This is a genomic window from Tahibacter soli (assembly GCF_025717065.2).
GTDB lineage: Bacteria > Pseudomonadota > Gammaproteobacteria > Xanthomonadales > Rhodanobacteraceae > Tahibacter > Tahibacter soli.
Window position 1 is genome coordinate 575,061 of sequence record NZ_JAOVZO020000018.1, and the last position, 459,594, is coordinate 1,034,654.

Here is a 459,594-nt window from a genome sequence, read left to right on the forward strand (position 1 = left end):
GTCGCGGTGAAGAACAGTGCCGAAGCCAGCGCGATGGCTACCGCGAGCGGGGCGTGACGGCGCATGGACGCTCTTCGGGTTCGCAGGTCGGACTCACGGTTTATCTTCGGCGCAGACGCGGTCGCGGCCTTCGCGCTTGGCGCGGTAGAGCTGCGCGTCGGCGGCGCGCATCAGCTCGGACAGGCTGCCGGCGCGCCATTGCGCCACGCCGATGCTGACGCATACGCGCAGGCGCTCGCCGCCGAGATCGAACGGCTGCGCCTGGACGAGCGCGCGCAGGCGTTCGGCCGCGGCGAGCGCGTCGTCGAGCGACTGTTCGGCGTACAGAATCGCGAACTCCTCGCCGCCGATGCGCGCGATCAGCTGTTCGGCGCGCGCATTCTGCTTCAGGATCTGCGCGATGCCGCGGATCACGCTGTCGCCGGCGGGATGGCCGTGCCGGTCGTTGATCGCCTTGAAGTGGTCGATGTCGACCAGCGCAAGCGTCAACGGCCGCGCGTGCCGCGTCGCGCGCAGGATTTCCTTCTCGACGAGCTCCTGGAACTGGCGCCGGTTGTACAGGCCGGTCAGCGGATCGGACGTCGCGAGCTGGTACAGCTCCTCGTGATAGCGCGCCTCGATCGAACCGCGCTCCATGAACTTGAGCACGCTGTCGCCGACGCCGATGTGATCGCCGTCGTGCAGTTGCGCCTCGACGATCGGCGCTTCGTTGACGAACGTCTTGTTGGTCGAATCGAGGTCGCGGATGCGATAGCCGTCGTCGTCGCGCCAGATGCGGCAGTGCCGCCGCGAGATGCTGCGATGGTCGATCGTCAACTCCACGTCGGGCGAACGGCCGATCACGAGCGGCCGGCCGTCGAGTTCGACGCGATGGCCCAGATCCTGGCCGTGGATGACGACGAGGCACGCGGACGCCGCACCCTCGGCGCGATCGCCGGGCGGCCGCGTACTGCGGCGCTGCGTCGTATTGTTCGTGCGCGGACCCATGGCGCGAGTGTAGCGGCAACCGCGCCGCCCGCCAGACGACCTTGGGCGCGTCGGCGCCTAGTGGCCCGTAACCGACAAATCGAAAGTCGCTCGCTCTTCCTGGCCGCGCAGTACTTGCTGCTCACTCAGCCAATAGCTTGTGCTATGGGCTTCGCTCCGCAACGGCGTCCCGCACGACCAGTCCTTCGCGATCCCTCTTCCGATTTGCCGGCTACAGGCCACTAGGCCGCGCGGCGCAACCGCACGACGAACGCGAACAGCACGAACAGCAGTACCGAAGCGCCGGCGCTGTGGGCCGTCGCTACCGGCAGCGGCAGGCCGAAGTGCACGTTGCTGACGCCGAGCGCGATCTGCACGCCGAGCGCGGCGAGGATCGCGATGCCCCAGGCGCCGAAGCGCCGGCGCAGCGCGACGACGGCGACGCCGATCAGGTGCCCCGCGACGACGATCGCGCCGATGCGGTGCACGAGCTGGATCGCGGTGCGCGCGTCGGCGTCGAGCACGCCGCCTTCGTAGTTCACGCCGATGCCGCGCCACAGCACGAACGCCTCGCGGAAATCGGTCGGCGGCCACCACTGGCCCAGGCACGTCGGAAAATCGGTGCCGCAGGCGAGCGCGGCGTAGTTCGCGCTGGTCCAGCCGCCGAGCGCGATCTGCAGCGCGACGAGCGCGATGCCGACGATCGCCATGCGGCGCAGCGGATCGGTGTCGACGCGCCCGCCCGGCGCGAGCGTCAGGCGCAGCGCGGCGTAGACCAGCAGGCAGAACGTCGACAGGCCGCCGACGAGGTGCGCCATCACGACGATCGGTTTGAGCTTCCAGGTGACCGTCCACATGCCGAGCAGCGCCTGGAACACGATCAGCACCGACGCGGCCGTCATCACCGCGGCGATGCGCCGGTCGCGGCGCCACGCCCAGAACGTGAGGCCGAACGTCGTCAGGATCAGGCCGCCGGCGAGGATGCGGTGCACCTGCTCGCGCCACGCCTTGTGCGATTCGAACTGCCGCTCCGGAAACGCCTCGTTCGCGGCCGAGATCTCGTGATCGTGCTTCGGCCAGGTGGCCTTGCCGTAGCACGTGGGCCAGTCGGGGCACGACAGGCCCGCGTTGGACAGGCGTACGAACGCGCCGAACACGACCACGAGCAGCGCGAACGCGACGGCGAACCAGGCGACGGATTTGCCGGAGAAGATTTTCATGAGCAGCGACCAGGCCATCGGGGAACGGGCGCAGCCGCAATGCGGCGGCGCCGGGCCGGCGATTTTAGCCGACCGGCGGGATCGCGGCTCGGCTCAGAAGAAACGGCGCAGCGCCGCAAGGAGCGCTACGCCGAGCGCGAGCGCCGGCGCGACAAAATGCCGCGGTGCCCGGCGCGGCGAGTCGGCGTGGCGAAGCGCGATCCCGGCGACCGCGGTCGATGCGCCGATGGCGGCCATCTGCAGCGCCAGCCGGTCGCCGGGCGCCGCCCAGGCGATCAGGCCGAACAGCAGCGCCAGCCAGAAGATCGAATTGCTCGAACGGACGAGACGCATGGCGGCAATCCAAGGCAGGTCCGCCATTGTCGCAACGTTCGCCGCCAATCCGTCTGTACGCTGGCGGCCGGTCGCTCAGCGTATCAGCCGCGACAGATCCTGCCGCACGCCCGCCGGATCGTAGCCCGCCTCGTAGCGCAGCATCAGGAGGCCCGCCGGGTCGACGATCGCGGCGGTCGCGCTGTCCGGCGTCGTCGGGCGCAGCTTCGCGAGCGGCGCCGAGTCGCTCCTGACGAATTCGATGCGCGGATACTTTTCGCGCAGCGCCGGCGTCGCCTCGACGCCGATCGCCGCGAGGCGCAGGCGCGTCGCCTTCTGCGTCATCAGCGACCAGATCTTCTCGGCCTCGGCGATGCGACCCTCGCACACCGCCGCGCAGTCCGGGCCGGCGATCACGACCAGCGTCCAGCGAAATTCGGTGTCGTCCCAGTGGTATGCGGCGCCGTCGGGCAGCGTCGCGGCGTCCGCCGCGACGCTCTGCGGCGGCTGGATCAGCGTGCCGTTGTTGCGCTTGTTCGTCGGCTGCCAGTTCGCCAGGTGCAGCCCGAACGCGATCAGCATCGGCGCGAGAAACACGCCCGCGACGGCGACGAGCTGCACTCGCTTACGGCTTTGTGGATTCATGGATTTTGCTCCTTGTTTTCTTTGCGCCAGTGCAGCACGACGAAGATGACGATCGCGGCCAGCGCGAACGAGAACCACTGGAACGCGTAGCCGCGGTGCTTCGCAGGCGGCATCACGGCGGGCGTCCATGCGCGCACGAGGCCGCTCGCGGCGTCGGGGTCGAGCAGCAGCAGGCGCGGATGCACGGCGGCACCGCCGAGATCGGCGCGGATCGCGTCGAGATCGAGGAATAGCGTCAGTTTCGGCCACGTCGTCTGCTGCGCCAGCGCATTGCCGCCGACGCGCAGGCCGCCGCCCGGCGGCGGCGCGTAGATGCCGGTCAGCACGGTTTCGCCGTCCGGCAGCGGCGGCAGCGGCGCCGGCGTCATGCCGGGCCGCGCCTCGAACCAGCCACGGTTGACGAGCAGGCGGCCCGAACCGCCGGCCGGCTCGAACACGGCGATCGCCATGCGGCCGACACGGCCTTCGCGCGTCTGTTCGTCGAGCAGGTACGAGCGCTCGGCGACGTAGCGGCCGCGCACCCGCACGTGCGGGTAGGTTTCGGCCGCAAGGTCGGCCGGAAGGTCGGCGAGATCGACGGTCGCGCTCGCCGCAGCCGCGGCGAACGAGGCCAGCAGTTGTTCTTTTTCGGCGGCGCGGCCGAGCTGCCAGCGCGCGAGGTTCAGAAACAGCGCGAGACCGGCCGCGAGCAGCAGCCAGGCGAACCACGACGGCGAGTGCCAGCGCCGCGTCATGACGCCGCAGGCCCGCCATCGCGCGCAGGCCTATAATCGGCGACGCGCAATTGGCGTGTCCGAGGTCGCTCCATCATGGCCGGCAAAGTCATCATCATCCTGTTCCTGTGCGTGATTCTCTACAACCTCGGGGCGGGCCTGTACTACATGATGGTCGACAAGGGGACCACCGATCGCACCGTGAAGGCGCTGACGCGCCGCATCGCGCTGTCGCTCGGATTGATCTTCCTGTTCATGTTCATGACCTGGATGGGCTGGATACAGCCGCACGACCTCGGCCGCTGAGCACCCGCCGCACCGAAAGCAAAAAAGCCGCGCGGTTGCGCGGCTTTTTCGTTGTACCGCCGGTGTGCGTGCGCTTACAGCACGTACACGAACATGAACAGGCCGAGCCACACGACGTCGACGAAGTGCCAGTACCACGCGACGGCTTCGAAGCCGAAGTGGTGGTCCTTGTCGAAGTGGCCGGCGAGGCAGCGGAACCAGATCACCGCGAGCATGATCGTGCCGAGCGTGACGTGCAGGCCGTGGAAGCCCGTCAGCATGAAGAACGTCGAACCGTACACGCCCGAGCCGAGCGTCAGGTTCATGTGCTGGTAGGCCTCGATATATTCGTGCGCCTGGTAGTACAGGAAGATCGCGCCGAGCACGACGGTGAGGCCCAGGAACACGAGCAGCTGCTTGCGATGACCGGCGCGCAGCGCATGGTGCGCGATCGTGATCGTGACGCCCGAAGTCAGCAGGATCAGCGTGTTCAGCAGCGGAATGCCCCACGCCGGAATCGTTTCGAACGCGCCGCCGATCGCCGACGGACCGTTCGTCGGCCACGCCGGCGCGTAGTCCTGCCACAGGTAGAAGTTCGTCAGCGCGCCGTCGCCTTCGCCGCCGAGCCACGGCACCGAGAGCATGCGCGCGTAGAACAGCGCGCCGAAGAACGCCGCGAAGAACATGATCTCGGAGAAGATGAACCACATCATTCCCATACGGAACGACGTGTCCACCTGATGGTTGTACATGCCCTTGATCGATTCGCGGATCACTTCGCCGAACCAGCCCCACATCATGTAGAGCAGGACCGCGACGCCGACGTAGAACATCGGCTTGCCCCAGCTGTGCTCGTTGAGCCAGTTGGCCGCGCCGATCATCGTCGTGAACAGCCCGATCGTGCCGACGGCCGGCCACTTGCTGCCGTGCGGTACGTAGTAGACGTTCTTGCCTTGTGCGGTCGCCATCGTCAAAACCTCAGTTACTTGTCTTGGCTCAGGGCGCCGGCGCGGCGACCTGTGTGGAATCGGCCAGCTTCTTCGTCGCGACGTCGTTCTCGTAGAACGTGTACGCGAGCGTCAAGGTGCTGACGTCTTTGGGCAGCTTCGGATCGACGACGAACCGCACCGTCATGCGGCGCGTCTCCCCGGCCTTGAGCAACTGCTCGGTGAAGCAGAAGCACTCGGTCTTGTTGAAATACAGCGACGCCGAATTCGGCGCCACGCTCGGCACCGCATTGCCGACGATGTCGCGGTCGGACGTGTTCGTCGCGTTGAAGAACGTCTCGGTCAGCTTGCCCGGATGCACCTTGATCTGCGTCAGCTCGGAGGCGAACGTCCACGGCAGCTTCGAGTTCGTGTTGGCGACGAACTGCACGGTGATCAGGCGCGACTCGTCAACCTGCATCGCATCGACGCTGCTGCTCGCCACCGCTTCGTTGTCGAGCTTGATGCCGAGCACGTGCTCGCACGCGATGTTGTAGATCGGCACGAGCGCGAAGCCGAACAGGAAGAAACCCGCGGCGATTTTCCACCCGCGCCGGCTCCAGCCTCGCGCTTCGATCGTTTCGGGCTGGTCGTGCGCGCTCATGCCAGCACCACCGCGCGGATGAAGAAGCCGATGTAGATCGCCGCGATCACGCCCACGGCGATCCACACCGTGCGGCGGATGGCCGGGCGGCGGTCTTTCGGATCGAAGCGGGCGGGTTCGGTGCTCATCGTCGTTTCGTCGCGCCGCCCGTGGTGCGGGCGGCGCGCGCATTCCTCAGTGCGTCACGTCGCCGTGCGCGAGCATCGAGGCGCGGATGACCGGCGGCTCGGTGAACGTGTGGTGCGGGGCCGGCGACGGAACGGTCCATTCCAGACCGTGCGCGCCTTCCCACACCTGCGTCGTGGCCGGCGCGCCGTGCTTCTTGGAGTGCCACAGCACCGCGAACATGATGATCGGCGAGGCGAGCATGCCGAACGCGCCGATCGAGCTTACGAGGTTCCAGTCCGCGAACGCGACGTTGTAGTCGGGAATGCGGCGCGGCATGCCGGCGAGGCCGAGGAAGTGCTGCGGGAAGAACAGCACGTTGACGAAGAACGTGCTCCACCAGAAGTGGAACTTGCCCCACTTCTCGCTGTACATCTTGCCGGTCCACTTCGGCCACCAGAAGTACACCGCGGCGATGATCGAGAACAGCGCGCCGGTCACGAGCACGTAGTGGAAGTGCGCGACGACGAAGTAGGTGTCGTGGTACTGGAAGTCGGCCGGCACCATCGCGAGCATCAGGCCCGAGAAGCCGCCGATCGTGAACAGGATGACGAACGCGATCGCCCACAGCATCGGGGTCTCGAACGTCATCGAGCCCTTCCACATCGTCGACACCCAGTTGAACACCTTCACGCCGGTCGGCACCGCGATCATCATCGTCGCGTACATGAAGAACAGCTCGCCGCCGAGCGGCATGCCGACCGTGAACATGTGGTGCGCCCACACGATGAACGACAGGAACGCGATCGACGCCGTGGCGTAGACCATCGCCTGGTAACCGAACAGCGGCTTGCGGCTGAAGGTCGGGATGATTTCCGACACGATGCCGAACGCCGGCAGGATCATGATGTAGACCTCGGGGTGACCGAAGAACCAGAAGATGTGCTGGAACATCACCGGGTCGCCGCCGCCGGCCGCGTTGAAGAAGCTCGTGCCGAAGAACTTGTCGGTCAGCAGCATCGTGACCGCGCCGGCGAGCACCGGCATCACCGCGATCAGCAGGAACGCGGTGATGAGCCACGTCCACACGAACAGCGGCATGCGCAACAGATCCATGCCCGGCGCGCGCATGTTGAGGATCGTCGCGATGATGTTGATCGCGCCCATGATCGAGCTGATGCCCATCATGTGGATCGCGAAGATCGCGAACGCGACCGACGAGCCGCCCTGCAGCGACAGCGGCGGATACAGCGTCCAGCCGCCGGCCGGCGCGCCGCCCGGCAGGAACAGCGTGAGCAGCAGCACCGTGAACGCGAACGGCATGATCCAGAACGACCAGTTGTTCATGCGCGGCAGCGCCATGTCCGGCGCGCCGATCATCAGCGGCACCATCCAGTTGGCGAGACCCACGAACGCCGGCATGACGCCGCCGAAGATCATGACCAGCGCGTGCACGGTGGTCATCTGGTTGAAGAAGTAGGGCTGCACGAACTGCAGGCCCGGCTGGGCCAGCTCGGCGCGGATCACGCCGGACATGGCGCCGCCGATGCAGAACATGATGAACGCGAACACCAGGTACAGCGTACCGATGTCCTTGTGGTTGGTCGTGAAGACCCAGCGATCCCAGAAGCCCTGCGGCTTGTGATCGTGGTCGTCGTGGTGAGCGTCGGCGGCGTGCGTGGCCATGGGCTTCAACCTCTGATCAAACTGTTAGCCCTGCGGCGCGGCGACGGGCGCCTGCGCTGCAGCGGGTGCGTTCTGGGCGGCGTTGGCGGCCTGCTGGCCGGCGAGCCACTGCTCGAATTCCGCCTTGGGCTTGGCTTCCACGACGATCGGCATGAAGCCGTGATCCTGGCCGCACAACTCGGCGCACTGGCCGCGGTACGTGCCCGGCTGCTCGATCAGCGTCCAGGCGTCGTTGATGATTCCGGGGATCGCGTCGACCTTCCAGCCGAGCGCCGGCACCCACCAGGCGTGGATCACGTCGTCGGCGGTGATGACGAAGCGCACCTTCGCGTTGGTCGGCAGCACCAGCGGCTTGTCGACGTTGAGCAGGTACGTCTGCTCCTCGCCCACCTTGACCGCGTGCGGGTCGAGGCCGGACTTGAGCTGGCGCGTGCGGTCGCTGTCGCCGTCGAGCTTGGACATGAAGTTGATGCCGGTGGCCTTGCCCTGGTAGTCGACGTATTCGTAACGCCACTTCCACTGGTAGCCGGTGACCTTGATCGTCAGCTCCGGATTCGACGTGTCGGCCGTGTGCACGAGGATTTTCGTCGCCGGCCAGGCGCATACGATCAGGATGACGATGGGGATGATCGTCCAGATCAGCTCGGCCACCGTGTTGTGGCTGAACTGCGCGGCGACGGCGCCCTTGGACTTTCTGAACTTGAACATCGCGTAGGCCATCGCGCCGAACACGATGATGCCGATGACGACGCAGATCCACAGCATCAGCATGTGGATGTGATACGCGTTGCGGGCCGTCTCGGTGACGCCCGGATGCATATTGAGCTGCCAGCGGTCCGGCAGGGTGCCGGCCGCCATCGCCATGCCCGCCGACAGCGTCAGCGAGGCCGCCGCGACGGCACGCCCCATCTTGTGCAGAGACTTCCGCGTATTTCGCAGAGACTTCATTGCCATCACCATTAAAGCCATCCCATTCCGTCCTGGTCGCCGCCGCATCCGCGAGCCCGGCCGGCGCCTTGAGGCCGCCCGTTCCGCACCCGTCGTCCGCCGCGCCGCTTTCGCAACCTTCAGCCGCCGGATCGACCGCCCGGCCCCGGCTGGTTCGGGCCCAGGCGCCGCAGCGGCGGAACCTTCGGCGCGCGCCGGCCTGGACGGCGGCACGCAGCGCTCGGGTTTCGCGGATACGGTGACCGGCACCGCCGCACGATCGAATCGGAAAAGCTCCGAACGCGACCGGCAGGCGGGCGTAGAACCGCGAAATGATAGTGGGTCGCTTGCGCACGGGCAAGGAATGACGCGCAAAGAGCGAAGGCCGGGGCCGATCGTCGCACCCGGCGGCGCGCCCGCGCAGCGTCTGCGGCAATACGCCGCAGACGCGGCAAAGCGGCCCGCTCATGCGCTTGGCCCTGTCGCGACGGGACAACTACAATACAAGGCCCTGCGTCGCCGAACGGGCCTGTGCGGCGCGCCCTACCGAGAATTTTCGTGACCGACATCCTGAGCCCCGAACTGCCTGCGCCGCCGGACGCCGCGCGGGCACGCATGACCCTCGCCTATTGCCGCGACGAAACCGAAGCCGTCAACGAACTCGTCGCGCAGGCGGCGCTGCCGCCGGCCGAGCGCGACCTCGTGCTCGCGCGCGCGAGCGAGATCGTCGCACGCGTGCGCGCCAAGGCCGACCAGAAGTCGGCGGTCGAATCGTTCATGCGCGAATACGACCTGTCGTCCGAGGAAGGCGTTTTGCTGATGTGCGTCGCCGAGGCGCTGCTGCGCATTCCCGACAAGGAAACGGCCGACAAGCTCATCTCGGACAAGCTCGGCGACGCCAACTGGGAATCGCACCTCGGCAAGAGCGACTCTGTGCTCGTCAACGCCGGCACCTGGGGCCTCATGCTGACCGGCAAGCTCGTCACGCTCGCCGACGAGACGCAGCGCAACTTCATGGGCGCGTTGAAGCGCCTCGTCGGCCGCGCCGGCGAGCCGGTGATCCGCCTCGCGGTGCGCCAGGCCATGCGCATCATGGGCCACCAGTTCGTCATGGGCCGCACGATCAAGGAAGCCCTCGACCGTGCCGAGGAAAAGGAAAACCGCGTCTACCGCTATTCGTACGACATGCTCGGCGAAGGCGCGCTGACGACGCCGGACGGCGAGCGCTATCACCGCGCGTACATCGACGCGATCAAGTCGCTCGGCGCGCGCGGGCCGTTCGCGAACGTGCTCGACGCGCCGTCGATCTCGATCAAGCTCTCGGCGCTGCATCCGCGCTACGAAGTGGCCAAGCGGGCGCGCGTCGACGCGGAATTGAAACCCAAGCTGCTGGAGCTGGCGCAGCTCGCCAAGGCGCAGGGCATCTGCCTCACCGTCGACGCCGAAGAATCCGAACGCCTGGAAATCTCGCTCGACATCATCGCGGCCGTGCACGCCGATCCGTCCCTCGCCGGCTGGCAGGGTTTCGGCCTCGCCGTGCAGGCGTACCAGAAGCGCGCGCCGTTCGTGATCGACTGGCTGGCCGAACAGGCGAAAAAGAACGGCCAGCGCTGGTGCGTGCGCCTGGTCAAGGGCGCGTACTGGGATTCCGAGGTCAAGCGCGCGCAGGAAGGCGGCCATCAGGGCTACCCCGTCTACACGCGCAAGCCCAACACCGACGTGTCGTACCTCGCCTGCGCGCGCCGCCTGTTCGACTACGGCGATCTGTTCTATCCCGCGTTCGCGACGCACAACGCGCATACGATCGCGGCGATCCACCACATGGCCAAGGGCCGCCCGTTCGAGTTCCAGCGCCTGCACGGCATGGGCGCCGACCTCTACGCCGAAGTGATCGGCGAGCGCAACATGAACGTGCCGTGCCGCGTCTACGCGCCGGTCGGCTCGCACGAGGATTTGCTGCCCTATCTCGTACGCCGACTTCTGGAAAACGGCGCCAATACCAGTTTCGTCAATCGCATCGTCGATGAAAACCTGTCGATCCGCGACCTCGTCGCCGATCCGGTCGACGTCGTACGCCACTTCACCACGAAGCCGCATCCGCGCATTCCGCAGCCGGCCGGCCTGTTCGGGGAACAACGGAAGAATTCCATGGGCGCCAACCTCGGCAACGACAACGAACTCAAGGCGCTCGCCGACGCGATCGCCGCCTCCGCACAGGCCTGGACCGCCGTACCGCTCGTGCCGGGCGGCAAGAGCGGCGCCGCGACGATCAATGTGACCGACCCGGCCGATCGCCGTCGCATCGTCGGCACGTGGCAGCCGGCCGACGCCGCGCTCGTCGACAAGGCGCTCGCCAACGCCGTGGCCGCGCAGCCCGAATGGGATCGCCTGCCGGCGGCCGGCCGCGCGAAGATCCTCGAGCACACCGCCGACCTCCTCGAAGCCAATCGCGGCGAACTGATCGCGCTATGCGTGCGCGAAGCCGGCAAGACGATTCCCGACGCGATCGCCGAAGTGCGCGAAGCGGTCGACTTCTGCCGCTACTACGCGGCGCAGGCGCGCAAGATGCTCGGGCATCCCGAAGCGCTGCCCGGCCCGACCGGCGAATCGAACCAGCTGTTCCTCAACGGCCGCGGCGTGTTCGCGGCGATCAGTCCGTGGAACTTCCCGCTCGCGATCTTCATGGGCCAGGTGGTCGCCGCGCTCGTCACCGGCAACGCCGTGATCGCAAAGCCCGCCGAACAGACCAATCTCATCGCCTACCGCGCGACGCAGTTCCTGCACGAAGCCGGCGTGCCGGCGGGCGTGCTGCAGTTCCTGCCCGGCGACGGCGCGACCGTCGGCGCGGCGCTGTGCAAGGACTCGCGCATCGCCGGCGTCGTCTTCACCGGTTCGACCGAGACCGCTCGCGCGATCAATCGCGCGCTCGCCGCACGCGACGCGGCCATCGCGGTTCTGATCGCCGAAACCGGCGGCCAGAACGCGCTGATCGCCGATTCGTCGTCGCTGCCCGAGCAGGTGGTCAAGGACGCCGTCAGCTCGGCGTTCTACTCGGCCGGCCAGCGCTGTTCGTGCGCGCGCATCCTCTTCGTGCAGGAAGACATCGCCGACAAGGTGATCGCGATGCTCGCCGGCGCGATGGACGAGTTGACGGTCGGCGAACCGCGCCTGCTGTCGACCGACATCGGCCCGGTAATCGACGAGGACGCGAAGAAGATTCTCGACGACCACGCCGCGCGCATGGACCGCGAAGCCCGGTCGATCAAGGTCGCCAAGCTCGACGCGAGCGCCTCCCACGGCACGTTCTTCGCGCCGCGCGCCTACGAGATCTCGTCGCTGGCGCAGCTGCCGCGCGAGGTGTTCGGCCCGGTGCTGCACGTGCTGCGCTGGAAGGCGAGCAATCTCGACAAGGTGATCGCCGACATCAACGCGACCGGCTACGGCCTGACGCTCGGCGTGCACAGCCGCATCGACACGACGATCGAACAGATTGCCAAGGGCGTGAAGGTCGGCAACTGCTACGTCAATCGCAACCAGATCGGCGCGGTCGTCGGCGTGCAGCCGTTCGGCGGCGAAGGCCTGTCCGGCACCGGCCCGAAAGCCGGCGGTCCGCATTACCTTGCCCGCTTCGTCACCGAGCGCACGCTGACGATCAACACGACGGCGGCCGGCGGCAACGCCTCGCTGCTGACGCTCGGCGAGTAAGACATCATCCGCGCGCCGGCCTTCGTGCTGGCGCGCTCGCGCATCAAGAAGACTGTAGGACGCCCGACGCGACCGGCGCCGGACTATTCCGACGCCAGCAAGGCGAGCAGCGCCCGCTTGCGCTTCTGCGACATCAGCCGGATCAGATTGAAAAGTTCGACCTCGACCGCATCGCCGGCCGACCCGCTTCTCTCGCCGGCACCGGTCGGCCGCGGATGTCCGCGCCCCGTCGCGAGCCAGTCGAGCGAAACGTCGAGTCGCCGCGCCACCTCCCGCAGCTTCGACAACGCCGGCAGTCGCCCCTTGAGCCACAGACGTGCGGTTTCGCGACTGACGTAGAACAACGTCGCGAGCTTGCCGTTGCGCGAACGGCCGCGCGGAATGCCTGCCAGCGTCAACGCCTGGTCGAGCCGATCCGCAAAATCCTGGCCTGTTTGCCTCGTCGTTGCCATCCGGCGCACCGAACTCGCAGGTATTGGCGCGAAACACGTTGTCGTAACAAGTGTTTCAGCGGGGCAAGGATTGTTACATCGCGAATCGGCGCGTCAGTCAAATTTCGATTGGCGTAAATGCCAACATATTCTTGCGATCCAACATTCACGTCCGCACGTGAGTTCTTCGGCCGACGCCGGTCGTTTCGTCGTACCGGCGCCCGCGCAAGTACGGGCCGGCGATCGGCGCGAGCGGCCGACACCCAATAAAACATACATATACGTATTTTTTCCTAATTCAACAAAGATGATTCTTTCCTGCCGATCCATTCGCCTCCTCACGCGATCGCCCGCAAGACACGACCCGATCGGCGCCGAACACAGGCACCGCGAAGCGGCGCGCAACCATGGCCCGACCGGAGAAAGGCAGGCAACACAAGCTCGCAAGCCCTTTCACGCCACCTCCGAAACGAATCGACCACGACGCCGACCGCTCGCGATCGGCATCGAACGCCATGTTTCACGCGGCACTCACGCAAAGTGAACTTTGTTGCCGACGCGCCCGGGCGGCTCGATCGTCGCCGAGCGGCGCAACACACGCCTTGGTATTGACGAGAAACTTTTAAGTTTGCATGTGTCGCATCGGCGACAAAAGCGTCACACTACGATTTACACATTCAGTCAACCGACGGTTGTCACAAACCACAATCTTCTGTTGTAGGATTCGCGCAGACTTCGAACGCGCGGTGCAGCAGCCGTTCGCTCAAACCATGCCGCGACCAGAAGGTCGCCGGCGACGCGGGGTCGCGCCGCGCAGGCACCGGGCGCCGCGGCGGACCGCCCGAATGCGCAGGGAGATCGCATGAAACTAGCGGCTTACACCGTTGCCGACGAAGCCGTAGCGGGAAGTCCGCGCGGCGCGCAGCTCGAACGCCTGATCGCGCAAGCGCGCAGCGCCGGCGACACGATCGTGCAGGTGCTCGCCGACGACGGCGAAGCGGCGCGCCTGCCGTTGGCGCTGCGCCGCGGCGGCGGTTCGCTGCTGCACCAGCTGCAGAACAAGCACGTCGACGGCGGCGTGGTATTGCGCCTTGACGTCGCGTTTCCGGCCGCCGGCGAACGGCTCGCACGGCTGCCGGCCCTGCTGTATCACCAGGGCCTCGCGCTGCAGGGCGTCGAGCCGACGCTGTACGCGAGCGCGCCACCGACGATCGACGACCCCGCCACGCTGCGCTGGGCGTTGCGCGAATGGGGCGGTCGCGCGCCCTACGGCTGCCAGTTCGTCGACGGCCGGCTGTACCGCGAGCCGTGGACATGGCCGACGCGCGACCGCATCGCCGCGCTGCGGCTCGACATCGGCCTGTCGTTCGGCCAGATACGCCTGTGCCTCGAGCGCTTCGGCCTGCGCGCGCCGGACGGCGGTCGCGACTGGTCGACCCTGTTCCTGCGCGAGCTGGTCGAAACCCACGAGCGCATCGCGCGCGTCGCGCTGCGCGATCCCGTCGCCAACGACCCGCCGCCGCTGTCGGCGGCACGAGAAGAGCCGGCCGACTACGGCGACGACGACGATCCGCCCGAACGGCGCGCCGCGCGCGTCGCGTTCGTCGGCCGCTGGATCAGCGACGTCGCCGCCACGTATGCGCCGGCGGCACCGCTGGCCGTGTTCGTGCACGGCGCTTGACCGCCGCGCGCCGCAACGATTAACGTATTAGCAAATTCGTTAATCGTTGAATCATGTCGCTCGATCGCATCTTCGAAGCGCTGGCCTCGCGGCCGCGCCGGCAGATACTCGCGTACCTCGCCGAGCTCGAACTGACGACGAGCGATCTCGCCGCGCGCTTCGCGATGAGCGCGCCGGCCGTGTCGCGCCATCTTTCCGTACTGGAGCAGGCCGGCCTCGTCGGCAGCGAGCGCCGCGGCCAGTTCGTCTACTACCGGTTGAATCGCGACAGCCTCGTCAACTCGTTGACCGGGTTCGCGTTCGAGCTGTGCCCGGTCGGCGGGCCGCTCAAGCGCGAATCGCGCGCGATCGCCAGGAAGAAATCCAAAGCCACGTAGGTATCGCCGTCATGCTGCCCGCCAGTCTTGCCGCTCATCGTGTGCGTTGTGCGACTGAGGAAAGTGTGTGCAACGGGAAGGTGCGCTGGTCGCCCGTGAAATCCTTCTGGTTTCTCGGCATGGCCGCCGGCGCGGTCGTGGGGGAGTGGCGACGTTCACCTGGGGCGCGTTCGCGCTGTTCGTCACGTCGACCGCGATCGTGCTGCTGTTCGGCCACTCGCTCGGCAGCCATCGCAAGCTGATCCACGGCAGCTTCCAGTGTCCGAAGTGGCTCGAACGCACGCTCGTCTACGGCGGCACGATGGTCGGGCTGGCAGGCCCCATCGGCCTCGTGCGGCAGCACGACCTGCGCGACTTCGCGCAGCGCCTGCCGCGCTGCCACGACTATCTGCGCAACGGCCGGGGCTGGTTCGTCGACGCGTGGTGGCAGCTCAACTGCGACCTCGTGCTCGACGCCGAACCGGCCGTCGCGATCGAGCCGCGCATCGCGAACGATCGCTTCTACCGTTTTCTCGAACGCACGTGGATGGCGCAGCAGTTGCCGTGGGCGCTCGCCTTCCATGCGTGGGGCGGCTGGGCCTTCGTGTTCTGGGGCGTCTGCGCGCGTGTGACGGCCGGCGTGTTCGGGCATTGGCTGATCGGCTACTTCGCGCACAACCACGGGCCGATGCGGCGCGTCGTCACGGGTGCGGCAGTGCAGGGCCGCAACGTGCGCTTCACGTCGTTGATCACGATGGGCGAATGCTGGCACAACAATCACCACGCGTATCCCGGTTCGGCTCGGCTCGGCCTCGCCGCCGGCGAATGGGATCCGGGCTGGTGGTGTCTCGTGGCGCTTGAGCGCGCGGGACTCGTGTGGGACCTGCGCCTGCCGGCCGACCTGCCACCGCGCGCCGAACTCGTCGAGCTGCCGCAGCGACCGCGGCGCGCCGGCCTCGTCGACGCGTGGCGCCTGTGCTTTCGCGCATGGTCGCGCGATGCGGCGTCGCGACCGGCGCTGCTGGTGCGCTGGCCGGCGAAGCTGTTGTCGCGTCACGCGCTCGCGACGCTGTTCGGCCCGCAGGTGCGGCTGCGGCGCGATCCGGATCTGCATCGGCTGATGCTGTGCGCGGGCAAGCTGCGGCTCGCCGGAATGTCGGCGATCGCGATCGGCGCCGCACAACGCCGGCCGTGGCTCGCGCTGCCGATTTCGCTCGCGATGCCGCTCCTGATGCTGCATTGCCGGCGGATGCCGTTGGCGACCGCCTGACCGGCTCGACGATCGATGCGCCGTCGCAACGCGGCGCGCGCGTCGATCGACCGCTCGTCAGCCGCCCATCTTCGACTTCAAGCTCGTCCGCTCGACCTTCCACGCGCCGCCCTCTTTGACCATGGTCGCGGTGCCGCTCGTCGCCGAACCGTCCTGGTCCTGGCCTTCGAGATCGAGTTCGGCGCGGTCGCCGAGGTCGCGACCGCCGGTCACCTTGAGCGACTTCGGCGCGAACGCCTGCATCATGCCCAGCATCGCCTTGAAGTCGGGCTTGTTCTGGTCCTGCCGCAATTTGCCCGCCTGCTCGGCGTTCAGCGTCGCGAGCAGGCCCGGGATGTCGCCCTTGCGCATCGCGGCGAGATTCGCCTGAAACACCTTGCCCGCGTCGCCGCCGCCGGCCGGCAGCGGCTTGCCGGTGCGCGCGGCCGTCGCCGCCTTCGCGTCGGCCGCGGTCGCGTACGCGATGTCGAAGCGCACGTCGCAGCCAAGATCGCCGTCGCCCGCCGGTGGGTAGCGAAACGTACCGGCGACGCCGCGATCGTCGCTGCGCGCGAGCTTGAGTTCGCCGAACGCGGTACCGGAGCGCGACGTGCTCGTGCCGGGCGGCAGGAACGCGTTCACCGACGTCACGTCGTTGCCGTCGATCGTCAGCGCGACCTGGCCGCCGTCCTTGTCCCACACCTGTTCGCGGATCGCGTCCTCGATTTCCTTCGCGCCGGCGAGCTTGCCCCGGTCGAGCGCGACGGAACTCAAGACGACGTGCACCATCATGCGTCCGTCGGCATATTCGTCCGGCGCGCGATACGCATAGCCGTCGGTCAGGTTCAGCACCTGATCGCCACGGCGACATTCGCCGCCGTTGTCCGCAGCCAGCGCCGGCATCGCGGCGGCGAGCGCCGGCAGCAGCCACCGTATCGTTCGATTCATGGCACCCTCCTCGCGCATGCCGGCCCGCCGCCGACGCTTGAATCAACGTGCCGATGCGGCGGATGCGAACGCGCGCGCCGCAACCGGTCTTAACGCGGCTATCGGTTAAGCTACGCGGCCACGCCAGCGCGGTCGCAGGAAACCCCGTCGCATGCACCTGGAGCACTACGGCCTCAAGGAATCGCCGTTCTCGATCACGCCCGATCCGCGCTACGTTTTCCTGAGCGAGCGCCACCGGGACGCGCTCGCGCACCTGCTGTACGGCATCGGCAAGGGCGGCTCGGGCGGCTTCGTACAGCTCACCGGCGAGGTCGGCACCGGCAAGACGACGCTGTGCCGGCTGCTGCTCGAACAATTGCCCGAGAACACGCGCGTCGCGCTCGTGCTCAATCCGAGGCTCACGCCGGTCGAACTCGTCGAAACGGTGTGCGAGGAGCTCAAGCTCGACATCGACGGCCGCCGCGGCAGCATCAAGGGCCTCGTCGATACGCTCAACACGTTCCTGCTCGACGCGTACGCGCAAGGCCTGCGCGTCGTGCTGATCGTCGACGAGGCGCAGCAGCTGTCGGTCGACGCGCTGGAACAAGTACGTTTGTTGACAAATCTCGAAACGCCGACGCAGAAGCTGCTGCAGATCATCCTGCTCGGCCAGCCCGAGCTGCGCACGCTGCTCGAACGGCAGGACCTGCGTCAGCTCGCGCAGCGCATCACCGCGCGCTATCACCTGACGCCGCTCGACGCCGACGAGTGCGAGGCGTACGTGCGTCATCGCATGGCCGTCGCCGGCAGCCGCAAGCTGCCGTTCACGCGGCTCGGACTGCGCGCGCTGTACCAGCGTTCCGGCGGCGTGCCGCGCCTGATCAACATCATCGCCGACCGCGCGCTGATGGCCGGCTTCGCGCGCGAAACCGAGGCGATCGGCGAACGCCTCGTCGATCTCGCCGCCGACGAAACATTGCCGGGCCATACGCGCTACTACCTGCGCCGCTACGGGCGCTGGGCCGCACTCGCGCTGATCGTCGCGGCGGGCGCCTTCGCGACGTGGTGGATGACGCGACCGAAGCCCGCGCCGCCGCCCGAACCGCCCCCTGCGCCGGTCGCCGAACCCGCGCCCGACCGCGCCGCGACGCTCGCCGACGCGCTCGGCGCTATCGACGGCGCCGATCTCATGGCCTGGACGCAACTTCTCGCGCGCTGGCAGGTCAGCTCCAACGAAGCGAGCGTGGCCGACGCGGCGCGCTGCCAGCCTCAGGTGTTTCCGGGATTCGACTGCCTGCGCGGCCATGCGACGCTCGACCAGCTCGCACGGTTCGACCGGCCGCTGATCCTGGAGCTCGAATCGGGCGGGCGCAAAGGTCTCGGGCTGTTGCGAGGCATCGGCGCCGACAAGGTTCAGCTAGACTTCGCCGGCGTCTCGCACACGCTGACGCGCGACGAGCTGGCGAGGATCTGGCAGGGCGGTTTCGCGGTCGCGTGGCGTCTGCCCGACGACGTGCCGGCGCGGCTCAAGCTCGGCGACTCGGGTACCGGCGTCGGCTGGGTCAAGCGGCAGCTCGCGCGGCACGACGGCCATGCCGACGCGGGTTTCGGCCCCGCGACGTACGATGCGGCGTTGGAGGAGCGCGTGCGCAAGCTGCAGACCGCCTACGGATTGAACGCCGACGGCATCGTCGGCCCCGAAACGCTGTTCGCGCTCGCGGCGCTGGCGCCCGAGGGACCGCACCTCGCCCGCAATGTGGAATAAACGGACAACTGTACCCATGTCGTTGATACACGAAGCCCTGAAGAAGGCGGAAGCGCAGCGTCGGCTCGGCGAGCTGCCGACGTTCGGCTCGCCGGTCGCCGGTACGCGCAAGCGATCGTCGCTGCTGCCGGTGCTCGGCGGCCTGATCGCCTTGGCGCTGGGCGCCGGCTGGTGGCTGTCGAGCCGCCAGAGCGCGGGCGACGCGCCCGCTCCGACCGCCACCGCCGACGCGAACGTCAAAATCCCGCCCGCCGGCGCGAATCCGGCATCGGCCGCCAAGGCGAAATCGGCCGACGCGCCGGTCAGCACGGCCGCCGATCGTCGACCGGTCGGCAACCCGAACGCATCGCCGGCGAATATTCCGGGCGGACCGGGCCCGATCAACCAGGCGCCGGCGTCGACGCAGCCGCCGACGGTCAAGGAAGTCGCCGAACGCGAATCCGAACCGCATCCGGCCGGCACGAATCCGCTCGCACCGGGCGAAGCCGCACCGGTCGCGCTGGGCGCGCCGCCCGCCGAAACCGTGCCGAACGATCCGGCCGGCGTCGCCGCGAAAGCGGCCGTGAAGCAAAAACAGAACGCCGTCGCCGCAGCGCCGCCGCAAACCCCGCCGCAGACCCCGCCGGCACCGGCAACGACGGCGAAAGCCGCCGCGGCGCCGGCGACGCTGAACAACGCAACCACGAAACCGGCCGCACCGCCGTCCGCGCCTCCGCCGGCCGCCGCTCAGGCGCCGGCTCCCGCGCCGCCTGCCGCTCAGGCGCCAGCCGCGGCACCGCCTGCCGCACCGGCACCGGCCGCCGGTGCGCCCGTGGCTGCCGCGCCGCCGGCGCCGCCGCTCGAACAACTGCCGCTGTACTGGCAACTGCCGCTGAACATCCGCAAGGATCTGCCGGCGCTGAAACTGTCGATGCACGTCTACAGCCCGACGCCGGAGCAGCGCTTCGTCGTCCTCAACGGCAATCGCCAGAAAGAGGGCGACGATCTCGGCGCCGACGTGCGGCTGACCGAAATCCGCGTCGACGGTGCGGTGCTGGAGTTCCACGGTCAGCGCTTCCTGGTGCCGCGCGGCGGCACCTGACGCCGCCGGCGACGAGATTCCACCGGCATCGCCCGTCCGGCGGCGCCCGCCACGAGGAAACACGGTGGTATTCGTACAGGTCGAAACGCGCCGCCGGCCCAAGCCGCCCTGGGCGACGATCGTCATCGTCGTCGCGAGCGTCGTGGCGTTCTTCTGGCTCGTCGCCGCGCCGCTCGATCAGCGCATGGCGCTGCTCGCACGCTGGGGCACGGTGCCGGCGAAGCTCTTCGACTTTTCCGCGTCGCTGACGCACCAGTTGCTCGAACTGCGCGCGCTGCGCCTCTTCACCGCGCTGTTCGTGCACGCCGACTGGCTGCACCTGACCGGCAACCTGCTGTTTCTGATGATCTTCGGCCTGCCGGCCGAACGCGCGCTCGGTTCGCGCCGGTTTCTGGCGCTGTATCTCATCGGCGGCGCGCTGGCCAATCTCGTCGGCGCGCTGACGTTGTCTAGCGTCAACGCGCCGATCGTCGGATCGAGCGGCGCGGTGTCGACCGTCGTCGGCGCGTATCTCGCGCTGTTTCCGCGCTCGCGCCTCGGGCTCGTCGTACCGCTCGGCCTGTTCCTGGAGTTCGTGAAGGTGCCGGCGCCGCTGCTGATCGGCTTCTGGGTGCTGCTGCAGCTGCTGTTCACGTACGTCGGCCCGGGCTTCGGCGCCGTCGTGTGGTGGACGCATATCGCCGGCTTTCTGCTCGGCGTGGCCTTCGCGCTGGTGTCCAAGCCGTCGATCGCGCGACGGCTGCGAAACTGAAACGGCTTTTTCTAGCCCTTGACGGCCGGCGTGGCGCGCAGCGCCATCGCCTTGAGCACGTGCATCGCCTCGTTCAGCGCGTAGTCGTCGAGCGGCGCGGCTTCGGTCCGCAAACCCGGCGTATCGGGCGTTTCGTTCTCGCCCTTCAAGTGATTGGGCAGGTCGCGCTCGCTCGGAATCAGCGTCGGCGCCGAATCGCGCTCGGTCAGGCGCAGGTCGCGCAGTTCGATGTCGGGCGTGATGCCGGTCGCCTGGATGGACGTGCCGTTGGGCGTGTAGTAACGCGCCGTCGTGAGCTTTACGGCATGGCCGTCGTCGAGCGGCAGCACCGTTTGCACCGAGCCCTTGCCGAACGTCTTCTGGCCGAGAATCAGGCCGCGGTGATTGTCCTTGAGCGCGCCGGCGACGATTTCGGCCGCCGAGGCCGTGCCTTTGTCGACGAGGATCACGAGCGGCGCGCCGCCCGTGAGATCGCCCGGCGTGGCGCTGAAGCTCAGGTCCGCGTCGCGCAGGCGACCGCGCGTGGAAACGATGCCGCCCGACTCGAGAAACGCGTCGCTCGTTTCGACCGCGGCGGTCAGGAGACCGCCGGGATTGCTGCGCAGGTCGAGCACGACGCCGCGCAGCGGCAGGTCCTTGTCCTTGCCCGAACGCAGCTTGGCGAACTTGCGCTTGAGCTCGCCGCCGGTGTCTTCCTGGAACTGCGCCACGCGCAGGTAGGCGTAGCCGGGTTCGAGCCAGCGCACGCGCACGCTCGCGACCTTGATCGTTTCGCGCTTGAGCGTGATGTCGGTCGGCTGGCTCGCGCCTTCGTGCATGACCGTGAGCGTGATGCTGCTGCCTGGGTCGCCGCGCAGCAGGTCGACCGAGGAGTTGACGTTTTCGGACGAGACGGTCTTGCCGTCGATGCGCGTGATGATGTCGCCGGCCTTGATGCCGCCGCGCTCGGCCGGCGTGTCGTCGATCGGCGCGATGACGCGCAGCACGCCGTCGACCGTGAGCACTTCGAGGCCGAGACCGTCGTAGGCGCCGCTCGTGTCTTCGGTCAGTTCGGTCCATTGGCGCGCGTCGAGGTATTCGCTGTGCGGATCGAGCCCCGAGAGCAGGCCCTTGATCGCCGCTTCCATCAGTTCCTTGTCGCCGACGTCCTCGACGTACGCCTGTTTGACGAGGTTGTAGACCGCGCTGAACGTGCGCACGTCCTCGATCGAAACGCCCTTGCCGGGCTTGGCGGCCGGCGCGGCGGCCGTAGCCGTATCGGCGGTGTCGGCATCCGCGACGGCGGGTGCGGGCGCCTGCGCGTACGAGGCGAAAACCGCGGCGGACAAGGCGAGCGCAAGCAGGGAACGCGACAGCATCGGCACCACTCCGGCAACAGCGGCGCAGCCCTCGCGCCTGGATTCATTATGCATGGACGAACGGTTGAAACCGTTCTGACAAGAAATGTTTACCTAAGTTGCCGTTGAGACGCCGTGTATCAAGGCCCGGGTTTGAGCCAGCCTTTCGGATCGAGCGGCTTGCCCTTCAGGCGCAGCTCGAAATACAGGCCCGGCTCCTTGCGCCCGCCGCTCGCGCCGGCGGTCGCGATCGGATCGCCGGCGTCGACCCAGTCGCCGACGTCGCGCAGCAGCGTTTCGTTGTAGCCGTACAGGCTCATGTAGCCGTCGCCGTGGTCGAGGATCACGATGAGTCCGTAGCCCTTGAGCCAGTCGGCGTAGGCGACGCGGCCGTGCGAGATCGCGCGCACCTCGGCACCCGAACGCGTCGCGACGACGACGCCGGAAATCGGCCGGCCGCTGTCGTCGAGCGCGCCGAAACCGACCGCGAGCTTGCCCGGCAGCGGCCACGTCATGCGACCGCGGCGGTCGGCGAACGGTTCGGCGCCGTCAAGCTGCTTGGGAATGTCGGCGAACACGTCGCGCAGCTTTTCCAGGAGCTCGGCAAGCGCCTTTTCGTCCTTGCCGAGCGCGGCGAGACGCGCGCCCTGATCCTTGAGCTCGCTGTCGAGCCGTGCGACGAGCGCGAGGCGTTCGGCGCGCTCGCCTTCGAGCGCCTGCGCTTCGGCCAGGCGCTGCGTCTTCGTCGCGCTGATCGCCGCCGTCTGCGTTTCGATCTCCTGCTGCACTTTCGCAAGGTCCGCAAGATCGGCGATGAGTTCCTGGATGCGGCCGATGCGCGCGCGCTGGAAATAGCGGTGATAGGCGAGCACGCGCGACGCGGTCGCGGTTTCGTCCTGCTGCAGGATCAGCTTGAGTTCCTCGTGCCGCCCGATCGCGTAGGCCGAGCGCAGCAGCGCGGCGAGCGAATCGCGCTGCGCCGACAGCTTGCGCTCAAGTTCGTCGCGCCGCGTATTGAGTTCGGCCAGCGCGGCTTCCTGCCCCGCGAGCTTCTCGTCGAGCGCGCGCACGTCCTTGACGATGCCGGCGATGCGCGTTTCGCGCTCGCGCAGTTCGGCGACGGCGCCGCCGCGCTGCGCCTCGACGGCCTTGAGCGCTTCGGCGAGCGCCCTGATCTGCGCGCGCGTCGCGTCGAGCTTCTTCTGCGTTTCGGTTTCTTCGTGCTTGCGCGCGACGTCGTCGGCCGGCACGTCCTGCGCGAGACTCGCCGCCGTCAGCGCACAAAGTGAAAACATTACCTTTGCGGCAAAAGCCAGTGCGCGCCCGCGACTCGCGCCGGGACGGCGAACGTTCGGACGCTGCGGCGCCTGCGCCACGGCTCAGGCGAAGTCGATCAGCGAACGCCCGCTCATTTCCGGCGGCGCGGCGAGCCCCATCAGCGCGAGCACGCTCGGCGCGAGATCGCGCAGCGCGCCGTGCGCGACGCGCGCCGGCCGCGCGCCGACGTAGACGAGAGGCACCGGACCGACCGTGTGCTGCGTATGCGGCTGGCCGTTCTCGTCGAGCATCTGTTCGAGGTTGCCGTGATCGGCGGTGATCAGCATCGCGCCGCCGACCTCGCGGATCGCGGCCTCGATGCGCCCTAGCGCGACGTCGACCGCTTCGACCGCGGCGATCGCCGCTTCGAGAATGCCGGTGTGGCCGACCATGTCGGGATTGGCGATGTTGCACGCGATGAAATCGAAGCGGCCCGAACGGATCGCGTCGACGAGCTTGTCGGTGAGTTCGGGGCAGCTCATCTGCGGCTGCAGATCGTACGTGGCGACCTTCGGACTCGGCACCAGAATGCGCTCCTCGCCGTCGAACGGCGCTTCGCGACCGCCCGAGAAGAAGAACGTCACGTGCGCGTATTTTTCGGTTTCGGCGATGCGCAGCTGCGTGCGGCCGAGGCCGGAGAGGTATTCGCCGAGCGTGTTCGCCATCGACTGCGCGGCATAGGCGACCGCCGTGACGGGCAGCGCGGCGCTGTATTCGGTCAGCGTGACGAACGCCGACAGCGCCGGCACGCGGCGCGCGAACCCGTCGAACGCGCGGTCGACGAACGCCTGCGTCAGCTGGCGCGCGCGGTCGGCGCGGAAGTTCATGAACACGATCGCATCGCCGTCGGCGACGGCCGCGCCGGCACCGATCACGGTCGGCTTGACGAACTCGTCGTTCTCGCCGCGCGCGTAGGCGGACGCGAGCGCGCCGTTCGCCGACGCGGCGTGGAATTCCGATTGCGCATCGACGATCGCGTCGTAGCCGAGCTTGACGCGATCCCAGCGCTTGTCGCGGTCCATCGCGTAGTAGCGACCGCCGACGCTCGCGACGAACGCGCCCGGCGTCGCGCCGCAGCGCGCTTCGAGCGCGCGCAGCGAGGCCTCGGCGCTCCTGGGCGGCACGTCGCGCCCGTCGAGAAACGCGTGGACGGCGATGCGCGCGACGCCGCGGCGATGCGCAAGATCGAGCATCGCGAAAATATGGTCTTCGTGGCTGTGCACGCCGCCGGGCGACATGAGGCCGAGCACGTGCAGCGTGCCGCCGGCGTCGCGCGCCGCGTCGCACGCGCGCACCAGCGCCGGGTTGTCGAAAAACGCGCCGGTCGCGACGTCCTGGTCGATGCGCGTGAGATCCTGGTACACGATGCGGCCCGCGCCGATGTTCATGTGGCCGACTTCGGAATTGCCCATCTGCCCGTCCGGCAGTCCGACGTTGAGGCCGTGCGTTTCCACCAGATCGTGCGGACATTGCGCGATCATCCGGCGCCAGTTGGGGCATTTCGCCAGCGCGATGGCGTTGTACGCGGTTTCGGTGCGATGGCCCCAGCCATCGAGAATCAGGAGCAGTACGGGCTTCGGCGCGGTCACGGGATGGCTTGAACCTGGAACGAAGGCACGCATGGTAGCGAAAATCCGGACCGCAGCCTTGCAACCCTTCGCGGAAACGACGCATCCAAGCCCTTGCCGCCGGACCGATCCGGCAATCACCTTCCAGGAGACCGCCATGCAGATCCGTACCCTCGCTTTCGCGCTGACCGTCGCGTTCGCGTCGCTCGCCCACGCCGGCACGGGGCCGGACATCGACAAGGTCAACGGCGCGATCCGCCTGGAAACCGGACAGCTCGGCGGCGACCTGCAGACCGTCAACGGCAGCATCCACCTCGCCGACAACGCAAAGGCCGACTCGGTCAGCACCGTCAACGGCAGCATCGAACTCGGCACCGCGACGGAAGCCGCGTCGCTCGAAACGGTCAACGGCGAAATCACCGTCGGCGACCGCGGCCAGATCCGCGAAGGCATCGAAGCGGTGAACGGCGCGATCACCGTCGAACGCGGCGCGACCGTCGGCGGTGGCATCTCGAACGTCAACGGCAAGATCGGCATCGAGTCGGCGCACGTCGGCGGCGGCCTGTCGACCGTGCAGGGCGATATCGAAATCGGCGCCGGTTCGCGCGTCGACGGCGGCATTCTCGTCGAGCGTCCGAGCGGCATCAGCTGGGGCCGCAACCGCAATCCGCGCATCGTGATCGGCCCGAACGCCACGGTCGGCGGCAAGCTCGTATTCAAGCGCGACGTCGATCTGTACGTGTCCACCAGCGCGAAAACCGGCGCGATCGAAGGCGCGACGGCCAAGCCGTTCGACGGCCCGTCGCCGTAAATACCGCCATGCCCCCGGCGCCCGTCGCGGGCGCCGGGGCGTGACTTTCGGGCTGGCCCATCCGCGACGCACGCACCTACACTCGGGGTTCGTTCGTCCGTCCGGAGGCCCGCATGCGCCATCTTCCCCTGGTCAGCGCCGTACTCGTCGCGCTGGCCGCCTGTTCCTCGCCCGCGCCTCCGCCGGCGCCGCCGGCAGCCGTTGCTCCCGCAGCGCCGGCCGCGCCCGCGCCGACGCCGGCACCCGATGCGCTGACGCATCGCTTCAGCGGCGAGATCAACACGGTCGACTTCGGCGCGCACCTGAAGAAGCTCGCGTCCGACGAATTCGAAGGCCGCGAACCCGGCACGCTCGGCGAACGCCTGACCACGGCGTACCTGAAAGACCAGTTCGAACGCATCGGCCTCAAGCCCGGCAACAAGGATTCGTGGTTTCAGTCGGTGCCGACCGTCGAAACGACGCTGACCAACACCGACGTAACGCTCGACGTCGCCGTCGGCGGCGCGACCGAGAAGTTCGCGTACAAGAACGACATGATCGTCGGCACGCTCGCGGCGAAGCTCGAAGCCGGCGTCAAGGATTCGGACGTCGTGTTCGTCGGCTACGGCGTCAACGCGCCGGAACAGAACTGGAACGACTACGCCGGCCTCGACGTGAAGGGCAAGACCGTCGTCGTGCTCGTCAACGATCCGGGCTTTGCCAACAACGACGAGTCGTTGTTCAAGGGCCGCGCGATGACGTATTACGGCCGCTGGACCTACAAGTTCGAGGAAGCCGCCCGGCAAGGCGCCGCCGCCGCGTTCATCGTGCACGAGAAGGACGGCGCCGGTTACGACTGGGACGTGGTCAAGAACAGCTGGAGCGGCCCGCAGTTCGACCTGCCGGCGAGCGAAGACCCGGCGCCGCGCCTGGCCGTCGCCGGCTGGCTCACGCGCGACGCCGCGCAGCGCCTGTTCGCCAAGGCCGGCAAGAATTTCGACGACGTGCGCAAGGGCGCCGACACGCGCGGCTTCAAGCCGGTGCCGCTCGACGCGAAGGCGTCGATCGCACTGCATTCGACGGTCAGGAGCGGCAGCTCCGACAACGTCATCGCGGTGCTGCCGGGCACGAAGCGCGCCGACGAGGTGATCGTCTACTCGGCACACTGGGATCACCTCGGCAAGGACCCGACGCGCCAGGGCGACCAGATCTTCAACGGTGCGGTCGACAACGGCACCGGCGTTGCGGGCCTGCTCGAAATCGCCGAGGCGTTCGCCAGACAGGACCCGCCGCCGGAACGCTCTATCGTGTTCGCGGCCGTGACACTCGAGGAATCGGGCCTGCTCGGTTCGAAATTCTACGGCGCGCATCCGCCGTATCCCGCCGCGAAAACCGTCGCCGACATCAACATGGACGCGCTGTATCTCGTCGGCAAGGCGAACAACATGGCGATCGTCGGCTACGGCCAGTCCGAACTCGACCGCTATCTCGCCGACGCGCTGGCCGCGCAGGGCCGCCGCGCGACGCCCGAGGAAACGCCGGAGAAGGGCCATTTCTTCCGCTCCGATCATTTCAATTTCGCACGCCGCGGCATACCGGCGCTGTACGCCAAGGGCGGCGCCGACCTCGTCGAAGGCGGCCAGGCCGCCGGTCGCGCGGCGTTCGACGACTACGTCAAGAACCGCTACCACCAGCCCGGCGACGAATACCGCGACGACCTGAAACTCGACGGCACGGTGCTCGATCTGCAGGCGCTGTACGCGGTCGGCGCGAAGCTCGCCGGCGAGACGACCTGGCCGCAGTGGGCGGCCGACAGCGAGTTTCGCGCCGAGCGCGAAAAATCGCAGAAGAAGTAAGGCCTTCGCGCAACGCAAGCACGGCGCCGTGCGGCGCCGTGCTTGCGCGGGTCACGATGTCCGCGCCAAGCTTGGGCGTCCCGGTTTTCGTGTCGTGTCATGCCCGCACTGTTCATTCTTTCGATCGTGTTGCAGTTCGTCTGTCTCGTGCACGTCGTGCGCACCGGCCGGCCGCACTGGTGGATGTGGATCATCTTCATCGGCTCGTACCTCGCGGTCGCCGTGTATTTCTTCACGCAGATCCTGCCCGATCTGCGCAACGACCCGCGCAGCCGCAAGCTCGTACGCGACGTACAGAACAAGATCGACCCGGAGCGCCAGCGCCGCCGCATCGCGCAGGAGCTCGAAGCGGCCGACACCGTCAACAATCGCCGCCGGCTCGCCGAGGAAAGCCTGCGCCTGGGCGACTACGCGAACGCGGCGGAGCTTTACCGCTCGATGCTCAAGGGCATCTACGCGACCGAGCCGGGCTTCATGCTCGCGCTCGCGCAGGCGCAGGCCGGCCTCGGCGAATTCGCCAGCGCGCGCGACACGCTCGACGCGCTGATCAAGGCGAACCCCGACTTCACGTCGAGCGACGGGCACTTTCTGTACGCGCGATGCCTGGAAGAACTCGGCGAACACGCTCGCGCGCTCGAAGAATACGACGCGTTGTCGACGAGCTATCCGGGCGAGGAAGCGCGGCTGCGCTACGGCCTCCTGCTCAAGAAACTCGAACGCTACGCCGACGCGCGGCGCGTGTTCGAGGAGATGCACAAGCGCGCGAAAGTCGCGCCGGCGTATTACCGGCGCAAGGAGAAGGCGTATCTCGACGCGGCGAAGAAGGAGCTGGCGGCGCTGGGGCCGGCGTGATTGAAGCCCTCTCCCCCAACCGTGCCGGAGGAGAGGGAGAAAGGCAAAAATTACTTCTTGGCTTTTTCCAACGCCGCCGTCACCGACGCCGTCGTGATCGGGTGATACCCGACCTTCGCCTTCTCGAACACGCCTTGCGCGAACGCGAGGCCGTCCGGCGTCGCCGTCAGCGCTTCCCACGTCGGCATGATCAGCTTGCGGCGGCCGATCGAGATCAGGAACGTCTCGATCGCCGGCCGCGCCTTGGCGTAGCCGCTGCGCACCGTCAGCGGATACCAGCGCTGCGCGATCTCGCCGTTCGGCGTACCCGTGAACTTGAACGCCTCGTCGAGATCGGCGAGCTGCTTTTCGTCGAGCTTTTCGGGCATGCCTTCGACGAAGCGCACCCACTCGTGCGTGCCCCACTTGCCGCTGTCGATGTCCTTCGCCGGCGTCTTGCCCGCGAGCCATGACGCGCGCGCCGCGTCGACCTTCTCGAAACGCGCCGCGGTCGCCGCCTTGGCGAACGCCGGGATGCCCGGCTGGTTCAGCCACGCGTCGAGCTGCGCGTCGGTGACCTTGCCCGGATGCTTCTGCGCGAGGTTCTTCTTGTAGTACGCCAGGAACGTATCGGTGTCGATGCTCTGGAACGCGAAGTGGTCGAAGTAGCCGCGCACGAACGCATCGAACGTCGCGCGGCCGTATGCGTTTTCGAGGAACGTGAGAAACCACGCGCCCTTCACGTACGGCACTTCCGTCAGCGCCTCGTCCGGATCGCGGCCGTCGAGCGGCTTCAACGCGAGCACCTGGTCGCCCGGCGCGAGGCCTTCCATTTCCTGCTTCACGCCGAACTGGCCGATCACGTCTTCCATGTCGGCCTGCTCGCGGCCGTAGATCGCCTCGACGATGCGGCGCTCGACGTAGCTCGTGAAACCCTCGTTGAGCCAGATGTCCTTCCAGCTCGAATTCGTCACGAGGTTGCCGGACCACGAATGCGCCAGTTCGTGCGCGACGAGCGACACGAGACTCTTGTCGCCGACGATGACGGTCGGCGTGGCGAACGTCATGCGCGGGTTTTCCATGCCGCCGAACGGAAAGCTCGGCGGCAGCACGAGAATGTCGTAGCGGCCCCAGCGATACGGGCCGTACAGCTTCTCGGTCGCGACGATCATCTTCTCGGTGTCTTCGAATTCCTTCGCGGCCTTCTCGACCATCGACGGTTCGGCATAGACCGCCGTGCGCGGACCGGTGGCCTTCGCGGCGATGTCGCCGACCGCGATCGCCAGCAGGTAAGACGGAATCGGCTTGTCCATCTCGAAATGGAACAGGCCGGTGAGCCGGTGCTTCGGATCGTTGCCGGCGCTCATCACGGCGCGCAGTTCTTCGGGCACGCGCAGGTCGGCCGTATAGGTGAACCGCACGGCCGGCGTATCCTGCAGCGGCACCCACGAACGCGCGTGGATCGCCTGCGACTGCGAAAACAGGAACGGATGCTTCTTGCCGGCGGTCTGGATCGGCGGCAGCCACTGCAGCCCCGAAGCCTGCGGCGACGTCGCATAGCCGATCTTCACCTTCGGCGCCTGCTGCGGCAGCTCGATCACGAGCGCGGTGCCGAGAATCTTGTCGCGCGAGCCGAGATCGAACTTGACCGGCTCGGCCTTGCCGTCGGCGCCGATCGCTTCGACCGAGGCGATGGCGAGGTCGCGCGTGTCGAGCTTGAGCGTGCGCGCCGTCTTGTCGCGCCAGTCGAGCGTCAGCTCCGCCGTGCCGACGAGCTGCGACGACTTGAACGCCACCTCGAGATTGAGCTTGAGCGCGCTGACGCGGACCTTGTCGGTCTCGGCATAGGATTGCGGATCGGCGGCCGCGCGGGCGTCGGCGGCGACGAGCGCCATCACTGAAAACAATAGTTTCGGCAAAGTCGGCATGGAGCCTCCGCGAAGGGTCGAAGCGCAGAGTATGCCATCACGCCCGAGGGGTCATGCCGAGGCGCTCGGAACGGACGGCCGTACCGCTCGTCGCTCGAAATCGCCCGCACGCACAGTTCCTTCACTTTTTCGCTATAGTTTACGAGTGCAGATTTCGCGGAGTGTGGATGAACTTCCAGCTCGATCAGCTGCAGCAGATCGCCGTAGCGCGTTCGCCCAATGAGCTGATCCGGACGATCACGCGGCTGTCGCGTGGACAAGGCATCGATCACTGGTGCTACGCGCTCGATCTGCCGCTGCTCGACCAGCGCAAACCGCAATTTCTGCTCGGCAATTTTCCGCAGGCCTGGCTCGACTACTACTTCGCGCACGACTTCCTGCGCGTCGACCCGGCGGTGGCGCATTGCCACGGCCACGCCACGCCGATCGTCTGGCCCGCGCGCCAGGCCGCGAACGCGAGCGACGCGCAGAACATGGCCGTGCGTCGCCTGTACCGCGAGGCGGCAGAGCACGGCTTGAAGAGCGGCGTCAGCATTCCGGTGCACGGCCTCGGCTGCACCTGGGGCATGGTGTCGTTCGCGAGCGGCGATCCGCGCCGCGACGACGACTTCGCCGCGCACGTGGCCGACCTGCACCTGTTCGCCCACTACATCCACGAGTCGGGCCATCGCTTCGCGCACACGACCACGCTGCCGCCGCCGCCGCACCTGACCGCGCGCGAACTCGAATGCCTGCACTGGGCCGCCGAAGGCAAGACGAGCTGGGAGATCGGCCGCGTGCTGGGGGTCAGCGAGCGCACGGTCGTGTTTCACCTGCAGAACGCCGCGCACAAGTTCGGCGTCAACGGCCGGCAGCCGGCCGTCGCGCGCGCGATCGCGCTGGGTCTCATCGATCCGTAGAACGTTTCCGGCAAGTTTCGTGGTCGGATCGATCCGGCGGGGCGTTTCTCGACAGCCTGCTAGAAAATTCGCTGCAGCAGCACGAACAGCGCGTTGTTGAGCGCATGCAGAGCGAGCGCAGGCGCAAGCCCGCCGCTGCGCCGCACCAGCCAGCCGGCGAGCAGGCCCAGCGTGAAATAGAACGGCAGGCGCGGCGGATCGGCATGGAACGCGGCGAACAGCCCGGCCTGCAGCACATTGCTCGCGCCGAAGCTCAGGTGCCGGCTGAGACCGCCGAGCAGCATGCCGCGAAAAACGAATTCCTCGGCGAGCGGCGCCAGCAGCGCAACGATCAGCACCGTGCCGCCGAAACCGTACAGGTGCAGGCTGTCGCCGACGGCCTGGTTGACGGCGCGCGTCTGGTCGGTGTCCGCACCGCCGCCGGTGCTCACGAGCCAGACGCCGATCGCCAGCGAAACCGCGAACAGCGTGAACCAGCAGCGCACGACCTGGCGCGCGCTTTCGCGCAAGCCGAGCGTACCCGTCCAGCCGACGCGGCCCAGGCCGATCGCCCACGGCACGAACAGCGCGAGCTGCAGCACGGTCGAGTACAGCAGCGAACGCAGCGCCGTGCCGTTGCCGGTCGGCGCGCCGTCCGCGCCCACGCCCAGCACGACCGCAACCGCGAACGGCACGAGCACCGCGGCGCCGAGCGCGACCCAGGCCTTGGTCAGCCCGACAGACGCGAACAAGGGCTCGGCGACGCGGCCGTGCTGACGCCGGATCAGGCCGCGGTAGTGCGCCGGAACGAGCAGCAGGCCCGGCAGCAGCAGCAACAGCGCGACGGTCAGCATCAGCAGGCCGGTCAGCGGCAGCAACGGCATCGCCAGAGCGAGCTGCGGCTGCTTTGCGACGACGCGGCCGTAGCGCTCGACCTGCGTCATCCAGCCCGCCCGCGTCAGCGCGTCGGCGAATCGGATCTGCCCGGCGGCGGCGCGCACGTCGCCGGTCGCCAGCGCCAGATCGAATCGCAGATTCTCGAGTGTCCGAGTGGTTTTCGCGGTCGCATCGGGCGCCGGCAGCACGCGCGCCGCGCCCTGCGCGTCGCCGGCGCGGAACAGCGCGCGCGCCTGCAGCGTCGCGTCGACCTCGACCCCGGCATCGCGATGGCGCTCCCACTCGTGCCGCGCGAGTTCGCGATCGGGGTGCGCCAGCGCCGCCTTCACGCGTTCGTCGGCCTGCCAGGTTTCCTTCGCGGCGGGCACGCCGGCCAGCAGCGCCGCCGCGGGCTGCGCGAGCCCCTTGCCGACGAGGTGCCTGAATGCCTGCGCCACGCGCGTCGCGTTGCCGCACAGACGCACCGCTTCGACGGCCAGCTCGCCCGCGCGCTCGGCGTTCTCGTCCATGGCATGCCGGGCCGCGACGTCTTCGAGCAGCTTGCAGCGCGTCGCGGGCGGCCAGCTCTGCGACTGCACGAGCAGCGCGTCGCCGCGTGCGCCCGCGTCGTCGCCCCAATCGCGCGCATTCAGAAATACCTGCGCCTCGGGCGCCTGCGCGAACCGCTCGCGCAGATCGGCTTCGCAGCGCTCGTCGTCGGCGGTCGTCGCCGCGTCGGCGTCTTCGCTCGCGGCGAACAGGCCGATGAATTCGCAGCGCGCGACCGCCAGCGACACGTCGTCGGGCCGGCTGCGCGTCGCGCGTTCGTAGTCGGCCAGCACCGCGCGGTACGCGCCGCGCTCGGTCTCGGCGACGCGCCGATAGGCAGCCGCGGCATCGGTGAGATCGGCCGCGGCGCACACGCCGCTCGCGGCGACGAACGCCGCGAGCGCGGCCAGCCAGCGGCGCGCCGTGCTCAAACCCGGTAGCCGCGATGGATCGCGACGATGCCCGCCGTGAGGTTGCGAACTTCGGTCTTGGCGAAACCGGCCCGATCCATCATCGCGAGCAGGGTTTCCTGGTTCGGATGCTTGCGGATCGATTCGGCGAGATAGCGATAGCTGTCGGCGTCCTGCGCGAACAGGCGGCCCAGGCGCGGCAGCACCTGGAACGAATGGAAGTCGTACAACGGCTTCAACCACTCCTGCCGCACCTGCGAGAACTCGAGGATCAGCGCCTTGCCGCCGATCTTGAGCACGCGGTGCATTTCTTCGAGCGCGCGCTGCTTGTCGGTGACGTTGCGCAGGCCGAACGCGATGGTCACCGCGTCGAAGCTGCGGTCCGGAAACGGCAGCGCCTGCGCGTTGAGCTGCGCGTAGCGCACGCCCTTGACGAGCCCGCGGTCGGTCAGGCGGTCGCGGCCGACGGTCAGCATCGCCGCGTTGATGTCGCCGACGACGATCTCGCCGCGCTCGCCGACGAGCGGCAGCAGCAGCGCCGCGATGTCGCCGGTGCCGCCGGCGAGATCGAGCACGCGATCGCCGGCGCGCACGCCGCTGATCGCCGCGAAGTGTCTTTTCCACAAGCGGTGGATGCCGAACGACATCAGGTCGTTCATGAGGTCGTAGCTCGTCGCGACCGACGAGAACACCTGCCCGACGAGTTTCTGCTTTTCGGCGACCGGGACGTCGCGGTAGCCGAAGTGGGTGGTTTCTGGTTCGCTCATGACCGAATGGTACATGAGCGAACGAAGGGTCAGTTCAGGTCGACGCAGTTGTCGCCGGCGCCGGGCGGGCAATCGCCGCCGATGCCGCCGGTGCTCGGGCCGCCGGCACCGCGACGCAGAAGATCATGGATCAACTGCCAAGGACCGCCGGGCGTGCTACGGCCATATGCCGTATCCCGCGTCCAGCCGTTCAGCACGAGATGCAAGTCGATTCTCATGAGATGGTCCGGAACGGCGCCGTTGATCGGCGGGTTCGGCGTTGGCGGCGCCCCGTCTTCGAGACCTTTGGCCACGGCATCGCGTGAATCGAACACGCCCATGGAACGAATTTCGTCCGCACGTAACGGGCGAGTTTCTCGCTTGACGCCACCATCCGGCAGCAGTGAAACAAACGTCACGTCGAAGCGATCAGGCGGCGACGCCGCCTGAACGTTTGCACTCATCACACAAATCACAAGAAAAAGCAGATGCCTGATCATGCCAACTCCCGAGTAAGGGTGACTGCCTGCGCTCCCAGGCTGCAGATCAAGGCGCGCGCACAAACGATACAACGCGCACATTGGCAAACGATACGGTACGGAGCGCGCTCAATCCGCTCGTGCCACGCCGCTCTTGCGAAAGTAGTCCCGCGACCCGTCGGCCGCGACGACGATCCCGCGCACCACGCCGCGCGCATCGCGCTGGAACTCGAACGTCGTCGCGCCGCCCGTCGTGACGAAGCGCGACGGCGTGACCGGCAGCGTCGTCCATGGCTTGTCTTCGCCGGCCGCGAGCACCGCGACCGCGCCGCCTTCGATGCTGACGGTCAGCGATGCCGACTCGATCGTGTCGGCCAGCACGCGGCGCACGCCGGCCGGTACGGCGGTGTCGCGGCGATACGTGCCGGCGTAGTCGGCCGCCGCGCCGTCGGCGAGTGCGATCGTGCGCACCGGCGGGTTCACGCCGAGGCCGATCGCATCCGACAGCGCGTTGCGGATCTCGCGCGCGAGCATCGTGCCGTTCGCGCCGTTGGTGAGTATCGCGAAACCGTCGCCGGTCTCCGGATAGCCTTCGATCCACGCGCGGTAGCTGTCGTTGGCGCCGCCGTGATGAAAGATTCGCGCGACGCCTTCGCCCGACACGCGCGGCCCGAGCCCGTGACCGCCCGGCGCGACCTCGGTCAGCATGCGCACGGCCGCGGCGCGCGGCAGGAAGGCGTCCTTGCCCTGATAGCTGCGCAGCAGCACGCCGACGAACGCGCCGAGGTCGTTCGCGCTCGTCCACAAGCCGGCCGCCGCCGCCTGCGGAAAGGTCTGCCAGCCGCGCGGCGCCGCCACGAGCGCGCCGGTCTCGTCATGCGCCTTCGCGACGTTGCCGTAGTCGTCGGGCAGCGGGCTCGCGTACGTGCTGCGCGGCATGCCGGCCGGCTTGAACACCGCGTCGTGCGCGATCGTCTCGAGCGGCGCGCCGGCCACGGTTTCGAGCACGAGCTGCGCCACCTGATAGCCGCCGCCGGAATAGTCGTACGTCGTACCGGGCGCCGCCTTGAAGCGCACCGGTTCGTTCTTCGCGGGTTTCGCGCCGGACAGCGTCTGCAGCATCGTCGGCACCGCTTCGCCGGGCAGGAAGTCGTCGAAACCGTGCACGCCGAGACCCGACGTATGCGACAGCAGCATACGCATCGTCACGACCGGCTCGCCGCCGGCCGGCGGTTTCGGCAGGTGCCACGACGTCAGGTAGCGGTTCACGTCGCGATCGAGGTCGAGCCGGCCCGCCTGCGCCAGCCGCAGCGCCGCCGCGGCGGCGACAACCTTGCTGATCGATCCGACGGAGAACACGGTATCGGCGTCGACCGCGCCGGTCGTTCCGGCTTCTCGCACTCCGAATCCTTTTGATTGAACGACTACACCATCTTTCAACACGACGACGGCGACGCCGGGCACCTTGTGGAACGCCATGCGTTCGCGCAGCGACCAGCGCGGCGGCGCTTCGCCGGCCTTGCGCACGGTCGGTCGCAGGCCCGCGTCGAGCACGTCGAGCGGTGCGGCGGCGGCGTGCGGCACGAAGGCCGCAAACAAGGCGGCGAGCGCGCGGCGAATCACGGCGCACCGTCCGGCGGGGCCGTGTCGACCGAATAGACGAGCGAGACGATCTTCCAGCCGTCGCCCGTCCTGACGAGTTGCCAGGCCTCCTGCCCGTGGTTCGTCGGCTTGCCGTCGGCGAGAAACACGTAGTCGAAGTGCACCGACGCGATTGCGTCGTCGGCGAGGATCTTCACGTTCGAGAACGTTTCCTCGACGCGGCCCCGGTCGCCGCCGATGCTGTCGGCGAAGCGCGCGCTCGTGCCCGGATGCACACGCGACGCGGCGGGATCTTTCCGCAGCCGGCGGCCGTATTCGGCCTCGCTGTCGACGCTGAACCACGAATCGTGGCCGGGCAGAAACAGCGTGCGCAGCGTCGCGCCGTCCTTCGCGACGATCGCCGCGCGAAACGTCTCGACGATCTGACGCACGTCGGCCTGCGGATCGGCGGCGAGCGCCGGCGTCGCGGCCAGCGCGAGAACGTTGAAAACAAGCGAGGATTTTCGCATGCGACGCACTCCGAAGACGGGTGCGCGCATTCAAGCGGCGATCGCGGCGCCGCGCCAGAGCGAAAGACCCGATTTGCGCCGCGCCGGTCGATTCGACCGGCCGAGCCGGTCAGTCGCGCGTAAGGCCGGCCGCTTCGAGCGCGGCGAGGTACGCCGGCCAGGCTTGCGCCTGCGTGCGGCCGAGGTCGTACAGCACCGGCCACGAGAAAATGCCGGTCTGGTGGCCGTCGTCGAAGCGCAGCAGCACGGCGTAGTGGCCGACCGGTTCGATCGCGTCGATGTTGACGTTGCGCTTGCCCGGCACGAGCACGCGCTGGCCCGGCCCGTGACCCTGCACCTCGGCGCTCGGCGAATGCGTGCGCAGGTATTCGCACGGCAGCCGGAACGACTCGCCGTTGTCGAAGTTCACTTCGAGGACGTGAGAGGCGCGGTGCAGCGTGATGCCGGTCGGGCGCGGGGTAGCGGTCACCGGGCGATCGTCATCGAACCGGGTCGGTCGTACGGATCGCGCGCGGCTCCAGCGGATCGGACGGCTTGCCGGCCACGCGATAGAGCGTGTCCATGTACGCCGTGCCGAAACCGATCGAGCCGATGTCGGCGTAGTCGTACTCGCCGGTATCGGGATACCAGCGCGCATTCGGGTCGATCTCGCGCAAGGTCAGCGTTTCGGCGTCGACGCCCTCGAGCTGGCCGATGTAGCTGGCTTCGCCGGTTTCGTCATCGAGCATGTTGACCGAGATCACCGGCGCGAGCGATGCGGCACCGCGGGCGATGACGCCCCAGTCGTCCAGGCGCAGCCCGACCGGCGCGACGAGCACTTCCTCGTTGATCGCCAACGCTTTTTCGACGAATTCGCGCGACGGATCTTCCTCGGCGTGCGTGACGTCGGCCAGCGCGACCACGAGAAAACCGTCGTAGTGCATCGAATCGGAGACTTCGGCGATCAGCAGGAATTCGGCCGAGACGTCGACGATGAAGCCGTGAACCCAGCCCGGATCGATCCCTTCGCGCTTGACCCGCACCGGGATGCGCTGTTCCTGCGCCTCGCGCAGGTAGGCGCGCGGCCCGCGCGCCTTGAAATGGACGATATTGGTCATGCGGCGATTGTACCTGAGGGGAAACGTGCGGCGTCGTGACGCATCGTCACGGACCGTACCGGGCTCGACGTTGTTCCCGTAAAGCGTGGCGATTCAACGAACTGGAGATCCTCCCCTCTACCCCAAGCACGGCTCGGGGGAGGGGCTTCAGAGAATGTACCGCGACAGATCCTCGTCCTTGACCAGCTCGCCCAGATGCGCGTCGACGTACGCCGCATCGATGCGGTATTGCGTGCCGCCGCGGTCCGGCGCCTCGTACGAGATGTGGTCGAGCAGGCGCTCGAGCACCGTATGCAGGCGGCGCGCGCCGATGTTCTCGGTGCGCTCGTTGACCTGGAACGCGATCGCCGCGAGCCGCTCGACGCCCGAATCGGCGAATTCCACCGTCACGCCTTCGGTCGCGAGCAGCGCCGAGTACTGCTTGGTCAGCGCATTGTGCGGTTCGCGCAGGATGCGCACGAAGTCGCCGCTCGTGAGCGCGCCGAGTTCGACGCGGATCGGAAAGCGGCCCTGCAGCTCGGGAATGAGGTCCGACGGCTTGGCGAGCGAGAACGCGCCCGACGCGATGAACAGGATGTGGTCGGTCTTCACGACGCCGTATTTCGTCGACACGGTGGAACCTTCGACGAGCGGCAGCAGGTCGCGCTGCACGCCTTCGCGGCTGACGCCGGCGCCGTGCCAGTCGCCGCGCTGGGCCACCTTGTCGATTTCGTCGATGAACACGATGCCGTTCTGCTCGCAATTGCGCATCGCCTCGACTTTCAGCTCTTCTTCGTTGAGGAGCTTGCCGGCTTCCTCCTCGATCAGCACCGGCCACGCCGCCTTGATGGTCAGCTTGCGCTTCTGCGTGCGGTTGCCGGCGAGCGACTGGAACATCCCGCGCAGTTGCTGGCTCATTTCCTCCATGCCCGGGGGCGTGGCGATTTCGACGCCGAGCTGCACCGTCGTTTCGAGTTCGATCTCGCGCTCGTCGAGCCGCCCCTCGCGCAGCTGCTTGCGCAGCTTCTGGCGCGTGTCGTGGTCGCCGGCATCGGCCGGCTGCGCGTCCCAGCCGGCGGCGCGGCGCGGCAGCAGCGCATCGAGGATGCGTTCTTCGGCGCGGTCTTCGGCGATCGTCTTCACGCGCTGCTTGGCCTGGTCGCGCGTCATCTTCCATGCCATGTCGGCAAGATCGCGCACGATCGACTCGACGTCCTTGCCGACGTAGCCGACCTCGGTGAACTTCGTCGCTTCGACCTTGATGAACGGCGCGTTCGCAAGGCTTGCGAGGCGGCGCGCGATCTCGGTCTTGCCGACGCCGGTCGGGCCGATCATCAGGATGTTCTTCGGCGTCACCTCGTCGCGCAGCGACGGATCGAGCTGCATACGCCGCCAGCGGTTGCGCAGCGCGATCGCGACGGCGCGCTTGGCCGCCTGCTGGCCGACGATGTGGCGGTCGAGTTCGTTGACGATTTCGCGGGGGGTCAGTTCGGACATGCTTACAGCTCTTCGATCGTGACGTTGTGGTTCGTGTAGATGCAGATGTCGCCGGCGATCTTGAGCGAGCGCTCGACGATGTCGCGCGCCGACAGGTCGGTGTTTTCGCTCAGCGCCTTCGCGGCGGCGAGCGCGAACGGGCCGCCCGAGCCGATCGCGATCAGCCCGTTTTCGGGCTCGAGCACGTCGCCGTTGCCGGAAATCAGCAGCGACGCTTCCTTGTTGGCGACGGCGAGCATCGCCTCGAGCCGGCCGAGGCGGCGATCGGTGCGCCACTCCTTGGCGAGTTCGACCGCGGCGCGCGTGAGCTGCCCGCCGTGCTTGGCGAGTTTTTCTTCGAAGAGTTCGAACAGCGTGAAGGCGTCGGCGGTCGCGCCGGCGAACCCGGCGAGCACGTCGCCCTTGCCGAGACGGCGCAACTTGCGCGCGTTGGCCTTCATCACGGTGTTGCCGAGCGTGACCTGCCCGTCGCCGCCGATGACGACCTTGCCGTCGCGGCGCACCGATACGATGGTGGTGGCGTGGAAACTGTCCGCCATGGAATCCTCCTGCGAGTGGAACTCACAGGTGGGGACGGCGGCGGACGAGACAAGTGGCCCGGCGGCGGCTCGCAACCGCCGCCGGGCCGATGCGCGTCGATCAGAATTTCAGGCTGAAGAACTTCTTGCGATTCGCGCGCGGCAGCTTCGCCAGCAGCGCGTCGGTACCGTCCCACAGCGCCTGGCGCGCCGAGAGGCTAGCGACAGCGGCCTTGCGTACGGCTTCGGCCTGCTGCGGTTCGCGGGCCAGCGCGCGTGCGATGATCGCTTCGGCAGCGGGGCCGTGCGCGTCGCCGTCGAGTTCGATGTGGCGATCGAGGTAATAGACGAACGCGGGCGCGGCGGCGCGATCGAGACTCCAGCTGTCGAGGAGGCGCTGGAACATGCCGGGAATGACGTTCTCGCGGCCGTAGAAGAAATTCGCCATGACGACCAGCGTGCGCTCGCCGATCGCCACGCTCATCGTATGCGTGACGAAGTCGATCACGCAGTTCGGCGCGCCGACGCGGCCCAGCGCGTTCTCGACCGGCACGCGGTCGCGCACGAGATCGAGGAACCGCTCGAACTGCCGCGTGTCGGCGCCGACCTCCTTCATCGCATTGAGGTAAAGCTGCATATGGCTGATCGGATGGCCGTCCGGACCGGTGTCGGTTTCCTCGCCGAGGATGATTTCGTTGATGAGGTGCGCAGCGTCGATATCGGCCGGCGGCATCCACGGCAGTTCGATGCAGGTGAGGTCGCGCTGCAGCCGCTTGGCCAGCGACATGAAGTCCCAAACCGCAAACACGTGAACCTCCATGAACGCGCGCAGCGACGCAAGATCGGCGATGCGCGAGAACACGGGGTGGGTGTGCAGCGAGTCGCGCAGTCTGCGGACTTCCGGCGTGAAGACTTGCTCGAGAATCTCTGTCACGGGAACGCTCCTTTTCGCGGGGGAAGGGCCGGAGTCGCCGCGTGGCGCGGGTGCGGTCAGCCCGGCTGATACAGCGGGTAGAGACTTCCTTCCTCGCGCTCTATGCGTTGCGTCAACAGAGCGCCGACCCCCTGATAGTCCTCGAGGAAAGACTTGCGGGCGCGTTCGTCGAACACGCCGTGTTGGTACTTCTTGACGAAGTCGATGACGCCGCGCGCGATCGTGTTCATTTCGCGGCGGAAACTGCGGATCAACATCAGGTCTTCGCTGTCGTCGCGCAGCGTGTACTCGACGTAGTTGTAGAAGCGCACGTTTTCGGCCAGCAGATGCGCCTCGAGCCGGCTCTTGAAGGCGACGAGCTGAGCCGGGATGTCGTTCCAGCGCCCGCGCTCGGGCAGCCGGCCGATTTCTGTATACATCTTTACCAATTCGCCATGGTCGCGCTTGAGCGATTCGACCAGTGCCGAGTCGTAGCGCGGCGCCTGCGCTGTACCGTGCGTCAGCGGCGCGGGCGCGGCCTGCGCCGGCGCATCGCGTCCCATCAGTCTGCGCAGAAGACCGAGCATGGATTCTCCGTTTTTGATCGTGCGTTCACATTCCCGTCACCCGAGCCTATATCCATACCCTTTGTTTGCAACCTGTAATTGTTTCCAGTGTAGACCATATACTTTTGTGTACATTCATGTGCGAAAAAGCGCACATGCGGACGCCCAAACGAAAAGCGCGCCTCTCGGCGCGCTTTTCTTAAATGACACGAAGTGAAACTGTGAATCAGTTATCGTTTTTCATGCGGGAATGTAGAGCGGATACAAGTTGCCTTCCTCGCGCTGGATGCGCTGCACCAGAAGACCGCCGACGGCGCGGTAGTCGGCGAGAAAGCTCTGCCGCGCCACATCGTTGGGAATGCCGCCCTGGTACTTCTTGACGAACTCGATCACGCCGCGCGCGATCGTGTTCATCTCGCGGCGGAAGTCGCGGATCAATGCGAGGTTCTCGTTGTCGTCGCGCAGCGTGTACTCGACGTAGTTGTAGAAGCGCACGTTCTCGGTCAGGAGGTGCGCTTCCAGCCGCGTCTTGAACGCGGTGAGCTTGGCCGGCAGGTCGCCGTACCGGCCCTGCTCGAAGCCGCGGCCGATCTGCTCGAACAGTTCCACGAGTTCGTGGTGGTCGTGCTTGAGCGAGGGTACGAGGCCCGAATCGAACGACGGCGCGCGGGCCGGTCCCGGCGGCGTGGCGCCGAACTGGCGCGGCGGCGGCGCGGGTTCGGGCTTGGGCTTCTGGCCGATGATTCTGCGCAACATGTCCAGCATGGGAATCTCCGTGGCTCAAGGGACGGCCTGCCGGAGTCGGACGCGTACGACCGCTGCCGATCGACGCAACGGCGCGACGCCGTGCGGCGATTGCCGTGAGTGCCTCGGAACATACACTTTCCACCAATGCTTTTCTTCACAAGCGCGGCAAAACCTGTAGTTTCTTGCAGGTCGCGCGGGCGAAATTCGCGACGAACGGTAGGCTGCGGTGAGAGGTCGCGGGGACTTACGGCCGCAGGCGGCGCTCCGGCACAATCGGCGCATGTCCGTGTCCGCCCAAGCGGCGCCGCGCGCAGCGCGCCGGCTGCCGCCGGCAGGAACCACGCTGCTCGCCTGGCGCAACCTCGCCCACGATCGCGCGCGCTTCGTCGTCACGCTCGTCGGCGTGCTGTTCGCCGTGCTGCTGATGGGCGTGGAGCTGGGACTTCTCGTCGGCTTCGCGCGCACGACCTCCGGCCTCGTCGATCACACGCACGCCGATCTGTGGATCACGCCGGCCGGCACGACCAACGTCGATATCGCCGGACGGCTCGACGAGCGCCGCCGCTTCGAAGCGCTCGCGGTGCCCGGCGTCGCCGCGGTCGACCTGCTCATGGCGCAGTTCGCGTTCTGGCGCAAGCCCGACGGCGGCAACGAAAGCGTCAGCATGATCGGCTTCAACCCGGCGACGCGGCACGGCGCGCCCTGGAATCTCGTCGAAGGCGCGATCGAAGATCTGCAGCAGGACGACGCGGTCGTCGTCGACCGGCTGTATGCCGGCAAGCTCGGCGTCGGCAAGATCGGCGACACGGTCGAAATCAACAGCCGCCGCGCGCGCGTCGTCGGCTTCACCGAGGGCATCCGCACGTTCACGCAGAGCCCGTACGTGTTCACGACGCATACGAACGCGCAGCGCTTCACGCTGTTCCGGCCCGACCAGACGACGTACATGCTCGTGACGCTCGCGCCCGGCGCCGACCGCGACGCCGTACGCACGGCGCTGAAGTCGCGGCTCGGCCGCGTCGACGTCTGGCCCTCCGAAGCGTTCGCGCGGCAGGCACAGCAATACTGGCTGATCACGACCGGCGCGGGCTCGGCGCTGCTGCTCGCCGCCTTGCTCGGGCTCGTCGTCGGCATCGTGATCGTCGGGCAGACGCTCTACGCGACGACGGTCGACCGCCTGCCCGAGTACGCGACGCTGCGCGCGATGGGCGCGCCGAACCGCTATCTGTACGCGGTGATCCTGAAGCAGGCGGCGATCAGCGCCGCGCTCGGCTTCGGCTCGGGCATGGCGCTCGTCTACGCGGTCGAATTCCTCATGCGCGGCGGCAGCGTCGCGCTCGCGCTGCCGCCGTGGCTCGTCGGCGTGCTCGCGCTCCTCACCGTCATGATGTGCGCGCTCGGTGCGCTGATTTCGATCCGCCGCATCGTGCGCATCGATCCGACGTCGGTGTTCCAGTGAACGCGCCGTCGGTACCGATCCGCCTCGCCGGCGTCGGCGTGACCTACGGCCGCGGCGCCACCGCCTTCGCCGCGCTGCGCGGCATCACGCTCGACATCCGTCCCGGCGAGATGACGCTGCTGCTGGGACCCAGCGGTTCGGGCAAGACCACGCTGCTGCAGGTGATGGGCTGCCTGCTGCGCGCCACGACGGGCCGCGTCGAGCTGTTCGGCCGCGGCGTCGAGGGCGTCGACGCCGAAGGCATGGCCGCGCTGCGGCTCGCGCACGTCGGCTTCGTGTTTCAGCACTACAACCTGTTTCCGACGTTGAAGGCGTGGGAAAACATCGCCATCGCGCTCGACATCAAGGCCGTGCCGCGCGCCGGGCAGCGCGAGATGGCGCTCGAACTCCTCGCGCGGCTGGACCTTGCCGATCGCGCCGAGCACTATCCGAGCGAGCTGTCGGGCGGACAGAAGCAGCGCGTCGCGATCGCGCGCGCGCTCGCCGGATCGCCGCAGGCGCTGCTCGCCGACGAGCCGACCGCCGCGCTCGACGGCAAGACCGGGCAAAGCGTCGCGGCGGCCCTGCACGACCTTGCGCATCGCGCCGGCGTCGCGGTCGTCGTCGTCAGTCACGATCCGCGCGTCGAACCGTTCGGCGACCGCGTCCTGCATCTGGAAGACGGGCAGCTGATCGACGATCGGCGCCCCACGAGGAGTCCGCGATGAAACGCATGATCGGCGTCGCCGTCGCGACGCTCGCGCTGGCCGCCTGCGGCAAGCCCGCGCCGCCGCCGTCCGCCGGCACGCTCGGCATCGCCGCCGGCGGACTCGTCGAACCCTCGGGCGAGGAACGCGTCATCATTCCGCAGCTGTCGGGACGTCTGGCCAGGGTCTACATCGGCGAAGGCGACGCGGTGAAGGCCGGGCAGGTGATCGCCGAAATCGAGAACGCCGAATACCGCGCCATGCTCGCCGGGGCGAGCGCCGAACTGGCGCGGCGCGAGGCCGAACACGCGAAGCTCAAGGCCGGCGCGCGGCGCGAAGAGCTCGACGCGGCCACGGCGGCGCGCAGCGAGGCGATCGCGGCCGAGCACCAGGCCGGCGCCGAGTACGACCGTCGCCGTTCGATGGCCGCGCGCAAGCTGATCGCCGACGAAGCGCTGCAACTGGCGCGCACGCAGGCCGAAGCGGCGACCGCGCGGCGCGAACGTGCGGACGCGGAACTCGCGCTGCTGCGCGCCGGCACGCGCGCCGAGGATCTCGCCGCGGCGGCAGCCGCCGTCGACGCGGCGCGCGCCGACCGCGATCGCGCGCAGGCGCTATACGACAAGTCGCAGATCGTCTCGCCGATCGACGGACAGGTACTCAAGCGCGACCTGCGCGAAGGCGAAACCGTGGTCGCGCTGTCGCCGCTGCCGCTCGCGCGCGTCGGCGACATCAGCCGCCTGTACGTGCGCGCCGACATCGACGAACTCGACATCGGCCGCGTGCGCACCGGGCAGAAGGCCGCGATCACGAGCGACGCGTTTCCGGGCCAGGCGTTCGCCGGCGAAGTCGTGCGCGTGAGCCGCCGCATGGGCCGGCGCAATTCGATTTCGGGCGACCCGGCCGAAAAGCAGGACGCGAAGATTCTCGAAGCGCTGATCGCGCTCGACGGTACGCCGCCGCTGCCGATCGGCCTGCGCGTGGACGTGCGGATCACTCCCTGACGAGGTTGCCTGCGGCGTCCCAGACGCGCCCCAGCGGATCGAGCTCCACCGCCGTGCGCGACGCGGCCCGCGCGCCGAAGCCGCAGATCGCGAGCACGCCGTCGGTGCGCGGATCGAGGCCGAACGCCGCTTCGATCTCCACCTCGTTGATCGCACCCGTGACGAACGCGCCGAGACGCAGATCGGTCGCCGACAGATACAGCGTCTGCGACAAATGACCGGCGTCGAGCGCGACGACGCGGTACGCCTTGGCGTGGTTGCGGTACTTCCAGAACGTGCGCGCGAAACGCGTCACCAGTGCGACGAGCACCGGCGCGTTCGCGAAGTAGTCCTGCGCCGCGACGCTGCGGGAAGCCAGTTCCGCGAGCGCGGACGGATCGGGCGAGCGCAGCGGCTCGAGCGCGTGGTTGAGCGCGTGGTAGTGGTACAGCCCCGGCGCGATGCCGTCGACGCGCTGCACGATCAGATACGCCTCGGTCGGATGCAGCGCGCCGCCCGACGGGCTGTTGCGCTTGAGGATCGTCGCGCCGGCGGCGTCGACCGTCGCCTGCGCGCCGAAGACGCGATCGAGCATCGTCGCGAACGTCGCGGCCGGCAGCAATGCCTGCGCGTCGAAGTTGCGGCAGGTCGCGCGGCGGCGCAGCAGGTCGTCGAACGCGCCGCCCGGCGCGCGTTCGAGCGCAATGCGCGCGCCGGGCGCCGCGCATTCGCGCACGGCCGGCGGCGGCGGACCGAGACGCGCGGTCAGGTCGGCGAGACTCGAAACGCCCGCGCGCTGCGCCTCTTCGCCCGAACGCACGCCGCTCCAGCGCCCGAAATGGTGCGCCACCGCCGACAACCCTCGCCAGTTCAGGTCGCGCACGGCCTCGTCGCGGGCACGCACGGCCGCGTGCGCGGCGGCGTCCGAAATCAGCAGGCCTTTTTCGACGAGACCGTCGAGCGTCGCGCGTGCGTGTCTCGCGTACAGGCCGGCAAGGTCGCTCCACGCGCCCGGCGCGATCTGCGCGAGCGCGGCGACGTCATCGGTGTCGACCGGCACCTCGTCGTCCAGATGCGGCGCGAGTGCGACGAGCGACAACGTCGCGCGCAGCCCGTCTGCGCCGTCGGCGAGCGACTGCGGATCGAAGGCCAGATGTTCGCGCGGCTCGACGAGCACGATCGCGCAGCGTCGTACGAGCATGGTCCGCTCCGTTGCGAAGCCCGACGCTAACCCAAGGTTGTAGTTGCGACAATACGCACGCCATTGTTGCTGGCGTACCCCGTGGCTACACTCGACGGGCAGACCGCGCCGCGCCGGCGCGGTCCAAACGGGGGAACACCAATGGCGACCAGCCTGACGCCGCAGCAAGTCGACACGTTGCTCGACAAGCTCGGCAGCGACGACGCATTCCGCGAACTTTGGTCCACCGACACGGCCGCCGCGCTGAAGTCGATCGGCATACCGGAGACCGCCGCGGCGTGCTTCGGCAACGTCAAATCGCTCGCGAGCAAGGACAAGCTGCAGGCGTCGCGTTCGGCGCTGCAGAAGCGGCTGACGGGGCTGCTCGACCAGTCGGTTCAGGGTTTCTCGGGCTGAGCCAGCGCGTCGCGCACGACCTGCGCGCGTCTGGCGATCGCCGGCAGGCCGGAGGGATCCGGCCACGCCTGCGCGAACTGCGCGAGCGCCGTGCGCGCGCCGTCGCGGTCGTTCGCCGCGAGCGCGAGCTCGGCGCCGTGCAATAGCGCGACGTTCGATTCGATGACGTTGAGCGGCTTGAGCGCCTGCAGGTGATTGAATTCGCCGTAGGCGCGTCCGCGATGCGCGGCGAGCCAGTCGTCCTGCGCGCGTGCTTCGTCGCGCTTGCCGGCGCCGGTCAACGCATCGCGCAGCGCGACGTGCGTCAGGTACAGCTCGGTACCGTCGATCCGCTCGCGCAGGAGCGCCACCGCTTCGTCGGGCTTGCCGCCGGCGCGCGCGATTTCCGCGCGCACGATCGCGCGCAGGTGCTGCTGCACGACGAAACCGGCGACGTCGGCCTCGGCCACCGCGTCGACCGCACGCCGCGCGAGCGCGGCGTCGCCGCGGCGCGCCGCGACGTAGCCGCCGAGCAGCACGTTGAACACCGCGAACTGGTTGTCGGACTCCTCGCGGCGGCCGGCGGCCGCAAGCTCCGCATCGACGAACGATTTGAGCGGCGCGGCGTAGGCATCGCCATCGCCATCGCCCTCGCCGAACGGTTCGAGGCTGATCGCGATGCTGCGGAACACGCGTTCGTACAACGCGCCGACCGCACCGCCTTCGCGCGCCGCGTCGGCGGCGAGCGTGCGCACGCGAGGGAGGCGGCCGCGGTCGGCGTCGAGCGCGATCGCGGTACGCCGTACGAAGATGTCGTTGCTGGCGACGCCGCTCGGCTTCGAGTCGGCGAGCGCCTTGTCGGCGAGATCGAACTTGCGCTGCGCCGCGTATGCCTCGGCCAGCACGAGCCCCAGGCCGTGGCCGCGCATCGACTGCGCCGTGTCGAGTTCCTTGAGTGCCGCGTCGACGCGATCGGTCGCCAGCAGCAGCGTGCCGTACAGATAGTGCGCCTGTCCGAGATACGGATTCTTGTCGTTGATCGCCTTGCGCACCGCCTCGATCGCGGCGTCGTAGCGATTCGTGTACTGCCACGAGTACAGCGCGTAGTTCGCGTGCGCGAAGTACGCATCCGGATACAGCGAACCGAGCACTTTCCACTTGTCCAAAGCGTCGCTCGGCTTGCCGTAGGTTGCCGCGAGCGCATCGAGCATCAGCGTTTCGCGCGGCGGCAGGTGCTCGCGCAGCGCCTGCGCCGCGCGCACGTCGGCGAGCGCGCCGGCGCGGTCGTCGCTCGAAAGCTTCACGCGCGCCTTGCCGAGATACGCCAGCGCGAAATCGCCGTCGACCTTGGTCGCCTGGTCGAACAGCAGCAGCGAATCGGCCCAGCGGCCTTCGATGTGCGCGCGCAGGCCGAGCGAATAGGCACGCAGCGCGTCGATGTTCGACGTGGTGACTTTCGCGAGCGGCGGGCTGTCGCTGCCGATCGCGGCGAGCGTTTCGCCGAGCCGGCCGCGCAGCGCCTTGTTGATGCGGTCGACCGACGGCAGCACCGACGCGACGCCGTCGCCTTCGGCCGATTCCGAATACACGGTCGCCTGCGTGTTCGGGTCGACGACTTCGGTCGTCACGCGCAGCTTGCCGCCCACCTCGGCGACGATCGGCAGCACGAGCGCGCGCGCGCCTTCGCGCATCGCGATCTCGGCGCCGACGGTGCGGTCGATGCGCGTCTGCGCGGGATCGCGCTGCATGCGCCTGACCGTGTCGCGCACCTGCAGGTCGGATACGACGTTGACGTAGCGCGACTGCTCCAGGCCGATGCGCAGTGCGGTGCGCAGCGAATCGTCGAGCGACGTCTGGCCGGTGAGGTTCTGGAAGTCGCCGAGCACGATCCAGTCGCGCTGCGCGAACGCGATCGCCGGCTGCGGCCGGAACACGAACCAGCCGGCGACCGCCAGCGCGGAAAGAATCAGCACGGCTTCGATCGCGACGGTGGCCGGTCGGCGCCACCACGGCACTTCGCGGTGCGCCTTGCCGGTGTACGGCGGCAGGCGCAGCGGCGCGACGCCCGGCTCGCCGATCTCGTAGACGACCAGCGGTTCGGGTACGCCCTTGAACAGATAGCGGCCGTGATGCAGCCAGCGCGCGCGCGCGGCGACCGCGCCGAGTTCTTCATGCGCACGCTGGGCGAGGCTCGTCGCGACGCCCGACACGAGGATCTGTCCCGGCAGCGCGAGCGACGCCAGGCGCGCGGTGACCGGCTTGACGAGGCCTTCGACCTCGACCGGCTTGGCGCCCTGCACGACGTCGCCGGGCGAGTTCTGCCAGATCATCACGTCGCCGACGTGCACGCCGACGCGCGCCTGCAGCGGCACCTGTTCGGCCTCGCCGAGCCTGGCCAGCTCGCGCTGGTAGGCGAGCGCGAACGCGATCGCCTGGATCGGACGCTCGAACAGCACGAGGAAGCCGTCGGTCTTGTCGATTTCCTGGCCGTTGTAGCGATGCAGCAGATCGCGCGCGAGCCGGTCGTGGCGGCGCATCAGCGCGGCGGTGCGCTGGTCGCCCAGGCGCTCGACGAGGCCGGTGGAGTCGACGAGGTCGCACAGCGCGAGCGTGCGCAGGAGCGGACCGGCGGGTGCGCCCTGATCCGGATCGACGACAGGCAGTTCCACGGCACTCATGAGCTTTAACTCCTGCGCGTTCCGACGGCGGAACGCGGCTTGCGTACCACTACCTTGTGGATTTTCCGCGCCGATGCCGGACACCGGGCGCGCCTCCCCGCATACGTGCTAGCGCAATACGAAGCCTGCCCGCATCAGGCGATCACGCGATAATTGTCCCCACCTTCACCTTTCACCATGTACAGCGCGCAATCGGAATCGCTGTACCACGCCGACCAGTCGGCGTGTTCGTGGCACAGGCTGCCGCCGATGCTCACCGATACGTGCAGCGCGTCGATCGGCACGGGAAACCGCAGCGCGCGCACGCCGTTGGCCACCTGGGCCGCGCGATCGCGCAGGTCCTCGGGGCCGCTCACCTGGGCGAGCAGCGCGAATTCGTCGCCGCCGAGCCGGCACGGCAGATCGCACGGAAACGCCGCGGCCTGCACTTCGCGCGCGACGGCGCGCAGCGTCTGGTCGCCGGTCAGATGGCCGTAGTGGTCGTTGATCTGCTTGAAGCGGTCGATGTCGACGAGCAGCAGGCCGAGCTTGAGCGTCGGGTCGCGCTGCGTGCGCAGCTCTTCGAGGTAGTGATAGAGGCCGCGGCGGTTGCACAGGCCGGTCAGTTCGTCGGTGCGCACGAGGCGCTCGGCGGTCGACAGCTGCGTCTGCGTCTGGCGCAGCGAATCGAGTGTGACGAGCAGGTCCTCGTTGCGGCGCTTGAGGTTCTGGATCAGCTGCTGCTCGCTCGCCACGAGATACGAGAACGAGCGGCGCATGAACTGCGCGAGGAGCGCGGCCTCGGTTTCGAGCAGGCGCTCGAACGCGGCATGTTCGATGACGTGCAGCACGCTGCCCTCGGCCGCGACGGCGTTCGCGACGCGCGCGTGATTGCCGATGAACAGCGCCAGTTCGCCGAAGAATTCGCGCGGGCCGATCAGCTTGTCGGGCAGGCCGTCGCCGAACTCGAGCTGGATCGTGCCCGATTCGACCACGAACATCGCGCGGCCCAGCTCGCCCTTGCGGAAGATCATTTCGCGCGGCACGAGTTCGCGGCGGCGGCCGGCCGCGGCGAACAGGTTCAGTTCGGGGTCGGAAAGCTGGCGCGGCAGAAAGCCCGGTCGCGCCTTCGCGTGCGCCTGACCGGTTCGCGCGGACTCCGTCAACGAGGCTCCTGGACTCACCGTCGCCACAAGCACACTCCCCCGGCCGCTGCGGAGCGCACGGCGTTGAGCCGTCGCGCCCGTCCTGTCCTTTGAACGACGCAGCACGTCGGCCGCGTCGCCTGTCCAGGCTCGGCAGCGTGTATGCATGCGACCCCGGGCGATCCGTCACTGGATCGCAACGTCCCTGCGCTCCTCCACGCCCGGACGTCGGTGCATCTTACCTCAAGCCCGGCGTTGTGCTATAGGGCGACGGTTTCGGCGCCGGGCGGGGGCGTTCGAGCCGCCGTCGCCGTCTCCGGCCGGCCACGGAGAAACGAACGGGCCCGCCAACGGCGGACCCGACGTTTCCCTCTCTCCCCGCTTGTTCGTGCTCAGGCCGCGTGGCGCGCGCCGTGGAACTGTTCTTCCTCGGTCGATCCCTTGAGCGCCGTCGTCGACGACTCGCCGTTCTGGATCGCCTGCGTCACCGCGTCGAAATAGCCGGTGCCGACTTCGCGCTGGTGCTTGACCGCCGTGAAACCCTTGTCGGCCGCCGCGAATTCGGCTTCCTGCAGTTCCACGAACGCGCTCATCTGGCGGCGCGCGTAGCCGTGGGCAAGGTTGAACATGGAATAGTTCAACGAGTGGAAACCGGCCAGCGTGATGAACTGGAACTTGTATCCGTAGCTCGCGATTTCCTTCTGGAATTTCGCGATCGTCGCGTCGTCGAGGTTCTTCTTCCAGTTGAAGCTCGGGCTGCAGTTGTAGGCCAGGAGCTTGCCCGGATACTTCGCGTGGATCGCCTCGGCGAAGGTACGCGCGAATTCCAGGTCCGGCTTGCCGGTCTCGCACCACACGAGGTCGGCGTACGGCGCGTAGGCGAGGCCGCGGCTGATCGCCTGGTCGATGCCCGGGCGCGTGCGGTAGAAGCCTTCGACCGTGCGCTCGCCGGTGCAGAACCCGCGGTCGTTCGCGTCGACGTCGCTGGTCAGGAGGTCGGCCGCTTCCGCGTCGGTGCGCGCGACGAGGATCGTCGGCACGCCCATCACGTCGGCCGCCAGGCGCGCCGCGTTGAGCTTTTCGATCGCCTCGCGCGTCGGCACGAGCACCTTGCCGCCCATGTGGCCGCACTTCTTGACGCTCGCGAGCTGGTCCTCGAAGTGCACGCCCGCGGCGCCCGCCTCGATCATCGCCTTCATCAGTTCGAACGCGTTGAGCACGCCGCCGAAGCCGGCTTCCGCGTCGGCGACGATCGGCTGCAGCCAGTCGATGTCGTCCTTGCCTTCGGCGTGGTGCAGCTGGTCGGCGCGCAGCAGCGTGTTGTTGATGCGCTTGACCACCTGCGGCACCGAATTGGCCGGATACAGCGACTGGTCGGGATACATCTCGCCGGCGACGTTCGCGTCGGCGGCCACCTGCCAGCCCGAGAGATAGATCGCCTTGAGACCGGCCTTGACCTGCTGCATCGCCTGGTTGCCCGTGAGCGCGCCGAGCGCGTTGACGAAGGGTTCCTTGCCCAGATGCGACCACAGTTTTTCCGCGCCGAGGCGCGCGAGCGAATGCTCGATCGCGACCGTGCCACGCAGGCGGACGACGTCGTCGGCCGAGTAATTGCGCGTGACGCCGGCCCAGCGCGGATTCGTGTTCCAGTCGTGCGTAAGGTCGGCGGCGGTCGGAAGCGTGGTCTTCATATGCGATTGCCTTTGTGGAGATCGAGCGGAAGAAGAGAGAAAGGAGCGGCGTTACGGCAGCAACGCGTAGGCCGGCAGCGTCAGAAAGTCGGCGAGCTGTTTGGCGTGCGTGAGTTCGGCGAGCATCCATGCGGCCTGCGGCACGCGCTCCTGGCCCGGCAGGCCCGACTTCGGCAGGCGCTCGCCGATCGTCTGGATCGCCGCATCGAACAGCGCGAAGTCGATCGGCGTGCCGTCGTCGAGCGCAAGACCCTCGTGGTGCAGCCACTGCCACAGCTGCGCGCGCGAGATTTCGGCGGTCGCGGCGTCTTCCATCAGGTGATGGATCGGCACGCAGCCGAGGCCGTCGAGCCAGGCGGCGAGATAGCGCACGCAGACGTCGATATTGTTGAGAAATCCATTACGGGAAATCGTGCCGGCCGGCGCGGTGATGAGGTCGTCGCGCGTCACGTGCACGTCGGCGCGCAGGCGGTCGAGCTGGTTCGGCGTCGGCATCGCGGCGTCGAATTCGGCGAGCGCGACCGGAATCAGGCCCGGATGCGCTACCCAGGTGCCGTCGTGGCCGGCGCGCGCTTCGCGCTCCTTGTCGGCGCGCACGCGGGCGAGCGCTTTTTCGTTCGCGTCGGCGTCGCCGGAAATCGGAATCTGCGCGGCCATGCCGCCCATCGCGAACGCGCCGCGGCGGTGACACGTCCGGATCAGAAGTTCGGAATAGGCCTTGAGGAACGGTACTGTCATCGTGACCTGGCCGCGCTCGGGCAGGATGTGCGTGCGGTGCGCGCGGAACGTCTTGAGGTACGAAAAGATGTAGTCCCAGCGCCCGCAGTTGAGGCCGACGATGCGCGATTTCAGCGCGTGCAGGATCTCGTCCATCTCGAACACGGCCGGCAGCGTTTCGATCAGCACGGTGGCCTTCATCGTGCCGGGAGGCAACGCGAGTTCGCTCTCGGCGAACGCCATCGCGTCGTCCCACAGCGCCGCCTCGCGATGGCTCTGGATCTTCGGCAGGTAGAAGTACGGGCCGCGGTCGCGCGCGGCGAGCGCCTTTGCGTTGTGGAACGCGAACAGGCCGAAGTCGAACAGCGCGCCGGCCACTTCCTCGCCGTCGACGCGCGCGTGCTTCTCGGGCAGGTGCCAGCCGCGCGGACGCACGATCAGCACCGCGGTGTCGGGCTTGAGCCGGTACTCGCGGCCGTCCGGCGCGCGGTACTCGATCGTGCCGGCCACGGCGTCGCGCAGGTTGACCTGGCCGTCGAGCATCGACTCCCAGGTCGGTGACGACGAATCCTCGAAATCGGCCATGAACACCTTCGCGCCCGAGTTCAGCGCGTTGATGATCATCTTGCGTTCGACCGGCCCGGTGATTTCGACGCGGCGGTCCTGCAAGGCGGCCGGAATCGGCGCGACGCGCCAGTCCGCTTCCCGGATGTCGCGCGTTTCGGGCAGAAAATCCGGCAGCTCTCCGGCATCGAAGCGCGCCTGGCGCGCCTGACGCGCCTGCAGCAGCTCGCGGCGCCGCGCGTCGAAGCGTCGATGCAGCGCAGCAACGAACGCCAGGGCCTCGGGTGTCGCGATGCCGGCGTGGCCGGGTTTGAGTACCGCGCGAATCTCGACCGCGCCTGCGGAAAACTGGTCCATCGGGACTGCCATCACCGGACTCCGACCTCGTTCATCGAGGGCTGAGCGTATGCGTGCGGCGCACCATTTGACGAATCAAACGTTTCAATGCTTCTATTTGACAACGTTAAATCGTTTTCAAGCGATTGAAATCATGGCCTCAAACGACAGTTTGAAACCCGAGCCGGCTCCGGCCTCGCGCAAAACCGGCGCGTCGGCGCCGAAGGCGCGGCGCAAGGCCAAAACCCGCGCCGCGACCGCCGAAACGGCACCGCGCTTCTACTACAAAGGCAATCGGCTCAAGCAGTTGCGCGCGTTCTGCCACATCGTGAAGTTCGGCACGCTCGCGCGCGCCGGCGAAAGTCTGTTTCTTTCGCAACCATCGATCAGCCTGCAGCTGTCGGCGCTGGAGAAGGAACTCGGCGCCCGCCTGCTCGAACGCGTACGGCCGCGCTTCGCGCTGACGCGCGAAGGCCAGGTGCTGTACGAACTCGCGCGACCGCTCGTGGAAGGTCTCGAAGGCCTCGACCAGCAGTTTCGCAACCAGTTGCAGGGGCTCGACGCCGGCGAAGTGACGATCGCGGCCGGCTCGTCGACGACGCAATACCTGCTGCCGCCGTACGTGCGCGCGTTTCGCGAACACCATGCCAACGTGCGCCTGCAGCTGCACAGCGTGACCGGCCGCGACGGCATCGCCATGCTGCGCGACGACAAGGTCGACTTCGCTTTCGGCTCGATGCTCGACGTGCCGCACGACCTCTCGTACGAACCGGTGCACTGGTTCGACCCGATGCTGATCATGCCGCGCGACCATCCGCTCGCGGCCAAGACCGACGTCGTACTCGAAGACCTCTCGCCGTACGGATTGATACTGCCGCCGCAGCGCCTGACCACGCATCGGCTGGTCGATCTCGTGTTCCAGCAGCGCCGCGTGCCGTATCGCGTCGCGATCGAAGTCGGCGGCTGGGAGGTCATCAAGGAATACGTCGCGCAGGGCATGGGCATTTCGATCGTCACGGCCATCTGCCTGACCGACAACGACCGCCAGCGCCTGCAGGTGCGCAATCTGCGCCAGTATTTTCCGCAGCGCAGCTACGGCGTCGTCATGCGCAAGGGCAAGTACCTGTCGACGCAGGCGCGCGCGTTCATCGACCTGATCAAGCCCGGTCTGTTCGGCCGCGGCGACCACGGCGAGGCCGGTCACTCCGAACGCTGAGTACGGTCAAACCTGAAACCGACGCCATATACCGACGCGATCGGATCGAGCCCGAACTCGGCGAACTTCTTGCGCAGGTTGCGCAGATGGCTGTCGACCGTGCGATCGCTGACGATGCGGTGATCGTCGTACGCCGCGTCGAGCAGCTGCTGTCGCGAGAACACCTTGCCGGGTCGCTCGGTCAGGCGCTTGAGCAGCCGGAACTCGACCGGCGTCACCGCCATCGGCCTGCCGTCGACGCGCACCTCGAACCGCTCGGCGTCGAGCACGACGCCGGCCGGCGCGGCGGCGCTGGCGAACCCCGACGCGCGGCGCAGCACCGCGTTGAGCCGCGCGATCAGTTCGCGCGGACTGAACGGCTTGCACACGTAGTCGTCGGCGCCGGCGTCGAGCCCGATCAGTCGCTCGATCTCCTCGACGCGCGCGGTCACCATGATCACGGGAATCGTGGAAAATTCCCGAATGTCGCGACACGCCGCGACACCGTCGCGGCCCGGCAGCATCAGGTCGAGCAGCACGGCGTCGGGCGCGTGCTCGCGCACCCAAGCGGCGACCGCATCGCCGCGGTCGAGCAGCGACGCGCGATAGCCGGCGGCCTCGACGTAGTCGCGCAGCGCCGCGGCGATCTTCGGTTCGTCCTCGACGATCAGCACGTGGCGCTGCGCGTTCATGCGTCGCCCGCCGCGATCGGCAGCACCACTTCGACACGCAGGCCGCCGAGCGGCGACGCCATGGCCGCGATCGTGCCGCCGTGCGCGTCGACGATCGCGCGGCAGATCGCCAGGCCGAGCCCGGCACCGCCGGCCGCGCGATTGCGCGAGCGCTCGACGCGAAACAGGCGCTCGAACAATCGCGGCAGATCGGCCGCGTCGACGCCGGGCGGCGTGTCGTCGATGCGCAGCACGGCGCGATCGTCCTCGCGCGCGACCGAAACCGCGATCGTGCCCGGCGCGTCGGTGTAGCGACGCGCGTTGACCAGGAGGTTGTCGACGAGCTGCGCGCAGCGCACGCGGTCGGCGCGCACGACGATTTCCGCGTCGGCGTAGTTTTCCGCGAGCGCGAGGCCGGCGCCGGCGAACGCGCCGCGCTGGTGCTCGACGGCGTCGCGCGCGAGCGCGGCGAGATCGACGTCGGCGAAGCGGTACTCGAGCGCGCCGGCGTCCGCGAGCGACAGCTGGTACAGATCGTCGGTCAGCGTCGTCAGGCGCTCGCACTCGAACTGCAGCGACGCGAGCGCGGCCGGCGTCGGCTGGCGCAGGCCGTCGAGCAGCGCGGCGAGTTCGACGCGCAGCACGGTCAGCGGCGTGCGCAGTTCGTGCGCGATGTCGGCGCCCCAGCGGCGCCTCGCCTCGCGATGCGCCTGCAGCGTCGCGGCGAGGTGATCGAAGTCGCGGCCGAGCGCGGCGAGTTCGTCGCGACCGGCCAGGTTGAGCCGCCGCGCGTAGTCGCCCGACGCGAGCGCGCGCGTGCCGTCGGCGAGCGCGCGCACGGGCTTGAGCAGCCAGCGCGCGAGCGCATAGGCGAGCGCGAGCGCCGCGGCGAGCACCGCGAGGCCGGCGATGCCGGCGTCGCGCAGCTGGCGTGCCGCAAAATCGCTTTCTGCACTATTGGTCATCGTCGGCAGCTCGGCGATGCGCAGGCGTCCGACTTCGCGCCCGCCGACCGTGACCGGCGTTTCCGGCAGCACCTGCGAGGTCGTGCGGCTGCCGGCGACGTAGACGCCGTCGGCGTCGACGAGTCCCAGACGCGCGCCGGCGTCGAGCGACATCGGCGGCGGCCCCGGGTGCGAGCGGTCCGGCGACGCGCGAGCCGCCTCGCGCGGCGGCTCGCCGGGCGGCGGCCCGCGCGGCGTGCCCGACGGCGCGGCGCGGCGATCGAACACGAGACCGCCGAATCCGGCCGGGTCGTTGCGCAGCCAGTCCCAGCCGCCGCGCCGCTCGTACTCGCCGGCGAGGCGCACCGCGACGTCGCGCGCGCGTTCGAGCGCGATCGTGTCGAGATACGTGCCGAAGCCCTGCGCGAACGAGCGCTGCTGCCAGGCGGCGTAGCCCGCGAGGCTGACGACGCTCAGTGCGGCGAAGGCGAGAAACAGGCGTTGCCACAGTCGCATGGCCGCGATCATGCCCAATGCCGGCGCCGCGCGCACGGCGGCGGCATCCGACGCGAGCACCGTCTCAGCGCGCAACGCCGATCGCCAGACGCGCGACGTAGCCCGTGGTCGTATCGCCAGTCACCGTCGGCATCTGCAGCGCGTAGCCGTCGCTGAAGACGTTGTCCTGCGCGATGCTCGCGACCGACGTGTTCTGACCGTGCGCAGCGTACAGCGACGAGGCGTACACGGCCTGCGTCACCGCCGGCGGAAACGCGTTCTGCGACGTCGCCGTCACCGCGCCGCCGGTGGTCAGGTAGACCTGAAAATGGACATGGGTGATCCGGCCCGCGTACCAGCCCGGGTACATCGTGTCGAACGCGACTTCGCCGTTGCAGTCGGTGTACTGCAGGCCGCGGCAGAACGTCTGGCCGACCGTGTTCGCGCCGGGCTGCTGATAGCCCGAGTACACGCCGTCCTTGTCGCAATGCCACACGTACACGCCGGCATCGGCGATCGGCGCGCAGTTCGCGTTGATGTCGACGAGCTTCAAGCGCATCGTCAGCGGCACGCCGGGCCGGCCTTCGGTGATGTCCCGGCGCACCATCGCGGGATTGGACAGCACCGACAGCAGCGGATACGGCCCCTGCGTTTCCTGCGGAATCAGCGCGCAGCTCGACAGCGGCGTTTCGAAGCCGTCGATGTAGACCGACGGATCGACGCAGCCGATGCCCTCGATCGAATCGGCATCCTGCGCGCGCAGCGGCCGGCCGACGAGCGCGGCGGCACCGAACGCGCCAACGGCGCCGAGAAACGCGCGCCGACCGTTACCGTTGGACGGCGCGGGACGAAGAACGATCGATCGCTGCGACATGGCGTGGCTCCGAGGGCCACGAGCGGCCCGGCAACGCAAGGATCGCGGGCGATCTCGCAGCGCCGTTGCAGGAATCGAGGAGAAATCGTGCAGGCGCGTTCGGGCCGCTTCTCAACTTTTCGCGCCGTCGGCGCATCACTCGCTCGCGCGACCAGCTTCCGGCACAGGCCGTTGCCGATCGTGCGACATACGCTCAGGCAGTTCCCAACCCCGGAGTATCGCGATGACGTTGCGCCTGGCTGGTACCGCACTGCTGCTCCTCGCCGCCGCGACGGCGAGCGCCGCCGACAAGGTGGAAAAGAGCAAGATTCTGATGATGGGCAACCAGGCCGGCTGGTCGGAAACGACCTATTCCGACGACGGCACGGTCCGCAATCACTACGAGTACAACGACCGCGGCCGCGGCCCGAAGCTCGATTCGGTCTACAAAGTCGGCGCCGACGGCATTCCGACCTCGGTCGAGATTCGCGGCAACGACTACATGAAGGGCAAGGTCGACGAGACGTACGCGCGCAGCGGCGACGAGGCGACCTGGAAGAACTCGGCGGAGAGCGAAAAGCGCACCGTCGCGGGCCCGACCTTCTACCTGAGCCTCGACGGCCCGCCGGAAGAATACACGCTGCTGATGCGCGCGCTGCTCAAGGCGCCGAACCAGACGCTCAAGCTCCTGCCCGACGGCGAGGCGCGCATCGAAAAGCTCGCCACCATCAAGGCCAAGGGCAAGGCCGGCACGAAGAACGCGACGCTGTACGCGCTGCACGGCCTGAGCCTCACGCCCTCGTATGCCTGGCTCGACGACAAGCAGCGCTTCTTCGCCGGCTACAGCAGCTGGTCGTCGACGGTGCGCGAGGGCTACGAAGACGCGCTGCCGGCGATCGGCAAGCGCCAGGAAGCCGAAGAGCAGCGCCTGGCCCAGGCGCGCGCCAAATCGCTGACCACGAAGCTCGACAAGCCGCTCGCGATCGTCAACGCGCGCGTTTTCGATCCGGTCGCGGCCACCGTCGTCGACGGCGCGACGGTCGTCGTCGACAAGGGCCGCATCCTTGCGGTCGGCAAGAACGCCGCCGTGCCGGCCGGCGCCGAAACGCTCGACGCGCAGAACCAGTTCCTGATGCCGGGTCTGTGGGACATGCACGTGCATTTCTCGAGCGAAGCCGACGGCGTGCTCGACATCGCATCGGGCGTCACGTCGGTGCGCGATCTGGCGAACAACCCCGAGAAGCTCGCCGCGCGCATCAAGGCGATCGAGGACGGCACCGACATCGGTCCGCGCATCGTCAAGGCCGGCATCATCGACGGCCCCGGACCGTTCGCCGGTCCGACCAAGGCGCTCGCCGCGACCGAGGCCGAGGCGCAGAAGATCGTCGACGAGTACGCGGCCACCGGTTATGAACAAATCAAGATCTACAGTTCTATCAAACCCGAACTGATGCCGGCCATCGCGCGCATGGCGCACGCCAAGGGCCTGCGCGTGAGCGGCCACGTGCCGGCGTTCATGACCGCGCGCCAGTTCGTCGAGAACGGCGCCGACGAAATCCAGCACATCAACATGCTGATGCTCAATTTCCTGTTCGACAAGGTGCAGGACACGCGCTCGCCCGCGCGCTTCGTCGCGATCGGCGAATACGGCGCGTCGATCGACCTGTCGTCGCGGGAAGTGCGCGACTTCGTCGACCTGCTCAAGCGCAAGGACATCGTGATCGACCCGACCGTGTGCACGTTCGAGGACATGTTCCTCGGCCGTCCGGGCCTGCCCGGCCCCGGCTACGACGCGATCATCGACCGCCTGCCGGTGACGTGGCAGCGCGGCGTGCGTTCGGGCGCCGGCGGCCTGCCGATCAAGCCGGGCCAGGAGGCGCTGTACCGCAAGGGCTACCAGAAGATGATCGACTTCGTGGGTCTTCTGTACCGCAGCGGCGTGCGCATCGTGCCGGGCACCGACGGCATGGCCGGCGTGACGCTGCCGCGCGAACTCGAGCTGTACGTCGCCGCCGGCATCGCGCCGAAGGACGTGCTGCGCCTGGCGACGTACGAGAGCGCGAAAGTGGTCAAGCGCGACGACCGTCTCGGCCGCGTCGAACCGGGCTACGTCGCCGACCTGATCCTCATCGACGGCGACCCGACGCTGAACATCGGCGACGTGCGCAAGGTGCGCACGGTGATTCGCGGCGACCGGCGCTACGACAGCGCGGCGTTGTACAAGGCGGTGCAGATCAAGCCCTGGCCGTAGGGAACGTGGTATTCCGGCTCTTGCCTTGGCTCGTCATCCCGGCGAAGGCCGGGATCCAGCTTTTCGGTCTCAGTGAAAACCGAGCGTGGAAGCTGGATTCCGGCCTTCGCCGGAATGACGAGCAAGCGCAAAGGACGGCGTGAACCTTATTCGACCTCGCCGAACGCCGCCTCGGCCGTATTGTTCGACTCATCCGGATCGACCACGTCGCCGACCGCCTCGACGGCGACCGACTCGGCGTAGCCCGGCGTCACGCCGAACACGAACGCGCGGCGCTCGCCGAGCGCCAGCACGCCGGCGTCGCACAAGTAGCTCCGCGTGATCGTGCCCGGCCGCACCGGCGGCAGACGAATCATCGCGCGGCAGTCTTCCGGCACGTCGATCTTCGCTTTCGACGACACGCGCAGCGCGACCGAGAGCGTCGCCGATGCCGGCGTGCCGCCAAGATGCGTCACGGCCGTTTCCACGAGACCGGCCGCGGCGTCGATCGCGATCGACGCCGCGAAGTCGGCGTTCGGCGCGCAGCCGTGGCCTCGCACGATGCCGACGCTCATGGCGGAGCCCACGATGTTCGCGTACTTGCTCGACACCGCCGCGTCGGTGCAGCCGTCGCCGTCGAGATCGCCGAACGCGACGTTGCCGTCGAGATAGCGGTTCGCCGGCGCGAGGGGCACCGACACGTCGCCGGCCGCGCCGAACAGGCGATACGTCATCGTGGACAGGTTCGCGTCGTGCATCGCGGCGAGGTCGGTCAGTCCGTCGCGGTCCAGATCGAGCGCGAAAGCGAGGCCCGGTGCGGCCGACGTCGGCTGCGCGACCGGCGCGTCGAGCGTTCCGGCCGCGTTCTGATGCAGCATCCACAGCGCCGGCGCGCCCGGCGGCGCGCTCGACACGACGGCGTCGCCGCGCGCGTCGCCGTCGACGTCGCCGACCGCGAGGCCGCCGGCGTTCGCGATGCCCGTCAGCGGATAGGTCGCTGCCGGCAGCAGCGCCGACACGCCGTCGTGGCGCCAGACCGAAAGCGTCGCGTTGCCGCCGGCCGCGGGCTGCGACACCGCCGCGAGATCGGCGACGCCGTCGCCGTCGAGATCGCCGGCCGCGAGCCGTCGTGCGACACCTGCCGGCGCGGCCGGTGCACCCGTCGCGCTGAACCACGTTCCGGCGCTCGACAGGCGGTAGATCGCGAAACCTTCGTCCGGCGCGAGCGCGGCGACGTCGGCCCTGCCGTCGCGATCGACGTCGAGCACCGCGAGCATCGCCGCGCGCCTCGTCGACGCCGCGGCGAGCGCCGTCCAGCTTGCGCCGTTGCGCCGCACAATCGCGACGCCGTTGCCGGGCATGCCGGCCTGATAGTTCGAATAGCCGAGCGCGACGTCCCTGACGCCGTCGCCGTCGACGTCGGCGAGCGCGAGCGACGCGAGTTCGCCGGCGAGCGGCTTGCCGATCGCGACGACGACCGGCGGCGCGAGCGTGCCGTCGGCCTGCTGCGCGTACAGCCGGAAGCCGTCGACGCCGCTCGTACCGGTGCCGAGTTCGACGAGATCGTCGCGCGCGTCGCCGGTGACGTCGCCGATCGCGAGGTAGCCCGGCACGGCGCCCGGGATCGTTTCGTAGGCGCCGAAGCCGAAGCCGGCGGTCTGCGCGGCCAGCGGCGCGGCGAACGCGCAGGCGAGCGCGAGCGACGCAAGAGGCGGTTTACGCATGCAAGTCTCCTTGGGAATGCCGGCCGCCCTGTCGACCGGCAGACGCAGTGTCGCAGGCGGCCGTCGCGCGGACTGAGACCGCGCGGAGACTATTTCGCGCGGCGCTTCGCGCGCGGATGCGCCGCGTCGTAGACGCGCGCCAGATGCTGAAAATCCAGGTGGGTATAAATCTGCGTCGTGGAAATATCGGCATGCCCGAGCAGTTCCTGCACCGCGCGCAGGTCGCCCGACGATTCGAGCATGTGACTGGCGAACGAATGGCGCAGCAGATGCGGATAGACGCGCTTCCACACGCCCTGCGACTGCGCCCACTGCTTGATGCGCCGTCGCACCGTCGCCGGCGCCATCGGCGCGCCGTTGCGGCCGCGAAACACCGGATCTTCCGGCTGCGGGGAATCCTGCTCGCAAAGCGCCGCGAGCGCCTCGCGCGCTTTGCCGCCGACCGGCACGATGCGCGTCTTCGCCCCCTTGCCGAGCACGCGCACCGTCCCTTCGGCCAGATCGAGATCGCGCCACGCGAGGCCGGTGAGCTCGGCCAGGCGCAGGCCGCTCGAATAGAACAGTTCGAGCATCGCGCGATCCTGCACGGCGCCCGGCGTATCGACCGGAATCTCCACGAGCGCGCTCGCCTCGTCGACGTCGAGCACCTGCGGCAGCTTGCGTTTCAGTTTCGGCGCGCGCACGTCGAGCGCGGGGTCCTTCGCGACGATGCCCTCGCGCAGCAGCCAGCGAAAGAAGCTGCGGCACGCCGACAGGAGATGGTGCAGGCTGCCCGATTCGCGACCGCGCCGATGCTCGCGCGCCACCAGCGTGCGCAACTGCTCGGCGTGCAGCTCGCGCCAGTGCGAAAGGCCCAGCGCCTCGGCGTGCGCGCGGAGCGTAGCCAGCTCGCGCGCGTAGTTGACGATCGTGCCGGACGCGTAGCGCTTCTCGACGCGCAGATAGTCGAGAAACCGCTCGACGTCGGGCGCGAGCGCGGTCACGTGATCGGGAAGCGCGCGACCGACGCGGTGATGGCTTCGGCGATCAGCTTCAGGAACACCGTGCCCATGCCGGGATGGAAGCGGTCCATGTCGTTGCTGCCGATCGCGAGCATGCCCAGGCCGTTGACCGGCATCAGCACCGCCGAATGCACTTCGCCGGCCTGGTTGCCGAACAGCACCGAGAGCTTTTCGGGCTGCAGCCGGCCGCACAACGGTTCGTTGCGCTGCAGGAACTCTTGGAACGCCGGCAGCGCCGCGCGACCGCCCGGCTCGAGCACGAGCCATTCGGCGTCCGGCAGGTCGGGGCCGACGCCGAACAGCACGATGCGCACGAGGTCGGTGTGGAAGTCTTCGGTCAGGCCCGCGGCGACGCGCGCGAGGCTGTCGGCGAGCGAGGATGCGCGCATCAGCGACAGCGTCAGCATGTGCACGCGGATCATCAGCTGCTCGTTCTCGTGCGCGATCTCGACGAGTTCGTGCAGGCGGCGGCTCAGTTCGCGGTTCTTGTCGCGCAGCACGTCGAGCTGGTAGCTCGCGAGCGACGCCGCCGGCCCCTGGTCGCGCGGCAGGCGCAGCGCGACGGCGAGGTCGGGAAATTCGTTGAGGAATTCCGGATGGCGGCGCAGATAGCTCGCCACGTCCATCGCGGTAAGGCCGTCCTTCAGGGTCAGGTCGCTCATCGGTAGTAGTCCCCATCGAAAACGAACGCGGCCGGTCCGGTCATCCACACCGGCTGGCCCGGGCCGGCCCAGGATATGCGCAGCGTGCCGCCGGGCAGATGCACGTCGACGTCGGCGTCGGCGAGCCCGCGTCGCATCAGTACCACGGCCGCGGCGCACGCGCCGCTGCCGCACGCCTGCGTTTCGCCGACGCCGCGCTCCCACACGCGCAGACGCAGCTCGCGCGCAGAAACAATTTGCACAAAACCCACATTGCATCGCTGTGGAAAATCCGAATGCGTCTCGAGCGCGGGGCCGATATCGGCGACCGGTGCCGATGCGACGTCGGCCACTTCGATGACGGCATGCGGATTGCCCATCGACACCGCGCCGAAGCGCACGGCGCGTCCGTCGAGCGTGCGCTCGTACGCGTCGGCCGCCGGCGAGCGCAGCGGTATCGCCTCGGGTTCGAAGTTCGGCACGCCCATGTCGACGCGCACGCGCGCCTCGCCGACGAGTTCGACGGCCACCGGACCCGAGGGGCTTTCCAGCCGCGTGAGTCCGGCGCCGAGCGCGCCGGCGCGCGCGAGCCACGCGGCGACGCAGCGCACGCCGTTGCCGCACTGCCCGGCTTCGCTGCCGTCGCGGTTGTAGATGCCGTAGCGGTACGCGCAGGTCGGATCGCGCGGCGGCTCGATCGTGAGCAGCTGGTCGAAGCCGACGCCGGTATGACGGTTGCCGAGCCGCGCGATCGCCGCGGCGTCGAGGCCGAGCGCGCGCTCGCGGCAATCGACGACGACGAAGTCGTTGCCGATGCCGTGCATTTTGGAGAACGGCAGAACCGCGGGCACGGCCGCGCTCACGATTTCGCGGGCGTCGTCTTCTGGGCCGGTTCCTGCCCCGGTTTGACGAGATCGCCCTTGTTGCCGCACGCGGCGAGCGCGGCGATGAGGACGAGGCCCAGGCTGATGCGGAGCATGCGGTGCATCGGTCAATCCCCGCGGCTCGTGGCGCCGCGCACGGGATGCAGTATAACGAGCGGCGCCGCCGCGAATCATGAAGGAGCCGGACGCGATGCTGTTCGACATCCCCGCAATGCTTCCCGCCGTCGCCGCCGCCGTGTTCGGCCTCGCGGCGCTGGCACAGTCGTTTGCCGTGCGCCGGCGCTGGCGCGCGCGGCGGCGGTTGTCGGCCTGCCATCGCAGCGCGTGGCTCGCGCTGCTGCTCGCCGCGGCGCTGCTGGCGGCCGGCCTGTCGGTGTCGCTGACCGGCTACCAGCGGCTGATCGCCGAGGCGCCCGTCGCGACGATCGGCGTGCGCGCGTTCGCGCCGCAGCAGTTCTCGCTGCGCGTGGATCTCGCCGACGGCACGCACGAAAGCGTGCAGCTCGCCGGCGACGAATGGCAGCTCGACGCGCGCGTGATCAAGTGGACGCCGCGCGCGGTGACGCTCGGCGCGCAGCCGTTGTACCGCGTCGAGCGCGTGAGCGGCCGGTGGCGCGACGTGACGCAGGCGCAGTCGCGGCCGCCGAGCGTCGCGACGATCGGCGGCGAAGGCGCGCTCGACCTGTGGCAGCTGCGGCATCGGTTTCCCGAGTGGCTGTCGTGGGTGGACGCCGACTACGGCAGCGCCGCGTACATGCCGATGCTCGACGGCGCGCGCTACGAGGTGACGCTCGCCGCCGGCGGCGGGCTCGTCGCGCGGCCGGCCGACGCGGCCACCGCGCAGTTGCTCAAGGACTCGGGCTGGTAGGCGTCAGCGGATCGTCTGCTTCTGCAGCTTCTGCTTGATCACGTCGGTTTCGATCGTGATCCAGACGTAGCGGCGCGACGCGTCGGCTTCGAGCACCTTGCGCAGCTCGACCATTGCCGTGCCGCACGGCAGGCACCAGCCGGCCCAGCCGGTGACGAGATAGAAATCGGCCGGCGGCAGCGCGGCGATCGCGAGCGGCGCGCCGGTCGCGGGATCTTCGAGGCCGTCGACGACTTTTTCCAGCCGCGTGCCGCTCTTCACCCGCGGCGGAACGCGCGCGACGACGTCGCGCACGCGGCCCGGCGTGCCCTCCTCCCAGCCGATCGCGTGCAGCACCTGCTGGTACTGCGCCGTGTACAGCTGGATGCGCGGCAGGCGGATGCCCGACGTCGCATTGAGCGCGTGCAGCGCCGCGCGCGACATGCGCGCCTCGACGAGCGTCACGTTCGGCGGCATCTGCGCGGCGGCCGGCAGGGACGCCACCGGCGGCTTGCCGGGTTCTTCGGGGCGGTCCTGCCGCGCCGGCTCGTCGGCGAGCGCAAGACCGCCGCACAGCGCCAACGCGAACCACAAGTTCCTTTTCATGTGTTTTACCGTAGCCGTTTTTCGTAGCGTCGCGCGTCGGCGCCGTCGTCGTAGTAGGCCGGCAGTTCGCCGATGCGCGCATAGCCCGCACGCTCGTACAGCGCGATCGCCGCGGCGTTGTCGACGCGTACTTCCAGCCGCATCCGCTCGGCGCCGCGCGCGGCGGCGTCGGCTTCGATCGCCGCGAGCAGCGCGCGCGCGACGCCGCGGCCGCGCGCGGCCGGCGCGGTCGCGAGCGAATACAGCCGCGACGCGCGCGACCCGCGGCGGCGGAACGCGAGCGCCGATCCGAGGAGGCCCGTAGCGTCGGTCGCGACGAGCAGCGTCGCACCGGGGCCGGCCAGATGCCGCCGGTATTGCCGCGCGCTCATGCGGTCGTAGTCGAACACGCCGTTTTCGAGCGCGACGAGGGCGGGCAGGTCGTCCGCGCGGGCGGCGCGGATCGCGAAGGCAGGGGCGGGGGCGGGGGAAATCACGCGGCGCAGACTAACAGGATGTTGAGAAACGGGCTCCTGCCCGTTTCTCAATCGAACGGCGCAAGCACAGCTCGCGCACGTTCTCCGAGAATCAATCGCTTGCGCGATCGACTCTCGGGCGGGCCATCCATGGCCCGCGACGCAGGCTGTTTCTCAACAGCCTGCCAAGCCCGCGGCCGGATGAATGCCAGCCGCATCGGCAACGCGGCGCTGATGCCAGCCCGCGCGGCGTATGTCAAACTCGCGCCCGGCCGCACGGTTCGTCCGGCGGATTCCAAGGAATCATGGCGGATACACCTTCGCCATCGAAAAGGTATTCGTCGCATGCCAGAACCTCCCGCGCCGGCCGCGCGCACCGCCCCTCGCCGGAAGAGCCCGTGAGCCGGCTCGTCATCGTCGTCGAGAAGGCGTCGGACTGGGGTTCGTACTACCCGTCCGACAACGTCGTCACCGCGACCGACTATCTGCGCGAGCCGCTCCACAAGGACGAGGAGCGGGTGCAGGTGATCAACCTGTGCCGCAGCTACAAATACCTCGGCACCGGCTACTACGTGTCGCTGCTGGCCGAAGCGCGCGGACACAAGGTCATTCCGTCGGTGCGCACGATCAACGACCTGCGCCGCCGCTCGCTGTACGGCCTGGACATCGACGATCTGAACCAGAAACTCATCCGGTTTCTGCCCGAAGGCGCGCGCGACACGACCGATTTCGGCCTGCTGGTCTATTTCGGCGAGACGAGCTACGCGCCGCTGCAGGATCTCGCTCGGCAGGTGTTCGAATCGTTCCCTTGCCCGATCCTGCGGCTGGAGTTCGAGCGCGAGAAGGTCTGGCAGATCGCCGCGGTGAAGCCGGCGGGTCTGCACACGCTCGACGATCCGCAGGAAGACGCGTTCGCCGACGCGCTCGACAAGTTTTCCAAGAAGCTCTGGCGCAAGCCGCGCGCGCGGCGCAAGTACCGCTACGACATCGCGATGCTGCACGACCCGAACGAGGCGATGCCGCCGTCGAACAAGCGCGCGCTCAAGTCGTTCATCGAGGCGGGCAAGGACCTCGGCATCGAGGTCGACCCGATTACGCGCAACGACTACGCGCGCCTGGCCGAATACGACGGCCTGTTCATCCGCGAGACGACCGCGCTCGACAGCCACACCTACCGCTTCGCGAACAAGGCCGAGAAGGAAGGCATGGTCGTCATCGACGATCCGGCCTCGATCCTGCGCTGCACGAACAAGATCTACCTGCACGATCTGCTGCGCTCGCGCAAGCTGCCGACGCCGCGCAGCGAAATCCTGTTCCGCGACAACGCCAGACAGCTCGCCGAGCTGCCCGACATGCTCGGCTTTCCGATCGTGCTGAAGATTCCCGACGGGTCGTTCTCGCGCGGCATCGTCAAAGTGGAAAATGTCGAAGAATTGAAAAAAGGCGCCGACGAGCTGTTTCAGCACACCGCGCTCGTGATCGCCCAGGAGTTTCTCTACACCGAATACGACTGGCGCATCGGCGTGCTCAACAAGGAACCGCTGTACGCGTGCCAGTACTTCATGTCGCGCGGCCACTGGCAGATCTACAACCACGGCGCGCGCGGCACGGCCAAGTCGGGCGGATTCAAGACGATGCCGGTGCGCGAAGCGCCGGGGGACGTCGTGCGGCTCGCGCTGCGCGCGACCGCGCCGATCGGCGACGGCCTGTACGGCGTGGATCTCAAGCAGGTCGGCAACCGCGTCGTCGTGATCGAAGTCAACGACAACCCGTCGATCGACGCGGGCGTCGAAGACGAATACCTCGGCGAAGACCTGTACCGGCGCATCATGGAAGAGTTTCTGCGGCGGCTCGAACGCAAAAGGCTCGGCATCGTCGACTGACATCGACTTGCCCATTTCGCGCTCGCGGGCTAAGGTCCGCTGACATTCTCAAGAACACGGGCGGCGCGCTTGCGTGCCGCCCGTTCTTGCTTTGGAGCACCGCAATGAACGAAAACCTTCCGTCCGACCTGCCGCCGCCGCTGATCGTGTCGCGCCTGGACTGCGACCGTCTCGATACGCTGCTCGACAACGCGCAGTCGGCCGGCCTCGACACCGACGGCCTGCGCCGCGAGCTCGATCGCGCCGACATCGTCGAACCGGCGCAGATGCCGCCCGACGTCATCACGATGAACTCGGTGATCCGCTTCGTCGACGAAAACAGCGGCGCCGAACGCGAAGTCACGCTCGTCTATCCGCGCGACGCCGACGGCAGCGCAGAACGCGTCTCGATCCTCGCGCCGGTCGGCAGCGCGCTGCTCGGCCTGCGCGTCGGTGCGCGCATCGCCTGGCCGCTGCCCGGCGGGCGCACCACGCAGCTGCGCGTGCTCGCCGTGCCGTATCAGCCGGAAGCGGCGGGCGACCGGCACCGCTGAGCGCGGCAGCGCTTCGATCGCCCGCGATGCGCGGGCGATTGCGCGGACGTCGTCCTGGGCGACGAGCGTCGAACGATCCGCGAAAGCTTCAGCACAACGAGGCCGGACAAGTCGGCTGATGCGACGACCGCCTCTCTGTACGTATCCGCATGTTTTCATTGTTGATTCGTGCCGCCCGAGCCGCTACGGTTCGGTGCGACCGAACCTGCAACCCACGACTCGATGGCGCGTTGCGCGCCGAATCGGCAAGGGACAATGAAGACGCGAATCCGACCCGTACTCACCGCGTCGACGACGGCCGTCGCCGTCGTCGCAGCAGCGACGCTCATCGCGGCCTGCAGCCGTGTGGGCGGCTCCGATCCGTATTGGAAACCCGGCGTAGGCACCCGGATCGACCTGCGCGCCTAGGCGTTCGCCGACGACTTCCTCGTGCACTGGCCGACGTTTCCGGCAACGAGCTACGACGCGGCGTTCGGCGGCATCGGCGGCGCCAACGACTTCGTGCGCGACCAGTTGAAGCACATCGACAGTTCCGTCGAGAGCGGCCTGTACGACGGCACGGAACAATGGAACGAAACACAGGTGCTCGATTCCGGCGCAACGCAGGTCGTGACCGTCACGCGCATCATGACGTCCAAGGCCGGCGTCTATCTGCCGATGCGCGACGGCGGCTACGCCGTGCTCGGCTTCGACGCGAGGACGCACGAGATCGAAGCGAAGGCGTTGTATGACAGCCAGGGCGTAGACCTGCCGCTGCGCGACGGAAACCTCGCGGCTTTTATCGTCGACCGCAGCTTGTTTTTCGCGAGCGGCGAACGCGGCCGGCGCGGTTTCGCCGCACTCGCCGATTGGGCGCGGCGCAACGGCGTCGCGCTGTCCGGCGCGTCGACCCCGGAGGGATCGTTCGAGTGCCGCGGCACTCGGTCGTCGGACGGCGCTATCGAACTGCGTTGCGGCGACGGGCTGAAGCGCGCCCCGGTAGCGTGCGCGTCAACGCCGTGTCCGACGCTGCACGACATCCGCGGCGACGGCTAGGCGAAAAACACCGCCGTAATCGCCCGCACCAGCGACCGCCGCGGCGGCGCCACACGTCGCGCCTGCGCGATGCGGGGTGCGCGGCGGCGCCATCCCTGGCGCCGGTCCCACCGGCTTCCCGCCGCTGCCGCGCCGCCGCCGCGGTCCGGCTGCGATCCGACGAGGATGGATCGCAACCGGGCCGCCAACGCCTGCCGGTGTATCGTCACCAGCATCAACAAGGGCGCACCCACGAGCCAGTACGACAGCCAGCCGGCCAGCGGCGAGTAGTCGCGCAGGGCCGGCGATACGCTCCATGCGACGAGGCCGACCATGAACCACGTCCATGCGATGCGCGCCGCCGGACGCTGCGGCGCAGGGCCGACCGTGCTCGATGCCGTACCGAAACCCGCCATGGGAATCTCCGCTCGTGGGTGCGGGGTTTACTTTGCGCGGACGCGATCTCAAATCCTGAGAGCCGCCGCGAACGCGCGAACCGGCCCGCAACGCACGCATGCAATAATCGATTCGATCGAGCCGGAGACCGCGCGTGGAAACCTCCAACATCCTGCAATACATCGTCGTCCTGCTCGCCGCCGCCGTGGTCGCCGTGCCGATCGCGAAGAAATTCGAACTCGGCGCCGTGCTCGGCTATCTCATCGCCGGCGCCGTCATCGGCCCGGCCGGCCTGAAGCTGCTGCAGAACCCCGAACAGATCGCGAGCATTTCCGAGCTCGGCGTCGTGCTGCTGTTGTTCGTGATCGGCCTCGAACTGTCGCCGCAGCGCCTGTGGGTGATGCGGCGCATGGTGTTCGGCGTCGGCTTCGCGCAGGTCGTCGCCACGGCCGCGCTGATTTCGCTGCTCGCGTATCTCGCGTTCGACCTCGCCGGCAAGCCGGCGATCATCATCGGCCTCGGTCTTGCGCTGTCGTCGACCGCGTTCGGCCTGCAGCTCCTCGCCGAGCGCAAGGAACTCACGTCCGCGCACGGCCGCCTCGCGTTCGCGGTGCTGCTGTTCCAGGATCTCGCGGCCATTCCGATTCTCGCCGTGATCCCCGTGTTCGGCGGCGACCAGGGCGCCGCGGCCAATACGGTCACCGCGCTGCAGAAGATCGGCGTCATCGCGCTCGTGGTCGTCGCCGGGCGCTATCTGCTGCGCCCCGTGCTGCGCGTCGTCGCCGGCACGAAGATTCCCGAGGTGTTCACCGCGACGGCGCTCCTCGTCGTCATCGGCACCGCGTGGCTGATGGAAATGGCGCACATCTCGATGGCGCTCGGCGCGTTTCTCGCGGGCCTGCTGCTCGCCGACTCGGAATACCGGCACGAACTCGAATCGCAGATCGAACCGTTCAAGGGCCTGCTGCTCGGCCTGTTCTTCGTCAGCGTCGGCATGGCGGTCGATCTCGGCCTGCTGCTGCGCGAGCCGTGGCTCGTCGTCGGCATCACGGTCGGCCTGCTCGCGGTCAAGGCGTTCGTGCTGTTCGGCGTCGGCCGGCTCGCGGGCGGTCTCGACTTCCAGCAGTCGCTGTCGTTCGCGGCCGTGCTCGCGGCCGGCGGCGAGTTCGCGTTCGTCGTGTTCAATCTCGCCGAAAAGGCACAGCTCCTGAGCACGCGCGAACATGATTTCCTGATGCTCGCCATCACGCTGTCGATGGCGCTGACGCCGCCGCTCGTGATGGTGCTCGCGCAGTACCTGAAAACGCAGCAGCGCAAGCCCGAACGCGAGTACGACCACATCGAAGGCGATCCGCCGCGCGTCATCATCGCCGGCTTCGGCCGCGTCGGGCAGATCGTCGCGCGCGTGCTGCGCGCGCAGAAGATCCCGTACACGGCGCTGGAGAATTCGGCCGAGCAGGTCGACTTCCTGCGCCGCTTCGGCAACCAGATCTATTTCGGCGATCCGAGCCGGCCCGAACTGCTGCGGGCGGCGCAAGCCGACAAGGCCGAGATCTTCGTGCTCGCGACCGACGATCCCGAAGCGAACGTGCGCACCGCGCGCATCGTCAAGCGGCTTTATCCCAATCTGAAAATTTTCGCCCGTGCGCGCAATCGCCAGCACGCGTTCCGCCTGATGGATCTGGCCGTCGACGGCGTGATCCGCGAAACGCTCGAAGGCAGCCTCGACATGACCAAGCAGGTGCTGATGGCGCTCGGCCAGCCGCCGGAAGTCGCCGCCGAACGCGTCGCGCGGTTCCGCAAGTACGACGAGGATCTGCTCAAGGCGCAGCACCTCGTCTACGACGACGACGCGGCGATGGTGCAGAGTGCGCGCGATGCGCAGCGCGAGCTCGAGCAACTGTTCGAGGCCGACAAGGAAGCGCCGAAGCTCGTCGCGACGACGGCGCCGCTCGACGTCGCGCCGAAAACCGCATGAGCGCCGCGCCGCCGTACGCCCCGCGCACCTGGCGCGAGCGGCTTGCCGGCTACGCCTGGACGCGGCCGGCGCTCGGCCAATCGGACGCGGCGGTGTACCGCCTCGATCTGCCGGGCGCGCCGTCGCTGTACGCGAAAACCGAAATCGCGGCCGACCTTGCGGAACTCCCCGGCGAGATCGCGCGGCTGCGCTGGCTTGTGACGACCGGTACGCCGTGTCCCGCCGCGGTCGACACGACGCACGAGGACGGCCGCGACTGGCTGCTGATGAGCGCCCTCGCCGGTGCCGATCTCGGGTCGCTGGATGCGGCTCGTGCGATCGCGATCGCGGCCGATGCGCTGCGCGCGCTGCATGCGCTCAATACCGCCGCGTGTCCGTTCGACCATCGCGCCGACGTTCGCATCGCGCAGGCGCTCGCACGGCTCGACGCGGGGCTCGTCGATCTCGACGACCTCGATGACGAGCGGCAAGGCCGGTCCACCGCGGAACTCGCCGCCGACCTCCTCGCGCGAAAGCCCGCGCATGAAGATCTCGTCGTGACGCACGGCGACGCGTGCCTCGACAATCTCGTCGCGCGGGACGGCCGATTCGCGGGCTTCCTCGACGTCGGCCGCCTCGGCGTCGCCGACCGGCACCAGGACCTGGCGCTCGCGGCGCGCGACATCGAAGGCGCGTTCGGCGACGCGTGGGCCGGGCGGTTCCTCGAACGCTACGGCGGGCCGATCGATCGCGAGCGCATCGCGTTCTACCGACTGCTCGACGAGTTCTTCTGACGCGTCGAAAACGAATCGACTATTTCACCGGCTGCCTGAGCATCTGCGCAAGGCTCGGAATCGCCGCCGCCGCGCCGAGTTCGGCCGCGACGTCGGCATAGCCCAGGAGATCGGCCAGTTCCGCCGGACGCCGGCCGAGGCAGTCGCGCGTGTCGCGCTCGGCGCCGCGGGCGAGCAGCTGGCGCGCGCAGCCGAGCAGACCGTGGATCGCGCAGGCGTGCAGCGCCGATACGCCGCGTTCGTCCTGCGCGTCGAGGTCGGCGGCGTAGTCGAGCATCACGGCCACGAGCGCGGCGAGCTGCACCGGATCGCACGGGCTGCCGGGATCCGCACGGCCGCCGACGAGCAGCAACAACGGCGTCTGGTTGCGCGCGTTGCGCACGTTCGGCGCGGCGCCGGCGCGCAGCAGCGCTTCGAGCACGCCGCGCGCGGGCGCGCCGGCATGGCCGAACGCGAACTGCGCCGCCGCGTGCAGCGCGGTCGAACCTTTTTCGTCGGCGAGATTCGGCTCGGCGCCGGCGCGCAGCAGCTTGTCGACGATGTCGGGATAACCGAGCGCGCAGGCGATCATCAGCGCCGTGCCGCCGCCGGGCAGGCGCGTGTCGGGCGCGACGCCGCGCGCGACGAGATGCGCCACGACCGGCGCGCGGCGCGCGCTGACCGCGGCCGACAGGCACGTCGCGCCGCTCGTGGCGGCGAGATTGGCGTCGGCACCGCGCGCGAGCAGGAATTCGACGATATCGAGATGCCCCTGGCCGCACGCGCGCAGCAGCGCGCTCGCGCCGACCGCGTCGACCGCGTCGAGCGGCAGGCCGATCTCTAGCAGTTTCGTCACGGCCGAAAGATCGCCCTTCGTCGCGGCCGCGACGAGATCGGTGTCGCGCAGGCGGCGCCGCGGCAGCGGCCACGTCGGCCAGTGCACCCAGGCCTTGAGGTCGCTCGCCGAGCGACTGAGCGCGACGCCGAGCACGGTTTCACCGTCGTTCGCGGCAATCTCGGGATCGGCGCCGTGGCGGATCAGGCAGCGGGCGACCGCGACGAGTTCGGCCTCCGGCAGCGCCAGCGCGGCGTGCAGCGGCGTGCGGCCGCGCGCGTCGCGTGCATTCGCGTCGAGGCCAGCGCCGAGCAGCGCGCTCAACAGATCGAGCGCGCCGACCTGCGCCGCGACGTGCACCGCGGTCTCGCCCTGCTCGTTGGCCTGGAACGGATCGGCGCCGCGCGCGGCAAGGTCGCTCGCGAGCGCGACGAGCGCGGCGCGGCGCGTGCGGTCGCCCGCGGCACGCGCCTGTTCGAGCACGCGGCGCACGCGGCCGGCGCCGCCGGCCTGCGCGCCGGACGCGACGAGTTCGCTCGCGGCGGCCACGGTTTCGGGCAATCGGTCGAGCAGCGCGTCGAGCAGCACGACGCCCTGCACGCGCGCGTCGGGGGACAGCCCACGGTTGGCGAGCCAGGCGCGCGGCTTCGATTCCGGGTACGCGGCGAGATCCAGGTACAGCGCGGCGACGTCGCCGGCCGGCCATTCCTTCACGCGCGCCGCGAAGCGCGCGACGATTTCCCAATGTCCAAAACGCAGCGCGTCGAGCAGGTGCGCCGGCGTGTCGCCGCTCGCGTCCGGCACGGCCGCGTCGGCGACGCTGCTCGGCAGCGGATAGGCCGGGTCGATCGCCGCGACGAGATCCCAGCGGCCGGCGGCGACGGCGTGATCGATCGCGCGGCGGCCGTCGCGACAGGCGAGCGTGCGGTCGACGCCGTACGCGATGAGCGCGCGCACGCTGTCGACCTTCGTCTGGCGCGACTGGCACGCGATCACGAGCGCGCTGCGGCCGAGCTGGTCGACGCGGTTCGGATCGGGCTTGCGCGCGGCGAGCAGCGCGATCACCTCGGCGGCGCCGGCGCGTGCGGCTTCCATCAGCGCGGTCGCGCCGTGGCTGTCGGCGTGGTCGGCGTCGGCGCCGGCGTCGAGCAGCACGCGGACGATCGCCGCGTGCCCGGCGAGCGATGCGGCCATCAGCGCGGTGCGGCCGAGCGGGCCCTGCGCGTCGACGCGCGCGCGCTGGCGCAGCAGCAGCTTGACGCCGGCGACGTCGTCGTCGGGCACGCCGGCCGCCGCGAGCAGCGCCGGCTGCGCGTGCTCGACTTCGTTGCGCGCGCCGTGTTCGAGCAGGAAGCGCACGTGGGTCCAGTTCGCCGTCGACGCGGCGATGCCGAGCGGCGTCAGGCCGTCGCGATTGACGGCGGCGAGCGGCGCGCCGGCGTCGATCAGCATCGCCGCGACGATCGGCTCGGACGCGAGCGCGGCGTAGTGCAGCGCGGTGTTGCCGTGCATGTCGGGCAGCGCGGGATCGGCGCCGTTGGCGAGCAGCGTGAGTACCGCGTCGGGTCGGCCCTGGTAGCTGTCGCGCGTCGCGGCCAGGAGCGGCGACAGGCCCGCGTGCACGCGGTTGACGTCGGCGCGCTTGGCGATCAGCGCGCGCAGCAGGCGCACCTCGGGCAGCGTCGTGGCGAGCATCAGCACGCTGCGCTGGTCGCGGTCGCCCGGCATCGGCGCTGCGTTCGGGTCGGCGCCGCGTTCGAGCGCGGCAAGCGCGAGCTCCACCTGCCCGCCGCGCGCGGCGTGCAGCAGGGCCGCGTCGAGTTCGGCGCGCGACAGGCCGCCGGGCAATTCGGCCGGCGCGGGCTCGGCTTCGTCGGCGACGGGCGCCGCCGCCTCGTGACGGTTCCGGTGCGCGGTCAGCATCGCGCGCAGCGTGCGGTTGGCGACGATCAGCTGGCCCAGCGGCAGCAAAGCCAGCCCGTACGCCGCGAGCGCGACGATGCGCAGTTCGCTCGGCAGCAGGCCGCCGAGCCCCGCGAGCAGCAGCGCGCCGACCACGAGCACGAGTTCGGCGAGGCCGACGGCGAGGCCGTGGCTGAAATACAGGTCGTTGTCGCCGGTCAGATGCCGCGAGAACGCGAGGCTGCGCGACAGCGCGTTGAAAATCCACGAACTTTCTTCGTCGTCGGGATAGGCGTCGTCCCAGACGAACAGCAGGCCGAAGGCGGCCCAGAAGCGCCACAGCGCCAGCAGCGCGACGACCGCGGCGGTCGATACCGCGAGCGTCGCGGCCAGCGAACCCTCTCGGATCAGCCACAGCGCCGGCACGCCGATCAGCAGCATCACGAGCGCCGTATAGGTGCCGAGCAGCACGAAATGGGCCGCGCCGCGACGCAGCACGTTGCGCGCAAAGCTGTCTTCGAGTTCGAAACCGAGGCCGCGGCAGACCGCCGCGAGGGCGAGAGAATTCGCCGCGAGCAGCAGCAACAGCGCCGCGGGGTGCGTCACGAAGGCCGCCGCGGCCAGCGCGGCGGCGGCCGGCAGGAAATACGGCAGGCTGGCGATCAATCGGCGTACACGCTTGGGCTTGGCTCGGGGCACGGCGGTTCCGGGCTCGATGTTGCGCGCGAGTATAAGCACGCACGCAGCCGCATGCGGTAAGCCGGCTTAACGGTCAGCTATTGTCGAAAAGCTCGGGCGGCGGCGGCAGTTGCAGATGGAAGCCCGGCCCGGCGAGATTGGCCATCACCGCGTTGACGTCCTCGCGTGCCAGCTTGCGCTCGGGCGACAGCGCCAGTTCGATCACGAAATGCAGCGGGCCGAGGTTCGCCGCGACCGGCGCCGGCAGCAGCCCGAACGCGTCGCGCTCGCGCAGATAAACGTAGGTATCGGCCTTGCGCTGGCTTCTGTAGACGAAACACTGCATGGGCAATCCGGGCGTGCGGCGGCTGGGGCGCGCAAGCATGCGACGAGGCACGGATTTCCTCAAGCGCCGGCCCGGATCGACGGGCCGGCGCTGCGGGAGCCATTCAGTAACGTCAGTCGCCGAAACGCGTCGGCGACGGCGGCGCAGCGATCGGCGCGCGCGGCGTCGGCGGCAGCTGCTTGAGCAGCACCTCGACCGCCTTTTCGACGCCCGGGTCGCGCCCGGAAGCGACGAGTTCGGGCCGGTCGATCACTTCGATGTCGGGCGACACGCCCTCGTCCTCGACCGCCCACTTGCCGTCGGTGTCCATGAAGCGGAACGTCGCGGCGAGCAGAACGCCGCCGTCGGCGAGCTGCGGATTGCCCGAGATGCCGATCAGGCCGCCCCAGGTGCGCGTACCGATCACCGTGCCGAGCTTGAGCTTCTTGAAATAGTACGGGAACGCGTCGCCGCCCGAACCCGAGGGCGCGTTGATCAGCATCGCCTTCGGACCGTCGTGCGACAGGAGCGGGGTCGCGCCGGGCTCGAGGTCGCGGCGCTTCCAGTAGTTGAGCGGCTTGCGCGTCAGAAGCTCGATCATGCGGTCGGGAATGAAGCCGCCGCCGTTGTACCGCTCGTCGACGATCAGCGCTTCCTTGTGGTGATACGCGAGCAGGCCGCGATTGAGTTCGCGGTTGCCGTCCTCGGCCGTGTTCGGCACGTGGATATAGCCAATTCTGCCATTTGACAATTTGTCCACGAGCGCGCGGCGCGACGCGACCCAGTCGGCGTAGCGCAGGCCCGCCTCGGACGTGATCGTGCGCACGCGAACGTCGCGCGCCCCGGCCTCGCCCGGCTTGCCGTTGACGCGCAGGCTGACCACCTGCTCGCCCTTGCCCTGCAGCAGCGCGTACGGATTTTTCACCGAGCGCGCGTCGACGCCGTCGACGGCGATCAGATAGTCGCCTTCGCGCACGCCGACGCCGGTCTCGGTCAGCGGCGAGCGCAGCGCCGGGCTCCAGTTCTGGCCCGCGTAGATCTTCGCGAAGCGGAAATAGCCGGAAGCATCGGTCGCGAACGTCGCGCCGAGCAGGCCGCCCTGACGGCGCTCGACCTTCGGCGCATCGGGCGACTGCTGCACGTAGACGTGACCCGCGTTCGCCTCGCCGGCCACCTCGTGCATCACGTAGTCGAGATCGGCGCGCGTCGCGACGTACGGCACCCATGCCGCGTAGCGTTCGCGCACCTGGTTCCAGCGCTCGATGCCGCCGTGCACGCCGGGGTCGTAGAACCAGTCGCGCAGGATGCGCCACGCGTCGGTGTATTCCTGCTGCCATTCCACGCGCGGGTCGACCATCGCCTCCATGCGGTCGAGATTGAGCGCGCCGGCGTTGAAGTCCTGCGCGGCCTCGGCCTTGACGATGCCGTAGCGCTCGCCCTGGCGCAGCAGGATATGGCTGCCGGTGCGCGACAGGCGATAGTCGGCGACGTTCGCCGCGACGGACTTGTCCTTGTCGTCGTCGAGCGCGAGGCGCTTGAGTTCGAGCCCCTGCTGTTCGCGCGGATTGCCCGAGAGGTAGTACACGACGCCGTCGGCGGCGGCGAGCGCGGAATAGTTGCCGGCCGGCGCCTTGAGCGCCGCGACGCGGTTCGTGATGCCGTCGAAATCGATCCGCACGACCGGCGCTGCCGGCTTCGCGTCTTTCTTGTCCGACTTGCCGGCACCTTTCGTCTCCGGCGCCGCGGCCGGCTTCACCTCGTCGGTCTTGAGCGGGTAGAGCGCCGGTCCGTTCTGCGCGAGCGTCACCGCGTACGGCCGCGTCGCATTCGTGTACAAATAATTTTGTTCGTACGCGCTGAACGTCAGGTTCCAGTCGCGGTTGGAGAGGAAATACAACCACCGCCCCTGCGGATCGAACACCGGATTGAACGCCGGCGTCGTGGGCTCCGTGACTGCGCCCTTGTGCCCGCTCGCGACCGAATACACCCAGATTTCGCGCAGGTACGCCGCGTTCGTCTTGGTGTACGCGAGCCATACCGAATCGGGCGACCACGTGTACTGCGTCGCGTCGTTGCCGTCGGCGATGTCGTCGTAGACGCCGCGGTCGACGTCGGTCTGCTTGCCGGTCGCGACGTCGAGTATGCGCAGGCGCTGATGCTTGTCGGCGTATGCGAGCTTGCGCGAATCGGGCGACCACGCCGGCGGGAAGCGCCAGGTGTCGCCGTCGGTCGTCAGGCGGCGCGGCTCGCCGCTGCCGTCCTGCGCGCGCACGTAGATTTCGTATTCGCCGCTCGCATCCGACAGGTACGCGATCGACTTGCCGTCCGGCGACCACGTCACGCCGATCTCGCGCGCCTGCGGCGTCTTGGAAATATTGCGGATCTCGCCGTTCTTCGCCGGCACCGTGAAGATTTCGCCGCGCGCGCCGAACACCGCGCGCTCGCCGCCCGGCGACAGGTCGAACGATTCGACGCTCGCCGCCGCTTTCTTCCACTGCGGCAGCGCCTGCGGCAGGTCGCCGGTCACGCGGATGTCCACGCGCGCCGCGGTCTGCGTCTTCGGATCGAAGCGCCAGACGTAGCCGGCCTGCTCGAACACGATCGCGTCCTTGCCCGCGCTCGGCCACAGCACGTCGTAGTCGGCGAACTGCGTGACCGCGCGCTGATGGGAGCCGTCGACGTTCATCGCCCACAGGTTGAGATTCTGCCCGTTGCGGTCGGACACGAAGTACAGCGTGTCGCCCACCCACATCGGCTGATGGTCGGTCGACTTCGCGTCGGTCAGGCGCTGCGAGGTGTTGTGGACGAGATCGTAGGTCCACACGTCCGGCGCGAGGCCGCCGCGATAGCGCTTCCAGCTGCGAAAATCGCTGTCGATCGGCGTGTACACCACCGACTTGCCGTCCGGCGAGAACATGCCGCCGCCGGCTTCGGGCATCGGCAGCGGCGTTTCCAGGCCGCCGTCGACCGGCACGAGATACGGCGTGCCGATATTCGTCGCATACGGCGCGCGGTTCGCGCGCACGAGCACGTTCTTGCCGTCGGGGCTGAAGTCGAGCACGCGATAGTCGGTGCCGCGGCGCTGCGGCTGCGGTCCCACGTCGTTGTACCAGGTGAGCTGTCGCGGCGTGCCGCCGCCGGCCGGGATCACGTAGACCTGGCGCGAGCCGTCGTACTCGGCCGAGAACGCGATCGTCGCGCAGTCCGGCGAAAACTTCGGATACAGTTCGGTGCCCGCGTGCGACGTGAGCCGCTGCGCGATGCCGCCGGCGGCCGGGACCCGGTAGACGTCGCCGCCGTAGACGAAGGCGATCGATTCGCCGCAGATATCGGGAAAGCGCAACAGACGCGTGGCGCCGTCGGCCGGCGCGGTGCTTGCCGCGGCGAGCAGCGCGGCGGCAACGAAAGGTGTCGGCATCGCAAGACTCCTGGTGACGTCGAGCGATTGTAGAAAGCTTGCGCCGGGCCGCCGTGGGCCAGAAGGAATGGACCGGCGTGACGAAAACCGCGCGGGTCGACGGGGCTGTCGCGCGGACACTGCGAACGTGCGCCTGCGCCGCGGCGCGGCCGTCGCCGCGAATGCGTCGTCAGATCGCAGCGGCCGTCACGCGACCGCGAGGTCGGCCGAGTCCGCGGACAAGGCGATGCGCCCCATGCGGTGCAGCCCCGGCTCCGCCGCGTAGCGCCGCGCGAGTTCGTCGACCGCGCCGTCCAGCGTGCCGGCGTCGAGCGGCCAGGCATGCGCGAGCAGCCGCCAGCCGTCGCCGCGCGGCTGGGCGGCGGTCAAAGCGACGATGCCGAGGCCGCGCGCCTCGTGCGCGAACAGCACGGCCGGCGGCAGCGACGGATCGGACGGTCGCAACGCCTGCAGCGGCCAGGCGTGCTCGCCGTCGTTGTCGTGAAACGCCAGCGGCAGCCGGTGCGCGGCGAGCATCGCCGCGTACTGGCGCAGTTCGAACAGCCAGCCGGCGTAGGCGTGCGCGCGCTCGGCGGCCGGCAGCGCCGCGCCGTACTCCGCGTGCCACGCCGCGTACGACGGCACGCCGGTCGAGGCGACGCCGTCGCTCCAGTTCCAGGTGCGACCGCGCGACGACAGCGCCTGCTCGACGCGCTCCGGCGCGAACAGCGCGGCTTCGAGCATCTGCCAGAACGCGGACAATCCCGCATGTTCCAATTGGATACACATCATCGCGCACAGGTCGTGGCGCGTGAGGTAGCGCGCGTGCTCCAGGCGCACGCCGAGCGTGCGCATCGCCCAGTCGGCCGTGCGCGCGCCGGCTTCGCCGCGCGCGACGAATTCGAGCTCCATGCGCTGGCCCAGCGCCTGCACGCGATCGGCCGGGCCCGACAGCATCCACGGCACGAGCAGCATCGCGCCGCCGACGAGCGTCACGTCGGGCTCTAGCGCCGGCGTCGGCATCGCGCCGTCGTGCGCGCCGAACGCGAGCACCTGCGGCGGGGCGTCGGCCGGCGCGCCGCGCCGCGCGAGCTCGCCTAGCTCGGCGAACAGCGGCCACGCGGGCCGCAGCGCCTGGGCCGGATCGTACAGCGCACCGCCGACGACCAGGCTCGCTTCGTTCGCGCCGGGCAGGAGGCGCGCCAGATCGGCGGCGACGTGACCGGCGAGTTCGGCCGCCTCGTCGCGGTCGAGCACGAATCGGGCGGGACGTTGCGTGGGATCGAGTTCGAGCGCGAGAACGGCGGGACTGTGCAGAAGGTCGGACATGGCTGGGCGCGGCGTTGCGTCGTCTCTCCCGCGCGACCGCGGAAGGAGAGTTGGGGAGCGGCCGAGTGTAGCATTCGCCGATGTTCGCCAAACTCCGCACCAATCTCGTCGACATCTGGCAGTTCTTCGTCGTCCCCGGCATCGCGGCGGTGCTGCCGTGGCGCCTCGCCTATCGCTGGCTGCGCCGCGTGGCGCGCGGCACCAGCGCGTTCGACGAACCGGCACGCGCCGCGCGCGCCGTCGCACCGCACCATCTCGACATCGGCGACGCCGAACGCTTCGCCGCGAACGTGCGCCTGCACTGGCTGTTCGATACGACCGACCTGTACCTGTCGCTGCTGCACAGAAAGCGCAGCTGGCGGCCGTGGCACATCGAGCGCGTCGGGCAATGGCCGCGCGACGGACGCTTCGTCGTCGCCGGCTTCCACCACGGCAACGGCCATTGGATGTTCAAGAGCCTCGCCGAAGCCGGGCACGATTCGGTCATCGTCTCGGCGCGCTGGGACAAGGCCGACTATCCCGGCCTGCCGATACGCTTTCGCTACGGCAGCCTGCGCGGCCGCGACATCGCGCGCCTGGGCGGTCGGCAGCCGATTTTCCGGCCGCGTGCGCGCGAACAGCTCGTGCAGGCGCTGGCCGACGGCTACGCCATCATCGGCGTGCTCGACATGCCGCCGCGCCTGGCGCCCAACGGCCAGGAACCGGTGCGCCTCCTCGGCCGCGACGCCTGCCTGCCGAACGGCATGCTCGACATCGCGCGCGAGGTCGGCGTGCCGGTCGTGCCGTACTGGATGGAATACGACCTCGAACGCGGCGTGCGCCGGCTCGTGATCGGCGACCCGATCGACCCTGCCGACCCGGGCGCGCTGCAGACGCTCGCCGACCTGCTCGACGCGGCGATCCGCAAGACGCCGTCCGCCTGGTTTTTCTGGCCCGAATGGCCGCTTTGGCTCGACGAGACGCCCGCCGCGGTCGCGCGCACGTCCGAAAAGACGCAGGCGGCAGCGTATTCAGACAGTTAAGTCTTACTTGTCCGGACATCGGCCCATCTGGGCTTCGTGCGCAAAGGCGTAGAATTCGCGCCTCTCCAGCTCGCCGACGGGTCCACCCGCATGTCCGTGCCAGCCATCCAGATCGACCGCGAATACAGCCTCGAGCACAAGTATACTCGTAGCGAAGGCCGCATCTACCTTTCCGGCGTGCAGGCGCTGGTGCGTCTGCCGCTGATGCAGCAGATCCGCGACCGCGCGGCGAACCTCAACACCGCCGGATTCATCTCGGGCTACCGCGGCTCGCCGCTCGGCGGCTTCGACCTCGAATTGTGGAAAGCGAAAAAACACCTCAAGTCGTCGAACATCGAATTCACGCCGGGCCTGAACGAAGATCTCGGCGCGACGATGGTGTGGGGCTCGCAGCAGGCGAACCTGTTTCCGGGCGCGAAGTACGACGGCGTGTTCGCGATGTGGTACGGCAAGGGCCCCGGCGTCGACCGCTGCGGCGACGTTTTCAAGCACGGCAACGCGGCCGGCACGTCCAAGCACGGCGGCGTGCTGTGCCTGGCGGCCGACGACCACGCCTGCCGCTCGTCCACATTGCCGCATGGTTCCGAACTGGAATTCGTGTCAGCGATGATGCCGGTGCTCAATCCCGCCGGCGTGCAGGACATCCTCGACATGGGCATGCTCGGCTGGGCCATGTCGCGCTTCACCGGCCGCTGGGTCGGCTTCAAGACGATCGCCGAGACGGTGGAATCGTCGGCGTCGGTCAACGTCAACCCGCACCAGCTCGACATCGTCATCCCGACCGATTTTGCGCTGCCGCCGGGCGGCCTCAACATCCGCTGGCCCGATCCGCCGCTCGACCAGGAAATGCGCCTGCACCAGTACGCCGTGCAGGCCGCGGTCGCGTTCGCGCGCGCCAACGGCATCGACCGCACCGTGATGGATTCGCCCAAGGCGCGCCTGGGCATCGTCACCACCGGCAAGAGCTATCTCGACGTGCTGCAGGCGCTCGAATACCTCGGCATCGGCGACCGCGAAGCGGCCGACATCGGCCTGCGCGTATACAAGGTCGGCATGACCTGGCCGCTCGAACCGATCGGCATCCGCGAGTTCGCGCGCGGCCTGGAAGACATCATCGTCGTCGAGGAAAAGCGCTCCTTCATCGAATCGCAGATGAAGGAACACATGTACAACTGGGACCACCACGTGCGTCCGTCGATCGTCGGCAAGTACGACGAGGAGGACAACTGGATCCTGCCGTCGACGAACGAGCTGACGCCCGCGCGCATCGCGCGCGTGATCGCCAAGCGCCTGTCGCGCTTCTTCTCGTCCGAGACGATCGACAACCGCCTCGCGTTTCTCGCCGCGAAGGAAAAAGAGCTGGCGCTGCCGCGCGCCTCGTTCCCGCGCGCCGCGCACTATTGCTCGGGCTGCCCGCACAACACGTCGACCGCCGTGCCGGAAGGCTCGCGCGCGCTCGGCGGCATCGGCTGCCACTACATGGTGACGTGGATGGACCGGCGCACCGACACGTTCACGCAGATGGGCGGCGAAGGCGCGACCTGGTGCGGCCAGGCGCCGTTCACCGACACGCCGCACGTGTTCCAGAACCTCGGCGACGGCACGTATTTCCACTCCGGTTCGCTCGCGATCCGCCAGTCGATCGCCGCGAAGGTCAACATCACTTATAAAATTCTGTACAACGACGCCGTCGCGATGACCGGCGGCCAGCCGGTCGACGGCACGCTCACCGTGCCCGACATCGCGCACCAGGTGCGCTCCGAAGGCGTGCGCACGATCGTCGTGCTGTCGGACGACATCGAGAAATGGTCGCGCCCGGAGATCTTCCCGGAAGGCGTCGAATTCCTGCATCGCGACGAGCTCGAAGCGACGCAGAAGCGCCTGCGCGAGGTCAAGGGCGTGTCGGTCGTCATCTACGATCAGACCTGCGCGACCGAAAAGCGCCGCCGCCGCAAGCGCGGCAAGATGGAAGATCCCAAGAAGCGCGTGTTCATCAACTCGCTCGTGTGCGAGGGCTGCGGCGACTGCGGCAAGAAGTCGTTCTGCGTGTCGGTGCTGCCGAAGGAAACCGAGTTCGGCCGCAAGCGCGAGATCGACCAGTCGAACTGCAACAAGGACTACTCCTGCGTGAAGGGCTTCTGCCCGAGCTTCGTCACCGTGCACGGCGGCGGGCTGAAAAAGAAGAAAGGCAAGGGCCAGGTCGATTTCGACGCGCTGCCGATGCCGGTCTTCACGAGCGATCTCGCGCAGCCGTGGAACATCCTCGTCACCGGCATCGGCGGCACCGGCGTCGTGACGATCGGCGCGCTGCTCGGCATGGCCGCGCACCTGGAAGGCAAGGGCGCGACGGTGCTCGACCAGACCGGCCTCGCGCAGAAGGGCGGCGCGGTGACGTGCCACCTGCGCATCGCGCGCACGCCGGCCGACATCCACGCGGTACGCATCGCCGCGGGCGAGGCCGATCTCGTGCTCGGCTGCGACATGGTCGTCGTCAACGACTACTGGGCGCTGTCTAAGATCCGCGCCGGCCGCACGCACGCCGTGCTCAACACGTACGAGGCGATGCCCGGCACGTTCACGACGCGCCCGGACATGCAGTTCCCGTCGGCGCAGATCGTCGACGCGGTGAAACTCGCGCTGGGCGCCGAGCCGCCCGAACTCGTCGACGCGACCGAACTTGCGAACGCGCTGCTCGGCGACGCGATCGCGAGCAACCTGTTCATGCTCGGCTACGCCTGGCAGAAGGGCTGGGTGCCGGTGAGCCTCGATGCGCTGATCCGCGCGATCGAGCTCAACGGCGCGGCGATCGAAATGAACCGCACGGCGTTCAACTGGGGCCGCATGGCGGCGCACGACCTCGCGGCCGTCAAGACCGCCGCCGGCAAGGGCGCGCCGGAGACGGCGCTGAGCGCGCCGCAGGGCCTGATCGACGATTTGCGCCTGTCGCTCGACCTCGACGAGATCGTCGCGCGCCGCGTCGCGTTCCTGACCGACTACCAGAATGCGGCTTATGCGGCAAAGTACAAAGCGCTGGTCGACCGCGTGCACGCCGCCGAAACGGCGCGCGCGCCGGGTTCGAACGCGCTGTCGGAAGCCGTCGCGCGCTACGCGTTCAAGCTGATGGCGTACAAGGACGAGTACGAAGTGGCGCGCCTGTACACGCAGCCGGAGTTCATCAAGCAGGTACGCGACACGTTCGACGGCGACTACAAGCTGCACTTCCATCTCGCGCCGCCGCTCCTGGCCAAGCGCGACGCCGAAGGCAACCTGACCAAGCGCGAGTACGGCTCGTGGGTGTTCGGCGCGTTCAAGGTGCTGGCCAAGCTCAAGGGCCTGCGCGGCACCGCGTTCGACGTGTTCGGCAAGACGCACGAGCGCCGCATGGAGCGGCAGTGGATCGCCGACTACTTCGCGGCGGTCGACGAACTGGCAGGCAAGCTCGACGCGGACAACCGCGCGCTCGCGGTCGACATCGCGAGCGTGCCGGAACAGATCCGCGGCTACGGCCACGTCAAGGAACAGCACGAGGCGAAGGCGCGCACGCGCTGGCAGGAACTCCTCGCCGCGTGGCGCAATCCGCAGGCGGTCAAGCGCGCGGCGTAAGGCGCCGCGCCATGCCCGGTCGACGGTCCCACGCGCTATGCTGGGCCGTCGACCTGGAGCGCACATGAGTACGGCAAGCCTCAACCGCATCGTTCTGAAGGGATTTCGCTCGATCCGCGAGATGGATATCGAGCTCAAGCCGATCAATCTGTTGATCGGGGCGAACGGGGCGGGGAAGTCGAATTTTTTGTCGTTCTTCAAGTTTGCGCGTGAGCTGCAGCGGAAGAGTCTGCAGTTCTACGTTCAAACAAATGGCGGTGCTGACAAATTCCTATTCTTCGGTCGCAAGCGGACACCGACGATGGAATGCCGCATCGAATTTTCCAATGGACAGTACGCAACCAATCTCTCTGCCGGCGCCGGAAATCGACTTTATTTTTCGAACGAGCATTGGTGTGTGTTCGACGACGCCCCCAAGCTCGACGGACTGGAACTTTCGGGTTTGCCAGGGGGCATGGAATCATCGCTCCCTGCTGTCTATAGCACTGATTCCGGCCATGAGATTTCCGCCCAAATCGACAGCTGGCGCGTCTACCATTTTCACGACACGTCACCGGAAGCGAAGGTCAAATTGCCGGGCGGTATCGACCAGACGGACAGCCTGCGCGCCGACGCGTCGAATCTCGCCGCATTCCTTCGCAGCATCCGGACGAGCAACGCCTACAGCCTGATCGTCAGGACGATACAACGTGTCGCACCCTACTTCGTCGACTTCGTACTCGAACCGCAGCGCGAGAACGAGAAGTACATCAACCTGCGCTGGACACACGCAGGCAGCGACGACATTTTCGATGCCGCCGACTTCTCCGACGGCACGCTGCGTTTCATCTGCCTCACCACCCTGCTGCTGCAGCCGGACCCGCCGAAAGTCGTCGTGCTCGATGAACCGGAACTCGGCCTGCATCCGTTCGCGCTGACGATACTCGCCGGCATCATGCGATCGATCTCCATTCGTACGCAGATCGTCGCGGCAACGCAGTCCGTCACCTTCGCCAACCAGTTCGCTCATGACGACATCATCGTCGTCGACCGGGTCGATGAGGCATCGACGATGCGCCGCCTCACCCGCGCCGATGTCGAACCGTGGCTCGGCCAGGACTACGGGATCGGCGACCTGTGGGAGAAGAACATCATCGGCGGTACGCCGTGATCGAACTCGGCATATCGGTCGAAGGACAGACCGAACAGGAATTCGTTCGCAAGGTGCTCGCGCCGCATCTGTGGAACTTCGGCATCGACCCGCGAGCGTCCATCGTCAATACGAGAATCGACGCGGACGGTACCCGGTACAAGGGCGGCAGCGTTTCGGTCGAGCGCGCCGCAAGGAACATCCGGCCGCTCCTGGGCTCGTTCGATTGGACGACGACGTTTTACGATCTGTACGGCTTCGACGATCGCCGTACTGACGAAAGCGCGGACGAACTGGAAGCGCGTCTCTCGGACCGGTTGAACAATCGGCGTTTTATCGCATACGTCCAGCAGTACGAATTCGAAGCGTTGCTGTTCGCCAGCCCCGATGCGGCCGAGCGCGTGTTTGCTTCGACCGCGCTGCGAGACGCGCTCTTTGGCGTATCCGAAGGCTTCGCCACTCCGGAGCACATCAACGATTCGCGGGAAACAAGTCCATCGCATCGGCTGGAAGCCATCTTCGCGATCCATCTGCGGCGCGGCTACGACAAAGTCGTCGACGGCAGGCTGCTGCTCGAAAGTGCGGGGCTCCCGGCCGTCCGCACCCGCTGCCCCCGCTTCAACGCCTGGCTCACCCGCCTCGAATCGCTCGCCGGCACCTGAACGACCGCGCCGCGGGCGCCCGTCGCATCCGCGCACAATCCGCTTCAATCCCTGCATAATCGGCGTTTTCCCGTCTCGCCGAAGCGTTCGGCGAGGCATCGTCGACGCGGGAGCGGTATGCAGCGGTCGCAGTTCCTCAGCCTGTTGAACGAGATCGATCTCGCGGCGTATTACGCGCCGCGGACGCTCGACCGCGGCGAGGACTATCACGAACGCGGCCGCGTGCAGGCCGTCGCGTTTGCCGACGACGGCAACGCCGGATTCCTGCTCGGCTTCGTGCTCGGCAGCCAGGGCAAGCCGTACCGTACCGCGGTGCGCATCAAGCCCGGCCGCAAGGTGCCGAAAGTCGAGACTTTTTGTACTTGTGCGGTCGGCGAGTTCTGCAAGCACGCCGTGGCGCTGACGATCGCCGGCCTCGATGCGGGCGACGAGATCGACGAGATCGACGAGCAGTTCGAACTCAAGCCGCCGCCGTCGCCGACCGCACCGAAGCCCGACCTGCGGCCGTGGGAGCAGTGGCTCGACAACCTCACGCTGCCGCCGAGCGCGCCGCCGTCAGCGAACGAGCCGCGCGTGCTCGGCTTTCTGTTCGAGACCACCGACCTGCGGCTGCCGGCGCTGTGCGCCCTCGCGGTGTGGTTTCGCCACGGCAAGCGCGGCGGCTGCGTGCAGCCGCGGCCGGTCGCGCCGCAGAACGACGCCGGGCACGGCGGTCGCGCCGATCCGTGGGCCGGCCTGTCGCCCGACGAGTTCCTGCGCATCGCCGAGCTGCGCATGGCGCCGACGACATACCTGCGCAGCGGCAACTGGCAGCGCCTGACGTCGCCGCGCCACGAAGCCTGGCTCGCCGACGTGCTCGAACACACGCCGTGCTATTTCGGCAAGCCCGGCGGCGGCGCGCTGCGGCTGGGCCCCAAGCGCGACGTCGCGTGGCGCTGGCGCGCGCAGAACGACGGCACGCAGCGCATGCACGCCGAGATCGTCGGCGCCGGTCCCGCCGCGCGGCTCGTCGTCATCGCGGGCCTGTGGTATTGCGATCCCGACAACAACGAAATCGGCCCGGTCGACGCCGACGTGCGCATGGCCGAGCGCCTGCTCAACGCGCCGCACGTTTCGCCGGAAGTCGCGCCGCTGCTGCGCGAGCGCTGGAAGTCGACCGAGTCGCTCGCGTCGGTGCCGATGCCGGAGGATCACGGCGACATCGAAACCGTGCGCGTGGTGCCGGCGCCGGTGCTGCGCCTGGGCACGCTGCGCGCGGGCGCGTCGAGTCGCGCCGGCGGCGCCAAGTACCAGGCCGGTTGTCTGTACCTGTCGTTCGACTACGGCGGACACCGGCTGCCGTTCGAAGCGGCAGGTCCGAGCGAACGCCGCTTCGTCGACGGACGCGTGCTCGATATCGTGCGCGATCGCAGCGCCGAACTCGCCGCCTACGAACGCCTCGACCGGCACAAGCTGATCGACGCCGCCGACGTCGCCTACGCGCACGGGCTCGCCAACGGCATCGCCTTCGGCTGCTTCGTGCTCGAACGCGGCCGCGGCGAACTGGCGCCGCCCGACCATCTGCTCGCGCTCGCGCTGCGCCTGCAGGCCGACGGCTTTCTGCTCGAATTCGACGCCGAGTCGCCGGTCGAAATCCTGCCCGGCCCGGATGCCTGGCACGCCGACATCGAGGACGCCGGCAACGCGTGGTTCGACCTGTCGCTCGGCATCGACATCGCCGGCACGCGCGTGGATCTCCTGCCGATTCTGCAGCGCGCGCTGTCCGACCCGTCGTTTCCGCTCAAGGCGCCGCCGAAGGAGCCGAAGGACGCGGTGTGGCTCGCGCCGATCGACGCGCGCCGCCGCGTGCCGCTGCCGGTCGCGCGCGTGCGCGCGCTGATCGCGCCGCTGCTCGAATGGCTCGAACAGGGCAGCGTGCGCGAACACCTGCAGCTGCGTCGCGCGCAGGTCGGCGTCGTCGAAGAACTCACGCGCGGCCCGGCCGGACTGCCGTGGCGCGGCGGACCGCGACTCAAGGAAACGCTCGCGCAGCTCAGCGCGGCGCGCGCGCCGGTGCAGGAGCCGGAAGGTTTCCGCGCGACGCTGCGGCCGTATCAGCGCGAAGGCCTCGCGTGGCTCGAGTTTCTCGGCGCCGCGGGTCTGGGCGGCATCCTCGCCGACGACATGGGCCTCGGCAAGACGGTGCAGGTGCTCGCGCACCTCGAAGCGATGCGCCAGCGCGGCGAACTGAACGACCCGGCGATCGTGATCGCGCCGACCAGCCTCGTGTGGAACTGGCGCGCCGAAGCGCAGCGCTTCGCGCCGGACCTCAAGGTGCTGATCCTGCACGGCGCGACGCGCGACACGAACTTCGCGAGCGTGCCGGACCACCACTTGGTCATCACGACATACCCGCTGCTCGCGCGCGACCGCGAAAGTCTCGCGGCGCATCGTTACTCGCTGCTGATCGTCGACGAGGCGCAGGCGATCAAGAACGCGCGCACGCAGGCCGCGCAGGTCGTGCGCGAACTCGTCGCGCGGCGACGCCTGGCGATGACCGGCACGCCGCTGGAGAATCACCTGGGCGAACTGTGGGCGCAGTTCGACGCGGTCGAACCGGGCCTCCTCGGCGACGAGAAGAGCTTCACGCGCCACTATCGCTCGCCGATCGAAAAGCACGGCGATCCCGAACGCCAGGCGAAGCTGCACAAGCGCATCGCGCCGCTGATGCTGCGCCGGCGCAAGGAAGACGTGCTCACCGATCTTCCGCCCAAGACCGTGATCGAGCGCGGCGTCGAGCTCGTGGGCAAGCAGCGCGAGCTGTACGAATCGCTGCGTCTTGCGCAGCACGAGCGCGTGCGCGAGGCGATCCGCGAGCGCGGCCTCGCGCAGTCGGGCATCGTGGTGCTCGACGCGCTGCTCAAGCTGCGCCAGGTCTGCTGCGATCCGCGGCTGGTCAAGCTCGACCGCGCCCGCCGCGCCACCGAATCGGCGAAGCTCGACCTCCTGCTCGACCTGTTGCGCGAACTCGTCGCCGAGGGCCGGCGCGTGCTGGTGTTCTCGCAGTTCGCCGAAATGCTCGCGCTGATCGAAAAATCGCTCGACGCCGAATCGATCGCCTACCAGACGCTGACCGGACAGACGCGCGACCGCGCCGAACTCGTCGGACGCTTCCAGACCGGCGAAGTGCCGGTGTTCCTGATCAGCCTCAAGGCCGGCGGCGTGGGCTTGAACCTCACCGCCGCCGATACGGTGATCCACTACGATCCGTGGTGGAACCCGGCGGTCGAAGCACAGGCGACCGACCGCGCGCACCGCATCGGCCAGGACAAATCGGTATTCGTGTACAAGTTGATCTGCACCGGCACGGTCGAGGAGAAGATCCAGGACCTGCAGCAGCGCAAGGCCGATCTCGCGCAGGCCGTGCTCGAAGGCGGCACGACGCAGTCGCTGCGCTTCGACGAGGACGACCTGAGCGAACTCTTCGGCGCGCTGTAGCGTCCGCGACCGGCGCCCGGATGCGCCGGGGCGGGCGCGGCGGTAAGATCGTGCGCCGTCGCAAAAGCGTAATCCTCTACGTATGGACGAAACACCAATCACGGAACTGCTCGTGCGCTGGCGCGAGGGCGCGCCCGATGCCGAAGCCGCGCTGATGAACGTCGTCTATCCGTTGCTGCGCGAACTGGCCCGCTCGCGCCTGAAGCGCGGCTCGTTCCAGGCGATCACGCTCGATCCCACCGAACTCGTCAACGAAGCCTACGCGCGTCTGCAGATCGCGCGCGAAACGCCGTGGAAGGATCGCGTCCACTTCTTCGCGATCTCGGCCAAGATCATTCGCGGACTCGCGGTCGACTACGTGCGCGCGCGGCTCGCCGACAAGCGCGGCGGCGATACGGTGTTCGTGTCGTTCGACCTCGCCGCCGAGCAGGCCGGCCCGCACTCCGACGCCGGCGTCGACGTGCTCGCGATCGACGCGGCGCTCGCCGAACTCGAGCGCGAAGACGCCGTGTGCGCGCGGATCGTGGAACTGAAATATTTCTCGGGCCTGACCACCGCGGAAATCGCCGAGGCGTGCGGCATATCGAGCGCCACGGTCGTGCGCCACTGGCGCTTCGCGCGCGCGTGGCTCGCCGACAAGCTCGGCACGTCATGACCGAACGCGACGGCGACGACACGCTGGCGCGCCTGCGCGAACTGTTCATCGAATCGGTCGACCTGCCGCCCGTCGAACGCGCCGCGTTCCTCGCCGACCTGCGCACGCGCGATCCCGCCGTCGCGGCGAAGCTGGCCGCGCTGTTCGACGCCGATGCGCACCTGACGCAGCGCGCCACCGAGCCGCTGCTGCCGCAGCTGGCACCGCTGCGCCGCGCGTCGGCGCACTGGGTCGGACGTCGCATCGGCGCCTGGACGATAACGCGCGAACTCGGTGCCGGCGGCATGGGCGCGGTCTACCTCGGCGAGCCGGACGGCGGCGGCGCGCCCGTCGCGATCAAGGTGCTGCACGCCGACTTCGTCGATGCGCCGGAACGGCGCCGCTTCCTGCTCGAACGCGGCGTGCTCGCACGGCTGTCGCATCCGCTGATCGCGCGCTACGTCGATGCCGGCGAACACGACGGCTCGCTGTATGCCGTGATGGAATACGTCGACGGCGCGCCGATCCTCGCCTGGGCCGACCGCGCGAGGCTGGCCTTGCGCGACCGCGTCGCGCTGTTCCTGCGGCTGTGCGCCGCGGTCGCGCACGCACACACGCATCGCGTCGTGCATCGCGACATCAAGTCGAGCAACGTACTCGTCGGCGCCGACGGCGTACCCAAGCTCCTCGACTTCGGCATCGCCAAGCCGCTGCAGCCGGTGTTCGACGGGCAGCGCGTCGAGCGCACCGCCACTGCGCAACGCTGGTTTTCGCCGCACAGCGCCGCGCCCGAACAGATCTCCGGCGCCGAAATCGGCGTCGGCACCGACGTCTACGGCCTCGGCGTGCTGCTGTACGAACTCCTGTGCGGCGAACCGCCGTTCGAACTGGCCGGCCTGACCGCGGGCCAGATCGAGAACACGATCCTCGGCGTCGAACCCGATCCGCCGTCGCTGCGCGCGCTCGGCGGTCCGCCGAACGTCGCCGACGCGCGCGCGCGGCTGCGCGGCTGCGCCGACCGCACCGCGCTCGCCGACGCGCTGTTCGGCGAACTCGACGGCGTCGCGCTGATGGCGCTGCGCAAGAACGCCGGCGAGCGCTACGCGTCGGTCGACGATTTCGCGGCCGACCTGCGCAATGCGCTCGGCGCGCGCCCGACCGAGGCGTCGCGCGCACGGCGATTCGCGCCGGTCCTCGACGCGATCCGGCGCCATCGCGTCGTCGCCGCGATCGGCGTCGTCGCCCTCGCCGCAGCCGCGTTCGCGGCGCTGTCGTGGCGCCGCGCCGCGGCGCCGGCCGAGACACCGATCGCACTGACCGTCGCACCGCCCGAACCGGTCGCCGCCGCCGTCGCGCCGGAAACCCGGCTGGCGCACGCGCTGACACAGCTGCGTCGCGACCATCCCGCCGCGGCGCTCGAGCTCGTCGACGGCGCGCTCGCGACCGTCGACGCGACCGACGCGACCGTCGATCTGCGCGTGCGCCTGTACGACACGAAGGTCGCGGCATTGTTGCGGCTCGCCGACATCGGCGCCGCGCGCGCGGCGATCGACGACGGCCTCGCGATCGCCGCCACGCCGCGGCAGCGCGCGCTGCTCGGCTGGCGCCGCGTCGAAATCCTCGACGCGCGCGGTCGCGGCGACGAGGCGCTCGCCGTCGCACGCGAACTCGCCGAGCACCTGCTGCCGTCGCTCGGCGCCGACGACGCGCTGGCGCTCGCGATCCGCGCGAGAGTCGGCAACGCGCCCCCGGTCGCCGCCGAACCCGACTGCGCGACGACGCTCGCCGGCGGCGCCGGCGTCGAGGCGAATGCCGAAACCGTGCAGCGTTTCTCGCGCTGCATCGCGCAGGCCGGGGCCAGCGGCGATGCGGCATCGCGGCTCGCGTTGCAGGTCGCCTACGGACGCCTCCTCAACCGCACCGGCGACTACGCCGGTGCCGCGCGCGTGCTCGACGCGGCCATCGCGTCGGCGCGCAACGATCCGGCCTTGCGCCGGCTCGACACGCACCGCGTCGCGACGCTGGCTTCGGCGATCGCGCACTACGGCGCCGACGCGAGCGACGACAATCGCGCACGGCTGCGGGGCGAACTGACGGGCGCCGCGCGGATCGCCGGCGACGCCGGCCGCCTGCAGTGGATCGAGCAGAGCGCGCTGGCGCGCGCGCTCGGCGTGTCGGACGAGCCGCTCTAGCGAACCGGCGCGATCGGCACGGTCAAACCGACCTTCACGCGGTCGAGCACCACGTGCGTGACGAAGCTCTTGACGTTCGGATCGTCGAGCAGCGCGCGGCGCGTGAACGCCTCGTACGCCTCCATGTCGGGCGCGAGCACGACCAGCACGTAGTCGGTCTCGCCGGTCACGTAGTAGCACTGTTGCACTTCGGGACATTGCGCCATTTTCTGGCTGAAGCGGTCGAGGTCGGCCGCGGTCTCGCGGTCGAGGTCGACGCCGACGACGCAGGTGATCGGCAGCCCGACCGCACGCGGCGCGACCTGCGCCACCTCGCGCTCGATCACGCCGGCCTCGCGCATGCGCTTCAGGCGGCGCTGCACCGCGGCGGCGGACAAGCCGATCGCCTCGCCGATCGACGCGGCGGGCGTCTGCGTGTCGCGCTGGTGCCGCTCCAGGATGCGCAGGTCGAAGGCGTCGAGCGGCGGGGGTTTTCGGGTCATCGCGATCGGTCGTCGTGGGCGTTCTGCGGCGAAGCGGCATTTGCGGCGGCGAGGACGCGGCGCGCCGACGCGCCGGCGCCGCTAACCTTCCGGCATCGCCATCGACTGAAAACGTCATGTCCGCCGAAGCCAGCACATTGTACGTCTCCGCCCGACCGATCCTCACCGACACCGACGCACGCCTGCGCCGGGCGGCCGAACCGGTCGCCGCGCTCGACGACGCCGTCGTGCACGACGCCGCTGCGCTCGCCGCGACGCTGTCGGCATTCCGCCGCCGCCACGGCTACGGCCGCGCGATCGCCGCGCCGCAGATCGGCATCGCACGGCGCATGCTCGCGCTCGACCTCGGCGCCGGGCCGATCGTCCTCGTCAATCCCGAGATCACCTGGCGCAGCGACGAGACGTTCGAGCTGTGGGACGACTGCTTCAGCGTGCCCGACCGCCTCGTGCGCGTGCGTCGTCACCGGTCGATCAGCCTCGACTACCGCGACGCGCAGTTCCGCCGCCGCCGCTGGGAACGGCTGCCGTCCGATCTCGCCGAGCTGCTGCAGCACGAGATCGACCATCTCGACGGCGTGCTGATGACCGACCGCGCGGCAGGGCCCGATTCGATCCGCCCGATGAGCGAGCGCGCACGGCTCGTCGATGCGCAGCGTCCGGCGCACCGGCTGTCGCTCGATCGCATCGTCGAGGCGTCGCATCGCATCGATCCGGCATTCGTGCAGTCGCCGCAGTTCGTCTCCGCGCCGCTGTCGCAGGCGCTGAACTGCACGCTGATGCTGAAGGTGGAAACGGTCAATCCGATCCGCTCGTTCAAGGGCCGCGGCGCCGACTACTTCGTCGCACGCCGCGTCGACGCCGGCGACCGACGCGCGCTGATCTGCGCGAGCGCCGGCAACTTCGGCCAGGCGCTCGCCTGTGCCGGCAGCAAGTACGACATTCCGGTCGTCGTCTTCGCCGCGCGCAACGCGAACGCGCTGAAGATCGAACGCATGCGCGCGCTCGGCGCCGACGTGCGCCTGGAAGGCGCCGACTTCGACGCGGCGAAGGACGCCGCGCGCCTGCTCGCGCGGGCGGTCGGCACCGACCTCGTCGAAGACGGTCTCGCGCCCGCGATCAGCGAAGGCGCCGGCACGATCGCGCTCGAACTCCTCGCGCGCGACGACGCGTACGACGCGGTCGTCGTGCCGCTCGGCAACGGCGCGCTGATCAACGGCATGGCGCGCTGGATCAAGGCCGTGTCGCCGGCGACGCGCGTGGTCGGCGTCGTGGCGAGCGGCGCGACCGCGATGGCCGAGTCGTGGCGCGCCGGGCGCAGCATCGAGCGCGCGCGCACCGACACGATCGCCGACGGCATCGCCGTGCGCGTGCCGGTGCGCGAGGCGCTCGCCGACATGCAGGGGCTCGTCGACGACGTGCTCGCCGTCGACGACGACGTGCTGATCGACGCGATGCGCCGCGTGCACGCGCACCATGGCCTCGTCATCGAACCGGCCGGCGCCGCGGGCCTCGCGGCGCTGATCGCGCACGCGCCGCTGTTCGCGCAGCAACGCGTCGCGACCGTGCTCGCCGGCGGCAATCTCACGGCGCCGCAAGTGCGGTGCTGGCTCGTCGGCTAAGCGCTCGCCTTGGCGGGCGCCGTCTTCGCCGCGCGCTTGAGCACCGCGACCGGTTCGGCCCACGCGCTCTGCGGCCGGCGCTTCGTCGTCGCGAGCACGAGGTCGGTCGGGTGGAACACGTTGAGATTGTGCGTGATCGGCGTCGTGAGGATGTACTGCGCTTCGGTCGCGCGCAGAAAACTTCCCACTTTCTCGATGTTGAAAACGTCCAGATGCGCGAACGGCTCGTCGATGAACACGAAGCCGCCCGGATGCGTCTCGTCGCGCAGCAGCGCCACGAGCAGCAGCAGCGATTTCATCACCTGCTGGCCGCCGGACGCCTCGCCGTCGTCGAGGCCGATCCAGCCCTTGCGGTCGAAGTCGAAGCGCACGATCAGGCCGGCCTGTGCGAGCGCGACGTCGTCGTTGGCCAGCTCCGGCTGCTCGACGTCGACGTTGATGCCGGCGAGTTCGCCGAGCGCGCGCAGGTTCTTCGCGTACGCGCGCACCGTCGCACGCAGCACGTTGATGTACGCGCCGCGTGCCTCGTCGGTGATGCGCCGCGCACGCGCCAGATGCGCGTCGCGCCGGCCGAGCGTCGTTTCGAGCGCCTCGTGGTCGGCCGCGATCTTGTCGCGCAGCGCGACGCAGGCCGGATCGACGACGTAGCCGCCGCGTTCGACGCGATGCGCCAGGCGTTCCAGTTCGCGCTGCACTTCGTGCGCCGTTTCGAATTCTTCGCGCGCCGCCGCGAGCGCGGCCAAGCTGCGCCAGCCCTGCGGCATCAGCGCGCGCTGCCGGCGGAACTCGACGATGCGGCGCACCTGCGTACGGCGCTCCTGTTCCAGCTGCTGTTCGCGTTCACCGATCTCGCGCGCGAGATTGTCGCGTTCGGCGCGACGCGACGCCGCGGCGAGTTCTTCGCGCTTGGCGCGTTCGCGCGCGGCGTCGACCGCGTCGCGCGCCGCGGCGAGCGCGTCGGCCGCGACCTGCGCGGCCTCGGTGCGCTCGGCGGCTTCGACGCGCGCCTGCGCGAACTCGGCGCTGCGCGTGACGAGCTCCTGCGCCGCGTCCACCTTGAGCACGCGCGCCTGGTTCTCGTCGAGGCGCTGCACGAGCGTCTTGAGTTCGGCCTCGCGCCGCGCGTGCCGAGCGTCGAGCTCGGCGAGTTCGGCTTCGAGCGCCCGGCGGCGCGACGCGCGCGCGCTGGCGCCGTAGTGGCGCTCGTCGGTGCCGATGTGCCGGCCGCCGCGATGCTCGCGCAGGTAGCCGGCCGGCGTGATCCAGTCCTGCCCTGGCGGCAGGCGCGAGCCGGCGTCGACGTCGGCGACGCGGCGGATGCGGTCGAGCTGGCGTGGCAGCCATGCCGGCGGATCGGCCGAGAAGCGCAGCACTTCGAGCAGCGAACCCGGCGTCGGCTTGTCGACCGGCGCGCGCTCGGCGACGACGAAGTGCCGGTACTGTTTCTTTTCGCCGAGCGCGAACGCGGCCTTCGCATCCGACGGCGACGCGAGCAGCACGAGATGGCGATGCGGTGCGAGCACGGCCTCGACGGCCGCCTCCCACGCCGGATCGGTCACCTCGACGCTGTCGGCGAGCATGCGATGCCCGATCTTCGCGGCATCGAGCGCGGCGCGGAATTCGGTTTCGAAACCCGGCGCGTAGCGCTGTCCGCTCGCGAGCGCGGCGATCTGCGTCAGCACGTCGCCGTGACGGCGGCGGTCTTCGACGCTTTCGAATTTCAGTTCGGCCTGGCGGCGGCGGTCGTCTTCGATCTGCCGCGTCAGCGCCGCCACATCTCCGGCGCCGTGCGTCGAGGCGAGCCGTTCGAGCTGTTCTGCGCGGCGCGCCAGCGTTTCGACGTCGCGCGCGCTGTCGCGCGCGGCGAGAAAGCGCTGCTCGGCGTCGCGCGTGGCCGCTTGCGCGTCGGCGACGTCGCGCTGCGCGTCGGAGAGCCGCTGTGCGGCGCCGGTTTCGGCGGTGTCGAGACGATCGCGCCGCGACAGCGCCTCGCGCAGCGCGCGGCGCAGGCCGGTCAGGCGCGGCCGGCTGCCGTCGAGCGTCGCCTTGAGTTCGGCCAAGGCGACTTTCGGTGCAATCTCCACTTCGAGACGCTGCTGCTCGCGCTGGATTTCGCCGTACTCGTCGAACGAACGCACGTCGGCCTTCGCCGCTTCCAGGCGCGTGTGCAGCGCGGCCAGGTCCTGCCCGAGCTGCTTGAGCTCCTGCTCCGTCGCGAACTGCTCGCCGCGCGCGCGCTGGTAGTCGTCGAGCACGGGTTTTTCGCCGAACACGTCCCACACGAGCTGCAGCAGTTCGCGCGGCGGGTACTGGCACAGCTTGTCGGTCGCGCCCTGTTCGAGCGTCAGCACGCGGCGAATCGCGCGGGTCAGGCCGGCGCCTTCCAGACGCACGCGGTAATCGCGCAGGCCGAGCCATTCGCCGCCCTGCGCATCGATCGTTTCCACGGCGACGTCGCCGCCGAGGATCTGGTAGTCGCGTGTCCAGTCGCCGCCTTTCTTGCGAATGCGGCACGCGAGCGTGACCTCCCCGTCCATCAGCGGAAAGAACGGACGGCGGCCGTTGCGGTCGGGCCGGTTGCTGACGACGCCGCGCAGCCACGCGAACGGCTTGCCGTTGTGGCGCAGGTACGTCTTGTAGTCGCGCGCGGTTTCGCGGTCTTCGATCGCCAGCAGCGTGCGCAGCGCGTCGAGCAGCGTCGTCTTGCCCGAGCCGTTCGGACCGACGACGGTGACGATCGCCGCGTCGAGCGGCAGCGTGAAGCGCTGCCAATAGTCCCAATGCACGACTTCGAGCGAGCGGAATTCAAACATTTCCATTTCCCCAATGGTGGACTCCCTCTCCTCCGCGCTCGCGCGGGGAGAGGGTCGGGGTGAGGGGGCGGCGCACCGTGCAGCGTTATGGCCGGGGCAGCGCGTCACGCTCGCCCCCTCACCCCAGCCCTCTCCCCCAAGCCAGCTTGGGGGAGAGGGAGCGTTCTATTCGATCGCATCGGCATCGTCGGCCATGGCCTCGTCCGCCGCCTCGCGCCGCGCCTCGTCGACGACGAACGCGAGCGACCCGTCGAGAATGCGCCGCGCCGTGCGTTCGTAGTCGAACGCGAGATCGAGCAGCGGACCTTCGTGGATGCGCTCCTTGCGCCGCACGATGAAGCCGTGGCGCGCGAGCGCGCCGAGGTTCATCTGGATGCGCATCTTGCCGCCGAGCTTGTCGCCGAAGTCGGCGATCAGCGTGCGCTCGCCGACCGGTTCGGCCACTTCGCCGCCGACCGGCACCGGCTTGAGTTCCGCGAAGATCTGGCCCTGGTCCTGGCCGCGGTCGGCGTCGACGCGCGCGATCTGGCGCTGGCGCTTGGGCAGCACCAGCAACGCCCACAGCACGACGAGCAGCGCGATCGCGTCGCGGTCGAGGCCGAGATTCGTCGCCGCCCACGCCTTCGGCCCCGCGAACACCGCGGCTTCCTGGCCCTTGGCGATCGCGATCGCGACGTGCGACGCGTACGGATGGTCGAGCAGGCGCAGACCCGCGCCGGCGAGGCGCCGTTCGAGGTCTTCGCGAAAACCGGCGTCGGTCAGCGCCTGGCGCACGCCGTCGTCGTCGCGCGGCAGCCAGCGCTCGGCGAGCAGGCGCGCGATCAGCGCGGCTACGGGATCACTCATCGTTCCTGACCTCGATATCGTCGAGCGCGGCAAGACTGCCGGCGCTGATCCAGCCGACGTCGGCGCCGTCGACCTTCTGGAGTTTTCCGGAGAGATTCAACCGCAGCGGCAGTCGCGCGAGTGCCGCGAGCGCGCCGACGCGCGATTGCGCGCCCGGATCGCCGAGCAGGCCCAGCAGCGACAGCCGGTACGCGCTCGTCGCGAAATCGGCGTGCGGCACGAGCGCGGCGAGATCGGCGGGTTCGGCGAGATTCGCGAGCGCGTCGTACCACGCTTCGGCGAGGCTGAAGTCGGCTTGCGCGGCGAGTTCGCGCGCCTCCTCCGGCGCGCCCTGCGCGGGCGGCAGGCCGGTCACTTCGGCGACTTCGCGTTCGCGATCGACCAGTTCGTAGTCGGCGACGTCGAGCGCGATGTCGCCGAGCACGAACGCCGGCGCCAGGCGTTCGGCCAGTACGCCGTCTGAAATCGCCGCCAGCGTTTCAACGTCGACGGAGCGCAGCCAGCGGTTCACGTCGGACGACGACAGGCCGCTGCCGCCCAGGTGCACGCGATGGCGGTCGAGCTGGTTCAGCGCGCGCTGGAACACCGACGCCTGGCGCAGCATCGCGCTCTGCGCGCGGCCGATCTGCTGCGCGACGCGGTGCAGCGCGGGATCGAGCTCGCCGTCCTGCGCGATCAGCTTGACGATCTGCGTGCCCTTTTCGACCCAGCGCCAGACCGATTTCAGCGTCGCCGCCGCCGCGCGAATGCGGTGCTCCGAACCCGACAGCACCGCGCGGTCGAAGTCGTCGCGCAGTTCGTTCAGGCGCGACAGCAGGTGCTGCAGGTCTTCGGGGCCGACGCGGCCGGTCGCTTCGCCGGCCGCGATCTGCGCCGTGACGTAGGCCAGTTCGTCGCCGTCGCCCTGAAACTGCAGCAGCAGCGACAGCGCCGACAGCGCCTGGCGGCCGACCGGGCTGATGCGCCAGCGCTGCGTTTCGGTTTCCCACGCGAGCAGGCCATTGTCGCGCAGGCGCGCCAGCACGGTGTCGAGCTTCGTCGTGTCGAGATACGCGAAATGGTCGCGCAGCTCCTGCGGACTCCAGTCCGGCGCGTGCCCGCGTTCGCCGATCGTGCGCAGCACGAGGAGGCGCACCATCACGCCTTCCTCGCCGCCGTGGAACAGCGTCGAAAACGCGCGCAGCAGTTCGCGCGAACGCAGCAGCGGGAACAGCGCCGGAACGTCGCCCGCGGCAACGCCTGCGCGCAGGTACTCGTGCAGGCGGTCGTCGGAATCGGTCATTCGAAGGGGGATTTGCGAGATACCACGGCGCGCGATGGTCGGGCATCGCGGCGTCCGGTGCAACCCCGCCGGCGTACGGCGGGGTTGCACGGACAACGACTTACGCGTGATGCGTCGCCGATGCGGCTGTCGCGTCGCCGTGCGGCTTGCGCTGCGTGCGCACCGCGAGCTTGCGGATCAGCACGTAGAACACCGGCGTCAGGAACAGGCCGAACACCGTCACGCCGAGCATGCCCGCGAACACCGTCACGCCCATCGCGTGGCGCACTTCGGCACCGGCGCCGTGCGCGAACACCAGCGGCAGCACGCCCATGATGAACGCGAAGCTCGTCATCAGGATCGGGCGCAGACGCAGGCGGCACGCTTCGAGCGCGGCGTCGACGATGCCCATCTTGTCGCGCGTCTCGAGCTCGCGCGCGAACTCGACGATCAGGATCGCGTTCTTGCACGCGAGTCCTATCAGCACGACGAGGCCGATCTGCGTGAAGATGTTGTTGTCGCCGCCGGTCAGCCACACGCCCGCGAGCGCCGACAGGATGCACATCGGCACGATCAGGATCACCGACAGCGGCAGCGACCAGCTCTCGTACAGCGCCGCGAGCACGAGATACACGAGCAGCACGCACAGCGGGAACACGTACAGACTGGCGTTGCCCTGCGTCACCTGCTGGTACGTAAGGCCGGTCCATTCGAACGACATGCCGTTCGGCAGCATCTGTTGCGCGACCTGTCCCGCCGCGGCCACCGCCTCGGACGACGACATCAGCGCCGGATTCGCGCCGCCCTGCAGGTCGGCCGCCGGATAGCCGTTGTAGCGGATCACCGGGTCGGGGCCGTACGTCTGGCCGACGTTCACGACGCTGCCGATCGGCACCATCTGGCCGGCCGCGTTGCGCGTCTTCAGCTGCGCGATGTCGGTCACCTCGTCGCGGTACGCCGAGTCGGCCTGCGCGATCACCTGGTAGGTGCGTCCGAAGCGGTTGAAGTCGTTGACGTACTGCGAACCGAGATACACCTGCAGCGTCTGGAACAGGTCGGTCAGCGCGATGCCCTGCTCCTTGGCCTTCGTACGGTCGACTTCCGCGGTCAGCTGCGGCACATTCGACTGGTACGAGCTGATCGGGCGATCCAGGCCCGGGCGCTGCATGATGCCGCCGGTCAGCGCTTCGATCTGCTTGGTCAGTTCGCCGTAGCCGAGGCTCGCGCGGTCCTGGATGTACATCTCGTAGCCGGCCGCATTGCCGAGGCCGAGCACCGGCGGCGGCATCAGCGCGAAGCCGAGGCCTTCCTGGATCGTGCCGAAGAACTGCCCGTTCAACTGCTGCACGATCTGTTCGGCCGACAGCCCGTCGCGCTCGGCGAACGGCTTCAACGCGAAGAAGATCGTGCCCATGTTCGGCGTGTTGGTGAACTGCAGCGCGTTCAGGCCCGGGAACGCGACCGCGTTGGCCACGCCCGGCGTCTTCAACGCGATGTCGCTCATCTTGCGGATCATCTGCTCGGTGCGGTCGAGCGACGCGCCGGCCGGCAGCTGCGCGCCGGCGAACAGGTACAGCTTGTCCTGCGTCGGGATGAAGCCACCCGGCACCGCGCGGAACGCGACGACGGTCAGCGCGATCAGCGCGGCATAGACGATGAGCATCAGCGGCGCGCGCTTGAGCGCCGGACGGCCGCCGTCGGCGTACGTCTTGCTCGCTCGCGAGAAGAACTTGTTGAACGGCCGGAACAGCCACGCGCCGAACAGCTTGTCCATCGCGCGCGTGAGCCAGTCCTTCGGCGCGTCGTGCGGGCGCAGGAGCGCCGCGGCGAGCGCCGGCGACAGCGTCAACGAGTTGATCGCCGAGATCACCGTCGAGATCGCGATGGTCACCGCGAACTGCCGGTAGAACTGGCCGGTGACGCCGCCGAGGAACGCGATCGGCACGAACACGGCGCACAGCACCAGCGCGATCGCGATGATCGGACCGCTGACTTCCGACATCGCGCGATGCGCCGCGGCGAGCGGCTTGTGGCCGTCCTCGATGTTGCGCTCGACGTTTTCGACCACGACGATCGCGTCGTCGACGACGATGCCGATCGCGAGCACGAGACCGAACAGCGTCAGCACGTTGATCGAGAAGCCGAGCAGCCACAGCACCGCGAACGTGCCGACGATCGACACCGGCACGGCGAGCAGCGGAATGATCGACGCGCGCCACGTCTGCAGGAACAGGATCACGACGAACACGACGAGCGCGATCGCTTCGAACAGCGTCGTGATGACGGCCTTGATCGAATCGCGCACGAACACGGTCGGGTCGTACACGACGTCGAACGTCACGCCTTCGGGAAAGCGCGTGGCGAGTTCCTTCATCTTCGCGCGCACCGCGTCGGACATCGCGATCGCGTTGGAGCCCGGCGCCTGGAAGATCGGGATCGCGACGGCCTGCTGGTTCGACAGCAGCGAACGCAGCGCGTATTCGGACGCGCCGAGCTCGATGCGCGCGACGTCTTTGAGGCGCGCGATGCTGCCGGTCGCATCGCCCTTGATGACGATGTTGCCGAACTCCTCTTCCGTGACGAGGCGGCCCTGCGCGTTGATCGACAGCTGCTGCTCGGCGTTCGTCTTCTGCGGCGGCGCGCCGATGGAGCCGGCGGACACCTGCAGGTTCTGCTCCTGGATCGCGCGCACGACGTCGCCGGCGGTGAGGCCCAGCGCGGCGACGCGATCGGGCTGCAGCCACACGCGCATCGAGTAGTCGCCCGCGCCGAAGATCAGCGCCTGGCCGACGCCGGGAATGCGCGCGATCTCGTCCTTGATGTGCAGCACGGCGTAGTTGCGCAGGTACGTGATGTCGTAGTTGCCCTTCGGCGACAGAAGATGCACCACCATCGTCAGGTTCGGCGACTGCTTGAGCGTCGTGACGCCGAGGCGGCGCACGTCCTCAGGCAGGCGCGGCGTGGCCTGACTCACGCGGTTCTGCACCTGCACCTGCGCGAGGTCGATGTTGGTGCCGATCTTGAACGTGACGGTGAGGCTCATCACGCCGTCGGAACCGGCGACCGACTTCATGTAGATCATGTCCTCGACGCCGGTGATCGCCTCTTCGAGCGGCGCGGCGACGGTTTCGGCGATGGTCTTGGGGTTCGCGCCGGGATACACCGCGCGCACCTGCACCGACGGCGGCACGACGTCGGGGTATTCGCTGATCGGCAGCATCGGAATCGCGATCAGGCCCGCGACGAAGATGATGATCGACAGCACCGCCGCGAAGATCGGGCGGTCTACGAAAAAACGAGAGAAATCCATAAATTCTCCTTGGCCCCGAGCGCGCTCAGTGCGCGCCCTGGGCAGGCTGGCCCGGCGCACCCGGCGCCTGCGGCGGGGCCTGCTCGGGCTTGTCCATCGGCACCGTGTTCGGCGCGACCGGCATGCCCGGGAAGAACACCTTCTGCATGCCGTTGACCAGCACGTTCTCGCCGGCGGTGAGGCCGTCGGTCACGACGCGCAGGCCTTCGACCTGCGGGCCGAGCTTGACGTCCTTGCGCAGCGCGCGGTTCTCGGGACCGAGCACGTAGACGAACTTGCGGTCCTGGTCGGTCATCACAGCGCGGTCGTTGACGAGCAGCACGCTCTGCTTGCCGCTGCCGAGCAGTCGCACGCGCGCGAACAGGCCCGGCGTGAACAGCCCTTCCTTGTTGTCGAGCACCGCGCGCGCGCGGATCGTGCCGGTGTTCGCGTCGAGCGCGTTGTCGACGAACTGCATCACGCCCTCGTGCGGATAGCCGGCTTCGTCGGCAAGGCCGATGCGCACCGGATTCTTCGCGTCGCGCGAGCTCTGCCGCGTGCCGTCGCGCGCGAGGCTCTGGTAGCGCAGATACGTCTGCTCGTCGCCTTCGAACGACACGTAGACCGGATCGATCGAGACGACGGTCGTGAGCAGCGTCGCCTCGGGCGCGTTCGACGTCACGAGGTTGCCCGGCGTCACGATCGCCTTGCTGACGCGGCCGTCGATCGGCGAGATGATGCGCGTGAACTCGACGTTGAGCTTCGTCTGTTCGGCCGCGGCCTGGCTCGCGGCGAGGTCGGCCTGCGCCTGCGACACTTCGGCCTCGCGCGTGTCGACCTCGCTGCGCGGCGTGAGCTTGGACGCCACGAGCTGCTGCGCGCGTTCGAGCTGGCGCTTGGCCAGCAGCACGCGCGCCTTGGCGCGCTCGATGTCGGCCACGGCGCGACCGTGCGCGGCGCGGTATTCGCGGTCGTCGATCTGGAACAGCACGTCGCCCTTCTTGACGACGGCGCCCTCGACGAAATTGACCTTGTCGAGATAGCCGGTCACGCGCGGGCGCACTTCGACGCGGTCCACCGCCTCGATGCGGCCGGTGAACTCGTCCCACAACATGACCTCTTTCTGCACGACCGCGGCGACGTTGACGGCCGGCGGCGGCGGCATCTGGCCGTGCCCGCCGGCACCCGCGCCGCCGCGGTTGCAACCGGCCAGCGCGACGACGAGCAACGCGAGGGCGGCCGCGCGCGGCAGCGCCGGGCTCACCGATCTCGGAATGCGTTTCATGACCTGCTCCTTCAAGTAGAAAACGAATGCGTCAAAGCGGTAACGGCGCGCCGCCGGCGCGCAGGCCGAGCACGGCCGCCGCGCCATCCGATCCGGCGATGAGGCCGGCGACATGGGCGCCGACCTCGTCCGCGTCAAGCCAGTCGTTCGACGCGCAGTGCGCATTCAAATGCGTGCGCACGACGCCGCCGAGCGACAGGTGCTGAACCCGTACCGCCAGGCCCCGGCTCTCGTCGTGCAGCACGCGCGCGAGCATGCGCTGCGCGGCGCTCGTGACCGAATGGTGGCCGTAGCCCGCCCATGGAAACTCCGCCGCGGCGCTGCCGATGCCGAGATACAGCGCGCCCGGCGACGTTTCGGCGAGAAACGGAATCAGGTGGCGCGCGGCGATGTAATGACTGACGACGTCGGCGTGCAGCTTGTCGTCCAGAAACACTTCGTCCTGATCGAGCAGCCGGCCGCTCCGGCGCGGCGACCCGATCGCGACGACGACCCCGACGTAGCGGCGTCGCAGGTCGCGCAGTTCGCGCAACAGCGCCTGGGCCGCGACGTCGCTCTCCACACTCGCGGGCAGGAGCGTCAACGCCTCAGGTTCGCCCAGACGCGCGGCGAGCTTGAGCAGCGTGTCGCGCTGCCGTCCGACCGCGACCACGGCATATCCGGTGGCGATGAGGTACGCGGAAATGCCGTGTCCGACACCGCCGGCCGCACCGATCACAAGCACTGTCTGCTGCATGATGGCTCCGCCACGTAACGCCGGCGGATCATCCTGTGGGAGGATACAAACGTCCTCAGGGCCGGCAGGCACTCCTTGGGACATGCAAGAGTAGGCGAGCGCCGGCACTTTGATTAGCCGGCAGAAACGGGAATGATTGTCCCGCCAATGGTTCAATGCGGACGTTCGATGACGCGCGACCTCAACGATACCCTGATCTTCGTCAAAGTCGTCGAACAGGGCAGCTTCACGGCCGCGGCCCTCACGCTCGGCGTGCCCAAGACGAGCGTCAGCCGCAAGGTGCAGGAACTCGAGGACCGCCTCGGCACGCGCCTGCTCAAGCGCACGACGCGCCGCATCGGTCTGACCGAAGCCGGCTCGCTGTATTACGAACACTGCCGCCGCATCGCGCGCGACCTCGACGAGGCCGAGGCCGCCGTGAACCAGTTGCACGGCGTGCCGCGCGGCTGGCTGCGCGTGACCGCGCCGTACACGCTGGGCATCAACGGACTTTCGCCGATCGTGCCGGAATTCATGGCTCGCCATCCGGAGATTCGCGTCGAGCTGACGCTGACGAACGATCACATGGATCTCGTCGGCACCGACATCGACCTTGCGCTGCGCATCGGCGTGCTGCCCGATTCGACCTTGAGCGCGCGCCGGCTCGGCGGCTTCACCGGGCAGGTGTACGCGAGCCTCGACTACCTCGAACGCTACGGCGAGCCGATCAGCCCGACCGAGCTTTCGCATCATCGTGCACTTTTCCACAGCACGCAGCGCGGGCAGGCGCGCCACGTCTGGACGCTGCGCAACGGCGACGACGAGGCCGACTACGCCGTGAATCCGGTGTTCGTCGCAAACGATCCCAGCGTGCTGCGCGGCCCCTTGCTCGCGGGCACGGGCCTTGCGCTGCTGTCGAACTCGCTGGTCGAACCGTTGCTGGCGAGCGGCCGCATCCGCCGCGTGCTGAGCGCATGGCACTACCCCGGCGTCGAACTCAACGCGGTGTTTCCGCCGGGGCGCTCGATGCTGCCGAAGGTACGATTGTTCGTCGACTTCCTGCTCGAACGCCTGCGCCTGACCGAATGGTGCCTGCCGTGCCCGAACGGCAAGCCCGGCGAAGCGACGCCGACCGGTCTGCGCATCTGGGGGCCGGCCTGGGCGCTGACGCAGCAGCGCGCGGCCGGTCAGGACGATGCAGGAAACTCGCCGTCGACGTAGTACCAGCGGCCGTCCTCGCGCACGAAGCGGCTGATCTCGTGCAGACGCTGCGCGCTGCCGCCGCCGGACCGCGACCTCGCGACGAATTCGACGGTCGCGTGGTCGGCGTCGACGACGACGTGACGCTTCACCGTGAGGCCCAGCCAGCGGATCGCCGGCTGCGCGGCGAGGTTCAGCGCGGCCGGCCGCGTCGACGCGTGCCAGGTCGCGAGCAGATACGGTTCCAGGCGCAGCACGTAGGCGCTGTAGCGCGAGCGCATCAGCGCCTGCGCATCGGCGGCCGGCACGCCGTCGTGCAGCGGCTGGCAGCAGCGCCAGTACGGGCGCGCGTCGCCGCAGAGGCAAAGTTCGGATTTCACGACATGCATCGAGCGATGTTAGCGCCACATCGCGCTAGTGTGGTGGTTCATAAGTACGTTGAAGAAATTCCGGATGGATTTCGTCGCGAGACTAGGCGCGACGAGGAGCCGTACTGGCGGTACGGCGACGAGTTGCAACGACGTATCGCGGCGAAAGACACCGGAATTATTTAATGGTACTTATGAATCACCACACTAGCATCGAAACCGTCAGGGAGATTCGATGACCGCCGACCGCTATCGCCTGTACGACGCCGCCGACCTCGAAGCCGTCATCGACTCGATGGCGCGCCAGACCGTCGCGCTGCTCGACGGTACGCCGATAACGCTGCTCGGCATGCTGCGCCGTGGCGCGCCGCTCGCACAGCGGCTGGCCGCCGCCGTGCGCCGCTACGCACCCGACGCCGATCTCGCCTGTGCCGATCTCCTGGTCAAGCGCTACGCCGACAACCTCGAACTGCTGTACCCGCAGACGCACCTGGAAGCCGCGCCCGATCTCGTGCTGCGCGGTCGCCGCGTGATCGTCGTCGACGACGTGCTGTACCAGGGCCATTCGCTGTTTCGCGTGTTCGAGTGGCTGCGCACGCAGGACGTCGCGGCGATCCACGCGGCGGCGCTCGTCGACCGTTAGCGCCACCTCGTGCCGGTGCGCGCCGACATCGTCGGCGTCACGCTGAAGATCGCACCGGGTGATGTGATCGAATGCAACGTGCCGCCGTACGAAGAAGCGTTCGCGATCGACCTGTGGCGGCCGGGCGCGTCCGGCGGCTGATACCCGCACAAACCATGCGCCGACGCACTCTGAATCTTCCGAGGCGCCGATGCGCCAGTTTCCGATTCGCATACGCCGCGGGTCGCGTTTAGCGTCGATGTCGCGTCGGCTCGACGCGTCACGGATGGCGTCATGGAATTGCAGGAAGCTTCGTGGTTTCGGCGGCGTTGCAAGATCGCCGGGGGATTCAGCGCACTGCTGACCCTGTCGCTCGCCGCACACGCCCAATCGCCACCCGATCCGCCCACGCTGCGCGGCAGTGCGAGCGTCCCCGCCTATGTCGAATACGACAAAAAGGTGCGGGTGTCCGAGCAGCTCTCGCCGCTCACCAAATGGAAAGCCCTTGGCGGGCGATCCCGAGTTGAGCGGCGCTCAGCAAAAATTAGTAGATCAGAACAAGTCCGCCATAAGGTCTGCTGTGAACAAAATCGGCCGCTGGCTCAAGTTCAAGGGTGAGTAGAATGCTATCCAAGGCTTGTTTTTTTGGGCGGAGGCGCGAGGATGCCAAGTGGAATTTTCTCCGATAAAGAGAAGGCAGAAGAGTGGATAGCATCGAATCGCCTGACGGGCCTTCTGTCCGGATTTCCAGTCGACATGGGAGTTCTGGATTGGGCGATTCGCTGCGCAGGCTTCAACCCGCCAGACGAGAAACGAACGGATCCGTCATATGTGGCAAGATTCACATCGGGAGCAGTCGAGCATTTTCACTTCGAAAACGGCAATCGAGTTGCTTGATCAAGCGCTTGCGACAAGTGTAAATCGAGGCCGGCGCAGCCAATTTGGACAGACGGACGGACATTCGGATATTCAAAGATTTCAAAATGGCAGGGCCATGATCGATTTCGATCCTGAAAAGTGACCGCGGAGGAATGACTAGCGCTGCTGACTTGGCAAACGAACTCGTCGCGTTCCATCCCCGAGACGTGCAAGGCGCATTCATTGTCGATAGTTACAGGAGCGGCGCTGGAGAACCGTATAGCGTGCTCGCTCATGGTGCGAACTCGGCCCTCCACCTGCAAAGTTGCTTTTCGTCCAAGTGATGGCGCAGGAAACCGGATCACCGGACCCTCAGCGCCGGGAGCATTGACACGAAATGTAAGCCCGGGGTCGACGTGCGCGAAAGACTTGGGAATGTGCACATCAACGATAGAAATTCGCACGCCCGTCCGACGGCACCCGCACGCGAAACGCGAGGCTGATGCGCGGGCCGACGCTCTCGTCGGTCTTCGGTATTCCGTGGTCGTAGTGCAGCTGCGTCTCGTAGCTCATGACGAGCAGGCTGCCCGGTTCGAGATCGACGTGCAGCACGCGGCGCGGCGGCGCCTTCGCGCGGATCGTCATGCGCCGCGTCGATCCGAGCGAAATCAGCGCGATCGGCTTGTCCTTGCGCAATTCGTTGAGATGGTCGTTGTGCGGCGCGACGCTGTCGCGGCCGTCGCGGTAGAAGTTGAGACCGACGCTCGAGAACGTCACGCCGGTCGCCGCGCGCACGGCGGCGTCGGCCTCGCGCAGCGGCGCGAGCAGGTTCGCGTCGTCGAGCCGGAAACCCGCGACGAGGCGCGGCACGTCGACCTCGCGCTCGTACATCATGCGCCGCTCGCTGCGCCATTCGACGCGTTCGCGCAGTTCGTCGAACCACGCCGCGGCGCGCGCGGCGTCGATCAGCTCCGGCGTGTACGTGACGCGGCCGAGCGGCCCGTCGGTCAGGACGTCGTCGCCGCGTTCGAATAGTCCGAGCTGACCCATCGCCGTCGCCTCGCGCTCCCGAAAGCCGTATCGGTAGCGCGGCGGCGTCTCACCGATTCGGACGCTGCCGACATCGATGCGGCCCGCGGATTTTCAACCGTCAGGCGGGCCGGCCGCCCAGGAGGCGCGCCGGCAGGAACACGATCGCGGCGAAAAACGCGAGCACGCCGCCGACGGCGATGCCGACGATGCGGAACGGCAACAGCAGCAGCCACACGATCGGATACAGCACCAGCGCCAGCAGCGCGAGCGGCCAGCACAGCACGAAAAGGATCAGCCAGGCCAGAAAACCGAGCATGTCGAACTCCTTGCAGCGACGAGAGCAGTGTGCGGCGGCGGCCCCGACGGCGCATGTGTCGGAAGTGGAATGTCGGAGGTCACCCTGTCGTCAGTACCAGATCGCGCGCCGCAAACCGTCGGCGTCGAATTCCGGCGGGTCGGGCAGCGAAACGGCCGTGCCGGCCGCGATGCGTTCGGCCGACCACAACGCGGCGAGCGCGTCGTACAGGTCGTCGATGCCGGCCCGCCGTCGCGGCAATGCGTCCGCCAGCGCGTCGAGGGCATCCGCGCCGAAGTGCGCCGCGAGCAGCGCGCGGCGGATCTTCGCGCCGTCCGGCGTGTGCTTGCTGGCGGCTATCGCCTTTCCCGCGATCTGCGCGAACGACACTTCCGGGTGAATCTCGTACACGACCGCGCGCGAGCGCGCCGACGCGAGCAGCGCGCGCCGCCATTGCGCGATCTTCGCGTACAGGCCGAACGACTGCGCGCCGACGCCGCGCGCGTCGATCGCACGGCGCCGGCGATCGGCGTCGACGCGCGTCGGCGCATCCACGATCGCGCGCAGCGGCGTCGAAAACACGCTCGACGACCGGCCTGCGCCAAGACGCCGGCGCGCGAGCGTATCGGCCTCGCGCGGACCGTGATCGGACAGGCCCAGCGGCAGGTCGAGCGCGATCGCGGTCGCATCGGCGCACGCGGCGAGCAGTGCCGTCGCGTCGTCGAACACGTTCAATCGCAACGGCGCATCGGGCGATGCGCGCACGACGGCGAGCCACGCGTTGCGGCAGCCGTCGACGCCGACGAGCATCGGTGCGCGCATCGTCAGCCGGGCGGCTCGCCGAGTTCCTTCGCGTCGAGCACGCCGTCGCGGTTGCGGTCCTGCCGGCCGAACGCGGCCTTGAGGTTGCGCAGGCGGCTCTTGAGCGTCACCGGCGCGGTGTTCGGTCCGACCGTGCCTTCGGGAAACTCGTCGAGATCGAGGATATCGTTGCGGTTGCGGTCCATCGCGCGAAACCCGGCCAGCAGGTAGTCCTGGTATTCGCCGAGGCTGACCTTGCCGTCGCCGTTCGCGTCCATGTCGGCGAGGTACTCCGACGTCGTCGCGGCGCCGAAAGCGCCGGCGGCGGGCGACAGTGCGAGCAGCGCGGCGAGGGCGAGTCGGACAGGCATCGGCGCACGATATCAGATCGCCGCAACGCGCTCGTTGCACGCAATTACTTGACCGAGGCAACTAATTGACCGAACCTCGCACGGCCCCCGACAGAGCCTCGCCATGCACCCGGCCGACGAACGCATCGCCGCGATACGCGCATTCAACCGCTACTACACGAAGCGCGTCGGCGCGCTCGACCAGAGCCTCTACGACAGCCCGTTCACCTTGACCCAGGTACGCGTGCTGTACGAAATCGCGCAGCGCGAACGGCCCGTGGCGAGCGACCTCGTCGCGGCGCTCGGCCTCGACGCGGGATATCTGAGCCGCCTGATCGCCGGATTCGAACGCCAGGGACTCGTCGCGCGCACGCCGTCGTCCGACGACGCGCGCCGGCGCGAACTGGCGCTGACGCGCAAGGGCGCGGCGACGTTCGGCGCGCTCGTCGCGAGCGCCGACCGCGACGCCGCCGCACTGCTCGGCGCGCTGGCCGAAGACGACCAGCGCCGGCTCGTCGACGCGATCGCGACGGTGCGCAAAGGCTTCGGCGACGCGCCCGGCGAACCGGTGACGCTGCGCGAACCGCGGCCCGGCGATCTCGGCTGGGTCGTCGAGCGCCACGGCGCGCTGTATGCGAGCGAATACGGCTATTCGGCGGCGTTCGAGGCGCTGGTCGCGCGTATCGCGGCCGACTGGCTCGACGGCCACGACCCGGCCTGCGAACGCGGCTTCATCGCCGAACGCGGCGGCGCGCGGCTCGGCTGCGTCTTCGTCGTGAAGAAATCGCCGCACGTCGCGAAGCTGCGCATGCTGCTGATCGAACCGGCCGCGCGCGGCCTGGGCCTCGGCCGCCGGCTCGTCGACGAATGCGTGGCGTTCGCGCGCGCGGCAGGCTACCGGCGCATGGTGCTGTGGACGCACAGCCAGCTCGACGCGGCGCGGCACATCTACGAACGCGCCGGTTTCGTACGCGTCGCCAGCGCGCCGAACAGCGACTTCGGCCACGAACTCGTCGACGAAACCTGGGAAATGGACCTGTAACGCTACAGCGCGTCGCCGTCCAGCTCGCCGGTGCGGATGCGCAGCACCTGATCGAGCGCGTAGACGAAGATCTTGCCGTCGCCGATCTTGCCGGTGTTGGCCGAATGCATGATCGCCTCGACCACGCGCTCGGCGACCTCGTCGGCGACCGCGACTTCGAGCTTGATCTTCGGCAGGAAGTCGACGACGTACTCGGCGCCGCGATACAGCTCGGTATGACCCTTCTGCCGGCCGAAACCCTTGACCTCGGTCACCGTGATGCCCTGCACGCCGACCTCGGCGAGCGCTTCGCGCACGTCGTCGAGTTTGAACGGCTTGATGATGGCCATGATCATCTTCATGGAATGTCCCGCGCCCGCAACGAATGCGGCCGACTATAGCGGACGTGGCCGTGCCGTCCTACCGACTCGGAAATTTCCTAGGCGAGGATGCGCGTTTCGCTGAGGCGCCGTGTCACGAACCACGGGTAGAATCGCTGGCGCAACGCGACGGGGTGAACGCAATGATCGACGTAAGCAGCATCGACGAACTGGCGCGCCGGCTGGCCGAGCTGGTTCCTGCCGGCATCAGCGAGGCCAAGGCCGACCTGACCGACAATTTCCGCGACACCCTGCGCGCCGGGATGCGCAAGCTCGACCTCGTCACGCGCGACGAATTCGACGTGCAGCGCTGCGTGTTGCTGCGCACGCGCGAGAAGGTCGAAGCGCTCGAAGCGCGCGTCGCGCAGCTCGAACAGCTGCTGCAGACCCAGCGCCACTGATCCGGCGTCGCGCGCATCGCGCGACGCGTACCGACTGCCGACGGGCCGCGCTCCACTTCCCCTTTGACGGGGCGGGGCCGGACCTTTGTCGCCGCTCGACCGAGCGCCGGCACGGCTGCGCTTGGACACCGCCGCGGGCTCGCCCGCGACGGACCCGGCCACGGACGGCCACCGCTTCGATACCCGCTCACAGCCGCGCGCCCGCCGGCCCGACTCGCTGCCCGACGCCGGCCGGCGGATCGACCGCAACGACGCGGCAGGCGATCGGCAGGCCGAGCAGGCCCCGCAGCAGCGACAGGTAGCGCAGGTCGGCGGCGTCGGGTTCCTTGCGCACGACGACGACGAGGCGCAACGCCGGCGTTTCGTCGAGATCGCTCAGATAGTGCCTCACGAGGCGGTCGAGCGAGCGGCGCAGCGCCGTGCGCGGATCGAGTTCGGTACGAATCTGGAACGCGTACGTCGTGTCGTGATCGCGCAGCAGCACGTCGGCGTCCGCCGTGTCGAAGTCGATACGCGCGTGCGGATGCGCCGCACGCAACTGGTCGACGAGCCGCCGGCGCATTGCCGCGTGCTCGGGCGAACGCGGCGGCGCCGGTCCGATGTCCTCGCCGACGCCATGCAGCTGGTAGCGATGCAGCCGCATCACGACGTCGTCTTCGGCGGCGAACGCGTCGCTCGGATAGCGCCGGATGTCGCCGAACCGGAAACGCACGTTGAACGCGGCACCGTCGGCCGGCACGGCACCGTCGCCATGCGTCGCCAGCCAGCCGTATTGCGCGAGCGCCGCGCGGGCCGCCAGCGCATGCGATTCGTGCAGGCACTCCACACCGGCGAGCCGGGCGACATAGCGTCGCCGCCTGTCGGCTTCGACGACGAACAGCGTGGCGTCGAACGGCCGTCCGCCGCGCAGCAGTCGGCGGCGGCTTTTTTCGACGCTGCGCAGGTACGCGTAGCGCCAGCCGTCGATCTGCAGGCCGGCGTGAAACACGTCGCCTTCGTCGGCGGCGTCGATACGAGCGAGATAGTGCATTGCGGGCTCCGTTGCTGCGATTGGCGGAGCCCCCGGTCGACGAATAGCTTTGTCGATTTGTACCTTCCGTGCAATAGGAAAAATCCGGCACGCGCATCGGCGCACGCCGGATCTTCAGGCGACCGCGGCGACCGATGCGGCTTCGGCTTGCGTGATCCACCGGTCGCGCGGCTTTTCGAGCAGCGGCAGCAGCCGGGCGATGACGTCGGAATCCTTGTACAGCTCGCGGATGCGGTCGGCGTGTTCGCGGCTCGCCCAGACGCCGAGCGCAATGACATGCCCCGGCGCATCGACGTCGAACAGCAGCTCGTGCGACACGTAGCCGTCGAAGCGGCGCATGTCTTCCCAGATGCGGCGTGTCAGCGCAAGGCCTTCCGCCTCCGCGCCAGGCTTGATCCAGGTATCCCAGACGACGGTGACCATTGGTGCGTCTCCTTGCGGTTGCGGTGAGACGCAGCGTAAGCAAACGGGCTCGCACGGTCCGGAGCCGGACGGGGCGAATTTCGGGGTGCCAGTCGCGCATGCAGATTCGTCGCGCAGTCTCCGGCCGACGCCCCGCGCGACTCGTAACATCTTTTGAACAACGATACGAGATACCTTTGTTGCGCTTTTCACAGCGCGGCGATTTGTTCGCGCACGCCACGCCGTCCTCGGTATCACCGCGGCTCGCCACACCGCCGCGGCCACCCCAACGAGGACTCGACCATGCTTGCATCAAGGCGTTACCTCACACGCTTCGCACTCGGCATCGGCCTTGCGTTCGCCGGCGCCGCGGCGGCACAGGATCACAACGCGTTCATCAGCCAGGCGCGCACGCTGCCCTGGCCCGCACGCGAGACCAACCGCACGACGTTCGCACTGGAGCTCGGCGACTGGAACGTCTACACCGGCCAGCTCCATTCGCATACGCGCGGCCACGACAGCCCCAACGCGTTCCAGTCCTGGGCGATCACGCAAGGCATCGCATGGTCGTTCGGCTACGACTTCTTTTCGCGCAACAACCATTCGACGTCGTGGGAGGACTACGACGCGTGGGGACCGTTCGTCGCGCAATTCGGCGCCGCCGACAGCCGCGGCATGGTGACGATCAACGGCCAGGAGAACTACTACGACGGCGGCAATCATCCGCCCGGCAGCCACGACCATCCGAACCACTACAACACGATCAACGGCTGGCCGGGACAGAAGAGCGGCAACCTGTCGGAAATGTTCGGCAAGATCCAGGCCGGCTACAACGACGATCACCTGCAGTCGATCCACGTGCAGCTCAACCACGTCTCCGGACCGACCGCGGACTACACGCAGCTGCCCGCGCCCGGCACGGCGCGCACGAAGCTGCGGCGCATCGTCGACACGGCGGAAATCCTGCACGGCGGCGGCAGCGACGAGGCGCACATGGCGAATCTGCGCGCCTATTTCACGCTGCTGCGCAACGGCTGGCGCGTGTCGCCGACCGCGCACTACGACGTGCACGCGGACTATCACCTCAATTCCCACTGGGGCGCACGCAATCCGGACGGTTCGTTCGTGCGGCCGTGGGTGCTCTATCCGGGACAGTCGTACGAAGCGGTGCATCGCGCGAACGGCGAATCCGGCTTCGCGCCGCGCGGACGTACCGGCATGGTCATGCCGGCGTCGACGCCGTGGAGCCCGAATGCATTCCTGACCGGCCTGACCGACCGCCGCACGTTCCGCTCGACGATGGACCGCAGCGTCGGCATGTTCGCCGCGGGCGGACGCGTGATGGGCGACGAGTTCTCGCTCGCCGACAACGCGTCGCCGTTGCCGTTCAAGGTCTGGGGCCGCAGCCTCGCGCAGCATGACGGCACCTACGCCGGTTTCTGGCGCGCCGAGCTGTGGTCGCCGGCACGGCCCGACGCGCCGGTGAAGACCGTCGATCTCAACGGCGCCACCGACTTCGGCACCGAACTGTTCGCGGTGACGCCGTTCGAATCGGTCTATCTCGTGCGACTCGTCGGCGCGTGGCCCGACCACGACATCGTCATGGCGCCGGTATGGATCGGCAATCCGCGCGCGAAATTCTCGAACGCCGGCTTCCTGTTTCCGACCGGCACCGGCGTGCAGCTGCTGCAGTGGAGCGGCGGCGGCAAGCGTGTCGCGATCCAGCGTGCGCGCGTCGCATCGCCGCAGCATCCGCGCCAGTGGGAAACCGTCGCCGAAGTCGACAACATCAACCGCTATCCGCACGACATGACCGCCGAACCGATCCACACCGTCTGGCGCGTCGTCGATCCGACCGACACCGCGGTCGTCAGCGGCGAGGTGGTGTTCTCGAAACCGAACCGCGCGCCGCTCGGCTCGTTCGACGAGCTCAATTCGACGACCGGCCGCGTGCGCGGCTGGACGTTCGACCCCGACCACTCGACATCGCCCGTGACCGTGCACGTGTATTCGAGCGGCGTCTTCGTCACGAGCGGCACCACCGGCCTTGCGCGACCCGACGTGCAGCAGGTGCACGGTACCGGTGCCTACAGCGGCTTCGACATCGCGCTGCCCGCGAACTACCGCACCGGCACGCGCAGTTTCCACATTTACGCACTCGATCTCGACGCCGAACCGAACCCGCTGCTCGGCGGCAGTCCGCGCTGGGGCTATTTCGATCCGGTCGAGGAACCCGAAGAGGAAGGCACGCTGTGCGACCGCCGGCCGTGGTTGCCGCAGTGCAATCCGTGATCGCGATCGGCTGAGCTCGCGGGGCGCCGGCATGCCGGCGCCCCGCGACGCGGCACCGCCGATGTTCGGCGCACGACACGGGCGACGTTCCAATCCCGAGGGGCCACGCAACCTCGGAGCGCGACGCATGATCCACGCACCCAACGCCCGGCCCCGCCGCCGGTTCCGCCTGCTCGCCGCCGTCGTCATCGCCGCCGGCTTCGCGTCGCTCGCAACGGCCCAGTCCGCCGCGCCGTTCGACCCCGATGCGAACGCGAGCGTGCTCGCCGTCGTCACGCAGCCCGACGGCAAGATTCTCGTCGGCGGCGCGTTCACGCAGATCGGCGGCGCGGCACGCGACCGTATCGCACGATTCACCGCCGACGGCAGACTCGATCCGGATTTCGCCGCGGTCGCGATCGACGGCGGCGTACAGGCGATCGCGCTGCAGAACGACGGCCGGATATTGATCGCCGGCAATTTCGTCCAGGTCGGCGGCGCCGCGCACAACCACCTCGCGCGGCTGATGCCCGACGGCAGTGTGGACGCGACCTACGCGCCGAACGTCAACGGCGTCGTCTACGACATCGCGCTGCGCGCCAACGGGCAGCTGATGATCGGCGGCGATTTCTCGATGGTGAACGGCTTTCCGCGTTCCAACGTCGCGGTCGTGACCGAGAGCGCGCAGCTGCTCGCGATCTCGTCCAACCCCGCCGCCAACGGCATCGTCGAGGCGGTCGCGATACAGGCCGACGGCCGCGCGATCCTCGCCGGGCAGTTCACGCAGATGACCGGACAGCCGCGCAACGGCCTCGCACGCGTCGGCGTCAACGGCGTCGTCGACAGCACCTACACGCCAAATCCGGATATGTGCAGTTGTGTACTCGCACTGCAACCCGACGGCAGGCTCGTGATCGGCGGCAATTTCACGACCATCGCGGGACAGCCGCGCAACGGCATGGCGCGCCTGAACACCGACGGCACGATCGACGCCGGCTACGATCCCGGCCTCAACGGCGGCGTCACCGGGCTTGCGCTGCAGGACGACGGCAAGGCGCTGATCGGCGGCGTCTTCACGACCGCGGGCGGCCTTGCGCATACGCGCATCGCCCGTGTGAACGTCGACGGCAGCATCGATGCGGGCTTCGCGCCGAGCGCGGGCAGCGCCGTGCTCGCGTTCGCGCAGCAGCCGGGCGGACAGATCGTCTTCGGCGGCACGTTCACCACCGTCAGCGGGCAGACGCGCCGCCGCATCGCGCGGCTGCACGCCGACGGCAGTCTGGAAACGGCGTTCGGCGGCACGCCGGTTCCGAATCCGGCATTCCCGACCGTGATCGCGGCGCAAGGCGACGGCCGCATGATCCTCGGCGGCGCGTTCACGAGCATCGGCGGGCAGGCGGCGAATCGCCTCGCGCGACTGAACCCCGACGGCGGCGTCGATGCGACGTTCGCGCCGAATCCGAACGCCGTCGTCTACGCGCTGGCGATGCAGCCGGACCTCGCGATGGTGATCGGCGGCGCCTTCACGCAGGTCGACGCAACGACGCGCAATCGCATCGCGCGCGTGGACGCGGTCGGCAATCTCGATGCCGGCTTCAATCCGAACGCCAACGACGCCGTCTACGCGGTCGCGCTGCAAACGGACGGCCGTTTCGTGATCGGCGGCGATTTCACGGCGGTCGGCGGCAATACGCGCAACCGCCTCGCGCGGCTCAACGCCAACGGCAGCGTCGACACCGATTTCAATCCGAACGCCAACGGCCGCGTGCGCGATCTGCTCATACAGCCGGACGGCAAGATCGTCATCGCCGGCGAGTTCACGAACGTCGGCGGTGCGGTGCGCTTTCAGATCGCGCGCGTGCTGGCCGACGGCGCGATCGATCCGGTTTTCCAGCCCGGCGCCAACGCGCCGATCGTCGCGCTCGCGCAGCAGCCCGACGGACGACTGGTAATCGCCGGCACGTTCACCGTCACCGGCGGCTTCGCGCGCGAAGGCATCGCCCGCCTGAGCGCCGACGGCATCGTGGACCCGGACTACCGGCCCGATCTAGACGGCGTCGTGCGCACGCTCGCGATGCAGGCCGACGGCAAGGTGCTGGTCGGCGGCGACGACGGCGCGTTTCTCGCGCGCCTGAACCTCGACGGTTCGATCGACGCGACATGGACGACGCCGACGGCCGCGTCGACGAGCCCCAGGTACGTCAACAACCTCGCGATCGCGCCGGATGGAAAAGTGTACGCCTCCGGCCAGTTTCTCGATCTCGGCGGCAACGCTAACAACGATTACTTCGGACGGCTGAACGCGCCGCAGGCGGCGCTGCAGGGCATAGACGTCATCGCGTACGTCAACGGCCCGGCGCTGATCCGCTGGCGCCGCGGCGGCACGTCGCCGGAACTCGTCGCGCCGCCGGACGTCGCGGTGTCGACGAACGGCAACACGTACACGGTGCTCGGCGCGATGCGACGCGGCGGCGGCGGCTGGATGTACGACGCCTACACGCCGACGCTCGCGCAGACGTTCTACGTGCGCGTGCGAGGCCGCGTGTCGAACGCGGGCGACAGCGCCAACGCCGGCGTCGAGCAGCGGGTGCGGCAGGTGCACGTGGTGCGCGCAGACGGGATTTTCACCGACGGTTTTCAATAGCTCCGCCGGGCGCGCGTCGAATCGCTGCTCTCGCTCGCCCCCCGCAAGCGCATGCGGTGCGCTCGTCGAGCACCGGATTCACTACAATGGCGGCGTACGCCGTCCAACCGAGACTATTTTTATAATAATATCGCTCGACACCGGGCCGATCGATGCATTTCTACTTCAGCCACAGCTATCGCGACGTCGCCGTCAACAGCTATTTTCTCGAGCATTTCGTGCAAAGAGACATTCCGCTGTATGCCGATCAGAAGAGCGCGATCTGGTGCGTGGCGAAGCTCGAGCGTTACCTGCACGAGACGAGCGGGTTCGTTTCCATCGTTTCGCGACGGCCCAGCGAGGACGACCCCGCCGCCTATTCGCGCTACATCAGTCAGGAGCTGAACCTGGCCCGGCGCGCGCGGGTGCGGCGCCTGCTCTTTGTCGACGAACACGTGCTGGAACGGCATACGCTCGACTTTCCCGAAGACGCCGTTTCGTTCAACCCCGCGGCACTCGATGACGATCGCGAGCGCCACCTCGCCGCGATCAGCGCGTTCCAACGCGGCACCGGCACGGCGGGCGAGCAAGCGCATCGCTCGCGTCCCCGGAATCAGGCGACGCTCGTCGTCGACGACGGACCTGCCAACCGCGACCTGGCGGACGGCGTCGGCGAGCTGCTCCGCCGCGAACGATTCGAAGTGCGACAGATCGCACCGACGCGACGCACGCGGGCGCTCGACGATGTGCGGCTGCTCGAAACGCTCTGGCGTTCCGAGCTGTGCGTTTTCGTACTCGGTGCCCGGCTGTCGAATGCGCATGTCGCGCTGGCGATGGCGCACGCGCATTGCATCCCGTCGGTGCGCCTGCAGCTGGATCCGCGCGCGGACAACTGCGAACCGTCGCTGACCGGCTTGATCCGCTGGCGCTCGGCCGAAGAGGCGCTGATCGAGGTCAGACGCCAGCTGGCGAGCTATCGCGGCGGCTTCGTCGAGCCGGTCGAGATCGCGCGCGACTCGACCGTCGCCGACGCTGCGAGATCGGTAGGTACCACGTACTGGGAACCGACGAAGCACGATCTTTGGAACGCCGAAGACGGGCCGGGCCTGCTTCATCACGTGCGGCCCGGTGACCCGCTCGTGCAAGACCAGGTGAACCGGGCCAGGCACGGCATAGGCAAGGCGCTCGGCACCGATCGCAGTCGGACTTTCAGCATGCTGGTATGCCGGACGCTGTACGACGGGCTCAAGCGGCACCGCTTTGTATACGAAATCGAACCCCGCACCGGTCATGGACCCGGCGTCCAGCAGATTCGTCCGCCCGGCCTGATCGAGCAAAGCAAGGCTGCGACGTGCATCGACCTGGCATGCCTGTTCGCCGCGCAGATCGAAGCTGCGGGACAGAACGCGTTGGTCCTCGTGCTCGAGGTACGCCAGTCGCGTCACGCGCTGGTCGGTTTTCGCGCGCTCGACGAGCCGGCGCTGCGCAGCGACTGCGGTATCGGCGAACTGCGCGGTGCCTTGCAACGCGGCGACATCGTCCTGTTCGAGGCCACGGGCGCCGTCGAGGCCGACGACCACGGCGACGAGCCGCGCCACGACAAGCTATTGGATTTCATGGCGGCGAAAGCCGCCGCGGAGCGTTATATGAGTCAGGACCCGATCCGGCTCATCCACACGTTGGACGTCGCATCGCTGCGCCGGCCTGCGCCCTATGGAAACCCGTCGCACTGAAGGAGAACCGTCAATGGCAAGCCCGGTACGAACCTATCAATCGGAACTGCACGACAAGCTGGGCTTCTTCGCGACCTGGTTGCCGGGCGAACCGATCGAGATCGGGGACGTCGGCGTATTCGAAGGCGGCCGCTTCCGGCGCATGACGTCGCTCGAGGAGCTCGGCATCGCGTCGGAAACGGCAGCGATCGGCGCGACGCTTGATGTCCAATACACATCGACACGCGGCACCGCCGTCAACGTCCCCGCGAGCGCCGGCGTGGCCGGCGTGGCGACGGCGGAAGTCACCGTTGATTTCTCGAGTTCCGGCGCATTTCTTTTTCACGCGAACGGCCTTCAGGTGCATCGTCTGGAGAACCGCATGGCGGCGGCAAAGGCCATCCTGGAAGCGCACCGGCGCAAAGCCTGGGAGCCGGAATGGTTGCTGGTGGAATCGCTCTACGCCGCCAAGAGCGCCACGGTCGTCATCTCCGAGGACAGCGCCGCGCAACTCGTGCTGGCAGCGAGCGTTGCCGGCCCGATCGGTGGCCTTTCGCTGTCCGATCCCAAGCTCGGACTCAAGGTCGTTTCGACGCGCGGCAGGCTGTTCCACGCCGTGGGCGCCGAAGGTCTGCGTCCACTGTATTCGTGCTTGCGCGTAAAAGACCCGCTGTTCGGCGAACCTCAGGTGCAGCCCGTTCGCTCTGCACGCGGAATCGAGGCTGCCGCCGAGTTGGTCCGCCCCGCGATCGGCGACCTGCTCGACGCCTGACGCCCGACGCATGAGGACGCGGGGCGCCGGTCACACCGGCGCCCCGCGTCGTTTCAGACGATCGTCCTGCGTCGCAGCGCGACGCCCGCGAGCAGCGCCGCGAGCAGCAGCAGCGCGGGCAGGCCCGGGCCCGGCACCGCGACCGGGTTGATCACGTTGAAGCTCACCGGCGTCGGATCGCTGTTGTCGCCCGGGTCGCCGTTGTTGTCCGGGTCGGGGTTCGCGCCGTCCTGCGACGTGTCGGTGACGGTGCCGCCGCCCGGCGTGTCGCCGGTCGCGACCGCCGTGTTGCGGAACGGACCGAAGAACCGGTGCAGTTCCACTTCGACGGCGAGTCGCACGACGCCCGCACCGCCGACCGCGAGCGTCGCGCCCGGCGCCAGCAGCTGCAGGTTCGTGCGGCCGTCGTAGGCCGGGTTCACCGCGAAGTCCGCACTCGTCAGCGACACGACCGAGAACGCGAGCGCTTCGGTGAACACGGTCGCGAGGTCGTCGGTGGCGCTCACGTTCGTCAGCGGTACGTTGCCCGTGTTCGCGATGCGCACGTCGAACGCGACGCGGTAGCGCAGCGGCGTGATGCGCTGCACTTCGGCGAGCGCCTTGGCGACGCCGATCGACGGCTGCGCCGCGCCGACGCCGACGAGGTGGTCTTCGATCTCGCCGTCGGGCGCCGCGCCGGTCGGCGCGAGCGCGCCGGCGGCGGAGATACGGAACCGCGCGAACGTGCTGCCGGTCGTGGCACCGACCGGCACCGCGAACGTGACGTTTTCCGACTGCGCCGCGGCGAGCGCATGGCTCGCGAGGATCTGCTCGCCCGCATCGTCGAAATCGCCGTCGGCGTTGAAGTCGATCCAGCCGTCGACGAGGCCGCCGGTCGCGCCGGCCGCGATCGTCACGGTGCCGTTCGTGCCCGGGACGAGCGTCGAGGGAAACACCACGCCGTCTTCGTCGTCCGGCGTGCCGGCAAGATCGTCGCCGTTCGCGGCGGCGGACGGCTGGCCGTCGGCTTCGGTGTCGACCGCGGCGCCGAGCGTCGGGTTCGCCGTATCGAGCACGCGATGCCGCGCGCCGTCCTGCGTGCGCGTCGTCGGGTACGGGGCCGGTGCGTCGCCGTAGTCGTAGCCGGCCGTCGCGACCGCGTAGTCCTCGACTTCGCCGTCGAGCGCGGCGCCCGTCGGCGTCGCCGTGCCGGCGGCGCTCAGGCGCAGGCGCGCGTAGGTTCGCGCATGCGACGCGACGTCGCACGGCACGCTCACCGCGAGCGGATTGGCGCCGGCCGCGAGGGCCGTGCCGTTCGCGATGCGGTCGCGCGGGTCGTTGAATTGCCCGTCGCCGTCGAAGTCGATCCACGCGTCGAGCCGCGGCGTCTGCACGCCGGCCGCGTTCGTGAGGTTCACGACGAGCGCGTGCGTCGTGCAGGCGGCGAACGTCGTGCCGTCGGAGAACGTCAGGCCGTCTTCGTCGGCGCCGTCGCCGTCGGCCGCGACCGTCGGCTGGCCGTCGGGTTCCGCGTCGACCGTCGCGCCGAGCGAGAAGCCCGCGGTGATGCCGTGACGCGCACCGTCGCCGGCCTGCGTCGTGCCGTACGTCGCCGGCGCGTCGCCCCAGTCGGTCGCGCGCAGCACGAGCGCATGGTCTTCGACTTCGCCCGTCGTCGCCGGTCCGCCGACGCCGAGTCCGCCGTTCGCGCTGATGCGGAAGCGGCCGTAGGTCGATCCCGGATTCGCGCCGCACGGCACGTTCACCGGCACCGTGTTGACGCCGGCCGCGAGCGGCGTCGACGTAGCGATGCGTTCGGCCGGATCGTCGAACGTGCCGCTGCGGTTGAAGTCGATCCACGCGTCGAGGCGGCCGGCCTCGCTCGCGGTCACGCTGACTGAACCTGCCGAGCACGCGACGAGCGGCGTCGCGAACGTCACGCCGTCTTCGTCGTCGTTGCCCGTGCACGTGCCGGCGACGGTGCCGCCGGTCGTCGTGTCGTCGCCGGTCGCGTCGAGCGGCGTCGCCGCATCGCTTTCGGTGTCGACGCACGCGCCGAGGAACAGCGTGCTGCCCGTGCCGACCGCATGACGCGGACCGCCCGACGCGAACGTCGTGCCGTACGTGTCCGGCGCGTCGCCGAAGTCGGCCTGCTGCGTGCCGAGGATGCGATGGTCTTCGACTTCGCCGTCGTCCGCGGGGCCGTTCGGCCCGAGGCCGCCCGTCGAGCTGACGCGGAAGCGGCTGAACAGATTGCCGCCGGCCGAGTCGCACGGCACGTTGATCGTCAGCGCGTTCGCGCCGGCGTTGAGCGCCGTGTTCGCGAACACCTGTTCGCCCGCGTCGCCGAAGTCGCCGTCGTTGTTGAAATCGACCCACGCATCGAGGCGGCTCGCCGCGCTCGCGGTCACCGTGACGGGCGCCGCCTTGCACGCGGTCGGCACGGTGGCGAACACCACGCCGTCCTCGTCGCCCGCGACGCCGCAGGTGCCGGCGGTGCCGCTGCCGGCCGCGCCGTCGTCGCCGAGCGCGTCGGTCGACGCCGCGCCTTCGGCTTCGCCGTCGACGCACGCGCCGAGGTACAGCGGCGATGCGCCGATCACGTGCGTCGGACCGTTGCTCGCGCGCGTGGTGCCGTACGTGTCGGGCGCGTCGCCGTAGTCGACGGCCGCGATGTTCACGGCATGGTCCTCGACCTCGCCGTCCTCGGCGACGCCGCCGGGACCGTTCGTGCCGGCGCTCGACAGGCGCATGCGCAGGTACGACACGCCGGGCTGTGCGGTGCACGGCACCGCGAACGTCAGCGCGTTCGCGCCCGCGTTGAGCGACTGGTGATCGAAGATGCGCTCGGCGGTTTCGAACGCGCCGTCGCGATCGAAGTCGATCCACGCGTCGAAGAGTCCGGCCGCGCCGGCCGTGACCGTCATGCCGCCGTTGCGGCACGCGGCGATCGGCGTCGTGAACACCACGCCGTCTTCGTCGTCGTTGCCGGCGCAGGTGCCCGCGCCCGGCGCGCCCGTGCTCGCATCGTCGCCGGTCGCGCCGGCGCTCGGCTGGCCGTCGGCTTCGGAATCGACGCACGCGCCGAGATACAGCGACGTCGTCGGATCGATGCGGTGCATCGCGCCGCCGGAGGCCGCGAGCGTCTGGTAGGTGGGGTCGGGCGCGTCGCCGTAGTCGGTGCCGCGCAGCACGACGCGATAGTCCTCGACTTCGCCGTCGGGCGCCGCGCCGGTGACGCCGGCGACACCGGCGCTCGACAGGCGAAAGCGCGCGTACGTCGCGCCGGGCAGCGCCGTGCACGGCACGACGACCGGCACCGCGTTGGCGCCGCTCGCGAGCGCGAGACTCGTCGCGACGCGTTCGCCCGCGTCGCTCCAGTCGCCGTCATGGTTGAAGTCGATCCACGCATCGAGCCTCGCGTTCGCGACGCTCGCCGTGTTCGTCAGCGATACCGACAACGACGCCGTCGTGCAGACGTCGAGACGGCCGCCGGGGAACGTCACGCCGTCTTCGTCGGCGCCGTCGCCGTCGGCCGGCGTCGTCGGCTGGCCGTCTGCTTCGCCGTCGATCGTCGCACCGAGCGAGAAGCCGGCGATCGCCGCGTGACGCGGACCGTCGTTCGCCAGCAGCGTCGGATACGGCGCCGGCGCGTCGCCGAAGTCGCTCGTGCCGCCGAGGGTCACGTAGTCTTCCACTTCGCCGTCCGGCGCGCTGCCGGCCGGCCCGAGGCCGCCGGCGCTCGACAGGCGGAAGCGCGAATAGAGATTGCCGGCCTGCGACGTGCACGGCACGTCGAACGTCAGCGGCTGCGAGCCGGCGACGACGTTCTGCGATGTGAAGACCTGCTCGCCCGCGTCGGCGAAGTCGCCGTCGCGGTTGTAGTCGATCCACGCGTCGAGGCGTCCCGCGCGATTCGCGGTGACGTCCACGCTCGCGCTCTGGCACGCGACGACCGGTGCCGTGAAGACCACGCCGTCCTCGTCGCCGAAGCACAGGCCGTAGCGCGCGCCGGCGGCGAGATCGTCGCCGTTCGCGCCGGCCGACGGCGCGCCGTCGCCTTCGAGGTCGACGCACTGGCCCAGGCGCAGCGGATCGGGGCCGGTCACGACGTGCTGCGCGGCGCCCGCGCCCTGCGTGCCGTAGCTCGCCGGCGCGTCGCCGAAGTCGTCGCCGCCGATCTCGACGCGGTAGTCCTCGACTTCGCCGTCGGCCGCGATGCCGGTCGGCGCGAGGCCGCCGGCCGAGGCGCAGCGGAAGCGCGCATAGGTTCCGCCGGGCACGGCGTTCGCCGGCACCGTCGCGGATACGTTCGCCGTGCCGCCGGCGGCGATCGGCGTGTCGGTCGCGATCTGCTCGGCCGCGTCGAACGTGCCGTTGCCGTTCCAGTCGACCCATGCGTTCAGCGTGCACGCGGCGACGTTGCCGGCGCGCACCGTGAACGTCGCGGTCGTGCCGACCGTGAACGGCGAGGCGAACGTCACGCCGTCCTCGTCGTCGCCGGGCGTCGCGCAGGTGCCGAACGTCGCGCCGCCGCGGCTGTCGTCGCCGGCGGCGAGCGCGTCCTGCGCGGTGCCGTCGTCGGCGTCGACGCAGTTGCCGAGATACGGCGAACCGGCCGACAGCGCGTGCACGGCGCCGTTGTCGAACACCGTCGTCGCGTAGTTGCCGGGGCCGCTGCCGGCGCCCGCGTCCGGCGCGTCGCCGTAGTCGAAGCGCGGCGGCTGCGCGCCGAAGAAGCCGAAGTCGACCGTGAGGTTCGTATCGTTGTTGCCGTCCTCGCTCGTCGGCTCGCCGTTGTCGGTCAGCGTGACCGCGCGCGAGACGACCGCGGCGCCCGACTGCGTGCCGTTGTCGTCGCCGTTGACGTCGTCGTCGGGATCGGGCGCCGGGTCGTTGCCGGTCGACGTCGAAAGACCCGAGAGCGGCGCGCCGCCGACGAAGTTCGACGGTGCGACGGCCACGATGTAGCTGCCCGGCGCGAGATTGCCGAAGCGGTAGCGGCCGCTGAAGCCCGACGCGACGCCGCTGGCCGTGGCACCGGCGTATTCGTCGGTGTCGGCGAGGCCGTTGCCGTTAACGTCGCGGTACAGGTGCAGCACGACGCCGTCGATGCCGGTCTCGCCGGACGGCGGTTCGAAGATGCCGTCGTTGTCGGTGTCGAGCCACACCTGGTCGCCGAGCGCGAGCGTGCCCGACGGCGCGATGAGGCCCGCGTCGATGTCCGGCGCGTATTCGCCCGGCGCGAGCGTGACGATCGCCGTGGTGCCGTCAGCCGGCGACGCGTCGGAATCGGCGCCGCCGTCGGCGCCGGCGCCGCGCGTCGTGAACGCGGTCGCCGCGGCCGGCCGCACGAACTGCACGAAGTACGGCTGTCCCGGCACGAGCTCGTCGAAGCCGTAGTAGCCGGCGCGGCCGAACGCGTCGGGCGCGGTCACCGTCGTCGCGACCAGCGCGTCGCCGGCGCCGGGTTCCGGCGTGCCGTCGCCGTCGTCGGCGTACAGGCGTACGGTGACGCCGTTCGCGCCGTCGTCGGCGGGTTCGTTCTGCAGGCCGTCGTTGTTCCGGTCGAACCAGACGTAGTTGCCGAGCGCCGCGGTCGGCACGAGGCCGAAGTCGACGTCGGGAATGTCCTGGCCCGGGCCGAGCGTCACCGGCGCGCTGCAATGCGTGACCGGGTTGCCGTCGGAGTCGAGCGTGTCGTTGCCGCCCTGGTCGGCGCGCGCCGGCACGAAGTTCGGCGGCGGCACGATGCATACGCGCCACGCGCCCGCCGTCAGCGACGAGAAGCGGTACCAGCCGGGCTGGCCGCCCGGGCTGTTCTGCGTGACGGTCTGCGCGACCGGAACGTCGTCGGGCGTGCCCGACACGCCGTCGCCGCCGCTGTCGTACAGCGTCGCGGTGACGCCGTTGACGCCGGTGTTGCCGTCGTCCTGCACGCCGTTGTCGTTGCTGTCGACCCAGACGTAGTCGCCGAGCGCCGGCGCCAGCGGGCAGCTGCCGAGCGTGACGCCCGCCTTCTGCGGCTCGGCCGCGAGCGCGCCGAGGCCGTCGCCGCGCTCGGCCTGGTACGCGAACGAGTTGTACGCGGCGCCGGCCGGCAGGTTCGCCGGCGCGGCCATGCCGAACTCGAATGCGAGCGAGTCGAACGCCGAGATCACGCGGCTGCCGAACTCGAGCTTGAACGCGGTCGCCGCGGAAATCGGTTCGGGCGCGGCGGTCGTCCAGTTCGGCGCGTCGCAGCCGGTGGTCGGTCCGCCGACTTCGCCGCGGCACGGATTCGGCGCGGTCGAGTAGTACAGCGTCGTGCCCGACGGCGGCACGATCGGCGCGACGAGCTGCGGCTGCCACTGCGAACCGCGCGGATTGGTGTCGCGCACGCCGGTGTCGCCGACACGCGGCAGCAGGTCGACCAGTACGACGTTCTGCATCGGCACCGTGCCGATGTTCCGCACCGCGACGCGATAGCGGATCTGGCCGCCCGGCAGCGTCTGGCCGTTGCTCGAGAAACTCGCATCGCATACCGATTGCGTGAGTTTGTCCGAATCGAGCTGCGCGATCGGCGCGACCGCGATCGTGCCGGTCGCGCGGCACAGCGTTTCGGCAGTGTCGCCGTCGCCGTCGTAGTCGAGCGGGTCGGCCTGCGACGAGCCGGAGCAGCGCTGACCGAGACCCGGCGCATCGTGTTCGAGCGTGAAGTCGTTCGAGAGATTGCCGCTCGGCGCGCCGTTGCGCACCGTCGTGGAAATGTTGATGAAGGTCTGCTGGTTCACGCCGAGCGAGCCGCTGCCGGCGTTCCAGCGCCAACGCAGCAGCGTGCGGCCGGTGCCGGCGAAGTTCGGGATCTGGTTGAACACTTGCGGCGCCGGCAGGCCGGTGCCCTGGTCGTCGAACGTCCAGCTCGCGAACGTCAGGTCGACCGGCAGCAGGTCGGTCGCGACGACGTATTCGAGCGGCACCGGATCGCTCGACTGCGGCGCGCTGCGCACGCGCAGGCGGAACGAGACCGTCTGGTTCGGATTGAACGGGCCGGCGCCGGACAATACGTCCTTGGCCGGATTGAGCTGCGCGAACGGCCCCGACAGCGTGAAGTTGCGGCAGGCGTTGCGCGTGACGTTGGTCGGGCCGGCCGTGTAGACGGCCGTCAGATCGACGCAGTTGGCGATCGTCGCGCCGAACGCGACGGGGCCGCCGGCGTTGTCGGGATTGACGATGCGCCCGGTCACGAGCGGTCGCGTCGACGGCGCCATGCCCGGCTGCGCCTGGCCGAATGCCCAGCGGATGCGCGTGACGTACTCGCCGGCGCCGAGGCCCGGCGGCGGCGCCGTCAGCGTCGTGCTCGTCGTCGTGTTCGGCGAGCTGCCCCACAGCGTGAACACGCCGGGCGCGGTGTTCTTCTCGTAGCTGACGCGCACGCCTTCGCCGGCGGCGAAATCGGCGAGGCCGTTGTACGCGCCGGTCGTTACGCTCGCGAGCTGGAACGCGACCGGCAGCGTGTCGACGACGACGAGGTTGTCGAGCGCCACGTTGCCGTTGTTGCCGGGCACGAGGTCGTAGCTGAAGGTCTGGTTGAGGGTCGGCGGATTCGGCGATCCGCCCGCGACGTTCTTCGCGAGCGACGCGCCGGGCGCCGGCACGAACGTCGTGACCGGATGCGTGACCGTGCCGGGGCCGACCGCCTGCGGCGGCTGGCCGAGCGGCGTGACGGTCGCGGTGAAGCTGTTGGTGACGTTGGTGCCGCTCGGGAAGGTGCCGGACGGGAATGTGACGTTGACCGTGATGTCGCAGGTGCCGTTCGGATTCAGCGGCACGCTGCACGGACTCGTCCAGGTGACCGTCGCCGGCGTCGTGCCGACGCAGCCGGGCTGGCAGTCGGCGGCGGGCGTCGAGCCGTTGAACACCGTGCCGGGCGGCAGCGTGTCGACGACCGGGCCGATCGCGGTGAGGCCGAGGCTGCCGGCGTTGTTCGACACGGCGATGCGCAGGCGGTACGTCTCGGGCAGGTCGAGGTTCGCGGGCGACGAGGTCAGCGTCTTGTCCAGCGTCGCCTGCAGCGCCGCGACCGCGGTGACCGCGACCGGCGGCGTCGTGAACGTGCCGGGCGTCGCGCCGAGGTTGATCGCGTCGGCCGTGTTCGTCGCGACCGTGCCGTTCGGCGTCGTGCCGTTCGGGAAGCGCACGTTGATCAAGAGATCGCCGCTGTTGCCGGCCGGCAGCGGATTGACCATCACGAACTGCACGCGCGTGCGGCCCGAGCCGCCGAAGTTCGGCGTGACGTTGATGGCCGCGACGCTGGTGGTGGGGCTGGCGGGTACCGTCGAAACGTACTGCACCTCGGCGGGCAGAAGATCGACGACCTGTGCGCCGATGCAGGGACCGCTCGTGCTCGAGCAGTTGTACGTCAGGCGATAGCCGAACGTCTGCCCGGTCTGCTTGGTGTTGCCGGGATCGACCTGGATCGCAGTCTTGGTCAGCGACTGCGCGGGCACCGAGGTGGCGGCGAGGCCGAGGACGAGGACGAACAAAAGACGCAACGACGCGCTGATCACGCTTGGCTCCCCTATGAGCGAAGCGGCGCCGAACCAGCAGGCCGTCGGGCGACAGCGTGCCGACGCGATTCGAGAGAATCGCGTAAGGATTGGATCGCTCCCGCGAACGATCGATGGATGCGCAAGCGATGCCTGCGCGACCGCGAGGACGGAAGAAACCCGCCGCTCGACCCCCTGCTAGGTCAGTGCCTGTAATGAGTTGTTGTGCAACGGTCAACGAGCCCGCATCCGTCAGGGCCGGTCCCGGCGACGGCTTCCGACCTGAGCGAAACGGGCGGGTCCGCGCCCGTCTTCGCCGCATGGCGCCGAGACCCGGCAACCTTACCCGATTCCGTACTACGCCGGATGGTCAGACCGGTAGAAGAAGTCGTGGACAATTGCAACGCGCGCAGGATTCGTTCGGTCGATGCGCAGGAAAAGTGACGACAAAGGCGGCGGCGTGTCGGTTTCGTGACAATGCAACAAGTATTCTAAAAAACTTTTTATTCGGCGGACGGTCGGCGGCCCGGAACCTGTCGGAAAAGCTGGATACCGGCCTTCGCCGGTATGACGGCTCTGTAGAAGCGCCGCGTCGCGCTTCGATTGTCGGCGCCGTTGCCGTTGCATCTGGCGGCAGGAAGCCGCCCGCTTCACCCGGGGCCCCGTCGGTCGCGGCGAGATTGCGGAGGAAAAGCCCGCGCAGCGGGTGCGCACAGGATGTGCGCAGTTCGTTGACGGGCCATGGATGGCCCATCAACGAACCCCGGAGCGATCTCGCGAAGTTTGCGGGCATGGATGCCCGCAAACCGCGGCCGTCGGGGTGCCCTTGGAGGGTGCAGGGAGGGATTGGGCAAGCAATCTCTCCCTGCCCGCTCGCGGCAGCGAGCGGAACGCTTTGTTCAACGCCAAGCGTCGACGACAGAGCCTACAACTCGAACCCGTCAACAAATATCGAATCGACCACCTCGGGTGTATACAACTCCCCAAACAAAACCCGCCCACCCTTCGGATCCAGAAGATCGCTGCCGCCACTGAGCAACACCCGCCCATCCGCGAGCACCGTCGCCTCGCCGCTGCCGCGCTCCGTCGCCGGCCCCGGCGCGATCGACGAGAACGCGTTCGTCGCCGGGTCGAACAGCTCCGCCGTCGACGCCGTGAGGTCGAAGCGCTGGCTGCCGATCAGCAGCACCTTGCCGTTGCCGAGCGTGCGCATGTGGTAGTCGACGCGCGGCACGGCCATCGTGTTCGCGGCCGGCGCGAACGTCCCCGTCGCCGGATTCCACAGCTCCGCCGACGTCAACTGCTCGCCGACCGTGTAGCCGCCCGCGATCAGCACGCGACCGTCGGGCAGCAGCGCCGCCGCGTGCCGTTCGCGCGTGACCGACATCGTCGCCGGCAGCAGCGTGAACGTGCCCGCGGCCGGATCGTAGATCTCGGCATCGCTGCGCACCGCGTTGCCGCCCAGCCCGCCGACGACGAGCACGCGGCCGTCCAACAGGCGCGTGGCGGTATGCACGTAGCGTCCGACGTTGAGCGTACCGGTCTGCGCGAACGTGTTCGTCGCCGGATCGAACAGCTGCGCCGTGTTGCGCGGCCCCTGACGGAAGCCGCCGATCACGAGCACGCGGCCGTCGGTCAGCACCGTGGCCGTGCTGCGCTCGCCGCCGACGATTTCGCCGCTCTTGATCGCGGTGAAAACGCCCGTTGCCGGGTCGAACAGTTCGCCGTTCGACTGGGTCTCGTCGTTGCCGTAGCCGCCGACCACGAGCACGCGGCCGTCGGCGAGCGCCGCCGCCGCGTGATCGAAGCGCGGCACGACGAGTCCGCCCGTGGCGCCGAAGAGGCCGGTTGCCGGGTCGTAGATTTCGGCCAGCGCGCTCGGTGCGCGCACGATCGGCGCGACATGCGCGCCGCCCGGCCGCTCCTCGCTCGGGCGATTGCCGCCGGCAATCAGCACGCGGCCGTCGTTCATCAGCGTCGCGGTGTGCACGGTGCGCGGCCAGACCATGTCGCCGGTAGGGGCGAAGCCGCCGGCCTGGGCGCCGGCCGCGGCGAAGCTCAACAGCGCGGCGCACGCGCGGAGTAACGATGAGGGCATGGAAACGGTTCCGAGGGATGTGCGGGAATGCCCCCGCAGTCTTGCGTCGGCGTCGCGACCGGGCATTCGCGCGCGCTGAGAATGCGATGAGATTGCCGTATCGAACGGGTTTCAGCGCGCCGCCACGGCGGGCACGGGCACCTGTGCCAGCTCCGGCGGCACAAGCCGTTCGCCGGCCAGCGACTGCGCCTGCGCGAGTGCGGCCTGCCACGCGGGCCGATGGCCGAGCGCGCGCTGCACGCGCAGTTGCACGAGCGCGGCGTCGAAGTCGGTGCGCGCCCAGGCGGCCACGCGCCCGGCGGCGACCGCGGCCTCGGCGCCGTCGCCGCCGGCCAGCAGCCAGCCGACGTATGACGACGCGACGACGAGCAGGTCGGCCGGCACCGCGTTCGCGTCGGCGTCGGCGAGCGCGCGCTCGTAGGCGCCGCGCGCCGCGGCGGTGTCGCCGCGCGCGGCTGCCGATTCGGCACGCGCGAGCGCGGCATAGACCGGCGTTTCGATCGCGGTGTCGCCGTCGGCCCACGCCTGCGCGTCGGCCAGCACGCGTGCCGCGTCGGACGTAGCGCCGGCGGCGATGCGTTCGCGCAGCAGCGTCAGCCAGGCACGGCCGGGGTCGCGCCCCGCCGCATCCGCCGGTGCGCCGCGCGGGGTGCGCAGAGCCTGCGCGAGGTCGCGCCCGGCAGACGCGTCTCCCGGCATCAGGCGCAGGCGCAGTGCCGCGAGCTGCAGCCGCCAGGGATGATCCTCGCAGCGCGCGCCGGCATCGCCGCATACGCGCGCCAACGACGCTCGCGCCTCGCCGAGCCGGCCGTTCGCGGCGAGCGCCTCGATGCGCGTGAGCTGCGCGAGACTGCGCGTCGCCGATGGCGCCGCGCGGGCGATCAATTCGGCCAGTCGCGGTTCGAGCGCCAGCGCGTCGGCGGGTTCGAGCAGCTGCAGATATGTTTCCGTCAGATGCGTACAGGCGAGCAGTTCGTCGTGCAGGTCGCGCAGCGCGCCGAGATTGAGCAGCGCGCCCTGGAACACCGCGCGTGCCTCGCCGTAGCGACCCTGCTTTTTCTGCACCACGCCGAGCGCCAGCTCGGCGCGCGCCATGCCGAGCCGGTCGCCGCCGCTTTCGAGCGCCACGCGCGCGAGCTGAAAGTCGCGCCGTGCCGCGTCGATGCGGTTTTCGCGCACCAGCGCGACCGCGCGACCCATCAGCGCACGACCGAGTTCGGCCGGCGCGTCCTGCCCCTGGAGCAGCGCGACGGCCGCATCGGCCGATGCGCGCTGTCCGGCGACGTCGCCCTGCTGATATTGAACATTGGCCAGCGCATTCAACACACGGGCGCGCAGCACCGGCGCGTCGGCGGCGGAAACGTCGGCCAGCAGCGCACGCAGATCCGTCCCGGCGGCATCGAGCCGGCCGGCGAGGAATTCGCTCCACGCGCGCTGGTAGCGGTATTCCGGGTTTTGCCGGAACGGGGCCTCGACGCGGTCGAGCAGGGCGAACGCGCGATCGGCCTCGCCCGCGAGCGACGCCGCCTGCGCCTGCAGCAGGCCGCCCGACGACGACGCGCCGGACGCCGGCGTCCCGCCGAGCGCCAGCGCGAGACCGTCCGCCGCATCACGCGCGGCATCGAGCACATCGGCGCCGTCGGCGCTCGCGCGCAGCGGCGCCCGTGCGTCGCGCGCGAGCACGGCTTCGACGTGCCAGCGGCCGTCTTGCCGGCGAGCGTCAAGCGTGACGATGCGGCTGCCGGGCCAGTCGGTCGCGACGCGTTCGGCGTAGCGCTCCGGCGCGAGCGCGGCGTCGAGCCCGCGTGTGGTCGCCACGATGTTGTCGGCCGGCACCACCGGCAGACCGGCGGCACGCAGGCGTTCGATCGCGAGCGCCATCAGGCCGAGGCGCAGCCAGCCGTGTTCGGCGTGCGCGGGGTCGGTCGCGGCTTCGCCGGCGTCGACGCTGGCCGGCAGCACGAGCGCACGCATCGGCGCCGGCGCGTCGGCGGAACGCCGCAGCGGCACCGTCACGATCAGCACGAGACCTGCGAGCGCGAGCGACCAGAGGGCGATGCGCCACGCCGAGGCGAACGGCGCGCGACGCGGGACCGGTGCCGACGTATCGCCGTCCCCCGTGCCGACCTGCGTCGCCGCCGCCCAGCGATAACCGAAGCGCGGCACGGTGCGGATCGCGCTGTCGGCGCCGTCCATGCCCTCGGCGTCGATCAGCCGGCGCAGTCGCGCGATCACCTGCACGAGCACGTTCGCGTCGGCGTCGACCTGTCCCCACACGGCGGCGAGCAGTTCGTCGCGTCCGACCGCACGGTCGCGGTGCTCGATCAGCCATTGCAGGCATTCGAACATTTTCGGCGGCAGGATCTGCCGCTGTGCCCCGCGCGACAACTCGCGCGTCGCGCCGTCGAGCGCGAATTCGCCGAACCGATAGACCTTGCTCATGCCCGCACCGCGCTTGCAACACCGACCAGCATAGCGCGACGCCACGCTCAACCGCCCGGGTCGGCCCACGGCGCCTTTTCGAACTTGCCGACGAGATAGTCGATCAGCACCTGCACGCGCGAGGGCCGCGCGCGGCCCGGCGGCGTCACCACGTGCAGTGCGATCGCCGGCGGCGACCAGTCCGGCATCGCGATTTCGAGCTTGCCCGCGCGCAGTTCGCGCCACACCAGAAACTCCGGCTGCTGCGCAACGCCGAGCCCGGCCACGAGCGCCGGATTGAGCGCCTCCGCATTGTTCACGCGCAGCGGCGACGGCACCGCGATCGAGAACTCGCCGTGCCGCCGATGGCGAAAGCGCCAGGCGTTGCCGAAGCGCGAATACGCGTAGCTCAGGCCCACGTGGTTCGCCAGATCGCGCGGATGCGCCGGCCGGCCGTGCCGTTCGAAATACGCCGGCGCGCCGACGAGCAGGATGCGCACGCCGCACAGGCGCCGCGCGAGCAGGCTCGAATCGGCGAGCGCGGAAATGCGCAGGGCGAGGTCGTAGCCGCCGGCCACGAGATCGGTCACGCCGTCGTCGAACGCGATCTCGAGCGTCACGTCGGGATAGCGTGCGAGAAACGCGGGCAAGAGCGGCGCCAGATGCGCCACGCCGAACGACATGGGCGCCGCGACGCGCACGAGTCCGCGCGGACTGCGCGCCTGCGCCGTGACCTCGGCTTCGACCGCTTCGCCCTCGGCGAGGATGCGCGCGGCGCGTTCGAGCGCGCCTTCGCCGCTTTGCGTCAGCGACGAGCGCCGCGACGTGCGGTGGAACAGCACCACGCCCAAGCGCTTTTCGAGCCGCGAGACGGCCTTGGACACCGTCGCCTGCGACACGCCCAGCTCCGTCGCGGCGCGGGCGAACGAACCGGATTCGGCCACCTTCGCGAAGATGGCCCAGGCTTCGAGGTCGGGCAGTGCATGCATGTCAATTTTGGAAACGATGGCTTTCGATTCGTTCCATTCTAAACGAACTGCCCGAGGGCTATCGTGTCGCCACTCGTCCACTCCCAGGAGCACCGACATGATCGAACTTCGTCCCTTCAGCACCCTCGGCGGCGCCAACCACGGCTGGCTCGACGCCAAGCATCACTTCTCGTTCGCGGGCTACCGCGACGCCGCGCGCATGGGCTGGGGCGCGCTGCGCGTGTGGAACGACGATGCGATCCAGGCCAACACCGGCTTTCCGCCGCACCCGCATTCGGACATGGAGATCATCACCTACGTGCGCGACGGCGCGATCACGCATCAGGACAACCTCGGCAACCGCGGCCGTACCGAAGCGGGCGACGTGCAGGTGATGAGCGCGGGCACGGGCATCCAGCACGCCGAATACAATCTGGAATCCGATACGACGCGCATTTTCCAGATCTGGATCATTCCCGACGGCAGCGGCGGCGCGCCGACGTGGGGCAGCAAGCCGTTTCCGCGCGGCGATCGTTCCGGCCGGTTCGTGACGCTCGCGAGCGGCATGGCCGGCGACGAGAACGAAGCGCTGCCGATCCGCGCGAACGCGCGCGTGTCGGGCCTGACGCTCGCGGCCGGCGAATCGGCGGAATACGCGTTCGGCGACAACCGCTACGGCTACCTCGTGCCCGCGAAGGGCGCGGTGGACGTCAACGGCGTGCGCGTGGCGGCGCGCGACGGCGCGGCGATCCGCGACGTGACGACGCTGCGCGTCACCGCGATCGAAGATGCGGAAATCGTGCTGGTCGATACGGCGCCGTGACGGCGCGGCTTGATCGCCGGGGCGGCCCCGACGGCCGACCCGGCGATCGGGACGAAGCCCGGACCTGACTTTTCCGAGTTCGCGTCCGGAAGTCGCCCGACGCGCGCGGCGCGATGCGTGGCTAGCCTCGCGGCATGAGTCTCGCCATCGTCCATTCCCGCGCGCAGGACGGCATCGACGCGCCGCCCGTCGTCGTCGAGGTGCATCTGTCCGGCGGCCTGCCGGGCACGTCGATCGTAGGCCTGCCCGAAACCGCCGTGAAGGAATCGCGCGATCGCGTGCGCGTCGCGATTCAAAATACCCACCTGGACTATCCCGCGCGCCGCGTGACGGTGAATCTCGCGCCTGCCGACCTGCCGAAGGACGGCGGGCGCTTCGACCTGCCGATCGCGCTCGGCATACTCGCCGCGTCCGGCCACGTCCCGCACGCGGCGCTGGCGCGGTGCGAGTTTTTCGGCGAACTGGCGTTGAGCGGCGACCTGCGCGCCGTCGTCGGCCTGCTGCCGGCCCTGCTCAGGGCGCGCGAACTCGGCCGCACCGCGATCGTGCCGCGCGCGAACGCCGCCGAAGCGGCGCTGGTCGCCGACGCCGACGTGCGCGTCGCCGACAACCTGTTGGAGGTCTGCGCGTTCCTGTGCGGACGCGGCGAGCTGCCGCGCGCACCCTCGGCGCGATCGAGCGGCGCGGTCGACGGCGAGTACGATCTCGCCGACGTGCGCGGACAGGCGCAGGCGCGACGTGCGCTGGAAATCGCGGCAGTCGGCGGCCATCACCTGTTGTTCGTCGGCCCGCCCGGCACCGGCAAGACGATGCTTGCCAGCCGCCTGCCCGGCCTGCTGCCGCCGCTCGCCGACGACGAGGCGCTCGCGTCGTGCGCCGTGCGTTCGGTCGCGGGGCAGGGCGTCGATCTCGCGCGCTGGCGCACGCGTCCGTTTCGCGCCCCGCATCACACCGCGTCGGCCGTCGCGCTGGTCGGCGGCGGCGCGCAGCCGCGCCCCGGCGAGATCAGCCTGTCGCATCACGGCGTCTTGTTTCTCGACGAGCTGCCGGAGTTCGACCGGCACGTGCTCGAAGTGCTGCGCGAACCGCTCGAAAGCGGGCGGGTGCTGATTTCGCGCGCGGCACGGCAGGCGGAATTTCCGGCGCGATTTCAGCTCGTCGCCGCGATGAATCCCTGCCCCTGCGGCTATGCCGGCGACCCGAGCGGACGCTGCGTGTGTACGCCCGATCAGGTGCAGCGCTATCGCGGCAAGGTGTCGGGGCCGCTGCTCGATCGCATCGATTTGCAACTGGAAGTGCCGCGCGTGCCGCTCGCCGAATTGAACGCGACGGCGGGCACCGGCGAAAACAGCGCGGCCGTACGTGCGCGCGTCGTCGCCGCGCGCGATCGCCAGCTGGCGCGCGCCGGCAAGCCGAACGCGTTGCTCGGCAACGCCGAAGTGGAGCGCGATTGCGTGTTGACCGACGCGGATCGGCGTCTGCTCGAACGCGCGGTCGATCGCTTCGGCCTGTCGGCGCGCGCGTACCACCGGCTGCTGCGCGTGGCGCGCAGCATCGCCGATCTCGCCGGCGAGCCGCGCATCGCGACGCCCCATCTGAGCGAAGCGATACAGCTTCGGCGCATGGAGGCGCGGCGATGAAGGATTTCCTGCGGATTGTGTATCGCACAAAAATGTGCGATCTTATTTGGGCGACATCGCCATGAACACGATGGATTTCGTCGCGGTAGTCAAGGATGAAGCGGCGCGCCTTGGCTATTCGTTCGAGGTGGTCAAGAACCGCGGCAAGGGATCGCATCGCATGGTTCATGTCGGCGGGCGCAAATCCACCGTGCCGTTCGCGAGCGGCGACATTCCGCTCGGCACGCGGCGCGCGATTTTGAAACAGCTGCGGCTCGATCCGGCTCTGGCGAGCCGTCAGACGAGGTGACAAGTGATTTATCGATACCCGGTAACGCTCAGGCACGAGGCGGGCGACGACGCCTGGACGGCGACGTTTCCCGATTTTCCCGAAGCGATCACGTACGGCGAATCGGTCGATGCGGCGCTGATCGCCGCGATCGACGCTCTCGACGAAGCGCTCGCCTCGCGCGTGCACGGCGACGAGACGATTCCGCCGCCGTCGCGCATCCGCAAGTACGCGGTCGAGCCGTCGCTGCTGATTGCCGCGAAGGTCGCGCTGTACGAGACGGTTGCCGCCGCCGGCATCCGCAAGACGTGGCTCGCACGCCGTCTCGACGTGAACGAGAACGAAGTGCGGCGCATGCTCGATCCCTATCACGCAACGAAGCTCTCGCGCATCGAGCGTGCACTGGCGCTGCTCGGCAAGCGCCTGTCGGTCAGCGTCGTCGACGCACCGAGCGGCACAACGGTGCGCTGATCGCGGACCGCACGCGGTCGGCTCGTCGCGAACGGGCGCGCCGCCGCGCCGTCCGCCGCATGCGGTCGGGACGGCGCTTGAGCGCGCGGCGAACGCCCATAGAATGCCGTCAGTGCATCAACCGAGCGTTCGAATGTCCGACGGTTCCATCGATACCGCCCGAGCCGCGACCGAACGCGGCGGGCTGCGCGCCGTGCTCGCGGCGCTGCCGCGGGGTGACGCGCGTGCCGTGCTCGCGATCGTCGTGGCGACGTCGGGCTCGACCTATCGCAAGCCCGGCGCGCTGATCGTCCTCGGCGAGGGTGCGCGCGAGGGCTGGCTGTCGGGCGGCTGTCTCGAGGCCGAGCTCGAACTCGCCGGCCGCGAAACGCTGGCCGCAGGTGCGCCGCGACGCGTGAGCTTCAACACGCAGGGCGACGACGACCTCGTCTTCGGTTCGGCGTCGGGCTGTCGCGGAGAAATTCATTTGTTGTTGCTGCCGGTCGATGCCCGCGCGCCGCTGGTCGAAGCGCTGCGCGCGTTCGATGCAGGCGGCGCCGCGCTCGAACTCGAACTGCGCGAAGACGGCGCCGGCCGCGCGGCGCTCGACGGCCGCCGGTGGCAGTGGTCCGCGACGTTCCCGAGCGCGACGTCGACCGCATGGTCGCTACGGCTCGCGCCGCCGCCGCGCGTGCTGCTGCTCGGCGCCGGTCCGGAAACCGCCACCCTCGTGCGCTACGCGCAGGCGCTCGGCTGGCGCGTCGACGCGGTCGAGCAGCGAGGCCGCTGGCACGACGCCGTGCGCTTCGCCGACAGCCGCAGCGCCGCGGCGCCGCGCGACGTCGCCGCGCTTGCCGCCGGCTGCGACGCGGCGATCGTCATGAGCCACCACTACAGCAACGATCGCGACTATCTCGCCGCCCTCGCGCAGGTCGACGTCGCGTTCGTCGGCCTGCTCGGTCCGCCGGCGCGACGCGACGCGTTGCTCGCCGAACTCGGACCCGACGTCGGCGCGCGCCTGCGACCGCGCCTGCACGCGCCGGTCGGTCTGCGCCTCGGCGGCGAAGGCCCCGAGGCGATCGCGCTCGCCATCGTCGCGGGCCTGCAGCAGCACTTCGCGACCGCACACTCGTGAGCGCCGCGCCGCACGGTCTCGTGCTGCTCGCAGCCGGCGCGTCGCGACGGCTCGGCAGACCCAAGCAGCTCGTCGTCGTCGACGGCGAAACGCTCGTGCGCCGCGCCGCGCACGGCGGCCTCGCTACCGCGCCGCTCGACGCGGTCATCGTGCTCGGTCACGCCGCCGGCGACATCGGCGCGGCGGTTGCCGACCTGCCGCTGCGCGCGGTCGTCGCGGACGACTGGCGCGAAGGCATGGGCGCGTCGCTCGCATGCGGCGTCGCGATGCTGGACGAGCGCTGCGACGGCGTGCTCGTGCTGCTGTGCGATCAACCGGCCCTCGATGCGGCGCATTGCATCGCGCTCGTCGACACATGGCGCGCGCGGCGCACCGCCGCGGCGGCCAGCGCGTATGCCGGCGTGCTCGGCGTTCCGGCCGTGCTGCCGCGCGCGTGGCTGGCCGAGCCCGGCGCGCTCGCCGGCGATCACGGTGCGCGCGAGTTGTTGCGATCGGCGGCCCGGCACGTCGTTGCCGTCGACGCGCCGGCGCTCGCGCGCGACGTCGACCGCGTCGGCGATCTGCCTGTCGACCCGTAGTTGGCCGATCACGCCGCAAGTACGACGCTTTTCGTCAAAACTAACTTGTTTTTTACCATTTGACCACGACTTTCGTCCTATTCAACAGTGACTTACGAGCGCCGATAATCCATACCAACCGATCGGTCAGTGCGATTTTGATGTCGTGACCCTGCTGGCGCCCGCGTTAGAAACTACCGACAAGTCGGCAATGACGCGGATCTTGCTCGAGGCGGAAGCGTTGTTCGCCGAGCATGGCTTCGACGGGGTTTCGATCAACGAGGTCGCCTGTGCGTCGGGCGTATGCAAGGCCAATGTTTTCCACCATTTCGCGACGAAGCAGGAACTGTACGAGCGCGTGCTCTGGCAGGCCTGCGAAAACTTCAGCCGATCGTTCGACCGGCTGCAGCTAGCGGAAACGGGACTCGCGGCGCGTTTGACCGCGCTGGTGGAATGGCACGAAGCCTTTCTGCGCGAACGACCGAACGGTACGCGCCTGATCTTGCGCGAGTTGACGGGTTCGCCGACGGCTTTGGCACAAAGCGCGGTGTTTCCGCTGATCCGCAGCAACTTCGAACGCGTGGTTGCGCTTCTGGCCGAGGCATCGGACGAGTTGCGCGAGGGCATCAGCCCGGCTCTTGTGGCCAAGCTCGTGCTTTCGCTCAACCTGTTCGGATTTCAGACCGAGCAGCTGGACGGACGGTTGATGACGGTCGGTTCGCTGGCCGCTCGACCGGAACTGCGGCGGCAATGGATCGATCTGCTGCTGCACGGAATACAAAGGTAAAAATAGTTTCATCTGCGGGCACGGACGCGCCGTCAAAGGTTTTCCTTGGCTCCGTTCGCTGCGCTCCTCCCTGCCCTCCGTTGCATGGCGAGCGGGGCCAGGGAAACTCGCAAGGGTCGCCATTCGACCATCGTCGAACGCAACGCCGGGTTGATGATGCGAAACGCATCCCCAACTCGTTGGACGACACAGTTCCCCGCCTGCCCGGTATCGGCTGACTCCCTCCTCCCCCCGATCACCGATACCGGGACAGGCACTTGAAAACGAAGGCCCGGGCGCGAAACGCCCGGGCTTTTTCTTTGCGCGGCGCTTGGGGATGCCGCAGTTTGCCTTTGTCGCAATGTGGCGCGGCGCGAAGCCCGCCGCATCGGCGGGCTTCGCGCCGGCGGATCAGCGTTTTGCGTGCGCGGGGATGCGATCGGCGAGCACGAGCGGCACTTCGCCGCCGTCGGCGAATGCGAGCGGCACGGTCGTTCCGGCCGGCGTCGCGCGCAGGTATTCGCGCCAGGCCGCGAGCGTGCGCGCGCCGACCGCTTCCCCGGCGATCCGCGCGATACGGCGGTCGGCCTTGATGCCCGCACGCTCGGCCGCGCTGCCCCGCGCGACGGCGGCGATCTTCAGCGCGTCGCCGTCGGCCAGCAGCCACAGGCCGCTGCGGTCGAACGCTTCGGGCTCGCCGTAGCGCGCGTTCGGTTCGAGATACATGCGCTTGCGCTCGTAGTCGAAGCTGACCGTGAAGCGGCGCAACGTGCCGCCGCCGAGATTGGCGCCGGCGTCGGGGCTCGCGAACGCGCCCTTGTCGCCGGTGAACAGGTCGGCGGCGACGTCGTCGATCGCAAGATTCCCCAATTGCAATTTGCCCAAACGCGCCGGCCGCGTATACGACGGTCCGCCGACGCCCCAGCCGCCGACCGCTTCGGGCGCCGCATCGAGCCGGCGCACGAGGTCGTGCTGCTTCGCATACGGCGAATGGAAGCTCAGCGATGCACGCGAGCCGGTGTCGACGGTCAGCCGTACGGGCTTGCCGTCGGCCTTGCCCTCAATGATCGGAATGCGGTCCGACAGCGTGAAGGCCAGCTCCGTCGCGCCTTCGGGCGCCTTGAACCGGGCCGGTTCGGTCAGCGTGAGCTTGCCCGCCGCGTAGTCGATGCGGACGCCGAAACGGCGGAACACTTCGTAGCCGACGATGCCGTCGACCGGCACGCCTTCCACCTGCGGGAACGGCCCGAGGTCGATCACGTAGAACGTCGGCGCGTCGACCGTCAGCGCGCCGAGCTTGAGCTCGCGCGCCTGCGCGAACGCGAGGTCGACCTGCCGCTCGCCGACGCCGCGCGCGGCGAGCTTGCCTTCGCTCGCGAGCCCTAGCTTCGCCGCGGCCGACGGCAGCACGATGTTGAGGCCGCCGGTGTCGACCAGGAGACGCACCGGCTTGCCGTCGATCTCGCCGTCGACGTAGATGTGATTGTTGACGAGGTCGAAGTCGAGCGTCGTCGCGCCGCCGGCGATGCGTGCCGTGTCCCGCGACATTTTGGGAACGGCGAACGCGGCGCCGTCGATCGGCGCATCGATTTTTGCGGATTGAAGCTGCACGGTCGTGCGCGAGCGCTCGTCGCCGCGATCGGAAATTGTGCGAAACGGCAGTTTTGCACCGTCGACGTCGCGCCAGTCCTCATAGCGCGTCACGATCGTGTCCTGGCCGCTGCGCATGACGCTGCGCACCATGAGCCGGCTGTCGGCGTCGAACCACAGCGTCAACGCAACGCCCCCCGGCGGCGTTACGGCGACGGTCCGAAAGTGACGTCCGTCGTCGGTGACGTCCTCGACCGGGCCGAGCGCGGCGCCCAGCGCATCCGCCCGGTAGTAGCCCCGACGCGTCAGCCACGCCTCGGAGGCATTGCGTTGCTTCGCTTCGGGGGTATCCTGCACGGCGACTTCGCCGCCGGGATCGAGCGCCCAGCCATGCTCGCCGTCATAACCTTCAGCGCCTTTCACGACACCAAGGTCATAGCGGGTGACCCGGTGTCCGGCTTGAAGGCTTTCGGCCGTTTGCAACGTACCGGACAAGCCGCCGACGGAGAGGGTGCCGTCGGCGACCACGGACGTTGCGCGGTCCCAGCGATCGCCGCCGGAGGCGGCCTTGAAGTCGGCGAAAAGTCCGAGCGCGCCGGAGGCCGAGGCGATGGACGGTAGTAGAAAAGCGCACCAGAGTTTAGGAACAATCCACCTCGCCAGCATGTGCACCTCGTTCGGTTCGGACCGTCCCGGTCCGCGCGGGGCCGGCGGGAACCGGCATAGATTGAATTTTCAAATCACTTTTCAATATAGGCAACCCAACCGATGGCACAGAAACAAAAGCTGCACCCGCTCAGCAAAAAGTCGCAGATCGACGCGCTGGCCGCCCCGGCGCGCCTGGAGATCATCGACACCATCGAAGGCTTGGGCCAGGAAGCCACCGTCGCCGACATTGCCAAGCAACTGGGCAAGCCGGCCGACAGCCTCTATTACCACTTGCGCGTGCTGGTCAAAGCCGGCCTCGTGACCGAGCTGCCGGATGCCGGCAACGGACGCCGCTATCTGTCGGCCGCCGGTCGCAATGCGCGCCTGAACCTGCGCTACGAGCCCGGCAAGGCCGCGCACTCGGCGTCGGTCAACCGCGTCGTCAACGGCCTCTTGCGCATCGCCGGACGCGATTTCGAACGCGCGATCGCGCGGCCGGACGTCGTGGCCGAGGGCGAGCTGCGCGAGCTGTGGGGCAGCCGCACCAAGGGATGGGTCAGCGACCGGGAGCTGGCCGAGGTCAACAAGCTGCTGACCCGGCTCGGCGCGCTGCTGCACAAGAAGCGCGACGCGCGCCGCACGCGGCTGATCTCGCTCGCCTGGGTGCTCGCGCCGATCGACGCGCAGCCGGCGCGGCGCGGCGCCGACGAATAGACCGGCGGTCGCTCGGGGAAGCGCGACCGCAGGTTCCGGCGGCGACCAGGTCGCCGGCTCGCCAGGGAGAGAAACGCACAAAGCAAAAGGCGCCCAATGGGCGCCTTTTGTCTTTGAAGACAACGCAAGAATCGCAACGTGACGGCCACGGGCCGGAGCGGCAAGGAAAAAGGCGCCCGGAGGCGCCTTTTTCGGCGAATGCATTGGCGCATCCCTGCACCGCGGCGCGCCGTGCGCATCCCGCACGACAGGCCAACCTTGCTCCCGTAACCGCTTCCTGCGACGCATCCTTGCGCCCGCGAGCTTCCTTGCCGCCGACCGTCGCTCAGCGAGCGACGTTGTAGGTCCAGCCGCGCGTCCAGTCGTCGTTCTGGTCGCGGAAGGCGCCGATGTACGACGTCGGGGTGAACCACGCTTCGGTCGTGTTCTGCGCGCCGCCGTCGATCAGCGGCGAGCCGGCCTTCGGCAGGTAGCCCTGCAGCGCCGGGTCGCCCTTGAGGTTGCCGGCCTGCGCGTTGAAGAACGCCTCGGAGGTCCACGGCGCCGTCGCGTCCTGGCCGAACTGCGGATCGCACGCATACGCCACGTGGTCGATCGTCAGCGTGCCGGTCAGCGCGGTCGGCGTGCCGGCCGCGGCGAACGTCGGCGCGTTGGCCATGTACTGGCAGCCCTTCTTGAAGCCGACGAACACCGAGTTCTTGATGTGGCCGCCGGTGCCTTCCTTGAGGTAGACGCCGTAGCCGCCCTGACCGTTGCCGATCATGGTGAGATTCGCCACGCTGGGGATCGCGCGCGGCAGGGCGTCCTGGTTCGCGTTCTGGTTCGACGCTTCGATGCCGTTGTCTTCGCCGAAGCCAGTGCCGTTCTGCAGCAGCACGTACTGGATGTGGCCGCTGTAGCCTTCGTCCCAGTCGAGACCGTCGTCGCCGCCTTCGGTCACCACGGCATGCTTGACGTTGACCGTGCCGCCGAAGAATTCGAAGCCGTCGTCCTTGCCGCGATAAGCCTGCAGGTGATGCGCCACCGTGCCGTCGCCAACCGACTGGAAAGTGAACGAGTTCACTTCGCGGCCGGTGGTAAAGATGTAACCGGCGTAGCGCGACTGGATGTACGCCAGCACGCCGGAGTTGTCGTGCGCGTTGTTGCCGCCGTAGCGCAGCGTCGGGTCGAACTCGCTGCGGCAGTCGAACGGCGCGGTCAGGCACTTGTTGTTCGGCGCATTGCCGGAGACGACGATGCCGCCCCAGTCGCCGGCCTTGGGCTGGCCGCCCGGAACGCCGTCGAGCGGGCTGGTAAAGATGATCGGCGCGTACGGCGTGCCGTTGGCGAAGATCTTCGAACCCGGTTCGACGTAGAGGTAGTCGGCCGCCTGGCCCGAACCGGTGATCAGCGTGCCCGGTTCGATCGTGAGGTTGACCTTGTTCGCGTTGTCAGTGCCGACCTTGACGAGGCCCTTGAGGACCCACGTCGTTTCGTTCGTGAGCGTCATGTTGCTGGCGATCGTGCCGGTGATCTGGCAGGTGCGCTCGGCCGACGCGACGGGGGTGGAACCGGTCGGGCACGCGGTGAACTTGCGCTTCTGCACGCAGCGGTCGTTGACGGTCGGGATGCCGGCCGACGCGACGTAGTCGCCGCTGGCGACGAGCGTCTGGGTCGAGTTCGGCAGGCCGGTCGCGGCGTTCGGCTTGAGCGCGATCTTGAGTTCGCCGCAAGCCGTCAGTTCGACGTCCATCGTGCCGACGATGTTCGTCTGCACGGCGTTCGGCCAGTTGTCGTCGAAGCGGCCGCCGTTCGGCATCGCCATCGGCACGCCGGTCTTCTTGAATTCGAATTCCTTGACGTCGAAGTTCGTCGTCACCCAGACCTGCTTGCCGGTCTGGTCGTACGCGGCGCCGTACAAGTACAGAATGCCGTCGCCGTTCGGCTTGGCGATGTAGTCGACGACCCAGCCGCGGCCGGCGTGCGCGGCGTCGGCGTACAGACCGTCGATCGCGTCGCTGAAACGCACCGCGGCGTTGGCCGCCGGCATGAGGAACATCGCGGCGAGCGCGCTGCCGAGCACGCTCTTAGTCATCGTCGTCAATCGCATGTCGTGAACCCTGTCTTGGCGGAACGAAAGTCGCTGCGGTCTCGCGGACCGCAACGGCGGTGGTAGACGGCCAAGTTAGCGACGGCGCGTTACCGTACCTGTGCGTTGCGGTTACGCTTTTGCTGCGGTTTCGTGTCCGCCTGAGGTCGGGTTACGGCTTCCACTCGAGGCTGACGAGCACCGAGCGGCCCTTGCGGTATTCGCGCGTTTCTTCCGGCCCCTGCGTGTAGCGCACCTCGGGATCGAGCAGGTTGCGCAGGCGCAGCTTGAACGTCCACGCCGTCGCGAACTGCAGGCGGTACTGGAAGTCGAGCTGGCGGAACGCTTCTTCGTAGATGTCCGGCTGGCCGGCGACGCCGACCGCGGCGATGCGGCGGCCCGACACGTTGTACAGCAGCGTCGCCTCGCTCGAACCGTCGCCCGACTGGTGGCCGAGTTGCAGGTTCGTGACATACGGCGACTGTCCCTGCATCGGCCGGTTGAGATTCGTCTGGAAGCTCGCGCGCTCGGGATCGAGCGTGATGTCCGACTTGATCCGCGCGTAGTTGAAGCCGACGTACCAGTTGGCCCAGTCGCCGTGGATCGAGCGGAAGCCCGGCCAGTCGGCGACGAATTCGAGGCCCTTGGTCACGTCGAATTCGATGCCGTAGTTGCGCGCCGACTGCGCGTTGTCGAGCGTCAGCAGCACGCCGGTGCCCGGCAGGCGCGTCTTTTCGATCGGCGATTCGAATTCTTTGAGGAACGCGCCGACGGAAATGCTCTCGACCGGCGAGAAGTAGTACTCCCAGCGCAGGTCGTAGTTCTTGATGCTCGCGCTTTCAAGTTCCGGATTGCCGACCACCTGCACGTCGAGCAGCGGATCGAGGTACGGGGCCGGCGACAGCTCGCGGAAGTCCGGCCGCGACAGCGTTTCGGAATAGCTCGCACGCAGCTGCGCGTCCGCGCTGTACGCCCACGTGAACGCGGCCGACGGCAGCGTCCTGGACGCATCTTCGCCGGCGACGACCGGCGGCGCCTCGGGATTCGACAGCGAGAACGTCGTGACCTTCTGGTCGTTCTTCTCGCGCCGCGCGCCGACCGCGATGCGGTACTTCGACGCGATGTTCGCATCGAGCGCGACGAAGAACGCGGAAAGATCCTGGCTCGCGAAATAGTTGTCGGTCGGCAGCGTCGTCTCGGAGAGCACGAAGCCGTCGGGGCCGATGTGCGCCGGATCGAGAATCTGATCGAGCGGCAGGCCGAGCAGGTTCGGGTCGCGCGCGAGCGGACCGGCCGCGCTGAACGAGAAGCTGCGGATCGCCGCGTCGCGGTCGCGCTCGACGCGCTCGCCGCCGGCCGACACATCGAGCGTCGAGCCGCCGAGGTCGAACGGCAGCTTCGCCTTGACCGACAGGTCGCGCTGGTGGTCGTCGAGCTGCGCCCAGGTCAGCTGGTTGGAGTCCGAGCGCTGCGAGAACGAGTACGTGCCGTCGTCGTCGAGATCGTAGCGGTACTTGCGCGTGGCCGGCTCGTCGCGCGTGGCGCGCGCCAGCGTGTACTGCCAGTCGAGCGACAGGTCGCCCGCCGACGGAAACAGATGGTTGCCGCCGAACTGCTGCGCGAACAGCTGGTTCTCGGTCCAGCGCAGTTCGGTGAAGCGCGCTTCCTGGTCGTCCTGCACGCCGGTCGACAGTTTCGTGCGGTCTTCGCTCTGGCGCAGCAGCACGCTCGTCGCGTTGAAGCGGTGCTGCGGACTCAGCTCGTAGCCGAGATTCAAAAAAGCGGAAAAATCGACATTGCGGCGCGTGTCGTCGACGGCGAGATGGTCGGCGAGTTCGAGACCCGCGTTCGACGCCTGGAACGTGCGGCGGACCTCCTCGTTGCGATCCCATGCCTGGTTGTAGCGGAATGCGCCGATCACGCCGAACTTGCCGGCGTCGCCGAAATCCCAGCGGTTGCCGATCGCGCCCGAGAGGCCGGTTTCCGGCGTCATCGATTCGCGCGACGTGTCGAAGCCGGCCTTGGCCACGTCTTCGCCGTAGCGCTCGAGCTCCGCCGGCGACGCGCCGGTCGGGTTGAGCGGCGACTGCGGCCGCAGCACGCGACCACCGCTCGTCGCGTCGGCGAGCGAGGCGGGCAGGTCGCGCGAACCGTCGTCGTGGCCGGTCCAGTCGTGATCGCCGCCCGAATAGCGGTAGCCGTCCTTGAACGTCGTGCCTTCCTGCCAGCCCAGCGTGCCCGACAGACGGAAGAAGAACTTCGTCGGCACGTCGCGCGTGCGCAGCTGCACCGCGCCGCCGCCGAATTCGCCGGGCATGTCCGGCGTATAGCCCTTCTGCACGACGACGCCGTCGAGGAGGTCGGTCGGAAACAGGTCGAGCGGCACGACGCGGCGCGTCGGATCGGGACTCGGAATCTGCGCGCCGTTGAGCGTCACGCTCGAATAGCGCTCGCCCAGACCGCGCACGTAGATGAAGCGGCCGTCGACGAGCGTCAGGCCGGTGACGCGCTTCAGCGTCGTCGCAGCATCGGAATCGCCGGTACGCGCGATCTGCTCGGCGCCGAGCGTTTCGGAAACGACCGCCGAGGCGCGCTTTTCGTCGAGATACAGTGCCTGGCCGCCACGCTGGTACGCGCCCTGTACATGCACGCCTTCGAGCTTCTGCGTGTCGTCGCCCGCGGGCGTCGAAGGATCGGGCGCGACGGCATCGGGTGCGATCACATCGGGTGCGATTACATCCGGCGACGCGGCGAGCGGCGACGCGTCGGCGTTGCCGTCGGCCGGCTGCGCGGCGAAGGCGGGACCGTGCAGCGCGGCGGCAAGCAGAACGGACAGGACGGTGCGGCGCAACGGCAGGTGGCTGGTCTTCATCGGATTTCCGGAACGAACGAAGGCGCCGCGCGCGCTGTCGTCGCGCGCCGCGGAGCGGGTTTTCGGGCGGGCCAGCCTAGGCGGTACGGGTTGCGGTTTCGTGACTGCGGCAAGTCAGGGAACGCCGCTTGCGGTCGCGGTTTTCAAGGGTTTTTCAGGCGCTTGACGCGCGGTTATTCACATCGCGGCGACGCTGTGCCCGCCAGTGCGCGCGACCAGGCCAAAAGTCACGACGGCATGTTCCAGAGTGCTGTTTTATCTGCTGATTTTGGCGAGCTCTTCACGCCGTCACGACGCATGTGAAGCGCGTCACAAGCGCCGGCCGCAACGTTGCCCACAAAGTTATCCACAAGCCCGCGCACAGCCCGAGTTTGCTTGACGCTCAAGCCGTTGGTTCGCGGTTCTGTCATCAAACGGAGATACACCGGCCAACCCCGCAGGCGTTAACGAATTGTTGCAGTGCGAAACGCACGCTCGCGGCATGCTTGCTCGCGCGACTACAATCGCGTCCTTTCTTTGCAACGGCCCCACCCGTGAAAGACTTTCTTCGCGACCAGGTGCTGCAGGCGCTCGCCGACCTGCAGCGCAACGGCAGCGTGCCCGAATCGGTCCCCACCGCCTTCGTGATCGAGCGCACGCGCAACAAGGACCACGGCGATTTCGCCGCGAACGCCGCGCTCCTGATGTCCAAGGCCGCGGGCCGGAAGCCGCGCGAACTCGCCGAGGCGCTCGTCGGCGCGCTGCCGGCGTCGCCGGCGATCGCGAAGGTCGAGATCGCGGGCCCGGGTTTCATCAATTTCTTCCTCTCGCCCGAGGCGTACCGCGCGCAGGTGCGCGACGTGCTCGCTCGGGGCGCCGCGTACGGCCGCAACGACGCCGGCGGCGGCAGGAAGGTGCAGATCGAATTCGTGTCGGCGAACCCGACCGGCCCGCTGCACGTCGGCCACGGGCGCGGCGCGGCGGTCGGCGACTGCCTCGCGCGCCTCCTCGAAGCCACCGGCTGGAACGTCAGCCGCGAGTTCTACTACAACGACGCCGGCCAGCAGATCGAAAACCTCACGACGTCGGTACAGCTGCGCGCGAAGGGCGTTGCGCCGGGCGACGCCGGCTGGCCGGAAGACGGCTACCGCGGCGAGTACATCAACGACGTGGCGCAGAGCTATCTCGCCGGCGACACGGTGCATGCCGACGACCGGCACGTGACCGGCGCGAAAGATCCCGACGACCGCGATGCGATCCGCGACTTCGCCGTTGCCTACCTGCGCCACGTGCAGGACGTCGACCTCAAGGCGTTCGGCGTGAACTTCGACGTGTTCTATCTGGAATCGTCGCTGTACACCGAAGGCAAGGTCGAAGAGACCGTCAAGGCGCTCGTCGACGCGGGCCACACCTACGAAGAGGACGGCGCGCTGTGGCTGCGCACGACCGATTTCGGCGACGACAAGGACCGCGTCATGCGCAAGGCGCAGGGCGGCTACACGTATTTCCTGCCCGACATCGCGTACCACAAGACGAAGTGGCAGCGCGGCTACGGCCGCGTGATCAACGAGCAGGGCGCCGATCATCATTCGACCGTCACGCGCGTGCGCGCGGGCCTGCAGGCGCTCGACGCCGGCATTCCGAAAGGCTGGCCCGAGTACGTACTGCACCAGATGGTCACGGTGATGCGCGGCGGCGAGGAAGTGAAGCTCGGAAAGCGCGCCGGCGGCTACGTGACGCTCGGCGATCTCATCGACGAGGTCGGCGCCGACGCGACGCGTTGGTTCCTGACCTCGCGCAAGGCCGATTCGCAGCTGACGTTCGACATCGATGTCGCGCGCGAGCAGTCGAACGACAATCCCGTGTACTACGTGCAGTACGCGCATGCTCGCGTCTGCAGCGTGCGGCGCCAGCTCGGCGAGCGCGGCCTCGAATGGAACCGCGACAACGGCCTGGCGAAGCTCGACCGGCTCGACGCCGCGCACGAACAGGACGTGATGGTCGCGCTGTCGAAGTTCCCGGAGCTCGTCGACGTGGCCGCGACGAACCTCGAGCCGCATCTGGTGGCGACGTATCTGTACGAACTCGCCGCCGCGTTTCACGCCTGGTACAACGCGCACCATTTCATCGTCGACGACGCCGACCTGCGCGACGCGCGGCTCGCGCTGGCCGAAGCCGCGCGCATCGTGCTCGCGAACGGCCTGGACCTCCTCGGCATGGGCGCGCCGGAAAGCATGTAACGACGGCGCCGCGGGCCATCGCGTCCGCGGCGTGAGAGGAAAGCGTGCGAGAGGGCAGGAGCCTTCAGGTCGTCGTCACGACCGATCCGCACAATCACCGCGGCAACGCGAGAACGGAGCGACAGATGGCGGCAAAACGCAAACAGGCGACGCGTACCGGCAACGGCGGCAATCCATGGCCGTTCTGGGTACCGTTCGCGCTCGGCGTGCTGCTCGGCCTCGGCTTCGCGGTCGTCGCGCTGTACAAGGGCTGGGCGCCGATCCTGCGCAAGGCGAACGTGCCGCAGCCGAACCCGGAAGCGACCGCGCCCAAGCCGAGCGAGCCGGCCGTCGCCGACGACGCGAAGAAACCCGCGGCGCCGAAGAAGACCTACGACTTCTATTCGGTGCTGCCGGAAATGGAGGTCGTGATTCCCGACGCCGAGCTCTCGGCCAAGGCGCGCGCCGAACAGCAGCGCCTGCAGAGCGCCGCGACGACGCCCGCACCGAACGCGACGACCGCGCCGGCAACCGTCGCGACCGCGCCGGCCGCCGGTGCGCGCTACGTACTGCAGGCCGGCTCGTATCCCGAAGCGAAAGCCGCCGAAGAAGTGAAGGCCAAGCTCGCGCTGCTCGGTTTCGTCGCGCGCGTGCAGCCGGTCACCGTCAACGGCAAGACGTGGCATCGCGTGCGCGTCGGCCCGTATGCGAGCGCGAGCGACGTCGAAAGCGCCAAGCAGTCGCTCAGCGAGAACGGGGTCAACGCGATCGCGTTGAAGGATTCCGGCCCGGATCAGTAGGCGTTGCGGCGACGACGTCGCAACGCGTAGCCGCCGAACAGCGCAAGCGTCGTCGCCGTCAGCGCGAGAGAAGCGACGCCGAGCGAAGGGATCGGTGTGTCGGCAATCCCTGTGCCGACGACGACGGACGCCGCGATCGGTGCGCAGTCGGAAATGCCGAGACCGATATCCGTGTTGTCGACGCGCAGACGGACCTGTACTGCGTACGTGCCATTCGGCAATGCCTCGAGCGGAATTCTCAACAGCGTGCGTGGCGGCGGTACGCCGATGCCACCCGTATCCTGGGCGATGGCGTCGACGACTAGCGTCGAACCGGAAAGTGCCTGGGTGGACGAATCCAGCGCGTATAGTGCCGGCCCGCCGATCAACGCCGCAAACGGCGTACCGGCGGCCGGGTGCGGTGGGTCGAACACCAGCGAATCCGGCCACGGCTGCAACGGGGCTGCATAAAAGCACTGCGCCGTTGCAACACCGGATTGACACAGCAACAGCAGAGCGATCGTTGCCGGTGCACTGATCCCTGTACGCATTCGTCGCTCTCACTCGGCTGTTTCCCGGTAGACGCGCATATCGCGACGCGCCCCCAAAACAGCAACGGGCTCTGTCGAGCCCGTTGCTGTCATGCCGACGCCGGCACCGACTACTGCTCGAAGCCGTCCTCGAAAATGAAGTCGGACGTCAGCTTGAACACCTGTCCGTTGCCTTGTCCCACGTAGACGTTGCCGGCCTGGTCTTCGCCGAAGCCGTAGATGCCGCTCGACGAAAGACCGGTATCGTTCTGCCCGCCGGCGTCCCAGGTCGGGGTCAGCGTGCTGTCGGCCCACCAGAGCTTGCCGGTGCACGAGTCGCTATAGAAATACGTGCCGCGCATCGGCGCGATCGGACCGCGGAACACGAAGCCGCCGACGACGGCGCAGTCGCCGGCCGCGTGGCTGTACTCGATCACCGGCGCGATCGTCGACGTCGTCGCCGGGCAGTTCGTGCCGGAACCCGACGTCGTGAAGTAGTGGCGGCCCTCGCAGCGGCTCCAGCCGTGGTCGAGCCCGCCCGCGATGCCCGCCGCCTCGACCGTCACTTCCTCGTAGTTGCCCTGACCGACATCGCCGATGATCATGCGGCCGTTGGCGCGATCGAAGCTCCAGCGCCACGGATTGCGAAAGCCGTGCGACCAGATCTCGTCGCAGGTGTTGCTGGTGCCCGTGTGCGGATTGCTCGCCGGAATCGCGTATTCGAGCGGGTTGACGCCGTTCGAGCCGCACATGTCGGCCGTCGCCGTGCCGCCGCGCGTATCGACGTCGATGCGCAGCATCTTGCCGAGGAGGTAGTACTGCGTGCCGCTCGGATTGGTGCCGCAGCTGTTGCGATTGCTGTCCGCCGGCTTCTTCCACAGGCATTCGGCGAAGCCGTGCGGATTGTTCTGCGCGCCGCTGTCGCCGGAAGAAATGTACAAGTATCCGTCCGCCCCGAAGTGGATGTCGCCGCCGTTGTGATTGCCGGCGAGATCCGGGATGCGAAGAACGATCGTACCGTTCGTGTCGGCGACGTCCGAATCCGGGGTCGGCACGGTGTAGCGCGCGACGACCTGGTCCGGCGACGTGCCGAGCCGCTCGTCGGCGGCCGGGCGGGTGTAAAAAATATAGAACTCGGTATTGTGCGCCAGATCCGGCTTGCCGAAGTTCGGGTGGAACGCAAGACCGAGCAGGCCGCTTTCGCTGCTCGTCGTGACGGCGCGCGTCAGGAACGGCGTCGTGAGCAGCGTGCCGTTCTTGACGACGCGGATCGTGCCGCCCTTCTGCACGATGAAAACGCGATTGCTGCCGTCGTTCGGCGCGCGGATCGCGACCGGCGTCGAGAACGTCGTCGACGCGTTCGGAAAACGCGTCATGGCGAGATCGGGCGGCGGCGCCGCCATCGCGTTCAGGGCCAGCGCGGCGAGGCCCGTCCCCGCCAACCACTTGATGATGCGCATCTTCGTTCCCTCCGAGTGATAAACCGAGTGTGCGCCCGCGATCGCGTCGCCAGCCAGCGCGGCAATGTGCCGGCTACTGTTCGAAACCGTCCTCGAAGATGAGGTCGGAACCGAGGGCCGACGTCAGTACGAACACCGTGCCGTTGCCCTTGCCGATGTAGAGGTTGCCGGCCTCGTCTTCGCCGAAGCCGTAGATGCCGCCGCTCGTATTGACGCCGCTGTCGTTGAGGCCGCCGGCGTCCCAGACGCCCGGCAGCGTGCTGTCGGCCCAGCGCACCTTGCCGCCGCACGAGTCGCTGTAGAAATACGTGCCGCGCATCATCACGATCGGTCCGCGATAGACGAAACCGCCGACCACGGCGCAGTCGGCCGTGTGGTCGTATTCGATCACGGGTGCGACGGTGGACGTCGTGGCCGGACAGTTCGTGCCGGATCCCGACGTCGTGAAGTAGTGGCGCCCTTCGCAGCGGCTCCAGCCGTAGTCGAGACCGCCCGGTCCGCCCGGCGCTTCGACCGACACTTCTTCGTAGTTGCCCTGCCCGACGTCGCCGATGATCATGCGGCCGTTCGCGCGATCGAAGCTCCAGCGCCACGGATTGCGAAAGCCGTGCGACCAGATCTCGTCGCAGGTGTTGCTGGTGCCCGTGTGCGGATTGCTCGGCGGAATCGAGTACTCCGCCGGCGCGATGCCGTTCGAGCCGCACATGTCGGCCGTCACCGCGCCGCCGCGGTTGTCGACGTCGATGCGCAGCATCTTGCCGAGCAGGTAGTACTGCGTGCCGTTCGGGTTGGTGCCGCAGGTGTTGCGGTTGTTGTCGGCCGGCTTCTTCCACAGGCATTCGGCAAAGCCGTGCGGATTGTTCTGCGCGCCGCTGTCGCCGGACGAAATGTACAGATATCCATCGGTACCGAAGTGGATGTCGCCGCCGTTGTGGTTGTCGGCAAGGTCGGGCAGGCGCAGCACGATCGTACCGTTGGTGTTGGCGATATCGGGGTTCGACGAAACCGTGTAGCGCATCACCACCTGGTCGGGCGAGGTGCCCAGGCGCGGATCGCCCGAGGGGCGCGTCTTGAAGATGTAGAACTCGTCGTTGTGCGGCAGGTCCGGCTTGCCGTAGTTCGGGTGGAACGCAAGGCCCAGCAGGCCGCTTTCGCTGCCGTTCAGGATCGTGGGAACGGTCAGGAACGGCGTCGCGAGCGGTACGCCGTTCTTGACGATGCTGATGACGCCGCCGCCCTGGCCCGTATTGCCCTTCTGTACGATGAAGACGCGACCGCTGCCGTCGTGCGGCGCGCGTATCGCCACCGGCGTCGGATACGACGTCGACGAATTCGGAAAACGCGTCATCGCCAGATCCGGCGGCAACGCCGCCGTCGCGCTCAGCGCCAGCGCGGCGAGACCCGCGCCGGCAAACAGCTTGTTCAATCGCATGAATCCATACTCCGCACGGGAAGGATGCAAGTCTGCGCCCGCGCGCGGCGGCGTTGCCAGCGCGTTCGCGTCGCCGCGTGACACGCCGCACAAAGCCTCAGACGCGCGGTCGTTTCAGGCGGATCAGCGCGGAGATGTCGTCGTCGGCGTAGCCTTGGCGCATCAGCTCCGCATAGTCTGCGATCGACCGGTCGATGACGGTGCGGTCGGTGCCGGCGTTTCGTGCAAGGCCCTGTACGATCAGCAGGTCCTTGTGCAGCAGACCCAGCTTGAAGCCGACGCTGAACTCGTTGCGCAGCAGCGTCGCTCCGCGCTTGTCGAGAAACCAGTTGCCGGCGGCGCCGGCGCCGAGCGTCGGCAGCAGCGTCGCGGGATCGAGGCCCAGCGCTTCGGCGAGCGCGAGCCCTTCGGTCACCGCATGGGCGATGCCGGCGATGAGCACCTGGTTGACCGCCTTCGTGTTCTGGCCGGCGCCGACATCGCCCATGTGACTGATGCGCGCGCCGTAGGCTTCCAGCACCGGCCGCGCGCGTTCGAGCGCCGCCGCGTCGCCGCCCACCATGATCGACAGCTTGCCGTTCTTCGCGCCCTCGACGCCGCCGGAGACCGGCGCGTCGAGAAAGTCGCCGCCGGCCGCGCGCATGATCAGCGCGGCTTCCTGCGCGGTCGGCGACGACACGGTCGAGTGATCGACGACGATCGTGCCGGGCGCGGCGCCCTGCGCGATCTGTCGCGTCACCGCCAGCACGTCGTCGTCGCCCGTGACGCACAGCGCGATCACATCGCACTGCGCGGCGAGTTCGGCGTAGCTCGCAGGCGCGGCAACGCCCAGTTCCTGCGCGAGTTCCGTCGCCTTGGCCGCGCTGCGGTTGCCGACCGCGGCCAGCAGCCCCGCGCGCGCCAGGTGCCCGGCCATCGGCCGGCCCATCGCGCCGAGGCCGATAAATCCCGCTCGTATCGTATTCATGCGTACTCCGCTGCGGCTGCCGTCCGGCTAGCCGTTTATCTGTCCGGCCGCCCAGACGGCCAGACGCTCGCGGCCGATCTTCGCGTTGTGGCGGATATCGACCGGAAAGCCCGGGTGGAAAAGAAAATGCGCGATGCCACGCGTATGCGCATAGCGGCGCGCGAGGTTGCGCGCCTCGGCGTCGATGCGTTCGCGCGCATTGTCGCCGGCGTCGGCGTCGAGTTCGAGACACAGCACCGGCACCTGTGCGCCCGCCGCGCCGACGCCGACCAGCGCGCTGCGGCGCACGCCCGCGATCGTGTTGAAGATCGGCTCGGCCTGCTCGGTGTACAGATCGCCGCCGGCCGCGCGCACGCGCTGCGTCTTGCGACCGCAGAACCACAGCCGGCCGGACGTGTCGAACCAGCCCAGGTCGCCCATGCGATGCACGATGCGGGCGCCGTCGGCGATCTTCGCCGCGGCGGTCGCCGCGTCGCGTGCGTGGTAGCGCTCGGTCGTCGTCGGACCGGCCACCGTGATCTCGCCGACCTCGCCGGCGGCCAGTTGGCGCACCTGCGACCAGTCGGCGATCGGCGCGTCGTCGATCGCGATGATGCGCACGGTATTCGCCGCGAGCGGCCGGCCGACGCAGGTGCCGGCGCCGGATTCGGTCGCCTGGCGCGTTTCCGACAGCAGCTCGCGGCTTTCGACGACGGCCAGCGGCAGGCATTCGGTCGCGCCGTACGGCGTATAGATGCGCGCGGCGTCGTCGAGGCAGCGGCGCAACCGCGCGAGCACGGCCTGCGGCACCGGCGCGCCGGCGGAAATCACGATGCGCAAGCTGCCGAGCACGACGCCGTGGCGCTCGCAATGGCGCGACAGCGTGTCGAGCAGCGCCGGCGACCCGAACAGCATGTCGACGCCGTAGCGCTCGATCGCCGCGATCAGCTTGCGCGGATCGGCCGATGCCGGGCGCGTGGGGTCCATGTCGGGTATCACCGACGTCGAACCGAGCGCCGGGTCGAACAGCGCGAACGGCGGAAACGTCGGCATGTTGACGCGGCCCGGCGCTATCGCGAACGCCTCGCGCAGGAGGTCCACCTGCGCCAGAAAATGCCGGTGCCGGTATTCGACGCCTTTCGGCACGCCGGTCGAGCCCGACGTGAACAGGATCGCCGCGAGTTCGTCCGCGCGCGTCGCGGCCGGCGCGAAACCGTCGGGCGACGTTTCGGCGCGCAGCGCGTCGAGCGTGCGTCCGCCCCAGCCGAACCGGCTGCCGACGCTGACGACGATGCGCACCGAACGGCGCGCCCAGCCGAGCACGAGCCGCGCGACGTGGGCGAGCGCGATACCGACGAACGCCTCGGGCGCCGCTTCGGCGAGGCATTGTTTGAGCGCGCGGCGATCGATGCCCGGATCGATCAGCACCGGCACCGCGCCGAGCTTGAACAGCGCATACATCAGCACGAACAGCTCGCGACCCGGCCGCACCATCAGCGCGGTCTTCATGCCGCGCGCGATGCCGGCGCGCGTCAGCGCGGCGGCGGCGTGGTCGCTCGCGCGATCGAGCTGCGCGTAGGTGAATTCGGCGTACCCGGGCAGGCCGTCGGCTTGCGCGCGGCCGACCGGAATGCGCAGCGCGACCGCGTCGGGCTGCGCGCGGGCGCTCGCCGTGAGCGCGCTCGCGATGTTCGCGATGTCGTCCACGGCTACGTTCCCGCCGCGCGGCGGCGATACGCCAGGCGCAGCGTGACAAGAAGCATCGCGAGCGACAGCACGGTCCACACTACGGCCCAGACGACGGCGGGCACGCCGGTCGCCTGGGCCATGCTCAGCGCGTCGGTCTGCACGTTGGTCGCCGTGGACAGGCGCAGCACGGTGAACAGGCTGTTGAAGCCGTCGAGCACGAGCTGCAGCGCGAGCACGAGCAACAGCACGTCGGACCACGGCGAGCGCAGGCGCCGGCCCGCGACGACGAGCGCGGCGGCGATCGCAAGGCCGGTCGCGATGCCGAACAGGTTGCGCACGAACAACAGGCACAGGAGGCCCAGCAGCACGCCGAGCGCGGTCAGCAGCGTGCGCGCCGACAGGCCGCGCGCGGCGAGGAGGATCAGCACGCCGCCGAATACCGCGCTGCCGACGTAACCGGCGCTCGCGATGACGAAGCGGATGCCGCCGCTCGACCAGGCGAGGCCCGACAGGTCCGGCGATACCGTGAAGCGCTCGAAGTGTCCGCCGGTCGCGAGCGCGGCGAGGCCGTGGCCGAGCTCGTGCACGAACGTGCCGAACAGGCGAAACGGATAGACGACGAACCCGAAATACGGGATCTGCCACAACACGAGCAGTGCGAGCGTCAGCACGGCGAGGCCGACGAGTTCGCTCACGCGCCAACCGTCCGAGAAACCGCTCATGGATCAGCTCCGGTCGAGAAACGTCCTGATGGCCGGCACGAGCCGCTCGTGCGCGTCTTCGAGCACATAGTGCCCGGCATCGTCGCAGGCGTGAACCTCGGCGGCCGGAAAGCGCCGGCGCCATTCGGCGAGAAACGCCGCGTCGAACACGAAATCCTTCAGGCCCCAGCCGAGCAGCATCGGCCGGTCGGCGAACTGGCCGAGCGCGCGGCCGGTCGCTTCCACGAGCGGCCAGGCGCGGTCGCCCGGGCCGAGCGGAATGTCCTGCACGAAGCGCAATGTCGCGAGCCGGTTCGCCGGCGTGTCGTACGGCGACACCAGCGCGGCGGCGACGGCCGGATCGAGCCGGCGCGTCACGCCCCAGCGCGCCGCGCCGCGCGCGAACGCGTTGTGTTTGAGAATCAGCCATTCGCCGAGCTTCGAATCGCGGCCGAGCTTCAGCGCCGCCGGCAATCGCTGATCCTTCGGATTCGGAAAGCCCGCGGTATTCGTCACGACGAGCCGCGCGACGCGTTCGGGCCGGCGGCACGCCCAGGCGGTGCCGATCATGCCGCCCCAGTCGTGCAGCACGAGCGTCCAGCCGCGCGCGGGCAGCCCGCGGTCGGCGACGAGGCGTTCGATCAGCGCATCGAGATCGTCCACGCGCGACTGCAGCGTGTACGCGTACCGGCTGTCATCGGGCTTGTCGGACCAGCCCATGCCGATGTGGTCGGGCACGATGCAGCGATACGTGTCGCGCAGGCCGAGCACGAGACGCCGCCAGTAGTACGACCACGACGGATTGCCGTGCAGCATCAGCACCGGAGCGCCGTCGCGCGGACCTTCGTCGAGATAGTGCTGGACGAGGCCGGAGGCGTGCGTGTGGCGATTCGAGGCGAACGGGTAGTCGGGAAGTGTGGTCATCGGGTCGTCTGCTTGCGCGCGTTTCGCGAATGGCTCATAGCGGCGTCGTTCCTTCGTTCAATATCTCAAGGTATGCCTGATATGCGAACACGCGGTTGCGGCGTTGACCGGTCAACTCGTTGACGATACCGAGATCGGCGAGCGACGCAATCGCGTCGCGTATCGCCGGTGTCGACAGATGCAGCGATTTCTCCAACTGCGGGACCGTCGAAAGCACTTGACGCGTCAGCACGTCGAACACCGCGCTCGCGCTGCCGGCTCGTCGCCCCAATAGCGCGATGCGCTTGCGATCAGCCTCGAGCAACGCCACGAGTCGCCGCGCGGTCTCGACGGCCTGCGTCGCGGTTTCGGCGATGCCCGCGAGGAAGAACGCAAGCCAGCCTTCCCAGTCTCCATCGGTCCGCACGGCGTTGAGGCGTTCGTAGTACTCGGCGCGATGCCGCTTGAAATAGAGACTCAGGTACAGCGAAGGCTCCTGCAGCACCCCGTCGGCACACAGCAGGATCGCGATCAACAACCGACCCAGCCGCCCGTTGCCGTCGCTGAACGGATGGATCGTTTCGAACTGCACATGCGCGAGCCCCGCCTTGATCAGCGGGGAAGCGATATCGGTTCCCGCATGCAGGAATCGCTCGAACGCCGCGAGGCATTCGTCGAGCGCGTCGGGCGGCGGCGGCACGAAATTCGCGAGCGCCGGGGTCGCGCCGCCGATCCACACTTGCTCGCGACGAAACTCGCCGGGCCGCTTGTTCTCGCCGCGACCGCCGCGCAGCAGCCGCTCGTGGATTTCGCGCAACAGGCGCAGCGATATCGGGAACCCGTCCTCGCGCAGCCGACGCAAGCCGTGCCTCAATGCGGCGACGTAGTTGGAAACCTCTTCGACGTCGTCGATCGGCACACCGGGCGCTTCGTCGATTTCATACAGCAGGAGGTCGGACAACGACGATTGCGTGCCCTCGATCTGGGACGAAAGCAACGCTTCCCGACGCACGTACTGATACAGAAACAGCGTCGGGTCCGGCAGCAGCAGCGTTATGCCATCGAGCCGACCCAACGCCTGATCGGCCCGCTCCTTGCGCACGATGAGATCGGTGGACATGAGATCCAGCGGCGGGTCGGGCGGCAGCGCATCGGGAATGAACGCCCGGTAGCGGCTGCCGCCGAGCGCGCCGGGAACGAATCGGCCGGTGGATCGAGGCATCGTCGCCTTCCTAAGACGCAGAAATCGCGATCTTAAGAAGAATTCGAGCCAAAAGTCTTCTTAAGAACGAAGAAAACGAATTTTAGGAAGAATTCGGCCGCTTAGTCTTCTTACCAGACCACCTCGGCCATCGAGCAGTTCAGCCCCGAGCCGATGCCGAGCAGTGCGATGCGCTTGCCTTTCTGCAGACGGCCCATTTCCTTGAGCTTGGACAGCACGATCGGCACCGACGCCGGGCCGACGTTGCCGTGCTCGGGAAAGATCGCGTGCACCTTCTCCGGGTCGATGCCGAGCAGCTTGCAGAATTCCTCGGTGTGCACGCGGCTGATCTGGTGGATCACGAACTCGTCGAGTTCGTCGATGACCCAGCCGAGCGCGGCGCGCGCGGCCTGGAACGTCTTCGCCGCGAGCTTGAGGCCTTCGATCAGCAGGCTGCGCGTGTCGGTGATCATGCGGTCGAGGTTGCCGCGGCATAGGTGCGAAAACTCGGTCGCGGCGCGCGTGACGGAACCCAGGAACGGATGCCCGTCCGGCAGCAGCTCGCTGCGGCCGAGCACCATCGCGGCGGCGCCCGAACCGAGCGTCAGCGACGCGAACTCGCCGCGGAACGCCACCTCGTCGATGTCCGGCGCGAGCATGCGTTCGATCGTCTTTTCGGTGATGAGGTTCGACGTTTCGCCGTCGACGACCAGCGCGTATTCGATGTCGCCGCGCTCGATCATGCGCGCGGCGATGTCCATGCCGTTCAGGAACGCGAGGCACGCGTTGCCGACGTCGAAGTTCTGGCAGGTGTCGGCGAGACCGAGATTGCCGTGAACGATGCTCGCGGTCGACGGCTCCAGGTAGTCGCGGCAGACCGACGTGTTGATCAGGATGCCGATCTTCTCGTGCGATACGCCCGATTCGGCCAGCGCCTTCTGCGCGGCCGCGGTGGCGGCTTCCGACGGCATCGTCGGCTTGTCCCAGATGCGGCGCGCGTGGATGCCGGCGACGTCTTCGAGCACGTTGTCGCGGATGCCGAGCCGCAGCATCGTCGGCTTCAGGCGTTCGACCAGTTCGGCGGAGGAAAGGCGAACCGGCGCGTCGATGTGAGCGACGCTGGCGATGGCGACGTGCTTATAGAGCATGGCTGGCTTTCGGCTGGGAAAGCGGCAAGGCTAGCGGTTCCGGGCCGGGCGTACAAACCAGGGCACCCCTGCGGTCAGATCTCGACCGGCCGCGCGCAGCCCTCGACCCGGTCGCGCCCCATCGCCTTGGCGCGGTACATGGCAGCGTCCGCCGCGGCCAGCAGCAGGTCGACCGGAACGGCCGGGCCGCAATGCACGCACCAGCCGATGCTGACGGTGATGCGGATGTCGGTTTCCGGCGCGATGTCGGCCATCGCCGCACGCGCCGTCTCGAACCGGCGCGCGGCGTCGCGCGCCGGTTTGCCGTCGAGCACGACCAGAAACTCCTCGCCGCCGATGCGCGCGACGACGACGGCGTCGGCGAGCGTGCGCTCGAGCGTGTCGGCGACCGCGCAGAGCACGGAGTCGCCGGCCTGATGGCCCCAGGTGTCGTTGATGCGCTTGAAGTGATCGACGTCGACGAGGCCGATCGCGACGAGGTCGGTGTCGCGCGCGAGCGCCAGCACCTGGCGCAGCCGCTCCAGCCCGCGCGAGCGGTTCGCGATGCCGGTCAGGGGGTCGGTCGTCGCGCTCGCGTAGAGCTGCGCGTTCGCTTCGGCGAGGCGTTTGCGCTCGTTCTCGCCGCGGCGCTCGCGTTCGGCCAGAAAGCGGTTGCGCACGAGGCTGCGCCGATACCGCCACGCGACGAGCGCCAGCATCGCGCCCAGGCTCGTGGCGACGAGCGCCCAGATGCCGCGCTGGTAGCGGTCGCGGTCGCGCCGCGCCCGGACGATTTCCCGTTCGCTTTCGAGCAGGCGTATGCGGTCGGCGTCGCGCTGCGCGCGGAACTCTTCGAACAGCGCGCCGACGCGCCGCGTAACGTGGACCCCGAGCAGCCGTTCGCGCAGTCGCAGCCGCTGCGCTTCGTGCCGCAGCGCCGCCTGCGGGTCGCCGGCCGCCGCGTAGAGCGCCTGCAGCAGGCCGTGCGCCTTGGCCTGGCGATGCGGATTGTCGATCGCGACGTAGGCGGCGAGCGAGCGCTGCGCAAGGTCGATCGCGGCACGCGTATCGCCGCGCGCCGCCGCGACTTCGGCGAGACGGAACTGCACATGCGCCTTGCTCGCGCGCTGGCCGAGGCGATCGGCTTCGTCGAGCAGCGGTTCGAGCACACGCTGCGCCTCGTCGATGCGGCCGAGCAAGAGCAGCGCACGGCCCTGGTGAAAGCGCGCGTCGAGCATCCCGGGCCGGTTGCCGAGCCGGCGTTGCCGCTCGTACGCGTCCTGCGCCAGCGTATACGCGGTCGGCGCGTACGCGGCGCCGCTGTCGTTGAGCAGGCCGGCCATCGACACCTGCGCCGACGCGCGGTCGAGCGGATCGGCCGAGCCGGTCGACGCGGCAAGCCCGCGCGCCTGGTAGTCGCGCGCGCGATCGAGGTCCTCGAGCTGTTCGTACAATGCCGCAAGATTGATATAGGAACTATGCAGCTTCGCGTTTTCGCCGAGCGCGCCGCGCAGCGCGAGCGCGGCGGTTTCGGCCTCGAGCGCCTCGTAGTAGTCGCCGAGGTTCTTGCGCACGAGCGCGAGGCCCGACCACGCCTGCGCCTGGCCCAGGCGATCGCCGTAGCGCCGTGCCAGTGCGATCGTGTCGCGATACGCGGCTTCGGCCGCCGGCAGATCGCCGCCGCGGCGTACGAGCTGGGCGAGCGCGAGCCTGGCGTCGATCTCGTCGCGCGGCGCGACGCCAAGCGCGAGGTCGCGACGCGTGCGCTGCAGCTGCGCCGCGAGCATCGGCTGCCCGGCGAGCGCGGCCGCGGCACCGGCATTGCCGAGACAGCGCAGGCGCAATTCGAAGCGATCGTCGAGCGCGGCAAGCTCCGCGCAGGCCTGCCAGGCCCGGCTCGCGGCGGCGGACCGGCCGGCCGCGCGCAGCGCGAAGCCGGCCGAGTCGGCCAGCGGCGCGGACACCGTCGGCGGCAGCATGGCCAGCTCCGGCGGACGCCGCGCGAACGCCGGCGTCGGCGCGAACACCGAGCACAGCAACAGCAGCAGCGCTCCCTGACCTCGCGGCGGTCGCGCCAGCAGTACCGTAGTGCTCGCTGCGACAGAACCCTTCACGCGCAGACTGCCCCCTGGACGTCGATTGTATGCCCGGCACGGTTCAGTCACTACGTAATACGCTCCCGCGTCAGGGACACGCTGAGGAGAACGAGGAATGAACCTGTGGATGCGTGCGGCAGGCATGCTGCTTGCCCTGTTGCCTGCGCTGCCGGCGTGGGCGGTGCGTGAGTTCAACGGCCAGGGCGCGTCGGGCGCGTATTACCGCATCGCCGTGCCGGACGACTGGCAGGCCGGCGGACCGCTCGTGCTGTATCAGCACGGCCTCGATTTTTCCGCCGTCGACGACGATCCGGGTCTCGGCCCGCTGCGCGACATCGCACTGCAGGAAGGCTACGCGATCGCCGCGTCGGGCTTCAGCCAGCGCGGCTGGGCGCTGTTTCGCGCGATCGACGAAAACCGCGAACTTCTGGAAATCTTCAAGCAGCAGGTCGGCACGCCCGGCGAAATCGTTCCGTTCGGCGGTTCGATGGGCGGCCTGATCGCGCTCAAGCTCGCCGAGCAGCCCGACATCCGGCCGCACGTCAAAGGCGTGCTCGCGCTGTGTCCGCCGGTGGCCGGTTCGCGCGCGTGGGATTCAGGCTTCGACCTGCGCGTGGCATACGACCGCGTTTGCACGAACGTCGACAACGGCCGCCTGCGCCGCGGCGCCGAACCGTATCCGTGGGCGTACAACCTCAACGACATCCCGGACGACCTCGACAATCTCGAAACCGATTCGGACGTTCTGCGGGCGCTCCTGAGCGTCACGGTATGCACCGGCGTGAGCCTGCCGGAAAACCTGCGCACCAACGGGATGCGCGAGCGCCTTGCGCGCCTGTCGGCGCTGACGCACATCACGAACGACCGGTTTCTCCTGACCAATATCGCTTATTCCACTTTCGTACTGAGCGACGTGCTGCGCGCGCCGGACAAGATGAGCGGGCGCAATCCGTTCGGCAACGTCGGCGCGGTCTACGCCGACGCCGACATCGATGCGAACGTGCTGCGCGTGACGCCGCAGCCGGCCGCCGCGGTGCAGTTCAAGTGGCTGTCGGATTTCAACGGCGACATCGGCAGCGCGATCAAGGTGATGTCGGTACACACGAGCGGCGACCAGCTCGTGATTCCCGCGCACCAGTCGGTGCTGCGCCAGCGCGTGGCGGCCAACCAGCTCGTCAGCGCGGTGGTCAACGAGGCCGAGCCGAGCCATTGCGGTTTCGGCACGCGCGAAGGCCTCGCGGCGTGGGAGCTCTTGCGCGCATGGAAGGACGGCGGCGCCAAGCCCGACGTCGCGGCGTTGCAGCAGGCGTGTCTCTCCGCGCCGGGCGACGACGCGTGCCGCTACGACGCATCGTACGTGCCGCCGACGATGGATTCGCGCGTTCCGCCGCGCACCGATCCGCCCGCGATCGACGCACGCTGGAACGGCAACTGGTCCGATCCGTCGCGCAACGGCGAAGGCATCGCGCTCGAAATCCTGCCGGACAACGCCGCGGCCGTATATTTCTTCACGTTTGCACCGGCCGGCGACGCCGCGAGCCAGGCGTGGATGGTGAGCGGCGGAAAAGTCGTGCCGGGCGGCATCGTGTTCGACAACGTGCAGTACCGGCCCGACCCGGGCGCCGGCACGCCGACCGCAGCGTCGCAGCCGTGGGGTCGCATGTACCTCGGCTTCAGCGACTGCAACAACGGCGAACTGCGCTGGGAAGGTCCGGGCGGCTGGGGCAGCAAGACCGTGCCGATAAAACGCCTGACGTCGCTGCACGGCCTCGGCTGCGAGAGTGCGGGCGGCGGCGCGCTCGCGCAGACGAGCGGCTCATGGGCCGACCAGACGAAACTCGGTTCGGGCTTCCACGTCGAGCAGCTCGACGCGACGCATACGCTCGTGATGTTCTACGGATCGAAGGGGACGAGTCCGTTCTCGGGCTGGGCGGTCGGTGTGTCCGACGGCAACCTCGCGCAGGGCGCGACCATACCGTTGTTCGTGCCGACCGGTCCGCGCTTCGGCGACGCCTACGATCCGGCCGCGCTGCAGCAGCAGGCCGGCCTGTGGTCGCTGACGCTCAAGCTCGGCTGCACGACCGGCACGGCAACGCTGACCGGCGGCGGGCCGAACGCCGGCACGACGTTCCCGTTCGCACTGAGCCGACTGACGCGACCGGCGGGCATCAACGCCTGCGCCGACTGAGCGAGCGAGCCCGGCCGGCGCCGCCGGCCGGGTTCAATGCGGCTTGCTGCCGGCCGGCACTTCGCTCACCAGCGCGAACGTGTTGCCGTCCGGGTCGGCGAGAAACGCCATCCACAGATCCTTGCCGCCCAGCGGCGCGATGAAATGCGGCTCGCCCTGCGCTCGCACGGCGACGCCGCGCGAGCGCAGGGCGGCGAAGCTCGCGTCGATGTCGGCGACGTCGAAGTAGATCACCGTGCCGGCCGGATCGACGCCCGGCGTTTCGGACTCGCCGAGCATCAGGCGCACGCCCGCGACGTCGAAGAACGCGACGTTCGGCGCCTGGAACAGAAACGTCAGGCCCACGGTGTCGCGCCAGAACGCGACAGCGCGGTCCATGTCGCGCACCGATAGCGCGATCTGCGCGATGCGTCCGAGAGCGGGCGTTGCGTTCATCGTTCACCCCCGTGCGATGAGACTTCCAGACTGCGGCTCAGTCCTTGACGGGATACGTCTCGGCGCCGTCCTTGCTCGCCGGTGGCTGCTGGCGCGACGGCGCCGCGGCGGCGCGGCGACCGCAGGCGTACGCCCCGAAGCGCTGCTCGCCGTCGTGCGGCTCGCCTTTCGCAGCGATCGTATCGGCCTGCATCGACGCCGCCTCGTTGCGCGCGAGCGTTTCGAGCTCGTCCTTCACTTTCAGCGAATTGCGCTCGTACGGGCCGACGCGATCCTTGACCGACACGCCGATCTCGCCGAGCGCGCGACAGCCGTCGACCCGGCCGTCGTAGGCGACGTGCACGGCCTTGCCGGGCTCGTCGAGCTTGACCCACGTGCAGGCGCCGAGCGCGGCGAGCAGGGCGGACAGAAGTATATTTCTTGTCGTTTTCATGATGGCTCCGGGAAGGCTGGGCAGTACGCCCAGCCTATCCCCGCGATCCTTAACGCACGACCTTGCCGGCCGCGTCGATCACCTTGACCTCGCCGAGATTCAGCGCGCGGATCTTCGCCTCGACCTTGGACAGGTCGCCGACGACGACCCAGGTGAACGCGTCGGGCTTGAACACTTCCTTCGCCGCGGCGCGCACGGCGTCGTCGCTCTGGCCTTCGATGCGGCCCTTGAGCGTCTGCACGTAGTCGTCCGGGCGGCCCCAGCGCACGATGTCGGCCACGGCGCCGAGCACCGAACCGATCGTCTCGAAGCGGCCCGGCAGTTCGCGCACGTCGCCGACGCGGATCTTGTCGATCTCCTCGCGCGTGAGCGGCTTCGTCGTCACGAGTTCGCGCGTCTCCTTGAGCATCTCCTGCATCGATTCGGCGGTCTTGTCGGTCTGCACCGGCGCGTACAGCGTGACCATGCGCGGCCCTTGCGCGCTGCCGAGGAAACTGCCGGCGCCGTACGACCAGTGCTTGTCCTCGCGCAGGTTCATGTTGAGGCGCGACGTGAACGCGCCGCCGAACGCCGAGTTCATCGTGCCGATTTCCAGATAGTTCGGCACCTTCGACGACGGCGCGATTTCGGCGGCCAGGATCAGCGACTGCTGCGAGCCCGGCTTGTCCATCAGGAAAACGCGCGGCTTGCCCTGCAGCGCGACGTTGGCCACGTCGCGCTTGACGAGCGGCGTCGACGGCGCCTTCCAGTCGCCGAATACGGCGTCGAGTTCGCGGGTGATTTCCTCAAGCGTGGTGTCGCCGGCGACGAGGATGCGCGCGTTGTCGGGCCGCACGACGTCGCGGTGGTAGGCGGCGAGATCGTCGGCCGTCAGGCTGCGGATCGACTCCTCGGTACCCGAACCCGTCAGCGGAATCGCGTACGGATGGCCTTCGCCGTAGACGAGCGGCGGCAGCACGCGCAGCGCGAGCGGCACCGGCGCGGTCTTTTCCTGCGCGATGCCGGCGAGCCACTGGCCGCGCAGACGTTCGAGCTCGCGCGGTGCGAACGCCGGATTGCGCACGACATCGGCGTACAGCGCGAGCGACGGCTTGAGCTGCGACTTGAGCGCGTCGAGCGAGATCGACGACGCGTCGAGCGACGACGACGCGCCGATGCCGGCGCCGAGCTCTTCCTGGCGCTTGGCGATGTCGATCGGCCCGAGCGTCTTGGTGCCTTCGTCGAGCATCGACATCGCGAAGCTCGACGTGCCGAGCTTGCGCCCCTGATCGGCCGCGTAGCCGCCGGCGAATTCCATCGCGAGCTTGACCACCGGCACGCTCGCGCGGCGCGCGAGCACGACCTCGATGCCGTTCTTGAGCTTGCCGCGTTCGAGCGCCGGAAAGGTCAGGTTCGGAAACGTGTCGACGGCCGGCACGCCCTTGGCGCGATCGACGTCGCTTTTGGTCGTCGTATACGGCGGATACGGATCGACGCGCAGCGTGTAGTCGCCCTTGGCGATCCAGCTGCGTGCCGCGTTCTGCACGTCGGCCGGCGTCGCGGCGTCCAGGCGCGCAAGGCTCTTGCGGAACGCGCCCGGATCGTCGAGATACACCTGGCCTTCGGCCAGTACGGTGGCCTTGCCGGAGCCGCCGACCTTTTCCACGCCGCGTACGAAGCCCGCCTGCGAGGCGAGCTTCACGCGCCGGATTTCTTCTTCGGTCGGACCCTTGTCGAGAAAGCGCTGCCACTCCTCGGCAATCACGGCTTCGACTTTCGCCGGGTCGACGCCGGCTTTCACGTCGACCTGCACCCCGAACAGGCTCGCCAGTTCGAACGGTTCGATGTCGACGTCGACCGAGTCGGCGATCTGGTCCGCGTAGACGAGGCGCTGGTACAGCCGCGACGTCTTGCCGCCGCCGAGCACCGCCGCGGCGAGCTGCAGGTACGTGAGGTCGGCGGTGCCGCGCTGCGGCACGTTCCAGCTCTTGTAGATGCGCGTCTGCGCGACGCGGTCGAGCATCGTTTCGCGCGTCGGCTCGCTGCGCGGGGCGACCCACGCCTTGCGCCGGGCGATCGGCGGGCCGGCATCGATGTCGCCGAAATACTTCTGTACTTTTTCGCGCGCGGTCTTCGCGTCGATGTCGCCGGCGAGCACGATCGTGGTGTTGGCCGCGCCGTAGTAGTCGCGGAACCACTGCTTGACGTCGTCGAGACTCGCGGCGTTGAGATCCTCCATCGAGCCGATCGTGTCCCAGCGATACGGATGGCCTTCCGGGAAGCTCGCACGCTGCCGCAGTTCGTCGACCTTGCCGTAAGGCTGGTTCTCGCCCTGGCGTTTTTCGTTCTGCACCACGCCGCGCTGCTCGTCGAGCACCTTCTGGTCGATCGCGCCGAGCAGATGCCCCATGCGGTCCGATTCCATCCACAGCGTCATGTCGAGCGCGGTCGTCGGCACGGTTTCGTAGTAGTTCGTGCGGTCGAGCCAGGTCGTACCGTTCTGGTCGGTCGCACCGACGAGTTCGAACGGACGGAAGAATTCGTCGCGATGGTTTTCGGACGCCTGGAACATCAGGTGTTCGAACAGGTGCGCGAAACCGGTCTTGCCGACTTTTTCGTCCTTCGAGCCGACGTGGTACCAGATCGACACCGCAACGACCGGCGCCTTGCGGTCTTCGTGCACGACGACGGTCAGGCCGTTGGGCAGTACGAAACGCTCGAACGCGATATCGACCGCGGCGGCGGACGGCGACGGCACGGGCGGCGCGGCGACGGCGCCGCCGCACGCGAGGGCCGCCGCGAGCGCGACGGCGAGGATCTTCTTCATGCGGGCTCCAGGGGAAAAGGCAAGCGACAGGTCCGGCAGGCTAGCCCTGCCGCCCGCGTCGCGCAATGCGTCGAAATGCACGTCTTGTACAGTTCCGCGCAGGACCGGGCTCGCGGTGGAAAAGTTCCGCTAGACTCGGATACACGACACGGGAGGTGCCATGAGCCTTGCCATCGTCACCGGCGCGAATCGCGGTCTCGGCCTGGAATTCGTGCATCAGTTGCTCGCGCGCGACTGGCGGGTCATCGCCGGCTGCCGCAAGCCGGGTCAGGCGCTGAAACTCACCGGCTACGCCGGCGCGCACCCGGGCCGCCTGCACGTGCTCCCGCTCGACGTCGCCAGCGAACGCTCGGTCGCGGGCTTCGCGCGCGAAGCGGCGATGGTCACCGAGCGCGCCGACCTTCTGATCAACAACGCCGGCGTCCTCGTGTCGGGCGAGCGGTTCGGCAACGTCGCGGCGAAATCGCTCGCCGACAGCTTCGCCGCGAACGCCAGCGGCCCGCTGCTCCTGACGCAGGCGCTGTCCGGGCTTTTGCTGCAATCGCAACAAGCGCGCATCGTCAATATTTCCAGCCAGATCGGATCGATCGCCAACACGCAGGCGTTCCGCACCGCGAGCTACGCGATGAGCAAGGCCGCGCTGAACATGGCCACGCGCCTGATGGCCGCCGAGCTCGCCGCGCACGGCGCGATCGTCGCGTGCTTTCATCCGGGCTGGGTGCAGACCGACATGGGCGGCGCGAACGCGACGCTGCCGATCGTCGACTCGGTCGCCGCGCTGCTCGCACGCATCCTCGCGCTGACGCCGGCCGACGCCGGCCGCTTCATCGGCGCCGACGGCAACGACCTGCCGTGGTAGCCGCGGCGTGGCTCGCCGCGGCGCTGGCGGCGGCGCCGGACGGCGCCGCGTCGGCCTACGAAGGGCTGGCCTACGCACGCCGCGGCGACGTGCTGCTGTATCGCGAGCAGCACTATCTCTACGACGGCGGCGCGACGCGGCTCGTCGTGTATCGCTGCGCCGACGGCGCCGCGTTCGCGCGCAAGCGCGTGAACGCCACGGCGTCGCCGACCGCGCCCGACTTCGAACTCGTCGACGCACGGCTGCCGTACCGCGAAGGCGCGACGCGCGCGGGCGCCGGGCGCGAGGTGTTCGTCGAATGGCGCGGCAAACGCGCGGCGACGCGCGTCGCGGAGCCGGCCGACGGCGTCGTCGACGCCGGCTTCGACCGCTATCTGCGCGAGCACTGGGACGCGCTCGTCGGCGGCGCGCTGCCGACGATTCCGTTTCTCGTGCCGAGCGAACAGCGCTTCCTGCCGTTTCGCGTGCGACTGCTCGGCCAGGACGCGGCGCGCGGCGAAACGCGTTTTCGACTGACGCTCTCGGCGTGGTACGGCTTTCTCGCGCCGAGCATGGACGTGACCTACGACACCGCGACGCGGCAGTTGCGCCATTACACGGGTCTGACGCCGATACGCGACGCCGACGGCGACAACCTCGACGTGCGCATCGCGTTTCCCGCCGACCGCGTGCGGCGCGACGTCGCCGCGAGCGAGATCGACGCCGCGTTGGCCGAGCCGCTGACGGGCCGCTGCGACCTGCGTCAGTGAGCCGCGCTCGCGACGGGTGCCGACGGCGGCGGTGCGGGAAAGCGCACGACCGGCCCCTTCGCCTCGACGCCGGGCGGCAACGCGGCCGGCGCGGGCGCTCCGCCCTTGCCTAGCGTTTTCAACATTTTCCAAATTGCGCTCAAATCGTCGTCGCTCATTTCGTTGAGCACCCAGTACGGCATCGGCGGTCGCGTCCTGAGCGTGCGCGCGAACGCGAGCCACGTCTTCTCGTCCATGTCGGCCACGCGCAGGCGCAGGTTCGTCGGATACGTGGTGCCCCAGGCGCCGCTCCAGCCGAGCGCGTCGCCGGTGAGCCAGACGGCCTCCGGCGCCTTGCCGCCGTTCAGCGCATATCCCGGCGTATGGCAGTCGTGGCAGCCGCCGATCGTCGCGAGATAGCGGCCTCGCGCGGCATCGTTCGCCGGCGTATCCGCAGCGAACGCGCCGCCGCCGAACGACAGGCCCATGACCAGCATCCACATCCGACACGACCGCATGACACGCTCCGATTGACGCCGCACTTCGCGGCTGTTGTCACTGAAGACGACAACCGGTGCCAATCGCTGTCATCGCGTCGCGCAAATTTTTTCGGTCGGGCACTGAGAGGAACGTCCTGCTCGAATCAGACGTTTGACGCATCGACATTGCGATGCGAAATCAAACAGGGAGAAGCAACCATGTCCGATATCCTCGGCAACTGGCCCGTCACCGGCAGCATCGATCTGATCAACGGCGCGATCGTCACGGGCGAATACTTCGGCGTCGTCCCGGCGCAGGAGCCCGACGCGGCGACCGTGTCGTTCTTCGACAGCGAGGCCGCGACGCCGATCACGATCAACGCGAGCGTCACCGAAGACGGCAAGGCGCTCAACGGCGAAGGCGTCGTCGGCGGCTACCGCTACCTCGTCACCGCGATGGTCGAGACGGTCGGCAGTCCGAGCATGCTCTATCGCACGATCAGCGGCACCGTGCTGCGCAAGGGCGGCGGCACCGAAGACAGCGGCGGGCAGTGGAACGGCGGTCCGTTGCGCCCGTAGCAAGCCGGCAACACCTCGAACGCGCCAGCCGCGCATCCGGTTGAAAGCTCCGGACATCGTACAAACCAGGGGGAACCATGGACACCGTCGGCATACTCATGCTGCTGGAAGGCGTCGTTGCGCTCGCGACGCCGAGATACCGCCTCGATCGTCTGCAATCGGTCCTGCGCGGCTGGTCGGGCTTCGGCTTTCGCTACGACGTCGACGCCGTTCGCTACGACGACGCGAACGCGCAGCTCGATGCCGCATTCGACGATCTCGCGCAAGGCAAGTACGCGCAACTGTGGCTGATCGGCACCGGCCAGCGCGCCGGCGCCGACCTGATCGGCAAGCGTCTGGCCGACGCGCACCGCGCGAGCATCCACGCGTTCATGGCGCGCGGCGGCGGCGTGTTCGCGACCGGCGATCACGACGACGTCGGCGCGACGCTGTGCGAATCGATCGCGCGCGTCGGCAAGATGCGCACCTGGTCTTCGCCGCCGTCGGAAGGCGGGCTCGATCGCATCGATACGTGCGTGGCGTCGCCGTGGCCGTATCGGCGCGGCAGGATCGAGCGACAGGGTGGCGGCGCCCCGCCGCCGAACCTGCGCGAAGTGCATCCGCTCGACGAGGACGAGGCGATCAAGCCCGTGTGGCCGACGCTCGTCGACAACAAGCCGCACCCGCTGATGCAGATACCGGCCGGCGGCGGATGGCCGCCGGCCACGATCCGCTGGCTGCCCGATCACGCGCACGAAGGCGCATGCCGCGAAGCGGTCGCGGACGAAGATCTGCACGGCGCGTTCGAATCGGTGCCGCCGACCGTCGTCGCCTGGAGCGCGGCGACCGGCTACGACGCGAAGCCCGTCGGCAAGCCGCGCATCTACGGCGCGGTCGCGTGCCACGACCCCGTTTCGGGCACGGGCCGCGTCGTGGTCGACTCGACGTTCCACCACATGACCGACGAGAACACCGAAATGCCGCGCATGACGCCGGCGTGGTATCACGTCGAACAGTATCTGCTGAACGTCGCGAACTGGCTGACGCGCGACGCCGCGGAGGCGTCGATCCGGCACTTTCTCGCGCAGAACGGCGCGGCGCTCGGCGACAAGGGCATCGGCGCGCAGGCGATCATGTCCTCGCCGCCGTATCGCCGGGCGGTCGAACTGGCGGCGCAGGCGCGCATTCCGCGCGACATGCTGCCGGACCTGCTCGATCTGCGGCCTGCGCTGCCGGCCGCGCGCATCGCGTAGGGCATGGGCGCATTGGCGAACCGTCGCGTCGATGCGATAGTTCGCCGATGCTCCATGTCGTCCTGCACCAGCCCGAAATTCCGCCGAACACCGGCAACGTGATTCGCCTGTGCGCGAACACCGGCGCGCGCCTGCACCTGATCCGGCCGCTCGGTTTCGACATCGACGACACGCGCCTGCGCCGCGCCGGACTCGACTACCACGAGTACGCGTCGCTGACCGTGCACGACGACTACGCGGGGTTCCTGGCCAACGTCGGCCCGGCGCGCGTGTTCGCGCTGTCCACGCGCGGCACGAAACGGCCGACCGACGTTGCGTTCGGCAACGACGACGCCGTGGTGTTCGGGTCGGAGTCGCGCGGGCTCCCGCAGGCGATGCTCGATGCGCTGCCGCGCGAGCACTGTCTGCGCCTGCCGATGCTGCCGAACAATCGCAGCCTGAATCTTTCCAACGCCGTCGCCGTCGTCGTATTCGAGGCATGGCGCCAGCGCGGATTCGACGGCGCCGCCTGAACGAGCGCCGCCCTGCTTCGTGCCGCATGCATGAGCCTGCGCTGAACACAGGCCTGAATTTCCAATGAACCCGACGGCCGCCGACACTTGGCAGCGTCGGCGATCGCTACTAGTTTCTGCAGCCGCGGGCCACCCCACCCGTCACTGTAGAAGTAAAGGAAGTAAAAAATGAAACGTTCCGCACTCGCCCTCGCCGCGCTCATGGCGCTGCCCTTCGCCTCGCACGCGGCGGACCTCAGCTACTCGTACCTCGAGGCCGACTACGTGCACGTGAACCCGGACGACTTCGACAACGTCGACGGCTACGCGCTGCGCGGCAGCGGCGCGATCAACGAAAACTTCAACCTGATCGCCGGCTGGACCAAGATCAACCAGGACGCGCCGTTCCCCGACACCAAGGCGTGGTACCTCGGTTTCGGCTATCACGTGCCGATCGCCGACAAGACCGATCTCTTCGCCGAACTCGCGTACAACAAGGAAACGACGTTCGACAACGACGGCGCTTCGGCGCGCGTCGGCGTGCGCTCGGCGCTCGCGCAGAATTTCGAAGGCGCGGCGTTCGTCGCGTACCAGAAGCTCGACCACACCGAGGCGAACCGCGCGCTCGGCGTGTCCGGCCAGTACAAGTTCACGCCGACGTTCGGCATCAACGCGGAAGCGGCGGTCGGCAACAACGACCGCACGATTCTCGTCGGCCCGCGCCTGAGCTTCTGATCGGCGAGCCGGTCCGACGCGTCAACGAAAAGCCCGGCAATGCCGGGCTTTTTCTTTGCTTCTTTGCAGCGACCGCGGCGTGCCGCATCGCGCTACGGAAAATGCTCGGGGTACTCGGGTTTCTGCTCGCGCGCGAGCAACAGCCGCAGGCCTTCGGTCGGCGTGATTTCTTCGTGCAGCACGCGCTGCACGTGACGCGCGATCGGCAGCTCGACGCCGTGCCGGTCGGCCAGGCGCATCACCTCGTCTACCGTCTGCACGCTTTCGACGACCTGGCCGATGTCGGCGACGGCCTGGCGCAGCGAAACGCCGCGGCCGAGCGCGAGGCCCAGGCGGCGGTTGCGCGACAGGTCGCCCGTGCACGTCAGCACGAGATCGCCGAGGCCGGCGAGGCCCATCAGCGTTTCGGCGCGCGCGCCGAGCGCGACGCCCAGGCGCAGCATTTCGTTGAGGCCGCGCGTGATGAGGCCGGCGCGCGCGTTCAGGCCGAGATTCATGCCGTCGGCGACACCGGTGGCGACCGCCAGCACGTTCTTCATCGCGCCGCCGAGTTCGGCGCCGAGCACGTCGGTGCCGGTGTACGCGCGGAAGGCCGGGCCGTGCAGCGAGTCGGCGACGCGCTGCGCGAACCACGGCGATTCGGAATGCACCGTCACCGCGGTCGGCAGGCCGTCGACGACTTCGCGCGCGAACGAAGGTCCGGTGACGACCGCACCGGCCTTGCCGGGCAGCGTCTCTTCGACCCGTTCGTGCAGAAAGCGTCCGGTGCCGGGCTCGAAGCCCTTGGTCGCCCAGGCGATGCCGTCGTAGCGACCGCCGCACGCGGCGATCGCGTCGATGAGCTCGCCGAACGCGTGGCTCGGCGTGACGACGAGCAGCCAGTCGGCGTCGCGCACGCAGGCGGCGAGATCGCTGCTGTAGGCGAGTTCCGCCGGCAGCTCGCTATCGGGCAGATAGCGCCGGTTGCGGCGCGTCTGCGCCATCGCCCGCATCGCCGCGGCGTCGCGCCCCCACAACGTGGTGAGGGCGCCGTGCCGCGCGAGCAGGGCGGCGAGCGCCGTGCCCCAGGAACCCGCGCCGAGTACCGCTACCCGCGCCTGCGCGGTCATTCGACGCTCAGGCGTTCAGCGCCGGCGTTTCGGCGTCGCCGCCTTCGGTGCGGCGGCGCAGCGCTTCGGCGTACAGCGCGTCGAAGTTGATCGGCTGCAGGAAGAAGGGCGGGAAGCCGCCGTTCTGGACCATGTCGGAAATCGCCTGGCGCGCGTACGGGAACAGCACGTTCGGGCAGTAGCTGCCGAGCACGCCGTCGCGGCCCGCGTCGTCGAAGCCGGCGACGCCGAAGATGCCGGCCTGCTGCACTTCGGCGAGATAGGCGGTCTTCTCGCCGATCTTGCACGTGACGGTGACCGTCAGGACGAGCTCGTACACGTCCTGGCCGAGCGTCGTGACGCCCTGGCCGAGCGACAGCTGGATCTGCGGCTGGCCGTTGTCCTGGAAGATGTGCGGCGCGCCCGGCGCTTCGAACGAAGAATCCTTGATGTAGATCTTCTGGACGGAAAGCTGCGCCTGCGCGGACGCCTGGCCGTTGGCCTGATTGTCGGTCATTGGGAGGGTGCTCCGGATAGAATTGGTCGAACGAAGAAGAGCGAGTATCACATAACTGCGCGACAACCAGCCAACGCCTCCGGACGGGTTTCGGTCCGTCGGGAAGGCCGGTCCGGCTTGCCCCGCGCGTGCAAGCCTGTTATAAAGCGCGGCTCGCTCTGCGGCGCCCGTCATCGACGGGACAGGGATTCCGGCACACGGTACGGCCTCCCCCGCGGTTTTCGAACCGACGCAAGCGCCTGCCAGCACCGCGTGGCATCGACGATGCCGCTGGGCCGATACCGCCCTGGCCAAGGGCGGCCCAAGAAACCTACGAGGTACGTATGGCCCGTAAATGCCAAGTCACCGGCAAAGGTGCGATGAGCGGCAACAACGTCTCGCACGCCAACAACAAGACCCGCCGCCGCTGGCTGCCGAATCTGCACGAGCGCCGCTTCTGGGTGCCGAGCGAGAGCCGCTGGATCAAGCTGCGCCTTTCCAACCACGCCCTGCGTACCATCGACAAGAAAGGTATCGAGGTCGTCGTCGCCGAGCTGCGTGCGCGCGGCGAGAAGATCTGAGGAGGATTGAACCATGGCATCCAAGCGCGACAAGATTCGTCTGGTGTCCTCCGCCGGCACCGGTCATTTCTACACCACCGACAAGAACAAGAAGACCACCCCGGACAAGATGGAGATCAAGAAGTACGATCCCGTCGTCCGCAAGCACGTGGCCTACAAGGAAGCGAAGATCAAGTAAGCGCCTCGCGCTGCCGGTCTTTCGGATTCCACGAAAAACCCGCCGGAAACGGCGGGTTTTTTGTTGCCCGATCGCCGGGTTTCGCCCCGGCGATCGCGATCACTCGGCCGTCTTGTTCTGGCAGGCGAGCAGATCGTCGTCGTCGATGACCCACTTTTCCTTGTCGGCGCACAGCGCGACGTTCTCGACGATGCACTCGTCGCCGTCTTCGTCGACGACGCGCACGTCGTAGGAGTCGCACGGCACGCCGGTCAGCGTGAACGTTTCGCCGGTGCCGATCGTGTGCTTGCCGAGCTGGTCCTCGCCCCACTCGCGCTCTTCGGTCGGCGAGAAGTACAGCTCGTGGATCGCCCAGTGCGAGAGGTTCTTGAGCACGACTTTCGAGTCGCCCGCGGCCGAGGCCGGAAGCGTGACGAGACCGGCCGCCGCGACGAGCGCGGCGACGCCGAGTTGCTTGATCATGGTTTGTCCCCTGTAGACACCCCGCCGTCCGCGCAGCGGAATGCTGCACACCCCGACGGCGACGCGATACTAAGCGCAACGGGCCGTTTCCGGCTATCGCCCCCGCGGCGCATTCTTCTCTTTATTTGTCCACTATTCAACTCGGACGAGGCGGGGCGCCCGGGCCGTGACGCGCGCGCGGGCGTTGGCCGCGAACCGAGGTTTTCAACGGCCGAGGTCGCGCCCAAAAAAAACGCCCGCTTGCGCGGGCGTTCGATTCACGTGCGACGCGGCGCGAATCAGCGCGCGTGCGCGAGCTGGTAGCCCTTCAGGCGCGAGGCGAACTCGCCGAGCGCGCGAATGCCCGATTCCTCGGCTTCGCGGCACCACTGCTTGAGGCCTTCGAGCATCGCCTCGCCGTTGCGGGTTTCCGTGAGTTCATGCAGACGGTTGCGGTATTCCATGACCGTGGCCATGACCGGGCGGGCGCTCACCCACTGCGTCAGGCGCTCGCGGCCCTCGTGATCGAGCCAGCGGCCGCCGCTCGACAGCGCGCGGCGCAGACGGCCCGGCAGGTCCTTGAGATTGTTGCCGGCGCGCATCGCCTCTTCGTGCAGCGTCGGCGCGATGACGACGCGGAAGTAGTCGGTCATGACCTGAAACTTGTGCGCGATCACGGCCTTGATCGTTTCGCCGTCCGGCAGGTGCACCGCCGGCCGCACGTCGAGCGACGGCGCGACGCGCAGCACCTTGGCCATGCCGACCGCCTGGAACAGACGGATCGCGGCCCAGCCGATGTCGAACTCCCACTTGCGCAGCGCGAACTTCGACGAGCTCGGGAACGCGTGGTGATTGTTGTGGAGTTCTTCGCCGCCGATGACGAAGCCCCACGGCGTGAGGTTCGTCGAGGTGTCGTTGCTTTCGAAGTTGCGATAGCCCCACCAGTGGCCCAGACCGTTGACGACGCCGGCGGCCCAGAACGGAATCCAGATCATCTGGCTCGCCCAGATCACGACACCCCACAGGCCGAACAGCGAGAAGTTCAAGAGCAGCATGAACGTCGGGCCGAGCTCCGGAAAGCGCGAATAGACGTTGCGCTCGAGCCAGTCGTCCGGCGTGCCGTGGCCGTACTTTTCCATCGCGTCGTCGTCGCGGCGCGCCTTGCGGTACAGGTCGACGCCGTCGAGCAGCACCTTCTTGATGCCGTAGATCTGCGGGCTGTGCGGATCTTCCTCGGTTTCGCACTTCGCATGATGCTTGCGGTGGATGGCGACCCATTCCTTCGTGACCATCGCGGTGGACGCCCACGACCAGAAACGGAAGAAATGTGCCAGAACCGGATGGAAGTCGACGCCGCGGTGCGCCTGGCTGCGATGCAGATACAGCGTCACGGAGAAGATCGTCAGCTGGGTGACGATGAGGAAATAGACCACATGGGTCGCCCAACCGGCCTGCAGCAGGCCGCCGGTCAGAAAATCGGCCACGACATCGAACATTGGAGTAAACCACCGAGAAAGGCAGAAGCGCACTATACGCGAGCCGCGATGTTGGGACTATGACGCGCAAGTACAAGTATGCGTTCGGAAATGTTAAATCTCCGACGCGCAGTTGTGGAATGCAAGACGGATGCCGCACGGCACGCCGGCTTGCCGCCGCAACGCCGTAACGGCAACAATCCGGCCCCTGTGACCGCCCCCGACGACATCGCCGACGCCGCGCCGCTCCTGCAACTGACCGACCTGTCGCGCCGCCTCGCCGGTCGGGAGGTCGTCCGCGGCGTCAACCTCGCGCTCGCGCGCGGCGAAGTGCTGGGCCTGCTCGGCGTGAACGGTGCCGGCAAATCGACCACCTTGCGCATGATCGCCGGCGTGCTGGCGCCGACGTCGGGTAGCGTGCGCATCGACGGCGACGATCTCTACGACGATCCGTCGATCGCACGCCGGCGCATCGGCTACCTGCCGGAACGCGCGCCGCTGCATCCGGAGCTGACCGTCGCCGAATACCTGCGCTTCTGCGCCCGCCTGCGCGGCCTCGCGAACGCCGAAGCGACCACGGCCGTGGCGCGCGAAATCGAGCGCTGCGACCTCGGCGACGTGCGCCGGCGCCTGATCGGCCAGCTGTCGAAGGGCTATCAGCAGCGCGTCGGCATCGCGCAGGCGCTGCTGCATGCGCCGCCGTTGATCGTGCTCGACGAACCGGCGTCGGGCCTCGACCCGGTGCAGGCCATCCGCATGCGCGAACTCGTGCGGAGTCTACGGGCGAACCACGCGGTACTGCTGTCGACGCATCTTTTGGCCGAAGCCGAAGCCGGCTGCGACCGCATCGCGATCCTGCACCGCGGCGAACTGCGTCATGCCATGATCGTGCAGCCCGGCGAGACGGCGCGGCTCGAGCAGCTGTTCCTGCGCATCGCAAGCGACGTCGCGCTGCCGGCGGAGCCGCACGCATGAGCGCAAGCCTCGTCATCGCCCGCCACGAGGTGCGCCGGCTCATCGTGCAGCCGTGGTCGTGGGGGCTCATGGCCGCGGCCGTCGCGCTGCTCGCCTATCAATTCCTGATCGCGCTCGACCGGTTCCTGCAGCTCGCACCGAAGCTCGCCGCGGCGCCCGACGGTGCCGGCGCGACCGATATCGTGGCCGCGTCGATGTTCAGCGCGTACGCGAACCTGCTGTTGTTTCTCGTGCCGCTCCTTTCGATGCGCACGATCGCCGGCGAGCGCCGCCAGCATTCGCTGACGCTGCTGCTCGCTGCCGGCGTCGGCAACGGCGCGATCGTGTTCGGCAAATGGCTCGGCGTGATGGCGTGGCTCGTGCTGCTGACCGCGCTCGTCGCGCTGATGCCTCTCTCGCTCGTCGCCGGCACCGCGCTCGATCTCGGCCGCGTCGGCGCCGCGCTGCTCGGCCTCGTGCTCCAAGCGGGCCTCCTGGCCGCGATCGGCGTGATGGCGTCGGCGTGGACCGCGCAGCCCGCGCTCGCCGCCGCCGTCGCGATCGCGATCAACCTGTTCCTGACGCTGGTGGACGCCGGCGCGCGGCTGCAGGGCGTGTCGAACGGCGCGATCAACTGGCTCGCCGTCACGAGCCACATCGAACCGCCGTTCCGCGGCATCGTGGCGAGCGTCGACATCGCGTATTTCGTCATCCTCGGCGCCGTCGCGCTCGCGCTCGCGGCGAACCGGCTCGACGCGCTGCGGAGCGCCGACTGATGCGCGCGCGCCTGGGCAGCTTCGCATTCGCGATCGGCGTCGTGATCGCCGCGGCGCTGGCGGCCTTCCTGTCGACGCGCTACGCGTTTCGCGTCGACGTCAGCGCCGCGCAGCGCGCGTCGCTCGCGCCGCAAAGCCGCGACCTGCTGCACGCGCTGACCGGCCCCGTCGACGTCGTCTCGTACGCGAGCCGTAGCGGCAATCTGCGCGAGGTGATCGCCAATTTCGTCGCGCGCTACCGGGCCGAGAAGCCGGACATCGCATTGCGCTTCGTCGACCCCGAGGCCGACCCCGCCGCGATGCGCGAGCGCGGCGTGCGCGTCGACGGCGAACTGGAGATTTCGTACGGCGGCCGCAGCGAACGCCTGAAGTTTCTGAGCGAGCGCGAATTCTCGAACGCGCTGCTGCGCCTGTCGCGCGGACGCACGCACGTCGTCGCCTTCCTCGCCGGCGCCGGCGAGCGCAAGCCCGACGGCGACGCGAACGCCGACGTCGGCCAGTTCGGCAAGCTCCTGGCCGAACAGGGCGTGCGTGCGGTGCCGCTCGTGCTCGGCACCGGCGCCGCGGTACCCGACAACACCGACCTCGTCGTCATCGCCAATCCGCGCGTCGCGCTCGACGCCGGCGTCGTCGCGGCGCTCGTCGACTGGATCGACGGCGGCGGTGCGCTGCTGTGGCTGACCGAACCCGGCGAAAACGCGGGCCTCGAGGCGCTCGCGAACGTGCTGTCGGTGCGCGCGCTGCCCGGCACCGTCGTCGACGGCGCGGGCGCGGCGATCGGCATCGGCGATCCGAGCTTCGTCGCCATGAGCACGTATCCGCCGCATGCGATCACGCGCGGTTTTCAGCTCACGACGCTGCTGCCGCAGGCCGCCGCGCTCGCGCAGCTCGGCGCCGCGCGCTGGGATGTCAAACCGATCCTGCGCAGCGGCGCGCAGAGCTGGAGCGAGTCGGGCGCCATTCCGAAAAGCGGCGAACCGACGACGATCCGCTACGACGAAAACACCGACGAACTGCGCGGCCCGCTCGACCTCGGCTTCGCGCTGTCGCGCCTGTCGCCTCGGCCGGACCGGCGCGAACAACGCGCCGCAGTGATCGGCGACGGCGATTTTCTGTCGAACAGCTTTCTCGGCAACGGCGGCAATCGCGAATTCGGGCAGCGCCTGTTCAACTGGCTGCTCGCCGACGATGCCCTGATCGAGGTGCCCGACCGCGGCGCGCCGGACCGCGAAATCGCGCTGTCGCAAGGCGCGCTCGGCGCGATCGGCCTCGGTTTTCTGGTCGGTTTGCCGGCGCTGCTCGTCGGCCTCGGCGGCACGATCTGGTGGATCCGGCGGCGGCGATGAAGCGGCGCACGCGCACCCGGCTGATGCTCGTGCTGCTCGTCGCGCTGCTCGGCGCCGCGGCATACGCCGAACTCCTGCGCGAAGAATGGGCGCAGCCGCGCCCGCTGACGACGGTCGATACGAGCGCCGCCGCGCGCATCGTCGTGGAATGCCGCACCTGCCGCGGCCGCACATTCGAGCGCACGCCCGCGGGCTGGCGCATGCGCGAGCCGTACGCGTTCGCGGCGAGCGACGAAGCCGTGGCGCGCCTCCTCGCGATCGCGTCGGCGCCGATGCGCAAGCGCCGCGCGGCGGCCGACGCCGACGCGAAGAAGCTCGGCCTCGATCCGCCGGTCGCGTCGATCCACATCGACGACCTGCGCATCGACGTCGGCACGACCGACGCGATCAACGGCCTGCGCTACGTGCGGCACGGCGGCGACATCGCGCTGGTGCACGACAACTACAGCGCGTGGCTGCTCGCGCCGCCGGAGAGCGAGCTCGACCGGCGACTCGCGCCGCCCGATTTCGATCTTGCGACCGTGCGCGTCGACGGCGACGAGCGGCCGGCGCTCGCCGCCGCCTGGCGCATCGTGACGACGAGCCAGGTCGTCGCGTCGAACACGATCGTCGCCGAAGGCGAAATCCGGCGCCGGATCGAACTCGCCGCGAAGGACGGCTCGACGCTGCGCTTTACGCTCGTGCGCGGCGACGGCCGCTACGTTGCGCTGCGCGACGACCTGCCGCTGGCGTATCCGCTCGAAGAAGCGCAGGTGCAGCACCTGCTGCCGCCGCCGTAGGTGCCGCGATGCCCGAACTGCCCGAAGTCGAAACCACGCGCCGGGGCCTCGCGCCGCACCTGATCGGCCGGCGCATTCTCGCCGTGACCGTGCGCAAGGCGCTGCGCTGGCCGGTGCCGGACGAGCTGCGCGAATACCTGCCGCAGCAGCGCATCGACGCGATCGAGCGCCGCGCGAAATACCTGCTCGTGCACACGCAGGCCGGCAGCGCGCTCTTGCACCTCGGCATGTCCGGTTCGCTGCGCGTGCTGCCGCAGGAAACGCCGCCGGGCCTGCACGACCACGTCGACTGGCGGCTCGATTCGGCGCGCATCCTGCGCTACACCGATCCGCGCCGCTTCGGCTGCCAGCTGTGGCAGCCGAGCGGCGAGACGCATCCGCTGCTGCGCGACCTCGGCCCCGAGCCGCTGTCGGACGATTTCGACGGCGATTATTTGTGGAAACTGTCGCGCGGTCGGGCGGCGGCCGTGAAGCTGTTCCTGATGGACCAGAAAGTCGTCGTCGGAGTCGGCAACATCTATGCGGCCGAAGCGCTGTTCGCGGCCGGTATTCATCCGAAACGCGCGGCGGGCCAGGTGTCGCGCGAGCGCTACGCGCGGCTCGCCGGCGAGGTCAGGCGCATTCTCGACTACGCGATCGCGCGCGGCGGCACGACGCTGCGCGATTTCATCAGTCCGGACGGCGCGCCGGGCTATTTCGAGCAGGAGCTCTTCGTCTACGGCCGCGCGGGCGAGCCGTGCAAGACGTGCGGCGCGAAGGTCCGCGCGATTACACTCGGACAGCGCAGTACGTTCTACTGCGCGCACTGCCAGCGATAGAGAACCACGATGACGCGCGAATACACGCCGGGCACCGGCAACGAACGCTGGCCTTCCGGCAACTACGTCGATCTCGCGGTCATCGCGCTGAGCGAGAAGCGCATGCGCGAGCTGCTCGCGGCCGAACCGCAGTACGGCGTCGATTCGGGCCTGGGGCCGTGGGTATTGTTCGGCGGCCGGCTCAGCGACGGCACGATGATCGAATTCGTCTACCACGCGTATGCCCCGGGGCCGCACGGCTTCGATTTTCGCGTCGACGCGAAGGCGAACTACGAAAGCGTGTTCCATCGCGTGCTGCGGCTGTTGCGGGTGGAGCGCACGCAGCTGGCGTGGATTTCCGATCTGGTCGTCGACGCGCGCTGAACGCACACGGCCCGGCGTCGCGACGGCGCCGCCGTTCCGGTACCTTACGGATGACCGCCGCCCGGAGAGGATCTCTATGCGCCCGCTTCCCCTCGCATTCGCGCTGTCGCTGCTCGCGTCCGCCGCGGCCTGCGCCGCGCCCGAGAAGGACGCCGATCGCGCCGCGCGCTACGCCGTCGAACTCGAGCGCAAGCCGCTCGCCGCCGAAGCGCCCGACCAGCGCCAATGGCTGCTGCACTGGGTCAACGACACGCCGGACTACACCGTCACCGTCTGCGACGTGCTGACCGAAGGGCAGAAGGTCGGATCGCCGTATTCGGCCGAGCTCCTGGCGCAGCAGCTGTTCGGCAACGTCGCGTATCAGATCGCGCATCCGAGCGGCCTCAAGGACGAAATCACGCTGCAGATGGCCGGCATCGAAAGCGCACTGCGCACGTATCAGGCGCTGATCGCACACGACCCGACCGCGCACGTGGCCTATCTCGACACGCTGCTCGAGAAGCAGCGCGCCGGCGCGCTCAACGCGTTCATGCGTCCGATCATCGTGCAGCGCTGCATGAACCGGCCGGACGATTCCACGAACACGTAGACGATCACTCCAGCGGCAGTTCCGCCTGCTTGAGTTCGATGCGGCCGTCGCCCGCGACGATGCGCTTGAACTCGGCGCGGCTGACCGATACGTAGCGATCGTTGCCGCCGATCTCGACCTGCGGCCCCTGCGTCACCGCGCGGCCGTGCTCGTCGACGCGCACGACCATCGTCGCCTTCTTGCCGGTGTGGCAGATCGTCTTGATCTCGGTCAGCGAATCGGCCCAGGCCATCAGATACTGGCTGCCTTCGAACAGCTCGCCGCGAAAGTCGGTGCGCAGGCCGTACGTGAGCACCGGAATCTTCAGCGCGTCGACGATTTCGGTCAGCTGCCACACCTGCGCCTTCGTCAGAAACTGGGCTTCGTCGACGAGTACGCAGTGCAGCGCGCCGTTCGCGGCCACGTCGTCGCGGGTGCGGGCCAGGAGATCTTCTTCGCGTTCGAAGATGCGGCCGTAGGCCTTCAGGCCGATGCGCGACGCGACGATGCCTTCGCCGAAGCGGTCGTCGAGCCGCGGCGTATAGATCAGCGTGCGCATGCCGCGTTCGAGATAGTTGTGCGCGCTCTGCAGGAGCGTCGTCGTCTTTCCCGCGTTCATCGCCGAGTAGTAGAAGTAGAGTTTGGCCATGGCTGCGGTATGCGACGGAGCGGGCGCGGTAGGTTAAAGTACGAATCGCCTCAGCGCATCTGTAGTGTCCATGCTCAATCCCGCTCAACGCGCCGCCGTCGACTATTGCGACGGTCCCCTGCTCGTGCTCGCCGGCGCAGGCTCGGGCAAGACGCGCGTGATCACCGAGAAAATCGCGCACCTGATCGGCAAGAAGCACCTCGCCGCGAAGAAGATCGCCGCGATCACGTTCACCAACAAGGCCGCGCGCGAAATGCGCGAGCGCGTCGGCAAGTTGATTTCGTCGGAAGCCGCGTCCGAACTCCTCGTCTGCACGTTTCACGCGATGGGCCTGAAATTCCTGCAGATCGAACACGCGAAGCTGGGCCTCAAGCGCGGCTTTTCGGTGCTCGACGCCGACGATACCGAGTCGATCGTCAAAGACCTTCTGCCCAAGGCGCTGAAGTCGGACCAGCTGTGGGCGCTGCGCAATCTCGTGTCGACCGCGAAAAACAACGGCCTGACGCCGGAACAGGCGCTCGCCGCGGCGAGAAGTCCGCGCGAACTCGAAGCGGCCGAGCTCTACGCCGGCTACCAGAAGCGCCTCTCGGCGTTCAACGCGGTCGATTTCGACGATCTCATCCGCCTGCCGCTCGCGCTGCTCGACGAAGACGCCGAAACGCGCAGCGGCTGGCAGGAACGCCTGCGCTATCTGCTGGTCGACGAATACCAGGATACGAACTCGGCGCAGTACCGGCTCCTGCGCAATCTCGCCGGATCGCGCGGCATGTTCACGGCCGTGGGCGACGACGATCAGTCGATCTACGCGTGGCGCGGCGCCAATCCGGAAAATCTCGACGAACTCGCGCGCGACTATCCGTCGCTCAAGGTCGTGAAGCTCGAACAGAACTACCGCTGCGCCAAGCGCATCCTGCGCGCGGCGAACCGGCTGATCGCGAACAATCCGCACAAGCACCTCAAAACGCTGTGGAGCGACCACGCCGACGGCCCGCCGATCCGCGTGATGGAGTGCAAGGACAACGAGCACGAAGCCGAGCGCGTCGCGTCCGACCTTGCGCACATCGCCGAGAAGCACAAGGCGGAATGGAACGAGTTCGTCATCCTGTATCGCGGCAACCACCAGTCGCGCGCGCTCGAAAAAGCGCTGCGCCTGGCGCGCGTGCCGTATCACATCAGCGGCGGCACGTCGTTTCTCGACCGTTCGGAAGTCAAGGACGTGCTCGCGTACCTGCGCCTCATCGTCAATCCCGAAGACGATGCCGCCTTCTTGCGTATTGCCAATGTTCCCAAACGCGACATCGGCGCGACGACGCTCGAAAAACTTGGCGAGATGGCCCAGGCGCGCCACGCGAGTCTCTTGCATGCGTCCGAAAGCGACGCCGTGCTCAAGCAGCTCGCGGCGCGCTCGGCGTCGTCGCTCGCGAGCTTCGGTTCGCTGATCCACGGCCTGGCGCGCGACGCGAAGCGGCTCTCCGCGGCCGAGCTCGTCGACGAACTCGTCAAGCGCACGCACTACGCCGAGCACCTGACGGCCGAGATCAAGGACCCGACCGCGCGCGCGCGCCGACTGGAAAACCTCACCGAACTCGCCGACTGGTTCCGCGCGATGCAGAAGGACGGCGGCTCGGCCGGCGACCTCGCCGCGCAGCTCGCGCTGCTGTCGCACGCCGACCGCGACGATCCCGGCAATTCGGTGCGCCTGATGACGCTGCACGGCTCCAAGGGCCTGGAATTCCGCTATGTCTTCATCGTCGGTGTCGAAGACGGCCAGCTGCCGCACGAGGGCAGCATCGAGGAGGGCCGCCTCGACGAGGAGCGGCGTCTGATGTACGTCGGCATCACGCGCGCGAAGGAGCGGCTGTGCCTGTCGTATTCGGCGCGGTCGCGTCGCTTCGGCGAGGTGTTCAAGAACGATCCGAGCCGTTTTCTCGCCGAACTGCCGGCCGACGACCTGCACTGGGACGGCCGCGACGCCGAGCAGGACGCGGAGGCGAAAAAGGAAGTCGCCACCTCGCATCTGGCACGGCTGGCCAATCTGCTCGCGGACTGAGCGCGCGCGCTTGCCGCTAAACTAGCGGCCTTTCCGCCTCGCAGGGCTCGTTCGTGAAGTACCGATTCCTCGTCCTCCTGCCACTCGCCCTGGCGGCCGGTTGCGCCAAGCAAGCGGTCAAGCCGGCGCTCCCCGCCGACCCGGGGCCGCCGGCCGCGGCGTCGACCGCCACCGACAATCTCAACGCGACGCTGTGGACGCAGCGCTCGCTCGAACACGATCTCGTCTATCGCGAGGTGTATGCGCTCGCGTCGCGCCAGATCGCCGTCGCGCTCGGACAGCCCGAGTGGGACGCGCTGCCGAAGAACGAGCGCAAGAATCCCGCGAAGGGTCTGCCGCCGGCGGTGATCGTCGACGTCGACGAGACGGTGCTCGACAACTCGCCGTACCAGGCGCGGCTGATCCGCGACGGCAAGGAATTCGACGAATTCACCTGGGACGCATGGTGCCGCGAGGAAGCCGCGCGCGCGACGCCGGGCGCGCTCGACTTCGCGCGGGCCGCCGCCGCGCGCGGCGTGACCGTGTTCTACCTGACGAACCGCGCGCAGCATCTGAACGACGCGACGCTCGCGAATCTCAAGCGCGCCGGCTTTCCGGTGTCCGAGCGCGAAAACGCGTTTCTGGGCCTCGGCCTCGTCGTGCCGGGCTGCGAAGCGAACGGCTCGGACAAGGGTTGCCGCCGCGAGCTGATCGGCCGCACGCACCGCGTGCTGGCGATGGTCGGCGACCAGCTCGGCGATTTCATCGACGTCGAAAACAACACGCCGGCCGCGCGCGAGGCGGCGGCCGCGCCGTACGCCGGCTGGTTCGGCGAACGCTGGTTCATGCTGCCCAATCCGACCTACGGTTCGTGGGACGGCGCGGTGCTCGGCAACGAGCGCGGCGCGGACCCGCAAACCAAACGCCGCCTGCGCCGCGAAGCGCTTCGATACGAGTAATCTTATGCACTATGCAGCAAAATCCATTCCGGCGCGCGACCGGCTGATCTTCGCGCTCGACGTGCCCACGCGCGAAGCGGCCGTCGAGTGGATCGACCGCCTCGGCGACGCCGTGTCGTTCTACAAGATCGGCATGGAGCTTCTGACCAGCGGCGACTACTTCGCGGTGCTGGCCGAACTCGCCGCGCGCGGCAAGAAGGTATTCGTCGACCTGAAATTCTTCGACGTGCCGGCGACGGTCGCCTCGGCCGTGAAGGGCCTGACGCGCTATCCGGTGCATTTCTGCACGATCCACGGCAACGACGGCATGATGCGCGCCGCGGCGGCGGTGAAGGGCGACATCAAGATCCTCGCGGTGACGGCGCTGACGAGCCTCGACCAGCACGATCTCGACGATCTCGGTTTTCAGGTCGACGCCGAAAAGCTCGTGCTGTCGCGCGCGAAGGCCGCCCTCGCGGCGGGCTGCGACGGCGTCGTGTCGTCGGGGCTCGAAGTCGCGGCGCTGCGTCGCGAGGTCGATCACGCGCTGATCACGGTCTGCCCCGGCATTCGCCCGATCGGCAACACCGGCGACGACCAGAAGCGGACCCTCGACGTCGCCGAGGCGTTCGCGGCCGGCGCCGACTACATCGTCGTGGGCCGGCCGATCCGCAACGCGCCCCATCCGCGCGCCGCCGCCGAGGCCATGGTCGCGACGATTCGCGATGTCGTCGGTGATTCTTGATTTAAAACAATACGTTGATGTTGGTATTGTGATGTATTGCATGAAGTTGCGGGCGCGAGTACCATCGCCGAAACGATCGCCCGCGGCTACAACAAAAACTCGCCGACAACATTACAAAGCTCCCTCTCCGGCACTGCCGGATTCGACCCGGATGCCTTGAAAAGGCACCGGGTTTTTTCTTTTCGTTGCGCTTCTCGGCTGACACGTCTGGGACTATCGGCTAGAGTTCGTCGTTGCTTCACCACCACATTCTTGGGGAATGACATGTCTAAGCTCGCTCGCGTCGCGCTCGTCGCGGCAATGGCTGTCGCTTTCAGCGGCTGCGGCAACAAGGAAGAAGGCAAGACCACCACCGCCCCGGCAGCAGCGCCGGTCGCCGCGAAGCCGGCCACCCCGGACGCCGCGATCCTCGCCTCGGTGCAGAACCTCAAGGCCGGCAATATCGACGCGCTGATCCAGAACGCGCTGCCGCCGGAGGAATACGCCAAGGTCAAGGCGAAGTGGGCCGAAGACATCAACAAGGACCCGATCACCGACGAGGATCGCGCGAAGTTCGCCGAGAACATCGGCAAGCTGACCGCGTCGGACGCCGAAGCCAAGCTGTGGGCCGAACTTGAGCCGAAGCTCAAGGAAATGGACGCGCAGATGGCCCAGCAGATGCCGATGATGGTCGCGATGGGCAAGGGCATGATCCAGAGCTCGATCCAGCAGAACCAGGAGCTCAACGACGCGCAGAAGCAGCAGGCGACGCAGGCCGTCGACGCGTTCGGCAACTGGGTGCAGTCCGCGAAGTTCACCGATCCGGCGCTCGCCAAGCAGGCGATCGGCGTCGTCGTGAAGACCGCGCGCGACATCAACCTCAAGACCCTCGACGAAGCGCGCGCGCTGTCGTACGAACAGGCGATGGGCAAGATCGGCGTGGGCCTCAACGGCGTCAAGCAGGTGCTCGCGATCTACGGCTTCTCGATCGACCAGACGCTCGACTCGGTCAAGGCCGAAACGCTGTCGTCCGACGCGAACACCGCGAAGGTCAAGATCAGCTACACGCTGTTCAACACGCCGCTGACGGCCGAGAGCGACCTGATCAAGGTCGGCGATCGCTGGTACGGCAAGGAAATGATGGAAAACCTCAAGAAGAAGGATGCGGAAGCCACCGCGCCGGCCGCCCCGCAGGCGCCGGCCGCCAACGGCTGATGCATCGCTACGCCGGGTTTTAACGCCGGCGTAACCACTCGAACGCCGCCTCCGGGCGGCGTTCGCTTTTGGCGCGGTTACAATCACCGGCATGGAAGCTACCGACTCTTCACCGCGTGCCGAAGCCGCGCGACCGTCCTGGCGCCTGCGCCTGTTCGGCCAAGTGCTCGAATCCTGGGTTCGCATCAAGCGCGACCCCGCCGACGCCGCCAGCCTGCTGATTCCCGGCGTTCCGGTCTGCTACGTGATCGAACGCTACGGCCTTTCCGATGCGCTGATCCTCGAACAGGCCTGCCGCGAGGCGGGGCTGCCGTCGGCGCTCGTGCCGTTGCGCGGCGTCAGCGGCAAGCGCCGCCGTACCAGCTATTTCGCGACGTCGCTGCGCAACAGCCTGTTCTGGAACCCGGCGCGGCGGCGAGCGCCGACCGAGCCGCTCGCGCAGATCGTCGACGCGCTCGAACTGGCGCCCGACCAGGACGTCCAGCTCGTGCCGGTGTCGATCTTCGTCGGCCGCGCGCCGAACCGCGAGTCGGGGTGGTTCAGCGTGCTGTTCTCGGAAAACTGGGTCGTCGTCGGCCGCTTCCGCCGCCTGCTCGCGCTAATGCTCAACGGCCGCGATACCCATGTGCAATTTTCCAAACCGGTCTCGCTGCGCTCGGTGCTCGTGGAGGAGCAGGCCCAGCCGCGCGACCGCACCGTGCGCAAGATCGCGCGCGTGCTGCGCGCGCATTTCCGTCGCATCCGCTCGGCCGTCATCGGTCCCGACCTGTCGCATAGGCGCACCGTCGTCGACGCGGTCGTCAACGCCGAGCCGGTGCGCGAAGCAACGGCCGCCACGGCGGTCAAGGAAGCGCTGACGCGCACGCAGGCGCACAAGCGCGCGCACGACTACGCGATGGAAATCGCGGCCGACTATTCGCACCCGGTCGTGCGTTCGCTGTCGTTCCTCTTGTCGAGTTTCTGGAACAAGATCTACGGCGGCGTGCGCATGAACCACTTCGACCGGCTGCGCGCGGTCGCGCCGGGCCACGAAGTGATCTACGTGCCGTGCCACCGCAGCCACATCGACTACCTGCTGCTGAGCTGGCTGCTCTACAACAACGGCATCGTGCCGCCGCACATCGCCGCGGGCGTCAATCTCAACCTGCCGATACTCGGCCCGATACTGCGCCGCGGCGGCGCGTTCTTCCTGCGCCGCAGCTTCAAGTCGAACGCGCTGTATTCGGCCGTGTTCAGCGAGTACGTGAGCCAGCTGTTCGCGCGCGGCGTATCGCTGGAATACTTCGTCGAGGGCGGGCGCTCGCGCACCGGCCGCCTGCTGCAGCCCAAGGCCGGCATGCTCGCGATGACGATCCGCGCGTTCCTGCGCGAATCGCGCCGGCCCGTCGTGTTCCAGCCCGTCTACATCGGCTACGAGAAGCTCATGGAGGGCAAGAGCTACATCGGCGAGCTGTCGGGCCAGCCCAAGGAGAAGGAATCGCTGTTCGGCCTGCTGCGTTCGGTCAAGGTGCTGCGCCAGCACTACGGCCGCGTCGCGGTGAACTTCGGCGAACCGGTGTTTCTCACCGAACTCCTCGACCGCGAGGCGCCGACCTGGCGCGAGACAGGCGCGGAAGAAAAGCCCGAGTGGTTCGCGCGCACGGTCGACTCGCTCGCCGAACGCATCCAGGTCAACGTCAACCGCGCCGCCGACGTCAATCCGATCAATCTCATCGCCGTCGCGCTGCTCGCAACGCCGAAGCACTCGATGGCCGAGTCGGATCTTCTGACACAGCTGGATTTGTACAGATCGCTACTGACCGAGCTGCCGTACGGCGAGCGCGTGACGATCACCGACCAGACGCCGGCACAGATCATCGCCTACGCCGAACAGATGCAGTGGACGCGGCGCGTGCGGCATCCGCTCGGCGACGTGCTGTGCAGCGACGGCAAGCAGGGCGTGCTGCTCTCGTACTTCCGCAACAACGTGCTGCACCTGTTCGCGGCCGGCGCGTGGATCGCCTGCTGCTTCATCAACAACCGGCGCATGGCGCGCGCGTCGGTCGTGCGGCTGTCGCGGCTCGTCTATCCGTTCCTGCAGGCCGAGCTGTTCCTGCCGTGGAACGAGGACGGCTTCGTCGAACGCATCCAGGCGACGATCGATTTCTTCGTGCGCCGCGGCATCTTCACGCTCGACGCCGAAGGCCGCGTGCTCAACCGCGGCGCGGGCCAGGGCGATGCGGCGTTCCAGCTGCGCACGCTCGCGCACAGCCTGCTGCAGGCGTTCGAGCGCTACTACATCGCGATCGCGGTACTGGTGAAGCACGGCCCGCACACGATCAGCGCGGCCGAACTCGAAAACCTGTGCACGCTGACGGCGCAGCGGCTGTCGCTGCTGCACGAACTCAACGCGCCGGAATTCTTCGACAAGGCGCTGTTCAAGGGCTTCATCCAGCAGCTGCGCGAACGTCGCGTGGTCTGGACCGACGACGCCGGCAAGCTCGACTTCGACACGGCGCTCAACGAAGTCGCCAAGGACGCCAAGGTGATCCTGAGCCGCGAAATCCGGCACGGCATCCTAAAGCTCGCGCCGGAGCCGAAGCCCGCGGCTGCGCCACCGGCACCGCCGGCGCCGCCCGCGCAGGACGAGGCCGCGTAATTCTCCGACGGCATATGCCGCCGTCCGCCGGCTATTTCCGCGCGGACGGCGGCCCGATTATGCTGCGTCGCAACATGGCGCGTCCGCGCCGGATTGGAATATCGCCGTCATGAGTTCGCCGATCTCGGCGCGGGCGCTGTTGCCGCTCGCGCTGTTCCTGTTGCTGTTTCTCGGCACGGGCCTGTGGTTCACCGCGCAGGGCCACGAGATGGCCTTCTACCAGCTGCGCGCGCCGGTCGCGATCCTGCCGGCGATCGCGCTCGCGCTGTGGCTGGGCCGCCGTTCGGCGCCCGTCGAAACGCTGCTGCGCGGCATGGGCGACGGCAACGTGATGCTGATGTGCCTGATCTTTCTTCTGGCCGGCGCGTTCGCGCAGATCAGCAAGGCGATCGGCGGCGTCGACGCGGTCGTCTGGCTCACGCTGTCGGCGACGCCGCCGTGGCTCGCGCTGCCGGGCCTGTTTCTCGTGGCCGGTTTCGTCGCGCTCGCGATGGGCACGTCGATGGGCACGATCGCCGCGGTCGCGCCGATCGCGCTCGGCGTCGCCGAAGCCGCCGGTATCGACAAGGCGCTGGCGCTCGGCGCGGTGCTCTCGGGCGCGACGTTCGGCGACAACCTTTCGGTGATTTCCGACACCGCGATCGCCGCGTCGCGGCTGCAGGGCGCGACGATGCGCGACAAGTTCCGCGCGAACTTCTGGCTCGCGCTGCCCGCGGCGATCGCGACGCTCGTCGTGCTCGGCTTCGCCGGCGGCACCGGCGCCGCGCCGACGGTGCCCGAAGCGTCGCCGTGGCTCGCGCTGCCGTATCTCGTCGTGCTGGCGCTCGCGCTCGCGGGCGTCGACGTGCTGATCGTGCTCGGCGTCGGCATCGTGCTCGCCGGCGCGTTCGGCCTCGCGTTCGCGGCGGATTACTCGGTGCTGAAGTTCTCCAACGACATCTACGCCGGCTTCGAGGGCATGGTCGAGATCACGCTTCTGTCGATCCTGATCGGCGGCCTTGCCGCGCTGATGCGCGAGCAGGGCGGTCTTGCGTGGCTCAGTCGCACGATCGCACGGTTTTCCGATCGCCACGGCGGGCGGCGCAGCGGCGAGATCTCGATCGCGGCGCTCTCGACGCTGACCGACGCGTTCACCGCGAACAACACCGTGGCGCTTCTGATCGCCGGCAACACCGCACGCGACATCGCGCAGCGCCACGGCATCAGCCCGGCGCGCAGCGCGAGCCTGCTCGACGTCTACGCCTGCGTGACCCAGAGCGTGCTGCCGTACGGTGCGCAGATTCTCCTGGCCGCGTCGATCGCGAAGGTGTCGCCGCTCGCTGTCGTCGGCACGGTGCACTACGGCTGGCTGCTGGCGATCGTCGCGACCGCGGCGATTCTCTTCGGCCTGCCGCGCGCGCATGCCGCGCCGCACACGGCGCCGCAGCCTCAGGCCGGCTGATCGGGAATCAGGAGATTTTCGAGGTACGCGATCATGTCCTTGAGCCTGAGCTTGCGCTTCTTCAGGCGCTTGAGCGCCAGCTCGTCGCTGGCGTTGTCCGCCGATAGCCGGCCGATGGCGGCGTCGAGATCGCGGTGCTCGATGCGCAGTTCGATCAGCTGGCGGGTGATTTCGGCGGGATCCTGGCTGAGCATGGCGATGCGTGTCGAACGATTCGGCGAGTGTAGCCCGCCGCGAGGTCGGTGTGACTGCAGCGCGAGCTTGCGCGTTCCGGCACTTATCCCTTGTTGTTGCGAATAATTCGCAATAACATTCAAGGTCTTTCGCCTTGCTCCCGGTGTCATCCATGCTCCGTACGAACCGTCCGCTGTGCCTCGCGATCGCGCTGGCGCTGTCCGCTCCCGCGCTCGCCGAAACCGCGCCCGCGGACGCCGGCGCGGAACCCGCGGAACGGCTCGAACGCATCACGGTGTCGGCGTCGACCTCGCGCACGCCCGAGTCCGACGCGGCGCTGCCGAACACGATCACGGTGATCACCGCTGAAGACCTGCGTCAGCAGCTCACCTTCACGAACGACCTGTCGGTCGTGCTGGCGAACCTCGTGCCGGCGTTCGCGCCGGGGCGGCAGAAGATGACGAGCTTCGGCGAGAGCCTGCGCGGGCGCCAGCCGCTGTATCTCGTCGACGGCGTGCCGCAGTCGACGCCGCTGCGCGACGGTTCGCGCGACGCGCACACGATCGACCCCGCGTTCATCGACCGCGTCGAAATCATCCACGGCTCGAACGCGCTGCACGGCCTGGGCGGCTCCGGCGGCATCATCAACATCATCACGAAGGCGGCGCCGGGCGAGGACGGCACGTTCCACGACGTGTCGGTCAACGCGAACACCGCGCTGCCCGACCGCGCCGACGGCAGCGGCTGGCGCGCGGCGTACCTGTTCGGCGCCAGGAGCGGCGACGTCGACTTCGTCGGCGGCGCCTCGTACGCGCGCCAGGGCATGTACTACGACGCGAACGGCCGCCGCATCGCCGTCAACAACGTGCAGGGCGACCTGATGGACGCCGCCGGCAACAACCTCTACGCGAAGCTCGGCTGGAATCTCGCGCCGGGCCAGCGGCTGCAGGCGACGATCAACCGCTACGACCTCGAAGGCGACGGCGACTACGTCTCGGTGCCGGGCGACTATCGCGCGGGCAGGCCCGCGACGTCGATCAAGGGTCCGCCGCTCGCGCGGCCGCCGCGCAACCGCAGCGATTCGCTCAACCTAGACTACAGCGCGAAGATCGCCGGCGGCGACGCGCTCGCGCAGCTGTTCTTCGTCGACTACAAGGGCCGCTTCGGCGGCACGCTGTACCGCAATTTCTTCGGCAACGATCCGAACGCGACGTGGATCGACCAGTCGCAGAACGTGTCGCAGAAGACCGGCGGCAAGTTCTCCTATTCGCGCGGCGACGTCGGCGGCGTGCCGCTGCGCCTGACGTTCGGGCTCGATCTGATTCGCGACCGCACCTACCAGCGCATGATCGTCAGCGACCTCGACTGGGTGCCGAAGACGACGTACGAAAGCGTCTCGCCGCTCGTGCAGGCCGAGTACTGGGTCGGCGAGAACGTCATGATCGCCGGCGGCCTGCGCCACGAAAGCGGCAGGCTCAAGGTTGGCGACTACGTGACGCTGCCGCAGTACGGCGCGCAGCACGTCGCCGGCGGCGAACCGTCGATGCGCGACACGCTGCCGAACCTCGGCGTCGTGTGGCACGTCACCGACGCGCTGAACGTCTACGCGTCGTACGCCGAGGGCTACAACGTGGCCGACGTCGGCCGCATCCTGCGCGCGATCGACCGCCCGGGCCAGCGCGTCGACGATCTCGTGGATCTCACGCCGGTGGTCTCCGACAACCGCGAAATCGGCATCGAGTACGACGACAGCCGCTGGTTCGGCCAGCTCGCCGCGTACTGGTCCGACTCCGATCTCGGCTCGATCCTCGTGTACGACCCCGCAGCGCAGGTCTACAACGTCCAGCGCCAGGCGACGAAGATCAAGGGCCTCGAGGCGAGCGCGGGCCTGCGCTTCGGCGACGGCCACAAGGTCGGCGTCGCGTACGCGCGCGCCGACGGCCAGTACGCGAGCCTGCCGGACGGCGAACCCGACACCGACCTGCAAGGCATCAACATCGCGCCGAATCGCCTCAATGCGTACTGGGAACAGCGCTGGGCCGACGATCTGTCGACGCGCCTGCAGGCCAGCAAGAACTACGACCGCGGATTCGACAGCGCGGCCGGCAATCGCATCGCGGCCTTCCGCGGCTATACGACGGTCGACCTGTATGCGCGCTACGCGCTGCCGGTCGGCGCGCTCAGCGTCGGCGTCGAGAACGTGACGAACCGCCAGTACGTGTCGTACTACTCGCAGACGACGCCGTCGAACGCCGACTATGCGTCGGGCCGCGGCCGCACGCTGTCGGTCGGCTGGTCGCATCGCTTCTGACGCTGCCCCTGGCCGCCGCAAAGGGAAAACCGAACAATGCGTCGTTTGCTGCAATGGCTGCACCTGTGGATCGGGCTCTCGGCCGGTCTGCTGTTCGCCGTGCTCGGCCTGACCGGCACGCTGCTCGCGTACCAGCCGGAAATCCTGCGCGCCACGCAGCCCGCGCTCGCCGTGCCCGCCGACGCGCCGCGCGACGATGCGCGCGTGCTCGCGCAACTCGCGGCCAGCGGCGAGGCGACCGGCGCCGATCTGCCGCGCGATGCGCTGCCCGTATGGCAGGCGTTCGCGAAGGAAGGCCGGCGCCTGTACCTGCATCCGACCGACGGGCGCCTGCTCCTCGAACGCTCGTCGGCGAACGATTGGATGCTGTGGCTGCGCGAACTGCACACGCATCTCCTCGCCGGCAAGACCGGCGAGGAAGTGCTCGGCGTGTTCGGCATCGCGATACTCGTGCTGCTCGTCACCGGCGTGTGGCTGTGGTGGCCGCGCAGCGGCGCTCTCGTCGAAAGCCTGCGCTGGCACGCGCGACCGCCGCTCAGGCGCTGGTTCAGCTGGCATCGCAGCACCGGTGCGCTCGCGGTACCGCTCGTGCTCCTGCTCGCGCTGACCGGCGTGGCGATGGTCTACGACGGCGCGGCGCGCGCCGGCCTGCGCTTCGCGTTCGGCGACGGTCCCGAGACGAAACCGCCGCAGCCGATCGCGCCGGACCCCGCGCGCACGATCGACTGGAACGCCGTGCTCGACGCCGCGCGCCGCGCCCTGCCCGAGGCGCAGCTCAGACGCGTGAGTTTTCCGCGCAAGGACAACGCCGTGGTCTCGATCCGCGCGAAGATGCCGGCGGAGTGGCATCCGGTCGGCCGCAGCACGGTCTGGATCGACCCGTACGATGCGACGGTGCTGCGCGTGCTCGACGCCACGCGCCAGGAAACCGGCATGCGCGCGAACTACGCGATCTATCCGCTGCACATGGGCGGCGTCGGCGGCGAGGTCTATCGCACGGCGGTGGCGGTCGCGGGGCTCGCGCCGACGTTTCTGCTGGCGACGGGATTTCTGTTCTGGCGACGAAGAAAAAGGAAAGCTGTCAGCGAATCGGACAAAACGGCGTAACCGCGGACACAGGCACGCTGTGTGCCGTTGCTGCGAGACCGATCATGCGATTCTTCCAAGCCGCCGCGTTCGTCGCGGCCCCGTTCTGCGCCAATGCGCACGCCGACGACGCGCCGACCGACTGCGACGGCTGCCGCGACCACGCGCTGCGCGCACGCGGACCGATGCACCGGATGACGCAACGGTTGAACCGCGCCGCGCGTCCGGTGTCGTAGCCTTCGCCCTCAAGGACGATCACACATGCTCAAGCGAACGCTTCGCACCGCCGTCGCCAAGGCGATCGACCTCGCTCCGGCGAGCATCGGCTATCGCCTGCGCGGCGCGCTCGAGAAGTTCGCGTTCAACCGCACGCCGGTCGTCCACGATCTTCCGCCCATTTTCCACTATTGGGCAAATGCCTATGTTCGCCCGCGCTTCGAGGCGATCGGCTTTGCGTCGCCCGAAGACTGCTTTTTTCGCGTGATCGAAGGCGAGGCGAGGCGCAAGCCATACACGATCCGCTGCCTGTCCGTCGGCGCCGGCCGCTGCGAGGTCGAGATCGCGCTCGTCGAACGCCTGCGCGGATCGGGCGTCGACAACGTCGTCATGGTCTGCACCGACCTCAATCCGCGGATGCTCGAGGCCGGCCGTAAGCTCGCGCGCGAGGCCGGCGTCATCGACCGGTTCGCGTTCGATGTCGCCGACATCAACGTCGGACGCGCCGACGCGGGCTACGACGTCGTCATCGCGAACCAGTGCCTGCATCACTTCGTCGAACTCGAAACGATCCTCGACAACATCCGCGGCATGCTCGCCGACGACGGCGTGTTCGCGACGTCCGACGTCGTCGGCCGCAACGGCCATCGGCTCTGGCCCGAGGCGCTGGCGCAGTTCCTGCCGTTCTGGCGCGAACTCGCGCCGAAGTACCGGTACGACCGCGTGCTCAGGCGCGAAGCCGTCGAGTACGTCAACTACAACCACGCCGACGTCGGATTCGAAGGCATCCGCGCGCAGGACATCCTGCGCCTTCTCGTCGAGCGCTTCGAATTCGAGATCTTCGCGCCGTACGCGTGCATCGCGCTGCCGCTCGTCGAACGCCGGTTCGGCTGGAACTTCGACGCGAACGATCCGGCCGACATCGCGTTCGTCGACCGGCTCGCGCAGCGCGACCAGGAACTGCTGGACGCGGGCCTCGTAAAGCCGACGCAGCTCGTCGCGACGATGCGCAAAGCGCGCCTGCGCCCGCTCGTGTCGACGATGCCGTTCGCGCCGGCCGCCTGCATCCGGGACGTCGACCTGCCCTGATACAATCGCCCGGTTCCCGACCGCACCGTCGCGCCCATGAGTCCCGCCGCCGCCCGCAAGCACGAAATCAACGCCGACAAGCTCGCCAAGCGGCTGCGGCGCCAGGTCGGCCAGGCGATCGCCGACTACAATATGATCGAAGACGGCGATCGCGTGATGGTGTGCCTGTCCGGCGGCAAGGATTCGTACACGCTGCTCGATATCCTGCTCAAGCTGCAGGCGAAGGCGCCGGTGCGCTTCTCGCTGCACGCGGTGCACCTGGACCAGAAGCAGCCGGGCTACGATCCGAACGTGCTGCCGCGCTGGCTCGAATCGATCGGCGTCGAGTACGCGATCCTCGAGCAGGACACCTACAGCGTCGTCAAGCGCGTGATTCCCGAAGGCCGCACGATGTGCAGCCTGTGCTCGCGACTGCGTCGCGGCAATTTATACGATCATGCATTTGCGCAAGGTTATACGAAGATCGCGCTGGGCCATCATCGCGACGACATCGTCGAAACGCTGTTTCTGAACCTGTTCCACCAGGCCAAGCTCAAGGCGATGCCGCCGAAACTGCGCTCGGACGACGGACGCAACGTCGTCATCCGGCCGCTGGCGTACTGCAAAGAGGACGACATCGCCGACTATGCGGCGCTGCGCGGTTTTCCGATCATGCCGTGCAACCTGTGCGGATCGCAGGAGAACTTGCAGCGCAAGGCGATCAAGGCGATGCTGGCCGACTGGGATCGGCAGCACCCCGGCCGCGTCGAGAACGTCTTTCGCGCGCTCGGCGATGTATCGCCGTCGCAGCTGGCCGACACGAAGCTGTTCGATTTCGCGTCGCTCGGCAGCGCGAGCGACGTGCGGCCGAGCCACACCGACTGGCTGCTCGGCGACGGCGCAAACGCCGCCGACGCGTAGTTCCCGCAACCCCCGATTCGATTCCTGCCGGCGGGCAAAACCCGCCCCTTGGTGACGTCCATGTTCTTTCGCAATCTGAGTCTGTTCCGCTTTTCCGAAACCGTTGCCGAAAACCTCGCCGACATCGAAAGCCACCTCGAGGAAAAACGCCTGCGCCCCTGCGGACCGCTGGAGGAATCCACGCGCGGTTTCGTCTCGCCGCACGGCCGCAACGGCGAGACTTTGGTCCATAAGGTCGCAGCCTTCACGCTGGTCGCGCTCGGCGGCGAGGACAAACTGCTGCCCGGCTCGGTCGTCAATGAAGAATTGGCGGCACGTTTGCAGAAGATCACCGAAAATGAAGGCCGGCGCGTCGGCGGCAAAGAACGCAAGCGCATCAAGGACGACATCTTGACCGAGCTGCTTCCGCGTGCGTTCGTGAAGCCTTACCGGATGTTTTCGTACCTCGATCTGAAGAACGGCTGGTTAGTGGTTGATACCTCTAGCCGAAAGTCGGCCGAAGAGGCGCTTTCGGAGCTGCGCGAGGCCGTCGGAACGCTGCCGGCGGCGCCGATGGCGCCGGAAGAAGCGCCGCGCGTGCTGATGACGGACTGGGTTACGCATGGCAAGCTACCGGCGGGCCTGACTCTGGGCGACGAGTGCGAATTGCGCGACCCGGCCGAGTCGGGCGCCGTCGTCCGTTGCCGCCACCAGGACCTTGAAACCGACGAGGTGCGCGAGCATCTGAAGACGGGCAAGCAGGTGTTTCAGCTCGGCTTGACCTTCGACGACCGTATCAGCTTCGTGCTTGGCGAGGATCTCGTCATCCGCAAGCTGCGGTTTCTCGACCAGGTTCTGGACGAACTGGGCGAAACGCAGACCGATTCGGCGGCGGCGGAACTCGATGCCCGCATGGCGCTGATGACGCTGGAAGTCGAACGGCTCCTGATCAAGCTCGACGAATGGTTCGGCCTGCCGCGCCCGACCGATCGATAGCAACAAAGCGCGGCGACACTGCGCGGGCAGGACTGCGCGCAGGCCTCGCCGCTGACGACGGGGCGCAAGCAACGGATTGCCGGATTCGCATACCCGGCCGACCGCTTCGCGCGGTTCGCCGGCCTGGCAAGGAAAGGGCATGGCTCCGGACGACAACTACCTTGAACTCTCGACGCCGAACGGCGACACGATCAAGGTGCTCAAGAAAGCGCACCCGCAGGCGCGGCGACTGCGCCTGACGGTGACGTCGAGCGGCGCGCGCCTGTCGTATCCGGAAGGCACGCATCCGGCGCAGGTCTACGCGTTCCTGCGCAAACACGTTGACTGGCTCGAGCGCAAGCTCGACGAGCTGCAGCTCGACGGCTCCGGTCCGCCGCCGCTCAAGCCGGGCGCGACGACGCTGATTCCGCTGCGCGGCGAGACGACGCAGCTGTTCTGGTGCGAAAGCGTCTACCCCGCGATCACGCTGCAGGAAGAAGGCATCGTGCTGCTGCTGCCGAACGCGCACAGCCAGCGCTCGCTGCCGGCCGCGCGCGGCCTCTTGCGCTCGTTCCTCGAAGCGCAGATCCGCCGCGACGTGTCGCGTCTGATGTCGCGCTACATCGGCGACATCGGCCTCGGGCCCAACGGCGTGCGCGTCAAGCCGCTCAAGAGCCTTTGGGGCAGCCTCGATACGCGCGACATCATGACGCTCGATCTCGCGCTGGCGCTCGCACCGCCCGCGGCGCTCAAGTACGTGGTGATCCACGAGCTGTGCCACCTTCGCATCCGCAACCACTCGCCGCGCTACTGGGCGCTCGTGGCGAGCCTGTACCCGGACTGGAAGGAACAGCGCGACTGGCTGCGCGAGAAAGGACACGCGCTCAAGGCGGAACTGGCGCGCCTGATCGGCGTGTAATTCCGCACAAAGCCACTACGCGGCAAACCCGCAGAACCGCAAGATCTCGTCTGCCACCGGGCCGGCGTTCTCCAGATGCAGATGATGGTTGCCGGGCAGATGCGCGACGCGAATGCCGGGTACGCAGTCCGCGCGCGCCTGCATCCGCGCGCCCGGCAGGTACGACGTCGCCGGCTCGCACAGGATCATCAGCGTGGGCGCCGCGATGCCGCGCAGGATCGCCTGGATCTGTTCTTCGGTATAGCGCAGCGGCGAGGCGAGCGTGAGCCGCGGATCGGACGACCACGACCAGCCGCCGTCGACCGCGCGGACGCCGCGCTCGACCAGCGCGCGCGCCGCCGATGCGGACAATCCGTTCGCGGCCTGACGCGCGGCGACCGCCACTTCCACGTCGGGAAACACGCGCAGCGTCTTGTTCGCGTAGGCCTCGCGCTCGGCGAGGCCCTTGCGCAACTGTTCGAGCGCGGCTTCCGGCGGCTGCGTCAGGGGGCCGAGCGATTCGATCAGCAGCAGCCGCTCGATACGCTCCGGATGCGCGGCGGCATAGGCACTCGCGGTCGCGCCGCCCAGCGAGTGACCGAGCAGGCCGTACCGCCGCCATCCGAGCGCCTCGGCGGCGCCGTGCAGGTCGCCCAGGTAGTCGACGTAGTGATACCAGGCGCCGGCCGGGCGATGCGTCGAGCGGCCGTGACCCGGCAGGTCGATCGCGACGACATGAAAGTGCGGCGCGAGCAGCGGCGCCAGCGCCGAGAACGATGCGGCGTTGTCGAGCCAGCCATGCACGGCCAGCAGCGGCGGCAGCGCCGGATCGCCCCAGGCGACGGCCGCGATCGTCTGATGCGGCAGCTCGAGCGTGATCTCACGCGGCATCGCCGCCGCCTTCGCCCGGCGCGAATTCCGCCCAGCCTTGCGTGTGGCGCCGGACCAGCGCCGCGAGCGCGGCCACCTGCGCGGCCTCGTCGTTGAGCGCGGGGATGTATTCGTACCGCTTGCCGCCGGCCTCGAGAAACAGCGCGCGGTTCTCCATCGCGATTTCTTCGAGCGTTTCCAGGCAGTCGACCGCGAAACCCGGGCATAGCACCTGCACCGAACCGACGCCGGACGCGGCGAGGTCGCGCAAGGTCGCATCGGTATAGGGCTTGAGCCATTCCTCGCGCCCGACGCGCGACTGGAACGCAAGGAGGCATTGCTCGCGCGGCAGTTCCAGCCGCTTTGCCAGCAGGTCGGCGGTCGCGCGGCACTGCGCGAGATACGGATCGCCGGCCTCGACGTAGCTTTGCGGAATGCCGTGAAACGACAGCAGCAGGCGGTCGGCGCGTCCGTGCCGTTCCCAGTGCGCGAGCACCGACTGCGCGAGCGCGTCGATATGCGCGGGGTCGTCGTGGTAGTCGCCGATCGTGCGCAGTTCGGGCGGCCAGCGCAGCGTCTTGAGGGCGTCGGCCAGCGCATCGATCGCGGCGCCGGTCGAGGTCGCCGAGTACTGCGGGTACAGCGGCAGCACGACGAGCCGGCGCACGCCGTCGGCGTTGAGCGCCGCGACGACATCGCGCAGCGCGGGCGCACCGTAGGTCATGGCCAGATGCACCGATACCGGGCCGGCGCAGGCGCTCTTCAGTTGCCGGTCGAGCGCATCGGTCAACGCCTGGCTCTGCACGAGCAGCGGCGAGCCCTGCGCTGTCCAGATCCGCGCGTAGGCGTGTGCCGACCGGCGCGGTCGGATATTGAGGATCACGAGCTTGAGAATCAGCTGCCACAGCCAGCGCGGCTTTTCGATCACACGCGGGTCGGACAGAAATTCGTCGAGATAGCGCCGGACGGCGGACGGCGTCGGCGCGTCGGGCGTACCGAGGTTGACGAGCAGGACGGCAGCACGGGCCGGCCTCGCGGAGGCGGCGGAACTGCCGAGGAATTTTGGCGCGCTGAACATCTCAATCCCAAGATATTGTGGCTGCGACCCACTCGACCACCTACCGCTAGCGGCGGTCACACGCGCCCGGACGGAAGCGGCTAAAACCTTGTGGGATATCGAAAAGCTGCTAGACTGGCCCGGCTGCGTCCTCGCCCGGCGCGGCTGACGATTACCAAATACGATAACAAAAGACGGTGAACAATGAGCCTGCGCGCACTTCTAGCCGCCGCGGCAGTGTTCGTTCTGCTGACCGGTAAGGTCATCGCGGAACCGTTCGCGTTTGTGGCCGCCTACGACCAGATCTATCGTATCGACCTCGCCACCCGCCAGGCCAGCCTCGTCGGCGACAACGGCCGTTACGGTTCGCAGCCGATCGTTTTCAAGGGACTCGCCTACGCGCCGAACGGTGCGCTGTACGGCGCCTCGGACAACGTCAAGGCACTGTTTCGCCTCGATGCGCCCGGCTCCGTGACGAACTTCGTCGGCTCGCTCGGTTTGAACGGCCAGGGCGACCAGGCCAATTTCGACGCGCTTGATCTCGGTCTCGCGATCGGCTGCGACAGCCAGCAATGGCTGACGTCGACGTACGCGCAGAAGCTTTGGAAGGTCGACGCGGCTTCCGGCGCGACCAGCTTCGTCGGCAACCTCGGCGCCAAGATCACCGGCATCGCCGCCAAGGGACGCGAGCTGTACGGTTTCGGCTCGCGCGGCCACGACGGCTTCTACAAGATCGATACGACGACCGGCGCGGCGACGCTGATCAAGAGCTATCCGTCGTTCGTCGGCAACGCCAGTTCCATGTGGCCGGCGTTCGACGCGTCGGGCCAGCTGTGGGTCGTCATCACATACATGCCGCCGCCGCTGCCCGGCATGCCGGGCGTGCGCTGGAGCGATCTGGCGAAAGTCGATATCGCCACGGGCGAAATGACCGTGCTCGGTTCGATCACCGGTCCCGAATCGCTCGAATTCATCGGCCTGCTGGGCGTTGCGATCGCGCCGCCGGCCGCGTGTCCGACCGGCACCGTCACCCCGCAGCCGATCCCCGCCGGCTCGCCGATCGGCTACGCGCTGCTCGCCGGCCTTCTCGCGCTCGTCACCGGATACGGCCTGCGCCGCCGCGCGGTTAAGCCCTGATTCGCCAAGCGGTACTCACCATCGCAGCGGCATCGACGCCGCGCGCCGTGTCGCGTCGCAATCTTCGCGCCGACGCCGACGCCGATGCCGCTCCCGCCACTTTTCGCGAGGCCACCGTGTTCAAACCCATCGCTCGTTTCATCGTCGTCGCCTGCGCGCTCTGGTCGATCGGCGCACATGCCGGCGAAACCGAAAACAAGCGCGCGCGCGAAGCCACCCGCGTGCTCAACGAAATCATGCAGGCGCCGGACCGGCGCATTCCCGGCAACCTGCTGCGCGACGCGCACGCGGTCGCGGTGATCCCCGACGTGATCAAGGCCGGCCTCGTGCTCGGCGGCCGCCACGGCAACGGTCTGCTCGCGGTCAAGGGCGCCGACGGATCGTGGTCGAATCCCGCGTTCGTGAGCATCACCGGCGGCAGCATCGGTTTTCAGGCCGGCGTGCAGTCGACCGACGTCGTGCTCGTGTTTCGCAGCCAGCGCGGCGTCGATTCGATCGTGCACGGCAAGTTCACGCTCGGCGCCGACGCGTCGGTCGCGGCGGGTCCGGTCGGCCGCAACGCGCAAGCGTCGACCGACGCGCAGCTCAAGGCCGAAATCCTGTCGTATTCCCGCGCCCGCGGCCTGTTCGCCGGCGTCGCGCTCGACGGCTCCGTGCTGTCGATCAATCACGACGCCGATCAGGCGGTCTACGGCGAAGGGGTGACGCCGCGGCGCATTCTCGAAGGCGGCGTCGGTACCGTGCCGGAAGTCGTGGTCGATTTCCGCGACCGTCTGGAGGAGTACACTGCGCAGCAGGAGCCGGAGCGGTAGCCGCACCGGCACGCGGCGACCCCGATCGGCGCGCCGCCGCGGCGAGTATCATCGCCGCCGCACGCGGCGCTTTCATCGGGCCGACGCATACCGGAACAACAATGGCGAGCTGCGCCGCGAGCGCGGCGGCGCCGTCAGGAGTATACGATGGGTAGTTTTAGTCTTTGGCATTGGTTGATCGTGCTGCTGATCGTCGTTCTGGTGTTCGGCACCAAGCGGCTGCGCAACATGGGCGGCGATCTCGGCACCGCGCTGCGCGACTTCAAGAAGGGTCTTTCCGGCGACGAGGCCAATCCGCAGCTCAAGGCCGATCCGCCGGCCGAGGGCGACAAGGCCGCCGCCGAAGCCAAGCGCGAAAAAGCGGAGTAAGGCCGCCTCGCGATGTTCGATATCGGTTTTTCCGAGCTGGTGCTGATCGGCATCGTGGCGTTGCTCGTGCTCGGTCCCGAGCGCCTGCCCGGCGCCGCGCGGACCGTCGGCGCGCTGCTGCGCCGCGCGCGCGCGAGCTGGGCCACCGTGCGCAGCGAAGTCGAGCGCGAACTGGCGGCCGAGGAACTGAAACGCAGCATGCAAGACACGGTCGCGTCGGTCGATCCGCGCGAAGACATCAAGGCCGCTGCGGACGACATCCAGTCCGCAGCCAGCGAGGTCGGCAAGAAGCTCGATGAGCGCACCTGACGAGGAAGGCGGCGAGGCCTCGTTCTTCTCGCATCTGATCGAACTGCGCGAGCGCCTGCTCAAGGCGCTCGTCGCCGTCGGCATCGTGCTGCTCGCGCTGCTGCCGTTCGCGAACAAGCTGTACGGCGTTCTCGCCGAACCGCTGCTGCGCAATCTGCCGGCCGGCGGCCAGCTCGTCGCGATCGAAGTCGCCTCGCCGTTCTTCACGCCGCTCAAGCTCGCGTTCTTCACCGCGCTGGTCGTGGCGATGCCGGCGGTGCTTTATCAACTTTGGGCTTTTGTCGCACCGGGCCTGTACCGGCACGAAAAACGGCTGGCGATGCCGATTCTGGCGTCGAGCGTGTTCCTGTTCTACCTCGGCTGCGCGTTCGCGTATTTCCTGGTGCTGCCGACGGTGTTTGCATTTCTCGCGAAAATCACGCCGCAAGGCGTCGCGATGATGACGGATATCAGTAAATACCTCGACTTCGTGCTGGTCATCTTCTTCGCGTTCGGGCTGTGCTTCGAAGTGCCGGTCGCGGTCGTGATACTCGTCGCGCTGGGCTGGGTCACGCCCAAACAACTGGTCGAAGCACGCGGTTATGTGATCGTCGGCGCGTTCGTGGTAGCCGCGGTATTGACTCCGCCGGACGTCGTGTCGCAGATTTTGCTCGCCGTACCGATGTGCGTGTTGTACGAAGTCGGCGTCGTCGCCGCGCGCACCATCACAAAGCGTACACCGCCGAACTCTGTCACCTCGTAACGGCTCTCACCAACGACTCAGTTTGTTGCGAGTATTTACAATTCGTTACAAGTGGTATGCGCCCAACGCCTTCACCCTGCGCTATGCGGTCGTATACTAGTACCGCATTATCGCAATGCCACTTTCCTCTAGGGTGAATATCATGAAAAAGTCCGCTTCTGCCGCCGCTATCGATGAAGATACCCGCGACGCCAGCCTGCGCGTTTCCAAGCGTATGCGCGACAGCCTCAAGGCCGCCGCCGCCGTGATGGGCCGCCCGCTGTACGACGTCACCAACGAAGCCATCAACGACTACCTCGGCGGCCTGAAGATCGGCGATCCGCTGCAGGCGATCCGCAAGGGCGGCAAGGGCCGCAAGTAATCCGGTAGTACTCCGCTCTGACGAGCAAAAGTTCTATTCAGGGCACCGATGTCGACGCGCTACGTCGTCGGCAGGTGAAACGGACGCCGCGCTCTTAGCGCGGCGTTTGTTTTTTGTAGACTTGTGGGCATGTCCCCTAGGGACAAACCTTGCTTTTCGCGCACGAGCCTACTTCAACGCTCTCGCATACTGTGAGAACCGGCACAGAATGCGCCGCGCTCGCGGCGCCGGTCCGCATTCGCGCAGCAGCCCCGACGGATCGATCCGCTCCTCGCGCAGCCGGTCGGCGCGTCCGCGGATGTAGCCGGCCATCGCGCCGGCGCTGAATTCCGGATGGAACTGCACGCCCCACGCGCGTGCGCCGTAGCGCAGCGCCTGGTGCGGGTCCTGCGCGGAATGCGCCAGCACGACCGCGCCGCCGGGCGCCGCGACCACGCTTTGCTGGTGCGTGGTATGCGCGCGAAAGCCGGCCGCGAACGGGCCGAACAATACGTCGCTCGCCGCGTCGGCCGTAGCGGCGATCGCCTTCGTACCCATCTCGCGTCCGCGCGGGTTCCAGTCGACGCGACCGCCGAGCGCGTGCGCGATCAGCTGGTGTCCGTAGCACACGCCAAGGAGCGGCGTACGTTCGCGCGCGACGATGTCGCCGAGCCACTCGGCCGTGCGTTCGCTCCAGTCGAGGCGATCGGTGACCATCGCGCCCGAGCCGGTAACGACGACGCCGGCGTAGTCGTTCGCGTCCGGCAACGCATCGCCGGAGGCCGCGCCGACGACGCGCACCTCGTGCGCGGCGAGGCGCAGACCGATCCGGAACCAGTGCGGAAAATCGCCGAGCCGCGAACGCAGCGCCGGCAGCGTCGTTCCGGTCTGCACGATGAGAAACGGCCGCGCTGCGCGAGCCCTTCGAACCGCGCTCATTCGACCGGCGGCAGTACGGTCATGACCTCCGCGACCGTCGTCACGCCGCGCGCGACCTGCGCCGCGGCGGAGATGCGCAACGGCCGCATGCCTTCGGCGAGCGCCGCCTCGCTGAACTTGATCAGGTCGGTGTCGGCCTGGATCAGCGCCCGCAGCTTCGGCGACAGCCGCATCATTTCGTAGATGCCGGTGCGGCCCAGATACCCGGTGTTGCGGCACTCGAGGCAGCCGACCGGCCCCTGCGTACGCTCGGGCAGCGCGAGATTCCAGCGATGCGTCAGCGCATCCCACGCGCGCGGATCGACCGCGAGCGCCGTCTTGCAGTGCGGGCACAGCGTGCGCACGAGGCGCTGCGCGACGATGCCGGTCACGGTCGACTGGATCAGATAGTGCGGGACACCCAGGTCGAGGAGTCGCGTCACCGCGGTCGGCGCGTCGTTCGTGTGCAGCGTCGACAGCACGAGATGCCCGGTCAGCGACGCCTGCACGGCCATCTGCGCGGTTTCGAGATCGCGGATTTCGCCGACCATGATGATGTCGGGGTCCTGGCGCAGGAGCGTGCGCACGCCGGCCGCGAAGTCGAGATCGATCGCCGGCTGCACCTGCATCTGGTTGAATTCGGGCGAGACCATTTCAATCGGGTCTTCGACCGTGCACACGTTGAGATCGGGCGTCGCCAGGTGCTTCAGCGTCGAGTACAGCGTGGTGGTCTTGCCCGAGCCGGTCGGACCGGTCACGAGCACGATGCCGTGCGGCCGCTCGACCATCGAACGCCACAGCGTTTCCTCGTCGTGCGAGAAGCCGAGCGCGCGGAACTCCTTGACCACGACGTCCGGGTCGAAGATGCGCATGACGACCTTCTCGCCGAACGCGGTCGGCATCGTCGACAGGCGCAGTTCGACCTCGCGCCCGCCGGGCGAACGCGTCTTGATGCGGCCGTCCTGCGGGCGGCGCTTTTCGGCGAGATCCATGCGGCCCAAAATCTTGATGCGCGCGGTCACCGCGGTCATCACGGGCGGCGGAAACTCGAACACCTTGTGCATATTGCCGTCGATGCGAAACCGGATGTTGCCGGCGTCGCGACGCGGTTCCAGATGGATGTCGGACGCGCGCTGGTCGAGCGCGTACTGCAGCAACCAGTCGACGATGTGCACGACATGGCGGTCGTCGGCGCCGATGTCGCCACCTTTGCCGAGCTCCAGCAGCTGTTCGAAGTTCAGCAGCGTGCTGGGGTCGTAGCCGCTGTCGCCCTTGGCGTCCTTCGCGCGCTGGATCGAGCGCTGCACGCCGAAGAATTCGTTGAGATAGCGGTTGACGTCGATCGGGTTGGCGACGACGCGCTCGACGTCGCGCCGCAGGATGTGCGCCAGATCGGCGGTCCAGCGCGTGTCGAACGGTTCGGCCGACGCGATGACCACTTTGTCGGGCGCCACCGTGACCGGCAGGATGCGGTAGCGCGTCGCGTACTGGTGCGAAATCACCTGGGTCACCGCGGCGACGTCGATCTTCATCGGGTCGATGCGCAGGTAAGGCAGGCCCGCGCGGGCGGCGAGCCACTGCGTCAGCATTTCGATGCCGAGAGGCTTGGTCGCGCCTTCGCGCTGGTCTATCGGCTTGACGTTCGCCACGAGCACGAGCGGATGCAGCGTCAGCTTGTCCTTGCCGCTGCGCGCGTCGGCGCGAATGCGGCGCGCGTCTTCCGCGGAAAGCAGGCCGTCGTGGACGAGCGCGGCGAGCGTTTCGTCGAGTTCGAGACGGCCGTGCAGGCCCAGCCGCGACGGCGACGCCGCAGGCTTGACCAGGACGGGACGCGGGGGCTGGTGGACATCGGCGTTCCTGTGCTGCGTGCTAGCCTCGCTATACTAGCGCGCTTCGCAGCGCCTTCCGTGAGCCATTCCATGTCCACGCCCACCTTCCAGGACGTGATCCTGACCTTGAACCGCTATTGGGCGGAGCAAGGCTGCGTCCTGATCCAGCCGCTCGACACCGAAGTCGGCGCCGGCACCTTCCATCCGGCCACCTTTTTGCGCGCGCTGGGCCCCGAACCCTGGGCCGCCGCGTACGTGCAGCCGTCGCGCCGGCCGACCGACGGGCGCTACGGCGAAAACCCGAACCGCCTGCAGCACTACTACCAGTACCAGGTGGTGCTCAAGCCGAATCCCGACAATATTCTCGATTTATACATCGGCTCGCTCAAGGCGCTCGGCATCGATCCGCTCGTGCACGACCTGCGCTTCGTCGAGGACAACTGGGAATCGCCGACGCTCGGCGCGTGGGGTCTCGGCTGGGAAGTGTGGCTCAACGGCATGGAAGTGACGCAGTTCACCTACTTCCAGCAGGCCGGCGGCCTCGAATGCCGCCCGGTCACCGGCGAGATCACGTACGGCCTCGAGCGCCTGACGATGTATCTGCAAAACGTGGACAACGTCTACGACCTCGTCTGGACGCACGCGCCGCACGGCGTCGTAACCTACGGCGACGTGTTCCTGCAGAACGAAGTCGAGCAGTCGACGTACAACTTCGAGCACGCGAACGTCGCCGAGCTGCTCCACTGGTTCGACGTCTGCGAGGGCGAGGCGAAAAAGCTCGTCGAAGCGGGTCTGCCGCTGCCGGCGTACGAACAGGTGTGCAAGGCGTCGCACAGCTTCAACCTGCTCGACGCGCGCCGTGCGATCAGCGTGACCGAACGCCAGCGCTACATCCTGCGCGTGCGCACGCTCGCGCGCGCCGTCGCCGAGGCGTACTACGCCCAGCGCGAAAAGCTCGGCTTTCCGGGCCTCAAGAATCGCAAGGAAGCGGCGTGATGACCGACAACGCGAACAAGCCCCTCCTGATCGAACTCGGCACCGAGGAGCTGCCGCCCAAGGCGCTCGACGAACTGGCGAAGGATTTCGCGCTCGGCGTCCGCGACGGCCTCGCCAGACGAGGTCTGATCGATCCCGCGCTCGACGTGAAAACCTACGCGTCGCCGCGCCGCCTCGCCGTGCTGGTGCCCGGCGTCGCCGCGCAGCAGCCGCCGCAGAAATCCGAAGTACTCGGCCCCTATCTCAATATCGGCCTCGACCCGAACGGCAACCCGACGCCGGCGCTGGCCGGCTTCGCCGCGAAGAACGGCGTCGCCGTCGAAGCGCTGCAGCGCACGACCGACGCCAAGGGCGAACGCTTCGTCGCGCGCAGCGAAAAGCCGGGGCAGGCGACCGCCGCGCTGATTCCCGACATCGTCGCCGAAGCGCTCAAGGCGCTGCCGATCCCCAAGCCGATGCGCTGGGGCGATCGCGACTATTCGTTCGTGCGGCCGGCGCACTGGCTGGTCATGCTGCACGGCGCCGACATCGTCGACGGTGCGGTCCTGGGCGTGCCGTCGGGCCGCATCTCGCGCGGTCATCGCTTCCATCATCCGGCGCCGGTTCACGTCACCGACGCCGATGCCTGGCTCGACAGCCTGCGCGCGGCCAAGGTGCTGGCCGATCCGGCGGAGCGCCGCGCCCGCGTGCGCGCCGAGGTCGAACGCGCCGGCCGCGAAACCGGCGGGTCCCCGCGCCTTTCCGATGCGCTCTGCGACGAAATCGCGAACTTGACCGAATGGCCCGTCGCGATCGCGTGCACGTTCGAGCGCGACTTTCTGCGCGTGCCGTCCGAAGCGCTGATCACGACGATGGAGACGAACCAGAAGTTCGTGCCGGTGTTCGACGCGGCCGGCAAGCTGAGCGAGCACTTCATCGGCGTCGCGAACATCGAGAGCCGCGACCCGGCCGAGATCCGCAAGGGCTACGAGCGCGTGATCCGCCCGCGTTTCGCCGACGCGCGATTCTTCTACGACGAAGACTTGAAGGCGCCGCTGTCGGCGCAGTTCGAATCGCTCAAGAACGTCACATACCAGCAGTCGCTCGGCTCGGTCTGGGACAAGACCGTGCGTGTCGCGGAACTCGCGCGCGTGATCGCCAACCGCGTCGGCGTCGACGCGGCGCTTGCCACGCGCGCCGCGGCGCTCGCCAAATGCGACCTCATGACGCGCATGGTCGGCGAGTTCCCCGAGCTGCAGGGCGTCATGGGCCGCTACTACGCGACCGCGAACGGCGAGCCGGCCGACGTGGCCGACGCGCTCGACGCGTTCTACCAGCCGCGCTACGCCGGCGACGGCATCGCGGCGGGCGGCGTCGGCCGCGTGCTCGCGGTCGCCGAGCGTGTCGATACGCTCGCGGGCATCTTCGCCGTCGGCATGAAGCCGAGCGGCAACAAGGATCCGTTCGCGCTGCGCCGCGCCGCGCTCGGCCTCGCGCGCACGCTGATCGAAGGCGATCTGGCGCTCGACCTGCCCGCGCTCGTCGCCGAGGCGCTCGCGCAACTGCCGGAAACCGCGCTGATCGCCGGCCTGCCCAAGGCCAAGGACGGCAAGGCGCCGCCGCTCGAACCGGGCAGGCGCCGCGCCGAACTCGGCGCCGAGATCGTCGAGTTCGTGATCGACCGTCTGCGCGGCTACTACGCCGACGCCGGCATCGCCGCCGAGCAGTTCGAAGCGGTGCGCGCGCTCGCGCCGACCGATCTGTCCGACTTCGACGCGCGCCTGCGCGCCGTCGCCGCTTTCGCGCGGCTGCCGCAGGCGCAGGCGCTCGCCGCGGCGAACAAGCGCATCGCCAACATCCTGCGGCAGGCCGACGGCAGCGCCGCAGCCACGATCGATGCCGCGCTGATCGGTGCCGGTGCCGAAGCCGGCCTGCACGGCGCGCTCGTCTACGCGCAGTCGGCCACCGCGCCGCTCGTCGCCGCGCGCGACTACGTGGAATTGTTGAAGCGTCTCGCGCAACTGCGCGAACCGGTCGATGCGTTCTTCACCGACGTCATGGTGATGGCCGACGATCCGGCCGTGCGCGCCAACCGCCTCGCGCTGCTCGCGCAGCTGCGCCGGCTGTTCCTCAACGTCGCCGACGTGTCGCTGCTGCCGTCCGCGTAACCGCCTCGCGACCGCCGGCCGAGCCGGCGGTCGCGCTCCCGGACTAACCATACTTTTACGTCACTTGGGCTGGTTCCCTGCGCCTCGCGGCGTTTTTCGCATAAATCGCAACGTCGCATTGACTGCGTATGACGATTTCTTTACGTTCGACCGTCGGGAGGTCCTTGCGTACCAGTGGGTTTCTTGGCACGCACGGCGGTGGCGTTTCGGAGGGGTCCGAAACCCGCAGCAGGAGTCGAACGTACGCGTAGGGGTGCATGGGGAAGCGGCGGCGGTTCGCAACGAACCGCCGTTCTCGCCGTTGCGCGTCGCGCGCTCTCGAAGCTTTGCCTCTCGATGTTCCGCGCCGCGCTGCGGCGGGGGGTTTTGGGGCTCACGGCGCCACGGCGCCGTGCTTGACGCTTTGGGAGAAGCACATGCACGCAACCACTCTGCGCCGGCGACCGGCGCGGCTGCAGCGGTCCGCGCTCGTTCTCGCGCTCGGCGCGATCATCGCGGGCGGCCAGGTCCACGCACAGAAGGCGACCGGCGAAATCTTCGGCCACGCGGCGGCAAACAGCACGATCACGATCGAAAGCACCGAAACCGGCCTCAAGCGCGAAATCACCGCCGACGGCAACGGCCGCTTCTCGTTCAACCAGTTGCCGACGGGCAAGTACAAGGTCTCGACCGGCGCGGACGCGCGCGACGTGACGGTGCGCGTGGGCACCGGCAGCGAGGTCAATTTCACGACCGCGTCGCAGTCGCTCGAGACGATCGAGGTCACCGGCGCGGCGATCAATCCGATCGACGTGTCGTCGGTCGAGTCGGCGACGGTGTTCACCGCCGAGCAGATCGCGGCGCTGCCGGTGGCGCGTGACGTGTCGAGCGTCGCGCTGCTCGCGCCGGGTACCGTCAAGGGCGACGGCGGCCTCGGTCGCACCGGCAGCACGCTCGCGTCGTTCGGCGGTGCGTCGGTCGCCGAGAACGGCTACTACATCAACGGCTTCGACGTCACCAACATCCGCAACTTCACCTCGTTCGCGACGCTGCCGTTCGAAGCGATCGGCCAGCAGCAGGTCAAGACCGGCGGCTACGGCGCCGAGTTCGGCCGTTCGCTCGGCGGCGTGATCAACATCGTGACGAAGCGCGGCACGAACGAGTTCAAGGCCGGCGCGGCGGTGTACTGGGAACCTCGCTCGCTGCAGGAACATGCGCCGAACGTGCGCAGCATCCAGGATCCCGAGAAGTACTACAAATTCAACGATGCCGACGAAGACTCGAAGCTCAGCTACGACGTATACGGATCAGGCCCGATCGTGCGCGACCGCTTGTTCTTCTTCGCGATGGCCGAAGGCCGCGACAACGTGCGGGAGAATTTTCTGGAAGACAGCAGCAACCGCATCCAGGACACAAAACCGCACGGCCTGATCAAGCTCGATTGGAACATCAGCGACAATCACATCGTCGAGTTTACGGGCATCACGAACCGCGACTATGAAGAGTACCGCAACTACACCAACAACCTGGACGGCGACGGCAGCAACGGCATCGAAGATCCGTTCTCGTCTCGACACAACGTCGGCACTCCCGGTTTTACGCGGAAATACGGCGGTGAAGTATACATTGGAAAATATACGGGGTACCTGACCGACAATCTCACGATTTCGGCGCAGTACGGGGAGCTCGAGGCGCTCAACGGCGTGCAGACGCCGCGCAACTTGCCGGGCGCCGAGTGCCCGGCCGTGTACGACAGCCGCGCGAATCCGGCCAATACCGACTATCTGGGTTGCTGGGACGTAAACCAGTTCACCATCTCCGACCCGAACGCACCGGACGAGCGTGACCGTCGCCGCGCCGGCCGCGTAGATCTCGACTGGAAACTCGGCAGCCATTCCGTCCGCGCCGGCTACGACGGCGAGAAATTCGATTCGACCAATGTCGGCGCGACGATGTCCGGCGGCAAGTACTATCGCTACTACCGCACGCCGGCCGCCGGCGCGCGCGTCAACGGCGTCAACCTGCCGGGCAACACCGAATACGTCCGCGTGCGCGACTACCAGACGCAGAGCGGCTCGTACGAAGTGGAAAACACCGCGTTCTACGTCGAGGACAACTGGCAGATCACCGATCGCTTCCTCGCGTATCTGGGCGTGCGTTCGGAAAGCTTCGACAACAAGAACGGCGCGGGTGTCAGCTTCGCCAAGTCGGACAACCTGTACGCGCCGCGCGTCGGTTTCTCGTGGGATCTGGAAGGCGACGCGAGCACGAAGATCTTCGGCAGCGGGGGCCGCTACTACATTCCGATCGCGTCGAACACGAACATCCGCGCGTCGGCCGCCGAGCTTTACGTGCACAGGTTCTACCGCTTCACCGGCATCGACCCGGTCACCGCCGCACCGGTCGCGCTCGGCGACCAGATCGGCGCACCGGTCGTCCTCAGCCCCGGTATCGTGCCGGTCCCCGACACCGTCACCGCGGGCAATTTGAAGCCGATGTACCAGGACGAGATCATCCTGGGCTTCCAGCACGCGTTCGACAACGGCTGGACCGGCGGCGTGCGCGGTGTGTGGCGCAAGGTCAAGAACGGCATGGACGACTACTGCTACCACGGCGCGTTCGAGCGCTGGGCGCAGGACAACGGCCACGACGATTTCGATTCGTCGACCGTACCCGAGTGCGTAATCCTCAATCCCGGCAACGACGCGGAGTTCGCGCTCGACCTCGACGGCACCGGCGACCTCACGCGCGTGACGATTCCGGCGCGCTACTTCGACATTCCGAAGTACCGCCGCAAGTACAACGCGTTCGAGTTCTTCTGGGAACGCCCGTGGGACGGCAAATGGTCGGTGCAGGGCTCGTACACGTGGGCGCACAGCCGCGGCAACGCCGAAGGCTACGTCAACTCGTCGATCGAGCAAGGCGACGCCGGCATCACGCAGGATTTCGACTTCCCGTCGTTCATGGACGGCGCCGACGGCAAGCTGCCGAACAACCGCCGCCATACGATCAAGGTCTTCGGCGTCGCGCAGATCGCCGAGGAATGGCGTGTATCGACGAACTGGCTGATCCAGTCGGGCCGCCCGGTCAACTGCCTCGGCTTCGTGCCCGAAAGCGCGCGCGACTTCGATGGTTCGGGCACCTACACGTCTCCGTCGAGCTTCTACTGCGTCGACCACATCGAGATCGGCGCGGACGGCACGCCGCACCCGGTGCATGTGTTGCGTCCGCGCGGCAGCGTCGGCGAAACGCCGTGGGTCACGTCGATCGACGTGTCGCTCGCGTGGATTCCGAAGTTCGCCAACAACAACCTGACGCTCAAGGTCGACGTGTTCAACGTGTTCAACGCCAAGCGCGCGCTGCAGTACAACGAGACGGGCGATCTCAATCGCGGCTCGCCGGTGCCGAACGGCGACTTCCGTCTGATCGACACGTACCAGTCGCCGCGCGCGGTGCGCTTCACCGCCCGCTACGACTTCTCGCTGTAATTCCAAGAACCGGCGCCGCGAGCTCGCCGCGGCGCCGCAAAAAGCACGCTCCAACATTGAGCCGCCGGCGGGAATGCCGGCGGCTTTTTTACGGACTCGCGCCGGCGTCTCATGCGACGAGACGGCAACCGCTACACTGCGCGCCAGATTCCGCACGTGCCGCGCAATGTCCCTGACCGAAATCCTGCTGATCGTCGCCGTCGTCCTGCTCGTGGCGCTGCTCGCGCTCGTGATCGTGCTCGTCGCGCGCAGCCGCGGCGACGCGTTCGCCGACCTGCGCAACCTCCTGACCGGGATGCGCGACGACGGCGAGCGGCTCGAACGCGGTCTGCGCGACGAAGCGCGCGCCGCACGCGGCGAACAGGCCGGCAGCATGGAACAGCTGCGCGACAGCGTGCAGGGCCAGTTCGCGCAGCTCGCGCAGGCGCAGCACGTGCGCATCGAAGGCTTCGGCCAGCGCCTGGACCAGCTTACGCAGCGCACCGACCTGCGTCTGGATACGCTGCGCCAGGCGCTGCTCGACGACGCTCGCAAGGCGCGCGACGAAGGCGCGCAGTCGCAGCTTGCGCTGCGCAGCCTCATCGAAGCGCGCCTGACCCAGCTCGGCGAAAACAGCCAGCAGCGCCTCGCCGAAGTGCGCGCGACGCTCGAGGCGAAGCTCAGGGAACTGCAGGTCGACAACGCAAAGCAGCTCGACGCGATGCGCGTCACCGTCGACGAAAAACTGCACGCGACGCTCGAAACGCGGCTCGGCGAATCGTTCAAGCTCGTGTCCGAGCGGCTCGAACAGGTGCATCGCGGCCTCGGCGAAATGCAGGGCCTCGCGGCCGGCGTGGGCGACTTGAAGCGCGTGCTGTCGAACGTGCGATCGCGCGGCCTGCTCGGCGAAGTGCAGCTCGCGGCGTTGCTCGAACAATTGCTCACGTCCGACCAGTACGCGAGCAACGTCGCGACCGTACCGGGTTCGAACGAGCGCGTGGAGTTCGCGATCCGCCTGCCGGGCCGCGAGGCAAACGCGCCGGTGTGGCTGCCGATCGACGCCAAGTTTCCGCGCGAGGATTACGAGCGGCTGCTCGACGCGCAGGAGCGCGCCGACGTCGAAGCGGCGGCCCTCGCCGGGCTCGCGCTCGAACGCCGCATGCGCGAGGAAGCGCGCAGCATTCGCGACAAATACATTTCCGTACCCGCGACGACCGATTTCGCGATTCTGTTCGTGCCGACCGAAGGCCTGTTCGCCGAAGTGATCCGCCGGCCCGGACTGTTCGAATCGCTGCAGCGCGACTATCGCGTGGTCGTCACCGGCCCGACCACGCTCAGCGCGACGTTGAACAGCTTGCAGATGGGCTTTCGCACGCTCGCGATCGAAAAGCGTTCGAGCGAGGTGTGGCTGCTGCTCGGCGCGGTCAAGACCGAGTTCGGCAAGTTCGGCACGGTGCTCGAAAAAACGCGCAACCAGCTCGACAGCGTCCGCAACAGCATCGACGCCGCCGGCGTGCGCACGCGCGCGATCGAGCGCAAACTGCGCAGCGTCGAATCGCTGTCGGGCGATCAGAGCCAGTCGCTGCTCGGCGACGCGGCGCTGCCCGACGCCGACGAGACCGACAACGGGATCGGCTAAGCTCAGGCCGTCGCACGACGGATGAACGGCAGCGATATCGAGCGGCGGCGACGCAACCCTGGCGTCGCGCGTCCCTCGTTCGATTCGCGCCACCGAACCCCTGGAGCCGCACCATGCGCAACCTTCTGAGCCTCGCGATAACCGCCGCCATGACCACGACCGCCGCACTCGCCGCCGAAACACCGAATTACTCGCTGACGATCTACAGCTCGGCCGCGCCGGGTTCGATCAGCACCGACACGCTCGTCAACTACGGCGGCGCGCTGCCGGGCTACGCGCTCGTGCGCGACGGCCGCAAGATGGACCTCAAGGCCGGCAACGGCGTGCTGCGCTTCACCGACGTCGCCAAGCGCATCGACCCGACCACCGTCGCGTTCGAATCGGTGACCGATCCCGCCGGTACGCGTGTGGTCGAACAGAACTACCAGTTCGACCTCGTCAACCGCGACAAGCTGCTCGAACGCTACGTCGGCGAGACGATCACGGTCGAACAGCAGCGCGGCGACGCGCTCGAACGCATGGTCGGCAAGCTGCTCTCGTCGGCCGACGGATCGCTGATCCTCGAACGTCCGAACGGCGAAGTCGTCACGATCGGCAGCTATTCGAACGTGCTGTTCCCGAGCCTGCCGGGCGGCCTGATCACGCGGCCGACGCTCGTGTGGCTCGTCAACGCCAAGCAGGGCGGGCAGCACGATACGCGGGTGAGCTACCAGACGCAGGGCATGACGTGGTGGACCGACTACAACGTCACGCTGCGCGAGGCGGGCGACGCCTGCGACATGGATCTCTCGGCGTGGGTCACGATCGTGAACCAGTCCGGCGGCAGCTATCCCGAGGCGCAGTTGAAGCTCGTCGCCGGCGAGGTCAACCGCGCGCCGGCCGCGCCGCCGCCGCGGGCGAAGATGATGCGCAACGAACTCGCCGCGGCGTCGGTCGGGCAGGACGCGGGTTTCCAGGAATCGCAATTGTTCGAATATCACTTGTACACACTGGGCCGCAAGAGCGACCTGCCGGACAATTCGACCAAGCAGCTCGAGCTCTTTCCGACCGCCTCGCGCGTGGGTTGCAAGAAGCAGCTCGTATTCACCGCGGCGCCGCAGCCGTGGACGTACTGGGCGCAGCCGATCGCCGACCAGGGCTACGGCGCGACGACGCAGGGCACGGTCGGCGCGTTCCTCGAATTCGACAACAAGGAAGCGAACAAGCTCGGCATGCCGATGCCGGCCGGCCGCGTGCGCGTGAACCAGGCGTCGGCCGACGGCAGCCTCGAATTCATCGGCGAGGACGTGATCAAGCACACGCCGCGCAACGAAACGCTGCGCATCAAGCTCGGCAATGCGTTCGACGTCGTCGGCGAGCGCAAGCAGACGAATTTCAACATCGACACGTCGGCCAAGACGATCGTCGAGACGTTCGAGATCAGCGTGCGCAACCGCAAGAAGACCGCGGCGAAGGTCGTCGTGCGCGAATACCTGTATCGCTGGAGCCAGTGGAACGTCACGGCCAAGAGCCACGAATTCGTCAAGCGCGACGCGCAGACGATCGACTTCCCGGTCGAGATCCCGGCCGACGGCGAGGCGAAGGTGACCTACAGCGTGCGCTACACCTGGTAAGCCCGAGCGCCGGCCGGACCCCGCGCGGGTCCGGCCGGCGCCGCGCCGCTAGCGGCGGCGCAATTCGAACGCATCGACGACAGGCCCGTTGCCGACGACCGTCAGCGCCGACCACCCGGCGTAGTTCGTCACCGGCGTGTAGCCCGCCGGCAGCGTCGTCGCCGGCAGCATCACGTAGCCGTTGACGCGCAGCGCGACGGTGCGCGCGGTCTTGTCGTAGAACAGTTCCACGCGATTGAGCGCGCCGGGCTTGATGCGCGCGTCGAAGCGCTCGCCGCCGGTCAGGCTGATCGCGGTGCCGTTCGCGAGCACGTTGTAGCGTCCGGAATTCTTGAGGTAAATCCACAACTGTCCGTCGCCGAACCAGCCGTGGTTCGCGAAGCCCGACAGGCCGATCGCGGTCCATTCCGAATCCTGCGGATTGATGTCGGCCGTCACGGTCAGCGGCCGGTTGTTCGCGCCGACGACCGGTACCACGGCCATCGGATTCGTTCCGGCCGCGCCGCCCGCGTAGCCGCCGCCGTAGGGGTCGCCGACGCCGGGCCCGCGCGCGCCGGCGAACCGGATGCTCGCGTTCGACGCGATCCAGCTGACGCCGCCGACCTCGGCGGCCCGGTTGTTGAGCGTCGCCCCGGGCAGCGCCGTGCCCGCGAACGACATCGTGAACGCATCGGCCGCCAGCAGCGTATCGGGCACCGCACAGACACCGGCGCTGAAGTTCGCGTGCGTGTCGCGCACGATCTGCGGCATTTCGGCGAACGACTCGAACTCGTAGTCGGCGGGACTCGCGCCGTAGGTGAACACCAGCGCGCCGCTGACGAGCGGCTCGTTGCGCAGCCAGTTGCACCAGTTCGCCGCGAGCCGCGCGTGGTCGCGCCCGAGCAGCCAGTGCAGCGGCGCGCCGTGGCGCTGGTTGATGTAGTGGCCGTCGACGACGAAGTCGATCGTCTGCCACGCGCGCAGCTTCGACTTGAGCACGGTGTAGTTGCGCGAGAACGTCGAGTTCGGCCACGCCATGCTGCGCGCGTTCAGCGGATCGTTGTCGTTCGCCGGATTCATCACGCCGTACGACCAGGTGATGATGCGATCGATGTTGGTCGCGAACTTGCCGATGTGGTTGACGCCGTTGGCGATGTGTTCCTCCGGCCGCGCATCGACCGAGATCTCGTAGCCGGCCGCCACTTTCGCGGTCGGCAGCGCGGCCTTGACCGCGGCGGCGGCGGCGTTGATGTCGGCCGCCGGCACGCAGCCGGATTCCGGATTGACCGAAATGAACTCGAAGTTCGCGGCCGTGACGCCGGCGGGCAGGCGATTCTTGAAGTCGGTCATGCGCGCCTGATGGTTCGCGCGCAGGTCGGCGCGAAACGTGACGTTCGGGTTCGGCATGCCGAACGCGGCCTGGTAGCCGAGGCACGGCACGCCGCCCGGATAGGAGTTCCCCTGGAAGAACACGTTGAACAGGTCGATCGCGACCTTGCGCTGGCCGGTGCGCGCCTGCGCCTCGTTGAGGAGGTCGTTCATCGCCATCGCGAGCAGCTGGTAGCCGTGGAACGGCTGGCCCGGAGCGGCGTCGGGTCCGTCGGTCGCGACGAGCAGCGTCGGCACGATGCCGTAGCGGTTCATCTCGGGCAGGAAGCTGTCGTAGACGGCCTTGTTCAGACCCGCGTCGTAACGCAGGTTGGCGATCATGCCGGTGGTCGAGTAGTACTGGACGGCCGACGCCGGCAGCGACGCTGCCGCGGCGGCCAGGGCGAACACGATACGCATGGTCCTTCTCCGGTCGGGTCGCGATGTTGCGACGCGCCGACGCTAGGCATCTGCGTTGCGTGCCTTGTGACGAATCCTGTTGTTTACGAATCCACTATGCGACGCCGCCGTTCGTGCAACGACGGACGCGCCCGGGCGGGCATGGACCGGCGCGGGCGGGCGCGCACGGGTCGATAGCGACGCGTCGGTGACGCGCTCCCCGCGCCGTTGCGCGGGGAGCGCGCGGCGGTCACGTGCCGTATTTCACCGAGCAGCCGTACGGCTGCGACGTCGACACGCTGACGGCCTTGCCGCCCTTGAGTTCGGTCAGCGCCTGGCGCACGTACTGCGTCGCCTTCGGGATGTCGGCCTGGTCGGCGCTCTGGATCGAGTCGATGCCGCCCATGTAGCGCAGCTTGCCTTCGCCGTCGATGACGTACATATGCGGCGTCGTCTTGGCGCCGTATTCGTGGCCGACCTTGCCGTCCGGATCGAGCAGGTACGCGGTCTGGCCGCCGCCGCTCGTCTTGATCACGGCGTTGGCGCCGGCGCCGTCGACGGCGCCCTGCTTGCCCGGCGCGCCGGAATTGATCGTCAGCCACACCACGCCTTCGCCGGTGGCTTCCTTCTGCTGCGCCTGCATGTTGCCGGAGCCGTAGTGCTTCTTCACGAACGGGCATTCGGCGTTCGTCCATTCGAGGACGACGGTCTTGCCCTTGAACTCGGCGAGCGAGCGCGCCTTGCCGTTGCTGTCGGTCAGCGTGAAGCCCGGGGCGGCGTCGCCGACGACGGCTTTCGCGAAAACGGGGCCGCTGGCGACGAGCGACAGCGCGGCGGTGGCGAGGATGGTGCGCAGGGTGATCATGGCGAACTCCTGGTGGCGGGGGTGGCAGGCCCCGCCGCCGCACGCGCGAGCGCGTCGGCGACGAGGCCGGGGGTAAGAATCTGCGGCAGCACTTCGGGCGCGCCGCCGCCGCGCGGATACAGCACGTACAGCGGCACGCCGCTGCGTCCGAAGCCGGCGAGATAGGTCGTGATCGCGGCGTCCTGGTTCGTCCAGTCGCCCTTGAGATAGCGCGTGCCGGTGTTCCTGAGCGCTTCGCGGAACGTGTCCGACGACAGCGCGACGCGCTCGTTCGCCAGGCACGTGATGCACCAGGCGGCGGTCATGTTCACCAGCACCGGCGCACCTTCCTGGCGCAGCGCGTCGAGTTTGCCGGCGTCCCAGGGCTGCCATGCCGCGTCGGCGCCGGCATGCGTCGCCGCCTGCGGCTTCAAGTCCGCGAGCGGCACGACCGCGACGAGCACGAGCGCGGCGATCGCCAGGCGCCGCAGCACGCGCGGCGCCGCGAACTGCGCGCGGCCGTGCCACACGAGCGCGCCGACGAGCACGACCGCGCCGGCGAGCACGAGCGCCGAAGCGTCCGCGCCGACCTGGCGCATCAGCACCCAGAACAGCCACACGGCGGTGAGATACAGTGGAAACGCGAGCACCTGCTTCAACGTTTCCATCCACGCGCCGGGCCGCGGCAGCCAGCGCGCGAGCAGCGGCACGAACCCGAGCGCGACGATCGGCAGCGCAAGACCCGCGCCGAGCGCCGCGAACACCGCGAGCGCGGCCCACGCGGGCTGCGTCAGCGCATAGCCGAGCGCCGGTCCCATGAACGGCGCCGTGCAAGGACTGGCGACCAAGCACGCGAGCACGCCGGTGAAGAACGCCGCGCGCACGCCGCCGCCTTCGGTCAGCCGCTGTCCGGTGCCGCTCCAGCGCGCGCCGACGACGTAGACGCCGGACAGGCTCAGGCCCATCGCGAGCATCAGGTACATGAGCGCCGCGACGAGCGTCGGCGACTGCAGCTGAAAACCCCAGCCGAGACTTTGACCGGCACCGCGCAGCGCGAGCAGCACGCCGGCGAGCGCGACGAAACCGGCCACGGTGCCGGCGAGGTACGCCAGGCCGCCGCGCCGCGCCGCACCCGGCGCATGCGCGCCCTCGGCGAGGCCGAGCGCCTTGAGCGACAGCACCGGGAACACGCACGGCATCAGGTTCAGGAGCACGCCGCCGAGCAGTGCGAACGCGAGCGCGAACGCCAGACCGCCTTCGTGCGGCGCGACGGGTGCGGGGGCGCCGAGGCCGCGGCGGCTGTCTGTTCGACCTCGCGCCACGCCACGCGCGTACGCCAGGCGCGCACGCCCTCGGCCCGCGAGACGACGACGAGGTCGAGCGTCTGCGGCATTTTCGACTTGTCGAAATATTCGCTGCGCGCCGCGGTCGCGACCAGCGCGTCGCCGTCGCGCGCAAACGTCATCGCGGTGTTCGCCAGTACCTGCTCGGGCACGGCAAACGCGTCGAGCGCCTCGAGCGGCGGCAGGTTCGCGCCGGTCAGGCGGATCTCGACCGCGTCGCCGTGCGCGGTCGCCGCGCCGGTCCAGTCGACCGCCTGCGGCTGCGCCGCGTGCGCCGCCGCGAACAGCGCCTGCCAGCGCGGATCGGGCGCAGGCGCCGCGGCGATCGGCAGGTCGAGCGACAACGTCGCCTTGCCCGGAATGCATTCTTCTTCGCAGACGAGCCAGTTCGCATCGAGCGCGAACGACGCGCGTTCGCCGGGCTGCGCGCCGGCCGGCACGGTGACGCGCACCGGCAGCAGCATTTCGCCGTCGTAGCCGAAATTGTGCAATTCGCCGACGCGCAGGCGCTGCGGCGCCGGCCACGCGATCTCGTCGACCGCATAGCCCGGCGGTACGCGCCACGCAAGCTTCGTCGGCAGGCCCGAATCGCCCGGGTTGATCCAGTACGTGTGCCAGTGCGGATCGTGCTTCAGGCGCAGGCCGAGCCACGCGGAACCGCCCGGCGCGAGCGCCGTCGACTCGGCGACGAGCTCGACGGTCAGATGTTCGGCGTCGACCGGTGCGGCGTTCCCCGCCGAGAACGGCAGCAGCGACAGCAGCGCCGCCATCGCCCGTTTCCACCCGCGTTTGCGCGTCTCGCCCATGCCGATGCCCGTTGCGCCGAAACCGTAGTCTCGGAGAATGACCGTTATCCGTGCGTTTCGACACCGCGCGGTTCGGCGAAGCGAAGCGATTGTGCGCCGGACCGTGACGGCCGGGAACGGCCCCGGAAAGGCCTGTCCCGCGCGTCAATCAGGGCGGGACATGACCGTTTGCCGCGAGTAGACTGCGCGCGCCTCGTCCAACGGAATGCCCGTGGAATCGCCAGCCGCAGCTACCCCCGCCCGCCGCGCCGCCTTCATTTTCATCTTCGTCACCGTCGCGCTCGACATCCTCGCGTTCGGCATCGTCATTCCGGTGCTGCCGCGCCTGATCCGCGAGATGTCGGGCGGCGATTTCGTGTCGGCGGCCGACTGGGTCGGCATCATCAGCACGGTCTACGCGGTCGTGCAGTTCTTCTCGACGCCGGTGCTCGGCGCGCTGTCCGACCGCTACGGTCGGCGGCCCGTGATTCTGCTGTCGAACCTCGGTCTCGGTCTCGATTTCATCCTGCTCGCGGTCGTCAATTCGCTGCCGTGGTTCATCGTCGCGCGCATCGTTTCGGGCATGACCGCGGCGAGCTTCAGCTGCGCCAACGCGTACATCGCCGACGTCACGCCGGCGGACCGGCGCGCCGAAACCTTCGGCAAGCTCGGCGCCGCGTTCGGCATCGGCTTCGTCGTCGGCCCCGCGCTCGGCGGCATGCTCGGCGAAATCGACATCCGCCTGCCGTTCTGGGTGGCCGCCGGTCTCGCGCTCGCGAATTTCTGCTACGGCTGGTTCGTGCTGCCCGAATCGCTGCCGCCGGAGCGCCGCACGCCGACGCTCGACTGGTCGCACGTCAAGCCGTTCGGCGGGCTGCAGCGTCTGCGCCGCTATCCGCAGGTGTTCGGCCTCGCGGTCGTCGTGTTCCTGTCGAGCCTTGCGCACTATGTGCTCAATACCACGTTTGTACTTTATGCGGACTATCGCTACGACTGGGGTCCGCGCGCGGTCGGCTACACGCTGGGACTCGTCGGCGTGTGCAACGGCATCGTGCAGGCGCTGCTCGTCGGCAAGTTCGTGCGGCGCTTCGGCGAGCGCCGCATGCTGTACGCGGGACTCGCGTTCGGCGCGATCGGCTTCGCCTGGCAGGGACTCGCGCCGACCGGCTGGCTGTCGCTGATCGCGATCCCGATGCTCGCGCTGTGGGGCGTCGCCAATCCCGCGGTGCAGGCGCTGATGACGCGGCAGGTCGATCCGCACGAGCAGGGCCGCCTGCAAGGTGCGGTCGCGGGCCTCGCGAGTCTCGCCGGCATTTTCGGCCCGGGCCTGTATACGCAGACGTTCGCGTGGGGCATCTCGCCGAACAATCCGTGGCACGTGCCGGGCGCGGCGTTCCTGCTCGCGGCGCTGCTGCTCGTCGTCGCGATCGTCATGACGATGCGTGCATTGGCGCATGCGACGGTGCCCGCCACGTCGACGGAATCGTAGCCAACAATTTTTTTACAAACCCCCTTGAAACCGTCGAACGATGCGAGTAACTTGCGCACGCTTCGCGCGGCATTCCGCGCACTCTTGAGTTTTATACGAATGAGACAGCCGATTCTCCATCGCAATCCGAACGCGCTGCGCAGCGACAGCTGGCGCGGATCGCGTGCGCTTGCGCGCGGCGAACGACTGTATCGCGGACCGATTCCGCACCCGGCCTGACCTCTTGAACAGAGGAAGGTCGGTTCAACACCGACCTTCCGAGGCAACGCGAACGCCCCCGGAAGGCCATGCCCCGGGGGCGTTTTTTTTGGCGTTCGCAGGTTGGATACACACGGAATTCGGCGCCGTTCCGCGGCGCCAAAACGCGCATTGTGGTCACTCATCGCAACGAATCACAGCGGCATGGCTTTGCTGCCATCCGGTGCGCGCGGCGCTGCCGTTGCGTATGCCGTGGTTCCTGCGGGCCATGACGCTCCGGTAACCCCGCAAGGGGCACAGGTTCGAATCCTGTCTTTGAAGCTAGCTCATTCGGGTAGAGCAACGAACTAGTCATTCGTGGGTAGCGGGTTCGAGTCCCGCGCTTCCTCCAGAGCAACACCCGGGACGCAAGTCCCAGGAAACATCCCGCGCGGCGGCGTTGAATGGTACGCATTGCATTCAACGCCGGCCGCAGCGGTCGCGCCGCCGGCCTCGCGCCGGCGCCGCGCACGAGCGGCAGCGCTCGGCGATCGCGTTCGGCGTGAAGCACTGCGCCGCACGATCGCAACGCCTGCCGCGACTGCGCCGCGCTCGCGCCGGGTTCGCGTCGCGCCGTCGGGATGTTTCCGCCACTCATTCTTTCGCCCGCGTCGTCGACGCGGGCTCGCAAGCCCCGCGCGGCGTCGGCAACACGCGCGCAAGGTTCTCGCCACCAGCGTTGCCGCAACACGACTAGGATTATAAAAATGGCTGTTTTATGGAAAACGGTCGTGATCGGCGACAACGAGCGCGGCCTGGAATTTCGCGACAAGCGCTTCGAACGCGTGCTGACGCCGGGCGTGTACCGCATCGCGCGCGGCTTCGCGCAGCGCGAGGTGCGCGTGTTCGATCTCGGTTCGATCGAATACGCGAGCAAGGACGTCGACACGCTGATCGAACGTCTCGGCACGCGTCTGGAGGAACACTTCGTGCTCGCCGACGTCGGCGTGGACGAGGCCGGTCTCGTCATGCACAACGGCAAGCTCGTCGACGTGCTCGCGCCGGGTACGCGCAAGCTGTACTGGCGCCGCGCGAACGGCATCGCGGTCGAACGCGTCGCTCTGGGCGAAGGCCTGGAAGTGCCGGTCGCGGTCGCCAAGCGTCTGCGTCAACTCGGCTCGCTCGCGAAGGTCGCGCTCGGCATCGACGTGCCGGCCGAAAGCGTCGGTCTCGTGTTCGTCGACGGCAAGCTTGCACGCACGTTGCCGCCCGGCGCGTACGCGTTCTGGAACTTCGGCCGCAACGTCGGCGCGGAAGTCGTCGAGCTGCGCGTGCAGAGCGTCGAGGTGTCGGGCCAGGAGCTGTTGACGCGCGACAAGGTGACGTTGCGCGTGAACCTCGCCGCGAGTTTCCGCGTCGCCGACGCGGTGACGATGCGTACGCGCGTGGCGAAGTTCACCGACTTCTTCTACCGCGAACTGCAGTTCGGCCTGCGCAAGGCCGTCGCGGCGAAGACGCTGGACGAACTCCTCGGCGACAAGGCGTCGCTCGACGGCGACATCTTCGCGTACGTGCACGAGCGCATCGGCAGCCTCGGCGTCGAAGTGCTCGGCGTCGGCGTGAAAGACGTGATCCTGCCGGGCGAGATGCGCGAGATCCTGAACAGCGTGGTGCAGGCCGAAAAGGCCGCGCAGGCGAACGTGATCCGCCGGCGCGAAGAGGCGAACGCGACGCGTTCGGCGCTCAACACCGCCAAGCTGATCGAGGAAAGCCCGACGCTGATGCGTCTGAAGGAGCTGGAGACCTTGGAAAAGGTCACCGAGAAGATCGACAAGCTGACCGTGTTCGGCGGCCTGGACGGTGTGCTCAACCAGCTCGTCAAGCTCAAGGCAGGCGCGTAAGGGAGCGGGACGACCGCTCCGGCGCGAAGAGAAAGCGGCCGCCGTAAGGCGGCCGCTTTTCTTTGGCGAGCCTGATGACATCCGGCAGGTGTCAGGCGTTCGGGATCGAATCGTCCCGCTTCGCCCATTCCTTCAACGTATCGAACGCCTCTGCCAGCGCATCGACTTGCGCCTTCATTTCCTTCTCGCCGCCCCGCGCGCAACGTTCGAGCGCGTCGGCCGCGTCGCCCAGCGCCAGCGCTCCGACGAGCCGCGCCGCCCCCTTGATGCGATGCGCGTCGCGCGCGACCGCCTCGGCGTCGCCGCCGCCGTACGCCGCGACGACCGCCGCGACGTCGCGCTCGGTCGACTCGACGAAATCGCGCAGCAGATTCGCGACGACACCGGCGTCGCCGCCGGCGATGTCCGTGAGCGCGGCGAGATTGACCGGTGCCTGCTCGCCCGAGGCGAGCGACGGCACCGATGCGGCGAGAGCGCTCTCTTGTGCCGGAAACGCCACGTGCGGCAGCCATTGCCGCAGCTTGCGCGCCAGCTGCACGATGCTGACCGGCTTGCCGAGGAAATCGTCCATGCCGGCCGCAACGCAGCGCTCGGCTTCGCCCTTCGTCACGTTCGCGGTCAGCGCGACGATCGGCGTGCGCGCCAGCCCCTCGCGCCGCTCGTGCGCGCGCACGGCCGCGGTCAGCGCATAGCCGTCCATGCGCGGCATGTGGATGTCGGCGAGCACCAGCGCGAAACGTCCGCTTTTCCACACTTCCAGCGCTTCGGCGCCGTCGGCCGCGCCGATCGACGCGTAGCCCGCGCGTTCGAGCTGGCGCGCCACCACTTCGCGATTCGTCGGATGATCGTCGACCACCAGCACGAGGCTGCGTTCGCGCTCGGCCTCGGCGACCGTCGGCGCCGCGCGCTGCGGCAGGTCGCCGGCGGCGCCGTTGCGGCGCGGCGCGATCGCTTCGGCCGTCGCTTTCGGCAACGGCAGCACGAGCGTGACCGTCGTGCCTTCGCCGAGCTGGCTGCGCAGGCCCAGGTCGCCGCCGAGCAGGCGCGCGAGCCGCAGGCAGATCGCAAGGCCGAGACCCGTGCCGCCGTAAGCGCGCGCGGTGCCGCCGTCGGCCTGCGCGAACGGCGTGAACAGACGGTCCTGGTGGGCCTGGTCGATGCCGATGCCCGTGTCCTGCACGCGCAGCGCAAGGGTCTGCGACTGATCGTCCTGCATCAGCATTTCGAGTTCGATCGCAACGCCGCCCTTGTGCGTGAACTTGAGCGCGTTCGATACGAGGTTGGACAGGATCTGCCGCAGTCGCAGCGGATCGACGCGGTGCGCGGGCGCCACGTTCGCGTCGACCGTCAGCGTCAGGTACAGCCCGCGCGACGACGCCACGCCGAGAAAGTTGTTGACGGTCGCCTCGACCAGCCGGCGCAGGTCGGTCGGTTCGGGCGCGAGGTCGAGCCGGTCGGCCTCGATTTTAGAAAAATCCAGAATGTCGCCGATGATCTGCAGGAGCGCCTGCGTCGAGGTTTCGATGACGGTGACGCAGCGGCGCTGCTCGGCGTCGAGGTCGGTGTGCGACAGCAGTTCGAGCATGCCGGTGACGCCGATCATCGGCGTGCGGATTTCGTGGCTCATCGCGGCGAGAAACGCGCTCTTGGCGCGGTTCGCGTCCTGCGCGTGCGCTTCGCTTTCGCGCAGCTCGACCTCGTTGCGCGCGAGCGTGTCGCGCATGCTGAGGAACGCCTCGGCGACGACGCCGAGCTCGCCGCGCGGCAGGCGGCCGACCGGCGCGTCGTAGTCGCCGCGCTGCGTCGCGCGCGCGAGCTTCACGAGTTTTTCGACGCCGCGGTAGATGTGGCGCAGGATCTGCCGGCCGACCACGAGCACGATGAGAAGCGTTGCGACCGACAGTCCGATGCGCCACCAGTTCACACGCCACGCGCGGGCGACGTCGGCCGCGAGATTTTCGTTCGCGGTAACCATCTTGAGATCGGACAGGAAGGCCAGGCGCATCGTGACCGGATCGATCGCCGGATACAGCTCGGTGTCGGCGAACTTGCCGAGCGCGGGCAGGTCGCGGCTGACCAGAATCGCGCGCAGCTTCGCCGCGGCGCGGTCGGCGCTTTCGCGATGGCGCGCGATCTCGTCGACGAGGCTCTTCTGCTCGGGCGTCAGGCGCGTGCCGTTGAGCGCCTCCCAATGCCGCTGCACGCGCGTTGCCGCGCGATCGAGCACTTCGACGCCCTGCTCCCAGCCCATGAGGTTGTTGCGCACGCGAAACGTCGTGTCGACGACGTCGAAGCCGTAGGCATCGGAAATGCCCTTGACGTAGTTGAGGCCGCCGAGCGAGTCGTCGCGCACGCCTTGCATCGTGCGCACGGTCGCCTGCTGGCTCAGCGTGTCGAGCACGAGCACGGTCGCGCCGGTCGCCAGCATCAGTCCGAACAGCGACAGCAGCTGCTGGCGTATCGACAGGCGCGACGGGCGCCAGCCGAACGACGGTTCGCGCGGCGGCGCGTCCACTAGGCGCCGACGATGCCGGCAGGCGGCCGCCAGTGCTGAACCTGGTCGATCAGCGCGTGGCCGGCGACGGCCGCGCCGATCAGAAAGCCCTGCGCGTGCTGGCAGCCGAGCTCGGCCAGCATCTGCCAGTCTTCGACCGTCTCGACGCCTTCGGCGATCGTGCCGAGATCGAGCTTGCGCGCCAGCTCCAGGCTCGTTTCGACGACCGCGCGCTTGCGCGGCTGCCGCGCCGAGCCCGTGACGAAGCCCTGGTCGATCTTCAGTTCGGTAAAAGGAATCTGCGACAGCTGCGCGAGCGACGAATAGCCGGTGCCGAAGTCGTCGATCGCGAGCCCGAAACCTTTGAGGCGCAGCCGTGCCAGCACGTTGAGCGCGTTCGCCGCCTCGCCCATGACCGAGCTTTCGGTGACCTCGAACACCACGTCGCGCGGTTTCACGCCCGCCTGCTGCACGGTCTGCTGGTAGCGGTCGGCGGTGTCCACCTTGGCGAGGTTCAACATCGAGACGTTGACCGACAACCGCAATTCCAGGCCCGACGCGGCCCAGCGCGTGCGCCAGCGGCACGCCTTGGCGAGCATGCGGTCGGTGAACGCGTCGATGAGCCCTTCGCGTTCGAGCAGGTGGACGAACTGCGCCGGCATGACCACGCCGTCGTCGCGTATCCAGCGCGCGAGCGCCTCGACGCCGACGACATGGCCGCTCGCGATCGCGACCTGCGGCTGGAACCACGGTTCGAACTCGTCGGCATCGAGCGCATCGACCAGCGCGCGGCGGTCGAGATCGAGCGGCGCGTCGTCGCGGTCTTCTTCGTGTTCCTGATGAAAATGCAGCAGCACGTCGTGCAGCTTTTGCGCCGTCAGCGGCTTTTCGACCGTGCCGAGCACGCGCAGGCCCGACGCGCGCGCCATCGTCTGCACCGTGTTGAGCAGCGACGGATCCAGGGCCGACAGTACGACGATCGCGCGCGCCAGACGACGGCCGGCAACGTGACCGATCAGCTCGATGCCGTCCATTTCCGGCAGGTCGAGATCGACGACGACGACGTCGGGCGGTTCGGCCATCGCGCCGAGGCGGTCAAGCGCCTCGCGCCCGTTCGCGGCCTCGTACGCGCGCTCGACGCCGAGGCCCGCGAGCAGGCGCAACGCGATGCTGCGCTGGAAGCCGTGATCCTCGACCACCATCACCGACAGCGGGGCGAACCGTGACGTCATAAGCGATCCCTCGGGCCCGCTCGCAATGTAACCCAGGATGGCCGCATGGACGTCGAGACGTCGATACAAAAAACGGCAGTGTGGTGCGTCCGGGGGGTTTCGGCGCGGTTCGCGGCAAGTTATTTGACGCATCGCAACAACTGTGTTTGATTCGGAGCCGTGATCCGCGACTCGCGGACCTCAAGGCGCGGGATGGCGCTTTGTCCAAGCCATGCTCGTGTGGCCGCACTGGATCGGCTGCGCGGGACTTGCCAGGAAGTAGTGTCATGTTTCACGAGTGGATCGAACGATGTTTCGTGCGGATTTCGTCGCGAGGCAAGGCGCACCGAGGAGTCGTACCGGTGGTACGGCGACGAGGTGCAACGCAGCATCGCGGCGAAAGACGCCGAAACAGTTCGGTTCACTCGTGAAACAGGACACTCCCATGCCGCGACGCAACACATCGCGTCTGTACGACCCCGCCTTCGAACACGACAGCTGCGGGTTCGGCTTGATCGCGCAGATCGACGCGAGGCCCAGCGCCTGGCTCGTCGACCAGGCCTTCGCCGCGCTCGCGCGCATGGCCCACCGCGGCGGCGTCAACGCCGACGGCATCACCGGCGACGGCAGCGGCATCCTCCTGTATCGCCCGACCGCGTGGCTCGCCGCGCTCGCGGCCGGGTCGAACATCGCGCTCGCGCCGCGCTTCGCCGCGGGCCTCGTTTTTCTCGATCGCGACGACGACGCCGCCGCGCACGCGACCGCCACACTCGAAGATCTCGTTCGCGCGGAAGGTCTCGCCGTCGCCGGCTGGCGCGACGTGCCGGTGCGGGCCGCCGCGTGCGGACCGCTCGGCGCCGCACACGCGCCGCGGGTGCGGCAGGTGTTCGTGAACGCGCCGGAAGGCATCGACGACGGCGCGTTCGAACGCGCGCTGTTCCGCGCGCGCCGCAAGGCCGGCGCGGCCCTCGCGAACGACGCGACGTTCTACGTCGTCACGCTGTCGGCCGCGACGATCGGCTACAAGGCGATGACCGCGCCCGGCGCCCTGCGCGACGCGTTTCCCGATCTGTCGCATCCCGCGCTCGCGGCGTGCGCCGCGACGTTCCACCAGCGGTTCTCGACGAACACCTTGCCGAACTGGCGCCTCGCGCAGCCGTTTCGCCTGCTCGCGCACAACGGCGAGATCAATACGATCCGCGCGAACCGCACCTGGGGCGAGGCGCGCTCGGCGAAGATGCGCTCGCCGCTGCTGGATTTGTCGGACATCGGCCCGATCGTCAGCGGCGCGGGTTCGGATTCGCAAAGCCTCGACGAGATGCTCGACGTGCTGCTCGCCGGCGGCATCGACCTCATCACCGCGATGCGCGTGCTCGTGCCGCCCGCGTGGGGCGCGCGCGAGGACATCGACGAAGACCTCGAAGCGTTCTACGAGTACTACGCGCTGCACAGCGAACCGTGGGACGGCCCGGCCGGCCTCGTGATCTGCGACGGCCGCTACGCCGCGTGCACCCTCGACCGCAACGGCCTGCGGCCCACGCGCTGGGCCAAGAGCGACGACGGCCACGTCGTGATCGCCTCCGAAGCCGGCATCTGGGACATCGACGATGCGCGGATCGTCGCGAAGGGCCGCCTCGGTCCCGGCGAAATGATGGCCGTCGATCTCGTCGAACACCGTGTGCTGCACAACGCCGACATCGACGCGATCAACCGCCGCCGCGCGCCGTTCAAGCAGTGGCTGCGCGACGAAGTGCACTACCTCGAATCGCATCTGATCGACCCGGCGCTGGCGGCCGAACCGTTTCCGCCGGAGACGCTCGCGCGGTTCCAGAAGCAGTTCGCGCTGACGCGCGAGGAACGCGACGTGGTGCTGAAGTCGCTCGCCGAATCGGAAGCCGAAGCCACGGGCTCGATGGGCGACGACACGCCGATCGCCGTGCTCTCGCGCAAGTCGCGACCGCTGTACGAATACTTCCGCCAGGCGTTCGCGCAGGTCACGAATCCGCCGATCGATCCGCTGCGCGAACGGCTCGTGATGTCGCTGGTGACGCAGATCGGCCGCGAAGGCAACGTGTTCGACCTCGCGCCCGAGAACGCGCGGCAGGTGCTCCTGAACTCGCCGGTGCTGTCGCAGCGCAAGCTGCGCCAGATCCTCGCGCTGCCGCAGGCGCAGGATGCGCAGATCAAGATCGACCTGTACTACGACCCGGCAGAAGGCCTGGAAGCGGCGATCCGCCGGCTATGCGCCGAGGCCGAAGCCGCGGTGCGCGGCGGCGGCCTGATCGTGCTCTTGTCCGACCGCTACCCGGCGCCGGGCCTGATGCCGATCCACGCGCTGCTCGCGGTCGGGGCGGTGCATGCGCATTTGTTGAAAACGCAGCTGCGTTGCGATTGCAACGTCATCGTCGAAACCGGCACCGCGCGCGACGCGCACCATTTCGCGTGCCTGATCGGCTTCGGCGCGACCGCGGTGTATCCGTATCTGGCATACCAGACGCTGTACGACATGAACCGCCGCGGCGAGCTGTCGGGCCGCGAAGGCGAGCCGCCGTCGGAAATCGGCCGCAGCTACCGGCGCGGCATCCGCAAGGGCCTGCTCAAGATCCTGTCGAAGATGGGCATCTCGACCGTCGCCGGCTACCGCGGCGCGCAGCTGTTCGAGATCGTCGGGCTCGATCGCGAGGTCGTCGACCTGTGCTTTCCCGGCGCGCCCTCGCGCATCGGCGGCGCGCGCTTCGCCGACATCGAGAACGAATACCGCGACCAGCTCGCCGCGGCGCGCGACCCGGCGTATTCGCTGCCGCCGGGCGGCCTGCTCAAGGCCGTGCCGGACGGCGAATACCACATGTACAACCCGCACGTGATCGGTTCGCTGCAGGCGGCCGTGCGCACCGGCGACGAGTCGCTGTACCGCGAATACGCCGACCACGTGAACACGCGCGCGCCGTCGGCGCTGCGCGACCTCGTACGCCTGCGCGCGGCGGGCGACGCGGTGCCGCTGGACGAAGTGGAACCGGTCGAAGCGATACTGAAGCGCTTCGACTCGGCCGGCATGTCGCTCGGCGCGCTGTCGCCCGAGGCGCACGAAGCGCTCGCGATCGCGATGAACCGGCTCGGCGCGCGCAGCAATTCCGGCGAAGGCGGCGAGGATCCCGCGCGCTACGGCACCGAGCGCATGTCGAAGATCAAGCAGGTGGCGTCGGGCCGCTTCGGCGTGACGCCGGCCTATCTCGTCAACGCGCAGGTGCTGCAGATCAAGATCGCGCAAGGCGCCAAGCCCGGCGAAGGCGGGCAGCTGCCGGGCCACAAGGTCAACGGGCTGATCGCGCGGCTGCGCTACGCCAAGCCCGGCATCGGCCTGATTTCGCCGCCGCCGCATCACGACATCTATTCGATCGAAGACCTCGCGCAGCTGATCCACGATCTGCGCGAGGTGAATCCGGCGGCGCTGATCTCGGTCAAGCTCGTCTCGCACGCGGGCGTCGGCACGATCGCCGCGGGCGTGGTCAAGGCCGGCGCCGATCTCATCACCGTGTCGGGCCACGACGGCGGTACGGGCGCGAGCCCGCTGACGTCGATCCGCTACGCCGGTACGCCGTGGGAGCTCGGCCTCGCCGAAACGCAGCAGACGCTCGTGATGAACGGCCTGCGAGACCGCGTGATCGTGCAGACCGACGGCGGCCTGAAGACCGGCCTCGACGTCGTCAAGGCCGCCGCGCTCGGCGCGCAGAGCTTCGGCTTCGGCACGGCGCCGATGGTCGCGCTCGGCTGCAAATACCTGCGCATCTGCCATCTGAACTCGTGCGCGACGGGCGTCGCGACGCAGAACGACGTGCTGCGGCGCAAGCACTTTCTCGGCCTGCCCGAGATGGTGATGCACTACTTCCGGTTCGTCGCCGAGGAGACGCGCGAGATACTCGCCTCGCTCGGCCTGCGCCGTCTCGACGAACTGGTCGGCCGCGTCGACCTTCTCGAACGCATCGAAGGCGTGACGGCGAAACAGCGCCAGGTCGATCTCGCGCCGCTCCTGCATGCCGAACCCGCGACGCGCATCGCGTGCGCCGCGGCGCCGGTCGCGCACGGCGGCCTCGCCGCACGCATCGTGGCCGATACCGCCGCCGCGGTCGCGGCGCGGCAAGGCGGCACGTTCGACTACGCGATATCGAGCACCGACCGCACGATCGGCGCGCGCCTGTCCGGCGAAATCGCGCGCGCCTGGGGCGACGAAGGGCTCGTCGAATCGCCGATCGTGCTGAACCTCGCCGGCAGCGCGGGCCAGAGCCTCGGCGCGTGGAACGCGAACGGCGTGCACCTCGTGCTCACCGGCGAGGCGAACGACGGCGTCGGCAAGGGCATGCACGGCGGACGCATCGTCGTGCGTCCGCCGGCCCGCGCGCGCTACGCGAGCCAGGAGAGCGCGATCGTCGGCAACACCTGCCTGTACGGCGCCACCGGCGGCGAGCTGTACGCCGCGGGCCGCGCCGGCGAGCGCTTCGGCGTGCGCAATTCCGGCGCGCTCGCGGTGGTCGAAGGCGTCGGCGATCACGCGTGCGAATACATGACCGGCGGCGCGATCGTCGTGCTCGGCAGCGCCGGCCTCAACTTCGGCGCCGGCATGACCGGCGGCTACGCGTACGTGCTCGACCTCGAGCGCGACTTCGTCGACCGCTACAACCACGAGCTCGTCGACATCCACCGCATTTCGCTCGAAGGGCTCGAAAACCATCTGCAGCACCTGCGCGGGCTGATGCGCGCGCACATCGACGCGACCGGCAGCGCGTGGGCCGCGCGCCTGCTCGCCGACTTTCGCGACGTTCTGCACAAATTCTGGCTGGTCAAGCCGAAGGCCGCGAGTCTCGACGCGCTGGCCGAGGCCCTGGAGGCGCGCGGCATGAGCGAGAAGACGTTTCCCTTCCTCAAGTTCCACCGCGCGCTGCCGCAGGAAGTGCCGGTGCCCGTGCGCGTGCTCGGCTACGGCGAAATCCACGGCGGCTTCGTCAACGGCGACGCGTCGGATCAGGCGTCGCGCTGCATCGACTGCGGCAATCCGTACTGCTCGTGGGGCTGCCCGCTCGGCAACCGCATTCCGCAATGGCTCGCGCTCGTGCGCGACGGACGCATCCTGGACGCCGCGTCGCTGATGCACGAAACCAATCCGCTGCCGGAAATCTGCGGTCGCGTGTGTCCGCAGGACCGCCTGTGCGAAGGCGCCTGCACGCTCGAGGAAGGCTTCGGCGCGGTGACGATCGGCAGCATCGAGCGCTGGGTGACCGACGAGGCGATCCGTCGCGGCTGGCGGCCGGCGTCGACCGCGCAGGAACCGACCGGCCGGCGCGTCGCGATCGTCGGCGCGGGCCCGGCCGGGCTCGCCGCGGCCGACCGGCTGGTGCGCTCGGGCGTCGCGGTCGACGTGTTCGACCGCTACGAGGAGATCGGCGGTCTGCTGACGTTCGGCATTCCGGCGTTCAAGCTCGACAAGGCCGTGGTGCGCACGCGCCGCCAGGTGCTCGAGGAACTCGGCGTGGCGTTCCGGCTCGGCGTCGACATCGGCCGCGACATCCCGTTCGACGCGCTCGTCGACGGCTACGACGCGGTGTTCATGGCGACCGGCGCGTATCGCTACGTCGACGGCCGCCTGCCGGGGCAGGATCTGCCCGGCGTCCATGCGGCGTTGCCGTTCCTGATCGCCAGTACGCGACGCCTGCTCGGCACGGCGACGGCGGCCGACGTGCTGCCCGATCTCGCCGGCCGGCGCGTCGTGGTGCTCGGCGGCGGCGACACGGCGATGGACTGCGTGCGTTCGTCGATTCGCCTCGGCGCCGCGAAGGTGTCGTGCGTGTACCGGCGCGACGAGAAGAACATGCCCGGTTCGCGCCGCGAAGTGAAATACGCGAAAGAGGAAGGTGTGGAATTCGTGTTCCAGCGCCAGCCGCTCGAGATCCTCGGCGCCGATGCGGCAACGGGCGTGCGCGTGGCGCGCACCGTGCTGGTGCGCGACGGTCGCGGTCGCGCGCGTTCGGAAGCGGAAGCGGGCAGCGAGGAAACGCTGGACGCCGACGTCGTGATACTCGCGTTCGGCTTCGAGCCGAGTCCGCCGGACTGGTGCGACGCCTACGATCTCGCGCGCGACGCGAGCGGCAAGCTCGTCGTCGGCGGACCGGGGCGCCTCGCGGGACAGACGAGCCACGACAAGATCTTCGCCGGCGGCGACAACGTGCGCGGCGCCGACCTCGTGGTGCGCGCGGTGTACGACGGGCGCGAGGCGGCCAAGGCGATACTGGGGCAGTTGGGGGTGGTGGCGGCGACGCAGTATTGAGCTTCGTCGCTGAGGCGATCACGAACATTGCGACTCCCTCTCCCCCGACGGCCGTCGGGGAGAGGGATGGGGTGAGGGGGCGACGCCTGGGTTTTCCTCAACCTCGACGAAGTGCGGAGCGCTCGCCCCCTCACCCCGACCCTCTCCCCCAAGCGAGCTTGGGGGAGAGGGAGAAAACTAGACGTTGTAGCCTTTGTACAAAGTCCCATGCGCCGGCCGCGTCTCGTCCGCCGGCCGTTCGACCGTGTAGTAGTACAGCGCGATCGATCGCCGGTACACGCCATCGGGCGCCGCCCAGAGGTTCGGGTGGCCGTGGAACGTGTCCGAGCGCGTGGCGAACAGCACCGCCCGGTTGAATAGCGGCTCCACCGTGCGCACGCGCCGCGTGCCGGTCGTATCCCACAGCTCCAGCTCGCCGCCGTAACCCGGCTCCCAATGCGGACTGAGGTAGATCAGAAGGTTCAGGCGCCGGTGCGCCTTCAATCCCTCGTGCCAGTTGAAATCGGCGTGGATGCCGAGGTGATCGCCGGGCCGGCTCAGATGAATGCCGCCGCCGACGAGGTGCGGGTCGGGCAGCAGGCTCTCGATGCCGCTGACGGTTTCGAGAAATCGCAGGAACGGCCCGGAATTGAGATCGTGGATCGCGCGCCGCAGCGGCTCGGGAAACGCGGCTTCGTCGGAGCTGCCCATCTTCACTTCGAGGCCGTGCGCGCCGAACCGGTCCCAGACCATGCGATCTTCGGGACGCGGAAAACGCTCGGTCAGCTCGCGGGCGGCGTCGGCTTTCAGGAAATCGGCGAAAACGGCGTGGGGATACGGGTCGGCAGCCGCGAATGCCGGCGCCGTCGCGGCGCCGAGCGCCTTGAGTCTGTCAAGATCGAAAACGTAGGGCATAGAATAGGCGACGGCGCGAAAGGCGCATGATATCAGCCGCTTGGCACGTCGATACGAGGCGACCTGCGGCGCAATGTCTCATCCAGACCCCATCACCGCAGGAAAGCGACAGTGACCAATCCCCAACGCGTAGGCATCGTCGGCGGCATCCGCATCCCGTTCTGCCGCAACAACACCGCATATGCGGACGTCGGCAACCTCGGGATGTCGATCAAGACGCTCGGTGCGCTCGTCGAAAAATACGGCCTGCACGGCGTCGAAGTCGGCGAGGTCGCGATGGGCGCCGTCATCAAGCATTCGTCGGACTGGAACCTCGGTCGCGAAGCGACGCTGTCGTCGGGCCTCGCCCCCACGACCCCCGGCATCACGCTGCAGCGCGCCTGCGGCACCTCGCTCGACACGACGATCCACATCGCCAACAAGATCGCGCTCGGCCAGATCGAATCGGGCGTCGCCGGCGGTTCGGATACGACGAGCGACGTGCCGATCGTCTACGGCCGCAAGCTGCAGCAGCGCATTCTCGCCGCCGCGCGCGCCAAATCGGCGCTCGACAAGGCCAAGGCGCTCGTCAAGGGCTTCAGCTTCGGCGAACTCAAGCCGAGCTTTCCGGGCGTCGCCGAGCCGCGCACCGGCAAGTCGATGGGCGATCACTGCGAGCTGATGGCGAAAGAGTGGAAGATTTCGCGCGAAGACCAGGACCGCCTCGCCTGGGAAAGCCACCAGAAGAGCGCCGCGGCGTATCAGCGCGGTTTCTTCAAGGACCTGATCGTTCCGTTCCGCAACGTCGAGCGCGACAACATCCTGCGCGCCGACACCACGCTCGAGAAAATGGCGACGCTCAAGCCCGCGTTCGACAAGACGTCGGGCCGCGGCACGCTGACCGCCGCCAATTCGACGCCGCTGACCGACGGCGCGTCCGCCGTGCTGCTGGCGAGCGAATCCTGGGCCGCGGCGCGCGGGCTTCCGATCCAGGCGTGGTTTGCGCACGCCGAGGTCGCCGCGGTCGATTTCGTGCACGGCGAGGGCCTCCTGATGGCGCCGACCGTCGCGGTGCCGCGCATGCTGAAGCGCGCGGGCCTGACGCTGCAGGACTTCGATTTCTACGAAATCCACGAAGCGTTCGCCGCGCAGGTGCTGTGCACGCTGCGCGCGTGGGAAAGCGCCGACTACTGCAAGAACCGGCTCGGCCTCGACGCGCCGCTCGGTTCGATCGATCCGGCGAAGATGAACGTCAACGGCTCGTCGCTCGCGCTCGGCCATCCGTTCGCCGCGACCGGCGCGCGCATCGTCGCGACGCTCGCCAAGCTCCTCGAGGAGAAGGGCTCGGGTCGCGGGCTGATTTCGATCTGCACCGCCGGCGGCATGGGCGTGACGGCCATCCTGGAAAGGTGAGTTTGTTCGTTCCGTCCCGTTGCGTCGTTCGTCTGAGGCGTTAAAGTCCACAACGAGAGCGGTCGCCGCGACGGCGGTGCGCGGGGAGAGACATGGACAAGCACGCTCTGATTCTGACCGGCACGCTGCTGCCGGGCCACGAAGCCGACAAAACCTGGCCCGCGCTCGCGAGCTATTTCCGCATGGACGAGCACAAGGTCGCCGACCAGCTCGTGCCGCGCGCACCGGTGACGCTCAAGGAAAGCGAGGACCTCAAGAAACTGCAGGGCCTGCAGGACGGCCTCGTCGGCATCGGCGCGGAAAGCGAGATCCATCCGCTCGACGAACGCGGCAGCGTGTTCGTCGTCATCGCGGGCCGGCCGCGCGGACCGGTGCCCTACGCGTTCGTCGCGTCACGCGTGGCGAGCGGCGACTGGCCGGGCACCGTCGAGGTCGCCGAGGTCGGCAGCGAACGCTGGCAGCCCTTCAGCCGCATGCAATCGTCGGCGGCACCGCCGCCCGCACCGCCGCCGCCGCGTGGCGAACCGCTCGAACACACGGCCTACACGCCGTCGTCGCACGAGCTGCAGCAGGCGTCGGCGAACTTCGCGCGACCGGCCGCGGCACGCGCCGCCGCGCAGCCGGACTACGACGCGCCGCGCGAGCGCGGCCTCGAACACGGCGAGATGCTGCCGGCCGGCGACGCGATCCACGCCGGCTTCTGGCGACGCGGCGCGGCGATGTTCCTCGATGCGCTGATCATCATGATCCCGAGCGCGATCCTCGCGGTCATCCCGTGGTTCGGCTGGATACTGCAGATCGTCGGCGTGTGGCTGTACTACGCGATGATGGAAAGCTCGCCGGCGCAGGCGACGTTCGGCAAGCAGGCGTTCGGCATCAAGGTCGTGGACGACTACGGCCGCCGCATCGACTTCGCGCGCGCGACCGGTCGTCATTTCGCCAAGATTCTTTCGGCGATCGCGCTGATGATCGGCTACATCATGGCCGGTCTCACAGTGCGCAAGCAGGGCCTGCACGATTCGCTCGCGAGCTGCTGCGTCGTGTTCCGCGAGGTCGAACCCGACCGACCGCTGCCGACGGTCCGCGAACCGATGCCGTGGTACGGCTGGCTGCTCAACATCGTGTTCCTGACCTTGCCGCCGCTCTCGATCCTGTACTTCTTCTTCGTGCTCGTCGCGGGGCTCGGCGGCGGCTGGCACTGACGCGTCGCGAATCGCTCGGCGTCCACGAACGAAAAAACCCCGGCGCGAGGCCGGGGTTTTTTCTTCATGGCGGGTTCGATCAGCCGAACTTGAACAGCGTCGGCTTCCAGCCGCCCGCGCCGCTGTACGAGTCGCGGCGGCGGCGGCGCATGCGGTCCTGCAGCTCTTCGCGGCGGCCTTCGAGCCAGTCGGCGCGCTCGATCGAATGATCGGCCGGGTCGACGCCGTGGCGGCGCGCTTCGGAATTGCGGAAGTCGCAGAAGTCGTCGTACGCGTCGAGTTCGTGCTTGAGCTCGCGCACGCACAGCTCGATCATGATCGCGTCGTCGAGGAAGCCGAGCACCGGCACGGTGTCGGGAATCACGTCCTTCGGGTCGGCGAAATAGGTCAGCGCGGAGAGCACGCGCGTCTTGTCTTCTTCCGGCAGCGCCCAGCCCGCGTCGTGCACCATCGAGATCATCGCGTCGAGCTTGGAGAGGCGTTCGGCGATGAACCCCGGCACCTGCACGCCGGCCGAATCGGCGAGCAGCTTCTTGGCGGCGTCGGTGACCTGCTGCGGCGACAGGTGCTTGGTTTCTTCCTGCGCCTTGCGCATGCCGTCGATGAAGTGCTGCAGGTCGGCGTCGCCGAGGTCGATCGTGATGGAAAGGGACATGAGAGAAGGTCCGGCTGGTCGGAGAGATTCGGCAGACTAGCCAGCGACCCCGGCCTAGTCAATTCGGCTTGTGGCGAGTGGCCGTGCGGTCCGCCCGGGGAAGCGGCAATGACGCGTTTTCGCTACAGAATGCCGACGAGCCCGGCCCCGAACGCCGTGACGATGCGGGTATAGATCGTCTTGAGCGGCAGGTCGACTTCGGGGAAGTCGCCGACGTCCTCGTAGCAGTCGTAGAAATCCGGGGCGTTGGCGCGGCGCGGTTCGCAGCCCGGCTTGAGTTCGAAACTCGTGGCGTAGCGGAACGGCCAGAAGTCGAACAGCGGCAGCGCCGTGGAAAAGTCGGAAATCGCGTTGTTGATGCGCTCGAAGAACACCGGCCGCGGGCGCTTGGCGATCGTCCAGGCGTTTTGCGGCGCGGCGTCGCGCAGGATCGACGCGCGCAGCGCCCGCGCGAACGGCACGTCGTGGATGATGAAACCCGATTCGGTGTTGTAGTTGTCCGAGCGCGGGTCGAAGTTGTGCGAGCCGATCAGCGTGACGGCGCCGTCGATGACGATCGACTTGGCGTGCAGGCCCACGCGCACGCCGTCGCTCTTGAGCGGCGTCTTGTCGAACTTGCGGTAGCGGTCGCCCGTGTCGCCGCCGGCGAGCGCGGCGTAGCCGATGATCATCTCCCGCGCGTCGGCCGGAAACGGCTTGAACTCGTGGATCTCGAAGTGGAAATCCTTGATATAGCGCTTTTTGTACTTGTGCGACAGCGCGTAGACGTAGAACGCGTCGGTCGCCGCGAGCGAGTTCGTCGACACGATCACGCGCAGTTCGGGGTGCCGGTGCCGCAGCTCGCGAAACACCTTGCGCGCCGGTCGGCTGATCACGAGATACGGCGTCTGCATGACGATTTCGCGCTGCGCCTCGTCGAGCAGGCCGATGATGTGCTGCGTCAGCGCCTGGTCGGCGCTGTTGGCGGGGTCGAGCGGCTTGTCCGGCGAATCGGAGAAGTAGTCGACCTCGCCGACCGGGAACGCCGCCTTGGCGAAGTGCGCGTCGATCCACGCGATATCGTCGGCCTGCGCCGACAGCGCCGCGACGCGGTCGGGCCGCGCCCAGTGCGGCGTCGACCACGGCGCCGCTTCGGCCGCGCGCGGCGACAGCACGCGGCGGTTGACGTCTTTCAACCGCGACATCGTGCGCGTGCGCTCGTGCGTCCAGAACGCCTCGAAGGACGCGTGCATCTGGCGGCCGGCCATCGGGCCGGTCACGAGCACGTCGCGGTCGCGGTAGTCGAATTCCTCGTCCCAGTCGAAATAGCGGTTCTCGTAGTTGCGTCCGCCGGCGATGCCGGTTTCGTCGTCGATCAGCAGCAGCTTGTTGTGCATGCGCTGGTTGAAGCGGAAGAAGCAGCACAGGATGTTCGCGGCGAATTCGAGCGGCGGCGTCGCGGCCTTGTCGAAAGCGGGGTTGTACAGGCGCAGCTCGAAGTTCGCGTGCGCGCGCGCGAGCCGCGCAAGCAGCGTGTCGTCGTCGATCGAGAACAACTGGTCGGCGAGCACGCGCACGCGCACGCCGCGGCGCGCGGCCTTGATCAGTTCGTCGAGCACGAGATAGCCCGCGTCGTCCTCGGCGAAGATGAACGTCTGCAGGTCGATGCTGCGCCGCGCGCTGCGGATCAGGTGCACGCGCAGCGCGAGCGAGTCGGCGCCGGTGTCGAGCAGGTTCGCGTAGTGCGCGGGCTTGCCGCTCGCGGTCGCTTCGACCGCCCTCGCATACAGTCCCCGGTACGGCGAATCGGCCGCGCACCGGTCGGTAGCCGGGCACGAGACGGCGTAGTCCTGCTGCGCGAGGATCGTCGCGTCGGCGCGGCGCACGCGTTCGCGCGACAGCGTGCAGCCGGCGCTGGCCGTCAGCGCGGCGAGCGCGACCGCAATGCACAGATGTCGGATCAGCGAGTGCATCGGCGTCGGGGGCAGCCGGTCGAAGGGCGCGCAGTGTAACGGCTGCGGCGGGCGGGGTGGCCCACCGCGCTACGAAGACCCGCCGCTCGGCGCCGCATAGATGCGAAAGTGCAGGCGCACCTTGTCCGACAGCGTCGCGCGGCGCGAGGTCATGCCGAATTCGCTGCGTTCGATGACGCCGTCGGCGAGCACCGGGCAGTCGACCGCGGCGCGGCCGGGGCATTCGGACGCGCGCAGGTTCCAGCGCGTCTGCCGCGTCACGCCGCGCACGGTGAGGTTGCCGACGATGTCGCCGCCGAGGTCGAGCGTGGCGAGCGGAAACGGCTCGGACTCGAAGCGGATTTCCGGATGCGCCGCAACGTCGAAGAATTCCGGCGAGCGCACCCATTCCTCGTAGCTTTCGCGGCGCATGTCGACGCCGCGCGCGTCGATGCGCGCCTCGACCCTGGCGCTCTGCGCCGCGCGGTCGAGCCGCACGCTGCCGTTGACCGTGCCGAACTTGCCGTGGACGTCGAACATCCACAGCACGCGCACGTCGAACTCGGCGAGCGAGCGCTGCGGATCGAGCGGCACGGTCGACGCCTCCTGCGCGGCGGCAGGCAGCGCCGCCGCGAGCAGGAGCGAACCGATCGAAAAACGAAAGCGCGGCATTGCGCGGTCAGGGCGACCAGAACGCCTTCAGACGGCCGGCGCCCGGTTCGATGTCGCCGCCGATCTCGAACCACGCGATGCCGGCCGGCGGCACGCCGCGAAACTCGCCGGACTGGCCGGTCGCGAGCAGCGCCACGAGCGTTTCGATGCCGGGATTGTGGCCGACCAGCAGCACCTGGCTCGGCTCGTTGTGGGCGTCGAGCAGGCTCATGAGATTGCCCGCGGTCGCCTCGTAGATGGCCGGTTCGTAGCGCGTATCGGCGTAGTCGATGCGGGCGAGCACGCGCTCGAGCGTCTGGCGCGTGCGCACCGAGGGCGAGCACAGCACCCGCAGCGGATGCGCGCGATGCGACTTGAGCCACGCGCCGGCGGCGTCGGCTTCGGCCTCGCCGGTCAGGCTCAGGGGTCGATCGCTGTCGGCCTGCCCGGACTGGGCGTTCGCCGCGTGCGCATGGCGCAGCAGGATGAGTTCGTGCATGGCGGGTGGCTCCTCTCCCTTGTCGTTGTCCCTATGTTGCCCGAACGCCGCGGCGCTGTGGCGACATGCGCCGGCGTGCTAAGGCACTTTTTCGAATACGTAGCCCGAGTAGGTGACGCGCGGCGCCTCGCCCGGTTGCACGTCGAGACGTTCGCCCAGGAGCGGCCCTACGCCCGGCACGCGCAGGCGTTCGCCGTCGGGCTCCAGCGGCACGCGCGTTTCGAGAAACGGCAGGCTGTCGAGCGCGTAGTTCGCCGTGAGCACACCATCGGACTCGTCGATACGCATCGTCTGAATGCCGAGCTCTTCGGTCAGCTTGTCGGGATTGGTCAGGCGATACCGCCCGGCGAGCCGCCGCCAAGGTTCGGCGAGCGCCGGCGGATTCCACGCGCTGCCGAGCAGAAAGCGCTGGCGCGGCGCCCAGCCCATCAGGATGCGGCGCCCGTCGACGCGCGCCGGCGCGACGAGCACGCGGCGCAGAAACCCGAAGTCGAGCGGAATGCCGAGAATTTTCAGGTGCAGGCGATACCAGCCGTCGTCGCGGCGCTCGGCCGCGAGGCGCAGGCCGAGCACGCGCGCGTCGAAGCCGTCGTCGGTCGGGCTCGTCGCGACGAGGCCGGCCGGCGTCGCGTAGCTCGACGCGGCCGAGTCGGGCGCGATGCCGGCGGGCCAGTCGACGGTCGCCGGCGGCGCCGCGTCGCGCTCGCGCGGCGCGATGCCGAGCGTCGCCTTGAGATACGCGTCGCGCAGCTTCGGCACGACCTCGTCGACGAGGTCGGCCGCGTCGGCCGCGTTCGCGAGCACGATCACGGCGACGCGCCGTTCGAACAACAGATCGATGCGACCGCGAAAGCCCGGATAGAACGACGTCAATCGCGCGATGCGGCCGACGCCGGGCCGCGGATCGGCGAACACGGAGAACGCCAGGCCGTTGCGATAGTCGAGATCGAGCGGCGTCGCCGTGCCGGATTCTTCGTACAGCGGCACGTAGCGCGCCGCGTCCGGGCCGGTCAGGTGCCCGGCGAAGCGTGCGAGGTCGTCGAGGCTGGCCTTGAGGCCGAGGGCGGCCTGTTCGCGCGCGAGCGTCGGCGCGAGCACCTTGCCCTTGCGATGGCCGCGCGCGTCGTCGTCGCGCGGATCGAAGCCCGCGGCGCCGAGACCGAGCGGTTCGAGCACGCGCTCGCGCAGCAGCTGCGGATACGGGGCCTTGCCGGCCGCGGCGAGCGCCTGCGCCGCCAGTTCCACGCCGATGTTCGAATACGCGTAGACGAGACCCGGCGGCTGCGCGAAGTACAGTGCGTCGGCCGGCAGCGGCGCGGCCGGTTCGTCGGCGGTGCGGTACATGCCCGCGTAGCGGTTCGGCGGCAGACCGCCGTGATGCGTCAGGAGGCGCCGCAGCGTCAGGCCCGCCGCGTCGCCGCCGGCGATGGCGAGATCCGGCAGGTAGCGCGTGACCGGCGCGTCGAGATCGACCGTACCGTCGGCCGCCATGCGCACGGCTAGCGCGGCGAGCAGCGGTTTGGACAGATCGCCGGCCGCGTGGCGCGTCGCGTTCGTCAGCGCGCGCTTCGTGCCGCGGTCGGCCTGGCCGAAGCTTTCGGCCCACAGCGTCTTGCCGTCGACGACGAGCGCCAGCGCGATGCCGGGCGCCTTGCGCGACGCCGCCATGCCGGCGATGTCGTCGCGGATCGACGCCTTCACGGCGTCGACGGGTTCGGCGGAGCGGGCGTCGGCGCAAGCGAACGCGGCGATGATCAGAAGGAGGGCGCGCATCCCCGGAGTGTGCCCGAACCGCGTCGCGACCTGATGACGCGACGCTGACCGGCCGTCACTCCTGCTTCTTGAGCCACTTGAACAGCGGTTTCCAGTCTTCCTGGTGCAGGCGCACCGGTTCGGAGTGGTAGTCGAACAGGCTCTTGCCGATGCCGGTCGCGAGCACGTAGCCCTGCGTGTCGCGAATCTGCGCGACGACGGGAAACGCGAACTCGCTCATCGCCGCGAGCGCCTGCTGGCTCGCGTGCGTCCACGGCCGCAGCCGGTTCGCGACCACGCCGACCGGCACCTTGCCGCGCTTGATGCGGGAAAGATCGGCCAGTTCCGCGAGAAACGGCGCGCTCGCGTCGAGATCGAACGGCGACGGCAGCACCGGCACGAGCACGGCGTCGACGTAGTCGAGCAGCTCGTCGATGTCTTCCGGCCGCGCGCCGGCGGCGGTGTCGACGATCAGGCGCTGGGCGTCGCCGGGCACCCGGTCGCGCCAGCCGCGCCGCGTGCCGTCGAGCGGCAGGACCGCGTGTTCGCTGCCGGCACGCAGTTCGCACCAGCGGCGGCTCGATCCGAGCCGGTCGCAGTCGACGAGCACGGTGTTCTTGCCGGAAACCGCGTAGTACGCGGCGAGGTGCGTGGCGAGCGTGGTCTTGCCGCAACCACCCTTGGAACTGGCAATCAGGACTTTCAGCATCGAGGCGTCCTCGCGTGGCCGAACGCCGCCGAGGGTACACCTGTCGCTTTGTGCAGGAAAATCGGGCCGTTCGCGGTTCCGGGCCGTACGGCTACGGATTCGACGCCGCGATCGACGCGCCGGCGCGCCGCAGCTGGCACCCGGGAACCTCGGTCTCGTCGCCGCCGGCGGACCGGGCGACAGCGCCGCGTCGGCCGACTTCAGCGCTTCTTCTCGCGCCAGTCCCAGCCCGGCGGCGGCGTCAGCTCCCCGCCCATGCGCAGCAGGCGGCGGCGGAACACTTCGGCTTCGTTGCCGGTCTCGCGCCAGTCGGCCATCGTGCGGCGCATGTCGTCCAGCACCCGCTCCTCGTCGACGATCGCGCCCGCCGACTTCGTCAGCCAGCGCAGCAGGCGTTCGCGTTCCTCGTCGTCCGCCGTCGCGCGATCGAGCTTGCGCAGCAGCGCATGGCCGAGGACCTGCGTGACGATGACGTCGCCTGCGCTCATCAGGCGTCCGAGCCGTTCGCAGGCGTCGCGGCGCGCGTCGGTATCGTCGTCGTGCTTCGCCGGATCGCAGGCGTCCATGGCCGGCTTGTAGGCCGGCAGCGAGAACGCGGCGGCGCGTCCCATCGCCTGCACCAGCGCTTCGCTTTCGCCGATGCGATCGGCACGCCGTGCGTAGATGTCGAGCCACGCAACGAGGTAGTCGGCGAAGTGCTCGTCGAAGCGCGCGGCGGCGGCCATGCGGCCGAGCGTGGCGTCGATGCGGGCCGCGTCGCGCGCCTCGACGGCGAGACCGAGCGACGGCATCCATGCCGCGGCATTGCCGGGATCGGACTGCGCCAGACGGCGCGCGCGGTCGGCGGGATCCGGCCTCGCCGCGTCCGGCGCCTTGAGATTGGACAACGCGAGCCACTGCACGAACGCATCGTCCGGTGCGGCAGCCGCGGCTTTCGCGAGCAGGTCGGCGCGATCGGCCGGAAAGGCGTTGTCGCTGCCGGACACGTCGGCCGCGAGCGCCCAGTCGCGCGGTTCGGCGCTCGCGCGCAGTTCGGCCGCGAGCGATGCTTCGTGCTCGCGTGCGGCTGCGATCTCGCCGGTATCCGCAACGGCGGCGGCCGCCAGCCCCGCGAGCAACAGCCCCGATATCCGTGCGGCGAGCAGGAGGGGTTTCGACATCGGCGAACTCCGTTGGCAACCGTGCAGCCCGTCGCGATCGTACGGCACGTACACCGTCATTCGCCGTCTTCCTGCGCCGCCGGCTGCCAACCGGCCGGCGGCGACGCGGAGATGCCGTGCCGCTCGAGCAGTGTCTTGAGCGCCGCGAAATCGTCCGTTTGCGCAAGCCATGCCTGTTTTCCCTCGGACATGACGCGCGGGCCGCCCTCGCCGACCAGCCGCATCGACTGCGCGATGCGCCACTGCATTTCGTGCTCGGCCGCGGCGTCGGCCTCGTCGTATTGCGCCGATTTGCGCAGCACGTGGAAGCCCGACAGGCGCAGGCCGATGGTCGCGGCCTCGCGCGACAGGCGCCGGCCGATATCGGCGCAGGCGGCGAAGCGGCGCAGATCGGCTTCGGTCTGTTTGACGGCGTCGCAGACCTCGCCGAGGCCGTAGACCGTGACGCCGCCGGCGCGTGCGTCGCTCAACGCGGAAACGAACGCCAGATCGTCGTCGGACACCTTTCGCCCATCGACGAACGGCGGTCGCGCGACCGATTCCGGATAGCGCGCGGCGACGTCGAGCAGCGCCAGCGTGTGGTCGACGACGTGGTCGTCGTAGCGGGGCGCCGCGGCGATGCGTGCGAGCACCGTGTCGATGCCGGCCGCGTCCTTCGCGTCGATCGCACGCTTGAGCGTCGGCAGCAGCGCGAGGCCGTTGTCGGGTTCCAGCCGCTGCACGGCATCGACGCGCGCCTGCGGGGCGCCGACGACGTGCAGCCGCCGCTCGCGTTCGGCATCCGGAACAGCGCGAACCACTGCACGAGCGCGTCGTCCGGCGCCGCCAGCGCGGCGGTCTTCAAGAGTTCGGCGCGATCGGCGTGCGCCTTGTGCATCGCGCTATCGACATCGGCGCCGCGCGCGTCCGGAAGCTGCGCGATCTGCGACGCCAGCGCCCAGTCGCGCGGCGACGCGCTGGTCCGCAGGTTTTCGACGAGCCGGCGTTGGCGCGCGGATTCGTCCGCCATCCAGTCGGTCATCTGCGCGGACATTTTCAGGCCGTCGTCGCCGTCGCCGTCGTCGGTCTGCGCCGAAACGCCGGCGCCCGCGAGCAGCGACGAACCCGCCAGCACGGCGGCCAGACCCATTTTGCGTAACGATGTCGCGATCATGCGTTTCACTCCGGCGGCGATGTCACGAGGACCAACCGTCATTCGAAGAAAAACAGGATCACGCCGCATCCGGCGGCGCTACATGCCCGGATTCGTCGCGACGAAGACGAGGCTGCGCGCATGGCCCGGCACGTCGTCGAGGTCGCCGGCGCGCCGCATGCCGAGCTTTTCGAGCACGCGGATCGATGCGAGATTCGACGGCCGAACCATCGCATACACGTCGGGCAGACGCAGTTCGTCGAACGTATATCGCAGCGCGGCGTGACCCAGTTCGGTCGCGTAGCCGCGGCCCCAGGCGTCGGCGGCGAAGCGGTAGCCAAGATTCAGGCGCTCGACGCCGGCGTAGTCGCGCCACGCGACACCGCCGAAGCCGATGACCGTGCCGGGCCGTTCGCGCGCGACGATCGTCCATTGCCCGAAACCGTAGCGCCGCCAGTGCGCGACGCGTACGGCCAGCATGTTGCTCGCGACGGCGATGTCGGCGCACGGGCCGGCCGGGTTGTGAGCGTTCGTGCGCGGATCGCCGAAGATCGCGAAGAATGCCGCGAGATCGGCGGAAATCGGTGCGCGCAGGATCAGCCGGTCGGTGCCGTCCATGGCCGATGCCCCTCAGTAGCCCGCCGCCTGGCCGTCCTTGCGGCCTTCCGACGCGCCGACGTACACCTTGTTGACGTCGTCCCACAGGATCGCCTGGTAGCCGCCGTACGGACCGTCGGCCCAGGTCACCTTGTGGCCTTTCTGCATCAGGCCGCGCACGGTTTCGTACGCGAACCCGGCTTCGAGGTTGATCTCGCCGCCGTCGCTCATCGCGGTGTTCTGGCCGGTCGGCTCGGTCGATCCGTCGTGCTGGATGCGCGGGGCGTCGCCGGCTTCCTGCAGGTTCATGCCGAAGTCGACGAGATTCGCCACGATCTGCACGTGACCCTGCGGCTGCATCGCGCCGCCCATGACGCCGAAACTGACCCACGGCTTGCCGTTTTTCGTGATGAACGCCGGAATGATCGTGTGGAACGGCCGCTTGCCCGGCGCGAACGCGTTCGGATGGCCGTCCTTGAGGACGAACATCTCGCCGCGGTCCTGCAGGATGAAGCCGAGTCCGGTCGGCGCCATGCCCGAACCCATGCCGCGATAGTTCGACTGGATCAGCGACACCATGTTGCCCCAGCGGTCGGCGGTGGTCAGGTAGATCGTGTCGCCGCCTTCGAGCGGCGGATGACCCGCTTCGACCGACTGCGCCGCGCGCGGCCCGATCAGCTTGCGGCGCTCGGCGGCATAGCCCTTGTCGACGAGGCCCTTGAGCGGCGCCCTGGCGAACGCCGGATCGGCGAAATACTGCGCGCGGTCGGCGAACGCGAGCTTCTTGGCCTCGGTGAAAAGATGCACGTACTCGGTGCTGCCGAAGCCCAGCGCCTTGAGATCGTACGCTTCGAGAATGTTGAGCATCGTCAGCGCCGCGACGCCTTGACCGTTCGGCGGCAGCTCCCACACGTCGTAGCCGCGATAGTTCGTCGACAGCGGTTCTACCCATTCGCCGGTATGCGCGGCGAGATCGTCGGCGGAGAGGAAACCGGCGTTCGCCTTCATGTAGTCGCCGATCGTCTTCGCGATCGCGCCCTTGTAGAACGCGTCGCGACCGCCCTTGCCGATCGCCTCGAGCGTATTGGCAAGATTCGGATTCTTCCACATTTCGCCTTTGGCGGGCGCCTTGCCGTTCTTCGTGTACTGCTCGGCGAAGCCGGGATACTTCGACAGCTTCGGCACCGACAGCGCCCAGTAGTGCGCGATCAGTTCGGACACCGGGAAGCCGTTCTTCGCGTACTCGACGGTCGGCGCGAGCAGCCGCGTCATCGGCAGCTTGCCGAAGCGGCCGTGCAGCGCGAACCAGCCGTCGACGCAGCCGGGCACCGACACCGGCAGCGGGCCGGTCGGCGGAACGTCCTTGTAGCCGTGCTCGGCGAACCACTGCAGCGTCAGCGATTTGGGCGAGCGGCCCGAACCGTTGTAGCCGTGGAGCTTGCCGGTTTTCGCATCCCACACGATCGCGAACAGATCGCCGCCGATGCCGCTGCCGGTCGGCTCCATGAGACCGAGCGCGGCGTTGGCGGCGATCGCCGCGTCGACCGCGGTGCCGCCGGCCTTGAGCACGTCGAGGCCGATTTGCGTCGCCAGCGGCTGCGACGTCGCGACCATGCCGTGCGGCGCGATCACTTCCGAACGCGTGGCGAACGACTTGCCGGTGACGCGATCGCCGGCGTGGGCGGCGAGAGGCAGCGCGAGGGCGAGGGCGAGGATGACCGGACGCATGGACGACTCCGCGGCGAAGGAATCGCCCGAGCATAGGCGAGGCCGGCCGGTTACGCACGGTGCGAAAAGTCAGGTGCCGGCGAGGCCGGCACCCGGTTCGATCAGGGCCAGATCGATCAGGGCCAGGGCAGTTCGATCGTGTCGGTTTCGCTCGCGTCGACGATGCGCTCGACGGCGACGCCGATCGTGCCGTCGGCGATGCGCCGGTCGATCGCGACGACGAAACCGCCGCCGGACGGCGCGACCACGCGCGGGCCGACACCGGCGACGATGCCGCCAAGCTTGAACTCGCGCTGCGGCGCGCCGTCGGTATCGAGCAGCCGCGTGACCAGAGACGTCACGCCGTTCGACGCTTCGACGCGCAGCGCCACGATGCGATCGTCGGCCGATGCGGACACATGCCAGTCGCCCTCGCCGGCCAAAGCATCGAGCAGGAATGCCGGCTGCGGTCCGCCCGGCGAGAACCGCTGCACGACGGGCGAACGCACGCCGTCGGCGACGAGCAGCATGTCGTCGGCGCCGCTGGCCGCAAGATCGTGCAGGGCCGCCGCATCGATCGCCGGGTCGGCGACGGCGGGCGGGTCCGGCAGCGTCGTGCCGGCCGGCAGCCGATGCACCTGGACGAGCCCTGCGTTGGTCGTGAACACCGCGACGAGCGCATGCGCGCGCGTGAACGCGAGGTCGCGGAACTCGCTCCAGACGAGCGGCAGGTTGATCTGCAGCGGCGCGGCGCCGCTGCTCGCGGCGACGCGCTGCGCGAACACATAACGGCCGAACGGCTGGCCGCAGGCGCCGGCAACGGTCAGCGTATCGTTCGCCGGATCGACATCCAGCGTCAGACGTTCGGGTACCCAGCCGATCGCACAGGTGCGGAACGGTTGGCGCCAGCGCGGCGCGCCGACGGCATCGAGCGCAATCAGTTCGAACGTGTGAGGCCCCGGCACGCCCGTCCAGGTGGTCTCGAAGACGCGCAGCACATAGGCGCCGCCGGCGGCATCGGAGGCGATCGCGGCGATCCTGCCGTCGTAGCGCGAAACCTGGAATTCCCAACTCGGCCACGTCGAGCCGTTCGGCATGCCGTAGACGTGGTCGGTCGTCGGCGTGAACGCGTTGCCGCGATGGATCCAGCTGACGCGATGGCCGCCCGCCGCGTCGACGCCGCTCGGTTCAAGCACGGTATCGGTGCCGAACCGGCCGAACAGCGCCCACGGCAGCAGCGCGCCGGTCGGCCCGAGCGTGTACTCGTGGACGTAGTCGTTGGTGCCGTAAGGATCGTTGAGCGCCTGCACCGCGATCTCGCCGGTCGTGCGGTCGACGGCAAGACCGCGATCGGCCAGGCGCGTCGGAAACACTGCGTTCGAACCGAGGAACTGCGACCAGTCCTGCGACTGGGCCTGCGCGGCGACCGCGCCGAGTGCCGCGGCGAGCGCCGCGGCCGTGCGTACGAGTTTCATGCCCCCTCCTGCGAAGCCCGGCCCCGTGCCGGGTACGTCCGCAGTGTCGGACAGGCGCGTCTCAGGGACTGCGGCGCGCCGTCAGATTTCGTCGACGCCGGTGCGGCGCGAGCGCCGGATCAGCCACGCGACGCCGCGCAGGTCGGCTATGCCCACGAGCGCGCGATTGAGATTGTTGTACTTCGATACGCCGGCGCCGCGCGGCCGATGGTTCACCGGCACGCTGACCGTGCGCCAGCCGGCGCGCTGCATCAGCGCCGGCAGGTAGCGGTGCATATGGTCGAAGTACGGCAGGTCGAGAAACGCGTCGCGCTCGAACAGCTTGATGCCGCAGCCGGTGTCGGGCGTCGAATCGCGCAGGAGGCGCGAGCGGATCGCGTTGGCGAACTTCGACGCCCAGCGCTTGCTGCCCGTGTCCTTGCGGTTGACGCGCCAGCCGGCGTAGAGCTTCACCTCCCGTTCGCCCGCGTCGCGCGCGGCGATCAGCTTCGGAATATCGGCCGGATCGTTCTGGCCGTCGCCGTCGAGCGTGGCGATCCACGTGCCGCGCGCGGCCTTGACGCCGGTGCGCACCGCCGTGCTCTGGCCGCTCTGCGCGACGTGATGCAGCACCCGCAGTTCCGGCACCTGCGCCTTGAGGCCCTGGAGCACGGCGAGGCTGTCGTCCTTGCTGTCGTCGTCGACGTAGACGATCTCGAAGTCGTGACGGCCGCGCAGCGCGGCGACGATTTCGTCGACGAGCGGCTTGACGTTGTCGCGTTCGTTGAACACCGGCACGACCACTGAAATCTGCGGCATTTTTTCGATCCTCACAGGCGATCGCCGAAGTACTCGCGGCACCACGCGACGACGCCGGGCATGCCCTCGTCGATCGTCGTGGCCGGTTCGAAGCCGAACGCGTCGCGCGCGCGATCGACCGCGGCGCTCGTTTCGGGCATGTCGCCGGGCTGCATCGGCTTGTCGTTGCGGATCGCGGCGCGCCCGGCCGCCCGTTCGATCACGCGAATGAAATGTTCGAGTTCCACCGGCCGGTGGTTGCCGAGGTTGTACACGGCGCACGGCGGCGCCGTGCCGTCGTCGGCCGGAACGGTGTCGAGCGCGCCGAGCACGCCGGCGACGATGTCGTCGATGTGGGTGAAGTCGCGCCGCATGCGGCCGTGATTGAACACGTCGATCGCGCGGCCGGCGAGGATCGCGCGCGAGAACAGCAGCGGCGCCATGTCGGGCCGGCCCCACGGGCCGTACACCGTGAAGAAGCGCAGGCCGGTCGCGCGGATGCGGTACAGGTGCGCGTAGCAGTGCGCCATCAGCTCGTTCGACGCCTTCGACGCGGCGTACAGCGACAAGGGCCGGTCGACCGTCTGCGCCTCGTCGAACGGCGAGCGCGCGTTGCCGCCGTAGACCGACGACGACGACGCATACACCAGGTGCTCGACGGGATGCGCGCGGCACGCTTCGAGCACGTTCAGAAAACCGAGCCAGTTGCTGGTGAGGTACGCGTACGGGTTCTGCAGCGAATAGCGCACGCCGGCCTGCGCGGCCAGATGCACGACGCGACGCGGTTTGACCTCGGCGAAGAGCGCGTCGAACGCGGGCTTGTCGGCGATGTCGAGCGTGCGCAGGTCGAGCGTCGGACACAGCGCGGCGACGCGATCGCGCTTGATCTGCGGATCGTAGTAGTCGTTGTAGTTGTCGACGCCCACGACACGCTCGCCGCGCGCGAGCAGCGCCCGCGCGACGTTCGCGCCGATGAAGCCGGCCGCGCCGGTGAGAAGTATCGTCATGCCAGGGTGGTCGCCGGAAAACGGCGTATTGTAGCGGCGCGCGCTACTGCGTGTCGGCTACCTGCCGCGTGCCGCCTTCGAGGGTCTGGCGCCACGCCGCCTCGAGCGCGTCGAAACGCGTCGGCTGTTCGGCCATCAGCACGAGCGTGCCGTCGCCCATCGGCACGCTGCGCCCGACCACGTCGGCCTTGCGGAAGTCGTCGCGCTCGTTCTCGCGATGGTGCGCGATATAGATCACGGTGACCGCGCCGTCGTCCTGCGGCATCACCATGTGCACCGACAGGTACGATCCGACCGGACACGGCGAGGCGTAGCTGATGCCCGGCGGCAGCGGGCCGGCGACCTTGACGCCGCGTTGCGCGAACCGGCGCAGGACTTCGCTTTCGGGCATGGCCAGCCGCGGTACGAACGATTCGGGCTCGTCCCGCATGTGGTTGACCATCGCGTCGGCGAACGCCGCTCCCGGCGACAGGCCGATCACGCCGATCGCGACGACGAGCAGCACCGCGGCGGTCATCGCCCAGCCGAGGTAGCGCCGCTGCGAGCCGTGGTCGCGGCGCTCGACCGTCGCCTGCGCGAGCAGGATGCGTTCGGCGAGGCCGTCGGGCACGGCGATCAGCATCGAACGGCGCAGTTGCAGTTCGAAGCCGAGCGCGCGCGCATGGTGAGCGGCGCAGCCGGAGCATTCGCGCCGGTGTTCGACCATCTCGGGCGTTTCGCGGCGCGGGTCGGCGGCGAGCTGGCGGCGGTATTCGAGGCAGTTCATGCGTTAGCCTCAGTGCGTTCGCCGCCGAGCAGGGTCTTGAGCTTCTGGCGCGCGCGGAACAGCTGGGTCATCACCGCGGCCGAGCCCAGACCGAGCTCGGTCGCGATCTCCTCGCACGAAAACCCGCCGAGCACCTGCAGCAGCAGCGGCTCGCGGTATTTCGGCTCGAGCTTGAGCATCGCCGCGCGCACGATCGCGTCTTCGCCGATCTGCTCGGGACCGAGAATGTCGCGGTCGTCGAGTTCGAGTTCGCCGATGTCGGTCGTGTCGAGCTGCTTGCGCTCGTACAGGCGCGCGTGCTCGCGCCGCAAGATCGTGATCAGCCACGCCTTCGCGGCGTTCGTGTCGCGCAGCGTGTCGAGCGAACGCCAGGCGCGCAGGAACGTTTCCTGGGCGAGGTCCTGCGCAAGCGCCGAGTCGCCGCACAGCCAGTAGGCGTAGCGGAACAGGTCGGCGGTGTGCGCTCGGACGAGGGCGTCGAACTGGCGTTGGCGGCTGCTCACGGCTTATAGACCGGCAGCGGTGCGATCGGCTTTCATCACGCGTGACCCCTCCCGCGTCGCTGTCGGCGGGCTACTTGATACGGCCCAGGATACCGTCGAGTTCTTCGAGGCTGTGGTACTTGATGACGAGCTTGCCCTTGCCGCCGCGACCGTGGTTGATCGCGACGCTCGCGCCGATGCGCTCGGACAGTTCGCGTTCGAGCGATTCGACGTTCGGGTCGCGCGCGACGGTCGGCGGCTTCGGCTTGATCGCCGGCTCGGCCTGCGCGACGCGCGCGGCCTCTTCGAGCTGGCGCACCGACCAGGCGTGTTCGACGGCCTGGCGCGCCAGGCCCACCGCGAGGCTTTCCGGCAGCGTCAGCAGCGCGCGCGCATGGCCCATGTCGAGCGCTTTGGTTTCGAGCAGCGACTTGATCTCGGCCGGCAGATCCATCAGCCGCAACAGGTTCGACACCGCCGCGCGCGAGCGGCCGACCGCGTCGGCCACCTGCTGGTGCGTGAGGTCGAATTCGTCGATCAGGCGCTTCAACGCCTGCGCTTCTTCGAGCGGCGTGAGTTCTTCGCGCTGGATGTTTTCGATCAGCGCGATGGCGACGACGGAGCGGTCGTCGACGTCGCGCACGATCGCCGGAATTTCCGCGAGGCCCGCCAGCTGCGTCGCGCGCCAGCGGCGTTCGCCGGCGATGAGTTCGAAGCGGTCGCCGACCGCGCGTACGACGATCGGTTCGATCACGCCCTGCGCGCGGATGGACGCGGCGAGTTCCTCCAGCCGCTCCGGGTCCATCGCCTGGCGCGGCTGGTACTTGCCCGGAAAGATGTTGCCGACCGCGATCTGGCGCAGCTCGCTCGTCGTTTCGACGGCGTCGCCGGTTTCCGGTTCGTAGCCGCCGAGCAGGGCGTCGAGCCCGCGGCCGAGTCCCCGTTTTTTCGCTGCAGCCATCGTGGTTCCTTCAGTTCGTCGGGTGCGCCGCAGCGGCGCCGCGTTCGAGCCTGAGCATTTCGCCGGCGAGGCCGAGGTAGGCGATCGCGCCCCGCGACTCGCGGTCGTAGAGATTGATCGGCTTGCCGTGACTCGGCGCCTCGGCGAGGCGGATGTTGCGCGGGATGATCGAACGCAGCACCTTGTCGCCGAAGTGCTTGTTGAGCTGCGCCGATACTTCGTTCGCGAGGTTGTTGCGCACGTCGTACATGGTGCGCAGCAGACCGTCGATCTCGAGCCTGGGATTGAGGCGCCGGCGCACCGCTTCGATCGTCTCGTGCAGGCTCGCGAGACCTTCGAGCGCGAAGTATTCGCACTGCACCGGAATCAGCACGCCCTGGGCCGCCGTGAGCGCGTTGAGCGTCAACAGGTGCAGCGTGGGCGGGCAGTCGATCAGGATGGTGTGGTAGCGGTCGCCGAGCTTGGCGAGCTGCTCTTTCAGGCGCGATTCGCGCGCCATCGCGTCCATCAGCTTCAATTCGGCGGCGGTCAGGTCGCCGCTGCCCGGCAGGAGGTCGAAGCCGGCCTCGGTCGTGACGATCGCGCGTTCGATCGGCACTTCGTCCATCAGCACTTCGTAGCCGTTCGGCTTGGCGTGGCGCTTGTCGATGCCCGACGCCATCGTCGCGTTGCCCTGCGGATCGAGATCGACGAGCAGGATCTTGCGTCGCGTTTCGGCCAGCGCCGCGGCGAGATTGACCGCCGTGGTCGTCTTGCCGACGCCGCCTTTCTGGTTCGTGATGGCGATGATGCGCGTCATGTCTAAACCGATTCCCCGGTAACCCTGCGGACAACCACGAGATGCCGTTCGGCCGCCAGGCCCGGCACCTCCAAAGCATGGACGGCTTCGACGCGGTAGCCGGCCGGTACGCCGGCCAGTTCCTCGTCGAGCACGCGTCCCTTCATCGCAAGCCACGTTCCGTTCGCGGCGAGCAACCGCCCCCCCAGGCCAGCATATCCGCCAACGTCGCGAAAGCGCGCGCCGTGACGCAGTCGTAACGACCTTCCACATCCTCGACGCGGCCTTCGATCACCGTGACGTTCGCCAGCTTGAGCGAGCGCGCGGCCTCACGCAGGAAGCGCGCCTTCTTGCCGTTCGAATCGACCACGGTCACGCGGCGCTCCGGAGCGACGATCGCCAGCACGATGCCGGGCAGGCCGGCACCGCTGCCGAGATCGGCGAGGCTTGCGCCGGTCACGTACGGCACGATCGCGAGCGAATCGAGGAGATGTCGCGTGACCATTTCCTCGGGAACGCGCACCGCGGTCAGATTGTAGGCCGCGTTCCAGCGCGAAAGCAGTGCGACGTAGTCGAGCAGGGTCGCGACGGCGGCATCGGTCAGGGTCAACCGCAGACCCGCAAGGCCGGCCTCCAGCCTGGCGTTCAGGCGGTCGCGTTCCGTCATGTCCGCACCCGTCCGGCGCCCACAGGGCCGCCAAGTATCCGGGCGCTGCGCGCCAAAATCCAGTCGGATCAACAAAAAGGCCCGCCGGAGCGGGCCTCGGAAGGGCGTCGAGCCGCGATCAGCCGAGGCTCAGCTGCACGCGCGTGACGACCACGCCGCGCTCGCGCAACGTGTCGTTCAAGGCCTTCTTCAGACGCAGATTGCGCGCGTCGGCGGCTTCCTGCGTCGGCTCGGCGACGTCACGGACCGCGTTGACGGCGCGTGTGCGGATCAGCTCGTCGGCGCGGTCGATCATCGGGTCGGCGCGTTCGGCGTCGATCACCTGCCACCATACCTGGCCCGACAGACGGCGATTGGCGCCGTCGACCGGCAACTGTTCGTCGACGGCCAGCGTACGGCCGGTCAACGCGATGCGATGCACCACGCGCTCGATCAGCGGCAGAACGAAGTGCGTGCCGGGCGTCAGCGTCCGCGCGTGGCCGCCGATCCGGCGCAGCGTGTAGACCGTTCCTTCGGGAATGCGCTTGACCGACAGGAATGCGAGCAGGGCGACGATGCTGAGCAGCGTGAGAATCAGAGTTTGCGACATAATAATTACCTCTTTTTCAAGAGGTTACGATCTATTGTTACGGCGATTGTACGAACTTGAGCCCAGTCCAATGATTTGGACGCACTTAATTATTCCTTAACTTGCCGAAACTTTCGCTGAACCAATCCGCGCATGTCCCGGAACGGGTTCACAAAATCGGACGGCCGTCGAAAACTCGCGCATGCCGTTCAACGAATATGCGCAAGACGTGCCAGCTTCGAGCTTCCCCCAAGGCCATCGATTGCGTGATGCGATCCGTATCCGCGCAACTTCGAGCTACCACCGTACGGCAGGTACGGGCATGATCGCGAAGTGGGGAAAATCCTTTGAACGCACCGGGCGCCCTGAAGCCCGGCGGGCGCGGCTTCCTGGTCGCGCTCCTGTTGATCGTGCTCGCGACGGCGCTGTTCCGCCGCGAGTCGATGAGCCACGACTATTACCAGACCGACGAGTCGATTCCGGTCGCCGTCGCCGAGCACATGGCGCGGACCGGCACGCTCGATACGAACTGGAGCCGCACGGCGATCGGCGACGAGTTCGGCCGCGATCAGTACAACTTTTCCTCGTACATCCTGGGCGTCTACGCCGCCAGCCAGCTGCTGCCGCACGGCGTCGAGCCCGGCCGGCCGACCGAAAAGATCCTGCGCCTGTATCGCAAGGCGAGCCTGCTGTTCGGCGTTCTCGCGCTGGCGCTCGCGGGCCTGCTCGCGCGACGCTGGCTCGGCCCCGCGCAGGGACTCATCGCCACGCTCGCGATGGCGACCTCGATTCCGCTGTTCCAGGATTCGTTGTATGCGCGACCCGAAACGTTCGTCACGCTCTTGTCGCTGATGTTCGCCGCGACGCTGACGAGCGGGCGCCTGCGGCCGTTGCCGATGGTGATCGCATCGGGCGTGCTGCTGGGCCTTCTGATCGCCTGCAAGATCACGTTCGTCGCACTGCTGCCGCTGCCGCTCATGCTCGTCGTCGCCCGGATGGCTGCGCTGCCGGAGTATCCGGCGCGCGGGTATCTTGCGATTCCGGCGTTCTTCGGCGCGGTGGGCGCGAGCTTTGCGACCGGCGCGCCGTGGGCCGTGCAGCGACCGTGGGAATATCTCCACGGCGTCGCCTTTCTCTTGCGCCAGTACACCGGCGGCCACCCGCCGCACGGCTACGCCGCCGGCGACACCCTCGAGCGCTTTCTCTACGGACTGCGCTATCTCGTGGAAACCCACGGCGTCGCGCTGCTGCCGCTCGCGGCGATCGGCCTCGTCGCGCTCGCGCGCGAACGCGCGCATGCGCGGCTGCTCGTCATCGTGAGCTTCCTCGCGTTTCTCGCCTATTTCCTGCAGACGCGCGCGTTCTTCGAACGCAACTTCAGCCACGCGCTGCCGTTCGTGTTCATGGCGGCAGCGCACGGCATCGTCGTCGCGACGCGGCCGCTCGCACGTCCGGCGCTGCGCGCTGCCGTCGTCGTCGCGTTCGCGGCGCTCCTGTGCGCACCCGGTGCGCGCCTCGTCGCGAAAACGCGGTTCGATGTGCTCGACGGCCGCTTCGAGCGCCGCGTCGCCGCGCACGAAGCGGCGCTCGAACAGCGCTACGGCGTCAGGCTCCACCGGCTGGGACACTTCTGGGCACAGCCGGCGCATGCGGCACGGACGCTGGCCGAGTCGTTCGACGATGCGCTGCTGTTCGGCTTCATCAACCATCGCACGCCCGGCTCGCAGGCAATCCTCGACGCATTCCGCGACAAGCTGGGGCTGACCGAACTCGAACCGGTGCCCGGCCCCTACGCCGGCATGGTCACGTCGACGCTGCATACGTATTTCGGCGACGACCACGTGTACTACCTGCGCGCGCGCCGCGACGGCGGCGGCGACATCCGGCTCTATCGCGTCGCCTTGCCGGCGGTCGCGTCGAACGGGCAGGTGCCGGTCGACGCGCAGGGCGCATGGACGCCGTCGGGCGTCGAAACCGATGCCCGCGCGAAACTGCCGCCGGGGCTCGTCGTGTGGGGTTCGTGGTCCGGCGCCGACGCGAATACCGGCACGCTGACGCTCGGCCCGCAGCCGTTCGACGGCCGGCTCCTGCTGCCGTACACCTGCGGGCCCGTCGGCGACGGGCTGCGCCTGTCGTTCCGGCTGCTGCACGCGGACGGCAGCGAGACGAAACGCGACATCGCACTGTCGCAGTGCACCGAATGGTCCGCGATCGACCTGCGCGCCAACGCGCGGCCCGGGGATCGCATCGAAGTCGTCGCACGCGACGACGGCGCCGCGTGGGGCCAGTGGCTCGGCATCGCGCTGCCGTTGCAGGTCACCGGCGAGGCAGCCTCGCGCTGACGAGCGCGCGCGTGTGCGCGTGACGCGGCCGCGCGAACACGTCGCCGCTCGCGCCGATTTCGACGAGCTCGCCGCGCCACAGCACGCCGATGCGCTCGGCGAAGCCGGCGGCGAGGTCGAGGTCGTGCGTGATCATGAGCAGCGCGACGTCGCGCGCCACCTGCAGCGTTCGCAACACATCCAGAATTTTCTTCTGCACCAGCACGTCGAGCGCGCTCGTCGCCTCGTCGAGCACGAGGCAGGCCGGATCGAGCGCCAGCGCGCGCGCGATCGCGACGCGCTGGCGCTGGCCGCCCGACAGCGCGTGCGGGTAGCGTGCGGCGAGCGCCGCGTCGAGTCCCACCGCATCCAGGAGTTCGGCGACGCGCGGCGCGGCATCGCGTACGGAGGCCGCGCGGCCGTGAATCACGAGCGGTTCGGCGACGATCGCCTGCACGGTCAGATGCGGATCGAGCGACGCGTACGGGTCCTGGAACACGAGCTGCAGCCGCTGTCTCACCGCCGACCAGTCGCCGGCCTGCGCAAGATCGATCGTCGCGTCGCCGAAGCGCAGAACGCCGGCGTCGGCGCGCTTCAAGCCCAGCAGGCAGCGCGCGAGCGTCGACTTGCCCGAACCGGATTCGCCGACCAGCGCCAGCGTTTCGCCGGCGCGGAGCGCGAAGCCGACGCCGGCGAGCGCCGGACGCGCCGGTCGCCATCGCCCGGCCGCGAAACTCGCCGAGAGGCCGTCGACGCGCAGCAGCGCCGCGCCCGGCACGCGCCGATCGATCGGCGGCGACGCACGACATTCCACCAGCGCGCGCGCGGCCGCGCTCGCCGGCGCCTCGAACACGCGCGCGCTCGGCGCCGCTTCGACGATCGCGCCGCGCTCCATCACCGCGATGCGATCGGCGATCGCCCGCGCGAGCGCCAGATCGTGCGTGACGAACAACAGCGCCAGGCCGTGCTCGCGGCGCAGACGGTCAAGCAGCGCGACCACTTGCGCCTGCACCGTGGCGTCGAGCGCGCTCGTCGCTTCGTCGGCGACGAGCACGCGCGGCGCGCCGGCGAGGGCCAACGCGATCGCGACACGCTGGCGCTGTCCGCCCGACAGCGCGTGCGGGTAGGCGCGCAGGCGTTTGCGCGGCGCGTCGACGCCGACCTCGGCCAGGAGATCGGCCGCGAGCGTCGTCGCCTGCGCACGCGTCAGACCGCGCTGCAGCCTCGCGTTCTCGACGATCTGCGCGCCGATGCGGCGCAGCGGATGCAGGCTCGCGAGCGAGTCCTGCCAGACCATGCCGATGCCGCCGCGCAGCCGCGCAAGGCCTTGCGCATCGGCGTTGGCGTAGTCGCGGCCGGCGTAGCGGATCGCGCCGGTCACGCGCGCGCCGCGCGGCGCGAGGCCGACGAGCGCCGCGGCGGTCAGGCTCTTGCCGGAACCCGACGCGCCGACCAGCGCAAGGCATTCGCCCGGCGCGAGCGACAGATCGACGTTGGCTACGACGGGGTCTTCGCGTCCCGGCAGCGCGATCGACAGACCGCGGACGTCGAGCAGCGGCTCGCTCATGCCCACGCGCGGCGCGGGTCGAGCCTGCGGCGCAGCGCTTCGCCGAGAAACTGGCAGGCGATCAGCGTCGTCGCGAGCGCGAGCGCCGGCGCCAGGAGCGTCCACGGCGCGGCTTCCATTTCGAGCGTGCCGTCGGCGAGCATCGCGCCCCAGCTCGCGCTCGGCTCGTCGACCGACAGGCCGAGAAAACTCAGAAACGACTCGATCAGGATCGCGTTCGGCACGCCGAGCGAAAGGTACACGAGCGCAAGGCCCGCGAGATTCGGCGCGATGTGCCGCCGCATGATGCGAAAGCCCGAGGCCCCGGCGACACGCGCCGCGTCGACGAACGCAAGACCGCGCAGCCGCGCCGCTTCCGCGCGCATGACGCGCGCGAGGTCGATCCACACGTAGCCGCCGATCGCCGCGAGCAGCAGCACGAGCGAACGCTCGAACAGCGTCACCAGCAGGATGACGATCAACAAGAACGGCAGCGCCGAAATCATGTCGAGCACGCGCATGAGCGCCGCGTCGACGAGGCCGCCGCAATAGCCGGCGACGACGCCGTAGCCCATGCCGACGACGAGCGCGAGCGCGCTCGCGACGAGACCGATCAGCAACGACAGCCGGCCGCCGACGCACAGGCGCACGAACACGTCGCGGCCGATCGCGTCGGTGCCGAGCCAGTGCCCGTGCGCGAGGCCCGGCGCGACGGAAAGGTGCAGCCAGTCGGTGTCGTCGGGCGTGTAGCGGCTGAACCACGGACCGGCGATGCACACGAGCGCGAGCGCGCCGAGCACCGCAAGGCAGATCCACCATCCGCGATCGGCATCCGCAGCGACCGGTACCGGCGTCGCGGCGAGCGTGTCAGCCATGCGGGAACAGCGCGGCGAAATCCACGCTGCGCAGCGGTCGCGGCTCGCCGAGATAGTTGCCTTGCGCGTAGTCCGCGCCGGACGCGCGCAGCGCTTCGAGCGTGTGGAAGCTGTCGACGTGCTCGCCGATCACCTTGAGCTTGAGCGACTGCGCCAGCTGCGTGATCGATCCGACCATCTTGCGGTCGAGATCGCTGCCGGGCATGCCTTGCACGAAGCTGCCTTCGACCTTGACGAAGTCGACCGGCAGATGCCGCAGATGCGTAAAACTGGAAAAACCCGTGCCGAAATCGTCGAGCGCGAAGCGGCAGCCGAGCTTTTTCAGCGCCGAGATGAACTTGCGCGCGACGTGGAGGCTGGTCAGCTCCGACGTTTCGGTGATTTCGAACACCAGCATGCGCGCCGGAACGCCCGACGTGCGGATAGCGGCCTCGATCAGCTTGAGCGATTCGGGATCGGCCAGCGTCATGTTCGACAGGTTCACATGGAACGCGACGGGCGCCTTCACGCCGCGCACGCCGGACAGATAGCGCAGCAGGCGGTTCAGCACCCACAGGTCGAGCTTGGGCATCATGCCGACGCGTTCGGCGAGCGGCACGAACACGCCCGGCGAGATCAGCTGGCCGTCCTTGCCGACCATGCGAATCAGGATTTCGAACAGGTATTCCTGGCCCTGCGTGCCCGAGCCGTTGACGCGCCAGCCCTGCCGCTGCACGACCGCGGTCTCGCGCTGCGGCAGCGCGGCGACCGGCACGATCGGCTGCACCAGCAGCACGATGCGTTCCTGGTCCATCGCCTGGCGCAGGCGTTCGGTCCAGCCGGCTTCGATTTCGCGCGCGATGCGCGCGTCGTGTTCGCCGACGTAGATTTCGGTCTGGTCGCGACCGCGCTGCTTGGCCATGCGGCAGGCCAGGCGCGAGTGCTCGACGACGTACTCGGCCGACGGCGTGTCGCGGCTGATCACCGCCACGCCGATCGACGCCGTCACCGGCCGGCGTACGCTGCCGACCTCGTAGGTGCACTGGTGCAGCTGCTCGCGGAAGCTGTCGGCGAGCGGGAACAGGTTTTCCAGCTGCACGCCCGAGAGCATCAGCGCCAGGCGGTCGCCTTCGATGCGCGCGAGCACGTCGAGCTCGCGCAGGCGCTTGCCGAGCACGGTGGCGATTTCGACGAGCAGTTTTTCGCTCGCCGCGACGCCGGCCGAGTCGACGATCGCGCTGAAGCGGTCGAGGTCGATGTAGAGAATCGACGAGTAGCCGCCCGACTCGCGCCGCCGCTGCAGTTCCTGCGCGACCTGATGCGTGAAGTGGCGCGCGTTGACGAGGCCGGTGAGCTTGTCGTGCGTGAGTTCCCAGCGCAGGCTGTCGGCGCTCTTGCGCTCGGAAATGTCGCGGAACACGATGACCGAGCCCTGGCGCCGGTTCTGGATCGCGAGCGGCAGCACCGAGCATTCGACCGTCATGCCGCTCTTGTCGCGGCGCCAGAACACGGTCTCGTGGCCCTTGAGCGCGTTGCCCTCGAGGTAGGCGCGCCCGAGCGTCGACTCGCTCGCCTCGATCGCGCTGCCGTCTTCGGCCGCGTAGTGGATGATGCCGTGCGCCGGCTGGCCGATCAGCGCTTCTTCGTCGCCGTAGCCGAGCAGGCGCAGGCCGGTCGGATTGATGAACGTGATGACGCCGGCCTGGTCGACGCCGTACACGCCGTCGCCGACCGAGCCGAGAATGCCGTCGAGGCGCTGGCGCTCCGATTCGACCGACTTCTGCATCTGGATCTGCCGCGACAGCGTTTTCACGCGCGCGAGGAACAGCTCCTTCGCCTCGTTCTTGAACATGCACTCGATCGCGCCGGCGTCGAGGCTCTTGACGATGATGTCTTCGCGATACGTGCCGGTGATGATCGCGAGCGCCGGCGCGCCGGGGATTTTCGACAGCCGCGCGCACAGCTCGTCGCCGTTGCCGTCGGGCAGGAAGTAGTCGACGATCGCAAGATCGAAGGTTTCGCGTGCGGACGTTTCTTCCGCTTCGGCGAGCGTACCGGCCGTCACCACGGCGTAGCCGTGGCGTTCGAGCAGCTGCTGGTAGGCCAGGCGCACGCTCTGCGAGTCGTCGACGAACAGGATGCGAATGCCGGTCGACGGCACGGCCGCGACGGTCGCCTGGGGCGTCAGGCGCGCGGCGTCGGGCACGAGTTGCGCGAGCGCGCCGGGTATGCGGCTGAACTGCGTCCACAGCACGGTGGCCGCGTTGCCGCGGCGCTTGATCCACGTATCGACCTCGGCGTTCTGCTCGTGCGCCATCAAGAGCACCGGCAGCGCGCGGTGCGCCTCGCCGTTCAAGTATTCGAGCAGCGCGAGGAAGTCGCGCGTCAGACGCGCCGGCGCGCCGACGACGAGCACGCCGTAGTCCTGCTTGAGCTCGGCGGAGTGCTTGAGGTGATCGATCGCATCGAGATACGCCGCAAGTTCGCTGCGCGGGGTCAGACCCGCGGCGGCCAGAGTACGCCTGAGCAAATGACTCAGGGTCGTTGAGCGTTCGACGACCAGAATGCCGGACAAGGTGATGGTTCCTGCTGCGCCGTCAATGCCGCCGGGCCGTATGCCCGAGCCGCATCCCCTAAGGACGGCCGGGCAATCAGACCAGTTAAACCTTTCGTTTTCAAGTCCGGCGAACGTCTTGAATTCGCAGGTGTTCCCTGCCGTTGCACGACTGGCGTGCACGTCTTGATACGAAAGTCGGCGGTGAATCCCGTCATGGCGACCGCACGTCGGCTTTCCGCGGCAGGTCGTCGCAGCGCGACGTGGCGCATCGGCGATACGCTACCCTTTCCGATCGCACCTTTCGTTACGCCGGAGCCGTCATGTCCTTCCCCGCCGTTCGCCTGCGCCGCATGCGCAAAGACGCCTTCTCACGCGCGCTGATGCGCGAAACGACGCTGACCGCGTCCGACCTGATCCTGCCGGTGTTCGTGCGCGAGGGCGAGGGCGTGCGCGAGCCGATCGCGTCGATGCCCGGCGTCGAGCGCGTATCGATCGACGAACTCGTGCGCGTCGCCGAGCGCGCCCACGGGCTCGGCATCCCGGCACTGGCGCTGTTTCCGGTCACGCCGCCGGAAGCCAAGAGTCTCGACGCCGCCGAGGCTTGGAACCCCGACGGCCTCGCGCAGCGCGCGGTGCGCGCGCTCAAGGCGGCGGTGCCGGAGCTGGGCGTCGTCACCGACGTCGCGCTCGATCCGTTCACGACGCACGGCCAGGACGGTCTGATCGACGCGTCGGGCTACGTCATGAACGACGAGACGGTCGAGGCGCTGGTGAAGCAGGCGCTGTCGCACGCGCAGGCCGGCGCCGACGTCGTCGCACCGTCGGACATGATGGACGGACGCATCGGCGCGATTCGCGAAGCGTTGGAAGACGCAGGACATATTCACACGCGCATCCTCGCGTACTCGGCGAAGTACGCATCGAGCTTCTACGGGCCGTTCCGCGACGCGGTCGGTTCGGCCGGCAATCTCGGCAAGGGCAACAAGTACACCTACCAGATGGACCCGGCCAACGCCGACGAGGCGCTGCGCGAGGTCGCGCTCGACCTGGAGGAGGGCGCCGACATGGTGATGGTCAAGCCGGGGCTGCCGTATCTCGACATCGTGCGGCGCGTGAAGGACGCGTTCGGCGCGCCGACGCTGGTGTACCAGGTCAGCGGCGAGTACGCGATGCTCAAGGCGGCGGGGCAGAACGGCTGGATCAACGAAGAGGCGTGCGTGCTCGAGGCGCTGACGAGCATCAAGCGCGCGGGGGCCGATGCGATCCTGACGTATTTCGCGTTGGACGTGGCGGAGTGGTTGAGGCGCTAGCGCGGCCGTAAATGCTCGTCATCCCGGCGAAAGCCGGGATCCAGCTGTTGCTCTTGATGACTCAAAAGCTGGATTCCAGCTTGCGCTGGAATGACGAGCCAGGGTGGACCCGGAATCCGGGCCCGCGCCGGACTGCCGGATTCTTTGCTTACTTCTTCACTTGTTGCGTATGCGACTTCAGCGCATCGGCCAGCCCCGGCACGCCGTCGGCGCCCTGCGGGACGCTGATGCTCGATCCGGCGAAGTCCTCGCCGATCGGCTGCGCGCGACCGCCCATGCACTGAGACAGAAAGCCCTCGGCCACCGCGTAGAACGCCTTGCTGTTCTCCGGCCGCTGGAAGCCGTGCCCTTCGTCCGGGAACAGCACGTACGTCACCGGGATGTTCTTCTTCTTCATCGCCTCGACGATCTGGTCGCTCTCGGGCTGCTTGACGCGCGGATCGTTCGCGCCCTGGCCGATCAGAAGCGGCTTCTTGATCGCGTCGACGCGCGTCAACGGCGAGCGCTCGGCCAGGAGCTTCTTGCCTTCTTCCGTGCGCGGATCGCCCACGCGCTTGGCAAACTGTTCGAAGAACGCCTTCCAGTACGGCGGAATCGTCGACAGCAGCGTGTTGAGATTCGACGGGCCGACGATATCGACGCCGCACTTGAACGCGTCGGGCGTGAACGTGAGGCCCACGAGCGTCGCGTAGCCGCCGTAGCTGCCGCCCATGATCGCGATCTCGTCGGGCTTGGTGTAACCCTGCTTGACCGCCCACTGCGCGGCGTCGATCAGGTCGTCGTGCATCTTCGTCGCCCATTGCAGGTCGCCGGCGCTGACGAAGTTCTTGCCGAAGCCGGTCGATCCGCGATAGTTGACGCTGAGCACGGCGTAGCCTCGGTTCGCGAGCCACTGGTGCGCGCCGTTGTAGCCGTATTCGTCGCGCGCCCACGGTCCGCCGTGCACGAACAATACGAGCGGCACGGGCTTGTCGGCCTTGCCGTCGCCGTTCGCGTCGGCGCTCCTGGGCAGCGAGAGGTACGACACGAGCGTGAGCCCGTCGCGCGATTTGATCTCGTGCGGCCACATCGGCACGAGCGGCTTGCCTTCGAGCTTGGGCCGCACCGAGAACAGCTTGGTCAGCTTGCCCGCGCTCTTGCCGTCGCGGTCGTAGCGGTAGTACACGGCCGGCGTCTCGGCGGCGGAATAGCCGACGACCCACGTCTTGTCGTCGAGCGTGCGCGCGCTGACGAAGAAGTTGCCGGGCCCGATCGCCTGCAGCGCCTTGAGGTCGGCCGCGATCGAACCGTCGACCGCTTTCCATTCGTCGCGCAGGTAGTTCACCGACACGGCCTGCACGACGCCGGTCTTCGGATCGGCCAGCGTTTCGCCGACGTCGGCGCGCTTGTCTTCGTGCACGAGGCTCTTCTTGCCGCTGGCGACGTCGATCGCGTACAGCGCACTCGTGTCGCGGCCGCGCGAGTCGGAGAAATACTGCGTTTTGCCGTCGGTCGTGAAGCTGCCCGGCGCCGTCGTCAGCGAATCGGAGAACGGAATGTCGTCGACCTTGGTCCAGCCGCCCTTGCCGTCGGGCTTCAGAAGATCGGAACCGCCGTCCGGACGCGATTTCTGCGCGAGACGCAGCTTGTAGTCGGCATCGACGAGATAGCCCGCGATTTCCTTGTCGTTCTTTTCGACCAGATCGCGCTTGCCGGTAGCGAGATCGACCTTGTACACGTCGTGCCACTGCGCGTCGCGGTCGTTCATGCCGACGAGAATCGTGCCCGGATGCAGGTGGCTGACGCCGACGACCTGCGCGCGCGTCTTCGCGTACGGCGTGAGGTCGCGCTTGTCGCCGGTTTTCAGATCGACCGAATACAGGTGGAAGTCTTCGTCGCCGCCGGTATCGCGCAGATACAGCAGCGTATCGGCGCGATAGCTCCAGAAGTACTGGCGGATGCCGCGCGCCTTGTCGTCGGTGACGGCCTTGGCCTTGGACGGGTCGCCGGCCGGCGCGGTCCACACGTTCATGACGCCGTCGACCGGCGCGGTCCACGACAGATATTGACCGTCCGGACTGATTTGCACATTGGTGCGTTCCGGATTACCGAACAATGCGTCGCGGGCGATCAGCTCGACGCCGGCGACGGCCGTGCCGGCGGGCGTCTTGTCCTGCGCGGAAACGGCCGCGGAAACGCCGAACGCGAGCAGCGTGGCGAGGGCGAGCGGGGTACGGCGAAGACGCATGGCGAACCTCACGGTGTGAACGTTGGGAGATTTGTACGGGAAGCCCGGCGCCGAAGGCAGGGCCGGTGGTCATGCTCGCGCGAGCGTAGGGCGGCCGGGCTGTACGAACGGCGAACGATGTACAGCGGGCAACGCTTTTCGGTCGACGGCGCGGCGCGCGGGTAGAATGGCGCCAGGTCTTCGCAAGGAAACGCCATGAGCGACGCTTCGCACCGCCACGCCGTGTTCGGCCACCCGATCGCGCATTCGCTGTCGCCGCAGATCCATCGCGCGTTCGCGGCGCAGACCGGCATCGACGCCACCTACGACGCGATCGACGCGCCGCCGCACACGTTCGCCGCGCTGCTCGAAACGTATCGCGAAAACGGCGGCGGCGGCGCCAACGTCACGTTGCCGCTCAAGCGCCAGGCGTACGAGCTGTGCGCGCACGTCTCCGACTACGCGGCGCGCAGCGGCGTCGTCAATACGCTCGAACCGCTGCCGCACGGCGCCTGGCGCGGCCACAACACCGACGGCCCCGGCCTGATCGCCGACCTCGCCGAGCGCCACCGCATCGACGTGCGCGACCGCGACCTGCTGCTGCTCGGCGCCGGCGGCGCGGCACAGGGCGTCGCGTTCGCGCTGCTCGACGCCGGCGTGCGTTCGCTGACGATCGCCAACCGCTCGCCCGAACGCGCCGACGCGCTCGCCGACCGCATCGGCCTGCCAGGCCGCGTGCATGTGCGCTACTGGAACGATCTGGCGACGAGCGGCAGCTGGAACTTCGTCGTCAACGGCACGTCCGCCGGCGTCGAAGGCGGCGAACTCGACCTGCCGTTCGCGATCCTCGCACCGCGCGCGCTGTGCTACGACCTCAGCTACGGCAAGGCCGCGACGGGCTTTCTCGCATGGGCGCACGCAGCGGGCGCCGGGCAGGCGCTCGACGGTCTCGGCATGCTGGTCGAACAGGCGGCCGAAGCGTGGGCGATCTGGCACGGTTCGCGGCCCGACACGCTGCCGGTCTACGAAGCGCTGCGCGCGCGGCTGGACGGCGCGTGACGGCACTCAAATTCGACGCCGCGAGCGGACGCTACGAATGCCGCGCCGGCTGCGGCGCGTGCTGCATCGCGCTGTCGATTTCCTCGCCGATACCCGGCATGCCGCAGGGCAAGCCGGCCGGCGTGCGTTGCGTGCAGCTGACCGACGACAACCGCTGCGGGATTTTCGGCTCGCCCGAGCGGCCCGAGGTGTGCGGGCGGCTGCGGCCGGAGCCGGCGATGTGCGGCGACGGCGCCGCGCATGCGCTCGTGTGGATCGCGGCGCTCGAGGCGCAGACGTCACCCTGACTGACGCTCGATGCGCCTGAGTGTCGCTCATTCGGCAACGACGGTCGCCGAATGAGCGCCGCGGTCAACGACCGGCGACAGCGTTCGCGTCGGCCGCGGCATTCGTCGCGAGCGTGACCGTCACCGTCGTCGACAACCCGGGCCGCAGCGCCGCGAGCGCCGGCTGATTCGGCGCGAACCGGATGCGTACCGGCACGCGCTGCACGATCTTCGTGAAGTTGCCGGTGCCCGGCTCGAACGGCAGCAGAGAAAACTGCGAGCCGGATCCCGGCGCGAAACTTTCCACTTCGCCGCGCAGCGTGCGGCCCGGCAGCGCGTCGACCGCAATCGTCGCGGGCTGGCCCGGCACCATGCGGTCGGTCTGCGTTTCCTTGAAGTTCGCCACGACGTACAGCGCGTCGATCGGCACGATCGTCAGGAGGCGCGTGCCCGGCTGCACGTAGTCGCCGGGCTCGACCTGGCGGTCGCCGACGACGCCGTCGATCGGCGCACGCACGATCGTATGCGCCTGGTCCTGGCGCGCGAGATCGAGCGCGGCCTGCGCGGCGGCCGCCGCCGCGTCGGCCTGGGCGACGGCGGCCTCGAGCGTGAGGCGCCGCGCGTGCGTCACCGCGGCCTGGTGCCGGCTGACGTCGAGTTCGGCGCGGCTCTTGTCGGCATCGGCCGACGCGCTGAGCGCGGCGGCGCGGTACTGGTCGGCGTCGCGGCGCGCCACGGCGCCGGAACCGACGAGACCGTCGTAGCGGCGCCGGTCGGCTTTCGCGCGCTCGCTCTGCGCATCCATCGAACGGATCGTCGCCTGCGCGGCGCGGACGTTCGATGCGGCCAGCTTCTCCTCGGCGTCGAGGCTCACGAGCGCCGCGCGCGCCGCCTGCTGCCGTGCCTGCGCGTCGAGCAGCGCCGCGTTCGCGGCGGCGACCTTCGCGTCGAATTCCTCGGCGTCGATGCGTACGAGCGCGTCGCCGCGCGCGACGCGCTGGTTGTGCTTGGCGAGCACTTCGGCGACGAGGCCGCGCACCTTCGGCGCGACGACGGAGCTGTCGGCCTGCACGTAGGCGTTGTCGGTCGACACCGCCGACTTCGGCATGACGATCCAGGCGACGCCGGCGACGGCGGCGAGTAGCGCGATGCCGACGGCAACGAACGCCTTGCGCGGTCGGCGCCGCGGTCGATCGGGAGCGGGTTCGGAAGCGGGGTTCGTGCTCATTAGCTCACGTCGTTCGATGAGGAATGCGCTCAGCCGAGCCCGAGGCGGCGCTTGATCGCCGCGCGCGAGCTCGCGAGGATTTCGTCGGAGCGTCCGGCGTCGCTCTCGATGCGCGCGATCGACAGCGCGCCCAGGAGTTCGGCGAACGTCGATCGCGCGTCGGCGACCGGTTCGGCACGGCCGACGTCGCGCAGCAGCGCGGCGAGCGCTTCGACCAGCCGCTCGCTGCCGGCGGAAAAATGCCGGCGCTGTTTCGCGGCCATGCGCGGGAGATCCGACGCGAGCGCCGCGATCGGGCAGCCGGCACGGCGCGCGTCGCGATGCGCGGGCGACAGGTAGAAATCGATGTACGCGCGCAAACCGTCGGCCGCCGGGCGATCGCGGGTTTCCGCGGCGAGGCGCGCGCGCGATTCGTCGAACATCTGGCCGACGGCCGCGGCGACGAGATCGTCCTTCGAGGCGAAGTGCGCGTAGAAGCCGCCGTGCGTGAGACCGACGTCGGCCATCACCTGCGCGATGCCGACGCCGTCCGGGCCTTTCGCGCGGATCGCCCGCGCCGCCGCCTTGACCACCTTGTCGCGGGTCTGCTGCTTGTGTTCGGCGTCGTAGCGCATGCCGGCCTCTCGCCTTGCGTTCGTAGTATGACGATCATAATATTATCGACGTCATATCATTGCAAGGCCGTTCGCATGTCCGCCACCGACGATCCGGCTTCGCTGCCGGACTCGCGCAAATACCTCATCTTCGCGGTGATGGCGTTCGGCCAGTTCATGGCGCTGATCGACATCCAGATCGTCGCGGCGTCGCTCAACGACGTGCAGGCCGGCCTGTCGGCGGGGCCGACCGAAATCAGCTGGGTGCAGACCGGCTATCTCATGGCCGAACTCGTGATGATTCCGCTGTCGGCGTTTCTCGCACAGGCGCTGTCGACGCGCTGGCTGTTCGCGCTGTCGGCGGGCCTGTTCACGCTGGCGAGCGCGCTCTGCGGCGCGGCGTGGGACATCGACTCGATGGTGGCCTTCCGCGTGATCCAGGGTTTCGTCGGCGGCGCGATGATTCCGACCGTGTTCGCGACCGGCTTCGCGCTGTTCACCGGTCCCCAGCGCGCGATGATTCCGGCGATCCTCGGCATGATCGCGGTGCTCGCGCCGACGCTCGGTCCGACCGTCGGCGGCTGGCTGACCGACGCGTTCGGCTGGCGCTCGATCTTCTACGTCAACATCGTGCCCGGCATCGCCGTCACGGTGCTTTCAGCCATGCTGATCCGCGTCGACCGGCCCAATCCCGCGATGTTCCGGCGCATCGACTACGCGCATCTCGTGTCGCTCGCGGCATTTCTCGGCGGCCTGCAGTACGTGCTCGAGGAAGGGCCGCGCTACGACTGGTTCGACGACCCCGCGATCGCCGCCGCGGGCTGGATCTCGCTCGTCGGATTCGTGCTGTTTCTCGAACGCTCGCGCAACTCGGACGGGCCGATCGTGAAGCTCACGCCGTTTCGCAGCCCGACGTTCGTGTTCGCGTGCGTGTTCAATCTCGTGATCGGTTTCGGGTTGTATGCGTCGACCTATCTCGTGCCGCTGTTTCTCGGGCGCGTGCGCGGCTACGACAGCCTGCAGATCGGCACGACGGTGTTCGTCACGGGCATCGCGCAAATCCTGTCGGTCGTCGTCGCGGCGCGGCTGTCGCAGCGCGTCGATCCGCGGCGCATGATCGCGGCCGGCCTCGCGCTGTTCGCGGCAAGCCTGTGGTCGACGTCGTTCCTGACATCGGAGTGGGGCTTCTGGTCGCTCGCGCTGCCGCAGGCGCTGCGCGGGTTCTCGATCATGCTGTGCATCGTGCCGAGCGTGACGCTCGCGCTGTCCGGATTCGCGCAGGCCGAGCTGCGCTACGCGTCGGGCCTGTTCAATCTGATGCGCAATCTCGGCGGCGCGATCGGCATCGCCGTCGTCACGACGTGGCTGCAGGACTACACGCGGATCAACGCCGCGCGTTTCGGCGAGAGCCTCGGCGAAGCGAACCGGCACGCGCCGGACGTCGTCGCCGAACTCGCCGCGCACGTCGGCAGCTGGACCGCCGACGCGTCGCACGCGTTGCTCGTCGCGCAGGGCGAGATCGTCGGCGTCGTCGCGCGCCAGGCGCTGACGCTGTCGTTCAACGACGTGTTCCGGCTGATGTCGTGGCTGTTCCTCGCCGCGCTCGTGCTGGTGCCGTTCTGCCGGCCGGCGCGCACGGCCGCGCCGGCGGCGGCCGTCGATTCGCATTGAGCGGCGGGTCGCTTTGCGCTATCGCGCCGGCAATCGCCCGAACTGCGCGTCGCGCAGCCCCGCGAGCAGCGCGTGTCCGCCGTCGCTCACGCGCAGCTCGCCGTAGCGCGCCGGCTCGTACAGCGCGGCGGTGCCTTCGGCGAAGAACCATGCGTTCGACGCGATCCCCACGCGCTGCCCGCGCCGCCGGAATTCCAGCGCCACTTCGCCCGCTTCGCGCGGCGTCGCGGCGACCTGTTCGCGCACGAGGCGCGCCACGCCGTGTTCGTCGAGCGCGAGAATCGCGTAGCCGTCCTGGTTCGCGCGCGGCGGTTCGACCGCGTTGCCGAGGCCCGCAGTCGTCAGCTCGCGCGCGATCGCGTAGTCGAGCGCCATGTAGTCGCCCTGCATCAGCGAGCGCGGATCGACCGGCGCGAGTTCGAGCAGGACCACGCGCCCGTCGCGCAGCAGCCGCTCGCGCGCGAACACCAGGGCGTTGACGACGGCGAGCGCGAGCACGAGGCCGCCGACGAGCGTCGCGATCTGCCAGCGTTTCATGCGCGGCGCTCCAGGTAGCGCGCGACGCTGCGCAGCGCCAGCACGAGCGCGCCGCCGCCGGCGAGCTGGCCCGACTTGTCGAGCAGCGTCACGTCGAGCTGGTAGTAGTACAGCCAGAGGCATCCGATCGCGCCGGCCACGCCGAAGAGCACGATCGCGGGGCGGTCGATCGCGAAGCCGGTCAGTACGAACGCGAGTCCGATCGCCACGCCGGGCGCCGGCAGCCACAGGACGGCCAGCGCCATGCAGCCGACGATGGCGAGCAGAATCGACGGCGATCGCAGCGCGTCGGCGGCCGTCGCCAGACGCAGAGCGATCGCCGGCAGCAGCATCGCGGCAACGGCGGACATCGACGATTGCCACGCGTTCAGCACCGCGATGCCGGGCGGCGCTTGCCACAGACCGAACAGAAATCCATGGGTCGCGGCGCCGAACAACGCGCCGAGACCGCAGGCCCACGCGAGCGGCGCGTAGCGTTCGGCGCGACCGGCCCAGAACAGGACGGCCGCCCAGGCGAACAGCGGCAGCGTCGCATAGCTCGCGAGCGGGCCGATATGGCCGCCGATGCCGGAAAGCGCGGCCACCAGCGCCGCACCGCAGGCGAAGCGGTGCAGCCAGGACGGTCCGAACGCGTACATCGCACCCGCGACGAACGCGACCGCGAACCAGCCGCCGCCGTCGCCGGGGCCCTTGTCGAATGCCGCAAGCCCGATCAGCACCTGTCCGACGACGCTCGCCGGCACCGCGGCCTGCATGAAGAATTCGCCCGATGCCACGCGCATCAGCGCGATCGCACCGGCGCAGCATGCGACGCCGAGCACGATCATTGCCGGACGGCTCGACAACAGGTCGCTCACCAGTACCGCGAGAAACCCGAACAGGCAGATCGCCGCGATCCAGGCACTGACGCCGAGCAGGATCTGCAGGTACCACGGCGTCTGCGTCGATTCCGGCGGCGCATCGCCGTCGACCAGCCCCGCGTCGCGCAGGGCATGCCAGGCCGTCAGGTCGCTGTGGCTCATGCGCGCTCCTCGCGCGCGAGGCGCCGCAGCCAGACCGCGAAGGCGGCCGACTGGCCGCCCACGGCAAACACGAGCAGCAGCAGCGAACCGGCCCAGTCGCCGTTCTGCCGCAGCAGCAGGCGCGCCAAGAGCGCGGTCACGACCACGATGACGCCGAGCGCCGCCATCGCGAGCACCGCGACGTCGCGACGATCCGCGCGATAGCCGGGCGTCAGCAGCAGCAACGTGGCGAGGAGCCACGGCAGCACGGCGACGCCGAAGCCGTTGCGTTCGATCACCGCCGCCGCGGCGCCGAACGTGAGCGGCGCGACGGCGAATGCGGCGAGCACGCGCGGCGCGACGCGTCCTTCGAGTTCCGGCAGACGCCGGGCGGCGATTTTCCACGCCAGCAGAAAAGCGAAATTGATCGCGCCGATGATCGACACGGCATCGTCCCCGCCGAAAACGCGCCACGGATGCAGGTCGAACCACAGCGCGAGCGCCACGTCGACGAGCGCGATCCACGTCAGCCACAGCACGGCGCTGCGCGCGGCGATCGTCCACGGCAGCGCGAGCGCGGCCCACAAGGCGAACAGCTGCCAGGTGTCGGCGCCGGTCTGATAGGTCTGGCCGAGCAGCGCGAGCAACGCGCCGAGCAGTAGCACGGCCAGGAACAGCGCCGCTTCGCGCGCGACGCGGCGATGCGCCAGACGCACGGCCGCGACGACGGCGAGCACGAGCAACGCCTGCACGCCGCCGAGCCGCGCGAACTTGCCGAGCTGCGCCCAGTTCGCCGCGATGAAGAAGATGACGCCGGCGCCGAGCAGCGCGGCGCCGAGCCACAGCGCGAGCGCATCGAGAAAACCGCGCCATGGCGGCGGTGCGTCGGCGCCGAGTACCGCCCGCGCCTGCGCGGCGCGGTCCGGCGCCAGAACGCCGGCCGCCTGCCATTGCGACACACGGCGGCGCGCGGCGACGACGTCGAACCAAGCCCCCACGCTCATGCGGCCTCCCGCCGTAGTCCGGTCTCGTTGATACCACCAAACCCGGCCGTTGTCCTGGACACCCGTTGTCGTGGACACCCGGGCGCAGCCGGTCCGGCGCTAGACTCGCGCGTCATTCGACCGCGAGCCTCGCCATGCCCAGTCCCGCAGTTCCCGGTGCGGACGCCCGGATCGGTGTAAAAATTGACTTTGTCGCTAAGTTCCTCGGCGAGCGGCTGAAACCGCTCGGCTATTCGCGACGCGGCAGGACATTTCATCGCGTCGTCGGCGACGGCGACGGCGAATGCGTACAACTGCTCGACCTGCAGGGCGACAAGTGGAACGAAGGCGGTCGCGGCAAGTTCACGGTCAACCTCGGCGTGCGTTTTCCGGCGTTGCTCGCGCTGCAGGCGAAGCTGCCGGGACTCGAATGGATCGGCGAACACGTCAAGCCGACGCAGATCGCGTTCGGGCCGGGCGGCTTTCAGGGCCGCCTGAACGATGCGGTGTCGCCGACGCGCGATCCGCGCTGGCCGAACGAGTTGCGCAACGGCGCCGATTTCTGGGCGACGATCGACGAGACGACCGATCTTTCCGCGCTCGCCGAAGGACTGGCGGTCGCCGTCGTCGATCACACGCCGGCGTGGTTCGATGCGCGCAGCCGGCTGGCGGCATTCGGCCAGCCGGCGTTGCAGACCTTCGGCATGCCGAGCGCGCGCGAGGCGGTACTCGCGGCTGTCCTGCAGCGCGACGCCGAGCTCGCCGCGCAGCGCGTGCGCGCGGTCGAACCGCACCGGCTGGCGCAGGACGCGAAACAATTCGCTGCCCTGCTCGACCTGCTGCGCGAACATGGCGTCGACGTCGAAGGTATCGGCTGGATCAAACCGGCACCCGCGAAGCGCTGACGCGCGCCGCCGTCGCTACGCACGCAGATAGTCGTTCTTGAGCTCGACGTATTTCGTCGCCGAGTAGTACAGCCGCTCGATCTCGTCGTCGGACAGGCGTCGCGCCAGGCGCGCCGGATTGCCGAGCCACAGCTCGCCTTCGCCGACGATCTTGCCGGGCGCGACGACCGCACCGGCCCCGACGAAGCCGTGCTTCTTCACGATCGCGCCGTCGAGCACCGTCGCGTGCATGCCGATCAGGCAGGCGTCGCCGATCGTGCACGCGTGAATCACCGCGGCGTGGCCGATCGTCACGTCGTCGCCGATCAGCGTCGGAAAGCCGCCCGGCGTGTACGGGCCGTCGTGCGTGACGTGCACGATCGCGCCGTCCTGGATGTTCGTGCGCGCGCCGATGCGGATGCGGTGCACGTCGCCGCGGATGACCGTGCACGGCCAGATCGACGAGTCGGCGCCGACCTCGACGTCGCCGATCACGACCGCGTCGGGATCGATGTAGGCGGTGTCGGCAATGACAGGATGAATGCCGCGGTAGGGACGCAGGGACATCGGCGGTGCTCGTCGTCGAAAACCCGCAGCGTAGCCGCTTCGAGGCCGGGGGCAAAGGCGGTCGCGATTTGGACGCCGACGCCCCTCACCGCTCGCACGGCAACCGCGCTACAGTGCAGAAATGGACACGCCCCAGACCGCCGCCCCGGCCGGCACCGCCGATCTCGACGCCACGCTCGCGCGACTGCGCGCCGCCTGGCAATCGCACACCCCCGACTACCGCCAGCGCATGGACGATCTCGCGCGCCTGCGCGACGCGTTCAAGCGCCGCCTCGACGACCTCATCGGCGCGATGAACGCCGATTTCGGGCGCCGCTCGCGGCACGAATCGCTGCTGTCCGACGGCATGACCGTGCTGCACGAAATCGATCTCGTGCGCCGCAATCTGCGCCGCTGGATGCGCCCGCAGGGCCGCGCGGTCGACTGGACGTTCCTGCCCGCGCGCGCCGAAATCCGCTGGCAGCCGCTCGGCGTCGTCGGCGTGATCGCGCCCTGGAACTACCCGGTCAACCTCGCGCTGATTCCGCTCGTCAGCGCGATCGGCGCCGGCAACCACGTGATGCTCAAGCCGTCGGAACACACGCCGCGCACGTCCGACGCGCTCGCCGCGCTGCTCGCCGAAGTGTTTCCGGGCGACCGCGTGGCCACGGTACTCGGCGGCCCCGACGTCGCCGCCGCATTCGCCGGCCTGCCGCTCGATCACCTGTTGTTCACCGGCTCGACCGAAGTCGGCCGCAAGGTGATGGCCGCCGCCGCGCCGAACCTCACGCCGGTGACGCTCGAACTCGGCGGCAAGTCGCCGGCGATCGTCGCGCCGGACTTTCCGATCGACGTCGCCGCCGCGCGCATCGCGGCCGGCAAGTTTCTCAATGCGGGCCAGACCTGCATCGCGCCGGACTACGTGCTGATCCGCGCCGACGACCGCGAGCGCTTCGTCGACGCGCTGCGCGCGTACGTCGCGCGGCACTATCCGAACCTGCGCGAAAGCCCCGACTACACGAGCATCGTCAACGAGCGGCAGTACGCGCGTCTGCACGGCCTCGTCGACGATGCGCGCCGGCGCGGCGCAACCGTCGTGACGCTGCCGGACGACGCCGCGCACGATCCGGCCGCGCGCGTGTTCGCGCCGACGCTCGTCATCGACGCGCCGGACGATGCGCGCGTGATGCAGGAAGAGATCTTCGGGCCGATCCTGCCGATCGTCGCGGCGCCGTCGGTCGACGCGGCGATCGCATACGTCAACGCCAGGCCGCGCCCGCTCGCGCTGTACCACTTCGACCGCGACCGCGGCCGCACGCGCAAGGTGCTCGACAGTTGCGTCGCCGGCGGCGCCAGCGTCAACGACTGCCTGCTGCACAACGCGCAGGGCGAACTGCCGTTCGGCGGCGTGGGTCCGTCGGGCATGGGCCACTACCACGGCCACCACGGTTTCGTTACCTTCTCCAAGCAGCTGCCGGTTTTCCACCAGGCGCGTTTTTCCAGTCTTTCGCTGCTGCGCCCGCCGTACAAGGGCCTCGCCGATTTCATGACGCGTTTTCTGACGCGTTGAGGGAAACACCATCATGGACCAGCGCGTCATCGAGCTCTACAACGACTACGTGCACGGCTCGATGCCGCGCCGCGATTTCCTCGCGCGGCTGACGGGCATCCTCGGCAGCGCGGCGGCGGTCAGCGCGGTGCTGCCGCTGATCGAACCGAACTACGTGCAGGCGCAGCAGGTGGCGAACGACGACAAGCGCATCGTCACCGAATACGCGAAATACAAAGGTGCACAAGGCGACGTCAAGGCATTCGTCGCGAAACCGGCCGGCGCGAAGGGCAAGCTGCCGGGCGTCGTGGTGATTCATGAGAACCGCGGCCTCAACGCGCACATCGAAGACGTCGCGCGTCGCGCGGCGCTGGCGGGCTACGTCGCGGTCGCGCCGGACGGGCTGTCTGCCGCCGGCGGGGCGCCGCAGGACCAGGAACAGGCGCGCGACCTGTTCGGCAAGACCGACCCCGCGGTCATCGCGTCGGACGTGCTCGCCGCCGTGCCGTATCTTGCGAGCCGCCCCGACGCGAACGGCAGGATCGGCGTGGTCGGCTTCTGCTACGGCGGGTCGATGTCGCTGCAGGCGGCGGTGCACCGCGCGGAAACGACGGCGTCCGTGTGTTTCTACGGCGGCGCGCCGAAGCCCGAGGACGTCGCGAAGATCAAGGCGCCGCTGTGCCTGCACTACGCCGGCAGCGACGAGCGCGTGAACGCCGGCATCGCCGACTTCCGCAAGTCGCTCGACGAGCACGGCGTGGCATACAGCCTGAACATGTATCCCGGCACGCAGCACGGCTTCCATAACGATTCGAGCGCCGCTCGGTACAACGAGGCGGCGGCGAAGCTCGCTTGGGCGCGGACGTTGGCGTTTTTTGAGCAGTATTTGAAAGCTGGGTAGTTCGGTGTCGATCCGTGTCGGGATCAATCGGTGTCACCTCACCAACCGGCAGGTCTCCCCCAGCCCGGGAACCGAAGAACATGCCCACATCCCTTGCGACGTGCCCACGGTTATCCCCAAGCGTTGAACGAGTTCCATGAACTCGCGATAGTTCGATGAAGTCGCGCCGCCCGGGAAGCTGTACGGAAGCTCGGAGAACTGGTTCCGGCTTCCCGGAATCGGGTTGCCGTTGGAATCCTGTGCGGTATTCGGTACGAGTCTGCAGGTTTCGCCGTTCTCGCTCAGTTCGAACTCCGCACGGCCGTTCTTGAAATTGACCAAGACTTTCGCAGAGAGCGGTTCTTCTTGAAAACGCACCTGCGAGCTGTCGTTTTTCATGTCGATCATTCTCGCACCTGCGTCGCTGTTGGCCGCCGCGGTGGCAATGTGTGCAGCCAGCCAGTTCCCCAGATGGGCGGCTCCATTCGCGCTACCGTAAATGTCAAAGACGCTCATGCCGGCGTGCGGACCGGGGATGTTCGGCAAGTTGACGGTAACGACGAGCTTGAGCGAACCATAGCGCTGTCGATAGTCCGCCGCCTTGTCGAAGAAGGCTACGTATTCGGCTGACACAGACTGTTCGGTTGCTTCGTAGACGAAACGACCGCCGGGAGCCGGCTCTCGCGAAACATTGAACGTCCGCAGCTGCCGGCCGGTGAAGTCGTAGAGGTATCGCGTTCCGACGCCGGCGCCAATCGCGCGTTGTTCGAACTGCTCGTCCGTGCATGCATCGCATCGCACAGCGGGTACCGTCGGCAAAGCCAAGGCCTGTCCGGACAGCACCGCCAGAAAAAAGTACGAAGCCAAGAGTTGCTTTGTCATTTCATGGATTCCGATGTCCCGAGCGGACCCCGAATCCAAGCTAACAAACGCCTATCCGCATGCGATACGGTTTGGAGGGATGTTTTGCCGGCGGCGATGCGCGGTGGCGCGCACCGCCGCCGGCAACTTTGCTAACCGTCGAACCCGTTCCGGAAAATCACATCGTTCGCCGGCGGCACGTCGACCGTCACGTTGACCCCGACGAACTTGCGGAAGCGCGGTTCCGGCAGATCCTTCGCGATCACGCCATCGTCGTACCAGACGGTGTCGCCGCTGTCGGACAGGAACGTCAGGAGGTTCGTGCCGGCGTTCGCGATGCCGACCAGCGTCTCGACGCTGCCGGCCGCGGCGACCGCCGCGAGGTCGGCGTTGAGCGGCAGCGGCGCGACGTCGGCCGCGTTGCCCGACCACACGTACAGGCGGAAATCCGACGGCGGCGTGCCGTTCGCGGTCGTGGTCGGGCCGGCGACGATCAGGTAGCGCCCGTCGCTCATGCGCGAGATTTCGCGGATGCCGCGGCCGCCGAGGTCGAGCTCGATCGGCGCGGCGAACGTCACCGAGCCCGCCGGCTGCGAACCGCCGGCCGGCGCATCGAGTACGACCGCGCGCAGATTCGTCGCATGGATCACGAGCGCCTTGGTGCGCGCGCTCGTCGGCAAGAGCGGCGCGCGGAACGCGACGTAGAGGCCGTCGAGATCCGGCGCGATCGCAAGACCCTCGATGTTGAAGCCGTCGTCGCGCTCGGGCCAGATGCCGGTCGCCGCGCTCTCGGCGAGGCCCAGCGCGTTCGCGCCGAGGCCATGGCCGTTGTTCGTGTCCCAGTTCACGAGGTCGGCGCGCAGGTAGTCGTAGCGGCCGGCGTAGGCGAGCTGCGTGGCCTCGCCGGTGTCGTTCACCGTCGTGGCGAACACGCGCTGGCGGTTCGGGCGCGCGGCGCCGTTGTCCTTCTTGTTCGAGTGCGAGCCGGTCCACCAGATCGTCTCGCCGTCGCTCGCGGCGCCTTCGATGTCGACCTCGCGCGGCTGGCCGCCGTCGATGTCGGGCAGCGCGAGCGAACCGGTGAAGTCGAAGCCGTTCTCGGCGAGGCCCGAGCGTGTGCGCGAAAACAGCCGCAGATTCTGGTTCTCGTCGTCGGCGACGAGCATGTGCGAACCGACGGCGACCGCGGTCGACGCGTCGCTCGCGCCGGTGTAGTTGTAGTCGCCCGGCGACGCGGCCAGCGACACCGCGTAGTTGATCGTGTACGTGCCCGACTTGCTGTCGGCATCGGTGGCGCGCACGACGATCGTCGCGTAGCCGGCCGTGCCGGTGCCGATGATGCGCAGCGTACGATCCGCGCCGCTGCCGGTCCAGGTCAGGCCGCCGTCGGCGACGACGGCCGGATTCGAACTGGTCGCGATGACGGCGAGCGCGCTCACGTCGCCGTCGGTGTCGGCAAAGTGGAAGACGATACCGTCGGTCGCGGCCGGATCGGTCGCGTCGATGTAGCTCGCGGCGACGCTGCCCGCGCCGTTGACCGGCAGATCGAGCCGGCGCGTCGTCGCGGCGACGTCGACCGTCACTTCCGGCGAGCCGCCGATGCCGACGCACGCGTCGAAGTCGAACAGCGCGCGTGTGCTCTTGCCCGGGCTGCCGATCGCGCCGCCGGTCGCGGCGTACGAGCCTTCGGCGTCGCCGACGGTCGCGAGCGTCCAGGCGGACGGCAGGTTCGCGCCGAGGCCCGCGGCCGACACCCAGCCGGCCGCACCGGTCGTGCGGATCGTGCCGGGGAAGTTCTGGTCGCCGTAGGCGAGTTTGTCCACCTGCGCATTCGCCGCATCGTACAGATTGATCACGTCGTTGCGGCCGAGGCCGACGGTGTTGCCGCCGATCACCTTGACGCCGGCGCACAGGCCCCACGCCGTGCGGAACGCCGTCGCGGCCTGGTCGGTGAACAGCACGGATTCGCCCGGCTGCACCGTGCCGAACGCGCCGAGGCTCACGGTGCCCGGCGCATTGCTGTCGTCGTCGAAACTCCAGCCGGTCATGTCGGCCGGCGCGTCGCCGACGTTGGTGAATTCCACGAATTCGCCGTTGCTCGTCGAGTCGTACATGTACTCGGTGATGCGCATGCGCGGACCGAGCGGCTGGCACGGGTTGTACGGCGTCGCGGCGCGCGTGGACAGGCCCGGGCTGCCGATTTCGTTGCCGCTCGACAGGCGCGAGTTCTCCGCGTCGCCGACGCTCGAGAGCGTCCACTGTGCGATCTGATCGTTGCCGAGGCCGGCGGCCGACACCCAGCCCGACGCGTTCTGCGTGCGGATCGTGCCGGGAAACGTCTGGTCGCCGTAGCGCAGCGTGTCGACCCGCGTGCCGCTCGCGTCGTAGATGTTGATCGTGTCGGCGCGACCGAGATTGTGCGTGCTGCCGCCGACCACTTTCGCCGCGGCGCACAGGCCCCATGCGTCGCGAAACGCCGCCGCGGTGTTTTCGGTAATGATCGCCGACTCGCCCGGCGCGAGCCTGTCGAGCGCGCCGATCGGCACGCTGCCGGCGACGTTGCTGTCGTCGTCGTAGCTCCAGCCGGTCAGGTCGACCGCCGCCGCGCCCACGTTGGTGATTTCCACGAACTCCTTGTTCGTGCCGTCGTACATGAATTCGGTGATGCGCACCTGCGCCGCGGCGAGCGGCGCGACGCCGGCGAGCGCAAGCGCCGCGGCGTAGCGGAAGAAGACGTTCATGGTTCCCTGACTGCTGCAATGCCGGCCGCGCCGGCGACGATCGCGCAGTGTCGGGTCGCGCGGTGACGAGGGAGTTACAACAGCGGCATGTCGTCGGCGAGCGCGTCCTTCTGCCCGCCGATTTCGCGCAGCGCGTACTGGTAGCCGAGTTCGATCGCGCGCTCGTACGCGCGCCAGTCGAGGAGGTCGACGCCGGTGACCGGCGGCGTCAGCAACAGGCTCGCCTTGGCGCGGCGGTCGGCGTTCGCGGCCTTGGAGTTCACCATGCCGGCGCGCAGCAGGATGCTGAGCATGCCAGGCCGGCGCGGCGCGCGCAGCTTGTCGACGAGCAGCCGCCAGCCATGTGGCGTTGTGGATTCTTCCACTCCGGCATGCAGCACGTCGTCGGCGCCGATGTCCACGGCGATCACGTCGCCGACGGCCTGTTCGCGCATCACGTCGGTCGGCAGGTTGTTGATCACGGCGCCGTCGACGAACACCTGGCCCTGGTGGAACACCGGCGGCAGCACGCCCGGAATCGCCGAACTCGCGCGCAGCCAGTACCAGAGCAGTCCCGAGCGATGGGTCACCGCGTCGCCGCTCGTGAGGTTCGCCGACACGGCGAAGAACGGCAGCGGCAGATCTTCGATGCAGCGCTCGCCGAACGCCTCGCGCAGCAGTTTTTCGACGCGCCGGCCGCCCGTCATCGCGACGAACGGCAAGGTGTAGTCGGACAGCGGCTTGCCGTCGACGAACGCGCGCTTGTAGCGCGCGAACATCTCGTCGTCGTCCCAGTCGGCCGCGACGCCGGCCGCGATGATCGCGCCGATGCTCGTGCCGCCGACCGAATCGATGCGCAGGCCCGCCTCGCGCAGCGCCTTGATCACGCCGATGTGCGCGAAGCCGCGCGCGCCGCCGCCGGACAGCACGAGGCCGAGACTGCGCCCGGCGATCAGGCGCGCGATGCGCTCGACGTCGGCCGCGCCGCGCCAGTGGTGCAGCCGCGCGCCGGCGGCGCGCGCGAGCCACGCCGCGCCGGCGCCGGGCACGATGTCGCCGCGCGGATGGCGCAGCACCAGATGGCGCGGCCGGTGCAGCGCCTCTTCGGCATTGCGGCAGTCGTCCCAGCCGCTCGCCGGCTGCGTCGCGTCGGCGACGAGCACGAGTGCGTCGGCCTGGCGCACGCACAGGTCGCGCCATTCGCCGCTCGCGTCGTCGGCGACGTACAGCACGAACCGCGCGGTCGCCTCGACTTCCGAGAACCATTCGCTGGTTCGGCCGCAGCCGTCCTGCGCGGCGAGCACGCGGCACGAGCCGTAATCGGACAGGGCGGCCCTGAGCGCTTCGGCGAACGCCCGCGCGTCGACGCCGCGATCGTGCGGCAGGATCGCGAGCGTGCGCGGCGACGACAGCGGATCGCCGGTGCGCCGCACGAGCAGGCGTTCGACCGCGACGCGCGCCGCTTCGAGCATCGCCGTCGGCTGGCGCTGCACGAGTTCGTTGAACGCGGTGCGCGACAGGCGCAGCAGTTCCGAATCGCGCAGCGCGCGCACGCTCGCCGAGCGCGGCTGGTCGACGATGAGACCGAGTTCGCCGACGCTCTCGCCGGCGGCGATCAGGCCGATCAGCCGTTGCGGTCCGCCGCCCGACGGCGCGCGAAACGCGCCGAGGCTGCCCGAGCGCAGCACGTACAGCGCGTCCGACGCTTCGCCGGCGTCGAACAGCGTCGCGCCGCCCGGCAGCACGAACCAGTCGAGCGCGGCTTCGAGCCGGTCGAGTTCGGCCTCGTCGAGGTGCCGGAACAGCATGGCCTTGCGCAATATGTCGCGCACGCCGGAGGCCGGATTGCCGCTCGTCGCGTCGTTCATGCGCCCATGCTACGCCGAGCGCGGCGATTTGCGGACCCGGCCGTTCGCTTGAAAACGCGCGGTGCCGCTACACTTTGTCGTTCTGCTTCGATCCGAGTGCCGTCATGCAAGCGACCAACCCGCTGTTGCGCGAAACCGAGCTGCCGGCGTTTTCGGCGATCCTGCCCGAACACGTGGAACCTGCGATCGCGGCGATCCTCGCCGACTATCGCGCCGACATCGACCGCCTGACCGCGGCGACCGGCCCGCGCGACTTCGCCAATACGATGCTGCCGCAGGAGGCGCTCGAGGAACGTCTCGGCCGCGCATGGTCGCCGGTGTCGCATCTGCATTCGGTCAAGGATTCCGACGCGCTGCGCAAGGCGTATTCGGCCGCGCTCGAAGCGCTCACCGACCATTCGACCGAACTCGGCCAGAACCGCGCGCTGTATGCGGCGGTCGAGGCGGTGACGCGCGATGCGGGCTACGCCGCGCTCGATCGCCCCGCGCGCACGCTGACCGAACACGCGCTGCGCGATTTCCGCCTGTCCGGCGTCGCGCTCGAGGAACCGGCGCGCTCGCGCTTCAAGACGATCGCGAACGAGCTGTCGCGCCTCGCCACCGAATTCGAAGAAGCCGTGCTCGACGCGACCGAAGCCTGGACCGAGCACGTCACCGACGCCGCGTTGCTCGCCGGCATCCCCGAATCGGGCCGCGGCGTGCTGCGCGAGTACGCGCGCGAAAAGGAACTCGACGGCTGGCTCGTGACGCTCAAGCAGCCGAGCGTGCAGGCCGTGCTGACGCACGCCGACGACCGGAACCTGCGCGAGCGCGTATACGCGGCGTATGCGACGCGCGCGTCCGACGAGGGTCCGCACGCGGGCCGCTACGACAACACCGGGCGCATCGCCGAAATCCTCGCGCTGCGACATGAAGCGGCGCAGCTGCTCGGTTTCGCCGACGCGGCCGAGGAATCGCTCGCGACGAAGATGGCGCCGTCGCCGGCGAAGGTGCTCGATTTCCTGCATGACCTCGCGCGCCGCGCCAAGCCCGTCGCCGAGCAGGATCTCGCCGAGCTGCGCGCGTTCGCCGCGCAAGAGCTCGCCATCGCCGACCTGCAGCCGTGGGACGTCGGCTACGCGTCGGAAAAACTGCGCGAACGCCGCTACGAATTGAACGAAGAAGAACTCAAGCCGTACTTTCCGCTCGACGCGGTGATCGGCGGCCTGTTCGCGATCACCGAGCGCGTGTTCGGCGTTACTTTGCAGCAACGTGAAGATGTGGACGTATGGCATCCGGACGTGCGCTACTACGACGTGCTCGACGGACGGGGCCGCCATATCGCCGGCACGTACGTCGACCTGTACGCGCGCAGCGCCAAGCGCGGCGGCGCGTGGATGGACGTGTGCCGTTCGCGGTTCCGCGACGCCGACGGCACGCACCGGCCGATCGCGTATCTCACCTGCAACTTCGCGCCGCCGACCGCGACGACGCCGTCGCTGCTCACGCACGACGACGTGCTCACGCTGTTCCACGAATTCGGCCACGGCCTGCATCACCTCCTGACCGAAGTGGACTATCCGAGCGTGTCGGGCATTTCCGGCGTCGAATGGGACGCGGTCGAGCTGCCGAGCCAGTTCATGGAGAACTTCGGCTGGCAGCGCGAGACGCTCGATCTCTTCGCGCGCCACTGGCAGACCGGCGAGACGCTGCCGCAGGCGCTGTTCGAGCGCATGCAGGCCGCGCGGCATTTCCAGGCCGGCATGTTCCTCGTGCGGCAGCTCGAATTCGCGCTGTTCGACTTCCGCCTGCATCGCGAATTCGACCCGGCGCGGGGCCCGCGCACGCTCGCGCTGCTCGACGAGGTGCGGGCCGAAGTCGCGGTCGTCCGGCCGCCGGCGTGGCAGCGCTTTCCGCACAGCTTCACGCACATCTTCGCGGGCGGCTACGGCGCCGGGTACTACAGCTATCTGTGGGCCGAGGTGCTGTCGGCCGACGCGTTCGGCCGGTTCGAGGACGAGGGCGTGTTCAACCGCGCGACGGGCGAGTCGTTCCGCCGCGAGGTGCTCGCGGTCGGCGGCTCGCGCCCGGCGCTCGAAAGCTTCGTCGCGTTCCGCGGTCGCGAGCCGGATGCGACCGCGCTGCTGAAAAGTTACGGTCTCGCCGGATAGGCCTACAATCCGCCCATGAAAATCGCCAGCTGGAACGTCAATTCGCTCAACGTGCGCATGCCGCACCTCAAGCAGTGGCTTGGCACGGCGCAGCCCGACATCGTCGCGCTGCAGGAAACCAAGCTCGAAGACGCGAAGTTTCCCGACACGGACATCGCGGCGCTAGGCTATCGCTGCGTGTTTTCCGGCCAGAAGACGTACAACGGCGTGGCGCTGCTCGCGCGCGAAATGCCGGTCGACATCGTCACCGACGTGCCGGGCCTCGCCGATCCGCAGCGGCGCATTCTCATCGCGAGCGTGGGCGACCTGCGCATCGCCAATCTTTACGTCGTCAACGGCCAGGAAGTCGGCAGCGAAAAGTACAAGTACAAACTCGACTGGCTCGCGCGGGTGACCGACCATCTCGGCAACGAAGCGGCGAAGCACAAGAACCTCGTCGTGCTCGGCGATTTCAACATCGCACCGGAAGACCGCGACGTGCACGACCCCGTCGCGTGGCACGAGCAGATCCTGTGCTCCACGCCCGAGCGCGAGGCGCTCAAGCGCGTCGAGAGCATCGGCCTCGTCGACAGCTATCGGCATTTCGACACCGAAGGCGGCAAGTACAGCTGGTGGGACTATCGCCAGGCCGGCTTCCAGCGCAATCGCGGCCTGCGCATCGACCTCGTGCTGGCCTCCGACGCGTTGCGCCCGCGCCTGGCCGCCGCCCACATCGATCTCGAGCCGCGCCGGTGGGAGCGTCCCTCCGACCACGCGCCGGCGATTCTGGAATTGAACGCATGACCGACGAACGCGAACCGGCGATTTCGCTGGAAGACCACGAACTCGAAGAGCTCGACCAGTTCCTGCGCAAGCACGCGCGCGAGAGCGAAGCCGATCTCCTGCTCGACGGCGTGCACGGCCTCCTGACCGTGCTGGCGGTCGGGCCCGATCCGGCGCTGCCGGACGAATGGCTGCCTGAAATACTGCACGCGCCGTTCGAGGACGAGGACGAAGGCGAACGCGTGCTGAGCCTGCTCGCCAAGCTCAACGATTCGATCGCGAGCGAAATCGACGCGGAAACCTACGAGCCGATCCTCGGCGAGGTCGACCTCGAAGCCGGCGGCACCGCGCTGTCGGCGGCCGGCTGGTGCGAAGGCGTCAGCCGCGCGATCGACCTGCGTGCGAGCGCGTGGGAATCGCGCCTGTCCCAGGACAGCCAGCTGATGGAAATGCTGGGGCCGGTGATGGCGTTGTCGGTCGACGAGGGCGTGCTGCAGTCTGACGCGGAGTTCGAGCGGCTGACCGAGCAGGAATACGACGAGTGCCTGGCGCAGATTCCGAACGTCGTCGCGCAGGTGGCGCAGTACTGGCGCGTGCACCCGGCGAGCGACCGCGAAAAGGCCGGCGGCGGCGCCTCGTCGTCGGAGTTCCGCGATCCGCCGCGCCGCCGCGGGGGGCGCTGGGTGCACTGAGGTTTTCGGGCGTCGCGGCTTCTCGCCGCATGCATTGTTTCCGGCAGGCATAGAGCTTGTTCACGCGCGGACGCTTGGCCGCGCGGGGCGCAGACGCCATCTTGCGGGCATCGCCCCTTCCGGAAGACAGCCATGAGCAACACCGCCAATCCGCGCCGCGTGGTCAACACGGTTCGCGGACGTCCGACCAGCGACGGCGCCGGCGTCAAGCTGACGCGCGTGATCGGCCAGCCGTCGCTCGACATGCTCGATCCGTTTCTGATGCTCGACGAGTTTCGCTCCGACTCGGGCAGCGACTACATCGCGGGCTTTCCGAGCCATCCGCATCGCGGCTTCGAAACCGTCACGTACATGCTCGCCGGCAACATGCGCCACGGCGACAACCAGGGCAACACGGGTTACCTCAAGGCCGGCAGCGTGCAGTGGATGACCGCCGGCCGCGGCATCGTGCACTCGGAAATGCCCGAACAGGACGACGGCCTGATGTGGGGCTTTCAGCTGTGGGTGAACCTGCCGGCGAAGGACAAGATGACCGCGCCGCGCTACCAGGACATCGCGCCCGAGGCGATTCCGGTCGTGAGGCCGGCCGACGGCGTGGCGGTGCGCGTGCTGGTCGGCGAGGTCGACGGAACGCGCGGCCCGGTGGACGGCGTCGCGACGGAACCGGTCTATCTCGACGTCGCGCTCGAGCCGGGCGCGCGCTGGACGGCGAATCTGCCGGAGCGTCACAACGCGTTCGCCTACGTGTTCGACGGTACGGCGACGGTCGGCGGTCGCGAGATCGCGCGCGGCGAGCTTGCGGTGTTGAGCCATGGCGACCATGTGGAATTGGCCGCAAATGCCGCCGGCGCGACGCGGCTGATCCTCGTCGCGGGCCGGCCGCTGAACGAACCCGTCGCGAAGTACGGGCCGTTCGTGATGAATACGCAGGCGCAGATCGTGCAGGCGGTAAGGGATTTTCAGGAAGGGCGGTTCTGAGCTTGCTCCCTCTCGCCCCGACGAAGTCGGGGGAGAGGGCCGGGGTGAGGGGAGTGCGCACGGCACTTCGTCGAGATCGAGGAAATATTCGGCGCGGCCCCCTGACCCAACCCTCTCCCCCAAACACGCTTTGGGGGAGAGGGGCTCTACTTCGTTGCTGTATTTACCGAATCTTCAATGGTCGGCTTCAACTGCCGATCCAGCCACCGCACCATCGTATTGAACACGTGCTTCTTCATCGCCGGCGTCGACATGCCGTGCTTGCCGCCCGGGTAGGTCATGAGGTCGAACTGCACGCCGCGGTTCTGCAGCTGCGCCATCAGCTGCGTCGAGTTCGTGAACAGCACGTTGTCGTCGGCCATGCCGTGCATCAGGAGCAGCGGCGACTTCATGCCGTCGAGCCACGTCATCACGTCGCCCTTCTTGTAGCCGTCCGCGTTCGCGGCGGGCGTCGACATGTAGCGCTCGGTGTAGTGCGTGTCGTACAGCGACCAGTCGGTGACCGGCGCGACCGACACCGCGGCCGCGACGATGTCCGACGCCTTGCCGAGCATCATCAGCGACAGATACCCGCCATAGCTCCAGCCGAACACGCCGACGCGTTTCGCGTCGACCCACGGCTGCGTCGCGAGCCACTCGATCGCCTTGCGCTGGTCGGCCACTTCGACCGTGCCGAGCTTCAGGTGCAGCGCGTCGGAAAACGCGCGACCGCGCCGGCCCATGCCGCGATTGTCGAGCGTGATCACGACGTAGCCGTGTTGCGCGAGAAACTGGTCGAACAGATCGCCGAAGCCGCGCGTGGCGAGCTGCGCCGTCGGGCCGCCGTAGAAATGCGACACGACCGGATAGCGCTTGTTCGGATCGAAACCGGCCGGCTTGTACAGGCGGTACCACAGCGTCTGCCCGTCGTCGGCCTTGATCGTGCCGAACTCGGGTTTGATGTGTTCGGCGAGGTACGGCACGTACGGGTGGTCGCCCTCGACCTTGTTCTGCGCGATCCACGCGAGGTGGCTGCCGTCGGGCTTGCGTACCGACAGCTGCGTCGGCGTCGTCGGGTCGGCCCACGCGTCGACGAACAGCTTCACCGCGCCGCTGCCGTCGCTCGCGAACGTCGCGTCGTGCCAGCCGTCCTCGCGGGTCACGCGCACCGGGTTCGCCGCGTTGCTGCCGTCGAGCTTGAGCGCGTACACCTGTTTGTCGAGCGGATGGTCCTTGTTGCCCGAGACGTAGACGACGCCGGCTTCCTCGTCGACCGCGAGCAGCTTGTCGACCTGCCAGTCGCCCGACGACAAGGCGACTTTTTCCTTGCCGTCCATTCCGTACAAGTACAAATGCTTGTAGCCGCTGCGCTCGGACGCCCACACGAACGCGGCCTGGCGCTCGAGGAAACGCAGGTCGTCGTTGAGGTTGATCCAGGTCTTGCTCGTTTCGGTCAACAGCGTCGTCTGCTTGAGCGTGTCGACGTCGACGCTGACGAGTTCGAGCGTGCGCTGGTCGCGCGACTGGCGCTGGAACACGACGGCCTTGCCGTCGGCGGTCCAGTTCACGCGCGCGAGATAGATGTCGGCGTTCTTGCCGAGGTCGATCCAGCGCGGCTTGCCGCCGCCGGGGCGGATCAGGCCGAGCTGCACCTTGACGTTCGGCTGGCCCGCGGCCGGATAGCGCTGCTGCGTCACGTCGGTGCGGTCGGGCTGGATCTCGAAGCGCTGCACGAGCGGCACGGCCGACTCGTCGTAGCGCTCGAAGGCGATCCACTCGCTGGTCGGCGACCACCAGTAGCCGCTGAAGCGGTCCATTTCCTCCTGCGCGACGAACTCGGCTTCGCCGTTGTGGATCGCGTCCTTGCCGTCGCTCGTCAGGCGATGGTTGAGGCCCGTCTTCAGATCGACGACCCACAGGTTCTGGGCGCTCACGAACGAGACGTAGCGGCCGGACGGCGCGACCTGCGCGTCGATGATCTCGGCGTCCTTCGGCGTCAGCGAACGCACCGCTTCGTCGGGCTTCGCGGCGAGGTCGTACAAGTACAATTGTCCGCCGAGCGGAAACAGCAACTTCGTCGCATCGGGCGCCCAGCGGTAGCTGACGATGCCTTTGAGGCTCGCGATGCGCATGCGCTCGCGCTGCGCCTTCTGTGCGTCGGACAGTTCCTCGGCCTGCGGCATCAGCCGGGTGGAGTCGACGAGCAGGCGCGTCGTGTCGTCGGCGAGGTTGTACTCCCACAGGTCCATCTGGTCCTGATCCTGCGGCTTGCCGCGCAGGAACGTCACGCGCGCGCCGTCCGGCGAGATCTTGACGCCGCGGGGCGTCGGGCCGACCAGCGCCGGGTCGGAATAGATGCGGTCGATCGTGAGCTTTTCGGACATCGCGGGCAGACAGAAGGCCATGAGGCCGGCCAGTACCATCGTACGCATAAAGGAACTCCGCAGGCGAAGCGTGCATTAAACCGGTTTGATACCGGCGCGTCATGTCGCGGTGCGTTGCGTTGACGATGTTTTGCGCACGGGGTACGGCGACGGGCTGCTAGCATGCAGCGCCCATTGCAAGGAGCACCGCCGATGACCGTCTTTCGCTACGCCGCCGCGCCGCTCATGCTCGCGCTCGCCGCGGCACACGCATCGACGCCGACCGAACCGAAGGCCTGCGCGGCGATCGCGTCCGATCCCGAACGTCTCGCGTGCTACGACAGCGCGTTTCCGCGACCGGTGCCGACGCAGGCGCCGCGCGCGCCGCAGACGCGGGCGTTCTTCGTCAACGAGGATGCAAAGCCCGACGCCGACATGCCGCGCTCGCTGCTCGACAGCCGCTGGGAGCTCGACGCCGATTCGAAGCTCGGCACGTTCAACATCCGCGGCTACAAGCCGCTGTACGTGCTGCCGTTCTTCCACACCTCGGACATCAACGCGTCGCCCCGCAGCCCGTCGCCGGGCCACGACGTCGAACTGCCCGAGCGGCTCAACGCCGCGGAGATGAAATTCCAGCTGAGCTTCAAGGGCAAGATCGCGCAGAACCTGTTCGGCGACAACGGCGACATCTGGCTCGGCTACACGCAGGCGTCGCACTGGCAGGTAGCCAACGCGCAGGCGTCGCGTCCGTTCCGCGAGACGAACTACGAGCCCGAAGTGATGCTGGTGCTGCGGTCGAACTACAGCGTGTTCGGGCTCGACGGCCGCCTGCTCGGCATCGGCGTGAATCACCAGTCGAACGGCCGCGGCCTGCCGCTGTCGCGCAGCTGGAACCGCGTGATCGGACAGGTCGGCTTCGAGCGCGGCGACTGGACGCTGATGCTGCGCCCCTGGTGGATCTTCAAGGAGTCGTACGACAAGTCGGACAACCCCGACATCGGGCGATACGTCGGCCACGGCGACGTGCAGCTCGTGCGCGTATGGAACGGGCACGAGTTCGCGCTGATGGCGCGACCGAGTTCGGCCGGCGGCGCGGTGCAGTTCGACTGGGCTTTTCCGATCCAGAACCAGCTGCGCGGACACGTGCAGGTGTTCAACGGATTCGGCGAAAGCCTGATCGACTACAACCACCGCGCCACGTACGTCGGCGTGGGCTTGTCGCTGCTCGAATGGTACTGAGCGGGCGAGCCCGGCGTCAGCTTTGAACGAGTCCGGAAATTTTCACGTCGGGGTCGACGTCGGCGTCGTAGTTCACGCCGTCGATGTCGAAACCGAACAGGCGCAGGAACTCGTGCTTGTAGCCGGCGAAGTCGGTCAGCTCGTACAGGTTCGCGTCGGTCACGACGTCCCATAGCGCGACGACCTCGCCCTGCACGTCGGGCGCGAGTTCCAGATCGTCCGCACGCAGGCGGCCGTCCGCGTCGACGAGCGGCGCGGCGCCCGCGATACTGTCGCGATACAGGCGGTACACCTGTTCGATGCAGCCTTCGTGCGTGCCCTTCGCCTTCATCACCTTGAACAGCAGCGACAGGTACAAGGGCATCATCGGAATCGCCGAACTCGCCTGCGTGACCACGGCCTTGAGCACCGTCACGCGCGCGTCGCCGCGCACGCGGCGCGACAGCGCGTCGCGGATCTGAAGCACGCGGCGGTCGAGGTCTTTCTTCGCCGCACCGATCGATCCGTTCCAGTAGATGTCGTGCGTGATCTTTTCGCCGAGATACGTGAACGCGGTCGTCGTGGCGCCTTCGGCGAGCACGCCGGCGTCGAGCAGCGCGTCGATCCACAGCTGCCAGTCTTCGCCGCCCATCACGGTGACGGTGTCGTCGATCTCCTGCTGCGTGGCCGGCTGCAGCACGGTCTCCTTGATCGTTTCGCGATCGGTGTCGATGCCGCGCAGGCTCACCGCTTCGCCGACCGGCTTGAGCGTCGAGCTGTGGACTTCGCCCGTCGTCGGATGCGTGCGGCGCGGTGCGGCGAGGCTGTACACCACCTGGTCGACCTGACCGAGATCGCGCTTGATCGTCTCGATCGTCAGGCGCTTGATCTCGTTCGAGAACGCGTCGCCGTTGATGCTTTTTGCATAAATGCCCTTGGCGCCGGCCGCGTCGTGAAACGCCGCGGTGTTGTACCAGCCGGCGGTGCCGGGCTTGCCTTCGCTGCCGGGGCGCTCGAAGAACACGCCGAGCGTCGCCGCGCCGCTGCCGAACGCCGCGGTGATGCGCGCGGCGAGGCCGTAGCCGGTCGACGCGCCGATCACGAGCACTTTCTTCGGCCCGCCGGCGATCGGGCCGGCCGCCTCGACGTACGCGATCTGCTGCGCGACATTCGCGGCGCAACCGGCCGGGTGCGCGGTAACGCAGATGAAGCCACGGACGCGGGGTTTGATGATCATGGTAGTTCCTTGCTGTTGTTCGGCCGAGTTTCGATACTCAAGCCTACTTGCCGATACAGAAGCTCGAAAAGATCGCCCCGAGCAGATCGTCGCTCGTGAATTCGCCGGTCAGTTCGCCGAGTTGATGCTGCGCGTCGCGCAGTTCTTCCGCCGCGAGTTCGCCGGCACGCTGTTCGGCCAGCGCGAGTTCCGCGGCGGCGAGATGCGCGGCGACTTTCTCCAGCGCGACGACGTGCCGTGCGCGCGCGCTGAACGCACCGGCCGCCGCGTCGCCGCCGCCCGCGAGCCGCTTGAGTTCGCCGCGCAGCAGGTCGAGACCGTCGCCGGTTTTTGCCGACAGGTCGATGACGATGCCGTCCGATGTCTCCGCGCGTGCCGGCGCGGCCCCGGCGAGGTCGATCTTGTTGCGCACGATGAGACGCGTCTGGCCCGACTGCGCCGGGCCGAGCAGGCGCAGATCGTCGGCCACCGATCCGGCATCGGTGACGAGCAGCGCGACGTCGGCGCGTTCGAGTTCGTCGCGTGCGCGACGGATGCCTTCGCGCTCGACCGGATCGGCCGAATCGCGCAGTCCGGCGGTATCGGCAAGCGTCAGAACGACCCCGTCCACTTGAATACTTTCGCGCAAAATATCGCGGGTGGTGCCGGGGATCGGCGTGACGATCGCGCGGTCCTGCGCGGCGAGCGCGTTGAGCAGGCTCGACTTGCCGGCGTTCGGCCGCCCGACGATGACGACGTGCAGGCCGTCGGTCAGGCGCACGCCGCGACGCGTTTCGGCAAGGAGCCGCGACAGGCGGTCGCTCACGGCGTCGAGCCGCTCGCGCAACTCGGGCGCGGCGAGAAAGTCGATTTCTTCTTCCGGAAAATCGATCGCCGCTTCGACGTGCACGCGCAGGCCGACGAGTCCGGCCAGGAGTTCGGCGACGCGTTGCGAGAACGCGCCGTCGAGCGAGCGCAGCGCGGCGCGCGCGGCGGCCTCCGACTGGCTGGCGATCAGGTCGGCGATCGCCTCGGCCTGCGCGAGATCGAGCTTTCCGTTGAGGAACGCGCGCTCGGAAAACTCGCCGGCGCGCGCGGGCCGCGCACCGAGCTCGCAGACGCGGCGCAGCAGCAAGCCGAGCACGACCGGGCTGCCGTGCGTCTGCAGCTCGACCACGTCTTCGCCGGTGAACGAGTGCGGTTGTGGAAAATGGAGCAGAAGGCCGCGATCGATCAGCGCGCCGGCGGCGTCGCGGAATGCGGTGTAGTGCGCGTGCCGCGGCGACGGCGCGCGGCCGAGCAGCGTCTGCGCGATCGCGCTCGCCTTGGCGCCCGAGACGCGCAGAACGCCGATACCGGCGGCGCCGTTCGCGGTCGCGACGGCGGCGATGGTATCGGCGTCGAGGCTCATCGGCGGCCGATCAGGCTTTCGCGTCGGCCGCGTCGATGCGCTTGGTGATGACGTACTGCTGGATCAGCGACGAAAGGCCGTTGACGGTCCAGTACAGCACGAGACCCGCCGGGAAGAACGCGAACATCACCGAGAACACCACCGGCATGATCTTCATCATCTTCGCCTGCACCGGGTCCATGCCCGTGGTCGGCGTCAGGTACTGCGTCGCGATCATCGTCGCCGCGTTGATGATCGGCAGCACGAAGTACGGATCCGGCGCGGTCAGGTTCTGGATCCACAGGATGAACGGCGCGTGGCGCAGTTCGACGCTTTCGATCAGCACCCAGTACAGCGCGAAGAACACCGGAATCTGCACCAGCATCGGCAGGCAGCTGCCGAGCGGGTTGATTTTTTCCTTCTGGTACAACTCCATCATCGCCTGATTCATCTTCTGGCGATCGTCGCCGTAGCGATCCTTCAGCGCCTGCACGCGCGGCGCGAGCTTGCGCATCTTCGCCATCGAGCGGTACTGCGCCTCGGACAGCTTGAAGAACGCGAGCTTGATCAGAAGCACCAGGAGGATGATCGCGAAGCCCCAGTTGCCGGTCAGCGCATGCAGCTTGGCCAGCACCCAGTGCAGCGGTTCGGAGATGACGGTGAGGATGCCGTAGTCGATCGTCAGCGCGAGACCGGGGGCGACGTCGTTCAGCGTGCTCTGGAGCTTCGGCCCGACGTACAGGCGCGCCTCGCTCGTCGCGCTCGCGCCCGGAGCGACGGTCAGCGCCGGTCCCATCGCGCGGATCAGGTAGCGTACGCGACCGCCGTTGGTGAGCTGCGTCGTGCTGAACTGCTCGGCGTCGGTCGCAGGCGGCAGCCACGCGGCGAAGAAGTAGTGCTGCAGCATCGCGACCCAACCGCCGGTCACGGCGCGGTTGGTCAGCGGGTCCTTCGTATACTTGTCGAAAGGAATCTTCTTGAACTTTTCTTCCGGGCTGTACCAGGCGGCGCCGGCGAAGCTGTAGCTTTCCGGGTTGGTGAACGTCATGCCGCCGGTCTTGGTCACGACCGGCACGCGCTGCAGCTGGCGGTAGGCGTTGCCGGACCATGCGACCGCGCCGTCGTTCCGGATTTCCTGCCGCGTGCCGAGCACGTAGCTGCCGCGTTCGAGCGTGAAGACCTTGCGCACCGCAAGACCGCTGGCGGGGTCCTGCCAGGTCAGCGGCACTTCGAGCTTGGCCTGGCCCGCGTCGAGCGCGTAGCTCGTCTTTTCGGCGGTGAACAGCGCCTGGTGATCGGGCGCCGTGCCCTGCGCGCTGACGAGACCCGACTGCGCGACGAAAAAGTGTTCCGCGCTGTCGTCGAACAGGCGCACGGGATGCGTCAGGTCTTTCGGCTGCTGCGGGTAGGCCAGGAGGTCGGCGCGCACGATGCTGCCGCCGCGGGTATCGATCGTGAGCTTGAGCACGTCGTTGCTGACTTCGACGAGCTGTCCCTGCGGCGCGCTCGCGGCGCTCGGCGCGGCCGGCTGCGCGGCGGCGGGCGCGGCGCTCGCCTGCGGCGTTTCGCCGGGCGCGGGCGTCGTCGATGCGGGCGGGGCGTCGCTCGGAACCGGCGCGGCTTCGGTCGCCGGCGTCGTCGCGACCGGCGGTCGCGAATAGTCCTGCTGCCACTGGTTCCAGATGAAGAAGCTGACCGTCAGCAAGGCGAGCAGCAGGAAAGAACGAGGATTGTTCATGGCGGACGCTGTTAGGGGCTGGCGGGCCGGGCCCGTGACAGCAGGAGGGTTCGACGCGGGAACGCATCACGCTATTGGGGCGGTATGCGCGCACGCAAGCGCGGCGACACCGGTCGCCGGCGCGAATCAGTCGGCAATTGTGCCGGTCGGTGATGTCGGCTTCAATGGCGGCAGGCGACGCCACAGCGCTTCGAGGTCGGCGAGCAGTTCGCTGCCGTCGACCGGAAGGGCGCTGGAACGCGCTATCACCAGGATATCCACAGGCGGAAGTTGCGCGATATGACGGCGAAAACTTTCGCGGACGAGGCGTTTGAGACGATTGCGCTCGACGGCGAGCTTGGAGACGCGCCGCGACACGGCCAGACCCAGGCGCGCGGTCGTCTTGTCGGTCGGGCGGTATTCGGCGTGGAAGTGGCGGCTCGCGATACGGCGGCTGCCCAGCGCCCGCAGCTGCGCGAAATCTCGCGCGACGAGCATCCGCGCGGCGCGCGGGAAGCGCTGGGCTTCCATGGCGCCGCGCGTGGCGTTTCGATTAGACGGCGAGACGCTTGCGGCCCTTGGCGCGACGGGCGTTGATGATCTTGCGGCCGTTCTTGGTCTTCATGCGGGCACGAAAGCCATGGTCACGAGCGCGCTTCAGTCGGCTCGGCTGATACGTACGCTTCATGGCGTCGTCTCCGGTGAGGTTAAAAGGGGCGGGAGAATAGGCCGCGATCCGCGCCAGTGTCAAGCCGTGCGTTGGCGTAAAAACCTGCGGCGGCGTAGACTTCCGCGCCCGTTGCGGGGCCATCCCCCCGAAACCGCCAGCCCACGAGGAAGTAATGAGCGAACTCTGGCGGCGCTGTCTGGAACGCCTGGAAGGCGAGTTCGGCGCCGAAGATATCCACACCTACCTCAAGCCCCTTCAACCGGAGGAACTTGACGACGGGTTACGCCTGTGGGCGCCCAACGCCTACACCCTCGAACGTATCGAAGTCGAATTCATGCCGCGTATCCGTGCGGTGCTGGCGCATGTTCAGGGCCGGCCGGTGTCGGTGCGCATCGAGGTCGGCACGCGTGTGACGCGCCGCGTCGCGCCGGTGCGGCCGGCTACGCCCGCGCGCATGCCGCAGAGCGCGCCGCCACCGCCCGAACCCGTCGAATTCGACGGCAATCTCGACCCGAACTACACGTTCGACAGCTTCGTCGAGGGCAAGTCGAACCAGCTCGGCAAGGCCGCCGCGATGCAGGTCGCGACGAATCCCGGCCGCGCGTACAACCCGTTGCTGCTGTATGGCGGCACGGGACTCGGCAAGACCCACCTGATGCATGCCGCAGGCAATCTCATGCGCGCGAGCAACGCGCGCACGAAAGTGCTGTACCTGCGTTCGGAACAGTTCGTCTCGGCGATGATCGATGCGCTGCGCAACAAGAACATGGACGAGTTCAAGCGGCGCTTTCGCGAGGTCGACGCGCTCCTGATCGACGACATCCAGTTCTTCGCCGGCAAGAACACGACGCAGGAAGAGTTCTTCCACACCTTCAACGCGCTGTTCGAAGGCAAGCAGCAGATCATCCTGACCTGCGACCGGTATCCCAAGGAAGTCGACAACCTCGAGCCGCGCCTGAAATCGCGCCTGGGCTGGGGCTTGTCGGTCGCGATCGAGCCGCCGGATTTCGAGACGCGCGCGGCGATCCTGCTGTCGAAGGCGCAGTCCAAAGGCATGGCGTTGCCGGAAGACGTGGCGCTGCTCATCGCCAAGCGCATGCGCTCGAACGTGCGCGACCTCGAAGGCGCGCTCAACACGCTCGCCGCACGCGCGAACTTTCTCGGCCGCGCGATCACGCTGGAGTTCGCCCAGGAGACGCTGCGCGATCTCCTGACCGTGCACGCCCAGGCCATCACGGTGCCGAACATCCAGAAGACCGTCGCGGATTTCTACCAGTTGCGCCTGCAGGATCTGTTGTCCAAGCGCCGTTCCCGCTCGCTGGCGAGACCCCGTCAGATGGCAATGGCTTTGTCGAAGGAGCTGACGGAGCACAGCCTGCCGGAAATCGGCGAAGCCTTTGGCGGTCGCGACCACACGACCGTACTGCATGCGTGCCGCACGATCCGCGACCTCACGGAAATGGACGGAAAGCTCCGCCAGGACTGGGAAAAGCTCGTGCGCATCTTGACCGGTTGATTGGCTGTGGATAAACAGGGGGTGGAACGCGGCACCCGACTTATCCACAGATCATCGACAGGCCGCAAAGCGACTTTCAAGCTCAGTTATACTTGCGGTAACTTGTTGAATTAAAAGTAGAAAAGCGAGTCGTCAACAGAAAACGGCTTGTACAGCTACCACCGCTATCTTCCTGAAAAGAACAAAGCATTAGTTACCGAGCCAGGATCCCGACCATGCGATTCACCATTCAACGCGAAGCTCTTTTAAAGCCGCTGCAACAAGTCGTCGGTGTGGTCGAACGGCGGCAGACCTTGCCGGTCCTGGCCAATCTGCTGGTCAGCGTCGGGGGCGGTCGAGTCTCCCTGACCGGCACCGATCTGGAAGTCGAGATGGTTGCTTCCAATGAAGTGCAGGATGGCGAAGACGGCGAGATCACGATTCCCGCGCGCAAGCTGTTCGATATCTGCAGAGCGTTACCGGACGGCGTCAAAGTCGATCTGAAGCTGGCAGGCGATCGCGTAACACTCAGCGCGGGGCGCAGCCGATTCACTTTGGCGACGCTTCCGGCGACCGAGTTTCCGGTCATTGAAAACATCGAGCTGGTCGAACGCGTGAGCTTGCCGGAGGGTACGCTCAAACGGCTGATGGACCAGACGGCATTCGCCATGGCTCACCAGGATGTGCGTTATTACTTGAACGGCATGCTGGTGGATCTGCGCGACGGCGCTTTGCGCTGCGTGGCGACCGACGGGCACCGGCTGGCGCTGGCGGAAACGACCGTCGAGACGAGCGGTGCGACGCGTCGCCAGATCATCATCCCGCGCAAGGGCGTCCTCGAGCTGCAGGGGTTGTTCGAATCCGGCGAAGGCGTCGTTGAGCTGGAGTTCGGCAAGAACCATCTTCGCGTTCGTCGCGGCGACGTGCAGTTCACGTCGAAGCTGATCGACGGTCGTTTCCCGGATTACGAAGCGGTGATTCCGATCGGCGCGGACAAGGAAGTGCGTTTGCCGCGCGATTCGCTGCGCGCGGGTTTGCAGCGTGCGGCGATCCTGTCGAACGAGAAGTACCGCGGTGTGAAGCTCGACGTGAGCCCGAACCGTCTTGGCATCGTCGCGCACAATCCCGAACAGGAAGAGGCGAACGAGGAGCTCGAAGCGGATACGACCGTTTCGGATCTGAGCGTCGGCTTCAACGTGAACTATCTGCTCGACGCGTTGGGCGCGCTGTCCGGCGATGACGTTTTGCTATGCCTGCGCGATGGCCAGTCGAGCTGTTTGTTGCGCTCGGCGGAGTCGGATCAGTCTCGTCACGTCGTCATGCCATTGCGGCTCTGATTGCACCGAAGAACGGAAACGAAGGCCCGCGGACCGAAAACCGCGGGCCTTTTTGTTTCGGCATGATGGGTTCCGGGCACGGACGAGACGGCGATGCGGCTGGCTGAATTGCGAATCGAGAACTTGCGAAACGTGGCCTCGGCACAGATCGAGCTGGGGCCGCGGGTCAATCTGTTTCTGGGCGGGAATGGCGCGGGCAAGACGAGCTTGCTGGAGGCGGCGTATTTGCTGTCGCACGGCAGGAGCTTTCGCAGCGGCAGGCACGAGACGTTGACGCGGATCGGGCAGGAGTCGATGTCGATCTTCGGTCGAGTTCAGCATGCCGACGGGTCGGAACGACGTGTCGGCATGGTGCGTTCGCGGTCCGGTTGGGAGGCGCGCATCGATGGTCGGACACCGGAAGGGATGATCGAGGTACTGCGCGAAGCCGCGGTGGTGTGCTTCGAGCCCGGGTCGCACGATCTGATTGCAGGGCCGGGGGAAGGGCGCCGTCGGTTTCTGGATTGGGGTGTGTTCCACGTGGAACCAGAATTCGGCGTAGTGTCGAGGCGGTTCCGCCGCGCGTTGAAACAGCGCAATGCGCTACTACGTTCCGGGACGACGGCGAGGGATCTGGCACCTTGGGACGCCGAACTCGTCGCGTGCGCCGATCGGATTGACGATTGGCGCCGGCATTACGTGGGACTCTGGGAAATTGGTCTCGCTCAAGTGCTCGGGGATCTGTTGCCGGAACTCGGCGCGGTCGACGTCTCGTACCGGTCGGGTTGGCTCGCGGGTGCTCGGTTGCAGGACGTGCTCGCCGAGCGTGTCGATCGCGACCGGGCGCGCGGCCACACCGGGGCGGGGCCGCACCGGGCCGACTGGTCGATCGCGTTCGAGCGAGCCCCGCAACGCGAGCATCTGTCTCGTGGCCAGGAAAAGCTCTGCGCGCTGGCTTGCGCGCTTTCCCAGGCAGCGCTGTTCGCGCAGCTGCGCGGTGAATGGCCGGTGGTCTGCCTGGATGACCTGGCGTCTGAACTCGATCGCGAGCATCAGGCGGCGGTTCTGTCCTGGCTTGACGCGGTCGAGGCGCAGGTGCTGATCACCGGGACTGAGCGCCCGACGATGCTGGCTAACCCCGGCGCCACCGCCCGAACGTTCCACGTGGAACAAGGGCAGGTAGCGACACTGCTATAATTACGCGTTCTTTGCCCCCTAGGACCGCAGCGATCTCGCGCGGCCCGACTTCGCGACGTGAGCCCGAATGAGCGATCAGTACGACTCCAGTAACATCAAAGTCCTTAAGGGTCTCGATGCGGTGCGCAAGCGCCCGGGCATGTACATCGGCGACACCGATGACGGCACCGGTCTGCATCACATGGTTTTCGAAGTCGTCGACAACGCGATCGACGAAGCGCTGGCCGGTTTCTGCGATCACGTCGTGGTGACGATTCACCAGGACGGCTCGGTCAGCGTCTCCGATAACGGCCGCGGCATCCCGGTCGACATCCATCCGGAAGAGGGCAGGTCGACGGCAGAAGTCGTCATGACCGTGCTGCACGCCGGCGGCAAGTTCGACGCCAATTCGTACAAGGTGTCCGGCGGCCTGCACGGTGTCGGCGTTTCGGTGGTCAACGCGCTTTCCGAAAAACTCTGGCTCACGATCTGTCGTGACGGCTACGAGCACAATCAGGAATACGCGATGGGCGAGCCGCAGTACCCGCTCAAGCGCGGCGCCGCCTCGAACCGGCGCGGCACGACGGTGCGTTTCAAGCCCAGCGACCAGACCTTCAGCAATATCGAGTTCCATTACGACATCCTGGCCAAGCGCCTGCGCGAGCTGTCGTTTCTGAACTCCGGCGTCAAGATCGAGATCACCGACGAGCGCAACGACAAGCACGACGTCTTCCAGTACGAGGGCGGCATCCGTTCGTTCGTGCAGCATCTGGCGCAACTGAAGACGCCGTTGCACCCGAACGTCGTGACGCTCAACGCGCAGCAGGACAACATCACCGTCGAAGCTGCCCTGCAGTGGACCGACGCGTATCAGGAAACGGTGTTCTGCTTCACCAACAACATCCCGCAGCGCGACGGCGGCACGCATCTCACCGGCTTCCGTGGCGCGCTGACGCGCACGCTGACGAACTACATCGAATCGTCCGGTCTGGCCAAGAGCACGAAGGTCGCGCTGTCCGGCGACGACATGCGCGAAGGCCTGATCGCCGTGCTGTCGGTCAAGGTGCCCGACCCGAAGTTCTCGTCGCAGACGAAGGAAAAGCTCGTCTCGTCCGAGGTGAAGACCGTCGTCGAGCAGGTCGTCAACGCGAAGCTCGAAGAATTCCTGCTCGAAAATCCGGCCGAAGCACGCGCGATCGCAAGCAAGGTCGTCGATGCCGCGCGCGCGCGCGAAGCCGCGCGCAAGGCGCGTGAGATGACGCGCCGCAAAGGCGCCCTCGATATCGCGGGTCTGCCGGGCAAGCTCGCCGACTGCCAGGAAAAGGATCCGGCGCTGTCCGAACTGTTTCTGGTCGAGGGTGACTCGGCCGGCGGTTCCGCCAAGCAGGGCCGCAACCGCAAGACGCAGGCGATCCTGCCGCTCAAGGGCAAGATCCTCAACGTCGAACGCGCGCGATTCGACAAGATGCTGTCGTCGGCCGAAGTCGGCACGCTGATCACCGCGCTCGGCTGCGGCATCGGCAAGGACGAGTACAACCCGGACAAGCTGCGCTACCACCGCATCATCATCATGACCGACGCGGACGTCGACGGCTCGCACATCCGCACGCTGCTGCTGACGTTCTTCTACCGCCAGATGCCGGAGCTGATCGACCGCGGCTACGTCTACATCGGCCTGCCGCCGCTGTACAAGCTCAAGCAGGGCAAGCAGGAGTTCTATCTCAAGGACGATTCGGCGCTCAATCAGTACCTGATTTCCAACGCCGTCGAAAATGCCGAGCTGCGCTACGCCGAGGGCGTGCCGCCGATCGCCGGCGTCGCGCTCGAAAAGCTGCTCGCCGAGTACCAGTCCGCGCTCGACCAGATCGACCGCCTGAGCCATCGCTGCGACGTCAGCGTGCTCAACGCGATGCTCGAATTGCCGCCGCTCGAAGAAACGCTGTGGCAGGACGAAGCCGCGCTCGACGCCTGGCTCGCGCGTCTTTCCGGCCGCCTCAACAACGCGGGGCTCGGCCGGCCGCAATACCTGGTGCGCGTGCAACCGGCGACGCCGGATCACGCCGCGGCACTCGTCATCGAGCGGCGCCAGCACGGCCTGACCGCGACGCAGATCCTGCCGGCAACGTTCATTGCGAGCCCGGAGTTCAAGCCGATTCTGCAGATTGCGGGCTCGCTTGCCGACCTCGTCCAGCCGGGCGCCGAAATACGGCGCGGCAACAACGTACGCGCGATCGAGAGCTTCGCGCGCGCGCGCGAATGGCTGATGGACGAAGCGAAGCGCGGCCGTACGATCCAGCGCTTCAAGGGTCTGGGCGAAATGAATCCGGAGCAGCTGTGGGAAACCACGGTCAATCCGGAAACGCGACGCCTGCTGCAGGTGCGGATCGAAGACGCGGTCGCCGCGGATCAGATCTTTTCGACACTGATGGGCGACGTGGTCGAACCGCGTCGCGAATTCATCGAGACGAACGCGTTGCGGGTCGGCAATCTCGACGTGTAGCGAACGTTCGCGGCCGGACGCCGCGGCGAGGAACGCATAGTGGTTTAGTGCACTTTGTTTAGTAGTAGCCAAGTGACCAAACCCGCGTGCGGGGCTGCTGGATGCAGAATTTGCGCCAAGGTCTTAGACCTTGGTCGCGAGGCGACGGATCGTGTTACAACTCGTTGCAACCAACTGCTGTAAGTGGCTATTTCCTTAACGCGCTGCTAACAAAATCGCACTGGAGTGCGCTTGTAGTTTGCATGTTCGGGGATTAACCTCTGCGGCCCCCTTCTCGCCTGTGACGAGTGTCATAGGCTGGTGCGAACCCAACGCGAGGCATCCGGTATGCAAGGTCTGACCGTCAAGAAGCTCGTACTTTGTCTTGGTGCAGTTTCGCTGCTGGCGGCCGGTGTCGCCTCGGCTCAGGGCAATCGCGTTCCGGGTTCGCGCGGCGAACAGAGCAAGTCGAGCAAGACCGAAAAGACCGAGAACAACTACCCGCACGCGACGCGCATCGAGCCGAAGACGAACATGCCGGACGCGGTCGGCAAGAAGCTCAACAAGGTCAACGACCTCATCGCCGACGGCGACCAGGACAAGGCGCTCGCGCTGCTCGAGGAAGTGCTCGGCGACAAGAAGGCGACGCCGTACTCGAACGCGTTCGCGCTGTATCTGCGTTCGAACGTGAAATGGGAAAAGGAAGACGGCGCCGGCGCCATCGCCGACCTCAAGCAGTCGATCGAGCTCAACGCGCTGCCGAACAACAACCAATTTGCTGCAATGTATACTCTTGCGCAGTTCCAGCTGCAGGAAGAGAAGTACGCCGACTCGATCAAGACGATCGACGACTACATGACGCAGAGCGGCGACAAGAAAGCCGAAGCGATCGCGATCAAGGGCAACGCCTACTACCGCACCGAGAAGTTCCAGGAAGCGGTCGACACGATGAAGCAGGCGATCGCCGCGACGGACAAGCCGCAGGACAGCTGGAACCAGATCCTGATGGCGAGCTACTTCGAGCTCAACCAGTACGACGAGGCCGGTCGCATCGTCGAGGCCCAGCTCGCGAAGAACCCCAACGACAAGAAGCTGATCCAGCAGCTCGCCTCCGTCTACATCAACGGCGACAAGCCCGACAAGGCGCTGGCGCTCATGACCGACGCGAAGAGCAAGGGTCTCATCACGACGGCCGACGACTACAAGCTGCTCGCCCAGCTGTACGGCCAGGCCGAGAAGCCGAAGGAAGGCGCCGCGCTGCTCGAGGAAGGCTTCGCCAAGGGCGTCGTGCCGCAGACCTACGACATGTACAAGCTGCTCGGCGACTCCTACGCGCTGGCGGAAGACGAAACCAAGGCGATCGACGCGTACGGCAAGGCCTCGCCGCTGGCGAAGGACGGCGAAGCCGACTTCCTGCGCGGCCAGCTGATGATCAACGCGCAGCGCTGGGCCGACGCGAAGACCGCGTTGACGCAGGCGCTGCAGCGCGGCGTCAAGCGGCAGGGCGCCGCCTATGTGCTGCTGGGCAACGCCGAGAACGAACTCGGCAACAAACCCGCGGCGATCGCTGCCATGGAAAAGGCTCGCGGATACGAAGAAACGCGCCAGATGTCCGAGACCTGGCTCAAGATGATCAAGGGCGGCGGCGTTCCTCAGAAGAAAAAGTAATCTGAAGCCGCAGTCCTCGCATATTGTCGCGGTACCTTCGGGACTTCAGGCCGGGTTAATATAGCGGTCTGTTCAAGTGGTCTTGAGCGAAGCGGTCGCGTCCTGTACGGTGCGCCGCCCCGCCCGAGTTTCACGGTCCGGCGGGTGCTCCCAGCCAGCTCCATAGATTTCCATCAGCGAACCTTGGTTCCATGCAAACGTTGACGACAGAAGACCAGCGCGACACCTACAGTTGGAGGCGCACCACCGCGCTGGCCGCCGCCATGGCCGTGCACGGATTTGCGTTTCTGCTGATGCTGGCGCCAGCGGCACCGCCGCAGGCGGAAGAAAAGGTCAAAGAAAACATCGTGACGGTCGAATTCGTCGAACCGCCGCCGCCGCCGCCGCCACCGCCGCCGCCGCCGCCGGAGCCGCCGAAGAAGCCGCCGCCGAAGATCATCGAAAAGGTCAAGCCGCCGCCGACTCCGCCGCCGGAGCCGCCGCCGCCGGTCATCGTCGAGGAAGCCTCGCCGATGGCGGTGCCGGCGCCGCCGCCGGCTCCGCCGGCGCCGCCGCCGCCGCCGGCCGATATCGCGCCGAGCGAAAACATCAGCTATCGCAAGGCGCGTCCGCCGCGCTACCCGCCGCAGGCGGTGCGTCAGCGCCATGAGGGCGAGGTCGTGCTGCGCGTGCTGGTCGGCGCCGACGGCAAGCCGAAGGACATCCAGGTCGAGAAATCGTCCGGATTCCGCGAACTCGATCGTGCGGCGATTGAAGCCGCGCAGACCTGGGTGTTCAATCCGGGTCAAAGAAACGGTGCTGCGGTTGAAGGCTGGGCACTGGTTCCGTTCCGCTTCAGCCTTAGCGAGCTGTAAATTCCGTTAGTTCCATCTCATTACGAAGGGTAGCGTCATGTTCCAAGATACCTCGACCCCCGGGTCCGTTCCTCCGGCAGCCGATGCGCTTGCGCCCGGCATCGGCGGCAACAGCAACGCGCAAGCGCTGCAAGCGATGGGCTTTGACCATCTGATCAAAAACTTCGACGCGGTCGGCTGGATCGTCTTCGTGACGCTGCTGATCTTCTCGGTGTTGTCGATCTACTTCATCGTGCTGAACCTGATCCGCAACACGGCGATCCGCGGTCGCATGAACAACGTCATGCGCACGTTCTGGGAAACGCCGTCGGCGCAGGAAGCGATCCGCTTCATGGAAGAACAGCCCAAGTCCGAGCCGTTCTCGAAGATCGCTCTCGACTGCGCGTCGGCCGCTGCCCACCACCAGCGCCACGAAGGCAGCCGCCTGGTCGAAGCGCTGAACCGTTCCGAGTTCATCGACCGCGCGCTGCGTCAGGCCGTGGCCCGTGAAAGCGGCCGCCTCGAAGGCGGTCTGACGGTGCTCGCGACGGTCGGTTCGACCGGCCCGTTCGTCGGTCTGCTCGGTACCGTGTGGGGCATCTACCACGCCCTCATTCGCATCGGCGCCACCGGCGACGCCTCGATGAGCGCCGTGGCCGGTCCGGTCGGCGAAGCGCTGATCATGACCGCGTTCGGTCTGTTCGTTGCGATTCCCGCGGTGCTGGCGTACAACTTCTTCGTACGCTCGAACCGCGTGATTCTGGCCCGTTTCGACGAATTCGCGCACGACCTGCACGACTTCTTCGCCACCGGCTCGCGCGTAGAGGCCGGTGCCGCTCCGGCGGCCCCGCGTACCGCCGGTCAGGCGGCTCCTGCCGCGAGGAAGTAAGCCATGGCATTCAGCAGTGGTAGTGGCGCGGGTGCGCCGATGGCGGAAATCAACGTTACGCCGCTCGTCGACGTGATGTTGGTGCTGCTGATCATCTTCATGATCACGGCGCCGCTGATGCAGCACAAGATCCGCATCGATCTGCCGCAGGCCACGATCAACCAGAACCCCGAGACGCCGCCGGATCCGATCGATCTGGCGATCAAGGAAGACGGTTCGCTCTACTGGAACGACAGCGCGATCAGCGATATGGAGCTCAAAGCCCAGCTCGCCGTGACCGCCCAGCGTGCGCCGCAGCCGGAACTGCAGATTCGTGCGGAGAAGGCCACGCGCTACGAAATCGTTGCGAAAGTGATGGCGGACGCCAAGAACCAGGGCATGGTCAAGATCGGTTTCGTGACCACGCCGGCGCCGCGCCAGTAAGCAAGACGTAAAGCAACACCGCAAGCTCGCCAACGCTACCCTGCCGGTGCGAGCCGGAGAAGGCGCCCTGGGAAACCAGGGCGCTTTTTTGTTGCCCGCTCTCCGGCGAGTTCCACGTGGCGCAAACGCGCGAGCAACGCTCGTTGCTGCGGCGCCGCGCGTGTCGCGCGAACTCCGCCGCAACGAACGCATGCCGACGAAGGTCGCGCGCGAAGCCGCCGTTCACCCCGTAGGCAAGCGCCATGCGTTAGCGCTAACCTGAAGCCGCCCACTCAGGGGTGAGCCGGAGCCGCGACCATGTCGAGCAGCGTTCTGCGTCTACCTGACCGTACCCTCGCCGAGATCAACATCACGCCGCTCGTCGACGTGCTTTTGGTGCTCCTCGTGATCTTCATGATTACCGCGCCGATCGTGACCGGGAAGATTTCGCTGCCGCTCGCGGGGAACGCTGTCGGGCCCGAACCGGTCATCCTCGATCTTGCGATCGCCGGCGACGGCCAGGTAACGACGGTCGCCGGCATCGCCCTCAGCCCGCTCGAAGTGCGCGCGGAAATGGTCACGTACGCGGGGAAGCAAGGGCCGGTGTCCCTGACCCTGCGGCCCTCGGCCGACACGACGCATCAGACCCTGATCGACCTTCTGAGCATGGCGCGGGAGTCGCATCTGACGAACATCGCGATTCAGCGGCCGAACTGAATTTTCGGCGATGTCGACGAGAATAAATAGAGACAATGGAAAATAGGTACATCGGAGATCGTCGCGAGCCGATCGCGACGATCTCGCTGGTTCCGATGATCGGCGTCGTCTTCGTGCTGGCCTGTCTGTTCCTCGCGGCGAACGGTGCGCCGACGCGCACGTTGCGGCTCGCGGAGCAGGAGGCGATTTTCTGCACTTTGGGGATGGAACCGCCGGAGCGTCTCGAGCTCGGCATCGCACCGGACGGCACCGCCTGGGAACGCGGCGAACGCCTGTCCGACGCGGCGCTCGAAGCGCGTCTGATCGAACTCGGCCTGTGGCCGAACAAGCGGCTGATGCTGCAGCCCGATCCCGATCTGCGCTACGAGCGCGTCGCCGAAATCACGGCACTCGCGCATCGCGCGCACATCGCCGAGGTCAGCGTCACCGCGCCGATGCGCATCGCAGACTTCATCGCAGCGTCGACGAAGCGCTGATTCAGCCGGCGAGCAGCCGCAGATAGTTGCGCACGGTCGGCGCCAGTCCGTCATACAGCGCTTCGCCGATCAGTGCGTGACCGATCGACACCTCCGCGAGAAACGGAATCGCGCGCCGCAGGTCGGAGAGGTTGCGCTGGTTCAGATCGTGACCCGCGTTGACGCCGAGCCCGGCATCGCGCGCGCTTTCGGCGGTGCGCACGCAGTCCGCGAGCGCGCGGCCGACGTCGTTCGCCGCGTGCGCTTTCGCGTAAGGACCGGTATAGATTTCCACGCGATCGGCGCCGACGTCCGCGGCGCGGCCCAGATCGACGGTGCCCGCATCGACGAACAGACTGACGCGCGCGCCGAGCGCCTTGAGTTGCGCGATCAGAGGCTTGAGCGTCGCCGCGTCGGCGGCGAGATCGAAACCGTGGTCCGACGTGATCTGACCGTCGCCGTCCGGTACGAGCGTGCACTGCGCCGGCCGCACGTCGCGCACCAGCGCGACGAGGCCGGGATAGCTCCCCCGCGGCGCGGCGAAGCCGTTGCCTTCGATGTTGAACTCGACGCGACCGCCGAGCATCGCGGCGATGCGGCGCACGTCGTCGGGTCGCACGTGGCGTTGATCGGGACGCGGATGCACGGTGACGCCACCGGCGCCGGCCGCGATCACGGTTTCGGCCGCGACGACGATGTCGGGCTCGTGCTCGCCGCGCGAGTTGCGCAGCACGGCGATCTTGTTGAGGTTGACGCTGAGCAGGGTCATCGCGGCAGTATAGCGCCCCGTCAGCGGTCGCTCTTATGCGACTTCGCGTCGCGCTCGACCGGTTTGCCGGCGGGCTCCGCGCCGTTCGGCACGGTCGCGACGACGCGCGGCAGCGCCAGTTCGCGTCCGAGCAAATTCAGCACGAGCGCGCTCGGACTGCCACTCGCATCGCGAGCGACACGCAACTCGATTTCGCCGTCCGCCGTCGCGAAGCGGTCCGGCGCGTACGCGATCATCGCGCGCGCGGCCGAGCCCGTCAGCTGAAAGTACACATTGCCATTCGTACAGGAAAGCCGCGCAACGAGCCCCGCGTCAGCGTACTCGCCGCATTGCGCGGCGAGCTGCGTGGCGTCGACGGGATAGGCCGTTCGTTCGACCTGCGGCGCGCGGTCCGACAAGCGCCGTGCCGGCACGTTGATGCCGCGCTCGGTCCAGCGCAGCGCATCGACGCGACGCTTTTCGCCGCGTTCGAACATGATCTGGATCGATGCGTCGGCCGTTGCAAAAGCGTCTTCGCCGCCGGCGATCAGCGGCACGGCGAGTTGTCCTGCGACCTGCGCGCTCAGCGCCCCGTCGCGCGAGCGGATAACGACTTCGCGTCCCGGCTCGAAAGCGTACATGCCGGTGTAGTCGGCGAGCGCGGCCGTCGCGGTCGCCGGCCCCGCGAACGGCGCCGCTGGCACGCCCTGCCCCGCGAGCATGGCGAGACCGAACCGGCTGACATCCGCGGCGCTGCCGGCGAGCAGCACCAGCCCTTGCTGGCGATCGGCACGGAAGCCGATGAAGCTCGCATGGCCGCCGCTTTCGCCGCGCTGCCAGACGATCGGCCAGCTTTGCCCGCCGGCGTCGACGAACGACAGGCGCCAGCCGAGTCCGCGTGCCGCGTCGTCGTCGTGCGGCTGACGCGCGAGCAGCAACGCGTTGCGCAACGGCGTCGAGTCGGGTCGGAGCATGGCCTTGAGCAAGGCGAGTTGGTCGCGCGCGTTCGAGCGCAGCCCGCCGGCGCCCGCGAGAGCGCCGTAGTGCAACGGGCCGACCGCGACGCCGCCGGCATGGCCGGGCGCGAGCGACGTGTCGTCGCCTTCGGTCGACGCGAGCCCGAGCGGTACCAGCACGCGTTCGCGCAGTGCGGTCGCGTAGCCGCCACCGTGCGCGCGTCCGAGCGCCCAGCCGAGCAGGCCGTCCGCGAGCAGCGAGTCGCCGCTGCCGGCCGGCCATTGCGCCGGTCGATAGGTCGCGAGAAACGCCAGCAGCTCAGCTTCGTCGTAGTCGCGCAGCGCGTCGCGCGGGTCGCGCGGAAACAGATTCGCCGGCAGCGCGGGCAGACCGGAGCGACCGCTGGCGAGTTCGGCGAGCGTAATCGCGCAGACGCGCGCGTCCGCGCAGCCGGCGCCGGCCGGCAGGAAAGCCGAAACCGGATCCGACAGCCGTACCTTGCCGGTCGCGGCGAGATCGGCGAGCAGGATGCCGGTGTACGCCGCGGTAACGCCGCCGAGCTGGAAACGGGTCGCATCGTCCGGCGCCGGGTCGTCCGCATTCTGCAGATGTCCAAAACGCGCGATCGTGACGTCGGAGCCGACGACGCTCGCCGCGATCACCGATTGCCACACGCGTGCTTCGACGCCCCGCTCGAACACGTCGCGGGCGAGTATGCCGATCGGCGGCGACTCCGCTTCACCGGTCGGTACCGACGCGGGCTTAGGCGTCTGCGTCGACAAAGCCTCGGATTTTTCAACGGTCGACGCTGCGCCGACCGGCGGGGCCGCAGGTGCGGCGGCAGGTTGCGCCGCAGCGGGCTCGGGCTCTACGGCCGGCGTAGCGGTTGCCGGCAACGCCGCGTCGGGCAACGGTGCGGGCGGTCCGACGAATTCGGTCGCCGCGCCCTCCGGCTTCACGGCGTCGGGAGTGACGCCTTGTGCGTCCTGCGCGGGCGAGCGCGCAGCAACGAGCGCCAGCATGGCGATCAGGATGGGAGGAAGAATACGCATCGGGCCGCAAGCATAACGCCCGCGCCCCGCCGCGTTGAAGAAAGGAGCCACTTCCGTGTGGCGTGCACCTGTGGAGGGAGCGACGTTTTAGAGCACCCGCTCCCGGCCGAGTTCCATACGAACCTGAACGGCAGGTTCGACGCGCAACTCGTCAGCGGCAGTCCTGCGGCGTTTCGCGCCACACGACCGGCTCCCAGTAGCTGCCGTCGGTCCAACCGCTGCGCGCGTCGGGATTGAGCTTCGCGGCGAGGTAGTACGTCGTGTTCGGCGCGACGGTGACGGTCAGCGTCTTGTTCGCATGGCGCTCGCGCTGGCGGCTGTTGAACGACAGCTGCTTCGGATCGATCAACTCGGCGATGTTGAGCTCGTGCGTGCCGGCGGGAACCTTGTACTGGTGCGCGCCGGTCGGTCCCGGCAGGCGGCCGTCGACGGACAGCAGACGCATGCCGTACAGCTTGTCCTGGCGCGGCGCGACGTCGAAAACGTTGAGATAGCCGCAGCCGTCGGCGGTCGAGCCGGCGTTCTCGTCACGCGGCGCACGCGCCGGGCGCAACGCACCGCTGCCCGTGTCGGCGACGAGTTCGTCGCGACCGACCTTCAGATGAATCGGCGGCAGCGTCACGCTCGCGAGCGGCGCGCTCACGGCGAGCGGCTTGCCGTCGCGTACGAGTGCGAACTCGAGCTTCGTGCCGTCGGGCAGCGCGTCGACCGAGCTGCGCAGCGTACGCGCGGCCAGCGCGTGACCGTTCGCATCGGCGCCGAGGTTCGCGAGCGGGACGCCGTTGACCGCCGTGACGACGTCGCCGGCTCGCACGCCCATGCGTTGCGCGGTGCTGCGCGGCGTCACGCCGAGTACGCGAAGGCCGTCCTTCGCGCGTTCGGCCGACGCGCTGTCGACGAGCAGGCCGAGGTTGGTCACGCGCTGCGCGGGTTCGTCGAGCGTGAACGCGATCTCGTCGCTCGCGGTACCCGCGAACGCGCCGGATTCGATCATGCGTACCAGCACGAGCTGCACTTCTTCGCGCACGCGCTGTTCGACCTCGGGCGACTGCGCATTCGCGGCTGCCGGCAAGGTGGCGGCGATCAGCATGGCTAGAGGGCGGAAGTTGAACATGGGGTTCTCCATCAAATCCGAGTCAGTCGGCCGCCGGCGGTGTGCACGGCGATCAGGCTGCTCAACAAATCATTGCGCGCCTGCCACAGCGGCGCGATTTCGGCGTCGGCGCCGCCGCGGTCGTACGCGGCCTGCAGTGCGGTTTCGATCGCGCGCAGCTCCACTTCGCTCTCGATCGGCGCCGCGCCGTTGGCCGACAGGTCCGCGAGCTCGACTTCGAGCGCCCGCGACTGGCGCTGCAGCGCGGCGAGCGCATCGTCGATCGGCTGCGGCCCGCGCAGCTGCGGCACCGCGATCGCGAGGAGCGCGATGCCGGCGGCCAGCGCCGTGCCGAACAGCGCGCGTCGCCGGCTGCGCCGGCGGCCTTCGTACGCCGCCGCGATGCGCGGCCACAGGTCGGCCGGCGGATCGAACTCCGGCAGGTCGTCGAGGTTCAGCGATTTCAGACTCATTTCGGACTCGCGCATTGGCCCAGCTCCATCGCGTCGGTGCGGTCGCTCAGCCAGTCGTGCAGGCGGCGCAGGGAACGCGACAAAATAGACTTCGAATAACTTTCGGTCTGCCCGAACAGGTCCGCCAGTTCCTTGTGCGTATACCCTTCGAGTTCGTGCAGTACCAATACCAGACGCGCTCGTGGCGGCAGACGTTGCAACAGCGCCATCGCGTCGTGCGAATCGTCCGGCGTCGTCACGCTCATTTCCGCAATGTTCGCGAACAGCCTTTCCGGATCTTCGGAGTCGACGTATCGCTGCGCGCGCAACTGGTCGATCGCCGCATTCACCGTCAGGCGCTTGAGCCACGCGCCGAAAGGCGCATCGCCGCGATAGCTCTTGATGGCGTCCATCATTTTCAGAAACACGTCCTGGACGACGTCTTCCGCCGCGGCGGCGTTGCCGAGGATGCGCATCGCCAGCGTATAGCAGGCGCGCGAATACGTCGTGTAGATCGCCGCGTGCGCCCGCATGTCGCCACGCCGCGCCCTCGTCAGCGTCACGGTGTCGGTTTCGCGGGCAAAGCCCGTCGCGTTTTCTTTCGGACCGGTTGTCATGCGTTATACCGGACGACCGTCGGGCCGCAACCGTCGCAGCGGATTCATCCGCGATTTTGCCGTTGCACCCGGATTTCGAGAATACGCGCCCGTTCGACGAAAAATTGCGCCTGACCGGTGTCACGCGCCACGGTCAGCGTAACGCCGCTCGCGTCGGCGCCGGCGATGCGGCCTTCGATTTCCTTGCCGCCCGAGGTGATCAGCAGCACGCGCGCGCCGACATGCGCGGCGAGGCCCTCGAATGCGACGACCGTGAACGTGCGCTGCGGCTCCGGCTTTTCGGCGGGCGGCTCGAGACGGTCGACGCCGGGTCCCTGCCAGACGAGCGCGGCGGTCGACCCCGGCGGCGGTGCGGGGCCGGACGCGCGCCCGGCGACGCGCGGGTCGGCCGGCGGCGGATTCACGCGCAGCGTCGGGACAGTGCTCGTCTGCGGCTCCGCAGCAACGGGTTCCGGTGCGCGCGCAGGCGCAACGGGTTTCGGCGCGAACACCGGCGCGCTCGCGCGAGGCGGCGCGCCGACGGGCCGGGGCGGCTCCGGTGTGGCGGCAACCGGCCTGGTCGGCTCCGGCGCCGCGGCGACCGGTTTTGGCGCGACCGCGACCGGCGCCGCCTCGACGGTCGGCGGCGGCGCCTGGACGATTGCGTTGCCGGCCGGGGCGGCGGGCTTCGGTTCGGGTTCGGCGAGCGGGTCGTGCACGAGCGCGGCGTCGATGCCGGCGAGCGCCTCGGCCGGTTGCGGATCGGCGAGGAAGTACAGTTTGAACAGGACGGGCGGCGAATTGTTGTGGCGTGCCGTCAGGTTGAGCCAGCGCAGCACTTCCTCCGGATCGAGCGACGCGTACTGCGACGGCGCGACGCTCGCATTCGGAAGGCTCAGCAGCTGCAGGCTGCCGCTGCCGGCGAGCAGTTGCCGATACAGTGCGACGACGGCTTCGGACGGAACGATGCGGCGTGCTTTGAGAAACTCCTGCAGCGCCGCGACGTGCTGGTCGACGAACGCTTCCGGCGTCAGCCCGAGCTGCTGCGCGCAGAAGCGGTTGCGGCGCGCGAGATAGCCCAGGTCGCGGTAGTCGATCGTCAGCTGCGCGGCGCGCAGCGCGTCGCGCGCGCCGGCCTGCGTGAGCGCCGCCGGCGAGAAGCCGTTCACGTCGGCATGCGCTTTCACCGCGGCGAAGCCGGGATTCGATGCACCGACGCCGAACGACAGCGTGCGCGCCGCGGCGTCGTAGCGGTAGTCGAGGTCGATGTCGGGCAACGCGGGCGCGAGACCCATCGCCTGATAGTCGGTCGTGGACAGCCGCGTGACGACGCCGCAGCCGAGCGTTTCGAACGGCACCATCGAAACCCGACCGAGCCACGCGGTGGAGCCCGCGGTGCCGAACAGTTCGAACGCCGGCAGCTTCGCGCCGATCAGGCGTACGCCGAGCTTGTCGGGTACGTCGGTGTCTCGCGTGACCGCGCGCAGCAGCAATGCGAAGGCGCCGCGCGCGCGCAGCTCGACCTCGCGCGCCTCGATCTGGCCGAGCGCCAGCGCGGGTTTCGGTGCGAAGCGTACGCCGGAAAGCGTCAGCAGGCCGTCGAAATCGGCGCTCGCCGATGCAAACGTCAACGTGCCCCAGGGCGCAACGCGTTGCACGAGCTCGGCCGCCTGCTGCTGCGCCGCCGCCCACAACGCGAGCTTGCCGCCGGCGGCGAACAGCACGCCGGCCAGCAGCAGATTGCGTACCAGCTTCCACATGTTGGAAGTCCGCCCCTCGTCTCGGAGCCGAAACTTAGCCCGACCGCCGCACCGCGACAACTGGCGAAACGTCCCGTTCGTCCGGATTGCGCGAAAGTTCGCAATTCCGCGAGGTTTCGTGTCACCGCGACGACTTATTCGACGCGAAACGCCTCGATCCGCCGCGCGGCGCCGCGCCAGGCGACCGCACCGACGAGCGCCGGTAGCGGTCGCAATGCGCGCACCTGCCAGGCGTCGGCCGGCGCCGCGGGCGCGTCGATCGCCGCGAGCGCGCCGACGCCGTCGGCGCTGATCGCGAACCGCAGCCGGTCCAGGCCGAACGCGATGCCGCGGCCGGTCGCCTTGAGCACCGCCTCTTTCGCGGTCCATAAGTCGACAAATGCCTTTTGCACGGTGTCGGACGGCTGCGCGGCGACGTAGTCGGCCTCGTCGGGGCAGAAATAGCGCCGCGCAAGCGCCACGTACGGCCGCTCCCGCCCGCCGACCGGCTCGACGTCGACGCCGACCGCAACGCCGTCGGCGATCGCGAGGATCGCCGCATCCGCGCAGTGCGTCAGGTTGAACTCCAGCCGTTCGAAACCCGTCCGGCCAGGTTCGCGCAGCGCCGGCTTGCCGTGATCGCCGCGCAGGAAATCGCCGGGTTCAAGCTCGCGACCGACGTAACGGCCGAGCGTGTCGCACAGGAACGCATTCGCGCGCGCGGTCGCCGCCTGCGCCGCGGCCGGCCCGCCGGTGCCGGCGAGCGGCAGCAGCCACAGGTGCACGGCGTCGGCGGCGAGCGGCTGCGGCGCGCGCGCGGATCTGAAGATCGGCGATTCGGACATGCCGCCATGCTTGGGGCGCCGCACGCGCCGCGTCAAGCCGGCCGCGTGCGGTAGCATGGCGCACGCAAGACGCGGGAGGCCGATGCGTGATCGCAGGTTGGGTGTTGCTGCTGGTGTCGCTGTCTTACGTCGCGCTGCTGTTCGCGGTGGCGTACTTCGGCGACTCGCGCCCGTTGTACCCGTCGCGCTCGTCGCTGCGCCCGCACGTCTACAGCTTGTCGCTGGCCGTGTACTGCTCGTCGTGGACGTTCTACGGCGCCGTCGGCAGCGCGGCGCAGGACATGCTCTCGTACCTGCCGATCTATCTCGGCCCCGTGCTGCTGTTCGTGTTCGGCACGGGCATGCTCGAGCGGCTCACGCGCGTGGCGAAGGCGAACAACATCACGTCGATCGCCGACTTCGTCGGCTCGCGCTTCGGCAAATCGCATGCGCTGGCGGCGCTGGTCACGATCATCGCCGTGACGGCCGCGGTGCCGTACATCGCGCTGCAGTTCAAAGCCGTCGCGCTGTCGATCGACGTTCTGAGCCGCGGCGCCGTGACGCACGAGCGCGTCGACATCTGGAACGACTCCGCGCTGTACGTCGCGCTGCTGCTCGCGCTGTTCGCGACGCTGTTCGGCACGCGCCGCATCGACGCGACCGAGCATCACCACGGCATGATGCTGGCGATCGCGGTCGAATCGGTGGTCAAGCTGGTCGCGTTCGTCGCGGTCGCGATGTACGCGCAGAGCCTGCCCGACGTCGCCGACGCCGGCATGGGCAAGCTCGTCGAAGAACTCGCCGATTCCGGCCTGCCGCCGGGCTTCGTCGCGCAGACGATGCTCGCGTTCACCGCGATGTTCTGCCTGCCGCGCCAGTTCCACGTGGGCGTCGTCGAATGCGAGGACGTGCGCGACCTGCGCCACGCGCGCTGGATGTTCCCGACGTACCTCCTCATCATCTGCGCGCTGGTGCCGCCGATCGTCACGGCCGGCACCAAGGCCGCCGGCGGCACGACGCTGTCGCCGGACGCGTGGCTGTTGTGGCTGCCGCTTGCGAGCGGCGAAAACTGGCTCGCGGTGCTCGCGTACATCGGCGGCTTTTCGGCCGCGACCGGCATGGTCATCGTCGCGTCGGTCGCGCTCGCGACGATGATCTCGAACGATCTCGTGATGCCGGCGCTCCTGCGCGTGCGCTCGCTGCGGCTCGAACAGCGCCATGACCTTTCCGCGATCGTGCTCGGCGTGCGCCGCGTCGCGATCCTGCTGCTCGCGCTGCTGGCGTTCGCGTACTACCGCGCGATTTCCCAAGGCCAGGCGCTCGCGTCGATCGGCCTGCTCGCGTTCGCCGCGGTCGCGCAGTTCGCGCCGGCGATCGTCATCGCGCTGTACTGGCGCAGCGCGAGCCGCGTCGGCATTCTCGCCGGCCTCGCGATCGGTTTCGTCACCTGGATCTACACGCTGCTCTTGCCGAGCATGGCGACGGCCGGCTGGCTCGACGACGGCTGGCTGCTGCACGGCCCGTTCGGCATCGCCTGGCTCAAACCGCAGGCGCTGTTTCACCTGACGGGCTGGCACCCGGTCACGCACGGCACGTTCTGGTCGATCCTCGGCAACGTGCTGTGCTGCGTGCTCTTGTCGCTGCGCTACCGGCCGAGCATGGAAGAGCGCCTGCGCGCCGCGACGTTCCTGGATCTGACGAGCGAGCGCGGCGCCGCCGGCGCCGGCGAATGGCGCGGTCGCGTCAGCGTCGGCGATCTGCGCGCGATCGCCGGCCGCATCCTGGGCGACCGCGCGGCCGTGCGCGCGTTCGACGAGTACGCGACCACGTCGGGCAAGCCGCTGCAGGATTCGCACGCGGCCGACCGGCCGCTGCTGCAATACACCGAACGCGTGCTGGCCGGCGCGATCGGCGCGGCGTCGGCCCGGCGCATGCTGACGACGGCGCTGCGCGGCACGGGCCTCGATTTCAGCGAAGCGGTGGCGCTGCTCGACGAGGCGTCGCAGGAGCTGCGCTTCAACCGCGAGCTTCTGTCCACGACGATGGAAAACATCTCGCAGGGCATCAGCGTCGTCGACGCCGACATGCGCCTGGTCGCGTGGAATCGTCGCTATATGGAAATGTTCGGTTATCCCGACGGCATGGTCTACGTCGGCCGCTCGATCGCCGACCTGATCCGCTACAACGCCGAACGCGGCGAATGCGGACCCGGGCGCGTCGAGGATCACGTGCGCAAGCGCCTGTACCACATGCGCGTCGGCACGTCGCACGTGCACCAGCGCGTGCGCGCCGACGGTTCGGTGATCGAGATGCGCGGGCAGTCGCTGCCGGGCGGCGGCTTCGTCACGACGTTCACCGACGTCACCGACTACAAGCGCGCCGAGCGCGCGCTGATGGTCGCGAACGAAACGCTCGAGCAGCGCGTCGCCCAGCGCACCGCGCAGCTGTCCGCCGCGCTCGTCGCGCAGGAGCGCGCGAAGTTCGAGGCCGAGGCGGCGAACCAGTCGAAGACGCGCTTTCTCGCCGCCGCGAGCCACGATCTGCTGCAGCCGCTCAACGCCGCGCGGCTGTTCACGTCCGCGCTGTCGCACCAGCCGAATCTCGACGCCGAATCCACGCGGCTCGCCGAACGCATCGACACCGCTTTCAAGGCCGCCGAAACCCTGCTCGACGCGCTGCTCGAAGCCTCGCGGCTCGACGCAGGCAAATACCGCCCCGACATCGCGAACGTCGCCTACGCCGACGTCGTCGAGCCGATCAAGCAGCAGTTTTCCGTCGTCGCCGAACGCCGCGGCATCAGGTTGACGGTGCACGGCTGCCGCCTCGTCGTGCGCAGCGACGCGCACCTGTTGCAGCGCATCCTGCAGAACTTCGTGTCGAACGCGCTGCGCTACACGCGCCAGGGGCGCGTGGTCGTCGGCGTGCGCCGGCGCGGCGACGACGCGCTGCTCGAGGTGTGGGACACGGGTCCTGGCATTCCGCCGGAACAGCAGAAGCGCATCTTCGACGAGTTCCAGCGCTTCGACCAGGCGTCGCCGTGGGGCGAGCAGGGTCTCGGCCTCGGCCTTGCGATCTGCGAACGCATGGCGCGCATCCTCGGTCACCGCCTGTCGCTGCGTTCGGTGCCGGGACACGGCAGCTGCTTCGCCGTCCGCGTGCCGATCGTCGCGCGCCGCGCGCACGAGCCGCGCGGCGCCGTGCGCGAAACCGCGAGCCCGGCCGCGCTGCCGCCGATGCACGTGCTGTGTCTGGACAACGAGCCGGCGATTCTCGAAGGCATGTCGGCGCTGCTGACGCGCTGGGGCCTCACCTGCGATCTCGCCGGCACGGTCGCCGAGGCGAGCGCGGCGGTGCTGGCGCGCCGGCCCGACCTCATTCTTGCGGACTTTCACCTCGGCACGTCGCAGGACGGCCTCGATGCGCTCGGCGAACTGCAGAGTTCCGTCGCCCCGTCGCCGCCGGCCGCGCTGATCACGGCCGACCACAGCCCCGAACTCAAGCAGCGCGCGCGGCTGCGCGGCTATGCGCTGCTGCACAAGCCGGTGAAGCCCGCCGCGCTGCGCGCGCTACTGTCGGCGCTCGCGCGTACGAGCGCCGAGCACGCGCGTGCGCAGGCCTGAAACGAAGACGCCCGGCCGAAGCCGGGCGTCGAAACCGCATCGCCGTGTCGCGTCGGCGTCGCTTACTCCACGTCGAACGCCTGCAGGCTGACCGGTACCGTCGCGTTGCCGCGCAGTACGATCGACGCGCGCGCGTCGGTGATGCCGGTGAACGTGCGCAGGTCGGTCGACTGGAAGTTGAAGGTGGTCTGGTTCCCGACATTGCGGTAGAAACCGTTGCCGCTGTTCACGGCGCTCGTGCCGACGTTCTGCGCACCGTTGATCGACAGCGCCGTCGTCAGGGCGTCGGCCGTCGCGAGTCCCGCGCCGGTATCGCCCTGGAAGCTGACGGTGAAGCCCTTGGCGTTCAGACTGTTGAGCCGCAGCGGCGCCGGCAGGTTGATCGTGAGCGTGTAGACCGTGTTGGCCACGGCTTCGAGCGGACCGAAGTCGGCCTCGATGACCGTGCCGGCTGCGTTCGAAAACACCGGGCTCGACGCCTGGACGTACGTGTCCCAGAACTGGACGCGTGCGCGAATGTTCGTGTACGAGCCGGCGGCGGTCGCCGCCATGAACAGGTCCATGCTCGTCACGTCGACCTGCGGGCCCGGGCCGTCGATGTTCGCGGCGCCGCCGATGAACGTGCGCGGCGATCCCGTGGTCGTCGTGAATTCTGCGCCGGTCGCATCGTAGACGACCGGATCGCCCTTGCCGCGCGGAATACCGACAGAGAGCGTCTGGCCGCGCGCGAGGACGCCGGCGGCGACTTCGGCACTGGCCTGGCTCGAAAAACCGGCCGACAGCACGACGGCTGCCGCCAGCGCGCGAAGATTCCATTTGCTGATCATTGCGTATTCCCCTGTTCTTGTTCGTACGGCACCGTACGCCGTGGAGGCGCGACCCTAGCATCGTCACGCGCGCGCTTTGAAGTGCCCGAAGCCATGCGCCGCACGCGAACGCGTCGCAAAAAGTGCGCGCACGAGCGCCGACCGTCCGCCCGACCGATGCGCGCGACCGTCGCGTGGCGGTGCGGTGTTCGGAATGCGGTCACAGAACGCGTTCCTCGATACGCGGAGGCTGCGCGCCTCGAAGGGAGAATCCGTATGCGCTGGTGTTCGATTCCGTTGTTCCTCGCCGCGCTGCCCGCGTCGGCCGCGACGTTCCAGGTCGGCCCGACGCGGCCGCACACGTCGCTGAACGCGCTGTTCGCCGCGGTCAATCTCGAAGGGGGCGACATCGTCGAAGTCGACGGCGGCGTCACCTACGCCGGCGGCGTGATCGTGCCGGCCGCCGACGGCGGCAGTCCCGGCAATCCGGTGGTCATTCGCGGCATCCGCGTCGGCGGCCAGCGCCCGGTGATTTCCGGCGGCACGAACACCGTCGAGTTCCGCCAGTCGAACCATCTCGTATTCGAAGGCTTCGACGTGACCGGCGGCACGGGCCGCTGCATCCTGCAGGGCGCGCACGAAGTGACGGTGCGCGACAGCGTCATCCACGGCTGCGCCGCGCACGGCATCCTCGGCACCGACCTGCTCTCGGGCTCGTTCACGCTCGAGTACAGCGAGATCTACGACGCGGGTTCGGGTACCAACCTGCACCCGCTGTACATGCAGAGCGACGAGGTGGCGCATCCCGGTTCGGTGTTCCGCATGCGTTTTTGCTATGTGCACGACGGCAACGGCGGCAACCTCCTCAAGAGCCGGCACGAGCGCAACGAGATCAGCTACAACTGGTTCCAGGGCGCGACGTACCACGAACTCGAACTGATCGGCCCCGACGAGGAAACCCAGAATCCGAACTGGACGCGCGATCTCGTACGCGAGGATTCCGACGTCGTCGGCAACGTGATCGTGCACACCAACACGGCGTTCGGCGCCGTGATCCGCGCCGGCGGCGACGGCAGCGGTCGCAGCAAGGGTCGTGTGCGCTTTGTGAACAATACCATTCTGCTCGGCCCGGGCGTGTCGGCCACGGTGTTCCGCCTGTTCGACGAGCTGCAGTCGGTCGAGATGCACAACAACGTGATCGAGACGAGCGGCGGCACGGCGCGCATCATCCGTGCGATCGACAGCGGCAGCGAACCCGAACTCGTCTGGACGAACGGCCGGCAGATCCACGGCAGCAACAACTGGGTACGCACCGGATCGACCTTCGTGCCGACGACGCCGGAATGGAGCGGCACGCTGACCGGCGCGTCGGCCGGATTCGTCAATGCGGCAACATTCGATCTGCGCCCGGCGGCCGGCAGCCCGCTCGTCAACGCCGGCAACGCAGCGCCCGCGAGCAACCCCGCGTTCGTCTATCCCGGACCGATCTTTCCGCCCGCGTTCCACCCGGTGCGCGCGGCGCTCGCGCCGGGCGGCGCCGTGCCGCGGGCGGCCGGCGGCGGCATCGACATCGGCGCGTTCGAGGTGCCCGTCGACGGGATCTTCGCGAACGGGTTCGAGACGCCGTAGCGGCTATTCTTCGCTGTCGATGCCCGGCAGCGACGCGTTCGGGTCGAGCGCGAGCTGGCTCGCGGCGAGCGCCACCTGCGTGCGGTTGTTGCAGCCGAGCTTGCGCATGATCGCGGTCATGTGGGCCTTGACGGTCGCTTCCGACACGCCGAGTTCGAACGCGATCTGCTTGTTGAGCAGGCCCTCGGCGATCATCGCGAGCACGCGAAACTGCTGCGGCGTGAGTTCGGCGATGCGCGCGGCGACGTGCGCCTCGTCGCTTTTGAGCTCCGCCGTGCTGTTGGCGAACTGCGGCGGCAGCCACACCTCGCCGTCGAGCACGTGGCGGATCGCATCGACGATCGTCTCGGCCGAACTCGATTTCGGGATGTAGCCCGCCGCGCCGTGGCCGAGCGCGCGCCGCGCCACCGATACCTCCTCGTGCGCCGACACGACGATCACCGGCAGGCCCGGATGCTGGCCGCGCAGGTGCGCGAGCGCGGAAAAGCCGCGCGCGCCGGGCATGTGCAGGTCGAGCAGCAGCAGCTCGGCGTCGGGATGCGCCTCCACCTGCACGAACAGCGCGGGCACGCTGTCGGATTCGTACAGGCGCGCGTCGGGCACGGCTTGGCCGACCGCGCGCCGCAGGGCGTCGCGATACAGCGGGTGGTCGTCGGCAATCAGGATTTCGCGCATGGCGCCGGAGGATCGCACCCGCGCGCCTCCGCTTCAATGCCGGCGTCGAGTAAGGCGGGCGGCCGGTACCGGGCCGCCCGCCGCTTTTCTTCAGCGGATCAGGCGCTCGTCGACGAGATTGGCGACGACCGACGGGTCGGCCAGCGTCGAGGTATCGCCGAGCTGATCCGGCGCGTTTTCGGCGATCTTGCGCAGAATGCGGCGCATGATCTTGCCCGAACGCGTCTTCGGCAGGCTCGGCGCCCACTGCAGGAAGTCGGGCGACGCGATCGGCCCGATTTCCTTGCGCACCCAGGCGATCAGCTCCTTGCGCAGCGCGTCGCTCGGCGCCTCGCCGGCCTTGAGCGTCACGTACGCGTAGATGCCCTGACCCTTGATGTCGTGCGGGCAGCCGACGACGGCGGCCTCGGCCACCTTCGGATGCGCCACGAGCGCGCTTTCGACCTCGGCGGTGCCGATGCGATGGCCCGAGACGTTGATCACGTCGTCGACGCGGCCCGTGATCCAGTAGTAGCCGTCGGCGTCGCGCCGCGCGCCGTCGCCGGTGAAGTACGCGCCGGGATAGGTCTTGAAATAGGTTTCGACGAAGCGCTGGTGGTCGCCGTACACCGTGCGCATCTGGCCCGGCCACGAATCGGTCAGGATCAGATTGCCCTCGCAGGCGCCTTCCTGTACTTGTCCATTCGTATCCACGATCGCGGGCTTGATGCCGAAGAACGGCTTCGTCGCCGAGCCGGGCTTCGCGTCGATCGCGCCGGCGAGCGGCGTGATCAGAATGCCGCCGGTCTCGGTCTGCCACCAGGTGTCGACGATCGGGCAGCGGCCGTCGCCGACGACGCGGTGATACCACTCCCACGCCTCGGGATTGATCGGCTCGCCGACCGAGCCGAGCAGGCGCAGCGACGCGCGCGACGCCTTGCGCACCGGTTCCTCGCCTTCGCGCATCAGCGCGCGGATCGCCGTCGGCGCGGTGTAGAACAGCGTCACCTTGTGCTTGTCGACGACCTGCCAGAAGCGGCTCGTGTCGGGCCAGTTCGGCACGCCTTCGAACATCAGCGTCGTCGCGCCGTTCGCGAGCGGGCCGTAGACGACGTACGAATGGCCGGTGACCCAGCCGACGTCGGCCGTGCACCAGTAGACGTCGTCGTCGCGAAGATCGAACACGAGTTCGTGCGTGTAGCTCGCGTACACGAGATAGCCGCCGCTCGTGTGCAGCACGCCCTTGGGTTTGCCGGTCGAACCCGACGTGTACAGAATGAACAGCGGGTCTTCGGCGCCGACCGGCTCGGGTGCGCACTCGGCGCTCTGCCCCGCGACGAGCGCGCCCCACCAGCGGTCGCGCGGCGTCTGCATCGCCACCGGCGCGCCGGTACGCTTGACGACCAGCACCGTCTCGACCGACGTCGTGCCGGGCCGCGTCAGCGCTTCGTCGACGTTGGCCTTGAGCGGCACCTTCTTGCCGCCGCGCAGACCCTCGTCGGCCGTGATCACGAGCTTGACCTGCGAGTCGGCGATGCGGCCGGCGAGCGAATCGGGCGAGAAGCCGCCGAACACCACCGAGTGCACGGCGCCGATGCGCGCGCACGCGAGCATCGCGACGGCCGCCTCGGGGATCATCGGCAGGTAGATCGCGACGCGGTCGCCCTTGACCACGCCGAGGTTGCGCAGGAGGTTCGCCGCGCGGCAGACGTCGGCGTGCAGCTCGCGGTACGTGATATGGCGCGAATCGTTCGGATCGTCGCCTTCGAAGATGATCGCGGTCTTGTCGCCGCGGTGCGTCAAATGTCGGTCGAGACAATTGGCCGAGACGTTCAGTACGCCGTCGTGATACCAGCGGATATGCAGGTCGTCGGCGTCGAAAGACACGTCTTTCACCTGCGAGAACGGCGCGATCCAGTCGACTCTGCCGCCGATGCGCCGCCAGAAGTTTTCCGGGTCGCTCACCGATTCGGCATACAGCGACTCGTATTGCTCGCCGGTGACCCGCGCCTTCGCCGCGAACGCCGGGTCGACCGGGTATATTTTGCCCGACATCGCCAATCCTCCCAAAAATACAATAGATATTTTTTGATAAAACAGAGCACTGCGAGATTTTCGCGTGCTGCGCCGCATCACGTTAAACCGATGCGCGCGCGAACCAATCCGACTTTAGTCGAAACGCGACCAATGGCGAATAGGCGGCCATACGGGCGCAGCGCAACCTCGGCCGGCCATCATCACCTTGGGAGGGGTTGGCCAATGGCTACCAAGCACATTTTTTCATTACGTCGCAGCGCACTCGTGCTGGCACTGGCGGCGGGGATCGCCGGCGCGGGTGCAGCCAACGCCGATTCGGCCAGCGAGGCGGCGCTCGAAGCCCGCATCGCGCAGCTCGAACAGCAGTTGGCGGAACTCAAATCGGCCGTAGATGCACAGAAGAAAGCCACGGCTGCCGCCGCGCCGGCCGCCGGTACCGGGCCCGCGGCCCCCGGGGTCAAGGCGCCGATCCAGGTCACCACGATCACCCCGGCCGCAAACCCGAATACGACGGTCAAGATCGGCGGCTTCATCAAGACCGACTTCATGCTCACGCGCACCGACAGCGGCCAGCTCGCCGACAGCGCCAGCGGCCGCGATCTGTACGTGCCGGGCCAGACGCCGGTCGGCGGCCGCTCGTCGAGCACCGACTACGACGCCGGCGCGAAGTTCTCGCGCTTCGGCGTCGGCATCGATACCGTCACCGAAAACAACGACAAGCTCGGCGCGTTCGTCGAGTGGGATTTCTTCGGCGGTTCGCTCGGCAACGAAAACTCGACCAACACCTATGGCGTGACCTTGCGCCACGCCTACGCCTATTGGAACAAGTGGACGGCCGGCCAGACGTGGTCGGTGTTCATGGACACCGCGGCGCTGCCCGACGCGGTCGACTTCATCGGTCCGACCGACGGCGTGATCTTCGTGCGCCAGCCGCAGATCCGCTACACCGAAGGCAACTTCATGATCGCGCTGGAAGACCCGCAGACGACGATCATTCCGCGCGGCGGCGGCGCGGCGGCGAGCTCCGACCGCGGCGCGGTGCCCGACCTCACCGCGCGCTACAACTGGAAGGGCAAGTGGGGTCACTTCGGCGTCGCGGCGCTCCTGCGCGATCTGCGCGTCGACCGTCAGGCCGTCGGCACGACGCCGGCGATCAAGGACAGCCAGTTCGGCGGCGCGCTCAGCGTCGGCGGCAAATGGAACCTCGGCGAGAACAACGACCTGCGCTACCAGCTGACCGGCGGCGCGATCAGCCGCTACATCGGCCTCGGCGTCACGTCCGACAGCGTGCTCGACATCAACAACGATCTCGAGACGATCGACGGCTGGGCGGGCTACGTCGCCTGGCGCCACGTCTTCACCAAGAAACTGCGCGGCAACCTCATGTACGCGCGCAGCGAGTACGACAACCCGGTCGCCTACACCGGATCGGCTGTGACCAAGAGTTCGCAGAGCTGGCGCGTCAACCTGTTCTATTCGCCGCTGCCCAAGGTGGACGTCGGCGTCGAGTACATGGTGGGCCGGCGTGAACTCGAAAGCGGCGTAGACGGCGAAATCGACCGTCTGCAGTTCACCGCCAAGTACTCGTTCTAAGGAGAATCCGCATGTCCAGCGTTCCCTACGGCGGCAACGCTGCCGCCGGCAGCACCCCGCTGACGCAAGGCCACAAGCGCGTGGTGTTCGCGTCGAGTCTCGGCACCGTGTTCGAGTGGTACGACTTCTATCTGTACGGCTCGCTCGCGGCGATCATCGCCAAGCAGTTCTTCACCGCGCTCAATCCGACCAGCGGCTTCATCTTCGCGCTGCTCGCGTTCGCCGCCGGCTTCGCCGTGCGACCCTTCGGCGCGCTCGTGTTCGGCCGGCTCGGCGATCTCATCGGCCGCAAGTACACGTTCCTCGTGACGATCGTGATCATGGGCGTGTCGACGTTTCTCGTGGGCCTGCTGCCCAGCTACGCGAGCATCGGCATCGCGGCACCGATCATCCTGATCACGCTGCGGCTCCTGCAGGGCCTCGCGCTCGGCGGCGAATACGGCGGTGCGGCGACCTACGTCGCCGAGCACGCGCCGCAGGGCAAGCGCGGCCTGTACACGAGCTTCATCCAGACGACCGCGACGCTCGGCCTGTTCCTGTCGCTGCTCGTCATTCTCGGCTGCCGCACGTGGCTCGGCACCGAAGCGTTCGAAGCGTGGGGATGGCGCATTCCGTTCCTCGTATCGTTCCTCCTGCTCGCCATTTCCGTGTGGATTCGCCTGCAGTTGAACGAATCGCCGCTGTTCCAGCAGATGAAAGCCGAGGGCAAGGGCTCGAAGGCGCCGATCACCGAGAGCTTCTTCTCGAAGAACGGCAAGATCGCGCTGCTGGCGCTCCTGGGCGCCACGGCCGGCCAGGCGGTGGTGTGGTACTGCGGCCAGTTCTACGCGCTGTTCTTCCTGACGCAGACCTTGAAGATAGACGCGGTCACGGCCAACCTGCTGATGGCGGTTTCGCTGCTGGTCGCCACGCCGTTCTTCATCGTGTTCGGCTGGCTGTCGGACCGCATCGGGCGAAAACCGATCATTATGGCCGGCTGCCTCATTGCGGCGCTGACGTACTTCCCGATCTTCAAGGCGCTGACGCACTACGGCAATCCGGCACTGGAAAGCGCGACGGCGAATTCGCCGGTCGTGGTGGCCGCCGATCCCGCGCAGTGCGCGTTCCAGTTCGTGCCGGGCGAGTTGAAGTCGCACGTCACGTTCAGGAGCTCGTGCGACATCACCAAGGGCTTCCTCGCGGGCAAGAACATCCCGTACACGAACGAAGCGGCGCCGGCCGGCACGGTCGCGAGCGTCAAGATCGGCAGTCAGACGATTCCGGCGTTCGACGGCGCGGGCCTCACGGCGGACCAGTTCAAGGAACAGAACACGGCGTTCACGACGGCGCTCGGCGGCGCAGTGAAGGCGGCGGGCTATCCCGACAAGGCCGACCCGGCGCAGATCAACAAGCCGATGCTGTTCATCCTGCTGACGATCCTCGTGATCTACGTGACGATGGTCTACGGTCCGATCGCGGCGTGGCTGGTGGAACTCTTCCCGACGCGCATCCGCTATACGTCGATGAGCCTGCCGTACCACATCGGCAACGGCTGGTTCGGCGGCTTCCTGCCGACGACGGCGTTCGCGCTCGTCGCCCTGACCGGCAACATCTACCAGGGCCTGTGGTATCCGATCGTCGTGGCGGTGATGACGCTGATCGTCGGCGTGATCTTTCTGCCCGAGACCAAGGATGTGGATATCACGGCGGACAAGTGACGCTCTGATCTGAACGGTATGTGCGCCGCCTCCCGGGCGGCGCTTTTTGAGGCGGTCGCGGCGACGCGGCCGCTTTTTTTGCTTTGTAGTTTTCGCCTGGCTTTAGACAAAGCGTTTCGCTTGCTGCCGCGAGCGAGCAAGGGGAGATTGCTTGTCCAATCTCCCCTTGCACCCCCAAGGACACCCCGACGGCCGCGGTCTCCGGGCATCCTGCCCTCCGACTCCGCGAGATCGCTCCGGGGTTCGTTGATGGGCCATCCATGGCCCGTCAACGAACTGCGCACGTCCTGTGCGCACCCGCTGCGCGGGCTATCCTCCGCGATCTCGCCGCGACCGACGGGGCCCCGGGTGAAGCGGGCGGCTTCCTGCCGCCAGAAGCAACAACAACATCAACATCAACAGCCGAAGCGCGGCGTCCCTTAGCTCGTCATTCCAGCGAAAGCTGGAATCCAGCTTTTGGACGCCACGAGCAAAGGCAACGGCTGGATTCCAGCTTTCGCTGGAATGACGAGCGAAAGAGAAAAGCCGAAGTTTGCAGCGTCGAATGCAACCCACATCGCTCGCCGCGATCGACGCACACCGCTGCACTCAATCCGACGTCACCCGACAAACCCCGTTCGCCCGCCCCGGCCCCGAATAGCTCACCGACTGCGACCCGTCCGTATTGCGGCTGACCGACACCGTCACCCCGCCGCCGCTCGCCTCGTAGTAGTTCTCGTTCGACGGATTGAATCGCGCTTCTTTGCCGTTGATGTACACCGGCCCGCCTTCGTCGGCGTGAACTTCGATGTTGCCGGGACACTTCGCGTTGAGAAACGCGATGCGGCTGCCGCCGCCGCGCTGCGAGTCGCGCCGGCCGTCGCGGTCGTCGTCGCGTTGATCGTCACGTCGGTCGTCCCGGCGGTCGTTGCCGCGACGATCGTCGTCGCGACCGCGATCGTCACGCCGATCGTCGTCACGGTCGTTGCCGTGCCCGTGCCCGTCGTGCCGATCGTCGTCATGGTCATGCCCGTCGTCGCGGCGGCCGTCGTGCCGGTCTCCGATGTGCGACGCGAACACCGCGCGGCAACCCTTGTCGACCCATACCGAATGCTTGGACAGGCCCCACGTCCGCCCTTCGACGCACGCGGCGTTGCTGAGCTGCTTGACGATGCGCACTTCGCCGCGCGTGTCCATGCTGCATTCCACCCGCTTCGACGACTTCGACTCGCACGTCACCTCGTCGGCGAACGCGTGCGTCGAGTACGCGGCGGCCACCACCATCACGATCGGAAGCATCTTGCGCATGGCTACTCCTTCGCGGGAACGCGGCGTCGAAGGCGACATGCCGTCGAAATGCCGCATCGCGCGATTGTCGCCGACGCCCGCACGCATGCGCTATGGTTCGGAGCGGTCGACATTGTTCCGTTCCGGACAATGCGCGTTCGTGACGACGTATACGAGTACGCGACGCGCGTATCGTCGCGGTCGGCGGTCGCTCAGCCCGCGACGCCGGGCAGCCGCGGCACACCGTGCTCGCTGCGTTCCTCGACGACGACCGCCTTGGTGTCGAGCGCCCGCCGCGGCTGTGCGCCCGGCAGCGGCGCCGTCGCTTCGTGGCGCGCCGCGCGCAACGCGTTGCGCCATGCCACCTCCGCCCCGGCGTGGTCGCCTTCGCCCGACAGGCATTCGGCCATCGCTTCCCACACGAGCGCGTCTTCGCGGATCAGAAGTGCGCGGTCGAGATATTCGCGCGCCTTGCCCCACAGCCGGCCGGCGATGCACAGCCGCCCGAGCGCGACCAGCAGTGCGACGTTGTTAGGGTGCGCCTTGAGCCAGCCCTCGGCATTGCGCAGTCGCGCGCCGGTGTCGGCGTCGAGGAGGTCGGCATAGGCGAGAACGACCGCGTCGGACCAGTCCTTGCGCAGGTACCCCTCGATCTCGCTCATGCCCGGCAGCGGCTGGCCGAGCGCCGCGATGCGCCGCGCGTACGCGGCGAGCGCGCCCGGCACTTTGCGCTGCGCGCGCGTCAGCGACGCCCATAGCGCGTTCAGCGTGTCGGCATTGCGCGCGGCGACGAGCGCTGCGGCGAGCACGCGCGCTTCGAGTGCGTCGTACGTCGCCGGGTTGACGGACTGCGTGCGCGCGAGCGGCGCGAGCGCTTCGCGCGCCGCGTCGGCGTCGCCGGTCGCGAGGGCGGCTTCGATGTATTCGACCCACGCCGACGGCGCGAGCGTGTTCGTGCGCGCTTCCGGCGCGAGCAGGCGGAACGCCTCGGCGTGGTCGCCCTGTTCGCGCTTGAGCCGCGCGCGCAGTGCGAGCGCGGCGGCCGGCGCGGTTTCGCCGGCTTCGGCGAGCGCGGCGTCGGCGCGCTGCGTTTCGCCCTGCGCGAGCGCGGCGCGCGCCGCGGCGAGCAGCGCCGGCGCACGCAGTTCGCGGTACCGCGTGGCGCGCGCGAGTTCTTTCTCGGCACGCAAATAGCGCCCTTCGGCCAGTGCGACCAGTCCGTTGGCGAGGCGTTCGCGGCTCTTCTTGCGCGCGCGGCGCAGCCACAGCCGCGCCGGCCAGCGCGCGAAGCGCCAGAGGAGACTCACCAGACCCCACGTCACCAGCAACGCCAGGACCGCGAAGATCAGCGTCGTCTCGATCGTCGTGCCGCGCAGGCGTACCAACACGTAGCCGGGGTCGGTCGCGAGCCAATGCCAGCCGAACGCCGCAACGACCATGGCCGCTACGAGCGCGAGGCCCCACGTCCAGTACTTCATGGCGCCGCTCCGTCGCTCGCGGCGCCGGTGCTGAGCGTGTGCGTCGAACGAAGATTGCGCAGTTCCTTCAACGTCGCGCCGAGCTCGATCGGCGTCGGCGGCGCGGCGGTCGCGCCGAGCCGGTCGAGCGTCGCCAGTGCGGCCCGCACGTTCGTCGCGTCGCGGTCGAACGCGCTTTCGATCTGTGTCCTGGCGCGCGCGAGCGCCGCGTGCAGCGCGGCGTCGTTGCGTTCGAGCAGCGCGAGTTCGGCGGCGCGCAGGTCGAGGCCGATCAGGCCGCGCAGCAGTACCGGATCGCGCGCGGCGACGCCCGCTTCGCCGGCATGGCTGATGCGCACGAACTGTCCGAGCACGCGGGACAATCGCGACGGGTTCTGCGCCGCCGCCGCGGCGCCTTGCGGTGCCTCCAGCGTCGCGAGGGAGTCGCGCAGCTTCGCCAGTTCCGCGACGCCCGCGCCCTGCGGCGCCTGCTTGAGCGCCGCGAGTTCGCGCAGTTCGACGCCGAGCGTTTCGCGCACCGTGGCGAACGCCGGATCCTCGACCGCGGCGAGCGCCGTGTCGGCGAGGCGGTAGGCGCGCTCGGCGGCGGCGGCGTCGTTGAACAGTTCGAAGCGTTCCTTGGCGAGCAGCAGCACGAGTTCGGCCTCGTTGAGCAGCAGCGCGTCGTGGCCCGACAGGCGCTTGTCGGCGAGGTTCGCGATCGCGTCTTCGAGCACGCGCGCGCGTTCGGTGACGCCGAGCACTTCCTCGCGCAGGGACTTGTTCACATTTTCGGCGTCGCCCAGCCGCTGGCGCAGCTGTTCGCGGTCGCGGCGGTCGAGGTCGGCGCCGCGGCGCAGGCCGTCGAGTTCGGTGCGCAGGAGTTCGACCTGATGCGCCGCGTCGCCGCCGCTGCGTGCGAGGTTCGCACTTTGCCACCACGCGAAACCGCCGACGCCTGCCGCGGCGAGCGCGACGACCAGTGCGAGCGGCGCCAGCGGCGAGCGCCGTGGTTTCGGCGGCGTCGCCGGCACGGTTGCCGCGGGTTCGGAGGGCGGCAAGGCCGGCGTTGCGCTAGCGGGCGTGTCCATGTCCATGCGGCAATCCTAGTGGTTTTGCGCGGTGCAAAAAACCCGGCAGTTCGTGAAGGTTTTCAAACACGTCGGGCGCCGCGCGAAAGCCGGGCGCAAATGCGCGCGCCGGCGTCTAAAGACGGTGCCGCGACAACGCGCGCACGGCTGCCGCGAGCATGTCGTCGGTGACCGCCGAGCTTGCCTGATGCACACGCGAGAAACCGTGCTCCCGCGCGAGGATCGCAAGACGCTCGCTGCTGACGACGGTTTCGGCGTCGCGCAACGCGAGCACGAGGCCGGCGGGCAGGCCCGTCGCGAGGTTCGCGAGCGCCTCGGCGCTCGACACCAGCAGCAGACGCGGCCTCGGCGAGGCGTCGAGCGCCGCGTAGTGCCTGCGCGTCCAGCGCGGCGCGGTGCGTCGATACACGTCGATGCGCGCGAGCGCCGCGCCGCGCCGGCGCAGCGTGGTTCGCAGCGTATCGCGACCGCCCGGCGCGCCGATCAGCGCGACGGTCAGGCCGCGCACGCGAGCGAGCTGCGGCAACGCGAGCAGGCCGTCGGCGTCCTGCGTGGACGCAGGCGTCAGCACGTCGGCGACGCCCCGACGGTGCAGCGCCCGGGCCGTCGCCGTGCCGACCGTGCACACGAGCGTGCGCCGCGCGAACGCGAGCGTCGGCGCGAAGCGCCACGCATAACGCACGGCGGCGGGGCTGATGAAGATCGCGATGTCGGCGCGCCGCGCCTCGTTGAGTGCGGCGCGCACCGCCTGCGCATCGTCGGCCGCGCGCAGGGCCAGGCCGGGGAGGACGACGGCTTCGCCGCCGAGTGCGCGCACGCGTCGCGCGAGGCTCGCGGCGGTGCCGGCGGGGCGTGTCACGACAACGGATGCGCCGCGCAAAGGCGCTGCCAAGTCCGCGTAATACATACGTTTGACCATCGTCGGCTCCCGCTGGCGGCGCTTGTCGGCGCGCCGACATCGTGGCACCGTGCGCGCCGCTCGCCGTATTGTGCCCTTCCGGTCCGTCATGAACACAGCTTCGATCCGCGCGCTCGAGCGCGAAATCCTCGACGACATCCCGCTCGCCCGCGCGATCGACCTGCGCATCGCCGCAGCCGACGGCGACATGCTGACGCTGGCGGCACCGCTCGGCCCCAACATCAACGACAAGGGCTGTGCGTTCGGCGGCAGTCTCGCGAGCCTCCTGACGCTCGCCGGCTGGTCGCTGCTGTCGCTGCGGCTTCGCACCGCCGGCGAAGATTGCGACGTGTACGTGCAGGATTCGCATCTGCGCTATCTCGCGCCGGTCTGGGGCGATCTTGCCGCGACGGCGCGGCTCGCCGAAGGCGAAGACTGGAAAAGTTTCTTCGGCATGCTCGCGTCGCGCGGCAAGGGGCGCCTGCGCGTGATCGCGTCGGTGCCGGGCGAGAACGGCGCACCGGCGACGACGCTCGAAGCGCGTTTCGTCGCGCTGCGCCGCGCGGCGAACGTCGGCGCGGCGTAGCCGCCCGCGTTCAGGATAGCGGCGACGGCTTACCTGCAACCGCAACGCCGTTGCGGCACAATCGCGCCGGCCCCATCGACCGGAAGACCCGCATGCGCCGTTGGATACTTCTGCCGCTCCTTGCCTTGCTCGTCTTCGCCGGCGCCGCCGACGCGCGCAGCAAGCGCGACAAGACGCTCGACTCGACGCTCGAGGAATACGCAGCGACCCTGCGCTGGGGCAATTTCGAAGCCGGCATCGCGTACATCGATCCGGACGTGCTCAAGGAGCGCCCGATCGCGTCGATCGACATCGAGCGCTATCGCCAGGTACGGGTGAGCTACTACCACCCGCAGCCGCCGGTGCCGGTCGGCAAGGAAGAAGTTCGCGTCATCGCCGAAATCGGCATCATCAACGAGCACAGCCAGAGCGAGCGGGTCGTGATCGACCGCCAGCTGTGGCGCTGGGACGCCAAGGCCAAGCGCTGGTGGTTGATGAGCGGTTTGCCCGACATCACGCGCAAGGACCGCTGACGAACTACTAATCGGCGCGCCGACCGTCGATAATTCGCCCCCTTTGCGCCGCTCCGGCGCGCCTTGCCGACGGTTTCGACGCATGTCCGAGTTTCTGCACCGCCTGCCCGAGTTCATGGGCAACCACACGATCCTGACCGTGCTGTTCTTCGGCATCCTGATTGCCGTGATCGCGAACGAGGCGACGCGCTTCGGCCGCGGCTTCAAGGAGCTGACGCCGGCGCAGCTCACGCAGCTCATCAATCGCGAAAACGCGCTGCTCGTCGACGTTTCGCCGCAGGCCGACTTCGAGAAGGGCCACATCCCGACCGCCAGGCACGTCGCGATGGCGCAGTTCGATCCCGAGCACAAGGATCTGGCGAAGGTGAAGGAAATGCCGGTCGCGGTGGTCTGCCGCAACGGCCAGACGTCGGCGCAGGCCGCGTCGCGGCTGGCCAAGGCCGGGTTCAAGAAGGTGTTCACGCTCGGCGGCGGCGTGGCGTCGTGGACGGCGGCCGATCTGCCGCTGGCGAAAGGCAAGCACTGACGGCGCATCGGCGCTGGGTGGATTGCAGAACTCGCGCGTCTAGCTGGGAAAGCCCCGGCAGGAGACGTGCTTTGGAAAGGATCCTCATCGGCATCGCTGTAGCGTTCGCAGGGCTGGCCGCGCCTGTGGCCGGCGCGCAGTCGATCGCCTGGACGCAGCGCATCCACGGTTCGTCCGATCCGGCCGCGCCCGCCGCGTACTACCCCGGCGTCGACCTTGCTTCGAACCGTCCGTTGATGACGTGGACGCCGGTCGCGACGCCCGGCGTCGTGACGGTCGGCGAACTCGGCGTCTCGCGAGCCCTCGTCGCCAAGGTCGCCGCTTCGGACGGCGCCGAGCTGTGGCGGCGCGACTTCGGCGACGCCGCTGCCGAAACCTCTTTCCGGAGCGTCGCGGTCGATGCCGACGGCGATGTCGTCGCCGCCGGCGGCCGGTTCGCGGCTCCGGCTGGCGCCTGGAGAACGAGCTGGTACGCCGTGAAGGTTTCCGGCGCCACCGGCCAGGTCGCGTGGGAGCGCCACTGGCTGCCCGACGGCTCGATCGGCGGCGCGCTTCTCGCGCTTGCGCCGGCGGCGAACGGCGACGTCGTCGCGGTTGGCTCGCGCGAGAACGAAACGAATCCGTTCTCGTACGTCGTGAGGCTGTCGGCGGCGAACGGCACGCCGGTGTGGACGACTCCGATTCCGTACCGCTCCGGTCCGTCGCTGCCGCAGGTGGCGGTCGACGCGGTCGACAACAGCTTTGCCGCGCCGGGCGGCAACAAGCTCGTGAAAATCGCGCCGGACGGCACGCTTGCCTGGGCCGTCGACCTGCAGAACCGGACCGATTTCGCCTGCGGCACGATCCGCGCGCTCCTCGTCGATCCGGCGAGCGGCGATCCGATCGTTGCCGGCCGCGCCGGCTGCGGTGCGTCGCAATACGGGTTCGTCGCGCGCCTGGGCAGTGCCGCCGGCACCACGCTCTGGTCCGCGGTCGGTGTCGGAGATACGCCGACTTCCGACGTCGCGGTGCTCGCGTTCGGCGCGAACGGCAAGATCGTCGCGGCGGGCGGGCGCGCGTCCGGCGGCGCCACCCGCTGGTTCGCCGCCGCCCTGTCGCTTGCCGACGGCGCCGTTGCGTGGACCGCGCCGGTCGGCGACAACTCGCGCGACCTTCCGGCCGACGTCGCGATCGGGGCGGACGGCGACGTGCTGCTGACGGGCGCCTGCGACGGCAACGCGTTCTGCGTCGCGCGGCTCGATGCCGGTACCGGCGCGCTGCGCTGGCGCCTGCAGACCGGCGTTGCGTACTCGCCGGCCGACGAAAACTATCCGAACGCGATTCTCTCGATCCCCGGCGGCGTGTTCTTCGGCGGCAAGGACACGAGTGCCGGCGCGACGACGTGGACCGTGCATCGCATCGACCCGACGCTGTCCGACGCGATTTACGCGAACGGCTTCGAGTGACGCGCTACAACACCATGCGCCACAACGGCAGCGTGATCGTCGACGCGAGGATGCCGTAGCCGACGAGGGCCGCGCCGAGCTCCGGCGCGAGCCCGGCCATCGCCGCGAGTGCCGCCGCCGTGATCATCGGCGGCATCGCCGCTTCGAGCACGACCGCGGCGCGCATCGTCGCATCGAGCCCGAGGAGCCCGGCGAGCAGCAACGCAAGCGCCGGCAGCACCACGAGCTTACCGACGAGCCCGACCGCGAGCGGCGCGAGGTGCGAGCGCGGCAGCTTGAGCTTGAGCTGCATGCCGAGCGCGAGGCCCACGAGCGGCAGCAGTGCGCCGGAGAGCGACGCCAGCATCGTCGCGACCGCCGGCGGCGGTTCCTTCGGCATCAGCGTGAGCGCGAACACGAGCGTCAGGAACGGCGGAAACCCGACGATGCGCCGCGCGATCGTCGCGGGCGTCGGCTTCGCGCCGCCGCCATACAGCGCGATCACCGTCAGTCCGAACGTGGACAGGATGAAAAAGCTGCCGAACTGGTCGAACACGACCGCGTAGCGCAGCGCCTCGGCGCCGGCCAGCACCGGAATCAGCGCGAATCCGAGAAACGACGTATTGCCGAGCGGCACTTCGAGCAACAGCACGGCGGTGTCGCCGCGCGCGAACTTCAGCGCGCGTGCAACGGCGAGCACGAGAACGGTGCTCGCGGCGAGGAGCAGCCACGGCACCGCCGCGACGGCGAGGATTTCGGCGCGAAATTCGAGTTTCGGCGCGTTGATCAGGATCGACGCGGGCAGGCACACGTACAGCACGACGGCGTTGAGCGCGTCCGACGCGTTCTCGGGCACGATGCGCCGCCACGCGAGCAGGCGGCCGAGCGCGATCAGAAGTAGGACGAACGCGAACGAGGCGGTCACGGACATGGCGCGGATTATGCGGGCTGCGGCGTACGGTCGATATGCGCGAATGGTCTCGCGGCATTCCGCCCTGGGTGCGGTCGTCGCGGCCCGTTTGGGGGAAGCGCGCGGCACGCGCGACTTCAATGAGCGTGCCATGTTGCAAGCGTACGATCGAGACCTGGATCGGATCATGAGGGTCGGCGCAGCGCCGCACGCCGACACGTGTCGCGCGAGCCGTAGCAGTCGAAAGAGAAGGAGCCATCATGAACTTCGCATTACCAAGGGCATGGACCACCGCGGCGCTCGCATTCGCCGCAGCCGCGGGGCTTGCCGACGGCGCCCGCGCGCAACCGGCCTGGAGCGCGCCGATCGAAGCGGGACCCGACATCGTCACAGAGTTCTCGAGGTACCGGCAGAATGCCGCCGTGACGGACGATGGCGGGCTGGCCGCGTTGGCGTTGCTCGGCCACGTTCCGTCCGGCTACGACCCGGAGCGAGGCGTCGCCGTCGTCAAGCGCGATGCCGTCACCGGCGCCGAACGCTGGCGTCGCGTATTCCCGCCCAGCTCGACGAGCATCGGCAACGCTTTCGCCATCGCGGCGCTGCCGGGCGGCGACGTCGCGGTCACGGGCCAGGCGGACTACCTCACGCGCCTTGACGGCGCTACCGGCAACACCGTCTGGAGCAAGCCGATGCCGCTGGCGCGCTACTACGCCCGGGCGATGAGCGTCGACAGCGGCGGCAATCTCGTGACCGGCGCGAACCAGGTCTCGGACGCGTCGTCGGTGACGACTTACGTCGCCAAACGTGCCGGCGCGGACGGTTCGCTCTTATGGGAAACCCAGTTGACGCCGGGTGGACAGTTCTCGGTCAACCTTTTTGTTTTCGCCGCTTCGGACGACGACGTCCTCGTCGTGAGCGGCCACGCGCCGCTGCTTCCGGCGCCGGTCACGCCGCACTACTACGCCGCCCGCCTGGACAGCGCGACCGGCGCGGTGCTCTGGCGCACTGAACTCGACCAGGCGTTCTTCACCGGCGCCGATCCCGCGGACGTCGCGCTGACCGCCGACGGCGACCTCGTCTTCGGCGGAAATCGCGCCGGACTGCAGGCGTGGATCGGGCGTATCGACGGCGACACCGGCACGCCGCAGTGGCTCGTGAACCACGCGGGGTTGCAGGCCGTGACCGATCTCGCCGTGACCTCGGACGGCGATGTCGTCGCCGCCGGCGGAGAAACCTACGCAAGCGCGACCACCGGCTGGGCCGTCGCGCGCTTCGCTGCTGCGGACGGCGCGGCGACGTGGTTCCGCCAGTTGCCGCTGAACCCCACGCGCGGCCGCGGCAAGGTGATCGGTATCGCTCCGGACGGTACGGTCCTGCTGACGGGCTCGTGCGCCGTCAAGTCGCTCTGCATCGCCGGCGTGTCGCCGCTCGACGGCGCCGATCGCTGGTGGTACGAGCAGAACTATCCGACGGCAGCCGACGACTTTTTCTACCTGCCCGAAGCGGTTTTCGACGCCGACGGCGCCCTCATCGTCAGTGTGGCGCTGCCGAGCGCGAACGTTACCGGCGGTGTTTCGACGGTGACGCAGCAGCGCTTGATCGGACCGTGGGTCGACGCGGTATTCAAGGACGGCTTCGAAGAGTAAAAAGGCCGGGGCGTCGCCGCCCCGGCCGTCTCGTCGAAACCCGAACGGCGCGGCTTACTCGCCGAGCGCCTCGCGCACGAACTCCGGCAGCGCGAGCGCGGCCTTGTGCATGTCGACGTTGTAGTAGCGCGTCGCGAACTGCTTGCTCGCCGCGCCGCGTTCGCGGAAACCCGCGAGGTCGGCGCCCTTGCGCACCATCGTGCAGCTCCACCAGCCGGTCGGATACACCGGCTGCGGGAAGCTCAGCGTCTTGGCCGCCTGGAAGCCGGCGTTCTTCATCGCGTTGCGCATCGACTTGATGAGATCGAGGTGCACCAGCGGCGATTCGGACTGCTGCACGAGAATGCCGCCATGGCGCAGCGCCTTGTAGCAGCTCGAATAGAACGCCGCGTTGAACAGGCCTTCGGCCGGGCCGACCGGATCGGTCGAATCGACGATCACGAGATCGAGCGAGTCGGGCTCGCACTCGGCCATGTATTTGATGCCGTCGATGAACAACAGCTCGGCGCGCGGATCGTCGTTCGCTTCGCAAAGTTCCGGAAAATACTTTTCGGCGAGCCGCGTGACGCGCTCGTCGATTTCCACCTGTACCGCTTTCTCGACTTCGTCGTGGCGCAGCACTTCGCGCAGCGTGCCGCAGTCGCCGCCGCCGATGATCACGACGCGCTTGGCGCGCGCATGCGTGAACAGCGCAGGGTGCGACATCATCTCGTGATAGAGAAAATTGTCGCGCGTCGACACCATCGTGCAGCCGTCGATGACCATGAGCTTGCCCCAGTCGGTCGTGTCGTAGATCTCGATCGTCTGGAACGGCGTTTTTTCGGAGTGCAGCAACTGCTTCACACGAAAACCGATCGACGAGCCGGAGTGCTCGTGCTGTTCGGTGAACCAGGCGTTATCGGACATGACGGGGTTTTCCGTGTGCGTTCGTGGGTTCAGGGGCGCGCGATTGTACCGATTCCCCGCGACGTTTGAATGCGGCGCGCCCCACGGGCAGTCAGCACGCTGTCATCTACAGCGCGCCGCCGCGCCGCTACAATACGCGGCCCTGCGGCCCCGCGGCGTGCGAGGCTTCCGGTCGCAGGGTCAATACCGTCAAGGCTCGCCGCTGCGACGCTCTGATCGTGTTGTCCGGAGAGAAACAATGACGACGCTTTGGAACGTTGAACGTGCGCGCGAGCGCTACGCCGTCCCGCACTGGGGCGAGGGTTACTTCGACATCGACGCCGCCGGCCGCGTGCTCGCGCAGCCGACGGGCGCCGGCGGGCCGCGCCTGGCGCTCGACGACATCGTCGCGCAGGCCGCGGCGCAAGGTTCGCGCCTGCCGCTGCTCGTGCGGTTTTCCGACATCCTTCACCATCGCCGCGCCCGCCTGCAGGCCGCGTTCGCGAAAGTCATGGCCGACTGGGACTACGCCGGCGGCTACACCGCGGTGTTTCCGATCAAGACGAACCAGCAGCGCGGCGTGGCCGGCGAACTGGCCGCCGGCGGCGACGCCGGCTTCGGCCTGGAAGCCGGTTCCAAGCCCGAACTCATGGCCGTGCTCGCGCTCGCCAAGCCGGGCAGCACCGTCATCTGCAACGGCTACAAGGACCGCGAATACATCCGCCTCGCGCTGATCGGGCGCAAGCTCGGCCTCGACGTGTTCATCGTCATCGAAAAGCCGTCCGAGCTCACGCACGTCATCGAAGAATCCCGAGCGCTCGGCGTCGAGCCGCTGCTCGGCGTGCGCATGCGCCTGGCCACGCTCGGCGCGGGCAAGTGGCAGAACACCGGCGGCGACAAGGCCAAGTTCGGCCTCACGCCGCGCCAGGTGCTCGATCTCGTCGACGAACTGCGCGCATCGAAACTCGATCATTGCCTGAAGCTCTTGCACTTCCACATGGGCTCGCAGCTGTCGAACGTGCGCGACATCGCCGGCGGCATGCGCGAGGCGGTGCGCTACTTCGTGGAATTGTCCAAGAAGGGACTGCCGATCGGCTGGATGGACGTCGGCGGCGGTCTGGGCGTCGACTACGAAGGTTCGCGCTCGCGTTCGTTCTGCTCGATCAACTACGGCCTGGAACAATACGCCGGCACGATCGTGCAGCCGCTCGCCGAAGCCTGCGCCGAGCACGGCCTCGCGCCGCCGCGCGTGATCACCGAAGCCGGCCGCGCGATGACCGCGCACCACGCGGTGCTCGTCGTCAACGTCAGCGAAGTGGAACAGGCGCCCGAAGGCGCGATCTCGCCGGCCGAACCGAACGAGCCGGCGGTGCTGCGCCATCTGCGCGAAATCCACGACGAGCTCGCGCAGCGCCCCGCGGTGGAGCTGTACCAAGAGGCGCTGCACCACCTCGCCGAAGGCCAGACGCTGTATGCGCTCGGGCAGCTCTCGCTCGACGACCGCGCGCGCCTGGACGACCTGTTCTACGCGATCGTGCATCGCGTGCGCACGCTGCTCAAGCCGGACGAACGCGCGCATCGCCAGTCGATCGACGAGCTCGACCTGCGCCTCGTCGACAAATACTTCGTCAACTTCTCGGTGTTCGAATCGATCCCCGACGTCTGGGCGATCGACCAGGTGTTTCCGATCGTGCCGCTGACGCGCCTGGACGAAAAACCTTCGCGCCGCGGCGTGATCGCCGACCTCACCTGCGACTCGGACGGCCGCATCGACAGCTACGTCGAACAGGACGGCCTCGACGTGAGCCTGCCGCTGCACGCGCTCAAGCCCGGCGAGCCGTATCGCCTCGGCATCTTCCTCGTCGGCGCGTACCAGGAAACGCTCGGCGACATCCACAACCTGTTCGGCGATACCGACGCGGTCAGCGTGCACGTCGGCGACGACGGCAGCGCGCAGCTGTCGCGCTTCAAGCGCGGCGACAGCTGCGACGTGATGCTCGACTACGTCGGCTACGATCTGGCGGCGCTGCGCGCGGCGTACCGCGACAAGATCGCCGCCGCGTCCATCGGCGCCGACGAAGCCGCGCGGCTCGAAGCGATACTCGAAGCGGGCCTGACGGGCTACACCTACCTCGCCGAAACGCCGTAGCGAAAAACGCGAACCTCGCGGTGACATCGCCGCGGGGTTTTGCGCGAACATGACGAGTCGATGAGCGGCGGAGAAGCGCGATGAGAGTTCTGGTCACCGGCGGCGGCGGGTTTCTCGGCAAGGCGATCTGCAAGCAGCTCGTCGCGCGCGGGCACGCCGTGCGCGCGCTCAACCGCAACGCCTATCCGGAACTCGACGCGCTCGGCGTCGAGCAGCGCGTCGCCGACCTGCGCAATCTCGATCTCGTCGTCGACGCCGCGCGCGACTGCGACGCGATCGTGCACACCGCGGCGAAGGCCGGCGCGTGGGGTCCGCTCGTCGAGTACTACGAAGCGAACGTGCGCGGCACCGACAACGTGCTGGCCGCGTGCGACATCCACCGCATCGACAGGCTCGTCTACACGTCGAGTCCGAGCGTCGTGCACGACGGTCGCGACCTCGACGGCGTCAACGAATCGGCGCCCTACGCGTCGCACTACCTCGCCGCGTACCCGCAGACGAAGGCGCTGGCCGAGCAGCGCGTGCTCAAGGCCAATTCGCCGACGCTCGCGACGGTGTCGCTGCGCCCGCACCTGATCTGGGGGCCGGGCGACCATCACCTGCTGCCGCGCATTCTCGATCGCGCCAACAAGGGGCGTCTGCGCTTCATCGGCGAGCCGAAAAAGATCGACACGGTCTACGTCGACAACGCGGCCGAGGCGCATCTGCTCGCGCTCGACAAGCTCGCGCCGGGTTCGCCGATCGCGGGCAAGGCGTACTTCATCACGCAGGGCGAACCGGTGACGCTCGACGCGATGACCAATTCGCTGCTCAAGGCGGCCGGACTGCCGCCGGAGTCGCGGCGCATCTCGGTCGATTTCGCGAAGTTCCTCGGCGCGAACATGGAGCGCTTGTGGAAATTGTTCCGCATCCGCTCCGAGCCGCCGCTGACGCGCTTCATCGTCGAGCAGCTGTCGACCGCGCACTGGTTCAACATCGCGGCGGCGCGGCGCGACCTCGGCTACGCGCCGCGCGTGTCGACGAGCGAAGGGCTCGCGCGCGTGAGCGAAGCGCTGGCGCGCGAGCGGATGCAGCGAAGAAAGGGCTGACGCCACTTCGCTCGTCATCGCAGCGAAAGCTGGGATCCAGCCGTTGACTTCGACGTTTGAAAAGCGGGATCCCAGCTTTCGCTGGGGATGACAGCTTTTTTGAAGCGCTCGCTAAAGCCCCTGCCACCCGGCAAAGCCGGTCCACACCGCCGCCAGCACCAGTACCGCGCCGACGCTCCGGTGCAGCGCGAGCCCCGCGCCGGGCCGCGCCGCCATCCAGCCGCGCACCCCGGCCGCGCCGATCGCCAGTGAGCCGTACACGCCCGCCTGCGTCGCCCAGATGATCGCCCCGAGCACGAGGCACTGCAGCCACACCGGTCCGTACTCCGGCGAGATGAACTGCGGGAAGATCGCGAGCATGAAAAGGTAGGCCTTCGGGTTCAGCAGCGTCGTCAGCGTCGCGCGGCGGAACGTCGCGCCGGCCGACAGTTTCGCGTCCACAGCCTCGATGCCGCCGCCGCGGCTGTGCAACAGCGATGCGCCGATCCAGGCCATGTACAACGCGCCGGCCACCAGCACCGCGTTGAACGCGCCGGGCACGAGCTTGATCAGAAGGCCTACGCCGAGCGCCGCCGCCGCGACGTGGCACACGCCGCCGGCGACGATGCCGGCGACCGCGATGAGTCCGTGCCGCCGCCCGCCGACGAGCGCGCTGCCGAGCACGAACGCCATGTCGAGGCCGGGCAGCAGCACCACGGCGAACACGACGAGAAAGAACAGCCATAGATGCATCGCGTGGTCCATGGCATCACTCCGCGGCGATCGCAGGGGCGGCGACGGCCGCGAACGCGACGGCGCGCGGCGACGCGGTCCTGTGCGCCTCCTGCTTCGTCGCGGGCTTCGGCGGCGGCGCGTTGCCGGCCAGCGCGCCGGCCATGGCCAGAAAGCCCATCAGGCTCATCGGCAGCGAGATCAGAAGGTTCATCGCACAGCTCCGTTGCGTCGGTCGATCGGCGCAGCCTACGATGCAATCAGGACCGATTCCGCCCTGTTTCGTGCCTACCCTGGAACGCATGAACCATCCCGCCTCCCGCGTCCTCGCCGTGCTCGAACTCTTGCAGGCGCACAGCCGCCTGTCGGGTTCGGAGCTCGCGCGCCGGATCAACGTCGACGTCCGCACCCTGCGCCGCTACATCAAAGTGCTCGAGGACATCGGCATACCGATCACCGCCGAGCGAGGCCGCTACGGCGCGTACTCGCTCGTCGCCGGTTTCAAGCTGCCGCCGATGATGTTCAGCGACGACGAGGCGCTGGCGATCTCGATCGGCCTCATGGCCGCGCGCGGGCTCGGCCTCGCCGACGCCGCGCCGGCCGTCGCCAGCGCCCAGGCGAAAATCGAACGCGTGATGCCGCCGACGCTCAAGAAGCGCGTGCGCGCCGTCGACGAAACCGTGACGCTCGACCTCCGGGGCGCGCGCAGCGCGGGCAACAATGCCGCGTTGTTGCAATTGAGCAGCGCGGCGCAGTCGCGCCGGCGCGTGCATTTCGACTATCGCGCGGCCGACGGCGCCGACAGCGCGCGCGAGTTCGACGCCTACGGCCTCACTTTCCGCACCGGTCACTGGTACGTCGTCGGCCACTGCCACTTGCGCGGCGGCCTGCGCTCGTTTCGGCTCGACCGCATCGGCGAGGTGCGCCCGCTCGACAAGAGCTTCGGCCGGCCCGAGGGCTTCGACGCAGCGGCGCACCTGTCGTTCAGCATCGCGACGCTGCCGCGTGCGACCGCCGTCGAGGTGCGGCTCAAGACCGATCTCGCGGGAGCGCAGTACGAATTCATCGGTGACATCGGCGTGTTCGACGCGACCGACGCGGGCGTCGTGCTGCGCACGCGCACCGACGATCTCGACTGGTTCGCGCGCCAGCTCGCGCGCCTGTCGTGCGAGTTCGAGATCGTCTCGCCGCCGGAACTCGCCGACGCGCTGGCGCGGCGCGCGCAGTCGCTGGCGCGGGTCGCCCGCGGCGCGGGTTAAACTCGCGGGCGATGAATACGCCCCGCACGCCGAACCCGATCCTCGCCGCCCTGGGCGGCCTACTCGAAAGCGCGCTGAACCGCGCGATCGCCCTCGATGCGGATACCGCCGCACGCATCCGCGCGCTCGACGGCCGCGCGCTGACGGTCGACTTCTCGAACACGCCGTTCGCGCTGCGCCTCGCCGTCGACGGCGAACGCCTGCGCGTCGGGCCCGCGTTCGAAGGCGCCAGCGCGCTGCGCGTCGCGGCGACGCCGGGCGCGCTGCTCGCGATGGCGCTGCGCCGCGGCGACGACGGCGCGGCGCCCGGCAAGGTCGAGATCGCCGGCGACGCCGATCTCGCGCGGCGCCTGGAAAAAATCGCGAGCGGCTTCGCGCCCGACTTCGAAGAAGCGTTCGCGCGCGCTTTCGGCGACACGCTCGGCGTGCCGCTCGCGCAAGGCTTCGCCAGGGCGCTCGCGTTCGCGCGCGAACGCGGCGAAGCGCTGGTGCAGGACACCGCCGACTACCTGCGCGACGAAAGCCGCGACGCGGTCGCGCCGGGCGAAATGGAAGCCTTCCTCGACGACGTCGACGCGCTGCGCGAGCGCGGCGAACGGCTCGAAGCGCGCGTCGCGCGCCTCGCCGCGCTCGCGGAACGCCGCGCATGACGCCGTTGACGAGCGTGCCGAGGCTCGTCGGCATCGCACGCGTGCTGCTGCGCTACCGGCTCGACGAGATGGTCGAGGCGACGCATTTGTTTCGACCGTTGCGCTGGATCCGGCCGCTGTTCGGCCGCCCGCCGGCCGACCTTGCCGCGCTGTCGCGCGGCGCACGGCTGCGCCTCGCGCTCGCCGAACTCGGACCGATCTTCGTCAAGTTCGGGCAGATCCTGTCGACGCGCCGCGACCTGTTGCCCGCCGACATCGCCGACGAACTCGTGCTGCTGCAGGACCAGGTGCCGCCGTACCCGGGCGCGATCGCGCGCGCCGCGGTCGAGTCGTCGCTCGGCGCGCCGGTCGCGACGCTGTACGCGCGCTTCGACGAGGCGCCGCTCGCGTCGGCGTCGATCGCGCAGGTGCACGCGGCGCAGCTGCACGACGGGCGCGAGGTCGTCGTCAAGGTGCTGCGGCCCGGCGTCGGCGACCGCATCGCGCGCGACGTCTCGCTGCTCGAAGACCTCGCGGGCCTGGTCGAACGCTTTCATCCGAACGCCAGCAAGATCCGTCCGCGCGACGTCGTCGCCGAAATCGAAACGACGCTCGTCAACGAACTCGACCTGCAGCGCGAAGGCGCGAACGCGAGCCTCCTGCGCCGCAATTTCAAGAATTCGCCCGACCTGTACGTGCCCGAAGTGCACTGGTCGCACACGCGCGAGACCGTGCTGACGATGGAACGCGTGCGCGGCATTCCGGTCGACGACATCGCCGCGCTCGACGCGGCCGGCATCGACCGCGTGCGGCTCGCCGAAAAAGGCGTGCAGATTTTCTACACGCAGGTATTTCGCGACAATTTCTTCCATGCCGACGCGCACGCCGGCAACATCTGGGTCGATCCGGCGAACCCGCGCGAACCGCGCTTCATCGCGCTCGACTTCGGCATCATGGGTTCGCTGCCGGAAGCCGACCAGTACTGGCTCGCCGAAAATTTCATCGCGCTGTTCAACCAGGACTACGCGCAGATCGCGCGCCTGCACGTCGCGGCCGGCTGGATGCCGTCGACCACGCGCATCGAAGAACTCGAAGCGGCGACGCGCGCCGTGTGCGAGCCGTACTTCACGCGGCCCTTGTCCGAAATTTCGCTCGCCGAAGTGCTGGTCAAGCTGTTCCAGACCGCGCGCCGCTACGAGCTGACGCTGCAGCCGCAATTGATACTGCTGCAGAAAACGCTGCTCAACATCGAAGGCATCGGCCGCCAGCTGCATCCGCGGATCGACATCTGGGCCGTGGCCAAACCCGTGCTCGAACGCGTCTGGCGCGAACGCCGCGGGCCGAAGGCGATCCTCAAGTCGCTGCGCCGGCGCATCCCCGAGTGGCTCGCCGCGGCGCCGGACATGCCGCAGCTCCTGCACGACTATCTGCAGAAGGCGTCGAGCGGCGGCATCCAGATGCGCGTGCATTCGGAAGACCTGCGCAACCTGCACGCGGACGCCAGCGCGAGCCGCGCGCAGATCGTGCCGCTGGCGCTCGGCGCCACGCTGATTCTTTCGGCCGTGCTGCTCTACGCGCTCGACGCGACGGTCGCGCGCTTCGCCGGCGTGCCGTTCACCGCGTGGCTCGCGGCGATTGCCGGCACCGCCTGTTTCTGGCTCGCCAATCGCCGTTCATGACGCCGGGCATTCCTTGAGCCGCGCGCGAATCTCTTCGGGGTCCGGGCGCTTGCGGCCGGGCTTGAGTTCGAGCGCCGCCAGCGCCGCCGCATAGTCGCGACAGGCGTCGGCCGCGCGGCCCGCGCCGCGTTCGGCGTCGGCGAGGTTCTTGAGCGCAGACGCGATGAACAGGTGCTCGGCCGGCAGCGCCTTGCGCCCGATCGCGACCGCGCGTTCGAGCGGCGCGATCGCCTCGCCGGACCGTCCGTCGTCGTTCGCGGCCCTGCCGGCGTTGTTCAACTGGATCGCGACGTACCAGTGGTCCGGTCCGTACACCTGTTCGGCCACTTGCGCGGCTTCGCGGTACGTCGCCTCCGACTGCGCGTGGTGGCCGCGCTTGCCCTGCGCCGAACCCTGCGCGTCGAGCGCCTCGACGAGTTCGGCGAGCGGCACCGGTTTGGCGCCCCGGATCGCCGCGACCACGTCGCCGATCATCCGCTCGGCGTCGTCGTGGCGCTTCTGCGAAGCGACGACGCGGCTGAGCATCATCGCCGTGTCGCGCGCGTTCGGCCCGTAGCCGTTCTCGAGCGCGAGGCGCAGCCGCAGCGATTCGCGGTACTCGGTTTCGGCATCGGCATGACGGCCCTCGAGAAACAGCAGCATCGCGCTGCCGTACAGGAGCTGCGCGACGAGCGCGTCGCGCTCGGCGCCCGCCGGTGCGCCGGCGGCCAGGGCCCGCGCCTCATCGATCGTCGCGCGCGTGGCCGGATTGCGGCCGAGGCTTTTCTGCGCCATCGACAGCGACGAGAGCGCCTGCGCGAGCGCGAACGGTTCGCCGAGCGCGCGGCGCAGCGCGACGGCGCGCTCGTACTGCGCCAGCGCGCGTTCGTTGTTGCCGAGGCCCTGGTACGCGCGGCCGATCGCGACGAGGAGTTCGGCCTGCGCGGCCGGCGTATCGGCGAGTTCCGCGTCGACGCGCTCGGCGCCGCGGTCGAGCAGCTGCTGCGCGGTCACGCCGGCACCGGCGGTCTTCGCCGGATCGGCCGTCGCGAACAGGCCGACGAGAAAATCGACCGCGCTTGCCGCCTTGCGCGCCTCGGTGCGCGCGACGTCGCGCTGCCAGGCGACCATCGCCAGCGCCGCGACGAGCACGGCGAACGCGAGCGTCAGCGCCGTCGCGGCGATCGCATGGCGGCGCAGAAATCGTGCCGCGCGATAGCGCCGGCCGCCGCGCCGCGCGCCGACCGGGCGGCGTTCCAGATGCGCCGTCACATCGGCCGCGAAATCGGCGACGCTCGCGTAGCGCTGCGCCGGTTCCTTGCGCAGCGCCTTGAGCACGATCGCGTCGAGATCGCCGCGCAGCTCGCGGCGCAGGCGCTTGGGCGTCAGGTCGCGGCGCTGCGCGGCGTCCGCATCGTCGCGCGTGACGATCGCGCTCGGCTTCGTCGGCTCCTGGTCGAGGATCGCGCGCTCGTACGCGGCCGGTGTGGATTTGTCGACTTTGTACGGCCGGTGTCCGGTCAGGAGCTCGTACAGGATCAGGCCGAGCGCGTAGACGTCGACCGCGGTCGTCACGGTGTCGCCGCGCACCTGTTCGGGCGCCGCGTACTCCGGGGTGAACACGCGCGTCGCGCTCGCGGTCGCGTCGGTGTGAATCAGCTTGGCGATGCCGAAGTCGAGGAGCTTCACCGTGCCGTCGGCGCGCACGAGGATGTTCGACGGCTTCAGGTCGCGGTGCACGACGAGATGCGCGTGCGCGTGCGATACCGCGTCGCAGACGGTCAGGAACGCGCGCAGCCGGCGTTCGAGCGACAGCCGTTCGCGATCGCACCACGTGCGCAGGTCGACGCCGTCGACGTACTCGAGCGCGAGCCACGGCTTGCCGTCGGCGCTGACGCCGCCGTCGACGAGATGCGCGATATTCGGATGCGACAGGCTCGCCAGGATCTGCCGCTCGGCGCGAAAGCGCGCATAGACGTCGGCGGCGTCCCAGCCCGCCTTGATCAGCTTGATCGCGACGGCCTGGCGAAACGCGCCGTCGTCGCGCTCGGCGAGCCAAACGGCGCCCATGCCGCCGCGGCCGATCTCGCGTACGAGGCGAAACGGCCCGAGGCGCAGGCCGCTTGCGACCATGCCGCTCGTCGCGCGCACGGCCTCGTCGCCGGCCAGGCGCTGCGCGAGTTCGGCGACGACGTTCGGCGCCGCGTCGGCCATGCCGGTGCCGTGCGTCGCCGCCGCGTCGGCGCGCAGCAGTTCGAGCACTTCCACGCGCAGATCGACGTCGTCGGGGCAGTGCTCGGCGAGCATCGCCTCCCATTCCTCCGGCGGAAAGTCGACGACCGCTTCGAACAGTTCGCGCGCGAGGCGCCAGCGTTGTGCGTCCATCGTGCCTCGTGGGTCAGTCGGTGCGCCAGGCCGCTTCGATGCGCCGCACCTGTCGCTGGCGGAAATCGTCGGGCGGCAGTGCGGCATACGCGGTCTTGAACGCCTCGGCCGGCGCCGCGCCGCACAACGCGTGCAGCAGGGTCGCCAGGCGCGCTTCGGGCGTGCCGGCCTCGGGCAGCGCGGCGAAGCGCGCGGCGATGCCTTGCGCCTCGGCGCACGCGGCGTCGGTGCGCGCGGCGGAACCGCGCTCGGCATAGTCGATCGCGAGATTGAGTGCCCGGCCGCGCAGCACCGTGATGCTTTCGGGTTTGTTCAGCGGTGCCAGCACGCTCGTCGCGCGCTGCGCGTCGGCGCGCGCATCGGCGTAGCGCGCCTGCGCGAGCGAGAGGTTCGCGCGCCAGCGCAGCGCGCGGCCGATGTCGAGCGGCCGCTGCAGCGCTTCGGACAGTTCGATCGCCTCGTTCAACGCCGCGCGCGACGCGTCGTCGTGGCCGAGCTGAAAGTGCAGCGCGCCGAGGTTGCCGAGCGCGTTGGCGAGCGACGTCGCGCGCGGCGTGCCGCCGGCGCGGTTCAGCGCGATCGAACGCTCGATCACCGGCAGCGCGTCGGTGTAACGGTTGGCCTTGTACAGCGCGACGCCGTAGTTCGACACCTTGCCCGCGATGACCGGGCTGTCGGCGCCGTACACCGATTCCATCAGCCGCACCGCTTCGGCGTTGAGCGCGAGCGCCTCGTCGGTCTTCGTCGTCAGCGTCGAGGCGAAGTTGTCGAGCACGTCGGCGAGCCAGCGCGGCTCGACGTTCTGCGCCTTGCGCAGCGCATCGACGAGCGGCCGCAGCGCGGCTTCGGCTTCGGCCGCGCGGTTCAGGCGCACGAGCGAGAACGCCATGGTGCCGGTGACGTCGGCGCGCAGGCGGTCGTAGTCGGCCGTCGCGGGAATCAGCGCGAGCGCGCGTCGCGAATCGGCCACGATCGCGTCGTGCCGGTTGCGCGGCGCGTGCGCGGTCGAGCGGTGGTCGATCGCGCGCACGAGCGTTTCGACGTGTTCGGGATCGCTCGGGTCGAGCATCGCCTCGATGCGGTCGACGAGCGGCACGCAGTCGTCGGCGCGGTTGCGGTACTGCAGCACGCTGCACGTCTCGTCGAGGATGCGCGCGACGAGCAGCGTGTCGCCGAGCCGCTGCGCGATCGCGCCGGCTTCGTCGAGCAGCGGCTGCGCCTCGTCGGGCAGGCCGAGGCCCAGGTACGCGCTGCCCATCGCCAGCAGCATGTCGGCGCGCGCGGCGTCCTGCCCCGCGAGCGCGCGGCGCACGCTGCGCACGCCTTCGTCGACGAGATCGCGTGCGGTCAGGTCGCCGCGCTGCTTCTGGCCCGGATCGGCGTTCGTGAACAGCGTGCGCATGAAGGCGAGCGCCTGGCGCGCGGTATCGCGTTCGTTGCGCGCGACCTGCGCCTGCCACAGCGCGACGCCGAGGCCGGCGACGAGCGCGAGCACGGCGACGGCCGACAGCGCCGCGGCCAGCGCGTGGCGCTGCAGGAAGCGCGTCGCGCGGTAACGAAAGTTGCCGCGCCGCGCGTGCACCGGCTGGCGCGCCAGATGCCGGCGCACGTCGGCCGCGAGGTCGGCGACCGACGCGTAGCGGTCGGTCGGCTGCTTGCGCAGCGCCTTCAACACGATCGCGTCGAGATCGCCGCGCAGTTCGCGGCGCAGTCGCGCGGGCGTCAGGTGCCGGTTCGCCGCCGACATCCCGCCGCCGTCGCGCGTCGCCGCGACGCTCGGCCGCGTCGGCTCCTGGTCGAGGATCGCGCGCTCGTACGCGGCCGGCGTGGAGTTTTCCACTTTGTAAGGGCGCTGGCCCGACAGCAGTTCGTACAGCAAGAGGCCCAGCGCGTAGACGTCGACCGACGTCGTGACCGTTTCGCCGCGCACCTGCTCGGGCGCGGCGTATTCGGGCGTGAACACGCGCGTCGCGCTGACCTGCGCGTCGTCGGCGTCGATCAGCTTGGCGATGCCGAAGTCGAGCAGCTTCACCACGCCGTCGGCGCGCACGAGGATGTTCGACGGTTTGAGGTCGCGATGCACGACGAGGCGCTGGTGCGCGTGCTGCACGGCGTCGCAGACGGTCAGGAACAGCCGCTGGCGATCGGCGAGGTCGAGCCGGTGCTTGTCGCACCAGCGGCCGAGGTCGACGCCGTCGACGTATTCGAGCGCGAGCCACGGCCGGCCGCCTTCGCCCATGCCGCCGTCGACGAGGTGCGCGATGTTCGGATGCGACAGGCCCGCGAGAATCTGCCGCTCGGCGCGAAACCGCGCGATGTCTTCGGCGCGGTCCCAGCCGCCGCGCACGAGCTTGATCGCGACGGCCTGCTCGAACTGTCCGTCGGCGCGGTCGGCGAGCCACACCGCGCCCATACCGCCGCGGCCGATTTCGCGAACGAGCCGGAACGGGCCGAGCGCGAGGCCCGCGTGCACGGTCGGATCTTCGGACAGATGCTCGGCGAGTTCGGCGACGACGTTCGGCGCGTGCTGCGCGATCGCCGTGCCGCCGGTCGCGTCGGCGTCGGCGCGCAACAGGCCCAGCACTTCCTCGCGCAGCGCCGCGTCGTCGGGGCACAGCTCGGCGAGCCGCGACTCCCACCGCGCGCGCGGCAGGTCGACGACGGCTTCGAACAGTTCGCGCGTGAGGCGCCAGCGGTTTGCGTCCATCGGTGCTCGGCATGCGGCAGCGGCACCGGATGATGCCTTGATCTAGCGCATACGGAAAATGAAACGCCCGGGGATCATCGCCGCGGCGCGATCGCCTTTGCGTCGACCCCGTGCGCCGCGAGATCGGCCGGCACCGCGTCGCCGAGCACGAGCGCCGCGGCGAGCCGCGACAGCGCCGGCGCGGTCTGCATGCCGTAGCCGCCTTGCCCGGCGAGCCAGAAGAAGCCGGGCGCATCCGGGTCGAAACCGACGACCGGGCTGCGGTCCGGCGCGAAGCTGCGCAAGCCCGCCCAGGCATGATGCACGCGACGCACGTCGAGCACGGTCGCGCGTTCGACGCGGTCGACCGCGAGCGCCACGTCCATGTCGTCGGGCATGGCGTCGCACGGCTCGCTCGGCGTTTCGTCGGCCGGCGACAGGAGCAGCTTGCCGGCGTCGGGTTTGAAGTAGAACGCCTCGTCGATGTCGATCGTCATCGGCACGGCGCGGCAGTCGATGCCGGGCGGCTCGTCGACGATCAGCGCCGTGCGGCGCAGCGGCGCGACGCCGGCCGCGGCGACGCCGGCGAGCGCCGCGACGGCATCGGCCCACGCACCGGCCGCGTCGACGACGATCGGCGCGGCATAGCGGCCGGCCGTCGTTTCGGCGATCCAGCGATCGCCTGCGCGATCGAGCGCGGTCAGCCCGGCGTTCGCGACGACGCGGCCGCCGGCCTCGCGCAGCCGCCGCAGAAAGCCGTGATGCAGGCCGTGCACGTCGATGTCGACCGCGCCGGGTTCGAACGCCGCGCCGGCGACGTAGCCGGGGCGCATCAGCGGCGCGCGGCGATACGCCTCGGCGACGTCGATGCGCTGCACGTGGCCGGCGACGTCGGGAAGCGCGACGAACGCGGCCAGCGCGTCGAGCTGATCGTCGCGCGCGACGTACAGCGAACCGCGCGGCCGCGTCAACGGCGCGTCGCAAAAGCCGGCCGGCGGGGCGAACAGAAACTCGCGGCTCGCGCGCGACAGCGCGCGCACCGGTTCGTTGCCGTAGCACGCCGAAAACAACGCGGCCGAGCGGCCGGTCGCGTGATAGCCCGGCTGCGCCTCGCGCTCGAGCACCGCGACGCGCGCACGCGGCGCCAGTTGCGCCGCGACGGATGCGCCGGCGATGCCGGCGCCGATGACCAGGACGTCGAACGATTCCATGCTCATTGCGTATCCGTCGGGCGGCGTTCGGATGAGTGACGCGCGGGCGGCCGTTCTAGCACGATCGCGACGATTTTCCCAATTGGAAAATCAGCTGCCGCGGCGCCGGCCGCCGCGCTTCCGAGCCGGCTCGGCCGGTTTCTCCAGCGCCGAGACGGTTTCCATGACGTGCGATTCGCTCGCCGAGCACACCGACAGCACGCGGCACGGCCCGTCGCCGGCGTTGAGGTAGGCGTGGCCCATGCCGCTGTCGAAATAGATCGAGTCGCCGGTTTCCAGCAGCGTCGGCGCGTACAGGTCGGTGTGCAGTTCGCACGTGCCTTCGAGCACGTAGGCGTATTCCTCGCCGGCGTGGCGGATCAGCGGGCCGAATTCGTCGAGCGTGCGCGCGTGAAGGTCGGCGATGATCGGCACGAAGCTTTTGTTGAGCAGGTCGGCGGCCGGGTACAGATGGCCGTAGTGCTGGCTTTCGATCGCGTAGCCCTCGCCCTTGCGCGCGATGCTGCGGCGCCCGCCGTAGCGGCCGGCCGGGGGCTGGTCGGCTTTCGCGAACAGCTCCGCGATGTCGATCCCGAGGCCTTCGGCGAGCCGCGTGAGCTTGTCGAACGTCAGCGCCATCTTGCCGTTTTCGAGCTTCGACAAGGTCGACACCGGCAAGCCGGTGCGGCCGGCGAGTTCGGCCAGCGTCAGACTCTGGCGCGTGCGCGCCGCGTGGAGCGCGGCGCCGGGGTTCGCGGCTGCCGCCTTCTTCTTCGCCATGCCGTTCCTCGTCGCGTTCGCGGCCGTCCGTAGTGCGGCCTACTTTACGCGTGCGCCGGGCCGGCGGCGAAATCGGCGCGCAGCGACTATTCGATACAGAAAGCTTTTCCGTATTGGAAACTCCGCGACTTGCACGACGCAGAGCGCCCGAGCGTATCGCTCGTCGCGATTCGTGCGCGGATCACGCCGGACTTACCGCTCGCGCCGTACACTCGCCGCTCCAGCCTTCGGGGGAGGACGACGGCGTGAACGAGCACGAACACGAGATCACCGAAAAAATGGCCGGCATGAACGCCGACCCCGGGCAGCGCCAGGCCGTCATGGGCCTCGTCTACGACGATCTCCTGCGCATCGCCCGCGCCGAACTCGCGCGGCATCGCCGCGGCGAAACGCTGAACACGCGCGCGCTGGTCAACGAGTGCTATCTGAAACTGTTCGACCGCGACGGCGCCGACTTCGAGAACCGCAAGCACTTCTTCGCGACCGCGGCGCGCGCGATGCGCCAGGTCGTGATCGACTACGCGCGCTCGCGGCTCGCCGATCGCCGCGGCGCCGGCGCCGAACATCTCGCGCTCGACCAGCTCGAAGGCGTGCCGCTGCCGGTCGACGAACAGGCCGAGCAGCTCGTCGGCATGGACAAGGCGCTCGAAAAACTCGCCGGCCTCGACGAGCGGCTCGTCACCGTCGTCGAACTGCGATTCTTCGCGGGACTCGAAGTCAAGGACATCGCCGAACTGCTCGGCGTCTCCGAGCCGACGATCAAGCGCGACACGCGCGCGGCGAAGGCGTTTCTGCAGAAGGAGCTCGGCGGCGGATGATTCGGGCAGGGGCGTGCCGGCGCTCGCGTAGAATCCGCCGATGAACGCCCCGCCCGAACTCGATCTTCTGTACGTCGACGAACATCTGGTCGTCGTCGACAAACCCGCCGGCATCGCCGTGCACCGCAGCAATCTCGTCGGCGCCGACGACGACTACGTGATCGACCGCCTGCGCCGTCAGATCGAAGGCCCGCTGCATCTGGCGCACCGTCTCGACCGCGCGACGAGCGGCGTGCTGCTGGTCGCGCGCTCGGTCGAGGCCGCGGCCGATCTGGGCCGTCAGCTGATGGACCGCAAAGTGGACAAATCGTATCTCGCGGTCGTGCGCGGGTGGCCGGCCGAGTCGGGCACGATCGACCACCCGCTGACCGGCGCGAGCCTCAAGGGCGAGCGCAAGCCCGCGCGCACGAACTGGCGGCGGCTCGCGACCGTCGAGCTGCCGATCGAGATGGGCCGCTATCCGCAGCAGCGCTACGCATTGCTCGACGTCGAACCGGAAACCGGCCGCTATCAGCAGATTCGCCGCCATTTCGCGCATGCGTCGCACCACATCGTGGGTGACACCACGCATGGTCGCGGCGATCACAACCGCCTGTTCCGCATGCACTACGGCGTGCATCGCCTGCTGCTGCACGCGTGGCGGCTGCGCTTTGCGCATCCGGCCGACGGCCGCGCGATGGGCCTTTCCGCGCCGGTCGACGCGATGTGGATCAAGGCGCTGGCTGGTCTGGGCTGGACGCTGCCGGCCGTTACGTAGGTAGAATGGCGGTCATGCCTTCCTTCGACATCGTCTCCAAACTCGACAGCCACGAAGTGACCAACGCGGTCGATCAGGCCAGTCGCGAACTCGACAAGCGCTTCGATTTCAAAGGCGCCGCCGCGAGCTTCGAACACGCCGACGGCGTGGTCACGCTCAAGGCCGACCAGGAATACCGCCTGAAGTCGATGCAGGAAATCCTCCTGCAGCGCATGGCCGCGCGCGGCATCGACATCCGCTGCATCGAATTCGACGACCCCGAAACCAATCTCGCGCAGGCGCGCCAGAAGGCGACGCTCAAGCAGGGCATCGACCAGGCGCTGGCGAAGAAGATCGTCAAGCTGATCAAGGATTCGGGCGTCAAGGCGCAGGCGCAGATCCAGGGCGACCAGCTGCGCGTAACGGGCAAGAAGCGCGACGACCTGCAGCTCGCGATCGCGCTCCTGCGCAAGAGCGACCTGGAAATGCCCTTGCAGTTCGAAAATTTCCGCGACTGATGCTCGAGGTCACCGCCGACATCCGTATCGCCGACGAGGAACTCGTCGAGAGCTTCGTGCGCTCGTCAGGGCCGGGCGGGCAAAATGTAAACAAAGTCGCAAGCGCGGTGGAGCTGCGCTTCGACGTCGCGCGTTCGCCGTCGCTGCCCGACGCCGTGCGCGAACGCCTGCTCGCGCGCGCCGACCGCCGGCTGACCGCCGACGGCGTGCTGGTGATCTCGGCGAGCCGTTTCCGCGACCAGGGCCGCAATCGCGAAGACGCGCGCATGCGCCTGGCCGAAATCGTGCGCGCCGCGACGCACGTGCCGAAAAAGCGCGTCAAGACGAAGCCGACGCGCGCGTCGCAGGAGCGCCGTCTGCAGGAAAAGAAAACGCGTTCGAAGCACAAGCTCGGGCGCTCGAAATCGTGGAAGGACGAATGACGCGCGCGCCGCTGCCGGTCTTGCCGCCGCACGCGCCCGCGTCGCCGCAGGGGCCGGGGCGCCGCTTCTTCGCGTGGCTTGCGGGCGCATGCGGCTGGCGGCTCGTCGGCGAGTTTCCGAACCTGCCGAAGCTCGTATTCGTCGCCGCGCCGCATTCGTCGTGGTGGGACGGCGTGTGGGGCCTGATGTTCAAGGTGGCGCTCGGGCTCGACGCATCGTTCATGGCCAAGCGCGAACTGTTCGTGGGCCCCCTCGGCTGGCTGCTCAAGCGCATGGGCGGCATCCCGATCGAGCGCAGCGCGGCGCACGGCGTTGTCGAGCAGATGGTCGAGCGCTTCGAAAAGCGCGAAAAGCTCTGGCTCGGCATCGCCGCGGAAGGCACGCGCAAGCCGGTACAAAAGTGGAAATCGGGTTTCTGGCACATCGCGCGTGCGGCGGGCGTGCCGGTGATGACGATCTACTTCAACTATCCGAACAAGACCATCGGCATCGGGCCGGTGTTCGAACTGACCGACGACGCGGCGGCCGACGTCGCGCGCATTCGCGAGTTTTATCGGCCTTGGCGGGGGAAGTATCGCGGGGCGTTCGACTAGGATTCCGGATCGACGCCCTTCCTTGGGCGCCGCGGATCTTTGTTGATTGTCGCGTTGTAGCTAACGCAACGTGTTGAACAAAGCGTTCCGCTCGCTGCCGCGAGCGGGCAAGGAGAGGTTGCTTGCCCAACCCCTCCCTGCACCCTCCAAGGGCACCCCGACGGCCGCGGTTTGCGGGCATCCGTGCCCGCAAACTCCGCGAGATCGCTCCGGGGTTCGTTGATGGGCCATCCATGGCCCGTCAACGAACTGCGCGCATCCCTGCGCGCACCCGCTGCGCGGGCTTTTCCTCCGCAATCTCGCCGCGACCGACGGGGCCCCGGGTGAAGCGGGCGGCTTCCTGCCGCCAGAAGCAACGGCAACAGCGACAGCAGCAGCGACAGCCAAAGCGCGGCAATTTCTTGGCTCGTCATTCCAGCGAGGAGCGCAGCGACAACGGCAGAGCCGGCCCGGAGGGCGAGCGACGTAGTCGTGAGTCAAGCTGGAATCCAGCTTGCAAGCATCAACGATCACGCGCATTCGCGTGCTACGGAAGTCATCCCCGGAGCGCTCGACTATGTGATTCGTTCGAGCACGAGCGCGCTGTAGGCATCCTTCATCGGCAACTGCGATTCGACATGAAGCTCGCGGCGTCGCGCGAGCGTCGCCGACCCGGTGCGCGGATCGACGCCTGGCGTTTCGACGTCGTGCCACCACAGGCCGGTGCCGCGGCGCTGCCAGGCCGGCAGGTCGTTGAAGTTCACGCCGCGGACGAACAGGCATTCGTTCTTGTCGGCGACCGACATGCCGCGCAGGCGTGCGGTCGCGGCGCGGGCATCGACGCCTTCCTTGCGCAGCGCCCAGTAGCAATGCGCGTTCAGCGCGTTGCGATGCGCGTCTTCGTGGCGCCAGCGGAAGTAATCGACGACGAGCGCGTCGGTCGGCAGTTCGCTCAGGCGGCAGTCGAACGCGGCGAGCGTACCGAGCGCCAACGAGAACTTCGCGCTCGCTTCGCCGGCAAGCACCGACAGGAACTTGCGCCGCTTGCGGCCGAACTGGTCTTCGTCGCGGTGCAGCAGCAGCGAGATTTCGTCGCTCTGCGTGTAGCCGTAGACGACGCGAAATCCCGCGTCCATCAGATGCGCAGCCGTCGCGAGCATCGCGTCGCGGAAACGCGTGTCGAACGGGGCTTCGAGCGGCAGCGTCTCTTTCGTCAGTCGCGTGAAGTTCTTGCCGTCCAGGCGCGCGACGATATGGATTTGCGGCAGCACGCAGCCGTCGTGTGCCGTTTCGAAGACGCGCATGCGGCGGTCGAGGTCGTCAAACTTCATCGCGCCACTCCGATACGTCGAACTCGCCGGTCGCTTCGACGAGTCGCACGAACGAGAGCGTGTCGAAGCCTTCGTCGAGCGTCGGCAACTGCAGCCGCGCGCTGGTGCCGCGCAGGCCGCGTTCGGGCACCTGCCGTTCGCGCGCGGCGTTGCGGCGCAGCGCGTCGTCGATGCGCGACTCGAACAAGTAGCCGGCGACGCGAAACCGCGCCGCCCGTGCCCCAGCGATGTAGCGCTGACGTTCCTCGCGCGTCGGATTCGTGTTGTCGACGACGAACGGCTGCCCCGTATCGAGGCAGGCGCCGAGGAACACGCCTTCGCGATGCCGCGTGCGCAGCATGTCGAGATTCAGGCGCACATGCGTATCGGCGAAGCGTCGCTGGAAGAACGACGATTTGCCGGTTGCCTGCAGGCCGATGAGCAGCACGCATTCCATAGCCGGTCGCGGTATTGGCGGGTCGCGCAGGATCGGCCAGGCCGCGCGGCGGTGTCCAGCCCATAAACCCGCTGTCGCTTTTCTGTAACGCGGCGGCGCGACACTGCCGCCCATGTCCAACGGTCTGCTCCTCGCGCTGATGTGCCTCGCCGCCACGGGTTTTGCCTGTGCCGCGGCGTGGAGCCGTCCGTCGCCGCGTCATCCGCAGCGTTGGGACGCCGCCCTGGCTCTCGTACTCGCGCTCGCCGCCGTCGAACTGATCCTGCTCGGTTCGCCGCTGGGTCTGATGTTTCCGACGCTTGCGCTGATCGGCCTGCCGCTGCCGCTCGCCGTCGGTCCGTTCTGGTGGCGCAGCCGCAGTTCGCGCACGCGCTGGTCGTGGCGCCGCTGGCTGCTGCGCTCGCTGCCCGGCGCGTCGGCGCTCGTCGTCATCGTCGCGCTGTACGGCATGGGCGACGAATTCATGGCGCAGACCGGCTTGCTGCCGATGCAGGTGATGCTCGTCGCCGCGCTCGCGAACGTCGGCGTCTGCACGCTGCGCGCGATTCCGGTGCGCCTCGTCGTGCCGCGCGCGCATCAGGCCCTCGCGCACTGACGCCGCGGGCGTCCCCGTTCGCTCAATCCGGAATTCGCGCCTCGATCCGCACGCCGCTGCCCGCCGCCGCGCTGACGTCGAGCGTGCCGCCGAGTCCCTCGACGCGTTCGCGCATGCCGGTCAGGCCGTTGCCCGCGCGCAGGCACGCCGACCCGACGCCGTCGTCGGCGATCGCGAGCACCAGCGCATCGCCGTCGCGCGCGAGCCGCAGCGTCGCGTGCGTCGCGCCGGCATGGCGCACGATGTTCGTCAGCGCCTCCTGCGCGACGCGGATCACCGCTTCGGCCTGCGCGACGTCGGCCGCGCGCGCGTCGTCGCCGAGTTCGACCGCGATGCGCGGCTTCGGCAGCGGCGCGACGAGCGCGTGTATCGCGTGGCGCAGGTCCATGCCTTCGTGCTGGCGCAGCTGCGCGACCACGCCGCGCACGTCGCCGAGCAGCTCGCCGGCGAGCTGCGAGGCGGTGCCGAGCGCCTTCTTGCGATCGACGTCGCTGTCGCGTTCGAGCAGCGCGAGGTTGAGCTTGAGCGCCGTCAGCTTGTGGCCGACGACGTCGTGCAGCTCGCGCGACAGGCGCAGGCGTTCCTGGTCGCGCGCGCTTTCCTCGAGCAGCGAGCGCGTGGCGAGCAGATGCGCGTTGACGCTGCGCAGCTGCGCCGCCGCGGTTTCGGCGCGGCGCGCGTACCAGGCGGTGACGGCGGCGAAGCATTCGAAGCCGGAGTAGATCAGCACGATCAGTCCCGGCTTCGACGCCTGCCAGACGAACGCGAGCACGCCGTAGAGCACGACGTTGATCGCGACCGCCGCGACGACGAGCGCACGCAGCGACAGCAGCATCGCCAGTTCGCTCAGCACGACGACGAGCAGCACCGGCGCGGTCGTCGTGCGCGCGAACCAGCACACGCCGAGCGCGAACACGGCCTGCAGCGCGACCGACACGCGCTGCGGCCGCACGCGCGACGCATCGTCGCCGCTCGTAAGGTCGGGCCAGACGAACGCCGCGAGAAACGCGGCGAGCAGCAAGCCGACGAGCGACTCGGCGCCGGGCGCGATCGCGCGGTTCTCGCCGACGAACGAGGCGACGACGCCTAGCCACGCGAGGAACGCGGCGAGGTTCAGCGGTTGCGCGAGGCTGCGCAGGCGGGCGAGGGCGATGGACACGGCCGCAAGCGTTTCACCGATCGCCGGCGCCGGCAAGGCGGTACGCGTACGAGGTGACTTCCGGCAGGTCGAATCGGTTACCGGCGGCATCTGCCGCGGCGGCGGTGCCGGTTGCAGCATGGCGGCGTCCGATCAAAGGAGCCAGCCGTCATGTCAGCCTACGAGATCGTCAAGTATTCGCATGCCTCGATCGGCGCGCTCGCGCTGATCGCGTTCTGGGTCGCCGCGTTCGCGCGCAAGGGCTCGCCGCTGCACGTCGGCGTCGGCCGCGTCTATCTCGTGACGATGGCCGCGATCGTCGCAACCGCGCTGCCGCTCGTCGCGGTGCGTTTCGCCAAGGGCCAGTTCGTGACCGGGGCGTTTTTCGTGCTGCTGCTCTCGCTCGTCGCGACGGCGTGCTTCGTCGCGTGGACGGCGATACGCCACAAGCGCGACTGGCACCGCTTCACCGGCCGCGGTTATCGCGCGCTGATGCTGTCGAACTTCGCCGCCGGCACCGCCGTGACGGTGCTCGGCACGATCTACTCGCGCTGGATCTTCGTCGCGTTCGGCGTGTTCGGCGCGAAGCTCGGCTGGGACATGTGGAAGTTTCTGCGCGAGGAGACGAAGGCGCCGAACTGGTGGTTCGTGCAGCACTATCAGGCAATGATCGGCAACGGCATCGCCACGCACATCGCGTTCGCGCTGATCGGCCTGCCGCGCCTGTTTCCGGATGCGAGCACGGGCGTGCTCACCTACGTCGGCTGGCTCGCGCCGCTGGCGATCGGCATCACGACGCAGTACGTGCTCGATCGCAAGTACGTGAAGAAAACCGCGGCGGTGAGGCGCACGGCGCCCGCCGCCGTGTGAATCGCTTAGCGCCTGCGAACGACGGCGATGTCAGACGTCGCCGTCATTGAGCCAGCCTTCGCCGCTGCCGCGCTGCCAGACGGTGTCGGTCGCGAGCACGTCGCCCGCCGCGTGCGACGGCGCGTCGTGCAGGCGCGCGTAGATCGGCGTGAAGTCGGGCCGCGTCGCTTCCATCAGCTCTTCGTAGCTGTCGATGACGAAGTAGGTTTTCTGGTACGTGTCGATGCGGTAGCGCGTCTGCATCACGCGTTCGAGGTCGAAGCCGATGCGGTTCGGTGCGGGCGATTCGAGGCTGTAGATCGATTCGCCCTTCGAACTCACGATGCCCGCGCCGTAGATGCGCAGGCCCTCGTCGGTGCGGATCAGCCCGAATTCGACGGTATACCAGTACAGACGGGTCAGATTCTGCAGCGCTTCCGGCCCGATCGCCGCGGCCTTCACGCCGCCGGCGCCGTAGGCCTGCATGTAGTCGGCGAACACGGGATTGAGCAGCAGCGGCACGTGGCCGAACAGGTCGTGGAACATGTCCGGCTCGGCGAGGTAGTCGAGCTGCTCGGGCTTTCTGATCCACCAGGTCACCGGAAACCGGCGGTTCGCGAGATGCTCGAAGAACGTCAGTTCCGGCAGCAGCCCTTCGACGGCGATCAGCTCCCAGCCGGTCGCGGGCTTGAGCACGCGGTTGAGATCGGAAAAGCGCGGAATCGCGTCGGCCGTCATGTGCAGCCGTTCCTGGTTCGTCACGAATTCCTTCGCGGCGCGGCCGACGAGGATTTCGCGCTGGCGCTTGAACAGCGTCGCCCAGGTGTCGTGATCGACCGCCGTGTAGGTGTCCCACGGCTGCTCGATCACCGTGGTCGTATAGACCGGCACGTAACCCTTGTCGGTCATCTGATGTTCGACGCGGCGCGGGGTTTCCATGGCGGGCTCCTGGTGACGGTTGCTGCACGCAGTGTAGGCGCAGCGCCACGCAACAGGCTTGCTTTGTTGCACGATATGGCGGCTTCGGCGCAATATTCGTGCGTCATCAGCGAATACCGAGCAAGAAATGACTGACACCGGCCTGGACCGCACCGACCTGCGCATCCTCGAGGCGCTGCAGTCGGACGGCCGCGTCACCAATGCCGACCTCGCCGAGAAGGTGAATCTGTCGGCGTCGGCGTGCCTGCGCCGCGTGCAGCGGCTCGAGCAGGACGGCGTGATCACGGGCTATGCCGCGCAGGTCGATCCGCGCGCGGTCGGGCTCGGCCTGCAGGCGTTCGTGCGCGTGCAGCTCGGGCGGCACGACGCCGAATCGATCGCGCTCTTCGTGCGCCGTGTCGACGAATCGAAAGAAGTGGTCGCCTGCCATGCGCTGACCGGCGACATGGACTATCTGCTGCACGTCGTGGTCGAGGATCTCGACCACTTTTCGCGATTCCTGCTCGACCGGCTGCTCAACGAATCGGGCGTCGCCGACGTCAACTCGAGCTTCGTGCTGCGCACGGTGAAGCAGACGCACGCATTGCCGCTGGCCTGAATCGGGTCAGTGCAGCGTCGGCGGTTCGTCCTGTCCCTGTCGCGGCCGCACCGGAAAGAAGATCACGCGACCGCGCGGCTCGTCGTCTTCTTCGCCGCGCTGCCACAGCACCGGCACGTGGCCCGGCCGCGGCAGTTCCAGCTCGTTGCGCTCGCGTTCGCGCTCGGCCGCCTCGGCTTCCTCTTCGAGCTCCCAGCTCGGCTTCGGCTCGGGCGCCGGCGGGTCGAGCTTGCGCCACAGCACCGCCGCGAGCGCGCCGGCGACGGCGCCGGAGAAATGCGCTTCCCACGACACGTCCGGTTCGCGCGGCAGCACCGTCACCACCATGCCGCCGTAGAGGAAGAACGTCACCATCGCCACGACGATCGCGTTGCGGTCCTGGCGCAGAAGGCCCAGGAAGAACAGGTAGAACATCAGGCCGTGCGCAAGGCCGCTCGCGCCGAAATGCCATGACGGCCGGCCGATCAGCCAGATGCCGATGCCCGAGAGGATCCAGATCAGCGGCACGGCGCGCAGCGTGCCCTTCGGATAGTTGAACAGCGCCAGCGCGAGCATCACGAGGATCGGCACGCTGTTCATGATGAGGTGCTCGAACGATCCGTGCACGAGCGGCGAGGTCAGCACGCCGAGGAGGCCGTACCACTCGCCCGGCCGCACGCCGAGCCAGTGGAACGACGACAGGCTCGCGATCTCGACGAGCTTGACGAGCCACAGCACGGCGACGAACGCGAGCGACACCCAGATCGCGAACTTCAGCTGCGGCAGGTCGCGCTTGGGCACGCGCGGGGCGGATTCGATGTCCATCGCGGCGAGGTTGGGGCGTGGCGATTCGGCGCAAGGGGGCAAACGAAATGCACACGACCGGCAAGCCCGATGCGCGCTAGGCTCGGGCGCATCCCTGGGGAGTACCACCATGCGTCTGATTCGCCTAGCCTTTCTCGTGTGCGCCGCGGCCGCCCTCGCGCCGGCGTTCGCCGACACCGCCGCCGACCAGCGCTTCACCGACCTCTACCAGCGCGAGTGGGCCTGGCGCCTCAAGCAGTATCCGACGATGGCGACGTCGGTCGGCTCGCACGACGACGACGACAAGCTCGGCCACGTCGACGCGAAGACGCAGGCGCAGCGCCTCGTCGCGCTCGAAGGCTACAAGAAGGAACTCGACGCGATCGACCCGAAGGCGCTGTCGCCCGAACAGCGCACGAACTACGCGATCTACGCCGCGCAGCTCGCCAATTCGATCGACGGCATCAAGCTCAAGGCCTACCTCATTCCGATGACGTCGGATTCGAGCTTCTACGCCGACCTGCCGATGATGGCCGAATCGCATCCGTTCGCGACGAAGCGCGACTACGAGAACTACATCAAACGCCTGGAAGCGGTGCCGGGTCTGTTCGACGAATACACCGTGCTGCTCAAGGAAGGCATCCGCACCGGCATGACGCTGCCGCGCGTGGTGCTCGACGGCCGCGACGCGCCGATCCGCAAGGTGGCCGAGCTCAAGGACGTCACCGAGAGCCCGTTCTACGCGCCGTTCAAAACGTTCCCGCCGTCGGTCAGCGTCGACGACGCGAAGAAGCTCGCCGCCGACGGCGAGCGCGCGATCCGCACGGCGGTCGTGCCGGCGTACGCGAAGCTGCTGAAATTCTTCACCGGCGAATACATGCCCAAGGCGCGCCAGACGCTCGGCGCGTACTCGCTGCCGAACGGCAAGGCGTTCTACCAGTCGCAGATCCGCGAATACACGACGCTCGATCTGTCGCCGGAAGAAATCCACAAGATCGGCGTGTCGGAAGTCGCGCGCATTCGCGCCGAAATGGAAAAAGTGAAGAACGACGCCAAGTTCGACGGCGACTTCGCCGCGTTCCTGAAGTTCTTGCGCACCGATCCGCAGTTCTACGCCAAGACGCCGCGCGAACTCCTGATGCACGCGAGCTACTACGCCAAGCGCATCGACGGCATGCTGCCGAAATACTTCGGCAAGCTGCCGCGCATCCCGTACGGCGTCGCGCCCGTGCCCGAGGCGATCGCGCCGTACTACACGACCGGCCGCTACAGCGGCCCGCCCGAAGGCGGCAAGGGCGCGGGTTTCTACTGGGTCAACACCTGGAAGCTCGAAGCGCGGCCGATCTACGCGCTGCCCGCGCTGACGCTGCACGAGGCGGTGCCGGGTCATCACCTGCAGGGCGCGCTCGCGATGGAGCAGGGCGAGCAGCCGCCGTTTCGCCGCTACAGCTACATCTCGGCGTTCGGCGAGGGCTGGGCGCTGTACACCGAGCACCTGGGCGTCGAAATGGGCGTGTACGAGACGCCGTACGACCACTTCGGCCGCCTGACCTACGAAATGTGGCGCGCCTGCCGCCTCGTCATCGACACCGGCGTGCACGCGATGGGCTGGACGCGCGAGGCGTCGCTGGCGCTCCTGCGCGACAACACGGCGCTGTCCGAGCACGAGATCACGACCGAAGTCGATCGCTACATCAGCTGGCCGGCTCAGGCGCTCTCGTACAAGCTCGGCGAGCTCAAGATCCGCGAACTGCGGGCGAAGGCCGAAAAGACGATGGGCGAACGCTTCGACCTGCGCGCGTTCCACGACGCCGTGCTGTCGCTCGGCTCGGTGCCGCTGCCGGTGCTCGAGGCGCGCGTCGACGACTTCATCGCCGGCAAGTAGCCGCGCGCGGCCGACGCACGGCGAAAAACGCCGCGCGTGGGTCCACGGAGGTAAATCCTTGTAAACGCTGCCGTAAGGCGGCGTGTGCGCCGTTGCGCCGCTGTCGGCCTTGCAGTTAGATGATCGCAGCGGTCGCGGTCGTTCGACGCGAGGGTCGGGCAGGAGCCCATCCCCGGCGTCGGGCAAAGGGGGCGCATGCTCTTCGATGTGCGCACGGCGATGTTCCTGGCGGCGTTCATCACGCTGATGCTCGCCGTGTGCCTCGCGGCGACGCTCAACCGCCAGGAACCTCCGGTCGCCGGCGCCGTCGCCCTGTGGGTGCGCGCGACCGCGCTGCAGCCGTTCGCGTGGCTGCTGCTCGCGCTGCGCGACTACGTGCCCGACGTCTGGTCGATCGTCCTCGGCAACGCGCTCATCTGCTTCGCCTATGCCGAGTATCCGCGTGCGCTGCGGCTGTTCACGCGCGGACACGCCGGTTCGCCGCTGCCGCATTTCGTCGCCGGAGCGACGCTCGCGCCGGTCGCGGCATTCACCTGGATCTGGCCGAGCGTGGCTGCGCGTACCGTGGCCACGTCGCTGGCGATCCTCGTGCTGTTCGCGCTGGCCGTGTCCGCGCTCGTGCGCGGCACGCCGCGACCGCTGCCGCGCAGCCATGCGATCACCGCCGCGGCGTTTTTCGTCGGCGCATTGTTGCTGGGCGTGCGCGCGGCGTTCGAAGGCTTCACGCACACGCCGCTGACGAGCGGCACCGCGGTGACGCCGATGCAGGTGCTGATCTTCGGTTATTCGGCGCTCGCGCCGGTGCTCATGACGTTCGGCTTCGTGCTGATGTGCAACGACCGCATGCGTGCCGAACTCGAACGGCTCGCCGCGACCGATCCGCTGACCGGCGTATGGAACCGCCGCATGCTCGAGCAGCTCGTGACGAGCCAGCTCGCCGACGCGCGCCGGCATTTCCGGCCGGTGTCGGCGCTCCTGATCGATGCCGACCATTTCAAGCTGATCAACGACGGCTTCGGGCACGACGTCGGCGACGCCGCGCTCAAGGCGCTCGCGGCCGACGTGCGCAGCCACCTGCGGCCGGGCGACCTGATCGGACGGCTCGGCGGCGAGGAATTTCTGGTGGTGCTCGCCGGCGCGGCCTCGGCCGAGGCGGTGGCCGTCGCCGAGCGCCTGCGCGAGAGCGTCGCGGCGCTGGCGATCGATGTGCACGGCATCGCGCTCAAGCTCAGCATCAGCATCGGCGTCGCGACGCTCGCCGATACGAGCCACGATTTCGGCGCGCTCGTGCGCCGCGCCGACGAGGCGATGTACGAGGCCAAGCGCGCCGGCCGCAACCGGGTGTCGCTCGCGATGCGGCCGGCGGGAGCCGTGCAAGCCGTTACAATGGCGCGATGAACACGCCCAATCCCGTCGTACAGCTCAAGATCGAACGCCGCTCGAACCATCCCTGGATCTTCCAGAAAATGGTCGAAAAACCCGACCCGCGCCCGAAACCCGGCTCGGTCGTCGATATCTACGACCGCGACGGCACCTTCGCCGGCCGCGGCTTCTACAACGGCCACTCGCGCATCGCGCTGCGCGTGCTGACCGAAGACCCGGACGAGCCGGTCGACGCCGCGTTCTTCGAGCGCAAGATCGGCCAGGCCGTGCGACTGCGCCGCGACGTGCTCAAACTCGACGCCGTGACCGACGCGTACCGCCTGATCCATTCCGAAGGCGACGGTCTTTCGGGCCTCGTCGTCGACCGCTTCGCCGACACGCTCGTCGTCGAATACTTCTCGGCCGGCATGTTCAAGCAGCGCGACCTGATCCGCCGCTGCCTGCTCGATCACTTTCCGGACAGCCAGATCTACGCGTTCGCCGAAGAACACGTGCAGAAGCAGGAAAGCTTCGACTGCGCCACGCCGCCGACGCCCAGGCCGACCGTGATCGTCGAGCACGGCGTGCGCTTTCACGCCGCGCCCGGCACGAAGCACAAGACCGGCTTCTTCGTCGACCAGCGCGACAACCGCCACCAGCTCGCGCAGTTCTGCGAAGGCAAGCGCGTGCTCGACCTGTGCTGCAACTCCGGCGGCTTTGCGATCTACGCCAAGACGATCGGCGGCGCCGGCGAGGTGGTCGGCGTCGATCTCGACGAGGAGATTCTCGAAGTCGCCGAACAGAATGCACGTTTGAACAAAGCGAAGATCCGCTTCGTGCAGGCCGACATCTTCCACTGGCTGCGCGACGTCGCCTCGGGCCGCGCCGAGCAGTTCGACGTGGTGGTGCTCGATCCGGCGAAGATGACGCGCGACCGCGAGCAGGTGATTCCGGCGCTGAAAAAATACCTCGACATGAACAAGCTCGCGCTCGGCGCGGTCAAGCCGGGCGGCATCTTCCTCACGTGCTCGTGCACCGGTCTCGTCAGCGAGGAGCAGTTTCTCGACATGCTGCGCCGTGCCGCTTTCTACGCGAACCGCACGGTGCAGGTGCTCAAGGTGGCCGGCGCCGGCATGGACCATCCGTTCATGGCGCACGTCGGCGAAAGCCGGTATCTCAAAGCGGTGTTCTGCCGGGTCGAATGACGCCGGCGGGGTTCGGACGAACACGAAAACGCCGGCATTCGCCGGCGTTTTTCGTGCGCGCTTCAGGCGCGTTTTATGAGACTGATGAGGAACAGCAGGATCACCGCGCCGATGAACGCGTGGATGATCGCGCCGAGCCAGCCGCCGCCGATGACGATGCCGATCCTCGGCAGCAGGAAGCTCGCCAGGAACGCGCCGAGTATGCCGACGACGATGTTTCCGACGATGCCCAAACCGCGTCCGCGCATGACCGTCGCCGCCAGCCAGCCCGCGATACCACCGATCAACAACGTGATGATCAACGCTTCTACCGACATGATCCGTTCTCCGTCCGAGTGGATATCCACGGCGGCCATCAACGATCGTTCGTCGCGATTCCCCCTGCAACGCCCGGCCGCTTCCGCCGAACACGCCCCCGGAGCCGCACGTTACACAGTTGTGTGAATGCGGTCACGTAAACTTGTGCGGAGGGCCGCGGGCCGTCAGGAATCGCGCGGAATGGCCTTCGGCGCGGCTGCCGTGGCGGCTGCGCGTTCCCGTTTCGCTTTTTCGCGAATGTGCGCCAGCACCTCGGGCGTCAGCAGCGCCGTATCGGGACGGGCGTTCTGTTCGATGCGCCGCGCCGCGAACGCGAACACCGCGCAGAACAGGCTGATGCCGGCGATGGCCAACATGACGGCGAGCACGCCGGGCGACGAAGTGAGAAACGAGACGGTCATAGCAAGGACGGCCAAGGCGACCCACAACCAGCGCATACTTCGACTCCGCGTAAAGACCGCTCTGCAAGGCTGCCGCATGATAACGCAGGCTCCGGCGCGCGCCGTGCCGACGGTCGCCCGGATTGACGCTGTGGTCCGCCGATGACGCGCCGGCCCGAAACCGCCGTGCGCGTCGGCATCACCGCGCGCCTCGCGCGCGGCGACGCGCATGCGCTTGGCGCCCGCCGCAAGGATCTGCTCGGCGCCGAATCGGGACTCGTCAACAGCGTCTGCGAAGCCGGCGCGCTGCCGCTCGTGCTGCCGTGGCCGCGCGGGCTCGATGCGGCCGTCGCGCGGCATCGGGCCCATGCGGCGGCCGATGCGATCGACGCGCTGATCGTGCAGGGCGGCGCCGACGTCGCGCCCGAACTGTTCGGCGAAAAACCGCTGCGGCCGGAATGGGCCGGCGACGCCGACCGCGATCGCTACGAAATCGCGCTCGTCGAACGCGTGCTCGCGCAAGGCAAGCCGGTGCTCGGCATCTGCCGCGGCTGCCAGCTGCTCAACGTCGTATTCGGGGGCAGCCTGCACCAGGATCTTTCGTTGCAGCGCGAAGGTTCCATCGTGCATTCGAATCCCGTGGTCTACGAGGCGCATACGCATGCGGTGCGTCTTGCGTCCGGCGGTCTCGTCGCGACGCTGCACGGCCGCGAGCGCGGCGACGTCGCGTCGGCGCATCACCAGGGCATCGCGCGCCTGGGCGCCGGCCTCGTCGCCGAGGCCTGGTGCGTCGACGACGATCTGATCGAGGCCGTACGCACGGATGCCGGCTGGGCCGTCGGCGTGCAGTGGCATCCGGAGCTGCATGCCGACGACGCCGCGCTGCTCGACCGCCTGCCGCTGTTCGCGGCACTCGTCGCTCGCGCGGCAGCTTAACGTCATCTTTACCTGGCCGTAGTGCGACACTATCGCTACGAAGCACGTCGTGCTCGGGCGTAGGTTGCGTAGGTCAAGGATTGTATCTGTGCATTTGAATACCACGCCGAGCGGATTCGGCACGGCCGCCGAGCCGTTGTGGCGCGGCAAGGGGCGCACGCTCGAGCGGCTGGCGCCGCAGCTGCTGTGCAGTCGCGTGCCGCAGGGACTGTGCCTGTCGGCCGCGCAGTGGCGCGCGTCGCGGGCCGAGTGCGTGCGCCGGGTGCAGCGCCGGTTCGGTGCGAGCCTCGTGGCGGTGCGCAGCTCGCGCGACGGCGAGGACGCGCCGGGCGAATCGCAGGCGGGCCGCTATCGGTCGTGCCTGGATGTCGCCGTGGCCGACGGCGCCGCGGTGGCCGCCGCGATCGACGCGGTGTTCGCGAGCTATCGCGGCGCGCGCGCGTGGGACGACGTGCTGGTACAGGCCATGGTGGCGCCGCGGATCGTCGCGGTCGCCGCGACGCACGCGATCGAAGACGGCGCGCCGTACTACGTGTTCAGCCTGGGCGACGGTGCGCGCACCGACGCGGTGACGCGCGGCGACGCGCCGGTGCGCACGGTCTATCTCGCGCGCGATGCCGAGCCGCCGCGCGACGGTGACGTCGCGCGGCTCTACGACGCGTTGCGCGAACTCGAACGCCTGTGCGGCGGCGAGCCCGTCGAAGCCGAGCTCGCGCTCGTCGACGCGCAGACGGTTCTGCTGCAGGTACGTCCGCTCAACGTCGCGCTGCCCGACCCGCGGCCCGCGCGCGCGCGCCGGACCGCGCTCGAGCGGGAGCGGCGCGACCTCGCAGACGCACCGACGGCATGCCTGGGCGAGCGCCGCATGCTCGCGCTGATGCCCGACTGGAACACGGCCGAACTCCTCGGCGCGCATCCGCGACCGCTCGCGCTGGATCTGTTCTCGCGGCTCGTCGGCGGCGCGGCATGGCGCCGCGCGCGCGCGGCGCTCGGCTATCGCCGTGTCGGGCGCGTCGACCTCGTCGCGCCGTTCGCGGGCCGGCCCTACGTCGACGTGCGCGCGAGCGCGAACTCGCTGTTGCCGGCCGCGCTCGACGCGACGAGCGGCGCGGCCGTCGTCGATGCGTGGCAGGCGCGGCTCGTCGCGCAGCCGGCGTTGCACGACCGCTACGAATTTTCGATCGCGCAGACGTGCCTCGATTTCGATTTCGACAGTGCGTGGCACGCACGCTACGGCGGCGTGCTCGACGCGCCGCGTCTCGCCGCATACCGCGACGCGCTGCGCGAGCCGACGCGACGCTGTCTCGACCTTGCCGCGCTGCGCCGCGCGCAGTCGCATCTGGCGCGGCTGCCGCGACGCTGCGACACGGCCGATCCGTCCGCATTGCTCGACGCGGCCGAACACGACGGCGCGCTGCCGTTCGCGCTGCTCGCGCGCCAGGCGTTCGCCGGCGAAGCGCTGATGCGCTCGGCGCTTGCACGCGGCGCGCTCGCGCCGGAGCGCCTGGCGCTCTTGCAGCAATCGTGCGTCGGCGCGACGCGCGAGCTGCTCGAACACGGCGGCGACGTGCGCCGGCGCTACGGCTTTCTGCGCGCCGGCACGTTCGAGATCGCGACGCAGTGCCTGGCGCATCTGGAACTCGCGCCGCTGTCGCCGGGCGCCGCGCCGCAACCGGCCGCGCCGTTCGTGCTCGCGCCGCGCGAACGGCGCGCGATCGACCGGCTCATTGCCGAAGCCGGGCTCGGGCTCGACGCCGACGCGCTGGTCGCGCACTACCGCCTCGCGCGGCAGGCGCGCGAGCACGGCAAGTACGCGCTGTCGCAGGCGGTGTCGTGCGTGCTCGAACGCATCGCCGATCTCGGCGCGCGACAGGGCCTCGACCGCGAAACGCTCGGCTGGCTCGCGCTCGCCGAGCTCGACTTCGAGGCGCCGGCGCGGCTGCGGGATATCGCCGACGCGGCGCGCACGCGACATCGCGTCGATGCGCTGCTGCGACTGCCGCCCGTGCTCGACCCGCGCGCGCCGCTCGATGTCGTCGCGATCGACGCCGGCACGCCGACGTTCGTCGGCGCCGGCCGCGCGTCGGCACGGCTCCTGCGCGTCGACGCATCGACGCCGCCGGCCGCGGTGCCGCACGGCGCGGCGCTCGCGATCGAAAGCGCCGATCCGGGCTTCGACTGGATCTTCACGCGCGCGCCGGCCGCCCTGATCACGGCCTACGGCGGACCGAACTCGCATATGGCGATCCGCTGCGCGGAGCTGCGCGTGCCGGCCGTGCTCGGGCTCGGCATCGAGCGCTGGCGGCGCATCGCCGCCGCCGATCACGTCGTCGTCGACGCGGCGAGCCAATCCCTGACGCCATGGAGGCACGACGAATGACGGTCACCGACTGGGACTACAGCGCGCTCGCCGCGCACTACGACAAGCGCGCGCCCTACGCCGGCGCCGCGCTCGACGCGCTCGTCGCGGCGCTCGCGCTGCCGGCCGGCGTGCGCGTCGCCGACATCGGCGCCGGCACGGGCCGCCTGGCCGTGCCGCTCGCCGAACGCGGCCTCGACGTGACCGCGGTCGAGCCGAACGACGCGATGCGCGCGATCGGCGCGCGCCACGCACGTGCGACGCTGCGCTACGTCGACGCGACCGGCGAAGCCACCTTGCTGCCCGGCGGCGCTTTCGCGCTCGTGAGCTACGGGTCGTCGTTCAACGTGCTCGATCCGGCGCGCGCGCTCGCCGAAGCGTCGCGCCTGTTGCCCGCGGGCGGCGCGATCGCGCTGATGTGGAATCACCGCGATCTCGACGATCCGCTGCAGCGCGACATCGAAGCGGCGATCCGCCGGCGCGTGCCCGACTACGCCTATGGCACGCGGCGCGCCGATCCGACCGCGGACATCGACGCGAGCGGCGCGTTCGATCGCGTGCGCACGATCGAACGCCGCTTCTTTCACCGCACGGGCGGCGCCGACTTTCTCGACGGGTTTCGCGCGCACGCGACGCTCCTGCGCCAGGCCGGCGACGCGCGCGACGCGGTACTCGCCGACATCGCGGCGCTCGCCGGCGAAGGCGCGCTCGACGTGCCGTTCGCCACGCGCATCTGGTACGCGCGCAAGCGCTCGCGCTGATGCACGCGGTGATCCTTGCGGCCGGTAGCGGTTCGCGCATGGGGCGGTTCACGCGCACGCGGCCGAAGGCGATGCTCGCGCTCGCCGGACGCAGCCTGCTCGCGTGGCAGCGCGGCGCGCTCGCGACCGCCGGCATCGACGAGACGACCGTCGTCACCGGCCACGCGCACACGGCGGTGCACGCCGACGGATGCCGCATCGTCCACAATGCCGACTGGGCCGACAGCGGCCCGATCGCGTCGCTGCGCTGCGCGCGGCCCGCGACGCTCGGCGACGTGCTGCTCGTCTACGGCGACGGCGTATTTCATCCGTCGTTCGCGCACGCGCTCGCGGCGTCGCGCGCCGACGTCGCGATCACGGTCGACCGGCAATGGCGCGCGCTGTGGAGCCGCCGTTTCGACGACGTGCTGGCCGACGCCGAATCGCTGCGCCACGCCGACGGCCGCTTGATCGAAATCGGCCGGCGCGCGACCGACGCCGCGGCGATCGAAGCGCAGTTCACCGGCCTCGTGCGCTTTTCGGCGGCCGGCTGGGCGCACGCCGAACGCGCGCTCGCGGCGCTGCCCGAAGAACGGCAAAGACGCATCGACACGACCGCGCTGCTGGCGCTGCTGCTCGAGGCCGGCGTCGCGATCGAAACCGTCGCGGTCGACGGGCGCTGGTGCGAAGTCGACAGCGCGCGCGATCTCGCGCTGTACCGATTGCTCGCGCATCGCTCGCCGGGCTGGAGCCACGACTGGCGCTGGAGCGGCGCATGAGCGTGATCTGGATCACCGGCCTCGCCGGCGCCGGCAAGACGACGCTCGCGCGCGCCGTCGCGCGGCGTCTGCGCGAGACCGGCCGCGCGGTGCTCGTGCTCGACGGCGACGACGTGCGCCGCGCGCTCGGCGCGGCCGGTACGGGCTATGCGCGCGACGAGCGCCTGGCGATCGCCGGCCGCATCGCGGCGCTCGCGCGGCTCGCGAGCGCGCAGGGGCTCGTCGTCGTCGTGGCGACCATTTCCTTGTTTCACGAAATCCACAACGCCAATCGCGCCGGCGGCGCCGACTACTACGAAGTGCTGCTCGACTGCGCGTCGGCCGTACGCGCGGCGCGCTCGCCGCTGTACGCCGACGCGGAACGCGGCGCGCGCGTCGGTGTCGAACTCGTCCCGGAATTTCCGGCCTCGCCGCATCTGACGCTCGACACCGGCGCCGGCATCGCGGCCGAAACCCTTTCGCTCACGCTCGTCGACGCCTGGGAGCACCGTCATGTTTGATGCGCGACCGCAGTTTCACGAATACCCGGACGTGCCGGGCTTCCCGGCGTTCGACGCCGAGATCGCGTCGTCGGAAATGCCGAGCGGCGCATCGTGGCTCGCCAACTGCCTGCTCGAACTCGGGGTATCGTTGTGGAAGCCTTGGGGCGCGGACATTGCAAGCCACTGGCGCGCGTGCGGACCGCGGCGCTTTCGCTACGCGAGCAAGGATGCGAGCTGGCGCGGCCTGCTGCCGAGCCTCGCCGACGGCCGCGAGTTCGCGTTTCGCGCCGCGCCGGTGCCGCGCGTGACGCATGCCTGGGCCGGCACCTACGGCGACGTGCCGCGCACGATCCTGTTCGTGCGCGACCCGCGCGACGCGCTGCATTCGCTGTGGCACCGCGCCCGTCGTGTCGGGCTCGTGCCCGACGACCAGGATTTCGGCACGTTCCTGCGCGAGCCGTGGTTCCACTATCCGATCGGCCGCGGCGACTTCCTGCTCGTGTGGCTGCGCGTGTGGCGCCTCGCGCTCGCCGGGCGCGAACACCTCGTGCTGCGCTACGAGGACTATCGCCGCGATGCCGCCGGCACGCTGCGCCGCGCGCTGGCGTTCCTGCGCATCGAGGCCGCCGACGCCGACGTCGAACGCGCGCTGGCCGCGTCGGATTTCGAAGCCGCGCGCGCGGCCGAGGCGCAGATCGATGGAAATACCGCGCCGACGTTCAACCGCGCCGGGCTCGCCGAAGAATGGCGAGAGATTTTCGACGACGCGATGCACGCGGCCGTCGGCCCGCGCTACGCGTCGCTGTACGCGTGGCTCGGCTATGCGCCCGACGCGAGCGGCCTTGCGCCGCCGGCCGAACCGGAGCCCGACGCCGGGTGGATCGAGCGCATGCTCGTGGCCGCCGACACGCGCACATGGCGGCCCGAACGCGCGGCGCGCTTGCGCGAACGGCTGATCGCGGCGAGCATGGACCGCACTTCGGTCTGATGTCGGTGCGATGGAATCCTTGCAGCAGATGGCGCTCGCGGCGGGTCTTGCGTGGGCGAGCGGAATCCGCCTCTACGCCGCGGTGTTCATCGCGGGCCTGCTCGGCCGCTTCGACTGGGTGACGCTGCCGGCGGGCCTTGCGATGCTGGAGCACGACTGGGTGCTCGTCGCGTCGGGCGTCATGATGGTCGGCGAGTTCGTCGCCGACAAGGTGCCGGCGTTCGACTCGGTGTGGGACGCGCTGCACACGTTCATCCGCATTCCGGCCGGCATTCTGTTGTCGTGGGGCGTGTTCTCGGGCGCCTCGCCCGAACAGCAGTTCGCCGCGGCGCTCGTCGGCGGCGCGATCACGTCGGGCACGCACCTGGCGAAGGCCGGCACGCGCGCGCTGATCAACACGTCGCCCGAGCCGTTCTCGAACTGGGGCGCGAGCCTCACCGAAGACATCACGCTCGTCGGCGGGCTGTACCTCATCTGGCAGCATCCGCTGATCTTCCTGGCGCTGCTCGCGCTGTTCCTCGCGGCCGTCGCTTGGCTGCTGCCGAAGCTGTGGCGCGCGCTGCGTTCGCTCGCGCGGCGCATCTCGGGCGCGGCGCAACGAAACCCTGCGCAACGGAACCCGGCGTGACCGCGTCGCACTACACTTCGCCGGCCCTGAGTCCATCGAGAACACCGTGTCCGCACCCCGGCGCTATTTCGCGGCCGACCGCCTGATCGACCTTGCCGCGCGCGAAATCCGCGACGGCGAGACGACGCTCGACGTCGAGGCGAAGGTGTTCGACCTCATCGCGCTCCTCGTCGAACATCGCGACCGCGCGCTGTCCAAGCGCGAGATCGGCGATGCGCTGTGGGGCGACCGGCCGGTGACCGACGCGGCGCTGTCGCAGCTGTTGCGCAAGGCGCGCCGCGCGCTCGGCGACGACGGCGACACGCAGCGCGCGATCCGCACGGTGCACGGCCGCGGCCTGCAGTGGGTCGCGCCGGTCGTGCCCGCGGACGAACCCGAGCCGCCCGCGCCGCCGCCGGCCGAACCCGCGGCGCCCGCCGTCGCGCGGCGGCGCAACTGGCCGTGGCTGGTCGGCCTCGCGGCCGTGCTGGCGCTGCTCGCGCTCGGCTTCGTCTGGCGCCAGCAGCAGAACGCGCAGGCGTCGCCGGGCATGCCGCGCGTCGCGGTGCTGCCGCTCGTCGATCGCAGCGGCGAGGCCGAACTCGCCTGGACCGCGCGCGGCCTGATGGGGCTCATGACCGGCCTGATCGAACAGCCGTCCGCGGTCGAAGCGGTGCCGGCGTCCGACGTCGCGGCGATCGCGACCGACAACACGCTCGACGATGCGCAGCGCCTTGCCGCGCTCGCGCGCGCGACCGGTGCGACGCACGCGTTCGCGAGCGCGCTGAGCAAGGTCGGTACGGTCTACCGGCTCGACGTGCGCCTGATCGGCGCCGACGGCGGCGTGCGCACCGACGCGCTGCACGGCGCGTCGCCGGCCGAACTCGCGGCCGACGCCGCGGCCCGCGCGCGCGACTGGCTGCGCGGCCGCGCGCCGCCGGCGGCGACCGCGGCGCAGGCCGGCATCCGCGATCCGTTTCTCGCCGAGGCGTACGCGCGCGGCCTCGACGCGCAGCTGCGCGGCGACAACGCCGGCGCGAAGAAATACTTCGACATCTGCGTCGACCACGATCCGCAGCTGTTGTGGCCGCGTCTGCGCCTGGCCGTCGCGCAGGGGCTGACGAACGAGGCCGACGCCGGCGTCGAGAACGCAACGCGCGTCGCCGCGGCCGCGCGCGAGCGCGGCGACGCCGAAGTGCTCGTCGAAGCATTGCGCCAGCTCGGCGCCGCCGCGTACCGGCGCGGCGACATGGACGCGGCGACGGCGCATCTCGACGACGCGCTCGCGCGCGTGCCGGCCGGCGCGCCGGCGCGGCTGACGATCGACCTCCTCGTCGGCTACGGCGCGATCGACGACGAGCGCGGCCGGCCGCGCGAGGCGCGCGCGCATCTCGAACGCGCGCTCGATCTTGCGCGCACCAGCCGCGACCGGCGCCGCGAAGCGAACGTGCTGACGAATCTCGCCGCGGTCGAAAACGCCGAAGGCGACGCCGCCCGCGCGATCGCACGGCTGCGCGAAGGGCTCGATGTCGCGCGCGCGGCCGGCGACGGCTATCTCGAAGGCGCCACGCTCGGCAATCTCGGCGGCGCCGAATTCAACGCGGGCCATCTGTTGCCGGCGACCGCCCTGCTCAAGCAGGGCCTTGCGATCGCCCGCGCGCGCAACGACCGGCAGCTGCAGGTGCTGACGGCGGTGCTGCTGTCGTGGTCGCTGGCGACGTTCGACCGCGCGGAACCCGCAACGCAGCTCGCGCAGCAGGCGCTCGCCGTCGGCGAGCGCGAAAACAACGCGTACTGGCAGGCCGAGGCGCAGTGGGCGCTCGCCAACATCGCCGCGCGTGGCGGCGACTACGCGCAGGCGCTGACCCGGCTCGACGACGCGCGCACGCGCTACGACGCGGGCGGCATGCAGCGCAACGCCGCGCAGGTGCTGGCCGAGACGGTCGAGATCGCCGTGCGCGCGGGTGTCGCAAGCCGCGCGAGCGACGCGGCCGACGCCTATCGCCGGCTCGTCGCGGCGGCGCCCGACGACGCGCCGCTCAAGGCGCGCGTGCCGGTCATCGACGCGCAGCTGCGCTGGGCCGCCGGCGAGCGCGCCGCCGCCGCCGCCGCGCTCGCGCAGTTTCTCGACGCGCGCGGCAACGATCGAGGCCCGGCCGCGCAGGCGGCGTTGTTCCAGCTCGGCCGCTGGCAGCTCGAACTCGGCCAGGCCGACGCGCTGCTGCGGCGTCCCGAATGGGCGACGTGGACCGGCCAGCATCCCGACGCGCTGCAACTGCGCATCGACGCGCTCGCCGCCACGGGCGATGCCGTTGCCGCGCAGGCCGAGCGGCAGCGGCTCGCGGCGCTGCGTGCGGCGCCGGAACTTGCCGTCGATCCCGCGCTGCTCGCGGCACCGAACTGAGAAGTTCATCACACTTTGCGGCGCGATTCGCGCACGCGACCGCTGACCAGTGCGACGCGGAACGCGTCGCGCGATGTCCGCAAACTTCGCCTCCACACGCTTAACGGCGTAGCCCGATCCACGGGCGGGAGGAGAACCCTGATGCAAACCCTCAAGCACTTCGCCGGCGCCGCGCTGCTCGCGCTCGGTTTCAACGCCGCCGCGGCGACGCCTGGCGATTTCGATCCGACGTTCGCGTTCGGCGGCTACAACGCGGTCGGCTACGGCGACTACGCGGTCGGCGACGATCTCGCGGTCGACCGCGCCGGCTACATCTACACGGCCGGCACCGACACGACCGGCGGCACGGTCACGCCGATCCTGACGAAGTACAAGCCCGACGGTTCGCTCGACGCGAGCTTCGGCGTCGGCGGTTTCGCGACGCCGGCGGTCGTGCCGCCGAACGTCATGCCGTACGCGGCGCTCGTGACGTTCCGCGACTACCTGTTTCAACTCGTCAGCGCCGACGACAAGTTATACGTTTACGCGTTCGATACGAACGGCACGCCGCAGGCGTGGTTCGGCACGGGCGGCGTTTCGGTCGTGACGATCGGCACCGGCATCTATCCGGTGCTCGACATCGCACAGTGGGGCAACAACCTCGGCATCGCCGCGAGCGCGCGCAATCCGGCGACCGGCAATTTCGACTTCGTCGTCGTGCAGATGAGCCTGTCGGGCGCGCTGCTGCCCGGTTTCGGCAGCGGCGGCGTCGCGTATTCGCGGCTCTACACCGGCGCCGGCGCGCGCAACCGCCTGACCGGCCTTGCGTTCCAGCCCGACGGGCGCATCGTCGCGGCGGGCCGCGCGGCGAAACCGGGCGACAGCTACGACTACGTCGTCGCGCGCTATCGTCTCGACGGTACGCTCGATCCGACGTTCGCGGCCGGCGGCCTGCGCCGCATCGGCTTCGGCGACAACGACTACGGCCGCCGCGTCGCGATCAAGCAGGACGGCCGCATCGTCGTGACGGGCAGCGCCTGCAAGTGGATCGACCCCGCGACCGGCGAGGAATACTGTCAGCTCGGCGCCGCGCAGTTGAAGACCGACGGCAGCCTCGACGCCGGCTTCGGCACGGCCGGCAAGATCACCTGGGATCTCGGACGCAAGGGCGTCACGGTCACCGACTTCGTGCTCGACCCGCGCGAGCGCCCGGTCGTCGTCGGCCAGCATCACATCGACACGGACAAGTCGACCGCGTTCGTCGCGCGGCTCAAGACGAACGGTGCGCTCGACGTCGGCTACGGCGGCGGCGGCTGGGTCGACGTGACCTACGGCTACGACGCGAACGCGAACGGCGGCGTCAAGGTGTATCCGTCGACCGGCCAGATCGTCACCGCCGGCACGACGATCAAGATCGTCGATCCGACGACGAGCTACGCGCTGACGACCGTCGCGCGGCACGAGAACTGAGGGAAACGCGCGGCGACAGGATGCCGGCCGCGCGGGGATGGCGAGGGATCGCGGCAGGATGCATGGCTTCGGTGGCGCGCGCAGGAAGCGGGCGCGCGCTACCGACCTTTCTGCAGGACCTGCGGCACCTGCGGGTTCGCGTACAGCTGCTCGGCGCGATTGAACAGCACCCAGCTGGTCGCGATGTATTTGTCTCCGCCTTTCGGCATATTGCCGCGGTGCGTGTGCGTGAATGCGGTCGGTGCGATCAGCAGCGATCCGATTTTCGGCACGATGCGGCGTTCCTGGTACAGAAACTCCGTCTCGCCTTCGGCAAAACCCTCGTTGAGATAGACCGACCACAGCACGACGCGATGCAGCGTCTCGCCGTTGTCGGCCTTCGGGTACAGCTCGCAGTGCCAGTACGGATAGCCGCCCTGGTCGGCGATGTACTTCTGCAAATTGATGCTGCCGGGGCGGAACACGCGAAAGACCAGCGCATTGAGCGTCGCGTCGTCGAGCGCGGCCACGCGTTCGGCGTCGAGCGTCGCGAGTTCGCCGGTCTTCGGGTCGGGCATCTGCAGCTGCAGCGGCGCGAGCACCGCGTGCGCGTACTTGCGCAGGTACGACTTCAGGCCCGCGAGCATCGCCATGTTCAGCGTCTGCTCGATGTCGCCCCAGCCTTCGCGGCCGGAGATGCGGATGTCCCAGCTGTCCTTGAGTTTGACGTTGACGCCGCTGCCGGTTTCGCCGCGCTGTGCCTGGCCGCTCGCGTCGAAGCGCTGCACGATGCGCTTGCACGTGGCGGCGTCGAGCGCGCCGTCGTAGACCTCGATGAAATCGGGATGCGCCATCAGCGGGCCTCGTCGGCGTCGAGGTGGTAGCGCGTGGCGACGTCGACCTCGTTCTTCGAACCCAGAAACACCGGCACGCGCTGGTGCAGCGCCGTCGGCACGAGATCGAGGATGCGTTCGCGCCCGGTCGTCGCGGCGCCGCCGGCCTCCTCGACGATGAACGCCATCGGGTTCGCCTCGTACATCAGGCGCAGCTTGCCGGGCTTGTCCGGTTCCTTCCTGTCCCACGGATAGAGGAACACGCCGCCGCGCGTCAGGATGCGGTGCACGTCGGCGACCATCGAGGCGACCCAGCGCATGTTGTAGTCCTTGCCGCGCGGACCGTCCCTGCCCGCGAGCAGCTCGTCGATATAGCGTTGCACCGGCGCGTCCCAGTGGCGCCGGTTCGACATGTTGATCGCGAATTCCTTCGTGTCGGCCGGAATGCGCACGTTGCGCGTGGTCAGGATGAAGCTGCCCAGTTCGCGGTCGAGCGTGAAAACGTGCGTGCCGTGGCCGAGCGTGAGCACGAGCACCGTGCTCGGACCGTACACCGCGTAGCCGGCCGCGACCTGCGCCGTGCCGGGCTGCAGGAAGTGTTCGGCGGCCGGGTGCGTCACGTCGTCGGGACAATGCAGCACCGAGAAGATCGTGCCGACGGAAATGTTCACGTCGATGTTCGACGAGCCGTCGAGCGGATCGAACAGCAACAGATAGTTGCCCTTCGGATACACGTCGGGAATCGGCTGCGGGTCTTCCATTTCCTCCGACGCGCACGCGGCGAGATGGCCGCCCCAGGCGTTGGCCTGCAGGAGGATTTCGTTCGACAGCACGTCGAGCTTCTTTTGCGCCTCGCCCTGCACGTTGCCGGTGCCGGCGTCGCCGAGCACGCCGCCGAGCGCGCCTTTGCCGACTGCGATCGAAATGCGCTTGCACGCGCGCGCGACGACTTCGATCAGAAGACGCAGATCGGCCGGCAGATGCTGCCGCGCGCGCTGTTCTTCGATCAGGAACTGGGTCAGCGAAATGGCTTCGGGCATGGGCGGGGGCGAATGAACGAGCGGAACCGCGATTGTCCTCCGCGGCGGCCCGGACGCGCTACCATCGCCGGCTTGTCCGTCCATGTGCCGAGATCCATCATGCGTTCGACTGTATTCAGACTCGTTCCGTGGGCCTTGTTCGCCGTCGTACTGGCGAGCTGCGGGCACCCGACGAAACGCCCGGCCGAACCCGCGGCCGGGGGCGAACCGCCGCCGTTCAGCGTCGAGCACTTGAAGCGCGATCTCGCGCTGCCCGAATCGGTCGTACGCATCCGCATCGACAATCCGCACGGCAGCGTCGCCGTGCGTCAGGTCGACAAGCCGCTGCTCGGCACGTACGAGGTCGTCCAGCGCATCGGCGCGCGGCCGGAGGAGCCGCAGGTCGCGCTCGCGATCGAGAACGATACCGCCGTGCTCAAGGTGACGTACGCGTCCGACACGCACGGTGGCGCCGACCGTCTCGTCGACGGCCATCGCAAGGGCCGCGTCGACCTCGGCGTGTTCGTACCGAAGGGGCCGCTCGTCGAGATCGCGACGACCTACGGCGACGTACTCGTGCGCCGCATCGCCAACGACATGGTCGTGCGCACGCGCGAAGGCCGCCTGACCGCGGCCGGCGCCGGCGCGATGGATCTGGCGACCGTGTCGGGCGAACTGCGCGCGTATCCGACGAGCGCGAAATGGGCGACGCCGATGCGCCTGGCGACGGATACCGGCAACGTGCTGCTCGAAGTGCCGGTGTCGGGCCCGATCGCGCTCGCCGCACGCACGCGCGGCCGGTTCACCGGCCCGTTCCGGCTCGCACCGGCGCCCCTTGCCGACGGCCGGCAGCAGGTCGAATGGCGTTCCGGCAGCGCGACTCAGCGCATCGACATCGACAGCGCGAGCGGCGATATCCATCTGATTGAGCACCGCTGAAGCGTCGATTGCTAGTTCGCGAGACTGATTTTGCTAGGTCCCAAAGCGTAAAAGACACTATCCCTAAAGAACTAGCCGTGATATCTAGCCACGCTGCCGGCAACGCCGGCATACGGCGGCAAGGCCAGGGGGGCCAGCCGCACGCGGATCCGGTCGACAGTCGCGACCGGATCGTTTTCCGTTCGTGGGAGGTGTCCGGTGATTGGGGCAAAACAGAGTTTGTGGATGGCGTTGGGCGTTGCGCTCAGCGGTGCGGTTCTGGCCGAACGGCCGATCAATCCGGTCGTCGACGCCGACGACGTGCCGGTCGTGCGCGGCGCCGAATCGCTCGGCACGGTCGTGCCGGAAGTGTTTCGCGTCCGACTCGCCGACCTGCCGCCGGCGCCTGAATGGCGCCCGGGCGATGCGTTGCTCGAGATTCCGCGCCAGCACTGGGAGTCGGTGCCGAACGACGCGCCGAAGCCGGTCAACCCGGCGTCGCCGTACGATCCGCTCGTGCCGCTGCAGTTCGACTTCTCGCCGCGCCGCGGCAACGGCTTCACGACGCCGCTCGTCAACGTCGCCGGCAGCGCGGCGCAGGTGTCGCCGCCGGATCCGACCGGCGACGTCGGCACGCTGCACTTCGTGCAGGCGGTCAACGGCAGCGGCGGCTCGGACATCCGCATCTATCGCAAGAGCGACGGCAGCTTCGTCCGCAACTTCACGTTGACGTCGCTCGGCGGCACCGGCGCGTGCGCGTCGGGCCTGGGCGATCCGATCATCCTGTTCGACGAACTCGCCAACCGCTGGGTGTTCACCGAATTCTCGCCGCAGTCGGGCAATTCGCTGTGCGTCTACGTCAGCGACACGGCCGACCTCGAAGCGCCGACGGTCACGTGGTACCGCTACACGTTCACGATGCCGTCGTTCCCGGACTATCCGAAATACGGCGTGTGGTCCGATGCTTACTACGTCGGTGCGAACGAGAGCGGTACGAGCGGCGCGCGTCCGATCTACGCGTTCGATCGCACCAAGATGCTCGCCGGCCAGCCGGCGACGTTCCAGCGCCTGACGATTCCACGCCTGAACGGCTTCAGCTTCCAGATGATCACGCCGGCCGACCACGACGGCGCGACCGCGCCGCCGGCCACCGCGCGCGGCATCTTCATGCGCCACCGCGACGACGAGGCGCACAACGCGGGCTCGAACAATCCGACGCAGGATTTTCTCGAGCTGTGGCAGCTCAAGGTCGACTTCACGACGCCGGCGAACACCGCGCTGACCGGTCCGGCCACCATTCCGATCGCCGAGTTCAGTTCCGACCTGAACGGCCTGACCGCGTTCAACGCGTTTCCGCAGCCGAACGGCCAGAAGCTCGATCCACTGCGCGAACCGATCATGAATCGCCTCGCGTACCGCAACTTCGGTACGCATGAAGCGCTGATCGGCAACTTCGTCACCGACATCGACGGCAACGACACCGGCGGCATCCGCTGGTTCGAACTGCGCCGCACCGGCGGCATCGCGCAGCCGTGGACCCTGCACCAGGAAGGCACCTGGGCCGGCAGCGCCAGCCCGCAGGACGGCATCGACCGCTGGATGGGCGGCATCGCGATGGACGAGTCGGGCAATATCGCGCTCGCCTACAGCACGGTGCGCCAGAGCCCGGCGGTGTTCGCGAACCTCGCGTACGTCGGCCGCCTCGCCAACGATCCGCTCGGCACCATGACGACGCCCGAAACCGTGCTGATCGCCGGCACCGGCAGCAACGGCAACGAACGCTGGGGCGACTACCACCAGCTCGGCGTCGATCCGGTCGACGGCTGCACGTTCTGGTTCACGGGCCTGTACATGCCGACGTCGAGCAAGGGCACGCGCATCGGCGCGTTCAAGTTCGACGAATGCGGCCTGCCGACGTTCACGCTGGCCGGCGCCGACCTGACGCAACAGGTGTGCACCGCGAACGGCACGGCCAACCTCGACCCGATCTCGATCAACGTCGGCACGGTGCAGGGCTTCGCCGGCGCGGTGAACCTCGCGTTCGCCAACGCGCTGCCGACGGGCTTCTCCGGCAACTTCACGCCGGCGACGGTAAATCCGCTACCGGGCACCAGCACGCTGGCAATGGCGGTGTCGGCCGCCGCCGCCCCGGGCACGGCGACGATCGGACTGCAGGCCACTTCCGGCGCGATCACCAAGACGCTGAACCTCGTGACCGACGTCGCCACGATCACGCCGGCGGTGCCGACGCTCACCGCACCGGCCAACGGTGCGACGGGTGCGAGCGCCACGCCGACGCTGACCTGGACGAACGGTGCGCAGGTCGGCACGAGCGTCGTCGAAGTGGCGACCGACGCCGCGTTCGCGAACATCGTCTACTCGCAGAACGTCGCGGGCGGCGGCACCAGCGCGACGGTGTCGTCCGCGCTTGCGAGCAATACGCTGCACCACTGGCGCGTGCGTGCCGCGAACACCTGCGGCGTCAGCGCCAACTCGACCGTGTTCACGTTCAAGACGGCGCCGGCGCCGGGCGACTGCGGCGACACGTTCACCGCGCGCGCGGTGTTCGAGGACGGCGTCGAAGGCGATACCAGCGGCTGGACGACGAGCGTCGGCACCGGTTCGGCGAACTGGGCGGTCAGCACGGCGCGTCCGTACGCCGGCACGAAGTCGTGGCTCGCCAGCGACGTCACCGTGACGTCCGACCAGCGCCTGACGTCCCCGGCGATCGTGCTGCCGACCGGCGAGGCGCCGTTGACGCTGAGCTTCTACAGCGACCTCAATCTCGAACCGCGCGCGGCCGGCGGCTGCTGGGACGGCGGCATGCTGCAGATTTCGACCGACAACGGCACGACCTGGAGCCAGGTGGCGAACGCCGCGATGCTGACCGATCCGTACACCGGCGCGGCCGGCAGCGGCAACCCGGCCAGCGGTTCGCAGCTGTGGTGCGGCACGCGGCCGTACAAGAAGGCCGTCGTCGACCTCAACAGCTACGCCGGCCAGACCGTGCGCCTGCGCTTCCGCACCACGACCGACGGGTCGGAAGGCTTCGCGCCGCACGGCTGGTACGTCGACCAGGTGAAGGTGCAGAGCTGCGCCCTCCCGCTGCCCGACCTGATCTTCGCCAACGGCTTCGAGACGCCCACGCCGTAACGCGTGGTGCGCGGGCGGTCGCAACGCCGCCCGCGCCGTCGCATTCGGCCGCAGAGCCGGGATGTCCCACCGGAGTTGAGCCCGCGGTTCGCGCCGCGGGCTTTTTTATGCGCGGTTTGCGGGGTGCGTAACAATGCAGGCAACTTGATGTTGCAATTTCACACAACATACTGTTGCGTCTAGCGATTTGCCGTTCCTATCGTGAAGTCCCCTGAGCGAAGGAGCGTGCGTATGAAGTCTGCGACATTGTGGTCTTTGTTGTTCGGCGCCGGCCTGTGGTCCGGTGCGTCCGAAGCGGTGACGTTGCGGTCGCTCGCGTGCAACGGCTGCAGCCCGTTGCAGGAAGAGCAGAAGGCGCTCGCGTCGGTCAACCGCGGCTACCTGTTCGTCTACAACGTGGCGAACAAGCGCATTCGAAAGTTCGAAGTCGTGCTGATGGCCAGCGACAAAACGGCCGATCCGGCCGACGCGAAGGCACGCGCCGGCGCGACGCGCGTCGCCGCGACCGACGAGCCGGCCGCCGAAGCGGAATCGACGCTCGGCACCGTCACGCGCGAGCTGTGGGAATACGCGGTCGACGCGCCGGTCAAGCGCATCTTCGACAACATCGTCAGCGTCGAAAACCGCGTGCCGGGCGTACTGTCGGGCCAGCGCGCGCTCGAAGTGCCGATCCGCAACATCGGCCTGACACCGGGCGACCTCGGTCCGCGCCCGCACGATCCGCGTGACATCGCGTGGTATTCGAGCGGCCCGCGCGGCGCGCCGTACAACGACTTCATGGATCGCGTCCGCGACCAGCTGTCCGACCCGGCGGCCACCGAACGCATCAGCGACGAACTCGCGGACGCCGTGCACGGCATTCAGGGCCAGACCCGCGGCGTGTCGGTGGCGGTGGGCACCGACTCGATCGGCGTCGACATCAGCTGGGAGCGCATCGCACCGCAACTCGAGCTGAAACTGTGCGACGACAACGGCAGCTGCGTGACGCTGATCGTCAAGAAAGAAGGCAATTATGTACAAGTGACCTACGAAGGCGTGACCGACAAGCACAACGTGTCGCTGCCGACGCGCGAGCAGGCGCGCGGCATGGATCTCGAATGGCGCGCCAGTGGCCGAGAAGGCGCGAACGCCTACGCGAACTGGCTGCGTACCCGGCGCCTCGGCACCGTCGAATACATGGGTTCGAGCCAGACCGGCTGCCAGACCGGCTACATCCTCTCGTGCGTCCGGATCGAAGGCACGACGATGCTCGCGTGCCAGCTCCACTGTCGTTGACGGGCTCGCCCCTCTGAGCCCCGCGCCGCGGCTTGCCGCGGCGCGTTCGTTTTTGCGCCGACGAAGCGGGCCGATCGCTTGGTCACGTCTTGCGCCGGACTGCGTAGACCTCGGCGGAGGATGAATCAATCACCAGGAGACGCCGCAATGGAACCGCAAGAACGTTCGTTCGCAATACGAAGTCGCGCATGGCCCACAGGACTCGCCGCTGCCCTTGCGCTGTCGCTCGCCGCACATGCCCAATCCTCGCCCGATCCGCTCGCGCTGCGCGGCAGCGCAAGCGTTCCCGCCTACGTCGAGTACGACAAAAAGGTGCGCGCGTCCGAACAGCTCTCGCCACTCAGCGGCGAACTGTTTGGTGAAGATGTCTCGTCGTATACCGGCGCGACCGAGTTCAGCCACGTCGACATCGACATCCCCGGCAACAACGCATTGCCGGTACAGCTGCGCCGCCGCTTCGTCGTGAGCGCACTCGTGCCCGACCAGGCGCACGACCCGAGAGGCGGTCCCGGTAACGCGTTCGGCGGATTGGCGAACTGGGATATCGAGGTGCCGTACGTCTACGGCACGTTCGACAGCCACTACGGCTGGAACATCCCGCTCGGTGCGAGTTCGCAACAGCCGCGCTGCTCGCAGAATTTCGCGCCGCGCAAGACCGCGCCGAACGTCACGATCCGGGACGTGTGGTCGGGCAACAAGGTGCACATTCCCGGTCGCGGCGATAAGGAAATCCTGCGGCTCGACGCGAGCTATCCGCCGCTGCAGTACCCGACCGACGGCCGCGCGCCGACGTGGTCGACGAGCGAGTTCGATGCGTTCGCCTGCACGCCGCATGCCGTGTCGTCGAACGGCGAAGGCTTCGCGATGACGACGCCGGCGGGCATCACCTACACGTTCGACGTGTACCGCGAACGCGCCTATGCCTCGGTCGAGGCCGGCGGCAACACGAACCTGCGCAAGGTGGTGTACCTGCTCGCGAGTTCCATCGCGGACCGCTACGGCAACGCGGTGACGTACACGTACGACGACGTCGGCCGTCCGACGTCGATTCGCGACAACGGCGGCGGCCGCGAGATCCGGCTGACCTACGACGCGACGAGCAGCCGCCTGCTCACGAGCGCGTCGGTCACCGTTGCGATTCCCGGCCAGTCGACGCAGACCCGCACGTGGCGCTACGCCTACGAGAACGGCGCCGACGGCCTGCCGCGCCTGAAAACCGTCACGCTGCCCGACACCGCGTCGCAGTGGATATTCGACTACCACTACAACGCGCCGGGCGATCCCGACCCGGTCCCCGACACGTATCTGTACGTCCAATACCTGCCGCCGAAACCGTCGAACAACGAATGCGCGGCGGCCACGTTCCAGCCGGCCCGGTTCTCGATGCGCATCACGCACCCGTCCGGCGCGAACGGCGACTTCCGGTTCGCGATGGGCCGCCAGCAGCGCACGGTGCCGCAGCCGAACTGCCCGACCGGCGGCGGCCAGTTCCTCAAGACACCGTACGTCGACACTTACAGCCTGGCATCGAAAACCCTGTCGGATACGGCCGACACGTCGAGCACGTGGCGCTACGCGTATGCGATCGGCACGTGCACGCGCTGCACGAACACGGTCATGACGCAGCCGGGCAACAGCGGCACGGTCACGTACCGCTTCTCGAACGTCTACGGCGCGACGCTCGCGGGCACGACGCCGGCCGGTTCGGCGATCGAAGGCCAGTTGCTCGACACGATCACGCGCGACAGCAACAACGCGGAGCTGAACCGGGTCGCCAATACCTACGTGACCGGCGTCGACCTCAGCGGCATACCGCTGACCGGCTATCCGTTCCCGGCACGCTATGGACTCGGCGGCGGCGGCGACGATCCGTCGTCGGGTAGCGTGCGGCCGTTGAAGTCGGTCGTGACGACGCAGCAGGGCGTGACGTTCACGAAGTTGCACAAGACGTTCGACGCGCTCGCACGTCCGCTGGAGGTCGAACGATCGAGCCCGCTCGGCACGAAGACCGAAACGACGGCCTATGTCGACGACAAGCAGCGCTGGATCCTCGGCCTCGTCGACACGGTGACGAACGACGTATTGCCGCTGAACCCGGTCGTCGACAACCGCTATGACGCGCTTGGCAATCTGATCGAGGTCACAGTCGTTCGGCCGCATCGACCGACAGATGACGTGGAACGCCGACGGCACGCTCGCGAGCGTCACCGAAGGTGCGAACACGACGACGCTCGGTGCGTTCAAGCGCGGCATTCCGCACTAGCGTGACCTACGCCGACAACCGCACGCGCAGCGCGACGATCGACGATGCGGGCGATATCCGTTCCGTCACCGACGAATACAGCGAGGTCACCCGTTACGGCTACGACGCGCTGCGGCGATTGACGTCGATCACGTATCCGGCGAACGACACCGTGGCGTGGTATCCGACGACGATCCAGTACGAGCGCGTCGGCACCGAACTGGGCGTTGCCGGCACGCACTGGAAGCAGACGACGACGACCGGCAGCGCGCGCAAGATCACGCACTACGACCAACGACTGCGGCCGGCCGTGACGAGCGAGGTCGATATCGCGGTCCCGTCGACGCAGCGCTATGTGCGGCGCGGTTACGACTATGCGGGCCGCGACAGCGTTCGTGTCGTATCCGTCGGCGAGTGCGTCGACGAGCGCCGGAACGACGACGACGTACGACGCGCTCGGCCGCGTCACCGGCACCAGCCAGACCTCCGAACTCGGCCCGCTGACGACGAGCACGCACTACGACGCCGGTTTCCAGAAGCGGTTCGTCAATGCGCGCGGCAAGACCACGACGACGCAGTTCCAGGCGTTCGACGAACCGGACGAATCGTCGCCGGTCGTGATCGACGCACCCGAGAACGTCCGAGACGACGATCGGTCGCGACGTGTTCGGCAAGCCGACGAGCCTGACGCGCAGCGATGCCACGATCAGCGCGACGCGTGCTTACGTCTACGACGAATACCAGCGCCTGTGCAAAACGATCGAACCGGAAAGCGGCGCGACGGTGCAGGCGTATAACAGTGCCAATCTCGTCGAGTGGAAGGCAAGCTGGGCAGAACCTCACAAGCACGTCGAACTGCCAGCAGAGCCAGCGTCGCGAACAACCAGAAGATCCACTACGCGTACGACGCCCGTGATCGCCTGCTGACGACGAACTACGGCGACGGCAGTCCGAACGTCGTGCGCACGTACACGTTCGACGGGCTGCTCGAAACGATCACATCCGACAACAGCCGTTGGACGACGACGTACAACAAGCGCCGGTTGTCGACGAATGAAACGCTGCGGCTGGACGGCATCGACTACGCGATCGGCTACGCGCACAGCCGCAACGGCCACGTCAGCGGCATGACGTATCCCGATGGCTCCGCCATCGACTACGCGCCGAATGCGTTGGGCGAAGCGACGCGGGTCGGCACCTACGCGACGCAGATCGTCACGCACCCGAACGGCGCACTGGCCGGCTTCACCTACGGCAACGGCATCGCGCATACGACCGAGCAGAACGAACGGGGCTTGCCGAGCCGCAGCGCCGACGGATCGGTGCTCAGCGACCGATATGTGTACGACGCGAACGCGAATGTCGCGAGCATCACCGACGAGAACGGCGGCGCGTTCACGCGCACGATGACGTATGACGATCTGGATCGTCTCAAGACCACGCGCAACGATCCGCGCTGGGGCGGTACGCAAACGTTCGGCTACGACGCGCTCGACAACCTGCGCAGCATGACCGCACCGGGCTTCAACTGGGCGTGGCAGTACACCGCCGCGCAACGGCTCGATCGCGTCGACAGCGGCGGCAGCGCGCTGATCGCGTACACGTACGACACGCGTGGTCGTGTCGCGACGCGCACGGTCGCGAACCAGCCGCCGTTGACGTTCGCGACCGATCTCGCCGATCGCGTAACGCAGATCGGCCCGAACGTCGCGAGCTACCGCTACGACGGCCACGGCCGCCGCACGGCGGTGACGAAAGGCGGCGTCAAGACGGTGCAGGTGTACAGCCAGGCCGGGCAGCTGCTGTACCAGAGCGCGCCGACATCGACGAGCGACGGCATCTTCAAGAACGGCTTCCAGCAAGGCGATACGAACTACGCGCCGCAGACCGGCGGCAACAAGCGCTACGTCTATCTCGGGCGGCATCTGATCGCCGAAGACGGCACGGCAGTTCGCACGTACATCCACACGGACGGGCTCGGCTCGCCGGTGCTGACGACGAGCACGAGCGGCGCGGCGACAGCGCGCAACGACTATCGGCCGTACGGATGGGGGCCGGCGGCACAATCGACGCCGGGCTACACCGGCCATGTTGCCGATGCGGAGACCGGCCTCTCCTACATGCAGGCGCGGTATTACGACCCGTTTGCGGGGAGGTTTCTGGCGATCGATCCGGTTGCCGCGAGCGACCTGAACTTCAACCGGTACTGGTATGCGAATAACAATCCTTATACGAACATCGACCCAGATGGTCGAAACCCGATGGCAATTGCACAGGCATGTGCAGCTAGTGTTCCATGTGCCGGCGCTGCTGCTGGAGCCGCTGCTGCCTTGGCGTCTGCGCTCTCAAATCCACCCGCGGGGCAATCCGGTTATCTTCTGACAAATGCCATATATCCGGGAATGCCCCTGGCGCAAGCAAGCGAAACGTCAAATGCAGAAGGCGGGAATGGTGGGGAAAGCGCTGCTGCAAGCGCCGACGATGAGGGCAAGTCGACGCCAGCAGGGAACAAGGATGCAGGGCGCACGGATCACGGCACAGAAAGGGCCGAGGAGGCGAAGACGGATTCGCACCGGCAAGTCGGGGACAAGAACAAAGTTATAGACAAGGGCAGAAAATACATAGACAACGACACCGGGAATACGGTCTATGTGGATGGTGATCGAGTTGTAGTTACCAATAGTAAAGGTGAACAGATTTCCCAGTTCAGAAACACCAGAGCCAATACAAATGACAGGGTTTCCTCCGGCCGGTGGACTCCTGTTAGCAAAGACAAATAAGGAAAGTGCGATGGTATATCAAGAAATTAGAATTTGGAAAAAAATAGGGAGTGACATGGCGGTTAGATACTTCTGCCTGCTTGATATTTCCAGCGGCAAGTACCGCGTGCAAAGCGCGGATTTCTTTCGTCTACCTGTAACTGCTGAACAAGTCAAATTCTTTGAAAGCCAAGCTGCGGAGTTGTTCATTGAAACATCCTCGGCGGGTGTTGACGATTGGCACGTGACTATTGAGAAAGCAATAGAAATGCACGAAAAGAACTTCTCGTAGCAAGTAGGTGATGTCTGGTTGGTTGACGGCGGGGTAAGTCAGGAGAATATAGAAGGCTATGCCAGAGGTTCCGTTGCCAAGGTTTGCCGAAACAGCACGGTTGACAGTTGCGGCTCCGGAAAATGAGCGCATGGAAATTATTAAAATACCATTCATTTTTATAATCGGGTTGCTTTCGATAATTGCCGGCTGCCAAAAGAGTGCGAAAATTGATCAGATTAGGAATGTCGAAGCTTCCTTCGAGTTCAATCAGATTCTATTCAAGTCGGGAAGGCCAAGGGCTGGGGACTCACTCGCCGACGCTGTAGTTTCAAATATCGACGAGATGAAGAAGCTAAAGGCCAATGCTGACCTTCTGAGGAAAATACCCGCCTTTCAAGTTGAAATTCGCGGCACAACTGACAACGTCGAGTGTGCAGGCTTAGATTGCTATGATCTGTCGACGCGACGGGCGCGCATGATTTACGACTGGCTCCGGCGCTATGAGGTTCCCGGCGAAAGTATCTACGCGTTCCGAGGCTTCGCAACGGAAAGGCCGATCAGCGACAACAAGGACGAAGAAGAAAGGCAGCGAAGTCGTCGTGTGGAATTCGGTTTGATCCGCACGAGCTATGGGCGCACTCGTTCGTTGATAGACAACGTCAAGCGCGAGGAGTTGTCTGAGTAAGTCTCGTTTTTCTGAGACTAATCTAGACACAAGGACCTTTTCGGCAGTGGCGTCGGCCAAGCTATCAATAAAGATACGTGCGAGGGTCGGTATGGCTTGCGCCGGGAATACGAGCGGCAGCTTTGGTCCAAGAGATTGAACGATGGACTCCAAAAAGATCGCAGAACTTGTGCTGTTGGCTGGTCTGATTTTAACGAGCCTCGGCTGCCAGCGAAACACGAAAAGTGACGAGTCGGCAACTGACGTGGCGTCTTTTCAGTTCAACAAAATTCTATTCCAACCGGGACGGCCTCGGGCGGGCGAAGCTCTCGCCGATGCAATGGCGCCCCCTGGTATCGATCAATTGAGAAATCTAGAAACCAACGCATATTGGCTGAGAAAAGTCCCAGGTTTCCAGGTTGAAATTGCGGGCACTACCGACAATGCAGAGTGTGCTGGCGTCGATTGCCATGACCTATCGACCCGACGAGCCCGCATGGTTTACGACTGGCTCCGTAACAACGGCGTTCCTGACGAATCGATCTATGCATTCAGGGGATTCGCCACGGAAAAACCAATCAGCAACAACAGAGATGAAGAAGAAAGGCAGCGGAGTCGCAGCGTGGATTTTGGTGTCATTCGAACAAGCTACGGCCGCACTGATTCTTTAATTGACAACGCTGGGCATATTGATGAAAAAAATCAATGACGCCCGAAGCCAACTGAAATCTGGATACCCAGAATTTTCCTCGGTCCGGCAACAGTCACGGCTGAGCAGCGTTTGCTTGCGCTGCTCAGCCGGTTTTCTGGGCTGCAGATAGCGGGACACCAGCAGATCGCAGTGGCGAGACAATAACAGTGGTCGGAAGTCGGGCATCTGGGAAGGCCAGGTCAAATTCCGATTGGGACTACGTTGTGTGCGCAAGCTCCTAGACCAGAAACAATCTGTCTCGTTCACTGTCTGGCGCCGGCAACATAAACGAGGGGCGACCAAACATTGACATTTTTAAAGGTCAGGTTGACGAATCGAGGCCGTTTATTGAAATAGGACCTTGGCGATGAAGGGTGAAATTGGCGTAACTATTTACGGAGCGCTGAGCAATAGTGCTACGATTCGAGTGCCTGGCAGAAATAACCCTGCCATTGCGCTTCAGTCGGATACATTGAAATCGTTGATCGATCAAATCAGAGGAGTGGAAAAATTAGTGGCTGCGGGTGAGTTGGCTGAAGCAGGCGATGAACTCTCGGGTGTCAGTGAGTTTCTGGAGAACCTTTACCGCGGACTTATAGCCGATATTACGGCCGAGGGTGAATCACTCGTCTAGGGATGGTCTGAACAAGTCCCACGCCAGGCGGTACAATAATCCCATTCTGCAACGGGCGGGTTGAGCGCCATGAGCCAGATGAGCTTCTCCGATGCCGAGTACGCAGGCAAGCGCAAGAAGACGCGTCGCGAGATCTTCCTGGCGGAGATGGAGCAGGTAGTGCCGTGGGATCGACTGCTGGCAGTGATCGAGCCGCACTACCCGAAGAAAAGCAATGGCCGACCGCCGTATCCGCTGATGACGATGCTGCGGATACACCTGATGCAGAACTGGTTCGGCTACAGCGATCCGGCCGTGGAGGAAGCGCTGTACGAGATCGCACCGGTACGTCAGTTTGCCGGGGTATCGCTCACGCGCGGTACGGTGCCGGACGAGACGACGATCTTGAACTTCCGGCACCTGCTGGAACGTCACGCGCTGGCCGCGAAGATCTTTGAGGTGGTCAACGCGTATCTGGGCGAACGCAATCTGCTGCTCAAGCGGGGCACGATCATGGACGTCACGATCATTCACGCGCCCAGTTCTACCAAGAACGCCTACGGCGAACGCGATCCGGAAATGCATCAGACCAAGAAAGGCAATCAGTGGTACTTCGGGATGAAGGCGCACATAGGTGTGGATGCCGACTCCGGGCTGGTCCACACGATGACGACGACGGCAGCGAACGCGGCCGATGTGACGCAAACGGCGGCGTTGCTGCACGGCAAAGAGAAGTCGGTATACGGCGATGCCGGCTACGTTGGCGCGAACAAGCGCGAGGAACTGAGCGGGCGCAAAGTGCGTTGGCACATCGCGGCCAGGCGCAGCACGGTGACAGCACTCAAGGCCGGCCCGTACCGACGTGCGGTGGAAGAACTCGAGTACCTCAAGGCGACGATGCGGGCGAAGGCCGAGCATCCGTTCCGGGTGATCAAACGGCAGTTCGGCTACACCAAGACGCGGTTCAAGGGCCTGGCGAAGAACACTAGCCAGCTACTCGTGTTGTTCGGCCTGTCGAACCTATGGATGGCGCGTCGCCGGCTGATGGCAATGCGAGGCGCCAAGGCTCGGCATTGACCGAACCGGCGCGGAGACGGTGCCAGGAAGGCGTGTCTCACTGAAGGGATTTATCCCAAAAGCGACGTCAGTGCTCGCAAGTCGGCGACAGCGCGATCGGGTTGGGCTTTTTCAGACTATCCCTATGTCGGAACGACGAGCGGGTTTATCAGATTCTATCCCGCCGGTGCGCCGATCGTCGGCGACAATCGTTATTCGTTAATCAAGACCATCCGCAAAGGAATAACCTTTGCCGAAGAGGGAAATTAATGATTATCTCGATGCTTGTCTCAGTTCTTCTTGCTTCACAGCACCCAGACATGTTGGACATGCCTATGACATGTGCTGTCGCCATCCACATTGCACTGCGTCAGGCGGATAAGGGCGAAGGCCGTGCCGAGCCATCTCGAGATTTGCTGGAGTTGTCATCGAAGTACTCGACCGCAACTTGTTTCGAATCGAGAAAGAAAAAAGGAAGGTGGGTTGTTATTTTTGCGCCGGGCGGATTGCTGCTTGATGGCAGCCTCGTATACGTTGTCGAGCCCGATATGAAAATACGGCAAGTTCGAGGTGTTCCGTGTGAGGACCATCCGGTGCCTACGGTTTGCGAATAGCCGCTCAGAGGATGTTGCAGGAAACCGAATCACGGGGCTCTCAGCTCTGGGAGCATTGACACAAAAATGTACCTTATTAGCGACGAAGCTCAGCCATGAAAATTCCTCGCTGTGCGCAGGAGCGGCTCGGCGCAAGGTGCGCAGAGAACCATGGCGCGCAGCAGCCGCGGCAGCATCTCGCGCAAGCGAAAGCGTCGGTTGAACCGATACGCCGCTTCGGTCAGATAGCGGCGCGTACTTGGCCTGCTTGATCGAGTGATAGCGTCCATCGACGAGTCCGATTGCGCGCCGGTCGCGCGATTGCGTGCCTTGTGTTCGGCGGCATCCCTACAGATGCCAGTACACGACGATCGCATGGCGGCTGCGGTCCACGACGGCGAGATCGGTCTTTCCGTCGTTGTCGAAGTCGGCGGCGACGAGATCGTCGGCGGCGTAGCGCTCCGGCAGCGCGTCGGGCGCGCCGAACCCGCCGGCGCCGTCGCCCGGGTAGATCGTCACCGCCGGCCTGTCGTCGCGGCGCGTGGTGACCACCGCATCGACGCTGCCGTCGCCGACGACGTCGGCCAGGACGACCGCGCCGGGCGCGGCGTCGAACGCGATCGCCGGCGACGGCGACGTGTAGGCGAACGACTGCGCGCCCGTCGCCGTGTTGCGGTAGGACTGCAAGCGATAGCGCCGGCCGTCGATATCGGGGTCGTGCGAATAGAACAGCACGCCGAGGTCGGGCTTCGTATCGCCGTCGAGGTTGCCGGCGGCCACGTCGAGGATGTCGGCGTGTTCGATCGACGCGTGCAGGAGCACGCTGCGGTACTGGCTGCCGAGCGGATGCGTCTGATTGTTGAACGCGACCTGCACGGTCTTGGATTCCGCGCCGACGGCGACCAGCTCCGGCCTTCCGTCGCGCTCGAAATCCACCGCGACGAGGCGCTGCGGATACGCGGCGACGCCGATGCGCGGCCGGGTCGTGTCGAAGCGGCCGTCGCCGAGGCCGTAGGCGACGGCGACCGAGTTGCGATAGAGCATCGATCCGCCGGCGCCGCCGTTCCAGAAGCGGAAGTTGTTGAGCGGGTCGGCGTCGATGACGGCCACGTCGAGGTCGCCGTTGCCGTCGAAGTCGCCGGCGACGAGATCCTCGACGCACGCATGCGGCCCGAGGACGTCGAGATTCACGGTCGTGCGGGTCTCGAATCGTCCGTCGCCGCTGCCGGCCAGCAGCCTGAACGCCGTCGCGTCGGCGACGACGAGGTCGATGTCGCCGTCGCCGTCGAAGTCGCCGGTCGCGAGCGCCGATGCCGCGGCGTTGCCGACGCTGCTCGACGCGAACGTGCGCGAAGGGCCGCTGGCGAGCACCTGCACCGCGACCTGCGGCACCGCGATCGCGAGATCGCGGCGCCCGTCGGCATTGAGATCGTCGACGACGCGCAGGTGCGTGCGGAACGCGCCGCGCGGGTCGGTGTCGTTCGTCGGCAGCGGATAGCGCACGCCGGCGGCGTAGGGCGCCGCCGCGGCCGGCGCGGACAGTACGGCGAGCGCAAGGCCCGGCAGAATGGATCTGTGGAAAGAGGGAAACATCGGCAGTCCTTCGCGGTGGGTTATTGAAAGCCGTCGGCGAACAGGCGGTCGTACGCGGCGTCGTAGACGTACACTTCGAGACTTTGCTGCGTGACGACGACGATGTCGGGCCTGCCGTCGCCGTCGTAGTCGCCGCGCGCGAGGCCGAGGCCGCGCGCGCCCTGCGTCGCGGGCGACGCGACCGGGGCCGGCGGATCGAACACGAGTTCGCAGTGGCAGTTCGCCGGGCTGCGTCCGAACAGGATCGCGAACGGGTTGTCGTCGCAGTTCACGAGGATGTCGGCGATGCCGTCGCCGTTGTAGTCGCCGACGCGCACGCTGGCGTTGTAGGCGGTGCAGCTGCCGAGCGGCAGTTCCTTGTCGACGGCGAACACCGACGCGGTATCGCGGTTGAGCAGCAGCCGCAGGTACGAAGCGCCGCCGGTTCGCGAATAGTGCACGACGGCGTCGGGCTTGCCGTCGCCGTCGATGTCGCCGATGCCGATGTCGCCGGGCATGTTGCCGAAGTCGGGCGACTGCGCGTCGGGCGGCGCGAAGCGCAGCGTCGGCAGCAGGCGCGGCCCCGTGCCGCCTTCGTGCACGGTCACGCCGAATTCGCCGGCGCCGTTCGCGGTCAGGATTTCCGCCTTGCCCGCGCCGCCCGTCGCGGTCACGTCGGCGAGCGCGACGCGCCACGCGTTCGTCACGGTCGGTGCGCGCCCTTGCGACTGCGTCGTGCCGGCGGTGTTGCCGTACGCCACGAGGCCGCTCGTCGGTTTCGTGCCGCCGCCGGTGAAGCCGTCTAGCGCGACGATGTCGGTCGCGCCCTGGCCGTCCACCTGTCCGGCGGCGACGCGCGTCATGCGGTTGAACGTGCTTTCGGGCGCGGTGATCGTTTCCATGTTGCGAAAGCGTCCGCCGCCGAGGCCGAGGATGCGCCGCAGCGTTCGCGACGTTTCGGCGAAGACGAAATCGACGCGGCCGTCGTTGTTGAAATCGCCGGCGGCGTAGGCCGGCATCGCCTGCGTCCAGACCTGCTGCTGCCAGAACGGCAGTTCTTCGGCGACGAAGCGACCGCCGCCCTGTGTCAGAAACAGCAGCGCGGGCCAGCGCTCGCTGCCCGACTGGAAGCGCGGCACGACGAGGTCGGGTCGGCCGTCGCCGTTGGCGTCGAAGCCGCTGACGAGGGGCGTGTCGTCGTTCGCCCAGAAGCCGCCGATGTGCTGCACGTGGCGAAATGCCGGCGTTTCGGCGACCGCGGCGTGCGTCGCCGCGACGAGGAGCAGGGGGATGAGATGACGCATTCGGGTGTCCGCAGTCGAGAGGGGCGCACCCTGCGCGATCGCTCCGGAAGAAGTCCCGACGGCCGTCGAACGAAAATATCCGCGAGCGCGGACAAGCACTTGCGTGTTGGCGACGGCGCGCTGGCGACGGCGTGCCGGCGACGCCTCAGCGTCGTGCCGGCAGCGGCAGCCACGCGAGGTCGTGCGCGCGCGGCAGCGTCCGGGCGATCAACAGTTCGCGCGCCTCGCGCCGCACGGCGAGGCCGAGCGTCGCGACGCCGTCCGTCGGTTCGACGAGCACCGGCGCGGCGTCGGCGCCGACGAAGTACAGGCCGAAGTTTTTGCCGGCCGGTTCCATCAGCACGTAGATGCCGTCGTCGGCGCGCGTCCAGGCGTAGGCGGTCCAGTAGCCCATGTCGTCCACCCGGCGCTGCGTGGTGCCGTCGGGGGCGCGGCGCATCAGGGCCTGCCGGCCGGCGTCGATGTAGTAGACGCCGCCGTCGGCGTCGCCGCCGATCGGGCCGCGTTCGAGTCCGCGCGCGAGCGACTGCTCGACACCGGTTTCGCGAGAGCGTCGCCACAGCGTGCGTTCCGCGTCGGCGAACGCGACGTAGTAGAGCCACTTGTCGTCGGGCGAGAGCCACGCCTGCTCGATGCGACGCGCGGTGACGCCGAGGCGGGTCCACGCGCCGCGCGCGAGATCGAACTCGAACAGCACGCCGCCGCCGTCGTCGGCCCGCATCGGCACGACGAGCGACGTTCCCTCGGCGCTGAAGGCCGGCGTGCCCTGCGGCACGAAGCCGGCAACGTCGGGCAGGCGGCGCGTCGCCTGACCTTCGCGCGCGACCCTCACGGCCACGCGGCCGTCGTGGTCGGCGAGAAACGCGAGCGCCGTGCCGTCGGCCGAGAGGCGCGGAAACCACTCGTCGCCGCGCTCGCCGCGATGCGGTTGCTCCAGTGTCGCGTCGGCGCTGCCGTCGATCGCCTGCCGCACGAGGCCCACGCGCCGCGTGCCGAGGCAGAACAAGAGCCGCGACCCCGCGCGGTCGATGACCGGGTCGGTGGCGCCGCGCAGGCCGAGCGGCTCGCGCCGGCCGGTCGCGGCATCGACGCGCCACAGGCCCGCGTCGATGCCGCGGTGCACGCCGATCACGAGGCCGCTGCCGTCGGGCAGCCACGCGTAGCCGTCGAGGCCGATGTCGTCGGGAACGACTTGGCGCATGCTGCCGCCGGCGGCGTCGAAAATCCACAGCCCGCTGTTCGGCTGCGGGCCGCGGCGGATCGCGAGCCGGCGCGCGTCCGGCGACCAGCGGGCCTGTACGTCGTCCGCGGCGGCGTCGCGCGGATAGTCGAACGGCGTCACGCCGCCGTCGGCGAGGTCGAGCCGGTGCAGGCTCATGTGCGCGTCGCCGGGCCGCATGCGCGGCACGAGCAGAAACGCATCGTCCGGCGAAAATTCGAGCCATTCCGCAAAGCGCGTGCTGCAGTTGCCGATCTCGCGCTCCGTGCCGTCCGCGAGCGCGTGCAGGCGGATGCGGCAGGCGCCGTCGTCGCCGAAGTGCTGATAGGCCACGCGCGTGCCGTCGTGCGACACGGCCAGCGCGAAGTCGGCGCCGCCGGTCAGGCTGCCGATCCGCGTCTGCGCGCCGTCGAACGTCCTGGCGAAGACGCGCACGGTGCCGTCGACCGGCGCGGCGAACAGCGCCCGGCTGCCGTCGGGCAGCAGATCGGCGTAGCCCATGTAGTCGGCCGCGGGCGTCAGGATTTGTGGAGATCGGGAAAAAGCGGCGCGCAGCGATGCCGCCGGGTACGCGTCGCTTTTCGGTTCACGCTGCCACGGCAACACGATGACTGCGATCGCGATCGCAATCGCGAGACCGACGGGGAGCGCGATGCCGCTGCGACGCAGCCGTTGCGGCGGCGCAGGATCGGCGGCGGTCGTCGCGGCGGCGGCCGTGTCGTCGTCGCCGTCGGCACCGCGCGCCGGCGCCGCGGCGTCTGCCGGCGGTTGCGACGCCGGATCGGTCCCGCGCGCGACCGGAGCGACGGGACACAGCAGGCGATAGCCGAGTTTCGGAATCGTCTCGATGTAGCGGCGCTGCGCGGCGTCGGTATCGCCGAGCGCTTGGCGCAGTTCGTTGATCGCCTTGCCGACGACTTCGTCGCCGGTGGCGACGTGTCCCCACACGCGGTCGAGGGCCGCGTCGCGCGACAGCGGCCGGTCGCCGGTTTCGATCAGCGCGCGCAGCACGGCTGCGGCACGCGGCGTGAGCCGGTGTTCCTTTCCGTCGCGACGGATGCGCTGCGTGCCGAGGTCGGCCACGGCGTCGCCGAGTTGCCAGATGTCCGTCTGCATCGAAAGGGGCGAGAGGGGCGGGCGCGAATTCTCGCCGGTTCCGCGGACCGTGGAAATGGCGAGGCGCGTCGCGGGCGTTTTCGTCGCCTTCGTCAGCGAGATGCCGCGCGCATCTCGAGCGGCACACGGCGGCGCGCGACGCGCCGCCGTGTGCCGGAACGTTACGGGTTGCCGTCGAACCCGTCGGCGAACACGCGCTCGGCGGGTGCCGCGCACACCGTGCAGATCGGCGTGAACGCGGGCGTCGGCACGAGTTCCCAGCGCAGGATGCGGCCGGCGTAGCCGCCGGCGGCGTCGGTGGCGGTGAGTTGCCAGGCCCCGGCCGTGTTTTCGCCGACGAACGCGGCGAGCGGCTGCACGGGGCGCGCCCGCAGTACCGGCCAGCGCTCGCCGACGTTCGCGGTGCACGCGCCTTCGGCATCCGCTTCGCCGTCCGCGAACGTGACGTCGACGTTGCGATTGCCGCAGCCGAAGTCGCCGGTCGCGGGCACGCCGGGGCGATCGAGCAGGGTCACTTCCGTGCCCGACGGCGAGCGCAGTTTCAGCGTGAGGTCGCCGACCCAGCCGTGCTCCACCGTCACGCGGACGGCGAGCCCCGCGAGCGTCGCGCTCTGCGGCACGTCGATGCGCGACGTCGCGGCGTCTGCGGTGCCGTCCGGAATCGGCCGCGGCACGTCGAGCGGGCGGAAGCCGTCGAGGCCGCTGTGCACCGTCACGCGCGCGTCGTAGGCGCCCGCGTCCGACGTCACGCGTATCGGCAGCGCGAAGTCGGCGAGGCAGGCCGCCCCCGCATCGAGTTGCACGGTGAGCTCGGCGTCGCGCGTCTGGCCCAGCGCGACGTCGCCGAGCGCGACGCTCGACGCGAGGTAGTGCACGCCGGCCGGCGCGGGATACGAGAGCGCCGCGGTGACATTGTGGAATGCGCTGCCTTGTGCCGTAACGGGCACGCGCAGGTGGACGAACTCGCCGGGCTCCGCGATGCCGTTGCCTGGGCCGGCGTTCGCGGCGCATTCGTCGCGGACGGCCGTCGCCGCGGCATCGATGTCGAGATAGACGAACGTGCCTTCGCCGCGTATCGCGACGGTCAGGCGCTGGTCGACCGAGCCGCCGTTCGCGTCGCGCAACACGATGGTGCCGTAGGCGACTTCCTGCATCACCGTGCCGTAGCGCGGCGCGGCCGTGAGCGTCAGCGTGCGGCTCTCGCCCGGTGCGAGGTCGAACTGCGCGGGCTCGACCGTCACGCCGAAGACCTCGGGCGGGCCTTCGAACGACGCGCTCCAGCGGCCGGGCGTCGTGCCGCGATTCGTCACGGTGCGCGTGAAGACGCAGGCCGGCGTGCAATCGACGTCGCGCAACGCCGGCAGGTTCAGCGCGCGCAGGTCGAGCGTACCGCCGGCCGGATTGGCGGCGACAAAACGGGCGTAGGTTTCGTCGAGCACGAGGCTCGCGCGTGCCGCGCGCGCGACGTCGATGCGGCCGCTGCCGACGTCTTCCTGGGTCCACGGCGTCGTCGCGTTGTCGCCGTAGCCGTTCGGCACGGCGGTCGTCTGCAGCACCGACCGCACTTCGCTCGGCGTCCAGGCCGGATGCAGCGCGCGCAGCAGCGCCGCCGCGCCCGCGGCGTGCGGCGATGCCATCGAGGTACCGCTGAGATAACGGTACTCGCCGCCCGCGGCGTCGAACGGCGCGTAGATGTTCACGCCGGGCGCGGCGAAGTCGGGCTTGGTGAGGTTGACGAGGGTGCCCGACGTCGGGCCGCGCAGACTGAACGTCGCGAGCACGTTGCCGCGCTGCAGCGCGGGCACGAAGTCGACTGCGACGTCGGTGCCGCCGGTTGCGCCGAGGAACGCCTTCAGGACCGCGGCGTCCGCCTGGTCCAGGCTGTACGCGGGCAGGCTCGCGGTGCCGACGTTCATGTAGATCGATTCGGGGTCGTCGTTCGCGACGACAACCGCCGTCGCGCCCGCCGCCGCGGCGCGGTTGATTTTTTCCTCGAACGTACAATCGCCGCGGTCGATCAGCGCGAGCGTGCCGTCGAAGTAGCCGGGCGCATAGTCGCCGCAGCCGTCCGGGTTCGCGGTCGGATAGCGCAGCGTCGCGCCGGTGGCGGCGACGCCGGGGTCGAGGCCGGAGCCCGGGCGGATCGCGAGTGCGCCCAGCGTGGCCGGCGGCATGCCGGGCCCGGTCACGGCGAGCGTGCCGGCGCCGACCACGTTGCGATCGTGCGTCACCGCGGCCGTCGATGCCATCCACGGCCCGCGATGATTGACGTTGCCGACCGGATTCGTCACGACGCCGGTGTTGCCGGCCGAGGCCACCACGACGATGTCCGCACCGACGGCGTCGAGAAACGCGCGGTCGGAGTCGGTCCAGGGCGACGATCCGCCGGAAATGGAAAAGTTCACGACGTCGACGTCGTCGGCGATCGCGTTCTCGATGCCGGAGAGAATCGCCGCGCCGTCGCACGAGTTGGTCTCGCACACCTTGTACGAACGCAGCCGCGCGCACGGCGCGACGCCGGACATCGACGTGTACGGCGCGGGCAGCAGCGGCGCGGGCGTCGTGGAAAGGTCGAGCCGGTTGCCGACGGCGGTTCCGCCCACGTGCACGCCGTGGCCGTTTTCCGCGTTCGCTTCCGGCGACGGGCCGGTGCAGATGCCGCCGCTGCTCGCGCTGCAGTCCGACACGCTGACGAGCTTGCGATTCGTCGCGCCGAAGCCGCACGACGCGTCGTCGGCGAACGACGGATGCGCCGAATGCGCGCCGGAGTCGATCACGCCGACGACGATGCCTTCGCCGCGCGTGCCGATGCCCAGCGGCGCCGCGCTGCCGTTCCACACGGCGTCGGCGCCGATGTAGGTCGGGCCGCGGTAGGTGTCGACGGTTTCGACGCCGGCCTTGCGCACGCCTTCCACGCCGTCGAGCGTCGCGACGCGCGCGGCCTCGGCGGCGGTGAGCTCGGTCGCCACGCCGTTGACGGTCACCGCATAGCTGTGCGTGACGGGCACGTCGCGGCCGAGCGCCGCGGCCATCGCGGCGACGTGCGCCGCGCGCTGCGTTTCGAGATAGCGCGAATACGCGCGGCTCGCGTCGCTGCCGGCGGCGAGGCGCCGCGCGCCGGTCGCCGCGGGCGCGGTCGCGCGCAGCGAGGCGACGCCGCCGGCGTAGTGCAGCAGGCCCGGTTCCGCGAAGCTCACGATGTAGCGCTCGCGATGTTCGGCGGCGTGGGCGAGGGCGGTCGCGGCGAGCGCAGCGACGATCGCGCCGGAAATTTTGTTGAGAAAGATCTTTTTCATCATTCGTTCCCGTGGCCGCGCGCGTTCAGCGCGCCGGGCCTTCGAAGTCGTCGGAGAAGATCGCCTCGCCGTCCACGTGCAGCGACACGGGCACGGCGGTCAGCGGGCGCGAGCGGTCGTTGCTGTCGATGCACAGCTGCGCGGCGTAGTCGCCGGGTTCCAGCGCGCTTGCGTCGACGGCGATGTCGATGAAGTCCGTCGTGCCGGCTGGCGTGACGCCCGCCGTCGCGCTCGCGGAGAGCCACGGCACCGCGCCGGGGAACGCGCAGTCGCCGCCGCTGCGGGCGATGGCGAGCGAGTCGACCGAGATGTGGCCGAAGTTGTCCGGCAGCAGCGGATAGCGCGCGATCCGCTGCGCGCGGCCGGTGACGAGGTCGATCGCGTAGAACCCGCCGGTCGCGCCGCCCTCCGGCTGGTATGCGGCGAGGTAGAGCGTGCCCGTCACGTCGTCGAAGTCGATGCTGTTGATGTAGGTGAGGTCGAGGCCGAGCGAGCCGATCGCGGCGGCGGCGCCGTTCGTCTTGTCGATCGCGACGAGCGCGTCGTTGTACGAATCGATGCCGTACAGGAGGCCGTTCGGCGCGACCGCGATGTCGTTGACGCAGATCGCTCCGCCGCCGGCATACGCGATGTCGCCAACCTTGCGCACCGCCGCGCTGACGGGATCGATCGTATGCAGCGTCGATGCCGCGGCGTAGTCGCACCAGCGTCCGCCGCCGCCGGTCGAGGCATACATCGTCTGCGTCGTGCGGTCCCACGCCATGCCGTTCCAGCGCGGATACGGCGGTTCGTCGGCGTGCTCGGGCTGCGGGCGGCCGATGTTGGTGTAGTGGCCGTCGGCGAGGTCGATCGTCGAGAGCGAGTAGTCGCTGTCGAAGTAGCCGTCGAACACGTAGAGCTTGCCGAAATCGTTGCCGGCGAAGTCGCCGCCGTAGTTGTTGCCGTAGATCGCGGCCGGCGTGACGTGCACGAAGCGGTCCGGCGTCGCGGCGTCGAAACCGACGGGATACATGCGGCCGCCGGCGTTGGTCCATTCGTCCTTCACGCCGTAGGCGGGCACGGCGAACGCGCTGGCGGGCGCCGGGTTCGTATCGACGGTCGCGGGCTGCGGCTGGAGCGGCGCGCCGGCCGGTTGCCGCGGCTCATGCGGCGCGACGGTGCCGCCGAGCGGCACCACCCAGTGCGTCGTGAGCGGGAAGTGAGCGTTCGGCGCGACCGCGTCGAGATTCCACGCGAGCGGCAGCGTGCCGGAGTTGCCGATGCCGAGCCGCAGCGTCGCGGCGCCGCCTTCGGGCGTCTGCGCCGCGAGCGACGACGGATACGTGCGCAGCCGCGGCGTGCCGACGCCGACGCGCACCTGCGACGAGGCCGAGTGCGGCATCGGGGTCGGCGACCAGGCGATCTGCGAACCGTCGTCGAGCGCCGGCGTGTTGTACGCGTACTGCTGCCGGATGTAGCCGTCGTGGTTGGCGAGGCCGACGGTCGCCGACGCGCCGCGATCGAGCGCCGCGTTGCCGGCGCCGAACGTCGTCTTGTCGTAGGCGAAGCGGATGGCGCCGGATTCCTCGACGATCGCCTCGAAGCGGACGCCGTCGCCCGCGTTCGGCGCGCTCGAATGATCCTTGCGATCCCACTGCACGATCAGACGGCGGTTCGGGGCCGAACCGTCGGTGCGCACGTACACCTGGCCGTCGTTGCCGAGAAGATCCCACCACGGCAGGATGCCGTCGGTGCTGCCGGCGTACATGCCGTGGAACTGCACGTTGTCGCCGACGAACGGCGGAACGTACAGCATGTACGGCAGCAGGCACTCGCCGCGAAACAGGCGCAGCGCGCCGCTGTTGTGGATGCACACGCTCGCGTCGCCGCCCTCGCGGAACGTCGCGCCGAAAAAGTGCATCGTGAAAGGAACCGGCAATGTATACACGCCGCCTTCGCCGAGGTTCAGCGCGGCGCCCGTGCCGCTGATGTCGACGAACGGCGCGCCGGCCGTCGTTTCGACGGCGTAGCGCGGTCGTTCGGCGAGCGCGGTCCAGGTGAACGTCGGCGCCTGGCCCAGCGTGCCGGCGTTGAACACTTCGTTGTGCTGCATCGTCGCGCCCGGCGCGAGCGGGCGGCTCATGAGGTAGCGCAGTTCACCGGCGTTCCAGGTGGTCGGGTGGTATTGCAGCGTGCGCGGATCGAACGTCAGGCCGTGCTGCGTCAGCGTGAACGGCGTTTGGTTCGTCGCCGTGAAGCAGAAGTTGACCGGCTCGCCGGCCGGCACGTCGATGCTCGTCGCCGTGCCGCACGCGGGCGGCGGTTCGGTGCCGACGGTGACGCGCAGCGCGATGCCGCCGGCCTGCGCGCCGTCGTTGCCGAGCGCGAACGTCGCGACGCGTCCCTCGGCCGTGGCCGTCACCGCGTACGCACCGGTCGTCGCGTTCGCCGTCGCGACGACGGACGCCTTGCCGTTGGCGTCGGTCGTGACGCTCGTCGCCGACAGCGTCGCACTCGCGCCGGATGCCGGCGCGGCGAACGTCACCGGCACGCCCGCGACCGGGCGGCCGTCGTCGGTCGTGACGCGCACGTCGAGCGGCAGGGCGAACGGCAGGCCGGTCGACGCGACCTGCGTGCCGCCGCCGCTGACCGTGATGGCGGCGGGCGTCAGGAACGTCGCGTCGATGCCGCAATCGGCGAAGACCGGCGCCGTCGTGTACGTGCTGCCCGAGAGCGTGCCGCCGCAACCGGTCACGGTGTCGACGTACCAGCCGGCGTCCGGCGCGACGGTGAAGCCCGTGGTTTCGCCGGACGCCACCTGCTGCGGCGTCGACGGCGACAGCGTGCCGTGCATCGGCGCGTTCGGCGTGACGGTGAAGTACTGCGTGCCGCCGACGAAGGTCGCCGTGACCGTGCAGTCGGCCGTCGCCGGCGCGATCGTGTACGTGCCGCCGTTCAACGTGCCGCCGCAGCCGGCGACGCTGCCCACCTGGTAGCCGTCGTCCGGCGTCACGGTGAAATCGAACGTCGATCCCTGATCGACGGTCTGCGGCGTCGACGGCGCGATCGTGCCGTGCGCGCCGGCCGCGGGCGTGACGGTGTAGCGCGGAAGGTCGAGGTGTCCGTCGGCGAGCAGCGGCGCGAGGTAGTTGCGCGGGTGGCCGCCGACCTGCGTGAAGCGGCCGCCGACCATGATGCGGCCGTCGGGCAGCGGCAGCATCGCGTCGACACGCGCGTTGAACGCCGGATCGACGAAGCCGGTGTCGAGCGTGCCGTCGGCGTTGAGGCGTGCGACGTTCGCGCGCGGCTGGCCGTAGACGCTCGTGAACTGGCCGCCGATCAGCACCTTGCCGTCGGCCTGCGCGGCGAACGCGTAGACCGCGCCGCTCACGTCCGCGTTGAAGCCGGGCAGCAGCGCGCCGTCGGCCGACAGGTGCGCGAGTCGCGCGCGCGGGGTGCCGTTGACGGTGGAGAACGGACCGCCGATGAGCAGCGTGCCGTCGGCGCGCACCAGCACGCTCGCGATGGTGCTGTTGACCGTGGGGCCGAACGTGTTGTCGAGCGAGCCGTCGGGGTTGAGGCGCGCGATGCGCGTTTTCGTCACGCCGCTGTACGACGCGAACTGGCCGAAGACGATGATCTTGCCGTCCGGCTGCAGCGTCACCCCCCAGTGCCGGCTGGTCGCGCCGGTGCCGGAATCGAACGTGGGGTCGACCGTGCCGTCGGTGTTCAGGCGGGCGACGCGCACGCGCGGCTGGCCGTTGACCGTGGTGAAGTCGCCGGCGGCGATGATGCGGCCGTCCGGCTGCAGCGCGAGCCCGTAGATGCGCGTGATCCCGCCGCCCGCGAACACCGGCGCGAACGCGCTGTCGACGTTGCCGGCCGCATCGATGCGGGCGAGCCGCGCGTGCGCTTGGCCGTCGACGTTGGCGAAGTCGCCGGCGACGAGCAGCCGGCCGTCGGGGTAGCGCGCGAGCACGTTGATCGGACCGTCGAACGCGACGGCGGGACTCGGCGCGGCCGTACCGTCCGGCGTCAGTCGCGCAAGACCCGTGCGCGGCACGCCGGCGATGTTCGCGAACGAACCGGCGGCGATGAGATCGCCGTTCGGCTCGGCGGCGAGCCCGACGACGATGTTGTCGGGATTCGGCGCGTACACGGCCGCGGCCGCTCGCTCCGCACCGGCCGCGAGGGCCGTGCACAAGCCTGTCGCCGCGAGCATCGCGGCCAGAAAACCTTTCATGTCGCTCCCCGTCTGGTCATCCGTCCTGCGGATCGGGCAACCGTAGATCGCCGCCGCCAGCGTGGCATTCCTGGCGTCTTTCGTTGATGTTGACGGCGATTGCGAACGGGTTTTGCGACGGTTGTTTACGGTTGCGAGGCCATGGCGAGCCGCGCCGGCAGTGTGCGTTCGCCGGCCAGCGCCTTCGCCCGGTCGAGCGCGACCGTCCATGCGGCGGGACGGCCGGCCGCGTCGAGCACGGCGAGCTGCACGAGCGCGCAGTCGTAGTCGGTGTCGACGCACGGCGCGATCCGCCCGGCCACCGCCGCGGCGTCGTCGGCGCGGCGCTGCGCGAGCAGGCGGTCGACGTAGCCTGCGACCACCAGCACGGTCTGCGCCGGCAGCGCCTGACGCTGCGCGAGCGCGAGCGCGGCGCGGTAGTCGCGCTCGGCGTCGGCGTCGCGACCCCGGTGCGCCGCCCATTCGGCACGCGCGAGCAGCAGCACGGCGGATGAGTCGACGTTGTCGCGCGCGAGCTCCGCTTCGATCGCCGCGACGTCGACGTTGCCCGCCGCGATCGACGCGCGTTGCCGCACGATCACCGCGCGCGCCCGCAGCTTCGGCGCGCTGTGCGGCGGCCAGACATCGAGCGCCGCCTCGGCTTCGTCGGCGGCGTCCTGTGCGCGACCGCGACGCCACGCGAGGTCGGCGCGTGCCGCGTGCCAGTAGCGCAGCGCCTGCGGTCGCACGCCGGCGTGCGCGACGCGGAGATCGGCCAACAGCGCCTCGGCTTCGCGATAACGGCCGAGCGCCGCGAACACCAGCGCGCGCTCGGTGCCGATCAGGAGCGCGAGGCCGGGATCGCCCGCGCGATCGCGCAGCGCCCACAGGCGCTCGCTCGTCGCCAGCGCGTCGTTCCAGCGCAGCATTTCCATTTCGAGATCGAGCATGCCGGCGCGCACCGATACCAGGCGTTCGACCGCGCCGAACGCCTCGAAGCGCTCGGCCGCGCCCGCGAGGTAGGTGTGGCCGAGGTCGAGATGGCCGCGCGCCCATTCGAGCAGTCCGAGGTTGCCGTCGACCTGGGCCAGCCCGAGACGTTCGCCGAGGCGCTGGTACATCGCGCGCGCGGCGCCGAGGTCGTCGGCCGCGGCGTCGAGATTGCCGCCGGCAACGCGCGAGATGCCGCGCCCGTTCAGCGCCTTGGCGTACTCCGGCCGGTCGCGCAGATCCGCGAGGACTTTGACGGCGGCGTCGTAGTCGCCTTCGGCACCGGCGAAATCGGCGCGGCGATAACGAATGTCGCCGCGCGCGGTCAGCGCCACGCCGCGCTGCGTGGCGTCGCCGCGCACGCGCGGATCGTCGAGCAGCGCGGTGAGCGCGCGCTCGGCTTCATCGACGCGCCCGGCGCGGAAATCCACCTGCGCGAGTTTGAGCCGCACGCGCGGGTCGTCCTGGTCTTCAGCACCGGTCAGCAGTGCGCGCGCGGCGTCCGGTTCGCCCGCGAGCAGCGCGGCCTGCGCCTGCTGCAGCCGCTCGTCCAACTCGCTCGCCTCCGGCAACGGCGCCGTCTGCGGCCGGCCGAATGCGGCGAGCAGCAGATCGGCCGCGCGCCGCGCGGCTTCGGTGGCGTCGGCGTGATCGGCAGACACTTCATGCCGCACGCCGCGCGGGTCGGTGACGGCGAGACGCACGGTCCAGACGCGGCTCGCGAGCGTCGCGCTGCCGCGCACCACGAGGCCGACACCGAGCGTGCGGCCGATGCGGTCGAGATCGGCCGGCGTCGGCGGCGACGCGGCGCCACGGGTCGAGGTGATGACGCTCTCGCTCAGGACGACCGGCAGACCCACGTTGCGCATGCGGTCGGCCACGAGTTCCATCGCGCCAAGGCGCAGCCAGCCCGCTTCGCGCGGACCGTCGATCGCGAGCGGCAGCACCGCGACGGTATCGGCGGCGATCGGTGCGGAGGCCGGCGCGGAGGCCGGCGCGGCAGCCGTCGCCGCTTGCGGGGCTTCGCGTTCGACGCGCAGCAGACGATATGCCGCGAAGCCCGTCAGCGCGAGCGCGACGGCGAGCGCCGCGACCGCGAATGTGGGCAGCCGCCGGCGAGGGCGCGTGGACGTCCCGGCGGACGGAACGGAAGGCGGCGACTCGGGAACCCGCGGCTCGGCGGCGGGCGCGCTCTCGATTTCGACGGTGTCGAGCACCCAGCGATAGCCGAAGCCCGGCACGGTGCGCACGGCGCGCTGCGCCTGGCCGTCGTCGCCGAGCGCGCGGCGGATGCGCAGCATCAGCTGGTTGACCTGGGCGTCGGTCACGTCGACGCGGCCCCAGACGGCCGAGACGAACTCGTCGCGCCCGACCGCGCGGGCGCGGTGCCGGATCAGATAGGCCAGGCCGTCGAAGGCGCGAGCGGGCAGGGCGACGAGCGCGTCGTCGTGCCGGAGTTCGCGAGTGGTGGCGTCGAGACGAAAGGAATCGAAGCGGTATTCCATGCGCCGATGATGAGGTCATCGCCGGTCGGACGCAAAAGCGGAAACCGCGTCGGAAGCGTTGCCGCAGTCGGTGCGCCCGAGTCCCGCGCGCGTTGCGATTTGCGTGCACCGGCGTTCCGCGCATGCGGAATGCATGACGGCGGCGACGCTGCCGCCCGCTCGATGCGCGCACTGCCGTTGCGAAGGCGCGGCCGCACGGCGGCGAAGCGGCGCCGCATTTGAAATTCATTGAAAATCGTCAACGAAAATGCGACGCCTGTCGCGAGAGAGGCAGCATGGCACGCATTCTGCTGTATCAGTCGCGTGCCTGCCGCGGGATCGCGGTCGCACGCGACGATCCGTTCGATAAGACAGGAGTTGGCTCATGGCTCACGAAGAAGCGATCGACAAGACCACCGACGAACTGGTCGAGCGGGCCTGGGAACTGGCCGCCTCGATCCGTACCGCGCTTTTCGCTACATGGTCGGGGCAGCGGCAGCACCTGACGCCGATGTCCGCGACGGTCGAACCCGCCGTGGGGGCGCTCTACTTCCTCACGACCGACGACGCGGCGAAGGTGGGGCACATCCGGCGCGACCCGAATGTGGTGGTCGCGTTCGTCGACGACAGCGCGAACAAGTACGTGACGTTCTCCGGCCGCGCGACCGTGAGCGACGACCGCGAAAAGATCCGCGAACTCTGGACGGTGTTCGCGAAGGCATGGTGGGAGTCGCCGGACGATCCGTCGATCCGTCTGATCACGGTGGTACCGAGCGAGGCGGAACTGTGGGACAGCCCCGGCAAGCTCGTGGCGTCCGTACTCATGCTGACGGCCGCCATCAGCGGTCAGCAGCCCGCCGTCGGCGATCACGCCACCCTGCGCATCCGCTGAGCCCCGGGAGCTTGCCGCCCATGCAGAACGACGATTCGGGATCGCGCGCCGTGCGGCGGGCTGCGGCCGCACGCACGGCGGGGGCCTGTCTGCGGAGGCCGAAATATGACACTCTCGGCGCCCCGCACCAGGACTATCTTCGGCCGGTGAAAAAGGATTTGCTGCCAGCGGCGCGGGAATCGGCGAAACACATCCTGGTCGTGGACGATACCGTCGACTCCCGCTTGTCCCTGTCGAGCTTGCTACGTGTCGTCGGCTATATCGTCTACGAAGCGTCCGATGCCGCCCAGGCGCTGCGGCTGCTCGAATCGTCGCTGCCGATCGACGCGCTCGTCACCGACGTCGAAATGCCCGGAGCGTTGAACGGGCTCGCACTGGCGCAGTACGTGCGCGCCGCGCATCCCGACATCGCCGTTGCGATCGCTTCCGGCGGCGACTACGCATCGCAGGTGACCGACCCCGCCGTGCTGTTCCTGCGCAAGCCCTACAAGTCCGAGCGCCTGCTCGACTATCTCGAGAGAGCCTGCTCATGACGGAAACGAATACCGCGCCGGGTGCGGACGTCGGCGCGCCGCAACTGCTGTTCGTCGAGGCCGACATCGTCGTTCGCAGCGCCATGGCGGCCTATCTGCGCGAATGCGGCTACAGCGTGATCGAAGCGGCGTCCACGGACGAGGCCCAGGCGATTCTGCTGCGTTCCGATCTCGACATCGATATCGTCGTCGCCGACGTGGACACGCCCGGCGCGCTCGACGGCTTCAGGCTCGCGCGCTGGATCGCCGAGCATCGCCCCGGCACGCACGTGGCGCTGTCCGCGACCGTTCAGCGCGCCGCGAAGCTGGCAGCCGAACTGTGCAGGGAAGGACCGAATTTGACGGTGCCCTACGACCACGCAGCGCTGCTCGACTACATCAAGCGGCTGCGCATCAAGCGCTAGTATCGCGTTCCGTCGATACGTCGGATTGACGTTCGGACGGCGATGCGGCGAGACGAGGCGCTGCGAGGCGTGGTACCGGTAGTGCGGCGGCGCGGTGAAATACGCCGACATATTTCGACGAACTGGAAGCACGGCACCAGGTCGACGGCGCGGATTGTCGCGGAGACGGCCCGCGCCGAAGCGCGGGCCGCAGCTCACCTCGATCGGCCTCAGCAGCTGCCGAAACGGTCCGGACTCGCACCCGGACCGCCGCGCGGACCCGGCGGATTCTCCCAGTTGGTGCCCGGGCCGCCGGCCGGACCCGGCGGATTGTCGTCGCGGTCCCGCCAGCAGCGTCCGCGCTGATCCCAGAAGCCGTAGCGCGGATGGTAGTAGCCGTAGCGCGCGTTGAAGTAGTAGCCGTCGTCGCGCAGCGCGAAGCGGATACGGTCCTTGCCGCGGCGGTAGTAGCGATGATCCGGCGACGCGCCCGGACCGCCGCGCCAGCCCGGCGGATTTTCCCAGTTGGTGCCGGGGCCGCCGCGCGGGCCAGGCGGATTGTCGTCGCGGTCGCGCGGGTAGTCGCGCGCGTCGCTCGCGCCTGCGAAGGCGAGGGTGGCGAAGCACATCACAAGCAGTCGGGGCAGTTTCAGATTCATGACGAACTCCTCTGTGCATATGTGGACAGACATGGCACGCAAGGAGGGTGTCACCGCGATCGTGAACCGCGGTCGTACGGTGGCGAAGTCGCGGCGGCCTCTGCGGCATTCGCTTGGAATAAATAATATTTACATTTCTATATGTATTTTTGTTTGTTGCGATGATCCGCGAACGGCGGCATTCGTCCGAAACGATGGTCGCGGCCGGATGCCGGATTCGGTGCGGGGTCGAGGAGACGGTCGTTCGACCAAAGAACTGGCCGGGCGATGGTGCAAAGGCGAGTTGCGCCCCCATGTGCACGGTTTCCGCGCCTGGCCGCGCCCGTCTGTCTTCCGAGGTCTCCATGATTCCCCTGTCCCTGCTCGAACTCGGCCGTGTCCGCGAGGGTTTCGACCGGCGCGCCGCGCTCGACGACGCGCGCACGCTCGCGCGTCACGCCGAGGCGGCCGGCTACCGCCGCATCTGGGTCGCCGAACATCACAACATGCCGACCGTGACCACGGCGGCGACGTCGCTGGTCGTCGCGCACATCGCCGCGGGTACGCGGACGATTCGCGTCGGCGCCGGCGGCATCATGCTGCCGAACCACGCGCCGTACATCATCGCCGAACAGTTCGGCACGCTCGAAACCCTGTTCCCGGGGCGTATCGATCTCGGCCTCGGCCGCGCGCCCGGCACAGATCCGTTAACGTTGCGCGCGCTGCGTCGCGAGCGCAACGCGGCCGACACGTTCGCGCAGGACGTGCTCGAGCTGCAGGCGTTCCTCGGCCCCGTGCGACCGGGCCAGCGCATCGAAGCGGTGCCGGGCTCCGATACGAACGTGCCGCTGTGGATCCTGGGCTCGAGCCTGTACGGCGCGCAGCTCGCGGCCGAGCTCGGCCTGCCTTATGCGTTCGCCGCGCACTTCGCGCCGCAGGCGCTCGACGCGGCGCTGGCGCTCTACCGCGAGCGCTTCAAGCCCTCGGCGCAGCTCGCGCAGCCCCATGCGCTCGTCTGCGCGAACGTCATCGCCGCGCCGACCGATGACGAAGCGCGCTTCCTCGCGACATCGCAGCAGCTTTCGTTCATTGATCACGTGCGTCAGACCCGCCGCCTGACGCAGCCGCCCGTCGCCAACATCGCCCACTACGGATCGCCGGAAGAAATGGCGCTCGCGGCGCAGATGCTCGCGTGCAGCGTCGTCGGCGGCCCGGATGCGGTGCGCGCCGGCGTCGGCGCGCTCGTCGCGCGCACCGGCGCCGACGAGCTCATGGTGGTATCGGACGTCTACGACACGGCGTTGCGCATCCGGTCGGTCGAACTGATCGCCGAGGCGCTCGGCTGATCTCGCGCCGGACGTCGCGCGCGATGATGCCGAGGCCCGGCGGGCGGCGTCGGCGCACGGGATGGATGGTGCTTGCGGTCCATCCGCGGATCGTCTCTGGTAGATCGGCGACGAAACCGTGCGCCGAAGGCCTCGTACCGGCCGATGCGAGCGCAAGCGGCGTGTCGAGGCGCGCGTACGATCGTCATTCGCGGCCGGACGAGATCGCTGCCGGCGGGGGATCCGACGCGCTTGCGGCAGCGCCGAACACGGCCAGCGCCGCGCGGACGGTGTTGGCATTCAGGCGCGCGAGCGTGCTCGGATTTTGATAGCCGCCGGCGACGACGAAGACGATCGGACACTGCCGCCGGCGGGCGAGCTCGAACACGCGCCGATCGCGTTCGATGAGGTTCTGCGTGCTGAGGCCCGCGCGGCCCTTGGGGTCGTCCTGGTGGCAGTCCACGCCGGCCTGATAGAGGATGACGTCGGGCGCGATGTCGACGACGCGTTGCTCGATGTCGTCGAGTGCGCGATGGTACGGAAGAAAACCGTCCCGCCGCACGTCGACGGGATAGGCCAGCGACCGTTCGCTTCCGTGGCAGCCGAAGCGGGTGCCGAATATCGAGGCCGCGAACAGATTCGGCAGCTGCATCGTGAACTCCTCGGTGCCGTTGCCGCCGTGCTCGTCGCAATCGATGACGAAGATGCGTTTTTCCGGCAGACGGTGCGCGACGAGGGCGAGCCCGTTGATCGCGCAGAAGCCGCTGCCGCGCGCGCGTACCGCGTGATGAAATCCTCGCGCGAGATTCATCGCGATGCCCGTCGTGAGCGCGTGAGCCACCGCATCGAGCTGTCCGCCGAGCATGGCGAGGACCGCGTCGCGCACGCCGGGGCTCCAGGGAATGCCCTGACTGGACGCGAGAGGTTCCTCTCCGGCCAGGAAGTGATCGAGGTAGGTGTCGTCATGGAGGCCGCGCAGCGCCCGATCGTCGATCGGCCGCGGCGCATGCAGATCGATCGCGGGCCATTGGCGAAGGTCGTCGGCGAGAATGGCGAGCCGCGAAAACAACGGGGAGTCGCCCGGCGCGTAGGCCTCGGAATAACAGACGCGCAGCCGGTTCATGGGGCCGTTTCCCGCATCCACTGCCACGCGCGATCGCGCAGTTGGTCGATGGTCGTCGTCAGCGGCGAAAACAGGTTTGCCCGAACTTGCGCCTGGAGCTGGTTGCCGAACGCGCGTGCGCGCGCCGACGGCGAGATGGCGAGGGTGGTCAGGCGCATGAAACGCACTTCCGCCAGCGCGTCTGCCGGCAGCAGCAGACCGCGCCGCAGTGGCCGCAGCGGCACGGGGTCCGGCATGTGGCGAAGCGCGCAAAGGCTGCCTGGCGGAACGGTGACGCCGAAAAGATTGAATGCGCCGACGGAGATCGCCGAATGGCTTTCGCCGAGGCCGATTTTCTCGACGAGGATCGGGCGGTGCGTCGAATCGACGATCACGTTGACCGAGCCGCGGCGCCGGATGCGGCCGTGCGCGATCTCCAGGAAAAACTCTCCGCTTCCGAGCAGCTGCCGATTTCGGGCTTTTGAATCATGCCAGGCAGGTCGGGTGCCGGCTCGGGCGTGCCTGACAGCGCGTGCACCATCAGGCGAAGGAAGATCGTGCTTTCTTCGTATTCGAGTTGCGCGGCGATGGCCGAAAAGCTGTCGGCCAGCGCGCGCAGCCGCGTACGCACCGGGTGATTCGCCGGCTCGACAGGGTCGGCACCGGGCGACAGCAGGTAGCGCCAGCCGCTTGCGTGGGCGTCGACGAGCGACTGTCCGAGCGACTCGGTGTCGGCGAGCGGCCAGTCGGCGAAAACGCGCAAGTCGTCGGCATGCACCGGATCGCGGGGGCGGTTGATGATGCGCGAAAGAAAGCGCGTCGCTTGCGCAAACCCGCAGCCGCGGCGTTCGGTCTGGTGGTTGAAATGCTCGTCCAGCATTTCGGTCAGCGTGTCGCACAGCGCGAAACCGGCTTTGGCGAATGCCGTTGGTAGCTCGTGGTGCATGCCGGTTTCCGTATGCGACAGCGCGTCGGCCAGCGCGATTGCGCCGGCCGGTCGAGCGGTACGCCTGCCGCGTCGTTATGAAAAATCGACGCTTTTTTCGAACGAGCGCAGATCGTGCCGCGCCATGGCCAGGTTGGCCTTGGCGCGATCGAGCACCACGTAGAGGAACAGCTTCTGATTCGATTCGAGAGGGCGCAGCAGATGATACTGCTTCGTCAGGCTGATCAGGATGTCTTCGATCGTGTCGTTGAGTTTGAGGCTGTTGGCGACTTTGCGCTTGGAGCGGATGACTTCCGAATTGCCCGCGGCGGCCAATTCCAGATTGAAGCTGCCGCCGTCTCCGGCGAGGAGCATTCCGCTCTCTCCGTCGACCAGCGCGGATGCGATGTAGCCGTCGATGTTGCGCAGGGGGTCCAGACTGATTTTTGCCATGAGCGTTTGATCCTGGTGAAGTACTTGCGACGGAGCGAAACCGTTCGGAGAACGGCGAGAGAACAAAGCGAGCGCCTGACCGGCAGGGCAAGCGCGCAACGACCGTTCGGGGACGATCGGGTGTCAGCCGCGCCGCGCGCCGCGATCGCACGGTCGCCTCCGGCTTGCTGACGCAACGCCTGTCACTGCCCCCGGATTCTTCCGACGATCGAACGGGAACGCCGCTCGACCGTTGAACCGGTCGGTTATGCCGGCCGCAGCTTAGGAAGCGAGTACGGCGGCGAACATAGGGGAGTTCCTGACGGGAATTGCGAATAAATCCGCGGAGGCGAGGCTTTTCGCCAAATTCCGCGGCGGCGTTACATTGTTTTGCGAACCCGTTCCAACGATGATGGCGCCGGTTCGGGTTCCATCGCCGGGGGCGGATTCTTTGAGTGCGTCGCGCAAGCAGGACCGGACGCTGCTGATCATTCTCGCGAGCGAACTTGCGTCGGTGGGGTTGACCACGACGCTGACGTCGCGTCATCACCTGCACGTGGTTGCGGTCGCGTCCTCGCTCGAACAAGGCCGGTCCGCGCTGCGGAAGTACGCACCCGAAATCGTCATCGTCGGACCCGAGTGGGTATTTTCCGTCCGCCAGTACCTCGACGAGATCGGCCTGGCCTCGCGCATCGTGGTCTTCGGCGCGCAGAGCCACCTGGGCGCCCGAGCCGACGCGGTCGCGGCGGTCGCTTGCGGGTATCTGAGCTACCTCATGCGCAGTGTCGACTACCTGCCGCAGATCGATATCGTCTCCGAATGCCCCGTACCCACCCTTGAGGCCGGCCAGGCGCCCTGCGTCTACTGCGCGCTTCGCAAATCGCTCAAGCCGCCCGAACTCAACTTGACCGCGCGCGAGCTTCAGATCTTCATCGCGATCGGCACCGGATTTCGCCCCGTCGACATTGCGACCGACCTTCGGATCAGCGTGAAGACCGTCGAAGCGCACCGCGAGCGCATCAAGTCGAAACTGAAACTGGCGACCGCACGCGAATTCAACGAGGCCGCCGCGGACTGGTGCCGCGGCGGATCGTCGTGAACCGCGGAGGATGACGGCGCGGGTACGCGGGGCGCGCGCCGGAACTCGCTCGATCCCGACGGCGTATACCGCACCGGTATCGCAGGGATTGCCGTCGGGGCGCGGCACGCCGCGCAGGTCGGTCCCCCGTGCGAGGCGAAGCGGCATCGTGTCCGAAACACGCGGTAGCGCTTATTGCGACGGGTCGGCGACGGCATTCGGGGTGTGGCGCTCGAACACGTCGATCAGTGCCTCGAACGTGGCGACGGCGGCGGCACACGCCCGATCGGAGAGGTGGTCCGCATCGCCCAGCTCCGCATCCAGCGTGGCTCGGAACTCGCGCCACAGCGTCCCCGTGCGTTCTCCCCATCCCACGAAGTAGCGCGCGCCATGGCTCGGGCCCAGGCCGTGCTGGCCGGAAACGGCGCGGGCGACCACGAGCCCGCCGAGGGCGGACGCTTCCAGCACATACATCGACCCCAGCGCCGCGGCCGGACCGTCGAGGGACAACCCGAGTGAAGTTGCCCCGCTTTCGTGGACACGTGTCCTCTTGAGAAACGGAGTCTGGCCTGCGGACAGACCAAGTGTGCTGAAGGCCCGTTCATACGCCTGCTCCATTCGGCAGGCATGCTGTGCGACGACGGTGGCGAGGGAGCCATCTCAGCATTGGATGCTTATGGTTCGCCGCCGCACGGGTGCCCGTGCATTGAAGGTATGGAAGACCGTGATGCGGGCGGCATTGGGATGGGTGGATACGGCGTCTGCTGCAGGGAAGCGGGTGCGTGCAGCAGCATCGAAGACCGCGATCAAAGCACAGGCGGCAGGCACCAAGGGTGCCGTCCACCATGCCCAATCTTCGCGATCCGAGTCGAACGGAGTTGAACATCCGGAGCGAAAGTCAAAAGGTGCTCCGGATGCTCTGGCTCCCGGATCCGTGGTGGCTCGCCGCTTCCGCAGCGCCCACGGCGCCCGCACATACCGGCTCTACGTACCGAATACGCCCTCGGTGGCGGGTACTCGGCCGCCTCTGATCGTCATGTTGCACGGTTGCGCCCAGGACGCGGAACGATTCGCCACGATCACCCGCATGATGGACCGAGGTGAAGCTGACGGGTGCTGGGTGCTCTTTCCGGAGCAATCGGCGCGGGCGAATCGAACCCGTTGCTGGAACTGGTTCGAGCCGGAGCATCAGCGGCGTGGCGAAGGCGAGCCTGCGATTCTGGCCGGGATGGTCCGGAGCATCGTGCGACGGCACCATCTGGATGCTCGACGGGTGTACGTGGCGGGGCTATCCGCGGGAGGGGCTATGGCCGTGATTTTGGCGCGCACGTATCCCGATCTGTTCGCAGGCGTGGGTGTATGTGCCGGGATGCCCTACGCCGCGGCGCGAACGCCGACCACCGCACTGATGGCAATGCGTGGAGGCCACCGTTTGGCCATCGATGCCGAGGAGGCCGCTGGCGTGGCGGCTGGTTGTGTAAGAACCATCGTCTTTCAGGGCGATTGCGACCGCACGGTTGTGCCGCGAAACGCCGATACCATTGTGGCAGCGGCACTCAGCGCGTTCGGACCGACCACGACGGAGGACGACGTGGGATCGAGTGGTGGCCGTGCGTTCCGTCGGGTCCGTCACCGCACAGATGAGGGCATCGTCGCCGTGGAGCGCTGGACCATCCATGGTGCCGGGCACGGATGGATCGGTGGTGCACCGGCCGCATATTCGGATCCTCTCGGTCCGGACGCTGCGCGCGCGCTGCTGCAATTCTTTCTGAGTTCGCCAGAACATGCCACTGCTCTGCCTGGAGCCGGTAGCAGTGAGAGGCCCGGCTGTATTTAGCCGACTGGCTTATTCACGTTGGATAATTGGCCGTACGCCTGGGCCCGCACCTCGCCGAATAAGGGTCTTGTCTATAGGCATGTCGCGCTTCGTTCGGGGAACTCGTCGCGCGTTCACCTTCTGTATGCCGGTCGGGTCGATCAGAAAAGCTGCAAGAAAATCGATATATACCGTTCCATCAGGAATCAGTGAGCCAGTCGTGTGGCGTCAACGGAGCGCACGCCCAGGGTTTCATTGGCCAGCAAAACGGCGGTGTCGAATCCCCGCTGATCTGGGACCTGGCCTTGCAACGTCACAAAACCATGGAGGGATGACACATCGATAGCGCAGGTATTGACGGACCGGGAAAACGATAACGTCGATCGAAGGGCGGAAACGATCTGGTCATCAGACTGTTCCTGTGCGCCCAATCGCCCGACCCTGCGAGCCTCCATGTCGATCCGACGCCGTTCTGTGCGTGGCGGCCAGTCGATGACATCCAATTGATTGGTCACGTGAACAACGCCGTAAGTATCCAGGATGATCGTGCGTGCGTACTCTTTCTGGATGGCGGTGGGGACCAGCCCGTAGACAGTGACAACGCCATCGGTGCTGAAAATCTGGATGTCAGCGGCATCGATTTTTGAGTTCCAGGCGAGGCGCGACAAGACAGCCGCAGCCATGGCATTGTCGTTCGCAACGACATCACAGCGAATCGTTGGCACGACCCCGGCGGCAGTCGATGGTGACGCCGGTGCCGGAGAGGGCGCTGGTGCGGGCGCGGCCGAGATCAAGAGCATCGTCAGCCCTGTCAGAACAGTCATTTCAATCTCCACGGGGCGCGTGCGCAATTGCCGCAGGCTCGCTTGACGGTGGTTCGGCCGATAGTGCCGAGCCAGGGATCGATCTGCGCGCTATTTTCTGGTTTTCAAGAGGGTAATAATTGACAGTGGGTATTTTCTCTGATTTATAAATGCGCATGGGAATTAACGCTGAGGTAACAATCCAAAGCGCATAGTCCCAACACGACCTGCCGGATCTGCATCATGCGGATCCCACCAGCGACACCAGCCATCCTCGATCCCGCAATTCGCCCTTTCTCGCTTCCTGATTACTTGCGAGAACCAGTGCTTCATGCCCTGACAAAACTCTCGGCCGTTCGACATTGGGCAGGGCATGCCAAGGACGGCGTACAGGAGCAGTCCATGCGCAGAAAAATCAACAACCGTGGGAACCGTCCGGAAATTCTGGTCTCTCGCGGGGATTCTGGAGTTCCGGACTTCCAATCCCCTTCAAAGCAAGATCTGGATACGCTCGACGCCGCGGCACGAGCACACGTCGAACCCTGGACCCGGCCAAGAGCGATCTTCATCGGCGTAGGACAAGGCGCGCCGGCGGCCCCTCGCTATCCGGGCCTTGTTGGAACGAGCATCAATGCGATCAGGTCGTTGTTTCGACGCGTGATGGAATCTTTCTTCGGCCCCAGCGTACAGCGCTAGCGCCTCGCCCTGTGCTGCTTCGAATGCAATCACCAGTGCCGGGCCCCCGGCAATTTGTACCGGACCTCGTCGCCAAGGATGACGGGTCAGCAGCACCCCATGAACATGCAGCGAACAACCCGAACACTCCGAGCGACCCGAGCCGCGACAACAAGGGCGACGGCAAGGGGGGGACAAGGCGAAACAATCTGACGGGCCGGCGCAGCCACAGAGCAGGCCGCGCAAGCTCCCGTAAGCGTTTGCACGGATGGAAAACAGCCGGCGCCCATGCGCCGGTTTCCCGTTGAACTGACCTTGTGTGTTTCATCAGTATGGCCTGAGGCTGCCAGTTGCCTTCCTGGATTCCGTCGTCTCTTCTGCGGTCCGGATTTCCTTGCATACATCGTCCCGGGTGCAACACCTTCAGGACTCAACATCCATCAAAGGGATTCCATGAACAGCAGTCGGAAACCAAAACAAGATGATCGGTACGCGGCGAAGTCAGCGGACATGTCTTCCACACGAAACGGCGTGGTGGAGGCAGGCGAGGCGTTGACAACTCAAGCTCGCGACTCGGGTTCTCTGGCCACCATTCACCGATCAACGGGGATCCTTGTCGGCGACGCATCCGAACCCGGCGTGCCCGATGAAAATACGCAGGACGTTGCCTTCACCATCGTCGATGATCCCAAAAATGAATCGGTATACAAGGGCGCAGGAAGCTACGCTGCGACTCGAGCGGAAACTGCGGTCCGTGCCGTGGAGGAGGCCTTTCCACTACTTCATTTCGATTTGCGGTTCGAGAAAAATCTCACCGCACTGCATGTGCGCACACGAGTCCATTCTTCGGTAGAGAATGACTTGTTCCTGGCCGTGCTATTGAAGGCACTCACATCCACGGCCACCCGACTGGCTCCGATGAAGTCATGACGTTTGGGTGCTCCTCGGTCTGGCACTTCGCAGCCAACCATCGCCCCTGAGGCAGCCGCGATGAACCAAAGCAAGAAATACTCCTGCGTCGAAGCTGAGAACGCCTTCACGTCGGAGGGGGGACTCTTGCCCGAGAAGCCACGTTCCCGGAGTCCTTTCCTGGAAGGCACCGCGAGATCCTCGTCTGGAGTGGGCTTCGCCGATGGGACGGCGCTGCCGAAGTCGGATGAATGGTCGCTTCGGCGATCGATCGCTTTTGACGGCCGCTGCTATCGATACAACGGCTATCGCTACGAGCTGCTGGCTGATGCGATAGCGTATGTCGCTCTGACGCGCGCACGCCCATCTCTGCTCATACGACAGATTCGAGGACGCTATCGCGTATGCAGTCCCGACGAGACAGCGCTGTGAATAGTTCTGGTTCAAGAGGATTTCCGTGCCGCCGCCGGTGCATGAGGTGATACGAGACAACCGACCTGGTGCATCGTGTTGACGACACTCACTCGGGATGGGGCAGCGGTCATGGGTTCTGACGTCGAGGTGCCGCTCCGTCAGGCTCAAAATGTGGTGCGCGTTGACGCCTGCTGCAGGATGCTCACCGATGTCAGTCGCTGAATGGTCGGTCGTTGTCGGTACGTTGATGATCGTCATGGTGCTCGTCGGCACGCTGCTGGGCCGTCTGCCGCTCAGCAGCGCAATGGTCTACCTTGCGATGGGGTGCCTGCTCGGACCGTTGGGCGTCAACGTCCTGCGTCCCGACCCGATCTCGAACTCGATCTTTCTGGAGCGGATTGCAGAGGTCGCGCTGCTCATCTCATTGTTTGCGATGGGACTACAACTCGGTCTGCCGCTGCGGGACCGGCGGTGGCGACTGCCGTTGCGGCTGGCGGTCATCTCGATGACGGTGATGGTCGCGATGATTGCACTGGTGGGTGTATGGCTACTTGACCTGCCTCTGGGCGGTGCCGTTCTGCTTGGGGCTATTCTTGCTCCAACCGATCCGGTACTCGCCGCCGACATTCAGTCCGATCTCGATGCAAAGCGCGATCGCGTGGGTTTTAGTCTCGCCGGCGAGGGCGGTCTCAACGATGGAGCTGCCTTCCCGTTCGTCATGTTGGGCCTTGGTCTGCTCGGTCTGCACGAATTAGGGCCAAGTGCGATGCGGTGGTGGAGCGTCGATCTCGTGTGGGCCACCATCGGCGGAGCGGCAATCGGCGGCGGCTTGGGTGCGGCGACGGGATGGCTCGTCGTGTATTTGCGAACACGTCATGACGAGGCTGTAGGCCTCGATGAATTTCTTGCGCTGGGCCTCGTTGGTCTGGCCTATGGCGCAGCCCATTTGAGCCATGCTTCCGGATTCCTTGCCGTGTTCGCAGCGGGTCTTGCGTTGCGGCGTGTGCGCGAGCAACCCCTGCTGAGGACGCCGCCTCTGCCCATGGCCGACCAAGTAGATGGCCATGACTATGCAAAGCTCGCCACGCATCCCAGCCATGCCAGCGCCACGATGCGCGACTCGGTACTTGGCTTCAATGAACAGTTGGAAAAATTTTCAGAGCTGGCTCTGGTACTTCTCGTCGGTGCGATGCTGGCATTTGCCAAGCCGCTGCCGGAGAACCTGTGGTTCGTACCGTTGGTGCTGCTCGTCCTTCGACCGCTGTCCACCCTCGCGGCAACGACGGGGGAGTTGCTCAATCCGCCGCAGCGCGCATTGATCGGATGGTTTGGGATTCGCGGAGTCGGTTCGATCTTTTACCTGCTGCTGGCGTTGCGGCATGGCGTGGCTGGCGATACCGCCGAGACGATCGTATCCCTGACATTGTGGACCGTGGCCGGGTCAATCGTCATACACGGTCTGACGGCGCAACCGTTGATGCACCAGTATCACGCGTGGCGAGAGCGCAATGTGATCAGGTCGTGATCGATCCGGCAATGGCGGTGGTGCGTGACTCACCCGGGCGGCCGGCAGGGACTCTGTGTGCCATCAACGGAATGCGGGAGCCCAGGCGACATCGCCTACGCTAGGCCTGTCTGGTCTTCGGCACGATGGTGATTTCCCCGTTGGTCTCCAGCACGCCCAGCGCCACGTCCTCGACCGAGCTCAGGCCCGCCTTGCGCACCGCTTCCTCCAGATCGGAGGGCGGCAGGTTGTTCGCCCGCAGGGCCCGCTGCAACACAGTGCCCTCACGCACCAACAGGACCGGCTCGCCTTCCAGGAGGCGGTCCACCGTTTTGCTGCGGGCGCTCAGGAATCCCAGCGCCATGTTGAGGGCGATGAGGGTGGCTGCGACGATCGGGGCGCCCAATACGGACTCGTCTCCGCCCGTCATTGCGCCCTGGGTGGATTCACCAATCAGGATTACCACCACCAGGTCAAACGGGGTGAACTCGCCGACGGTGCGCTTGCCCGACAGCCGAACGAGAAACAGGATGCAGACGTAGACAATGGCGCCCCGCGCCATGAACTCCCACCAGGGCAGGGACAGCGAAAACATGGCAGGGTCTCCTCAGGAAGGCGAGGCGGTGCTGCGCGCCAGCAGGGGCCAGAGGAGGGCCCCGACCTGGTGCACCCCACACCCGAAGACCCGGCACTGGTCCATCGCCACACAGCGAATGCGCCCTTGAAGAAGTCCGTTGCAAACCACGCAGGACGTTGTTGAACCTCCCGCGACCTTCCGTGGTGGCGGGATCCGGTGACGCTGGCGGGACGGTCCGTGTCCCGTGAGAACGACGTCAGGCGATCCGCGTTCCGTCGAGGCGATGCCAGGCATCTCGAACCGCGGGTTCAGCACGATCCCAGCCGAGGCCCGACTCGCCGGCACGCTCGTGCCAGTCCGCAGCCAGCTGTGGGGAAATCTCATCCCACTGTCGATCGCGGTACCGTGCCCGGCTCTCCCAGCCGTAGCGATAGGCCGGCTCGTAGTCGGTGTAGGGCGATTCCGGGCTCACGTACGGCCGGCTGGTGTAGTGGGCTTCCCAATAAGTGGTTTCGGCGGTGGGATCGATGGCTTCAGCCACGCCTTTGCCGGCGAGGCCGCCGACCACTGCACCCACCGCGGCGCCGACGAGCGTGCCGACAGGACCAGCGACAGTGCCGACCGCGGCACCCGCGGCTGCACCACCGACTGCGGCACCGACACCGGTGCCCACGGGGTGCGCACCGGTCGCACCGCTCAGCGGATCGAGATGGAGATCGTTCGAAGCGGGCTTTTCGACAGCCATGGTGTTCTCCTGGTTGGAGAGCAGAGGGAGCAACCGGCGTGCCAAGGCTGGTGGGGTCGAGCACAAACGACGGAAACCCTTGTGCCATCACACGCCGCAACGTTCGGCTTGGTCGGGCGTGCGGGTGTTTCTTCGCGCAGAACGCCTGCCCGCGAAAACCTCAGCTGCGGAATGCACGATCAATGTCCTGCAATATTAACTTATGCACAGGTGTATTAAAGTGCATTGAGGTTGCGCGGCGGGGTATGCCAGGCGATGCGCCTCGCCATGTTCACAGGCAGAGAATGGCGATCGCGAACATATTCAATGCCAACCACCACGCGATCACGACCGGCAATGGGGGCCTTCGGGAAATTTGCTGACTTGCTCATTGCTCCATCCTGTCAAGAGATGGAGTCTCCGGGGAAGCCGGGGCGGTTCAGGCGCGCCAACTCGTCGCGCTCGGTGCTCGTCAGGCCGTCAACGATGCCTGCGTCGGCATTGGCTTGCGGCACCCAGTTCGAGATCGACCGGGCCGCACGTTGAACTCTCGCGACAACTGCGCCGGCGTGCGCCCCACGCACACCAGTTCGATGATCTGCTGACGAAATGCCGCCGGGTACGGCGGGCGGGTCTTGGACATGGCGAACTCCGTTTTTCAAGAGGATACGTGTTCACGAAAGCGGGGCAACTTCAATGTCCTGCATCATGGCCCACCCATATTGATGCAACGTACATTATTGATCAAAAAATAATACCGTCTTTTTTCCGACAGGGCCGACAGGGCCCCGGTCATGCGTTCGGCTGCCCCCTTCGATTTGTATGGAAAAGCGCACCATACGGCGTAGACTCCAAGCGTTCCTTGCGAACAGCTACGGGAACATCCTTCGTGGAAGACACGTTCAGCCCGCGGATTGCCGCCACGCTGGTCCATCGCACTGGTGAGGGCACGTCTGCGCATGAAGTTGCCGATATCGTCGTTGCGCTGTGCCAGGACACGGAACGGGCACTGACACCCATCATCGGGCCGGTCGGTGTCGGCGCGCTCTATCAGCACAGCCTGCACCTGGCAAAAGTGGCCTACCCCTGGATCGACATCATCCCAACGCGACCCGCAACGGCCGCCGACTTTTCCGTTTTCCACACGTTGCTCGCGCAACAAACCGCAGAGACCGCCTTGGCCGGAGGCAAGGAGGTCCTGGAGGCATTTTTCCGGCTGCTTGTCAGCCTGATCGGCTTTTCACTTTCGGAACAGTTGCTCGCGGCGGTGTGGACCGACCCCGCCCCGGACACCTCCGCACAGGACGTCGTCCCATGAACCACACAGTCACCATCCAGCGCCTCGCCACGGGCGTCCCCGGCTTGGACGAGGTTCTCGGCGGCGGGTTGCCTGAGTTTTCGTTCAACCTCATCGCCGGCGTGCCCGGCTGTGGCAAGACGACGCTGGCGCACCAGATGATGTTTGCCATGGCCACGCCCGAACGGCCGGCCATCTACTTCACCGTGCTCGGCGAACCCCCGCTGAAAATGTTGCGGTATCAGCAACAGTTCACATACTTCGATAGCGCAGCCGTCAACAGTTCAGTCCGCTTCGTCAACCTGGCGCAAGACACGCTCACGGGCGACCTCAATGCGGTCCTGCAGCGCATCGTCACGGAAGTTCAAGCGCACAACTCGGCCTTTGTGTTCGTGGATTCGTTCCGCTCGGTGGTGCTGGCGAGTGCGATCGAAGGCGCACCCCACCAAGCCCTTCAGCAGTTCGTGCAGCAGCTGGGCGTGCTCATGACCAGTTGGGAGGCCACCACGTTTTTGATCGGCGAATACTTTGCGGACTCGGACGCCAATCCAGTCTTCACCGTGGCCGACGGGTTGATCTGGCTGCGCCAGAACGTGGAGCGCAACTCCATGGTTCGCAAAATGGAAATAGCCAAAATGCGCGGACAACCCTCGTTGCCCGGACTGCATACGTTCCGCATCACATCGGCCGGCATTCAAGTCTTCGCGCCGGCGCGCGCCATCGTGACCGGTGACGATCACTCCGGTTCCTCCGCTCTGGAGTCCCGCCTCGGCATGGGTGTGCCCCGTCTGGACGAGATGCTCGGCGGCGGCTTGCCACGGGGCTACTCGCTGCTCGTGGCGGGCCCCTCCGGCTCCGGTAAGAGCGTCCTGGCCGCGGCGTTCCTGGCAGAAGGCGCACGGTGCGGAGAAGCAGGCGTGATTGCCACGTTCGAGCGCCGGCCCAATCCGTTTTACAACCGGGCGCTTGCGGATTTGATCCACAGCGATCGCGTGGGTCTGGTCGATCCCCAGGCCCCGGATCTGTCCATCGACGAGATCGTGCGTTTGCTGCTCGATGAGGTCCACCGCTTGAAAGCCACACGGGTGGTCATCGATTCCTTGTCGGGCTTCGAACTTGCCGTGGCACCGACGTTCCGCGCCGACTTCCGTGAATCGCTCGCGCGCTTGGTCACCGCGCTGGCACGTGTGGGCGTCACGGTGCTGATGACCTCGGAGCTGGAGGATCGATACACCGACCTTCGTTTCAGTCCCTACGGTACCGCGTTTCTGACCGACGCAATCATCGTGCAGCGGTATATCGAGGTGCAGAGCGAACTGCGGCGCGTCATGGCGGTGGTGAAGGTGCGGGGAAGTGCTCATTCGCACGAGCTACGGGAGTTCACCATTTCGACGGACGGCATTGCGATTGCCGAACCGTTGCCGGACTACGTCGGCTTGTTGGGCGGCCGGCCCACGACACGCCAGGCACCGGAACGTTCCGAACTGCCAGGGGGGCGAACCCGCTGGCCGACACCCGTGCGGCGTCGCCGCCGTGAACGATCGGCCCCGCCACGACGATCCGGATGCGATCGAAGCGGCATTGGAGCTGGCGTCCGTTCGGCAGGAAACCCGCGTTGCCCGCGCGATGTTGCTCCAGTTGCAACAGGCCGTCGAACAGGCGATGAAGGACGTGGACGGCAATCCCGCCTCGCGTCTGCGCGCCGCCAATCAGCAGTTGATTTGCTCAGCACTGCAGGCGCTCACCGATGCCGACGACTGCAACAAGATCCTGGGAGAAGTCGCCCGCGCCGCCGAACACGATCCGTTGACCGAACTGCCCAACCGCGTGCTGTTTCGGGATCGGCTGGAGCAAGCCATCGCGCACGCCCACCGCCACGGCACCCGCTTGGCCGTGCTGTTTGTGGATCTCAACCGCTTCAAGCAGATCAACGACACCCTCGGTCATGCAATCGGCGATCAGGTGCTGCAGCAGGCTGCGCACACCCTCGCGGGATGCATTCGGGATACCGACACGGTGAGTCGTCACGGCGGCGACGAGTTTCTGATCTTGCTTTCCGAGGTGATGCAAGCGACCGACGCGGTGGCCGTTGCCGACAAGATCACGGCCGTCCTGGGAACCCCCACCCGCATCGGCAACAACGTGCTTCGCCTGACCGCCAGCATCGGGATCAGCCTGTATCCTGATGACGGCCAAGAGGCCGATGTGCTCATCGATCGGGCGGATGCGGCCATGTATCTGGCCAAACGGCATGGCCTCGCACGCTTCGTTTCGCACGGCGCGTTGCAGGCCGGCAAACAGCCCTCGCCGTCGCTTCGACAGCCCCCCAATGAAACAACAATGGTGGTGGCGGTGGAACCCGATCAGCAAGCCACCCGGCTGCGTGAGGCCAATGAGCAGTTGGTTGTGGCCGCCATGGGTGCGCAAGAGCTGCGCGTGGACGCCGAGCAGGCGCAGCAACGGCAAACGCAGTTCCTGACCATACTGGCCCATGAGCTGCGCTCACCGCTGGCTCCGCTTCGCTTGGCGGCGGACCTGATGGAACGTTTGCCCGCGACCGAACTGCCGAAGGTGCATGCCATCATCGAGCGGGAGGTCGTGCACCTCTCCCGGTTGATTGGCGACCTCCTCGACATCGCGCGGATCAACAGCGGCAAGATGCACATCGAACGAGCCAGGGTGGACATGGCCCAGATCGTCGATGCCGCGGTGAACGCATGTCGGCCGGCGATGGACCTGCGGAAGCAGCACTTCGATGTCCGGCTTCCCTCCGGACCCACGAACGTGCAGGGCGACCCCATTCGCTTGGCCCAGATCGTTCGCAATCTGCTCGACAATGCGACCAAGTATACGGGCGACGGTGGACACATCCGTCTGTCCCTCACCGTCTTGGATGACCGCGTCGTATTGACCGTGTCCGACGACGGGATTGGAATCAATCCCGCCTCGTTGAGGGCGATCTTCGATCCCTATATTCAAGAAAACGACGCGGGCGGTTACACCGGCGCGGGCCTGGGCATTGGACTGGCGGTCGTACGGGAACTGGTAGAAGCCCATGAAGGCACCGTCGTCGCCCTCAGTGAGGGTCGAGGCACGGGCAGTCAGTTTGTGGTCTCACTTCCTTTGCGCCGGTGAGTACCGTCATGGCGTGGATGGCACCGTCGTTGTCTCGGGTGGGTACGGGTGGCCGACGCTCTTCCAGAGAGCAGGCCCAGTCATCACATTGGGTCACCCAATGCCCAAACACCCGCCGATGAGGTCGCAGTCCTGACCGAATTGGCGGCGGGGGCGGACAGGACCCATGCGCCGCGAGAACCGGCAGCTGAAGATGGAGCGCGACGACATCCTGGTAAAGGCTACGGCCTGGTTTGCCGTTCATGGCGAGAAGACGCCCACGTCGTCTTCGAACTCGTGATGGCGAACCAGCCTCAGAAACGAAAAAACCCTTGGTTTCCCAAGGGTTTGGTCGGTAAGTGGTGGAGGCGGCGGGAACTGTACCCGGTCGCACGTAACCAACTGAAGGGACGGAGGTTTTTCCACAACTTCCGACTCGATTTTCTCGCAAAAGCGAAACCTCGGGCGGTACCTGGAACGGACCTTAGCGTACTGCCGTAGCATCTCGCATGTGCGCCGGAAAATGACAAGGCTTGCGACTGCCGCTGTAGTTCCAGCGGGGCGGAGACGTCCGCACCGCGGCGCTGACCAACCGGGTCTGGTATTCCACCCGTCTGATGCGGTCGCTCCCCGGCATGCTGTTTGAGTCGGCAACGGCAACAGCAGCTTCTTGAATTTCTCTTGCATGACGCTGGTCCGGATCATTCGAAACGGTCGTCGAACAGCAGGTCGCCGTCGCGCTCGACGGCGCCGACATCGCAACGCGGGCCGCCCGGCCGAGGAAGTCCGCGCTGGTCGGTGCCGGCGCAGCCCGCCGCATTGACGATGACCTGATCGACCGCCGGGCTGCCAGCGCGCAACGCGATCGTCTTCGTCGGCCCGCCGTTGTCGGCCAGTTCGCCGAGGCGCGGGTCGAGCCCGACACGGTCGTTGAGCTCCGCCGATGCGGCAAAGCACGAGGCATCGCCGGCGATGTTGTCCCCGCCGGAACCCAGTTGCGCGTTGCAGTTCTCCAGGATGGACCTTCTGACGACCAGCCCCGCGCCGCCATAGATGCTGTTGCTGCCTTGGGGGGAAAAGTTGTCCTTGAAGGTGAGGCCGGTCAGCGTGCCGTTGCCGGCCCGGATGGCGCCGCCGGGGCCGCGCGCGTAGTTGCCGCTGAAGGTGGACGACTCGACCGTCAGCGCACCCGGGCTGCAGAGCGCGCCGCCCTGGCTGATGTTGTTGCCGAAGGTCTTGTTGTTCGAGAAGGTGCTGTTGCGGATCGTCATCGCATCGCCGCCGTTGAAGACGGCGCCGCAGCCGTCGTCCGACTCGTTGCTGTCGAAGGTGGAGTTGCTGATCGTCGCCGTGCCGGTGACGGTGCGGATCGCGCCGCCGAAATCCGAGGGCGATCGGTCCAGCGCCTGGTTGCCGGAGAACACACAGTTGTCGACGGTGAGGCTGCCCGACACGATGATGGCGTGGCCGAGATTGTCGACGATGGCGCAATCTCTCAATGTCAACGCACCACCGGGTATGTAGATAGCCCCGGCGCCGCCGTGGCGGATCCGCACGCCGCTGATCGTCACCGTCGACGAGAAGTGGTTCTGCAGCAGCGGATTGTCGGGCAGATTGCCTTCGATGGTCAGCTTGTCCGCGCCCGGCCCGACGATGTTGAGGTTCTTCGTGATGTAGAGCGGCGCGTTGGTAATCCCGATGCCGGCCGGCCAAGTGAAATCGAAGTTGATCGTGTCGCCGCTGTGGGCGTCCGCGACCGCCTGGCGCAAGGTGCCCGGGCCGGCGTCGAGACGGCTCGTGACCGTGAGCGTGGCCGCGGACGCCGGCGCATTGACACCGACCGCCAGCAACAGGTCGATCGCCGCAGCGCGGCATCGGGCAGGAAAGGGTTTCATTTCGATTCCTCGTCGTTCGTCCGGGCAGCCGGCACGGCACTCGCGAGCCGGCATAAACGGTTCGAACGACAAATCTGCGCGAACACTGCCATTGGATTTCGAGCGGCGACGTTGACGACCGATTGCTGGCGTATTCGACAGACCAACAGCGCCCACTAAGGGCTGATGGATGGGTTGACCGCAGCGGCAACAGGCCAGGACGAATGACCCGCGGCGTGGTCCGGTACGCCTTGCCGCCCGGACTGCAAGGGGATGCAGAAACAGCCCCCTTTCAAAATAGCAAGGGGATAACGTTTCGTTACCCCTTCGGATCCCGCCCAAGGCGATGGCAGTAAGCTGAGCGTTTAGTCGTTCAAAGGAATGGGCGCCGTTCGCCGGAACAGGTGCTCGTCCACCGGCCGCCATTTCGCAGGGTGCTCCAATGAATCGCGTGTTGCTCGTAATGCTGATGCTCCTGGGGGGCGCCAATGCCCAGGCTGATCTCGTGCCGTCACCGGGGCAGGTAGATTTCGGATACCAGGCCGTCGGCACAACCAGCGAACCGAAGGCGACGACCTTGCGGAACACAGGCAACCAGCTGTTGAGCGTTCTTTCCGTGACGCCGGCCACCGGCGTCTATGCGCGCGTCGGCGGAACGTGTGGTGCGCCACCCTTTACCATCGGTGCGCAGTCAAGCTGCACGCTTGAGCACACGTTCACACCCACCGGCGCAACGACGTTCCCACAGACGCACACCATTACACTGGCCGGGGGCACGACCGTCGCTTTTGGGCTGTATGGACAGGGCGAAGTGGGCTACCTGGAGATGTTGCCGATGTCGCTTTGGTTCTCTTCGATACCCGTAGGTGCTGCCAGCGGCACGCTGCAGGCCACGATGAACAACATTCGGTCGGTCCCGCTGGTGGTAGTACAAATGACCACGACAAGCGTGCCGCCCGGCTCGTTCGTGCGCACGGGCGGAACCTGCCCGGAGCCACCCTTTGAGATCGGAGCGCTCGGCGGCTGCACGGTCCAATTCGCCTTCACGCCCCAAGCGGTCGGGCCTATATCGGGAGATCTGCATATCGTCGCGTCCTCGGGCACCTTCGCGCTGTTTCTCGGCGGCGACGGCTTACCGGAAGTGCCCCTGTTCGCCGACGGATTCGAAGTGATCGCGCCCGCGCGGGCCCAATGAGTTTGGCCTCTGCGGATTCTCAGCCCCGGCAAGAGGGGGCAGGGTTAGGGCGGTGCGCCACCCTAGCGCCGCCGGTCCAGTCACGCAGTTCACCCGCTTGGGCTTTTCGAAGCAGTTCCTTGATGTCGATCGGCATGGACGGCTCCCGTCGCAGCACGGCGTAAGCCGACGATAAGGCAGAACCCATCAAGGCAGCGAGTAGGCGGCCGGTGTCGCGGTCGATGCGGCCCAGGGCGCGCACGATGAACTGGGAGCCGATCCGCGAACGCAGATCGAGGGGAACGAGGAAGCGGACAAACAGCCCGGATGGTCGGGCGTAAACAAGAGGGCTTGGCATAAACAGTACCTAAAACAGTACCTAAACGCCGCGCCAAAATCTCGTTCTGAAACGAAAAAACCCCTTGTAAAACAAGGGGTTTAGTCGTGAAGTGGTGGAGGCGGCGGGAATCGAACCCGCGTCCGAAGGCCCTACGTCCCCGGCTCTACATGCATAGCTCACCGTTCGATCTCGTCCTGCGGCAACACGGTGGGCGAAGCGCACCGAAGGACCAGCCCGATTGGAGTTAGCCGACGGCCGTCAGGCGGCAAACGCCAGCGATCTCATGATAGTGACGGTACATCCACGAGCATGAGCACAAGTGGGTTCCCGGCTTAGGCCTTAAGCGGCCAGTGCGTAGTTGTCGTCGTTGGCAACTAAAAGTTTGCTGCTGGATTAACGAGGAAAGCTGCCCCCTCGGCATGCACCAAGTGATTTCGTAGCCCCCGTCGAAGCCGATCGCCCCCGGGAAACCTTGCATCACCGCGCGAGTATATGGGTTCGGCTCGCGCGTATTCAATGTTGCAGCGACGTTACTACGCGCTCTTGTTGTGCGAGCGCATCACGCGCTGCTTTTCGCGCTGCCAGTCGCGCTGCTTTTCGGTGTCGCGCTTGTCGTGGTCCTGCTTGCCGCGGGCGAGGCCGATTTCGACCTTCACTTTGTTCTTCTTCCAGTACAGCGCCGTCGGCACGACCGTATAGCCCTTGCGTTCGACCGCGCCGATCAGCTTGTCGATCTCTTCGCGGTGCAGCAGCAGCTTGCGCGTGCGGCGGTCTTCGGCCACGACGTGCGTCGAGGCGGAAATCAGGGGCGGTATCGACGCGCCGAACAAGTAGATTTCTCCACCCTTGATCAGCGCGTAGGAGTCGCCGAAGTTGATGCGGCCGGCGCGCAGACTCTTGACCTCCCAGCCCTGCAGCGCGATGCCGGCCTCGAAACGCTCGTCGATGTAGTACTCGTGGCGCGCGCGTTTGTTCAGCGCGATCGTGCCGCCTTCGGAATCGTTCTTTTTGTCTTTGGGCTTGGCCATCTTCGTTACACTTTCGGGTAGGCGTTCCGATCCGGGAACGACAGAGCATAGCAAGTGATCCAGATTCGACGCAGCGCTCTCGTGCGCTACACCCCGACCCAGATGTTCGATCTCGTCAACGATGTGGAGACGTATCCTGCGCGTTTCACCTGGTGCGTCGGCGCGACCGTGCTTGAACGCACCGACGAGGCGCTGACCGCCCGCATGGAGGTGCGCGTCGCCGGATTCACGCAGACGTTCACCACGCGCAACGCGCTCGAACGTCCGCATCGCATGGGCATGAAGCTCGTCGACGGGCCGTTTCGCTCGCTCGAAGGCGACTGGACCTTCACGCCGCTCGGCGATATCGGCAGCAAGATCGCGTTCGCGCTCGATTTCGACTATTCCGGCAAGCTCGTCGGCTCGGTGCTGCAGCTCGGCTTCCAGGGTCTGGCCGATCGCATGGTCGACGAGTTCTGCCGCGAGGCGGCGCGCACATATGGCTGACGTCGCGCCCGAACGCATCCGCGTGGAGGTCGCCTACGTCGAACCCGGGCGGCAGTTTCTGCGCGCCGTCGACGTCGCGGCTGGTGCGACGGTCGCCGAGGCGATCGCCGCGAGCGGCGTGGGCGCCGCGTTTCCGCATCTGGATGTCGCCAATGGCAAGGTCGGCATATTCAGCCGGCCGGCCACGCACGATCGCGTACTGCGCGACGGCGATCGCGTCGAAATCTACCGGCCGCTCGTCGTCGACCCGAAAGCCGCGCGTCGCCGGCGCGCGGAGAAGCCCTAGTGTCCTGTCCGATTAGTTCGCATGAATACTCGCGACGTCTTTGGCCGCGACTCGTCGTTGCACTTCCTCGCCGTACCGCCGGTACGACTCGTCAGTGCGCCTAGATTCGCGGCCAAAGCCGCTCGCGAGTTCTTCAAGCAACTAACCGGACAGGACACTAGCAGGCCGTCGGCAACGGCCTGCGGCTTGTCCGGAAACCGTCAGGCGCCGCCGCGCTTCTTCTTTTCGTCCGGGCGCTTTTCGTCCGGGAACTCGAGGCGGTACTTTTTGGCGTCCTTGATCAGCTGCGGCGAGTCTTCGGGAAAGTAGTCGCCTTCGATGCGCGCGAGCGCGTCGCCTTCGAACGTCAGCGTCAGGCTTTTGGTTTCGATCGTGCGGCCGCGGCGCTGGATCGACGAGACGTAGTCCCAGCGATCGCGTTCGAACGGGCTCGTGATCGACGGCGTGCCGAGCAGCAGCGACACCTGGCGCTTGCTCATGCCCGGCTTGAGCTGGTCGACCGTATCCTTCGACAAGAGGTTGCCCTGCTGGATGTCCACCTTGTAGATGACGCCGCAGCCGCCCGCACAGAGGGCCAGAAGGATTGCGCACAGCGGGCGAAGGAAACGCGTCATCACGGACGATCCGGTCAGTCGTAGAGGCGGCGGATGATACACTACGCGCAGACGTTGGCGGATCACGGCCCGCAAGGCACGAGGCCCAGCTTGCTGATCCCCGAAAACCCGCATGGGCCTTGCGTTGCAGGGCTTGACGCCGCCGCCGCGCGGCATGCCGCGGCGCACGCGGCGTACTCGACGATTTAGCCAATCTTCAGCGAGCCGGACCGCTCGCCGAAGCGAACGGAGGTGTTATGGAATCGCAGGATCTGCGCAAAGTCGGTCTGAAAGTCACGCATCCGCGTGTGCGCATCCTCGGCATCCTCGAAGATGCCGACGGCAAGCACCTCACCGCCGAAGACATCTACCGCGAGCTGCTCGCGCACGAGGACGACATCGGTCTTGCGACCGTCTATCGCGTGCTGACGCAGTTCGAAGCGGCGGGTCTCGTGCTCAAGCACAATTTCGAGGGCGGCCAGGCCGTCTACGAACTCGACCGGGGCAAGCACCACGACCACATGGTCGATATCGAGTCGGGCAAGGTGATCGAATTCACCAGCGAGGAGATCGAGCGGCTGCAGAAGGAAATCGCCGACAAGCACGGCTACGTGATCGAAGAGCACAGCCTCGTGCTTTACGTGCGGCCGAAGCGGAAGCGGTAAGGCTTTGTTCCCCTCGCCCCGGCTTCGCCGGGGGAGGGGTTAGGGGAGGGGGCGGCGCTAGGTGCTGCCTTGATCTCGACGAAGTGCCGGACGTCGCCCCCTCTCCCCAGCCCTCTCCCCCAGGCAAGCCTGGAGGAGAGGGAGATCGCGATTCCCGCGTCAGCCGAACTTCACCCCGCCTGCGCATGCTCCAGCATCTGCCTGGCATGCGCGAGCGTCGCCTTCGTGATCTCGATGCCGCCGAGCATGCGCGCGATCTCGTCGCGGCGCGCCTTGTCGTCGAGCGCCTCGATCTTCGTCAGCGTCGCGCCGCCGTCGCTGCCCTTGCTCACCTTGAAGTGCTGATGGCCTTGCGCGGCCACCTGCGGCAGATGCGTCACGCACAGCGTCTGCCGCGCCGCGCCCAGGCGCCGCAGCTTCTGGCCGACCACTTCGGCCACCGCGCCGCCGATGCCCGAGTCGACCTCGTCGAAGACCATCGTGCCGACGTCGTCGAGGCCGAGCGCCGCCACTTCGATGGCGAGACTGATGCGCGACAGCTCGCCGCCCGACGCGACCTTGCGCAGCGCGCGCGGCGTCTGGCCGGGGTTGGCGCTGACGAGAAATTCGCAGCGTTCCAGGCCGGCCGGATCGGGTTCGTCCTTCGCCAGCGCTTCGAGCTCGACCGCGAACACGCCGCCGGTCATGCCGAGTTCGCCCATCAGCGCGCTGACTTCGGCGCCGAGCTTCCTGGCCGCCTTCGCGCGCGCCGCGCCGAGCGTCTTCGCCGCGGTCGCGTATTGCGTACGCACGGTTTCGCGCTCGCGTTCGAGTTCGCCGAGCAGGCTGCCGGCGTTGCGCAGTTCGTCGAGTTCGGCGCGCAGTTCGTCGGCGCGCGGTTTCAGCGCGTCCATCGGCAGGCGGTGCTTGCGGGCCAGTTCGTGCAGCTTGGCGATCTGCGTTTCGGCGTCGGCCAGGCGCTCGGGATCGAGATCGAGCGAATCCTGGTAGCGCGACAGCGCGTCGGCGACCTCGCCGAGCTGGATCTGCGCCGCGTCGACGAGTTCGGCCGCGCCGGCGAGTGCGGGGTCGATTTCCGCGAGCCGCTGCAGTTCGGTATGCGCACGGGCGAGCGACCGGCGCAGAGCGAACTCGCTGTCGCCGTCGATCAGTTCGCCGATCGACGAACTGCCTTGCAGCAATTGCCCCGCGTTCGCCAGCCGCTTGTGCGTGTCGTTGAGTTCCGAGAGCTTTTCCGGCGACAGCGCGTGGCGGTCGAGTTCTTCGACCTGACGTTCGAGCACCGCCACGCGCTCGCCGTGGTCGCCGCTGCCGGCGATCGCCTCGATGCGCCGGCCGATTTCGCGCCAGCGGCGGGCGAGGGCGGCGACGCTCTGCGCGGCGTCGGCATGCGTGCCGAACGCGTCGAGCAGGCCCATCTGGTGGTTGCGGTCGAGCAGCGCCTGATGCTCGTGCTGACCGTGGATTTCGATCAGGTGCTCGCCGAGCGCGCCGAGCTGGCCGAGCGTCACCGGCCGGCCGTTGATCCAGGCGCGCGAGCTGCCTTCGGTACGGATGACGCGGCGCAACTGGCAGGCGTCGCCGTCGTCGAGTTCCTCGGCCGCGAGCCACGCGCGCGCCGCCGGCGCCCCGGCGAGGTCGAATTCGGCCGCGAGTTCGGCGCGGTCGCAGCCGGCGCGCACGACGCCGGCGTCGGCGCGCGCGCCCGACAACAGCAAGAGCGCGTCGACCATCAGCGACTTGCCCGCGCCGGTTTCCCCGGTCACCACCGTCATGCCGGCGCCGAAGGCGATGTCGGCCTCGCCGACGATGGCGAAATCCTTGACGTAGAGCGAACGCAGCATGCCCCGATCCATTGAAAACCAAGACCCCCAACTCTATCAGGAAGCCATGAAACCGCTACGGCTTGCCGCGCCGCGCGGGCTGTGTATGCTCAAGCGCGATCCGCAGCCGCGAATCGCACGGCAAAGCTCAGGGGATGCCGACGTCGCCGACCATGTCCACTACCGCCTACTCGCTTGATTCGCGCGCGCGTCAGCTGCTGCGCACACTGATTTCCCAGTACGTCGTCGACGGCCAGCCGGTGGGTTCGCGTTCGCTCGCCAAGTCGTCGGGCCTGGACGTCAGTCCCGCGACGATCCGCAACGTCATGGCCGACCTCGAAGAACTCGGCCTCGTCGCCGCGCCGCATACGTCGGCCGGCCGCGTGCCGACCGTGCAGGGCTATCGCGTCTTCGTCGACAGTCTGCTCGAAGTGCACCCGCTCGGCGAATCGCAGGTCGAGGACATGCGCCGCGAGCTGCCGGCCGACGCGACGACCCCCGATCTGCTCAACAGCGCGTCGTCGCTCCTGTCCCAGGTCACGCATTTCGTCGGCGTGGTGACCGTGCCGCGCCACCAGGAAGTGCCGTTCCGCCACATCGATTTCGTGCCGCTCGACGCGCGCCGCACGCTGGTGATCCTCGTCTTCGTCGACGGCCAGGTGCAGAACCGCGTGATCGAACTCGAACGCGGCTACAGCCCGTCCGAGCTCGAGCAGGTGTCCAATTACCTGAACCTGCATTTCTCCGGCCAGCGGCTCGACGAAATCCGCCTGCGCCTCTTGCGCGAAATGCAGGAAACCAGCACGCAGCTCAACCGCCTGATGGCGAGCGCCGTCGAGATCGCGCAGCACGCGTTCGACAGCGCGGCGCCGCAGCCGGACATGTTCGTGGCCGGCCAGACGAACCTCATCGGCGTGCACGACCTGTCGGATCTCGACCGTCTGCGCGAGCTGTTCGAGGCGTTCGCGCGCAAGCGCGACCTGCTCGCCGTGCTCGAACGCTGCGCCCGCGCCGAAGGCGTGCGCCTGTTCATCGGCGAGGAATCGGGTTTCGGCGCGCTCGGCAACTGCAGTCTCGTCACGGCGCCGTACGGCGTCGGCGGGCGGGTGCTCGGCGTCCTGGGCGTGATCGGACCCACGCGCATGGCCTACGAGCGGGTGATTCCGGTGGTCCAGGCCACCGCGCAGATCCTGTCCGGCGCCTTGAACCGCCAGCGCCTGACCCAATAGCACAACGTCGTAGCAAGCCTTATCATCCCGCGCCCCGTGGGGACGGGACGTACTGGAAAGCCCGGAGAATTATGCAAAACACCGATCCGACCGCGCCCGCTGGGGCGCAGGGCGCGCAAAGCGGCGCGTCCGAGGCCGAAGCGGCCATGAACGCCGACATCGACGCGCTGAGCCAGCAGCTGGCCCAGGCCGAGACGGCCGTCGCCGAAATGCGCGACGTGCTCCTGCGCGAACGTGCCGAGCTCGAAAACCAGCGCCGCCGCCTGCAGCGCGACCTGGAACAGGCGCGCAAGTTCGCCAACGAGCGCCTGCTGTCCGACCTGCTGCCGGTGTTCGACGCGCTCAACAGCGGTCTGGCCATCGAGAACGCCGACGCGGCCGTGCTGCGCGAGGGCACCGACCTGACGCTCAAGACGCTGCTGCGCGTCGCCGAGACGAACGGCCTCAAACAGGTCGACCCGACCGGCACGCCGTTCAACCCGGACCTGCACCAGGCGATGAGCATGGTCGACAGTCCGGACCACGCGTCCGGCCTCGTCGTCGCGACGCTGCAGAAGGGTTATGTACTGAACGATCGTTTGTTGCGTCCCGCCCTGGTCGCGGTGGCCAAGTAAGCGGCTTGATTTGACCCACGCCAACCATAAATAGCGCGACAGTGATGGCCCCAGCGAGGGCCCGACAGTCTTGAGGAGAGCAACGAATGGGCAAGATCATCGGTATTGACCTCGGCACGACGAACTCGTGCGTGGCGATCATGGACGGCGGTACCGCGCGCGTGATCGAGAACTCGGAGGGCGACCGCACCACGCCGTCGATCGTCGCGTTCACGAAGGACGGCGAAGTGCTGGTCGGCGCGCCGGCCAAGCGCCAGGGCGTGACCAACCCGAAGAACACCTTCTACGCGGTGAAGCGCCTGATCGGCCGCAAGTTCACTGATGCAGAAGTGAAGAAAGATCTCGATCTCGTGCCGTACGGCATCGTCGCGCACGAGAACGGCGACGCCTGGGTGGCCACGTCCGACGGCAAGAAGATGGCGCCGCCGGAAGTGTCGGCCAAGGTGCTGATGAAGATGAAGAAGACCGCCGAGGACTATCTCGGCGAGCCGGTGACCGAAGCGGTCATCACGGTGCCGGCGTACTTCAACGACAGCCAGCGCCAGGCGACCAAGGACGCGGGCCGCATCGCCGGCCTCGAAGTCAAGCGCATCATCAACGAGCCGACCGCGGCCGCGCTCGCGTACGGCCTCGACAAAGGCGGCGGCAAGGACCGCAAGATCGCCGTGTACGACCTCGGCGGCGGCACGTTCGACGTGTCGATCATCGAAATCGCGGAAATCGACGGCGAGAAGCAGTTCGAAGTGCTCGCGACGAACGGCGACACGTTCCTCGGCGGCGAAGACTTCGACAAGCGCGTCATCGACTATCTCGTCGAAGAGTTCAAGAAAGACCAGGGCATCGACCTCAAGAACGATCCGCTCGCGCTGCAGCGCCTGAAGGACGCCGCCGAGCGCGCGAAGATCGAACTGTCGTCGAGCCACCAGACCGAAGTGAATCTGCCGTACGTGACGGCCGACGCGTCGGGTCCGAAGCACCTCAACATCAAGCTCACGCGCGCCAAGCTCGAAGCGCTGGTCGACGACCTCGTCAAGAAGACGATCGAACCGTGCCGCATCGCGCTCAACGACGCGGGCCTGCGCGTGTCCGACGTGACCGAGGTGATCCTCGTCGGCGGCATGACGCGCATGCCCAAGGTGCAGGAAGCCGTGAAGGACTTCTTCGGCAAGGAGCCGCGCAAGGACGTCAACCCGGACGAAGCCGTCGCCGTCGGCGCGGCGATCCAGGGCGGCGTGCTCGGCGGCACCGTCAAGGACGTGCTGCTGCTCGACGTCACCCCGCTGTCGCTCGGCATCGAAACGCTCGGCGGCGTGTTCACCAAGCTGATCGAGAAGAACACGACGATCCCGACCAAGGCGTCGCAGATCTTCTCGACCGCCGACGACAACCAGACCGCCGTGACCGTGCACGTGCTGCAGGGCGAACGCGAGCAGGCCCGCTTCAACAAGTCGCTGGCGAAGTTCGACCTCGCCGGCATCGACGCCGCGCCGCGCGGCATGCCGCAGGTGGAAGTCGCGTTCGACATCGACGCGAACGGCATCCTGCACGTGTCGGCGAAGGACAAGAAAACCGGCAAGGAACAGCGCATCGAGATCAAGGCCGGTTCGGGCCTGTCGGACGACGAGATCCAGCGCATGGTGCGCGACGCCGAAGCGAACAAGGAAGAAGACCGCAAGTTCCAGGAACTCGTCGGCACGCGCAACAAGGCCGACCAGCTCGTGCACGCGGTGCGCGGCGCGATCAAGGAGCACGGCGGCAAGATCGGTCCCGAGCAACTCGGCGCGGCCGAAACGGCGCTGTCGGAACTCGAGAAGGTGATGAAGGGCGACGACAAGGCGCAGATCGAATCGCGCATCGCCAAGGCCGAAGAAGCCGCGCAGCCGCTGTTCGCGGCGGCGCAGGGCGGCGGCGCGGGCCCGGATGCGGGCGCGCAGGCCGGCCCGGCCGGCGGCGCGAAGCCCGACGACGTGGTCGACGCCGAGTTCACCGAAGTCAACGACAAGAAGTAAGCGGCTGTTGTAGCTCCCTATCCCCCGCAAGCCTGCGGGGGAGAGGGCTGGGGTGAGGGGGAGGGCGTTTCGCGTTTCGTCGATCTCGACGCAGAACCCGATGCCGCCCCTCACCCGACCCTCTCCCCCAAGCGCGCTTGGGGGAGAGGGCTCTCCGCTTCGATCCGACAAAATTCCAGAGTTCAAAAGTCCATGACGCGTCATTTTTCCAACCTGCGCACCGCGTCGACGCGAGCGTCATGAGCAAGCGTGACTACTACGAAGTGCTCGGCGTCGAACGCAACGCGAGCGAAGAAGACCTCAAGACGGCGTTTCGCCGTCTCGCGATGAAGCATCACCCGGACCGCAATCCGGGCGACAAGCACTGCGAAGAGATCTTCAAGGAAGGCAAGGAAGCGTACGAGATTCTGTGCGACCGCCAGAAGCGCGCGATGTACGACCAGTACGGCCACGCCGCGTTCGAAGCGGGCGGCGGTCGCGGCGGCGCCGGCGGCGGATTTCACGGCGACGTCGGCGACATCTTCGGCGACATCTTCTCGGACATCTTCGGCATGGGCCGCGGCGGCGGCGGAGGCCAGCGCGTGCGGCGCGGCTCCGACCTGCGCTACGTGCTCGAACTCGATCTCGAAGAGGCCGTGTTCGGCATCGATCGCGAAATCGAAGTGCCGACGCTCGTCGCGTGCAAGACCTGCACGGGCACCGGTTCGGCCGACGGCAAGACGACCCAGTGCGGCACCTGCCGCGGTCACGGCCGCGTGCGCATGCAGCAGGGCATCTTCTCGGTGCAGCAGGTGTGTCCGCACTGCGCCGGCTCGGGTACGACGATCGCCAACCCGTGCAAGGACTGCCGCGGCGAAGGCCGCACCGAAGACGAGCGCAAGCTGCAGGTGAAGATTCCCGGCGGCGTCGATTCGGGCGACCGCATTCGTCTGGCGGGCCAGGGCGAAGCCGGTCCGGCCGGCACCGAGCCCGGCGACCTCTACGTCGAAGTGCGCGTGCGCGAACACAAGCTGTTCCAGCGCGAAGGCGACGATCTCTACTGCGAAGTGCCGATCCGCTTCTCGCAGGCCGCGCTCGGCGCCGAACTCAAGGTGCCGACGCTCGACGGCGAGGCGTCGATCTCGCTGCCTGCCGAAACGCAGACCGGCAAGCTGTTCCGCCTGCGCGGCAAGGGCGTGCGCAATGTCCGTTCGGGCCGCATGGGCGACCTGCATTGCCGCGTCGTCGTCGAGACGCCGGTGAAGCTGACCAAGCGCCAGCGCGAGCTGCTCGAAGAACTCGAAGGCACGTTCGAAGGCGCCGAGCCGGGCGCGCATACGCCGCGCGAGTCGTCGTGGCTCGACGGCGTCAAGCAGTTCTGGGATCGGATGACGTCGTGATCGCGTCGGCGGTATGACGATGCGTAAGGTGACAAGGCGGGCGACGTGACGCACGCTTGGCCACCACCCTGACGCGTGCAGAACACATCCTCTCCCCCAAGCTCGCTTGGGGAGAGGGCAGGGTGAGGGGGCGGCGTTTCGCACTTCGTCGACGTCGAGGAAGTGCCGGGTGCATCCCCTCACCCCGACCCTCTCCCCCATCGGCCGATGGGGGAGAGGGAGTCTGCAAGGCCGTCGCTTCTTGTATCGAAGGCCCGCATGACCACACCGAACACCCCCGTCACCCTGATCCTCCACGGCGCCGCCGGCCGCATGGGCCAGGCGCTGCTGCGCGCCGCGCCCGCGCTGCGCGGCGTTTCGATCGGCGCCGCGCTCGTGCGCGCCGGGTCCGACCTCGTCGACACGCCGGTGCGCCGGATCGCGGGCCCGGATGCCGCCGACCTCGATTTCCAGGCCGCGCTCGACCCCGACGTGCGCGCCGACGCTCTGATCGACTTCTCGAGCGCCCACGCGTTCGACGCGGCGCTCGCGCTCGCGCTCGACCGCCGCATCGCATTCGTCAGCGGCACCACGGGCCTCACCGACGCGCAGCACGCCGCGCTCGCGCACGCGGCGCACGCGATACCCGTGCTGTGGGCGTCGAATTTCAGCCTCGGCATCGCGCTGATGACGCGTTTCGCACGCATGGCCGCGCGCGCGCTCGGCGACTGGGACTGCGAAATCATCGAAATGCACCATCGGCGCAAGGCCGACGCGCCGTCGGGCACCGCGATCACGCTCGGCAAGGCCGTCGCGCAAGGCCGCAGCTGCGCGCTCGACGCGCAGGCCGTGCATGGCCGGCAGGGGCTCGTCGGCGCGCGTCCGCCCGGGCAGATCGGCTTTCACGCCGTGCGCGGCGGCGACGTCGTCGGCGAGCACACCGTGATGTTCGCGAGCGAAGACGAACGCATCGAGCTGACGCATCGCGCTTCCGACCGCGACGTGTTCGCGCGCGGCGCGCTCGTCGCCGCGCAGCGGCTCGCGCACGCGCCGCCGAAGTCGTACGCGATGGACGACGTGCTCGGCGACTGCGACTGAGTTCTTCGCCCGAGCGGCGAGAGGCGGTGCGCCGCCGTCAACGCGACGAAGGTGTGACCGGTTTCGGTGGACAGGTCATGTCACCGTCACTAAAATCGCGTCTCGCCTCGAACCCTTCTCACGCCCAATCCACGGACTGGTGGTCCCAGCCCGCGGGTTTTGTCGCACCCGACGTCAGGGTGCCGGGCCCCGACCCCCAATAGGCGACCGCATGACCATGCCCGCGCTTCTCGCCCTCGCCGACGGCAGCCTGTTTCACGGCGTTGCCATCGGCGCGGAAGGTTCAACGACCGGCGAGGTGGTGTTCAACACCGCCATGACCGGCTATCAGGAAATTCTCACCGACCCGTCGTATGCGCAGCAGATCGTCACGCTGACGTATCCGCACGTCGGCAACACGGGGTGCAATGCCGTCGATGCCGAGTCGACCGCCGTGCAGGCCGCCGGCCTCATCATCCGCGACCTGCCGCTCGCCGCGAGCAACTGGCGCTCGGAAGAAACGCTCGGCGCGTACCTCGCGCGCAACGGCATCGTCGCGATCGCCGACATCGACACGCGCCGCCTGACGCGCATCCTGCGCGACAAGGGCGCGCAGAACGGCTGCATCGTCGCCGGCCGCGCGATCGACGCCGATGCCGCGCTCGCCGCGGCGCGCGCGTTCCCGGGCCTGAAGGGCATGGATCTGGCGAAGGTCGTCAGCGTGCGCGAACGCTACCGCTGGAACGAGGGCAGCTACGATCTCGACAGCACCTCGCACGCGCGACCGCCCGCGCAGTTCCGCGTCGTCGCCTACGACTTCGGCATCAAGCACAACATCCTGCGCATGCTCGCCGACCGCGGCTGCGACGTCACCGTCGTGCCGGCGCAGACGCCCGCGAGCGAGGTGTTCGCGGCCAATCCCGATGGCGTGTTCCTGTCCAACGGCCCCGGCGATCCGGAACCGTGCGACTACGCGATCGCGGCGATCCGCGAGTTCGTCCGCGCGCGCGTGCCGACGTTCGGCATCTGCCTCGGGCACCAGCTGCTCGGCCTCGCCGTCGGCGCCAAAACGCTAAAAATGAAATTCGGTCACCACGGCGCCAACCACCCGGTGATCGATCTCGATTCGGGCCGCGTCATGATCTCGAGCCAGAACCACGGCTTCGCGGTCGACGAGGCGACGCTGCCGGCGAACGTGCGCGCGACGCATCGCTCGCTGTTCGACGGATCGCTGCAGGGCATCGCGCTGACCGACGCGCCGGCATACAGCTTCCAGGGGCATCCCGAAGCGAGCCCGGGGCCGCACGACGTCGCCGCGGTGTTCGACCCGTTCATCGCCGCGATGCGCACACGCGCCGCGACGGCGGCTTAATTCGGTTCACGACGGAGAATCCATCATGGCGGCGCGCAGAGCCTCGGCGGTCAAGAAGGAAAGCGGCATCGGCAGCAAGCTCGTCTGGATCGTCACGCGGATCGTCCTGCCGCTCGCCGTCGTCTACGGCGTGATCTGGTGGCGAGTCGACGCCGGTGTCAGCCGGATCTTCGAGAGCATCCAGGGTTTCACGCAGGCGAGCCGCGGCTCGTCGTTCTTCGGCCTGAACGGCGACGTCGGCGTCAACCGCGTGCGCATCGACGCGCCGGCCGGATCGTCGCTGCCGGGCGCGATGCGCATCGAGCGCGTCACGGTACACACGCCGGGCCTGTGGTGGCTGATCCGCTCGAGCCTGTTCGGCGTCGAAGAAAAATTTCCGGAACGCGTCGGCCTGACGCTCGACAACTTCGAACTGTCGGGCGTAACGCCGCAGATGCAGGCGGAAAACCTCCTGGGCACCTATTCCGGCGCGCCGTTCGAAGCCGACGGCTGCGGCAGCCGTGCTGCGTGGGAGCGCGGCGATCTGGGCACGCTCGGCCTGTCGGTGCAGCATTCGAAGATCGTCGTGCGCATGAACCGGCTCGGCGCCGACGCGGTCGAGTTCGTCATCAGCGCCGGCACGCCGGGCGCCGGCATCGCCGAGGGCATGGTCACGCTGACCGCGCCCGGCGTCGACGCGAACCCGACGGCATTCGCCGCCGCGACGCTGACGTCGGCGACGCTCGCGTTCCGCGACGAAGGCTTCATCGCCGCGCGCAACGCGTACTGCGGCAAGGAGGCGAATCTCTCGGCCGCCGCATTCGTCGACAAGCACATCGAAGCCGTGCGCGCACGGTTCGCGCGCGTCGGCCTCGTGCCGGACGCGCCGCTCGAAGCGTCCTACCGCGAATACGCGACGAAGGGCGGCGAACTCATGATCCGCACCCGGCCCCAGGCCGGTTTCCAGCTGATGAACGCGCGCGGCTACAACGGCGAGCAGATGCGCTATCTGCTCAGCCCGGTCGTCGAAGTGCAGGGCCGCGACCCGGTGCTGCTGGCGTTGAAGCCGCTGTCCGAAGTTCAACCGGAGCCCGCGACCGAAGTCACTACCGTGACCGCGACGCCGGCCGCCGCGACGCCCGCGTCGGCCGCGGCATCGACGGCAGCGACCGCGACCGCACCGGCCGCCGCGCCCGCGGCGCCGCCCGCGCCGGTGCAGGAAGCCAAGCCGCTCGTCACGTTCGGCGGCGGCAAGAACGCGTTCGCCGTGCAGCCGATGGAATACGACGAACTGCGCCAGAACGTCGGCCGCGAAGTCGTCGTGCGCACGCAGAACGGCACGACGCGCCGCGGCGCGCTCGTGCGGTTCTCCGGTTCCAACCTCGATATCCAGCTCGGCGCCCGCGACGGCGGCTTCCAGCTGTCCATACCCAAGCGCGACGTGCGCGACGTCGGCGTCGTCGTCGACAGCGGCGAGTCCGCGCCCGTTCAAGGAAACAGCAATGCCAAAAAGAACTGATCTTCGCACCGTCCTGATCATCGGCGCGGGTCCGATCGTCATCGGTCAGGCGTGCGAGTTCGACTATTCCGGCGCGCAGGCCTGCAAGGCGCTCAAGGAAGAAGGCTATCGCGTCGTCCTCGTCAATTCGAATCCCGCGACGATCATGACCGACCCGGAGACGGCCGACGCCGTCTACATCGAGCCGATCACGCCGGCGACGGTCGAGCGCATCATCGCGAAGGAAAAGCCCGACGCGCTGCTGCCGACCATGGGCGGCCAGACCGCGCTCAACTGCGCGCTCGAACTCGCCGACAAGGGAATTCTGGACAAGTACAAGGTTGAACTCATCGGCGCCTCGCGCGAGGCGATCCGCATGGCCGAAGACCGCGAACTGTTCCGCCACGCGATGCGTGACATCGGTCTTGAATGCCCGCGCGCGGAAATCGTGCGCACGATGGAGCAGGCGCTCGAAGCGCAGACCAAGGTCGGCTTCCCGACGATCATCCGCCCGAGCTTCACGCTCGGCGGCTCCGGCGGCGGCATCGCGTACAACCGCGAGGAATTCGTCGAGATCTGCGGCCGCGGCCTGGAGCTGTCGCCCGTCGGCGAAGTGCTGGTCGAGGAATCGGTGCTCGGCTGGAAGGAATTCGAGATGGAAGTCGTCCGCGACACCGCGGACAACTGCATCATCGTCTGCTCGATCGAAAACCTCGATCCGATGGGCGTGCACACCGGCGACTCGATCACCGTCGCGCCGGCGCAGACGCTCACCGACAAGGAATACCAGCGCCTGCGCGACGCGTCGATCGCGGTGCTGCGCAAGATCGGCGTCGACACCGGCGGCTCCAACGTGCAGTTCGGCGTGAACGCCGAGAACGGCCGCGTCGTCGTCATCGAGATGAATCCGCGCGTGTCGCGCTCCTCCGCGCTCGCATCGAAGGCCACCGGCTTTCCGATCGCGAAGGTCGCGGCGAAGCTCGCGATCGGCTACACGCTCGACGAGCTCAAGAACGAGATCACCGGCGGCTTGACGCCGGCGTCCTTCGAACCGTCGATCGACTACGTCGTGACGAAGATTCCGCGTTTCGCGTTCGAGAAGTTCCCCGCCGCCGACGCGCGCCTGACGACGCAGATGAAGTCGGTCGGCGAAGTCATGGCGATCGGCCGCACGTTCTCCGAGTCGCTGCAGAAGGCGCTGCGCGGCCTGGAAACCGGCAAGGACGGCCTCAATCCGACGAAGCTCGATCTCGGCACCACAGAAGACATCGCAACGCTCAAGCGCGAGCTGAAGGAAGCCGGTCCGGAGCGCCTTTTCTACGTCGCCGACGGTTTCCGCGCGGGCCTGTCGCTCGAGGAAATCTTCGCGCTGACGCGCATCGATCGCTGGTTCCTCGTGCAGATCGAAGACATCGTCAGGACCGAAGCCGCGATCAAGGCCGGCGGCCTCGCCGCGGTCGACGCGAAGAACCTCCTGCGCTGGAAGCGCAAGGGCTTTTCCGACGCGCGCATCGCGAGCCTCGTCGGCACCGACGAGAACGCCGTGCGCACGCTGCGCCGCGCGTTCAACGTGCGGCCGGTGTACAAGCGCGTCGACTCGTGCGCGGCCGAATTCGCCACGACGACCGCGTACCTGTACTCGACGTACGAAGAAGAGTGCGAAGCGCAGCCGACGGGCCGCGACAAGATCATGGTGCTCGGCGGCGGGCCGAACCGCATCGGGCAGGGCATCGAGTTCGACTACTGCTGCGTGCATGCCGCGCTCGCGCTGCGCGAGGACGGCTATGAAACGATCATGGTCAACTGCAATCCGGAAACCGTGTCGACCGACTACGACACCTCCGATCGCCTGTACTTCGAGCCGCTGACGCTCGAGGATGTGCTCGAGATCATCGACAAGGAAAAGCCCAAGGGCGTCATCGTGCAGTACGGCGGCCAGACGCCGCTCAAGCTCGCGCGCGCGCTCGAAGCGAACGGCGCGCCGGTGATCGGCACGTCGCCCGACTCGATCGACCTCGCCGAGGACCGCGAGCGGTTCCAGCAGATGGTCGAGAAGCTCAAGCTCGTGCAGCCGCCGAACCGCACCGCGCGCAACGCCGACCAGGCGCTCGCGCTCGCGCGCGAGATCGGCTACCCGATGGTCGTGCGTCCGAGCTACGTGCTCGGCGGCCGCGCGATGGAAGTCGTGCATTCGGACGCGGACCTCAAGCGCTACATCACCGAAGCCGTGCGCGTGTCGAACGATTCGCCGGTGCTGCTCGACCGCTTTCTCGACAATGCGGTCGAAGTCGACGTCGACATCGTCGCCGACTCGGAAGGCAACGTGCTGATCGGCGGCATCATGGAGCACATCGAGGAAGCCGGCGTGCATTCGGGCGACTCCTCGTGCTCGCTGCCGCCGTATTCGCTGTCGCCGGAAATCCAGGACCGCCTGCGCGAGCAGGTCGAGGCGATGGCGCGCGAGCTCAAGGTGGTCGGCCTCATGAACACGCAGTTCGCGATCCAGGACGAGAACGTGTTCATCCTCGAAGTGAACCCGCGCGCGTCGCGCACCGTGCCGTTCGTGTCGAAGGCGACCGGCGTGCCGCTCGCGAAGATCGCGGCGCGCTGCATGGTCGGCAAGAGCCTCGCCGAGCAGGGCGCCACGCGCGAAGTGATTCCGCAGTACTACTCGGTGAAAGAAGCGATCTTCCCGTTCCTGAAGTTCCAGGGCGTCGATCCGATCCTCGGCCCCGAGATGCGTTCGACCGGCGAAGTGATGGGCGTGGGCCGCAGCTTCGGCGCCGCGTTCGCGCGTGCGCACGAAGCGGCGAACATCGCCGCGCCGCCGAAGGGCAAGGCGTTCGTGTCGGTGCGCGACCCGGACAAGACGCGCCTGCTACCGGTCGCGCACGACCTCGTGCGTCGCGGCTACTCGCTCGTCGCCACCAGCGGCACGTGCGACTGGCTTGCCGCGCAAGGCGTCGCGTGCGAGCGCGTCAACAAGGTCATCGAAGGCCGGCCGCACATCGTCGATCTGATCAAGAACCGCGAGATCGTCTTCATCGTCAACACGACCGAAGGCAAGCAGGCCATCGCCGACTCGTTCTCGATCCGCCGCGAGGCGCTGCAGCAGCGCGTAACGTATTCCACTACCATTGCCGGGGCCAAGGCGCTGCTGCACTCGCTTGATTTTCGCGACAGCGGCGAAGTACACAGTTTGCAAGAGCTCCACGAGGAACTGAAGGCATGAAGCGACCCCCGTTGACCCTGAAAGGCGCGGAGCGCCTGCGCGAAGAACTCGATCGCTTGAAGTCGGTCGAGCGTCCGCGCATCATCGAAGCGATCGCCGAAGCGCGCGCGCACGGCGATCTCAAGGAAAACGCCGAGTACCACGCGGCGCGCGAGATGCAGGGCTTCGTCGAGGGGCGCATCCAGGAAATGGAAGGCACGCTGAGCTACGCCGAAGTCATCGACGTGTCGAAACTCGCTGCCGGCACGCGCATCGTGTTCGGCGCGACGGTCGAGCTCGAAGACGAGGATTCCGGCGAGACCGTGACGTACCAGATCGTCGGCGACATCGAAGCGGACATCAAGCAGCGCCTGATCGCCGTCAGCTCGCCGATCGCGCGCGCGCTGATCGGCAAGAGCGCCGGCGACTCGTTCGAGTTCCAGGCGCCCAACGGCGTCAAGCGCTATGAAATTACCGACGTTCGCTACGATTGAGCGGTTGGCGCTGAACTGACGGTTCTCGACGCGGTCATTCGTCGCGTTGTCCACAACCGGAGAAGTGCGGTGTCGATGCGAACGATCGTTCTGGGCGCCGTGCTGTCGGCGGTTTCCGTACAGGCCGGCGCCACGCCGCCGGCCGCGCTGGCCGAAGCCGTCGCGGCGACCGGCGGCGTCAAGACCGGCATCGCCGAATACGCGCTGACCTGGGGCAAATGGCCCGCGGCCGCCGACCCGGACGTCGTCGGCGCGCCGAAGAGCTACGCCGGCGCGAACGTCGCGCGGCTCGATCTCTACGACAACGCGGTCTTCGAAGTGACGTTGAGCCCCGCGGCGGGCGGCGGGCACATCCGCATGCGCCCCGAGAATCCCGATCCGTCGCACCAGCCGATCTCGTGGATCTGCGAATCGCCGGACGTTGCCGACATCGACCGGCTGCCCGGCTGCAATCGCGCGGCCATGGCGTTCGGTCCCGAAGTGCTCGCCATCGCCGCGGGGCTGAAGACGGCTATCGCCGAGCATCGCATGAACTACGCCGCGTGGCCGGCCGCGGCCGATCCGCGGATCGTCGAATCGCCGACGCGCTACGCCGGCACGCACGTCGCGAGGATCGATCTCGCCGCGCACGGCGTGCTGCGGGTGACGCTGCAGCCCTCGGCCGGCGGCGGCCATCTCGTGCTGACGCCGGACGCGCCCGGTTCGAGCATCGTCTGGACCTGCACGTCGCCCGATATCGTCAAAGTCGCGAGCGCGATCGACGACTGCACGTATGCGCCGCATCTGCGGTAGGTGTCCTTTCGGCGCGAATTCATGAAGAATCCGCCGCAACCCGTGCAAGACCTTCAGGAACCCGATGACATCGACGCTGTTGCTGCCGCCGCTCAAGCGGATTGCCGCCGACACGGCCGTCGCGGGCGGTCCGCTCGCGCGGTGGTGCGCACGCGGCGACCGGCTGCCCGACGCCGCGCCCGGCCGGCAGGTCGAAATTCGTGAACATTTCCAGTTTGCGGGAACCGAAGCGCCGGTCGCCGCGCTGACGCGGCAGGCCGACGCCGGCGACGCCGCGAACGCGGTGTGGCTGCGCGCCGACCCCGCGTACGTGCGCGCCGACATGGCGACCGCGCGGCTGATGGCGTGCGGCGAGATGGGCCTGTCGGCCGACGACTGCGCCGCGCTGATACGACCGCTCAAGCCGCTGTTCGGCGACGCCGGCTTTCCGATCGACGCGCCGACGCCGGCGCGCTGGTATCTGCGCGGTCCGCCCGGCGCGCAGCTGCCGACGTTCTCGGCGCCGGCCGACGCGCTCGGCGACGACCTGCGCCGGCACTTGCCGCAAGGGGCGCTCGCGTCGCGCTGGACGTCGCTGCTCAACGAAGCGCAGATGATCCTGCACGAGCATCCGCTCAACCGCGAGCGCGCCGCGCGCGGCCTGCCGCCCGTCAACAGCCTGTGGTTCTGGGGCGCGGGATCGCAGCCGGCGTTCGTCAAGACGACGCTCGCGGTCGCGCTCACGCGCGATCCCGTGCTGGCCGCGCTCGCGCAGCGCGCGGGCATCGCCGCGATCGCGCCGGACGTCTCGCGCATCGACAGCGCACAGGCGCAGTTGTTCGACCTCGACGATGCGGCCGGCCTCGCCGAACTTGCATCGCGCTGGCTGCCCGCGTTCGACGCGGCGTTGTCGAAAAAGCGCATCGCCGCGCTGTGCGTCGCGTTCGCGAGCGGCGAGCGCTACATCGTCAAGCCGGGCCACCGCTGGCGCTTCTGGCGCCGCGTGCGGCCGCTCGCCGCATGAGGCCGCTGCGCATCGCGCGGCGCGACGGCATCGCGCTGCCGGCCTGGGCCGGCGTGCATCCGGTGCTGCAGCGCATCTACGCGGCGCGCGGCATTCGCGACCCCGACGCGATCGAACATCGCCTCGCGCGGCTGATTCCGCCGCAGTCGCTCGGCGGCATCGACCGCGCCTGCGAACTTCTGCAGGAAGCGATAAAGGAAAATCGCCACATCGTCGTCGTCGGCGACTTCGACGCCGACGGCGCGACGGGCACGGCCGTCGCGCTGCGCGGCCTGCGCCTCCTCGGCGCGGCGCGCGTCAGCTATCAGGTGCCGAACCGCTTCACGCACGGCTACGGCCTCGGCCCGTCGCTCGTCGACGATCTCGCGCCGCTCGCGCCCGATCTGATCGTGACCGTCGACAACGGCGTTGCCGCGCACGCGGGCGTCGCTGCGGCGAAAGCCCGCGGCATCGCGGTGATCGTGACCGACCACCACCTGCCCGGCGACACGCTGCCGGCCGCCGATGCGATGGTCAATCCGAACCTCGACGGCGACGCGTTTCCGAGCAAGGCGCTGGCCGGCGTCGGCGTCGTGTTCTATCTGCTGCTCGCACTGCGCGGCCGGTTGCGCGAATCGGGCTGGTTCGCATCGGGAACGTCGGCGGCGCGTGCCGAGCCCGATCTCGGCTGCCTGCTCGACCTCGTGGCGCTCGGCACCGTCGCCGATCTCGTGCCGCTCGACTACAACAACCGCGTGCTCGTCGAAGCGGGGCTGCGCCGCATCCGCGCCGGCAAGGCGTGCGCGGGCATCGCCGCGCTGATCGACGTGGCCAAGCGCAGCGCCGCGACGCTGTGCGCGAGCGACCTCGGCTATGCGCTCGGTCCGCGCATCAACGCGGCCGGCCGGCTCGAAGACATGCGTCTGGGCATCGAATGCCTGCTGACCGACGATGCGTCGCGCGCGCGGCACCTGGCCGAGACGCTGTCGTCGATCAACGCCGAACGGCGCGACCTGCAGGCGCAGATGGTGGAGCAGGGCGAAGCGACGATCGCGCGGTTTCTCGCGCGGCACGGCAGCGACGCGTTCCCGGTCGGCGTCGTGCTGTTCGAGGACGACTGGCACGCCGGCGTGATCGGCCTCGTCGCCTCGAAGCTCAAGGAGCGCCTGCACCGGCCGGTGATCGCTTGCGCGCCGGCCGGCGACGGCAGCGGCGACCTCAAGGCGTCCGGCCGTTCGATCGCGGGCTTTCATCTGCGCGACGCGCTCGCCGAGGTCGACGCGCGTACGCCGGGCCTGATCGGCCGCTACGGCGGCCACGCGATGGCCGCGGGTCTGAGCCTGCCGGCGGCGCGCCTGCACGAGTTCGCCGCCGCGTTCGACGCGGTCGCGCGCCGGCGCATCGACGCCGAACTGCTCGATCCCGTACTGCACACCGACGGCGAGCTGCTGCCGCACGAATACGACCTCGACCTCGCGCGGCAGCTGCGTCTGGCCGGGCCGTGGGGACAGGCGTTTCCCGAACCGCTGTTCGACGACGAATTCGCGGTGGCCGACTGGCGCACGATGGGCGCGACGCACCTGCGGCTGACGCTCAAACATCGCGCGGTCGCCGCCTCGCTCGACGCGGTGATGTTCGGCGGCTACACCGGCTCGGCGCCGCCGGCGCGTATGCGCGCGGCCTTTCAGCTCGCGATCGACGACTGGAACGGCCGCGAGCGCCTGCGCCTGTTGATCCGGCACTACGAGGCCGCGCAGGGCGGTTGAAACCGCGCCGAATCTTTCAGCGCGCGAACAGCCATGCGAGCACGCCGCGCCGCCCGCGCGCCTCGTCGCTCGCGCGGTGGCAGATCTCGGCCTTGACGCCGTCGCCGTCCTCGCGATACGCCAGTTCCGCGCGTTCGAACCATTCGACCGCCTCGTGGCGGCGGCCGAGCGCGACGAGGCAGTCGCCGATCGCCCACAGCACGTAGCGATCGTCCGGCCGCGCGCGCGCGACGATCGCGAACTGGCCGAGCGCTTCGGCGTTGCGGCCTGCTTCGCGCAGCACGCCGCCGGCGCGGGCGCGCAGGTCGGGGCATTTGGGCGGGTATGCGTTCAACGCGCCGACGAGGTCGCACGCCCGTTTCAGTCCGATCAGCGCCTCGATGCGTTCGTGCTGCGCCTCTTCCGGATACGCCTGCGCGGCTGCGGTGTCGTCGGTGCGCACCAGGGCTTCGGCGTGGCGGCCGAGGCGGTTCAGGCACGCGGCGATGCGGATCTGCACGCGCTGGACGTCGGCGCCGTGCAGCCGCTGCGCGTTCTCGAAATCGACAAGCGCGAGCGTCAGCGCCACGTCGTTGCCGGCTTCGAGGCGGCACTGGCCGCGCAGTTCGTAGTCGGCGCCGTCGGCGCAGCCGGCCGCAACGAGGCCGTCGATCTCGCGCGCGGCTTCGGCGTGGCGTCCCGCGTCGGCGAGATAGCGCGCGTACTCCCGACGCATGTAGTCGTCGTATTCACCGAACTCGCGCGCGCGCGGCGTGCGGCGGGCGGAGTCGTCGCGCCGG

The 459,594-nt window shown here is 68.4% G+C and carries 383 protein-coding genes, 1 other RNA gene and 7 pseudogenes (2 of these 391 running past the window's edge); 196 read left to right on the forward strand and 195 right to left on the reverse strand.

Annotated elements, in window-relative coordinates; translation table 11 throughout:
• The 6 genes from OD750_RS15990 to OD750_RS16015 all read right to left on the reverse strand — a co-directional run.
• Positions 1–65, reverse strand: the 5' portion of a protein-coding gene (locus OD750_RS15990; RefSeq protein WP_263541689.1) for a multidrug resistance efflux transporter family protein. The gene continues 922 nt to the left of window position 1, outside the view; the window shows 65 of its 987 coding nt (coding positions 1–65); the start codon lies at positions 63–65; its stop codon lies off the left edge, out of view.
• A gap of 28 nt (positions 66–93) precedes the next feature.
• Entirely contained in the window at positions 94–987 is an 894-nt protein-coding gene (locus tag OD750_RS15995; RefSeq protein ID WP_263541690.1) for a GGDEF domain-containing protein, read from the reverse strand.
• Between the two features lie 221 nt (positions 988–1,208).
• Positions 1,209–2,204, reverse strand: coding sequence for a COX15/CtaA family protein (locus tag OD750_RS16000; RefSeq protein WP_263541691.1), 996 nt, complete (start codon positions 2,202–2,204; stop codon positions 1,209–1,211).
• Between the two features lie 75 nt (positions 2,205–2,279).
• Entirely contained in the window at positions 2,280–2,519 is a 240-nt protein-coding gene (locus tag OD750_RS16005) for a hypothetical protein (RefSeq protein WP_263541692.1), read from the reverse strand.
• A gap of 75 nt (positions 2,520–2,594) precedes the next feature.
• Positions 2,595–3,143, reverse strand: a complete 549-nt coding sequence (locus OD750_RS16010) for a hypothetical protein (protein WP_263541693.1) — start codon at positions 3,141–3,143, stop codon at positions 2,595–2,597.
• Positions 3,140–3,877, reverse strand: a complete 738-nt coding sequence (locus OD750_RS16015) for an SURF1 family protein (RefSeq protein WP_263541694.1) — start codon at positions 3,875–3,877, stop codon at positions 3,140–3,142. Before OD750_RS16015 ends, OD750_RS16010 begins: the two co-directional genes overlap by 4 nt.
• A 75-nt stretch (positions 3,878–3,952) precedes the next feature.
• On the opposite strand from OD750_RS16015, the gene OD750_RS16020 reads away from it, so the two are divergent.
• On the forward strand, positions 3,953–4,162 hold the full coding sequence (locus OD750_RS16020; RefSeq protein ID WP_263541695.1) for a twin transmembrane helix small protein: 210 nt from the start codon (positions 3,953–3,955) through the stop codon (positions 4,160–4,162).
• A gap of 74 nt (positions 4,163–4,236) precedes the next feature.
• Here OD750_RS16020 and OD750_RS16025 read toward each other — a convergent pair whose 3' ends face one another.
• Genes OD750_RS16025 through coxB form a run of 5 tightly spaced genes read right to left on the reverse strand, consistent with a single transcriptional unit; the run spans position 4,237 to position 8,470 of the window.
• Positions 4,237–5,109 carry a cytochrome c oxidase subunit 3 gene (locus OD750_RS16025; protein ID WP_263541696.1) on the reverse strand — a complete coding sequence of 291 codons (873 nt, stop codon included), beginning with the start codon at positions 5,107–5,109 and terminating at the stop codon, positions 4,237–4,239.
• 28 nt (positions 5,110–5,137) lie between these two features.
• Positions 5,138–5,731: a cytochrome c oxidase assembly protein gene (locus OD750_RS16030; protein WP_263541697.1), complete on the reverse strand. Its 594-nt coding sequence runs from the start codon at positions 5,729–5,731 to the stop codon at positions 5,138–5,140.
• On the reverse strand, positions 5,728–5,859 hold the full coding sequence (locus OD750_RS16035; protein WP_263541698.1) for a hypothetical protein: 132 nt from the start codon (positions 5,857–5,859) through the stop codon (positions 5,728–5,730). The genes OD750_RS16030 and OD750_RS16035 overlap by 4 nt, the downstream gene beginning before the upstream one ends.
• A 46-nt stretch (positions 5,860–5,905) precedes the next feature.
• A complete protein-coding gene (gene ctaD / locus OD750_RS16040; RefSeq protein ID WP_263541699.1) occupies positions 5,906–7,522 on the reverse strand; it encodes a cytochrome c oxidase subunit I in 1,617 nt (538 codons plus the stop codon).
• A gap of 24 nt (positions 7,523–7,546) precedes the next feature.
• Positions 7,547–8,470 carry a cytochrome c oxidase subunit II gene (gene coxB / locus OD750_RS16045; protein WP_425508236.1) on the reverse strand — a complete coding sequence of 308 codons (924 nt, stop codon included), beginning with the start codon at positions 8,468–8,470 and terminating at the stop codon, positions 7,547–7,549.
• A gap of 546 nt (positions 8,471–9,016) precedes the next feature.
• On the opposite strand from coxB, the gene putA reads away from it, so the two are divergent.
• A complete protein-coding gene (putA, locus tag OD750_RS16050; protein WP_263542109.1) occupies positions 9,017–12,154 on the forward strand; it encodes a bifunctional proline dehydrogenase/L-glutamate gamma-semialdehyde dehydrogenase PutA in 3,138 nt (1,045 codons plus the stop codon).
• An 83-nt stretch (positions 12,155–12,237) separates the two neighbouring features.
• Here the strand turns inward: putA and OD750_RS16055 are convergent, their stop codons facing one another.
• On the reverse strand, positions 12,238–12,606 hold the full coding sequence (locus OD750_RS16055; protein WP_263541700.1) for a helix-turn-helix domain-containing protein: 369 nt from the start codon (positions 12,604–12,606) through the stop codon (positions 12,238–12,240).
• 841 nt (positions 12,607–13,447) lie between these two features.
• Between OD750_RS16055 and OD750_RS16060 the strand changes: the two genes are divergently transcribed.
• The 3 genes from OD750_RS16060 (at position 13,448) to OD750_RS16070 (ending at position 15,892) form a co-directional block, all read left to right on the forward strand.
• A complete protein-coding gene (locus tag OD750_RS16060) occupies positions 13,448–14,266 on the forward strand; it encodes a serine integrase family protein (protein WP_263541701.1) in 819 nt (272 codons plus the stop codon).
• A gap of 53 nt (positions 14,267–14,319) precedes the next feature.
• A complete protein-coding gene (locus OD750_RS16065; protein ID WP_263541702.1) occupies positions 14,320–14,643 on the forward strand; it encodes a metalloregulator ArsR/SmtB family transcription factor in 324 nt (107 codons plus the stop codon).
• Positions 14,644–14,788: 145 nt separating this feature from the next.
• Positions 14,789–15,892 carry an acyl-CoA desaturase gene (locus OD750_RS16070; RefSeq protein ID WP_263541703.1) on the forward strand — a complete coding sequence of 368 codons (1,104 nt, stop codon included), beginning with the start codon at positions 14,789–14,791 and terminating at the stop codon, positions 15,890–15,892.
• A gap of 57 nt (positions 15,893–15,949) precedes the next feature.
• On the opposite strand, the gene OD750_RS16075 is transcribed toward OD750_RS16070, so the two are convergent.
• Positions 15,950–16,819, reverse strand: coding sequence for a hypothetical protein (locus OD750_RS16075; protein ID WP_263541704.1), 870 nt, complete (start codon positions 16,817–16,819; stop codon positions 15,950–15,952).
• A 151-nt stretch (positions 16,820–16,970) separates the two neighbouring features.
• Between OD750_RS16075 and OD750_RS16080 the strand changes: the two genes are divergently transcribed.
• From OD750_RS16080 to OD750_RS16090, 3 genes are all read left to right on the forward strand, one after another.
• Positions 16,971–18,563 carry an ExeA family protein gene (locus OD750_RS16080; protein WP_263541705.1) on the forward strand — a complete coding sequence of 531 codons (1,593 nt, stop codon included), beginning with the start codon at positions 16,971–16,973 and terminating at the stop codon, positions 18,561–18,563.
• Positions 18,564–18,579: 16 nt separating this feature from the next.
• Entirely contained in the window at positions 18,580–19,644 is a 1,065-nt protein-coding gene (locus OD750_RS16085; protein ID WP_263541706.1) for a general secretion pathway protein GspB, read from the forward strand.
• Positions 19,645–19,708: 64 nt separating this feature from the next.
• Entirely contained in the window at positions 19,709–20,395 is a 687-nt protein-coding gene (locus OD750_RS16090; RefSeq protein ID WP_263541707.1) for a rhomboid family intramembrane serine protease, read from the forward strand.
• A gap of 11 nt (positions 20,396–20,406) precedes the next feature.
• Here OD750_RS16090 and OD750_RS16095 read toward each other — a convergent pair whose 3' ends face one another.
• The 3 genes from OD750_RS16095 to gpmI all read right to left on the reverse strand — a co-directional run bounded on the left by OD750_RS16095 (position 20,407) and on the right by gpmI (position 24,638).
• On the reverse strand, positions 20,407–21,753 hold the full coding sequence (locus OD750_RS16095; RefSeq protein ID WP_263541708.1) for a S41 family peptidase: 1,347 nt from the start codon (positions 21,751–21,753) through the stop codon (positions 20,407–20,409).
• A gap of 119 nt (positions 21,754–21,872) precedes the next feature.
• Complete coding sequence (locus tag OD750_RS16100; protein WP_263541709.1) at positions 21,873–23,027, reverse strand: murein hydrolase activator EnvC family protein; 1,155 nt, start codon at positions 23,025–23,027, stop codon at positions 21,873–21,875.
• Between the two features lie 84 nt (positions 23,028–23,111).
• Positions 23,112–24,638, reverse strand: a complete 1,527-nt coding sequence (gpmI, locus tag OD750_RS16105) for a 2,3-bisphosphoglycerate-independent phosphoglycerate mutase (RefSeq protein WP_263541710.1) — start codon at positions 24,636–24,638, stop codon at positions 23,112–23,114.
• A 136-nt stretch (positions 24,639–24,774) separates the two neighbouring features.
• Here gpmI and OD750_RS16110 point away from each other — a divergent pair, with 136 nt between their 5' ends.
• From OD750_RS16110 to OD750_RS16120, 3 genes are all read left to right on the forward strand, one after another.
• On the forward strand, positions 24,775–25,428 hold the full coding sequence (locus OD750_RS16110; RefSeq protein WP_263541711.1) for a hypothetical protein: 654 nt from the start codon (positions 24,775–24,777) through the stop codon (positions 25,426–25,428).
• Positions 25,429–25,541: 113 nt separating this feature from the next.
• On the forward strand, positions 25,542–27,263 hold the full coding sequence (locus OD750_RS16115; RefSeq protein WP_263541712.1) for a M28 family metallopeptidase: 1,722 nt from the start codon (positions 25,542–25,544) through the stop codon (positions 27,261–27,263).
• Between the two features lie 99 nt (positions 27,264–27,362).
• Complete coding sequence (locus OD750_RS16120; RefSeq protein WP_263541713.1) at positions 27,363–28,115, forward strand: tetratricopeptide repeat protein; 753 nt, start codon at positions 27,363–27,365, stop codon at positions 28,113–28,115.
• 50 nt (positions 28,116–28,165) lie between these two features.
• Here OD750_RS16120 and OD750_RS16125 read toward each other — a convergent pair whose 3' ends face one another.
• On the reverse strand, positions 28,166–30,022 hold the full coding sequence (locus OD750_RS16125) for a M1 family metallopeptidase (RefSeq protein ID WP_263541714.1): 1,857 nt from the start codon (positions 30,020–30,022) through the stop codon (positions 28,166–28,168).
• 167 nt (positions 30,023–30,189) lie between these two features.
• Between OD750_RS16125 and OD750_RS16130 the strand changes: the two genes are divergently transcribed.
• Positions 30,190–30,921: a LuxR family transcriptional regulator gene (locus tag OD750_RS16130; RefSeq protein WP_263541715.1), complete on the forward strand. Its 732-nt coding sequence runs from the start codon at positions 30,190–30,192 to the stop codon at positions 30,919–30,921.
• 59 nt (positions 30,922–30,980) lie between these two features.
• Here the strand turns inward: OD750_RS16130 and OD750_RS16135 are convergent, their stop codons facing one another.
• The 12 genes from OD750_RS16135 to OD750_RS16190 form a co-directional block, all read right to left on the reverse strand.
• Positions 30,981–32,756 carry a CPBP family intramembrane glutamic endopeptidase gene (locus OD750_RS16135; RefSeq protein ID WP_263541716.1) on the reverse strand — a complete coding sequence of 592 codons (1,776 nt, stop codon included), beginning with the start codon at positions 32,754–32,756 and terminating at the stop codon, positions 30,981–30,983.
• Positions 32,753–33,502 carry a bifunctional demethylmenaquinone methyltransferase/2-methoxy-6-polyprenyl-1,4-benzoquinol methylase UbiE gene (gene ubiE, locus OD750_RS16140; protein ID WP_263541717.1) on the reverse strand — a complete coding sequence of 250 codons (750 nt, stop codon included), beginning with the start codon at positions 33,500–33,502 and terminating at the stop codon, positions 32,753–32,755. Before ubiE ends, OD750_RS16135 begins: the two co-directional genes overlap by 4 nt.
• A 29-nt stretch (positions 33,503–33,531) precedes the next feature.
• Complete coding sequence (locus OD750_RS16145; protein WP_263541718.1) at positions 33,532–33,981, reverse strand: hypothetical protein; 450 nt, start codon at positions 33,979–33,981, stop codon at positions 33,532–33,534.
• Positions 33,982–34,089: 108 nt separating this feature from the next.
• Complete coding sequence (locus OD750_RS16150; protein ID WP_263541719.1) at positions 34,090–35,583, reverse strand: serine hydrolase domain-containing protein; 1,494 nt, start codon at positions 35,581–35,583, stop codon at positions 34,090–34,092.
• The gene (locus tag OD750_RS16155) at positions 35,580–36,071 is read right to left on the reverse strand and encodes a nuclear transport factor 2 family protein (RefSeq protein WP_263541720.1); all 492 of its coding nucleotides are present in this window, start codon (positions 36,069–36,071) and stop codon (positions 35,580–35,582) included. Before OD750_RS16155 ends, OD750_RS16150 begins: the two co-directional genes overlap by 4 nt.
• 109 nt (positions 36,072–36,180) lie before the next feature.
• On the reverse strand, positions 36,181–36,540 hold the full coding sequence (locus tag OD750_RS16160) for a gamma-butyrobetaine hydroxylase family protein (RefSeq protein ID WP_263541721.1): 360 nt from the start codon (positions 36,538–36,540) through the stop codon (positions 36,181–36,183).
• Positions 36,541–36,550: 10 nt separating this feature from the next.
• Positions 36,551–37,168, reverse strand: a complete 618-nt coding sequence (locus OD750_RS16165) for a hypothetical protein (protein WP_263541722.1) — start codon at positions 37,166–37,168, stop codon at positions 36,551–36,553.
• 147 nt (positions 37,169–37,315) lie between these two features.
• Positions 37,316–38,644, reverse strand: coding sequence for an ATP-dependent protease ATPase subunit HslU (hslU, locus tag OD750_RS16170; protein WP_263541723.1), 1,329 nt, complete (start codon positions 38,642–38,644; stop codon positions 37,316–37,318).
• 2 nt (positions 38,645–38,646) lie between these two features.
• Entirely contained in the window at positions 38,647–39,183 is a 537-nt protein-coding gene (gene hslV, locus OD750_RS16175) for an ATP-dependent protease subunit HslV (protein ID WP_263541724.1), read from the reverse strand.
• Positions 39,184–39,283: 100 nt separating this feature from the next.
• Complete coding sequence (locus tag OD750_RS16180; protein ID WP_263541725.1) at positions 39,284–40,096, reverse strand: DUF3050 domain-containing protein; 813 nt, start codon at positions 40,094–40,096, stop codon at positions 39,284–39,286.
• 56 nt (positions 40,097–40,152) lie between these two features.
• Positions 40,153–40,662 (reverse strand): hemerythrin domain-containing protein, encoded by a 510-nt coding sequence (locus OD750_RS16185; RefSeq protein WP_263541726.1) that lies wholly within the window; start codon positions 40,660–40,662, stop codon positions 40,153–40,155.
• Between the two features lie 219 nt (positions 40,663–40,881).
• Positions 40,882–41,406, reverse strand: coding sequence for a hemerythrin domain-containing protein (locus OD750_RS16190; protein WP_263541727.1), 525 nt, complete (start codon positions 41,404–41,406; stop codon positions 40,882–40,884).
• A gap of 262 nt (positions 41,407–41,668) precedes the next feature.
• On the opposite strand from OD750_RS16190, the gene OD750_RS16195 reads away from it, so the two are divergent.
• The 3 genes from OD750_RS16195 to OD750_RS16205 are packed head-to-tail and all read left to right on the forward strand — an operon-like array spanning position 41,669 to position 44,537.
• Positions 41,669–42,847: an ABC transporter permease gene (locus OD750_RS16195; RefSeq protein ID WP_263541728.1), complete on the forward strand. Its 1,179-nt coding sequence runs from the start codon at positions 41,669–41,671 to the stop codon at positions 42,845–42,847.
• The gene (locus OD750_RS16200) at positions 42,844–43,554 is read left to right on the forward strand and encodes an ABC transporter ATP-binding protein (protein WP_263541729.1); all 711 of its coding nucleotides are present in this window, start codon (positions 42,844–42,846) and stop codon (positions 43,552–43,554) included. Before OD750_RS16195 ends, OD750_RS16200 begins: the two co-directional genes overlap by 4 nt.
• Entirely contained in the window at positions 43,551–44,537 is a 987-nt protein-coding gene (locus tag OD750_RS16205) for an HlyD family secretion protein (protein ID WP_263541730.1), read from the forward strand. Before OD750_RS16200 ends, OD750_RS16205 begins: the two co-directional genes overlap by 4 nt.
• On the opposite strand, the gene OD750_RS16210 is transcribed toward OD750_RS16205, so the two are convergent.
• Complete coding sequence (locus OD750_RS16210) at positions 44,527–45,717, reverse strand: putative peptide maturation dehydrogenase (protein ID WP_263541731.1); 1,191 nt, start codon at positions 45,715–45,717, stop codon at positions 44,527–44,529. The genes OD750_RS16205 and OD750_RS16210 overlap by 11 nt on opposite strands.
• Positions 45,718–45,858: 141 nt before the next feature.
• Between OD750_RS16210 and OD750_RS16215 the strand changes: the two genes are divergently transcribed.
• A complete protein-coding gene (locus OD750_RS16215) occupies positions 45,859–46,113 on the forward strand; it encodes an NHLP-related RiPP peptide (RefSeq protein ID WP_263541732.1) in 255 nt (84 codons plus the stop codon).
• Here OD750_RS16215 and OD750_RS16220 read toward each other — a convergent pair.
• The 4 genes from OD750_RS16220 to aceB all read right to left on the reverse strand — a co-directional run bounded on the left by OD750_RS16220 (position 46,095) and on the right by aceB (position 53,235).
• Complete coding sequence (locus OD750_RS16220; protein ID WP_263541733.1) at positions 46,095–48,770, reverse strand: putative peptide modification system cyclase; 2,676 nt, start codon at positions 48,768–48,770, stop codon at positions 46,095–46,097. The genes OD750_RS16215 and OD750_RS16220 overlap by 19 nt on opposite strands.
• A 134-nt stretch (positions 48,771–48,904) precedes the next feature.
• On the reverse strand, positions 48,905–49,915 hold the full coding sequence (locus tag OD750_RS16225; RefSeq protein ID WP_263541734.1) for a GGDEF domain-containing protein: 1,011 nt from the start codon (positions 49,913–49,915) through the stop codon (positions 48,905–48,907).
• Positions 49,916–50,286: 371 nt separating this feature from the next.
• Positions 50,287–51,585, reverse strand: coding sequence for an isocitrate lyase (aceA, locus tag OD750_RS16230; protein WP_263541735.1), 1,299 nt, complete (start codon positions 51,583–51,585; stop codon positions 50,287–50,289).
• Between the two features lie 51 nt (positions 51,586–51,636).
• Entirely contained in the window at positions 51,637–53,235 is a 1,599-nt protein-coding gene (gene aceB / locus OD750_RS16235; RefSeq protein WP_263541736.1) for a malate synthase A, read from the reverse strand.
• A 121-nt stretch (positions 53,236–53,356) separates the two neighbouring features.
• Between aceB and OD750_RS16240 the strand changes: the two genes are divergently transcribed.
• A complete protein-coding gene (locus OD750_RS16240) occupies positions 53,357–54,418 on the forward strand; it encodes a LysR family transcriptional regulator (protein WP_263541737.1) in 1,062 nt (353 codons plus the stop codon).
• Here the strand turns inward: OD750_RS16240 and OD750_RS16245 are convergent.
• From OD750_RS16245 to OD750_RS16255, 3 genes are read right to left on the reverse strand one after another with little or no spacing between them, the layout of a single operon-like run.
• Positions 54,403–55,089: a response regulator gene (locus tag OD750_RS16245; RefSeq protein WP_263541738.1), complete on the reverse strand. Its 687-nt coding sequence runs from the start codon at positions 55,087–55,089 to the stop codon at positions 54,403–54,405. The two genes, OD750_RS16240 and OD750_RS16245, sit on opposite strands and share 16 nt — an antisense overlap.
• Positions 55,086–56,603 carry an ATP-binding protein gene (locus tag OD750_RS16250; protein WP_263541739.1) on the reverse strand — a complete coding sequence of 506 codons (1,518 nt, stop codon included), beginning with the start codon at positions 56,601–56,603 and terminating at the stop codon, positions 55,086–55,088. Before OD750_RS16250 ends, OD750_RS16245 begins: the two co-directional genes overlap by 4 nt.
• Positions 56,593–57,381 (reverse strand): intradiol ring-cleavage dioxygenase, encoded by a 789-nt coding sequence (locus OD750_RS16255; RefSeq protein WP_263541740.1) that lies wholly within the window; start codon positions 57,379–57,381, stop codon positions 56,593–56,595. Before OD750_RS16255 ends, OD750_RS16250 begins: the two co-directional genes overlap by 11 nt.
• 223 nt (positions 57,382–57,604) lie before the next feature.
• On the opposite strand from OD750_RS16255, the gene OD750_RS16260 reads away from it, so the two are divergent.
• On the forward strand, positions 57,605–59,611 hold the full coding sequence (locus OD750_RS16260; protein WP_263541741.1) for an amidohydrolase family protein: 2,007 nt from the start codon (positions 57,605–57,607) through the stop codon (positions 59,609–59,611).
• A gap of 146 nt (positions 59,612–59,757) precedes the next feature.
• On the opposite strand, the gene OD750_RS16265 is transcribed toward OD750_RS16260, so the two are convergent.
• The 5 genes from OD750_RS16265 to lptM all read right to left on the reverse strand — a co-directional run bounded on the left by OD750_RS16265 (position 59,758) and on the right by lptM (position 63,944).
• Positions 59,758–61,314, reverse strand: a complete 1,557-nt coding sequence (locus OD750_RS16265) for an FG-GAP repeat domain-containing protein (RefSeq protein WP_263541742.1) — start codon at positions 61,312–61,314, stop codon at positions 59,758–59,760.
• 89 nt (positions 61,315–61,403) lie between these two features.
• On the reverse strand, positions 61,404–62,297 hold the full coding sequence (gene xerC / locus OD750_RS16270) for a tyrosine recombinase XerC (protein ID WP_263541743.1): 894 nt from the start codon (positions 62,295–62,297) through the stop codon (positions 61,404–61,406).
• Entirely contained in the window at positions 62,294–62,977 is a 684-nt protein-coding gene (locus OD750_RS16275) for a DUF484 family protein (protein ID WP_263541744.1), read from the reverse strand. The genes xerC and OD750_RS16275 overlap by 4 nt, the downstream gene beginning before the upstream one ends.
• A complete protein-coding gene (dapF, locus tag OD750_RS16280) occupies positions 62,974–63,780 on the reverse strand; it encodes a diaminopimelate epimerase (protein WP_263542110.1) in 807 nt (268 codons plus the stop codon). The genes OD750_RS16275 and dapF overlap by 4 nt, the downstream gene beginning before the upstream one ends.
• A 35-nt stretch (positions 63,781–63,815) precedes the next feature.
• Positions 63,816–63,944 carry an LPS translocon maturation chaperone LptM gene (lptM, locus tag OD750_RS16285; RefSeq protein ID WP_263541745.1) on the reverse strand — a complete coding sequence of 43 codons (129 nt, stop codon included), beginning with the start codon at positions 63,942–63,944 and terminating at the stop codon, positions 63,816–63,818.
• An 86-nt stretch (positions 63,945–64,030) separates the two neighbouring features.
• Here lptM and OD750_RS16290 point away from each other — a divergent pair, with 86 nt between their 5' ends.
• Positions 64,031–64,708 (forward strand): hypothetical protein, encoded by a 678-nt coding sequence (locus tag OD750_RS16290; RefSeq protein WP_263541746.1) that lies wholly within the window; start codon positions 64,031–64,033, stop codon positions 64,706–64,708.
• Positions 64,709–64,711: 3 nt separating this feature from the next.
• On the opposite strand, the gene OD750_RS16295 is transcribed toward OD750_RS16290, so the two are convergent.
• Together OD750_RS16295 and OD750_RS16300 are read right to left on the reverse strand one after the other, a co-directional pair.
• Complete coding sequence (locus tag OD750_RS16295) at positions 64,712–65,293, reverse strand: hypothetical protein (RefSeq protein WP_263541747.1); 582 nt, start codon at positions 65,291–65,293, stop codon at positions 64,712–64,714.
• 5 nt (positions 65,294–65,298) lie between these two features.
• Positions 65,299–65,769, reverse strand: a complete 471-nt coding sequence (locus OD750_RS16300; RefSeq protein ID WP_336407564.1) for a GNAT family N-acetyltransferase — start codon at positions 65,767–65,769, stop codon at positions 65,299–65,301.
• A 377-nt stretch (positions 65,770–66,146) separates the two neighbouring features.
• Here OD750_RS16300 and OD750_RS16305 point away from each other — a divergent pair, with 377 nt between their 5' ends.
• From OD750_RS16305 to OD750_RS16315, 3 genes are all read left to right on the forward strand, one after another.
• On the forward strand, positions 66,147–67,631 hold the full coding sequence (locus tag OD750_RS16305; protein WP_263541748.1) for a RimK family protein: 1,485 nt from the start codon (positions 66,147–66,149) through the stop codon (positions 67,629–67,631).
• Between the two features lie 104 nt (positions 67,632–67,735).
• Complete coding sequence (gene rnk / locus OD750_RS16310) at positions 67,736–68,164, forward strand: nucleoside diphosphate kinase regulator (protein WP_263541749.1); 429 nt, start codon at positions 67,736–67,738, stop codon at positions 68,162–68,164.
• Positions 68,165–68,593: 429 nt separating this feature from the next.
• A complete protein-coding gene (locus tag OD750_RS16315) occupies positions 68,594–69,199 on the forward strand; it encodes a hypothetical protein (RefSeq protein WP_263541750.1) in 606 nt (201 codons plus the stop codon).
• Here OD750_RS16315 and OD750_RS16320 read toward each other — a convergent pair.
• Positions 69,196–69,594, reverse strand: a complete 399-nt coding sequence (locus tag OD750_RS16320) for a hypothetical protein (protein WP_263541751.1) — start codon at positions 69,592–69,594, stop codon at positions 69,196–69,198. The two genes, OD750_RS16315 and OD750_RS16320, sit on opposite strands and share 4 nt — an antisense overlap.
• A 134-nt stretch (positions 69,595–69,728) precedes the next feature.
• On the opposite strand from OD750_RS16320, the gene OD750_RS16325 reads away from it, so the two are divergent.
• Together OD750_RS16325 and OD750_RS16330 are read left to right on the forward strand one after the other, a co-directional pair.
• The gene (locus OD750_RS16325) at positions 69,729–71,552 is read left to right on the forward strand and encodes a monovalent cation:proton antiporter-2 (CPA2) family protein (RefSeq protein WP_263541752.1); all 1,824 of its coding nucleotides are present in this window, start codon (positions 69,729–69,731) and stop codon (positions 71,550–71,552) included.
• On the forward strand, positions 71,549–72,325 hold the full coding sequence (locus OD750_RS16330; RefSeq protein WP_263541753.1) for an APH(3') family aminoglycoside O-phosphotransferase: 777 nt from the start codon (positions 71,549–71,551) through the stop codon (positions 72,323–72,325). The genes OD750_RS16325 and OD750_RS16330 overlap by 4 nt, the downstream gene beginning before the upstream one ends.
• 19 nt (positions 72,326–72,344) lie before the next feature.
• Here OD750_RS16330 and OD750_RS16335 read toward each other — a convergent pair whose 3' ends face one another.
• From OD750_RS16335 to OD750_RS16350, 4 genes are all read right to left on the reverse strand, one after another.
• The gene (locus OD750_RS16335) at positions 72,345–75,740 is read right to left on the reverse strand and encodes an ankyrin repeat domain-containing protein (RefSeq protein WP_263541754.1); all 3,396 of its coding nucleotides are present in this window, start codon (positions 75,738–75,740) and stop codon (positions 72,345–72,347) included.
• Positions 75,741–75,813: 73 nt separating this feature from the next.
• Positions 75,814–76,065, reverse strand: coding sequence for a YcgL domain-containing protein (locus tag OD750_RS16340; RefSeq protein WP_263541755.1), 252 nt, complete (start codon positions 76,063–76,065; stop codon positions 75,814–75,816).
• Positions 76,066–76,177: 112 nt separating this feature from the next.
• Positions 76,178–79,462, reverse strand: coding sequence for a S41 family peptidase (locus OD750_RS16345; protein WP_272842013.1), 3,285 nt, complete (start codon positions 79,460–79,462; stop codon positions 76,178–76,180).
• Between the two features lie 186 nt (positions 79,463–79,648).
• Positions 79,649–80,770 carry a hypothetical protein gene (locus tag OD750_RS16350; protein WP_263541757.1) on the reverse strand — a complete coding sequence of 374 codons (1,122 nt, stop codon included), beginning with the start codon at positions 80,768–80,770 and terminating at the stop codon, positions 79,649–79,651.
• Positions 80,771–80,850: 80 nt separating this feature from the next.
• Here OD750_RS16350 and OD750_RS16355 point away from each other — a divergent pair, with 80 nt between their 5' ends.
• The 7 genes from OD750_RS16355 (at position 80,851) to OD750_RS16385 (ending at position 93,489) form a co-directional block, all read left to right on the forward strand.
• Positions 80,851–81,792, forward strand: coding sequence for a lysophospholipid acyltransferase family protein (locus tag OD750_RS16355; protein WP_263541758.1), 942 nt, complete (start codon positions 80,851–80,853; stop codon positions 81,790–81,792).
• A gap of 90 nt (positions 81,793–81,882) precedes the next feature.
• Positions 81,883–85,395 carry an indolepyruvate ferredoxin oxidoreductase family protein gene (locus OD750_RS16360; RefSeq protein WP_263541759.1) on the forward strand — a complete coding sequence of 1,171 codons (3,513 nt, stop codon included), beginning with the start codon at positions 81,883–81,885 and terminating at the stop codon, positions 85,393–85,395.
• A gap of 64 nt (positions 85,396–85,459) precedes the next feature.
• Positions 85,460–86,545, forward strand: coding sequence for an AAA family ATPase (locus OD750_RS16365; protein ID WP_263541760.1), 1,086 nt, complete (start codon positions 85,460–85,462; stop codon positions 86,543–86,545).
• Entirely contained in the window at positions 86,542–87,186 is a 645-nt protein-coding gene (locus tag OD750_RS16370; RefSeq protein ID WP_272842014.1) for a DUF4276 family protein, read from the forward strand. The genes OD750_RS16365 and OD750_RS16370 overlap by 4 nt, the downstream gene beginning before the upstream one ends.
• 117 nt (positions 87,187–87,303) lie before the next feature.
• Entirely contained in the window at positions 87,304–90,663 is a 3,360-nt protein-coding gene (locus tag OD750_RS16375; RefSeq protein ID WP_263541761.1) for a DEAD/DEAH box helicase, read from the forward strand.
• Between the two features lie 82 nt (positions 90,664–90,745).
• Complete coding sequence (locus OD750_RS16380; RefSeq protein ID WP_263541762.1) at positions 90,746–91,318, forward strand: ECF-type sigma factor; 573 nt, start codon at positions 90,746–90,748, stop codon at positions 91,316–91,318.
• Entirely contained in the window at positions 91,315–93,489 is a 2,175-nt protein-coding gene (locus OD750_RS16385) for a serine/threonine-protein kinase (protein ID WP_263541763.1), read from the forward strand. The genes OD750_RS16380 and OD750_RS16385 overlap by 4 nt, the downstream gene beginning before the upstream one ends.
• Here OD750_RS16385 and OD750_RS16390 read toward each other — a convergent pair.
• Complete coding sequence (locus OD750_RS16390) at positions 93,486–93,971, reverse strand: Lrp/AsnC family transcriptional regulator (RefSeq protein WP_263541764.1); 486 nt, start codon at positions 93,969–93,971, stop codon at positions 93,486–93,488. The genes OD750_RS16385 and OD750_RS16390 overlap by 4 nt on opposite strands.
• Positions 93,972–94,087: 116 nt before the next feature.
• Here OD750_RS16390 and OD750_RS16395 point away from each other — a divergent pair, with 116 nt between their 5' ends.
• Positions 94,088–95,590 carry a pyridoxal-phosphate dependent enzyme gene (locus tag OD750_RS16395; protein ID WP_263541765.1) on the forward strand — a complete coding sequence of 501 codons (1,503 nt, stop codon included), beginning with the start codon at positions 94,088–94,090 and terminating at the stop codon, positions 95,588–95,590.
• Here the strand turns inward: OD750_RS16395 and OD750_RS16400 are convergent.
• From OD750_RS16400 to OD750_RS16425, 6 genes are all read right to left on the reverse strand, one after another.
• Positions 95,587–98,403, reverse strand: a complete 2,817-nt coding sequence (locus OD750_RS16400) for an AAA family ATPase (protein WP_263541766.1) — start codon at positions 98,401–98,403, stop codon at positions 95,587–95,589. The genes OD750_RS16395 and OD750_RS16400 overlap by 4 nt on opposite strands.
• Before the next feature lie 165 nt (positions 98,404–98,568).
• On the reverse strand, positions 98,569–99,249 hold the full coding sequence (locus OD750_RS16405; protein WP_263541767.1) for a hypothetical protein: 681 nt from the start codon (positions 99,247–99,249) through the stop codon (positions 98,569–98,571).
• Positions 99,242–100,531 (reverse strand): hypothetical protein, encoded by a 1,290-nt coding sequence (locus OD750_RS16410; protein WP_263541768.1) that lies wholly within the window; start codon positions 100,529–100,531, stop codon positions 99,242–99,244. The genes OD750_RS16405 and OD750_RS16410 overlap by 8 nt, the downstream gene beginning before the upstream one ends.
• A gap of 100 nt (positions 100,532–100,631) precedes the next feature.
• On the reverse strand, positions 100,632–103,820 hold the full coding sequence (locus tag OD750_RS16415) for an efflux RND transporter permease subunit (RefSeq protein WP_263541769.1): 3,189 nt from the start codon (positions 103,818–103,820) through the stop codon (positions 100,632–100,634).
• Between the two features lie 25 nt (positions 103,821–103,845).
• Entirely contained in the window at positions 103,846–105,084 is a 1,239-nt protein-coding gene (locus tag OD750_RS16420) for an efflux RND transporter periplasmic adaptor subunit (RefSeq protein ID WP_263541770.1), read from the reverse strand.
• A 31-nt stretch (positions 105,085–105,115) separates the two neighbouring features.
• Positions 105,116–105,820, reverse strand: coding sequence for an SDR family NAD(P)-dependent oxidoreductase (locus OD750_RS16425; protein WP_263541771.1), 705 nt, complete (start codon positions 105,818–105,820; stop codon positions 105,116–105,118).
• A 168-nt stretch (positions 105,821–105,988) separates the two neighbouring features.
• On the opposite strand from OD750_RS16425, the pseudogene OD750_RS16430 reads away from it, so the two are divergent.
• Positions 105,989–106,986: pseudogene (locus OD750_RS16430) on the forward strand (LysR substrate-binding domain-containing protein); the annotation flags it as partial.
• Here the strand turns inward: OD750_RS16430 and OD750_RS16435 are convergent.
• Entirely contained in the window at positions 106,987–107,388 is a 402-nt protein-coding gene (locus OD750_RS16435) for a YchJ family protein (RefSeq protein WP_263541773.1), read from the reverse strand.
• A gap of 214 nt (positions 107,389–107,602) precedes the next feature.
• Here OD750_RS16435 and OD750_RS16440 point away from each other — a divergent pair, with 214 nt between their 5' ends.
• The 4 genes from OD750_RS16440 to OD750_RS27525 all read left to right on the forward strand — a co-directional run bounded on the left by OD750_RS16440 (position 107,603) and on the right by OD750_RS27525 (position 108,886).
• Entirely contained in the window at positions 107,603–108,010 is a 408-nt protein-coding gene (locus OD750_RS16440; protein WP_263541774.1) for a phosphoribosyltransferase domain-containing protein, read from the forward strand.
• Positions 108,011–108,019: 9 nt separating this feature from the next.
• Positions 108,020–108,151 (forward strand): hypothetical protein, encoded by a 132-nt coding sequence (locus tag OD750_RS16445; protein WP_263541775.1) that lies wholly within the window; start codon positions 108,020–108,022, stop codon positions 108,149–108,151.
• 132 nt (positions 108,152–108,283) lie between these two features.
• Positions 108,284–108,607: a hypothetical protein gene (locus OD750_RS16450; protein ID WP_272842015.1), complete on the forward strand. Its 324-nt coding sequence runs from the start codon at positions 108,284–108,286 to the stop codon at positions 108,605–108,607.
• 27 nt (positions 108,608–108,634) lie between these two features.
• The gene (locus OD750_RS27525) at positions 108,635–108,886 is read left to right on the forward strand and encodes a DUF7710 domain-containing protein (protein WP_425508237.1); all 252 of its coding nucleotides are present in this window, start codon (positions 108,635–108,637) and stop codon (positions 108,884–108,886) included.
• A gap of 405 nt (positions 108,887–109,291) precedes the next feature.
• On the opposite strand, the gene OD750_RS16455 is transcribed toward OD750_RS27525, so the two are convergent.
• The 4 genes from OD750_RS16455 to OD750_RS16470 form a co-directional block, all read right to left on the reverse strand.
• Entirely contained in the window at positions 109,292–109,897 is a 606-nt protein-coding gene (locus tag OD750_RS16455) for an alpha-ketoglutarate-dependent dioxygenase AlkB (protein ID WP_263541777.1), read from the reverse strand.
• Between the two features lie 100 nt (positions 109,898–109,997).
• A complete protein-coding gene (locus OD750_RS16460) occupies positions 109,998–110,195 on the reverse strand; it encodes a hypothetical protein (protein WP_263541778.1) in 198 nt (65 codons plus the stop codon).
• Positions 110,196–110,285: 90 nt separating this feature from the next.
• A complete protein-coding gene (locus OD750_RS16465) occupies positions 110,286–110,996 on the reverse strand; it encodes a DUF429 domain-containing protein (protein ID WP_263541779.1) in 711 nt (236 codons plus the stop codon).
• A gap of 2 nt (positions 110,997–110,998) precedes the next feature.
• Complete coding sequence (locus OD750_RS16470; protein WP_263541780.1) at positions 110,999–111,346, reverse strand: EF-hand domain-containing protein; 348 nt, start codon at positions 111,344–111,346, stop codon at positions 110,999–111,001.
• Positions 111,347–111,449: 103 nt separating this feature from the next.
• Here OD750_RS16470 and OD750_RS16475 point away from each other — a divergent pair, with 103 nt between their 5' ends.
• On the forward strand, positions 111,450–112,367 hold the full coding sequence (locus OD750_RS16475) for a bifunctional helix-turn-helix transcriptional regulator/GNAT family N-acetyltransferase (protein ID WP_263541781.1): 918 nt from the start codon (positions 111,450–111,452) through the stop codon (positions 112,365–112,367).
• Between the two features lie 2 nt (positions 112,368–112,369).
• Here the strand turns inward: OD750_RS16475 and OD750_RS16480 are convergent, their stop codons facing one another.
• Positions 112,370–112,708 carry a P-II family nitrogen regulator gene (locus OD750_RS16480; RefSeq protein WP_263541782.1) on the reverse strand — a complete coding sequence of 113 codons (339 nt, stop codon included), beginning with the start codon at positions 112,706–112,708 and terminating at the stop codon, positions 112,370–112,372.
• 161 nt (positions 112,709–112,869) lie between these two features.
• Between OD750_RS16480 and OD750_RS16485 the strand changes: the two genes are divergently transcribed.
• Positions 112,870–113,127: an accessory factor UbiK family protein gene (locus OD750_RS16485; RefSeq protein WP_263541783.1), complete on the forward strand. Its 258-nt coding sequence runs from the start codon at positions 112,870–112,872 to the stop codon at positions 113,125–113,127.
• 187 nt (positions 113,128–113,314) lie between these two features.
• Here OD750_RS16485 and OD750_RS16490 read toward each other — a convergent pair whose 3' ends face one another.
• Positions 113,315–114,157: a hypothetical protein gene (locus OD750_RS16490; RefSeq protein WP_263541784.1), complete on the reverse strand. Its 843-nt coding sequence runs from the start codon at positions 114,155–114,157 to the stop codon at positions 113,315–113,317.
• 114 nt (positions 114,158–114,271) lie between these two features.
• Positions 114,272–114,580 carry a putative quinol monooxygenase gene (locus tag OD750_RS16495; RefSeq protein ID WP_263541785.1) on the reverse strand — a complete coding sequence of 103 codons (309 nt, stop codon included), beginning with the start codon at positions 114,578–114,580 and terminating at the stop codon, positions 114,272–114,274.
• 282 nt (positions 114,581–114,862) lie between these two features.
• On the opposite strand from OD750_RS16495, the gene OD750_RS16500 reads away from it, so the two are divergent.
• From OD750_RS16500 to OD750_RS16515, 4 genes are all read left to right on the forward strand, one after another.
• Positions 114,863–116,851, forward strand: coding sequence for a hypothetical protein (locus OD750_RS16500; RefSeq protein ID WP_263541786.1), 1,989 nt, complete (start codon positions 114,863–114,865; stop codon positions 116,849–116,851).
• A 127-nt stretch (positions 116,852–116,978) separates the two neighbouring features.
• The gene (locus tag OD750_RS16505) at positions 116,979–119,474 is read left to right on the forward strand and encodes a delta-60 repeat domain-containing protein (RefSeq protein WP_263541787.1); all 2,496 of its coding nucleotides are present in this window, start codon (positions 116,979–116,981) and stop codon (positions 119,472–119,474) included.
• A 152-nt stretch (positions 119,475–119,626) separates the two neighbouring features.
• Complete coding sequence (locus OD750_RS16510) at positions 119,627–121,186, forward strand: hypothetical protein (RefSeq protein WP_263541788.1); 1,560 nt, start codon at positions 119,627–119,629, stop codon at positions 121,184–121,186.
• A gap of 13 nt (positions 121,187–121,199) precedes the next feature.
• Positions 121,200–121,937, forward strand: coding sequence for a hypothetical protein (locus OD750_RS16515; protein ID WP_263541789.1), 738 nt, complete (start codon positions 121,200–121,202; stop codon positions 121,935–121,937).
• 53 nt (positions 121,938–121,990) lie between these two features.
• Here the strand turns inward: OD750_RS16515 and OD750_RS16520 are convergent, their stop codons facing one another.
• From OD750_RS16520 to OD750_RS16535, 4 genes are all read right to left on the reverse strand, one after another.
• Positions 121,991–130,465: a GEVED domain-containing protein gene (locus tag OD750_RS16520; protein WP_263541790.1), complete on the reverse strand. Its 8,475-nt coding sequence runs from the start codon at positions 130,463–130,465 to the stop codon at positions 121,991–121,993.
• A 904-nt stretch (positions 130,466–131,369) separates the two neighbouring features.
• Positions 131,370–132,542: a Kelch repeat-containing protein gene (locus tag OD750_RS16525; protein ID WP_263541791.1), complete on the reverse strand. Its 1,173-nt coding sequence runs from the start codon at positions 132,540–132,542 to the stop codon at positions 131,370–131,372.
• Between the two features lie 111 nt (positions 132,543–132,653).
• A complete protein-coding gene (locus OD750_RS16530) occupies positions 132,654–134,984 on the reverse strand; it encodes a winged helix-turn-helix domain-containing protein (protein ID WP_263541792.1) in 2,331 nt (776 codons plus the stop codon).
• A 47-nt stretch (positions 134,985–135,031) separates the two neighbouring features.
• A complete protein-coding gene (locus tag OD750_RS16535; RefSeq protein WP_263541793.1) occupies positions 135,032–135,952 on the reverse strand; it encodes a LysR family transcriptional regulator in 921 nt (306 codons plus the stop codon).
• A 97-nt stretch (positions 135,953–136,049) separates the two neighbouring features.
• Between OD750_RS16535 and OD750_RS16540 the strand changes: the two genes are divergently transcribed.
• From OD750_RS16540 to OD750_RS16570, 7 genes are all read left to right on the forward strand, one after another.
• Positions 136,050–136,754 carry a pirin family protein gene (locus OD750_RS16540; RefSeq protein WP_263541794.1) on the forward strand — a complete coding sequence of 235 codons (705 nt, stop codon included), beginning with the start codon at positions 136,050–136,052 and terminating at the stop codon, positions 136,752–136,754.
• A gap of 134 nt (positions 136,755–136,888) precedes the next feature.
• Complete coding sequence (locus tag OD750_RS16545) at positions 136,889–138,394, forward strand: YifB family Mg chelatase-like AAA ATPase (protein ID WP_263541795.1); 1,506 nt, start codon at positions 136,889–136,891, stop codon at positions 138,392–138,394.
• A 61-nt stretch (positions 138,395–138,455) separates the two neighbouring features.
• Positions 138,456–138,683, forward strand: a complete 228-nt coding sequence (locus OD750_RS16550; RefSeq protein WP_263541796.1) for a type II toxin-antitoxin system HicA family toxin — start codon at positions 138,456–138,458, stop codon at positions 138,681–138,683.
• 3 nt (positions 138,684–138,686) lie between these two features.
• Positions 138,687–139,133 carry a type II toxin-antitoxin system HicB family antitoxin gene (locus tag OD750_RS16555; RefSeq protein WP_263541797.1) on the forward strand — a complete coding sequence of 149 codons (447 nt, stop codon included), beginning with the start codon at positions 138,687–138,689 and terminating at the stop codon, positions 139,131–139,133.
• A 133-nt stretch (positions 139,134–139,266) separates the two neighbouring features.
• The gene (locus OD750_RS16560; protein WP_263541798.1) at positions 139,267–140,247 is read left to right on the forward strand and encodes an XdhC family protein; all 981 of its coding nucleotides are present in this window, start codon (positions 139,267–139,269) and stop codon (positions 140,245–140,247) included.
• Positions 140,244–140,825, forward strand: a complete 582-nt coding sequence (locus OD750_RS16565; RefSeq protein ID WP_263541799.1) for a nucleotidyltransferase family protein — start codon at positions 140,244–140,246, stop codon at positions 140,823–140,825. The genes OD750_RS16560 and OD750_RS16565 overlap by 4 nt, the downstream gene beginning before the upstream one ends.
• 145 nt (positions 140,826–140,970) lie before the next feature.
• On the forward strand, positions 140,971–141,591 hold the full coding sequence (locus OD750_RS16570; protein WP_263541800.1) for a TetR/AcrR family transcriptional regulator: 621 nt from the start codon (positions 140,971–140,973) through the stop codon (positions 141,589–141,591).
• 390 nt (positions 141,592–141,981) lie between these two features.
• Here the strand turns inward: OD750_RS16570 and OD750_RS16575 are convergent, their stop codons facing one another.
• The gene (locus OD750_RS16575) at positions 141,982–143,583 is read right to left on the reverse strand and encodes a retropepsin-like aspartic protease (protein ID WP_263541801.1); all 1,602 of its coding nucleotides are present in this window, start codon (positions 143,581–143,583) and stop codon (positions 141,982–141,984) included.
• A 345-nt stretch (positions 143,584–143,928) separates the two neighbouring features.
• On the opposite strand from OD750_RS16575, the gene OD750_RS16580 reads away from it, so the two are divergent.
• Complete coding sequence (locus tag OD750_RS16580; protein ID WP_263541802.1) at positions 143,929–144,522, forward strand: winged helix-turn-helix domain-containing protein; 594 nt, start codon at positions 143,929–143,931, stop codon at positions 144,520–144,522.
• Positions 144,523–144,847: 325 nt separating this feature from the next.
• Here OD750_RS16580 and OD750_RS16585 read toward each other — a convergent pair whose 3' ends face one another.
• Together OD750_RS16585 and OD750_RS16590 are read right to left on the reverse strand one after the other, a co-directional pair.
• Positions 144,848–146,596, reverse strand: a complete 1,749-nt coding sequence (locus OD750_RS16585) for a hypothetical protein (protein WP_272842016.1) — start codon at positions 146,594–146,596, stop codon at positions 144,848–144,850.
• Positions 146,597–146,762: 166 nt separating this feature from the next.
• The gene (locus OD750_RS16590) at positions 146,763–149,462 is read right to left on the reverse strand and encodes a TonB-dependent receptor domain-containing protein (protein ID WP_263541804.1); all 2,700 of its coding nucleotides are present in this window, start codon (positions 149,460–149,462) and stop codon (positions 146,763–146,765) included.
• A 533-nt stretch (positions 149,463–149,995) separates the two neighbouring features.
• Between OD750_RS16590 and argS the strand changes: the two genes are divergently transcribed.
• The gene (gene argS / locus OD750_RS16595) at positions 149,996–151,681 is read left to right on the forward strand and encodes an arginine--tRNA ligase (protein ID WP_263541805.1); all 1,686 of its coding nucleotides are present in this window, start codon (positions 149,996–149,998) and stop codon (positions 151,679–151,681) included.
• Positions 151,682–151,806: 125 nt separating this feature from the next.
• Entirely contained in the window at positions 151,807–152,460 is a 654-nt protein-coding gene (locus tag OD750_RS16600) for an SPOR domain-containing protein (protein WP_263541806.1), read from the forward strand.
• Here OD750_RS16600 and OD750_RS16605 read toward each other — a convergent pair.
• The 10 genes from OD750_RS16605 to OD750_RS16650 all read right to left on the reverse strand — a co-directional run bounded on the left by OD750_RS16605 (position 152,454) and on the right by OD750_RS16650 (position 164,542).
• Positions 152,454–152,990: a hypothetical protein gene (locus OD750_RS16605; RefSeq protein ID WP_263541807.1), complete on the reverse strand. Its 537-nt coding sequence runs from the start codon at positions 152,988–152,990 to the stop codon at positions 152,454–152,456. The genes OD750_RS16600 and OD750_RS16605 overlap by 7 nt on opposite strands.
• Positions 152,991–153,100: 110 nt before the next feature.
• Positions 153,101–154,429, reverse strand: coding sequence for a PQQ-dependent sugar dehydrogenase (locus OD750_RS16610; RefSeq protein WP_263541808.1), 1,329 nt, complete (start codon positions 154,427–154,429; stop codon positions 153,101–153,103).
• Between the two features lie 73 nt (positions 154,430–154,502).
• A complete protein-coding gene (locus tag OD750_RS16615) occupies positions 154,503–155,861 on the reverse strand; it encodes a PQQ-dependent sugar dehydrogenase (RefSeq protein WP_263541809.1) in 1,359 nt (452 codons plus the stop codon).
• Between the two features lie 97 nt (positions 155,862–155,958).
• Positions 155,959–156,828, reverse strand: coding sequence for an NAD(P)-dependent oxidoreductase (locus tag OD750_RS16620; RefSeq protein WP_263541810.1), 870 nt, complete (start codon positions 156,826–156,828; stop codon positions 155,959–155,961).
• A 27-nt stretch (positions 156,829–156,855) separates the two neighbouring features.
• Positions 156,856–158,514: a fatty acid CoA ligase family protein gene (locus OD750_RS16625; RefSeq protein WP_263541811.1), complete on the reverse strand. Its 1,659-nt coding sequence runs from the start codon at positions 158,512–158,514 to the stop codon at positions 156,856–156,858.
• A gap of 2 nt (positions 158,515–158,516) precedes the next feature.
• The gene (locus OD750_RS16630) at positions 158,517–159,218 is read right to left on the reverse strand and encodes a M50 family metallopeptidase (RefSeq protein WP_263541812.1); all 702 of its coding nucleotides are present in this window, start codon (positions 159,216–159,218) and stop codon (positions 158,517–158,519) included.
• Between the two features lie 3 nt (positions 159,219–159,221).
• Complete coding sequence (locus tag OD750_RS16635) at positions 159,222–160,121, reverse strand: alpha/beta fold hydrolase (protein ID WP_263541813.1); 900 nt, start codon at positions 160,119–160,121, stop codon at positions 159,222–159,224.
• Positions 160,122–160,155: 34 nt separating this feature from the next.
• Positions 160,156–161,322: a Fic family protein gene (locus tag OD750_RS16640; RefSeq protein WP_263541814.1), complete on the reverse strand. Its 1,167-nt coding sequence runs from the start codon at positions 161,320–161,322 to the stop codon at positions 160,156–160,158.
• A gap of 110 nt (positions 161,323–161,432) precedes the next feature.
• Positions 161,433–162,449 (reverse strand): 3-oxoacyl-ACP synthase III, encoded by a 1,017-nt coding sequence (locus OD750_RS16645; RefSeq protein ID WP_263541815.1) that lies wholly within the window; start codon positions 162,447–162,449, stop codon positions 161,433–161,435.
• A 74-nt stretch (positions 162,450–162,523) separates the two neighbouring features.
• The gene (locus OD750_RS16650) at positions 162,524–164,542 is read right to left on the reverse strand and encodes a GGDEF domain-containing protein (RefSeq protein WP_263541816.1); all 2,019 of its coding nucleotides are present in this window, start codon (positions 164,540–164,542) and stop codon (positions 162,524–162,526) included.
• 97 nt (positions 164,543–164,639) lie between these two features.
• Between OD750_RS16650 and OD750_RS16655 the strand changes: the two genes are divergently transcribed.
• Positions 164,640–166,712, forward strand: a complete 2,073-nt coding sequence (locus OD750_RS16655; protein ID WP_263541817.1) for a hypothetical protein — start codon at positions 164,640–164,642, stop codon at positions 166,710–166,712.
• 33 nt (positions 166,713–166,745) lie between these two features.
• Here the strand turns inward: OD750_RS16655 and OD750_RS16660 are convergent, their stop codons facing one another.
• Genes OD750_RS16660 through OD750_RS16670 form a run of 3 tightly spaced genes read right to left on the reverse strand, consistent with a single transcriptional unit; the run spans position 166,746 to position 170,386 of the window.
• Entirely contained in the window at positions 166,746–167,147 is a 402-nt protein-coding gene (locus tag OD750_RS16660; protein WP_263541818.1) for a VOC family protein, read from the reverse strand.
• A gap of 37 nt (positions 167,148–167,184) precedes the next feature.
• On the reverse strand, positions 167,185–167,580 hold the full coding sequence (locus OD750_RS16665; RefSeq protein WP_263541819.1) for a DUF4156 domain-containing protein: 396 nt from the start codon (positions 167,578–167,580) through the stop codon (positions 167,185–167,187).
• A 49-nt stretch (positions 167,581–167,629) separates the two neighbouring features.
• Positions 167,630–170,386, reverse strand: a complete 2,757-nt coding sequence (locus OD750_RS16670; RefSeq protein WP_263541820.1) for a M16 family metallopeptidase — start codon at positions 170,384–170,386, stop codon at positions 167,630–167,632.
• A gap of 160 nt (positions 170,387–170,546) precedes the next feature.
• Between OD750_RS16670 and OD750_RS16675 the strand changes: the two genes are divergently transcribed.
• Together OD750_RS16675 and OD750_RS16680 are read left to right on the forward strand one after the other, a co-directional pair.
• The gene (locus tag OD750_RS16675) at positions 170,547–171,245 is read left to right on the forward strand and encodes an SDR family oxidoreductase (RefSeq protein WP_263541821.1); all 699 of its coding nucleotides are present in this window, start codon (positions 170,547–170,549) and stop codon (positions 171,243–171,245) included.
• Complete coding sequence (locus OD750_RS16680; protein WP_263541822.1) at positions 171,239–171,994, forward strand: hypothetical protein; 756 nt, start codon at positions 171,239–171,241, stop codon at positions 171,992–171,994. The genes OD750_RS16675 and OD750_RS16680 overlap by 7 nt, the downstream gene beginning before the upstream one ends.
• Here OD750_RS16680 and OD750_RS16685 read toward each other — a convergent pair.
• Positions 171,988–172,491, reverse strand: coding sequence for a cytochrome C (locus OD750_RS16685; protein ID WP_263541823.1), 504 nt, complete (start codon positions 172,489–172,491; stop codon positions 171,988–171,990). The two genes, OD750_RS16680 and OD750_RS16685, sit on opposite strands and share 7 nt — an antisense overlap.
• A gap of 180 nt (positions 172,492–172,671) precedes the next feature.
• On the opposite strand from OD750_RS16685, the gene OD750_RS16690 reads away from it, so the two are divergent.
• From OD750_RS16690 to OD750_RS16705, 4 genes are all read left to right on the forward strand, one after another.
• Positions 172,672–173,031 carry a hypothetical protein gene (locus OD750_RS16690; RefSeq protein ID WP_263541824.1) on the forward strand — a complete coding sequence of 120 codons (360 nt, stop codon included), beginning with the start codon at positions 172,672–172,674 and terminating at the stop codon, positions 173,029–173,031.
• 77 nt (positions 173,032–173,108) lie between these two features.
• Entirely contained in the window at positions 173,109–174,263 is a 1,155-nt protein-coding gene (locus OD750_RS16695) for a hypothetical protein (RefSeq protein WP_263541825.1), read from the forward strand.
• 47 nt (positions 174,264–174,310) lie between these two features.
• Positions 174,311–174,775: a tRNA (uridine(34)/cytosine(34)/5-carboxymethylaminomethyluridine(34)-2'-O)-methyltransferase TrmL gene (trmL, locus tag OD750_RS16700; protein ID WP_263541826.1), complete on the forward strand. Its 465-nt coding sequence runs from the start codon at positions 174,311–174,313 to the stop codon at positions 174,773–174,775.
• A gap of 168 nt (positions 174,776–174,943) precedes the next feature.
• Positions 174,944–175,489, forward strand: a complete 546-nt coding sequence (locus OD750_RS16705) for a hypothetical protein (protein WP_263541827.1) — start codon at positions 174,944–174,946, stop codon at positions 175,487–175,489.
• Between the two features lie 92 nt (positions 175,490–175,581).
• On the opposite strand, the gene OD750_RS16710 is transcribed toward OD750_RS16705, so the two are convergent.
• Positions 175,582–176,598 carry an NAD(P)H-dependent glycerol-3-phosphate dehydrogenase gene (locus OD750_RS16710; RefSeq protein ID WP_263541828.1) on the reverse strand — a complete coding sequence of 339 codons (1,017 nt, stop codon included), beginning with the start codon at positions 176,596–176,598 and terminating at the stop codon, positions 175,582–175,584.
• Between the two features lie 7 nt (positions 176,599–176,605).
• Entirely contained in the window at positions 176,606–177,094 is a 489-nt protein-coding gene (gene secB / locus OD750_RS16715) for a protein-export chaperone SecB (RefSeq protein WP_263541829.1), read from the reverse strand.
• 323 nt (positions 177,095–177,417) lie between these two features.
• On the opposite strand from secB, the gene rpmB reads away from it, so the two are divergent.
• Positions 177,418–177,654, forward strand: a complete 237-nt coding sequence (gene rpmB, locus OD750_RS16720) for a 50S ribosomal protein L28 (protein ID WP_263541830.1) — start codon at positions 177,418–177,420, stop codon at positions 177,652–177,654.
• Between the two features lie 13 nt (positions 177,655–177,667).
• The gene (gene rpmG / locus OD750_RS16725) at positions 177,668–177,832 is read left to right on the forward strand and encodes a 50S ribosomal protein L33 (RefSeq protein ID WP_018972500.1); all 165 of its coding nucleotides are present in this window, start codon (positions 177,668–177,670) and stop codon (positions 177,830–177,832) included.
• A gap of 99 nt (positions 177,833–177,931) precedes the next feature.
• Here rpmG and OD750_RS16730 read toward each other — a convergent pair whose 3' ends face one another.
• Both OD750_RS16730 and OD750_RS16735 read right to left on the reverse strand, forming a co-directional pair.
• Entirely contained in the window at positions 177,932–178,294 is a 363-nt protein-coding gene (locus OD750_RS16730) for a hypothetical protein (RefSeq protein ID WP_263541831.1), read from the reverse strand.
• Positions 178,295–178,572: 278 nt separating this feature from the next.
• Positions 178,573–179,769, reverse strand: coding sequence for a DesA family fatty acid desaturase (locus OD750_RS16735; protein ID WP_263541832.1), 1,197 nt, complete (start codon positions 179,767–179,769; stop codon positions 178,573–178,575).
• Positions 179,770–179,958: 189 nt separating this feature from the next.
• Between OD750_RS16735 and OD750_RS16740 the strand changes: the two genes are divergently transcribed.
• The 7 genes from OD750_RS16740 to OD750_RS16770 all read left to right on the forward strand — a co-directional run bounded on the left by OD750_RS16740 (position 179,959) and on the right by OD750_RS16770 (position 185,373).
• Positions 179,959–180,723, forward strand: a complete 765-nt coding sequence (locus tag OD750_RS16740; protein ID WP_263541833.1) for an ABC transporter ATP-binding protein — start codon at positions 179,959–179,961, stop codon at positions 180,721–180,723.
• On the forward strand, positions 180,720–181,478 hold the full coding sequence (locus OD750_RS16745) for an ABC transporter permease (RefSeq protein WP_263541834.1): 759 nt from the start codon (positions 180,720–180,722) through the stop codon (positions 181,476–181,478). Before OD750_RS16740 ends, OD750_RS16745 begins: the two co-directional genes overlap by 4 nt.
• Positions 181,478–182,824: a GldG family protein gene (locus OD750_RS16750; protein WP_263541835.1), complete on the forward strand. Its 1,347-nt coding sequence runs from the start codon at positions 181,478–181,480 to the stop codon at positions 182,822–182,824. Before OD750_RS16745 ends, OD750_RS16750 begins: the two co-directional genes overlap by 1 nt.
• Positions 182,821–183,603: a DUF4340 domain-containing protein gene (locus tag OD750_RS16755; protein ID WP_263541836.1), complete on the forward strand. Its 783-nt coding sequence runs from the start codon at positions 182,821–182,823 to the stop codon at positions 183,601–183,603. Before OD750_RS16750 ends, OD750_RS16755 begins: the two co-directional genes overlap by 4 nt.
• A gap of 8 nt (positions 183,604–183,611) precedes the next feature.
• Positions 183,612–184,421 carry a bifunctional DNA-formamidopyrimidine glycosylase/DNA-(apurinic or apyrimidinic site) lyase gene (gene mutM / locus OD750_RS16760; protein WP_263541837.1) on the forward strand — a complete coding sequence of 270 codons (810 nt, stop codon included), beginning with the start codon at positions 183,612–183,614 and terminating at the stop codon, positions 184,419–184,421.
• 9 nt (positions 184,422–184,430) lie between these two features.
• Positions 184,431–184,784: a hypothetical protein gene (locus OD750_RS16765; protein WP_263541838.1), complete on the forward strand. Its 354-nt coding sequence runs from the start codon at positions 184,431–184,433 to the stop codon at positions 184,782–184,784.
• A gap of 76 nt (positions 184,785–184,860) precedes the next feature.
• Positions 184,861–185,373, forward strand: coding sequence for a hypothetical protein (locus OD750_RS16770; protein ID WP_263541839.1), 513 nt, complete (start codon positions 184,861–184,863; stop codon positions 185,371–185,373).
• Positions 185,374–185,377: 4 nt separating this feature from the next.
• Here the strand turns inward: OD750_RS16770 and OD750_RS16775 are convergent, their stop codons facing one another.
• Positions 185,378–186,001: a thymidine kinase gene (locus OD750_RS16775; RefSeq protein ID WP_263541840.1), complete on the reverse strand. Its 624-nt coding sequence runs from the start codon at positions 185,999–186,001 to the stop codon at positions 185,378–185,380.
• A 70-nt stretch (positions 186,002–186,071) separates the two neighbouring features.
• Here OD750_RS16775 and OD750_RS16780 point away from each other — a divergent pair, with 70 nt between their 5' ends.
• From OD750_RS16780 to OD750_RS16805, 6 genes are all read left to right on the forward strand, one after another.
• A complete protein-coding gene (locus OD750_RS16780; protein WP_263541841.1) occupies positions 186,072–188,051 on the forward strand; it encodes a UvrD-helicase domain-containing protein in 1,980 nt (659 codons plus the stop codon).
• A 53-nt stretch (positions 188,052–188,104) separates the two neighbouring features.
• Positions 188,105–188,989 carry a 5'-nucleotidase, lipoprotein e(P4) family gene (locus OD750_RS16785; protein WP_263541842.1) on the forward strand — a complete coding sequence of 295 codons (885 nt, stop codon included), beginning with the start codon at positions 188,105–188,107 and terminating at the stop codon, positions 188,987–188,989.
• 4 nt (positions 188,990–188,993) lie between these two features.
• Positions 188,994–189,713, forward strand: a complete 720-nt coding sequence (gene pyrF, locus OD750_RS16790; protein WP_263541843.1) for an orotidine-5'-phosphate decarboxylase — start codon at positions 188,994–188,996, stop codon at positions 189,711–189,713.
• A 264-nt stretch (positions 189,714–189,977) separates the two neighbouring features.
• Positions 189,978–190,907 (forward strand): hypothetical protein, encoded by a 930-nt coding sequence (locus OD750_RS16795; protein ID WP_263541844.1) that lies wholly within the window; start codon positions 189,978–189,980, stop codon positions 190,905–190,907.
• Between the two features lie 91 nt (positions 190,908–190,998).
• A complete protein-coding gene (gene plsB / locus OD750_RS16800; protein WP_263541845.1) occupies positions 190,999–193,545 on the forward strand; it encodes a glycerol-3-phosphate 1-O-acyltransferase PlsB in 2,547 nt (848 codons plus the stop codon).
• 109 nt (positions 193,546–193,654) lie between these two features.
• Positions 193,655–194,986, forward strand: a complete 1,332-nt coding sequence (locus tag OD750_RS16805; RefSeq protein ID WP_263541846.1) for a Na+/H+ antiporter NhaC family protein — start codon at positions 193,655–193,657, stop codon at positions 194,984–194,986.
• Here the strand turns inward: OD750_RS16805 and OD750_RS16810 are convergent.
• Positions 194,974–195,180 (reverse strand): YdcH family protein, encoded by a 207-nt coding sequence (locus OD750_RS16810; RefSeq protein WP_263541847.1) that lies wholly within the window; start codon positions 195,178–195,180, stop codon positions 194,974–194,976. The genes OD750_RS16805 and OD750_RS16810 overlap by 13 nt on opposite strands.
• Before the next feature lie 152 nt (positions 195,181–195,332).
• On the opposite strand from OD750_RS16810, the gene OD750_RS16815 reads away from it, so the two are divergent.
• From OD750_RS16815 to OD750_RS16845, 7 genes are all read left to right on the forward strand, one after another.
• Positions 195,333–197,471 carry a TonB-dependent receptor gene (locus OD750_RS16815; protein WP_263541848.1) on the forward strand — a complete coding sequence of 713 codons (2,139 nt, stop codon included), beginning with the start codon at positions 195,333–195,335 and terminating at the stop codon, positions 197,469–197,471.
• Positions 197,472–197,507: 36 nt separating this feature from the next.
• On the forward strand, positions 197,508–198,578 hold the full coding sequence (locus OD750_RS16820; protein ID WP_263541849.1) for a PepSY-associated TM helix domain-containing protein: 1,071 nt from the start codon (positions 197,508–197,510) through the stop codon (positions 198,576–198,578).
• Between the two features lie 44 nt (positions 198,579–198,622).
• The gene (locus OD750_RS16825) at positions 198,623–198,793 is read left to right on the forward strand and encodes a hypothetical protein (RefSeq protein ID WP_263541850.1); all 171 of its coding nucleotides are present in this window, start codon (positions 198,623–198,625) and stop codon (positions 198,791–198,793) included.
• Positions 198,794–198,818: 25 nt separating this feature from the next.
• Positions 198,819–199,862 carry a class I SAM-dependent methyltransferase gene (locus OD750_RS16830; RefSeq protein WP_263541851.1) on the forward strand — a complete coding sequence of 348 codons (1,044 nt, stop codon included), beginning with the start codon at positions 198,819–198,821 and terminating at the stop codon, positions 199,860–199,862.
• Between the two features lie 36 nt (positions 199,863–199,898).
• Positions 199,899–200,762: a tRNA 2-thiocytidine(32) synthetase TtcA gene (gene ttcA / locus OD750_RS16835; RefSeq protein ID WP_263541852.1), complete on the forward strand. Its 864-nt coding sequence runs from the start codon at positions 199,899–199,901 to the stop codon at positions 200,760–200,762.
• 60 nt (positions 200,763–200,822) lie between these two features.
• Entirely contained in the window at positions 200,823–201,737 is a 915-nt protein-coding gene (locus OD750_RS16840) for a recombination-associated protein RdgC (protein WP_263541853.1), read from the forward strand.
• A gap of 139 nt (positions 201,738–201,876) precedes the next feature.
• Complete coding sequence (locus tag OD750_RS16845; protein ID WP_263541854.1) at positions 201,877–202,635, forward strand: M48 family metallopeptidase; 759 nt, start codon at positions 201,877–201,879, stop codon at positions 202,633–202,635.
• Positions 202,636–202,650: 15 nt separating this feature from the next.
• On the opposite strand, the gene OD750_RS16850 is transcribed toward OD750_RS16845, so the two are convergent.
• A complete protein-coding gene (locus OD750_RS16850) occupies positions 202,651–203,505 on the reverse strand; it encodes an alpha/beta fold hydrolase (RefSeq protein WP_263541855.1) in 855 nt (284 codons plus the stop codon).
• Positions 203,495–204,562 (reverse strand): ferrochelatase, encoded by a 1,068-nt coding sequence (hemH, locus tag OD750_RS16855; RefSeq protein ID WP_263541856.1) that lies wholly within the window; start codon positions 204,560–204,562, stop codon positions 203,495–203,497. The genes OD750_RS16850 and hemH overlap by 11 nt, the downstream gene beginning before the upstream one ends.
• Positions 204,563–204,745: 183 nt before the next feature.
• Between hemH and OD750_RS16860 the strand changes: the two genes are divergently transcribed.
• The 6 genes and pseudogenes from OD750_RS16860 to OD750_RS16885 all read left to right on the forward strand — a co-directional run bounded on the left by OD750_RS16860 (position 204,746) and on the right by OD750_RS16885 (position 208,271).
• Complete coding sequence (locus OD750_RS16860) at positions 204,746–205,678, forward strand: NHL repeat-containing protein (protein WP_263541857.1); 933 nt, start codon at positions 204,746–204,748, stop codon at positions 205,676–205,678.
• Positions 205,679–205,845: 167 nt separating this feature from the next.
• On the forward strand, positions 205,846–206,490 hold the full coding sequence (locus OD750_RS16865; protein WP_425508247.1) for a lipid-binding SYLF domain-containing protein: 645 nt from the start codon (positions 205,846–205,848) through the stop codon (positions 206,488–206,490).
• 147 nt (positions 206,491–206,637) lie between these two features.
• Positions 206,638–206,859: a Sec-independent protein translocase subunit TatA gene (tatA, locus tag OD750_RS16870; protein WP_263541859.1), complete on the forward strand. Its 222-nt coding sequence runs from the start codon at positions 206,638–206,640 to the stop codon at positions 206,857–206,859.
• Between the two features lie 12 nt (positions 206,860–206,871).
• A pseudogene (gene tatB, locus OD750_RS16875) lies at positions 206,872–207,078 on the forward strand (Sec-independent protein translocase protein TatB); the annotation flags it as partial.
• Positions 207,079–207,154: 76 nt separating this feature from the next.
• Positions 207,155–207,910 carry a twin-arginine translocase subunit TatC gene (gene tatC, locus OD750_RS16880; protein WP_263541861.1) on the forward strand — a complete coding sequence of 252 codons (756 nt, stop codon included), beginning with the start codon at positions 207,155–207,157 and terminating at the stop codon, positions 207,908–207,910.
• Positions 207,911–208,052: 142 nt separating this feature from the next.
• A complete protein-coding gene (locus OD750_RS16885) occupies positions 208,053–208,271 on the forward strand; it encodes a hypothetical protein (protein WP_263541862.1) in 219 nt (72 codons plus the stop codon).
• A 168-nt stretch (positions 208,272–208,439) separates the two neighbouring features.
• On the opposite strand, the gene OD750_RS16890 is transcribed toward OD750_RS16885, so the two are convergent.
• Complete coding sequence (locus OD750_RS16890) at positions 208,440–209,189, reverse strand: glutamine amidotransferase (protein WP_263541863.1); 750 nt, start codon at positions 209,187–209,189, stop codon at positions 208,440–208,442.
• The gene (tfpB, locus tag OD750_RS16895) at positions 209,186–210,991 is read right to left on the reverse strand and encodes a type IV pilus assembly ATPase TfpB (protein ID WP_263542113.1); all 1,806 of its coding nucleotides are present in this window, start codon (positions 210,989–210,991) and stop codon (positions 209,186–209,188) included. Before tfpB ends, OD750_RS16890 begins: the two co-directional genes overlap by 4 nt.
• A 96-nt stretch (positions 210,992–211,087) precedes the next feature.
• Between tfpB and glyQ the strand changes: the two genes are divergently transcribed.
• The 5 genes from glyQ (at position 211,088) to OD750_RS16920 (ending at position 220,838) form a co-directional block, all read left to right on the forward strand.
• The gene (glyQ, locus tag OD750_RS16900; protein WP_263541864.1) at positions 211,088–211,993 is read left to right on the forward strand and encodes a glycine--tRNA ligase subunit alpha; all 906 of its coding nucleotides are present in this window, start codon (positions 211,088–211,090) and stop codon (positions 211,991–211,993) included.
• A complete protein-coding gene (glyS, locus tag OD750_RS16905) occupies positions 211,993–214,140 on the forward strand; it encodes a glycine--tRNA ligase subunit beta (protein WP_263541865.1) in 2,148 nt (715 codons plus the stop codon). The genes glyQ and glyS overlap by 1 nt, the downstream gene beginning before the upstream one ends.
• 416 nt (positions 214,141–214,556) lie before the next feature.
• Positions 214,557–217,607 (forward strand): TonB-dependent receptor, encoded by a 3,051-nt coding sequence (locus OD750_RS16910; RefSeq protein ID WP_263541866.1) that lies wholly within the window; start codon positions 214,557–214,559, stop codon positions 217,605–217,607.
• 166 nt (positions 217,608–217,773) lie between these two features.
• Positions 217,774–219,225 (forward strand): DNA recombination protein RmuC, encoded by a 1,452-nt coding sequence (locus OD750_RS16915; protein WP_263541867.1) that lies wholly within the window; start codon positions 217,774–217,776, stop codon positions 219,223–219,225.
• A gap of 113 nt (positions 219,226–219,338) precedes the next feature.
• Positions 219,339–220,838: a DUF4139 domain-containing protein gene (locus OD750_RS16920; protein WP_263541868.1), complete on the forward strand. Its 1,500-nt coding sequence runs from the start codon at positions 219,339–219,341 to the stop codon at positions 220,836–220,838.
• A gap of 48 nt (positions 220,839–220,886) precedes the next feature.
• Here the strand turns inward: OD750_RS16920 and OD750_RS16925 are convergent, their stop codons facing one another.
• From OD750_RS16925 to OD750_RS16940, 4 genes are all read right to left on the reverse strand, one after another.
• On the reverse strand, positions 220,887–222,605 hold the full coding sequence (locus tag OD750_RS16925; RefSeq protein WP_263541869.1) for a hypothetical protein: 1,719 nt from the start codon (positions 222,603–222,605) through the stop codon (positions 220,887–220,889).
• Between the two features lie 229 nt (positions 222,606–222,834).
• Positions 222,835–223,449 (reverse strand): thioredoxin family protein, encoded by a 615-nt coding sequence (locus tag OD750_RS16930; RefSeq protein WP_263541870.1) that lies wholly within the window; start codon positions 223,447–223,449, stop codon positions 222,835–222,837.
• Entirely contained in the window at positions 223,446–224,750 is a 1,305-nt protein-coding gene (locus OD750_RS16935) for a protein-disulfide reductase DsbD family protein (protein ID WP_263541871.1), read from the reverse strand. The genes OD750_RS16930 and OD750_RS16935 overlap by 4 nt, the downstream gene beginning before the upstream one ends.
• Positions 224,633–225,541 (reverse strand): protein-disulfide reductase DsbD domain-containing protein, encoded by a 909-nt coding sequence (locus OD750_RS16940; protein WP_263541872.1) that lies wholly within the window; start codon positions 225,539–225,541, stop codon positions 224,633–224,635. The genes OD750_RS16935 and OD750_RS16940 overlap by 118 nt, the downstream gene beginning before the upstream one ends.
• A gap of 241 nt (positions 225,542–225,782) precedes the next feature.
• On the opposite strand from OD750_RS16940, the gene OD750_RS16945 reads away from it, so the two are divergent.
• Together OD750_RS16945 and OD750_RS16950 are read left to right on the forward strand one after the other, a co-directional pair.
• Positions 225,783–227,045 (forward strand): TCR/Tet family MFS transporter, encoded by a 1,263-nt coding sequence (locus OD750_RS16945; RefSeq protein ID WP_263541873.1) that lies wholly within the window; start codon positions 225,783–225,785, stop codon positions 227,043–227,045.
• Positions 227,046–227,989: 944 nt separating this feature from the next.
• A complete protein-coding gene (locus OD750_RS16950) occupies positions 227,990–229,123 on the forward strand; it encodes a slipin family protein (RefSeq protein ID WP_263541874.1) in 1,134 nt (377 codons plus the stop codon).
• Positions 229,124–229,214: 91 nt separating this feature from the next.
• Here OD750_RS16950 and OD750_RS16955 read toward each other — a convergent pair whose 3' ends face one another.
• Together OD750_RS16955 and OD750_RS16960 are read right to left on the reverse strand one after the other, a co-directional pair.
• Positions 229,215–231,638, reverse strand: coding sequence for a sensor histidine kinase (locus tag OD750_RS16955; RefSeq protein ID WP_263541875.1), 2,424 nt, complete (start codon positions 231,636–231,638; stop codon positions 229,215–229,217).
• Positions 231,638–232,849 carry an EAL domain-containing response regulator gene (locus tag OD750_RS16960; protein ID WP_263541876.1) on the reverse strand — a complete coding sequence of 404 codons (1,212 nt, stop codon included), beginning with the start codon at positions 232,847–232,849 and terminating at the stop codon, positions 231,638–231,640. Before OD750_RS16960 ends, OD750_RS16955 begins: the two co-directional genes overlap by 1 nt.
• Positions 232,850–233,273: 424 nt before the next feature.
• Between OD750_RS16960 and gltB the strand changes: the two are divergent.
• Positions 233,274–237,719: pseudogene (gltB, locus tag OD750_RS16965) on the forward strand (glutamate synthase large subunit); the annotation flags it as partial.
• On the forward strand, positions 237,720–239,144 hold the full coding sequence (locus OD750_RS16970; protein ID WP_263542114.1) for an FAD-dependent oxidoreductase: 1,425 nt from the start codon (positions 237,720–237,722) through the stop codon (positions 239,142–239,144).
• Positions 239,145–239,321: 177 nt separating this feature from the next.
• On the opposite strand, the gene OD750_RS16975 is transcribed toward OD750_RS16970, so the two are convergent.
• Positions 239,322–240,038 (reverse strand): 2OG-Fe(II) oxygenase, encoded by a 717-nt coding sequence (locus tag OD750_RS16975; protein ID WP_263541877.1) that lies wholly within the window; start codon positions 240,036–240,038, stop codon positions 239,322–239,324.
• 111 nt (positions 240,039–240,149) lie between these two features.
• On the opposite strand from OD750_RS16975, the gene OD750_RS16980 reads away from it, so the two are divergent.
• Together OD750_RS16980 and OD750_RS16985 are read left to right on the forward strand one after the other, a co-directional pair.
• Complete coding sequence (locus OD750_RS16980; RefSeq protein ID WP_263541878.1) at positions 240,150–241,430, forward strand: acetyl-CoA C-acetyltransferase; 1,281 nt, start codon at positions 240,150–240,152, stop codon at positions 241,428–241,430.
• A 92-nt stretch (positions 241,431–241,522) separates the two neighbouring features.
• The gene (locus tag OD750_RS16985; RefSeq protein ID WP_263541879.1) at positions 241,523–242,632 is read left to right on the forward strand and encodes an RDD family protein; all 1,110 of its coding nucleotides are present in this window, start codon (positions 241,523–241,525) and stop codon (positions 242,630–242,632) included.
• 79 nt (positions 242,633–242,711) lie between these two features.
• On the opposite strand, the gene OD750_RS16990 is transcribed toward OD750_RS16985, so the two are convergent.
• The 8 genes from OD750_RS16990 to OD750_RS17025 all read right to left on the reverse strand — a co-directional run bounded on the left by OD750_RS16990 (position 242,712) and on the right by OD750_RS17025 (position 250,789).
• Positions 242,712–243,287, reverse strand: coding sequence for a YkvA family protein (locus OD750_RS16990; RefSeq protein WP_263541880.1), 576 nt, complete (start codon positions 243,285–243,287; stop codon positions 242,712–242,714).
• A 122-nt stretch (positions 243,288–243,409) separates the two neighbouring features.
• Positions 243,410–245,239 carry a phospholipase D-like domain-containing protein gene (locus OD750_RS16995; RefSeq protein ID WP_263541881.1) on the reverse strand — a complete coding sequence of 610 codons (1,830 nt, stop codon included), beginning with the start codon at positions 245,237–245,239 and terminating at the stop codon, positions 243,410–243,412.
• Between the two features lie 69 nt (positions 245,240–245,308).
• Positions 245,309–245,890 (reverse strand): YceI family protein, encoded by a 582-nt coding sequence (locus tag OD750_RS17000; protein WP_263541882.1) that lies wholly within the window; start codon positions 245,888–245,890, stop codon positions 245,309–245,311.
• A gap of 7 nt (positions 245,891–245,897) precedes the next feature.
• Positions 245,898–246,368 (reverse strand): SixA phosphatase family protein, encoded by a 471-nt coding sequence (locus OD750_RS17005; protein WP_263541883.1) that lies wholly within the window; start codon positions 246,366–246,368, stop codon positions 245,898–245,900.
• A 78-nt stretch (positions 246,369–246,446) separates the two neighbouring features.
• Complete coding sequence (locus OD750_RS17010; protein ID WP_263541884.1) at positions 246,447–248,141, reverse strand: serine hydrolase domain-containing protein; 1,695 nt, start codon at positions 248,139–248,141, stop codon at positions 246,447–246,449.
• Positions 248,142–248,196: 55 nt separating this feature from the next.
• Positions 248,197–248,829: a ParA family protein gene (locus OD750_RS17015; RefSeq protein WP_263541885.1), complete on the reverse strand. Its 633-nt coding sequence runs from the start codon at positions 248,827–248,829 to the stop codon at positions 248,197–248,199.
• Positions 248,830–249,029: 200 nt separating this feature from the next.
• Positions 249,030–249,989 carry a hypothetical protein gene (locus OD750_RS17020; protein ID WP_263541886.1) on the reverse strand — a complete coding sequence of 320 codons (960 nt, stop codon included), beginning with the start codon at positions 249,987–249,989 and terminating at the stop codon, positions 249,030–249,032.
• Between the two features lie 56 nt (positions 249,990–250,045).
• Positions 250,046–250,789: a hypothetical protein gene (locus tag OD750_RS17025; RefSeq protein ID WP_263541887.1), complete on the reverse strand. Its 744-nt coding sequence runs from the start codon at positions 250,787–250,789 to the stop codon at positions 250,046–250,048.
• Between the two features lie 62 nt (positions 250,790–250,851).
• Here OD750_RS17025 and OD750_RS17030 point away from each other — a divergent pair, with 62 nt between their 5' ends.
• Positions 250,852–251,127 (forward strand): hypothetical protein, encoded by a 276-nt coding sequence (locus OD750_RS17030; protein ID WP_263541888.1) that lies wholly within the window; start codon positions 250,852–250,854, stop codon positions 251,125–251,127.
• Between the two features lie 93 nt (positions 251,128–251,220).
• On the opposite strand, the gene OD750_RS17035 is transcribed toward OD750_RS17030, so the two are convergent.
• The 11 genes and pseudogenes from OD750_RS17035 to OD750_RS17085 all read right to left on the reverse strand — a co-directional run bounded on the left by OD750_RS17035 (position 251,221) and on the right by OD750_RS17085 (position 260,927).
• On the reverse strand, positions 251,221–251,739 hold the full coding sequence (locus tag OD750_RS17035; protein ID WP_263541889.1) for a GNAT family N-acetyltransferase: 519 nt from the start codon (positions 251,737–251,739) through the stop codon (positions 251,221–251,223).
• 12 nt (positions 251,740–251,751) lie between these two features.
• A complete protein-coding gene (gene ggt, locus OD750_RS17040; RefSeq protein ID WP_263541890.1) occupies positions 251,752–253,446 on the reverse strand; it encodes a gamma-glutamyltransferase in 1,695 nt (564 codons plus the stop codon).
• A 116-nt stretch (positions 253,447–253,562) separates the two neighbouring features.
• Positions 253,563–254,900: a hypothetical protein gene (locus OD750_RS17045; protein ID WP_263541891.1), complete on the reverse strand. Its 1,338-nt coding sequence runs from the start codon at positions 254,898–254,900 to the stop codon at positions 253,563–253,565.
• A gap of 81 nt (positions 254,901–254,981) precedes the next feature.
• Positions 254,982–255,698: a glycosyltransferase family 2 protein gene (locus tag OD750_RS17050; RefSeq protein ID WP_263541892.1), complete on the reverse strand. Its 717-nt coding sequence runs from the start codon at positions 255,696–255,698 to the stop codon at positions 254,982–254,984.
• An 11-nt stretch (positions 255,699–255,709) separates the two neighbouring features.
• Positions 255,710–256,684, reverse strand: a complete 975-nt coding sequence (locus tag OD750_RS17055) for an NAD-dependent epimerase/dehydratase family protein (RefSeq protein WP_263541893.1) — start codon at positions 256,682–256,684, stop codon at positions 255,710–255,712.
• Between the two features lie 43 nt (positions 256,685–256,727).
• Complete coding sequence (locus OD750_RS17060) at positions 256,728–257,450, reverse strand: DUF3379 family protein (RefSeq protein WP_263541894.1); 723 nt, start codon at positions 257,448–257,450, stop codon at positions 256,728–256,730.
• Positions 257,447–257,953 carry a sigma-70 family RNA polymerase sigma factor gene (locus OD750_RS17065; RefSeq protein WP_263541895.1) on the reverse strand — a complete coding sequence of 169 codons (507 nt, stop codon included), beginning with the start codon at positions 257,951–257,953 and terminating at the stop codon, positions 257,447–257,449. Before OD750_RS17065 ends, OD750_RS17060 begins: the two co-directional genes overlap by 4 nt.
• A 70-nt stretch (positions 257,954–258,023) precedes the next feature.
• Entirely contained in the window at positions 258,024–258,893 is an 870-nt protein-coding gene (locus OD750_RS17070) for a ParB/RepB/Spo0J family partition protein (RefSeq protein WP_263541896.1), read from the reverse strand.
• A gap of 10 nt (positions 258,894–258,903) precedes the next feature.
• Positions 258,904–259,692, reverse strand: a complete 789-nt coding sequence (locus OD750_RS17075) for a ParA family protein (protein WP_263541897.1) — start codon at positions 259,690–259,692, stop codon at positions 258,904–258,906.
• A 2-nt stretch (positions 259,693–259,694) separates the two neighbouring features.
• Positions 259,695–260,338 (reverse strand): annotated as a pseudogene (gene rsmG, locus OD750_RS17080) (16S rRNA (guanine(527)-N(7))-methyltransferase RsmG).
• A 118-nt stretch (positions 260,339–260,456) separates the two neighbouring features.
• Positions 260,457–260,927, reverse strand: coding sequence for an SPFH domain-containing protein (locus tag OD750_RS17085; RefSeq protein ID WP_263541898.1), 471 nt, complete (start codon positions 260,925–260,927; stop codon positions 260,457–260,459).
• Positions 260,928–261,253: 326 nt separating this feature from the next.
• Here OD750_RS17085 and OD750_RS17090 point away from each other — a divergent pair, with 326 nt between their 5' ends.
• Entirely contained in the window at positions 261,254–263,248 is a 1,995-nt protein-coding gene (locus OD750_RS17090) for a hypothetical protein (RefSeq protein ID WP_263541899.1), read from the forward strand.
• Here the strand turns inward: OD750_RS17090 and nikE are convergent.
• Genes nikE through OD750_RS17105 form a run of 3 tightly spaced genes read right to left on the reverse strand, consistent with a single transcriptional unit; the run spans position 263,223 to position 268,202 of the window.
• The gene (nikE, locus tag OD750_RS17095) at positions 263,223–264,794 is read right to left on the reverse strand and encodes a nickel ABC transporter ATP-binding protein NikE (RefSeq protein WP_263541900.1); all 1,572 of its coding nucleotides are present in this window, start codon (positions 264,792–264,794) and stop codon (positions 263,223–263,225) included. The two genes, OD750_RS17090 and nikE, sit on opposite strands and share 26 nt — an antisense overlap.
• Positions 264,791–265,648 (reverse strand): ABC transporter permease, encoded by an 858-nt coding sequence (locus OD750_RS17100; protein ID WP_263541901.1) that lies wholly within the window; start codon positions 265,646–265,648, stop codon positions 264,791–264,793. Before OD750_RS17100 ends, nikE begins: the two co-directional genes overlap by 4 nt.
• Positions 265,641–268,202, reverse strand: coding sequence for an EAL domain-containing response regulator (locus tag OD750_RS17105; protein WP_263541902.1), 2,562 nt, complete (start codon positions 268,200–268,202; stop codon positions 265,641–265,643). The genes OD750_RS17100 and OD750_RS17105 overlap by 8 nt, the downstream gene beginning before the upstream one ends.
• Positions 268,203–268,504: 302 nt before the next feature.
• Here OD750_RS17105 and hemB point away from each other — a divergent pair, with 302 nt between their 5' ends.
• A complete protein-coding gene (hemB, locus tag OD750_RS17110; protein ID WP_263541903.1) occupies positions 268,505–269,494 on the forward strand; it encodes a porphobilinogen synthase in 990 nt (329 codons plus the stop codon).
• Between the two features lie 148 nt (positions 269,495–269,642).
• Here the strand turns inward: hemB and OD750_RS17115 are convergent, their stop codons facing one another.
• Entirely contained in the window at positions 269,643–271,721 is a 2,079-nt protein-coding gene (locus OD750_RS17115; RefSeq protein ID WP_263541904.1) for a S9 family peptidase, read from the reverse strand.
• Positions 271,722–271,916: 195 nt separating this feature from the next.
• Here OD750_RS17115 and aroE point away from each other — a divergent pair, with 195 nt between their 5' ends.
• Positions 271,917–272,759 (forward strand): shikimate dehydrogenase, encoded by an 843-nt coding sequence (aroE, locus tag OD750_RS17120; protein ID WP_263541905.1) that lies wholly within the window; start codon positions 271,917–271,919, stop codon positions 272,757–272,759.
• Positions 272,756–273,046, forward strand: coding sequence for a YkgJ family cysteine cluster protein (locus OD750_RS17125; protein WP_263541906.1), 291 nt, complete (start codon positions 272,756–272,758; stop codon positions 273,044–273,046). The genes aroE and OD750_RS17125 overlap by 4 nt, the downstream gene beginning before the upstream one ends.
• 64 nt (positions 273,047–273,110) lie before the next feature.
• On the opposite strand, the gene OD750_RS17130 is transcribed toward OD750_RS17125, so the two are convergent.
• Entirely contained in the window at positions 273,111–274,253 is a 1,143-nt protein-coding gene (locus tag OD750_RS17130) for an HlyD family secretion protein (RefSeq protein WP_263541907.1), read from the reverse strand.
• A 29-nt stretch (positions 274,254–274,282) separates the two neighbouring features.
• Complete coding sequence (locus OD750_RS17135) at positions 274,283–274,867, reverse strand: TetR/AcrR family transcriptional regulator (protein ID WP_263541908.1); 585 nt, start codon at positions 274,865–274,867, stop codon at positions 274,283–274,285.
• Positions 274,868–274,942: 75 nt separating this feature from the next.
• Between OD750_RS17135 and OD750_RS17140 the strand changes: the two genes are divergently transcribed.
• The gene (locus OD750_RS17140; protein WP_263541909.1) at positions 274,943–276,517 is read left to right on the forward strand and encodes a DHA2 family efflux MFS transporter permease subunit; all 1,575 of its coding nucleotides are present in this window, start codon (positions 274,943–274,945) and stop codon (positions 276,515–276,517) included.
• Positions 276,518–276,535: 18 nt separating this feature from the next.
• On the opposite strand, the gene OD750_RS17145 is transcribed toward OD750_RS17140, so the two are convergent.
• Genes OD750_RS17145 through OD750_RS17155 form a run of 3 tightly spaced genes read right to left on the reverse strand, consistent with a single transcriptional unit; the run spans position 276,536 to position 279,059 of the window.
• On the reverse strand, positions 276,536–277,054 hold the full coding sequence (locus OD750_RS17145; RefSeq protein WP_263541910.1) for a GDYXXLXY domain-containing protein: 519 nt from the start codon (positions 277,052–277,054) through the stop codon (positions 276,536–276,538).
• Positions 277,051–278,076, reverse strand: a complete 1,026-nt coding sequence (locus tag OD750_RS17150; RefSeq protein ID WP_263541911.1) for a DUF4401 domain-containing protein — start codon at positions 278,074–278,076, stop codon at positions 277,051–277,053. The genes OD750_RS17145 and OD750_RS17150 overlap by 4 nt, the downstream gene beginning before the upstream one ends.
• Complete coding sequence (locus tag OD750_RS17155; protein WP_263541912.1) at positions 278,073–279,059, reverse strand: DUF2157 domain-containing protein; 987 nt, start codon at positions 279,057–279,059, stop codon at positions 278,073–278,075. Before OD750_RS17155 ends, OD750_RS17150 begins: the two co-directional genes overlap by 4 nt.
• Positions 279,060–279,193: 134 nt before the next feature.
• On the opposite strand from OD750_RS17155, the gene OD750_RS17160 reads away from it, so the two are divergent.
• Positions 279,194–279,943 (forward strand): DUF4304 domain-containing protein, encoded by a 750-nt coding sequence (locus tag OD750_RS17160; RefSeq protein WP_263541913.1) that lies wholly within the window; start codon positions 279,194–279,196, stop codon positions 279,941–279,943.
• Positions 279,944–279,958: 15 nt separating this feature from the next.
• Here OD750_RS17160 and OD750_RS17165 read toward each other — a convergent pair whose 3' ends face one another.
• Positions 279,959–280,489, reverse strand: coding sequence for a gamma carbonic anhydrase family protein (locus tag OD750_RS17165; protein ID WP_263541914.1), 531 nt, complete (start codon positions 280,487–280,489; stop codon positions 279,959–279,961).
• A 121-nt stretch (positions 280,490–280,610) separates the two neighbouring features.
• Here OD750_RS17165 and OD750_RS17170 point away from each other — a divergent pair, with 121 nt between their 5' ends.
• The gene (locus tag OD750_RS17170) at positions 280,611–282,038 is read left to right on the forward strand and encodes a coniferyl aldehyde dehydrogenase (RefSeq protein ID WP_263541915.1); all 1,428 of its coding nucleotides are present in this window, start codon (positions 280,611–280,613) and stop codon (positions 282,036–282,038) included.
• Between the two features lie 13 nt (positions 282,039–282,051).
• Entirely contained in the window at positions 282,052–282,918 is an 867-nt protein-coding gene (locus OD750_RS17175; RefSeq protein WP_272842018.1) for a dienelactone hydrolase family protein, read from the forward strand.
• Positions 282,919–282,951: 33 nt separating this feature from the next.
• Here the strand turns inward: OD750_RS17175 and OD750_RS17180 are convergent, their stop codons facing one another.
• The 3 genes from OD750_RS17180 to OD750_RS17190 all read right to left on the reverse strand — a co-directional run bounded on the left by OD750_RS17180 (position 282,952) and on the right by OD750_RS17190 (position 288,346).
• Positions 282,952–283,779, reverse strand: a complete 828-nt coding sequence (locus OD750_RS17180) for a hypothetical protein (RefSeq protein ID WP_263541918.1) — start codon at positions 283,777–283,779, stop codon at positions 282,952–282,954.
• A gap of 131 nt (positions 283,780–283,910) precedes the next feature.
• Complete coding sequence (locus OD750_RS17185; RefSeq protein WP_263541919.1) at positions 283,911–286,499, reverse strand: DUF3616 domain-containing protein; 2,589 nt, start codon at positions 286,497–286,499, stop codon at positions 283,911–283,913.
• A gap of 74 nt (positions 286,500–286,573) precedes the next feature.
• A complete protein-coding gene (locus tag OD750_RS17190; protein ID WP_263541920.1) occupies positions 286,574–288,346 on the reverse strand; it encodes a patatin-like phospholipase family protein in 1,773 nt (590 codons plus the stop codon).
• A 104-nt stretch (positions 288,347–288,450) separates the two neighbouring features.
• Here OD750_RS17190 and OD750_RS17195 point away from each other — a divergent pair, with 104 nt between their 5' ends.
• From OD750_RS17195 to OD750_RS17210, 4 genes are all read left to right on the forward strand, one after another.
• Entirely contained in the window at positions 288,451–290,496 is a 2,046-nt protein-coding gene (locus OD750_RS17195; RefSeq protein WP_263541921.1) for a M3 family metallopeptidase, read from the forward strand.
• Between the two features lie 15 nt (positions 290,497–290,511).
• A complete protein-coding gene (gene xth, locus OD750_RS17200) occupies positions 290,512–291,279 on the forward strand; it encodes an exodeoxyribonuclease III (protein WP_263541922.1) in 768 nt (255 codons plus the stop codon).
• Entirely contained in the window at positions 291,276–291,950 is a 675-nt protein-coding gene (locus OD750_RS17205) for a YecA/YgfB family protein (RefSeq protein WP_263541923.1), read from the forward strand. The genes xth and OD750_RS17205 overlap by 4 nt, the downstream gene beginning before the upstream one ends.
• Positions 291,951–292,082: 132 nt before the next feature.
• A complete protein-coding gene (locus tag OD750_RS17210) occupies positions 292,083–292,928 on the forward strand; it encodes a pirin family protein (RefSeq protein WP_263541924.1) in 846 nt (281 codons plus the stop codon).
• Positions 292,929–293,074: 146 nt separating this feature from the next.
• Here the strand turns inward: OD750_RS17210 and OD750_RS17215 are convergent, their stop codons facing one another.
• Positions 293,075–295,339, reverse strand: a complete 2,265-nt coding sequence (locus tag OD750_RS17215) for a S9 family peptidase (protein ID WP_263541925.1) — start codon at positions 295,337–295,339, stop codon at positions 293,075–293,077.
• A gap of 144 nt (positions 295,340–295,483) precedes the next feature.
• Here OD750_RS17215 and OD750_RS17220 point away from each other — a divergent pair, with 144 nt between their 5' ends.
• A complete protein-coding gene (locus OD750_RS17220; RefSeq protein ID WP_263541926.1) occupies positions 295,484–296,509 on the forward strand; it encodes a phospholipase A in 1,026 nt (341 codons plus the stop codon).
• Between the two features lie 16 nt (positions 296,510–296,525).
• On the opposite strand, the gene fabV is transcribed toward OD750_RS17220, so the two are convergent.
• From fabV to rpmH, 5 genes are all read right to left on the reverse strand, one after another.
• Positions 296,526–297,725, reverse strand: a complete 1,200-nt coding sequence (gene fabV, locus OD750_RS17225) for an enoyl-ACP reductase FabV (protein WP_263541927.1) — start codon at positions 297,723–297,725, stop codon at positions 296,526–296,528.
• 43 nt (positions 297,726–297,768) lie between these two features.
• On the reverse strand, positions 297,769–299,115 hold the full coding sequence (gene mnmE / locus OD750_RS17230; protein WP_263541928.1) for a tRNA uridine-5-carboxymethylaminomethyl(34) synthesis GTPase MnmE: 1,347 nt from the start codon (positions 299,113–299,115) through the stop codon (positions 297,769–297,771).
• A gap of 10 nt (positions 299,116–299,125) precedes the next feature.
• Positions 299,126–300,832: a membrane protein insertase YidC gene (gene yidC, locus OD750_RS17235; protein WP_263541929.1), complete on the reverse strand. Its 1,707-nt coding sequence runs from the start codon at positions 300,830–300,832 to the stop codon at positions 299,126–299,128.
• Positions 300,833–300,958: 126 nt separating this feature from the next.
• Complete coding sequence (gene rnpA, locus OD750_RS17240) at positions 300,959–301,342, reverse strand: ribonuclease P protein component (protein WP_263541930.1); 384 nt, start codon at positions 301,340–301,342, stop codon at positions 300,959–300,961.
• A 22-nt stretch (positions 301,343–301,364) separates the two neighbouring features.
• Entirely contained in the window at positions 301,365–301,499 is a 135-nt protein-coding gene (gene rpmH / locus OD750_RS17245) for a 50S ribosomal protein L34 (RefSeq protein ID WP_263541931.1), read from the reverse strand.
• A 154-nt stretch (positions 301,500–301,653) separates the two neighbouring features.
• On the opposite strand from rpmH, the gene dnaA reads away from it, so the two are divergent.
• From dnaA to OD750_RS17295, 10 genes are all read left to right on the forward strand, one after another.
• Positions 301,654–302,997, forward strand: coding sequence for a chromosomal replication initiator protein DnaA (gene dnaA, locus OD750_RS17250; protein ID WP_263541932.1), 1,344 nt, complete (start codon positions 301,654–301,656; stop codon positions 302,995–302,997).
• 215 nt (positions 302,998–303,212) lie between these two features.
• Positions 303,213–304,313, forward strand: coding sequence for a DNA polymerase III subunit beta (gene dnaN, locus OD750_RS17255; RefSeq protein ID WP_263541933.1), 1,101 nt, complete (start codon positions 303,213–303,215; stop codon positions 304,311–304,313).
• Positions 304,314–304,406: 93 nt separating this feature from the next.
• On the forward strand, positions 304,407–305,489 hold the full coding sequence (recF, locus tag OD750_RS17260; protein WP_263541934.1) for a DNA replication/repair protein RecF: 1,083 nt from the start codon (positions 304,407–304,409) through the stop codon (positions 305,487–305,489).
• Between the two features lie 67 nt (positions 305,490–305,556).
• Positions 305,557–307,968: a DNA topoisomerase (ATP-hydrolyzing) subunit B gene (gene gyrB / locus OD750_RS17265; RefSeq protein WP_263541935.1), complete on the forward strand. Its 2,412-nt coding sequence runs from the start codon at positions 305,557–305,559 to the stop codon at positions 307,966–307,968.
• Between the two features lie 327 nt (positions 307,969–308,295).
• Positions 308,296–309,615, forward strand: a complete 1,320-nt coding sequence (locus tag OD750_RS17270) for a tetratricopeptide repeat protein (protein ID WP_263541936.1) — start codon at positions 308,296–308,298, stop codon at positions 309,613–309,615.
• A 191-nt stretch (positions 309,616–309,806) separates the two neighbouring features.
• The gene (locus OD750_RS17275) at positions 309,807–310,469 is read left to right on the forward strand and encodes an energy transducer TonB (RefSeq protein WP_263541937.1); all 663 of its coding nucleotides are present in this window, start codon (positions 309,807–309,809) and stop codon (positions 310,467–310,469) included.
• A gap of 37 nt (positions 310,470–310,506) precedes the next feature.
• Positions 310,507–311,337: a MotA/TolQ/ExbB proton channel family protein gene (locus OD750_RS17280; protein ID WP_425508238.1), complete on the forward strand. Its 831-nt coding sequence runs from the start codon at positions 310,507–310,509 to the stop codon at positions 311,335–311,337.
• A gap of 3 nt (positions 311,338–311,340) precedes the next feature.
• Complete coding sequence (locus tag OD750_RS17285) at positions 311,341–311,760, forward strand: ExbD/TolR family protein (protein ID WP_263541938.1); 420 nt, start codon at positions 311,341–311,343, stop codon at positions 311,758–311,760.
• Between the two features lie 297 nt (positions 311,761–312,057).
• Positions 312,058–312,456, forward strand: coding sequence for an ExbD/TolR family protein (locus tag OD750_RS17290; RefSeq protein ID WP_263541939.1), 399 nt, complete (start codon positions 312,058–312,060; stop codon positions 312,454–312,456).
• Positions 312,457–312,491: 35 nt separating this feature from the next.
• Positions 312,492–312,932: an ExbD/TolR family protein gene (locus OD750_RS17295; RefSeq protein ID WP_263541940.1), complete on the forward strand. Its 441-nt coding sequence runs from the start codon at positions 312,492–312,494 to the stop codon at positions 312,930–312,932.
• Between the two features lies 1 nt (position 312,933).
• Here OD750_RS17295 and OD750_RS17300 read toward each other — a convergent pair whose 3' ends face one another.
• The 7 genes from OD750_RS17300 to OD750_RS17330 form a co-directional block, all read right to left on the reverse strand.
• Positions 312,934–313,680, reverse strand: a complete 747-nt coding sequence (locus tag OD750_RS17300; RefSeq protein ID WP_263541941.1) for a pyridoxine 5'-phosphate synthase — start codon at positions 313,678–313,680, stop codon at positions 312,934–312,936.
• Between the two features lie 20 nt (positions 313,681–313,700).
• Positions 313,701–315,668 (reverse strand): serine hydrolase domain-containing protein, encoded by a 1,968-nt coding sequence (locus tag OD750_RS17305; protein ID WP_263541942.1) that lies wholly within the window; start codon positions 315,666–315,668, stop codon positions 313,701–313,703.
• A gap of 151 nt (positions 315,669–315,819) precedes the next feature.
• A complete protein-coding gene (locus tag OD750_RS17310) occupies positions 315,820–316,782 on the reverse strand; it encodes a PDZ domain-containing protein (RefSeq protein ID WP_263541943.1) in 963 nt (320 codons plus the stop codon).
• Positions 316,783–316,793: 11 nt separating this feature from the next.
• Complete coding sequence (locus OD750_RS17315) at positions 316,794–317,234, reverse strand: hypothetical protein (RefSeq protein ID WP_263541944.1); 441 nt, start codon at positions 317,232–317,234, stop codon at positions 316,794–316,796.
• Positions 317,231–317,830, reverse strand: coding sequence for an RNA polymerase sigma factor (locus tag OD750_RS17320; RefSeq protein WP_263541945.1), 600 nt, complete (start codon positions 317,828–317,830; stop codon positions 317,231–317,233). Before OD750_RS17320 ends, OD750_RS17315 begins: the two co-directional genes overlap by 4 nt.
• Before the next feature lie 44 nt (positions 317,831–317,874).
• A complete protein-coding gene (locus OD750_RS17325; protein ID WP_263541946.1) occupies positions 317,875–319,569 on the reverse strand; it encodes a hypothetical protein in 1,695 nt (564 codons plus the stop codon).
• A gap of 134 nt (positions 319,570–319,703) precedes the next feature.
• Positions 319,704–320,393: a 4'-phosphopantetheinyl transferase family protein gene (locus tag OD750_RS17330; protein ID WP_263541947.1), complete on the reverse strand. Its 690-nt coding sequence runs from the start codon at positions 320,391–320,393 to the stop codon at positions 319,704–319,706.
• A gap of 86 nt (positions 320,394–320,479) precedes the next feature.
• Between OD750_RS17330 and OD750_RS17335 the strand changes: the two genes are divergently transcribed.
• Positions 320,480–323,992 carry a hybrid sensor histidine kinase/response regulator gene (locus OD750_RS17335; RefSeq protein ID WP_263541948.1) on the forward strand — a complete coding sequence of 1,171 codons (3,513 nt, stop codon included), beginning with the start codon at positions 320,480–320,482 and terminating at the stop codon, positions 323,990–323,992.
• A gap of 62 nt (positions 323,993–324,054) precedes the next feature.
• Here OD750_RS17335 and OD750_RS17340 read toward each other — a convergent pair whose 3' ends face one another.
• On the reverse strand, positions 324,055–324,819 hold the full coding sequence (locus OD750_RS17340; RefSeq protein WP_263541949.1) for a hypothetical protein: 765 nt from the start codon (positions 324,817–324,819) through the stop codon (positions 324,055–324,057).
• A gap of 255 nt (positions 324,820–325,074) precedes the next feature.
• Here OD750_RS17340 and OD750_RS17345 point away from each other — a divergent pair, with 255 nt between their 5' ends.
• Positions 325,075–326,427 (forward strand): right-handed parallel beta-helix repeat-containing protein, encoded by a 1,353-nt coding sequence (locus OD750_RS17345; RefSeq protein WP_263541950.1) that lies wholly within the window; start codon positions 325,075–325,077, stop codon positions 326,425–326,427.
• Between the two features lie 3 nt (positions 326,428–326,430).
• Here the strand turns inward: OD750_RS17345 and OD750_RS17350 are convergent, their stop codons facing one another.
• Both OD750_RS17350 and acs read right to left on the reverse strand, forming a co-directional pair.
• On the reverse strand, positions 326,431–327,102 hold the full coding sequence (locus OD750_RS17350; RefSeq protein WP_263541951.1) for a response regulator transcription factor: 672 nt from the start codon (positions 327,100–327,102) through the stop codon (positions 326,431–326,433).
• Between the two features lie 90 nt (positions 327,103–327,192).
• Entirely contained in the window at positions 327,193–329,136 is a 1,944-nt protein-coding gene (gene acs, locus OD750_RS17355) for an acetate--CoA ligase (protein ID WP_263541952.1), read from the reverse strand.
• A gap of 204 nt (positions 329,137–329,340) precedes the next feature.
• On the opposite strand from acs, the gene OD750_RS17360 reads away from it, so the two are divergent.
• Positions 329,341–330,711 (forward strand): DcaP family trimeric outer membrane transporter, encoded by a 1,371-nt coding sequence (locus tag OD750_RS17360; RefSeq protein ID WP_263541953.1) that lies wholly within the window; start codon positions 329,341–329,343, stop codon positions 330,709–330,711.
• Between the two features lie 11 nt (positions 330,712–330,722).
• Complete coding sequence (locus tag OD750_RS17365) at positions 330,723–332,408, forward strand: MFS transporter (RefSeq protein ID WP_263541954.1); 1,686 nt, start codon at positions 330,723–330,725, stop codon at positions 332,406–332,408.
• 588 nt (positions 332,409–332,996) lie between these two features.
• Here OD750_RS17365 and OD750_RS17370 read toward each other — a convergent pair.
• The 4 genes from OD750_RS17370 to OD750_RS17385 all read right to left on the reverse strand — a co-directional run bounded on the left by OD750_RS17370 (position 332,997) and on the right by OD750_RS17385 (position 337,081).
• Positions 332,997–333,695 carry a DUF3011 domain-containing protein gene (locus OD750_RS17370; protein ID WP_263541955.1) on the reverse strand — a complete coding sequence of 233 codons (699 nt, stop codon included), beginning with the start codon at positions 333,693–333,695 and terminating at the stop codon, positions 332,997–332,999.
• A 191-nt stretch (positions 333,696–333,886) separates the two neighbouring features.
• A complete protein-coding gene (locus OD750_RS17375) occupies positions 333,887–335,152 on the reverse strand; it encodes a heme biosynthesis HemY N-terminal domain-containing protein (RefSeq protein ID WP_263541956.1) in 1,266 nt (421 codons plus the stop codon).
• The gene (locus OD750_RS17380) at positions 335,149–336,222 is read right to left on the reverse strand and encodes a uroporphyrinogen-III C-methyltransferase (RefSeq protein ID WP_263541957.1); all 1,074 of its coding nucleotides are present in this window, start codon (positions 336,220–336,222) and stop codon (positions 335,149–335,151) included. Before OD750_RS17380 ends, OD750_RS17375 begins: the two co-directional genes overlap by 4 nt.
• 115 nt (positions 336,223–336,337) lie before the next feature.
• Positions 336,338–337,081 (reverse strand): uroporphyrinogen-III synthase, encoded by a 744-nt coding sequence (locus OD750_RS17385; protein ID WP_263541958.1) that lies wholly within the window; start codon positions 337,079–337,081, stop codon positions 336,338–336,340.
• 148 nt (positions 337,082–337,229) lie between these two features.
• Here OD750_RS17385 and OD750_RS17390 point away from each other — a divergent pair, with 148 nt between their 5' ends.
• The 4 genes from OD750_RS17390 to OD750_RS17405 all read left to right on the forward strand — a co-directional run bounded on the left by OD750_RS17390 (position 337,230) and on the right by OD750_RS17405 (position 340,189).
• The gene (locus OD750_RS17390; protein WP_263541959.1) at positions 337,230–337,706 is read left to right on the forward strand and encodes a thioesterase domain-containing protein; all 477 of its coding nucleotides are present in this window, start codon (positions 337,230–337,232) and stop codon (positions 337,704–337,706) included.
• Positions 337,707–337,798: 92 nt separating this feature from the next.
• A complete protein-coding gene (locus tag OD750_RS17395) occupies positions 337,799–338,218 on the forward strand; it encodes a hypothetical protein (protein WP_263541960.1) in 420 nt (139 codons plus the stop codon).
• Between the two features lie 82 nt (positions 338,219–338,300).
• Complete coding sequence (locus tag OD750_RS17400; RefSeq protein ID WP_263541961.1) at positions 338,301–338,744, forward strand: rhodanese-like domain-containing protein; 444 nt, start codon at positions 338,301–338,303, stop codon at positions 338,742–338,744.
• A 71-nt stretch (positions 338,745–338,815) separates the two neighbouring features.
• Positions 338,816–340,189: a PQQ-binding-like beta-propeller repeat protein gene (locus tag OD750_RS17405; protein ID WP_263541962.1), complete on the forward strand. Its 1,374-nt coding sequence runs from the start codon at positions 338,816–338,818 to the stop codon at positions 340,187–340,189.
• Between the two features lie 4 nt (positions 340,190–340,193).
• On the opposite strand, the gene OD750_RS17410 is transcribed toward OD750_RS17405, so the two are convergent.
• Positions 340,194–341,099, reverse strand: coding sequence for an AEC family transporter (locus OD750_RS17410; RefSeq protein WP_263541963.1), 906 nt, complete (start codon positions 341,097–341,099; stop codon positions 340,194–340,196).
• Positions 341,100–341,338: 239 nt separating this feature from the next.
• Between OD750_RS17410 and OD750_RS17415 the strand changes: the two genes are divergently transcribed.
• Entirely contained in the window at positions 341,339–342,724 is a 1,386-nt protein-coding gene (locus OD750_RS17415; RefSeq protein ID WP_263541964.1) for an outer membrane protein assembly factor BamB family protein, read from the forward strand.
• A 54-nt stretch (positions 342,725–342,778) separates the two neighbouring features.
• On the opposite strand, the gene speE is transcribed toward OD750_RS17415, so the two are convergent.
• On the reverse strand, positions 342,779–343,630 hold the full coding sequence (speE, locus tag OD750_RS17420; RefSeq protein ID WP_263541965.1) for a polyamine aminopropyltransferase: 852 nt from the start codon (positions 343,628–343,630) through the stop codon (positions 342,779–342,781).
• A 238-nt stretch (positions 343,631–343,868) separates the two neighbouring features.
• Here speE and speA point away from each other — a divergent pair, with 238 nt between their 5' ends.
• Both speA and OD750_RS17430 read left to right on the forward strand, forming a co-directional pair.
• Positions 343,869–345,758 (forward strand): biosynthetic arginine decarboxylase, encoded by a 1,890-nt coding sequence (speA, locus tag OD750_RS17425; protein ID WP_263541966.1) that lies wholly within the window; start codon positions 343,869–343,871, stop codon positions 345,756–345,758.
• Positions 345,759–345,838: 80 nt separating this feature from the next.
• A complete protein-coding gene (locus tag OD750_RS17430) occupies positions 345,839–346,846 on the forward strand; it encodes an NAD-dependent epimerase/dehydratase family protein (protein ID WP_263541967.1) in 1,008 nt (335 codons plus the stop codon).
• Positions 346,847–346,957: 111 nt separating this feature from the next.
• Here OD750_RS17430 and OD750_RS17435 read toward each other — a convergent pair whose 3' ends face one another.
• Both OD750_RS17435 and OD750_RS17440 read right to left on the reverse strand, forming a co-directional pair.
• On the reverse strand, positions 346,958–347,590 hold the full coding sequence (locus OD750_RS17435; protein WP_263541968.1) for a LysE family translocator: 633 nt from the start codon (positions 347,588–347,590) through the stop codon (positions 346,958–346,960).
• Positions 347,591–347,594: 4 nt separating this feature from the next.
• Entirely contained in the window at positions 347,595–347,771 is a 177-nt protein-coding gene (locus tag OD750_RS17440; protein WP_263541969.1) for a hypothetical protein, read from the reverse strand.
• Between the two features lie 88 nt (positions 347,772–347,859).
• Between OD750_RS17440 and OD750_RS17445 the strand changes: the two genes are divergently transcribed.
• Genes OD750_RS17445 through ubiB form a run of 3 tightly spaced genes read left to right on the forward strand, consistent with a single transcriptional unit; the run spans position 347,860 to position 351,124 of the window.
• Positions 347,860–348,816: a helix-turn-helix transcriptional regulator gene (locus OD750_RS17445; RefSeq protein WP_263541970.1), complete on the forward strand. Its 957-nt coding sequence runs from the start codon at positions 347,860–347,862 to the stop codon at positions 348,814–348,816.
• A gap of 11 nt (positions 348,817–348,827) precedes the next feature.
• Positions 348,828–349,466 (forward strand): ubiquinone biosynthesis accessory factor UbiJ, encoded by a 639-nt coding sequence (locus OD750_RS17450; RefSeq protein ID WP_263541971.1) that lies wholly within the window; start codon positions 348,828–348,830, stop codon positions 349,464–349,466.
• A complete protein-coding gene (ubiB, locus tag OD750_RS17455) occupies positions 349,463–351,124 on the forward strand; it encodes a ubiquinone biosynthesis regulatory protein kinase UbiB (protein ID WP_263541972.1) in 1,662 nt (553 codons plus the stop codon). Before OD750_RS17450 ends, ubiB begins: the two co-directional genes overlap by 4 nt.
• Here ubiB and OD750_RS17460 read toward each other — a convergent pair.
• From OD750_RS17460 to OD750_RS17475, 4 genes are all read right to left on the reverse strand, one after another.
• Entirely contained in the window at positions 351,119–353,488 is a 2,370-nt protein-coding gene (locus OD750_RS17460) for a serine/threonine-protein kinase (protein WP_263541973.1), read from the reverse strand. The genes ubiB and OD750_RS17460 overlap by 6 nt on opposite strands.
• Before the next feature lie 13 nt (positions 353,489–353,501).
• A complete protein-coding gene (locus OD750_RS17465) occupies positions 353,502–356,195 on the reverse strand; it encodes a serine/threonine-protein kinase (protein WP_263541974.1) in 2,694 nt (897 codons plus the stop codon).
• Between the two features lie 74 nt (positions 356,196–356,269).
• The gene (locus OD750_RS17470; RefSeq protein WP_263541975.1) at positions 356,270–357,391 is read right to left on the reverse strand and encodes an NAD(P)/FAD-dependent oxidoreductase; all 1,122 of its coding nucleotides are present in this window, start codon (positions 357,389–357,391) and stop codon (positions 356,270–356,272) included.
• Between the two features lie 84 nt (positions 357,392–357,475).
• Positions 357,476–358,144: a helix-turn-helix domain-containing protein gene (locus tag OD750_RS17475; protein WP_263541976.1), complete on the reverse strand. Its 669-nt coding sequence runs from the start codon at positions 358,142–358,144 to the stop codon at positions 357,476–357,478.
• Positions 358,145–358,389: 245 nt separating this feature from the next.
• On the opposite strand from OD750_RS17475, the gene OD750_RS17480 reads away from it, so the two are divergent.
• From OD750_RS17480 to OD750_RS17500, 5 genes are read left to right on the forward strand one after another with little or no spacing between them, the layout of a single operon-like run.
• A complete protein-coding gene (locus OD750_RS17480) occupies positions 358,390–358,962 on the forward strand; it encodes an ECF-type sigma factor (RefSeq protein WP_263541977.1) in 573 nt (190 codons plus the stop codon).
• A gap of 40 nt (positions 358,963–359,002) precedes the next feature.
• Positions 359,003–359,719, forward strand: a complete 717-nt coding sequence (locus OD750_RS17485) for a pseudouridine synthase (RefSeq protein ID WP_263541978.1) — start codon at positions 359,003–359,005, stop codon at positions 359,717–359,719.
• Positions 359,720–359,733: 14 nt separating this feature from the next.
• A complete protein-coding gene (locus OD750_RS17490) occupies positions 359,734–360,216 on the forward strand; it encodes a YajQ family cyclic di-GMP-binding protein (protein WP_263541979.1) in 483 nt (160 codons plus the stop codon).
• Entirely contained in the window at positions 360,216–360,638 is a 423-nt protein-coding gene (gene arfB, locus OD750_RS17495) for an alternative ribosome rescue aminoacyl-tRNA hydrolase ArfB (RefSeq protein ID WP_263541980.1), read from the forward strand. Before OD750_RS17490 ends, arfB begins: the two co-directional genes overlap by 1 nt.
• Positions 360,635–361,231, forward strand: a complete 597-nt coding sequence (locus tag OD750_RS17500; protein WP_263541981.1) for a lysophospholipid acyltransferase family protein — start codon at positions 360,635–360,637, stop codon at positions 361,229–361,231. The genes arfB and OD750_RS17500 overlap by 4 nt, the downstream gene beginning before the upstream one ends.
• A gap of 554 nt (positions 361,232–361,785) precedes the next feature.
• Here OD750_RS17500 and OD750_RS17505 read toward each other — a convergent pair.
• Both OD750_RS17505 and OD750_RS17510 read right to left on the reverse strand, forming a co-directional pair.
• Positions 361,786–362,541 (reverse strand): tRNA(His) guanylyltransferase Thg1 family protein, encoded by a 756-nt coding sequence (locus tag OD750_RS17505; protein ID WP_263541982.1) that lies wholly within the window; start codon positions 362,539–362,541, stop codon positions 361,786–361,788.
• On the reverse strand, positions 362,531–362,968 hold the full coding sequence (locus OD750_RS17510; RefSeq protein ID WP_263541983.1) for an AAA family ATPase: 438 nt from the start codon (positions 362,966–362,968) through the stop codon (positions 362,531–362,533). The genes OD750_RS17505 and OD750_RS17510 overlap by 11 nt, the downstream gene beginning before the upstream one ends.
• A 121-nt stretch (positions 362,969–363,089) precedes the next feature.
• Here OD750_RS17510 and OD750_RS17515 point away from each other — a divergent pair, with 121 nt between their 5' ends.
• Positions 363,090–363,572 (forward strand): hypothetical protein, encoded by a 483-nt coding sequence (locus tag OD750_RS17515; protein ID WP_263541984.1) that lies wholly within the window; start codon positions 363,090–363,092, stop codon positions 363,570–363,572.
• Between the two features lie 22 nt (positions 363,573–363,594).
• On the opposite strand, the gene OD750_RS17520 is transcribed toward OD750_RS17515, so the two are convergent.
• A complete protein-coding gene (locus OD750_RS17520) occupies positions 363,595–364,731 on the reverse strand; it encodes a sensor histidine kinase (protein ID WP_263541985.1) in 1,137 nt (378 codons plus the stop codon).
• 150 nt (positions 364,732–364,881) lie between these two features.
• On the opposite strand from OD750_RS17520, the gene OD750_RS17525 reads away from it, so the two are divergent.
• The gene (locus OD750_RS17525; RefSeq protein WP_263541986.1) at positions 364,882–365,580 is read left to right on the forward strand and encodes a hypothetical protein; all 699 of its coding nucleotides are present in this window, start codon (positions 364,882–364,884) and stop codon (positions 365,578–365,580) included.
• Positions 365,581–365,610: 30 nt separating this feature from the next.
• Here the strand turns inward: OD750_RS17525 and phhA are convergent, their stop codons facing one another.
• Positions 365,611–366,498, reverse strand: a complete 888-nt coding sequence (phhA, locus tag OD750_RS17530; protein WP_263541987.1) for a phenylalanine 4-monooxygenase — start codon at positions 366,496–366,498, stop codon at positions 365,611–365,613.
• Between the two features lie 127 nt (positions 366,499–366,625).
• Between phhA and OD750_RS17535 the strand changes: the two genes are divergently transcribed.
• Positions 366,626–367,096 carry an Lrp/AsnC family transcriptional regulator gene (locus OD750_RS17535; protein WP_263541988.1) on the forward strand — a complete coding sequence of 157 codons (471 nt, stop codon included), beginning with the start codon at positions 366,626–366,628 and terminating at the stop codon, positions 367,094–367,096.
• Positions 367,097–367,102: 6 nt separating this feature from the next.
• On the opposite strand, the gene OD750_RS17540 is transcribed toward OD750_RS17535, so the two are convergent.
• Positions 367,103–367,900: a rhomboid family intramembrane serine protease gene (locus OD750_RS17540; RefSeq protein WP_263541989.1), complete on the reverse strand. Its 798-nt coding sequence runs from the start codon at positions 367,898–367,900 to the stop codon at positions 367,103–367,105.
• Positions 367,901–368,009: 109 nt separating this feature from the next.
• Between OD750_RS17540 and OD750_RS17545 the strand changes: the two genes are divergently transcribed.
• From OD750_RS17545 to OD750_RS17555, 3 genes are all read left to right on the forward strand, one after another.
• On the forward strand, positions 368,010–369,764 hold the full coding sequence (locus OD750_RS17545; RefSeq protein ID WP_263541990.1) for a DUF885 domain-containing protein: 1,755 nt from the start codon (positions 368,010–368,012) through the stop codon (positions 369,762–369,764).
• Positions 369,765–369,959: 195 nt separating this feature from the next.
• The gene (locus tag OD750_RS17550; RefSeq protein WP_263541991.1) at positions 369,960–371,162 is read left to right on the forward strand and encodes a GGDEF domain-containing protein; all 1,203 of its coding nucleotides are present in this window, start codon (positions 369,960–369,962) and stop codon (positions 371,160–371,162) included.
• A complete protein-coding gene (locus OD750_RS17555) occupies positions 371,159–372,331 on the forward strand; it encodes a class I SAM-dependent rRNA methyltransferase (protein WP_263541992.1) in 1,173 nt (390 codons plus the stop codon). Before OD750_RS17550 ends, OD750_RS17555 begins: the two co-directional genes overlap by 4 nt.
• Positions 372,332–372,393: 62 nt before the next feature.
• Here the strand turns inward: OD750_RS17555 and OD750_RS17560 are convergent, their stop codons facing one another.
• Complete coding sequence (locus OD750_RS17560) at positions 372,394–372,687, reverse strand: GlsB/YeaQ/YmgE family stress response membrane protein (RefSeq protein ID WP_336407566.1); 294 nt, start codon at positions 372,685–372,687, stop codon at positions 372,394–372,396.
• A 126-nt stretch (positions 372,688–372,813) separates the two neighbouring features.
• A complete protein-coding gene (locus OD750_RS17565; RefSeq protein ID WP_263541993.1) occupies positions 372,814–373,086 on the reverse strand; it encodes a hypothetical protein in 273 nt (90 codons plus the stop codon).
• 105 nt (positions 373,087–373,191) lie between these two features.
• Between OD750_RS17565 and OD750_RS17570 the strand changes: the two genes are divergently transcribed.
• The 9 genes from OD750_RS17570 to OD750_RS17610 all read left to right on the forward strand — a co-directional run bounded on the left by OD750_RS17570 (position 373,192) and on the right by OD750_RS17610 (position 383,773).
• Positions 373,192–373,965 (forward strand): gamma-glutamyl-gamma-aminobutyrate hydrolase family protein, encoded by a 774-nt coding sequence (locus OD750_RS17570; protein WP_263541994.1) that lies wholly within the window; start codon positions 373,192–373,194, stop codon positions 373,963–373,965.
• 88 nt (positions 373,966–374,053) lie between these two features.
• A complete protein-coding gene (locus OD750_RS17575; protein WP_263541995.1) occupies positions 374,054–376,345 on the forward strand; it encodes a PEP-utilizing enzyme in 2,292 nt (763 codons plus the stop codon).
• A complete protein-coding gene (locus OD750_RS17580) occupies positions 376,342–377,085 on the forward strand; it encodes a class I SAM-dependent methyltransferase (RefSeq protein ID WP_263541996.1) in 744 nt (247 codons plus the stop codon). The genes OD750_RS17575 and OD750_RS17580 overlap by 4 nt, the downstream gene beginning before the upstream one ends.
• Positions 377,085–377,843 carry a phosphocholine cytidylyltransferase family protein gene (locus OD750_RS17585; RefSeq protein ID WP_263541997.1) on the forward strand — a complete coding sequence of 253 codons (759 nt, stop codon included), beginning with the start codon at positions 377,085–377,087 and terminating at the stop codon, positions 377,841–377,843. The genes OD750_RS17580 and OD750_RS17585 overlap by 1 nt, the downstream gene beginning before the upstream one ends.
• Positions 377,840–378,343: an adenylyl-sulfate kinase gene (locus OD750_RS17590; protein WP_263541998.1), complete on the forward strand. Its 504-nt coding sequence runs from the start codon at positions 377,840–377,842 to the stop codon at positions 378,341–378,343. Before OD750_RS17585 ends, OD750_RS17590 begins: the two co-directional genes overlap by 4 nt.
• Positions 378,336–379,313, forward strand: a complete 978-nt coding sequence (locus tag OD750_RS17595) for a sulfotransferase domain-containing protein (RefSeq protein ID WP_263541999.1) — start codon at positions 378,336–378,338, stop codon at positions 379,311–379,313. Before OD750_RS17590 ends, OD750_RS17595 begins: the two co-directional genes overlap by 8 nt.
• Positions 379,314–379,323: 10 nt before the next feature.
• Positions 379,324–379,941, forward strand: coding sequence for a DUF4126 domain-containing protein (locus OD750_RS17600; protein ID WP_263542000.1), 618 nt, complete (start codon positions 379,324–379,326; stop codon positions 379,939–379,941).
• A gap of 46 nt (positions 379,942–379,987) precedes the next feature.
• Positions 379,988–382,324 carry a tetratricopeptide repeat protein gene (locus OD750_RS17605; protein ID WP_263542001.1) on the forward strand — a complete coding sequence of 779 codons (2,337 nt, stop codon included), beginning with the start codon at positions 379,988–379,990 and terminating at the stop codon, positions 382,322–382,324.
• Positions 382,325–382,465: 141 nt separating this feature from the next.
• Positions 382,466–383,773, forward strand: a complete 1,308-nt coding sequence (locus tag OD750_RS17610; RefSeq protein ID WP_263542002.1) for a delta-60 repeat domain-containing protein — start codon at positions 382,466–382,468, stop codon at positions 383,771–383,773.
• Positions 383,774–383,871: 98 nt separating this feature from the next.
• On the opposite strand, the gene OD750_RS17615 is transcribed toward OD750_RS17610, so the two are convergent.
• Together OD750_RS17615 and OD750_RS17620 are read right to left on the reverse strand one after the other, a co-directional pair.
• The gene (locus OD750_RS17615; RefSeq protein WP_263542003.1) at positions 383,872–384,606 is read right to left on the reverse strand and encodes a 2OG-Fe(II) oxygenase; all 735 of its coding nucleotides are present in this window, start codon (positions 384,604–384,606) and stop codon (positions 383,872–383,874) included.
• The gene (locus OD750_RS17620) at positions 384,606–385,625 is read right to left on the reverse strand and encodes a class 1 fructose-bisphosphatase (RefSeq protein WP_263542004.1); all 1,020 of its coding nucleotides are present in this window, start codon (positions 385,623–385,625) and stop codon (positions 384,606–384,608) included. Before OD750_RS17620 ends, OD750_RS17615 begins: the two co-directional genes overlap by 1 nt.
• Positions 385,626–385,724: 99 nt before the next feature.
• Here OD750_RS17620 and OD750_RS17625 point away from each other — a divergent pair, with 99 nt between their 5' ends.
• The 11 genes from OD750_RS17625 (at position 385,725) to OD750_RS17675 (ending at position 399,270) form a co-directional block, all read left to right on the forward strand.
• On the forward strand, positions 385,725–386,543 hold the full coding sequence (locus OD750_RS17625) for a DUF4097 family beta strand repeat-containing protein (protein WP_263542005.1): 819 nt from the start codon (positions 385,725–385,727) through the stop codon (positions 386,541–386,543).
• A gap of 225 nt (positions 386,544–386,768) precedes the next feature.
• Positions 386,769–389,675: an immune inhibitor A gene (locus OD750_RS17630; RefSeq protein ID WP_263542006.1), complete on the forward strand. Its 2,907-nt coding sequence runs from the start codon at positions 386,769–386,771 to the stop codon at positions 389,673–389,675.
• A 231-nt stretch (positions 389,676–389,906) separates the two neighbouring features.
• Entirely contained in the window at positions 389,907–390,950 is a 1,044-nt protein-coding gene (locus OD750_RS17635) for a hypothetical protein (RefSeq protein WP_263542007.1), read from the forward strand.
• Positions 390,951–391,097: 147 nt separating this feature from the next.
• On the forward strand, positions 391,098–393,218 hold the full coding sequence (locus tag OD750_RS17640; RefSeq protein WP_272842020.1) for an RHS repeat domain-containing protein: 2,121 nt from the start codon (positions 391,098–391,100) through the stop codon (positions 393,216–393,218).
• A complete protein-coding gene (locus OD750_RS17645; protein ID WP_272842021.1) occupies positions 393,215–393,880 on the forward strand; it encodes an RHS repeat domain-containing protein in 666 nt (221 codons plus the stop codon). The genes OD750_RS17640 and OD750_RS17645 overlap by 4 nt, the downstream gene beginning before the upstream one ends.
• Positions 393,881–394,007: 127 nt before the next feature.
• Positions 394,008–395,972, forward strand: coding sequence for an RHS repeat-associated core domain-containing protein (locus OD750_RS17650; protein WP_272842022.1), 1,965 nt, complete (start codon positions 394,008–394,010; stop codon positions 395,970–395,972).
• A gap of 10 nt (positions 395,973–395,982) precedes the next feature.
• The gene (locus tag OD750_RS17655; protein WP_263545123.1) at positions 395,983–396,243 is read left to right on the forward strand and encodes a hypothetical protein; all 261 of its coding nucleotides are present in this window, start codon (positions 395,983–395,985) and stop codon (positions 396,241–396,243) included.
• Between the two features lie 58 nt (positions 396,244–396,301).
• On the forward strand, positions 396,302–396,910 hold the full coding sequence (locus tag OD750_RS17660; protein ID WP_263545124.1) for an OmpA family protein: 609 nt from the start codon (positions 396,302–396,304) through the stop codon (positions 396,908–396,910).
• 142 nt (positions 396,911–397,052) lie between these two features.
• A complete protein-coding gene (locus OD750_RS17665; protein ID WP_263545125.1) occupies positions 397,053–397,598 on the forward strand; it encodes an OmpA family protein in 546 nt (181 codons plus the stop codon).
• Between the two features lie 349 nt (positions 397,599–397,947).
• On the forward strand, positions 397,948–398,214 hold the full coding sequence (locus OD750_RS17670) for a DUF6959 family protein (protein ID WP_263545126.1): 267 nt from the start codon (positions 397,948–397,950) through the stop codon (positions 398,212–398,214).
• Positions 398,215–398,283: 69 nt separating this feature from the next.
• Positions 398,284–399,270 carry an IS5 family transposase gene (locus OD750_RS17675; protein ID WP_263545127.1) on the forward strand — a complete coding sequence of 329 codons (987 nt, stop codon included), beginning with the start codon at positions 398,284–398,286 and terminating at the stop codon, positions 399,268–399,270.
• 682 nt (positions 399,271–399,952) lie between these two features.
• On the opposite strand, the pseudogene OD750_RS17680 reads toward OD750_RS17675, so the two are convergent.
• The 7 genes and pseudogenes from OD750_RS17680 to OD750_RS17710 all read right to left on the reverse strand — a co-directional run.
• Positions 399,953–400,136 (reverse strand): annotated as a pseudogene (locus OD750_RS17680) (IS1595 family transposase); the annotation flags it as partial.
• 54 nt (positions 400,137–400,190) lie between these two features.
• A complete protein-coding gene (locus tag OD750_RS17685; protein WP_263545128.1) occupies positions 400,191–401,435 on the reverse strand; it encodes an FG-GAP repeat domain-containing protein in 1,245 nt (414 codons plus the stop codon).
• 20 nt (positions 401,436–401,455) lie between these two features.
• Complete coding sequence (locus tag OD750_RS17690; protein WP_263545129.1) at positions 401,456–402,718, reverse strand: FG-GAP repeat domain-containing protein; 1,263 nt, start codon at positions 402,716–402,718, stop codon at positions 401,456–401,458.
• 145 nt (positions 402,719–402,863) lie between these two features.
• Positions 402,864–405,053 (reverse strand): winged helix-turn-helix domain-containing protein, encoded by a 2,190-nt coding sequence (locus OD750_RS17695; protein ID WP_263545130.1) that lies wholly within the window; start codon positions 405,051–405,053, stop codon positions 402,864–402,866.
• Between the two features lie 161 nt (positions 405,054–405,214).
• Positions 405,215–408,349 carry a S8 family serine peptidase gene (locus OD750_RS17700; protein ID WP_272842023.1) on the reverse strand — a complete coding sequence of 1,045 codons (3,135 nt, stop codon included), beginning with the start codon at positions 408,347–408,349 and terminating at the stop codon, positions 405,215–405,217.
• A 25-nt stretch (positions 408,350–408,374) separates the two neighbouring features.
• On the reverse strand, positions 408,375–412,571 hold the full coding sequence (locus OD750_RS17705; protein WP_263545131.1) for an Ig-like domain-containing protein: 4,197 nt from the start codon (positions 412,569–412,571) through the stop codon (positions 408,375–408,377).
• A 125-nt stretch (positions 412,572–412,696) separates the two neighbouring features.
• Positions 412,697–415,045, reverse strand: coding sequence for a winged helix-turn-helix domain-containing protein (locus tag OD750_RS17710; protein ID WP_263545132.1), 2,349 nt, complete (start codon positions 415,043–415,045; stop codon positions 412,697–412,699).
• Between the two features lie 364 nt (positions 415,046–415,409).
• Between OD750_RS17710 and OD750_RS17715 the strand changes: the two genes are divergently transcribed.
• From OD750_RS17715 to OD750_RS17725, 3 genes are read left to right on the forward strand one after another with little or no spacing between them, the layout of a single operon-like run.
• Entirely contained in the window at positions 415,410–415,916 is a 507-nt protein-coding gene (locus OD750_RS17715; RefSeq protein ID WP_263545133.1) for a pyridoxamine 5'-phosphate oxidase family protein, read from the forward strand.
• Positions 415,917–415,936: 20 nt separating this feature from the next.
• The gene (locus tag OD750_RS17720; RefSeq protein ID WP_263545134.1) at positions 415,937–416,449 is read left to right on the forward strand and encodes a response regulator; all 513 of its coding nucleotides are present in this window, start codon (positions 415,937–415,939) and stop codon (positions 416,447–416,449) included.
• Complete coding sequence (locus tag OD750_RS17725) at positions 416,446–416,853, forward strand: response regulator (RefSeq protein ID WP_263545135.1); 408 nt, start codon at positions 416,446–416,448, stop codon at positions 416,851–416,853. Before OD750_RS17720 ends, OD750_RS17725 begins: the two co-directional genes overlap by 4 nt.
• 209 nt (positions 416,854–417,062) lie before the next feature.
• Here the strand turns inward: OD750_RS17725 and OD750_RS17730 are convergent, their stop codons facing one another.
• Positions 417,063–417,491, reverse strand: a complete 429-nt coding sequence (locus OD750_RS17730; protein WP_263545136.1) for a hypothetical protein — start codon at positions 417,489–417,491, stop codon at positions 417,063–417,065.
• Between the two features lie 344 nt (positions 417,492–417,835).
• Here OD750_RS17730 and OD750_RS17735 point away from each other — a divergent pair, with 344 nt between their 5' ends.
• Positions 417,836–418,816 (forward strand): LLM class flavin-dependent oxidoreductase, encoded by a 981-nt coding sequence (locus tag OD750_RS17735; protein WP_263545137.1) that lies wholly within the window; start codon positions 417,836–417,838, stop codon positions 418,814–418,816.
• Between the two features lie 184 nt (positions 418,817–419,000).
• On the opposite strand, the gene OD750_RS17740 is transcribed toward OD750_RS17735, so the two are convergent.
• The 4 genes from OD750_RS17740 to OD750_RS17755 all read right to left on the reverse strand — a co-directional run bounded on the left by OD750_RS17740 (position 419,001) and on the right by OD750_RS17755 (position 421,275).
• Positions 419,001–419,918 (reverse strand): arginase family protein, encoded by a 918-nt coding sequence (locus OD750_RS17740; RefSeq protein WP_263545138.1) that lies wholly within the window; start codon positions 419,916–419,918, stop codon positions 419,001–419,003.
• Complete coding sequence (locus OD750_RS17745; protein ID WP_263545139.1) at positions 419,915–420,292, reverse strand: hypothetical protein; 378 nt, start codon at positions 420,290–420,292, stop codon at positions 419,915–419,917. The genes OD750_RS17740 and OD750_RS17745 overlap by 4 nt, the downstream gene beginning before the upstream one ends.
• Positions 420,289–420,843 (reverse strand): hypothetical protein, encoded by a 555-nt coding sequence (locus tag OD750_RS17750; RefSeq protein WP_263545140.1) that lies wholly within the window; start codon positions 420,841–420,843, stop codon positions 420,289–420,291. The genes OD750_RS17745 and OD750_RS17750 overlap by 4 nt, the downstream gene beginning before the upstream one ends.
• Before the next feature lie 75 nt (positions 420,844–420,918).
• Positions 420,919–421,275 carry a roadblock/LC7 domain-containing protein gene (locus tag OD750_RS17755; RefSeq protein ID WP_263545141.1) on the reverse strand — a complete coding sequence of 119 codons (357 nt, stop codon included), beginning with the start codon at positions 421,273–421,275 and terminating at the stop codon, positions 420,919–420,921.
• A gap of 388 nt (positions 421,276–421,663) precedes the next feature.
• Between OD750_RS17755 and OD750_RS17760 the strand changes: the two genes are divergently transcribed.
• Positions 421,664–422,353 (forward strand): response regulator transcription factor, encoded by a 690-nt coding sequence (locus tag OD750_RS17760; RefSeq protein ID WP_263545142.1) that lies wholly within the window; start codon positions 421,664–421,666, stop codon positions 422,351–422,353.
• 171 nt (positions 422,354–422,524) lie between these two features.
• Here the strand turns inward: OD750_RS17760 and OD750_RS17765 are convergent, their stop codons facing one another.
• Positions 422,525–422,950: a biliverdin-producing heme oxygenase gene (locus tag OD750_RS17765; RefSeq protein ID WP_263545143.1), complete on the reverse strand. Its 426-nt coding sequence runs from the start codon at positions 422,948–422,950 to the stop codon at positions 422,525–422,527.
• A 58-nt stretch (positions 422,951–423,008) separates the two neighbouring features.
• Here OD750_RS17765 and OD750_RS17770 point away from each other — a divergent pair, with 58 nt between their 5' ends.
• On the forward strand, positions 423,009–424,169 hold the full coding sequence (locus OD750_RS17770; RefSeq protein WP_263545144.1) for an extracellular catalytic domain type 1 short-chain-length polyhydroxyalkanoate depolymerase: 1,161 nt from the start codon (positions 423,009–423,011) through the stop codon (positions 424,167–424,169).
• A gap of 185 nt (positions 424,170–424,354) precedes the next feature.
• On the opposite strand, the gene OD750_RS17775 is transcribed toward OD750_RS17770, so the two are convergent.
• Positions 424,355–424,972 carry a BON domain-containing protein gene (locus OD750_RS17775; protein WP_263545145.1) on the reverse strand — a complete coding sequence of 206 codons (618 nt, stop codon included), beginning with the start codon at positions 424,970–424,972 and terminating at the stop codon, positions 424,355–424,357.
• 381 nt (positions 424,973–425,353) lie between these two features.
• On the opposite strand from OD750_RS17775, the gene OD750_RS17780 reads away from it, so the two are divergent.
• The 3 genes from OD750_RS17780 (at position 425,354) to OD750_RS17790 (ending at position 428,474) form a co-directional block, all read left to right on the forward strand.
• Positions 425,354–425,647 (forward strand): hypothetical protein, encoded by a 294-nt coding sequence (locus tag OD750_RS17780; RefSeq protein ID WP_263545146.1) that lies wholly within the window; start codon positions 425,354–425,356, stop codon positions 425,645–425,647.
• A 489-nt stretch (positions 425,648–426,136) separates the two neighbouring features.
• Positions 426,137–426,556, forward strand: a complete 420-nt coding sequence (locus OD750_RS17785; RefSeq protein ID WP_263545147.1) for a hypothetical protein — start codon at positions 426,137–426,139, stop codon at positions 426,554–426,556.
• Between the two features lie 601 nt (positions 426,557–427,157).
• Positions 427,158–428,474 (forward strand): cation:proton antiporter, encoded by a 1,317-nt coding sequence (locus OD750_RS17790; protein WP_263545148.1) that lies wholly within the window; start codon positions 427,158–427,160, stop codon positions 428,472–428,474.
• Between the two features lie 100 nt (positions 428,475–428,574).
• Here the strand turns inward: OD750_RS17790 and OD750_RS17795 are convergent, their stop codons facing one another.
• The 4 genes and pseudogenes from OD750_RS17795 to OD750_RS17810 form a co-directional block, all read right to left on the reverse strand.
• Positions 428,575–429,048 (reverse strand): DUF421 domain-containing protein, encoded by a 474-nt coding sequence (locus OD750_RS17795; RefSeq protein ID WP_263545149.1) that lies wholly within the window; start codon positions 429,046–429,048, stop codon positions 428,575–428,577.
• 238 nt (positions 429,049–429,286) lie between these two features.
• Positions 429,287–429,775: a glycine zipper domain-containing protein gene (locus OD750_RS17800; RefSeq protein ID WP_263545150.1), complete on the reverse strand. Its 489-nt coding sequence runs from the start codon at positions 429,773–429,775 to the stop codon at positions 429,287–429,289.
• 215 nt (positions 429,776–429,990) lie between these two features.
• Positions 429,991–430,146, reverse strand: coding sequence for a hypothetical protein (locus OD750_RS17805; RefSeq protein ID WP_263545151.1), 156 nt, complete (start codon positions 430,144–430,146; stop codon positions 429,991–429,993).
• Between the two features lie 42 nt (positions 430,147–430,188).
• Positions 430,189–430,397 (reverse strand): annotated as a pseudogene (locus tag OD750_RS17810) (IS3-like element ISAav4 family transposase); the annotation flags it as partial.
• 246 nt (positions 430,398–430,643) lie between these two features.
• Here OD750_RS17810 and OD750_RS17815 point away from each other — a divergent pair.
• The 3 genes and pseudogenes from OD750_RS17815 (at position 430,644) to OD750_RS17825 (ending at position 434,186) form a co-directional block, all read left to right on the forward strand.
• Positions 430,644–431,072 (forward strand): hypothetical protein, encoded by a 429-nt coding sequence (locus OD750_RS17815; protein WP_263545152.1) that lies wholly within the window; start codon positions 430,644–430,646, stop codon positions 431,070–431,072.
• A pseudogene (locus OD750_RS17820) lies at positions 431,069–432,406 on the forward strand (ATPase domain-containing protein); the annotation flags it as partial. The gene OD750_RS17815 and the pseudogene OD750_RS17820, both read left to right, overlap by 4 nt.
• 178 nt (positions 432,407–432,584) lie before the next feature.
• Positions 432,585–434,186 (forward strand): diguanylate cyclase domain-containing protein, encoded by a 1,602-nt coding sequence (locus OD750_RS17825; protein WP_263545153.1) that lies wholly within the window; start codon positions 432,585–432,587, stop codon positions 434,184–434,186.
• A 680-nt stretch (positions 434,187–434,866) separates the two neighbouring features.
• Here OD750_RS17825 and OD750_RS17830 read toward each other — a convergent pair.
• Positions 434,867–436,060 (reverse strand): right-handed parallel beta-helix repeat-containing protein, encoded by a 1,194-nt coding sequence (locus tag OD750_RS17830; RefSeq protein ID WP_263545154.1) that lies wholly within the window; start codon positions 436,058–436,060, stop codon positions 434,867–434,869.
• A 421-nt stretch (positions 436,061–436,481) separates the two neighbouring features.
• Between OD750_RS17830 and OD750_RS17835 the strand changes: the two genes are divergently transcribed.
• On the forward strand, positions 436,482–437,234 hold the full coding sequence (locus OD750_RS17835) for a choice-of-anchor D domain-containing protein (protein ID WP_263545155.1): 753 nt from the start codon (positions 436,482–436,484) through the stop codon (positions 437,232–437,234).
• A gap of 429 nt (positions 437,235–437,663) precedes the next feature.
• On the opposite strand, the gene ssrA is transcribed toward OD750_RS17835, so the two are convergent.
• Both ssrA and smpB read right to left on the reverse strand, forming a co-directional pair.
• Positions 437,664–438,017, reverse strand: a transfer-messenger RNA (tmRNA) gene (ssrA, locus tag OD750_RS17840).
• Positions 438,018–438,086: 69 nt separating this feature from the next.
• Positions 438,087–438,581, reverse strand: coding sequence for an SsrA-binding protein SmpB (gene smpB, locus OD750_RS17845; RefSeq protein WP_263545156.1), 495 nt, complete (start codon positions 438,579–438,581; stop codon positions 438,087–438,089).
• A gap of 54 nt (positions 438,582–438,635) precedes the next feature.
• Between smpB and OD750_RS17850 the strand changes: the two genes are divergently transcribed.
• Together OD750_RS17850 and OD750_RS17855 are read left to right on the forward strand one after the other, a co-directional pair.
• Positions 438,636–439,067 carry a type II toxin-antitoxin system RatA family toxin gene (locus OD750_RS17850; RefSeq protein WP_263545157.1) on the forward strand — a complete coding sequence of 144 codons (432 nt, stop codon included), beginning with the start codon at positions 438,636–438,638 and terminating at the stop codon, positions 439,065–439,067.
• Positions 439,060–439,353, forward strand: a complete 294-nt coding sequence (locus OD750_RS17855) for an RnfH family protein (protein ID WP_263545158.1) — start codon at positions 439,060–439,062, stop codon at positions 439,351–439,353. Before OD750_RS17850 ends, OD750_RS17855 begins: the two co-directional genes overlap by 8 nt.
• A 200-nt stretch (positions 439,354–439,553) precedes the next feature.
• Here the strand turns inward: OD750_RS17855 and OD750_RS17860 are convergent, their stop codons facing one another.
• On the reverse strand, positions 439,554–439,967 hold the full coding sequence (locus OD750_RS17860; protein WP_263545159.1) for an outer membrane protein assembly factor BamE: 414 nt from the start codon (positions 439,965–439,967) through the stop codon (positions 439,554–439,556).
• A 236-nt stretch (positions 439,968–440,203) separates the two neighbouring features.
• Between OD750_RS17860 and fur the strand changes: the two genes are divergently transcribed.
• Positions 440,204–440,611 (forward strand): ferric iron uptake transcriptional regulator, encoded by a 408-nt coding sequence (gene fur, locus OD750_RS17865; RefSeq protein WP_263545160.1) that lies wholly within the window; start codon positions 440,204–440,206, stop codon positions 440,609–440,611.
• A 170-nt stretch (positions 440,612–440,781) separates the two neighbouring features.
• On the opposite strand, the gene recN is transcribed toward fur, so the two are convergent.
• Entirely contained in the window at positions 440,782–442,455 is a 1,674-nt protein-coding gene (gene recN / locus OD750_RS17870; RefSeq protein WP_263545161.1) for a DNA repair protein RecN, read from the reverse strand.
• 152 nt (positions 442,456–442,607) lie between these two features.
• On the opposite strand from recN, the gene hrcA reads away from it, so the two are divergent.
• The 12 genes from hrcA (at position 442,608) to recJ (ending at position 458,815) form a co-directional block, all read left to right on the forward strand.
• Positions 442,608–443,663, forward strand: a complete 1,056-nt coding sequence (hrcA, locus tag OD750_RS17875; RefSeq protein ID WP_263545162.1) for a heat-inducible transcriptional repressor HrcA — start codon at positions 442,608–442,610, stop codon at positions 443,661–443,663.
• Between the two features lie 71 nt (positions 443,664–443,734).
• Positions 443,735–444,277 carry a nucleotide exchange factor GrpE gene (grpE, locus tag OD750_RS17880; RefSeq protein ID WP_263545163.1) on the forward strand — a complete coding sequence of 181 codons (543 nt, stop codon included), beginning with the start codon at positions 443,735–443,737 and terminating at the stop codon, positions 444,275–444,277.
• Positions 444,278–444,363: 86 nt separating this feature from the next.
• Positions 444,364–446,286: a molecular chaperone DnaK gene (dnaK, locus tag OD750_RS17885; protein WP_263545164.1), complete on the forward strand. Its 1,923-nt coding sequence runs from the start codon at positions 444,364–444,366 to the stop codon at positions 446,284–446,286.
• Positions 446,287–446,525: 239 nt separating this feature from the next.
• A complete protein-coding gene (gene dnaJ / locus OD750_RS17890) occupies positions 446,526–447,665 on the forward strand; it encodes a molecular chaperone DnaJ (protein ID WP_263545165.1) in 1,140 nt (379 codons plus the stop codon).
• 258 nt (positions 447,666–447,923) lie between these two features.
• On the forward strand, positions 447,924–448,742 hold the full coding sequence (gene dapB / locus OD750_RS17895) for a 4-hydroxy-tetrahydrodipicolinate reductase (RefSeq protein ID WP_263545166.1): 819 nt from the start codon (positions 447,924–447,926) through the stop codon (positions 448,740–448,742).
• A gap of 211 nt (positions 448,743–448,953) precedes the next feature.
• The gene (gene carA, locus OD750_RS17900; protein WP_263545167.1) at positions 448,954–450,093 is read left to right on the forward strand and encodes a glutamine-hydrolyzing carbamoyl-phosphate synthase small subunit; all 1,140 of its coding nucleotides are present in this window, start codon (positions 448,954–448,956) and stop codon (positions 450,091–450,093) included.
• Positions 450,094–450,118: 25 nt separating this feature from the next.
• Positions 450,119–451,591 (forward strand): LSm family protein, encoded by a 1,473-nt coding sequence (locus OD750_RS17905; RefSeq protein ID WP_263545168.1) that lies wholly within the window; start codon positions 450,119–450,121, stop codon positions 451,589–451,591.
• Positions 451,575–454,802, forward strand: coding sequence for a carbamoyl-phosphate synthase large subunit (gene carB / locus OD750_RS17910; protein ID WP_272842026.1), 3,228 nt, complete (start codon positions 451,575–451,577; stop codon positions 454,800–454,802). The genes OD750_RS17905 and carB overlap by 17 nt, the downstream gene beginning before the upstream one ends.
• A complete protein-coding gene (gene greA / locus OD750_RS17915; RefSeq protein ID WP_263543989.1) occupies positions 454,799–455,275 on the forward strand; it encodes a transcription elongation factor GreA in 477 nt (158 codons plus the stop codon). Before carB ends, greA begins: the two co-directional genes overlap by 4 nt.
• Positions 455,276–455,350: 75 nt before the next feature.
• Positions 455,351–456,067: a pilin gene (locus tag OD750_RS17920; RefSeq protein WP_263543990.1), complete on the forward strand. Its 717-nt coding sequence runs from the start codon at positions 455,351–455,353 to the stop codon at positions 456,065–456,067.
• A 64-nt stretch (positions 456,068–456,131) separates the two neighbouring features.
• On the forward strand, positions 456,132–457,070 hold the full coding sequence (locus OD750_RS17925; RefSeq protein WP_263543991.1) for a phosphoglycerate mutase: 939 nt from the start codon (positions 456,132–456,134) through the stop codon (positions 457,068–457,070).
• Positions 457,067–458,815: a single-stranded-DNA-specific exonuclease RecJ gene (gene recJ, locus OD750_RS17930; protein ID WP_263543992.1), complete on the forward strand. Its 1,749-nt coding sequence runs from the start codon at positions 457,067–457,069 to the stop codon at positions 458,813–458,815. The genes OD750_RS17925 and recJ overlap by 4 nt, the downstream gene beginning before the upstream one ends.
• A gap of 16 nt (positions 458,816–458,831) precedes the next feature.
• On the opposite strand, the gene OD750_RS17935 is transcribed toward recJ, so the two are convergent.
• Positions 458,832–459,594 carry the 3' portion of a tetratricopeptide repeat protein gene (locus tag OD750_RS17935; RefSeq protein WP_263543993.1) on the reverse strand. Its footprint extends 56 nt past the window's final position, so 763 of the gene's 819 nt are visible here — the last part of the coding sequence; the start codon falls outside the window, past its right edge — the gene reads right to left on this strand; the stop codon is at positions 458,832–458,834.

Bases quoted from the DNA above. Each gene is read 5' to 3' on its own strand.
- OD750_RS17050 (WP_263541892.1), bottom strand. From the start codon at position 255,698: ATGCCGCAGATTTCAGTGGTCGTGCCGGTGTTCAACGAACGCGACAAC.
- OD750_RS16550 (WP_263541796.1), top strand. From the start codon at position 138,456: ATGAACACGATGGATTTCGTCGCGGTAGTCAAGGATGAAGCGGCGCGC.
- OD750_RS17595 (WP_263541999.1), top strand. From the start codon at position 378,336: ATGTTTGATGCGCGACCGCAGTTTCACGAATACCCGGACGTGCCGGGC.
- OD750_RS16630 (WP_263541812.1), bottom strand. From the start codon at position 159,218: ATGAGCGGTTTCTCGGACGGTTGGCGCGTGAGCGAACTCGTCGGCCTC.
- OD750_RS16585 (WP_272842016.1), bottom strand. From the start codon at position 146,596: ATGACTAAGAGCGTGCTCGGCAGCGCGCTCGCCGCGATGTTCCTCATG.
- OD750_RS17015 (WP_263541885.1), bottom strand. From the start codon at position 248,829: ATGCTGAAAGTCCTGATTGCCAGTTCCAAGGGTGGTTGCGGCAAGACC.
- OD750_RS17805 (WP_263545151.1), bottom strand. From the start codon at position 430,146: ATGAGCAAGTCAGCAAATTTCCCGAAGGCCCCCATTGCCGGTCGTGAT.
- OD750_RS17625 (WP_263542005.1), top strand. From the start codon at position 385,725: ATGCGTTCGACTGTATTCAGACTCGTTCCGTGGGCCTTGTTCGCCGTC.
- OD750_RS17630 (WP_263542006.1), top strand. From the start codon at position 386,769: ATGGCGTTGGGCGTTGCGCTCAGCGGTGCGGTTCTGGCCGAACGGCCG.
- OD750_RS15995 (WP_263541690.1), bottom strand. From the start codon at position 987: ATGGGTCCGCGCACGAACAATACGACGCAGCGCCGCAGTACGCGGCCG.
- OD750_RS16385 (WP_263541763.1), top strand. From the start codon at position 91,315: ATGACCGAACGCGACGGCGACGACACGCTGGCGCGCCTGCGCGAACTG.
- OD750_RS17160 (WP_263541913.1), top strand. From the start codon at position 279,194: ATGCCCAGTCCCGCAGTTCCCGGTGCGGACGCCCGGATCGGTGTAAAA.
- OD750_RS16990 (WP_263541880.1), bottom strand. From the start codon at position 243,287: ATGTCCCTTTCCATCACGATCGACCTCGGCGACGCCGACCTGCAGCAC.
- OD750_RS17835 (WP_263545155.1), top strand. From the start codon at position 436,482: ATGAATCGCGTGTTGCTCGTAATGCTGATGCTCCTGGGGGGCGCCAAT.
- OD750_RS17035 (WP_263541889.1), bottom strand. From the start codon at position 251,739: ATGGACGGCACCGACCGGCTGATCCTGCGCGCACCGATTTCCGCCGAT.
- OD750_RS17675 (WP_263545127.1), top strand. From the start codon at position 398,284: ATGAGCCAGATGAGCTTCTCCGATGCCGAGTACGCAGGCAAGCGCAAG.
- dnaJ (WP_263545165.1), top strand. From the start codon at position 446,526: ATGAGCAAGCGTGACTACTACGAAGTGCTCGGCGTCGAACGCAACGCG.
- ggt (WP_263541890.1), bottom strand. From the start codon at position 253,446: ATGCGTCCGGTCATCCTCGCCCTCGCCCTCGCGCTGCCTCTCGCCGCC.
- OD750_RS16345 (WP_272842013.1), bottom strand. From the start codon at position 79,462: ATGCCGACACCTTTCGTTGCCGCCGCGCTGCTCGCCGCGGCAAGCACC.
- OD750_RS17280 (WP_425508238.1), top strand. From the start codon at position 310,507: ATGTTCCAAGATACCTCGACCCCCGGGTCCGTTCCTCCGGCAGCCGAT.
- OD750_RS16690 (WP_263541824.1), top strand. From the start codon at position 172,672: ATGTCCGATATCCTCGGCAACTGGCCCGTCACCGGCAGCATCGATCTG.
- OD750_RS16210 (WP_263541731.1), bottom strand. From the start codon at position 45,717: ATGCTCGTACGACGCTGCGCGATCGTGCTCGTCGAGCCGCGCGAACAT.
- OD750_RS16745 (WP_263541834.1), top strand. From the start codon at position 180,720: ATGAGCGCAAGCCTCGTCATCGCCCGCCACGAGGTGCGCCGGCTCATC.
- OD750_RS16545 (WP_263541795.1), top strand. From the start codon at position 136,889: ATGAGTCTCGCCATCGTCCATTCCCGCGCGCAGGACGGCATCGACGCG.
- OD750_RS17695 (WP_263545130.1), bottom strand. From the start codon at position 405,053: ATGCAGACGGACATCTGGCAACTCGGCGACGCCGTGGCCGACCTCGGC.
- OD750_RS17005 (WP_263541883.1), bottom strand. From the start codon at position 246,368: ATGCACGAACTCATCCTGCTGCGCCATGCGCACGCGGCGAACGCCCAG.
- plsB (WP_263541845.1), top strand. From the start codon at position 190,999: ATGGAAGCTACCGACTCTTCACCGCGTGCCGAAGCCGCGCGACCGTCC.
- OD750_RS16365 (WP_263541760.1), top strand. From the start codon at position 85,460: ATGAGTACGGCAAGCCTCAACCGCATCGTTCTGAAGGGATTTCGCTCG.
- dapF (WP_263542110.1), bottom strand. From the start codon at position 63,780: ATGCACGGCATCGGCAACGACTTCGTCGTCGTCGATTGCCGCGAGCGC.
- OD750_RS16535 (WP_263541793.1), bottom strand. From the start codon at position 135,952: ATGCATGCACTGCCCGACCTCGAAGCCTGGGCCATCTTCGCGAAGGTG.
- OD750_RS16820 (WP_263541849.1), top strand. From the start codon at position 197,508: ATGCGTCGTTTGCTGCAATGGCTGCACCTGTGGATCGGGCTCTCGGCC.
- OD750_RS16435 (WP_263541773.1), bottom strand. From the start codon at position 107,388: ATGCATGTCGTGAAATCCGAACTTTGCCTCTGCGGCGACGCGCGCCCG.
- OD750_RS16465 (WP_263541779.1), bottom strand. From the start codon at position 110,996: ATGCGCGCACCGATGCTCGTCGGCGTCGACGGCTGCCGCAACGCGTGG.
- dnaA (WP_263541932.1), top strand. From the start codon at position 301,654: ATGAGCGAACTCTGGCGGCGCTGTCTGGAACGCCTGGAAGGCGAGTTC.
- OD750_RS17780 (WP_263545146.1), top strand. From the start codon at position 425,354: ATGCGCAGAAAAATCAACAACCGTGGGAACCGTCCGGAAATTCTGGTC.
- OD750_RS16400 (WP_263541766.1), bottom strand. From the start codon at position 98,403: ATGTTTGAATTCCGCTCGCTCGAAGTCGTGCATTGGGACTATTGGCAG.
- OD750_RS17185 (WP_263541919.1), bottom strand. From the start codon at position 286,499: ATGAACGTCTTCTTCCGCTACGCCGCGGCGCTTGCGCTCGCCGGCGTC.
- OD750_RS16960 (WP_263541876.1), bottom strand. From the start codon at position 232,849: ATGACGTCACGGTTCGCCCCGCTGTCGGTGATGGTGGTCGAGGATCAC.
- rpmG (WP_018972500.1), top strand. From the start codon at position 177,668: ATGGCATCCAAGCGCGACAAGATTCGTCTGGTGTCCTCCGCCGGCACC.
- OD750_RS16085 (WP_263541706.1), top strand. From the start codon at position 18,580: ATGTCGTTGATACACGAAGCCCTGAAGAAGGCGGAAGCGCAGCGTCGG.
- OD750_RS16380 (WP_263541762.1), top strand. From the start codon at position 90,746: ATGGACGAAACACCAATCACGGAACTGCTCGTGCGCTGGCGCGAGGGC.
- OD750_RS16460 (WP_263541778.1), bottom strand. From the start codon at position 110,195: ATGCTCGGTTTTCTGGCCTGGCTGATCCTTTTCGTGCTGTGCTGGCCG.
- OD750_RS17445 (WP_263541970.1), top strand. From the start codon at position 347,860: ATGAACCATCCCGCCTCCCGCGTCCTCGCCGTGCTCGAACTCTTGCAG.
- OD750_RS17450 (WP_263541971.1), top strand. From the start codon at position 348,828: ATGAATACGCCCCGCACGCCGAACCCGATCCTCGCCGCCCTGGGCGGC.
- OD750_RS16295 (WP_263541747.1), bottom strand. From the start codon at position 65,293: ATGAAAAGGAACTTGTGGTTCGCGTTGGCGCTGTGCGGCGGTCTTGCG.
- OD750_RS16850 (WP_263541855.1), bottom strand. From the start codon at position 203,505: ATGCCGCGTGAGATCACGCTCGAGCTGCCGCATCAGACGATCGCGGCC.
- OD750_RS16470 (WP_263541780.1), bottom strand. From the start codon at position 111,346: ATGCCTGTCCGACTCGCCCTCGCCGCGCTGCTCGCACTGTCGCCCGCC.
- OD750_RS16480 (WP_263541782.1), bottom strand. From the start codon at position 112,708: ATGAAGATGATCATGGCCATCATCAAGCCGTTCAAACTCGACGACGTG.
- OD750_RS16415 (WP_263541769.1), bottom strand. From the start codon at position 103,820: ATGGATTTCTCTCGTTTTTTCGTAGACCGCCCGATCTTCGCGGCGGTG.
- OD750_RS17305 (WP_263541942.1), bottom strand. From the start codon at position 315,668: ATGCGTATTCTTCCTCCCATCCTGATCGCCATGCTGGCGCTCGTTGCT.
- OD750_RS17705 (WP_263545131.1), bottom strand. From the start codon at position 412,571: ATGAAAGGTTTTCTGGCCGCGATGCTCGCGGCGACAGGCTTGTGCACG.
- OD750_RS17585 (WP_263541997.1), top strand. From the start codon at position 377,085: ATGCACGCGGTGATCCTTGCGGCCGGTAGCGGTTCGCGCATGGGGCGG.
- OD750_RS16605 (WP_263541807.1), bottom strand. From the start codon at position 152,990: ATGCGTACAGGGATCAGTGCACCGGCAACGATCGCTCTGCTGTTGCTG.
- OD750_RS16075 (WP_263541704.1), bottom strand. From the start codon at position 16,819: ATGAATCGAACGATACGGTGGCTGCTGCCGGCGCTCGCCGCCGCGATG.
- OD750_RS16805 (WP_263541846.1), top strand. From the start codon at position 193,655: ATGAGTTCGCCGATCTCGGCGCGGGCGCTGTTGCCGCTCGCGCTGTTC.
- glyS (WP_263541865.1), top strand. From the start codon at position 211,993: ATGACCGACAACGCGAACAAGCCCCTCCTGATCGAACTCGGCACCGAG.
- OD750_RS17275 (WP_263541937.1), top strand. From the start codon at position 309,807: ATGCAAACGTTGACGACAGAAGACCAGCGCGACACCTACAGTTGGAGG.
- OD750_RS17000 (WP_263541882.1), bottom strand. From the start codon at position 245,890: ATGCCGCGCTTTCGTTTTTCGATCGGTTCGCTCCTGCTCGCGGCGGCG.
- OD750_RS17325 (WP_263541946.1), bottom strand. From the start codon at position 319,569: ATGTGGAAGCTGGTACGCAATCTGCTGCTGGCCGGCGTGCTGTTCGCC.
- OD750_RS16320 (WP_263541751.1), bottom strand. From the start codon at position 69,594: ATGGCGGGTTTCGGTACGGCATCGAGCACGGTCGGCCCTGCGCCGCAG.
- OD750_RS17295 (WP_263541940.1), top strand. From the start codon at position 312,492: ATGGAAAATAGGTACATCGGAGATCGTCGCGAGCCGATCGCGACGATC.
- OD750_RS16420 (WP_263541770.1), bottom strand. From the start codon at position 105,084: ATGAAACGCATTCCGAGATCGGTGAGCCCGGCGCTGCCGCGCGCGGCC.
- OD750_RS16485 (WP_263541783.1), top strand. From the start codon at position 112,870: ATGATCGACGTAAGCAGCATCGACGAACTGGCGCGCCGGCTGGCCGAG.
- OD750_RS17735 (WP_263545137.1), top strand. From the start codon at position 417,836: ATGATTCCCCTGTCCCTGCTCGAACTCGGCCGTGTCCGCGAGGGTTTC.
- OD750_RS17440 (WP_263541969.1), bottom strand. From the start codon at position 347,771: ATGAACCTTCTGATCTCGCTGCCGATGAGCCTGATGGGCTTTCTGGCC.
- OD750_RS16065 (WP_263541702.1), top strand. From the start codon at position 14,320: ATGTCGCTCGATCGCATCTTCGAAGCGCTGGCCTCGCGGCCGCGCCGG.
- OD750_RS16860 (WP_263541857.1), top strand. From the start codon at position 204,746: ATGAGCCTGCGCGCACTTCTAGCCGCCGCGGCAGTGTTCGTTCTGCTG.
- OD750_RS16255 (WP_263541740.1), bottom strand. From the start codon at position 57,381: ATGTCGCAGCGATCGATCGTTCTTCGTCCCGCGCCGTCCAACGGTAAC.
- OD750_RS17925 (WP_263543991.1), top strand. From the start codon at position 456,132: ATGACATCGACGCTGTTGCTGCCGCCGCTCAAGCGGATTGCCGCCGAC.
- OD750_RS17380 (WP_263541957.1), bottom strand. From the start codon at position 336,222: ATGGACACGCCCGCTAGCGCAACGCCGGCCTTGCCGCCCTCCGAACCC.
- dnaK (WP_263545164.1), top strand. From the start codon at position 444,364: ATGGGCAAGATCATCGGTATTGACCTCGGCACGACGAACTCGTGCGTG.
- OD750_RS16055 (WP_263541700.1), bottom strand. From the start codon at position 12,606: ATGGCAACGACGAGGCAAACAGGCCAGGATTTTGCGGATCGGCTCGAC.
- OD750_RS17660 (WP_263545124.1), top strand. From the start codon at position 396,302: ATGCCAGAGGTTCCGTTGCCAAGGTTTGCCGAAACAGCACGGTTGACA.
- OD750_RS16350 (WP_263541757.1), bottom strand. From the start codon at position 80,770: ATGTCCGACCTTCTGCACAGTCCCGCCGTTCTCGCGCTCGAACTCGAT.
- greA (WP_263543989.1), top strand. From the start codon at position 454,799: ATGAAGCGACCCCCGTTGACCCTGAAAGGCGCGGAGCGCCTGCGCGAA.
- nikE (WP_263541900.1), bottom strand. From the start codon at position 264,794: ATGAGCGAGCCGCTGCTCGACGTCCGCGGTCTGTCGATCGCGCTGCCG.
- OD750_RS17490 (WP_263541979.1), top strand. From the start codon at position 359,734: ATGCCTTCCTTCGACATCGTCTCCAAACTCGACAGCCACGAAGTGACC.
- grpE (WP_263545163.1), top strand. From the start codon at position 443,735: ATGCAAAACACCGATCCGACCGCGCCCGCTGGGGCGCAGGGCGCGCAA.
- OD750_RS16890 (WP_263541863.1), bottom strand. From the start codon at position 209,189: ATGAGCGCGGTTCGAAGGGCTCGCGCAGCGCGGCCGTTTCTCATCGTG.
- OD750_RS17320 (WP_263541945.1), bottom strand. From the start codon at position 317,830: ATGACAACCGGTCCGAAAGAAAACGCGACGGGCTTTGCCCGCGAAACC.
- OD750_RS16275 (WP_263541744.1), bottom strand. From the start codon at position 62,977: ATGAGCGACCTGACCCTGAAGGACGGCCTTACCGCGATGGACGTGGCG.
- fabV (WP_263541927.1), bottom strand. From the start codon at position 297,725: ATGATCATCAAACCCCGCGTCCGTGGCTTCATCTGCGTTACCGCGCAC.
- OD750_RS16425 (WP_263541771.1), bottom strand. From the start codon at position 105,820: ATGCAGCAGACAGTGCTTGTGATCGGTGCGGCCGGCGGTGTCGGACAC.
- ubiE (WP_263541717.1), bottom strand. From the start codon at position 33,502: ATGAGCGAACCAGAAACCACCCACTTCGGCTACCGCGACGTCCCGGTC.
- OD750_RS17765 (WP_263545143.1), bottom strand. From the start codon at position 422,950: ATGGAGCAGGCGTATGAACGGGCCTTCAGCACACTTGGTCTGTCCGCA.
- OD750_RS16615 (WP_263541809.1), bottom strand. From the start codon at position 155,861: ATGCGATTGAACAAGCTGTTTGCCGGCGCGGGTCTCGCCGCGCTGGCG.
- OD750_RS16190 (WP_263541727.1), bottom strand. From the start codon at position 41,406: ATGCTGGACATGTTGCGCAGAATCATCGGCCAGAAGCCCAAGCCCGAA.
- OD750_RS17290 (WP_263541939.1), top strand. From the start codon at position 312,058: ATGTCGAGCAGCGTTCTGCGTCTACCTGACCGTACCCTCGCCGAGATC.
- OD750_RS16110 (WP_263541711.1), top strand. From the start codon at position 24,775: ATGCAGATCCGTACCCTCGCTTTCGCGCTGACCGTCGCGTTCGCGTCG.
- OD750_RS16125 (WP_263541714.1), bottom strand. From the start codon at position 30,022: ATGCCGACTTTGCCGAAACTATTGTTTTCAGTGATGGCGCTCGTCGCC.
- rnk (WP_263541749.1), top strand. From the start codon at position 67,736: ATGAACGAAAACCTTCCGTCCGACCTGCCGCCGCCGCTGATCGTGTCG.
- OD750_RS16410 (WP_263541768.1), bottom strand. From the start codon at position 100,531: ATGACCGATTCCGACGACCGCCTGCACGAGTACCTGCGCGCAGGCGTT.
- OD750_RS17155 (WP_263541912.1), bottom strand. From the start codon at position 279,059: ATGAGCGTGGGGGCTTGGTTCGACGTCGTCGCCGCGCGCCGCCGTGTG.
- OD750_RS17600 (WP_263542000.1), top strand. From the start codon at position 379,324: ATGGAATCCTTGCAGCAGATGGCGCTCGCGGCGGGTCTTGCGTGGGCG.
- OD750_RS16290 (WP_263541746.1), top strand. From the start codon at position 64,031: ATGCTGTTCGACATCCCCGCAATGCTTCCCGCCGTCGCCGCCGCCGTG.
- OD750_RS17430 (WP_263541967.1), top strand. From the start codon at position 345,839: ATGAGAGTTCTGGTCACCGGCGGCGGCGGGTTTCTCGGCAAGGCGATC.
- OD750_RS17165 (WP_263541914.1), bottom strand. From the start codon at position 280,489: ATGTCCCTGCGTCCCTACCGCGGCATTCATCCTGTCATTGCCGACACC.
- OD750_RS17020 (WP_263541886.1), bottom strand. From the start codon at position 249,989: ATGTCGAAACCCCTCCTGCTCGCCGCACGGATATCGGGGCTGTTGCTC.
- OD750_RS16515 (WP_263541789.1), top strand. From the start codon at position 121,200: ATGGCAAGCCCGGTACGAACCTATCAATCGGAACTGCACGACAAGCTG.
- speA (WP_263541966.1), top strand. From the start codon at position 343,869: ATGACGACGCTTTGGAACGTTGAACGTGCGCGCGAGCGCTACGCCGTC.
- OD750_RS17070 (WP_263541896.1), bottom strand. From the start codon at position 258,893: ATGGCTGCAGCGAAAAAACGGGGACTCGGCCGCGGGCTCGACGCCCTG.
- OD750_RS16115 (WP_263541712.1), top strand. From the start codon at position 25,542: ATGCGCCATCTTCCCCTGGTCAGCGCCGTACTCGTCGCGCTGGCCGCC.
- OD750_RS17170 (WP_263541915.1), top strand. From the start codon at position 280,611: ATGGACACGCCCCAGACCGCCGCCCCGGCCGGCACCGCCGATCTCGAC.
- OD750_RS17515 (WP_263541984.1), top strand. From the start codon at position 363,090: ATGTCCAACGGTCTGCTCCTCGCGCTGATGTGCCTCGCCGCCACGGGT.
- OD750_RS16755 (WP_263541836.1), top strand. From the start codon at position 182,821: ATGAAGCGGCGCACGCGCACCCGGCTGATGCTCGTGCTGCTCGTCGCG.
- OD750_RS17045 (WP_263541891.1), bottom strand. From the start codon at position 254,900: ATGAAACTCGTACGCACGGCCGCGGCGCTCGCCGCGGCACTCGGCGCG.
- OD750_RS17710 (WP_263545132.1), bottom strand. From the start codon at position 415,045: ATGGAATACCGCTTCGATTCCTTTCGTCTCGACGCCACCACTCGCGAA.
- OD750_RS16395 (WP_263541765.1), top strand. From the start codon at position 94,088: ATGTCCGCCGAAGCCAGCACATTGTACGTCTCCGCCCGACCGATCCTC.
- OD750_RS17345 (WP_263541950.1), top strand. From the start codon at position 325,075: ATGCGCTGGTGTTCGATTCCGTTGTTCCTCGCCGCGCTGCCCGCGTCG.
- OD750_RS16100 (WP_263541709.1), bottom strand. From the start codon at position 23,027: ATGTTTTCACTTTGTGCGCTGACGGCGGCGAGTCTCGCGCAGGACGTG.
- OD750_RS16240 (WP_263541737.1), top strand. From the start codon at position 53,357: ATGGCCTCAAACGACAGTTTGAAACCCGAGCCGGCTCCGGCCTCGCGC.
- OD750_RS17365 (WP_263541954.1), top strand. From the start codon at position 330,723: ATGTCCAGCGTTCCCTACGGCGGCAACGCTGCCGCCGGCAGCACCCCG.
- OD750_RS17085 (WP_263541898.1), bottom strand. From the start codon at position 260,927: ATGTCGCAAACTCTGATTCTCACGCTGCTCAGCATCGTCGCCCTGCTC.
- OD750_RS16490 (WP_263541784.1), bottom strand. From the start codon at position 114,157: ATGCACTATCTCGCTCGTATCGACGCCGCCGACGAAGGCGACGTGTTT.
- OD750_RS16390 (WP_263541764.1), bottom strand. From the start codon at position 93,971: ATGACCCGAAAACCCCCGCCGCTCGACGCCTTCGACCTGCGCATCCTG.
- OD750_RS17685 (WP_263545128.1), bottom strand. From the start codon at position 401,435: ATGTTTCCCTCTTTCCACAGATCCATTCTGCCGGGCCTTGCGCTCGCC.
- OD750_RS16505 (WP_263541787.1), top strand. From the start codon at position 116,979: ATGATCCACGCACCCAACGCCCGGCCCCGCCGCCGGTTCCGCCTGCTC.
- OD750_RS16155 (WP_263541720.1), bottom strand. From the start codon at position 36,071: ATGCGAAAATCCTCGCTTGTTTTCAACGTTCTCGCGCTGGCCGCGACG.
- OD750_RS16610 (WP_263541808.1), bottom strand. From the start codon at position 154,429: ATGCGCATCATCAAGTGGTTGGCGGGGACGGGCCTCGCCGCGCTGGCC.
- acs (WP_263541952.1), bottom strand. From the start codon at position 329,136: ATGTCGGGCAAAATATACCCGGTCGACCCGGCGTTCGCGGCGAAGGCG.
- OD750_RS16910 (WP_263541866.1), top strand. From the start codon at position 214,557: ATGCACGCAACCACTCTGCGCCGGCGACCGGCGCGGCTGCAGCGGTCC.
- coxB (WP_425508236.1), bottom strand. From the start codon at position 8,470: ATGAAGTCTCTGCGAAATACGCGGAAGTCTCTGCACAAGATGGGGCGT.
- OD750_RS17690 (WP_263545129.1), bottom strand. From the start codon at position 402,718: ATGCGTCATCTCATCCCCCTGCTCCTCGTCGCGGCGACGCACGCCGCG.
- OD750_RS16130 (WP_263541715.1), top strand. From the start codon at position 30,190: ATGAACTTCCAGCTCGATCAGCTGCAGCAGATCGCCGTAGCGCGTTCG.
- OD750_RS17590 (WP_263541998.1), top strand. From the start codon at position 377,840: ATGAGCGTGATCTGGATCACCGGCCTCGCCGGCGCCGGCAAGACGACG.
- dapB (WP_263545166.1), top strand. From the start codon at position 447,924: ATGACCACACCGAACACCCCCGTCACCCTGATCCTCCACGGCGCCGCC.
- OD750_RS17795 (WP_263545149.1), bottom strand. From the start codon at position 429,048: ATGTTTTCGCTGTCCCTGCCCTGGTGGGAGTTCATGGCGCGGGGCGCC.
- OD750_RS17215 (WP_263541925.1), bottom strand. From the start codon at position 295,339: ATGCGTACGATGGTACTGGCCGGCCTCATGGCCTTCTGTCTGCCCGCG.
- OD750_RS17725 (WP_263545135.1), top strand. From the start codon at position 416,446: ATGACGGAAACGAATACCGCGCCGGGTGCGGACGTCGGCGCGCCGCAA.
- OD750_RS17855 (WP_263545158.1), top strand. From the start codon at position 439,060: ATGGCTGACGTCGCGCCCGAACGCATCCGCGTGGAGGTCGCCTACGTC.
- phhA (WP_263541987.1), bottom strand. From the start codon at position 366,498: ATGGAAACCCCGCGCCGCGTCGAACATCAGATGACCGACAAGGGTTAC.
- rpmB (WP_263541830.1), top strand. From the start codon at position 177,418: ATGGCCCGTAAATGCCAAGTCACCGGCAAAGGTGCGATGAGCGGCAAC.
- smpB (WP_263545156.1), bottom strand. From the start codon at position 438,581: ATGGCCAAGCCCAAAGACAAAAAGAACGATTCCGAAGGCGGCACGATC.
- OD750_RS17580 (WP_263541996.1), top strand. From the start codon at position 376,342: ATGACGGTCACCGACTGGGACTACAGCGCGCTCGCCGCGCACTACGAC.
- mnmE (WP_263541928.1), bottom strand. From the start codon at position 299,115: ATGAGCCTCGACGCCGATACCATCGCCGCCGTCGCGACCGCGAACGGC.
- OD750_RS17525 (WP_263541986.1), top strand. From the start codon at position 364,882: ATGTCAGCCTACGAGATCGTCAAGTATTCGCATGCCTCGATCGGCGCG.
- OD750_RS17400 (WP_263541961.1), top strand. From the start codon at position 338,301: ATGTCCGAGTTTCTGCACCGCCTGCCCGAGTTCATGGGCAACCACACG.
- fur (WP_263545160.1), top strand. From the start codon at position 440,204: ATGGAATCGCAGGATCTGCGCAAAGTCGGTCTGAAAGTCACGCATCCG.
- OD750_RS16025 (WP_263541696.1), bottom strand. From the start codon at position 5,109: ATGGCGACCGCACAAGGCAAGAACGTCTACTACGTACCGCACGGCAGC.
- OD750_RS16950 (WP_263541874.1), top strand. From the start codon at position 227,990: ATGGCTGTTTTATGGAAAACGGTCGTGATCGGCGACAACGAGCGCGGC.
- OD750_RS17830 (WP_263545154.1), bottom strand. From the start codon at position 436,060: ATGAAACCCTTTCCTGCCCGATGCCGCGCTGCGGCGATCGACCTGTTG.
- OD750_RS16930 (WP_263541870.1), bottom strand. From the start codon at position 223,449: ATGATCACCCTGCGCACCATCCTCGCCACCGCCGCGCTGTCGCTCGTC.
- OD750_RS16985 (WP_263541879.1), top strand. From the start codon at position 241,523: ATGGACAAGCACGCTCTGATTCTGACCGGCACGCTGCTGCCGGGCCAC.
- OD750_RS17670 (WP_263545126.1), top strand. From the start codon at position 397,948: ATGAAGGGTGAAATTGGCGTAACTATTTACGGAGCGCTGAGCAATAGT.
- OD750_RS16975 (WP_263541877.1), bottom strand. From the start codon at position 240,038: ATGCCCTACGTTTTCGATCTTGACAGACTCAAGGCGCTCGGCGCCGCG.
- pyrF (WP_263541843.1), top strand. From the start codon at position 188,994: ATGCACTATGCAGCAAAATCCATTCCGGCGCGCGACCGGCTGATCTTC.
- OD750_RS17465 (WP_263541974.1), bottom strand. From the start codon at position 356,195: ATGGACGCAAACCGCTGGCGCCTCACGCGCGAACTGTTCGAAGCCGTC.
- OD750_RS16735 (WP_263541832.1), bottom strand. From the start codon at position 179,769: ATGTTCGATGTCGTGGCCGATTTTCTGACCGGCGGCCTGCTGCAGGCC.
- OD750_RS17570 (WP_263541994.1), top strand. From the start codon at position 373,192: ATGACGCGCCGGCCCGAAACCGCCGTGCGCGTCGGCATCACCGCGCGC.
- trmL (WP_263541826.1), top strand. From the start codon at position 174,311: ATGCTCCATGTCGTCCTGCACCAGCCCGAAATTCCGCCGAACACCGGC.
- OD750_RS16995 (WP_263541881.1), bottom strand. From the start codon at position 245,239: ATGCACTCGCTGATCCGACATCTGTGCATTGCGGTCGCGCTCGCCGCG.
- OD750_RS17640 (WP_272842020.1), top strand. From the start codon at position 391,098: ATGGAACCGCAAGAACGTTCGTTCGCAATACGAAGTCGCGCATGGCCC.
- OD750_RS16590 (WP_263541804.1), bottom strand. From the start codon at position 149,462: ATGAAGACCAGCCACCTGCCGTTGCGCCGCACCGTCCTGTCCGTTCTG.
- OD750_RS16265 (WP_263541742.1), bottom strand. From the start codon at position 61,314: ATGCGTAAACCGCCTCTTGCGTCGCTCGCGCTCGCCTGCGCGTTCGCC.
- OD750_RS16640 (WP_263541814.1), bottom strand. From the start codon at position 161,322: ATGCCTCGATCCACCGGCCGATTCGTTCCCGGCGCGCTCGGCGGCAGC.
- OD750_RS16765 (WP_263541838.1), top strand. From the start codon at position 184,431: ATGACGCGCGAATACACGCCGGGCACCGGCAACGAACGCTGGCCTTCC.
- OD750_RS17190 (WP_263541920.1), bottom strand. From the start codon at position 288,346: ATGAACGACGCGACGAGCGGCAATCCGGCCTCCGGCGTGCGCGACATA.
- OD750_RS16095 (WP_263541708.1), bottom strand. From the start codon at position 21,753: ATGCTGTCGCGTTCCCTGCTTGCGCTCGCCTTGTCCGCCGCGGTTTTC.
- OD750_RS16750 (WP_263541835.1), top strand. From the start codon at position 181,478: ATGCGCGCGCGCCTGGGCAGCTTCGCATTCGCGATCGGCGTCGTGATC.
- OD750_RS16815 (WP_263541848.1), top strand. From the start codon at position 195,333: ATGCTCCGTACGAACCGTCCGCTGTGCCTCGCGATCGCGCTGGCGCTG.
- OD750_RS17350 (WP_263541951.1), bottom strand. From the start codon at position 327,102: ATGCGCGAAATCCTGATTGCCGACGACCACCCGCTGTATCGCGACGCC.
- lptM (WP_263541745.1), bottom strand. From the start codon at position 63,944: ATGCACCGCATGCTCCGCATCAGCCTGGGCCTCGTCCTCATCGCCGCG.
- OD750_RS16645 (WP_263541815.1), bottom strand. From the start codon at position 162,449: ATGCTCTATAAGCACGTCGCCATCGCCAGCGTCGCTCACATCGACGCG.
- OD750_RS17395 (WP_263541960.1), top strand. From the start codon at position 337,799: ATGCGCCGTTGGATACTTCTGCCGCTCCTTGCCTTGCTCGTCTTCGCC.
- hrcA (WP_263545162.1), top strand. From the start codon at position 442,608: ATGTCCACTACCGCCTACTCGCTTGATTCGCGCGCGCGTCAGCTGCTG.
- OD750_RS17560 (WP_336407566.1), bottom strand. From the start codon at position 372,687: ATGGCCGCCGTGGATATCCACTCGGACGGAGAACGGATCATGTCGGTA.
- OD750_RS17330 (WP_263541947.1), bottom strand. From the start codon at position 320,393: ATGTCCGAATCGCCGATCTTCAGATCCGCGCGCGCGCCGCAGCCGCTC.
- OD750_RS16915 (WP_263541867.1), top strand. From the start codon at position 217,774: ATGTCCCTGACCGAAATCCTGCTGATCGTCGCCGTCGTCCTGCTCGTG.
- OD750_RS16660 (WP_263541818.1), bottom strand. From the start codon at position 167,147: ATGAACGCAACGCCCGCTCTCGGACGCATCGCGCAGATCGCGCTATCG.
- aceB (WP_263541736.1), bottom strand. From the start codon at position 53,235: ATGGCAGTCCCGATGGACCAGTTTTCCGCAGGCGCGGTCGAGATTCGC.
- OD750_RS17340 (WP_263541949.1), bottom strand. From the start codon at position 324,819: ATGATCAGCAAATGGAATCTTCGCGCGCTGGCGGCAGCCGTCGTGCTG.
- OD750_RS17135 (WP_263541908.1), bottom strand. From the start codon at position 274,867: ATGCGCTACGACGCCGAACACAAGCAGCAGACCCGCGACAAGGTGGTC.
- OD750_RS16770 (WP_263541839.1), top strand. From the start codon at position 184,861: ATGCGCCCGCTTCCCCTCGCATTCGCGCTGTCGCTGCTCGCGTCCGCC.
- OD750_RS17620 (WP_263542004.1), bottom strand. From the start codon at position 385,625: ATGCCCGAAGCCATTTCGCTGACCCAGTTCCTGATCGAAGAACAGCGC.
- OD750_RS17755 (WP_263545141.1), bottom strand. From the start codon at position 421,275: ATGGCAAAAATCAGTCTGGACCCCCTGCGCAACATCGACGGCTACATC.
- OD750_RS16510 (WP_263541788.1), top strand. From the start codon at position 119,627: ATGCATTTCTACTTCAGCCACAGCTATCGCGACGTCGCCGTCAACAGC.
- OD750_RS16695 (WP_263541825.1), top strand. From the start codon at position 173,109: ATGGACACCGTCGGCATACTCATGCTGCTGGAAGGCGTCGTTGCGCTC.
- recF (WP_263541934.1), top strand. From the start codon at position 304,407: ATGCGGCTGGCTGAATTGCGAATCGAGAACTTGCGAAACGTGGCCTCG.
- recJ (WP_263543992.1), top strand. From the start codon at position 457,067: ATGAGGCCGCTGCGCATCGCGCGGCGCGACGGCATCGCGCTGCCGGCC.
- arfB (WP_263541980.1), top strand. From the start codon at position 360,216: ATGCTCGAGGTCACCGCCGACATCCGTATCGCCGACGAGGAACTCGTC.
- OD750_RS17300 (WP_263541941.1), bottom strand. From the start codon at position 313,680: ATGACCCTGCTCAGCGTCAACCTCAACAAGATCGCCGTGCTGCGCAAC.
- OD750_RS17130 (WP_263541907.1), bottom strand. From the start codon at position 274,253: ATGAGCACGAACCCCGCTTCCGAACCCGCTCCCGATCGACCGCGGCGC.
- OD750_RS16580 (WP_263541802.1), top strand. From the start codon at position 143,929: ATGGCACAGAAACAAAAGCTGCACCCGCTCAGCAAAAAGTCGCAGATC.
- OD750_RS17750 (WP_263545140.1), bottom strand. From the start codon at position 420,843: ATGCACCACGAGCTACCAACGGCATTCGCCAAAGCCGGTTTCGCGCTG.
- OD750_RS17485 (WP_263541978.1), top strand. From the start codon at position 359,003: ATGAACGCCCCGCCCGAACTCGATCTTCTGTACGTCGACGAACATCTG.
- OD750_RS17220 (WP_263541926.1), top strand. From the start codon at position 295,484: ATGACCGTCTTTCGCTACGCCGCCGCGCCGCTCATGCTCGCGCTCGCC.
- OD750_RS17410 (WP_263541963.1), bottom strand. From the start codon at position 341,099: ATGTCCGTGACCGCCTCGTTCGCGTTCGTCCTACTTCTGATCGCGCTC.
- OD750_RS16195 (WP_263541728.1), top strand. From the start codon at position 41,669: ATGTCCGTGTCCGCCCAAGCGGCGCCGCGCGCAGCGCGCCGGCTGCCG.
- OD750_RS16035 (WP_263541698.1), bottom strand. From the start codon at position 5,859: ATGAGCACCGAACCCGCCCGCTTCGATCCGAAAGACCGCCGCCCGGCC.
- rpmH (WP_263541931.1), bottom strand. From the start codon at position 301,499: ATGAAGCGTACGTATCAGCCGAGCCGACTGAAGCGCGCTCGTGACCAT.
- OD750_RS16260 (WP_263541741.1), top strand. From the start codon at position 57,605: ATGACGTTGCGCCTGGCTGGTACCGCACTGCTGCTCCTCGCCGCCGCG.
- OD750_RS17195 (WP_263541921.1), top strand. From the start codon at position 288,451: ATGCAAGCGACCAACCCGCTGTTGCGCGAAACCGAGCTGCCGGCGTTT.
- OD750_RS17730 (WP_263545136.1), bottom strand. From the start codon at position 417,491: ATGAATCTGAAACTGCCCCGACTGCTTGTGATGTGCTTCGCCACCCTC.
- hslV (WP_263541724.1), bottom strand. From the start codon at position 39,183: ATGGCGGACAGTTTCCACGCCACCACCATCGTATCGGTGCGCCGCGAC.
- hemH (WP_263541856.1), bottom strand. From the start codon at position 204,562: ATGTTCAGCGCGCCAAAATTCCTCGGCAGTTCCGCCGCCTCCGCGAGG.
- OD750_RS16015 (WP_263541694.1), bottom strand. From the start codon at position 3,877: ATGACGCGGCGCTGGCACTCGCCGTCGTGGTTCGCCTGGCTGCTGCTC.
- OD750_RS17140 (WP_263541909.1), top strand. From the start codon at position 274,943: ATGTCCGCCACCGACGATCCGGCTTCGCTGCCGGACTCGCGCAAATAC.
- OD750_RS17115 (WP_263541904.1), bottom strand. From the start codon at position 271,721: ATGCGTCTTCGCCGTACCCCGCTCGCCCTCGCCACGCTGCTCGCGTTC.
- OD750_RS17270 (WP_263541936.1), top strand. From the start codon at position 308,296: ATGCAAGGTCTGACCGTCAAGAAGCTCGTACTTTGTCTTGGTGCAGTT.
- OD750_RS17390 (WP_263541959.1), top strand. From the start codon at position 337,230: ATGAACACAGCTTCGATCCGCGCGCTCGAGCGCGAAATCCTCGACGAC.
- OD750_RS16940 (WP_263541872.1), bottom strand. From the start codon at position 225,541: ATGGCGGCGCTGCTGTCGCTGCTGCCGTTCTCGGCGGGGAACGCCGCA.
- OD750_RS16540 (WP_263541794.1), top strand. From the start codon at position 136,050: ATGATCGAACTTCGTCCCTTCAGCACCCTCGGCGGCGCCAACCACGGC.
- OD750_RS16020 (WP_263541695.1), top strand. From the start codon at position 3,953: ATGGCCGGCAAAGTCATCATCATCCTGTTCCTGTGCGTGATTCTCTAC.
- recN (WP_263545161.1), bottom strand. From the start codon at position 442,455: ATGCTGCGTTCGCTCTACGTCAAGGATTTCGCCATCGTCGGCGAGGCC.
- OD750_RS17615 (WP_263542003.1), bottom strand. From the start codon at position 384,606: ATGGCGCATCCCGATTTCATCGAGGTCTACGACGGCGCGCTCGACGCC.
- OD750_RS17540 (WP_263541989.1), bottom strand. From the start codon at position 367,900: ATGGACATCGAATCCGCCCCGCGCGTGCCCAAGCGCGACCTGCCGCAG.
- OD750_RS17435 (WP_263541968.1), bottom strand. From the start codon at position 347,590: ATGGACCACGCGATGCATCTATGGCTGTTCTTTCTCGTCGTGTTCGCC.
- glyQ (WP_263541864.1), top strand. From the start codon at position 211,088: ATGTCCACGCCCACCTTCCAGGACGTGATCCTGACCTTGAACCGCTAT.
- OD750_RS16920 (WP_263541868.1), top strand. From the start codon at position 219,339: ATGCGCAACCTTCTGAGCCTCGCGATAACCGCCGCCATGACCACGACC.
- OD750_RS16375 (WP_263541761.1), top strand. From the start codon at position 87,304: ATGCAGCGGTCGCAGTTCCTCAGCCTGTTGAACGAGATCGATCTCGCG.
- OD750_RS16775 (WP_263541840.1), bottom strand. From the start codon at position 186,001: ATGGCCAAACTCTACTTCTACTACTCGGCGATGAACGCGGGAAAGACG.
- OD750_RS17550 (WP_263541991.1), top strand. From the start codon at position 369,960: ATGCTCTTCGATGTGCGCACGGCGATGTTCCTGGCGGCGTTCATCACG.
- OD750_RS16710 (WP_263541828.1), bottom strand. From the start codon at position 176,598: ATGACCGCGCAGGCGCGGGTAGCGGTACTCGGCGCGGGTTCCTGGGGC.
- yidC (WP_263541929.1), bottom strand. From the start codon at position 300,832: ATGAACAATCCTCGTTCTTTCCTGCTGCTCGCCTTGCTGACGGTCAGC.
- OD750_RS16060 (WP_263541701.1), top strand. From the start codon at position 13,448: ATGAAACTAGCGGCTTACACCGTTGCCGACGAAGCCGTAGCGGGAAGT.
- OD750_RS16845 (WP_263541854.1), top strand. From the start codon at position 201,877: ATGGCTCCGGACGACAACTACCTTGAACTCTCGACGCCGAACGGCGAC.
- OD750_RS17175 (WP_272842018.1), top strand. From the start codon at position 282,052: ATGGACCAGCGCGTCATCGAGCTCTACAACGACTACGTGCACGGCTCG.
- OD750_RS17635 (WP_263542007.1), top strand. From the start codon at position 389,907: ATGAAGTCTGCGACATTGTGGTCTTTGTTGTTCGGCGCCGGCCTGTGG.
- OD750_RS17205 (WP_263541923.1), top strand. From the start codon at position 291,276: ATGACCGACGAACGCGAACCGGCGATTTCGCTGGAAGACCACGAACTC.
- OD750_RS17760 (WP_263545142.1), top strand. From the start codon at position 421,664: ATGATGGCGCCGGTTCGGGTTCCATCGCCGGGGGCGGATTCTTTGAGT.
- OD750_RS17665 (WP_263545125.1), top strand. From the start codon at position 397,053: ATGGACTCCAAAAAGATCGCAGAACTTGTGCTGTTGGCTGGTCTGATT.
- OD750_RS17100 (WP_263541901.1), bottom strand. From the start codon at position 265,648: ATGGCTGACACGCTCGCCGCGACGCCGGTACCGGTCGCTGCGGATGCC.
- OD750_RS17415 (WP_263541964.1), top strand. From the start codon at position 341,339: ATGAACTTCGCATTACCAAGGGCATGGACCACCGCGGCGCTCGCATTC.
- OD750_RS16245 (WP_263541738.1), bottom strand. From the start codon at position 55,089: ATGAACGCGCAGCGCCACGTGCTGATCGTCGAGGACGAACCGAAGATC.
- OD750_RS17370 (WP_263541955.1), bottom strand. From the start codon at position 333,695: ATGCGCAAGATGCTTCCGATCGTGATGGTGGTGGCCGCCGCGTACTCG.
- OD750_RS17535 (WP_263541988.1), top strand. From the start codon at position 366,626: ATGACTGACACCGGCCTGGACCGCACCGACCTGCGCATCCTCGAGGCG.
- OD750_RS16205 (WP_263541730.1), top strand. From the start codon at position 43,551: ATGAAACGCATGATCGGCGTCGCCGTCGCGACGCTCGCGCTGGCCGCC.
- OD750_RS17075 (WP_263541897.1), bottom strand. From the start codon at position 259,692: ATGACGCGCATCATCGCCATCACGAACCAGAAAGGCGGCGTCGGCAAG.
- OD750_RS17060 (WP_263541894.1), bottom strand. From the start codon at position 257,450: ATGAACTGCCTCGAATACCGCCGCCAGCTCGCCGCCGACCCGCGCCGC.
- OD750_RS17055 (WP_263541893.1), bottom strand. From the start codon at position 256,684: ATGACGATACTTCTCACCGGCGCGGCCGGCTTCATCGGCGCGAACGTC.
- OD750_RS17210 (WP_263541924.1), top strand. From the start codon at position 292,083: ATGAGCAACACCGCCAATCCGCGCCGCGTGGTCAACACGGTTCGCGGA.
- OD750_RS16620 (WP_263541810.1), bottom strand. From the start codon at position 156,828: ATGAATACGATACGAGCGGGATTTATCGGCCTCGGCGCGATGGGCCGG.
- OD750_RS17460 (WP_263541973.1), bottom strand. From the start codon at position 353,488: ATGGACGCACAACGCTGGCGCCTCGCGCGCGAACTGTTCGAAGCGGTC.
- OD750_RS16670 (WP_263541820.1), bottom strand. From the start codon at position 170,386: ATGAAGAAGATCCTCGCCGTCGCGCTCGCGGCGGCCCTCGCGTGCGGC.
- OD750_RS17285 (WP_263541938.1), top strand. From the start codon at position 311,341: ATGGCATTCAGCAGTGGTAGTGGCGCGGGTGCGCCGATGGCGGAAATC.
- OD750_RS17860 (WP_263545159.1), bottom strand. From the start codon at position 439,967: ATGACGCGTTTCCTTCGCCCGCTGTGCGCAATCCTTCTGGCCCTCTGT.
- OD750_RS16830 (WP_263541851.1), top strand. From the start codon at position 198,819: ATGCTCAAGCGAACGCTTCGCACCGCCGTCGCCAAGGCGATCGACCTC.
- OD750_RS16220 (WP_263541733.1), bottom strand. From the start codon at position 48,770: ATGAGTGCCGTGGAACTGCCTGTCGTCGATCCGGATCAGGGCGCACCC.
- OD750_RS16780 (WP_263541841.1), top strand. From the start codon at position 186,072: ATGCTCAATCCCGCTCAACGCGCCGCCGTCGACTATTGCGACGGTCCC.
- OD750_RS17470 (WP_263541975.1), bottom strand. From the start codon at position 357,391: ATGAGCATGGAATCGTTCGACGTCCTGGTCATCGGCGCCGGCATCGCC.
- OD750_RS16525 (WP_263541791.1), bottom strand. From the start codon at position 132,542: ATGCCCTCATCGTTACTCCGCGCGTGCGCCGCGCTGTTGAGCTTCGCC.
- OD750_RS16010 (WP_263541693.1), bottom strand. From the start codon at position 3,143: ATGAATCCACAAAGCCGTAAGCGAGTGCAGCTCGTCGCCGTCGCGGGC.
- OD750_RS16405 (WP_263541767.1), bottom strand. From the start codon at position 99,249: ATGAGTGATCCCGTAGCCGCGCTGATCGCGCGCCTGCTCGCCGAGCGC.
- OD750_RS16600 (WP_263541806.1), top strand. From the start codon at position 151,807: ATGGCGGCAAAACGCAAACAGGCGACGCGTACCGGCAACGGCGGCAAT.
- OD750_RS17790 (WP_263545148.1), top strand. From the start codon at position 427,158: ATGTCAGTCGCTGAATGGTCGGTCGTTGTCGGTACGTTGATGATCGTC.
- OD750_RS16495 (WP_263541785.1), bottom strand. From the start codon at position 114,580: ATGGTCACCGTCGTCTGGGATACCTGGATCAAGCCTGGCGCGGAGGCG.
- OD750_RS17775 (WP_263545145.1), bottom strand. From the start codon at position 424,972: ATGACTGTTCTGACAGGGCTGACGATGCTCTTGATCTCGGCCGCGCCC.
- OD750_RS16500 (WP_263541786.1), top strand. From the start codon at position 114,863: ATGCTTGCATCAAGGCGTTACCTCACACGCTTCGCACTCGGCATCGGC.
- OD750_RS16560 (WP_263541798.1), top strand. From the start codon at position 139,267: ATGTCCGACGGTTCCATCGATACCGCCCGAGCCGCGACCGAACGCGGC.
- OD750_RS16795 (WP_263541844.1), top strand. From the start codon at position 189,978: ATGTCTAAGCTCGCTCGCGTCGCGCTCGTCGCGGCAATGGCTGTCGCT.
- OD750_RS16945 (WP_263541873.1), top strand. From the start codon at position 225,783: ATGCCCGTGGAATCGCCAGCCGCAGCTACCCCCGCCCGCCGCGCCGCC.
- OD750_RS16450 (WP_272842015.1), top strand. From the start codon at position 108,284: ATGGAATTGCAGGAAGCTTCGTGGTTTCGGCGGCGTTGCAAGATCGCC.
- OD750_RS16665 (WP_263541819.1), bottom strand. From the start codon at position 167,580: ATGAAAACGACAAGAAATATACTTCTGTCCGCCCTGCTCGCCGCGCTC.
- OD750_RS16000 (WP_263541691.1), bottom strand. From the start codon at position 2,204: ATGGCCTGGTCGCTGCTCATGAAAATCTTCTCCGGCAAATCCGTCGCC.
- OD750_RS17310 (WP_263541943.1), bottom strand. From the start codon at position 316,782: ATGTTCAACTTCCGCCCTCTAGCCATGCTGATCGCCGCCACCTTGCCG.
- OD750_RS16030 (WP_263541697.1), bottom strand. From the start codon at position 5,731: ATGAGCGCGCACGACCAGCCCGAAACGATCGAAGCGCGAGGCTGGAGC.
- carA (WP_263545167.1), top strand. From the start codon at position 448,954: ATGACCATGCCCGCGCTTCTCGCCCTCGCCGACGGCAGCCTGTTTCAC.
- secB (WP_263541829.1), bottom strand. From the start codon at position 177,094: ATGACCGACAATCAGGCCAACGGCCAGGCGTCCGCGCAGGCGCAGCTT.
- speE (WP_263541965.1), bottom strand. From the start codon at position 343,630: ATGTCCGATAACGCCTGGTTCACCGAACAGCACGAGCACTCCGGCTCG.
- aroE (WP_263541905.1), top strand. From the start codon at position 271,917: ATGAGCGACGCTTCGCACCGCCACGCCGTGTTCGGCCACCCGATCGCG.
- OD750_RS16840 (WP_263541853.1), top strand. From the start codon at position 200,823: ATGTTCTTTCGCAATCTGAGTCTGTTCCGCTTTTCCGAAACCGTTGCC.
- OD750_RS17770 (WP_263545144.1), top strand. From the start codon at position 423,009: ATGGTTCGCCGCCGCACGGGTGCCCGTGCATTGAAGGTATGGAAGACC.
- OD750_RS16475 (WP_263541781.1), top strand. From the start codon at position 111,450: ATGCACCCGGCCGACGAACGCATCGCCGCGATACGCGCATTCAACCGC.
- gyrB (WP_263541935.1), top strand. From the start codon at position 305,557: ATGAGCGATCAGTACGACTCCAGTAACATCAAAGTCCTTAAGGGTCTC.
- ttcA (WP_263541852.1), top strand. From the start codon at position 199,899: ATGAGTCCCGCCGCCGCCCGCAAGCACGAAATCAACGCCGACAAGCTC.
- OD750_RS16635 (WP_263541813.1), bottom strand. From the start codon at position 160,121: ATGACCACACTTCCCGACTACCCGTTCGCCTCGAATCGCCACACGCAC.
- OD750_RS17715 (WP_263545133.1), top strand. From the start codon at position 415,410: ATGGCTCACGAAGAAGCGATCGACAAGACCACCGACGAACTGGTCGAG.
- dnaN (WP_263541933.1), top strand. From the start codon at position 303,213: ATGCGATTCACCATTCAACGCGAAGCTCTTTTAAAGCCGCTGCAACAA.
- OD750_RS17905 (WP_263545168.1), top strand. From the start codon at position 450,119: ATGGCGGCGCGCAGAGCCTCGGCGGTCAAGAAGGAAAGCGGCATCGGC.
- OD750_RS17010 (WP_263541884.1), bottom strand. From the start codon at position 248,141: ATGCGCGCCCTCCTTCTGATCATCGCCGCGTTCGCTTGCGCCGACGCC.
- OD750_RS16685 (WP_263541823.1), bottom strand. From the start codon at position 172,491: ATGCGGTCGTGTCGGATGTGGATGCTGGTCATGGGCCTGTCGTTCGGC.
- carB (WP_272842026.1), top strand. From the start codon at position 451,575: ATGCCAAAAAGAACTGATCTTCGCACCGTCCTGATCATCGGCGCGGGT.
- OD750_RS17475 (WP_263541976.1), bottom strand. From the start codon at position 358,144: ATGGCGAAGAAGAAGGCGGCAGCCGCGAACCCCGGCGCCGCGCTCCAC.
- OD750_RS16005 (WP_263541692.1), bottom strand. From the start codon at position 2,519: ATGCGTCTCGTCCGTTCGAGCAATTCGATCTTCTGGCTGGCGCTGCTG.
- ctaD (WP_263541699.1), bottom strand. From the start codon at position 7,522: ATGGCCACGCACGCCGCCGACGCTCACCACGACGACCACGATCACAAG.
- OD750_RS16165 (WP_263541722.1), bottom strand. From the start codon at position 37,168: ATGACCAATATCGTCCATTTCAAGGCGCGCGGGCCGCGCGCCTACCTG.
- rnpA (WP_263541930.1), bottom strand. From the start codon at position 301,342: ATGGAAGCCCAGCGCTTCCCGCGCGCCGCGCGGATGCTCGTCGCGCGA.
- OD750_RS17505 (WP_263541982.1), bottom strand. From the start codon at position 362,541: ATGAAGTTTGACGACCTCGACCGCCGCATGCGCGTCTTCGAAACGGCA.
- OD750_RS17700 (WP_272842023.1), bottom strand. From the start codon at position 408,349: ATGAAAAAGATCTTTCTCAACAAAATTTCCGGCGCGATCGTCGCTGCG.
- OD750_RS17180 (WP_263541918.1), bottom strand. From the start codon at position 283,779: ATGACAAAGCAACTCTTGGCTTCGTACTTTTTTCTGGCGGTGCTGTCC.
- ubiB (WP_263541972.1), top strand. From the start codon at position 349,463: ATGACGCCGTTGACGAGCGTGCCGAGGCTCGTCGGCATCGCACGCGTG.
- OD750_RS16145 (WP_263541718.1), bottom strand. From the start codon at position 33,981: ATGATCAGGCATCTGCTTTTTCTTGTGATTTGTGTGATGAGTGCAAAC.
- OD750_RS17740 (WP_263545138.1), bottom strand. From the start codon at position 419,918: ATGAACCGGCTGCGCGTCTGTTATTCCGAGGCCTACGCGCCGGGCGAC.
- OD750_RS17920 (WP_263543990.1), top strand. From the start codon at position 455,351: ATGCGAACGATCGTTCTGGGCGCCGTGCTGTCGGCGGTTTCCGTACAG.
- OD750_RS16675 (WP_263541821.1), top strand. From the start codon at position 170,547: ATGAGCCTTGCCATCGTCACCGGCGCGAATCGCGGTCTCGGCCTGGAA.
- tatA (WP_263541859.1), top strand. From the start codon at position 206,638: ATGGGTAGTTTTAGTCTTTGGCATTGGTTGATCGTGCTGCTGATCGTC.
- OD750_RS16455 (WP_263541777.1), bottom strand. From the start codon at position 109,897: ATGGGTCAGCTCGGACTATTCGAACGCGGCGACGACGTCCTGACCGAC.
- OD750_RS17360 (WP_263541953.1), top strand. From the start codon at position 329,341: ATGGCTACCAAGCACATTTTTTCATTACGTCGCAGCGCACTCGTGCTG.
- OD750_RS16705 (WP_263541827.1), top strand. From the start codon at position 174,944: ATGAAACGTTCCGCACTCGCCCTCGCCGCGCTCATGGCGCTGCCCTTC.
- OD750_RS16825 (WP_263541850.1), top strand. From the start codon at position 198,623: ATGCGATTCTTCCAAGCCGCCGCGTTCGTCGCGGCCCCGTTCTGCGCC.
- OD750_RS17375 (WP_263541956.1), bottom strand. From the start codon at position 335,152: ATGAAGTACTGGACGTGGGGCCTCGCGCTCGTAGCGGCCATGGTCGTT.
- mutM (WP_263541837.1), top strand. From the start codon at position 183,612: ATGCCCGAACTGCCCGAAGTCGAAACCACGCGCCGGGGCCTCGCGCCG.
- OD750_RS17555 (WP_263541992.1), top strand. From the start codon at position 371,159: ATGAACACGCCCAATCCCGTCGTACAGCTCAAGATCGAACGCCGCTCG.
- OD750_RS17610 (WP_263542002.1), top strand. From the start codon at position 382,466: ATGCAAACCCTCAAGCACTTCGCCGGCGCCGCGCTGCTCGCGCTCGGT.
- OD750_RS16340 (WP_263541755.1), bottom strand. From the start codon at position 76,065: ATGCAGTGTTTCGTCTACAGAAGCCAGCGCAAGGCCGATACCTACGTT.
- OD750_RS16530 (WP_263541792.1), bottom strand. From the start codon at position 134,984: ATGAGCAAGGTCTATCGGTTCGGCGAATTCGCGCTCGACGGCGCGACG.
- OD750_RS16925 (WP_263541869.1), bottom strand. From the start codon at position 222,605: ATGCGTATCGTGTTCGCCCTGGCCGCCGCGGCAGCGTCGCTGCCGGCG.
- OD750_RS16655 (WP_263541817.1), top strand. From the start codon at position 164,640: ATGAACCTGTGGATGCGTGCGGCAGGCATGCTGCTTGCCCTGTTGCCT.
- OD750_RS16730 (WP_263541831.1), bottom strand. From the start codon at position 178,294: ATGATCAAGCAACTCGGCGTCGCCGCGCTCGTCGCGGCGGCCGGTCTC.
- OD750_RS17545 (WP_263541990.1), top strand. From the start codon at position 368,010: ATGCGTCTGATTCGCCTAGCCTTTCTCGTGTGCGCCGCGGCCGCCCTC.
- OD750_RS16360 (WP_263541759.1), top strand. From the start codon at position 81,883: ATGTCCGTGCCAGCCATCCAGATCGACCGCGAATACAGCCTCGAGCAC.
- hslU (WP_263541723.1), bottom strand. From the start codon at position 38,644: ATGTCCGAACTGACCCCCCGCGAAATCGTCAACGAACTCGACCGCCAC.
- OD750_RS16810 (WP_263541847.1), bottom strand. From the start codon at position 195,180: ATGCTCAGCCAGGATCCCGCCGAAATCACCCGCCAGCTGATCGAACTG.
- OD750_RS17800 (WP_263545150.1), bottom strand. From the start codon at position 429,775: ATGGCTGTCGAAAAGCCCGCTTCGAACGATCTCCATCTCGATCCGCTG.
- OD750_RS17315 (WP_263541944.1), bottom strand. From the start codon at position 317,234: ATGAGTCTGAAATCGCTGAACCTCGACGACCTGCCGGAGTTCGATCCG.
- OD750_RS16355 (WP_263541758.1), top strand. From the start codon at position 80,851: ATGTTCGCCAAACTCCGCACCAATCTCGTCGACATCTGGCAGTTCTTC.
- OD750_RS16885 (WP_263541862.1), top strand. From the start codon at position 208,053: ATGAAAAAGTCCGCTTCTGCCGCCGCTATCGATGAAGATACCCGCGAC.
- OD750_RS17500 (WP_263541981.1), top strand. From the start codon at position 360,635: ATGACGCGCGCGCCGCTGCCGGTCTTGCCGCCGCACGCGCCCGCGTCG.
- OD750_RS17150 (WP_263541911.1), bottom strand. From the start codon at position 278,076: ATGAGCCACAGCGACCTGACGGCCTGGCATGCCCTGCGCGACGCGGGG.
- OD750_RS16330 (WP_263541753.1), top strand. From the start codon at position 71,549: ATGAGCGCCGCGCCGCCGTACGCCCCGCGCACCTGGCGCGAGCGGCTT.
- OD750_RS17655 (WP_263545123.1), top strand. From the start codon at position 395,983: ATGGTATATCAAGAAATTAGAATTTGGAAAAAAATAGGGAGTGACATG.
- aceA (WP_263541735.1), bottom strand. From the start codon at position 51,585: ATGAAGACCACGCTTCCGACCGCCGCCGACCTTACGCACGACTGGAAC.
- OD750_RS16215 (WP_263541732.1), top strand. From the start codon at position 45,859: ATGGCGACCAGCCTGACGCCGCAGCAAGTCGACACGTTGCTCGACAAG.
- OD750_RS16970 (WP_263542114.1), top strand. From the start codon at position 237,720: ATGAGCGAGAAGACGTTTCCCTTCCTCAAGTTCCACCGCGCGCTGCCG.
- OD750_RS16080 (WP_263541705.1), top strand. From the start codon at position 16,971: ATGCACCTGGAGCACTACGGCCTCAAGGAATCGCCGTTCTCGATCACG.
- OD750_RS17145 (WP_263541910.1), bottom strand. From the start codon at position 277,054: ATGAAACGCTGGCAGATCGCGACGCTCGTCGGCGGCCTCGTGCTCGCG.
- OD750_RS16120 (WP_263541713.1), top strand. From the start codon at position 27,363: ATGCCCGCACTGTTCATTCTTTCGATCGTGTTGCAGTTCGTCTGTCTC.
- OD750_RS17785 (WP_263545147.1), top strand. From the start codon at position 426,137: ATGTCTTCCACACGAAACGGCGTGGTGGAGGCAGGCGAGGCGTTGACA.
- hemB (WP_263541903.1), top strand. From the start codon at position 268,505: ATGTCCTTCCCCGCCGTTCGCCTGCGCCGCATGCGCAAAGACGCCTTC.
- OD750_RS16440 (WP_263541774.1), top strand. From the start codon at position 107,603: ATGACCGCCGACCGCTATCGCCTGTACGACGCCGCCGACCTCGAAGCC.
- xth (WP_263541922.1), top strand. From the start codon at position 290,512: ATGAAAATCGCCAGCTGGAACGTCAATTCGCTCAACGTGCGCATGCCG.
- tatC (WP_263541861.1), top strand. From the start codon at position 207,155: ATGAGCGCACCTGACGAGGAAGGCGGCGAGGCCTCGTTCTTCTCGCAT.
- OD750_RS17565 (WP_263541993.1), bottom strand. From the start codon at position 373,086: ATGCGCTGGTTGTGGGTCGCCTTGGCCGTCCTTGCTATGACCGTCTCG.
- OD750_RS16185 (WP_263541726.1), bottom strand. From the start codon at position 40,662: ATGCTCGGTCTTCTGCGCAGACTGATGGGACGCGATGCGCCGGCGCAG.
- OD750_RS17720 (WP_263545134.1), top strand. From the start codon at position 415,937: ATGCAGAACGACGATTCGGGATCGCGCGCCGTGCGGCGGGCTGCGGCC.